Source organism: Streptomyces sp. NPDC093252, from assembly GCF_040683675.1.
Classification (GTDB): Bacteria; Actinomycetota; Actinomycetes; order Streptomycetales; family Streptomycetaceae; genus Streptomyces.
On record NZ_JBFBEM010000006.1, the window covers coordinates 115,344 to 458,619 of the forward strand.

At 72.0% G+C, this 343,276-nt stretch carries 292 protein-coding genes, 1 tRNA gene, 4 pseudogenes and 1 riboswitch (1 of these 298 running past the window's edge); of the genes and pseudogenes, 177 read left to right on the plus strand and 120 right to left on the minus strand.

Features of this window, described 5'->3' with window-relative positions:
- The 10 genes from murD to AB0O01_RS14545 form a co-directional block, all read left to right on the plus strand.
- Nucleotides 1-774, plus strand: partial view of a UDP-N-acetylmuramoyl-L-alanine--D-glutamate ligase gene (gene murD, locus AB0O01_RS14500; protein WP_365313300.1) — the 3' portion only. Its footprint begins 684 nt before the window's first position; the window shows 774 of its 1,458 coding nt (coding positions 685-1,458); its start codon lies off the left edge, out of view; the stop codon is at nt 772-774.
- A gap of 107 nt (nt 775-881) precedes the next feature.
- Nucleotides 882-2,237, plus strand: coding sequence for a putative lipid II flippase FtsW (gene ftsW / locus AB0O01_RS14505; protein WP_365313302.1), 1,356 nt, complete (start codon nt 882-884; stop codon nt 2,235-2,237).
- 6 nt (nt 2,238-2,243) lie between these two features.
- Nucleotides 2,244-3,338 carry an undecaprenyldiphospho-muramoylpentapeptide beta-N-acetylglucosaminyltransferase gene (gene murG / locus AB0O01_RS14510; protein ID WP_365313304.1) on the plus strand — a complete coding sequence of 365 codons (1,095 nt, stop codon included), beginning with the start codon at nt 2,244-2,246 and terminating at the stop codon, nt 3,336-3,338.
- Nucleotides 3,339-3,368: 30 nt separating this feature from the next.
- Nucleotides 3,369-4,163: an FtsQ-type POTRA domain-containing protein gene (locus AB0O01_RS14515; protein ID WP_365313306.1), complete on the plus strand. Its 795-nt coding sequence runs from the start codon at nt 3,369-3,371 to the stop codon at nt 4,161-4,163.
- Between the two features lie 277 nt (nt 4,164-4,440).
- Complete coding sequence (ftsZ, locus tag AB0O01_RS14520) at nt 4,441-5,628, plus strand: cell division protein FtsZ (protein ID WP_365313307.1); 1,188 nt, start codon at nt 4,441-4,443, stop codon at nt 5,626-5,628.
- On the plus strand, nt 5,625-6,356 hold the full coding sequence (gene pgeF / locus AB0O01_RS14525) for a peptidoglycan editing factor PgeF (protein WP_365313309.1): 732 nt from the start codon (nt 5,625-5,627) through the stop codon (nt 6,354-6,356). Before ftsZ ends, pgeF begins: the two co-directional genes overlap by 4 nt.
- Before the next feature lie 3 nt (nt 6,357-6,359).
- Nucleotides 6,360-7,079 (plus strand): YggS family pyridoxal phosphate-dependent enzyme, encoded by a 720-nt coding sequence (locus AB0O01_RS14530; protein ID WP_365313311.1) that lies wholly within the window; start codon nt 6,360-6,362, stop codon nt 7,077-7,079.
- Nucleotides 7,080-7,208: 129 nt separating this feature from the next.
- Complete coding sequence (sepF, locus tag AB0O01_RS14535; protein ID WP_365313313.1) at nt 7,209-7,859, plus strand: cell division protein SepF; 651 nt, start codon at nt 7,209-7,211, stop codon at nt 7,857-7,859.
- Between the two features lie 62 nt (nt 7,860-7,921).
- Nucleotides 7,922-8,206, plus strand: a complete 285-nt coding sequence (locus AB0O01_RS14540) for a YggT family protein (protein WP_365313314.1) — start codon at nt 7,922-7,924, stop codon at nt 8,204-8,206.
- A 53-nt stretch (nt 8,207-8,259) separates the two neighbouring features.
- On the plus strand, nt 8,260-9,513 hold the full coding sequence (locus AB0O01_RS14545; RefSeq protein WP_365313316.1) for a DivIVA domain-containing protein: 1,254 nt from the start codon (nt 8,260-8,262) through the stop codon (nt 9,511-9,513).
- A gap of 252 nt (nt 9,514-9,765) precedes the next feature.
- On the opposite strand, the gene ileS is transcribed toward AB0O01_RS14545, so the two are convergent.
- Nucleotides 9,766-12,912: an isoleucine--tRNA ligase gene (gene ileS / locus AB0O01_RS14550; RefSeq protein ID WP_365313318.1), complete on the minus strand. Its 3,147-nt coding sequence runs from the start codon at nt 12,910-12,912 to the stop codon at nt 9,766-9,768.
- An 817-nt stretch (nt 12,913-13,729) separates the two neighbouring features.
- Between ileS and AB0O01_RS14555 the strand changes: the two genes are divergently transcribed.
- The 6 genes from AB0O01_RS14555 to AB0O01_RS14580 all read left to right on the plus strand — a co-directional run bounded on the left by AB0O01_RS14555 (nt 13,730) and on the right by AB0O01_RS14580 (nt 20,527).
- Nucleotides 13,730-15,379, plus strand: coding sequence for a TraR/DksA C4-type zinc finger protein (locus AB0O01_RS14555; RefSeq protein WP_365313319.1), 1,650 nt, complete (start codon nt 13,730-13,732; stop codon nt 15,377-15,379).
- 98 nt (nt 15,380-15,477) lie between these two features.
- The gene (lspA, locus tag AB0O01_RS14560) at nt 15,478-16,113 is read left to right on the plus strand and encodes a signal peptidase II (RefSeq protein WP_365313320.1); all 636 of its coding nucleotides are present in this window, start codon (nt 15,478-15,480) and stop codon (nt 16,111-16,113) included.
- Between the two features lie 90 nt (nt 16,114-16,203).
- Nucleotides 16,204-17,148, plus strand: coding sequence for an RluA family pseudouridine synthase (locus tag AB0O01_RS14565; protein WP_365313322.1), 945 nt, complete (start codon nt 16,204-16,206; stop codon nt 17,146-17,148).
- On the plus strand, nt 17,145-17,627 hold the full coding sequence (locus AB0O01_RS14570) for a GNAT family N-acetyltransferase (RefSeq protein WP_365313324.1): 483 nt from the start codon (nt 17,145-17,147) through the stop codon (nt 17,625-17,627). The genes AB0O01_RS14565 and AB0O01_RS14570 overlap by 4 nt, the downstream gene beginning before the upstream one ends.
- 72 nt (nt 17,628-17,699) lie before the next feature.
- Nucleotides 17,700-19,289, plus strand: a complete 1,590-nt coding sequence (locus tag AB0O01_RS14575) for a Na+/H+ antiporter (protein WP_365313326.1) — start codon at nt 17,700-17,702, stop codon at nt 19,287-19,289.
- A gap of 479 nt (nt 19,290-19,768) precedes the next feature.
- The gene (locus AB0O01_RS14580; RefSeq protein WP_365313328.1) at nt 19,769-20,527 is read left to right on the plus strand and encodes an SDR family oxidoreductase; all 759 of its coding nucleotides are present in this window, start codon (nt 19,769-19,771) and stop codon (nt 20,525-20,527) included.
- A gap of 26 nt (nt 20,528-20,553) precedes the next feature.
- On the opposite strand, the gene AB0O01_RS14585 is transcribed toward AB0O01_RS14580, so the two are convergent.
- Nucleotides 20,554-21,681, minus strand: a complete 1,128-nt coding sequence (locus AB0O01_RS14585; RefSeq protein WP_365313330.1) for a mechanosensitive ion channel domain-containing protein — start codon at nt 21,679-21,681, stop codon at nt 20,554-20,556.
- Between the two features lie 89 nt (nt 21,682-21,770).
- Between AB0O01_RS14585 and AB0O01_RS14590 the strand changes: the two genes are divergently transcribed.
- On the plus strand, nt 21,771-22,361 hold the full coding sequence (locus tag AB0O01_RS14590; RefSeq protein WP_365313332.1) for a dienelactone hydrolase family protein: 591 nt from the start codon (nt 21,771-21,773) through the stop codon (nt 22,359-22,361).
- A 129-nt stretch (nt 22,362-22,490) separates the two neighbouring features.
- On the opposite strand, the gene AB0O01_RS14595 is transcribed toward AB0O01_RS14590, so the two are convergent.
- The 4 genes from AB0O01_RS14595 to AB0O01_RS14610 form a co-directional block, all read right to left on the minus strand.
- The gene (locus tag AB0O01_RS14595) at nt 22,491-24,167 is read right to left on the minus strand and encodes an alkaline phosphatase D family protein (RefSeq protein WP_365313334.1); all 1,677 of its coding nucleotides are present in this window, start codon (nt 24,165-24,167) and stop codon (nt 22,491-22,493) included.
- Nucleotides 24,168-24,282: 115 nt separating this feature from the next.
- Nucleotides 24,283-25,122: a thioredoxin domain-containing protein gene (locus AB0O01_RS14600; protein ID WP_365313335.1), complete on the minus strand. Its 840-nt coding sequence runs from the start codon at nt 25,120-25,122 to the stop codon at nt 24,283-24,285.
- Between the two features lie 193 nt (nt 25,123-25,315).
- Nucleotides 25,316-26,017, minus strand: a complete 702-nt coding sequence (locus AB0O01_RS14605) for a hypothetical protein (RefSeq protein WP_365313337.1) — start codon at nt 26,015-26,017, stop codon at nt 25,316-25,318.
- A gap of 107 nt (nt 26,018-26,124) precedes the next feature.
- Nucleotides 26,125-27,462, minus strand: a complete 1,338-nt coding sequence (locus AB0O01_RS14610) for a DUF2252 domain-containing protein (protein ID WP_365313339.1) — start codon at nt 27,460-27,462, stop codon at nt 26,125-26,127.
- 249 nt (nt 27,463-27,711) lie between these two features.
- Here AB0O01_RS14610 and dnaE point away from each other — a divergent pair, with 249 nt between their 5' ends.
- Nucleotides 27,712-31,251 (plus strand): DNA polymerase III subunit alpha, encoded by a 3,540-nt coding sequence (dnaE, locus tag AB0O01_RS14615; RefSeq protein WP_365313341.1) that lies wholly within the window; start codon nt 27,712-27,714, stop codon nt 31,249-31,251.
- 165 nt (nt 31,252-31,416) lie between these two features.
- Here the strand turns inward: dnaE and AB0O01_RS14620 are convergent, their stop codons facing one another.
- A complete protein-coding gene (locus AB0O01_RS14620; RefSeq protein ID WP_365313342.1) occupies nt 31,417-31,569 on the minus strand; it encodes a hypothetical protein in 153 nt (50 codons plus the stop codon).
- Nucleotides 31,570-31,802: 233 nt separating this feature from the next.
- Here AB0O01_RS14620 and AB0O01_RS14625 point away from each other — a divergent pair, with 233 nt between their 5' ends.
- From AB0O01_RS14625 to AB0O01_RS14640, 4 genes are all read left to right on the plus strand, one after another.
- A complete protein-coding gene (locus AB0O01_RS14625) occupies nt 31,803-33,014 on the plus strand; it encodes an NYN domain-containing protein (RefSeq protein WP_365313749.1) in 1,212 nt (403 codons plus the stop codon).
- A 215-nt stretch (nt 33,015-33,229) separates the two neighbouring features.
- Nucleotides 33,230-34,204 carry an ABC transporter ATP-binding protein gene (locus tag AB0O01_RS14630; protein WP_365313751.1) on the plus strand — a complete coding sequence of 325 codons (975 nt, stop codon included), beginning with the start codon at nt 33,230-33,232 and terminating at the stop codon, nt 34,202-34,204.
- 190 nt (nt 34,205-34,394) lie between these two features.
- Entirely contained in the window at nt 34,395-35,219 is an 825-nt protein-coding gene (locus AB0O01_RS14635; RefSeq protein ID WP_365313344.1) for an ABC transporter permease, read from the plus strand.
- 34 nt (nt 35,220-35,253) lie between these two features.
- Nucleotides 35,254-35,955, plus strand: coding sequence for an AAA family ATPase (locus tag AB0O01_RS14640; protein WP_365313345.1), 702 nt, complete (start codon nt 35,254-35,256; stop codon nt 35,953-35,955).
- Between the two features lie 304 nt (nt 35,956-36,259).
- Here AB0O01_RS14640 and ybaK read toward each other — a convergent pair whose 3' ends face one another.
- From ybaK to AB0O01_RS14660, 4 genes are all read right to left on the minus strand, one after another.
- Nucleotides 36,260-36,757: a Cys-tRNA(Pro) deacylase gene (ybaK, locus tag AB0O01_RS14645; protein ID WP_365313346.1), complete on the minus strand. Its 498-nt coding sequence runs from the start codon at nt 36,755-36,757 to the stop codon at nt 36,260-36,262.
- Between the two features lie 20 nt (nt 36,758-36,777).
- Entirely contained in the window at nt 36,778-37,518 is a 741-nt protein-coding gene (locus tag AB0O01_RS14650) for an LON peptidase substrate-binding domain-containing protein (RefSeq protein ID WP_365313348.1), read from the minus strand.
- An 11-nt stretch (nt 37,519-37,529) separates the two neighbouring features.
- On the minus strand, nt 37,530-38,591 hold the full coding sequence (locus AB0O01_RS14655; RefSeq protein WP_365313349.1) for a hypothetical protein: 1,062 nt from the start codon (nt 38,589-38,591) through the stop codon (nt 37,530-37,532).
- 1,196 nt (nt 38,592-39,787) lie between these two features.
- Nucleotides 39,788-41,323: an oxidoreductase gene (locus AB0O01_RS14660; RefSeq protein ID WP_365313752.1), complete on the minus strand. Its 1,536-nt coding sequence runs from the start codon at nt 41,321-41,323 to the stop codon at nt 39,788-39,790.
- Nucleotides 41,324-41,740: 417 nt separating this feature from the next.
- On the opposite strand from AB0O01_RS14660, the gene hisD reads away from it, so the two are divergent.
- Genes hisD through hisF form a run of 8 tightly spaced genes read left to right on the plus strand, consistent with a single transcriptional unit; the run spans nt 41,741 to nt 47,502 of the window.
- Complete coding sequence (gene hisD / locus AB0O01_RS14665; RefSeq protein ID WP_365313351.1) at nt 41,741-43,066, plus strand: histidinol dehydrogenase; 1,326 nt, start codon at nt 41,741-41,743, stop codon at nt 43,064-43,066.
- A 59-nt stretch (nt 43,067-43,125) separates the two neighbouring features.
- Nucleotides 43,126-44,229: a histidinol-phosphate transaminase gene (locus AB0O01_RS14670; RefSeq protein WP_365313753.1), complete on the plus strand. Its 1,104-nt coding sequence runs from the start codon at nt 43,126-43,128 to the stop codon at nt 44,227-44,229.
- Complete coding sequence (gene hisB / locus AB0O01_RS14675) at nt 44,226-44,828, plus strand: imidazoleglycerol-phosphate dehydratase HisB (protein ID WP_365313353.1); 603 nt, start codon at nt 44,226-44,228, stop codon at nt 44,826-44,828. The genes AB0O01_RS14670 and hisB overlap by 4 nt, the downstream gene beginning before the upstream one ends.
- Nucleotides 44,825-44,989 carry a hypothetical protein gene (locus AB0O01_RS14680; RefSeq protein ID WP_355736705.1) on the plus strand — a complete coding sequence of 55 codons (165 nt, stop codon included), beginning with the start codon at nt 44,825-44,827 and terminating at the stop codon, nt 44,987-44,989. Before hisB ends, AB0O01_RS14680 begins: the two co-directional genes overlap by 4 nt.
- Nucleotides 44,980-45,636: an imidazole glycerol phosphate synthase subunit HisH gene (hisH, locus tag AB0O01_RS14685; RefSeq protein WP_365313355.1), complete on the plus strand. Its 657-nt coding sequence runs from the start codon at nt 44,980-44,982 to the stop codon at nt 45,634-45,636. Before AB0O01_RS14680 ends, hisH begins: the two co-directional genes overlap by 10 nt.
- Nucleotides 45,633-46,358: a bifunctional 1-(5-phosphoribosyl)-5-((5-phosphoribosylamino)methylideneamino)imidazole-4-carboxamide isomerase/phosphoribosylanthranilate isomerase PriA gene (gene priA, locus AB0O01_RS14690; protein WP_365313357.1), complete on the plus strand. Its 726-nt coding sequence runs from the start codon at nt 45,633-45,635 to the stop codon at nt 46,356-46,358. The genes hisH and priA overlap by 4 nt, the downstream gene beginning before the upstream one ends.
- Nucleotides 46,355-46,750 carry a RidA family protein gene (locus AB0O01_RS14695; RefSeq protein WP_365313358.1) on the plus strand — a complete coding sequence of 132 codons (396 nt, stop codon included), beginning with the start codon at nt 46,355-46,357 and terminating at the stop codon, nt 46,748-46,750. The genes priA and AB0O01_RS14695 overlap by 4 nt, the downstream gene beginning before the upstream one ends.
- On the plus strand, nt 46,747-47,502 hold the full coding sequence (hisF, locus tag AB0O01_RS14700; protein ID WP_365313360.1) for an imidazole glycerol phosphate synthase subunit HisF: 756 nt from the start codon (nt 46,747-46,749) through the stop codon (nt 47,500-47,502). Before AB0O01_RS14695 ends, hisF begins: the two co-directional genes overlap by 4 nt.
- Before the next feature lie 18 nt (nt 47,503-47,520).
- Here hisF and AB0O01_RS14705 read toward each other — a convergent pair whose 3' ends face one another.
- Nucleotides 47,521-48,156, minus strand: coding sequence for a TIGR03085 family metal-binding protein (locus AB0O01_RS14705; protein WP_365313361.1), 636 nt, complete (start codon nt 48,154-48,156; stop codon nt 47,521-47,523).
- A gap of 140 nt (nt 48,157-48,296) precedes the next feature.
- Between AB0O01_RS14705 and hisI the strand changes: the two genes are divergently transcribed.
- The 11 genes from hisI to lgt all read left to right on the plus strand — a co-directional run bounded on the left by hisI (nt 48,297) and on the right by lgt (nt 57,695).
- The gene (gene hisI, locus AB0O01_RS14710) at nt 48,297-48,824 is read left to right on the plus strand and encodes a phosphoribosyl-AMP cyclohydrolase (RefSeq protein WP_365313363.1); all 528 of its coding nucleotides are present in this window, start codon (nt 48,297-48,299) and stop codon (nt 48,822-48,824) included.
- 11 nt (nt 48,825-48,835) lie between these two features.
- Complete coding sequence (locus AB0O01_RS14715) at nt 48,836-50,314, plus strand: anthranilate synthase component I (protein WP_365313364.1); 1,479 nt, start codon at nt 48,836-48,838, stop codon at nt 50,312-50,314.
- 52 nt (nt 50,315-50,366) lie between these two features.
- Nucleotides 50,367-51,020 (plus strand): TIGR02234 family membrane protein, encoded by a 654-nt coding sequence (locus AB0O01_RS14720; protein ID WP_365313366.1) that lies wholly within the window; start codon nt 50,367-50,369, stop codon nt 51,018-51,020.
- A gap of 179 nt (nt 51,021-51,199) precedes the next feature.
- Nucleotides 51,200-51,481: an HGxxPAAW family protein gene (locus tag AB0O01_RS14725; protein ID WP_365313368.1), complete on the plus strand. Its 282-nt coding sequence runs from the start codon at nt 51,200-51,202 to the stop codon at nt 51,479-51,481.
- Nucleotides 51,482-51,697: 216 nt separating this feature from the next.
- On the plus strand, nt 51,698-52,135 hold the full coding sequence (locus AB0O01_RS14730; protein WP_365313755.1) for a DUF2752 domain-containing protein: 438 nt from the start codon (nt 51,698-51,700) through the stop codon (nt 52,133-52,135).
- A gap of 161 nt (nt 52,136-52,296) precedes the next feature.
- A complete protein-coding gene (trpC, locus tag AB0O01_RS14735) occupies nt 52,297-53,106 on the plus strand; it encodes an indole-3-glycerol phosphate synthase TrpC (RefSeq protein ID WP_365313369.1) in 810 nt (269 codons plus the stop codon).
- Between the two features lie 21 nt (nt 53,107-53,127).
- Nucleotides 53,128-53,346, plus strand: a complete 219-nt coding sequence (locus tag AB0O01_RS14740; RefSeq protein ID WP_365313371.1) for a tryptophan synthase subunit(beta) — start codon at nt 53,128-53,130, stop codon at nt 53,344-53,346.
- A gap of 78 nt (nt 53,347-53,424) precedes the next feature.
- On the plus strand, nt 53,425-54,708 hold the full coding sequence (gene trpB, locus AB0O01_RS14745) for a tryptophan synthase subunit beta (protein WP_365313372.1): 1,284 nt from the start codon (nt 53,425-53,427) through the stop codon (nt 54,706-54,708).
- Nucleotides 54,705-55,520 (plus strand): tryptophan synthase subunit alpha, encoded by an 816-nt coding sequence (gene trpA / locus AB0O01_RS14750; RefSeq protein ID WP_365313374.1) that lies wholly within the window; start codon nt 54,705-54,707, stop codon nt 55,518-55,520. Before trpB ends, trpA begins: the two co-directional genes overlap by 4 nt.
- Before the next feature lie 130 nt (nt 55,521-55,650).
- On the plus strand, nt 55,651-56,460 hold the full coding sequence (locus AB0O01_RS14755; protein WP_365313375.1) for a thioredoxin domain-containing protein: 810 nt from the start codon (nt 55,651-55,653) through the stop codon (nt 56,458-56,460).
- A 212-nt stretch (nt 56,461-56,672) separates the two neighbouring features.
- On the plus strand, nt 56,673-57,695 hold the full coding sequence (gene lgt, locus AB0O01_RS14760; protein ID WP_365313376.1) for a prolipoprotein diacylglyceryl transferase: 1,023 nt from the start codon (nt 56,673-56,675) through the stop codon (nt 57,693-57,695).
- 66 nt (nt 57,696-57,761) lie between these two features.
- Here lgt and AB0O01_RS14765 read toward each other — a convergent pair whose 3' ends face one another.
- From AB0O01_RS14765 to AB0O01_RS14790, 6 genes are all read right to left on the minus strand, one after another.
- The gene (locus tag AB0O01_RS14765) at nt 57,762-58,601 is read right to left on the minus strand and encodes a CoA ester lyase (protein WP_365313378.1); all 840 of its coding nucleotides are present in this window, start codon (nt 58,599-58,601) and stop codon (nt 57,762-57,764) included.
- Nucleotides 58,598-59,827 (minus strand): CoA transferase, encoded by a 1,230-nt coding sequence (locus tag AB0O01_RS14770; RefSeq protein ID WP_365313379.1) that lies wholly within the window; start codon nt 59,825-59,827, stop codon nt 58,598-58,600. The genes AB0O01_RS14765 and AB0O01_RS14770 overlap by 4 nt, the downstream gene beginning before the upstream one ends.
- Nucleotides 59,828-59,840: 13 nt before the next feature.
- Nucleotides 59,841-61,244 carry an ADP-ribosylglycohydrolase family protein gene (locus AB0O01_RS14775; protein WP_365313381.1) on the minus strand — a complete coding sequence of 468 codons (1,404 nt, stop codon included), beginning with the start codon at nt 61,242-61,244 and terminating at the stop codon, nt 59,841-59,843.
- A complete protein-coding gene (locus AB0O01_RS14780; RefSeq protein WP_365313756.1) occupies nt 61,232-62,464 on the minus strand; it encodes an ADP-ribosylglycohydrolase family protein in 1,233 nt (410 codons plus the stop codon). Before AB0O01_RS14780 ends, AB0O01_RS14775 begins: the two co-directional genes overlap by 13 nt.
- A gap of 83 nt (nt 62,465-62,547) precedes the next feature.
- Nucleotides 62,548-63,834 (minus strand): ADP-ribosylglycohydrolase family protein, encoded by a 1,287-nt coding sequence (locus AB0O01_RS14785; protein ID WP_365313382.1) that lies wholly within the window; start codon nt 63,832-63,834, stop codon nt 62,548-62,550.
- A complete protein-coding gene (locus tag AB0O01_RS14790) occupies nt 63,831-64,994 on the minus strand; it encodes an ADP-ribosylglycohydrolase family protein (RefSeq protein WP_365313384.1) in 1,164 nt (387 codons plus the stop codon). The genes AB0O01_RS14785 and AB0O01_RS14790 overlap by 4 nt, the downstream gene beginning before the upstream one ends.
- Nucleotides 64,995-65,281: 287 nt before the next feature.
- Here AB0O01_RS14790 and AB0O01_RS14795 point away from each other — a divergent pair, with 287 nt between their 5' ends.
- The 3 genes from AB0O01_RS14795 (at nt 65,282) to AB0O01_RS14805 (ending at nt 72,476) form a co-directional block, all read left to right on the plus strand.
- The gene (locus tag AB0O01_RS14795) at nt 65,282-66,013 is read left to right on the plus strand and encodes a VIT1/CCC1 transporter family protein (protein WP_365313386.1); all 732 of its coding nucleotides are present in this window, start codon (nt 65,282-65,284) and stop codon (nt 66,011-66,013) included.
- A 408-nt stretch (nt 66,014-66,421) separates the two neighbouring features.
- Nucleotides 66,422-71,020, plus strand: coding sequence for a glutamate synthase large subunit (gene gltB, locus AB0O01_RS14800; RefSeq protein WP_365313758.1), 4,599 nt, complete (start codon nt 66,422-66,424; stop codon nt 71,018-71,020).
- Nucleotides 71,013-72,476: a glutamate synthase subunit beta gene (locus tag AB0O01_RS14805; protein ID WP_365313388.1), complete on the plus strand. Its 1,464-nt coding sequence runs from the start codon at nt 71,013-71,015 to the stop codon at nt 72,474-72,476. Before gltB ends, AB0O01_RS14805 begins: the two co-directional genes overlap by 8 nt.
- A gap of 214 nt (nt 72,477-72,690) precedes the next feature.
- Here AB0O01_RS14805 and AB0O01_RS14810 read toward each other — a convergent pair whose 3' ends face one another.
- On the minus strand, nt 72,691-73,590 hold the full coding sequence (locus AB0O01_RS14810) for a hypothetical protein (protein WP_365313390.1): 900 nt from the start codon (nt 73,588-73,590) through the stop codon (nt 72,691-72,693).
- Nucleotides 73,591-73,686: 96 nt separating this feature from the next.
- On the opposite strand from AB0O01_RS14810, the gene AB0O01_RS14815 reads away from it, so the two are divergent.
- From AB0O01_RS14815 to pyk, 7 genes are all read left to right on the plus strand, one after another.
- Nucleotides 73,687-74,274 carry a GNAT family N-acetyltransferase gene (locus tag AB0O01_RS14815; protein WP_365313392.1) on the plus strand — a complete coding sequence of 196 codons (588 nt, stop codon included), beginning with the start codon at nt 73,687-73,689 and terminating at the stop codon, nt 74,272-74,274.
- A gap of 188 nt (nt 74,275-74,462) precedes the next feature.
- Nucleotides 74,463-74,813: a chorismate mutase gene (locus AB0O01_RS14820; protein ID WP_355736772.1), complete on the plus strand. Its 351-nt coding sequence runs from the start codon at nt 74,463-74,465 to the stop codon at nt 74,811-74,813.
- A gap of 161 nt (nt 74,814-74,974) precedes the next feature.
- Nucleotides 74,975-75,487: a response regulator gene (locus AB0O01_RS14825; RefSeq protein WP_365313394.1), complete on the plus strand. Its 513-nt coding sequence runs from the start codon at nt 74,975-74,977 to the stop codon at nt 75,485-75,487.
- Nucleotides 75,488-75,730: 243 nt separating this feature from the next.
- Entirely contained in the window at nt 75,731-78,238 is a 2,508-nt protein-coding gene (gene pepN / locus AB0O01_RS14830) for an aminopeptidase N (protein ID WP_365313395.1), read from the plus strand.
- Between the two features lie 172 nt (nt 78,239-78,410).
- Entirely contained in the window at nt 78,411-79,826 is a 1,416-nt protein-coding gene (locus AB0O01_RS14835; protein WP_365313397.1) for a SidA/IucD/PvdA family monooxygenase, read from the plus strand.
- 125 nt (nt 79,827-79,951) lie between these two features.
- A complete protein-coding gene (locus AB0O01_RS14840) occupies nt 79,952-80,647 on the plus strand; it encodes an SIMPL domain-containing protein (RefSeq protein ID WP_365313399.1) in 696 nt (231 codons plus the stop codon).
- Between the two features lie 138 nt (nt 80,648-80,785).
- Nucleotides 80,786-82,216, plus strand: coding sequence for a pyruvate kinase (pyk, locus tag AB0O01_RS14845; protein WP_365313400.1), 1,431 nt, complete (start codon nt 80,786-80,788; stop codon nt 82,214-82,216).
- A 9-nt stretch (nt 82,217-82,225) separates the two neighbouring features.
- Here pyk and AB0O01_RS14850 read toward each other — a convergent pair whose 3' ends face one another.
- Both AB0O01_RS14850 and AB0O01_RS14855 read right to left on the minus strand, forming a co-directional pair.
- A complete protein-coding gene (locus tag AB0O01_RS14850; protein WP_365313401.1) occupies nt 82,226-82,984 on the minus strand; it encodes a helix-turn-helix domain-containing protein in 759 nt (252 codons plus the stop codon).
- Nucleotides 82,985-83,090: 106 nt separating this feature from the next.
- Nucleotides 83,091-83,163: transfer RNA gene (locus AB0O01_RS14855), tRNA-Leu, on the minus strand.
- Nucleotides 83,164-83,266: 103 nt separating this feature from the next.
- On the opposite strand from AB0O01_RS14855, the gene AB0O01_RS14860 reads away from it, so the two are divergent.
- Nucleotides 83,267-83,944, plus strand: coding sequence for a response regulator (locus AB0O01_RS14860; RefSeq protein WP_365313403.1), 678 nt, complete (start codon nt 83,267-83,269; stop codon nt 83,942-83,944).
- Nucleotides 83,945-84,026: 82 nt separating this feature from the next.
- Here AB0O01_RS14860 and AB0O01_RS14865 read toward each other — a convergent pair whose 3' ends face one another.
- The 8 genes from AB0O01_RS14865 to AB0O01_RS14900 all read right to left on the minus strand — a co-directional run bounded on the left by AB0O01_RS14865 (nt 84,027) and on the right by AB0O01_RS14900 (nt 94,243).
- The gene (locus AB0O01_RS14865) at nt 84,027-84,743 is read right to left on the minus strand and encodes an ABC transporter ATP-binding protein (RefSeq protein WP_365313404.1); all 717 of its coding nucleotides are present in this window, start codon (nt 84,741-84,743) and stop codon (nt 84,027-84,029) included.
- Entirely contained in the window at nt 84,740-85,660 is a 921-nt protein-coding gene (locus AB0O01_RS14870) for an ABC transporter ATP-binding protein (protein ID WP_365313406.1), read from the minus strand. Before AB0O01_RS14870 ends, AB0O01_RS14865 begins: the two co-directional genes overlap by 4 nt.
- 3 nt (nt 85,661-85,663) lie before the next feature.
- Nucleotides 85,664-87,490: a branched-chain amino acid ABC transporter permease gene (locus AB0O01_RS14875; protein WP_365313408.1), complete on the minus strand. Its 1,827-nt coding sequence runs from the start codon at nt 87,488-87,490 to the stop codon at nt 85,664-85,666.
- Between the two features lie 7 nt (nt 87,491-87,497).
- Nucleotides 87,498-88,430: a branched-chain amino acid ABC transporter permease gene (locus tag AB0O01_RS14880; RefSeq protein WP_365313410.1), complete on the minus strand. Its 933-nt coding sequence runs from the start codon at nt 88,428-88,430 to the stop codon at nt 87,498-87,500.
- 125 nt (nt 88,431-88,555) lie between these two features.
- Nucleotides 88,556-89,785, minus strand: a complete 1,230-nt coding sequence (locus tag AB0O01_RS14885) for a branched-chain amino acid ABC transporter substrate-binding protein (RefSeq protein ID WP_365313412.1) — start codon at nt 89,783-89,785, stop codon at nt 88,556-88,558.
- Nucleotides 89,786-90,752: 967 nt separating this feature from the next.
- Nucleotides 90,753-91,181, minus strand: a complete 429-nt coding sequence (locus tag AB0O01_RS14890; RefSeq protein ID WP_365313414.1) for a hypothetical protein — start codon at nt 91,179-91,181, stop codon at nt 90,753-90,755.
- A gap of 219 nt (nt 91,182-91,400) precedes the next feature.
- The gene (locus AB0O01_RS14895) at nt 91,401-91,889 is read right to left on the minus strand and encodes a hotdog fold thioesterase (RefSeq protein ID WP_365313415.1); all 489 of its coding nucleotides are present in this window, start codon (nt 91,887-91,889) and stop codon (nt 91,401-91,403) included.
- A gap of 71 nt (nt 91,890-91,960) precedes the next feature.
- On the minus strand, nt 91,961-94,243 hold the full coding sequence (locus AB0O01_RS14900; RefSeq protein WP_365313417.1) for an FdhF/YdeP family oxidoreductase: 2,283 nt from the start codon (nt 94,241-94,243) through the stop codon (nt 91,961-91,963).
- Nucleotides 94,244-95,000: 757 nt separating this feature from the next.
- On the opposite strand from AB0O01_RS14900, the gene polA reads away from it, so the two are divergent.
- Nucleotides 95,001-97,727, plus strand: a complete 2,727-nt coding sequence (polA, locus tag AB0O01_RS14905; RefSeq protein WP_365313419.1) for a DNA polymerase I — start codon at nt 95,001-95,003, stop codon at nt 97,725-97,727.
- Between the two features lie 513 nt (nt 97,728-98,240).
- A complete protein-coding gene (locus AB0O01_RS14910) occupies nt 98,241-98,591 on the plus strand; it encodes a hypothetical protein (protein ID WP_365313420.1) in 351 nt (116 codons plus the stop codon).
- A gap of 191 nt (nt 98,592-98,782) precedes the next feature.
- On the opposite strand, the gene AB0O01_RS14915 is transcribed toward AB0O01_RS14910, so the two are convergent.
- Nucleotides 98,783-99,796 carry a DUF4184 family protein gene (locus AB0O01_RS14915; protein ID WP_365313421.1) on the minus strand — a complete coding sequence of 338 codons (1,014 nt, stop codon included), beginning with the start codon at nt 99,794-99,796 and terminating at the stop codon, nt 98,783-98,785.
- A gap of 470 nt (nt 99,797-100,266) precedes the next feature.
- Between AB0O01_RS14915 and AB0O01_RS14920 the strand changes: the two genes are divergently transcribed.
- Together AB0O01_RS14920 and AB0O01_RS14925 are read left to right on the plus strand one after the other, a co-directional pair.
- A complete protein-coding gene (locus tag AB0O01_RS14920) occupies nt 100,267-102,012 on the plus strand; it encodes a lytic murein transglycosylase (protein ID WP_365313422.1) in 1,746 nt (581 codons plus the stop codon).
- 347 nt (nt 102,013-102,359) lie between these two features.
- Nucleotides 102,360-103,408, plus strand: a pseudogene (locus tag AB0O01_RS14925) (DUF3068 domain-containing protein).
- Between the two features lie 51 nt (nt 103,409-103,459).
- On the opposite strand, the gene AB0O01_RS14930 reads toward AB0O01_RS14925, so the two are convergent.
- Nucleotides 103,460-105,901 carry an ATP-dependent helicase C-terminal domain-containing protein gene (locus tag AB0O01_RS14930; protein ID WP_365313424.1) on the minus strand — a complete coding sequence of 814 codons (2,442 nt, stop codon included), beginning with the start codon at nt 105,899-105,901 and terminating at the stop codon, nt 103,460-103,462.
- Nucleotides 105,902-105,905: 4 nt separating this feature from the next.
- Complete coding sequence (locus AB0O01_RS14935; protein ID WP_365313760.1) at nt 105,906-106,832, minus strand: class I SAM-dependent methyltransferase; 927 nt, start codon at nt 106,830-106,832, stop codon at nt 105,906-105,908.
- Nucleotides 106,833-107,213: 381 nt separating this feature from the next.
- On the opposite strand from AB0O01_RS14935, the gene rpsA reads away from it, so the two are divergent.
- Complete coding sequence (rpsA, locus tag AB0O01_RS14940) at nt 107,214-108,716, plus strand: 30S ribosomal protein S1 (protein WP_365313425.1); 1,503 nt, start codon at nt 107,214-107,216, stop codon at nt 108,714-108,716.
- A 184-nt stretch (nt 108,717-108,900) separates the two neighbouring features.
- On the opposite strand, the gene AB0O01_RS14945 is transcribed toward rpsA, so the two are convergent.
- A complete protein-coding gene (locus AB0O01_RS14945; protein ID WP_365313426.1) occupies nt 108,901-109,947 on the minus strand; it encodes a right-handed parallel beta-helix repeat-containing protein in 1,047 nt (348 codons plus the stop codon).
- Nucleotides 109,948-110,230: 283 nt separating this feature from the next.
- Here AB0O01_RS14945 and AB0O01_RS14950 point away from each other — a divergent pair, with 283 nt between their 5' ends.
- The 3 genes from AB0O01_RS14950 to AB0O01_RS14960 all read left to right on the plus strand — a co-directional run bounded on the left by AB0O01_RS14950 (nt 110,231) and on the right by AB0O01_RS14960 (nt 112,397).
- Nucleotides 110,231-111,169, plus strand: coding sequence for a PAC2 family protein (locus AB0O01_RS14950; RefSeq protein WP_365313428.1), 939 nt, complete (start codon nt 110,231-110,233; stop codon nt 111,167-111,169).
- Nucleotides 111,170-111,295: 126 nt separating this feature from the next.
- The gene (coaE, locus tag AB0O01_RS14955) at nt 111,296-111,925 is read left to right on the plus strand and encodes a dephospho-CoA kinase (RefSeq protein WP_365313430.1); all 630 of its coding nucleotides are present in this window, start codon (nt 111,296-111,298) and stop codon (nt 111,923-111,925) included.
- A 91-nt stretch (nt 111,926-112,016) separates the two neighbouring features.
- Complete coding sequence (locus tag AB0O01_RS14960; RefSeq protein WP_365313432.1) at nt 112,017-112,397, plus strand: tetratricopeptide repeat protein; 381 nt, start codon at nt 112,017-112,019, stop codon at nt 112,395-112,397.
- 154 nt (nt 112,398-112,551) lie between these two features.
- Here the strand turns inward: AB0O01_RS14960 and AB0O01_RS14965 are convergent, their stop codons facing one another.
- Nucleotides 112,552-112,824, minus strand: coding sequence for a DUF6343 family protein (locus AB0O01_RS14965; RefSeq protein WP_365313434.1), 273 nt, complete (start codon nt 112,822-112,824; stop codon nt 112,552-112,554).
- Between the two features lie 50 nt (nt 112,825-112,874).
- On the opposite strand from AB0O01_RS14965, the gene AB0O01_RS14970 reads away from it, so the two are divergent.
- The 4 genes from AB0O01_RS14970 to AB0O01_RS14985 all read left to right on the plus strand — a co-directional run bounded on the left by AB0O01_RS14970 (nt 112,875) and on the right by AB0O01_RS14985 (nt 116,277).
- Nucleotides 112,875-113,798: an acyltransferase domain-containing protein gene (locus AB0O01_RS14970; protein ID WP_365313436.1), complete on the plus strand. Its 924-nt coding sequence runs from the start codon at nt 112,875-112,877 to the stop codon at nt 113,796-113,798.
- 206 nt (nt 113,799-114,004) lie between these two features.
- Nucleotides 114,005-114,712, plus strand: coding sequence for a methyltransferase domain-containing protein (locus AB0O01_RS14975; RefSeq protein WP_365313438.1), 708 nt, complete (start codon nt 114,005-114,007; stop codon nt 114,710-114,712).
- Nucleotides 114,713-114,979: 267 nt separating this feature from the next.
- Nucleotides 114,980-115,528 carry a DUF1062 domain-containing protein gene (locus tag AB0O01_RS14980; RefSeq protein ID WP_365313440.1) on the plus strand — a complete coding sequence of 183 codons (549 nt, stop codon included), beginning with the start codon at nt 114,980-114,982 and terminating at the stop codon, nt 115,526-115,528.
- 224 nt (nt 115,529-115,752) lie between these two features.
- The gene (locus AB0O01_RS14985; RefSeq protein ID WP_365313442.1) at nt 115,753-116,277 is read left to right on the plus strand and encodes a DoxX family protein; all 525 of its coding nucleotides are present in this window, start codon (nt 115,753-115,755) and stop codon (nt 116,275-116,277) included.
- Between the two features lie 159 nt (nt 116,278-116,436).
- Here AB0O01_RS14985 and AB0O01_RS14990 read toward each other — a convergent pair whose 3' ends face one another.
- Entirely contained in the window at nt 116,437-117,099 is a 663-nt protein-coding gene (locus AB0O01_RS14990; RefSeq protein ID WP_365313762.1) for a S4 domain-containing protein, read from the minus strand.
- A 524-nt stretch (nt 117,100-117,623) separates the two neighbouring features.
- Here AB0O01_RS14990 and AB0O01_RS14995 point away from each other — a divergent pair.
- Complete coding sequence (locus AB0O01_RS14995) at nt 117,624-119,051, plus strand: M20/M25/M40 family metallo-hydrolase (protein WP_365313444.1); 1,428 nt, start codon at nt 117,624-117,626, stop codon at nt 119,049-119,051.
- A 272-nt stretch (nt 119,052-119,323) separates the two neighbouring features.
- The gene (locus tag AB0O01_RS15000; protein WP_365313764.1) at nt 119,324-120,772 is read left to right on the plus strand and encodes a YfcC family protein; all 1,449 of its coding nucleotides are present in this window, start codon (nt 119,324-119,326) and stop codon (nt 120,770-120,772) included.
- 265 nt (nt 120,773-121,037) lie between these two features.
- Here AB0O01_RS15000 and AB0O01_RS15005 read toward each other — a convergent pair whose 3' ends face one another.
- Nucleotides 121,038-121,247, minus strand: a complete 210-nt coding sequence (locus AB0O01_RS15005; protein ID WP_365313446.1) for a hypothetical protein — start codon at nt 121,245-121,247, stop codon at nt 121,038-121,040.
- A gap of 142 nt (nt 121,248-121,389) precedes the next feature.
- Between AB0O01_RS15005 and AB0O01_RS15010 the strand changes: the two genes are divergently transcribed.
- The 3 genes from AB0O01_RS15010 to AB0O01_RS15020 all read left to right on the plus strand — a co-directional run bounded on the left by AB0O01_RS15010 (nt 121,390) and on the right by AB0O01_RS15020 (nt 124,612).
- A complete protein-coding gene (locus tag AB0O01_RS15010; protein WP_365313447.1) occupies nt 121,390-122,166 on the plus strand; it encodes a nucleotidyltransferase domain-containing protein in 777 nt (258 codons plus the stop codon).
- A gap of 47 nt (nt 122,167-122,213) precedes the next feature.
- A complete protein-coding gene (locus tag AB0O01_RS15015; protein WP_365313449.1) occupies nt 122,214-123,656 on the plus strand; it encodes an amidohydrolase in 1,443 nt (480 codons plus the stop codon).
- A gap of 266 nt (nt 123,657-123,922) precedes the next feature.
- Nucleotides 123,923-124,612 (plus strand): DUF899 domain-containing protein, encoded by a 690-nt coding sequence (locus AB0O01_RS15020; protein WP_365313451.1) that lies wholly within the window; start codon nt 123,923-123,925, stop codon nt 124,610-124,612.
- Nucleotides 124,613-124,744: 132 nt separating this feature from the next.
- Here the strand turns inward: AB0O01_RS15020 and AB0O01_RS15025 are convergent, their stop codons facing one another.
- Together AB0O01_RS15025 and AB0O01_RS15030 are read right to left on the minus strand one after the other, a co-directional pair.
- Nucleotides 124,745-125,191 (minus strand): hypothetical protein, encoded by a 447-nt coding sequence (locus AB0O01_RS15025; RefSeq protein WP_365313452.1) that lies wholly within the window; start codon nt 125,189-125,191, stop codon nt 124,745-124,747.
- Entirely contained in the window at nt 125,188-126,045 is an 858-nt protein-coding gene (locus AB0O01_RS15030) for an ATP-binding protein (protein WP_365313453.1), read from the minus strand. The genes AB0O01_RS15025 and AB0O01_RS15030 overlap by 4 nt, the downstream gene beginning before the upstream one ends.
- Before the next feature lie 586 nt (nt 126,046-126,631).
- On the opposite strand from AB0O01_RS15030, the gene AB0O01_RS15035 reads away from it, so the two are divergent.
- From AB0O01_RS15035 to AB0O01_RS15045, 3 genes are all read left to right on the plus strand, one after another.
- Complete coding sequence (locus tag AB0O01_RS15035) at nt 126,632-127,492, plus strand: helix-turn-helix transcriptional regulator (RefSeq protein WP_365313455.1); 861 nt, start codon at nt 126,632-126,634, stop codon at nt 127,490-127,492.
- Nucleotides 127,493-127,768, plus strand: coding sequence for a DUF397 domain-containing protein (locus AB0O01_RS15040; protein WP_365313456.1), 276 nt, complete (start codon nt 127,493-127,495; stop codon nt 127,766-127,768).
- Between the two features lie 358 nt (nt 127,769-128,126).
- Nucleotides 128,127-128,939: an SAM-dependent methyltransferase gene (locus AB0O01_RS15045; protein WP_365313458.1), complete on the plus strand. Its 813-nt coding sequence runs from the start codon at nt 128,127-128,129 to the stop codon at nt 128,937-128,939.
- A 330-nt stretch (nt 128,940-129,269) separates the two neighbouring features.
- Here the strand turns inward: AB0O01_RS15045 and AB0O01_RS15050 are convergent, their stop codons facing one another.
- A complete protein-coding gene (locus tag AB0O01_RS15050) occupies nt 129,270-130,736 on the minus strand; it encodes a PLP-dependent aminotransferase family protein (RefSeq protein WP_365313460.1) in 1,467 nt (488 codons plus the stop codon).
- A 47-nt stretch (nt 130,737-130,783) separates the two neighbouring features.
- Between AB0O01_RS15050 and AB0O01_RS15055 the strand changes: the two genes are divergently transcribed.
- Nucleotides 130,784-131,350, plus strand: coding sequence for a carboxymuconolactone decarboxylase family protein (locus tag AB0O01_RS15055; RefSeq protein ID WP_365313461.1), 567 nt, complete (start codon nt 130,784-130,786; stop codon nt 131,348-131,350).
- A 287-nt stretch (nt 131,351-131,637) separates the two neighbouring features.
- Here AB0O01_RS15055 and AB0O01_RS15060 read toward each other — a convergent pair whose 3' ends face one another.
- The 3 genes from AB0O01_RS15060 to AB0O01_RS15070 all read right to left on the minus strand — a co-directional run bounded on the left by AB0O01_RS15060 (nt 131,638) and on the right by AB0O01_RS15070 (nt 134,840).
- Nucleotides 131,638-133,125 (minus strand): glutamate synthase subunit beta, encoded by a 1,488-nt coding sequence (locus AB0O01_RS15060; protein WP_365313463.1) that lies wholly within the window; start codon nt 133,123-133,125, stop codon nt 131,638-131,640.
- 373 nt (nt 133,126-133,498) lie between these two features.
- The gene (locus AB0O01_RS15065; protein WP_365313766.1) at nt 133,499-133,978 is read right to left on the minus strand and encodes an anthrone oxygenase family protein; all 480 of its coding nucleotides are present in this window, start codon (nt 133,976-133,978) and stop codon (nt 133,499-133,501) included.
- A gap of 202 nt (nt 133,979-134,180) precedes the next feature.
- Entirely contained in the window at nt 134,181-134,840 is a 660-nt protein-coding gene (locus AB0O01_RS15070; RefSeq protein WP_365313465.1) for a DUF2293 domain-containing protein, read from the minus strand.
- A 93-nt stretch (nt 134,841-134,933) separates the two neighbouring features.
- Here AB0O01_RS15070 and AB0O01_RS15075 point away from each other — a divergent pair, with 93 nt between their 5' ends.
- The 3 genes from AB0O01_RS15075 to AB0O01_RS15085 all read left to right on the plus strand — a co-directional run bounded on the left by AB0O01_RS15075 (nt 134,934) and on the right by AB0O01_RS15085 (nt 136,912).
- The gene (locus tag AB0O01_RS15075; protein WP_365313467.1) at nt 134,934-135,584 is read left to right on the plus strand and encodes a uridine kinase; all 651 of its coding nucleotides are present in this window, start codon (nt 134,934-134,936) and stop codon (nt 135,582-135,584) included.
- Nucleotides 135,585-135,656: 72 nt separating this feature from the next.
- On the plus strand, nt 135,657-136,085 hold the full coding sequence (locus AB0O01_RS15080; RefSeq protein ID WP_365313468.1) for a PPOX class F420-dependent oxidoreductase: 429 nt from the start codon (nt 135,657-135,659) through the stop codon (nt 136,083-136,085).
- Between the two features lie 395 nt (nt 136,086-136,480).
- Nucleotides 136,481-136,912, plus strand: a complete 432-nt coding sequence (locus AB0O01_RS15085) for a CBS domain-containing protein (protein ID WP_365313470.1) — start codon at nt 136,481-136,483, stop codon at nt 136,910-136,912.
- Between the two features lie 206 nt (nt 136,913-137,118).
- Here the strand turns inward: AB0O01_RS15085 and AB0O01_RS15090 are convergent, their stop codons facing one another.
- The 3 genes from AB0O01_RS15090 to AB0O01_RS15100 all read right to left on the minus strand — a co-directional run bounded on the left by AB0O01_RS15090 (nt 137,119) and on the right by AB0O01_RS15100 (nt 140,520).
- On the minus strand, nt 137,119-138,249 hold the full coding sequence (locus AB0O01_RS15090; protein WP_365313472.1) for a magnesium and cobalt transport protein CorA: 1,131 nt from the start codon (nt 138,247-138,249) through the stop codon (nt 137,119-137,121).
- Nucleotides 138,250-138,622: 373 nt separating this feature from the next.
- A complete protein-coding gene (locus AB0O01_RS15095; protein ID WP_365313474.1) occupies nt 138,623-139,612 on the minus strand; it encodes a PfkB family carbohydrate kinase in 990 nt (329 codons plus the stop codon).
- Nucleotides 139,609-140,520, minus strand: coding sequence for a pseudouridine-5'-phosphate glycosidase (locus AB0O01_RS15100; protein ID WP_365313476.1), 912 nt, complete (start codon nt 140,518-140,520; stop codon nt 139,609-139,611). The genes AB0O01_RS15095 and AB0O01_RS15100 overlap by 4 nt, the downstream gene beginning before the upstream one ends.
- Nucleotides 140,521-140,616: 96 nt before the next feature.
- Here AB0O01_RS15100 and AB0O01_RS15105 point away from each other — a divergent pair, with 96 nt between their 5' ends.
- On the plus strand, nt 140,617-141,045 hold the full coding sequence (locus AB0O01_RS15105) for a VOC family protein (protein WP_365313478.1): 429 nt from the start codon (nt 140,617-140,619) through the stop codon (nt 141,043-141,045).
- 204 nt (nt 141,046-141,249) lie between these two features.
- Here the strand turns inward: AB0O01_RS15105 and AB0O01_RS15110 are convergent, their stop codons facing one another.
- Nucleotides 141,250-141,804 carry a methylated-DNA--[protein]-cysteine S-methyltransferase gene (locus AB0O01_RS15110; protein WP_365313480.1) on the minus strand — a complete coding sequence of 185 codons (555 nt, stop codon included), beginning with the start codon at nt 141,802-141,804 and terminating at the stop codon, nt 141,250-141,252.
- 353 nt (nt 141,805-142,157) lie between these two features.
- On the opposite strand from AB0O01_RS15110, the gene AB0O01_RS15115 reads away from it, so the two are divergent.
- From AB0O01_RS15115 to AB0O01_RS15140, 6 genes are all read left to right on the plus strand, one after another.
- Entirely contained in the window at nt 142,158-143,033 is an 876-nt protein-coding gene (locus AB0O01_RS15115) for an MHYT domain-containing protein (RefSeq protein ID WP_365313481.1), read from the plus strand.
- 84 nt (nt 143,034-143,117) lie between these two features.
- Entirely contained in the window at nt 143,118-145,274 is a 2,157-nt protein-coding gene (uvrB, locus tag AB0O01_RS15120; RefSeq protein WP_365313483.1) for an excinuclease ABC subunit UvrB, read from the plus strand.
- A gap of 197 nt (nt 145,275-145,471) precedes the next feature.
- Entirely contained in the window at nt 145,472-146,050 is a 579-nt protein-coding gene (locus AB0O01_RS15125; RefSeq protein WP_365313484.1) for a TerD family protein, read from the plus strand.
- Between the two features lie 168 nt (nt 146,051-146,218).
- Nucleotides 146,219-148,198, plus strand: a complete 1,980-nt coding sequence (locus tag AB0O01_RS15130) for a TerD family protein (RefSeq protein ID WP_365313486.1) — start codon at nt 146,219-146,221, stop codon at nt 148,196-148,198.
- Between the two features lie 330 nt (nt 148,199-148,528).
- Nucleotides 148,529-149,530, plus strand: coding sequence for a TerC family protein (locus tag AB0O01_RS15135; RefSeq protein ID WP_365313488.1), 1,002 nt, complete (start codon nt 148,529-148,531; stop codon nt 149,528-149,530).
- 399 nt (nt 149,531-149,929) lie between these two features.
- Nucleotides 149,930-151,030 (plus strand): ionic transporter y4hA, encoded by a 1,101-nt coding sequence (locus tag AB0O01_RS15140; protein WP_365313490.1) that lies wholly within the window; start codon nt 149,930-149,932, stop codon nt 151,028-151,030.
- A gap of 434 nt (nt 151,031-151,464) precedes the next feature.
- Here the strand turns inward: AB0O01_RS15140 and AB0O01_RS15145 are convergent, their stop codons facing one another.
- A complete protein-coding gene (locus tag AB0O01_RS15145) occupies nt 151,465-152,769 on the minus strand; it encodes an MFS transporter (protein WP_365313492.1) in 1,305 nt (434 codons plus the stop codon).
- Between the two features lie 263 nt (nt 152,770-153,032).
- Here AB0O01_RS15145 and aroQ point away from each other — a divergent pair, with 263 nt between their 5' ends.
- Nucleotides 153,033-153,509: a type II 3-dehydroquinate dehydratase gene (gene aroQ / locus AB0O01_RS15150; protein ID WP_365313493.1), complete on the plus strand. Its 477-nt coding sequence runs from the start codon at nt 153,033-153,035 to the stop codon at nt 153,507-153,509.
- A 302-nt stretch (nt 153,510-153,811) separates the two neighbouring features.
- Here aroQ and AB0O01_RS15155 read toward each other — a convergent pair whose 3' ends face one another.
- Complete coding sequence (locus tag AB0O01_RS15155; RefSeq protein WP_365313495.1) at nt 153,812-154,468, minus strand: MBL fold metallo-hydrolase; 657 nt, start codon at nt 154,466-154,468, stop codon at nt 153,812-153,814.
- A 227-nt stretch (nt 154,469-154,695) separates the two neighbouring features.
- On the minus strand, nt 154,696-155,382 hold the full coding sequence (locus AB0O01_RS15160; protein WP_365313497.1) for a maleylpyruvate isomerase family mycothiol-dependent enzyme: 687 nt from the start codon (nt 155,380-155,382) through the stop codon (nt 154,696-154,698).
- A 223-nt stretch (nt 155,383-155,605) separates the two neighbouring features.
- Here AB0O01_RS15160 and uvrA point away from each other — a divergent pair, with 223 nt between their 5' ends.
- The gene (uvrA, locus tag AB0O01_RS15165) at nt 155,606-158,773 is read left to right on the plus strand and encodes an excinuclease ABC subunit UvrA (protein ID WP_365313499.1); all 3,168 of its coding nucleotides are present in this window, start codon (nt 155,606-155,608) and stop codon (nt 158,771-158,773) included.
- A 242-nt stretch (nt 158,774-159,015) separates the two neighbouring features.
- Here the strand turns inward: uvrA and AB0O01_RS15170 are convergent, their stop codons facing one another.
- Entirely contained in the window at nt 159,016-159,594 is a 579-nt protein-coding gene (locus AB0O01_RS15170; RefSeq protein WP_365313501.1) for a YceI family protein, read from the minus strand.
- Nucleotides 159,595-159,694: 100 nt separating this feature from the next.
- Here AB0O01_RS15170 and AB0O01_RS15175 point away from each other — a divergent pair, with 100 nt between their 5' ends.
- The gene (locus tag AB0O01_RS15175) at nt 159,695-160,558 is read left to right on the plus strand and encodes a helix-turn-helix domain-containing protein (protein WP_365313503.1); all 864 of its coding nucleotides are present in this window, start codon (nt 159,695-159,697) and stop codon (nt 160,556-160,558) included.
- Nucleotides 160,559-160,583: 25 nt separating this feature from the next.
- On the opposite strand, the gene AB0O01_RS15180 is transcribed toward AB0O01_RS15175, so the two are convergent.
- Nucleotides 160,584-161,549 (minus strand): carbohydrate kinase, encoded by a 966-nt coding sequence (locus AB0O01_RS15180; RefSeq protein ID WP_365313504.1) that lies wholly within the window; start codon nt 161,547-161,549, stop codon nt 160,584-160,586.
- Nucleotides 161,546-162,697, minus strand: coding sequence for a LacI family DNA-binding transcriptional regulator (locus AB0O01_RS15185; protein ID WP_365313506.1), 1,152 nt, complete (start codon nt 162,695-162,697; stop codon nt 161,546-161,548). Before AB0O01_RS15185 ends, AB0O01_RS15180 begins: the two co-directional genes overlap by 4 nt.
- 319 nt (nt 162,698-163,016) lie before the next feature.
- Here AB0O01_RS15185 and AB0O01_RS15190 point away from each other — a divergent pair, with 319 nt between their 5' ends.
- Nucleotides 163,017-163,442, plus strand: coding sequence for a Rieske (2Fe-2S) protein (locus AB0O01_RS15190; RefSeq protein ID WP_365313508.1), 426 nt, complete (start codon nt 163,017-163,019; stop codon nt 163,440-163,442).
- 134 nt (nt 163,443-163,576) lie between these two features.
- On the opposite strand, the gene AB0O01_RS15195 is transcribed toward AB0O01_RS15190, so the two are convergent.
- Nucleotides 163,577-164,530 (minus strand): hypothetical protein, encoded by a 954-nt coding sequence (locus AB0O01_RS15195; RefSeq protein ID WP_365313509.1) that lies wholly within the window; start codon nt 164,528-164,530, stop codon nt 163,577-163,579.
- A 278-nt stretch (nt 164,531-164,808) separates the two neighbouring features.
- Between AB0O01_RS15195 and uvrC the strand changes: the two genes are divergently transcribed.
- From uvrC to pgi, 11 genes are all read left to right on the plus strand, one after another.
- Nucleotides 164,809-166,992, plus strand: a complete 2,184-nt coding sequence (gene uvrC / locus AB0O01_RS15200) for an excinuclease ABC subunit UvrC (protein WP_365313511.1) — start codon at nt 164,809-164,811, stop codon at nt 166,990-166,992.
- A complete protein-coding gene (rapZ, locus tag AB0O01_RS15205; protein WP_365313513.1) occupies nt 166,989-168,089 on the plus strand; it encodes an RNase adapter RapZ in 1,101 nt (366 codons plus the stop codon). The genes uvrC and rapZ overlap by 4 nt, the downstream gene beginning before the upstream one ends.
- Nucleotides 168,086-169,183: a uridine diphosphate-N-acetylglucosamine-binding protein YvcK gene (yvcK, locus tag AB0O01_RS15210; protein ID WP_365313514.1), complete on the plus strand. Its 1,098-nt coding sequence runs from the start codon at nt 168,086-168,088 to the stop codon at nt 169,181-169,183. Before rapZ ends, yvcK begins: the two co-directional genes overlap by 4 nt.
- The gene (whiA, locus tag AB0O01_RS15215) at nt 169,174-170,163 is read left to right on the plus strand and encodes a DNA-binding protein WhiA (RefSeq protein WP_355749471.1); all 990 of its coding nucleotides are present in this window, start codon (nt 169,174-169,176) and stop codon (nt 170,161-170,163) included. The genes yvcK and whiA overlap by 10 nt, the downstream gene beginning before the upstream one ends.
- A 1,020-nt stretch (nt 170,164-171,183) precedes the next feature.
- On the plus strand, nt 171,184-174,183 hold the full coding sequence (locus AB0O01_RS15220; protein WP_365313517.1) for a M14 family zinc carboxypeptidase: 3,000 nt from the start codon (nt 171,184-171,186) through the stop codon (nt 174,181-174,183).
- Between the two features lie 253 nt (nt 174,184-174,436).
- Nucleotides 174,437-175,444 (plus strand): type I glyceraldehyde-3-phosphate dehydrogenase, encoded by a 1,008-nt coding sequence (gene gap, locus AB0O01_RS15225; RefSeq protein WP_362757709.1) that lies wholly within the window; start codon nt 174,437-174,439, stop codon nt 175,442-175,444.
- A gap of 157 nt (nt 175,445-175,601) precedes the next feature.
- The gene (locus AB0O01_RS15230; RefSeq protein WP_365313519.1) at nt 175,602-176,813 is read left to right on the plus strand and encodes a phosphoglycerate kinase; all 1,212 of its coding nucleotides are present in this window, start codon (nt 175,602-175,604) and stop codon (nt 176,811-176,813) included.
- Nucleotides 176,814-176,819: 6 nt separating this feature from the next.
- Entirely contained in the window at nt 176,820-177,596 is a 777-nt protein-coding gene (tpiA, locus tag AB0O01_RS15235) for a triose-phosphate isomerase (RefSeq protein WP_365313521.1), read from the plus strand.
- 176 nt (nt 177,597-177,772) lie between these two features.
- The gene (gene secG, locus AB0O01_RS15240) at nt 177,773-178,000 is read left to right on the plus strand and encodes a preprotein translocase subunit SecG (protein WP_365313768.1); all 228 of its coding nucleotides are present in this window, start codon (nt 177,773-177,775) and stop codon (nt 177,998-178,000) included.
- A gap of 203 nt (nt 178,001-178,203) precedes the next feature.
- Entirely contained in the window at nt 178,204-178,539 is a 336-nt protein-coding gene (locus AB0O01_RS15245) for an RNA polymerase-binding protein RbpA (RefSeq protein ID WP_003976875.1), read from the plus strand.
- Between the two features lie 81 nt (nt 178,540-178,620).
- Nucleotides 178,621-180,273 carry a glucose-6-phosphate isomerase gene (gene pgi / locus AB0O01_RS15250; RefSeq protein WP_365313523.1) on the plus strand — a complete coding sequence of 551 codons (1,653 nt, stop codon included), beginning with the start codon at nt 178,621-178,623 and terminating at the stop codon, nt 180,271-180,273.
- Between the two features lie 22 nt (nt 180,274-180,295).
- Here the strand turns inward: pgi and AB0O01_RS15255 are convergent, their stop codons facing one another.
- Genes AB0O01_RS15255 through AB0O01_RS15265 form a run of 3 tightly spaced genes read right to left on the minus strand, consistent with a single transcriptional unit; the run spans nt 180,296 to nt 183,883 of the window.
- Nucleotides 180,296-182,578, minus strand: a complete 2,283-nt coding sequence (locus tag AB0O01_RS15255) for an FtsX-like permease family protein (RefSeq protein WP_365313524.1) — start codon at nt 182,576-182,578, stop codon at nt 180,296-180,298.
- A 4-nt stretch (nt 182,579-182,582) separates the two neighbouring features.
- On the minus strand, nt 182,583-183,371 hold the full coding sequence (locus AB0O01_RS15260) for an ABC transporter ATP-binding protein (protein ID WP_365313526.1): 789 nt from the start codon (nt 183,369-183,371) through the stop codon (nt 182,583-182,585).
- The gene (locus AB0O01_RS15265; protein ID WP_365313528.1) at nt 183,368-183,883 is read right to left on the minus strand and encodes a PadR family transcriptional regulator; all 516 of its coding nucleotides are present in this window, start codon (nt 183,881-183,883) and stop codon (nt 183,368-183,370) included. The genes AB0O01_RS15260 and AB0O01_RS15265 overlap by 4 nt, the downstream gene beginning before the upstream one ends.
- A gap of 164 nt (nt 183,884-184,047) precedes the next feature.
- On the opposite strand from AB0O01_RS15265, the gene AB0O01_RS15270 reads away from it, so the two are divergent.
- The 5 genes from AB0O01_RS15270 to AB0O01_RS15290 all read left to right on the plus strand — a co-directional run bounded on the left by AB0O01_RS15270 (nt 184,048) and on the right by AB0O01_RS15290 (nt 190,779).
- Nucleotides 184,048-185,319: an ABC transporter substrate-binding protein gene (locus AB0O01_RS15270; protein ID WP_365313529.1), complete on the plus strand. Its 1,272-nt coding sequence runs from the start codon at nt 184,048-184,050 to the stop codon at nt 185,317-185,319.
- Between the two features lie 261 nt (nt 185,320-185,580).
- Complete coding sequence (locus tag AB0O01_RS15275) at nt 185,581-187,173, plus strand: glycoside hydrolase family 13 protein (RefSeq protein ID WP_365313531.1); 1,593 nt, start codon at nt 185,581-185,583, stop codon at nt 187,171-187,173.
- A 74-nt stretch (nt 187,174-187,247) separates the two neighbouring features.
- Complete coding sequence (locus tag AB0O01_RS15280) at nt 187,248-188,576, plus strand: ABC transporter substrate-binding protein (protein WP_365313533.1); 1,329 nt, start codon at nt 187,248-187,250, stop codon at nt 188,574-188,576.
- Between the two features lie 2 nt (nt 188,577-188,578).
- The gene (locus AB0O01_RS15285) at nt 188,579-189,940 is read left to right on the plus strand and encodes an ABC transporter permease subunit (protein WP_365313534.1); all 1,362 of its coding nucleotides are present in this window, start codon (nt 188,579-188,581) and stop codon (nt 189,938-189,940) included.
- Nucleotides 189,940-190,779 (plus strand): carbohydrate ABC transporter permease, encoded by an 840-nt coding sequence (locus AB0O01_RS15290; protein ID WP_365313536.1) that lies wholly within the window; start codon nt 189,940-189,942, stop codon nt 190,777-190,779. Before AB0O01_RS15285 ends, AB0O01_RS15290 begins: the two co-directional genes overlap by 1 nt.
- Nucleotides 190,780-191,191: 412 nt before the next feature.
- Here the strand turns inward: AB0O01_RS15290 and pgl are convergent, their stop codons facing one another.
- Genes pgl through tkt form a run of 5 tightly spaced genes read right to left on the minus strand, consistent with a single transcriptional unit; the run spans nt 191,192 to nt 197,845 of the window.
- Complete coding sequence (gene pgl, locus AB0O01_RS15295; protein WP_365313538.1) at nt 191,192-191,974, minus strand: 6-phosphogluconolactonase; 783 nt, start codon at nt 191,972-191,974, stop codon at nt 191,192-191,194.
- On the minus strand, nt 191,971-193,044 hold the full coding sequence (gene opcA / locus AB0O01_RS15300) for a glucose-6-phosphate dehydrogenase assembly protein OpcA (protein ID WP_365313540.1): 1,074 nt from the start codon (nt 193,042-193,044) through the stop codon (nt 191,971-191,973). The genes pgl and opcA overlap by 4 nt, the downstream gene beginning before the upstream one ends.
- Entirely contained in the window at nt 193,041-194,579 is a 1,539-nt protein-coding gene (zwf, locus tag AB0O01_RS15305) for a glucose-6-phosphate dehydrogenase (protein ID WP_365313542.1), read from the minus strand. Before zwf ends, opcA begins: the two co-directional genes overlap by 4 nt.
- Nucleotides 194,580-194,583: 4 nt before the next feature.
- Nucleotides 194,584-195,702 (minus strand): transaldolase, encoded by a 1,119-nt coding sequence (gene tal, locus AB0O01_RS15310; RefSeq protein ID WP_365313544.1) that lies wholly within the window; start codon nt 195,700-195,702, stop codon nt 194,584-194,586.
- 34 nt (nt 195,703-195,736) lie between these two features.
- Nucleotides 195,737-197,845 carry a transketolase gene (gene tkt, locus AB0O01_RS15315; protein ID WP_365313546.1) on the minus strand — a complete coding sequence of 703 codons (2,109 nt, stop codon included), beginning with the start codon at nt 197,843-197,845 and terminating at the stop codon, nt 195,737-195,739.
- 375 nt (nt 197,846-198,220) lie between these two features.
- On the opposite strand from tkt, the gene AB0O01_RS15320 reads away from it, so the two are divergent.
- From AB0O01_RS15320 to AB0O01_RS15335, 4 genes are all read left to right on the plus strand, one after another.
- Entirely contained in the window at nt 198,221-199,174 is a 954-nt protein-coding gene (locus AB0O01_RS15320; RefSeq protein ID WP_365313769.1) for a heme o synthase, read from the plus strand.
- A gap of 98 nt (nt 199,175-199,272) precedes the next feature.
- Entirely contained in the window at nt 199,273-199,632 is a 360-nt protein-coding gene (locus AB0O01_RS15325) for a hypothetical protein (protein ID WP_365313548.1), read from the plus strand.
- A 129-nt stretch (nt 199,633-199,761) separates the two neighbouring features.
- Nucleotides 199,762-200,868, plus strand: coding sequence for an amidohydrolase family protein (locus tag AB0O01_RS15330; protein WP_365313550.1), 1,107 nt, complete (start codon nt 199,762-199,764; stop codon nt 200,866-200,868).
- An 18-nt stretch (nt 200,869-200,886) separates the two neighbouring features.
- Nucleotides 200,887-201,717 (plus strand): nucleotidyltransferase domain-containing protein, encoded by an 831-nt coding sequence (locus AB0O01_RS15335; RefSeq protein ID WP_365313552.1) that lies wholly within the window; start codon nt 200,887-200,889, stop codon nt 201,715-201,717.
- Here the strand turns inward: AB0O01_RS15335 and AB0O01_RS15340 are convergent.
- The 4 genes from AB0O01_RS15340 to AB0O01_RS15355 all read right to left on the minus strand — a co-directional run bounded on the left by AB0O01_RS15340 (nt 201,672) and on the right by AB0O01_RS15355 (nt 205,404).
- Nucleotides 201,672-202,700, minus strand: coding sequence for a COX15/CtaA family protein (locus AB0O01_RS15340; RefSeq protein WP_365313553.1), 1,029 nt, complete (start codon nt 202,698-202,700; stop codon nt 201,672-201,674). The two genes, AB0O01_RS15335 and AB0O01_RS15340, sit on opposite strands and share 46 nt — an antisense overlap.
- Nucleotides 202,701-202,798: 98 nt before the next feature.
- The gene (locus AB0O01_RS15345) at nt 202,799-203,569 is read right to left on the minus strand and encodes an ABC transporter permease (RefSeq protein WP_365313554.1); all 771 of its coding nucleotides are present in this window, start codon (nt 203,567-203,569) and stop codon (nt 202,799-202,801) included.
- Nucleotides 203,566-204,489 (minus strand): ABC transporter ATP-binding protein, encoded by a 924-nt coding sequence (locus AB0O01_RS15350; RefSeq protein WP_365313556.1) that lies wholly within the window; start codon nt 204,487-204,489, stop codon nt 203,566-203,568. The genes AB0O01_RS15345 and AB0O01_RS15350 overlap by 4 nt, the downstream gene beginning before the upstream one ends.
- Nucleotides 204,490-204,579: 90 nt before the next feature.
- Nucleotides 204,580-205,404, minus strand: coding sequence for an AAC(3) family N-acetyltransferase (locus AB0O01_RS15355; RefSeq protein ID WP_365313558.1), 825 nt, complete (start codon nt 205,402-205,404; stop codon nt 204,580-204,582).
- 173 nt (nt 205,405-205,577) lie between these two features.
- Between AB0O01_RS15355 and AB0O01_RS15360 the strand changes: the two genes are divergently transcribed.
- From AB0O01_RS15360 to AB0O01_RS15425, 14 genes are all read left to right on the plus strand, one after another.
- Nucleotides 205,578-206,366, plus strand: a complete 789-nt coding sequence (locus AB0O01_RS15360) for a helix-turn-helix domain-containing protein (protein ID WP_365313560.1) — start codon at nt 205,578-205,580, stop codon at nt 206,364-206,366.
- Nucleotides 206,363-207,784, plus strand: a complete 1,422-nt coding sequence (gene sufB, locus AB0O01_RS15365; RefSeq protein WP_365313561.1) for a Fe-S cluster assembly protein SufB — start codon at nt 206,363-206,365, stop codon at nt 207,782-207,784. The genes AB0O01_RS15360 and sufB overlap by 4 nt, the downstream gene beginning before the upstream one ends.
- Nucleotides 207,785-207,943: 159 nt before the next feature.
- Nucleotides 207,944-209,128, plus strand: coding sequence for a Fe-S cluster assembly protein SufD (gene sufD / locus AB0O01_RS15370; protein WP_365313563.1), 1,185 nt, complete (start codon nt 207,944-207,946; stop codon nt 209,126-209,128).
- Nucleotides 209,125-209,445: a bifunctional 3-phenylpropionate/cinnamic acid dioxygenase ferredoxin subunit gene (locus AB0O01_RS15375; protein WP_365313564.1), complete on the plus strand. Its 321-nt coding sequence runs from the start codon at nt 209,125-209,127 to the stop codon at nt 209,443-209,445. Before sufD ends, AB0O01_RS15375 begins: the two co-directional genes overlap by 4 nt.
- 8 nt (nt 209,446-209,453) lie before the next feature.
- On the plus strand, nt 209,454-210,218 hold the full coding sequence (sufC, locus tag AB0O01_RS15380) for a Fe-S cluster assembly ATPase SufC (RefSeq protein ID WP_365313566.1): 765 nt from the start codon (nt 209,454-209,456) through the stop codon (nt 210,216-210,218).
- Nucleotides 210,215-211,471, plus strand: a complete 1,257-nt coding sequence (locus AB0O01_RS15385) for a cysteine desulfurase (protein WP_365313567.1) — start codon at nt 210,215-210,217, stop codon at nt 211,469-211,471. The genes sufC and AB0O01_RS15385 overlap by 4 nt, the downstream gene beginning before the upstream one ends.
- Before the next feature lie 16 nt (nt 211,472-211,487).
- Nucleotides 211,488-211,970: a Fe-S cluster assembly sulfur transfer protein SufU gene (gene sufU, locus AB0O01_RS15390; RefSeq protein ID WP_365313569.1), complete on the plus strand. Its 483-nt coding sequence runs from the start codon at nt 211,488-211,490 to the stop codon at nt 211,968-211,970.
- Nucleotides 211,967-212,299, plus strand: a complete 333-nt coding sequence (locus AB0O01_RS15395; RefSeq protein ID WP_365313571.1) for a metal-sulfur cluster assembly factor — start codon at nt 211,967-211,969, stop codon at nt 212,297-212,299. Before sufU ends, AB0O01_RS15395 begins: the two co-directional genes overlap by 4 nt.
- A gap of 141 nt (nt 212,300-212,440) precedes the next feature.
- Nucleotides 212,441-212,827, plus strand: a complete 387-nt coding sequence (locus tag AB0O01_RS15400; RefSeq protein ID WP_365313572.1) for a multidrug efflux SMR transporter — start codon at nt 212,441-212,443, stop codon at nt 212,825-212,827.
- A complete protein-coding gene (locus AB0O01_RS15405; RefSeq protein ID WP_365313573.1) occupies nt 212,827-213,381 on the plus strand; it encodes a TetR family transcriptional regulator in 555 nt (184 codons plus the stop codon). Before AB0O01_RS15400 ends, AB0O01_RS15405 begins: the two co-directional genes overlap by 1 nt.
- Nucleotides 213,382-213,435: 54 nt before the next feature.
- On the plus strand, nt 213,436-214,425 hold the full coding sequence (dapD, locus tag AB0O01_RS15410) for a 2,3,4,5-tetrahydropyridine-2,6-dicarboxylate N-succinyltransferase (RefSeq protein ID WP_365313574.1): 990 nt from the start codon (nt 213,436-213,438) through the stop codon (nt 214,423-214,425).
- Between the two features lie 195 nt (nt 214,426-214,620).
- Nucleotides 214,621-214,881, plus strand: coding sequence for a hypothetical protein (locus tag AB0O01_RS15415; protein WP_365313576.1), 261 nt, complete (start codon nt 214,621-214,623; stop codon nt 214,879-214,881).
- Nucleotides 214,882-215,091: 210 nt separating this feature from the next.
- Entirely contained in the window at nt 215,092-215,622 is a 531-nt protein-coding gene (locus AB0O01_RS15420) for a SigE family RNA polymerase sigma factor (RefSeq protein ID WP_365313771.1), read from the plus strand.
- Nucleotides 215,613-216,833, plus strand: coding sequence for a WD40 repeat domain-containing protein (locus AB0O01_RS15425; RefSeq protein WP_365313577.1), 1,221 nt, complete (start codon nt 215,613-215,615; stop codon nt 216,831-216,833). Before AB0O01_RS15420 ends, AB0O01_RS15425 begins: the two co-directional genes overlap by 10 nt.
- Nucleotides 216,834-216,855: 22 nt before the next feature.
- Here AB0O01_RS15425 and dapA read toward each other — a convergent pair whose 3' ends face one another.
- On the minus strand, nt 216,856-217,878 hold the full coding sequence (dapA, locus tag AB0O01_RS15430; RefSeq protein WP_365313578.1) for a 4-hydroxy-tetrahydrodipicolinate synthase: 1,023 nt from the start codon (nt 217,876-217,878) through the stop codon (nt 216,856-216,858).
- A gap of 206 nt (nt 217,879-218,084) precedes the next feature.
- Here dapA and AB0O01_RS15435 point away from each other — a divergent pair, with 206 nt between their 5' ends.
- The 3 genes from AB0O01_RS15435 (at nt 218,085) to AB0O01_RS15445 (ending at nt 220,475) form a co-directional block, all read left to right on the plus strand.
- Complete coding sequence (locus AB0O01_RS15435; RefSeq protein ID WP_365313580.1) at nt 218,085-218,813, plus strand: hypothetical protein; 729 nt, start codon at nt 218,085-218,087, stop codon at nt 218,811-218,813.
- A gap of 68 nt (nt 218,814-218,881) precedes the next feature.
- Complete coding sequence (locus AB0O01_RS15440; RefSeq protein ID WP_365313581.1) at nt 218,882-219,553, plus strand: winged helix-turn-helix domain-containing protein; 672 nt, start codon at nt 218,882-218,884, stop codon at nt 219,551-219,553.
- Nucleotides 219,554-219,662: 109 nt separating this feature from the next.
- The gene (locus tag AB0O01_RS15445; protein ID WP_365313582.1) at nt 219,663-220,475 is read left to right on the plus strand and encodes an SRPBCC domain-containing protein; all 813 of its coding nucleotides are present in this window, start codon (nt 219,663-219,665) and stop codon (nt 220,473-220,475) included.
- Nucleotides 220,476-220,615: 140 nt separating this feature from the next.
- Here AB0O01_RS15445 and AB0O01_RS15450 read toward each other — a convergent pair whose 3' ends face one another.
- Nucleotides 220,616-222,442 (minus strand): endonuclease/exonuclease/phosphatase family protein, encoded by a 1,827-nt coding sequence (locus AB0O01_RS15450; protein ID WP_365313583.1) that lies wholly within the window; start codon nt 222,440-222,442, stop codon nt 220,616-220,618.
- 420 nt (nt 222,443-222,862) lie between these two features.
- Here AB0O01_RS15450 and AB0O01_RS15455 point away from each other — a divergent pair, with 420 nt between their 5' ends.
- The 5 genes from AB0O01_RS15455 to AB0O01_RS15475 all read left to right on the plus strand — a co-directional run bounded on the left by AB0O01_RS15455 (nt 222,863) and on the right by AB0O01_RS15475 (nt 229,401).
- On the plus strand, nt 222,863-224,398 hold the full coding sequence (locus AB0O01_RS15455) for a hypothetical protein (protein ID WP_365313584.1): 1,536 nt from the start codon (nt 222,863-222,865) through the stop codon (nt 224,396-224,398).
- Nucleotides 224,399-225,052: 654 nt separating this feature from the next.
- Nucleotides 225,053-226,549, plus strand: a complete 1,497-nt coding sequence (locus tag AB0O01_RS15460) for an alkaline phosphatase PhoX (RefSeq protein WP_365313585.1) — start codon at nt 225,053-225,055, stop codon at nt 226,547-226,549.
- A gap of 195 nt (nt 226,550-226,744) precedes the next feature.
- Nucleotides 226,745-227,470, plus strand: coding sequence for a GntR family transcriptional regulator (locus tag AB0O01_RS15465; RefSeq protein ID WP_365313587.1), 726 nt, complete (start codon nt 226,745-226,747; stop codon nt 227,468-227,470).
- Nucleotides 227,467-228,492 (plus strand): 1-aminocyclopropane-1-carboxylate deaminase, encoded by a 1,026-nt coding sequence (locus AB0O01_RS15470; protein ID WP_365313589.1) that lies wholly within the window; start codon nt 227,467-227,469, stop codon nt 228,490-228,492. The genes AB0O01_RS15465 and AB0O01_RS15470 overlap by 4 nt, the downstream gene beginning before the upstream one ends.
- A gap of 294 nt (nt 228,493-228,786) precedes the next feature.
- Nucleotides 228,787-229,401, plus strand: a complete 615-nt coding sequence (locus AB0O01_RS15475; protein ID WP_365313590.1) for a helix-turn-helix domain-containing protein — start codon at nt 228,787-228,789, stop codon at nt 229,399-229,401.
- 281 nt (nt 229,402-229,682) lie between these two features.
- Here AB0O01_RS15475 and AB0O01_RS15480 read toward each other — a convergent pair whose 3' ends face one another.
- The 7 genes from AB0O01_RS15480 to AB0O01_RS15510 all read right to left on the minus strand — a co-directional run bounded on the left by AB0O01_RS15480 (nt 229,683) and on the right by AB0O01_RS15510 (nt 237,911).
- On the minus strand, nt 229,683-230,942 hold the full coding sequence (locus AB0O01_RS15480) for a TerD family protein (RefSeq protein WP_365313592.1): 1,260 nt from the start codon (nt 230,940-230,942) through the stop codon (nt 229,683-229,685).
- Nucleotides 230,943-231,361: 419 nt separating this feature from the next.
- Nucleotides 231,362-232,351 (minus strand): zinc-dependent alcohol dehydrogenase family protein, encoded by a 990-nt coding sequence (locus AB0O01_RS15485; RefSeq protein ID WP_365313594.1) that lies wholly within the window; start codon nt 232,349-232,351, stop codon nt 231,362-231,364.
- Nucleotides 232,348-233,193, minus strand: coding sequence for a carbohydrate ABC transporter permease (locus AB0O01_RS15490; RefSeq protein WP_365313596.1), 846 nt, complete (start codon nt 233,191-233,193; stop codon nt 232,348-232,350). The genes AB0O01_RS15485 and AB0O01_RS15490 overlap by 4 nt, the downstream gene beginning before the upstream one ends.
- A complete protein-coding gene (locus AB0O01_RS15495; RefSeq protein ID WP_365313598.1) occupies nt 233,190-234,131 on the minus strand; it encodes a sugar ABC transporter permease in 942 nt (313 codons plus the stop codon). Before AB0O01_RS15495 ends, AB0O01_RS15490 begins: the two co-directional genes overlap by 4 nt.
- Nucleotides 234,128-235,498 carry a sugar ABC transporter substrate-binding protein gene (locus AB0O01_RS15500; RefSeq protein WP_365313600.1) on the minus strand — a complete coding sequence of 457 codons (1,371 nt, stop codon included), beginning with the start codon at nt 235,496-235,498 and terminating at the stop codon, nt 234,128-234,130. Before AB0O01_RS15500 ends, AB0O01_RS15495 begins: the two co-directional genes overlap by 4 nt.
- Before the next feature lie 197 nt (nt 235,499-235,695).
- A complete protein-coding gene (locus tag AB0O01_RS15505; RefSeq protein WP_365313601.1) occupies nt 235,696-236,466 on the minus strand; it encodes a DeoR/GlpR family DNA-binding transcription regulator in 771 nt (256 codons plus the stop codon).
- Nucleotides 236,467-237,089: 623 nt separating this feature from the next.
- Nucleotides 237,090-237,911: an NAD(P)-dependent oxidoreductase gene (locus tag AB0O01_RS15510; protein WP_365313603.1), complete on the minus strand. Its 822-nt coding sequence runs from the start codon at nt 237,909-237,911 to the stop codon at nt 237,090-237,092.
- Nucleotides 237,912-238,176: 265 nt separating this feature from the next.
- Here AB0O01_RS15510 and AB0O01_RS15515 point away from each other — a divergent pair, with 265 nt between their 5' ends.
- Nucleotides 238,177-239,118 carry a 5-dehydro-4-deoxyglucarate dehydratase gene (locus AB0O01_RS15515; RefSeq protein WP_365313604.1) on the plus strand — a complete coding sequence of 314 codons (942 nt, stop codon included), beginning with the start codon at nt 238,177-238,179 and terminating at the stop codon, nt 239,116-239,118.
- 47 nt (nt 239,119-239,165) lie between these two features.
- The gene (locus tag AB0O01_RS15520; protein ID WP_365313773.1) at nt 239,166-240,329 is read left to right on the plus strand and encodes a hypothetical protein; all 1,164 of its coding nucleotides are present in this window, start codon (nt 239,166-239,168) and stop codon (nt 240,327-240,329) included.
- On the opposite strand, the gene AB0O01_RS15525 is transcribed toward AB0O01_RS15520, so the two are convergent.
- Nucleotides 240,266-241,501, minus strand: a complete 1,236-nt coding sequence (locus AB0O01_RS15525) for an MFS transporter (protein WP_365313606.1) — start codon at nt 241,499-241,501, stop codon at nt 240,266-240,268. The genes AB0O01_RS15520 and AB0O01_RS15525 overlap by 64 nt on opposite strands.
- Before the next feature lie 327 nt (nt 241,502-241,828).
- Between AB0O01_RS15525 and AB0O01_RS15530 the strand changes: the two genes are divergently transcribed.
- A complete protein-coding gene (locus tag AB0O01_RS15530; protein ID WP_365313608.1) occupies nt 241,829-242,416 on the plus strand; it encodes a TIGR03086 family metal-binding protein in 588 nt (195 codons plus the stop codon).
- A 229-nt stretch (nt 242,417-242,645) separates the two neighbouring features.
- Complete coding sequence (locus AB0O01_RS15535; RefSeq protein WP_365313610.1) at nt 242,646-244,109, plus strand: NCS2 family permease; 1,464 nt, start codon at nt 242,646-242,648, stop codon at nt 244,107-244,109.
- A gap of 114 nt (nt 244,110-244,223) precedes the next feature.
- Here the strand turns inward: AB0O01_RS15535 and AB0O01_RS15540 are convergent, their stop codons facing one another.
- The 3 genes from AB0O01_RS15540 to AB0O01_RS15550 all read right to left on the minus strand — a co-directional run bounded on the left by AB0O01_RS15540 (nt 244,224) and on the right by AB0O01_RS15550 (nt 247,291).
- Nucleotides 244,224-245,675 carry a penicillin-binding transpeptidase domain-containing protein gene (locus AB0O01_RS15540; protein WP_365313611.1) on the minus strand — a complete coding sequence of 484 codons (1,452 nt, stop codon included), beginning with the start codon at nt 245,673-245,675 and terminating at the stop codon, nt 244,224-244,226.
- Nucleotides 245,676-245,938: 263 nt separating this feature from the next.
- Entirely contained in the window at nt 245,939-246,514 is a 576-nt protein-coding gene (locus tag AB0O01_RS15545) for a GNAT family N-acetyltransferase (protein WP_365313613.1), read from the minus strand.
- Between the two features lie 3 nt (nt 246,515-246,517).
- On the minus strand, nt 246,518-247,291 hold the full coding sequence (locus AB0O01_RS15550; protein WP_365313614.1) for an IclR family transcriptional regulator: 774 nt from the start codon (nt 247,289-247,291) through the stop codon (nt 246,518-246,520).
- A gap of 223 nt (nt 247,292-247,514) precedes the next feature.
- Here AB0O01_RS15550 and AB0O01_RS15555 point away from each other — a divergent pair, with 223 nt between their 5' ends.
- The 4 genes from AB0O01_RS15555 to AB0O01_RS15570 all read left to right on the plus strand — a co-directional run bounded on the left by AB0O01_RS15555 (nt 247,515) and on the right by AB0O01_RS15570 (nt 251,798).
- Nucleotides 247,515-249,044 (plus strand): aldehyde dehydrogenase (NADP(+)), encoded by a 1,530-nt coding sequence (locus tag AB0O01_RS15555; protein WP_365313615.1) that lies wholly within the window; start codon nt 247,515-247,517, stop codon nt 249,042-249,044.
- Between the two features lie 64 nt (nt 249,045-249,108).
- Entirely contained in the window at nt 249,109-249,717 is a 609-nt protein-coding gene (locus AB0O01_RS15560) for a DUF1349 domain-containing protein (RefSeq protein WP_365313616.1), read from the plus strand.
- A 169-nt stretch (nt 249,718-249,886) separates the two neighbouring features.
- Nucleotides 249,887-250,600 carry a DsbA family oxidoreductase gene (locus tag AB0O01_RS15565; protein WP_365313618.1) on the plus strand — a complete coding sequence of 238 codons (714 nt, stop codon included), beginning with the start codon at nt 249,887-249,889 and terminating at the stop codon, nt 250,598-250,600.
- 145 nt (nt 250,601-250,745) lie between these two features.
- Nucleotides 250,746-251,798 carry an aminotransferase class V-fold PLP-dependent enzyme gene (locus tag AB0O01_RS15570; protein ID WP_365313619.1) on the plus strand — a complete coding sequence of 351 codons (1,053 nt, stop codon included), beginning with the start codon at nt 250,746-250,748 and terminating at the stop codon, nt 251,796-251,798.
- Between the two features lie 312 nt (nt 251,799-252,110).
- Here AB0O01_RS15570 and thpD read toward each other — a convergent pair whose 3' ends face one another.
- The 4 genes from thpD to ectA all read right to left on the minus strand — a co-directional run bounded on the left by thpD (nt 252,111) and on the right by ectA (nt 255,511).
- Nucleotides 252,111-252,998 (minus strand): ectoine hydroxylase, encoded by an 888-nt coding sequence (gene thpD / locus AB0O01_RS15575; protein WP_365313621.1) that lies wholly within the window; start codon nt 252,996-252,998, stop codon nt 252,111-252,113.
- A gap of 5 nt (nt 252,999-253,003) precedes the next feature.
- A complete protein-coding gene (locus AB0O01_RS15580; RefSeq protein ID WP_365313623.1) occupies nt 253,004-253,453 on the minus strand; it encodes an ectoine synthase in 450 nt (149 codons plus the stop codon).
- 144 nt (nt 253,454-253,597) lie between these two features.
- Nucleotides 253,598-254,869, minus strand: a complete 1,272-nt coding sequence (gene ectB, locus AB0O01_RS15585) for a diaminobutyrate--2-oxoglutarate transaminase (RefSeq protein ID WP_365313625.1) — start codon at nt 254,867-254,869, stop codon at nt 253,598-253,600.
- Nucleotides 254,870-254,986: 117 nt separating this feature from the next.
- Complete coding sequence (ectA, locus tag AB0O01_RS15590; protein WP_365313626.1) at nt 254,987-255,511, minus strand: diaminobutyrate acetyltransferase; 525 nt, start codon at nt 255,509-255,511, stop codon at nt 254,987-254,989.
- A gap of 568 nt (nt 255,512-256,079) precedes the next feature.
- Here ectA and AB0O01_RS15595 point away from each other — a divergent pair.
- Together AB0O01_RS15595 and AB0O01_RS15600 are read left to right on the plus strand one after the other, a co-directional pair.
- A complete protein-coding gene (locus AB0O01_RS15595; RefSeq protein ID WP_365313627.1) occupies nt 256,080-256,439 on the plus strand; it encodes a trypco2 family protein in 360 nt (119 codons plus the stop codon).
- A gap of 2 nt (nt 256,440-256,441) precedes the next feature.
- On the plus strand, nt 256,442-259,888 hold the full coding sequence (locus AB0O01_RS15600) for an NACHT domain-containing protein (protein WP_365313629.1): 3,447 nt from the start codon (nt 256,442-256,444) through the stop codon (nt 259,886-259,888).
- On the opposite strand, the gene AB0O01_RS15605 is transcribed toward AB0O01_RS15600, so the two are convergent.
- Complete coding sequence (locus tag AB0O01_RS15605) at nt 259,885-260,979, minus strand: aminotransferase class V-fold PLP-dependent enzyme (protein WP_365313775.1); 1,095 nt, start codon at nt 260,977-260,979, stop codon at nt 259,885-259,887. The genes AB0O01_RS15600 and AB0O01_RS15605 overlap by 4 nt on opposite strands.
- Nucleotides 260,980-261,281: 302 nt before the next feature.
- Here AB0O01_RS15605 and AB0O01_RS15610 point away from each other — a divergent pair, with 302 nt between their 5' ends.
- Together AB0O01_RS15610 and AB0O01_RS15615 are read left to right on the plus strand one after the other, a co-directional pair.
- Entirely contained in the window at nt 261,282-262,367 is a 1,086-nt protein-coding gene (locus AB0O01_RS15610) for an amidohydrolase family protein (protein WP_365313631.1), read from the plus strand.
- Between the two features lie 375 nt (nt 262,368-262,742).
- Complete coding sequence (locus AB0O01_RS15615) at nt 262,743-263,684, plus strand: SCO1860 family LAETG-anchored protein (protein ID WP_365313633.1); 942 nt, start codon at nt 262,743-262,745, stop codon at nt 263,682-263,684.
- A 157-nt stretch (nt 263,685-263,841) separates the two neighbouring features.
- Here AB0O01_RS15615 and cobC read toward each other — a convergent pair whose 3' ends face one another.
- Entirely contained in the window at nt 263,842-265,386 is a 1,545-nt protein-coding gene (gene cobC, locus AB0O01_RS15620) for an Rv2231c family pyridoxal phosphate-dependent protein CobC (protein ID WP_365313634.1), read from the minus strand.
- A 161-nt stretch (nt 265,387-265,547) separates the two neighbouring features.
- On the opposite strand from cobC, the gene AB0O01_RS15625 reads away from it, so the two are divergent.
- Nucleotides 265,548-266,267 carry a ZIP family metal transporter gene (locus tag AB0O01_RS15625; protein ID WP_365313635.1) on the plus strand — a complete coding sequence of 240 codons (720 nt, stop codon included), beginning with the start codon at nt 265,548-265,550 and terminating at the stop codon, nt 266,265-266,267.
- A gap of 191 nt (nt 266,268-266,458) precedes the next feature.
- Here AB0O01_RS15625 and AB0O01_RS15630 read toward each other — a convergent pair whose 3' ends face one another.
- The 9 genes and pseudogenes from AB0O01_RS15630 to AB0O01_RS15670 form a co-directional block, all read right to left on the minus strand.
- Nucleotides 266,459-267,919: a cobyrinate a,c-diamide synthase gene (locus tag AB0O01_RS15630; RefSeq protein ID WP_365313637.1), complete on the minus strand. Its 1,461-nt coding sequence runs from the start codon at nt 267,917-267,919 to the stop codon at nt 266,459-266,461.
- Nucleotides 267,920-268,067: 148 nt separating this feature from the next.
- The gene (cobO, locus tag AB0O01_RS15635) at nt 268,068-268,667 is read right to left on the minus strand and encodes a cob(I)yrinic acid a,c-diamide adenosyltransferase (RefSeq protein ID WP_365313639.1); all 600 of its coding nucleotides are present in this window, start codon (nt 268,665-268,667) and stop codon (nt 268,068-268,070) included.
- Nucleotides 268,667-270,802, minus strand: coding sequence for a putative cobaltochelatase (locus tag AB0O01_RS15640; protein ID WP_365313640.1), 2,136 nt, complete (start codon nt 270,800-270,802; stop codon nt 268,667-268,669). Before AB0O01_RS15640 ends, cobO begins: the two co-directional genes overlap by 1 nt.
- A complete protein-coding gene (locus tag AB0O01_RS15645) occupies nt 270,799-270,963 on the minus strand; it encodes a hypothetical protein (protein ID WP_365313642.1) in 165 nt (54 codons plus the stop codon). Before AB0O01_RS15645 ends, AB0O01_RS15640 begins: the two co-directional genes overlap by 4 nt.
- Nucleotides 270,960-272,492 carry a cobyric acid synthase gene (locus AB0O01_RS15650; protein WP_365313644.1) on the minus strand — a complete coding sequence of 511 codons (1,533 nt, stop codon included), beginning with the start codon at nt 272,490-272,492 and terminating at the stop codon, nt 270,960-270,962. The genes AB0O01_RS15645 and AB0O01_RS15650 overlap by 4 nt, the downstream gene beginning before the upstream one ends.
- 338 nt (nt 272,493-272,830) lie before the next feature.
- Nucleotides 272,831-273,736 (minus strand): annotated as a pseudogene (locus tag AB0O01_RS15655) (cobalamin biosynthesis protein); the annotation flags it as partial.
- A 233-nt stretch (nt 273,737-273,969) separates the two neighbouring features.
- A riboswitch (cobalamin riboswitch) is annotated at nt 273,970-274,042 on the minus strand.
- Nucleotides 274,043-274,321: 279 nt separating this feature from the next.
- Complete coding sequence (locus AB0O01_RS15660) at nt 274,322-274,543, minus strand: hypothetical protein (RefSeq protein ID WP_365313646.1); 222 nt, start codon at nt 274,541-274,543, stop codon at nt 274,322-274,324.
- Between the two features lie 62 nt (nt 274,544-274,605).
- Complete coding sequence (locus AB0O01_RS15665) at nt 274,606-275,955, minus strand: inorganic phosphate transporter (RefSeq protein WP_365313648.1); 1,350 nt, start codon at nt 275,953-275,955, stop codon at nt 274,606-274,608.
- Between the two features lie 230 nt (nt 275,956-276,185).
- Nucleotides 276,186-276,965, minus strand: a complete 780-nt coding sequence (locus AB0O01_RS15670) for a lysozyme (RefSeq protein WP_365313649.1) — start codon at nt 276,963-276,965, stop codon at nt 276,186-276,188.
- A gap of 218 nt (nt 276,966-277,183) precedes the next feature.
- Here AB0O01_RS15670 and AB0O01_RS15675 point away from each other — a divergent pair, with 218 nt between their 5' ends.
- The 3 genes from AB0O01_RS15675 (at nt 277,184) to AB0O01_RS15685 (ending at nt 282,472) form a co-directional block, all read left to right on the plus strand.
- A complete protein-coding gene (locus AB0O01_RS15675) occupies nt 277,184-277,894 on the plus strand; it encodes a class II aldolase/adducin family protein (protein WP_365313650.1) in 711 nt (236 codons plus the stop codon).
- A gap of 61 nt (nt 277,895-277,955) precedes the next feature.
- Entirely contained in the window at nt 277,956-279,077 is a 1,122-nt protein-coding gene (locus tag AB0O01_RS15680; RefSeq protein WP_365313651.1) for an alpha/beta fold hydrolase, read from the plus strand.
- A gap of 1,829 nt (nt 279,078-280,906) precedes the next feature.
- Entirely contained in the window at nt 280,907-282,472 is a 1,566-nt protein-coding gene (locus AB0O01_RS15685; RefSeq protein ID WP_365313653.1) for a hypothetical protein, read from the plus strand.
- A gap of 40 nt (nt 282,473-282,512) precedes the next feature.
- On the opposite strand, the gene AB0O01_RS15690 is transcribed toward AB0O01_RS15685, so the two are convergent.
- Nucleotides 282,513-282,926, minus strand: coding sequence for a VOC family protein (locus tag AB0O01_RS15690; protein ID WP_365313655.1), 414 nt, complete (start codon nt 282,924-282,926; stop codon nt 282,513-282,515).
- Between the two features lie 133 nt (nt 282,927-283,059).
- Nucleotides 283,060-283,950 (minus strand): neutral zinc metallopeptidase, encoded by an 891-nt coding sequence (locus AB0O01_RS15695; RefSeq protein WP_365313657.1) that lies wholly within the window; start codon nt 283,948-283,950, stop codon nt 283,060-283,062.
- Nucleotides 283,951-284,167: 217 nt separating this feature from the next.
- On the opposite strand from AB0O01_RS15695, the gene AB0O01_RS15700 reads away from it, so the two are divergent.
- From AB0O01_RS15700 to AB0O01_RS15715, 4 genes are all read left to right on the plus strand, one after another.
- Nucleotides 284,168-284,923 carry a hypothetical protein gene (locus AB0O01_RS15700; protein ID WP_365313658.1) on the plus strand — a complete coding sequence of 252 codons (756 nt, stop codon included), beginning with the start codon at nt 284,168-284,170 and terminating at the stop codon, nt 284,921-284,923.
- A 92-nt stretch (nt 284,924-285,015) separates the two neighbouring features.
- Entirely contained in the window at nt 285,016-286,614 is a 1,599-nt protein-coding gene (locus tag AB0O01_RS15705) for an ABC-F family ATP-binding cassette domain-containing protein (RefSeq protein WP_365313660.1), read from the plus strand.
- A gap of 335 nt (nt 286,615-286,949) precedes the next feature.
- Complete coding sequence (locus tag AB0O01_RS15710; protein WP_355735174.1) at nt 286,950-287,165, plus strand: helix-turn-helix domain-containing protein; 216 nt, start codon at nt 286,950-286,952, stop codon at nt 287,163-287,165.
- A 137-nt stretch (nt 287,166-287,302) separates the two neighbouring features.
- The gene (locus AB0O01_RS15715; RefSeq protein ID WP_365313662.1) at nt 287,303-288,148 is read left to right on the plus strand and encodes an enoyl-CoA hydratase/isomerase family protein; all 846 of its coding nucleotides are present in this window, start codon (nt 287,303-287,305) and stop codon (nt 288,146-288,148) included.
- 26 nt (nt 288,149-288,174) lie between these two features.
- On the opposite strand, the gene AB0O01_RS15720 is transcribed toward AB0O01_RS15715, so the two are convergent.
- On the minus strand, nt 288,175-289,140 hold the full coding sequence (locus AB0O01_RS15720) for a nucleopolyhedrovirus P10 family protein (RefSeq protein ID WP_365313664.1): 966 nt from the start codon (nt 289,138-289,140) through the stop codon (nt 288,175-288,177).
- 105 nt (nt 289,141-289,245) lie between these two features.
- Here AB0O01_RS15720 and AB0O01_RS15725 point away from each other — a divergent pair, with 105 nt between their 5' ends.
- The 5 genes and pseudogenes from AB0O01_RS15725 (at nt 289,246) to amaP (ending at nt 291,808) form a co-directional block, all read left to right on the plus strand.
- Nucleotides 289,246-289,731, plus strand: coding sequence for an Asp23/Gls24 family envelope stress response protein (locus tag AB0O01_RS15725; protein ID WP_365313666.1), 486 nt, complete (start codon nt 289,246-289,248; stop codon nt 289,729-289,731).
- A 43-nt stretch (nt 289,732-289,774) separates the two neighbouring features.
- The gene (locus AB0O01_RS15730; protein WP_355735182.1) at nt 289,775-289,960 is read left to right on the plus strand and encodes a hypothetical protein; all 186 of its coding nucleotides are present in this window, start codon (nt 289,775-289,777) and stop codon (nt 289,958-289,960) included.
- 194 nt (nt 289,961-290,154) lie between these two features.
- A pseudogene (locus AB0O01_RS15735) lies at nt 290,155-290,514 on the plus strand (Asp23/Gls24 family envelope stress response protein); the annotation flags it as partial.
- Nucleotides 290,511-291,224, plus strand: a complete 714-nt coding sequence (locus AB0O01_RS15740) for a DUF6286 domain-containing protein (RefSeq protein WP_365313668.1) — start codon at nt 290,511-290,513, stop codon at nt 291,222-291,224. The pseudogene AB0O01_RS15735 and the gene AB0O01_RS15740, both read left to right, overlap by 4 nt.
- Nucleotides 291,221-291,808, plus strand: a complete 588-nt coding sequence (gene amaP / locus AB0O01_RS15745; protein WP_365313670.1) for an alkaline shock response membrane anchor protein AmaP — start codon at nt 291,221-291,223, stop codon at nt 291,806-291,808. Before AB0O01_RS15740 ends, amaP begins: the two co-directional genes overlap by 4 nt.
- 74 nt (nt 291,809-291,882) lie before the next feature.
- Here amaP and AB0O01_RS15750 read toward each other — a convergent pair whose 3' ends face one another.
- The 5 genes from AB0O01_RS15750 to AB0O01_RS15770 all read right to left on the minus strand — a co-directional run bounded on the left by AB0O01_RS15750 (nt 291,883) and on the right by AB0O01_RS15770 (nt 297,137).
- Nucleotides 291,883-292,638 (minus strand): SDR family oxidoreductase, encoded by a 756-nt coding sequence (locus tag AB0O01_RS15750; RefSeq protein ID WP_365313672.1) that lies wholly within the window; start codon nt 292,636-292,638, stop codon nt 291,883-291,885.
- A 5-nt stretch (nt 292,639-292,643) separates the two neighbouring features.
- Entirely contained in the window at nt 292,644-294,419 is a 1,776-nt protein-coding gene (locus AB0O01_RS15755) for a glycoside hydrolase family 15 protein (RefSeq protein ID WP_365313777.1), read from the minus strand.
- A gap of 332 nt (nt 294,420-294,751) precedes the next feature.
- Nucleotides 294,752-295,546, minus strand: a complete 795-nt coding sequence (locus AB0O01_RS15760; RefSeq protein WP_365313674.1) for an SURF1 family protein — start codon at nt 295,544-295,546, stop codon at nt 294,752-294,754.
- A gap of 247 nt (nt 295,547-295,793) precedes the next feature.
- The gene (locus AB0O01_RS15765) at nt 295,794-296,027 is read right to left on the minus strand and encodes a hypothetical protein (RefSeq protein ID WP_365313675.1); all 234 of its coding nucleotides are present in this window, start codon (nt 296,025-296,027) and stop codon (nt 295,794-295,796) included.
- 78 nt (nt 296,028-296,105) lie between these two features.
- Nucleotides 296,106-297,137 (minus strand): DEDDh family exonuclease, encoded by a 1,032-nt coding sequence (locus AB0O01_RS15770; protein ID WP_365313676.1) that lies wholly within the window; start codon nt 297,135-297,137, stop codon nt 296,106-296,108.
- 244 nt (nt 297,138-297,381) lie between these two features.
- On the opposite strand from AB0O01_RS15770, the gene AB0O01_RS15775 reads away from it, so the two are divergent.
- The 3 genes from AB0O01_RS15775 (at nt 297,382) to AB0O01_RS15785 (ending at nt 300,082) form a co-directional block, all read left to right on the plus strand.
- Nucleotides 297,382-298,092: a VIT family protein gene (locus tag AB0O01_RS15775; protein WP_365313678.1), complete on the plus strand. Its 711-nt coding sequence runs from the start codon at nt 297,382-297,384 to the stop codon at nt 298,090-298,092.
- 224 nt (nt 298,093-298,316) lie between these two features.
- Nucleotides 298,317-299,315 (plus strand): sterol desaturase family protein, encoded by a 999-nt coding sequence (locus AB0O01_RS15780; RefSeq protein WP_365313680.1) that lies wholly within the window; start codon nt 298,317-298,319, stop codon nt 299,313-299,315.
- Nucleotides 299,315-300,082, plus strand: a complete 768-nt coding sequence (locus tag AB0O01_RS15785; RefSeq protein WP_365313681.1) for a lysoplasmalogenase — start codon at nt 299,315-299,317, stop codon at nt 300,080-300,082. The genes AB0O01_RS15780 and AB0O01_RS15785 overlap by 1 nt, the downstream gene beginning before the upstream one ends.
- A gap of 51 nt (nt 300,083-300,133) precedes the next feature.
- Here AB0O01_RS15785 and AB0O01_RS15790 read toward each other — a convergent pair whose 3' ends face one another.
- From AB0O01_RS15790 to AB0O01_RS15805, 4 genes and pseudogenes are all read right to left on the minus strand, one after another.
- A complete protein-coding gene (locus AB0O01_RS15790; protein ID WP_365313779.1) occupies nt 300,134-301,189 on the minus strand; it encodes a CopD family protein in 1,056 nt (351 codons plus the stop codon).
- Between the two features lie 105 nt (nt 301,190-301,294).
- Nucleotides 301,295-302,789: pseudogene (locus AB0O01_RS15795) on the minus strand (CoA transferase).
- A 262-nt stretch (nt 302,790-303,051) separates the two neighbouring features.
- On the minus strand, nt 303,052-304,569 hold the full coding sequence (locus AB0O01_RS15800; protein ID WP_365313683.1) for a S8 family serine peptidase: 1,518 nt from the start codon (nt 304,567-304,569) through the stop codon (nt 303,052-303,054).
- A gap of 129 nt (nt 304,570-304,698) precedes the next feature.
- A complete protein-coding gene (locus tag AB0O01_RS15805) occupies nt 304,699-306,225 on the minus strand; it encodes a S8 family serine peptidase (RefSeq protein WP_365313684.1) in 1,527 nt (508 codons plus the stop codon).
- Nucleotides 306,226-306,594: 369 nt separating this feature from the next.
- On the opposite strand from AB0O01_RS15805, the gene AB0O01_RS15810 reads away from it, so the two are divergent.
- From AB0O01_RS15810 to moaA, 3 genes are all read left to right on the plus strand, one after another.
- Nucleotides 306,595-306,951 (plus strand): DUF485 domain-containing protein, encoded by a 357-nt coding sequence (locus AB0O01_RS15810; RefSeq protein ID WP_365313686.1) that lies wholly within the window; start codon nt 306,595-306,597, stop codon nt 306,949-306,951.
- Nucleotides 306,948-308,585: a cation acetate symporter gene (locus AB0O01_RS15815; RefSeq protein WP_365313688.1), complete on the plus strand. Its 1,638-nt coding sequence runs from the start codon at nt 306,948-306,950 to the stop codon at nt 308,583-308,585. The genes AB0O01_RS15810 and AB0O01_RS15815 overlap by 4 nt, the downstream gene beginning before the upstream one ends.
- Nucleotides 308,586-309,874: 1,289 nt before the next feature.
- Nucleotides 309,875-310,864: a GTP 3',8-cyclase MoaA gene (gene moaA / locus AB0O01_RS15820; RefSeq protein ID WP_365313689.1), complete on the plus strand. Its 990-nt coding sequence runs from the start codon at nt 309,875-309,877 to the stop codon at nt 310,862-310,864.
- Nucleotides 310,865-310,927: 63 nt separating this feature from the next.
- Here the strand turns inward: moaA and AB0O01_RS15825 are convergent, their stop codons facing one another.
- A complete protein-coding gene (locus AB0O01_RS15825; protein WP_365313690.1) occupies nt 310,928-311,188 on the minus strand; it encodes a hypothetical protein in 261 nt (86 codons plus the stop codon).
- Nucleotides 311,189-311,519: 331 nt separating this feature from the next.
- Complete coding sequence (locus AB0O01_RS15830; RefSeq protein ID WP_365313691.1) at nt 311,520-311,900, minus strand: DUF3099 domain-containing protein; 381 nt, start codon at nt 311,898-311,900, stop codon at nt 311,520-311,522.
- A gap of 247 nt (nt 311,901-312,147) precedes the next feature.
- On the opposite strand from AB0O01_RS15830, the gene AB0O01_RS15835 reads away from it, so the two are divergent.
- Nucleotides 312,148-312,438: a GlsB/YeaQ/YmgE family stress response membrane protein gene (locus AB0O01_RS15835; protein ID WP_365313693.1), complete on the plus strand. Its 291-nt coding sequence runs from the start codon at nt 312,148-312,150 to the stop codon at nt 312,436-312,438.
- A 236-nt stretch (nt 312,439-312,674) separates the two neighbouring features.
- Here the strand turns inward: AB0O01_RS15835 and tyrS are convergent, their stop codons facing one another.
- The 3 genes from tyrS to AB0O01_RS15850 form a co-directional block, all read right to left on the minus strand.
- Nucleotides 312,675-313,943 (minus strand): tyrosine--tRNA ligase, encoded by a 1,269-nt coding sequence (gene tyrS / locus AB0O01_RS15840; RefSeq protein ID WP_365313694.1) that lies wholly within the window; start codon nt 313,941-313,943, stop codon nt 312,675-312,677.
- Between the two features lie 131 nt (nt 313,944-314,074).
- Complete coding sequence (locus AB0O01_RS15845; RefSeq protein ID WP_365313696.1) at nt 314,075-315,466, minus strand: metallopeptidase TldD-related protein; 1,392 nt, start codon at nt 315,464-315,466, stop codon at nt 314,075-314,077.
- A gap of 82 nt (nt 315,467-315,548) precedes the next feature.
- Nucleotides 315,549-317,072: a TldD/PmbA family protein gene (locus AB0O01_RS15850; protein ID WP_365313698.1), complete on the minus strand. Its 1,524-nt coding sequence runs from the start codon at nt 317,070-317,072 to the stop codon at nt 315,549-315,551.
- A gap of 242 nt (nt 317,073-317,314) precedes the next feature.
- On the opposite strand from AB0O01_RS15850, the gene fabG reads away from it, so the two are divergent.
- The 3 genes from fabG (at nt 317,315) to AB0O01_RS15865 (ending at nt 319,423) form a co-directional block, all read left to right on the plus strand.
- Nucleotides 317,315-318,034 (plus strand): 3-oxoacyl-[acyl-carrier-protein] reductase, encoded by a 720-nt coding sequence (fabG, locus tag AB0O01_RS15855; protein ID WP_365313700.1) that lies wholly within the window; start codon nt 317,315-317,317, stop codon nt 318,032-318,034.
- A gap of 5 nt (nt 318,035-318,039) precedes the next feature.
- Nucleotides 318,040-318,807 carry an enoyl-ACP reductase FabI gene (fabI, locus tag AB0O01_RS15860; protein WP_365313702.1) on the plus strand — a complete coding sequence of 256 codons (768 nt, stop codon included), beginning with the start codon at nt 318,040-318,042 and terminating at the stop codon, nt 318,805-318,807.
- Between the two features lie 274 nt (nt 318,808-319,081).
- Complete coding sequence (locus AB0O01_RS15865) at nt 319,082-319,423, plus strand: hypothetical protein (RefSeq protein WP_365313704.1); 342 nt, start codon at nt 319,082-319,084, stop codon at nt 319,421-319,423.
- Here AB0O01_RS15865 and AB0O01_RS15870 read toward each other — a convergent pair.
- Nucleotides 319,398-320,093, minus strand: a complete 696-nt coding sequence (locus tag AB0O01_RS15870) for a FadR/GntR family transcriptional regulator (RefSeq protein WP_365313705.1) — start codon at nt 320,091-320,093, stop codon at nt 319,398-319,400. The genes AB0O01_RS15865 and AB0O01_RS15870 overlap by 26 nt on opposite strands.
- 204 nt (nt 320,094-320,297) lie before the next feature.
- On the opposite strand from AB0O01_RS15870, the gene AB0O01_RS15875 reads away from it, so the two are divergent.
- The 4 genes from AB0O01_RS15875 (at nt 320,298) to AB0O01_RS15890 (ending at nt 323,143) form a co-directional block, all read left to right on the plus strand.
- Complete coding sequence (locus tag AB0O01_RS15875) at nt 320,298-321,779, plus strand: CynX/NimT family MFS transporter (protein ID WP_365313707.1); 1,482 nt, start codon at nt 320,298-320,300, stop codon at nt 321,777-321,779.
- A gap of 162 nt (nt 321,780-321,941) precedes the next feature.
- On the plus strand, nt 321,942-322,055 hold the full coding sequence (locus AB0O01_RS15880) for an SGM_5486 family transporter-associated protein (protein ID WP_355735256.1): 114 nt from the start codon (nt 321,942-321,944) through the stop codon (nt 322,053-322,055).
- A 248-nt stretch (nt 322,056-322,303) separates the two neighbouring features.
- Nucleotides 322,304-322,510: a hypothetical protein gene (locus AB0O01_RS15885; protein ID WP_365313708.1), complete on the plus strand. Its 207-nt coding sequence runs from the start codon at nt 322,304-322,306 to the stop codon at nt 322,508-322,510.
- 114 nt (nt 322,511-322,624) lie between these two features.
- Nucleotides 322,625-323,143 (plus strand): histidine phosphatase family protein, encoded by a 519-nt coding sequence (locus tag AB0O01_RS15890; RefSeq protein WP_365313710.1) that lies wholly within the window; start codon nt 322,625-322,627, stop codon nt 323,141-323,143.
- Between the two features lie 283 nt (nt 323,144-323,426).
- Here the strand turns inward: AB0O01_RS15890 and serB are convergent, their stop codons facing one another.
- Both serB and AB0O01_RS15900 read right to left on the minus strand, forming a co-directional pair.
- Complete coding sequence (gene serB / locus AB0O01_RS15895) at nt 323,427-324,635, minus strand: phosphoserine phosphatase SerB (protein ID WP_365313712.1); 1,209 nt, start codon at nt 324,633-324,635, stop codon at nt 323,427-323,429.
- 185 nt (nt 324,636-324,820) lie between these two features.
- The gene (locus AB0O01_RS15900) at nt 324,821-326,923 is read right to left on the minus strand and encodes a streptophobe family protein (RefSeq protein ID WP_365313713.1); all 2,103 of its coding nucleotides are present in this window, start codon (nt 326,921-326,923) and stop codon (nt 324,821-324,823) included.
- A 276-nt stretch (nt 326,924-327,199) separates the two neighbouring features.
- Between AB0O01_RS15900 and AB0O01_RS15905 the strand changes: the two genes are divergently transcribed.
- On the plus strand, nt 327,200-329,887 hold the full coding sequence (locus AB0O01_RS15905) for an FHA domain-containing protein (RefSeq protein ID WP_365313781.1): 2,688 nt from the start codon (nt 327,200-327,202) through the stop codon (nt 329,885-329,887).
- Between the two features lie 343 nt (nt 329,888-330,230).
- Here AB0O01_RS15905 and AB0O01_RS15910 read toward each other — a convergent pair whose 3' ends face one another.
- The 3 genes from AB0O01_RS15910 to AB0O01_RS15920 form a co-directional block, all read right to left on the minus strand.
- A complete protein-coding gene (locus tag AB0O01_RS15910) occupies nt 330,231-331,058 on the minus strand; it encodes a transglycosylase SLT domain-containing protein (protein WP_365313715.1) in 828 nt (275 codons plus the stop codon).
- 295 nt (nt 331,059-331,353) lie between these two features.
- A complete protein-coding gene (locus AB0O01_RS15915; protein ID WP_365313716.1) occupies nt 331,354-332,637 on the minus strand; it encodes an S-adenosylmethionine:tRNA ribosyltransferase-isomerase in 1,284 nt (427 codons plus the stop codon).
- The gene (locus AB0O01_RS15920) at nt 332,634-333,338 is read right to left on the minus strand and encodes an SDR family oxidoreductase (RefSeq protein ID WP_365313718.1); all 705 of its coding nucleotides are present in this window, start codon (nt 333,336-333,338) and stop codon (nt 332,634-332,636) included. Before AB0O01_RS15920 ends, AB0O01_RS15915 begins: the two co-directional genes overlap by 4 nt.
- Nucleotides 333,339-333,556: 218 nt before the next feature.
- Between AB0O01_RS15920 and AB0O01_RS15925 the strand changes: the two genes are divergently transcribed.
- The 4 genes from AB0O01_RS15925 (at nt 333,557) to AB0O01_RS15940 (ending at nt 336,249) form a co-directional block, all read left to right on the plus strand.
- Nucleotides 333,557-334,702, plus strand: coding sequence for a GAF domain-containing sensor histidine kinase (locus AB0O01_RS15925; protein WP_365313720.1), 1,146 nt, complete (start codon nt 333,557-333,559; stop codon nt 334,700-334,702).
- Nucleotides 334,695-335,336: a response regulator transcription factor gene (locus AB0O01_RS15930; protein ID WP_365313721.1), complete on the plus strand. Its 642-nt coding sequence runs from the start codon at nt 334,695-334,697 to the stop codon at nt 335,334-335,336. Before AB0O01_RS15925 ends, AB0O01_RS15930 begins: the two co-directional genes overlap by 8 nt.
- 189 nt (nt 335,337-335,525) lie before the next feature.
- Nucleotides 335,526-335,771, plus strand: coding sequence for a chaplin (locus tag AB0O01_RS15935; protein ID WP_355735287.1), 246 nt, complete (start codon nt 335,526-335,528; stop codon nt 335,769-335,771).
- A 238-nt stretch (nt 335,772-336,009) separates the two neighbouring features.
- The gene (locus tag AB0O01_RS15940; protein ID WP_365313722.1) at nt 336,010-336,249 is read left to right on the plus strand and encodes a chaplin; all 240 of its coding nucleotides are present in this window, start codon (nt 336,010-336,012) and stop codon (nt 336,247-336,249) included.
- Nucleotides 336,250-336,436: 187 nt separating this feature from the next.
- Here the strand turns inward: AB0O01_RS15940 and AB0O01_RS15945 are convergent, their stop codons facing one another.
- Complete coding sequence (locus AB0O01_RS15945; protein ID WP_365313723.1) at nt 336,437-337,255, minus strand: hypothetical protein; 819 nt, start codon at nt 337,253-337,255, stop codon at nt 336,437-336,439.
- Between the two features lie 151 nt (nt 337,256-337,406).
- Here AB0O01_RS15945 and AB0O01_RS15950 point away from each other — a divergent pair, with 151 nt between their 5' ends.
- From AB0O01_RS15950 to AB0O01_RS15960, 3 genes are all read left to right on the plus strand, one after another.
- Complete coding sequence (locus tag AB0O01_RS15950; protein ID WP_365313724.1) at nt 337,407-338,198, plus strand: ABC transporter ATP-binding protein; 792 nt, start codon at nt 337,407-337,409, stop codon at nt 338,196-338,198.
- A gap of 211 nt (nt 338,199-338,409) precedes the next feature.
- The gene (locus tag AB0O01_RS15955) at nt 338,410-338,844 is read left to right on the plus strand and encodes an NfeD family protein (RefSeq protein ID WP_365313727.1); all 435 of its coding nucleotides are present in this window, start codon (nt 338,410-338,412) and stop codon (nt 338,842-338,844) included.
- A gap of 137 nt (nt 338,845-338,981) precedes the next feature.
- Entirely contained in the window at nt 338,982-339,932 is a 951-nt protein-coding gene (locus AB0O01_RS15960; protein WP_365313729.1) for an SPFH domain-containing protein, read from the plus strand.
- Nucleotides 339,933-340,073: 141 nt separating this feature from the next.
- Here the strand turns inward: AB0O01_RS15960 and AB0O01_RS15965 are convergent, their stop codons facing one another.
- The 3 genes from AB0O01_RS15965 to AB0O01_RS15975 all read right to left on the minus strand — a co-directional run bounded on the left by AB0O01_RS15965 (nt 340,074) and on the right by AB0O01_RS15975 (nt 342,152).
- A complete protein-coding gene (locus AB0O01_RS15965; RefSeq protein WP_365313730.1) occupies nt 340,074-340,580 on the minus strand; it encodes an HNH endonuclease in 507 nt (168 codons plus the stop codon).
- Nucleotides 340,581-340,789: 209 nt separating this feature from the next.
- Complete coding sequence (locus AB0O01_RS15970; RefSeq protein WP_365313731.1) at nt 340,790-341,329, minus strand: YbhB/YbcL family Raf kinase inhibitor-like protein; 540 nt, start codon at nt 341,327-341,329, stop codon at nt 340,790-340,792.
- A 40-nt stretch (nt 341,330-341,369) separates the two neighbouring features.
- A complete protein-coding gene (locus AB0O01_RS15975) occupies nt 341,370-342,152 on the minus strand; it encodes a sporulation protein (RefSeq protein WP_365313732.1) in 783 nt (260 codons plus the stop codon).
- A gap of 92 nt (nt 342,153-342,244) precedes the next feature.
- On the opposite strand from AB0O01_RS15975, the gene AB0O01_RS15980 reads away from it, so the two are divergent.
- Complete coding sequence (locus tag AB0O01_RS15980) at nt 342,245-342,895, plus strand: DNA-3-methyladenine glycosylase (RefSeq protein ID WP_365313734.1); 651 nt, start codon at nt 342,245-342,247, stop codon at nt 342,893-342,895.
- Nucleotides 342,896-343,276 lie beyond the last annotated feature (381 nt).

Below are 343,276 nucleotides of genomic sequence, written 5' to 3' on the forward strand. Positions count from 1 at the left end.
AATCGCGTCGCCTGCGTCTACAACGTGGCCGACAAGGCCACCGAGGACCTGGTGCGCGCGGCGGACGTCGAGGAGGGCTGCCGGGCCGTCGGCTTCACCCTGGGTGCCCCGGCCCCCTCCCAACTCGGCGTCGTCGACGGCCTCCTGATCGACCGGGCCTTCGTCGCCGACCGGCTCCGGAGCGCCCAGGAACTCGCCGAGGTCGCCGACATCGTCCCGCCCGCCCCGCACAACATCGCCAACGCCCTCGCCGCGGCGGCCCTGGCCCGCGCCTACGGCGTCCCCGCCACCGCCGTACGGGACGGGCTGCGCGCCTTCGCGCCGGACCCGCACCGCATCGAGCTGGTGGCGGAGGTGGACGGCGTCTCCTATGTGGACGACTCCAAGGCCACCAACACCCATGCCGCCGAAGCCTCCTTGGCGGCATACGATCCGATCGTATGGATTGCGGGCGGCCTCGCGAAGGGCGCCACCTTCGACGAACTGGTCGCCCGGTCCGCCGCCCGGCTGCGCGCCGCCGTGCTGATCGGCGCCGACCGTGCCCTCATCCGGGACGCCCTCGCGCGACACGCGCCGGAAGTACCCGTCGTCGACCTCGACCGGACCGACACTGGGGCGATGCTCCAGGCGGTGACGGAGGCGAAGCGGCTGGCCCGGCCCGGCGACACGGTGCTGCTGGCCCCGGCCTGCGCCTCCATGGACATGTTCACCAACTACAACCAGCGCGGTGACGCGTTCGCGGCGGCCGTCCGCGGACTCGGCGCAGGCGCCTGACGGCGGGTCCCGTCCCCGCGGGTGCTCCGTAACCCCGCTTCGGGACCCTTGGAGGCACGGGGTGACTCGGGTGACTCGCATGTGGCTGAGGTCGGGAGGAGCCGGTGATGTCCGGTAGCCGTACGGGCCGCCCTCCGGTGCAGCGCACCGTCAAACGGCCGCCGCCCCCGCGGGCGTCCCGCGACAACCCGGTGCTGCGGCTCCACACCCGGGCCCGCCGCGCCTGGGACCGGCCGCTGACCGCCTACTACCTGATCATGGGCGGCTCGCTGCTGATCATCGTGCTGGGGCTGGTGATGGTCTACTCGGCCTCCCAGATCACCGCGCTCCAGATGTCGCTGCCCGGCTCCTACTTCTTCCGCAAGCAGCTCCTCGCCGCGGCCATCGGCGGGGTCCTGCTGTTCGCGGCCTCGCGGATGCCGGTGAAGCTGCACCGGGCGCTCGCCTACCCGATCCTCGCCGGGGCGGTCTTCCTGATGGCGCTGGTCCAGGTGCCCGGGATAGGGGTCGCGGTCAACGGCAACCAGAACTGGATCGCCGTCGGCGGCTCCTTCCAGCTCCAGCCCAGCGAGTTCGGCAAGCTGGCGCTGGTGCTGTGGGGCGCCGATCTGCTGGCCCGCAAGCAGGACAAGAAGCTGCTCGCCCAGTGGAAGCACATGCTGGTGCCGCTGGTCCCGGTCGCCTTCATGCTGCTGGGGCTGATCATGCTCGGCGGCGACATGGGCACCGCGATCATCCTCTCGGCGATCCTGTTCGGTCTGCTGTGGCTGGCCGGCGCCCCCACCCGGCTCTTCGTCGGGGTGCTGTCGGTGGCCGCGCTGCTCGGCGCGATCCTCATCAGGACCAGCCCCAACCGGATGGCCCGGCTCGCCTGCATCGGCGCCACCGATCCCGGCCCGAACGACAGTTGCTGGCAGGCCGTGCACGGCATCTACGCCCTGGCCTCCGGCGGACTCTTCGGTTCCGGCCTCGGGGCCAGTGTGGAAAAATGGGGGCAACTCCCCGAGGCGCACACCGACTTCATCTTCGCCGTCACCGGCGAGGAGCTGGGGCTCGCGGGGACGCTGTCGGTGCTCGCCCTGTTCGCCGCTCTAGGCTATGCGGGCATCCGCGTGGCCGGCCGTACGGAGGACCCCTTCGTCAGGTATGCCGCGGGAGGCGTGACCACCTGGATCACGGCCCAGGCCGTGATCAACATGGGTGCGGTGCTCGGTCTGCTGCCGATCGCCGGCGTCCCGCTCCCGCTGTTCTCCTACGGGGGATCCGCCCTGCTGCCGACCATGTTCGCCATCGGGCTGCTGATCGCCTTCGCGCGCGACGAGCCCGCTGCGCGGTCGGCGCTTGCCATGCGGCAGCCCCGCTTTGGTAGAAAGCGGGCGGGAGGCGCCATGCTGGAGCGGGGGCCTCGGAGATGGAACACGATGCGACGGCGTGCCTCGGCGCGTACGTCCGGAGAGCGGTGAATTTCGGTGCATGTCGTACTCGCCGGTGGGGGGACCGCCGGCCACATCGAGCCCGCGCTCGCCCTCGCGGACGCCCTGCGCAGGCAGGATCCGGCCACGGGCATCACGGCCCTGGGCACGGAGCGCGGACTGGAGACCAAGCTCGTCCCGCAGCGCGGCTATGAGCTGGCGCTGATCCCGGCGGTCCCGCTGCCCCGCAAGCCGACCCCCGAGCTGATCACCGTCCCGGGCCGGCTGCGGGGCACGATCAAGGCCGCCGAGCAGATCCTGGAGCGCACCAGGGCGGACGCGGTCGTCGGCTTCGGCGGCTATGTGGCGCTGCCCGGCTATCTCGCCGCCAAGCGGCTCGGCGTCCCGATCGTCATCCACGAGGCGAACGCCCGCCCCGGCCTGGCCAACAAGATCGGCTCGCGCTACGCGGCCCAGGTCGCCGTCTCCACCCCCGACAGCAAGCTGCGCGGCGCCCGCTACATCGGCATCCCGCTGCGCCGCGCCATCGCCACCCTGGACCGGGCCGCCGCCCGCCCCGAGGCCCGCGCGCTGTTCGGCCTGGACCCGAACCTCCCCACCCTGCTGGTCTCCGGCGGCTCCCAGGGCGCCCGCCGGCTCAACGAGGTGGTCCAGCAGGTCGCCCCCTGGCTCCAGCAGGCCGGAATCCAGATCCTGCACGCGGTCGGTCCCAAGAACGAACTGCCGCAGGTACAGCAGATGCCGGGAATGCCCCCCTACATCCCGGTAAGTTACGTGGACCGGATGGACCTCGCGTACGCGGCGGCCGACATGATGCTCTGCCGCGCGGGCGCGATGACCGTCGCCGAACTCTCCGCCGTCGGGCTCCCGGCCGCCTATGTCCCGCTGCCCATCGGCAACGGCGAGCAGCGGCTGAACGCCCAGCCGGTGGTCAAGGCCGGCGGCGGCCTGCTGGTCGACGACGCGGAGCTCACCCCGGACTGGGTGCGGGAGAACGTCCTCCCCGTCCTCGCCGACCCGCACCGGCTGTACGAGATGTCCCGCGCCGCCGGGGAGTTCGGCCGCCGGGACGCCGACGACCTCCTGGTCGGCATGGTGTACGAGGCGATCGCCGCCCGTGCCCACCGCTAGCAGGCCCGAGTAGGGCGAAAGGCAGGAAGCGTGGCCGGAACGACGACCGCCGAGCGCGGACAACGCCAGCAGGAGTCGTCCGGCCCGCCACCCCCCCGGCGCCCGCGCGCACTCCGGCTTCGTACGATCATCATCCTCACCGTCGCCCTGGCACTCGTCACCGGCGGTGGAGTGTGGGTGCTCTACGGGTCGCAGTGGGCGCGGGTGGAGCGGGTCTCGGTCACCGGGGCCCGGGACCTCACCCCCGAGCAGATCACCGAGGCGGCCGACGTTCCGCTCGGGGCGCCGCTGATTTCCGTCGACACCGATGCCGTGGCGGCCCGACTGCGCGGGAAACTGCCCCGAATTGACACCGTGGACGTGGTCCGCGCCTGGCCGCACGGAATCTCTCTGAAGGTGACCGAACGCACCGCCGTACTCCTGATCGAGAACGACGGGAAGTTCACCGAAGTGGACGACGAAGGTGTCCGGTTCGCCACGGTCTCCAAGGCGCCGAAAGGTGTTCCGCTGCTGGAATTGACCGTCGCCCGCAGCGGTTCGGCGGCGGCCAGCGCCCGCCGCTTCGGCGAGGGCCGGCTGATGCGCGAGGCGGTCCGGGTGACCGACTCCGTCCCGGCGGCCGTCGCCCGGACGACCCGGCTGGTCAAGGTCCGTTCCTACGACGACATCTCGCTGGAGCTGGCCGACCGGCGCACGATCGCCTGGGGCAGCGCCGAGCAGGGCGCCGCGAAGGCCCGGACACTGACGGCGCTGATGAAAGCCGAGCCGGACGCCCGGCACTTCGACGTCAGTGTTCCCACCGCCCCTGCCGCTTCCGCGAGTTGACGCACATCCGTGCAGTTCAGCACCCTGGTTGGGCAGCGCTACGGCTGATCACATAGGGTGAAAAGAAAAACGGGAGGTTCGGCGTGTTCGTTGAACGGGCGCCACTTGTCGACTTACTGTCCTGTTCAGAAGACTTCAGGGAACAGACATACTGGTAACCCTAAACTTCAGGGTTAGGGTTCGGGTCGGCGCTACGGACCGTCCCATTCGGCATCAGTCGCCGGAGCGCGGAGACCCGCGACACGGCGACTCGTAATCGAGGCGAGAGGCCTTCGACGTGGCAGCACCGCAGAACTACCTCGCAGTCATCAAAGTCATCGGTGTCGGCGGCGGTGGTGTCAATGCCATCAACCGGATGATCGAGGTCGGTCTCAAGGGTGTCGAGTTCATCGCCATCAACACCGACGCCCAGGCGCTGTTGATGAGCGACGCCGACGTCAAGCTCGATGTCGGCCGCGAACTGACCCGCGGACTCGGCGCCGGAGCCAACCCGGCCGTCGGCCGCAAGGCCGCCGAGGACCACCGCGAGGAGATCGAGGAGGTCCTCAAGGGGGCCGACATGGTCTTCGTCACCGCCGGTGAGGGCGGCGGCACCGGCACCGGCGGCGCCCCCGTCGTGGCCAACATCGCCCGCTCGCTGGGCGCCCTGACCATCGGCGTCGTCACCCGCCCGTTCACCTTCGAGGGACGGCGCCGGGCCAACCAGGCCGAGGACGGCATCGCCGAACTGCGCGAAGAGGTCGACACCCTCATCGTCATCCCCAACGACCGGCTGCTGTCCATCTCGGACCGCCAGGTCTCCGTCCTGGACGCCTTCAAGTCGGCCGACCAGGTCCTGCTCTCCGGTGTCCAGGGCATCACCGATCTGATCACCACACCGGGTCTGATCAACCTCGACTTCGCCGATGTGAAGTCGGTCATGTCCGAGGCCGGTTCGGCCCTGATGGGCATCGGCTCGGCCCGCGGCGACGACCGCGCGGTGGCCGCCGCCGAGATGGCCATCTCCTCGCCGCTGCTGGAAGCCTCCATCGACGGCGCCCGCGGGGTGCTGCTCTCCATCTCCGGCGGCTCCGACCTCGGACTGTTCGAGATCAACGAGGCCGCCCAGTTGGTCAGCGAGGCCGCCCACCCCGAGGCCAACATCATCTTCGGCGCCGTCATCGACGACGCCCTCGGCGACGAGGTCCGGGTCACCGTGATCGCCGCCGGGTTCGACGGCGGCCAGCCGCCCGCCAAGCGGGACGTGCTCAGCTCGGCCGGCGCCAAGCGCGACGAGCCCGCCCCGGTACGGCAGTCCGACAGCCGCCCCTCCTTCGGCTCGCTCGGCAGCGTCAAGCCCAAGGAGGAGCCCGAGCCCGCCCCGGAGCCGGTCGCCGACCACTCCGCCCCGCCGGTCCCGCCCTCCCGCAGCTATTCCAGCGCCGCCGAGGAGATCGAGCTGGACGTGCCGGACTTCCTGAAGTGATAGGACGACAGACAGACGTGAGCGGCGCGCACTTCGCCTTCACCGACCGGTGGGGCGGGGTGAGCGCCGCTCCGTATGAGGAGCTGAACCTCGGCGGCGCGGTCGGCGACGACCCCGGCGCGGTCACCGCCAACCGGGAGACGGCCGCCAAGTCGCTGGGCATCGACCCCGGCCGGGTGGTCTGGATGAACCAGGTGCACGGCAACGCGGTCACCGCGGTCGACGGCCCCTGGGGCGAGCGCCCGGCCCCCGAGGCCGACGCGCTCGTCACCGCCGAACGCGGTCTCGCCCTCGCGGTGCTGACCGCCGACTGCGTCCCGGTGCTGCTGGCCGACCCGGTCGCCGGGATCGTCGCCGCGGCGCACGCCGGGCGCCCCGGGCTGGTGGCCGGAATCGTCCCCGCCGCGCTACGCGCGATGACCGAGCGCGGCGCCGACCCCGCCCGGATCGTCGCCCGCACCGGACCGGCCGTCTGCGGACGGTGCTACGAGGTGCCGGAGCCGATGCGCGCCGAGGTCGCCGCCGTGGAACCCGCGGCGCACGCGGAGACGAGTTGGGGCACTCCCGCGGTCGATGTCGCCGCCGGGGTGCACGCCCAGCTCGCCCGCGCCGGAGTGCGCGACCTGGAGCGGTCGCCGGTGTGCACCCGGGAGTCGCCCGATCACTTCTCGCACCGCCGCGACCGGACCACGGGCCGGCTCGCGGGCTATGTCTGGCTGGACCGGTAGGACATGACGGACCGCAGGAGCGAACTCGCCGCGAATCTGACGGCAGTGCGGGCGCGCATCGACGCCGCGTGCGCGGCGGCCGGGCGCGCGCCGGGGGACGTGACCCTCATCGTCGTCACCAAGACCTATCCGGCGAGCGATGTGCGGATCCTCAGTGAACTGGGGGTGCGCGATGTCGCCGAGAACCGCGACCAGGACGCGGCGCCCAAGGCCGCGGAATGCGCGGACCTGCCGCTGAGGTGGCACTTCGTCGGACAGCTCCAGACCAACAAGGTCCGATCCGTCGTCGGGTACGCGGACTTCGTGCAGTCCGTCGACCGGTCCCGGCTGGTCACCGCCCTGTCCAGGGAGGCGGTCCGGGCCGGCCGGGAGACGGGGTGCCTGATCCAGGTGGCCCTGGACGCGGGCGCCGACGGCCGGGGGGAGCGCGGGGGCGTGGCGCCGGAGGGGATCGAGGAGTTGGCCGCGCTCGTCGCCCGCTCGCCGGGGCTGCGGCTCGACGGACTGATGACCGTCGCCCCGCTCACCGGGGAGTTCGCGGGGCGGCAACAGGCGGCGTTCGGACGGTTGATGGAATGGTCGACCGACCTGCGCCGGGCCCATCCGGCTGCGACCATGGTCTCGGCAGGGATGAGTGCGGACCTGGAGCAGGCCGTGGCGGCCGGGGCGACACATGTGCGCGTCGGTACGGCGGTACTCGGAGTCCGCCCCGGGCTCGGGTAACGTCGCCAAGAAGTCGGACCACAGCAGAAAATATGGTCAATACCGCCGAAAGGCGGGCGCAACGACCTCGTGGATCGCGGGCACTTGGCAGTCGTCAGCCGATCCACCACAGAGCGGAGGACTCAGAGCATGGCCGGCGCGATGCGCAAGATGGCGGTCTACCTCGGCCTCGTGGAGGACGATGGGTACGACGGCCGGGGCTTCGACCCCGATGACGACTTCGAGCCCGAACTCGACCCGGAGCCGGAGCGGGACCACCGACGGCATGAACCATCCCATCAGCCTCATCAGTCACATGCGGTGCATCAGTCCCAAAGGGATGAAGAGGTGCGAATCGTCCAACCGCCCGCGCCTCGCGAGCCGGTGGCGCGCTCCTCTTCGCTCGCCGCTGAATCCGGACGTCCGGCGCGTATCGCGCCCGTGGCGTCCATCACACAAGAACGCCAGTCCCTGGAGAAGAACGCGCCGGTGATCATGCCCAAGGTCGTGTCCGAACGAGAGCCGTACCGGATCACCACACTCCACCCGCGGACCTACAACGAGGCCCGTACCATCGGGGAACACTTCCGTGAGGGCACTCCGGTGATCATGAATCTCACGGAGATGGATGACACGGACGCCAAGCGACTTGTCGACTTTGCGGCCGGATTGGTGTTTGGTCTTCACGGCAGTATCGAGCGGGTGACGCAGAAGGTGTTCCTGTTGTCGCCTGCTAACGTCGATGTCACGGCGGAGGACAAGGCCCGTATCGCAGAGGGCGGGTTCTTCAACCAGAGCTGAGACGTACGAACCGGAACAGCGGTACAACAGAGCAACGGACTGGGGAGAGGGAAGCACCGAACATGGGCGTGGTCCTGGATGTCATCTACATCGCGCTGATGGTGTTTCTCATCGTGCTGATCTTCCGGCTGGTCATGGACTACGTGTTCCAGTTCGCCCGCTCATGGCAACCCGGCAAGGCGATGGTGGTCCTTCTGGAGGCCACCTACACTGTCACCGATCCACCGCTCAAGCTTCTGCGGCGGTTCCTTCCGCCGCTGCGTCTCGGGGGCGTGGCGCTCGACCTGTCCTTCTTCGTACTGATGATCATCGTCTACATCCTGATCTGGATCGTGAGCCGGCTGTGAGCGATGTGAACTACCGTCTTGCCGACTGCCGACGACTACGTTGAGGTGAAGAGATGCCGTTGACCCCCGAGGATGTGCGGAACAAGCAGTTCACGACCGTCCGCCTCCGAGAAGGCTATGACGAGGACGAGGTCGATGCCTTCCTCGACGAGGTCGAAGCCGAACTGACCCGGCTGCTCCGTGAGAACGAGGATCTGCGCGCTAAACTGGCCGCGGCCACCCGAGCCGCCGCGCAGAACCAGCAGAACATGCGCAAGCCCCCGGAGCCCCAGGACCAGCAGGGCGGCATGCCCCAGCAGGGAATGCCTCCGCAGGGCGGGATGCCGCAGCAGGGGATGCCCCAGCAGGGCGGGATGCCGCAGCAGGGGATGCCTCCGCAGGGCGGGATGCCGCAGCAGGGGATGCGAGGTCCCGGCGCTCCGGTGCCCGCCGGCATATCGGGCCCGCCGCAGCAGCAGATGGGTGGCCCCATGGGTGGCCCGCCCCAGTTGCCGAGCGGTGCCCCGCAACTGCCCGCCGGTCCCGGTGGACAGGGCCCGCAGGGTCCCGGCCCGATGGGACAGGGCCCCATGGGTCAGGCCCCGATGGGTCAGGCTCCGATGGGGCAGGCCCCGATGCAGGGCCAGATGGGCGGCCCCATGGGTGGTCCGATGGGCGGTCCCATGGGCGGCCCCGGGATGCCCGGTCAGGGCCCCGGCGGCGACAGCGCCGCCCGTGTCCTCTCGCTGGCCCAGCAGACCGCCGACCAGGCGATCGCCGAGGCCCGCTCCGAGGCCAACAAGATCGTCGGAGAGGCCCGTTCGCGCGCCGAGGGCCTGGAGCGGGACGCCCGTGCCAAGGCCGACGCCCTGGAGCGGGACGCGCAGGAGAAGCACCGGGTCGCGATGGGCTCCCTGGAGTCCGCCCGCGCCACCCTGGAGCGCAAGGTCGAGGATCTGCGCGGCTTCGAGCGCGAGTACCGTACGCGGCTGAAGTCCTACCTGGAGTCGCAGCTCCGTCAGCTCGAAACGCAGGCGGACGACTCCCTGGCCCCGCCGCGCACCCCGGCGACCGCCTCGCTGCCGCCGTCCCCGGCGCCCTCCATGGCCCCGGCCGGCGCGAGCGCCCCGTCCTACGGCGGCAACCCGTCGATGGGCGGCCCGATGGGCGGCGCACCGAGCCCGGCCGCTCCGTCCTACGGCGGCCAGCAGCAGATGTCCCCGGCGATGACCCAGCCGATGGCTCCGGTCCGGCCGCAGGCCCCGTCCCCGATGGGGCAGGCCCCGTCGCCGATGCGCGGGTTCCTGATCGACGAGGACGACAACTGAGGCGGGCGTAGTACGGCGTAGCCGTCGGCAGCGTTCAGCAGAAGGGGCGGGCCCCGGATTCCGATCCGGGGCCCGCCCCTTTTACGCGTGTTGCTGAACAACGCTCAGCTTTTGTTGCCGGACGGCGGTACGGGACCCGCCGGTCCGGTGCGGTGGGCAGGTCCCGGCGGGCGGTCGTCCGCGCGCGGGTGGGTGCGAGCAGCCCGCGCCACTCGCACCCACCCGACGGAACCCGACCAACGGGACTATGTGCTAGCGGGCCTTCCGCAGTCGGAAGCTCAGGGACAGGCCCTCGTCGGTGAACGCCGGACCGAAGGTGTCGTCGGCCTCGCCCTGGGCGAAGTCGGTGGACAGCACCTCGTCCGCGATCAGCCCGGAGTGCGCGCCGAGGGCGGCGATGGTGGCCGGGTCGGTCGCCACCCAGCGCAGGGCGATCCGGTCGGCCACGTCCAGCCCGCTGTTCTTCCGGGCCTCCTGGATCAGCCGGATCGCGTCCCGGGCGAGCCCGGCCTGCCGCAGCTCCGCCGTGATCTCCAGGTCGAGCGCGACCGTGGCACCCGCGTCGGACGCCACCGACCAGCCCTCACGGGGCGTCTCCGTGATGATCACCTCGTCCGGGGCGAGGGCGACGGTCTCGCCGTCGACCTCCACCGACGCCGTGCCCTCCCGCAGGGCCAGCGACAGCGCCGCCGCGTCCGCCTCGGCGACGGCCTTCGCGACCTCCTGCACCCGCTTGCCGAACCGCTTGCCCAGCGCCCGGAAGTTGGCCTTGGCCGTGGTGTCGACCAGGCTGCCGCCCACCTCGGACAGCGACGCCAGCGACTCGACGTTCAGCTCCTCGGTGATCTGGGCGTGCAGCTCGCGGTCCAGGGCGTCGAAGCCGGTCGCCGCGACCAGCGCCCGCCGCAGCGGCTGGCGGGTCTTGACGCCGGACTCCGCGCGCGTGGCCCGGCCCAGCTCCACCAGGCGGCGGACCAGCACCATCTGCCGGGACAGCTCCGGGTCGATCGCGGTCAGCTCCGGCTCCGGCCAGGACGCCAGGTGCACCGACTCCGGGGCACCGGGGGTGACCGGCACGATCAGGTCCTGCCAGACCCGCTCGGTGATGAACGGGGTCAGCGGGGCCATCAGCTTCGTGACCGTCTCCACCACCTCGTGCAGGGTGCGCAGCGCCGCCTTGTCGCCCTGCCAGAACCGGCGCCGGGAGCGGCGCACGTACCAGTTCGACAGATCGTCGACGAACGCGGAGAGCAGCTTGCCGGCGCGCTGGGTGTCGTACGCCTCCAGGGACTGGGTGACCTGGTCGGTGAGGGCGTGCAGTTCGGAGAGGAGCCAGCGGTCGATCAGGGGGCGGTCGGCCGGGGCCGGGTCGGCGGCGGACGGGGCCCAGCCCGAGGTCCGCGCGTACAGGGCCTGGAAGGCGACCGTGTTCCAGTAGGTCAGCAGGGTCTTGCGGACCACTTCCTGGATCGTGCCGTGGCCGACCCGGCGGGCCGCCCAGGGGGAGCCGCCGGCCGCCATGAACCAGCGCACCGCGTCCGCGCCGTGCTGGTCCATCAGCGGGATGGGCTCCAGGATGTTGCCCAGGTGCTTGGACATCTTGCGGCCGTCCTCGGCGAGGATGTGGCCGAGACAGACCACGTTCTCGTACGACGACCTGTCGAAGACCAGGGTGCCGACCGCCATCAGTGTGTAGAACCAGCCGCGGGTCTGGTCGATGGCCTCGGAGATGAACTGCGCCGGATAGCGGCTCTCGAACAGCTCCTTGTTCTTGTACGGGTAGCCCCACTGCGCGAACGGCATCGAGCCCGAGTCGTACCAGGCGTCGATCACCTCGGGCACCCGGGTGGCGGTCTTCTCGCACCGGGGGCACGGGAAGGTGATCTCGTCGATGAAGGGGCGGTGCGGGTCCAGGGACGACTGGTCGGTGCCGGTCAGCTCGGACAGCTCCGCGCGGGAGCCGACGCAGGTGGTGTGCCCCTCCTCGCAGCGCCAGATGGGCAGCGGGGTGCCCCAGTAGCGGTTGCGGGAGAGCGCCCAGTCGATGTTGTTGTTGAGCCAGTCGCCGTAGCGGCCGTTCTTGACCGTGTCCGGGAACCAGTTCGTCCGCTCGTTCTCCTCCAGCAGGCGGTCCTTGACGGCCGTCGTGCGGATGTACCAGGAGGGCTGCGCGTAGTAGAGCAGCGCGGTGTGGCAGCGCCAGCAGTGCGGGTAGCTGTGCTCGTAGGGGACGTGGCGGAAGAGCAGGCCGCGGGTGCCGAGGTCCTCGGTGAGGCGTTCGTCGGCCTTCTTGAAGAAGACGCCGCCGACCAGGGGGACGTCCTCGTCGAAGGTGCCGTCCGGGCGGACCGGGTTCACCACCGGCAGGCCGTAGGAGCGGCAGACCTTGAGGTCGTCCTCACCGAAGGCGGGCGACTGGTGGACCAGACCGGTGCCGTCCTCGGTGGTCACATAGTCCGCGTTCACCACGAAGTGGGCCTCGGTGCCCGCCGGGAACTCGATCAGCTCGAAGGGGCGCCGGTACGACCAGCGCTCCATCTCGGCGCCGGTGAAGCGCTGCCCGGTCGGCTCCCAGCCCTCGCCGAGCGCCTTCTCGACCAGCGGCTCGGCGACGACCAGCTTCTCCTCGCCGTTGGTCGCGACCACATAGGTGACTTCGGGGTGGGCGGCCACGGCGGTGTTGGAGACCAGGGTCCACGGGGTGGTCGTCCAGATCAGCAGGGCCGCCTCACCGGCCAGCGGGCCGGAGGTCAGCGGGAAGCGGACGAACACCGACGGGTCGACGACCGTCTCGTAGCCCTGGGCCAGCTCGTGGTCCGACAGGCCCGTGCCGCAGCGGGGGCACCAGGGGGCGACGCGGTGGTCCTGGACCAGCAGGCCCTTGCCGAAGATCTCCTTCAGCGACCACCACACGGAGTCGATGTACTCCGGCTCCATGGTCACGTACGCCTCGTCCAGGTCGACCCAGTAGCCCATGCGGGTCGTGAGGTCGGCGAAGGCGTCCGTGTGGCGCAGCACGGAGGCGCGGCAGCGGGCGTTGAACTCGGCGATCCCGTACGCCTCGATGTCCTTCTTGCCGGAGAAGCCCAGCTCCTTCTCGACGGCCAGCTCCACCGGGAGGCCGTGGCAGTCCCAGCCGGCCTTGCGGGCCACGTGGTAGCCGCGCATGGTGCGGAAGCGGGGGAAGACGTCCTTGAAGACCCGGGCCTCGATGTGATGGGCGCCGGGCATGCCGTTGGCGGTGGGCGGGCCCTCGTAGAACACCCATTCGGGGCGGCCCTCGGACCGCTCCAGGCTCTTGGCGAAGATCTTCTGCTCGCGCCAGAAGTCGAGCACGGCGTGCTCCAGGGCGGGCAGGTCGACCTGGGCGGGTACCTGGCGGTACGTCGGCGCTGTCATCTGCGGGGATCCTCCAACGGACTTTCTGCCTTCCGTCGGAGGGACGAGAGCCGGACCGGTCCTGGTGTCGGACCCGCCGTCGCGCCGGCTGCGGCGCGCTCCCGCGGTACCACCCTCCTTGGCCCTCCGGGTCGGTGTCCGCGCGCTGCGCGGCACGTGCTCCGGGGAGCCCCCTCATTGGGGTCGCGATCCGGGTCTACTCGCCGCGGGGGCCTCTCCGCTACGGGGTGTACGGACCTGTGCGGGCTCGTACGGGCCTGTAGGGGCTTCTGCGGGCCTGTACGGGCCTGCTGTGAGGCTCTTCGCGGCTTTCTTCCGGCGGCTCCGGGGTGATCTTCGCGTCGCGCTCGCCCCCGGGCTTCCACCGTCCCCGGGTCGCTCTGGGCTGCGTCCGCCGCTACTCGTCCCCATCCACGCCTTTCGCTCCGGTCAGTGTACGGCGCCGGGCGGACAGTGGGCGACCGGGTTTGGCGGGGGTGGGGGAGGGGTGGGGGAGGGGGGCGGGTGGGGGTGCGGTGGGGTGCGTCGGGGTGGGATGGGGCGGTCTGGGCGGGGGTGGGCTGGGTCGGGGTGGGCTGGGTCGGTCTTGATGGGGGAGATATGCCCCGAATGGCCTGGTGTGGTGGCTTGTGTCGGATGATGCCCCGGGAGCGGATTCACGCGGCGGGGAGCTGGGCACAACGGATGCATGCCTGCCGCGTGGCGGTGCCGGGGCGGGCGGCCGGGGCGGCGTGCCCCGTTGCCGCGCGACTCAAGTCGATTTATCGTCCCAGCACGATTCGCGAGCAAGATCACCGTATGTGAAGGGGCCGCGGCCATGGTGGCGAAGAAGACCGCCGTACGGGGGCCGGCGACCGGCGGGAACGCCGACGCGGGCGGGGCTGTGGGCGCGGTGGCTTCGGGTGGGGTGGCGGGTGGGGTGGGGGGTGCTGTGGGGGGTGCCACAGGGGGTGGGGCTGAGCGGGCCTCGGTGGCGAAGGGGGCGGCGAAGGGGGCGGTGGGGAAGAAGGCGGTGGCGAGGAAGGGCGCGGGGAAGAGCGCGGGGAAGAAGGCTGTGGCCGGGAGGGCTGTGGCTGAGGAGGCGTCCGTCGGGGTCGAGAAGGCACGTGCCAAGAAGGCACCCGCCAAGAAGGCGGCGGCCAAGGAGGCCCTGGCGGAGAAGGCTCCGGGCGAGAGCCCGCCCCGTAAGCCCTCAGCGGAGAAGGCCCCCGCCGGGAAGGCCCCTGCGGGGAAGGCCCCTGCCAAGAAGGCTCGGATCAGGAAATCCCCCACCAAGGAGACCGCTACCGAAGAACCCCAGGTCAAGCAGCCCCAGACCGCCCAGTCCCCGGTCAAGCAGTCCCAGGCCGCCAAGGCGACCGACGCCGAGAAGCCCTCGGCCGGGAAGCGCCCCGCGAAGAAGGCGACGGAGAAGAAGGCGACGTCCAAGGGGGCGACGGCCAAGGGGGCAGCCAAGACGCCCGCCTCGCGCGCGTCAGCCGTGGAGGGCTCCGGCGCCGCTGCGGCGGCCGGTGCACGGGCCTCCGGCCAGGCAGCGGGGGAAGAGGCCCCTGCCGCAGCGCCCGAAAAGCAGGTCTCCGGCAAAGCGGCCAGGAAGCGGGCCCCTGGCCGGGCAGCCGGGAAGAAGACCTCTGGCGAAGCCGCCGGAAGGCAGGCCCTGGGCAAAGCGCCCGGGGAACAGGCTCCCGGCCAGGCAGCCGGGGAACGGGCCCCCGACGAAGCCGCCGCAAAGCAGGCCCCCGACAGCACCACGCCCGGAAAGCGGCGCCCCGGCCCGGCAGCCGCGAAACAGACCTCCGGTAGAGCCACCGGAGGGCAGGCCCCCGGCCCGGTAGCCGGACAACAGCCCCCTGGCAAAGCCGCCGGACAACAGCCCCCCGGTAAATCCGCCGGGCGGCGCACCCCCGGTAAATCCGCCGGGCGCAGGAGTATCGCGAAGAACGTGGATGCGGCCGTGGCCGCGGAGCAGACGGGAGCCAAGACGGTGGTTGCCAAGAAGACCCCTGGTGCGGCGACGGCGGCGACGGCGGCCACGACCGCCGTGCCCAAGGCGCGGCCCGCCGCCGAGCCCGGTGAGCTGGCGGTGCGGCCGGGGGAGGACCCCTGGACCCCGGAAGAGGTCGCCGAGGCCCGTACCGAGCTGATCACCGAGATGGAGCGGCTGCGGTCCGAGATCTCCTCGACCGAGCGCTCCCTGGTCGGCCTGATGCGGGACTCCGGCGACGGCGCGGGCGACGACCAGGCCGACACCGGCACCAAGAACATCACGCGCGAGCACGAACTGGCGCTCGCCGCCAACGCGCGCGAGATGCTGATCCAGACCGAGCGCGCGCTCCAGCGCCTGGAGGCCGGTACGTACGGCCTGTGCGAGAACTGCGGCAAGCCGATCGGCAAGGCCCGGATGCAGGCGTTCCCGCGGGCCACCCTGTGCGTGGAGTGCAAGCAGAAGCAGGAGCGCCGCTACTGAGCGCCGGAGCAGGCACCCGGCGGCCCTCCTGAGCACCGGGGCCTTATGGGGTGTGTCGTACCCTCGTGCTCAGCAGGCACCTAGGTTGAGGGACTCACGTGGCAGAGGCGGAGCGCATCATCGGTACTCCGGACACCCCGGACGCGGCAGGCCCCGGCGCCGAACCGGTACACACCCCGGTCGGCGACCCGGGCGGTACGGGCGACAAGGGTGAGGCGGAGAGCGGCGGCGCCCCCGCGCGCCCGCGCGGGAAGCGGCGGATCGCCGTGCTGTTCGCCGTCGCCGGGGTCGCGTACGCCTTCGATCTGATCACCAAGCTCATCGTGGTGGCGAAGCTGGAGCACAACCCGGCGATCGACGTCATCGGCGACTGGCTGCGCTTCGACGCCATCCGCAACCCGGGTGCCGCCTTCGGCTTCGGGCAGGCGTTCACGATCATCTTCACGGTGATCGCGGCGTCCGTGATCGTCGTCATCGCGCGGCTCGCCCGCAAGCTCTACAGCCTGCCCTGGGCCATCGCGCTCGGCCTGCTGCTCGGCGGCGCGCTCGGCAATCTCACCGACCGGGTCTTCCGCTCGCCGGGCTTCCTGGAGGGCGCGGTCGTGGACTTCATCGCGCCCAAGCACTTCGCGGTGTTCAACCTCGCCGACTCGGCGATCGTCTGCGGCGGCATCCTGATCGTGCTGCTCTCCTTCCGCGGCCTCGACCCCGACGGCACCGTCCACAAGGACTGACCACAAGGACTGACCACAAGGACCGACCGGCGAGCGTCCCGGATCGGGCACGCGTACGGGGCTGTCGGACCCGTCCGGCATACTCGACGGGTGAGCACCCTTCCCGAGATCCGCACCCTGCCCGTGCCCGACGGCCTGGAGGGCGAGCGCGTCGACGCCGCCATCTCCCGCATGTTCGGCTTCTCCCGCACCAAGGCCGCGGAGCTGGCCGCCGCGGGCAAGGTCGCGGTGGACGGCTCGGTGGTCGGCAAGTCCGAGCGGGTGCACGGCGGGGCCTGGCTGGAGGTCGAGATGCCGCAGGCGCCCGCCCCCGTGCAGATCGTCGCCGAGCCGGTCGAGGGCATGGAGATCGTCCACGACGACGACGATGTCGTGGTGATCGTGAAGCCGGTCGGGGTCGCCGCGCACCCCAGCCCCGGCTGGAACGGCCCCACCGTGATCGGCGGGCTGGCCGCCGCCGGGTACCGGATCTCCACCTCGGGCGCCGCCGAGCGCCAGGGCATCGTGCACCGGCTCGACGTGGGGACGTCGGGGCTGATGGTGGTCGCCAAGTCCGAGCGCGCCTACACCTCGCTCAAGCGCCAGTTCAAGGAGCGCACGGTCGACAAGCGCTACCACACCCTCGTCCAGGGCCACCCCGACCCGACGAGCGGCACCATCGACGCCCCCATCGGCCGCCACCCGCAGCACGACTACAAGTGGGCCGTCACCGCCGACGGCAAGCCCTCCGTCACGCACTACGACCTGATCGAGGCGTTCCGTGCGGCCTCCCTTCTGGATGTGAAGCTGGAGACCGGCCGCACCCACCAGATCCGGGTCCACATGGCCGCCCACCGCCACCCCTGCGTCGGCGACCTCACCTATGGCGCCGATCCCACGCTCGCCAAGCGGCTGCGCCTGACCCGCCAGTGGCTGCACGCCGTGCGCCTCGGGTTCGAGCACCCCGGTGACGGCCAGTGGGCGGAGTTCTCCTGCGACTACCCCGAGGACCTCCGGCAGGCCCTGGACCTGGTCCGCGCGGAGACCTACGGGTGACCGCCCCCGGGTACACGGTCCGGGTCGCCCGGAGCGCGGCCGACCGGGAGCTGTGCTTCGCCCTGCGCAAGGAGGTCTTCGTCGCCGAGCAGGGCGTCCCCGAGGACATCGAGTACGACGCCCACGACCGGGAGGGCGCGCAGGCCGTGCAGGTGCTGGCCGTCCGCGCGGACGACGGCGCGCCGCTGGGCACCGGGCGGCTGCTGTACGGCGCCGCCGCGCTCGGCAGGACCGGGGGCGACCCGGCCGTGGGCGCGCTCGGCCGGCTCGCCGTGCTGAAGGCCGCCCGCGGACTCGGTGTCGGCGCCGGACTGGTCCGGGCCATCGAGGACACCGCCCGCGCGCGGGGCCTCACCGCCGTCGACCTGCACGCCCAGACCCACGCCCTGGGCTTCTACGAGCGGCTCGGATACGAGGCGTACGGTCCGGAGTTCCCCGACGCCGGGATACCCCATCGGGCCATGCGGCGCGCCCTGTAGACCGGAGGACGGCGGGGCCGCCCGTGGCAGTGTGGGCTGTCGTACCCCCGCCGATCACCCGGAGCGCCGACCGTGGATCAACTGGCCCTGCTGTTCGTGCTGCTGGTCGGGGCCGTCCTCAGCGTCCCGGTCGGGGACCGGCTGGGGCTGCCGTCGCCGGTGCTGATGACCCTCCTGGGGATCGTCCTGGCGCTGCTGGACTTCGTACCGAATGTCAGCATTCCGCCGGAGCTGATCCTGCCGCTGCTGCTGCCGCCCCTGCTCTACGCGGCGGTGCGGCGGACCTCCTGGCGGCAGTTCGCGGCGAATCTGCGGCCGATCCTGCTGCTGGCCGTGGCCCTGGTGTTTGTCACCACGCTGTGTGTCGCCCTGGTGGCCAACGCGATCGTGCCCGGCCTCGGGGTCGCGGCGGCGGTGGCGCTGGGCGCGCTGGTCGCCCCGCCCGACCCGGTGGCCGCGACCGCCGTCGCCGGACAGCTCGGACTGCCCCGGCGGCTGGTGTCCATCCTGGAGGGCGAGGGGCTGTTCAACGACGTCACCGCGATCGTCCTCTACCACGTGGCCATCGCCGCCGCCGTCAGCGGCACCTTCTCGCCCTGGCGGGCCGGTCTCGACCTGGTGCTGTCCGCCGTGGTCGCGCTCGCCGTCGGGCTGGCGCTCGGCTGGTGCGCCAACAGGCTGATGGACCTCCTCGGCGACGCCACCCTCCAGATCGGCCTGACCCTGCTGGTGCCGTTCGGCTCCTATGTCGCCGCCGAGGAACTGCACGGCTCCGGTGTCCTCGCCGTCCTGGTCACCGCGCTCTATCTCACGGACTACGCCACCGACGCCGACGATGTGATGACCCGGCTCGCCGGATCCACCTTCTGGGACATCGTCGACACCCTGGTCACCGGCGTCGCCTTCGGGCTGATCGGCCTCGAACTGCACAACGCCCTGCGGACCGCCTCCGGCCGCTGGGGCGAGCTGCTGCTGTGGTCGGGCGCGGTCGTCGGCGTCGTCGTCCTCGTCCGGCTGCTGTGGCTGCTCCCCGCGACCTGGCTGACCCAGCGGCTGCACGCCCGGCGCGATCACGACGACGAGGAGATCCCGACCACCTGGCGGGAGACGGTCGTCATGTGGTGGTCCGGGATGCGCGGGGTGGCCTCGGTCGCGCTGGCCCTCGCCATCCCGCTGACCACCGAGGACGGCTCGCCCTTCCCGGACCGCGACGAGATCGTGTTCATCGCCTTCGGGGTGATCATGGCGACCCTGGTGGTGCAGGGGCTGACCCTGCCCTGGCTGGTGAAACGGCTCGGGGTGCGGGCCGACAGCGAGCGGGAGAAGGAGTTCGAACGCGCCCTGGCCCGCCGCGCCGCGGGCGCCGCCCGGCGTCGCCTCAAGGAGATCGAGGACGTCGAACAACTGCCCGACGAGATGAGCGAGCGGATGCTCCGCCGCGCCTACGAGATCGGGATCCGGATCGACCCGCAACTCGGCGAGGAGGAACGCCGCGAGGGACATGAACAGCGCGCCCAGCGGGTACGGCGGCTGCGCCGGATCGAGCGCGAGATGCTGAGCGCGGCCCGCCACGAGGTCCTGGCCGCCCGCGGCGAGACGGGCTCCGACCCGGGGGTGGTGGACCGGGTGCTGCGGCAGTTGGACGTCCGGAGCCTGCGGTGACGTGGGGCTGTGGGGCTGGCGCGGTGGGGCCCTTGTTGGGTCCCCTGGCGGGGACCTCTGTGGGGCGGACACGGTGAGGCCGTTGTTGGGCCCCCGCGGGCGCCGGGTGCGGTGGGGCCGCTGTTGCCCCCGGCGGGGACCCTGTGGGGCGGGCGCGGTGACGCCGCTGTTGAGCCCCCCCCGGGCGGGGACCCCTGCGGTGCGGGCGCGCTGAGGCCGTTGTTGGGTCCCCGCGGGGGACTCCTGGGGTGCGGGCGCGGTGAGGCCTGTTGAGCCCACCCGGGCGGGGATCCCTGTGGTGCGGGCACGCTGAGGCCGTTGTTGGGCCCCGTGGGGGACCCCTGCGGCGCGGGCGCGGTGACGCCGCTGTTGAGCCCCCCCCGGCGCGGACCCCCGCAGGCCGGGCACGCCGAGACCGGTGCTGAGCCCCCCCCGCGGGGGACCCGCTCCCCGCGCACAGCGCGTCGTACGCTGTCGGCATGGCTCGGAATGTCGTCATCAGTGGTGGTGGTACCGGGATCGGGCTCGCGGCGGCGCGGCTGTTCGCCGCGGACGGGGACCAGGTGCTGCTGCTCGGGCGGCGGGCCGAGGTGCTGGAGCGGGCCGGGGTGCCGGGGGCGCTGACCTTCGCGGCGGATCTCGCCGAGCCGGCCGAGGTGCGCGCGGTCGCGGCGTTCGTGGCGCGGGAGCTGGGCACCGTGGACGTGCTGATCCACAGCGCGGGCGGCAACGGGCTGCTGGAGCCGCCCGCCCCCGGTGACGACCCCCTCGACGCCGTCGCCCACTCCTGGAACATCACCTTCCGGAACAACACGCTGAGCGCCGCCCTGCTCACCGAGGCGCTCAGGGACCGGCTCGCCGACCCGGGCGGCCGGGTGCTGTTCCTCAGCTCGATCGCCGCGTACCGGGGCACCGGCGTCGTGGCCTACGCGGCGGCCAAGGCGGCGCTGCACCCCTACGCCCACCAACTGGCCCGGCAGTTGGGGCCGCGCGGGGTCACGGTGAACGTGGTCGCGCCGGGCTACATCGAGGACACCGACTTCTTCGGCGCCGGGACCGGCGAGGCCGCCGACGCGGACGCGCTGCGGCGGGAGCGGGCCCGCGCGGAGGCCCTGACCGGGCGGATCGGCATGCCCGGCGATGTCGCCGCCACCCTGCACTGGCTCGCCTCCCCGCACGCCGGGCACATCACCTCCCAGATCGTGCAGATCAACGGGGGAGCGGAACGCGGTCACTAGGGCGATCCGCCCCCCCGGGGCCCCGCTCAGCCGCGCTCCGGCGGCCGGTGCGGCTCCACCGCGCGGCGCGGGCCGGGCGTGCCCCCGGACGGGCGCCGCTCACCGTGCGCACCCGGCGCCGGGACGGCCTCCGCGGTGTTGACCCGGGGCAGCGCGTAGGGGTGCTCCCGGACCAGCCAGTCCAGCATCCGCTCGCGCACGGTCACCCGTACCGTCCAGATGTCGTCGGCGTCCTTGGCCGTGACCAGCGCCCGCACCTCCATGGTGTTCGGGGTGGAGTCGGTGACCGAGAGATCGAAGGAACGGCCGTCCCACGCGGGGCACCCGCCCAGGATGTCCCGCAGCCGCTCGCGCATCAGCGCCGTCGGCGCCGAGTGGTCGAGCTGCCAGAAGACCGTGCCGGTCATCTGCGGGGTGCCGCGCGACCAGTTCTCGAACGGCTTGGACGTGAAGTACGACACCGGCATGGTGATCCGCCGCTCGTCCCAGGTCCGTACGGTCAGGAACGTCAGGGTGATCTCCTCCACCACACCCCACTCGCCGTCCACCACCACGGTGTCGCCCATCCTGACCATGTCGCCGAACGCGATCTGGAGCCCGGCGAAGAGATTGCTCAGCGTGGACTGCGCGGCCACCCCGGCGACGATGCCGAGGATCCCGGCCGACGCCAGCAGCGAGGCACCGGCCGCGCGCATCGCCGGGAACGTCAGCAGCATCGCCGCCACCGCCACCACCCCGACGATCGCCGCGACCACCCGCATGATCAGCGTCACCTGGGTGCGCACCCGGCGCACCCGCGCCGGATCGCGCGAGGAGTTGGTGGTCGCGTAGCGGGAGTACGAGGCCCCGACCACCGCCGCCGCGATCCGTACCGCCAGCCAGGCGGCCGACCCGATCAGCAGCAGTGTCAGCAACCGCCCGATGCCCTCGCGGAACCCGGTGAGCAGTTGTGCCTGGTCGTAGGAGCCTCTGAGCAGGGCGGCGCACAGGACGAGCTGGTACGGCACCCGGGCGCGGCGCAGCCCGCCCCACAGGGACGTGCCGCCGTGCCGGTCGTCGGCCTTGCGCAGCAGGAGGTCGGTGGCCCAGCCGATGACCAGGGTCAGCAGCACCGAGCCACCGATCACGATCAGGGGGCGGAGCAGATTTTCCATGTCAGTGAACGTAACCCCGGATCGGGGGTCGTGAACCTGTGAGTCCGCGGCGGGCCGTCGCTGTCAGTGGCGGCTGGCACGATGGGGGCATGGACATCGTGCTCTTTCATTCGACCTACGGACTGCGCCCGGCGGTGCGGGACGCGGCCGAGCGGCTGCGCGCCGCCGGTCATGAGGTCTTCACGCCCGACCTGTTCGAGGGACGGACGTTCGACACGGTCGAGGAGGGCAGCGCGGCCAGGGACGCCCTCGGCAAGGACGAGCTGATCAGACGGGCGGTGCTGGCCGCCGCGCCGCACTCCGGGCGCGGGCTGGTCTACGCCGGGTTCTCGTTCGGCGCGTCCCTCGCCCAGACCCTGGCCCTCGGCGACGAGCACGCGCGCGGGCTGCTGCTTCTGCACGGCACGTCGGACCTCGCGCCGAACGCGTCGGTGGACGACCTGCCGGTGCAACTGCATGTCGCCGAGCCGGACCCGTTCGAGACGGACGACTGGCTGAGCGCCTGGTACCTCCAGATGGGCAGAGCGGGCGCGGAGGTGGAGGTGTACCGCTACGCGGGCGCGGGCCACCTCTACACCGACCCCGATCTGCCGGACTACGACGAGGAGGCCGCCGAGGCCACCTGGCGGGTGGCGCTCGGCTTCCTGGACTCCCTCACGGAGGCCCGCAAGAGCGACTGAGCGGCGCAGCCCCCTGAGGTACCCGGCCGTGCTGGCACAGCCCCGCGAGGTACCCGGCCGTGCGGCACAGCCCCCGAGGTACCCGGCAGCGCAAGCACAGCCCCCCGAGGTCCCCGGCCGTACGGTCCGCTACACCGGGTCGTACGTCCGCTCCACCCTCTGGGTGCCGCTGCGGGTGCGGTAGGAGCGCTGCCAGGTGGCGGTGGCGTCGGGGCGGGTGCGGTCGGAGAGGGTGTAGAAGTCCATCTGCGCCCGCTCGGCGGTGAGGTCGAGGACACCGAAGCCGTGGCGGTCGGTGTCGACCCAGTGGACATGCCGGTTGGCGGCCCGGATCACCGGCGCGGCCAGCGCGGACACCGTGCCCTCGGCGACGTTCACCAGATCGTCGAGGTTGTCCGAGGTGACCGAGGTGACCACGAACTCGGTGGCGGCGGAGGCGGACAGCGGATAGGTCCCGGCGTTCACGGGCACGTCGTTGGCCCAGGCCATATGGATGTCGCCGGTGAGGAAGACGGTGTTGCGGATGGCGTTGCCGCGCAGATGGGCCAGCAGCTCGCGCCGGTCGTCGGTGTAGCCGTCCCACTGGTCGGTGTTGATCGCCAGCCCCTCCCGGGGCAGTCCGAGCAGCTCGGCGAGCGGCTTCAGCAGCTCGGCGGCGAGCGAGCCGATCGCGAACGGGGCGATCATCACGGAGTTGCCGACCAGCCGCCAGGTGGTGTCGGCCGACGCCAGCCGGCCCTTGAGCCAGTCCAACTGGGCGCGGCCGGTCAGCGTGCGGTCCGGGTCGTCGACCTGGCCGTTGCCGACGGCGGCCTGCTGGGAGCGGAAGGACCGCAGATCCAGCAGGGCGAGGTCGGCGAGCCGGCCGAAGCGCAGCGCCCGGTAGGTGGTCCCGGCGACGGCCGGGCGGACCGGCATCCACTCGAAGTACGCCTGCTTGGCGGCGGCCTGCCGGTCCGCCCAGGCGCCCTCGGTGCCCTCGGTGTGGTTCTCGGCGCCGCCCGACCAGGCGTCGTTGGCGATCTCGTGGTCGTCCCAGATGGCGACGCAGGCCGCTGCCGCGTGCAGCGCCTGGAGGTCGGGGTCGGTCTTGTAGCGGCCGTGCCGGGTGCGGTAGTCGGCGAGGCTGAGGATCTCGTGCGCGGGGGCGTGCGGGCGGACGGAGGTGCCGCGGGTGCCGTACTGGCCGGCGCCGTACTCGTAGATGTAGTCCCCCAGGTGCAGCCAGGCGTCGAGGTCGCCGCGCGCGGCGAGATGGCGGTACGCGGAGAAGTGGCCGGCCTCCCAGTTGGCGCAGGAGACCACGCCGAAGCGCAGGCCCGGCACGGCCGCGTCGGCGGCGGGGGCGGTGCGGGTGCGGCCGGCGGGGGAGTCGGTGCCTCCGGCGGAGAAGCGGTACCAGTAGGTGGTGGCGGGCGCCAGACCGCGGATGTCCGCCTTGACGGTGTGGTCGGTGGCCGCCCGCGCGGTGAGCGAGCCGCGGGCGACGACCTCGGTGAACGCCCTGTCCCGGGCGACGGTCCAGGCGACCTCGGTGTCCGGGCCGAGCCCGGAGCCGGGGGCGGCGTCGGCGGTGGGCGTCACCCGGGTCCACAGCAGGACTCCGTCGGGCAGGGGGTCGCCGGAGGCCACGCCGTGCACGAAGACGGGGGCAGCGGCGGCGCGGGCGGGCAGCGCGGCGGCGAGCGGGGCGGCCAGGGCGGCACCGGCAGCGGCGGCCCTGACGACCGTACGGCGGCGCGGGGCAAGGGAGTTGGCGTCCGGCGCGGCGGCGGAGCCTTGGGCGGATCTCTGAGGACTGGTCACGGGCGCTCAGGTTACTGAGCGGTAGAGGCGGTGGTAAGGGCGGCGCACGAAGAAGCGGGCGAACTCCCGGGAATTCGCCCGCCCTTCCGTCCCCCGTGTGCCGGGGTGGGTGGGATCAGCCCTTGAGGGCCGCGTCCACCGCCGTGTTGAAGTCCGCCACGGTCATCGGCTGGCTGCCCTGGTCCGTGGTGAGCTTCTTGCCGTCCATGACGAAGCTCGGGGTGCCGGTGACATCGTCCTTGTTGGTGTCGAAGGACGTGGACATCGCCAGCGCCCAGGCGTCGTACGTGCCGTTGTTGACCGCGTTCTGGAACGTGGCGTTGTCCTTGAGGGCCGGGACGCTGTCGCCGATCTCGATCAGATAGCTGTCGTCGGCGAACTTGTCGTCGGACTCCTGGGGGTGGAACTTCGCCGAGTACAGCGCGGCCTTGTACTCCAGGAACGCCTCCGGGCCGACGTTCAGGGCGGCGCCGAGCGCGCTCATGGCGTTCTTGGAGCCCTCGCCGTTGGAGCCGACCTGGCCGTCGCCGAGCGAGTCGCCGTCCAGGAAGGTGCCGCCCACGAACTGCACCTTGTACTTGCCGTCGGCGACGTCCTTGTCGACGGTCGGGCCGACCGTCTGTTCGAAGGAGGCGCAGACCGGGCAGCGCGGGTCCTCGTAGATCTTGAGGGTCTTGGGCGCGTCGGCCTTGCCGATGACGACCGAGGTGCCGTCGGTGCCGGTGGTGTTGGCGGGGGCGGTGACCGTCTCGTCCTGCACGGCCTCCCAGTGGGAGGGCTTGTTCGCCTGGACGACGGCGTAGCCTATGCCGCCCGCCGCGGCGAGCACACCGACGACGGTGGCGGCCACGGTGATCTGGCGCTTGGCCTTGGCGCGCTTGGCGTCCCGCTCGCGCTCCTGGCGCAGCCGCTCACGCGCGGCGGACTTGGCGGCACTGCTGTTTCGCTTGCTCATGGATGAGATCTCCGGGTGGGGGCGCACGGATCGCGTGCGCGGGTCTTCGGGGAAGGGGTGCGTGGCGGGGTGCCGCCGGTGGTGTCGCCGGGGCCGGGCGCCGGTCGCGGGGGAGGTCCGCCCGCGGCGGCGCGGCTGATCGCACGGTGGCCACGCCCCTCGGGGGCGTGGCGCTGCCGCCGGGATCCGGCCGTCAGGCGAAGGTGACGCCGACCGGTGGGCCGCGGCGGCCGAGGGTGTGGGAGCGGAGCAGGTCCCGGACGGCCGCCGCGCGGTGCGCGGGGCGGGGACGGCGGGGGGCCGCCGGGGCGGGCCGTACGGTGACGGCGGCCACGGCCAGCAGCAGCGGGCGGAACGTCGCCGCCGAGGCGGCGGCCAGCACCTGGGCCAGCGCCCGCTCGCCCCGGTGCAGCCAGAGGGCGGCCAGCAGCCCGATCCCGACATGGACGGCGAGCAGCAGCCAGGCCGCCCGCGGGTCGGCGTCGGCGAAGAGCGCGGCGGCGGGGTCGGAGGCGGCAGCGGTGGTGGTCGCCGTCATCCGGGCCAGCGGGGAGCCGACCGGGCCCCCGCAGAGCACGTCCAGGCCGACCGCGCGCAGCGGACCGGTCACCGGGCCGCCCGCGGCGCCGTAACAGGTCTGCTGACCGGCCGTGAACAGGGTGTCGACGGCCAGTTCCAGCGGGATCAGCACGGCGGCGATCCGGCCGAGGCCCTGCTCGCGGCGGCCCGCCAGCAGATAGGCGACGGCGAAGACCGCGGCGGCGGCAGCGGCCACCGTGCCCAGCGGCAGCGGGACCCCGGACAGCAGCACGTGCGACGCGGTGCCGAGGGTCACGACGAGTGCCGTGAACAGCGCCGCGCGGACGACTCTGGTCGGGGTCCCTGATATGTCCATCGCCGTCCGAGTGTGCCATGGAGTCCGTTAAGGGACTCCTAAAGGGTTGCTGTGGACCCCGAGGGCTGCGGTGGGCACCGGAGCGCGCACCCCGGGTGACCCTTCCCTCACAGTCCCGGTATGCGGCCGTTGCGGAACAGGTCGACGAAGATCTGGTGGTCCGCCCGCGCGCGGGCGCCGTAGCCGTGCGCGAAGTCCACCAGGAGCGGGGCGAAGCCCTCCTCGTCGGCGGCGATGGCCGCGTCGATGGCGCGCTCGGTGGAGAACGGCACCAGGGACTCGCCGGAGGTGTCGTCGGCCGCCGCGTGCATCGTCGCCGTGGCCCGGCCGAGGTCGGCGACGACCGCCGCGATCTCGTCCGGGTCGTCGAGGTCGCCCCAGCCGAGATCCACCGCGTACGGGGAGACCTCCGCGACGAGCTGGCCCGCGCCGTCCAGCTCGGTCCAGCCCAGCCAGGGGTCGGCGTGCGCCTGGAGGGCGCGCTGCGACAGCACCGTGCGGTGCCCCTCGTGCCGGAAGTAGTCCCGGATCGCGGGGTCGGTCAGATGCCGGGAGACGGCCGGGGTCTGGGCCTGCTTGACGTAGATCACCACGTCGTTCTCCAGGGCGTCGCTGTGCCCCTCCAGCAGGATGTTGTACGACGGGAGCCCGGCGGAGCCGATGCCGATGCCGCGGCGCCCCACCACGTCCTTGACCCGGTAGGAGTCGGGGCGGGTCAGCGAGTCCTCCGGGAGCGTCTCCAGATAGCCGTCGAAGGCGGCCAGCACCTTGTACCGGGTGGCCGCGTCCAGCTCGATGGAGCCGCCGCCGGGTGCGAAGCGGCGCTCGAAGTCCCGGATCTCGGTCATCGACTCCAGCAGCGCGAACCGGGTCAGCGAGCGGGCGTCGCGCAGCGCGTCCAGCAGCGGGCCCTGGGCGGTGTCCAGGGTGAAGGGCGGCACCTCGTCGCTCTTGGCGCCGGTCGCCAGGGCGTGTATCCGGTCCCGGTAGGCCAGCGCGTAGATCGTCACCAGCTCGGTGATCTGCTCGTCGCTGAGTGCCTTGGCGTACCCGACCAGCGCCAGGGAGGCGGCGAAGCGCTGGAGGTCCCAGGTGAACGGGCCGACGTACGCTTCGTCGAAGTCGTTGACGTTGAAGACCAGACGGCCGTTCGAATCCATATAGGTGCCGAAGTTCTCCGCGTGCAGGTCGCCGTGGATCCACACGCGCGAGGTGCGCTCGTCCAGGAACGGGCCCCCGGCCGTCCGGCCGCCGGTCGCGGCCTCCAGGTCGTGGTAGTACAGGCAGGCCGTGCCGCGGTAGAAGGCGAACGCGGAGGCCGCCATCTTGCGGAACTTCACCCGGAACGCGGCCGGGTCGGCGGCCAGGAGCCGGCCGAAGGCGGTGTCGAAGACGGCGAGGATCTCCTCGCCGCGCTGCTCGTCGCTGAGCTGGGGGACCGACATCGCGGGGTGCCTCCTGGTGCATCTGGTGGGTGCGTCCGACGAGTGTCCGACGGGTCTATGTGTACGACAGCGTTTCTGTCGTCTCCAACGGATGGGGCTGTCCGAAAGTGCCCCTTCCCGGAGCACGGCCCCCGCTGTGAAGGTACGCGGGGCGGGCGCGGGATTGTCAGTGCCGAGGCATAGACTTCGACGCTGTCCCCAGAAGTGTCCGCCCGCCTGTCACCCAGTGTTTTCCCTGGAGGTCACACCGTGTCAAAGCCGCCGTTCACGCACCTGCACGTCCACACCCAGTACTCGCTGCTGGACGGTGCCGCGCGGCTGAAGGACATGTTCAACGCGTGCAACGAGATGGGCATGACCCATATCGCCATGTCCGACCACGGCAACCTGCACGGGGCGTACGACTTCTTCCACACCGCGAAGAAGTCCGGGGTCACCCCGATCATCGGGATCGAGGCGTACGTCGCCCCCGAGTCCCGGCGCAACAAGCGCAAGATCCAGTGGGGCCAGCCCCACCAGAAGCGGGACGACGTCTCCGGTTCCGGCGGCTACACCCACAAGACGATGTGGGCGGTCAACGCCAAGGGCCTGCACAACATCTTCCGGCTCTCCTCCGACGCCTACGCCGAGGGCTGGCTCCAGAAGTGGCCCCGGATGGACAAGGAGACCATCGCCCAGTGGTCCGAGGGCATCGTCGCCTCCACCGGCTGCCCCTCCGGCGAGCTCCAGACCCGGCTGCGCCTCGGCCAGTACGACGAGGCACTCAAGGCCGCCGCCGACTACCAGGACATCTTCGGCAAGGACCGCTACTTCCTGGAGCTGATGGACCACGGCATCGAGATCGAGCACCGGGTCCGCGACGGCCTCCTGGAGATCGGCAAGAAGCTCGGCATCCCGCCCCTGGTCACCAACGACTCGCACTACACGTACGCGCACGAGGCGACCGCCCACGACGCGCTGCTGTGCATCCAGACCGGCAAGAACCTCTCCGACCCGGACCGCTTCAAGTTCGACGGCACGGGCTATTACCTGAAGTCCACGGACGAGATGTACGCCATCGACTCCTCCGACGCCTGGCAGGAGGGCTGCGCCAACACCCTCCTGATCGCCGAGATGGTCGACACCACGGGCATGTTCGAGTCGCGCAACCTCATGCCGAAGTTCGACATCCCGGACGGCTACACCGAGGTCACCTGGTTCCAGGAGGAGGTCCGCCGGGGCATGGAGCGCCGCTTCCCGGCGGGCGTCCCCGAGGACCGCACCAAGCAGGCCGAGTACGAGATGGACGTCATCATCTCGATGGGCTTCCCCGGCTACTTCCTGGTCGTCGCCGACTTCATCATGTGGGCCAAGAAGCAGGGCATCGCGGTCGGCCCCGGCCGGGGCTCCGCGGCCGGTTCGATCGTCGCGTACGCCATGGGCATCACCGACCTCGACCCGATCCCGCACGGACTGATCTTCGAGCGGTTCCTCAACCCCGAGCGCATCTCGATGCCCGATGTCGACATCGACTTCGACGAGCGCCGGCGCGTCGAGGTCATCCGGTACGTGACGGAGAAGTACGGCGCCGACAAGGTCGCCATGATTGGCACCTACGGCACCATCAAGGCCAAGAACGCGATCAAGGACTCCGCGCGCGTGCTGGGCTACCCGTACGCGATGGGCGACCGCCTCACCAAGGCCATGCCGCCGGACGTCCTCGGCAAGGGCATCCCGCTCTCCGGCATCACCGACTCCGCCCACCCCCGCTACGGCGAGGCGGGCGAGATCCGCGGGATGTACGAGAACGAGCCGGATGTGAAGAAGGTCATCGACACCGCCCGCGGTGTGGAGGGTCTGGTCCGGCAGATGGGTGTGCACGCCGCCGGTGTGATCATGTCCAGCGAGACCATCACGGAGCACGTCCCGGTGTGGGTCCGGCACACGGACGGGGTGACCATCACCCAGTGGGACTACCCGAGCTGTGAGTCGCTCGGCCTGCTGAAGATGGACTTCCTGGGCCTGCGCAACCTGACCATCATGGACGACGCCGTCAAGATGGTGAAGTTCAACAAGGGCATCGACATCGACCTGCTGGGTCTCCCGCTGGACGACGCGAAGACCTTCGAACTCCTCCAGCGCGGCGACACCCTCGGGGTCTTCCAGTTCGACGGCGGCCCCATGCGCTCCCTGCTGCGCCTGATGAAGCCCGACAACTTCGAGGACATCTCCGCCGTCTCGGCGCTGTACCGCCCCGGCCCGATGGGCATGAACTCGCACACCAACTACGCCCTGCGCAAGAACGGCCAGCAGGACATCACCCCGATCCACCCGGAGCTGGAGGAGCCGCTCAAGGAGGTCCTGGACGTCACCTACGGCCTGATCGTCTACCAGGAGCAGGTGCAGAAGGCCGCCCAGATCATCGCCGGGTACTCGCTCGGCGAGGCCGACATCCTGCGCCGCGTGATGGGCAAGAAGAAGCCCGAGGAACTCGCCAAGAACTTCACCATCTTCCAGGCCGGCGCCCGCAAGAACGACTACAGCGACGAGGCCATCCAGGCCCTGTGGGACGTCCTGGTCCCGTTCGCCGGCTACGCCTTCAACAAGGCCCACTCGGCCGCCTACGGACTGGTCTCCTACTGGACCGCCTACCTCAAGGCCAACCACCCCGCCGAGTACATGGCCGGGCTGCTCACCTCGGTCAAGGACGACAAGGACAAGTCGGCGATCTATCTCAACGAGTGCCGCCGCATGGGCATCAAGGTGCTCCCGCCGAACGTCAACGAGTCCATGTCCAACTTCGCCGCCCAGGGCGACGACGTGATCCTCTTCGGCCTCTCCGCGGTCCGCAACGTCGGCACCAACGTGGTCGAGTCGATCATCAAGTGCCGCAAGGCCAAGGGGAAGTACGCCTCCTTCCCCGACTACCTCGACAAGGTCGAGGCGGTCGTCTGCAACAAGCGGACCACGGAGTCGCTGATCAAGGCCGGTGCCTTCGACTCCATGGGGCACACCCGCAAGGGCCTGACCGCGCAGTACGAACCGATGATCGACAATGTGGTCGCGGTCAAGCGCAAGGAGGCCGAGGGACAGTTCGACCTCTTCGGCGGCATGGGCGACGACGACACCAGCGAGCCGGGCTTCGGGCTGGACGTGGAGTTCGCGCCCGAGGAGTGGGAGAAGACGTACCTGCTCGCCCAGGAGCGGGAGATGCTCGGACTCTATGTGTCCGACCACCCGCTGTTCGGGCTGGAGCATGTGCTCTCCGACAAGGCCGACGCGGGCATCGCCCAGCTCACCGGCGGCGACTTCGGCGACGGCGCGGTGGTCACCATCGGCGGCATCATCTCCGGCCTCCAGCGCAAGATGACCAAGCAGGGCAACGCCTGGGCCATCGCCACCGTCGAGGACCTGGCGGGCTCCATCGAGTGCATGTTCTTCCCGGCGACCTACCAGCTCATCTCCACCCAACTCGTCGAGGACGCGGTGGTGTTCGTCAAGGGCCGCCTCGACAAGCGGGAGGACGTCCCCCGGCTGGTCGCCATGGAGCTGATGGTCCCCGACCTGTCCATGGCGGGCACCAACGCGCCGGTCGTCCTCACCATCCCCGCCACCCGGGTCACCCCGCCGATGATCAGCCGCCTCGGGGAGATCCTCCAGCACCACAAGGGCGACAGCGAGGTGCGGATCAAGCTCCAGGGGCCGACGAGGACGACCGTGCTCCGCCTCGACCGGCACCGGGTGAAGCCGGACCCGGCGCTGTTCGGCGATCTGAAGGTGCTGCTGGGTCCGTCCTGCCTGGCGGGCTGAGCCCGGCCGCGCGTCGGCCTGCCCGACCCGCACGACCCGTGGGCCCGCACGACCCGTGGGCACGGAAGAGGGGCGCATCCCGTCGTGGGTGCGCCCCTCGGTCGTTCTCGGTGTCCCGGGCCGTCCTCGGCTGCGGGCCTCAGTCATGGGCCTCAGTCATGGGCCTCAGTTGTGGCCGAAGCGCTTCTGCCGGCCCTTGCGCGCCATGTCGGCCGGCGTCACCTGCTGTGCCTGCTGCTCGATCGACGACTGCTGGGCCGACTGCTGGCTGCGCTCGGACTGCGGCTGCTTGCGTTCCTGCTTCTTGTTTTTGGCCATGGTGATCTGCCTCCTGAAGGGGATCTGGGGACCAGGCCCAGCCCCACATTCACATACGCTGACATCGATCGCATTTCGGATAATTACCGTGTGTGACAGGAGGGGTGGCGCGGCGTACCCCGCAAACGCCACGCCGAAGATCGAGTTCGGGCCGTTAACCTCCGTGCCGTCGGGCAGACTCGAAGAAAGCCCCAAGCACACCTCCCAGGAATCCCAGGAAGAGGGTGAGTCGCGTGGACCGCTGCATCGTCCTGGTGGACGCCGGGTATCTGCTCGGGGCCGCCGCGAGCCTCCTGGCCGGAGAGCCCTCCAGGTCCCGCATCACCGTCGACCACGCCGCGCTCATCCAGGGTCTGCGTGAGCGCGCGGAGTCCGACACCGAGCAGCCCCTGCTGCGCATCTACTGGTTCGACGGCGCCCCCGACCGCGTCCCCCAGCCCGAACACCGCCGATTGCGGGTGATGCCCCGGGTGACCGTCCGGCTGGGCGCCCTCACCCGCAGTGACGGCCGCTGGGCCCAGAAGGGCGTCGACGCCGCGATGCACGCCGAGCTGACCGAGCTGGCCCGCAACCGCGCCTGCTCCGATGTCGTCCTGGTCACCGGCGACGGCGATCTGCTGCCGGGCATGATGGCCGCCAAGGAGCACGGCGTCGCCGTCCATCTGTGGGCCGTGCAGGCCGCCGACGGGGACTACAACCAGTCCGAGGACCTGGTCGCCGAGGCCGATGAGCGCCGGGTGCTCGACCGGGCCTGGATCACCCGCGCGGTACAGGCCAAGGAGCGGGTGTGCGCACCGCCGCCCGCGCCCCGGCCGGAGATCGCCGCGATCCTGTCGGCGCCGCTGCCGGAGGGCGCCCTCGCCGCGGCCGAGCGGCCCGCCCGGGAGAGCCCCCATCCGGCCGCCGCGGCGCCGGGCGGCACGGAGGAGCGGGTGCCCGCGGTGGCGAAGGGGGTGCCCACGCCCAAGGACCTCGCCGCGCTGCGCGCGCCCGGCGCGCACCCCGACAAGCCCCATCCGGCCACGGCGACGCTGCGGTGGTCGTCCGACAAGGGGTGGGTCGACCGGCCCGGCGGAGCCGGAGAGCCGCCGGAGGTCGCCGCGATGCCGACGCTGGCGCAGGTGACCACGGCGGAGCAGCGGTGGGCCGACCGCGAGGAGGACATCACCACGGTCGGCGGCGATCCCTACGAGGTGGGGCAGGTCTTCGCCCGGCGGTGGCTGGCGCGCCTCGGCGACCAGACACATGTGCAGCGGCTGTCCGGGATGTACCCGCGGGTTCCGCACCGGATCGACGGTGAGCTGCTGCGGTACGCGGCGCGGTTCGGGCTGCTCGCGCACAAGGACGACCAGATCGACGAGCACGACCGGTATGCGATCCGGGCGGGGTTCTGGCGGGAGATCGATGTGCGGACGGGTGCGGAGCGCAGTCCCGCGGGGGAGTGACGCGGGGAGTGAGGGGGCCTGTTCGGCCGGGTGCGGGCCGGTCGGGGCCGGTCGCGCGGTTCCGCGCGACCCCGGGTAGGTCGGCGCCCCCTGCGTCCGGAAGTGCGCCCCGGGACATCCGGGACACCCGGGAGCGGGACGGGCGGCAGGACCCCTTAGGGTGCTTGTTTGTGAGTACGCGCGCGGCAGGGGCCATCCACGACAGTCGTGAGGTCGTGTGCGCGGTGCGCGGGCTGACCAAGACCTATCCCGCGGTGCGCGGGCGGCGCGGGGTTCCGGCCACGCCGGAGGTGCGGGCCGCGGACGGGGTGCGCCTGGAGGTGCGGCGCGGTGAGATCTTCGGGCTGCTCGGGCCGAACGGCGCCGGCAAGTCCACCGTCGTACGGCAGATCACCGGGCTGATGCGGCCCGACGGCGGCAGCGTCGAGATCCTCGGGCACGACATCGTCCGCCATCCGGAGCGGGCCTCGCGGATCCTCGCCTACCTCGGCCAGGAGTCCACCGCGCTGGACGAACTGACGGTGTCCCTGGCCGCCGAGACCACCGGGCGGCTGCGCGGGCTCGACGTCAGGCGGGCGCGGGCCGAGCGGGACGACGTCCTGGACGAACTGGGGCTCGCCCCGATCGCCGGACGGGCCCTGAACAAGCTGTCCGGCGGGCAGCGGCGGCTGGCCTGCTTCGCCGCCGCACTGGTCGGTGAGCGCCCCCTGCTGGTGCTGGACGAGCCCACCACCGGCATGGACCCGGTCGCCCGCCGCGCGGTCTGGTCCGCCGTGGACCGCCGCCGGGCCGAGCGCGGTACGACCGTGCTGCTGGTCACCCACAACGTCATCGAGGCCGAGACCGTACTGGACCGGGTCGCCGTTCTGGAGCGGGGCCGGGTGATCGCCTGCGACACCCCGGCCGGGCTCAAGGAGCGGGTCGCCGGAGAGGTGCGGGTGGAGCTGGTGTGGCGGGAACGGGCCCCCCTGGACGTCCCCGAGGTCGCGGCGCTGCGCGAGGCCGCGCAGGAGAACGGACGGCGCTGGACGCTGCGGCTCGCCCCCGACGAGGCCCGCGCGGTCGTCGCCACGGTCACCGGCGGGGCCGCCTTCGCCGCGCTGGACGACTTCACCCTCGCCACGCCCAGCCTGGAGGACGTGTACCTGGCGCTGGGCGGCGGGACACGGCAGGGGCTGGTGAAGGCATGAGCGACAGCGGCGGAATGAGCGGCTCCGGGTCCGGGGCCGTATGCGTGGTCGCCGGAACCGCGGTCGCCGGAACCGCGGTCGCGGGAACGAGCCCTGGGACAACGAGCCCCGGGACATCGGCCCCCGGGACAACGAACCCAGGGACAACGAACCCAGGGACAACGAACCCCGGGAAGGGGAGCAGCGCGACGTGAGTGTCGTACCCGCAGAGGTGCTGCCGGGCAGTGCCCTGGCTTCGGACGAACGGCCCCGGCGCGCCGCCGCCGAGCTGGGGCCGCGGGCGCGGCTGTGGCCGTCGCTGGCGGCCGTGTACCGGGCGCAGCTCTCGCGGGCGCGGGTGGCGCGGATCCCGCTGCTGTTCGTGGCGACCTTCCAGTCCGTCGGCATCCTGATCATGATGCGCGGGGTGGTGGACGGCGGCAGCCAGGCCGAGGCGGTGGTCGCCGGGTCGTCCATCCTGGTCGTCGCGTTCGTCGCGCTGAATCTGCTCGCCCAGTACTTCGGCCAGCTCCGCGCCACCGGCGGGCTCGACCACTACGCCACCCTGCCGGTGCCGCCGGCCGCGGTGGTGCTGGGCGCGGCGGGCGCGTACGCGTCCTTCACCGTGCCGGGGACGGTGGTCACGGCGGTGTTCGGCTGTGTGCTGTTCGGGCTGCCGCTGACCAACCTCTGGATCCTGATCGCCGTGATCCCGCTGGCCGGGGCCGCGCTCGCCGGGCTCGGCGCCGCGCTCGGGCTGCTCGCCCCCCGCCCGGAACTGGCGACCCTGCTCGGCCAGCTCGGCATGTCGGCGGCCCTGCTCCTCGGGGTGCTGCCGCCCGAGCGGATGCCGGAACTGGTCCGGATCGCCCGCGATCTGCTGCCCTCCACCTATGGCGTCGATGCGTACGCGCGGACCTTCTCCGGACGCGCCGAATGGGCACAGGTCCTGGGTGACCTGGCCGTGTGCGCCGGGGTCGGGGTGATCTCGCTGGCGGTGGCGACCTGGGCGTACCGCCGGGCGGCCGTCCGGTGACGCGCCCCACAGAAGGGCCTGGCACGATGTCAGAGTGACCGCTCCTTTGACGCCGCCCCCGCCGCCGCACGAACAGCCCCCGCACGGCGGCCCGTCCGCGTCCGCCGCGTCCGGCGGGTCCGGTGCGACCGGTGCCTCCGGCGGGCCCTGGCAGGCCCCGGACGGCGAGGTGTACGGCGCTCAGGGCGCCCTCTGGGACGCCGCGGGCCCCGTCCCGCCGACCGGGCCCGGGTGGCGGGCCGAGATACGGGAAGCCGGCGTGGTCCTGGCCGCGCTGGCCGTGCTCGGGGTGGGGCTCGGAGCCCTGTGGTCGTGGCTGGCGCCGAGGGTGCCGCTGGTGGGGGACGTGGTGGACGGCACGTGGGCGGTGTACGTGCGGGACACCGAGGGGGAGCAGGCGATCGGGGTGGACGGCACGTTCACCCTGCTGGCGCTGGCGTTCGGGGCGGTGACGGCGGTCGCGGTGTTCGCCTGGCGGCGGCGCGGCGGGGTGCCGCTGGTGGTGGCGCTGGGGGTGGGCGGTCTGATCGCCTCCCTGGTCGCCTGGCGGACCGGCATGTGGCTGGGGCCCACGGACGACGTCCTCGCCCACGCCCAGCAGGCCGGCCGGAACGTCCCCTTCTCGGCCCCCCTGGAGCTCGGCGCGAAGGGCGCTCTGCTGGCCTGGTCGGTGGCGGCCCTCCTGATCCACCTGGCACTGACGGCGCTCTTCGGCCCGAGGGACGAGCAGGAGTAGGGCGGGGCGGGGGCCGCGCGCCTCTGTGGGGGCGTAGGGCGCCGTCCGCGGCTTGACCCCGGCCCGGGGGTGCCCGGGGAGCGGCCGACGCCCTCAGAGGTGCCCTCAGCGGCGCTCCCGGCGCCGTCTACGCGGGCCGCCTCCCATGGTTCGCCCGGCGTTTGCGTATCCGCCACTTCCGCTTGCGCGTCCTCTTCGACATGCCCTTCCTCCCTAGCGGAAGAAGCGCGCGGCGTCGAGAGGGCCGGAGGACGAGAGGGATGTTGAGGGCCGCGAGGGACCGAGCGGGAGGGGGAGAGGGACCCTAGTCCCGCCCGATCGGTGCCAGTACCGCCCCCGTCAGCGTGGCCAGGTCCCCCGGTGACAGTTCCACCTCCAGGCCCCGGCGGCCCGCCGAGACGCAGATCGTCGGGTGGGCCGACGCCGACGCGTCCAGGACGGTGGGCAGGCGCTTGCGCTGGCCGAGCGGGGAGATGCCGCCCCGGACGTAGCCCGTCGTCCGTTCCGCCGCCGCCGGGTCCGCCATCGCCGCCTTCTTGCCGCCGACGGCCGCCGCGAGGGCCTTGAGGTCCAGGGACCCCGCGACCGGCACCACCGCGACCGTCAGCGCCCCGTCGACCTCCGCCACCAGCGTCTTGAACACCCGTTCGGGCGACACGCCCATCGCCTCGGCCGCCTCCTCGCCGTAGGACGGGTGAGCGGGATCGTGGTCGTAGGAGTGCACGGTGTACGTCACTCCCGCCGCCGTCAGCGCCACCGTCGCCGGGGTGCCGCCCCCCTGCTGCTTCGCCTTCTTCGCCATCCGTGCCCTCCAGCCGCCGTTCAGTTCAGACTCGTCGGCCCCCGGGTCAGATCCGCGGCCGGCAAGGACGGCAGCGTACGGATGATCGCGGTCTCCGTGCGCAGGAGTTTCAGTTCGTCGCGCAGCCGGGACGCCGCGTCCGGGGCCTGGAGGAGGCGCTGCTTGGTCGGCGTGTCGAGCATCATCGCGGCGGCGACCAGGTACGACACCACCTGCGGCTCGTCCGGCAGTTCCGCGCCGCTCGCCAGGGACCGCTCCCGGGCCCCGGCGAGCCGCTTCTGGTACTGCCGGAAGGCCCGCAGGACGCCCTCCGCCAGCGCGCCCGCCTCGTCGCCCGGCTCCTCCGGCAGCGTCTCCACCTCGGCGGTGAGAAACGGGCCGGAGGCGTCCACGGACAGCAGCCGGACCCGGGTCGTGCCGGTCGCCAGCACCTCGAAGGTGCCGTCGGGGCGCTCCCGGATCGTCGCCGCGTCCGCCACGCATCCCACCTGGTGGAACGCCTTCAGCGGATCGGGGCCGAAACCGGCCCCGGGCCCGCGTTCGGGCAGCGCGGTGGGATCGGGCATGCCGGGGGAGCTGGGGGCCACCTCGTGGCCGTCGCGGATGGCCACGACGGCGAAGCGGCGCGGTTCGTCCTCGGACGTCTTCAGGAGCGTGCGCATCAGCGCGCGGTAGCGCTCCTCGAACACGTTGAGCGGGAGCACCAGCCCCGGGAACAGCACCGAGTTCAGGGGGAAGAGCGGGAGCCGGTCGGTCGTCACGCCGCAGAAGCCTAGTGGTCGCCGCGGTGGGTGTGTCCGCCGTGCCCGTCAGATGGGAGCGGGAAGCCGGTCCGGGAGGCCCCCGCGGGGGCCGTCCGCAGCTCCCGGCGGGCCAGCAGGAACAGGCCCAGCGGGTCGTCCGCGACCCGGTCCCAGGGGAACGACGTGGCGTACGGGCCGATCAGCCGGAGCTGCTCCAGGGCGTCGGCGCGGCGCTCCAGTTGGATCAGGACATAGGCGAGGACATTGCGGATCTCGGCCGGCCACGGGTCGGCCGGGGCGAAGGCGGCGGAGAGGCCGATCGCCCGGTCGGCCGCCGCGTCCAGCCGGGCGCGGGGCACGGCTCCGCCGCAGCCGTCGGTGAGATAGCCGAACGCGGCGCGCACCGGGAGCGCCCGGACCAGTGAGCCGGGCGGGGCGTCGTCGGCGGCGGGCTCGGCGAAGTCGAAGCACTCCCGGTGCGAGCCGTGCCAGGACGCGGCGAGGTACTTCAGGGCGGCCACATGGCAGCCGTAGTGGTGCGGCGAGCGGCGCACCGCCTCGGCCCACAGGCGTTCGAACTCCGCGTGCCCGGCGCGCGCGCCCCGCGCACGGTCCAGCGCGAGCCGCCAGGGCACCGGATCGCGCGGTACGGCGTCGGCGGCGGCCGTCACCAGCGGGCCCACCGGCGCCAGCAGCTCCGCGCGGGCGGGGGAGCGCCAGGCCCGGTCGGCGGCGAGCTGCGCGGCGACGAGCAGGGCGTCCGGGTCCTCCCGGCGGCCGGGGACGGCCCGCCAGGTGTCGAACCACTCGGTGCGGGCGTGCGCGAACCCGGCGAGGCGGCGGGCCCAGCGGTCCCGGTTCTCCCACGCGGCCGTCTCCCGGGTCCCGGCCAGCAGCCCCGCCGCCGCCTCCCACTCCCCGCGCCCGGCCGCCACCAGGGCGGGCCCGAGGCGGTCGTCGGGCGCGTCGAGCAGCACCTCGTCGTCGGCCGGCAGCCCGGCGGCGAGGTGCCCGGCCGGACGGGACGGGGCACCCCGGGCGATCCGGGCACCGCGCATGAAAGGGGGCAGCAGAGCCATGGTGTCGACCATTGAAAGTCCGGGCGTCGGCGTCGCGCCAGCCTCTCCACACAACCTCCGGAAAGTTGTACGCGGCCGGGTCAAGGGCGGGTAAAGCGTCAGGAACCGTGCGACCGCGTCCCGCGCGAAGCCGCCACTTTCTTCGCCGTACCTCCGCAATCACCGCAGCTTCTGCTTGCTCTCCGCGTGATGTCTTCCGTGGAGCCGGGTCGCTCATCCCGGGAGCCGGTCGCTTCTCCCGGGAGCTGGTGACTCCTTCCGGAAGCGGGTCTGTTCCTTGGGGCAGTCGGTCAACGCCTCCGGAAGCGGGTCGCTCCTTCGGGACAGCCGGTCAACGCCTCCGGGGGCGGGCGCGCTTGCGGCGGGGGCGGGTTGCGCCTCCGGCGGGAGACGGTTTCCGCCTCCGGGGGGGGAGCGGATCGCGCCTCCGAGGGGCGGGGTCTGGCTGGTCATGTCTGGAGCGGATCGCGCCTCCGGCGGGAGGGGGCTCGTCGCGCGGGCGGGCCGGTCCCGTTTCCGGCGAGGCTCGGTCTTGTCTTCCGGGCGGGCCTGTCCGGCCTCCGCGGGGTCCGGTCTCGGCTACCGCGACCGCTGATGACGCCGACGGCAACGAGTCGGCCTCCGTGGGGCCGACTTCGGCTACCTCAGGGCGCGCCTTGGCCTCCGTCACGGGCCGGTCGGTCCTCCCCCGAGGGAGGGCTCGTCGTCCGCAGGGGCCCGTCCCGCCCCCCCCGCCGGGGGGGGGGTCTGGCCATCCGCAGGAGCTGGTCATGCCTTCTGTGGGGGGAGGTCTGGGCGTCCGTAGGGGCCGCGCCTCGCCTCCTGCCGGGGGGCCTGCGGCGCCCATCCGCAGGAGCGGACTGCGCCTTCGCCCCGAGGCCGGTTTCGTCCTCCGCCGGGGCCGGTCCGGCCCTCTAGAGGTGCCCGCCCCGTCTCCTGCCGGGGCCGGGTCCAGGCCATCCGCAGGAGCCGGCCACGCCGTCCACTAGGGCCGCTGCGGCCCTCCACAGGTGCCCGCCTCGCTTCCGGAATCCGGGGCCAGCCCTGGATTCCGGCGGTACCCGCCTCGCCTCCCGCCGGGGCCAACCCCGCCGTCCGCAGGAGCCAACCTCGCCCCCCCACCAGAGGCCCGTCACGCCCCTCACTGGAGCCCCGTCAAGCCCCTCCGCAGAGCCCCGCCAAGCCCCCCCGCAGGGGGGACCCCCCGCTCACGCCTTCCGCAATAGCCGTGTCGCCCCCGCCGCCACCGTTGTCGCCAGGATCCAGCCGGTCAGGACCAGCGTCGCGGACAGCCACTGCCAGCCGCCGCGCAACTGCCAGAACCCGACCTGGCCCAGATCGATCACCGGCAGCAGCAGATCCAGCGCGAACAGCACCGGATCCCACGGCGGGTCCCCCGCGTTGCCGCTCGGGGTCGGCTTCCCGGCGTACGCGAAGGCCAGCGAGCCCGCCGCCCACAGCACCGCCATCCACACCGCGGCCCGCGCCGGGCGGTAGCCGTACGCCACCGTCACGTCCTGCGCGAACCCCCACAGCTTCGCGGCCGGCGGCAGCGTCTCGCGGCGGTGCCGCTGCTTGGCGAGCAGCACCTCGCGCGCGTCCTCCTCCTCACCGCCCGCGCGCAGCACCGCCGCCAGCCGCTCGTACGGCTCCGGGTTGTACTCGGCGGTCGCCGCCGACACCCAGGCCAGCCGCTCCGCCAGCGGGAACGGGCCCTGCGGCACCAGGTTCTCGTAGCCGAAGCCGCCCATGTGGAGGCGGCCGGGGCCCGGCCACGCCGCCGCCCGGTCCACCAGGTTCACGACCCGCGCCCCGGAGAGCACCACCTTGCCGCGCTGCGGACCCTCGCCCAGGAACCGCAGCTCGGGCACCTGGACCCGGCGCAGCGACAGCTCCTGGTCGTCGGTGAGGACGAACCGGGCCCGCTCCATGTCCACCGCGTCCCCGAACCGCCCGTCGTCCAGCCGGATCCCGCCCCGGCACTCGAACCGCTGGACCGGCGTCCCGCGCGCGGGTGTCCGGCCGCTGAGCTGGATGCCGCCGATGCCCGCCGGGGTGAGGTACAGCGTCCGCTCCACGGTCAGTTGCGGGGCGTTCAGGGCCAGCCGGGTGTACGGGTTGACCAGCCGTGCCCCGCGCAGGCTCAGCGAGACCCCGACCGTGGCGCCGCGCAGGCTCAGCTCGCCGTGCGACTCCAGCAGCTCCGCCTGGAGGTCCTGGCCGACGGTCAGCCCGTCCGCCGCGATCGAGCGCCCGCCGCGGTCCCGGTACACCACGGCCTCGTTCAGCAGCAGATCCGTGCCGATGTGGGCGTCGGTCAGCCGTACGCCGTTGTGGAAGCGGCAGCGCGGCAGATGCAGATCGCCCTCGGTGTGCACCCGCGCCGCCTCCAGCCGCGGCACCGAGCAGTTCGCCAGGCGCACGGTCCGGAACCGCGCCTCCGGCAGCAGCACCTCGTTCTCGAACCGGCAGCCGCTCAGCTCGACGTACGGCTCCACCGCGCCGCCCGCCAGGTCCAGGGTGCCGCTGATGTGCGCGCCGGTCAGCTTCAGCGCGGCGACGCGGCCCGCGAGCGGCGGCGGACCGTCCAGCAGCAGCCAGCACACGATGCGCGCCCGCACCGTCCGCTCCGGCCCCCAGGGGTGCCCGCCGTGCGGGTCGTCCACGGTGGGGTCGCCGCTGCTCAGATCGTGCTCGCCGCCGTCGCGGTAGGCCCGCCACATGCCGGCCTCCGCCTCGGTCAGCTCCTCCGGGGGCTCCCGGGGCGTGGCCTCGGGCCGTTCAGGCCGCTCCGGCCGATCGGGGCGCCCGGCGGGCTGCCCCTGCTGTCGCTGTGGTCCCAGTTCGCCGGTCCGCAGACCGGCCCCCTCGGTCACGATGTCCCTTCCTCCCCGTCGCGTGCGGTGGTCTGTGGGGTTCCCATGACTGTCGTATGGGCGCCCTAGGTTTCGTACAGCCGTTCATGCCCGCTGGGTAGCGTCTTGAACACGGAAAGTGAAGACGATCGTGCACGATCTCACGCGCGGTCACCGCCAGTTGTCCCGACCACTGGCGGTGCGGGACGCCGGGGACCCCTTGGGGCGGCCGTGGTCCACCGGGACGCGTATCAATCGGCGATACGCGCGAACGGTGTCCGATGGCGGTCTGCGAGAATTGACCCCGTGATCTCCCGAATCGATCTGCGCGGCGACGCCCTCCCCGAGGGACCGGCCCTGCGCGACCTGCTGCCCCGAGCCGACTTCGATGTCGCGGCCGCCCTGGACAAGGTGCGCCCGATCTGCGAGGCCGTGCATCATCGGGGCGACGCGGCGCTGATCGACTTCGCCGAGACGTTCGACGGCGTCACCCTGGAGCGGGTCCGGGTGCCCGCCGAGGCCCTGGACAAGGCCCTCGCCGAGCTGGACCCGGAGGTCCGCGCGGCCCTGGAGGAGTCCATCCGCCGCGCCCGGCTCGTCCACCGCGCGCAGCGCCGTACGACGCACACCACCCAGGTCGTGCCCGGGGGCACGGTCACCGAGAAGTGGGTGCCGGTCGACCGGGTCGGGCTGTACGCGCCGGGCGGGCGGTCCGTGTACCCGTCGTCCGTGGTGATGAACGTGGTGCCCGCGCAGGAGGCCGGAGTGCCCTCCCTCGCGCTCGCCTCCCCGGCCCAGAAGGAGTTCGGCGGGCTGCCGCACCCCACCATCCTGGCCGCCTGCGCCCTGCTCGGCGTGGACGAGGTCTACGCGGCGGGCGGCGCCACCGCCGTCGCGATGTTCGCCTACGGCACCGAGTCCTGCCCGCCCGCGAACATGGTCACCGGCCCCGGCAACATCTGGGTCGCCGCCGCCAAGCGCTACTTCACCGGCCGTATCGGCATCGACGCCGAGGCCGGACCCACCGAGATCGCCGTCCTCGCCGACGACAGCGCCGACCCGGTGCACGTGGCGTCCGACCTGATCAGCCAGGCCGAGCACGACCCGCTGGCCGCCGCCGTCCTGGTCACCGACTCGCCGGAACTCGCCGACGCGGTGGAGCGCGAACTCACCCCCCAGATCGCCGCGACCAAGCACGTCGACGACCGGATCGTCCCCGCCCTGGAGGGCCGCCAGTCCGCGATCGTGCTGGTCGACGGGGTCGAGGAGGGGCTGCGGGTGGTCGACGCGTACGGCGCCGAGCACCTGGAGATCCAGACCCGCGACGCCGCCTCGGTGGCCGACCGGGTGCGCAACGCGGGCGCGGTCTTCATCGGCCCCTGGGCGCCGGTCTCCCTCGGCGACTACGCGGCGGGCTCCAACCACGTGCTGCCCACCGGCGGCTGCGCCTGCCACTCCTCCGGCCTGTCCGTGCAGTCCTTCCTGCGCGGGATCCACCTGGTCGACTACACCCGCGACGCGCTCGCCGAGGTCGCCCACCACGTGGTGACCCTGGCGGAGGCCGAGGACCTGCCCGCGCACGGCGCGGCGATCAAGGCCAGGTTCGACTGGAAGGTTCCCGAGGGCAAGTGAGCGGCAACACCACCCCGAGCGGGACCGCGCGGACACCCGGTGCGGGTGACGGCCGGCGGATCCACCTCGACGATCTGCCCGTCCGCCCCGAGCTGCGCGGCAAGACCCCCTACGGCGCCCCCCAGCTCGACGTCCCGGTCCGGCTGAACACCAACGAGAACCCCTACCCCCTGCCCGAGGCGCTGGTCGAGCGGATCGCCGAGCGGGTGCGCGAGGCGGCCCGCCACCTCAACCGCTACCCCGACCGGGACGCGGTCGAGCTGCGCACCCGGCTCGCGGCCTATCTCACCGACACCTCCGGTCACCGCGTCGGCCCCGGCAACGTCTGGGCCGCCAACGGCTCCAACGAGGTCATCCAGCAGCTCCTCCAGACCTTCGGCGGACCCGGCCGCACCGCGATCGGCTTCGAACCCTCGTACTCGATGCACGCGCTCATCGCGCGCGGCACCGGCACCGGCTGGATCCCCGGCCCGCGCGCGGACGACTTCTCCGTCGACCTGCCCGCCGCCCGACGCGCCCTCGCCGAGCACCGCCCGGACGTCGTCTTCCTCACCACCCCCAACAACCCCACCGGCAACGCGATGCCGCCCGAGACCGTCCTCGCCCTCTACGAGGCGGCCCAGGCGGCCAAGCCGTCGATGGTGATCCTGGACGAGGCGTACGTCGAGTTCAGCCACGGCGCGTCGCTGCTGCCCCTGCTGGCCGGGCGCCCCCACCTGGTGATCTCGCGCACGATGTCCAAGGCGTTCGGCGCGGCCGGACTGCGGCTCGGCTATCTCGCCGCCGACCCGGCGGTGGTCGACGCGGTCCAGCTCGTCCGGCTGCCCTACCACCTCTCCGCCGTCACCCAGGCGACCGCCCTGGCCGCCCTGGAGCACACCGGCACCCTGCTCGGCTATGTCGAGCAACTGAAGACCGAACGGGACCGCCTGGTCGCCGAACTGCGCGCGATCGGCTACGAGGTCACCGCCTCCGACGCCAACTTCGTCCAGTTCGGCCGCTTCGCCGACGCGCACGCCGCCTGGCGGAGCATCCTCGACCGGGGCGTCCTGGTCCGGGACAACGGCGTACCGGGGTGGCTGCGGGTCACCGCCGGGACACCCGAAGAGAACGACGCGTTCCTCGACGCGGTCCGTGAGCTGAAGAAGGAGCAGGAAGCATGAGCCGCGCAGCACGGGTCGGACGCGTCGAGCGCACGACCAAGGAGACCTCCGTCCTGGTCGAGATCGACCTCGACGGCACCGGCCGGGTCGAGGTGTCGACCGGCGTCGGCTTCTACGACCACATGCTCGACCAGCTCGGCCGGCACGGTCTGTTCGACCTCACGGTGAAGACCGAGGGCGATCTCCACATCGACACCCACCACACCATCGAGGACACCGCCCTCGCCCTCGGCGCCGCCTTCAAGCAGGCCCTCGGCGACAAGGTCGGCATCTACCGCTTCGGCAACTGCACGGTCCCGCTGGACGAGTCCCTCGCCCAGGTCACCGTCGACCTCTCCGGCCGCCCCTACCTGGTGCACACCGAGCCCGAGACCATGGCGCCGATGATCGGCACCTACGACACCACGATGACCCGGCACATCCTGGAGTCCTTCGTCGCCCAGGCCCAGATCGCCCTGCACGTCCACGTGCCCTACGGCCGCAACGCCCACCACATCGTGGAGTGCCAGTTCAAGGCGCTGGCCCGAGCCCTGCGCTACGCCTCGGAGCGCGACCCGCGCGCCGCCGGAATCCTCCCCTCCACGAAGGGCGCCCTGTGAACGGGACCTCCACCCTGCTGATCGTCGCCGGTCTCTTCCTGGCCGGCGGGGTCTTCTCCTTCGCCAAGCAGAAGATGCCGAAGAACCTCATCGTGCTGCTCTCCGTCGGCGCCGCGATGTGCCTGGTCGCGGGCGTGCTCCGGCTGGAGGTGTGGAGTTGACCGCTGCCCGGACGCCCCGGAGCGTCGTCGTCTTCGACTACGGCTTCGGCAATGTGAGGTCCGCCGAACGCGCCCTCGCGCGCGCGGGCGCGCAGGTCGAGATAACCCGCGACTTCGACCGGGCGATGAACGCGGACGGGCTGCTGGTCCCCGGCGTCGGCGCCTTCGCCGCCTGCATGAACGGCCTCAAGCGGGCCCGCGGGGACTGGATCATCGGCCGCCGGCTGGCCGGCGGGCGCCCGGTGATGGGCATCTGCGTCGGGATGCAGATCCTCTTCGCCCGCGGCATCGAGCACGGCGTGGAGACCGAGGGCCTCGACGAGTGGCCCGGCTCCGTGGCACCCCTCCAGGCCGACATCGTCCCCCACATGGGCTGGAACACCGTGCGCCCCCCGGAGGGCTCCCAGCTCTTCGCCGGCCTGGACACGGACGCCCGCTTCTACTTCGTGCACTCCTACGCGGTCCACGACTGGACCCTGGAGACGGTCAACCCGGCCCTGCGCGCCCCCCTCGTCACCTGGTCCACGCACGGCGAGCCGTTCGTCGCCGCCGTGGAGAACGGCGCCCTGTGGGCCACCCAGTTCCACCCCGAGAAGTCCGGCGACGCCGGAGCCCAGCTCCTCACCAACTGGATCGGAACCCTGTGAGCACGCTCGAACTCCTCCCCGCCGTCGACGTCCGCGACGGCCAGGCCGTCCGCCTGGTGCACGGCGAGTCCGGCACGGAGACCTCCTACGGCTCCCCCGTGGAGGCCGCCCTCGCCTGGCAGCGCGCGGGCGCCGAGTGGCTGCACCTGGTCGACCTGGACGCCGCCTTCGGCACCGGCGACAACCGCGAGCTGATCGCCGAGGTCACCCGGGCCATGGACATCAAGGTCGAGCTGTCCGGCGGCATCCGCGACGACGCCTCGCTGGCCGCCGCCCTCGCCACCGGCTGCACCCGCGTCAACCTGGGCACCGCCGCCCTGGAGACCCCCGAGTGGGTCGCCGGGGTCATCGCCCGGCACGGCGACCAGATCGCCGTCGGCCTCGACGTCCGCGGCACCACCCTGCGCGGCCGGGGCTGGACCCGCGACGGCGGCGACCTCTACGAGACCCTGGAGCGCCTCGACAAGGAGGGCTGCGCCCGGTACGTGGTCACCGACATCGCCAAGGACGGCACCCTCCAGGGCCCCAACCTGGACCTGCTGAGGAACGTCTGCGCGGTCACCGACCGGCCGGTCGTCGCCTCCGGCGGCGTGTCCTCGCTGGACGACCTGCGGGCCATCGCCGAGCTGGTCCCGCTCGGCGTCGAGGGCTCCATCGTCGGCAAGGCCCTGTACGCCAAGGCGTTCACCCTGGAAGAGGCCCTTGAGGCAGTGAGCGCATGAGCGAGGTACGGCGGATCCAGAGCGGCAGCCCCTGGGAGGACGTCTTCGGCTTCTCCCGGGCGGTCGCGGCCGGGGACCGGGTGGTCGTCGGCGGCACCACCTCCTTCCGCGGCGAGGTCCTGCACGGCGAGGGCGACCCCTACGAGCAGACCCGGGTCGCCCTGGCCAACGCGCTCGCGGCGATCTCCGAGTTCGGCCTCGGCCCCGACTCCGTGACCGCCGTCCGCCTGCTCCTCACCCACGCGCGGGACGTGGACGCGGCGGGCCGGGCGCACAAGGAGGTCTTCGACGCCGTCCGCCCGGTGATGACCCTGGTCGTCGTCTCCGGCTTCGTCGACCCGCGCATCCTGGTCGAGGTCGAGCTGGAAGCCTTCCGAGGAGCCCCTGCATGACACTCGCCGTACGGGTCATCCCCTGCCTGGACGTGGACAACGGCCGGGTCGTCAAGGGCGTCAACTTCCAGAACCTCCGCGACGCGGGCGACCCCGTCGAGATGGCCAAGGTCTACGACGCCGAGGGCGCCGACGAACTCACCTTCCTCGACATCACCGCCTCCTCCGGCAACCGGGAGACCACCTACGACGTGGTGCGCCGCACCGCCGAACAGGTGTTCATCCCGCTGACCGTCGGCGGCGGGGTCCGTACCGCGGACGACGTCGACAGGCTGCTGCGCGCGGGCGCCGACAAGGTCGGAGTCAACACCGCCGCCATCGCCCGCCCGGAGCTGATCCGGGAGATCGCCGAGCGCTTCGGCCGCCAGGTGCTGGTGCTGTCGGTGGACGCCCGCCGCACCCCGTCCGGCGCCTTCGAGGTCACCACCCACGGCGGTCGCAAGGGCACCGGCATCGACGCCGTCGAGTGGGCCCACCGCGCGGCCGACCTGGGCGCCGGCGAGATCCTGCTGAACTCCATGGACGCCGACGGCACCAAGGACGGCTACGACCTGGAGATGATCGCCGCCGTCCGGGGGCACGTCACCGTCCCGGTGATCGCCTCCGGCGGCGCGGGCCGCCTCACCGACTTCCCCCCGGCCATCGCGGCCGGCGCGGACGCGGTGCTCGCCGCCTCCGTCTTCCACTTCGGCGACCTGCGGATCGGCGAGGTCAAGGGGGCGCTGCGGGAGGCCGGGCACCCGGTGAGGTAGGCCGCCCGGCCGGGCCGCTCAGATCCCGAGCTGCTTGGCCTCGCGGAGCTTCGCGATGGCGTTCTCGTCGCCCTCCAGCGCCACCTTGGCCGCGCTCTGCCGCCCGTAGGCGAAGAGCAGCAGCTCGGAGGGGTCGCCCGTGACGGTGACCACCGGGGCGCCGCGGTGGGCGATGGCCGTCTGGCCGTCCGGACGGCGCAGCACCAGCCCCGTGGGCGCGGTCCGGCCCATCAGCCGGGCCATCCGCTCCAGCCGGGACCACAGGGCGTCCTGGAAGACGCTGTCCAGCTCCCGGGTCGTCCAGTCCGGCTGCGCGCGGCGCACGTCCTCGGTGTGGACATAGAACTCGACGGTGTTGGACGCCTCGTCGATCTGCTTGAGGTTGAAGGGCGAGAAGCGGGGCGGGCCGGTCCGGATGAGCTGGATCAGCTCCTCGTACGGCTTCGCCGCGAACTCCTCCATCACCTTGTCCAGGCGGGACGCGAGCTGCTTGATCAGGATGCCCCCGGCGGCGTCCGGGCGGCGCTCGCGCACCACCACGTGCGCCGCCAGGTCCCGGGTGGTCCAGCCCTCGCACAGGGTGGGGGCTTCCGGACCGGTGGTCTCCAAGAGATCGGCGAGGAGGAGCCGTTCACGCTTGGCAAAGGTCGACATGGATTCACCCTACGACCGCGCACCGGCTCCGCCCAGCGGACGGCGGCCACCGGGGCGTACCGGGGGCACCACGCCGGGTGGCTGTCCGGTCACCGGACAGCGATCCGGCGTTGTCGGTGCCCCGCGGCACAATGGCAGGCATGACCAGTACGCCGTCCCCCAGCGGGTCCCGTGGGCCCAGCGGTCTCGACCCCGAGATCGCCGCCCGCCTCAAGCGCAGCGCGGACGGGCTCCTGCCCGCCATCGCCCAGCAGTACGACACCGGCGAGGTGCTGATGCTGGGCTGGATGGACGACGAGGCGCTGCACCGCACCCTGACCACCGGCCGCTGCACCTACTGGTCGCGCAGCCGCGGCGAGTACTGGGTCAAGGGGGACACCTCCGGTCATGTCCAGTGGGTGAAGTCGGTCGCGCTGGACTGCGACGCCGACACGGTCCTGGTGCGGGTCGACCAGGTGGGCGCGGCCTGCCACACGGGCGCGCGGACCTGCTTCGACGCGGACGTGCTCCTCAAGGACGCCCCCGACGCCGCCCCCGGCACCTCCCCCGATGCCGTCCCCGGTACCGCGCCCGATGCCGTCCCCGGTACGTCTCCCGGCACCGCGCCCGATAGCCTCCCCGGCACCGCCCCCGGCGCCGGTTCCGGCGTCTCGGCCGCGGGTCAGTAGGGTCGGCCGCCATGGACCTCGACATCTTCCGCAAGCTCGCCACCGACCGCCGGGTCATCCCCGTCACCCGCAAGCTCCTGGCCGACGGCGACACCCCGGTCGCCCTCTACCGCAAGCTCGCCGCCGAACGCCCCGGCACCTTCCTGCTGGAGTCCGCGGAGAACGGCCGCTCCTGGTCCCGCTACTCCTTCGTCGGCGTCCGCAGCGCCGCCACCCTCACCGAGCGTGACGGCCGCACCCACTGGCTCGGCACCCCGCCGGTCGGCGTCCCCGTCGACGGCGACCCGCTCGCCGCCCTGCGCGCCACCATCGAGGCCCTGCACACCCCCCACCAGGAGGGCCTGCCGCCCTTCACCGGCGGCATGGTCGGCTACCTCGGCTACGACATCGTGCGCCGCCTGGAGAAGATCGGCCCCGGTGAGCGCGACGACCTCCGGCTGCCCGAGCTGACCATGCTGCTGACCAGCGATCTCGCCGTGATGGACCACTGGGAGGGCTCGGTCCTGCTGATCGCCAACGCGATCAACCACAACGACACCGACACCGGCGTCGACGAGGCGTACACGGACGCCGTCGCCCGGCTCGACGCCATGGAGGCCGACCTCACCCGCGCGGTCGCCCAGCCGCCCGCCGTCCTGCCGCCCTCGGAGCTGCCCGAGTACACCGCCCTGTGGGGCGGCCCCGACTTCCGGGCGGCCGTCGAGGACATCAAGGAGCGCATCCGCGCCGGGGAGGCCTTCCAGGTGGTCCCCTCCCAGCGCTTCGAGACCCCCTGCACGGCGAGCGCCCTCGACGTCTACCGGGTGCTGCGCGCCACCAACCCGTCGCCGTACATGTACCTCTTCCGCTTCGACGGCTTCGACGTCGTCGGCTCCAGCCCCGAGGCCCTGGTCAAGGTCGAGGACGGCCGGGCCATGGTCCACCCCATCGCCGGGACCCGGCACCGGGGCGCCACCCCGCAGGAGGACCAGGCCCTCGCCGAGGAACTCCTCGCCGACCCCAAGGAGCGCGCCGAGCACCTGATGCTGGTCGACCTCGGCCGCAACGACCTGGGGCGGGTCTGCGAGCCCGGCTCGGTCGAGGTGGTCGACTTCATGTCCGTCGAGCGCTACTCGCACGTGATGCACATCGTGTCCACCGTCACCGGCCGCGTCGCGACCGGACGCACCGCCTTCGACGTGCTCACCGCCTGCTTCCCCGCGGGCACCCTCTCCGGCGCCCCCAAGCCCCGCGCGATGCAGATCATCGACGAACTCGAACCCTCCCGGCGCGGGCTGTACGGCGGCGCCGTCGGCTATCTCGACTTCGCCGGGGACTCCGACACCGCCATCGCGATCCGTACCGCCCTGCTCCGCGAGGGCACCGCGTACGTCCAGGCGGGCGCCGGGATCGTCGCCGACTCCGACCCGGTGGCCGAGGACATGGAGTGCCGCAACAAGGCCGCGGCGGTGCTCCGCGCGGTCCACACGGCGAACCGGCTGGCGCGATAGGGCGCTTCTCACGTGAACCCCGGGTGACACGACCCGGGGTGGGGGAGCGATAGTGGAACACGTGACTGCTGTTCCTCAACCCCGCACCGTGAGTGTCGGCGCCCTCCGGGCCGGCCGGCTCAGTCTCGGTCTCGCCCTGCTGTTCGGCGCGCTCGGCGCCGCCGTGGCGCTGCTGGCCACCCGGCAGGAGTGGTCCGCGGGCACCGCGACCGTCGCCGGCGGCGACTTCCCGCTGACCGCCTCCGGCAGCGATGTCACGGGCGTCCCCGCGGCGCTGGCCATAGTCGGCCTCGCCGCCATGGTCGCCGTCTTCGCCGTCCGCCGTGCCGGGCGCTACGCCGTCGCCGGGCTCCTCGCCCTGTCCGGCGCCGGGACCGTCGCCGCCGCCCTGCTCGGCGCGTCCGACTCCGCCGCGCTCGACGAGAAGGCCGCCGAGGCGTCCGGCAACACCGCCGCCACCGTCGACTCCCTCAGCCACACCGCCTGGCCCTACGTAGCCGCCGTGGGCGGCGCGCTGCTGCTGCTGGCCGGGCTCCTCGCCCTGCGCTACGGCCGGATGTGGCCCGCCATGTCGGGCCGCTACGAGCGCGGCACCGGCCCCCGCGCCCCGCACCGCGCCCCCCCGCCCGTCGACCCCGACCGGCCCGAGGACCTCTGGAAGGCCCTGGACCGCGGCGAGGACCCGACCAACGGCGACCGGCCCTAGGACTGTCGACCCGAGCCGAAGGTCCCGATGTGGCGAACGGGACACGATCCGGGCCCACCCCCGCTCACACCGCGCCCGGCCGTGCGGGACAATGACACGAGAGCGTCGGGCTCGACGCCCCCACCCCACCCCACCCCGCACGACGATCAGCCACGCGGACAGCACACGAGGAGCAAGCAATGGCGGACAGCAGCCACGGTCACACCCCGGCCGCATGGACGGGTGTCAGCATCGCCTTCATCGGATTCTGCGTGGCGGGCGTCTTCATGGTGGCCGACAACCCGCTCGGCTTCTGGGGCGGCATGGCCGTCATCGTCCTCGGCGGCGTGGTGGGCGGCATCATGCGCGCCCTGGGCATGGGCCTGCCCAAGCAGGAGCCGCTCAAGATGGTGCAGACCGGCACCGGCACCGGCACCGCCCAGCGCGTGGTGACCCGCGAGCCGGTCGCCGCCGAAGGCTGACCACCACCCACGACACGCCGTACGACACGCCGAGCGGGCACGCCGTACGGCCCCCCAAGGGGCGGCCCCTTCCCGGGCCGCCCCTTGGTGCGTCCCACCGCCCCGCGCGGCACAATGCCAGACGTGACCGCCGACACCCCGCCCACGACCCCGGCACCCGCACCGGCCACCCCCACCCCCATGGGCACCCCCATGGGCACCCCCATGGGCACCCCCATGGGCACCCCCATGGGCACCCCCATGGGTCCGGCCCCCGCTTCCCCCGCCCGGCGCCTGGCCACCCCCCTGGGGCTGGCCGCGGGACTCGCCGCCGCCTTCGCCTACGTCGCCGCCGTCGACCCCAATGAACCCGGGCACTACCCCGCCTGCCCCCTGCTCCGGTACGCCGGTCTGTACTGCCCCGGCTGCGGCGGGCTGCGCAGTGCTCACGCGGTGGCCCACGGTGACCTCGCCGCCGCCTTCCAGGCCAACGCGGCGGCCGTGCTCGGCTACGCCTTCTTCGCCGTCGTGTGGACCGTCTGGGTGGTTCGCGCGGCGCGGGGGCGGCCGATGCGGGTCGATCCGCATCCGGCCTGGCTGTGGGCGGCGGGCGCCGCACTGCTGGTCTTCACGGTTGTCCGGAACCTGCCGTTCGGTGGCTGGTTGCATCCTTGATCATCCACCGTTGGTCCAGGTAGTGGGACCGGCGTCAACCGGATTCGGGGCCTACGCCCCGCTGCGGATACCATCGCAATGACCATCGGTTTCCGTCCGCAGGCCGCACCGGCCACGGACGGGGACCGGAGCCCGAGACCGTCTGGAAGGGGGCCGCTCGCGTGAGTGTGCTCGACGAGATCATCGACGGAGTCCGTGCCGACCTCGCGGAGCGGCAGGCACGCGTCAGCCTCGACGAGCTGAAGGAGCGCGCGGCGAAGGCCCCGGTGGCCCGGGACGGCGTGGCCGCGCTCCGCGGCGAGGGCGTCAAGGTCATCTGCGAGGTCAAGCGCTCCAGCCCGTCCAAGGGCGCGCTGGCCGCCATCGCCGACCCGGCCGGGCTCGCCGCCGACTACGAGGCGGGCGGCGCGGCCGTCATCTCCGTCCTCACCGAACAGCGCCGCTTCGGCGGCTCCCTCGCCGACCTGGAGGCGGTCCGCGCGCGGGTGGACATCCCCGTCCTGCGCAAGGACTTCATCGTCACCTCGTACCAGCTCTGGGAGGCCCGCGCGTACGGTGCCGATCTCGCGTTGCTGATCGTCGCCGCCCTCGACCAGCCCGCCCTGGAGTCGCTGATCGAGCGCGCCGAGTCCATCGGCCTCACCCCGCTGGTGGAGGTGCACGACGAGGACGAGGTCGAGCGCGCGGTCGACGCGGGCGCGAAGATCATCGGGATCAACGCCCGCAACCTCAAGACCCTGGACGTGGACCGCGGCACCTTCGAGCGGGTCGCCCCCGAGGTCCCGGCGGGCCTGGTCAAGGTCGCCGAGTCGGGCGTGCGCGGCCCCCACGACCTGATCGCCTACGCCAACGCCGGGGCCGACGCCGTCCTGGTCGGCGAGTCCCTGGTCACCGGCAAGGACCCCAAGTCCGCCGTCGCCGACCTGGTGGCCGCCGGCGAGCACCCCGCGCTGCGGCACGGCCGCGGCTGAGCGCCCGCTAGGCTGACGCCGATGACTCCCCCCGCGACGACCGTGGACCGCCACGCCCGCCTGGCCCGAGGCTGCCGCCCCTGCGGCTGCCGCGCGCCCGCGCGCCGCGTCCACGGCCGCCGGGTGCGGTACGTCATCGGCGACGAACCGGGCCAGGTGAACGGCCGCCGATGGCAGCGCCCCTCTCTGGGGCGCTGGGGGTACCCCCTCTGGGGGAGGAACTGCGCGACCGGCCACTGACGGCCCGCAGCCGGTACGACCCCCTCGCCCCCACGGCGCTTAGCGATCTTTTCCACGCACTCTCCGTGAGGATTCCGCATGCCCAGCGACTACTTCATCCCCGACCCCGACGGTCACCTCCCCAGCGCCGAGGGCTACTTCGGCGCGTTCGGCGGCAAGTTCATCCCGGAGGCCCTCGTCGCCGCGGTCGACGAGGTCGCCGTCGAGTTCGACAAGGCCAAGGACGACCCCGAGTTCGCCCGCGAACTGGACGACCTGCTCGTCCACTACACCGGCCGCCCCTCCGCGCTGACCGAGGTGCCCCGGTTCGCCGAGCACGCCGGGGGAGCCCGTGTCTTCCTCAAGCGCGAGGACCTCAACCACACCGGCTCCCACAAGATCAACAACGTGCTCGGCCAGGCCCTGCTCACCCGCCGGATGGGCAAGACCCGGGTCATCGCCGAGACCGGCGCCGGACAGCACGGCGTGGCCACCGCCACCGCCTGCGCGCTCTTCGGCCTCGACTGCACCATCTACATGGGCGAGATCGACACCCAGCGCCAGGCCCTGAACGTGGCCCGGATGCGGATGCTCGGCGCCGAGGTCGTCGCCGTGAAGTCCGGCAGCCGCACCCTCAAGGACGCCATCAACGAGGCGTTCCGCGACTGGGTCGCCAACGTCGACCACACCCACTACCTCTTCGGCACGGTCGCCGGACCCCACCCCTTCCCCGCCATGGTCCGCGACTTCCACCGGGTCATCGGCGTCGAGGCCCGCCGCCAGATCCTGGAGCGCGCCGGACGGCTCCCGGACGCCGCCGTCGCCTGTGTCGGCGGCGGCTCCAACGCCATCGGCCTCTTCCACGCCTTCATCCCCGACGAGGGCGTCCGCCTCATCGGCTGCGAGCCCGCCGGACACGGCGTCGACACCGGCGAGCACGCGGCGACCCTCACCGCCGGGGAGCCCGGCATCCTGCACGGCTCCCGCTCCTACGTCCTCCAGGACGACGAGGGCCAGATCACCGAGCCCTACTCGATCTCCGCCGGGCTGGACTACCCCGGCGTCGGCCCCGAGCACTCCTACCTCCGCGACAGCGGACGCGGCGAGTACCGCGCGGTCACCGACGACGCCGCCATGCAGGCCCTGCGGCTGCTGTCCCGCACCGAGGGGATCATCCCGGCCATCGAGAGCGCCCACGCCCTCGCCGGGGCCCTGGAGGTCGGCCGGGAACTGGGCGAGGACGGCCTGATCCTCGTCAACCTCTCCGGCCGCGGCGACAAGGACATGGACACCGCCGCCCGCTACTTCGGGCTGTACGACACCGACGCCGAGGTGGCCGCCGACGCCGCCGCCACCGCCGAGATCGAGGGGGACGCCCGATGAGCGGGAACATCCAGTTGCTGTCGGACACCCTCGCCGCCGCGAAGGCCGAGGGCCGCGCCGCGCTCATCGCCTACCTCCCGGCCGGGTTCCCGACCGTGGACGGCGGGATCGAGGCGGTCAGGGCCGTCCTCGACGGGGGCGCGGACATCGTGGAGGTCGGGCTGCCGCACAGCGACCCCGTCCTCGACGGCCCCGTCATCCAGACCGCCGACGACATCGCCCTGCGCGGCGGGGTGCGGATCGCCGATGTGCTGCGCACGGTCCGCGAGGCCCATGCCGCCACCGGCAGCCCGATCCTCGTCATGACGTACTGGAACCCCATCGACCGCTACGGCGTCGAGCGGTTCACCGCCGAACTGGCGGAGGCGGGCGGCGCGGGCTGCATCCTGCCCGATCTGCCGGTCCAGGAGTCCGCGCTGTGGCGCGAGCACGCCGAGAAGCACGCTCTGGCGACCGTCTTCGTGGTGGCGCCCAGCAGCAGGGACGCACGGCTCGCCGAGATCACCGCGGCGGGCAGCGGCTTCGTCTACGCCGCCTCCCTGATGGGGGTCACCGGCACCCGGGAGTCGGTCGGGGCGCAGGCCGAGGACCTGGTGCGGCGCACCCGCGCCACCACCGATCTGCCGGTCTGTGTCGGCCTCGGGGTCTCCAACGCCACCCAGGCCGCCGAGGTCGCCGGATTCGCCGACGGGGTGATCGTCGGCTCGGCCTTCGTCAAGCGGATGCTGGACGCCCCCGACCACCCGGCCGCCATCGCCGCGGTCCGGGACCTCGCCGGGGAACTGGCGAAGGGCGTGCGCGGACAGGCGTAGCCGGGCCGGTCCGCGCGCTGGAAGGCGCGGACATAACGCACATTTGGTATCAGTTGGTATCAGGATCACTCGAAAGGGTGGATCTGCGGGCGGGGAGGCGCTGGGCGCCTCCCCGGTTCGTTTCCGGGGTGTGAGCGAGAAGAATCGTGACGGAAAGCGCAGCGCCCGGGAGCGGCTGGCGGTCGAGCGCGAGAAGCAGAAGTCCGCGGACAAGCGCCGGCGGGCACTGATCATCGGCGCGAGTGTGGTCGGTGTCCTGGGGCTGACGGCCGTGATCGGCGTGGTCGCCGCGCAGGTGGGCAAGGACAGCGGCGGCAGCGCGGGCCCGGTGGTCGCCCCCTCCGGCGCCGAGGGTGAGGACAGCCTGGCCATTCCGGTCGGCCGGCAGAGCGCCAAGTCGACGCTCACCGTCTGGGAGGACTTCCGCTGCCCGGCCTGCAAGTCCTTCGAGACGACCTACCGCCAGACCATCCATGAGCTGACCGAGTCCGGGCAGCTCAAGGTCGAGTACCACCTGGCGACGATCATCGACGGCAACATGGGCGGCACCGGCTCCACCAAGGCCGCCAACGCCGCCGCGTGCGCCCAGGACGCCGGAAAGTTCACCGCGTACCACGATGTGCTCTACGACAACCAGCCCGCCGAGACCGACGACGCCTTCGCCGACAACGCCAAACTGATCGACCTGGCGCTGAACGTGGACGGGCTGGACACCCCCCGCTTCCGCACCTGTGTGCAGGACGGGACGCACGACGCCTGGGTGGACAAGTCCAACAAGGCGTTCACCAGCGGAAACTTCACCGGCACCCCGACCGTCCTGCTGAACGGCAAGAACATCTACCAGGACCAGTCCATGACCCCCGCCAAGCTCAAGGAGATGGTGCTGGAGGCGGACGGCGCGGCGGGATCCGAGGATTCGGAAGGCACCGAGGAGGGCTGACCGCCGCGACGAGGGGGCGGCGGCGACACCCCGACGGCGCTCCCGCCGCCTCTCCGCCGCCCACCCGTCACCGCCCCCCAGCTCCCTCCGCGCCCCTCCCCGCCACCCTCCCCAGCCGCCTTCGCGCCCCTCCCCGCCGCCCTCCCCGTTATGGACCCGTAGCCGGGCCGCCTGCCGTCCGGCCGGGTCGGCACGGTAGCGTCGTCCTTGCCATGGAACTTGCCTACATTCCCAGCCCGTCGCGCGGAGTGCTGTACCTCGGCCCCATTCCGCTGCGCGGCTACGCGCTCTGCATCATCGCCGGTGTCTTCGTGGCCGTCTGGCTCGGCAACCGGCGCTGGATCGCCCGCGGCGGCCGGGCCGGCACCGTGGCCGACATCGCGGTCTGGGCGGTGCCCTTCGGCCTCGTCGGCGGCCGGCTCTACCACGTGATCACGGACTACGAGCTGTACTTCAGCGAGGGCCGTGACTGGGTCGACGCTTTCAAGATCTGGGAGGGCGGCCTCGGTATCTGGGGCGCCATCGCGCTCGGCGCGGTCGGTGCCTGGATCGGCTGCCGCCGCCGGGGCATCCCGCTGCCCGCCTACGCCGACGCCGTCGCCCCCGGCATCGCCGTCGCCCAGGCCATCGGCCGCTGGGGCAACTGGTTCAACCAGGAGCTGTACGGCCGCGAGACCGATCTGCCGTGGGCCCTGCACATCACCTCCTCCGCCGACGGCCGGGTCCCCGGCTACTACCACCCGACGTTCCTGTACGAGTCGCTGTGGTGCATCGGCGTCGCCCTGCTGGTGATCTGGGCCGACCGGCGCTTCAAACTGGGCCACGGCCGGGCCTTCGCCCTGTATGTCGCCGCGTACTGCGCGGGCCGTTTCTGGATCGAGTACCTGCGCGTCGACGACGCCCACGAGATCCTCGGTCTGCGGCTGAACAACTGGACCGCGCTGTTCGTCTTCGTGCTCGCCGTGGTCTACATCGTCGTCTCGGCGAAGAAGCGGCCTGGGCGGGAGGAGATCGTCGAACCGGGCGCCTCGGACGGCGACGGGGACGGTACGGGGGCGGCTGTCGAGCCGGGCGGCTCCGCGGGCGGGAAGACCGACGCGGATGCGGACGCCGGGGCCGGGGCCGACAGCGGCAAGGGTTCCGGTGGTGCCGGGGATACCGGTGAATCCGGTGCCAAGGAAGAGGTCGGCGCGGATGCCTCCGGTGAGGGTGGCGCGGCGGCTGGGAAGAGCTGACGACGGGGTTGTCGTCGTAGTGCTGTGAAGGGCGTCCCGGGGTTTCCGGGGCGCCCTTCGGCGTGGTCAGGGGCGGTGGGCCTCGGCCAGGGACAGGGTGCGGTGGGCCAGGGCGAGGATCGCCGGGTCGATGAAGGTGCCGTCGGTCAGTGCCTGGGCGCCCGCGCACGCCGTGGCTGCCTCCACGATCACCGTCGCCTCCTCGATCTCCCGCGCGGTGGGCAGATAGGCCCGCTCGATGACCGGGAGCTGACGGGGGTGGATGGCGGCGCGGCCCAGGAAGCCCAGGGCGCGGCCGTGCGCGCAGGTCGCCGCCAGGGTGTCCAGATCGCGGATGTCGGGGTGGACCGACTGGGCCGGGGGCGGCAGCGCCGCCGCGCGGGCCGCCAGGACGGTCCGGGAGCGGGGCCAGTCCAGCGCGGTGTCGTCGGACACGCCCAGGTCGGCGCGGAGGTCGGCCTCGCCGAGGGAGATACCGGCCACGGCCGGGTGGGCGGTGGCGATGGCGTAGACGTGTTCGACACCGAGGGCGGATTCCAGGAGGGGGTGCAGGGGCGGCGGGGTGCGGTCGCCGCCCGTGGCGGTCTCGGCGACGGCGACGAGCTGCCGGGGGTCGGTGATCTTCGGCAGGCGCAGGCCCGACAGACCGCGCAGCGGGGCCAGCGTCTTGAGGTCGAGGGCGGCCCAGGGGCCGTCCAGGGCGTTCACCCGGACGTGCACCGGGACCGGCTGGGCGTCGGTGAGCCGGTCGGCGGTGGCGGCGCGGGCGTACTCCTTGCGGTCGGGGGCGACCGCGTCCTCCAGGTCGATGATGACGACATCGGCGTCGGTGGTGAGGGCCCTGGACACCCGGTCGGGGCGGTCACCGGGGACGTACAGCCAGGTCAGCGGGGGTGGTGAGGTCATACCGCGCCCTCCTCGCGCAGGGCGGTGATCTCCGCGGGGGTCAGGCCCAGTCCGGTCAGCACGGTGTCGGTGTCGGCGCCGTGCGGGCGGCCCGCCCAGCGGATCGCGCCGGGGGTGTCGGAGAGCCGGAAGAGGACGTTCTGCATCCGCAGCGGACCGAGGTCGGGGTCGTCCACGGTGGTGACGGTGTCCAGGGCCGCGTACTGCGGGTCGGTCATCACATCCCGTACGTCCTGGACGGGGGCGATGGCCGCCTCCGCCTTCTCGAAGGCGGCGAGCACCTCGTCGCGGGGGCGGGCGGCGATCCAGGAGCCGACCGCCTCGTCCAGGATCCCGGTGTGGCGGGCGCGGTCGGCGCCGCTGGCGAACCAGGGCTCCTCGATCAGCTCAGGGCGCCCGACCAGCCGCATCACCCGCTCGGCGACCGACTGGGCGGAGGTGGAGACGGCGACCCAGGTGCCGTCGGCGGTGCGGTAGGTGTTGCGGGGGGCGTTGTTCGCGGAGCGGTTGCCGGTGCGCCGCTGGACATGGCCGAGCTGGTCGTACCAGGTGGGGTGGGGGCCGAGAACGGTCAGGATCGGCTCGATCAGGGCCATGTCCACCACCTGCCCCTGACCGGTGCGGTCCCGGGCGGCCAGCGCGGTGAGGACGGCGTACGCGGTGGCCAGGCCCGCGATGGAGTCGGCGAGGCCGAAGGGCGGGAGCGTCGGGGGGCCGTCGGGTTCGCCGGTGATCGCGGCGAAGCCGCTCATGGCCTCGGCGAGGGTGCCGAAGCCGGGGCGGTGGGCGTAGGGGCCGAACTGGCCGAAGCCGGTGACGCGGGCGAGGACGAGGCGGGGGTTGGCGGCCGAGAGTTCCGGCCAGCCCAGGTCCCATTTCTCCAGGGTGCCGGGGCGGAAGTTCTCCACGATCACATCGGCGGAGGCGGCCAGGGAGAGGAGGGTGCGGCGGCCACCGGGCCGGGAGAGGTCGAGGGTGATGGTCCGCTTGTTGCGGCCGAGGAACTTCCACCACAGGCCGTGGCCGTCCTTGGCGGGGCCGTGGCCCCGGGACGGGTCGGGCTTGGCGGGGTGCTCCACCTTGATGACCTCGGCGCCGAAGTCACCGAGGAGGGTGGCGGCGAGGGGGCCGGCGAAGAGGGTGGCGAGATCGAGGACGCGCAGGCCGGAGAGGGCGGGGGTGGGGGGAGTGGGGGGTACGGGGGGCTGGTGGGGCTGGTGGGGCACGGGGGTGGCGCTCCTAGAGGGAGGTGACGGTGGCGGTGAGGTCCGCGAGGGTGTCGAAGCCGGTGCCGTGGAAGTCGCCCACGGAGGTGGCGAGGCGGTTCTTCAGGGGCGCGGTCCAGCGGTCGGGGAGCGCGGCGGGGGAACCGGCCAGCAGACCGGCGACGCTGCCCGCGGTCGCCCCGTTGGAGTCGGTGTCCCAGCCGCCGGACACCGCGCGGCAGATGGAGCCGGAGAAGTCACCGTCGGCGTGGGTGAGGGCGGCGGTGATCAGCGCGGTGTTGGGGATGGCGTGGACCCAGTGGTAGTGGGCGTGGCGGGTGTGGAGCGCATCCACCACGGAGTTGAAATCGGTGTGGGATCGGGCCAGTTCGAGGGCGTGGGTGATGGCCTCGGCCAGCCGGGAGCGGGGCGGGATCACCGTCAGGCCGGTGCGCAGACTGGTGTGGATGTCGGCGGTGCCGGTGGCGGCGGTGGCGATGGTGGCGGCGATGAACATGGCCGCGTAGACGCCGTTGGCGGTGTGGGTGAGGACGGCGTCGCGGTGGGCCGCGTCGGCGGCGGAACCGGGGTCGCCGGGGTGGGTCCAGCCGTGCACGTCGGCGCGGATCAGGGCGCCGATCCACTCCCGGAAGGGGTTGCGGTGGCGGGCGGTGTGCGGGGGTTCCACGCCGGTGAGGAGATTGCGGTAGGCGATGCGCTCGGCGGTGAAGGTGCGGCCGGCGGGGAGTTCGTCCAGCCAGAGCCGGGCCACGTCGGCGGTGGTGAAGGAGGGGCCGTGGCGCTGGAGGAGCAGGAGGTTGAGGAGGGGGTAGTTGAGGTCGTCGTCCTCGGGCATGCCGTCGATGTTCTCGGCGAGGGAGGTGGGGGCGGAGCGGCGGTTCCAGGGGTGGCGGGCGAGGAGGTCCTCCGGGACGCCCCGGGCGGTGAAGTAGCCGGTCAGGGGCCAGTTGCCGGTGGCGGCGGCGAGGGCGCGGATGCCGGTGAGGGGGAGTTTCTCGACGGGTTTGCCGAGGAGGCAGCCGACCGCGCGGCCGAGCCAGGCGGCGTGCAGACGGGAGCGGTGGGCGGGGCCGGGGATGGGGGCGGGGTGGGGTTGCAGGGGTCGTGGTCGGCTGAGGGCGGGGGAGGTGGTCGGGTGGGGGCGGGGGCGGCTGCGGTGGATCAGGTCCAGGTCCGTCGGCTCGTCGTCGGCCAGGGCGCTGGGCAGGTCGGCGAGTTCGTCCAGCAGGTCTTCCGCCAGCAGCCGCAGATAGCGGGACGGCCGGTCGGGGGAGGCGCCCGCGCGGTCCGGGGCCGGGGGGCCGCCCGCCGCCGCCCAGCGCTCGGCGATCCGGGCCGGTTCCCTGCCGTCCTGGGCGGCCTGGGCGAGTTCATGGCCGATCAGGTCCTCCGGCTGGACCCAGGTCAGGCGGAGCATACGGTGCCTTCCGGCGCGGTGGACGGCCGTGCGTCGCCCCGGCCCCGAGAGGTGCCGTCGTCCAGCGCGGCGAACGCCCGCTCATGGGCCCGGCGCCGCGCCACGTCCCGCACGAACACCTCGCGGGCGACGGCGGTGAGCGTACGGGCGGGTTCCCACAGGTCCAGTCGGCTGGCCTCGGCGACGGACGCGGCCCAGTCCCCGGGCGCGGGGGAGCCCAGGGCGCCGGCGAGGGCGCCCGCCATGGTGGCGATGGAGTCGCAGTCCCGGCCGTAGTTCACCGCACCCAGCACCGCCCGGCGGAAGTCCCCGCCCGCGACCAGCAGCATGCCCAGCGCGACGGGGAGTTCCTCGATGCTGTGCAGCCGGGAGGGGCGGCGGGCGCCGAGCGAGGGGGCGCGGTAGTCGGGGCCGACCGTGTCGTAGGGGGCGACGGCGGTGCGCAGCGGGATCAGCGCGGACTCGGTGTCCCGGTGGCGGGCGGCCTCCTCGCAGACCGCCTCGATCGCGGCCCGGGTGCCGTCCTTCGCGAGGGCGAGACAGGCGCCGATCACCGACTCCGGCGTCGCGCCGGGCGCGCAGGCCGCCGCCACGCCCGCCGCGAACACGGCCGCCGCCTCACGGCCGTACGACGACTGGTGGGCGCCCGCGATCTCCAGGGCCTCGGTGTACGCGCCCTCCGGGTGGGCCGCGTTGACCAGGCCGACCGGGGCCATGTACATCGCCGCACCGCAGTTGACGATATTACCGGTGCCCGCCTCGCGCGGGTCGGCGTGGCCGTAGTGGAGGCGGGCGACGAGCCATTTCTCGGCGAGGAAGATCCGCTGGAGGGGGAGCGCCTCGGCCTCCAGCTCCGGGATCCAGCGGGGCGTGGTCATGAGGTCCGGGACGAGGTGGTCGGTGATCGCGTACGCGTCCAGGTGGTCGCGGACGCGGTCGTAGACCCGGATCAGCGCGTGGGTCATCAGGGTGTCGTCGGTGACATGGCCATCGCCTTTGTGGTACGGGGCGATGGGGCGGGCGGTGCGCCAGTCGTCGCCGTTCCAGGGGCCGACGATGCCGTCGATCCGGCCGCCGTGGCGCGCCACGATCTGCTCGGGCGTGTAGCCCTCGACCGGGCCGCCGAGCGCGTCACCCACCGCCGCGCCGACCAGGGCGGCGGTGATGCGGTCCGCCAGGGACAGGGGGCAGGGGACCGGGTGGGGCGCGGGGTGGGGCATCGGGTGGGGGGACTGGTGGAGGGCCGGGCGGGGGACCTGGCCGGGGTCGGCGCTTTGGGGTTCTTCGGGCGTCATGCCCCCAATCATCCTCCTGGCGGGGGTGGTTGTACGGCTTCCAGGAGTTCGGCGAGTTCCACGAGATCGGTGCCGGTGAGGCGGGGCAGGGCGCAGCCGGAGAGGGTGCGGCAGGTGTCCCGCCAGGACGCCGGGATCGCGGCGCCCCCGCCGAGCGCGCCGGTCAGCGCCCCGGCGAGGGCGGGCGCGGAGTCGGCGACCCGGGACAGGCACGCGGCGGCGGGTACGGCGGCGGCGATCCGGCCGCGGGCGGCGGTGGCCAGGGCGAGGGCGACCGGGACGGTCTCGGCGGCGGCGATGCCGTAGCTGTAGACATGGTCGACGATCTGGTGCTCCAGGAGCGGGACGAGGGAGAAGGCGTCGTCGGCGGTGCGGGCGAGGTCGAGGGCGTGGCGGGCGTTGCGGCCGATCTCGGTGCCCTCGGGGAGTTCGGCGAGGGCGGCCCGTACGCAGGTGCCGACCGGCGCGCCGGTCAGGGCGAGGGAGACGGCGGCGGCCATCGCGCGGGCGCCGTGGACGCCGTCGCCGTCCTGGGTGTAGCGGGCGTCGAACTCGGCGAGGTCGGCGGCCTGTTCGGGGGCGCCGGGGTGGGCGACGGCCAGGACGCAGGCGCGGACGCAGGCGGCGTCGTCGAAGTAGTGCGGGTTGTCGTGGCCGGTGGCGGGCGGGCGCAGACCGGCGGCGAGATTGCCGAGTCCGGCCCGGACGGAGATCCGGGCGCGCAGGGGGAGGACGGCGGACTCGATCTCGGGCGCGCGGTCGGCCGCGGCGGCGACCTCGCTGGCCACGGCGTTCCAGGTGAGGTCGATGGCGGCGCGCATACGGCGGGCGCGGCTGAGGTCGCCGAGGGCGCTGTCGTCCCCGGCGCGCAGGACCGCCTCGGCGGCGAAGGCGGCCCATTCGGCGTCGTCGGAGGGGCCGAGGCGGAGGGGTTCGGGGGGCTGGTTGAGGGCGATGGGGACGGGGAGGGTGGTGGTCGCGTTGTGCTCGGCGAAGGTGTCGAGTTCGCGGGTGAGGCGGCGGGTCCACTCGGGCATGCGGGCGGCTCGGTGGCGGGCGGCGGGCCAGCCGGCGGCGTCGCCTGCGGCGAGGCCGAGGAGGAGGCCCTCCGCGCGGCGGGCGGGGTGGTGTTCCGGTTCGGCTGCGCCGTCGCCTCCCGGGTTCCCGGCCGCACCGCCCGTGGCGCTTGCGTCGCCGGGTGCGGGTGGCCCCTGGGGGGCGGGCCCGCCGTGGGCGGCCGACGGTGCGTGGTGGGGGCGGGCGCCGGTGTCGGCTGTCCAGGGGGCCGGGGTCATGCCACCACCTCCGGTGCGTTGCGGGGGGTCAGGGAGGGGAGGGGTGGTGGTTCTGCTGCGGTGGTTTCTGTGGTGCCGTGCGGGGTGGGGGACAGCAGGTCTGCCCCTCCGGTCGCCTCCTGGTGGCGGGGGGTCGGTGGATCGGTTGCCCCGGTCCCGTCCTGGACATCCGGCGTCAGCAGGTCCGCGACCTCCAGGACGTGGTGGCCCGCCATGGACGGGAGGCAGGTGCCCCGGGCCGGGCCGATGGCCGTGGCCCAGTCGGGCGGGATGGCCGAGAGGCCGTGCGTCGCGCCCGCCAGGGCGCCCGCCACCGCCGCCGTGGTGTCGGCGTCGCGGCCCATGTTGACGGCGGTCAGCACCGCCTCGCGGAAGTCGCCGTCGGCCGCCGCGTAGGCGCCGAAGGCGAGGGCGACGGCCTCGGGCGCGAGGTCGGTCCAGGGGTAGCCGCCGATGACGACGGCTGAGCGCACCGCGCGTTCGCCGCGGTGGGCGGCGGTGACCGCGCGGCGCAGGGAACGGGCCGTCCAGGAGTCGTCGGGGACGACGGCGAGCGCGGCGGCGACCACCGCGATGACGGAGGCACCGCCCATCGCGGCGGCGACCCCGGCGGCGACCGCCTGTCCGCCGTAGATGCCCTCGCCCTCGTGGCTGACCGCGCCGTCGATCGCGACCAGCCGGGCGGCCTCGGCGGGGCGGCCCGCGGCGAAGACGCCGAAGGGCGCCGCGCGCATCGCGAGCCCGTCGCTCCAGGCGTGCCGGTGCTGGGCGGAGATGGGCGCGGCCAGGCCCCGGCGGAGGTTCTCCAGAGTGCCCCGCTCGCTGAATCCGGCGCCCCGGAACGGGCCCTCCGCGCGGTCCGCGATCCAGGCGTGCCAGGCGGCCTCGGCGTGGGCCGGGGTGAGCGCGGAACCGTGCCGGGCGAGCAGCAGTCCGGAGAAGATCGCGTACTCGGTGTCGTCGGTCCCGGCGGGGCGGTCGACGACGTACCCGGTGATACGGCCCCAGCGGGCCCGGATCTCGGAGGGCTTCAGATTCTCCGCGGGGGCGCCGAGGGCGTCGCCGACGGCGAGTCCGAGCAGGGCGCCGCGCGCCCGCTCACGCAGTGCGGCGGCGTCACCGGGGGCCGGGACCGAGGGAACGCAGGCGATGGATGCCATGGCGGTCTCTCCTCTCGGGGCTGGCGGAATCCCTGCGGAACCCTCCGCGGAACCCACTTACGCAACCCATTTGCGGAAGTGTCCCCTGCCGTGTCCCCGGGGCAGCCTCCCGCGCCTCAGCATCACCCGGTCGACATGTGAGCAAGGGATTAATCGGATGAGCGGGAGAGGGTGAAAGCGCAGGTTAGGGCATGCTTTCCTTCCTGGCGGGAGGGGGTTTCGGGGGGTAGTCTGTAGAGCATCTAAGAATAGAAATAATCTAAAGTTGGTAGGGGCGGGGAACGGGCATGGCCATCATCGACACCGGGGCGGCACTCCACGCGGCGCATCGCGACAACCACACCCACCGCGATGTGAACGGCGGCTGGCTGCGGCCCGCCGTGTTCGGGGCGATGGACGGGCTGGTCTCCAACCTCGCCCTGATGACCGGTGTCGCGGGCGGTGCCGTCGGGCAGCAGGCCATCGTGCTGACCGGGCTGGCGGGGCTCGCCGCCGGTGCCTTCTCGATGGCCGCCGGGGAGTACACCTCGGTCGCCTCGCAGCGCGAGCTGGTGCAGGCGGAGCTGGAGGTCGAGCGGCGCCAGTTGCGCACGCACCCGCGGGCCGAGGAGGCCGAGCTGGCCCAACTGTACGAGACGCGGGGCGTGGAGCCCCGGCTCGCGGGCGAGGTCGCCCGGCAACTGTCCAGGGATCCCGAGCGGGCGCTGGAGATCCATGCCCGGGAGGAGCTGGGCGTCGACCCCGGCGAGCTGCCGTCGCCGCTGGTGGCCGCGGTGTCCAGCTTCGGTTCGTTCGCGCTGGGCGCGCTGCTGCCCGTCCTGCCGTATCTGCTGGGGGCGACCGCGCTGTGGCCGGCCGTGCTGCTGGCGCTCGCCGGGCTGTTCGTCTCCGGGGCGGTGGTGTCCCGGGTGACGGCGCGGACCTGGTGGTACAGCGGGCTGCGGCAGCTCGCGCTGGGCGGCGCCGCGGCCGGTGTGACGTACGCCCTGGGCGCTCTGTTCGGAACGGCGGTAGGGTAACGCGGCTGGAACGTATGCGTGGGACCGCATAGCCGGCCATTACTGCCTGGTTTCGGGCGAGTGACCACTGGGCATGAGCCGTAAGCGCCGTAGGCAATGAAGCCTGCGCACACCGGTGGGGTTGGCGACGACGCCCGCCCCCCTCCTCTCGGGCCGATGGACATCGATCTGTTCTCATCGGCCCCCGTGAAACTTCCGCCGCCGAGTGCGGTGTCGTGTGAATGTCGTGTACCCGCCACGGCGTCCGCATGTTGGAATGGCCTATCCGGTTCCCGAGAGCCGTCCCATCATGTAACCTGCACGAAATTTTGCACTCTCGCAGAGGGCCAACGTCGTCCCTCGGCACCTCCCCAGCGCGCGAAAGCCCTGGTGAGCACCCTCAGCCACATGACGACGACGGGAGAGCCGATGCGTACGCCGCACCAGCCGTCCCAGCACTCCACGACTGGCCAGAAGTGGTCCTTCATGGATGCTCGCCCTGCCGCGCAGGGACTGTACGACCCCCGGAATGAGCACGACGCGTGCGGCGTCGGATTCGTGGCCACCCTCACCGGTGAGGCCAGCCATACGCTGGTGGAACAGGCCCTGACGGTGCTGCGGAACCTGGAGCACCGCGGTGCCACCGGCTCCGAGCCGGACTCCGGCGACGGAGCCGGCATCCTCTCCCAGGTGCCCGACGCGTTCTTCCGCGAGGTGGCCGGATTCCAGCTCCCCGAGGCCGGTGCCTACGCCGTCGGTATCGCCTTCCTCCCGGAGGCCACCACCGACGCAGCCGTCTCGCATATCGAGACGATTGCCGCTGAGGAGGGCCTCACCGTCCTCGGCTGGCGCGACGTTCCCGTCGCCCCCCAGCTCCTCGGCGCCACCGCCCGCTCCACGATGCCCGTCTTCCGCCAGCTCTTCGTCAGCCAGGACGGCACCACCGGCATCGACCTGGACCGCACGGCGTTCGTGCTGCGCAAGCGCGCCGAGCGCGAGGCCGACGTGTACTTCCCGTCGCTGTCCGCGCGCACGATCGTCTACAAGGGCATGCTGACCACCGGCCAGCTCGAACCCTTCTTCCCGGACCTCTCCGACCGGCGCTTCGCCTCCGCCATCGCGCTCGTCCACTCCCGGTTCTCCACCAACACCTTCCCGTCGTGGCCGCTCGCCCACCCCTACCGGTTCGTCGCCCACAACGGCGAGATCAACACCGTCAAGGGCAACCGGAACTGGATGCGCGCCCGTGAGTCGCAGCTCGTCTCCGACGTGTTCGGCGCGCGCCCCGAGGGCCTGGAGCGGATCTTCCCGGTCTGCACCCCGGACGCCTCCGACTCCGCCTCCTTCGACGAGGTCCTGGAACTCCTCCACCTCGGCGGACGCTCCCTGCCCCACTCCGTGCTGATGATGATCCCGGAGGCGTGGGAGAACCACGACTCCATGGACCCCGCCCGCCGCGCCTTCTACCAGTTCCACGCCACCCTGATGGAGCCCTGGGACGGCCCGGCCTGCGTCACCTTCACCGACGGCACCCAGGTCGGCGCGGTCCTGGACCGCAACGGACTGCGCCCCGGCCGCTACTGGGTCACCGACGACGGCCTCGTCGTCCTCGGCTCCGAGGTCGGCGTCCTCGACATCGACCCCGCCCGGGTGGTCCGCAAGGGCCGCCTCCAGCCCGGCCGGATGTTCCTGGTGGACACCGCCGAGCACCGCATCATCGAGGACGACGAGATCAAGGCCGCCCTCGCCGCCGAGCAGCCCTACGCCGAGTGGCTGGAGGCCGGTGAGATCGAGCTGGCCGACCTGCCCGAGCGCGAGCACATCGTCCACACCCACGCCTCCGTCACCCGCCGCCAGCAGACCTTCGGCTACACCGAGGAGGAACTGCGGGTCATCATCGCCCCGATGGCCAAGTCCGGCGCCGAGCCGATCGGCTCCATGGGCACCGACTCGCCGATCGCCGCCCTCTCCGAGCGCCCCCGGCTGCTCTTCGACTACTTCACCCAGCTCTTCGCGCAGGTCACCAACCCGCCCCTGGACGCCATCCGGGAGGAACTGGTCACCTCCCTGCGCTCCCCGCTGGGCCCCTCCGCCAACCTCCTCGACCTGACCTCCGCGTCCTGTCGCACGGTCACCCTGCCCTTCCCGGTGATCGACAACGACGAGCTGGCCAAGCTCATCCACATCAACGCCGACGGCGACATGCCCGGCTTCAAGGCCGCCACCCTCTCCGGCCTCTACCGGGTGCACGGCGGCGGTGACGCGCTGGCCGCCCGCATCGAGGAGATCTGCGCCGAGGCCGACGCCGCCATCGACAACGGCGCCCGCCTCATCGTGCTCTCCGACCGGCACTCCGACGCCGAGCACGCCCCCATCCCCTCGCTGCTGCTCACCGCGGCCGTCCACCACCACCTCATCCGCACCAAGCAGCGCACCCATGTGGGCCTGCTGGTCGAGGCCGGCGATGTCCGCGAGGTCCACCATGTCGCCCTGCTCATCGGCTACGGCGCCGCCGCCGTCAACCCGTACCTGGCGATGGAGTCCGTCGAGGACCTGGTCCGGGCCGGGACGTTCCTGCCCGGCATCGAGTCCGAGCAGGCCATCCGCAACCTGATCTACGCCCTCGGCAAGGGCGTCCTGAAGGTGATGTCCAAGATGGGCATCTCCACCGTCGCCTCCTACCGCGGCGCCCAGGTCTTCGAGGCCGTCGGACTCGACCAGGCCCTCGTCGACCAGTACTTCAACGGCACCACCTCCAAGATCGGCGGCGTCGGCCTCGACGTCGTCGCCAAGGAAGTCGCCGCCCGGCACGCCAAGGCGTACCCGGCCTCCGGCATCGCGCCCGCGCACCGCGCGCTGGAGATAGGGGGCGAGTACCAGTGGCGGCGCGAGGGCGAACCGCACCTCTTCGACCCCGACACGGTCTTCCGCCTCCAGCACTCCACCCGCACCGCCCGCTACGACGTCTTCAAGCAGTACACCGAGCGCGTCAACGAGCAGTCCGAACGCCTGATGACCCTGCGCGGGCTGTTCGGCTTCACCTCCGACCGCCCGTCGATCCCCGTGGACGAGGTCGAGCCGGTCTCCGAGATCGTCAAGCGGTTCTCCACCGGAGCCATGTCCTACGGCTCCATCTCCCGCGAGGCCCACGAGACCCTCGCCATCGCCATGAACCAGCTCGGCGGCAAGTCCAACACCGGCGAGGGCGGCGAGGACCCCGAGCGCCTCTACGACCCCGCGCGCCGCTCCAGCATCAAGCAGGTCGCCTCCGGCCGCTTCGGCGTGACCAGCGAATACCTCGTCAACGCCGACGACATCCAGATCAAGATGGCGCAGGGCGCCAAGCCCGGCGAGGGCGGCCAGCTCCCCGGCCACAAGGTCTACCCCTGGGTCGCCAGGACCCGGCACTCCACCCCGGGCGTCGGCCTGATCTCCCCGCCGCCGCACCACGACATCTACTCCATCGAGGACCTCGCCCAGCTCATCCACGACCTGAAGAACGCCAACCCCCGGGCGCGCATCCACGTCAAGCTGGTCTCCGAGGTCGGCGTCGGCACCGTCGCCGCCGGGGTCTCCAAGGCGCACGCCGATGTCGTCCTGATCTCCGGGCACGACGGCGGCACCGGCGCCTCCCCGCTGACCTCCCTCAAGCACGCGGGCGGCCCCTGGGAACTGGGCCTCGCCGAGACCCAGCAGACCCTGCTGCTCAACGGGCTGCGCGACCGGATCGTCGTCCAGACCGACGGCCAGCTCAAGACCGGCCGGGACGTCGTCATCGCCGCGCTGCTCGGCGCCGAGGAGTTCGGCTTCGCCACCGCGCCGCTGGTCGTCTCCGGCTGCGTCATGATGCGCGTCTGCCACCTGGACACCTGCCCGGTCGGCATCGCCACCCAGAACCCCGTCCTGCGCGACCGGTTCGCCGGCAAGGCCGAGTACGTCGTCAACTTCTTCACCTTCATCGCCGAAGAGGTCCGCGAACTCCTCGCCGAGCTGGGCTTCCGCTCCATCGAGGAGGCCGTCGGCCACGCCGAGGTCCTCGACGTCACCCGCGCGGTCGACCACTGGAAGGCCCAGGGCCTGGACCTCGCCCCCCTCTTCCACGTCCCCGACCTGCCCGAGGGCGCCGTCCGCCACCAGCTCGTCGAGCAGGACCACGGCCTCGCCAAGGCCCTCGACAACGAGCTGATCCGGCTCGCCGCCGACGCGCTCGCCGCCGACTCGGCCGCCGACGCCCAGCCGGTGCGCGCCCAGGTCGCCATCCGCAACATCAACCGCACGGTCGGCACCATGCTCGGCCACGAGGTCACCAAGAAGTTCGGCGGCGCCGGACTCCCCGACGACACCGTCGACATCACCTTCACCGGCAGCGCAGGCCAGTCCTTCGGCGCCTTCCTCCCCCGCGGGGTCACCCTCCGCCTGGAGGGCGACGCCAACGACTACGTCGGCAAGGGCCTCTCCGGCGGCCGGGTGATCGTCCGCCCCGACCGGGGCGCCGACCACCTCGCCGAGTACTCCACCATCGCGGGCAACACCCTCGCCTACGGCGCCACCGGCGGCGAACTCTTCCTGCGCGGCAAGGTCGGCGAACGCTTCTGCGTCCGCAACTCCGGCGCGCTCGTCGTCTCCGAGGGCGTCGGCGACCACGGCTGCGAGTACATGACCGGCGGCCACGCCGTCGTCCTCGGCGAGACCGGCCGCAACTTCGCGGCGGGCATGTCCGGCGGCATCGCCTACGTCATCGACCTCGACCGGGACAACGTCAACACCGGCAACCTCGGCGCCGTCGAGCCCCTCTCCGACACCGACCGGGACTGGCTGCACGACGTGGTGCGCCGCCACGCCGAGGAGACCGGCTCCACCGTCGCCGCGAAGCTCCTCGCCGACTGGACGGCCGCCGCCGCCCGGTTCAGCAAGATCATCCCCAGCACGTACAAGGCAGTGCTCGCCGCCAAGGACGCCGCCGAGCGAGCGGGTCTCTCCGAGACCGAGATCACCGAGAAGATGATGGAGGCGGCGACCCATGGCTGACCCGAAGGGCTTCCTCAACCACGGCCGCGAGACCGCCACCTCCCGCCCGGTCGACCTCCGGCTGCGCGACTGGAACGAGGTCTACGTCCCCGGCTCCCTGCTCCCGATCATCAGCAAGCAGGCCAGCCGCTGCATGGACTGCGGCATCGCCTTCTGCCACAACGGCTGTCCGCTCGGCAACCTCATCCCCGAGTGGAACGACTACGCCTACCGCGAGGACTGGGCGGCGGCCTCCGAGCGCCTCCACGCCACCAACAACTTCCCCGAGTTCACCGGCCGCCTCTGCCCGGCGCCCTGCGAGTCCGCCTGCGTCCTCGGCATCAACCAGGCCCCCGTCACCATCAAGAACGTCGAGGTCTCCATCATCGACAAGGCGTGGGAGACCGGGGACGTGGCCCCGCAGATCCCCGAGCGCCTCTCCGGCAAGACGGTCGCCGTCATCGGCTCCGGCCCCGCCGGACTCGCCGCCGCCCAGCAGCTCACCCGGGCCGGCCACACCGTCGCCGTCTACGAGCGCGCCGACCGCGTCGGCGGCCTGCTCCGCTACGGCATCCCCGAGTTCAAGATGGAGAAGCGGCACATCAACCGCCGTATCGAGCAGATGCGCGCCGAGGGCACCCGCTTCCGCACCGGCATCGAGATCGGCCGCGACCTCAAGGCCACCGACCTCAAGAAGCGCTACGACGCCGTCGTCCTCGCCGTCGGCGCCACCACCGCCCGCGACCTGCCCGTCCCCGGCCGCGAACTCAACGGCATCCACCAGGCCATGGAGTACCTGCCCCTCGCCAACAAGGTCCAGGAGGGCGACTACGTCACGCCCCCCCTCACCGCCGAGGGCAAGCACGTCGTCGTCATCGGCGGCGGCGACACCGGCGCCGACTGCGTCGGCACCGCCCACCGCCAGGGCGCCGCCTCCGTCACCCAGCTCGAAATCATGCCCCGGCCGGGCGACGACCGGCACCCCGTCGCCCAGCCCTGGCCCACCTTCCCCCTCCTCTACAAGGTCACCTCCGCGCACGAGGAGGGCGGCGAGCGGGTCTACTCCGTCTCCACCACCCACTTCGAGGGCGACGAGGACGGCAACGTCCAGTGGCTGCACCTCGCCGAGGTCGAGTTCACCGACGGCAAGCTCGTCCAGAAGCCCGGCAGCGAGCGCCGCATCCCGGCCCAGCTCGTCACCCTCGCCATGGGCTTCACCGGCACCGACCGGGACAACGGCCTGGTCGACCAGTTCGCCCTCGACCTCGACGCCCGCGGCAACATCGCCCGCGACACCGACTACCAGACCAACGTCCCCGGTGTCTTCGTCGCCGGTGACGCGGGCCGCGGCCAGTCCCTCATCGTCTGGGCCATCGCCGAGGGCCGCTCGGCCGCCCGCGGCGTCGACCGCTTCCTGACCGGCGCGAGCGACCTCCCGGCCCCGATCCGCCCGACGGACCGCGCCCTGGCGGTCTGACCCGCTCCCCTCAAGACCTCCCGTACAACGGCGTACGGGCGGGATGTCCGGGGGACATTCCTGGGACGCTCCAGGGATGTCCCCCCGACCACCCCGCAGACGGCGTCTGCCACAGTCCCCGACCGGACCATGGGCAGGCGCCGCCTCTTGGTTTTCGGGGGGTGGGACTCCGTCGGGCTGCGGCCCCGCACAGCGAACGGCGCCCCTCAGCGCCCTATGTGTCGCACTCCAGCACCGTCCGGCACAGCGCACACCGCGCCCGTACCCGCCCCTTCACCGGCACCCGGATCCGCTGATGGCACGTCGGACACGGGAACGACACCCGCAACGGCTCCGCCCCGCCCGAGAACACGTACGGCACACCCGACCCCGACCCCGCCACCGCCGCAGCGTCCCCCCGGGCGTGTCGCCGGTCGCGCGCATAGCGCCGCCGTCCCACCCAGCCCGCCGCCGTCAGCGGCGGCTGCTCCCCGTCCCTGCGCGCGCGGGCCATGCCCTTGCCGTACGCCGTGTACGCCTGAGGGCTGGTGAACCAGGGCGAGGGGTCCTCACCGAACACCAGCGCCCGCTTGGCCAGGACGTACCCGAACTCCTCGGGCGTCAGATACCCGAGCTTCTGCGAGGACGCCGCGTCCTCCCGGTAGGCGTCCAGCAGCAGCCAGCCCGCGCCCAGATAGGCCGCCGCCGTGTCCGTGAGGATCTCGTTGTCCCGGGTGCCCGGGAACGCCAGCCCCAGACGGTGCAGATACACATGCATCGCCTCGTGCGCCAGCGCCGCCCCGATGTCCCGCCGATGCGTCCGGAAGCGGTCGTTCAGCTCGACGAAGTACTCCGGACCGGCCGTCAGTTCGATGTTCGCCGCGTGCTCCATCGTCCGGAAAGCGACGATCAGCCGCGCGTCCGGCAGCCGGTAGTGCCGCACGATCTCACGCGCCACGCGCTGGGCACCCAGATACAGATCGTCCGTGTCGGCGAACGCCACATCGGCCGACACCACACTGGTCGAGAACGTCTGGATCGTGTCGTACGACAGCCTCCTGTAGAGCGCGGTGACGGCCGCCCGCACCGTCTCCAGATGCGGATAGCCGTGTTCGACCGGTCCGTCGTTCGCCACGCCCGTACCCCCAAGACGCCGTGAACCACCCGATTCCACTGTACGGCGGCGAAAACCGGATGCCCGCCCGCGACCTCCGGAGCTACGGTCGGCCCGGTGACCCCCGACACCCCCCGAGAACGGCCCCCCGGATCCCCCGGATCCCCCGGATCTCCCGGATCCCCTGGATCCCCTGGATCTCCCGACGGCCCTGACAGCCTCGCGGGCCGCGCCGCCCCACCCGCCGCCCCGGACGGCCCCGGCAGCCCCACCCTGCGCGTCGGCGGCCCCGACGAGGCCCTCCAGCAGTGGCTGGACGACGAGCTGACCGCGTTCAACGACCGCGCCGCCGCCGTCCCCCCGCCCGAGGACTTCTCCGTCGCCCTCACCGCCCCCGGCGGCGAGCGGATCGGCGGCCTCACCGGATGGGTGTGGGGCGGACTGTGCGCCGTGGAGATGCTCTGGGTGCGCGAGGACCGCCGCCACGAGGGCTGGGGGAGCCGACTCGTGCGCGCCGCCGAGACGGAGGCCGTCCGGCGCGGCTGCACCGACCTCACCGTCTCCACGTACACCTTCCAGGCCCCCGACTTCTACCCGGCGCTCGGCTTCCGGGAGCGCGGCCGGGTCGACGGCGTACCGGGCGGGCACCAGGACGTGTACTTCCACAAGCCCATCGGACCGGAACGAACGGACCAAGCAGACTGAACGGACCAAGCAGACCGAGCAGACCGAACGGATCGAGCAGCCGCCCCGCCCCTTACCCACCCCCACCGCCCCCATCCGGCCACCCCACCCCCCGAACCCACCCCTCCTGAGACAACCCTGTCCACCCCCTGGGACGATCCCCCGCCGCCCCGCCTCCCGCCCACCCCCGGCACGTAGGGTGTGCGGTCATGACCACCAGCAACACCGGTACCGGAGACGTCGACCCCGCCGTGCGCGAGGAACTCGCCCGGCTGCGCGACAGCATCGACAACATCGACGCCGCGGTCGTCCACATGCTCGCCGAACGCTTCAAGGCCACCCAGCAGGTGGGCCACCTCAAGGCCATCCACCAGCTCCCCCCGGCCGACCCCGAGCGCGAGGCCCGGCAGATCGAGCGGCTCAGAGCCCTCGCCGGAAACGCCAAACTCGACCCGGCATTCGCTGAGAAGTTCCTCAATTTCATCATCGCCGAGGTGATCCGCCACCACGAGCGGATCGCCGAGGACACCGTCGCCGCCCAGCCCGACCAGCCCCGCTGACCTCGAACGACGGCCCGCCGACCCGACCGGCGGGCCCGCGCGGGCACCGCGCACCCGGACGAGGCGTTTCTCTCATCGAACACTCCTCGTCAAGGAGCGAGTACTCCCCGTAGGGTGGGGGCGCATAAGGTGGGGGTCCAGGTTGGAGGGGAGGCCCGGCCATGGAGTCGCAAGCCAGCATCCTCATCGTCGGCGACCACAACGACACGCTGTACGCACTGGAGAGCGCGCTCGCCCCGCTCGACCGCCCGCTCGTCCGGGCCACCAGCGGCGACGAAGCACTCAAACAGCTCCTGCGCGGCGGCATCGGACTGCTGCTGCTCGACGTCCGCACCCCAGGCGCCGACAGCCTGGACATCGTGCGCTATCTCCGCGGACCGGAACAGACCCAGCACATCCCGGTCATCCTGCTCACCGGCCTCGACCCCGACCAGGAACTCACCGCCGCCGCCGACGACCTCGGCGTCGCCGACCTCCTCGTCAAACCCATCGACCCCCGAGCCCTGCGCACCAAGGTCCGCTACCTCTACGACGCCCACGAACGCCACCGCGCACTGAAGCGCGAGATAAGCGAACTGCGCGCCGCCCGCCCCCGCCCGAGCGGACTGCACGACCGCTCCCGCCCCGGCCGTGTCCCCGCACCCCGCGAGATCCCGAGAGCCACCTCCGCCTGAACTCCGCCCGCACCACCCGGGAACCGAACTTCGCCCGCACCACCCGGCAACCTGACCGCCGCGCCCGCACCACCCGGGAACCTGAACTCCGCCCGCACCATCCGGGAACGCGACCGCCGCCCCCACCCCCCGGCAACCCGACCGCCGCCCGTACCACCCCGGAAGCCGGAGCGCAGGTCGCGATCCGGGCACGAACCGGGCCGCCCCTGTGCGATGTCAGTGCCATCGGGCAGCATGGCACGCATGTCCGTTCTCTCGCGCGACGAAGCGCAGACCCGTGCACAGCTCCTCGACGTCCAGCGGTACGCGATCGACCTCGATCTGACCACCGGGGACGAGACCTTCGACTCCCGTACCGTGATCCATTTCAGCACCCGCACGGACGCGGACACCTTCATCGAGCTGAAGCCCGCACAGCTTCGGACCGCCACCCTCGACGGACACCCCCTCGACCCCGAGACCCTCGACGGCAACCGGCTCCCCCTGAACAACCTCCCCGCCGGCCCGCACGAACTGCGCATCGACGCCGCCATGCGCTACTCCCGCACCGGCGAGGGCATGCACCGCTTCACCGACCCCAGCGACGACGAGACCTACGTCTACACCCAGCTCTTCCTGGACGACGTCCAGCGCGTCTTCGCCGCCTTCGACCAACCCGACCTCAAGGCCGCCGTCGAGGTGACCGTCACCGCCCCCGAAGGCTGGACCGTCCTCGCCAACGGCATCACCGAGCAGCAGGCCGACGGCCGCTGGCGGGCCGCCCCCACCCCGCCCATCTCCACCTACCTCGTCGCCGTCGCCGCCGGCCCCTGGCACTCGGTCCGCACCGAGCACCGCGGCCTCCCCTTCGGCATCCACTGCCGCCGCTCGCTGGGCCCCTACCTCGACACCGACGCCGACGAACTGCTGGAGATCACCCGCCAGTGCTTCGACCGCTACCACGAGAAGTTCGAGGAGCCCTACCCCTTCGACTCCTACGACCAGGCGTTCGTCCCCGAGTTCAACGCCGGCGCCATGGAGAACCCCGGCCTCGTCACCTTCCGCGACGAATTCGTCTACCGCTCCGCCGTCACCGACACCGAGCGCCAGACCCGCGCCATGGTCATCGCCCACGAGATGGCCCACATGTGGTTCGGCGACCTCGTCACCCTCACCTGGTGGGACGACATCTGGCTCAACGAGTCCTTCGCCGAGTACATGGGCTACCAGACCCTCGTCGAGGCCACCCGCTTCACCGACACCTGGACCGACTTCGGCGTCGTCCGCAAGGGCTGGGGCTACGACGCCGACCAGCGCCCCTCCACCCACCCCGTCGCCCCCGAAGCCGTCCCCGACACCGCCTCCGCCCTCCTCAACTTCGACGGCATCTCCTACGCCAAGGGCGCCTCCGCCCTGCGCCAGCTCGTCGCCTGGCTCGGCGAGAAGGACTTCCTCGCCGGCATCAACACCCACTTCGCCCGGCACCGGTTCGCCAACGCCACCCTCGCCGACTTCATCGACTCCCTCGCCCACACCACCGACCGCGACGTCCACGCCTGGGCCGACGCCTGGCTCCGCACCACCGGCGTCGACACCCTCGTCCCCCGCGTCACCCGCGGCGACAACGGCATCTGCACCCTCACCGTCGACCGCACCGGCACCCGCCCCCACCGCATCGCCGTCGGCCTCTACGACCTCGACCCCGCCGACGACGAGGGCCGCCTCGTCCTGCGCGACCGCCGCGACCTCGACCTCCCGCAGACCGCCCCCGAACCCATCGGCAAACGCCCCGCACTGCTCCTCCTCAACGACGGCGACCTCAGCTACGCCAAGGTCCGCTTCGACCCCGCCTCCTTCACCACCGTCCGCGAACGCCTCTCCGGCCTGCCCCGGCCGCTCACCCGCGCGGTGGTGTGGAACGCCCTCAGGGACGCCGTCCGCGACGGCGAACTCGCGCCCACCGCCTACCTGGACACCGCCCGCACCCACCTCCCCCGCGAGACCGACCTCGCCCTCGTCCAGGGCGTCCTCGCCTTCGCCGCCACCCAGATCGCCGGCCGCTACCTCCCCCCCGACGCCCGCCCCGACGCCCTCGCCACCCTGGGCGCCCTCTGCCGCGACCTCATCCGCCGCACCGAGGACGGCTCCCACCCCGGCCTGCGCCTCATCGCCGTACGCCACTTCATCGACGTCGCCACCCGCCCCGACGCCCTCGCCGCCTGGCTCGCCGACGGCACCGTCCCCGGCGGACCCGAACTGGACCCCGAGCTGCGCTGGCGCATCCTCGCCCGCCTCGCCGTCCTCGGCGCCACCGACGAGACCACCATCGCCGCCGAACTCGACCGCGACCCCAGCGCCACCGGCCAGGAAGGCGCCGCCCGCTGCCGCGCCGCCCTCCCCGACCCCGAGGCCAAGGCCGCCGCCTGGTCCGCCCTGTTCACCGCCGACGACCTCTCCAACTACCTCTTCACCGCCACCGCCCAGGGCTTCTGGCAGCCCGAACAGGCCGACCTGCTGACCCCGTACGTCCCCCGCTTCTACGAGGACGCCGTCACCCTCGCCGCCCGCCGCGGCCCCGCCATCGCCGACGCCGCCGGCCGCTGGGCCTTCCCCGGCCCCGCCGTCGACCCCGAGAACCTCCGACTCGGCCGCGCCTGCCTCGACACCGCCGACCTCACCCCGGCCCTGCGCCGCAAACTGGTCGACCAACTCGACGACCTCGAGCGAGCCCTGCGCGTCCGCGCCACAACGACACCCACCACACCCCACTGACCGACCACCCCCCGCACCCCACTGACCGACCACCCACCACACCCCACGGACCCACCCCCACCAGGCCCACCACCACCTCCCCTACCCCGTTCGGGTCCGATCCCGCGTTTTCCGGGCGCGGCAGCGCACAGCCCCCTCAAGCTGGAGCCCCGCTGCCCGCCCGGAGGTCCCCATGCCCACCCCACCCCCCACCCCCGACCCCACCACCCCCCGCGACCTCGTGGGCATCGGCATCGGCCCCTTCAACCTCTCCCTCGCCGCCCTCGCCCACCCCCTCACCGAACTGGACGCCGTCTTCTACGACCAGCGCCCCGCCTTCCACTGGCACCCCGGCCTGCTGATCGACGGCACCACCCTCCAGGTCCCCTTCCTCGCCGACCTCGTCACCCTCGCCGACCCCGCCAGCCCCTGGACCTTCCTCAACCACCTCCGCGCCCGCGACCGCCTCTACCCCTTCTACTTCGCCGAGCGCTTCCACATCCAGCGCGCCGAATACGACGCCTACTGCCGCTGGGTCGCCGAGAACCTCCCCGCACTCCGCTTCGGCCACCAGGTCGACGCCGTCCGCTGGAACCCCGAACGCGATGTCTTCGAAGTCGACCACACCCAGCTCGACACCGACGGCGAGGCCGAGGCCCTCGGCCGCACCTACACCCGCAACATCGTCCTCGGCATCGGCACCGAACCCCACATCCCCGACCCCCTCCGCCCCCTCGTCGACGCCCCCGCCGTCCCCGTCCTGCACTCCGCCGACTACCTCGACCACCGCGACGCCCTGCTCACCGCCGGACATGTCACCGTCATCGGCTCCGGCCAGTCCGGCGCCGAAGTCTTCCTCGACCTGCTCCGCCACCGCCCCGCCGGCCGCGAACAACTCCACTGGCTGGGCCGCACCGAGGCGTTCGCACCCATGGAGTACTCCAAACTCGGCCTCGAACACTTCACCCCCGACTACACCCGCTACTTCCACGCCCTCGCCGAACCCGTCCGCGACCGCCTCACCACCACCCAGTGGCAACTCCACAAGGGCATCGACGCCGACACCCTCGCCGCCATCCACGACGAGCTGTACCGCCGCACCCTGCACGGCGGCTGGCCCGACGCCGTCCTCACCCCCGGCGTCCGCGTCCGCACCGCCGGCCGGATCGCCACCACCAAGGTCGAACTCCACCTCGAACACCTCCAGCAGGGCACCCGCTCCCGCCTCACCACCGACGCCGTCGTCCTCGCCACCGGCTACCGCGAACGCCCCCTCGACCGCATCCTCGCCGGACTCGACCCCTATCTGCGCCGCGACAGCCGCGACCGCCTCCGCGTCGACCCCGACCACCGCCTCGTCCTCGACCCCTCCGTCACCGGCTCCGTCCACGTCCAGAACGCCGAGACCCACACCCACGGCGTCGGCACCCCCGACCTCGGCCTCGCCGCCTGGCGCAGCGCCACCATCCTCAACGCCCTCACCGGCAAGGACACCTACCCCCTGCCCCACCGCACCGCCTTCACCACCTTCGGCCTCCAACAGCACCAGCCCCGCATCCCGTCCGCCCGCACCCCCCGCACCCTCACCCCCCTGACGGACGGAATCTGACCACTCCCCCCCGCACCTCACACCCATCAGCACCCTCGCAGACTGCGACCCGACGACCAGGCCCCGAAACCCCTGAAATCCCCGAAACCCCCGGAGCCCCCACCCGAACTGACACAGTGGGACCCATGACCACACCCGGCCCCGGCCCCCTCCCCTACGGCACCCCCGACGCCCCCCGCATCGCCGTCCGCGGCGAAGCCCACCTCGACGTCGACCCCGAGATCGCCCGCATCGGCATCACCGTCACCGCCCGAGGACGCGACCGCCGCACCGCCCTCGACGACCTCACCCACCGCAACACCACCGTCCTCGACCTCGTCAAGTCCTACGGCGACGCCGTCGAACGCCTCGAAACCGGCGCCCTCTCCCTCACCCCCCACCTCGCCAAAGGCCGCGGCGAACGCGTCCGCACCTACCAGGGCACCGTCCACCTCACCGCCGAACTCACCGACTTCACCGCCCTCGGCGAACTCACCACCCGCCTCGCCGACCTCGACCTCACCCGCGTCGACGGCCCCTGGTGGTCCCTGCGCCCCGACTCACCCGCCCACCGCGACGCCCGCCGCCGCGCCGTCCACGAAGCCGTCCAGCGCGCCCGCGAATACGCCGAAGCCCTCGGCACCACCCTCGCCGCCCTCGTCGAACTCGCCGACACCGGCGCCGAAACCCCCCAGCCCTACGCCCCCGGCCCCATGCGCAGCGTCGCCTACGCCGCAGGCGCCGAGGACGCCTCCACCGCCCCCCTCGACCTCGAACCCCAGCGCCAGCACATCTACGCCACCGTCAACGCCCGCTTCACCATGAACCCCCCCACCCTCTGACCACCACACCACCCCGAAATGCTCACCAGAGCGCCCCGGCGCACACTCCAATACTTGTCAACACCCCTTCACCCAAAGGTGGTTGGGTAGTCATCCCCGACCAAATACCTACCCACCGGTAAGCAATAGGCTCGAAACATGCGCCGAGCAAAAATCGTCTGCACCCTGGGCCCCGCCACCGACTCCTACGACCAGATCAAGGCACTGGTCGAAGCCGGAATGGACGTAGCCCGCTTCAACCTCAGCCACGGCACCCACGCCGACCACGAGGAACGCTACCGGCGCGTCCGCAAGGCCGCCGACGAGACCGGCCGCAGCGTCGGCCTCCTCGCCGACCTCCAGGGCCCGAAGATCCGCCTCGGCCGCTTCACCGAAGGCCCCGTACTCCTCGAACGCGGAGACACCTTCACCATCACCGTCGAACCCGACGCCCCCGGCGACCGCGACATCTGCGGCACCACCTACCACGGCCTCGCCACCGACGTCACCCCCGGCGAACGCATCCTCGTCGACGACGGCAAAGTCTGCCTCGAAGTCACCGCCGTCGACGGCCCCCGCGTCCACACCACCGTCCTCGAAGGCGGCATGGTCTCCGACCACAAGGGCCTCAACCTCCCCGGCGTCGCCGTCTCCGTCCCCGCCCTCAGCGACAAGGACGAGAACGACCTCCGCTGGGCCCTGCGCACCGGCTTCGACATCATCGCCCTCTCCTTCGTCCGCAGCGGACGCGACGCCGACGACGTCCACCGCATCATGACCGAGGAAGGCCGACGGCTCCCCGTCATCGCCAAAGTCGAAAAACCCCAGGCCGTCGACGCCATCGACGACATCGTCGCCGCCTTCGACGGCATCATGGTCGCCCGCGGCGACCTCGGCGTCGAAATGCCCCTCGAACAGGTCCCCATCGTCCAGAAACGCGCCATCAAACTCGCCAGGCGCAACGCCAAACCCGTCATCGTCGCCACCCAGATGCTCGACTCGATGATCGACAACTCCCGCCCCACCCGCGCCGAAGCCAGCGACGTCGCCAACGCCGTCATCGACGGCACCGACGCCGTCATGCTCTCCGGCGAGACCAGCGTCGGCAAATACCCCATCGAAACCGTCCGCACCATGGCCAAAATCGTCGAAGCGGCCGAAGAAGACCTCCTCGCCAAAGGACTCCCACCCCTCACCGACAACAACAAACCCCGCACCCAGGGCGGCGCCGTCGCCCGCGCCGCCGCCGAAATGGGCGACTTCCTCGGCGCCACATTCCTCGTCGCCTTCACCCAGTCCGGCGACACCGCCCGCCGCCTCTCCCGCTACCGCTCCCCGATCCCCCTCCTCGCCTTCACCCCCGACCCCGCCACCCGCTCCCAGCTCAGCCTCACCTGGGGCATCGAAACCTTCCTCGGCCCCCACGTCGACTCCACCGACGCCATGGTCGACCAGGTGGACGAACTCCTCACCCACCACGCCCGCTGCGCCCCCGGCGACACGGTGGTGATCACCGCCGGTTCCCCACCCGGGGTCTCCGGGACGACGAACCTGGTGCGGGTGCATCACATCGGGGAGTCCAGCGGCTGAGCGATCCGCTCAGTACTTGGGGCCGACGTGGGCGTCCATAAGGGCGACGGAGGCTTTGCGGGCTACGGAGATGTTCCGGCTGTTGGCCTGCCGCCAGGCGACACCGACGCTGTCCAGCGTCGCGGTGAACAGGCCCAGGATGTCGGCCGACGTGTTGGTGAAGAAGTACCGGGGATACTCGTAGCGCTTCCGCTCCCCGCCGATCACGCGCGTAGTCCAGTTCGTCGTCCGGCAGCCGTCGGAGTGGATGAGGCCACGGATGAACTCCCAGGGGTGCGTGTCGACGATCTCCTGCTGCCAGGGTTCGAGGGCGATAGGGCGCTCGTGCTTCTTCCCGGGGCCGTGCTGAGGGAAGAGGCAGGGCCAGTGCTTGCTGGTGGAAACGACCGCGTAGGCGCCCTGCTTCCGCTCGCGGAAGATGCTGTTCATCGGTCGCACCGCGCGGAGCGCCTTCTCGCACGCCTCGATGACCCCGGGCCAAGCCCTGTCCAGAACGATCCGCATCGAGTGGACGCCGCGTCGGTGCGCGCTGATGCAGCCGTCGCCGAGGTAGAGGCCCAGGAGATACGCGTACGCGGGCGCGTCCTCGGGCGGGCCCGGCTGTGTCCTGCACCGGGGGCACGGGATACCGCCGCGTTTCGGCTGGATACGGGTCTGCCAGGACCGGATCGCCGACCGGGAGATCCCGGTCTCGTTGCTGACCGAGTTCAGGCTGCGTCCCTGCGCCAGGAGGGCCAGCGCTCGCTCGCGTGTGCTGAGGTCGTACATGTGATCACGATGAGGGAGTGAACGCCCCGACGCGCAGCGAAAAGCGGATGTTCACGAGAACGTGGACATCCGCTTTCCATTGGCAATCTTGGAATCGAAGGCAAAGTGCCCCGGGTGGGATTCGAACCCACACTGAATGGTGTTTGAGACCATGGCCTCTACCCTTGGGCTACCGGAGCTTCTTCAAACCGAAGGTTATCGTAACCCCTTGGTGACTCAAACATACAGGAGCTAGGTACGCTCTTGGCAGCAGTATCTCCCTGCCCCGAACGAGGAGCCCGAGTGACCTCCCCCGAGTCGCCCCAGCCCGCAGACGCGCCCGACGACGACAAGTCGCACGTGCCTCCGCTGACGACCCGTGTCGTCATCGCCGAGGACGAGGCCCTGATCCGGCTCGACCTCAAAGAGATGCTGGAGGAGGAGGGCTACTCCGTCGTCGGTGAGGCCGGGGACGGGGAGCAGGCGGTGGAGCTGGCCCGTGAGCTGCGGCCCGATCTGGTGATCCTCGATGTGAAGATGCCCCGGCTCGACGGGATCTCCGCGGCGGAGAAGATCGGCGAGGAGGGCATCGCGCCGGTGCTGATGCTGACCGCGTTCTCGCAGCGCGATCTGGTGGAGCGGGCGCGGGACGCGGGGGCGATGGCGTATCTGGTGAAGCCGTTCAGCAAGAGTGATGTCGTCCCGGCGATCGAGATGGCTGTCTCGCGGTACACGCAGCTCAAGGAGCTGGAGAAGGAGGTCGCGGACCTCGCGCAGCGGCTGGAGACGCGGAAGCTGGTGGATCGGGCGAAGTCGATTCTTCAGACGGAGTACGGGTTGAGTGAGCCGGCTGCGTTCCGTTGGATCCAGAAGACGTCGATGGATCGGCGGATGTCGATGCAGCAGGTGGCGGAGGCTGTGATCGAGGATGCGGCGGAGAAGAAGGCGGCGAAGGCGAGGGAGGGCGGCGGTCAGGGCTGAGTCCTGGGTGTCGATGGTGTGCGGCGAGGCCCGCGCCCCCGGGTGGGGGTGCGGGCCTCGTGGTGGTGGTGGGGTGTTCGGGTCAGTCCTCGCCGAGGTACGCCTTGCGGACGGATTCGTCGTGCAGGAGGTCCTGGCCGGTGCCGGAGAGGACGATGCTGCCGACCTCCATGACGTGGCCGTGGTCGGCGAGGGAGAGGGCGGCCTGGGCGTTCTGTTCGACCAGGAGGATGGTGGTGCCCTGGGTCTTGAGTTCGGCGATGGTGGACATGATCTTCTGCATCATGATGGGGGAGAGTCCCATGGAGGGTTCGTCCAGCATGAGCAGTTTCGGCTGGGACATCAGGGCGCGGCCCATGGCGAGCATTTGCTGTTCGCCGCCGGAGAGGGTGCCGGCGGCTTGTTTGCGGCGTTCTCCGAGGATGGGGAAGAGGTCGTAGGCGCGTTGGATGTCTTTGTCGATGCCGGGTTTGTCGGTGCGGAGGAAGGCGCCGAGGCGGAGGTTGTCCTCGATGGTCATGCGGGGGAAGATGTGGCGGCCTTCGGGGGAGTGGGCGAGGCCGAGGGCGACGATTTCGTGGGCGGGGGTTTTCTTGAGGGATTTGCCGTTGAAGCGGATGTGGCCGCCGGCGGGTTTGAGGAGGCCGGAGAGGGTGCGCAGGGTGGTGGTTTTGCCTGCGCCGTTGGTGCCGATGAGGGTGAGGACCTCGCCGGCCTCGACCTTGAACGAGATGCCTTTGACGGCTTCGATCTTGCCGTAGGCGACTCGGAGGTCTTCGACTTCGAGGAGTGCGGTCATCGGTCGTTCTCCTTGGCCGGCGGGGTGTCGGCGGGTTCGGCCGGGGTGTGGGCGGCTTCCGCTTCGGCGGCTGCTTCGGCCGCTTCGACTTCGGCCACTTCGGCGGCGCCGGGGGCGTCGTCGAAGGGTTCGCCGAGGTAGGCGGCGACGACCCGTTCGTCGCCTTGGACGGTGGTGCTGTCGCCTTCGACGAGTTTTTCGCCCTGGACGAGGACGGCGACGCGGTCGCAGAGGTTGAAGATGAATCGCATGTCGTGCTCGATGACGAGGACGGCGATGCCCTTGTCGCGGATGGCGAAGACGAGTTCCTCGGTGGCGCGGGTCTCCTGGGGGTTCATTCCGGCGGTGGGTTCGTCGAGGAGGAGGAGGCCGGGTTCGCTGGCGAGGGCGCGGGCGATTTCCAGTTTGCGTTGTTCGCCGTAGGGGAGGTTGCGGGCGAGGTGTTCGGCTTTGGGGGCGAGGCCGACGAATTCGAGGAGTTCCATGGCGCGGGCGCGGGAGGCGGCTTCTGCTCTGTGGAAGCCGGGGCCGCGCAGGAGGGCGGACCAGAGTCCTTCTTTGGTGCGGGTGTGGCGGCCGACGAGGACGTTTTCCAGGACGGTCATGTTGGCGAAGAGGCGGATGTTCTGGAAGGTGCGGGCGATGCCTGCGGCGGTGACCTTGAAGGATTTGGGGGGGAGGACGGTGCCTTTGTAGCGGACTTCGCCTTCGGTGGGGATGTAGAGGCCGGTGAGGCAGTTGAAGAAGGTGGTTTTTCCGGCGCCGTTGGGGCCGATGAGGCCGACGATTTCTCCGGTGTTGACCTGGAGGTCGACGGAGCGTACGGCGGTGAGGCCGCCGAAGCGCATGGTGACGCCGCGGGCGTCGAGGACGGTCTGGCCGGTCTGGCCGGTGGTGGTCTGGGTGGTGGTTGTCATGGGTCAGGCCCCTGCCTTGCCGAGGACTGTGGGTGCTTCCGTCTCTTCGTGGAATTCGAGTTGGCGTCGCCGGTTGGGGATGAGTCCTTCGGGGCGGAAGCGCATGAGGAGGACGAGGGCGAGGCCGAAGGCGAAGAGTTGGAGGTCGTCCAGGAATTGGAGCTTGGCGGGGATGAGGTAGAGGAGGGCGGCGCCGACGAGGGGGCCGCTGATGGTGCCCATGCCGCCGAGGACGACGGCCGCGAGGAGGAATGCGGAGTTGGGTGGGACGACGTGGGCGAATTGGTATTGCTCGGGGGTCACGGTGTAGGTGACGTGGGCCTGGACGGTGCCGGCGAGGCCGGCGAGGGCGGCGCCGAGGGCGAAGGCGATGAGTTTGACGCGGAAGCCGTTGATGCCCATGGCGAGGGCGGCGGTTTCGTCTTCGCGGATGGCGATCCAGGCGCGGCCGATGCGGCTGTCGCTGCTGCGCTGGAAGACGATCACCACGATGAGGGTGATGACCAGCATGAGCAGGAAGTAGTTGGCGAAGCGGGCGATGGTGAAGCCGGCGATGGTGTGTTCTTCGCCGAAGTCGAAGCCGAGGATGTTGAGGTTGGGGATGGAGGAGATGCCGTTGGAGCCGTTGGTGATGTCGGGTCCTGAGGTGCCGTCCATGTTGAGGACGGCGAGGCGGAAGATCTCTCCGAAGCCGAGGGTGACGATGGCGAGGTAGTCGCCGCGGAGTCGGAGGGTGGGGGCGCCGATGATGACGCCGAAGACCATGGCGACGGCGGCGCCGAGGAGGGCGGAGAGCCAGAAGGGGAGTTGGAGGTCGAAGGGGGAGGAGGGGGAGCCGGAGACCATGGCGGCGGTGTAGGCGCCGACGCCGAGGAAGGCGACGTAGCCGAGGTCGAGGAGGCCGGCGAGGCCGACGACGATGTTGAGGCCGAGGGCGACGGTGGCGAAGATCAGGATGTAGACGCCGATGGTGGCGTACTGGTCGTCGGACTGGGTGAAGGGGAAGGCCGCGGCGGCGACGAATGCGCCGATCATGGTCACTGTGCGGTGTTTGGTGGTGACGGTGGTGACGCGGCCGACGAGTCCGGCTTTGGCGGTGGCGGCGATGCCGAATCCGGCGGTGATGAGGAAGCCGATGAAGAGTTCGTCGTACTCGGTGCCGATGCCGTAGGTGAAGACGGTGAGGCCGATGGCGAGGGTGGCGACGATGATGAGGATCTCGGCGTAGCCGGGGAGGGTGCGGGCGGGGGTGCTGGGGCCGGTGGTGAAGGCGGTTTTGACGATGGACCAGGTGCCGCGTGTGTGGTGGGTGAACTGTTCCCAGGTGCTGTCGTCGGGGTCGGCGGGTTCGCGTTCGGGCCAGGTGAAGGGGAGCGCGAGGGCGCCGAGGGCGGCGGTGAGGGTGGTGAGGGCGGCGAGGTAGGCGCCGGGTTCGAGGTTGACGAGGCCGCCGAGTTGGGTGCTGATGGCGATGATCGTGAACCAGGTGGTGCCGAAGGCGCCGAGTGCGGCGAGTTTGAGGGCGCTGTCGGCGCCGGCGGGGGTGAGCCAGCCGAGGCCCTTGACGCCGTGGGAGGCGAGGCCGAAGAGGGTGGTGAGGGCGCCGCTGATGAGGACCAGGACCTGGAGTCCGCCGGGGTAGCCGTAGACGGTGAGGTCGCCGGGGAAGTCGGCGGTCCAGGTCCAGGCGAGGAAGGTGGACACGACGGTGAGGGCGCCGCCGCCGGTGGCGAGGGCGCGGCCGAGGGCGGGGGGCAGGCCGATGAGTCCGGCGTGCTTGCCGGTGGCTGCCTGGCGCGGGGTCTCGGGTGCGGTGGTCTGTGTGGTCATCGGGGGATCACGCCCTGTCCGCGACGCGCTCGCCGAGCAGGCCCTGGGGCCTGAACAGGAGGACGAGGATGAGGAGTACGAAGGCCCAGACGTTGGCCCAGGACTGGCTGCCGAACTGTTCCATGCCGGGGATGTCGGCGATGTAGGCGGTGGAGAGGGCTTCGGCGACGCCGAGGACGAGGCCGCCGAGCATGGCGCCGTAGATGTTGCCGATGCCGCCGAGGACGGCGGCGGTGAAGGCTTTGAGGCCGAGGATGAAGCCCATGCGGAATTGGACTTCGCCGTATTTGAGGCCGTAGGCGAGGGCTCCGACGGCGGCGAAGGCGGCGCCGAGGGCGAAGGCGACCACGATGATGCGGTCGGTGTTGATGCCCATGAGTTTGGCGGTGTCGGGGTCCTGGGCGGTGGCCTGCATGCCGCGGCCGGTGCGGGTCTTCATGACGAAGTAGGCGAGGATCGCCATGCTGATGGGGGCGGCGGCGATGAGGAAGATGTCCCCGGTCTGGATGGTGACGTTGCCGATTTCGAAGGGGCCGCCGTCGATCTGGGGGAAGGTGATCGCGGAGCGGGCGTCGGGGTACCAGGCCCAGACGGCTTGCTGGAGGGCGAGGGAGAGGCCGATGGCGGTGATGAGGGGGGCGAGGCGTGGGGCGCCGCGCAGGGGGCGGTAGGCGAAGCGTTCGGCGCCTACGGCGGTGAGGGTGGCGACGATGATGCCGCCGACGAGCATGAGGGGGAGTGCCACCCACATGGTGGTGCCGTCGGGCAGGACGTACAGGTAGACGGTGAGGGCGCCGAAGCCGCCCACCATGAAGATCTCGCCGTGGGCGAAGTTGATGAGCTGGACGATGCCATAGACCATCGTGTAGCCGATGGCGACCAGGCCGTACATGGATCCCAGTAGCAGGCCGTTGACCAGCTGCTGCGGCAGTTCGTTCACCGCATGTCCTCCGAGAGGGTCGATGAGTCGGGTGGGGTGACCGGAGAGGATTGCCCGGAAGCGAGTTCGCGCGGGGCGCCAGTGGTGCGGCGCCCCGCGCGGCTCTGTGTCGAGTGGGGGGTGGGTCAGCCCTCGTAGGTGCCCGACTTGACGGCGGCCCAGTCCCCGTCCTTGACGGAGTAGACGGTGAGCTGCTTGTTGGTGGCGTCACCGAATTCGTCGAAGGAGACCTGGCCGGTCACGCCGGCGAAGGACACGTTCTGCATGGCGGCGGTGACCTGGGCGCGGGCGTCGTCCGGGAGGGTGCCGTCGTTGTCCTCGACGACCTTCTTCACGGCTTCGATGATGGCCCAGGCCGAGTCGTAGGAGTAGCCGCCGTAGGCCTCGTAGGCCTCGGAGTAGCCCTCGGCCTCGTAGTTGGCGACGAATTCCTTGGCGGAGTCGAGTTCTTCGACGGGGGCGCCGACGGAGGTGGCGAAGTCTCCGGCGCCGTCGGCGCCGGCGAGCTTGATGAAGTCGGCGCTGTAGATGCCGTCGCCGCCGACGAGCGGGATCTTGGCGCCGGATGCCTTGATCTGCTTGCTGAGCGGGCCGGCCTGCGGGTATTCGCCGCCGTAGTAGACGACGTCGGCGCCGGAGGTCTTGACCTTGGTGGCGACCGCGGAGAAGTCCTTGGTCTCGGGGTCGATGTGCTCGGTGCCGACGATCTCGCCGCCGAGCTTCTCGAACTCGGCGGAGAAGGTGGCGGCGAGGCCGGCGCCGTAGGTCTTCTTGTCGTCGATGACGAAGACCTTCTTCTTGCCGGCGTCGTTGAAGAGGTACTGCGCGGCGAACGGGCCCTGGATGGCGTCCGTGGTGGCGGTGCGGAAGTACGACTTGTACGTCCGTGCCTTGCTGGTCTGCCAGTCCGCGCCCTGGGTGAGGGCGGGGTTGGTGTTGGCGGGGGAGACTTCGACCAGTCCGGCGTCGTCGAAGACCTTCTGCATGGATTCGGCGACGGAGGAGTTCAGGGGTCCTACGACTCCGAGGACTTCCTTGTCGGCGACGAACTTGGTGGCGTTCTGCTGGCCCGAGGAGGGCTGTGCCTGGTCGTCGAGGGCTTCGACCTTGAAGGTGATGCCTTCGACGTATTTGTCCTTGTTGGCCGTCTTGGCGGCGAGGTCGACGGAGTTCTTGATGCCCAGACCCAGTGCGGACAGGTCGCCGGTCAGTGGCGCGTCGACGCCGATGACGACGGTCGTGCCGCCGCTGCCGGAGTCGGAGCTACCGCCCTCGTCGCGCGAGCCGCAGGCGGTGAGGGTGAGCGCTCCCGCCGCCAGTGCGGCGGTCATGGCGATGAGCGAACGTTGACGCACGATCAGTCCTTTCCCCTGGCGCGGATCTTCCCGGTGGAAGACGCCGAGTCGAGCGCTGGGTCCGAAGCGGAAGCCGAATGGCGTCGAATCCCCTTGGCGCGGTGACTGGCGGTGACTCTAAGCGTGTGTGGGGAACGTGGAGGAGAGTCTGACCGATGCTGTGACTCTCTTGTTATGACACGACGTAATGCAGAGCGGTACTGGTCGGGCGGAAGCGTGGAATTCCAGCCGATTCGCCCCGTCCACATGGTGAGACTTGCAGGACCAGATGGGTGCCATCAGGAGTGTTCTAGGGATTTGGTGATGTCGCCGATCCGTTGCCGCAGGCTACTTGAAGGGCGCTGGAGAGGTCCTGCGCATAGCACTCACCCAGGATGAAACTGTGTGCTTCTATTGCGCGCGTATTACGTAGAGTTACGTCCACAAAAGGGAGTCCGACGTTCCGTGGCACTTTTCCGCAATCGGTTGCCTTGAAGGTAATCGTGATCTTGCGTGCCATTCCGGCGCTTGCGCGGAAAGGGGTCCGGGGATTCGTGGTCAGTGAAAGCCCCGGGTACGGCTGGCTGACATCGGTCACCGTCACCTCGTGACCGGCACGGACGGTGATGGCGATGGAGAAGCGGAAGGTGATGGGTGAGGGTTTGGGGAATTTGGGGAGTTTGGTGGGATATGGGGGATCTGAGGGATCTGAGGGTTCGGGGGGGCTCGGGGGTGAGGTAGGTGAGGTCGGTGATCTGGGCGGGGTAGGGCTGGGCGGGGCGTGGGGACGGAGGTGGGGGAGGGGGAGGGTCGGGGCGGGTCGCGTGGAGGGTGACGGCGACGGCGGCGGTGAGGGCGAGGGCGAGGGTGGTGGTGCGGGCGCGGAGACGGCGGCGGTGGGGGTGGGGAGCCGGGGGGAGCGGGGTGGGTGGTGGCGGTGGCTCCCAGGCGTGGGTGCCGTCGCCGGGTTCGACCGGGCCGATGCCGGTCAACTCCAGGGCCCCTCGGTCGGAGCGCCGTCGCGGTACCGGGCCGCGCACCGCTGTTCGGCCTCCCCGTCGATCAACTCCTCGGCGGCGACCGGGCCTTCGCGCTTCAGCGCGGAACGGGCCGCGTCCACCACGTCCCTGAGGATCGCGTACTGGCCGTTGGACAGCCCCATCGACTGGTAGTCGCCGTAGGCGGTGGTGTCGAGGAGTTCACGGGACCAGTGGGAGATGAGGCGGGCGCAGAGGGCGGCGGGCGGGGTGGGCGCCGGCGTGGGGGAGGGGGAGGCGGATGCGGTGGGCGTGGGGGAGGGTGCCGAGGAGGAGGTGGGGGAGGCGCAGGCGGTGAGGAGGGCGAGGGGGGCGATGAGAGCCAGCGCGAGCGCCGCGCGGCGGCGACCCGCCGTAGCCCCGCCTCGCCCCGTCGCCATGCACCGACGCTAAGGGGGCGGGGCGGTCGGAGGCAACGGGGCTGCGGGGGTGGGGTGGGGTGGTGCGGGCCAGGGTTGCGAGGCCGGGGGTGGAGGGGCCGGGATTGCAGGGTCGGGGCCAGGGTGGCGTGGCGGGGCTGGGGCGGGGCGGGCCAGGGCTGCGGGGCCGGGGGTGGAGGGGCCGGGTGGTGTGGAGGCGCCGGGATTGCGGGGCCGGGGTCAGGTGCCCGTGCGCGCCGGCTCCTCGTCGCCCCGGTTCACCTCCCGCAGCAGACAGGTCAGCCGCGCCGAGCACACCCGGTGGTCCGTCTCGTCCGTGATCACGATCTCGTACGTCGCCGTCGAGCGGCCCCGGTGGACGGGGGTGGCGACGCCGGTCACCAGGCCGGAGCGGGCGCCTCGGTGGTGGGTGCAGTTCAGATCGACGCCGACGGCGACCTTCCGGCTGCCGCCGTGCAGCATCGCGCCGACCGAGCCGAGGGTCTCGGCGAGCACCGCGGAGGCCCCGCCGTGCAGCAGCCCGTACGGCTGGGTGTTGCCCTCGACGGGCATGGTGCCGACCACCCGGTCCGCCGACGCCTCCACGATCTGCACCCCCATGCGCTGCCCGAGGTGCCCCGCGGAGAACAGCGCGGGCAGATCCACGCCGAGCGCCGCGTACTCGTCGATGACGTCCTGCGGGAACTTCACTTGCTGCTGCTCGCCCATGGGGCCCGACTCCGTTCGTCGATCCGGTCCAGCGCCCGCGGGCCCGTGCCCGCGGGGGCCTGAGCAAACGCTCAGCCGGTTCCCGATTGTTCCAGACGCACCACGACGGACTTGCTGGCCGGGGTGTTGCTGGTGTCCGCGGTGGCGTCCAGCGGGACCAGCACATTGGTCTCGGGGTAGTAGGCGGCGGCGCAGCCCCGGGCCGTCGGATAGTGCACCACGCGGAAACCGGGCGCCCGCCGCTCCACCCCGTCCTTCCACTCGCCGACCAGATCGACGTACGCCCCGTCGGCCACCCCCAGCCGCCGTGCGTCCTCGGGGTGGACCAGCACCACCCGGCGGCCGTGCCGGATGCCCCGGTAGCGGTCGTCCAGGCCGTAGATGGTGGTGTTGTACTGGTCGTGCGAGCGCAGCGTCTGGAGCAGCAGCCGCCCCTCGGGCAGCTCCGGGTACTCCACCGGCGCCGCCGTGAAGTTCGCCTTGCCGGTGGCGGTCGGGAAACGCCGTTCGTCGCGCGGGGCGTGCGGGAGGGCGAACCCGCCGGGGTGCCGGTCCAGGCGGGCGTTGAAGTCCTCGAAACCGGGCACCACGCGCGCGATGCGGTCGCGGACGGTGCCGTAGTCCTTCTCGAACTCCTCCCAGGGGGTGTGCGACGCGGAGCCCAGGACGCGGCGGGCGAGGCGGCACACGATCGCCGGTTCGGACAGCAGATGGCGGCTCGCGGGCGCGAGCCGGCCGCGTGAGGCGTGCACCATGCCCATGGAGTCCTCGACGGTCACGAACTGCTCGCCGCCGCCCTGGAGGTCGCGCTCGGTCCGGCCGAGGGTGGGCAGGATCAGCGCCCGCGCGCCGGTGACCGCGTGGCTGCGGTTCAGCTTCGTCGACACGTGCACGGTCAGCCGGGCCCGGCGCATCGCGGCCTCGGTGACCTCGGTGTCGGGGGAGGCGGAGACGAAGTTGCCGCCCATCGCGAAGAACACCTTGGCCCGGTCGTCACGCATCGCGCGGATGGCCCGTACGACGTCCAGGCCGTGGGCCCGGGGCGGTGCGAAGCCGAACTCCTTCTCCAGGGCGTCGAGGAAGGCGGGCGCGGGGCGCTCGAAGATGCCCATGGTGCGGTCGCCCTGGACGTTGGAGTGGCCGCGCACCGGGCACACGCCCGCGCCCGGACGGCCGATGTTGCCGCGCAGCAGGAGGAAGTTGACGACCTCGCGGATCGTGGGCACCGCGTGCTTGTGCTGGGTCAGGCCCATCGCCCAGCACACGATCGTGCGCCGCGAGGCGAGCACCATCTCCAGCGCCCGCTCGATGTCCGCGCGGGGCAGGCCCGTCGCGGTGAGCGTCTCGTCCCAGTCCGCCGCGCGGGCCGCCGCCGCGAACTCCTCGAATCCATGGGTGTGCGCGCGGACGAACTCCTCGTCGACCGCGCCCTCGCGCTCCAGGATCAGCCGGTTCAGCAGCCGGAAGAGGGCCTGGTCGCCGCCGATGCGGATCTGGAGGAACAGATCGGTGAGCGCGGCGCCCGCGGTGAGGCCCTTGGGGGTCTGCGGGTTCTTGAACCGCTCCAGGCCCGCCTCGGGCAGCGGATTGACGCTGATGATCCGCGCGCCGCCCGCCTTGGCCCGCTCCAGCGCGGACAGCATCCGCGGATGGTTCGTCCCCGGGTTCTGCCCGGCGACGATGATCAGGTCCGCCCGGTGGAGGTCCTCCAGCAGGACACTGCCCTTGCCGACGCCCAGGGTCTCGGTCAGCGCGGAGCCGGACGACTCGTGGCACATGTTGGAGCAGTCCGGCAGGTTGTTGGTGCCGTACTCGCGCGCGAAGAGCTGGTAGAGGAACGCGGCCTCGTTGCTGGTGCGGCCCGAGGTGTAGAAGAGGGCCTCGTCCGGCGAGCCGAGCGCGGTCAGCTCCTCGGCGACGATGTCGAAGGCGCGCTCCCAGGACACCGGTTCGTAGTGCGTGCCGCCCTCGGGCAGATACATGGGGTGGGTGAGACGGCCCTGCTGTCCCAGCCAGTAGCCGCTGCGGTGCGCGAGGTCGGACACCGGGTGCGCGGCGAAGAACTCCGGGGTGACCCGGCGCAGGGTGGCCTCCTCGGCGACCGCCTTCGCGCCGTTCTCGCAGAACTCCGCCGCGTGCCGGTGCTCCGGCTCGGGCCAGGCGCACCCGGGGCAGTCGAAGCCGTCCTTCTGGTTGACCCGCAGCAGGGTCAGCGCGGTGCGCCGCACGCCCATCTGCTGCTGGGCGATGCGCAGGGTGTGCCCGATCGCGGGCAGCCCGGCCGCCGCGTGCTGCACCCCGCCGACCTCCGGCGCGTCCTGCACGGGGTCGGCCTTCGGCGGCTTCGACGCCATCGCGGGGCCTCCTTGTGACTGCGTGGGTACGGCTCGCCCCTGGGGGTGGGGCGAGGTGTGTCTCCGATCCTCCCACGGGCCACTGACAACGCCGGGGCGTCGGCTGGGGGGACGGGAGCAGGGGTGGGGACGGGAGAAGGGGAGTGGGGCGGACGCGGGGGTGGGGACGGGAACAGGGAGGGAGGCGGAGGCGGGAGGGAGACGGAGGCGGGATGGGGGCGGAGGCGGGGCGGGGTGCGCCGGGTTGGGAGCGGTCGGGCCGGGGAGCGACCCGTCGGCGGAGGCCCCCGCGCGGGGGCGGTGTCCCCACCGGGTCGTCGGCGAGGCGGGGACATGCGGAAGAGGCGGGGGAGGCGGAAGAGGCGGGGGAGGCGGGGGAGGCCGCCCGCGTGGGCGGTGTGCCACCGGACACCTCACCTCACCCCACCTCACCTCTCACCTCACCGAGCGGCGAGTCGGCGCGGCGGCCCCCCCCCCGCGGAGGCGGTGCCGACTGCTCCCGTCCCGCGCCCGCCGAACCGGACGGTGGAGGCCCCGTGCGGAAGCGGTGTCGGCCCGGTCCGGCCGGCGGAGGCCGCCCGCGCGGGGGCGGTGGGAGCCCCTCCGGTGGGCGGAGGCCGCCCGTGCGGGCGCCGGGGCCCGTCCGGGGGCGGATGCCGGTCGCGTGAGCGGTCCGGGGCCCGTCCGGTGGGCGGATGCCGGTCGCGTCGGGGCCGGGCGGGACGGACTGTCAGTGGGGCGTGGCAGGATCGGGGGCGTGGCAGAAAAAGCATCGAAGAAGACCGAGACCACCCCCGGCGGGAGCCGTCCGCGGCTGATGCTCATGGACGGGCACTCGCTGGCCTACCGCGCGTTCTTCGCGCTGCCCGCGGAGAATTTCACCACCGCCACGGGCCAGCCCACCAACGCGATCTACGGCTTCGCCTCGATGCTCGCGAACACACTGCGTGACGAGGAGCCCACGCACTTCGCGGTGGCCTTCGACGTCTCCCGCAAGACCTGGCGCTCGCAGGAGTTCAGCGACTACAAGGCGAACCGCTCCAAGACCCCGGACGAGTTCAAGGGCCAGGTCGAGCTGATCGGCGAGCTGCTCGACGCGATGCACGCCCCCCGCTTCGCCGTCGACGGCTTCGAGGCGGACGACGTCATCGCCACGCTCGCCACCCGGGCCGAGGCCGAGGGCTTCGACGTCCTGATCGTCACCGGCGACCGGGACTCGTTCCAGTTGGTCAGCGAGCACACCACGGTCCTGTATCCGACGAAGGGCGTCTCCGAGCTGACCCGGTTCACCCCGGAGAAGGTTTTCGAGAAGTACGCCTTGACGCCCGCCCAGTACCCCGACTTCGCCGCCCTGCGCGGCGACCCCTCCGACAATCTGCCCGGCATCCCGGGTGTCGGCGAGAAGACCGCCGCCAAGTGGATCAACCAGTTCGGTTCCTTCGCCGAACTGGTCGACCGGGTCGACGAGGTCAAGGGCAAGGCCGGGCAGAATCTGCGCGACCACCTGGAGTCCGTCAAGCTCAACCGGCGCCTGACCGAGCTGGAGCGCGGCGTCGAGCTGGACCGCTCGGTCACCGACCTGGCCCGCGCCCCGTACGACCGCAAGGCCGTCGCCCTGGTGCTGGACACCCTGGAGATCCGCAACCCGTCCCTGCGCGAGCGGCTCTTCGCCGTCGACCCCGGCGCCCAGGAGACCGAGGTCACCCCCCTCGTCGCGGACGGCGTGGAGCTGGACGGCGCGGTGCTGGGCACCGGCGAGCTGGCCCCCTGGCTCGCCGAGCACGCCACCGGCCCCCTCGGCGTGGCCACGGTCGACACCTGGGCGCTGGGCACCGGCTCGGTCGCCGAGGTCGCGCTCGCCACCGCCGCCGGACCGGCGGGCTGGTTCGACCCGGCCCAGCTCGACGAGACCGACGAAGAGGCGTGGACGTCCTGGCTGGCCGACGCCGACCGCCCCAAGGTGTTCCACAACGCCAAGGGCGCCATGCGGGTCTTCGCGGAGCACGGCTGGAGCATCGCCGGCGTCGCCATGGACACCGCGCTCGCCGCCTACCTGGTCAAGCCCGGCCGCCGCTCCTTCGACCTGGACGCGCTCTCCCTGGAGTATCTGCACCGCGAGCTGGCCCCCGCCGCCGCGGCCGACGGGCAGCTCGCCTTCGGCGCCGACGACGCGGCCGAGGCCGAGGCGCTGATGGTGCAGGCCCGCGCGGTCCTCGACCTGGGGGAGGCGTTCGGGAGCCGCCTCGCGGAGGTCGGCGCCGCCGATCTGCTGCGGGACGTGGAGCTGCCGACGTCCGTGCTGCTGGCCCGGATGGAGCGGCACGGCATCGCGGCCGACCGCGGTCATCTGGAGCACATGGAGCAGATGTTCGCCGGAGCCGTCCAGCAGGCGGTGAAGGAGGCGCACGCGGCAGCCGGGCACGAGTTCAACCTCGGCTCGCCCAAGCAGCTCCAGGAAGTCCTCTTCGGCGAGCTGGCCCTCCCGAAGACGAAGAAGACCAAGACCGGCTACACCACGGACGCCGACGCGCTCGCCTGGCTCGCCACGCAGACGGACAACGAACTGCCGGTCATCATGCTCCGCCACCGCGAGCAGGCCAAGCTGCGGGTCACGGTCGAGGGCCTCATCAAGACGGTCGCGGCCGACGGCCGGATCCACACCACGTTCAACCAGACGGTCGCCGCCACCGGCCGCCTCTCCTCCGTCGACCCCAACCTCCAGAACATCCCGGTCCGCACCGACGAGGGCCGTGCCATCCGCCGCGGCTTCGTCGTGGGCAGCGGCTTCGAGTCGCTGATGACCGCCGACTACAGCCAGATCGAGCTGCGGGTGATGGCCCACCTCTCCGAGGACGAGGGCCTGATCCGGGCGTTCACCTCCGGCGAGGACCTGCACACCACCGCCGCCTCCCAGGTCTTCGGCGTCGAGCCCGCCGCCGTCGACGCCGAGATGCGCCGCAAGATCAAGGCCATGTCCTACGGCCTGGCGTACGGGCTGTCCGCCTTCGGCCTCTCCCAGCAGCTCAACATCGAGGCCGGTGAGGCCCGCGCCCTGATGGACGCCTACTTCGAGCGGTTCGGCGGCGTACGGGACTATCTGCGCCGCGCGGTCGACGAGGCCCGCGCGACCGGCTACACGGCGACCCTCTTCGGCCGCCGCCGCTACCTCCCCGACCTCAACAGCGACAACCGGCAGCGCCGCGAGGCCGCCGAGCGCATGGCCCTCAACGCGCCCATCCAGGGCACGGCCGCCGACATCGTGAAGATCGCGATGCTGAACGTGGACAGGGCCCTGGGCGAGGCCGGGCTCACCTCCCGGATGCTGCTCCAGGTCCACGACGAAATCGTCCTGGAGATCGCCCCGGGGGAGCGCGCCGCGACCGAGGACATCGTCCGTCGTGAAATGGCCGACGCCGTCCACCTGAGAGCCCCGCTGGACGTCTCGGTGGGCGTGGGGCCGGACTGGGAGTCGGCGGCGCACTGAGGGGGCGCGTGCCGGGTGGCGGCGCCTTCGGCGGGGCGGGCGGCTCCGTCTTCGGTGGGGCGCGGGGCTGCATCCTCTGCGGGGCGGGGGCCCGTGCCGACCGGGTTGCCGGGCGCAGGGCCCGCACAGACCGGGGCTGCCGGGGCGTACGGCGTGAGCGGCGCGCGGCGGCCCCGGTGATCCGCCGGGCTCCGCCCACCGGCGTCGGAGAGGGTATGGCGCACCCCGCCCTCCCGCGCCGGGGAGCAACCGTGCCCTACGGCGGCCCCCACCCCCTCACGCCGGCGCACCGACGCCGCGCCCACCACAGCCCGCCGCCCGGTCTCCAGGCTCCCTCCCACGCCACCGGCCCCCTGCGCGCCACCCGGCCCCGAGCCCCTCCACGCCTCCGCACCCCTCCGCGCCACCCGGCCCCGAGCCCCCTCCCGTGCCCCGCGACCCCGCCCCACCCACCGTCACCCCCTTGGCCCCCGCGGAAACGCCCCCGGCTCCCCGGCCCGTCAGGATGCCGCCATGGGTATACGCAGGCTCCACCGCCGGCCGGCGCCCGTTGCGCCGCTCCCGCCGGTGCCGGTCGTCGCGGCCGACGCAAGCACCGCCCGCCTCGCCCCCGGCCCCGCCGAGGCCCTCCGCCACCGGGTGACGGCCCTCCGGCGCCGGTGCGCACCACGCAGGGCCCCGGTCACGGCCCTCCCCGGCACCGATCCGCCGGTCTGGCGACTGTGGGGCGATCTGACCCGCGGCTACATGGCCATGTTCCTCACCCTGCTGCCGCGCACCCGCAGATCCCACCGCCCCCGCACCCTGACGGTGTTCACGGCCCCGGCCCTCACCGCACCGCCGCGCCCTCCCCACCCCCGCTGAACCGCCCACCCGAAACCCCCGCGCGCCTCACCACCTCCCGCGCCCCCCATCCCGCTCCCCCTCCGTCTGCCTCCGCACCGAGCCGACCGCCCGATGCCCCCGGCGCTCACCACCTCCCGCGCCCCCTCCCCTCCCCATCCCCCTCCGCACCCAGCCGACCCGCCCGAAGCCCCCCGCCCCCTGCCACCCCGTCACCGCCTCCCCACCCGCTCCCACGCCGCCCCCTCCCCCTCCCCGCCCGTCTCCCCACCACCCCGGGCATACCGCGCGTACCGCCGCACCCGCACCGTCACCGCGTACCCCACCACCCCCACCAGCAGCCCGGCCCCACCACCGAAGCAGACGGTCGGGATCAGCTCCCACGGCTCGGCGACGGCGCTCCACCGCCCCCACCAGCTCACCGCCCGCTCGACCGCGGCCAGCACCGTGATCCCGGCGATCACCAGCACAGCCAGCACCCGCTCCCGCCCCGACAGCACCGGCACCCTCGCGGGGACCCCCGCAAAACCCCCACTCCCGGCGCGCCCCCTGCCCCAGCCCCCGCCCCTCTCCTCCTCTGTCCCCGAAATTCCCCGCCTCCCTGCCCCCGAAATAGCCCGCTCCCCCGTCCCCGAGACCTCCCGTATCCCCCGTATCCCCCATATCCCCCGCATCCTCTGCAACCCCCGCCCCACGAACACCGCGATCACCACCGCCGCCACCGCCGACCCCCCGTACTGGAGGTACCAGTACAGCGGCGACCCCGCGATCTCCTCGCCCAGGACCGGGAAGACCCGCATGCCCCAGCGGTCGAGATGGGTGAACGCGTCCCACACCACATGGGACAGCGCCCCCAGCACCGCCGACGTGTACCACCACCACACCGTCCGCACCCGCACCCGCGCGCGGGGCGCCCCGCAGCGCAGCAGCGCCGCCACCCGGTGCTGCCGGTCCGGCGGCAGCAGGGCCACCAGCGGTTCGCGCACCACCAGCCACAGCCCCACCAGCGCCCAGGCCACCGCCACATCGACGGTGAGGACACCGGGGAAGGAGTGCGTGACATCGCCGTACTCCATGGCGCCCGACAGCACACTCGCCGCGTAGTAGGTCATGTCGGGCGCGAAGGTGCCCGCGATCAGCACGGCGGGGACCAGCCGGCCGCGCCCGGTCCCGTCGGTGCGGATCAGGGGCAGCACGGCCGCCGCATGGCTCAGCGTGAACGGCAAGACGGACTCCCGGTGTCGGCGGTCAGGGCTCTTCGTGACAGACGTGCACCGGGCCGCCCCGGTTCGTCCCCGGCGCGGAGGCGCGGCCCCGGCGCCCCGCCGCACGGATGATCTTCCGGCGGTCTTCAGTATCCGCGACGGCCATGGAAGCCTGGACTCCGTGCCAGGGGACCGGCGCGACGCCGAGCGGACAACGGCATATGGCCAACTGGTGAAAATCGGGCAGGAATGGGTGCCCGTGCAAAGGAAGTTGCCGTAGGGTCACGTGGGCCGACACGCGGGGGCGCGTTCCGCGCGACGCGGGTGCAACTTTCGGGCCGCTCCATTCGTCCCACAGGGGCGGGCGCGGCGCGGCGGGCACCCGTTCGACGCGGCCCACAGGCGCGGATACGCACCCGCGGCAGGGCATTGAGGACAGAAGAGGGCAGAAAGAGGCGGGCGCTCGGGCGTCCCTGGGAGGGGTTCCGTACATGGCGGCGCATTTCGGCAGTCGGCTGCGCAAGGGAGCGGCGACCACCGCCGTGGCCGCGGTGGCGGTCGCGGCATTGTCCGCGTCCCAGGCCCCCGGGGTCACCTCCGGGGACCAGAGCAGACAGGCCACGGCCGACTCCCTCCCCTCGCCCGACGCGAGCGTGGACGACAGCGCGACCGGCAACTCGCCCTACTACACGGACCTGCCGCCGCTCACCACGCCGACGCCCTCGGTGACCGCCGCGACCGGCGGCACCGCCGTCGCCACGGGTGACGCGGAGGCCGGCATACCCGCGACCGTCCTGGACGCCTACAAGAAGGCCGCCACCGCGCTCGGCACCGCCAAGCCCAGTTGCAATCTGCCCTGGGAACTCCTCGCCGCCATCGGCAAGGTGGAGTCCGGCCAGGCCCGCGGCGGCGATGTGGACGCGGACGGGACGACGATCAACCCGATCCTCGGCCCCCAGCTCGACGGCAACGGCTTCGCCCTCATCCGGGACACCGACAACGGCGAGTACGACGGCAACGCCGAGTACGACCAGGCCGTCGGCCCCATGCAGTTCATCCCGTCCACCTGGGCCTGGGCGGGCCGCGACGGCAACGGCGACGGTGTCGAGGACCCCAACAACATCTACGACGCCGCCCTCGCCGCCGGGCACTACCTGTGCCGCTTCGACTGGGACCTGTCGACCTCGGCGGACCTCCGCAGCGCGATCCTCAGCTACAACAACTCGACGGAGTACTACAACACGGTCATGTCGTGGCTGGAGTACTACCGCAAGGGCACCCACGAGGTCCCGGACGGCAGCGGCACCCTCCCGGCCGACCGCAGCGACGACGACCGCCCGGCGAGCACCCCGCCGCCCGCCACCCCGTCGCCGGAGGCGAGCCCCCGGCCCACCCCGCCGCCCGCCGAGCCGACCACACCAGGCGGCGGCCCGTCGACCCCGCCGACCACCCCGCCGCCCACCACCACCCCGCCCACCGCGACCGACCGGGTCCACCACCTGGAGAACGCGGGCACGCCCGAACTCACCGCGACGGCGGGCGACGTCTTCGCCGCCAAGCCCTCCGCGCGCGCGGAGGACAAGGCAGGCAAGGGCGTCGCGAAGGTCCGGGTCCGCTTCAGCATCCTCGGCGACACCGACGCCACCTTCAGCGGCGGCGAGAAGGTCGCCGTCGCCGTCACCGACGCCTCCGGCAAGGCGGTCGCCCCGGCCCTCCAGGCGGGCGAGCGGACCGGCGACTTCACGGTCCGCGCCACCCTCGTCGGCCGCACCCTCGCGGGCCTGGACCACACGGCGACCGTCACGGCCCGCGCAGCCGACGCCCTCACCACGGTCGGCGACCCGGCACTGACCTGTGTCGCCGGGGGTGAGTTCGCCGACGAGTTCACATTCAAGGCGACCTACAAGGACGCCGCCGCCGACGGCGTCGCCGCCACCGCGACGCTCATCAAGTCCGCCGAGGACCCGACCGTCAACGACAAGGGCCCGTACTTCGAGGACGCCGACGGCAAGGAGGTCCGCACCCTCACCGGCCTGACCACGGACGCGGACGGCCTGCTGAAGCTCCCCAAGCTCCACGCCGACGACACCGACGGCACCTACCTCCTCCGCATCACCACCACGGGCGGCGCCACGCTCACGCTGGAGCTGGAGGTGACTCCCCGGCTGATCCCGATCCCGATCCCCTCGGGCAGCGCCTCGGCCTCCCCGAGCGCGAGCGCGTCCCCCTCCGCCTGACAACCCGCCGGACCCGGCAGCACACACCACCAGGGCGCCCCTCCACCACCACGGACGGGCGCCCTTGGCGTGCCTCCCCGCATCCCAACCCCGCCCACACCTGTTCCCCTCATCACCCCCGCATTGCTGCGGTGCCCGACCTGCCGAAGTGTCAGCTCCGCCGCCGGCAGGCCCTCGGAAGGCCCCCGGGAGGCCCGTACGCGTGCCCTGATCGCCGCCGCGACCGGCCTCGCCCTCACGTGGGTGGTGGTCCCCGCGATCACCGCACCGGGCCCCCGCCCGGCGGGACCTCCCCGAAACCCCAGCTCACCACGATCCCCGGCCGCCCCTGACGCCCACCCCCACACCTGCCCGCACGCCCAGCCCCGGAGGGAGCCGAGACGCGCCGCAAGGCCGGACTGATCCTGCTCGCCCTCGCCGTGTTCTTCGCGGCACTCGCGCCCCTGACCCGCTGGTACGCCTTCCCGCGCCTCGCCAAGGTCCCCCCGGGGCAGTACCGGACGACGGTCCTGGAGGCGCAGGACGCCACCCTCCTCGACTACACCACCATGCGGGCCCGTACGGTCCCGAAGGTCACCATCGTGCAGACCCTCAAGGGCAACGTGGAGGAGTCCGAGCGGATCAAGAGGACCGCCGGGCGGGACGCCGTCGTCCGGGACAGCCTCTCCTACCGTCCGGGACAGCCTCACCTACGTGGAGGGCCCCGGCGGCGGGACCGTCTCCAGGCTGCCCGAGCGGTACATCTTCGACGCACACACCCAGCAACCCGTGCACGCGACCGGCGAGAGCGTCGACAGCGACCCCGTCCGCCGCGCCGGCATCGAGTTCAAATGGCCCTTCCTGACCGAGAGAGGGGACTACGCGTACTTCGACGCCCAGGACCGGATCACCGCCCCCATCCACTACCAGGGCACCCGCACCTTCCGAGGCGTAGAGGTCTCCTACTTCGAGCAGACCATCCCCTGGACCCGCGTGCCCTTCCCCGAGGCCATGCCGGTCGAGGGCATCACCCCGGAGACGATCGCGCGAACCGGCACCACCCGCTGGTACACCACGGTCCGCAAGTTCTGGGGTCGAACCCCTCACCGGTTCCCCGTCCACGGCGAGGAGATCCACAAGGAGGAACTCCGCGGCGGCACCCTCCTGGGCGACCGGGACAAGGCCACCCGCGTTCGCCGGGCACGTCAAGATACGCGAGGACTCCATCGAGGACACCGTCGACCTGGTCACCGCCAACCGCACCCTGATCCTGCTCCTCACCTCCCACCTGCCCCGGAGCTTCCTGACCCTGGGGACTCTCCTCTTCGCCCTCGCGCTCCTCCTGGAGGCCCGCTCCCGCCGCCCCGGCGGCCCCGCCCCCGACCGCCGCACGGACCCCGAGCCGGCCACCCCCTGAGCCGCCCGGTCCCCCCCTCCGAGCCGCCCCGTCACCCCCTGGCCCGCCCCGTCACCGCCCCCGCCGCGCGCTGGTGTGCCGGGTCGGCTCGGCGCCCGCCGGGTCCTCGGGCCACGGATGCTTCGGATACCGGCCCCGCAACTCCGCCCGTACACCCCGGTAGCCGTCCTTCCAGAACGACGCCAGGTCCGCCGTCACCGCCACCGGGCGGCCCGCCGGGGACAGCAGATGCACCAGCAGCGGCGCCCCCGCCAAGGACGGCGACTCCTGGAGCCCGAACATCTCCTGGAGCTTCACCGCGAGCACCGGCCGCTCAGGATCCCCGTAGTCGACCCGCACCCGCGACCCGCTCGGTACGGCGATCCGCTCCGGCGCCAGTTCGTCCAGCCGGACCGCGTCCCCGGACGCCCACGGCAGCAGCCGCCGCAGCGCCTGCCCGGCGTCGATCCGCCCGAGGTCCGCCCGCCGCCGGGCCCGGCCCAGTTCCGGTTCCAGCCACTCGGCCACCCGCGCGTGCAGCGCCTCGTCCGACACCTCGGGCCACGGCTCCCCGAGCCGCCGTCGCAGGAACGCCATCCGCTGCCGCAGCACCCGCGCGTCCGGCCCCCACCGCAGCAGCCCGAATCCCTCCCGCCGCAGCCCGTCCAGCACCGCCTCCCGCACGCGTCCGGGATCGGGGTCCCTGAGGGGCCGTACCGCCAGCTCGATCGCCCCCAGGCGCTCCACCCGCCGCGCGCGAACGTCCCCGTCGGCCCAGCGCACCTCCTCGTCCCGCGCGTGCCACGCCCCGGCCGCGCCCCGCGCGAGCGCCTCCGACACCTCGAAACCGAGCCGTACGCGCGCGTGCCCCCGCCCCAGCGGCCGGTCCGCGACGGCGACGGCGATCCAGGCCGCGCCCCGCAGCGCGGACCCCTCCGCGAGATCGGCCCGGGTGCCGGACACCATCAGGAACGACCCGCCGTCCGCCCTGGCCACCCGCTCGGGATGGGCCAGCGCCGCGACCAGCCCGGACGCGTCACCCCGGACGTCCACCCCGTCGAACGCCGGATCCGGAGCCGACCGGTCGCCCGCCGGAACCGCGGCCCGCAGCGCCCGCAGGGCGGCCGGATCGTCCGTGAGCCCCGCCACCGCCTCGACCGCCCGGTCCCGCCCCACCAGCGGTACGGCGTCCAGCAGCGCCCGCCCCAGCCGCGGATGCACCCCCAGCCGGGACAGCCGCACCCCCCGGTCCGTCGCCCGCCCGCCGGCGTCCACCGCGCCGATCCCGGCCAGCACCTCCCGCGCCGCCGCCATCGCCCCCGCCGGCGGCGGATCCAGCAGCGCCAGCCCGGAGGCGTCGGGATCGCCCCAGCAGGCCGCCTGGAGCGCGAACGCCGTCAGATCGGCCACCTTGATCTCCGGCGCCGGAAAACGCGGCAGCCGCCCGTCCTCGGCCTCCGTCCAGCACCGGTACACCACCCCCGGCGCCTCCCGCCCGGCCCGCCCCGCCCGCTGCCGCCCGGACGCCTGCGAGGCCCGTACCGTCGTCAGCGCGCTCAGCCCCCGCGCGTGATCCACCCGCGGCTCGCGCGCCAGCCCCGCGTCCACCACCACCCGCACCCCGGGCACCGTCAGCGACGACTCCGCGACCGACGTGGCCAGCACCACCCGCCGACCCCGCCCCCGCGCCAGCACCGCGTCCTGCACCGCCGCCGGGGCTCGCCCGTGCACCTGGAGCACCTCGACACCGCCGAGATCCCCCAGCAGCCCGGCGACCCGCGCGATCTCCCCGACCCCCGGCAGAAAACACAGCACGTCCCCCGGCCGCTCGGCCAGCGCCCGCCGCACCACCGACGCCACATGCGCCAGCAGCGCCGGATCCACCCGCATCCCGTGCGGAGGGCGCACCCCGCGCGCGGGAGGCGCCCACACCACCTCCACCGCGTGGGACACCCCCTCGGCGGCCACCACCGGCGCGTCGCCCAGCAACCGGGACCACCCCGCGGCGTCCGTCGTCGCCGACGCCGCCACCAGCCGCAACTCCGGCCGCAGCGCCTGCCGCACGTCCCACAGGAAGGCGGCGGCCGTGTCCGCGTCCAGATGCCGCTCATGGCACTCGTCCAGCATCACCGCGTCGACCCCGGCCAGCTCCTGGTCCCGCTGGAGCCGCTGGAGCAGCACCCCGGTCGTCACGACCTCCACGCGCGCGTCGCGCCCCACCACCCGCTCCCCGCGCACGGTGTACCCGACCCGCCCGCCGACCTCCTCGCCCAGCAGCCACGCCATCCGCCGCGCCGCCGCCCGCGCCGCGATCCGCCGCGGCTCGGCCACCACCACCCGCCCCGCGGGCGCGTCCCCGCCCAGCAGCCCGGCCAGCGCCAGCGGCACCAGGGTCGTCTTCCCCGTCCCCGGCGGCGCCACCAGCACCGCCGTACCGGCCCCCGCCAGGGCCCCGCTCAGCGCGGGCAGCACCCCGCGCACGGGCAGCGCCTCCAGGGCCTCCTGCCGGACCACCCGCTCAGTCCCGTACGCACACGAAGATCGCCGTGCCCGGGATCAGCTTCCCGCGCAGCGGCGACCAGCCGCCCCACTCCGAGGAGTTCCAGGCCGGCCACTCCGGCTCGGCCACGTCCACCAGCCGCAGCCCCGCCGCCACCACGTCCCGCACCCGGTCGCCCAGCGTCCGGTGATGCTCCACGTACACCGCCCGCCCCGCCTCGTCCTGCTCGACGTACGGCGTGCGGTCGAAGTACGACGACGCCACGCTCAGCCCCTCCGGGCCCGGCTCGTCCGGGAACGCCCAGCGGACCGGATGGGTCACCGAGAACACGAACCGCCCGCCCGGCCGCAGCACCCGCCGCACCTCGGTCAGCACCCGCACCGGATCCGCCACGAAGGGCAGCGCCCCGTACGCCGAGCACGCCAGGTCGAACGAGCCGTCCGCGAACGGCAGCGCGCCCGCGTCCGCCTCCACCAGCGGGAAGGACACCCCGATCCGCAGCGCGTGCTGCAACTGCCGGTGGGACAGGTCCAGGGCGACCGGCCGCGCCCCCTGGGCGGCCAGCCAGCGCGAGCACTGCGCCGCGCCCGCGCCGATCTCCAGGACGTCCTTGCCCTCCAGTTCCTCCGTGGGGCCCAGCAGCTCGGCCTCCACCTCGTCCAGCCCCTCGGGACACCAGACGAAACGGTCGTCCCCCAGGAACGTGCCGTGCTCGATCTGGTACTCGTCCGCGTTGCGGTCCCACCAGCCCCGGTTGGCGCGGGAACTCTCCGCCGCCCCGGCATCACGCCGGGTGGCCGCCGCCTCCGCCTCCCCGGCCGCCGCCTCCGGCGGGACCGATGCATCCGCCCGAACGGGCTCCCGGGCGGACTCCTGGGGCTCTTGAACGGACTCTCGAACGGCCTCCCGGGCGGACTCCTGGCACTTCCGGGCGGGCTCGTGGATGCGCTCTTGGATGGTGGGCTCCCTCGTCGTACTCTTCCGTCGAATCCGCCTCCGGCGGCGACACTGAAGAGGTCCCCAAGGGCCCGCGTGGCCTCCTGGGACGGTTCTTGTGCCGGGTATGCGACGATCCGCCCCGGGTGTGCGCGTTCGCGCATTGACCCTGCCCGGCTGCCCCCGTATGCTACAAGTTGCGCTGCGGGCCTGCGCTCCTCAGACGTAGCAGGCTGCGCTCGCATCTGTTGTATGTCCCCTCGGTTGTCGAGGCGCCACCGTCTTTCTCGGGTGGCGCTTCCTAGGCTGTCCGGCTTCTGCAGAGCGAAACGGGCTCCCGGCGTAAGCAGTGCCTACGACTTCAATGTCCGTACCGGAGCCCTTTCCCACATGACGAGCAGCACCGAGACCACCGCCACCACCCCGCAGGTAGCGGTCAACGACATCGGTAACGAGGAAGCCTTCCTCGCCGCGATCGACGAGACGATCAAGTACTTCAACGACGGCGACATCGTCGACGGCGTCATCGTGAAGGTCGACCGGGACGAGGTCCTGCTCGACATCGGTTACAAGACCGAAGGTGTCATCCCGAGCCGCGAGCTCTCGATCAAGCACGACGTCGACCCCAACGAGGTCGTCGCCGTCGGTGACGAGATCGAGGCCCTGGTCCTTCAGAAGGAGGACAAGGAAGGCCGCCTGATCCTCTCGAAGAAGCGCGCCCAGTACGAGCGTGCCTGGGGCACCATCGAGAAGATCAAGGAAGAGGACGGCATCGTCACCGGTACCGTCATCGAGGTCGTCAAGGGTGGTCTCATCCTCGACATCGGCCTCCGTGGCTTCCTGCCGGCCTCCCTCGTCGAGATGCGCCGCGTCCGCGACCTCCAGCCGTACGTCGGCAAGGAGCTGGAAGCCAAGATCATCGAGCTGGACAAGAACCGCAACAACGTGGTCCTGTCCCGCCGTGCCTGGCTGGAGCAGACCCAGTCCGAGGTCCGTCAGACCTTCCTCACCACCCTCCAGAAGGGCCAGGTGCGGTCGGGCGTCGTGTCCTCGATCGTCAACTTCGGTGCCTTCGTGGATCTGGGTGGCGTCGACGGTCTGGTCCACGTCTCCGAGCTGTCCTGGAAGCACATCGACCACCCCTCCGAGGTCGTCGAGGTCGGCCAGGAGGTCACGGTCGAGGTCCTGGACGTCGACATGGACCGCGAGCGTGTCTCCCTGTCGCTGAAGGCGACCCAGGAAGACCCGTGGCAGCAGTTCGCCCGCACCCACCAGATCGGCCAGGTCGTGCCCGGCAAGGTCACGAAGCTGGTTCCGTTCGGTGCGTTCGTCCGCGTGGACGAGGGCATCGAGGGTCTGGTCCACATCTCCGAGCTGGCCGAGCGCCACGTGGAGATCCCGGAGCAGGTCGTCCAGGTCAACGACGAGATCTTCGTCAAGGTCATCGACATCGACCTGGAGCGTCGCCGGATCTCGCTGTCCCTCAAGCAGGCCAACGAGTCCTTCGGTGCCGACCCGGCGTCGGTCGAGTTCGACCCGACCCTGTACGGCATGGCCGCGTCTTACGACGACCAGGGCAACTACATCTACCCCGAGGGCTTCGACCCCGAGACCAACGACTGGCTCGAGGGGTACGAGAAGCAGCGCGAGGAGTGGGAGCGCCAGTACGCCGAGGCGCAGACCCGCTTCGAGCAGCACCAGCAGCAGGTCATCAAGTCCCGCGAGGCCGACGAGGCGGCTGCCGCCGAGGGCGGCGACGCGGCGGGTGCGGCTCCGGCCGCGTCCGGTGGCGGCGGCTCGTACTCCTCCGAGGGCCCGGACAACTCCGGCGCGCTGGCCTCGGACGAGGCGCTGGCCGCGCTCCGCGAGAAGCTGGCCGGTGGGCAGAGCTGAACGCAGCCGCTGAGGCTCAGCGGTTGAGGCTCGGCACGCTGCTGAGGCTCGGCGACTGATCAAAGGGTCCGTACCCCCCGGGGTACGGACCCTTTGGCGTGCCGTGAGGCGCCGTGAGAGCCGCCCTCCAGGGGCAGGGGGCGCTAAGGCATGACGGAGGGCTTGACGGGGACGACGCCGCAGGTCACGGCGTCACGGGGATGTTGGTCAGCGCCTTGCCGCCGGTGACGGTGTTGCTGCTGTGGACCGTCGTTCTACAGTCGGCGGCGGTGTGGGTGACGTTGATCGCCAACTGGGTGGAGCCGGTGGCGCCGGTCAGGGTCGACCGGTTGTTGCGGAAGACCGTGCCGCAGCCCCAGCCCGGCTGCTGGCTGTGGGTCTGGAAGCCGTCGTTCGTGGTGTTCCGGCCGGTGTTGTTCTCGACCAGGACGTCATTGCCCTTCACATCCACCCAGGAGTCGTCGTAGTTGGCCCCGGTCAGACCGAGACCGTCGAAGGTGTTGCCGACGATCTGCGCGCCCGTGGTGCCCTCCTTGATGTCGATGGCCTCACCGCCGACGTCCGGACCGATGGTGTTGTCACGGATCTGGACACGATCGCTCCGGTCGGTGAGCGTGTTCGCCGTGCCGACATAGACGCCCTCGCCCATGCCCCGGCCGTTGTTTCCGGTGTCGTAGATCCAGGAGTTCCTGATCAGGCCGTCCGTGCTCGACGTGCGGAAGTGGACGCCCTCCATGTCGAGGTTGTGGACCGTCACCCCGTCCACGACGACACCGGTCGCCGCGTCGATCATGATGCCCTTCTGGCCGCCGGTGATGGTCAGCCCGCTGACCGTCCAGTACGAGGCGCCGTTCAGATGGAGGCCATTGCCGCCGCCCGCGGTCAGAACGGCCCGAGCGGAACCGGTGAGGGAGATCCGGGCGCCCGAGGTGCCCGGGACCAGCGCCTTGAAGTTGCCGGTGTAGGTGCCGTCCGCGAGGCGGATCGTGTCGCCCGGACGGACCGTTGTCAGGGCGGACTTGAGCTGTGCGGCGGTCGAGACGTCGATGATCGCGGCGGTGGTGACGGGGTCGGTGGTGGTGACCGGGACGGTGGTGGCGATGGTGGCGGCGGTTGTAACGGGGAGGGCGGTGTTGGTGGTGGCGGCCGGGGACGGGCCGGCCGTGGCCAGCAGAGCGCCGGTCGCGGTGGTGAGGGCGAGCAGGGAGGTGAGCGGCGTGCGTGTGCGCATGGGGACCTGGACCTTCCTGTCTGTCGGGCGAGTGGTCCGTGAGTGGTGTGGGGTGCGGTGTGATGCGTTGTTGTGCTGCGCTGTGCATGCCCTGGGCGAGGTGGAGGCGTCCCTTGGGCGGGATGAAGTTCACATACGCGGATCTCGGGTGGGAATGTGAACGGGTGAATCCACGGCAACGTAAGGGCGGGGTGACGGGGCGTCAAGAGGAGTGCGGTGCGGGCGGGAATGCCCGTGCTCCGCATCACGTTGAGAAGAGGGAACACAAGGAGGAGCGGTCACTGTGCTTGATCCGCAGGATTTGTACACGTGGGAGCCGAAGGGTCTGGCCGTCGTCGACATGGCGCTCGCCCAGGAGTCGGCCGGCCTTGTCATGCTCTACCACTTCGACGGATACATCGACGCGGGCGAGACCGGCGACCAGATCGTCGATCGGCTCCTCGACTCGCTGCCCCACCAGGTCGTCGCCCGCTTCGACCACGACAGACTGGTGGACTACCGCGCCCGCAGGCCCCTGCTGACGTTCCGCCGCGACCGCTGGACGGGCTACGAAGAGCCCGCCATCGAGGTCCGCATCGTCCAGGACGCCACCGGAGCGCCCTTCCTGCTGCTCTCCGGCCCCGAGCCCGACGTGGAATGGGAGCGCTTCGCCGCCGCCGTCCGCCAGGTCGTCGAACGCCTCGGCGTCCGCCTCTCGGTCAACTTCCACGGCATCCCCATGGGCGTCCCGCACACCCGCCCCGTGGGCCTCACCCCGCACGGCAACCGCGCCGACCTGGTCCCCGGGCAGCCCAGCCCCTTCGAGGAGGCCCAGGTCCCCGGCAGCGCCGAAGCGCTCCTGGAGTACCGGCTCATGGAAGCCGGCCACGACGTCCTCGGCGTCGCCGCGCACGTACCGCACTACATCGCGCGCTCCGCCTACCCCGACGCCGCCCTGACCGCCCTGGAGGCCATCACTGCCGCCACGGGACTCGTCCTGCCCGGCATCGCCCACTCCCTGCGCACGGACGCCCACCGCACCCAGACCGAGATCGACCGGCAGATCCAGGAGGGCGACGAGGAACTCACCGCCCTCGTCCAGGGCCTTGAGCACCAGTACGACGCCGTCGCGGGCGCCGAGAGCCGCGGCAACATGCTCGCCGAGCCGGTGGAGATCCCGTCCGCCGACGAGATCGGGCGCGAGTTCGAACGATTCCTCGCGGAGCGGGAGGGCGACGGCTGACGGTACGCCCCGGGGCCGCGTCCGCGGGAGAGGGTGGGGCGCGGAGTCCTTCAGTGCTCTGGGGTGAGCGGGCGGACGCGGAACGTCACGGACCGGGTGTCAGTGGCAGGCCGTAAGCTGCGAGGCATGCTGAAAGTGGGCCTGACCGGTGGCATCGGCGCCGGCAAGAGCGAGGTGTCACGGCTGCTCGTGGAGTACGGCGCCGTCCTGATCGACGCGGACCGCATCGCCCGCGAGGTCGTCGCGCCGGGCACGCCCGGACTCGCCGCCGTCGTCGAGGCGTTCGGCCCGGACGTACTCACCGCCGACGGCACCCTGGACCGGCCCCGGCTCGGCTCCATCGTCTTCGCCGACCCCGCCAAGCTGGCCGTCCTCAACTCCATCGTGCACCCTCTCGTCGGCACCCGCTCCAGAGAGCTGGAATCGGCCGTCGGCGAGAACGCCGTCGTCGTCCATGACGTCCCCCTGCTCGCGGAGAACGCCCTCGCGCCGCTCTACGACCTGGTCGTCGTCGTCGACACCGACCCCGCCACCCAGCTCGACCGGCTGATCCGGCTGCGCGGCATGACCGAGGCGGACGCCCGCGCACGCATGGCGGCCCAGGCCACCCGCGAACAACGCCTGAAGATCGCGGACATCGTCATCGACAACGACGTGCCCCTGGAGCAACTCCGCACCCGGGTCCGGGACGTCTGGGACGAACTGGAGCGCAGAGCCCGGCCGACCACCCCCGGAGCCCCGGTCCAGGGGCCGTAGAGGAATCCGGAACACCGGTCCCACCGGCCACGGAGGAATAGCGACACCCCTCAGGGGCGTTGAAATCCGCTAATCAGGGAAGGAATCAGCCGTGCCCGAAACCAGCGGATCGCCCGGAAGAACGCCGGAGACGCATGTCATCGACTTCCGCGCCGCCGAGCAACTGCTCACCGCGCGGGACCCGCGGGGCGCGGTGAAACTGCTGGACCGCGTCATCGCCGCGCACCCCGAGAACACCGCCGCACGGCTGCTCCGCGCACGGGCCTTCTTCGCCGCCGCGCAACTGCGCCCCGCCGAACTGGAGTTCACGGTCGTCCTCGAACGCGAGCCGGACAACGCCTACGCGCACTTCGCCCTCGCCCGCACCTACGAGCGACAGGGGCGGCCGGATCAGGCCATACGCCACTTCCGGCTGGCCGCCGCGCTGGACCCGAACCCGGAGTACCTGAAGGCGGCGCGCTTCGACGGGTGAGGGTCGGGGCGGGCGGGGACCTGGTGGTGGGGGAGGGAAGGGCTCCGCGGTCGCGCTGCCCTGCGGCCCGCTGCGCAGAGTGCACAGCGGGCGAGCGGGCGGTGTTGGTCCGGACTCCGTCCGGCGGCGGTTACGTAACTCCATCCGGCGGCGGTTACGTACGGTGGTGGCTCGGTGGCTCGTACGGGGGGACATCCGGGCCGGGCTGGTAGTGCGGGCCCTGGTGGATGTGGTGGAGGATCATGGTCATGTCGACAGTGACCACCAGCCACAGGACACCGCACGCGACGGCCCACCCGGGATGTCCCGTCAGAATGAACAGGGCGGTTCCGAAGATCGCCCAGAACATACCCCACACACTCAGCCAGAGGCGGGCCCGCAGCGCACTGCGCGCCGTCCGAGGTTCATTGCCCGTACGCATCGGCATCAGGACCACCGTTCCTGCTTGCAACGTACTCTCCGACGGGGGGTCCGCGCATGCTGCCGGACGTTGACGATCTTCCCGAAGTCCTCCTGGACCTCGGTATCCCCCACGAGGACATCAATGAGCTGGTCGCCCGCCACCGCACCCTGACCTCGGACACCGGGGCGATGCGGCTCCTGGAGGAGTGTGTCGAGGAACTCGCGCGGGGCATGGGACTGGTCGGCGGGGACCATCCCGAGCCGAGCGCGGGCGGCGCATTCCTGGCCCGCGTCGAGGACGGCCCCCGGGAACTGGGCCGGCTGTTCGCCGTGTACGCGTTCGTCGCCGCGCTGCCCCACACCCGCGCCTACCACCGCACCCGCGGCATCCCGGACGATATTTCCCGGCGCACCCTCGCCGACCTCGGCCGCAACCTCGCGGTCCACCGCCGGCGCCACGGGCACGCCGGGCTGCACGCCCCCGAGTGGATCCGGCACCACTTCTGCGGCGAGCTGTACCAGCTCGGACGACTCCAGTTCGAACGGGCACGGCTCCTCGACGTCACCGCGCGGGCACTCACCGAAGCCGGCATCGAGGCCGCGCCCGGGGCGCTCTACCTGAGCATCCACATCCCCGACTTCAGCGGGCCACTGTCCCCGGCCGGATGCGACCGTTCCATCGCCCGAGCCCGCGCCTTCTTCGCCCGGCACTACCCGGAGGAGCCGTACGTCGGCGCGCTCTGCCACTCCTGGCTGCTCGACCGGCAACTGCGGAAGTACCTCCCTCCCGACTCCAACATCCTCCGCTTCCAGGAACGATTCAGCCTCACCCGCGAGGACACCGAGCCGTCCGACTCCCATCCGGTGCAGTTCGTCTTCGGCAACCCGGAGCTGCCGCACCAGGACCTCCCCCGGCGCACGTCCCTGGAACGGGCCGTCGGGGATCATCTGCGGTCGGGCGGACACTGGCACACGGGGCATGGGTGGATGCGGTGGTGACATGGGGGCTGCGCGGGCCGGGAGGAGCCGGTCGGTGACGGGGAGAGAGACGGGAGGGAGCTCGTCGCTGGGTGCTCGGTTGGTTGATGGGTGGGTGGGTGGGTGATTGGTTGTTCGTTCGGGAGTAGTTCATTCGTACGAGTGAAGGTGGAGGGAGTGGGAACGGGGGGTGCCGGGCGGCCCGTTGGACGGATATGAGGCTGGAAATGCGAGAGGGATACGAAGGCACCGGGCCCGGCGCGATCACTCCGGACGGCTGCGCGGTCGAGCTGTACTCGCGGCTGCCGATCGGCAAGGAGCCCGACATCATCGCCGCGGCCGTTCCGGCGGGCGCGCGGATCCTGGAACTGGGCAGCGGGGTGGGCCGGATGACCCACCCGCTGCTGGAGCGCGGCTTCACGGTCACCGCCGTGGACGAATCACCCGCCATGCTCGAACGCGTCCGGGGCGCCCGCACGATATGCAGCCCCATCGAGTCGCTCGACGCGGGCGAGACATTCGACGTGGTCCTGCTCGCCTCGTTCCTGGTGCACACCGGGGACAAGGAAGTCCGGCGGGGCCTGCTGAGCACCTGCCTTCGGCACCTGGCACCGGGCGGCTCCCTGCTGATCCAGCGGGAAGGGGAGGACTACCACAGCAATGTGCCGCGCGAGCGGGTCGACCCCGAAGGCTTCACCGCCCGGATCCGGTCGTCCGAGCCGGTGGGCGACGGAGTGCACTCCGTCCACGCCGAGTACGAGTTCCCGGACGCGATCTGGACGCAGACATTCCTGGTACGGCCCATGACACGGGAACAGTTCGAGGGGATGCTCGGGGAGGCCGGGCTGAGCGTGGCCGAGTATCTGACGGAGGACCGGATGTGGGTGCGGGTGGTGAGGGAGGGGGAGCAGACGGGGAGAGTTGTTCGGGAGTAGCAGGGCGGGTGTGAGGGCTTTGGGGTGTAGAGGTGTGGAGGTGTAGGGCGGGGGAGCGGGGGAGCTGGTTGCTTCGCATGCTGAAGTCGAAAATGAGTGGAGTACGGCCGGCGAACGCCCCTACTGTGCTGCCGGACCGAGTCGTCTGGCGAAGGGCATGCCGTTGTACACCGTGTGAGACCTCCTGAGAGCTGATCTGTCGCGCGTCGCGCCTCGGCGCCGCGCTCCTTTCTGCTGCGGACTTCTCACTGAAACCGGTGTACTTCTGTGCTCCAAGACTGGGTGGTCATGCCCACCTGCCTGCCGCAAGTTCTCCGCCGTTGCCACACCTGCGCCTCCGAGCGTTTCCGGGCCGCCGGAAAATTCCGTGTCAACGCCCACCACAAGCTCATCGACGTCTGGCTCCTCGTCCTCTGCACCGGGTGCGGGGAGACCGCGAAACTCACGGTCCTGGAGCGGGTGCGGGTGCGCACCGTACGACCCGAACTGCTCGACCGGCTGCATGCCAACGACCTTGGCCTGACAGCGGAATTGCTTCAGGATCCGGACCTCCAGCGCCGCAATCGCATCGCTCTCGACTGGGAGGGTGCCTGGCGCCTCGACACCGGCGGTTCGGATCACCTGGACCGCGAGGTGATCGACATCTCGGTCCGCTTCGCGGCGCGGATCCCGGTCCGACCGGTGCGGCTGATCGCCGACGGTTGCGGACTGTCGCGGGCCGAGGTCGAGCGGCTGATCGATGGCGGGCGGCTCGTCTCGACCGCCCGGCTGAGCGGCAAGCTCTCCGGGGACTTCGGGTTCACGCTGAAGCGGTGAGAGGTCGGGGGTGAGGTCGTCAGCGGTGAGAGGTCGGGGGTGAGGTCGTCTCGGGTGTGGGTGCCGCTTCGGGTGCTGTGCGATTGAGAGAGAGGAAGGAAGTGAGGGAGATGAGGGAGATGAGGGAGATGAATAGGTGGAGCAGCGATGAGTTGGGGGTGCGGTCGGGGTCTACCTGTGTGACTGAAGAACGGATCACTTCACGCTTCACATAGGAGAACCAGATGTCCAAGCCCACCGGTTCCACCGCTTCCGTGGCGTCCGCCGCTTCGGCCCACGCCGTCGCGCCGACCGGGTCCGCCGCCACGGTCGCGGGTGAGAGGCGTCCGGTCATCGGAGAGTCGGCGACCACCCGTGGTCGCCGCGCCCGGATAGCCCTGCGGGCACTTCAGATCCTGCTCGCGCTGTTCTTCGCGATCGGCAGCGCGTCGCCCAAGCTGATCGGCCATGCCTCGGCCGTGGAGATCTTTGACCAGATGGGTTGGGGCAGCGCCGGAATGTACTCCATCGGTGCGCTGGAACTGGCCGGGGCGATAGGGCTGTTGATCCCGGTCCTTCAGTCGGCGGCGGCCATGGGACTGAGCGCGCTGATGGTGGGCGCGTTCGTCGTCCAGCTCGCCGAGTTCAACGGGGAGAACGCGGTGACGCCGCTCATCCTCATTGTGCCGCTGGGTCTGATCGCCTGGGCGCACAGAGGGCGGAATGGCGAGCTGGCGCGGGTAGTGGGTGTGGGGGGTCGCGGGGTTTGAGGGGTTGGGAGGGGTGAGGGGGTGGGGGAGGGGGGGAGGGCCCCTCCCCCCCTCGGTCTCAGCGCGGGGTTCTCGGTCTCAGCGCCGGGTGTCGCCGCACGGAATGGGTGCTGATCGGTGTCCCGCGTGTCCGGCAGGCGCGGTGCGGCTCTTCGCTCGTCATCGTTCCCGGTGGCGGTTGGGGTCGCCGAAGTTGGTGCCCTGCTCGCGCAGGGCGCGTAGGCGTTCGAGTTCGCGGCGGTCGCGCTTCGTGGGGCGGCCGGTGCCTCGGTCGCGGAGACCGGCGGGGGCGACGGCCTCGCGGGGCGGGGGCGGCGGGCTGTTGTCGACGTAGCACTGGACGGCGACCGGGGCGCCGACGCGCTTGCGGATCAGGCGCTTGACGATGACGATCCGCTCCCGGCCTTCGTGGCGCAGACGCACCTCGTCGCCGATCCGGACGGAGTGAGCGGGCTTGACGCGCTCGCCGTTGACCCGGACGTGGCCGCCCTTGCAGGCGGTGGCACCGAGGGAACGGGTCTTGATCAGCCGGACGGCCCAGATCCAGCTATCGATGCGTACCGTTTCGCCGGTGGCGGGGCGGGCGGCTTCGGCGGCGGCGATGGCGGCGGTGAGCTTGGGATCGGTGGGGTGGGGGTGATCGCCCTGCCCGCCCTGTCCGGCCTGCCCGCCCTGTCCGGTCCGGTCGGGGTGGCGGTCCTGGTGGCTGGCGCCGTTCTGGCCGTCCTGCTCGTCCTGCCCGCCCGGTCCGCTTTGCTCGCGGGGCCCATCCTGCCCGTCCTGTCCATCCCGCGTGTCCGGCTCGCGTTGCCCGTTCCGCACGCGTTGCCCGCTGGAGAGGTTCTGGTCGTCGCGGCGGTCGGGGTCGCCGCTTCTCCCGGCTCCGCCCGTACGGTCCGTGTCCCCCTGCCCGTACGAGCCGGTGGTGTCGGCGAGGTCAGACACGGCGGAGACCCCCCCCAGGGTCGGAAGGGCCGCGCTCGGGGTCTCGGTGCTCGCCGTCCCGTTGCGGCGCTCCGGGGCGTCGGGGCCGGAGGCCGGGGCGGTGGCGTCCGTCGAAGAACGGTGGCGGCGGTACCGAGGGCTCATGGAGGTGACCCTAACGGTCGAGGGGCGGGGGACCAGAGCCCTTTTCGCGGGGTGCGAACCCGGCACCGAGCCTTGTCACGCGGTGGGATCCCGTGACCGAGACTCTCCCGCACGGCAGCCCCCCGCTACCGATGCCCCTCGTCCCCGGGGTTCCCCGCGTCGTGGGCACTCCGCCGGACCACCCCGGATGCGGGGGCCGGAGCGGCGGTCGAGGGTGTTGGACGGGGGACCGTTCGAGGGCGAGTGAGGGAGTCGGCGTGGATGTGGTGGCCAAGGTCGACGGACTGATGGACGGGCTGACGGCCGATCTGGAGCGGCTGGCGGCGATTCCCTCGGTGGCGTTTCCCGGGTTCCCGGCGGAACCGGTCGAACGGGCGCACGATCTGCTGGTCGAGCTGCTGCGGGAGATCGGTGTGGCCCGGGTGGACCGGATCGAGCTGCCCGGCACCGCGCCGGTGATCTTCGCCGAGATCCCGCCGCCGCACCCGGACGCGCCGATCGTGCTGCTGTACTCGCACTACGACGTCCAGCCGCCGGGGGACGAGTCGCTGTGGCTGTCGCCGCCGTTCGAGCCGACCCCGGTGGAGGGCGGGCTCAGAGCGCGCGGCATCGCGGACGACAAGGCGAATGTGATCGCCCATCTGGGGATGCTGCGGGCGTTCGAGGGGCGACCGCCGGTCGGGGTGAAGATCGTGTTCGAGGGACAGGAGGAGTACGGCAGCGCGTTCGACGGCTATCCGCCGACCGAGCCGGAGCGGTTCGCGTGCGATGCGATGGTGGTCGCCGATCTCGGCAATCTCCGGCCGGGTACGCCGACGCTGACGACCGGACTGCGCGGAGCGGCCGAGGTGGTCGTGGAGGTGCGGACGCTGACCGAGCCGCGGCACAGCGGCGAGTTCGGGGGCGCGGCGCCGGACGCGCTGCTGGTCCTGCTCAAGGCGCTGGCGACGTTGCACGATGTGCACGGGGACGTGGCGGTGGAGGGGCTGCGCCGGGACGACTGGGCCGGGGCGGGGTACACCGAGGAGGAGTTCCGGGAACTGGCGGGGGTCGTGGACGGGGTGCCGCTCATCGGGAGCGGGAGTCTGGGCGAGCGGCTGTGGAGCGGGCCGGCGATCACCGTGATCGGGCTGGACGCGCCGGGCGTCGAGCACGCCGCCTCCGCCGTCGTACCGTACGCGCGGGCCAAGCTGAATCTGCGGTTCCATCCTCGGCAGGATCCCCGGGAGGCGCGGGAACTGCTGGTGGAGCACCTGCGGTCGCTGCGGCCGTTCGGGGTGCCGTTGACGGTGACGCCCGGGGACACCGGGCCCGGGTACGAGGCGCGGACGGACGGGCCCGCGTACCGGGCGGCGCGGGAGGCGCTGGCGGCGGCGTGGGGGAGTGAGACGTCGTATGTGGCGACGGGCGGGTCGATTCCGCTGGTCAACGGTTTGGCGCAGGCCGCGCCGGAGGCCGAGGTGCTGCTCTTCGGGGCGCAGGACGGCCGGTGCAATCTGCACGCCCCGAATGAGCGGGTGCTCTTCTCCGAACTGCGGAACACGGTGGTGGCGATGTGCGGCTTCGTGGAGCGGTACGCGGAGGGCTTCCGGGGCGGGGGCGGTGGCGGGGGCGGGGATGAGGACGGTGGCGGTGGCGGGAGCCCGGATGCGGGCCAGCCCGGGACGGCCGAGGCCGCCGGGTGACCCCCACCGGTCCCGGCCCCGGTCCCGGCACAGGCCCCGGCGATGACGTTGGCGACCGCGGCGACGACAGTGGCGGCACCCGAAGCAACACCGGCACCGACGACCAGGCCCCCGGCACCGACGACCAGGCCCCCACCCAGCACCGGCCCCGCACCCGGCACGACAACGGCGGCGGAGCCGGCGCAGACCCCCCGCCCCCCACCGACCCCCCGCCCCCCACCGACCCCACGGACCCCGCCGGACCCCGCCGAAAGTTCACCTTCCCGAGCGCGCTGACGATCCTGGTCATCGTCACGATCGCGGTCTGGCTGCTCGCGTTCCTCATCCCGTCCGGCCGCTACGACCGGGACAGTTCCGGCGCGCCCATCCAGGGCACGTACCACCGGGTCGACTCGGGGCTGAGCTTCCTGGACCGGCTCAACGATCTCTTTCTCTCCCCGGTCAACGGCCTGTACGGCATCCAGGACCCGAGAACCGGCAAGGTCGGGCCGGATCTGGCCGGTGAGCTGTACGGGGCGGCCGGGGTGTTTCTGTTCGTGCTGGCGATCGGGGCGTTCATCACGGTCGTTTTCGCGACCGGCGCCCTGGACCGGGGGATCGCCCGGCTCGCCCACCGGCTGCGGGACCGCGGGGCGCTGCTGATCGCCGGGATCATGCTGGTGTTCTCGGTGCTCGGCACGGTCGAGGGCTTCGCCGAGGAGACCCTCGGGTTCTACGGGCTGATCGTGCCGCTGATGCTGGCGCTCGGCTACGACCGGATGGTGGCCGTCGGCACGATCATCCTGGGCGCCGGGATCGGGGTGCTCTGCTCGACCGTGAACCCCTTCGCGACCGGAGTGGCCTCGTCCGCGGCGGGCATCTCGCTGGGCGACGGGATCGTGCTGCGGTTCGTGATGTGGGTGGTGCTGACGGCGGTGACGATGGCCTACGTCATCCGGTACGCGCGCCGGGTGCGGCGGGACCCGGGGCGTTCGCTCACCGGATTCCTGCCGGGCGACCGGGACCAGCGGCCGAGCGAGGACGTGCCGGAGCTGACGGGACTGCACAAGGCCGTGCTGGCGGTGATGGTGCTGGTCTTCGCCTTCATGATCTTCTCGGTGGTGCCCTGGTCGAGCGCGCTGACCGGCGACGCGGAGGCGACCCCGTACGGGTTCGAGCTGGACTGGTCCTTCCCGGAACTGGCCGCCCTGTTCCTGTGCGCGGCGGTGCTGGTGGGGCTGGTGGCGCGGATGGGGGAGCAGAGGCTCAGCTCGACGATCGTGCAGGGCGCGGCGGACTTCATCTCACCGGCGTTGGTGATCGTGCTGGCGCGCGGGGTCACCGTGATCATGAACAACGCGGAGATCACCGACACCGTGCTGCACTCCATCGAGGGCGTGGTCGAGGACACCTCGTCCGGCGTCTTCGCGATCCTGGTGTTCGTGGTGAACCTCCCGCTGGCCTTCCTGATCCCCTCCACCTCCGGCCACGCCACCCTCGCCATGCCGATCCTCGCCCCGCTCGCCGACTTCGCGGGTGTCTCGCGCGCGGTCGTCGTCACCGCGTGGCAGTCGGCCAGCGGCTGGATGAACCTGTGGGTTCCGACCACCGCGGTCACCATCGGCGGGGTGGCCCTGGCGAAGGTCGGCTACAACAAGTACCTGCGGTTTGTGACACCGCTGCTGGGGATCCTGTTCGTGCTGATCTGCGTGTTCGTCGCACTGGGGGCGGTCTGGACGTAGCCGGGTGGGTGGGTGGACGGGCAGACGGGAGGCGGGCTGCCGTGCGCGGGACACCTGCCGTCCCCCGCCGCCGGTCCGTCCGGGCGTCGCCGGAACGCCCTGCCGGAACGCCCCGTCAGGACGCCTCGGGTACGACGGCGATGGCGGCGATCTCCACCAGTTGGCCCGGGGTATCCGAGCACGGTCACACCGAGGAGCGCCGAGGAGTGCGGGCCGGAACGAACTCAGCCCGGAAGCCCGGATGCCCGGATGCCCGGACGACCTCTCACCCGGCGGTGAGCACCGCCGGATCGGCGCCCACCACGTACACCTCGGTCGGCACCACATGCGGCAGATCACTGCCGAAGGCGACGAGTTGCTCCCGCAGATTTGGTGAATCCCGGCGGATCCCGGCGGATCCCGGCGGATCGATGCTGCCTCGGGGAGGGTGGTGTGCGCACGAGAATGTCAGGTGCGGGGAGGGGGAGGCCCGCATAGGATGCGGAATCCCGCGTACCGCCCACCCTGGGTGCCTGTTTGCCACGGCCCACCCGGGGTGCCGATCCGGTACCGCTCACCCTGGGCGCCGATGCGCAGGACCAGTCGCTCGGCACCCGCGCGTTCCCCGGGAGCCCGTCATGCCCGCCCCCTCCGGTGACGAAGCCTTTCTCGCCCGTACGGCCGACCGTCTCGCGGCCCTTCCCGCCGTCCGGGCCGTGGCCCTGGGCGGCTCCCGTGCCCAGGGCACCCACCGTCCCGACAGCGACTGGGACCTGGCCGTCTACTACCGGGGCCTCTTCGACCCCGCCGACCTGCGGGCCATCGGCTGGGAGGGCGAGGTCTGCGAGATCGGCGCCTGGGGCGGCGGAGTCTTCAACGGCGGAGCCTGGCTGACCATCGACGGCCGCCGGGTCGACATCCACTACCGCGACCTGGACACCGTCGACCGCGTCGCGGCGGAGGCGGAGACCGGCGACTTCCAGATCGAACCTCTCCTCTTCCACCTGGCCGGGATCCCGACGTATCTGCTGCTGGCGGAACTGTCGGTCAACCGGGCCCTGCGGGGCACACTGCCGCGCCCCGGGGCCTATCCGCAGGCACTGCGACGGACCGCGCGGGAACGCTGGTCCGGCACGGCCGCCGCGACCCTCGCCTATGCAAAGGCCGCCCATGCGCCCAAGGGCGCGGTCACCCAGGTGGCCGGGGCGATGGCGGTCGCCGCGACCCACACCGCCCATGCCGTACTGGCGGGCCGCGGAGTGTGGGTGACGAACGAGAAGGGGCTGGTCGAACGGGCCGGGCTCGCGCACATCGACGTCCTCGTCGGGAATCTGACGGCCGATCCGGACGCGCTGGAACGGGCGGTGGGCGAGGCCGAGGATCTCGTCAGGGACGCGGTCGGGGGGCGCCCGTAGGGCCCCGCCCCGTCCCGCCCCGTCCCGTCCCGTCCTACCGTGACCCCATGACCGCCACGCCCCCGCAATCACCCCCACGCCCCACGCCCCCCAGCCCCGACCTGCTGATCGCCCCCTGCACCGTGCTCGTTCATGGGGCGGACGAGGAGGTGGGGTTCCGGGAGGACGCGGCGGTCGTGGTGCGGGGCGGGGTCGTCGACGCGGTCGTCGGTGCCGGGGACGTGGCGGGGCTGGACGCGCGGGAGGTGATCGACGGGCGGGGGCAGGTTCTGCTGCCTGGGCTGATCAACTGTCATACCCACACGCCGATGGTCGCCCTGCGCGGGATCGCGGAGGATCTGCCGATCGAGGAGTGGTTCAACGATGTCATCTGGCCCTTGGAGGCCAACCTCACGGCGCGGGACGTGGCGCTCGGCGCGCGTCTCGCCTGTGCCGAGATGATCCGGGGCGGGGTGACCTGTTTCGCCGACCACTACTTCGAGATGGACGAGGTCGCCGCCGCCGTCGAGGAGTCCGGGATGCGGGCGCTGCTCGGCCAGACGTACTTCTCGTCCCAGGGGGAGGAGGGGCGGGCCCGGTCGCTGGACTTCGCCCTGCGGAACCGGGGGCGCGCCGACGGTCGTATCACCACCGCCCTCGCGCCGCACGCCCCCTACACCGTCACCGACGCCGATCTCGCCGCCACCGCCGGACTGGCCCGCGCCCATGGCCTTCCCGTGCATCTGCACGCCGCCGAGAACAGTGCGCAGACCGGGGCGAGCGTCGAACGCCATGGCCTCACCCCGGTTCAGGTGCTGGCGCGGGCCGGGCTCCTGGACGGGGACGTGGATCTGCTCCTCGCCCATGGAACCGGCATCCTGGACCGCGATCTCGCCCTGCTGCGCGGAGCCGGCGGCCGGGTGGCGGTGGCCAGCGCGCCGCGCGGCTATCTGAAGTTCGCCTGGCCCACCACGACCCCCGTCCGCGCCCTGCGCGAGATCGGTGTCCCGGTCGGACTCGCCACCGACGGAGCCGCCTCCAACAACTCCCTCGACGTCTGGGAGGCCATGGCCCTCACCGCGCTGATCCAGAAGTCCACGACCGGCGATCCCCGCTGGCTGACCGCCCGCCAGGCACTGCACCACGCCACCGTGCAGAGCGCCCGCGCGGTGGGCCTCGGCGACACCGTCGGGCGGATCGCGCCGGGATGGCGGGCCGACCTCGTCCTGGTCGATCTCACCGGCCCGCACACCCAGCCCGTCCACGACCTCGCCGCCACCCTCGTCCACAGCGCCCGGTCCGGCGACGTACGCACCACGATCGTGGAGGGGCGGGTCCTGATGCGGGATCGGGAACTGCTGACGGTTGATGTGCCGGGGGTGGTGCGGGAGTTGCGGGGGCGGCTGCCGGGGCTGGTGGGGCGTGGGAGTGGAAGTGGGGGTGGGAGTGGGGATGGAGGTGAGGGGCGGGGGCCCGTTCAGAGTGATGGGGGTCGGAGTTATGGGGGGTGAGGCGCGCGCGCCGGGCCGGGTCGGGTCCGGGCGGACGTTCGCGAGGTTTGGGGGAGGTTCGCGAGGTTTGGAGGGAGGTCCGCTCGGTTTCCCCGGATGTTCCGCTCCAAGAGTTCCGGCCCCGAGTCACTGCCCCGAATCCCTGCCCCGAATCCCTGCTCCGAGTTCCGGCCCTGAAGTTCCGCCGCGAAAGTTTTGCCGTGCGCGATGAGTTCCGGTGAGTCCCTCAGTCAGCACCCCAACGGGACTGTTGCACAGGAGGACCCATGTCGCTTCCGGATGTCGTGTCGCGCGAAGAGTGGCGCAGGGCACGGCAGGAACTGCTCGCCAAGGAGAAGGCGGCGACCCGCGCGCGGGACGCGCTCAACGCGGAGCGGCGCGCGCTGCCCATGGTCGAGATCGACAAGGAGTACGTGTTCGAGGGCGGGGACGGAAAGGCCACCCTGCTGGACCTCTTCGACGGCCGTGACCAACTCGTCGTCCACCACTTCATGTTCGCCCCGGAGTGGGAGAGCGGCTGCCCCGGTTGCTCGTACTTTCTCGATCAGGTGGGCCACCAGGCCCATCTGCACGCCCGCCGGACCTCGTTCGCGGCCGTGTCCCGGGCCCCGTACACCCGGCTGCTGCCGTTCAAGGCGCGGATGGGCTGGACGCTGCCCTGGTACTCCTCCAGCGAGAGCGACTTCAACCTCGACTTCGAGGCGACGCTGGAGCGGGACGGCGAACTGTCCGAGCAGCCCGGTCTCAGTTGCTTCCTGCGCGACCGGGACCGGATCTTCCACACCTACTCGACCCACGACCGCGGACTCGACGGGCTCGGCCCGGCCACCAGCTTCCTTGACCTCACCGCCCTGGGGCGGCAGGAGGCGTGGGAGGAGCCCCGGGGCCGTGCCACCGCGTTCGGCCCTCTCGCGGGGAGCGCGCACCGCACGTTCCACGACGAGTATGAGGAGTGAGGAACCAGTGAGGTGAGGGGTGAGCCGTGAGGGGTGAGGTGGGCGAGGAGGGACTGGGGTTTCGGGGGCCGACGGGCGCCGGGCGCCGGTTTCGTCTGCCCGGCAGCCCGTGCGGCGGCCCGGGGCGTAGCGCTACGCGCTGACCGGGCGCGACCAGCTCGGCGTGGTCCCCGTCAGCCGGCACAGGGCCAGGTACAGCGGGATCGGCGGGGTGTACGGCAGCGTACTGTCGGGGCGGTGGATCAGCCTCGGCGCGTCCGTGACCAGCGCACCCGCCGTGTACTGGGCCGGCTCCGGCCAGTCGAGGGCGTAGTCCGAGTCGGACGGGACCAGCCACCACCAGTGCGCCTCGTCGGCGTAGACGCACCCCACGCGCGGCAGCCGGGGTATGACCAGCGGACCGAACTCCGCGGGCACCGCCACCGCGTCACAGCCCATCGGCGCGGTCATCCCGTCCGGCACGGACAGCTTGCGGGTGGTGCCCGGCGCCGCCGCCGGGCCCGGAGTCTGTGCCTCGCGACCCAGACGGACCAGCGTGTCCAGGTTCAGCACCTGCCCGCCGCAGGACGCGGTTCTCACGGCGTTCCCCTCTCCCCGTCCCGCTCGCGCGGCATCATGACCGGGCCGTGCAGTGCCTCGGCCTCGTCGTCGCCCGAGCCGCCCTTCAGAGGACCGGGCTTCGGGCGGGCGCCCCAGCCGAGATCGCCCTGCGGGCCGTCAGCGCGTCGGCCGTCGGTCCGTCGGCCGTCGATCCATCGACCGTCCGCCCAGTGGCGGCCGTCAGCCTGCCGACCACCGTTCTGCCGGTCACCGTTCTGCCGGTTACCGTCATGCTGGCCACTGTCCTGTCGGTCGTCACCCGGTCGGCCGTCGCCCTGTGGTCCGTCGCCCTGTGGTCCGTCGTTCTCCGGGCCCTCGGCCTGTCGCGGCAGCTCCGCCCAGACCAGCAGCCCGGGGCCGTGCTCCTGAGCGCCCCATGCCCGGCACAGGGCGTCTATGAGAAGCAATCCCCTCCCGTGCTCCTCCTCCGGCCGCTGCGGCGACGGCTGGGGCTCACCCGGCGCGAAACCCTCGTCACGCACCGCTATGCGCACCAGGTCCTCGCCGTCGTGCAGCTCGCAGACGACGACATCGCTCGCGGTGTGCACGATCGCGTTGGTGACCAGTTCGGAGACCACCAGGGCCGCCGTGTCGCAGGTGTCCTCGCACACCGACCAGCCGGTCAGCCGGGCCCGGGTCAGCCGTCTGGCCTGCGCGGGAGAGCCCGGATGCGCGGCCAGCTCGAAGCGGAACCGGCGCTCGACGGCGGTCTCGGCGGGACCGGCCGGCGCAGCGGCGCCGTCGAGGCCGAAGGGGCCTGCGGCGGCGTCTGCTCCTAAGGGCGGGGACGGAATCACGCTTGCCACTATCGCCCCGCCGTGAACACTTGGCAAGTGTCACTCTGAAAATTGCAGAGTGCCGTATGACTCTCTGCACGGTCGTGGCACACTGCTCGCAACAGCATGTGGAGCGGCGTCATTTCGAAGACGAAGGTCTGTTCGGATCTTCGAATGTATTTTCGAATGGCGCCGTGAAGCCTGTCCGTGAGTCTGTCGGCGAGCCTGTCCGTGTCTGGTCGGGGTCTGCTCAGGGTCTGTTCAGGGTCTACCGGGCCTGCCGCCTGACCTGCCGGAGCCGTCTGCCGCCCGAAGGGGCCCAGGTGACCCCGGTGGGCCGGAGCCGGTCCGCGTGGACCCGGTGCCAGTCCCGGTCCTCGTCCCGCTTCCGATGGGTACAGCGGTCGTACCCGGTAAGTGCAGTAGTCGTATCAGTCGGTCGAGCCGTTCGGGTCGTGGGAGCCGATCGAGTTCATTGAGTTCATTGAGTTCCTTTGGTTCATCGAGTCCGGTAGTGCGTCGAGTCCCGTAGTTCACTGAGTGCCGTAGTTCATCGAGTCCAGTCAGTTGGTTCACTGAGTCCAGTAGTTCACTGAACCGGGCAGTCCGTGAGCCCAACGAGATTCCTGTGTGGAGGTGGAGCGTGAGTGAGCCGCGGTCCGCGCCGACGGTCGGCCAGGTCGTCCTCGGCCGGCGCCTGCTGGACCTGCGCGAGGGTGCCGGGATCAAACGCGAGGAAGCCGCCAAGATCCTGCGCGTCGCACCCGCCACGGTCCGCCGGATGGAGATGGCCGAGGTCGCGCTCAAGATCCCGTACCTCCAACTGCTCCTGAAGGCGTACGGCGTCCCCGAGGACGAGGCGGACGCCTTCGTCCAGCTCGCCGAGGAGGCCAACAAGCCCGGCTGGTGGCAGCGGTTCCACGACATCCTGCCCGGCTGGTTCTCGATGTACGTCAGCCTGGAGGGCGCCGCCCGGCTCATCCGCAGCTACGACCCGCACTTCGTGCCGGGCCTGCTCCAGACCGAGGGCTACGCGCGCGGGGTGCTCAAGGCGGGCGCCGTCGGCCAGACCCGGCCCGATGACATCGAACGCCATGTCGACCTGCGCATGCAGCGCCAGAACCTGCTCACCCGCGAGGACGCGCCCCGGCTCTGGGTCGTCATGGACGAGACCGCGCTGCGGCGCTCCGTCGGCGGCCCCGAGGTGATGCGCGCACAGATCGACCGGCTGCTGGAGGCGACGGAGCTGTCCAATCTGACGCTCCAGGTGATCTCCTTCGCCTCCGGCCCGCACCCGGGGACCTACGGACCGTTCGTCCTCTTCCGATTCGCCATGCCCGAACTGCCGGACATGGTCTACAGCGAGTACCTGACCGGCGCCGTCTACCTGGACGCGCGCGCAGAGGTAGCCACCTACCTGGAGGTCATGGACCGCATGGCGGCGCAGGCCGCTACGGCACAACGCACGAAGGAGATCCTCCGGGATCTCCGCAAGGAGCTGTGAATGGATGGCATCACGTCCCAGCCGAGGCCGTTGACCCGCACCGCGCGGATCTACAACGGCATGCCCGCGCACGAACTGGGCAGCGAAGGCTGGCACAAGCCGTGGAGCGGCGGCAACGGGGGCAACTGCCTGGAGGCGATGAAGCTCGCCGACGGCCGGATCGCGGTCCGGCAGTCCACCGACCCCGAGGGCCCGGCGCTGATCTACACCACCGATGAGATGACCGCCTTCATCGAGGGCGCCAAGGCGGGTGAGGCCGACTTCCTGCTCCGCTGAGCGATCTTCGAACGTTCTTCGAACGATCGTTGAACGACCTTGCTGCTTTTCTAGCCACCCCCCATTGACCGCCACCCCCCCATTGACCGCCACCCCCCATTGACCGCCACCCCCCATTGACCACCCCCCATCAACAGCTCCCTTCAACACCCTCCTTGACCCCGTTTCCCCGTCTTGACCCCAAGACCCCACGACCCCATGACCCCTTCAGTACCGCCCCTGATCCAGCCCCAACGCCTCTGAGAAGCAGCGGCACTTGAGCACCTCCCCCGCTAAGTTGATTGCAGCCAGGCTCCACCCGCCCACCAGCATTCCCGTCACCCCCCGTCACACCCGTCCGACACCCACGGAGTGGCTCATGACCGGGCAGGACCCCACCGGCGCCGTCGAGATCGACACCAGCAAGCCCCACCCGGCACGCATGTACGACTGGTACCTCGGCGGCAAGGACAACTACCCGGTCGACGAGGCCATGGGCCGTCAGATGCTGGCGCTCGACCCGCGGGTCCCGGTCATGGCACGGGTGAACCGGGCGTTCATGCACCGCGCCACCCGCTGGCTCGCCCGGCGAGGCGTCCGGCAGTTCCTGGACATCGGCACGGGCATACCGACCGAGCCCAATCTGCACCAGATCGCCCAGGAGATCGCGCCGGACGCCCGGATCGTCTACTGCGACAACGACCCGATCGTGCTCGCCCACGCCGCGGCGTTGCTGCGCAGCACACCGGAGGGTGTCACCGAGTACGTCCAGGCCGATGTGCGCGACCCGGCGACCATCGCCGAGTCCGCCGCCAAGGTGCTGGACCTGAGCCGGCCGGTCGCCCTCTCCCTGGTCGCGCTGCTGCACTTCGTCCCCGACGAGGACGGTGCCCATGACCTGGTCGCCCGGCTGCTCGCCGAACTCCCCTCCGGCAGCTATCTGATGATGACCCACGCCTCCGCCGACTTCACCCCGGAGGAGTCCGCCGCGGCGACCGCGAAGCTCAAGGCCGCCGGTATCACCCTCGCCCTGCGCTCCCGCACCGAGTTCGCCCGTTTCTTCAGCGGACTGGAACTGGTCGATCCGGGTGTCGTGGTCGTCAACGAGTGGCGGCGGGAACTGGGCGAACCGGTGCCGGGGGAGCGTGACGGGATCATTCCCGGGTACGGGGCGGTCGCCCGCAAGCCGTAGCCACCCTGCCCGGCCACGGCCCGTCCGTCCAGCCGTCCCCCCTGCCCGGCTACGGCCCCGCAGCCCAGCCATCCCTCCTGCCCGGGCACGGCCCCTCCGTCCCTCCGTAGCCACCACGCGGCCACGGCCCCTCAGCCCAGCCGTCACCATCCCGCCCGGCCACGGCCCCGCAGCCCAGCCCTATCCCCCGTCCAGCCACGGCTGCTCAGCCCAGCGGTAGCCCCCACCCCAGGGCCGCCCCAGGGCCGGAAGCGGGCCAGGACCCGGCCGTGCCGTGCCCCGCCCACTCATAGCCCCCGCCCCCACCCCCTCGCCCCCACCCCCCGCCCCCTACCCCTCCTCCGGCGGCAGCACCCCGCACAGCGCCTCCACCGCCGCCCCGTAGGCATGCTCCGGAGGTGTGGCGTAGCCGACGACCAGGCCGTCCACCGGCGGGGTCCGGGCCGCCGGATGGCGGAACGCGGCGAGGCCGTCCAGCGCCACCCCCTGCCAGACCGCCGCCTTCACCGCCGACGCCTCGGTACCCGGCGGCAGCCGCAGCACGGCGTGCAGTCCCGCCGCCACCCCGGTCACCCCGATGTGCGGCGCCCGTTCGGCCAGCGCCGCCACCAGGCGGTCCCGCCGCCCCCGGTACCGCTGCCGCATCCGCCGCACATGGCGGTCGTACGCGCCGCAGCGCAGGAAGTCCGCCAGGCTCAGTTGGTCCAGGACGCTCGCCCACGCCTCCCGCTCGCCCTTGGCGGCCAGCACGTCCGCGACCCGCCCCTCGGGCAGCACCATCCAGCCGAGCCGCAGCGCGGGGGAGAGGCTCTTGCTGACCGAGCCGATGTAGATCACATGCTCCGGGGCCAGCCCCTGGACCGCGCCGACCGGCCTGCGGTCGTAGCGGAACTCCCCGTCGTAGTCGTCCTCCAGCAGCAGTCCGCCCCGCGCGGACATCCGGTCGACGACCTCCACCCGGCGCGAGGCGTGCAGGGGGCCGCCGGTCGGGAACTGATGGGCGGGCGTCAGCAGGACGGCCCGCTCCCGCCCCAGTTCCGCCACCCGCGCCCCGTCCTCGTCCAGCGCTAGCGGGACGGTCCGTACGCCCGCGGCGGCCAGCAGGTCGCGGTGGAAGCCGAGGCCGTACTCCTCCACGGCGAGCGGGCCGCGCAGCACCCCGCTCGCCGCCAGCAGCCGCAGCGCGTGCGCGAAACCGGAGCAGACGACGATCCGCTCCGGCCCGGTCCGCACGCCCCGCGCGCGGGCCAGATACTCGGTGAGCGCCTCCCGCAGTTCCCGGCGGCCCGCCGGGTCACCCGGCCCGAAGACCTCGTTGGGCGCCTGCTGGAGCGCCCTGCGGTACGACGTTCCCCAGGCCGCCCGGGGGAACGTCGACGCGTCCGGGGTGCCCTGCCGCAGATCGTGCGGCGGACGCGGCCCCCGCGCGCGTGGAGCCCCCTTGAGAGGCCCTTGCCCGGCGTGTCGGGCGGGTCGAACGACGCCTCGCTCCCCAGCCCGGGAGGACTGTCCGGCGCGTCCGGGGGCCACCCTGGTGCCCGACCCCTGCCGGGCGGTGAGCCAGCCCTCCGCGACCAGCTCCGCGTACGCGTCCGCGACGGTGTTGCGGGCCACCCCGAGGTCGGCCGCGAGCGAACGGTACGGGGGCAGCCGGGTACCGGGCGGCAGCCGCCCGTCCCGTACGGCCTCGCGCAGCGCGCGGATCAGCGCCGCGCGCCGGCCACCGGGGCCGCCGGTCAGTTCCAGATGCAGATCGGCACCGATGCGCTCCGCCGAATTGACCCATGATTTCGCCATGGAATTGCACCCTACAGCCGGTCTTTCCAGTCCGTAGATTCATGGTCATGACGACGACGAACCCGAACATGAGCACGGTGAACGACATGAACGCGACGACCACGAGCGCCGGCGTGACCGGCACCGGCATCAGCCCGACCGGCCCCGGCCGGACGGCCGTCCGGGAACCCCGCATCGACTTCGCCAAGGCCGCCCCGAAGGTCTTCCGGGCGATCATCGGATTCGACGCCGCCGCCCGGGACGGCCTCGACCCCACCCTGGTCGAGCTGATCCAGATCCGCGCCTCGCACCTCAACCACTGCGCCTACTGCCTGCACATGCACACCAACGACGCCCGCAGGGCCGGTGAGCAGGAGGACCGGCTGCACATGGTCGCCGTCTGGCGCGAGGCCCGGCACTTCTTCACCGCCCGCGAGCAGGCCGCGCTCGCCCTCACCGACGCGATCACCGCGGTCGCCGACGCCGGGGTCCCCGACGCGGTGTACGCGCAGGCCGCGGCCCAGTTCGACGAGACCGAGCTGGCCCATGTCATCGCCCTGGTCCTCACCATCAACACCTGGAACCGCGTGGCCCTCGCCACCGGCAAGGTGGCGGGCACCGACGAGCGGCGCTGAAACGCGGAGACACCGACCGGCCCCGGACGGGACGGCCGCCGGCCGTCGGCCGCCCACGGTCCCTTCAGCCGTCCACCCGGGCCGTCCGTCGGGATCGTGCCGCCAACCGCTCCCCGGGCCGTCCGTCGGGGATCGTGCCGGCAGCCGCTCCCCGGGCCGCCGCCAACCGCTCCACCGGGCCGTCAGCCAGGGATCGTGCCGTCACACGGCCATCGTGCCGCCACACGGTCACCCGCCCGCCCGCCCGTCCGTCCATCCGTCCATCCGTCCATCCGTCCATCCATCCGTCACACGGTCATAGGCCGGTCGTACGGCGATATCGGTGCCGGAAGCGCCGAGCTGCCCGTCAGTGCCCGGTCGACCGCCGCCGCCACCGCCCGCCCCTCCGCGATCGCCCACACGATCAGCGACTGCCCGCGCGCGGCGTCCCCGGCGGCGTACACCCCGGGGACGTTCGTCGCGAAATCCCGGTCCCGGGCGATCGTGCCGCGCGGTTCCATCGCCAGCCCGAGCTGCGCCACGACACCGTCCTCGCGGTCCGGCCCGGAGAAGCCGAGGGCGAGCAGCACCAGGTCGGCGGGCAGGGACCGCCCGGTGCCGGGACGCGGGCGGCGCCCGGCATCCACCTCGACCAGATGCAGCGCCCGCACCCGCCCGTCCGCGTCCCCCGTGAACCGCAGCGTCGACGCCGCGAACAACCGTGCGTCCGCGTGCGCCGCCGGTGCCGTACCGAGCGCGCCCGCCTCCTCGTGCGCCGCCGACAGCCGGTAGACCTTGGGGTACGTCGGCCAGGGCTCGGCGTCCTCGTCGCGCGCGGCGCCGGGCTGGGCGTAGATGTCGAGCTGGGTCACCGACGCGGCCCCTTCCCGCACGGCCGTGCCCAGGCAGTCCGCGCCGGTGTCGCCGCCGCCGACGATCACGACACGCTTTCCGGCGGCCGACAGCGGGGAGGTCTCCAGATCTCCCTCGCGGACCCGGTTGGCCAGCGGCAGATACTCCATCGCCTGGTGGATGCCGGTCAGTTCGCGCCCCGGGACGTCCAGGTCGCGCCAGGCCGTGGCACCGGTGGCGAGGACGACGGCGTCGTAGCGGGTCCGCAACTCGTCGGCGCCGATGTCCCGGCCGACCGCCGTCGACGTACGGAACCTGGTCCCCTCGGCCCGCATCTGCGCCAGCCGCCGGTCCAGATGGCGCTTCTCCATCTTGAACTCGGGGATGCCGTAGCGCATCAGCCCGCCCGGCCGGTCGTCCCTCTCGTACACCGCCACCGTGTGCCCGGCCCGGGTGAGCTGCTGGGCGGCGGCCAGCCCGGTCGGGCCCGAGCCGATCACGGCGATCGTCCGGCCCGACAGCCGCTCGGGCGGGCGCGGCGGCGCGAGACCGTCCTCCCAGGCCCGGTCGGCGATGGCGCACTCGACGTTCTTGATGGTGACGGCCGGCTGGTTGATCGCCAGCACGCACCCCGCCTCGCACGGCGCCGGGCACAACCGGCCCGTGAACTCCGGGAAGTTGTTCGTCGCGTGCAGCCGCTCCGCCGCCGCGCGCCAGTCCTCCCGGGAGACCAGGTCGTTCCACTCGGGGATCAGATTCCCGAGCGGACAGGCGTCATGGCAGAACGGCACCCCGCAGTCCATGCACCGGTCCGCCTGTTTGCTGACGATCGGCAGCAGCGCACCCGGGACGTACACCTCGTCCCAGTCCCGCACCCGCTCCTCGACGGGCCGGCGCGGCCACTCGCGCCGGGGGGTGCTCATGAATCCCTTGGGGTCTGCCATGGGCGTCTTCCTTGGGGCGTCCGTCCGCCGGTCAGGTCCGATCCGATCAGATCCGGTCTCATCCGGTCCGATCCGGTGCGGCCCGGTGCGGTGCGCGCCGCCGCTCCGGCGCGTCCGGTGCCGGGTCCTTTCGGCCACGATACGACCATCGGCCATCGCGGACGACTCGCCGGTGACCGGCGGTTTCAGAGCGCCGGGGGAGGGGCCGCGAGGAGAGGGCGACCGACGAAGATCCCGGCCGGCGACGGACACGGTGACGGCGGCCGACACCCCCCTTCGCCAACGGAGGACGGCCAACGGAGAACGGCCGATGAAGGACGGCCGATGAAGGACGGCGGACGGAGGGCGAAAGAACGGGAGGACGGAGGACGCCTCAGGTGATGGCCAGGACGTACGACACCGTCGCCGCCGCCGACGCGACCGTCCGTATGTGGTTCCAGAACGTCCACTCCCGCAGATACGTCGACCAGTACGCCGACGCCTCCGCCGTCCCCGCGTCCAGCTTGGCCAGCGCCTCGTTGCGCGGTACGTTCGCCGCGGCCGTCACCCCGAACGTGCCGAACAGATACAGCGCGCTGCCCAGCAGCAGTTCCACCGTCCCCTCCTCCGGCCACAGCACGAACGTCACCACCGCGATCACCACGCTCAGCACCGCCGTACCGCCGAACACACTCATGAACGCCGGCCGCAACGCCGCCACATTGACCGACTGCATCGCGGCGACGCCCTGCGCGGGCGGCAGTGCCCCCAGACCCCGCATCACAAAGGTCGAGAAGCCGCAGAAGACCCCGGCGACCAGTCCCGTGCCGAGCACACCCAGCACGGTCAGTACGAAGTACGGTCCCTCGATCATGTCGACCCCCACATCCGCTCCCATGCCCCACTGACGTACCGGTGAAGTACCGGGCCGCTCGACGCCCGGCGCCTCATCCGTCCCTTCAGTCAACGCCCCGCGCCACCCCCGAACCATGGCCGAGCGGCGCGGCCCCATACGCGAGCGTCCACGGCCACGGCGCGGTTCCGGTTCACCGGACCCACCTGCCCGGCCCGGTCCGTCACGCCTCCCGCCACGTGCCGAGCACCGCCTCCACCTCCGGCCCGATCCGCCGCCGCGCCTCGCGCCGCCCCACCCCGCTCATCAGCAGCCGGTCGTACGCCGTGTCCAGATGCCGGACGGAGGCCACGACCGCCGAGATCACCGCCCCCTCGCTCAGCGCCCGCCCGGCCGCGCTGCGGCCCACCCGCCCGCTGCCGCGCACCGACGCGTGCCCGGCGATCTCCCGGGCCCGCTCCTCGGGGCAGCCCGGGAACAGCCGCCGGATCTCCCGGGCGAAGGCGTCCGCGAGCCGCAGATCCTGCGCCGCGCGCCGCGCCGCGTCCCGCACCCGGCGCCGTCTTCGGGCCTCGGCGTCCGCCAGACAGCGCACCTCGGCGCGGGCCAGCGCCGCCTCCTCGACCAGGACGCCCTGCCGCTCGTAGCGCGCCCTGCGCCGGTTGAAGCGGACCACGACCACCGACAGCCCGCTCTCCTCCCGCGACCGGCGGGTCAGCGCCGTGTCACCGCGTGGCAGGAACACCAGATGTCCGAGGTCGGCACAGGCCAGACAGCGGGGCGCGCCCTCCTCCGGCACCAGCATCGGCAGGGGCCCGCGCCCACACCGGGAACACCGCTTCCGCCGCACCGGCTGGACCACGAGAAGCACCCCCCGCCCCACAGTCCCCCCTTCCCCTTCTCCCCCTTCCCTTTCTCCCTCCCGGTCGCCCTCCGCCGCTCGACCCCCGTCACCCACCTGACCGATCATGGCCGTGTGCGACTCGAAGCGATCACCTGGGACCGGCTCGGCGACCAACTCGCCGACCGTCTGCTCGACCTGGACCCCGCCGACGGCAGCCCCTGGCCCCGGATCGCCTTCGACGGCGCCCCGGCGGCCCGCCCCGGAGACCTCGCGGAACGGGTGCGGGAGGCCCTGCGGGTCCGCGGCCGGCCCGCGCTCGCCCTCGGCACCGAGGGCTTCCTGCGCCCCGCCTCGCTGCGGCTGGAGCACGGACACCACGACATCGACGCCTACTACGACGGCTGGTGCGACACCGGCGCCCTGTGGCGCGAGGTGTTCGGCCCCCTCGAACCCGGCGGTGACGGCCGGGTCCTGCCCGATCTGCGCGACCCGGTCACCGACCGCGCCACCCGCAGCGACTACGTCCGGCTCCCGCCCGGCGGACTGCTGTTGCTCCACGGCCCTCTCCTGCTCCGGCACTGGTTCCCCTTCGACCTCACCGTCCATGTCCTGCTCTCCCCGGCCGCCCTGCGCCGCCGCACCCCCGAGGCCGACCACTGGACCCTCCCCGCCTTCGAGCGCTACACCGCCGAGACCGACCCCGCGAGCACCGCCGACGTCCTGGTCCGCGCCGACGACCCGCGCCACCCGGCGTGGAACGGCCGGAACGGCCGGAACCCCTGACACCCGCCCCCACTACCCCCTTCTCGTACCAAGACCCTTTTCTATGCACGCGCATATATATACTCTGGGCCCATGACCACTCCCACTTCCACCTCCACTTCCACCACGCCCGTCACCTTCGCCGACTCCGTCCGCGCCCTCCTCGACGGCAAGAACTTCGCCAGCGTCGCCACCATCGGCCCCGACGGCGCTCCGCAGAACTCGGTCGTCTGGATCAAACGCGAGGGCGACACCATCCTGTTCTCCTCCATCGACAACCGCCAGAAGGTCCGCAACCTGCGCCGCGACCCCCGGATCAGCGTCTCTGTCTACGATCTCGCCAACCCCTACGACTCCGTGGAGATCCGCGGCACCGCCGAGATCCTCCCCGACGAGGGCAAGCGGCTCCCGCGCGAGCTGTCCCAGAAGTACCTGGGCATCGACCCGCCCGCGGAGAAGGACGACGAGGTCCGGGTGATCGTGCGCGTGGTGCCGCACAAGATCATCGGGTTCTCGGTCTGACGAACCCGGGAGGTCGGCCCGGTGCCGCGCGCCCGTGATCACGGCCATCGGCATCCGCCGCCGCCCGGCCGGGCCCATCGGCGCCCGCCAGCGAGGCCGCCCTCATCGGCGCGCCGCAGCCCCGGTGAGCCGCCGTCGGGCCCAGGGCGCCCCTCACCGCCCCTGGCTCCGGGTGCGCGCGTTCCGTGGCACGGCGAGAATGAAGGCGCCGGAAGGCCCCGGCCGACAACCGAGGAGCTTCGTCGGGCTGCGGTCCCGACGTCGGCCGTACCGTCTGCCACCACACCCAGGGCGCCCCGAACGACGACAGGCACCCACCCACACGACAGGCCCCGTCGGCGTGTCCCTCCCCCACGTGCCGCCACGCCTGCCGCCCCGCACCCGGGAGGTACTCGATGACCACCGCCGAAGACATCATGCACCGCGGCGCTCAGTGGATCCCCGTGCACGAGACCCTCGACCGCGCCGCCCAGTTGATGCGTGAGCTGAACGTCGGTGCCCTGCCCATCGGCGACTCCGACGACCGGCTCTGCGGCATCCTCACCGACCGCGACATCGTGGTCGGCTGCGTGGCCCTGGGCCATGATCCGGCGAAGGTCACCGCCGGTGAGATGGCCCGGGGAACGCCCCGCTGGATCGACGCGGGCGCCGATGTCGGCGAGGTGCTCCACGAGATGCAGGAGCACCAGATCCGCCGGCTCCCCGTCATCGACGGCAAACGACTCGTCGGCATGATCAGCGAAGCCGACCTGGCCCGGCATCTGACGGACGACCAGATCGCCGGCTGGGCCGAACGCGTCTACGCCCGGAGCGGCACCACCCGCTGACCGGCGCCGGTCGCCGACCGAGGTCGGGCCCACCCGGGTCGAGCGCAGGCCCACCACCCCGACCGCATCCCGACCCCGCACCGACCCGCATGCCGCACCCCCACCCGCCTGCCCCCTCACCCCACCGCCCCTTCACCACTCACCCTCACCCACCCACCCACCGACCCTCACCCTCACCCACCCTCCACCCGCGACCGAGTCGCCCCTCACAGCCATCCGATGCGCCGGAAACGCCGGTACAGCGTCACGCATATGACGGATATGAAGCCGATGACCATGGGGTACCCGTAGCGCCAGTGCAGCTCCGGCATATGGTCGAAGTTCATCCCGTACATCCCGCAGACCATCGTCGGTACGGCGATGATCGCCGCCCATGCGGTGATCTTCCGCATGTCCTCGTTCTGCGCGACCGTCACCTGCGCGAGATGGGCCTGAAGGATCGAGTTGAGCAGTTCGTCGAACGCGGCGATCTGCTCCGTCGCCCGCTGCTGATGGTCGGAGACATCGCGGAAGTACGCCTGTATCTCCGGGTCGGCGATCCGCAGGGTGGGGTCCGCCAGCTCCAGCAGCGGCCTGCTCAGCGGCACCACGGCCCGCTTCAGCTCCAGCAGTTCCCGCTTGAGCTGGTAGATGCGGCCCGGATCGGCCCGCGCCCCGCTCTCCGTGAAGACATCCGTCTCGACCGCGTCGATGTCCTCCTGAACGGACTCCACGACATTCAGGTACTCGTCGACCACATGGTCCGCCACCGCGTGCAGCACCGCAGACGGGCCCTTGGCGAGATGGTCGGGCACCGCCTCCAGCTCCTCCCGCAACGGCCCCAGCGAGCCGTGCCGTCCGTGCCGGACGGTGATGACGAAGTACTGCCCGACGAACACCATGATCTCGCCGGTGTCCACCACCTCGCTGGTCGCGGTCAGTTCCTCGTGCTCCACATAGCAGACGGTCTTGAACACCGCGAACAGCGAATCCCCGTACTGCTCCACCTTCGGCCGCTGATGGGCCTCGATCGCGTCCTCCACCGCCAGGGGATGCAGATCGAACAGCTCGGCGATCCCGGCGAACTCCCGGGTCGTCGGCTCGTGCAGCCCCAGCCACACAAACCCGTCACCCGTCTTGCGCACCCGCTCCACCGCGTCCACCAGATCCGGGCACGCGGGCACCCGGTGCCCGTACTCGTACGCCACGCAGTTGACCACCGAGGAACCCAGCGGGGAGCGGGCGGGATGGCTCAGATCGACCCGCCGGCGCCGACGCCGCGCCATCCGCGCCACCCTGCGAAGGCCACCGACCGTGCCGAGGCTCGTGACCTTCCGCAGATTCCCTGCCATGGACATCCTGATCTCCTCGCATGCGTTCCCCCGTGCCGCGTCGCCGCCGCCCTGTCGCGCCAGTTTGCCAGGGCTGAGCGAACGGCGTGCAAGCCTGTGGAAAGGGCACATTCCGCTTTGTTCCCGCCTGTGGACAGAGGGAGTTCACCGCCTCAGCGCGCCGCTTTCTCCGGCCCTGCGCCCTGCGCCCCACTGGAGCCTGCCCGTACCCGACACCGGGCATCTCCACCACCGCCCTGCCCTGCCCAGCGCCTTCCCTCCGTAACTTCCGAACTTCCGCCCGGCGCTCTCCCCGCCGCCCCTTGCCACTGCCCCCGCAACCCCAGCACCGCCCCACCCCCGTCACCGTCCCGCCAACCCCCTACCGACCCCCACCCCCTCACCGTCCCGCCAACCCCGCACCGCCCTCCACCTCCCGGCCGCCCCCCACCCTTCCCCACCGCCCCCCTCCCGGCCGACCCCCCACCCCCTCCACCGCCGCCGCCCCCGCCCGGCACCCCTCCGCCGCCGCCTCCCCGGCCCCGGCTCCCGTGATCAGCGTCGCCAGGAACGCGCCGGTGAAGGCGTCCCCCGCCCCGGTCGTGTCCCGAGGGGTCGCCGGAATCGCCGGTACGCGCGCGTGCACCGCACCGGCCCGCGCCACCAGCGCACCCCGCGCCCCATCCTTGACGACCACCAGAGGCACCCGGCGGCTCAGCGCGGCAGCCGCCTCCGCCGCCTCGGACAGTCCCGTCAGCAGACGCGCCTCCGCACCGCTCGGCAGCAGCACATCGAGCCCCTCCACCAGGGACAGGAACCGCCCCACGCCCAGCTCCCGCAGAAACCCGGTGGACGCCGGATCCAGACTCACCGGCACCCCCCGCCCGCGCGCCGCCGCCAGCGCCACCCCGGCCAGGGCCCGGCCCGACGCCGAGAACAGCAGATAGCCCGACAGATGCAGCCGTACGACACCGTCCAGCAGGGCGTCCGACCAGTCGCCCGGCCCGATCCGCAGGGATGCCCCGCTGTCGGTGAGGAACGTCCGCTCGGCGGCGGCACCGGTGTCGACGAGACAGATCACCGTGCCGGTCGGCGCCTCCGGATCGACGACCAGGAGGGGCCGTACCCCGCTCGCCGTGAGTTCCCGCGCGTGCCACTCCGCCGCGTCCGCCCCCACCCGCCCGAACAGCCGGACGTCACCGGCCCCCCAACGCGCCGCCCAGCACGCCACATTGGCGCCCGCCCCGCCCGGCACGGTCAGGATCGCCGCGCCCGTGTCCGTACCGGCCGCGAGCGCCCCGTGATGCCGGGCCACCACATCGGTGATGACGTCCCCGACCACCAGCAGGGCACCGCGCGGTGCCGCCCTCCCCGGCCCGGTCCCGCTCACGCCACCCGGGCCCAGGCCCCGGCGATGGCCGCCGCCAGCCGTACGTTCCCGCGCACCGCCGCCAGATTGGCCTCCAGGGAGGCGCCATCGGTGTGCCGCACCAGGTGGTCGAGCAGGAACGGCGTCACGCCCTGACCGCTGACCCCCGCCGCCTCGCACGCCCGCAGCGCGTCGGCCAGCACGCGCGCGTGCAGCGCCGGATCCAGTTGCTCCGCCTCCGGCACCGGGTTGGCGACGATCAGCGCCGACGCGGGCCCGTCCAGCGCGTCCTGGGCGCTCATGACGTCCGCCACCGCACCGGGCGTGTCCAGCCGCCAGTCCACCGGGTGCCCCGCGTCGGAGAGATAGAAGCCGGGGAACCGGTCGGTGCCGTATCCGGCGACCGCCACGCCGAGCGTCTCCAGCCGCTGGAGCGTCGCCGGGACGTCCAGGATCGACTTGACGCCCGCGCACACCACCGTGATCCGGGTCCGCGCCAGCAGCCCCAGATCCGCCGACTCGTCCTGCGTCACGGTCCATTCCCGGTGCACCCCGCCGAGCCCGCCCGTCGCGAACACCCGCACCCCGGCCCGCGCGGCCAGCAGCGCCGTCGCCGACACCGTCGTGGCACCGCTCGCCCCGGCCGCCACCGCGAGCGGCAGATCCCGGTGCCCCAGCTTGCGGATCCCGTCCTGGGTGGCGATCCGCTCCACCTGCTCCTTGTCGAGCCCGACATACGGCCGCCCGTCCAGCACGGCGATCGTCGCCGGTACGCCGCCCTCCCGCCGGACGAGCGCCTCCAACTCCTCCGCCACCCTCAGATTGCGGGGGCGGGGCAGCCCGTGCGCGATGATCGTCGACTCCAGGGCCACCACGGGGCGCCGCGCCGCGACCGCCTCCCTTACCTCCTCGGACACCACCAGCGTCACATCTGCCTCCTGTCGGTCGTCCTGCCTCATCCCTGGCGGGCGGCACCCGCCGTCAAACCCTTTGCGCGCGACCCGGCGGCATATGAGGCTGAGGGCATGACGGACAATCTGACACGACTCGACCATGTGGTCCTCTGGGTGCGCGACCCGATCGCCGCGGCGGGCTTCTACGAGCGGACGGTCGGCCTGGAGCCGGTGCGGCTCGCCGAGTTCGCCGCGGGACAGGCCCCCTTCCCCTCCGTACGCCTCAATGAGGAGTCCATCGTCGACCTGATGCCCCTCGCCATGGCCGGGCGCCTGACGATGCTGCCCGGGGCCGCCGAGAGCGCGGGCCATCCCGTCAACCACGTCTGCGTCGCCCTCCCGCGGGCCGCCTTCGACGCCCTCCGCACCCGCCTGAGCGAGGCATCCGTCCCCCTCTCCGGGATCTCCCACGACTCCTACGGCGCCCGGGGTCCGGCCCGCCGCAGCTTCTACTTCCGCGACCCGGACGGCAATGTCTTCGAGGCCCGCCACTACGACTGAGCCCCGCGCGGACCCCGCCCCGGGCGCCGGTGCTGCCCACCGGCCCCCGACCGACCGCCCTGGGACGCCCTACCACCGCTCAGACGCCCCGGAGCGCCGGTCCGTCCGGATCTCACAACAGAGGCTTCAGAACAGCATCCCGGAACAGAGGCTCAGAACAGCATCCCGGAACAGAGGCTCGGACCAGCAGTTCGGAGCAGGGGATCAGAACAGCGGCTCGGGGAGCACCCCCTCCAGGGCGAGCAGCTTCCGCTTGGTCTCCAGCCCGCCCCCGAACCCGCCGATCCCGCCGTCGCTCTCCACCACCCGGTGACAGGGCACCACCACGGGCAGCGGATTGGCTCCCATCGCCACCCCGACCGCCTGGGCCGCGCCGCGCTGACCGACCCGGTCGGCCAGATCCCCGTAGCCGACCACCGCTCCGAACGGCACCCCGGCGGCCAGTTCACGCAGCACCTGCCGGTTGAAGCCGGAGATCAGCGACCAGTCCAGGGGCAGCTCGAAGTCCTTGAGCCCACCCGCGAAATACGCCCTGAGCTGGCGTATCGGCTCGGCCAGCAACGGCGAGCCCGGTTCCTCGACCGGCGCGGTGCCCAGCCGGGACGCGAGCCGCTCCAGCGCCCGGTCGCGCACCGGGCCGGTGGCGTGGAAGACGACGTTCACCAGGCCCTCGGGGGTGGCGGCCAGCAGCAGCGGACCGATGTCACTCCCGACCACCGCCCACACGACCCGCTGCCCGGAACGCCCATCACTGTTCATGCCCCCACGCTACGGCCCACCACTGACAACGCCCCCAGCCCGGCGGGACCGCCCCCCACGCTCGCGCGGCAAGGCCGCCCACCGGGGCGCCCACTCGCGCGCCCGCGCGACAAGCCACCCCCGACCAACCCCTCCCACGGAACGAACGAACACAGACGAAAAGACGAATCCGCGCAGCACCCTCACACCTGGTGCGCACAAGTGGGGCGAGGACGTGTCTCTTTGCGGGAAAGTCGTTCGAGGGTTCCGCCGGGGGTCATACTCTCTGCGTCAACCCAGGCCGACGGGGCGGTCGTGGGAGGGGGCACAGGGCACGGACTCGCGGGACGCACCGGGCGGAAGGGCAGCCGCGCATGCACGGCACGGTCGACGGATTCAGCTACGGCCTGGTCACACCGCTGGTGGCCTATCTCATGGCCTGCCTGGGCGGGGCACTGGGACTGCGCTGCACCTCCAGATCCCTGCTCGTCTCCCGCACCTGGCGCCCCGGCTGGCTCGCCCTGGGCTCGGCCGCGATCGGCTCCGGCATCTGGACCATGCACTTCATCGCGATGATGGGGTTCACGGTGCGGGAGGCGCCGATCCACTACGACAAACCCCTGACCTACGCGAGCCTCGCCGTCGCCGTCGTCATGGTCGGCGTCGGGATCTTCATCGTCGGCTACAAGGGCGCCAGGGGAGCCGCGCTCTTCACCGGCGGTACCATCACCGGCCTCGGTATCGCCACCATGCACTACCTCGGCATGGCCGGCATGCACCTGAACGGAACGTTCCAGTACAACACCCTGCTCGTCGCCGCCTCGGTCGTGATAGCTATGGCCGCCGCGACCGCCGCCCTGTGGGCCGCCGGGCAGGTGCGCGGCGTCCTGTGGAGCGTGGGCGCCGGACTGGTCATGGGCCTCGCCGTGACCGGCATGCACTACACGGGCATGGCCGCCCTCAGTGTCCGGTTGCACGGCACTGCGGCCCCGGCGGCCGGTGAGTCGCCCGCCGCGCTGCTGGCCCCCATGCTGATCGGCCCCCTGGCCTTCCTCTGCCTGGCCGCAGCCGTCGTGATCTTCGATCCGCTGCTGGTGCTGGGCAGGCCCGCCCCGCCCCGCGTCGAGCCCCGGCCCGGCGTCCCCGCCCACCGCTCCGTGCCGCCGCGCCCCGCCCGCCGCCGCGCCCTGCGTCCCCGCCGCGATCGGGAACCGGGCCCCGGCCGCGCCCGAATCGCCCAGCGCCGCTGATTCACCCCCGCGAAACCCCAGGTCAGACGGCCCGACCGCGCCGGAGCCGGACGGTTGTCAGTGGCGGGTCGTACGGTGGAGACCATGCGGCCCGTTTCTCAGATCGAACGCTCGGTGGCGCCCTTCGAGGTCGTCAGCTCCTACCAGCCCAACGGCGACCAGCCCAAGGCCATCGCCGACCTCGCCCGGCGCATCCGGGGCGGCGAGAAGGACGTGGTCCTGCTCGGCGCGACCGGCACCGGCAAGTCCGCCACCACGGCGTGGATGATCGAGCAGCTCCAGCGCCCCACACTCGTCATGGCGCCGAACAAGACGCTGGCCGCCCAGTTGGCGAACGAATTCCGCGAGCTGCTGCCGAACAACGCGGTCGAGTACTTCGTCTCGTACTACGACTACTACCAGCCCGAGGCGTACGTCCCGCAGTCGGACACCTACATCGAGAAGGACTCCTCGATCAACGAGGAGGTCGAGCGGCTGCGCCACTCCGCGACCAACTCGCTGCTCACCCGCCGTGATGTCGTGGTGGTCGCCTCCGTCTCCTGCATCTACGGCCTGGGCACCCCGCAGGAGTACGTGGACCGCATGGTCCCGCTGAAGGTCGGCGAGGAGATCGACCGCGACCAGCTCCTGCGCCGCTTCGTCGACATCCAGTACACCCGCAACGACACGGCCTTCACCCGCGGCACCTTCCGGGTCCGCGGCGACACCATCGAGATCTTCCCGGTCTACGAGGAGCTGGCCGTCCGCATCGAGATGTTCGGCGACGAGATCGAGGCGCTCTCCACCCTGCACCCGCTCACCGGCGAGATCATCAGCGACGACGAGCAGCTCTACGTCTTCCCCGCCTCCCACTACGTCGCCGGACCCGAGCGCATGGAGCGCGCCGTCAACGACATCGAGAAGGAGTTGGGGGAGCGTCTCGCCGAGCTGGAGAAACAGGGCAGGCTCCTGGAGGCCCAGCGGCTGCGCATGCGCACCACCTACGACATCGAGATGCTCCGCCAGATCGGCACCTGCTCCGGCGTGGAGAACTACTCGATGCACTTCGACGGCCGCGAGCCCGGCTCCCCCCCGAACACCCTGCTCGACTACTTCCCGGACGACTTCCTCCTGGTCATCGACGAGTCGCATGTCACGGTCCCGCAGATCGGCGCCATGTACGAGGGCGACGCCTCCCGCAAGCGCACCCTGGTCGACCACGGCTTCCGGCTGCCGTCCGCGCTGGACAACCGCCCGCTCAAGTGGGAGGAGTTCACCGAGCGCATCGGCCAGACCGTCTATCTGTCGGCGACCCCCGGGCAGTACGAGCTGTCCCGCTCCGACGGCGTGGTCGAACAGATCATCCGCCCCACCGGCCTGGTCGACCCCGAGGTCGTCGTCAAGCCGACCGAGGGCCAGATCGACGACCTGGTGCACGAGATCCGCACCCGGGTCGAGAAGGACGAGCGGGTCCTCGTCACCACGCTCACCAAGAAGATGGCCGAGGACCTCACCGACTACTTCCTGGAGCTGGGCATCCACGTCCGCTATCTGCACAGCGACGTCGACACCCTGCGCCGGGTCGAGCTGCTGCGCGAGCTGCGGGCCGGCGAGTTCGACGTCCTGGTGGGCATCAACCTGCTCCGGGAGGGCCTGGACCTGCCCGAGGTGTCCCTGGTGGCGATCCTCGACGCCGACAAGGAGGGCTTCCTGCGCTCCGGCACCTCCCTGATCCAGACCATCGGCCGCGCGGCGCGCAATGTCTCCGGCCAGGTCCACATGTACGCCGACAAGATCACCCCGGCGATGGAGAAGGCCATCGACGAGACCAACCGCCGCCGGGAGAAGCAGGTCGCCTTCAACAAGGCCAACGGCATCGACCCGCAGCCGCTGCGCAAGAAGATCAACGACATCGTCGCCCAGATCGCCCGCGAGGACGTCGACACCGAACAGCTTCTGGGCTCCGGCTACCGCAGAGCCGCCAAGGACGGCCGCGGCACCAAGGCCCCCGTCCCCTCCCTCGGCCGCGCCGACTCCGGCGCCAAGGCCACCAGGAAGGGCGGGGCGGCCAAGGGCGGGGCCAAGGAGACCGTTCCGACGGACCGGCCCGCCGCCGACCTCGCCGAGCAGATCGAGGAGCTGACCGCCCGGATGCGCGCCGCAGCCGCCGACCTCCAGTTCGAGATCGCCGCCAGATTGCGTGACGAGGTGTCCGAGATGAAGAAGGAGTTGCGCCAGATGAAAGAGGCGGGCCTGAGCTGAGACCCGCCCCGGGTGCCGGCCCCCGCCCCGCGGCCGGCACCCGCGCGGAGGCCCCCACCGGGCGTCCGGCGCGCTGTGTTGCAAGAGCGACACAAAGTCCGAACCGGGGTACGTCACTGTCAGTGCCCCTGCGTAGGGTTCGTGCAACCGCGGCTTCGCGGGAACAGGGGACAGCTCAACAAGAGGGGAATCAGCGCGTGACCGTCAATATGACCAAGGGTCAGGCCATCAGCCTTCAGAAGAACGACGGCGGCAGCCTGACCGCGGTCCGCATGGGTCTCGGCTGGCAGGCGGCCCCCCGCCGGGGCCTGTTCGGCTCGCGTACCCGGGAGGTCGACCTGGACGCCTCCGCGGTGCTGTTCGCGGACAAGCAGCCGGTCGACGTCGTCTTCTTCCGCCACCTGGTGAGCGACGACGGTTCGGTGCGGCACACCGGTGACAACCTGGTCGGCGGTGTCGGCCAGGGCGGCGACGACGAGGCGATCCTCGTCGACCTGTCCCGTGTGCCGGTCCACATCGACCAGATCGTCTTCACCGTGAACTCGTTCACCGGCCAGACGTTCCAGGAAGTGCAGAACGCGTTCTGCCGCATCGTGGACGAGACCAACGGCCAGGAACTGGCCCGCTACACCCTGGCCGGCGGCGGCGCCTACACCGCCCAGATCATGGCCAAGGTGCACCGCACGGGCAGCAACTGGACGATGACGGCCCTCGGAACGCCCGCCAACGGCCGCACCTTCCAGGACCTGATGCCGGCGATCCTGCCGCACCTGTAGATCCAGGGATCCACAGGTCCACAGGTCCGTAGATCCAGGGATTCAGTGATCCGCAGATCCGCAGATCCACAGATCCCGGGATCCACGGGTCGATGGATCCACCGGGGATCCACCGCCGCGGGCGAGCGGCGCACCGACACCGAGAAGCGACACAGGGGGACTGACGCGATGACGGCCGAGCTGGTGCGGGGGCAGAACCACCCGCTCTCCCAGGCCCGTCTGGAGATCCGGGTATCGGCCGGCAAGCCGATCGTGGCCGGGGCCACGGTCGGCGGCGCGGACGGCACCGTGCGGGGCGTCGAAGGGGTGGCCCATCCGGGCGCGCCCACGCTGCCCGGCCTGGAGGTCTCCCGGCAGGCGGCGGCGGACCACCGGCTCGCGGTGGACCTCGACGCCCTCCCGGACGACGTGCACCGGCTCAGTGTGCTGCTCGCCCTGCCGGTCGGGGTCGGCGGACCGCTCTCCTTCGGCGCGGTCGCCGCCCCGTTCGTCGCGGTCACCGGCCTCGACGGCACGGAGGTCGCCAGCTACACCATCACCGGCCTGGACGCCGAGTCCGCCGTCGTCGCCCTGGAGCTGTACCGGCGCCAGGACGCCTGGAAGGTGCGCGCGGTCGGCCAGGGCTACGCGGGCGGCCTGGCCGAGCTGCTCACCGACCAGGGCCTGCCGCAGGCCCGCCAGCTCGCGAGCAGCATCAACGACGCGGTCGCGTCGGGCGTGGCCCGCTCGGTGGCCGCCCCGCCGTCCCGCACCCAGGACGGCGACCGCACCCGCCAGACGGCGGCCCCCGCACCCCGCCCGGACCAGTCCGGGTCGCCCTACGGCACCTCCCCGGGCACCTCGCCCACCCTCCCCGGCGGCTACCCCGCGTCCCCGCCACCCACCGACCCGTCGGCCGTTCCCCCGCCCTCGGCACCCACCGGGGGCCCCGTCGACTACAGCCACCCGGGCCGCCGGAACGCCGCCCCGCCGCCGCCCCCGCCCACCGCGCCCCCCTCCGCGCCCGGCCGCCCCGCCCAGCCCGTCGCGGGCGACGCCACCGGCTGGTCCATGGAGGAGCGGCTCTACAACCAGGTGTGGGGCATGTTCGAGGACCTCGCGCGCACGGTGGCCTCCTACCGCAGCGCCGTCGACTTCGCCGAGTCCCGGATGGACAAGGAGCTGGACCAGGTCCTCTCCGACCCGCGCAGCCGCATAGGGGGCCAGGCCGACGCCGCGCGCGAGGCCGCCCGCGCCAAGCACGACCAGCTCGTCGACCAGGCCCGCCAGTCCCTCGACCGGGACATGGCCCAGCTCGCCGCCGAGGCCGGGGTCGTCGAGCCAGCCCTGCCCGCCGCCTACGCCCGCTGGGACAACCCCGTCTGGCACGCCTACCGCGTGCCGATGGAGATGCCCATGGCGATGCGGCTGGGTGACCTCCATCTGCCCGAGAGCGAGCAGCTCACCATTCCGCTGCTGGCCCGGCTGCCCCTGGAGCGGGGCATCTGGGTGGACGCGGGCCGGGCCGGGGCGGCGGACGGCTCGTTCGCCGACGCCCACGATCTGCGCCGGCTGGCCCTGGAGACGGCGGTCTCGCACACGGCCCGGCTGCTCGCGGTGCACCCGCCCGGCGAGTTCACCGTCCATGTCATCGACCCGGCGGGCTCCGGCGTCCAGGCGCTCGCCCCGCTGGTGCAGACCGGGGTGCTGGCCGCGCCGCCCGCCCAGGGCGCCGCGGGGGTCGCGGAAGCCCTCGGCCGGCTCACCCAGCGGGTGGACCTGGTGCAGATGGCGGTCCGCGGCGGCGCCTCCGACGCCCTCCCGCCCGGCTTCGACACCGCCCAGCAGCTCCTGGTGGTCAACGACTTCCCGCACGGCTTCGACGACCGGGCCGTGACCCAGCTCCGCTATCTCGCGGACGAGGGCCCCGCCGTGGGCGTCCATCTGATGATGGTCGCCGACCGCGAGGACGCCTCGGCCTACGGACCGTTGCTCGACCCGCTGTGGCGTTCGCTCCTGCGACTGACACCGGTGCCCGACGACCATCTGGCCGACCCCTGGGTGGGTCACGCGTGGACCTACGAGCCGCCGCTCCCGCCCCCCGGCAGCCAGGTGCTGACCCAGGTGCTGCGGCAGGTCGCCGAGACCCGCCGCGCCTGGGACCGCTGAGCCCCCGGCCCCTCCACACCGGTGCGCATCCCCTGCGCGGGGGTGCGCACCGCTTCGTTCAAGGCGTGACAAAAGTCGGCTGAACAGGCGACTTTATAGTTACTTTACCTAAGGCTTTACCTTTCCTTGGGTATGAGGGTATGGTTGTACGCACGGAGGGGAGTACTCCCTGCCTACTGCGGCGTACCCGTCAATACGGATCAGGCCAGATCCCGGGGCGTCGGCCCGTGGCTTCCCGCGCATCCCGCGCACGGAAGGCCCGGGTGGAAGAGACCTCCGGCAGCGACGACGCTGACTGACTGTTTGCCGTTACGTACTGCCGGAGGCGCAGTGGATGTTTCCGTGACCCTGTGGGTCGTGACTGTCGTGGGCCTTGCGGCCCTCATCGCGGTGGACTTCTTCATCGGGCGCAAGCCCCATGAGGTGTCCATCAAGGAAGCCGGAATCTGGACCATCGTCTGGATCGTGCTGGCCGCCCTCTTCGGCGTCGGCCTGCTGATCTTCGGAGGCGGCCAGGCCGGCGGCGAGTTCTTCGCCGGGTACATCACCGAGAAGTCCCTGAGCGTCGACAACCTGTTCGTGTTCGTACTGATCATGGCGAAGTTCGCCGTGCCACCCCAGTACCAGCAGCGGGTGCTGCTCATCGGTGTGCTGATCGCCCTGGTGCTGCGCACGATCTTCATCGCGGCCGGTGCCGCGATCATCGCCAACTTCTCGTGGGTCTTCTACATCTTCGGCGCCTTCCTCATCTGGACCGCCTGGAAGCTCATCCAGGAGGCCCGTGCCAACGAGGACGAGGAGGACTTCGAGGAGAACAAGCTCCTCAAGGCCGCCGAGCGCCGCTTCGGTGTCGCCGACCGGTACCACGGCACCAAGCTGTGGATCCAGGAGAACGGCAAGCGGGTGATGACCCCGATGCTGGTCGTCATGCTCGCCATCGGCACCACCGATGTGCTCTTCGCCCTCGACTCCATCCCGGCGATCTTCGGCCTGACCCAGGACCCGTACATCGTCTTCACCGCCAACGCCTTCGCCCTCATGGGTCTGCGGCAGCTCTACTTCCTCATCGGCGGACTGCTCAAGAAGCTGGTCCACCTGAGCTACGGCCTGTCGGTCATCCTGGGCTTCATCGGCGTCAAGCTGGTGCTGCACGCGCTGCACGAGTCCGGGGTGCATGTTCCCGAGATCAGCATCCCGGTCTCCCTGGGCGTCATCTGCGGCGTCCTGATCATTACCACGATCACCAGCCTCCGCGCCTCCAAGAAGCAGGCGGCGGCCGAGGCTGAGCAGGGCGGCGGGGAGGGCACCCCCAAGAACAGCATCGACGCCTGACCGCGTCAGCAGAAACCGCACCACAGCACGACCACACCGGGACGGCGATCGGCGACCAGCCGACCGCCGCCCCGGCACGTGAACCGCTACACCCGCAACCGCTACATCCACATCAGGTTCGAGCGCAGGAGGAGATGAGGGGCCGGCCCCGCAAGGCCGGTTGGGGTCCCGGACGCCTGTCGTCCACCGGACCCGGTGACGGCCGAGCCCACGCGCGACCGCCCGATCGCTTCCTCTCGCCGTTCGAGACGCAGGGGAGGCTATGTGCAGCAGCGACCGCAGGACAGACCCGACACCCGCACGGACGACCAGAAGACCCCCCGGACCCCCGGGAAATCGGAGCACGGGGCCCAGACGCACCGGAGTGCGAAGCCCGAAGCCCTCTGGGACGATCACAGCATGATCGCTCGGCTCAAGAGGCTCTCGACGCAGTGGACGTTCGTGGTGCCGGTGCTCGCGATCGTGCTGCTGATCCTCACCTGGGGCCGCGATCTGCCCGGCGCGGGCGTCGCGGTCGTCACCCTCGTCCTCGCCGGATCCGTACTGGCCGCCGTGCACCACGCCGAGGTGGTCGCCCACCGGGTCGGCGAACCCTTCGGCTCCCTCGTCCTGGCCGTGGCGGTCACCATCATCGAGGTCGCGCTGATCGTGACCCTGATGATCGACGGCGGCGACAAGAGCTCCACCCTGGCCCGCGACACCGTCTTCGCCGCCGTGATGATCACCTGCAACGGCATCGTCGGCCTCTGTCTGCTGGTCGGCTCACTGCGCCACGGCACGGCCGTCTTCAACCCCGAGGGCACCGGCGCCGCCCTCGCCACCGTCGCGACCCTGGCCACCCTGAGCCTGGTGCTCCCGACCTTCACCACCAGCAAGCCCGGCCCCGAGTTCTCCGGCGTCCAACTGGCCTTCGCGGCGGTGTCGTCCCTGGTGCTCTACGGCTTGTTCGTGACGACCCAGACCGTCCGCCACCGCGACTACTTCCTGCCCATCACCCGCGACGGCGAGGTGATAACGGCCGACGACCACGCCGACGCCCCCTCCTCCCGCACCGCCTACATCAGCCTCGGTCTGCTGGGCCTCGCGCTGATCGGGGTGGTCGGACTCGCCAAGGGGGTGTCACCGACCATCGAGTCCGGCGTCGAGGGCGCCGGGCTGCCGCACGCCGTGGTCGGTGTGGTCATCGCCCTGCTGGTGCTGCTCCCCGAGACCATCGCCGCGGTGCGCTCCGCGCGGCGCGACCGGGTGCAGACCAGCATGAACCTCGCCCTCGGCTCCGCCATGGCCAGCATCGGCCTCACCATCCCGGCCGTCGCCCTCGCCTCGATCTGGCTCTCCGGCCCGCTCGTCCTCGGCCTCAGCTCGACCCATATGGTGCTGCTCGCCCTGACGCTCGTGGTCAGTTCCCTGACCGTGGTGCCAGGCCGGGCCACACCCCTCCAGGGCGGAGTCCATCTGGTGATCTTCGCGGCGTATCTGGAACTGGCCATGAATCCCTGAGACCACGGTCGTACCGGGCGCGGTCCCTGCGGTCCCCGGGTCCCGAGGCAGACGGGGCCGTACGGGGCCGTACGGGGCCGTACGGCCGGGAGAGAAGTCTGACGGGGGCGCAGGAGGTCTGACGAGGACGAACCTCTGTGGGGACGAGTGCCGACGGGGACGAACCTCTGCGGCGGCGAGTTCTGACCGGGACGAGCCCCGTGCGGGGACGTGATCCTGCGGCGGACAAGGGGTTCTGCGGCAGACAAGATCCGACGGGAACGAGGAGACCTGAGGCGGACGGCGCCCCGTCGGCGAGGGGGGTGCCCCGCAATCTGCGGCACCCCCCTTCAGCGCCCCCTGGCCCTCTCCTGGGCCCAGGGCCCAGGGCCCAGGGCCCTTCGGACCCAGGGGCCCCTTGGGCCACGTCGACCTCATCAACCCCTGCCGGAGCCTCACCCCGAGACCGGCTGGGCCTCCCGCACCGGCACCGGCCGCGTCTCCGGCAGCAGCGCGAAGCACCCGAGGCTCAGCAGCGCGATCCCGGTCAGATACGCGGCCACCCCCCACGGCACCCGACCCCCCTGCTCGGCCAGCGCGGTCGCGGCGATCGGGGTGAGCGCGCCGCCGACCACCCCGCCCAGGTTGTAGCCCACAGCCGCGCCCGTGCACCGCACCCGGGGTTCGTACAGCTCCGGCAGATAGGCGGCGATCACCGCGAACATCGTGATGAACGCCAGCATCGCGCCCAGGAACCCCAGGAACATCAGCAGCGGCGCGGCCGTCGCCAGCAGCGCGACCATCGGGAACATCCACAGCGCCGCCACCGTGCACCCGATCAGACACAGCGGGCGCCGCCCGTAGCGGTCGCCGAGCACGGCCACCAGCGGCGTCAACGCCCCCTTGACCACCACCGCGGCCATGATGCAGGCCAGCATCACGGTACGGCTCACCCCCAGCCGTTCCGTCGCGTACGCGAGCGACCAGGTGGTGACCGCGTAGAAGATCGCGTACCCGACGGCCAGCGCTCCGGCGGTCAGCAGGACGAGCCGCCAGTGGTCGCGCGCCACCTCGGCCAGCGGCACGCGCGCGGGCTCGTCCAGTTCGAGGAACTGCGGGCTCTCGGTGAGCGACGAGCGCAGCCACAGTCCGGCCAGCGCCAGCACCCCGGCTCCCCAGAACGGAATCCGCCAGCCCCAGGACGCGAACTGGGCGTCGGTCAGCATCGCCGACAGCGCCAGCATCACCCCGTTCGCCAGCAGGAACCCGACCGGGGGGCCGACCTGCGGAAAGCTCGACCACAGCCCACGCCGCTCGGGCGGGGCGTGCTCGGCGGTCAGCAGCACGGCACCACCCCACTCACCGCCAAGCCCCAGCCCCTGCACGAACCGCAGCACCAGCAGCAGCGCCGGCGCCGCCACCCCGATCGAGCCGTACGTCGGGAGACAGCCCACGGCGACGGTCGACGCGCCGGTCACCAGCAGCGAGATCACCAGAACCGGCCGCCGCCCGTGCCGGTCCCCGATGTGCCCGAACAGCACCGAGCCCAGCGGCCGGGCGACAAAACCCACGGCGAACGTCCCGAACGCCGCCAGCGTCCCCGCCAGCGGCGAGAACGTCGGGAAGAACAGCGGCCCCAGAACCAGCGCCGCCGCGGTTCCGTAGACGAAGAAGTCGTAGAACTCGATGGCCGTCCCGGCGAGAGAGGCCATGGCGAGCCGCAACATGCCGGGTTTCCGTACGGTGTGTACATCGTGCATGCCGCGTCAACTACCCACGGTGACCATGGGTTACGGGGGCGTGTGGAGGCGCCCGCGGCGTGCGACCCGGGGGCGTGGTGCGCGGTGCGCGCGGGGTGGTTCGACGCCCCCGCATGCCGGGTCGGCACCGGCTCTGGGAGGGCGTCGGGCGAGGTGATCACCTACCGGGATCAGGAGAGGGCCACCCGTGCACCGCGGCGTGATAGACCGGGGGCGAGCGGCGGTCCCGGCGGACCGCACCCCGTCGACGGACCGGAGGAACCGTGCCCCGCACCCTGGCCAACGCCCCGATCATGATCCTCAACGGCCCCAACCTGAACCTTCTCGGGCAGCGGCAGCCGGAGATCTACGGCTCCGACACCCTGGCCGATGTCGAGGCACTGTGCGCCAAGGCGGCCGGGGCGCACGGCGGCACGGTCGACCTCCGCCAGTCCAACCACGAGGGGCAACTGGTCGACTGGATCCACGAGGCCCGGCTCCACCACTGCGGGATCGTGATCAATCCCGCCGCCTACTCGCACACATCCGTCGCCCTCCTGGATGCCCTCAACACCTGTGACGGACTTCCGGTGGTGGAGGTCCACATCTCCAACATCCATCAGCGGGAGGCGTTCCGGCACCACTCGTATGTGTCGCAGCGCGCGGACGGGGTCATCGCGGGGTGCGGGGTGCAGGGGTATGTGTTCGGAGTGGAGCGGGTGGCGGCACTGGCGAAGGCGGCGGCGGAGCAGCGTCCCTGAGAGGAAGCCCCGGCGGAACGGCGTCCCCAGGGGAACCCCTGACGGAACAGCGCCCCAGGGACGGCCATAAACGCCCTCTGCTCGGCGTGTCGGCGTGCCGGGGCCGCCGGTCGAGGGCGGGGATTCGAGGGACCGGCGGCCCGTACCGCGCCGGAGCCGTCATCCCGCGCGGGGCTGCCTCCAGTGGACCGCGCGGCGATGCGTACCGGGAGCGCCTGTACGACTCCGGTGCGTGTGCGTCATTCACACGGGGTGCGCGATGCCGCCGCCGCGCACCCCTTCACCTTCACCCGGCCACCTGGTCACCACCCGCGCGCGTGCCACTCCGGCAGATGCGGGCGCTCCGCGCCCAGGGTGGTGTCGTTGCCGTGGCCCGGGTAGACCCAGGTCTCGTCCGGGAGGGTGCCGAAGATCTTCGTCTCGACGTCGTGGATGAGGCGGGTGAACGCCGCCGGGTCCTTGCGGGTGTTGCCGACGCCGCCCGGGAAGAGGCAGTCGCCGGTGAACACATGGGGATGGCCGTGCGGGTCGTCGTAGACCAGGGCGATCGAGCCGGGGGTGTGGCCGACGAGGTGGCGGGCGGTGAGGGTCACCCGGCCCACGGTGATCGTGTCGCCGTCGTCCACCAGGACGTCCGTGGGGACCGGGATGCCCTCGGCGTCGTCCCGGCCGGCGTAGGTGCGGGCGCTGGTGGCGGCCACGACGTCCGCCAGGGCCTGCCAGTGGTCGCCGTGCTGGTGGGTGGTGACGACGGAGGCGATCCCGTCGGCGCCGATCGTGCCGAGCAGGGTGTCGGCGTCGTTCGCCGCGTCGATGAGCAACTGTTCGTCGGTGGCCCGGCAGCGCAGCAGATAGGCGTTGTTGTCCATCGGGCCGACCCCGATCTTGGTGATCATCAGGTCCTTCAGCTCGTGCACATCCGCCGGGCCGCCGACCGTCACCTGTCCGCTGTACGTCATGACGGCCAGTCTAGGGCGCCTGATTTGGGGAGGCGGGGCGGCTTCCGGACCGGCCGATGGCTGCCGTCGGCCGCCAGGCGCCCCATGGCCCTCCACCGGACCCCATGGCCCTGCTCAGGTTCCATCGCCCTCTGCCGGTCCCACCGGCTCCCCGCCCGTCCCACCGGCTCCCCACCCGTCCCACCGGCTACCCACCGGAGCGGGCAGGCCCCTGGAGCGGGGCAGGACTAGAGCGGGGGAAGCCCCGGAAGGGCACCCCCCGTGACCGCCAGCGCAGCGCCCTCGCGGCGTCCGGCGAGCCAGCCGACCAGGTCGGCGGCGGTGCCGGTGACCGTCACCTCGGGCTGCTCGGCCCGGCGTCCCGTGTGCCACGCGCGCGTGCCGTCGGTCAGCCGGGTGGGAGGCACCGAGGCGTTGCCCGCGAAGCGGTCGGCGAGGAAGTCGATCTCGCGCTCGGTGAACTCCTCCGGCATGTCCTCCAGCTCGTAGCCGATGCCCAGGTCGACATGGTGCAGCTCGATCTCGGCCCAGCGCCGGAACGGCACCCGGGACGCGGAGTCGGTGACACCGTTGCGCAGCTCCACCGTGCGGGACCAGTCGGCGGGCGCGTCGGCGGTGTCCAGGAAGCGGGCGGCGGTGTCGCGCACATCGGCGAGCTGGACGTCCAGCGGGCGCGGGGCGTCCCGCTCGATGTCGGTGTCCCGGGCCTCGCCCGAGACGTACATGGGCCGCGACTCCCAGACATTCACCAGGGCGTCCGCGTTGCGGGCGAGGTGGGCGAGGATGTGGCCGCGGGTCCAGCCGGGCAGCCGTGACGGTTCTGCGACGGAGGCGTTGTCCAGCTTGGCGACCGCGCTGAGCAGCCGTTCCGTCGCGTCCCGTACGGACGCCAGGTCACGCGTGTGATCAATCATGGGGCCGACCCTAGCCCCGCCACTCCTTCGGGTGAAGGTGGCTGCCCGAGGCCATAAATCGAATGCACGTGCTATAAGGTCGTCGGTGGCGTCGGGCATGCTGGACAGCCCGGGATTGTTATGCGATCCGGAATCCGACCGGCGTTGTCAGTGGCTCCCCCTAGGCTGAGAAAGCACGGGGGCCTCGCCCCTGTCACTTCACTCAAGAAAGGTGCGGACCGGCGTGGCCGACCGTCTCATCGTCCGTGGCGCGCGCGAGCACAACCTGAAGAACGTCTCGCTCGACCTGCCTCGTGACGCGCTCATCGTCTTCACGGGCCTGTCCGGGTCGGGCAAGTCCTCCCTGGCCTTCGACACCATCTTCGCCGAGGGCCAGCGCCGCTACGTGGAGTCGCTCTCCTCGTACGCCCGCCAGTTCCTCGGACAGATGGACAAGCCCGATGTCGACTTCATCGAGGGCCTGTCCCCGGCGGTCTCCATCGACCAGAAGTCGACCTCGCGCAACCCGCGCTCGACGGTCGGCACGATCACCGAGGTCTACGACTATCTGCGGCTGCTCTTCGCGCGCATCGGCAAGCCCCACTGCCCGCAGTGCGGCCGTCCCATCTCCCGCCAGTCGCCCCAGGCCATCGTGGACAAGGTGCTGGAGCTGCCCGAGGGCAGCCGGTTCCAGGTGCTGTCGCCCCTGGTGCGCGAGCGCAAGGGCGAGTTCGTGGACCTCTTCGCCGACCTCCAGACCAAGGGCTACTCCCGCGCGCGGGTGGACGGCGAGACGATCCAGCTCTCCGAGCCGCCCACGCTGAAGAAGCAGGAGAAGCACACCATCGAGGTGGTCGTCGACCGGCTCACGGTGAAGGAGTCCGCCAAGCGGCGCCTCACCGACTCGGTGGAGACCGCTCTCGGCCTGTCCGGCGGCATGGTCGTGCTCGACTTCGTCGACCTCCCCGAGGACGACCCCGAGCGCGAGCGGATGTACTCCGAGCACCTGTACTGCCCGTACGACGACCTGTCCTTCGAGGAGCTGGAGCCCCGCTCCTTCTCCTTCAACTCGCCCTTCGGCGCCTGCCCCGACTGCACGGGCATCGGCACCCGCATGGAGGTCGACCCCGAGCTGATCGTCCCCGACGAGGACAAGAGCCTCGACGAGGGCGCCATCCACCCCTGGTCGCACGGGCACACCAAGGACTACTTCGGCCGCCTCGTGGACGCCCTCGCGGACGCCCTCGGATTCCGTACGGACATCCCCTTCGCGGGGCTGCCGCAGCGCGCCCGCAAGGCCCTGCTGCACGGCCACAAGACCCAGATCGAGGTCCGCTACCGCAACCGGTACGGACGCGAGCGCGTCTACACCACGCCCTTCGAGGGCGCGGTCCCCTTCGTGAAGCGGCGGCACAGCGAGGCCGAGTCCGACGCCAGCCGGGAGCGCTTCGAGGGCTATATGCGCGAGGTGCCCTGCCCCACCTGCCAGGGCACCCGCCTCAAGCCGATCGTCCTCGCGGTCACGGTCATGGAGAAGTCCATCGCCGAGGTCTCCGCGATGTCGATCAGCGACTGCGCGGAGTTCCTGGGCGAGCTGAAGCTCAACGCCCGGGACAAGAAGATCGCCGAGCGGGTGCTGAAGGAGGTCAACGAACGACTCCGCTTCCTGGTCGACGTCGGCCTCGACTATCTGTCGCTCAACCGCGCCGCGGGCACCCTCTCCGGCGGCGAGGCCCAGCGCATCCGCCTCGCCACCCAGATCGGCTCCGGCCTGGTCGGCGTGCTGTACGTGCTGGACGAGCCCTCCATCGGTCTGCACCAGCGCGACAACCACCGGCTGATCGAGACCCTGGTCCGGCTGCGCGACATGGGCAACACCCTGATCGTCGTGGAGCACGACGAGGACACCATCAAGGTCGCCGACTGGGTGGTCGACATCGGCCCCGGCGCGGGGGAGCACGGCGGCAAGGTCGTGCACAGCGGCTCTCTGAAGGAGCTGCTCGCCAACGAGGAGTCGCAGACCGGGCTGTATCTCGCGGGCAAGAAGGCCATTCCGCTGCCCGACATCCGCCGCCCCCACGACCCGTCCCGCCGGCTCACGGTGTTCGGTGCCCGGGAGAACAACCTCCGGGACATCGACGTCTCCTTCCCCCTGGGCGTCTTCACCGCGGTCACGGGCGTGTCCGGCTCCGGCAAGTCGACCCTGGTCAACGACATCCTGTACACCCATCTGGCGCGCGAGCTGAACGGCGCCAAGAGCGTCCCCGGCCGCCACACCCGGGTGGAGGGCGACGACCTGGTCGACAAGGTCGTCCATGTCGACCAGTCACCCATCGGCCGCACCCCGCGCTCCAACCCGGCGACCTACACCGGCGTCTTCGACCACATCCGCAGACTGTTCGCGGAGACGACCGAGGCGAAGGTGCGCGGTTATCTGCCGGGGCGCTTCTCCTTCAACGTCAAGGGCGGTCGATGCGAGAACTGCGCGGGCGACGGCACGATCAAGATCGAGATGAACTTCCTGCCGGACGTCTACGTCCCGTGCGAGGTCTGCCACGGCGCCCGGTACAACCGCGAAACGCTGGACGTCCACTACAAGGGCAGGTCCATCGCCGAGGTCCTGAACATGCCGATCGAGGAGGCGCTCGACTTCTTCGAGGCCGTCCCCGCGATCTCCCGCCACCTCAGGACCCTGCACGACGTGGGGCTCGGTTACGTCCGCCTCGGCCAGTCGGCGACGACCCTGTCCGGCGGTGAGGCCCAGCGCGTCAAGCTGGCCAGCGAACTGCAGAAGCGGTCCACCGGGCGCACGGTCTACGTCCTGGACGAGCCGACCACCGGTCTGCACTTCGAGGACATCAGCAAGCTGCTGACGGTCCTGGCCGGTCTGGTCGACAAGGGCAACACGGTCATCGTCATCGAGCACAACCTCGATGTGATCAAGACCGCCGACTGGGTCGTCGACATGGGTCCCGAGGGCGGCGCCGGCGGTGGTGTCGTGGTCGCCGAGGGCCCGCCGGAACTGGTCGCCGGGGTCTCCACCAGCCACACCGGCAAGTTCCTGCGGGAGATCCTCGACCCGGACCGGATCAGCGACGCCGCCGCGGTGAAGGCTCCGCGCCGGGCGGCCGCCAGGAAGACCGTCGCGGCGAAGACCACGGCGAAGCGGACAGCCACGGCCCAGACGACGGCTACGGCCAAGACGACGGCCGCGGCGAGGAAGACAACCACCGCAAGGAAGACAACCACCGCGAAGAAGGCAACCGCCGCGAAGAAGACGGCCACTGCCGAGACGACGGCCCCGGCCGCCGGGGCGACCGGGACCGCGAACAACACCGCGTCGAAGAAGGCGGCGGGCGCCACGAAGAAGACCACACCCGCGAAGAAGACGACCCGGGCGCGGAAGGCATGAGGAACCTCGGGCCGCCACCTCGGGACGAGGCGGGCCGGGTCACCGGGCCGCCGGATCGCGAGGCGCGCGCCCACACGAGGGTTCGTCACTCGAACGAGTGATCGTGGCTGCGGGCGGTGCCCGGGGGAACTCCCCCCGAGGCGCCGCCCGTTGTCATATCAGTCCGGCCGCGAAGCCCGGACGGGAACGGACCTGAAGGCTCCTGAAGGGCCCTGAAGGGTCCTGAACGATCCGGGCGCAGTTCAGGCGCTCTGGCCCTGCGGCTCGACAAAGCGCATGTCCAACCGCACCTTGACAACAGAACCAATGAATCCCGGCGCGAAACCCAGCCCGAAGTCACCGCGCCGGATCTCTCCGGTCGCCGTGAAAGCCGCCCGCCTCCTCTGATCCACAGAGGAGGCCGACACCCCGCCGAAGGCCACGGCGAGCGATACCGGGCGGGTCACCTCCCCGATGGTCAGGTCCCCGGCCAGCGTCCAGTCCCCGCCCCCGCCGGACACCCCCGTGGCGCGGAACGAAAGGGTCGGCCGCTTCTCCACATCCAGCATGCCCTCCGAGCGGACATGCGTGTCCCGCTTGGCGTTCCCGGTGTCGAACGAGGCGAGGGCGATCTCCGCGTCCACCCGGGTCGCCTCGGCCCGCTCCCCGATGTGCAGATCGGCGCGCACATCAGTGAACCGTCCGCTCACCTTGATGAGCCCCACCTTGCGGACGGTGAAGGTGACGGCCGAGGCAGCCGGATCGAGCGTCCAGTGTCCGGACGACAGGGGCAGAACGGCGGCGGTGGCGGTCGGCGACGCCGCCCGGTCTTCGTCAGTCATGCCACCACCCTCCGGCCACCCGCCGCCCGGAGGGAGACCGGGCCGAGGGTGGTAGTGGCAGGGCCACCCTCCGCGGCGGACCACGCTGTACGTTCGACAGGTGAGCGACAATCCGCTGGGCACCTTTCTGCGCACCCGCCGTGAGGGCCTCACCCCCGCCGAGGTGGGGCTGCCCACGGGCGCCCGCCGCCGCACCCCCGGCCTGCGGCGGGCCGAGCTGGCGACACTGGCCGACATCAGCGTCGAGTACCTCATACGGCTCGAACAGGGGCGTGACCGCAACCCCTCGCCCCAGGTCCTCGGCGCCCTCGGGGACGCGCTGCTGCTGAGCGGCCCCGACCGGTTCCTCATGTTCCGGCTCGCCAAGGAATCCGGCGACGCCAAGAACCTCTGCATTGCGGCCACCCCGCCCACGTTCACCGTCCGGCCCACCGTCCGGGCACTCCTGGACCGCCTGGAACCCACCCCGGCCGTACTGATCAACTGGGTCGGCGACATCATCGCCCACACCCGGGGCTACGAACGGCTCGCCCGCCCTCTCGGCCTGCTCGACCCGGCCGACGGCCGGCGGCCCAACATGGTCCGCTGGGTGTTCACCGACGACCGCGCCCGTGCCGCCTACCCCGGCTGGGAGCGGCTCGCCGATGACCAGATCGCCCATCTGCGCAACGAGGCGTCCCTCCAGGACCCTCATGTGGCAGCGCTGGCGAACGAGCTGACGGTCACCGCCGGTGCCGCGTTCACCGAGCGGCTCACCGCCCTCCCGGCCCTGCCCGCCCCCACCGGCATCGACCTCCTCGAACACCCCGACGCGGGCCGACTGCGCCTGTCCTTCGAGACGCTCTCCCTGCCGGGCGACGGCCAGCGCCTGCTGGTCCACCTCCCGGCCGACGAGGCCACGGCGGCGGCCCTGGACCGCCTCAACGGACGGACACCGGGGGCACTGCGGGCCGTGAGCGGCTGACGGGCGGGCGCGGGGGACGGCTCGGCTAGAACTGCCCCACCTCGGAGGCGTACGGCGGTTCCGCGCCCGCCCGGGAGCAGGTGATCGCCGCGGCGCGGGCGGCGAACCGCAGGAGGCGGGTCCAGCCGTCCCGGCCGAGGGCGGCGAGCGCGGGGGCGGACAGGGCCTGCTGCAGGGCGAGCCCGTGCAGCAGGGCGGCGTTGACGGTGTCGCCGGCACCGATCGTGTCGACGACGTCGACCTTCTCACCCGGGACGGAGTACTCGGCGTACTCCGCGTACTTGGCGTACTCGGTGTGCGCCCCGCCCCGCCCCTCACCACCGTCGCCCCGGGTGAACACCGTCAGCCCGTCGCCGCCCCGGGTGATCACCACGGCCGTGGGGCCCTCGGCCAGCCACTCCTTCGGGGTGCCGCCCAGCCAGCGCGCGTCCTCCTCGGAGAGCTTGAGCAGGGTGACCGAGGGCAGCCAACTGCGGAACCGGGCGCGGTAGGCATCGGGGTCGTCGATCAGGACGGCGCGGATGTTGGGGTCGAGGGTGGTGAAGACGCCCTGGGCGGCGGCGGTCCGGAGCAGTTCCTCGTAGGCGGTCGCGCCCGGTTCGAGGACGAGGGAGCAGGTGCCGAAGGAGAGGGCGCGGGTGCCGGTGGGCAGCTCGGCGGGGGCGGTGAAGAGACGGTCGGCGGTGCCCTCGACGTAGAAGGTGTAGGCGGCCGAACCGGTGGCGTCGAGGGTGGCGACCGCGAGGGTGGTGGGTTCGGGGCCGCGCTGGACGGTGGAGACCTCCACACCGGAGCGGCGCAGACCGTCGAGCAGGGCCTCACCGAAGGCGTCCTGTGAGGTGCGGGAGCAGAAGGTGGTGGGGGAGCCGAGGCGGCCGAGGGCCACGGCGGTGTTGTAGGGGCCGCCGCCGAGCGCGGGCCGGAGGGCGGCGAGGGCACCCGTGCCCTGCGGGACCAGGTCGATCAGGGCTTCACCGGCGACGACGATCACGGGGCGGTTCCTCTCGCGGACTCCGGACGGTGGGGCGGGGGTGGTGGCTGCTGGGGGCGTGGGGCGGGGCGTTCGTCGGGGCATCCGCAGGAGCTGCGGTGGACGAAGGCGCAGGGCAGGCGCACGGTGCGGCCGGGGCGGTCCGGGTCGGCGAGCCGGTCCAGCAGGACGCGGACCGCTTCCGCGCCGAGTTCCCGGCTGGGCTGGGCGATGGCGGTGAGGCGGGGCGAGAAGAGATCGGCCCAGGCGAAGTCGTCGAAGCAGCACAGGGCGAGGTCGCCGGGCACGGAGAGGCCGTGGTCGCGCAGGGCGCGCAGGGCACCGATGGTCATCGCGTTGTTGGCGGTGACCAGGGCGGTCGGCGGGGCGGGCAGCGCCAGCAGGGCGGCGGTGGCCCGTTCGGCGGCCTCGGCGGTGGAGTCGCCGTGGACGACGAGACGCCCGTCGTGGGGGAGCCCGGCGGCGGTGAGGCCCTGGCGGTGGCCGGCGATGCGCTCGGTGGTCGTGCTGAGTCCGGGCAGCCCTGCGACCAGCGCGATCCGGCGGTGGCCGAGACCGGCGAGATGGGTGACGAGCTGCGCGACGGGCGCGGTGTTCTCGGCGCAGACCTGGTCGAAGCGAGGGTGGACGTCCGGGGGGCCGACCGGAGCGGTGCCCGATGGGGTGCGTGGTGGGGTGCCCGGTGGGGTGTTCGGTGGGGCGTCGATCAGCCGGTCCAGGAAGACCGTGGGCACCGAGTGGCGGTGGAGGTAGGCGAGGAGGGCCTGGGGAGCGGCGGAGGGGGTGATGATCAGGCCGTCCACGCGGCGCTCGTGCAGGAGCTGGACGACCTTGCGCTCATGGGCGGGGTCGTCGTGTGGGTCGGCGATCAGCAGGCTGTAGCCGTGTTCCAGGGCGGCGGCCTCGACACCTTGCAGGATCTCGGTGAAGTACGGGTTGGTGATCGCCGACACCGCGAGTCCGATGGAGCGGGTACGGGAGGTGACCAGGGAGCGGGCCAGGGTGTTCGGGGTGTAGCCGAGGTCATCGACGGCGTCCAGGACGGCCTGGCGGGTCGGGGGGAGGACGGGGCGGGTGCCGTTCAGGACATGGGACACGGTCGCCACGGAGACACCGGCCCGGCGTGCCACGTCAGCCATCGTCGCCACGGTGGGATCCCCTCCCTGTCGGTTGCGCGGTTGCGCGGTTGCGCGGTTGCGCGGTTGCGCGGTTGCGCGGTTGCGGGTTGCGCGGTGGCTGCGCCCTGCGGCCGGACAGTCGCCCGCTCACCTTCGGACGCCCGCTCGCTTGCCTTCGGCTGGCCGGACGGCCGCCTTGCTCGCTGATCGGGAACGTATCCCATCCCCCGGCCCCGCGTAAACGCTTGCGTAAGCGTTTACGTACGGTGGGGCGACCTGCCCGGTCCGTCGTCGGGCGCGTCGGTTAGGGTCACCGGGCATCCGCCAGCGCACCGTATGTGGAGTCCTCATGCCCGGCACCAGGCCGTCAGCGAACCGTCGTACCGTTCTGCGGGGAGCGGCTGTGGTGCCGGTGGCGGGGCTGGGGCTGGCCGCCTGTTCGCCGGGGGACAGTACGCGGGCCGCCACGCCGTCCGGGCCGGTCGACGTGGGTGCGGAGAGCGAGGTCGGCAAGGGCGCGGCGGCGCTCTACCGGGATCACAACGTGGTCGTGAGCCGGGCCGAGGACGGGGCGGTGACGGCGTACGGGTCGGTGTGCACGCACGCCGGGTGCGCGATCTACAAGCTGGAGGGGACGACGCTGATCTGCCCCTGTCACGGCAGTGAGTTCGACGCGCGGACCGGCGAGGTGCTCCAGGGTCCGGCCACCGTGGCACTGCCGGAGCTGTCGGTGCGGACCGAGAACGGGCGGCTGGTGGTCGCGCCGGAGGCGTAGGCCCGCGGTGCTTCCGCCGGGACCGGTACCCCCCCTCCTGTACCCGTATCCCCGCCCGGACCGGTGGTCCTGCCCCCGCCCGGTACCGGTGGTCCTGCCGGGGTCGGTGTCCCGCTGAGGCTCCGGGGCGGCGGCTACTCCCAGTCCCAGCCGATGCCGACGAGGCCGGAGCGGACCCGGGGTTCCACCAGGTGCACCGAGTGGTGGTCGGTCAGCGGCAGCTCCTGGCGGCCACCGCGCGGGGCGGCGGCCGAGGGCTGGGTGAAGCGGTGGCAGCGTACGGGCAGGCTGTGCTCGTGGAAGCGGACCTGGAGGGCGTACTGTCCGCCGGCCGGGCCGAAACCGCGGACGTACTCGCGCGAGGGCCCCGCGGTGCCGTCCTCGACGGTGTACCGGAAGAGATAGGTGTCGCCGGTCCGCAGCCGGGCGCCGAAGTGCAGCTCGGCCACCAGGACGCCGGTGTCGCGGTGCAGCCGGACGCGGCCGGTGCGGCAGTTCTCCAGGGCGTGCACGGCCATCCGGTCGGGGGCGCAGCCGGGGTCGCCGTGGTGGACGGCGACGAAGCGGTCGACGCCGTCGCGGTGGGCGCGCACGATGTGGTGGGACTCGCGGCCGAGCAGCTCGCGGTGCGGGCCGATGTCCACGCGCTCATGGTGGCCGAGCGTGTGCAGACCGCAGTCGAGGGGGATGTCCAGCTCCCCGAGCAGCTTCTCCAGGACGCCGGACGCCTCGACGAGGGAGCGGTAGGAGCGGGTGGCGGCCCGGGTACCGGTGCGCTGGCCGTCGGCGTCGGCGAGCAGCCGTATGAGGGACTCCTCGGGCAGTTGGAGGATCTCCTCCAGCGCGCGGACGGCCCGCAAGGACTCGGGGCGCTGGGGGCGGCGGGCGCCCTGCTGCCAGTAACTCAGGCTCGTGACGCCGACTTTCACGCCGTAGCGGGTCAGATGGTGCTGGACGCGTTGCAGCGGCAGTCCGCGGGCGGCGATGGCGGCGCGCAGGGCGACGTGGAAGGGGCCGCCGCGCAGGGCCGTGTCCAGTTCCGCGGTGGCGAGGTCGTGGTGCTCCACGGGCTGAGTGGCGTGCGGCATGCAGGGGCCTTTCTCTCACGGTTCACAACGGCTGGTCAGGCCGTTGTCGCTGGTCGTGGGGCCGCCCCCGGCGGCGTGGGGCCTGTTCCGCTCCGTGCGCCGCCGTTCCCCGCCCCGAGTTCCCCCGCATTGAAGCGTGTTGACCAATTCCCGACAACACCTGTTGCCCAACCGAGGCGTACTTGCGCGGGACGGGCCAGGGGTGGTTACGCACAGTGACGCGCGGGGTGGTCGACAGGCTACTCGGAGTGTCAGTGGCCGCCAGTAGGGTTGGAGACATGGCCGATCCTTCCAGCTACCGCCCCAGGCCGGGTGAGATCCCGGACTCCCCGGGGGTGTACAAATTCCGCGACGAGCACCGCCGGGTGATCTACGTCGGGAAGGCGAAGAGCCTGCGCCAGCGCCTGGCGAACTACTTCCAGGACCTGTCCGGACTCCACCCGCGCACCCGCACGATGGTCACCACGGCCGCGTCCGTGGAGTGGACGGTGGTGTCCACGGAGGTCGAGGCCCTCCAGTTGGAGTACTCCTGGATCAAGGAGTTCGACCCCCGGTTCAACGTCAAGTACCGCGACGACAAGAGCTATCCGTATCTCGCGGTGACGATGAACGAGGAGTTCCCGCGGGTGCAGGTGATGCGCGGCCAGAAGCGCAAGGGCGTGCGCTACTTCGGGCCGTACGGGCACGCCTGGGCGATCCGCGACACCGTGGATCTGCTGCTGCGGGTGTTCCCGGTGCGCACCTGCTCGGCCGGGGTCTTCAAGAACGCCGCCCGCACCGGCCGCCCCTGTCTGCTCGGCTACATCGGCAAGTGCTCCGCCCCCTGCGTCGACCGGATCACCCCGGCGGACCACCGTGAACTGGCGGAGGAGTTCTGCGACTTCATGGCCGGGCGCACGGGCACCTATCTGCGCCGCCTGGAGAAGCAGATGGCCGAGGCGGCCGAGGACATGGAGTACGAGCGGGCGGCCCGGCTGCGCGACGACATCGGGGCCCTGAAGAAGGCCATGGAGAAGAGCGCGGTCGTGCTCGCGGACGCGACCGACGCCGATCTGATCGCGGTCGCCGAGGACGAGCTGGAGGCGGCCGTCCAGATCTTCCACGTCCGGGGCGGCCGGGTCCGCGGCCAGCGCGGCTGGGTCACCGACAAGGTCGAGGAGATCACCACCGGCGCCCTGGTCGAACACGCGCTCCAGCAGCTCTACGGCGAGGAGACGGGCGACGCGGTGCCCAAGGAGGTGCTGGTCCCGGCGCTGCCCGACCCGGTGGAGCCGGTGCAGGAGTGGCTCGCCGCGCGGCGCGGCTCCCAGGTCTCCCTGCGGATCCCGCAGCGCGGCGACAAGAAGGCCCTGATGGAGACCGTGGAGCGCAATGCGCAGCAGTCGCTCGTGCTGCACAAGACCAAGCGCGCCTCCGACCTCACCACCCGCTCCCGCGCGCTGGAGGAGATCGCCGAGGCCCTCGACCTGGACAGCGCCCCGCTGCGGATCGAGTGCTACGACATCTCCCACCTCCAGGGCGACGACGTGGTGGCGTCGATGGTGGTCTTCGAGGACGGCCTCCAGCGCAAGAGCGAGTACCGCCGCTTCCAGATCAAGGGCTTCGAGGGGCAGGACGACGTCCGGTCCATGCACGAGGTGATCATCCGCCGCTTCCGGCGCTACCTCGCGGAGAAGGAGCGCACGGGGGAGTGGGGGGACGAGAGCCACGTCAACGGCACGGACGCGCGGCCCGGCGTCGCCGTAGGCACCGGCGGCAGCGACACGGACCCCGGCACCGGTAACGGCACGGGGGGCGCCGGGATCATGGACGCCCGGGGCAACCCCCTCGCCGACGCCGGGCCCAAGGACGACGACGGCCGTCCCCGGAAGTTCGCCTATCCGCCCCAGCTCGTGGTGGTGGACGGCGGACGCCCGCAGGTCCTCGCGGCCCGGCGCGCGCTGGACGAACTGGGGATCGACGACATCGCGGTGTGCGGTCTCGCCAAGCGGCTGGAGGAGGTCTGGCTGCCGGACGACGAGGACCCGGTGGTGCTGCCGCGCACCAGCGAGGGCCTCTACCTCCTCCAGCGGGTCCGCGACGAGGCGCACCGCTTCGCGATCACCTATCAGCGCACCAAGCGGGCCAAGCGGTTCCGGTCCTCCCCGCTGGACGAGGTGCCCGGTCTCGGCGAGACCAGAAAACAGGCACTGATCAAGCACTTCGGTTCGGTGAAGAAGCTGCGGTCCGCGACAATCGACCAGATCTGTGAGGTCCCGGGCATAGGCCGCAAGACGGCCGAGACGGTGGCCGCGGCCCTCGCCGCCGCGGCCCCGGCCGCACCCGCTGTGAACACGGCGACCGGCGAGATCATGGAAGACGTGGAAGACATGGAGGACGAGGTGCCCGGGACGACGACGGGCACCTCAGGGGAGCCCGTGACAGCGAGCGCCCCGGACGAGAGACGGGGGCAGGAGACATGAGCGAGCAGGACAAGCAGGAACAGACATCCCGGGGTACCGGCACGCAGGGACCGGACGTTCCGGACACCGGAGCCCCGGAGACGGACACCGCCGCCCAGGAGGCCGGCAGCGGGCACACCGGTACCGCAGGTACCCCAGGCACCCCAGATACCCCAGGCACCGCGGCCCCGGGCGGCGCGGAACACGACGGAGAACAGGTGAGTACGGACGCAGCGGCACCGGGGATCCCCGACACCGCCATCCCCGAGCTGGTGATCATCTCCGGTATGTCCGGAGCCGGCCGCTCCACCGCGGCGAAGTGTCTGGAGGACCTCGGCTGGTTCGTGGTCGACAACCTCCCGCCCGCCCTGATCCCCACCATGGTCGAGCTGGGCGCCCGCTCCCAGGGCAATGTGGCGCGGATCGCGGTCGTCGTCGATGTCCGCGGACGGCGGTTCTTCGACAATCTCCGCGAGTCGCTCGCCGACCTGGAGTCCAAGCACGTCACCCGGCGGATCGTCTTCCTGGAGTCCTCGGACGACGCCCTCGTACGCCGTTTCGAATCGGTGCGGCGTCCGCACCCGCTCCAGGGCGACGGGCGGATCGTCGACGGCATCGCCGCCGAGCGCGAACTGCTGCGCGAGCTGCGCGGTGACGCCGATCTGGTGATCGACACCTCCAGCCTCAATGTGCATGAGCTGCGCGCCAAGATGGACGCCCAGTTCGCCGGGGAGGAGGAGCCCGAGCTGCGGGCCACGGTGATGTCGTTCGGCTTCAAGTACGGCCTGCCGGTGGACGCCGATCTGGTCGCCGACATGCGGTTCCTGCCCAACCCGCACTGGGTGCCCGAGCTGCGGCCGTTCAGCGGGCTCAACGAGGAGGTCGCCGCGTATGTCTTCAACCAGCCCGGCGCCAAGGAGTTCCTCGACCGCTACGCCGAGCTGCTCCGGCTGATCGCCGCCGGGTACCGGCGCGAGGGCAAGCGCTATGTGACCATCGCCATCGGCTGTACGGGCGGCAAGCACCGCTCGGTGGCCATGTCGGAGAAGCTCGCCGCACGCCTCGCGGCCGAGGGTGTGGAGACGGTGGTCGTGCACCGGGACATGGGCCGCGAATGACCGACCGTTCGCCGCGGCTGGCCCGACTGCGCCGGATGACCCTCGAGAGCCGCGCCACTCCCGAGGGCCGCACCGGCCAGGAGGGCCGCCCGGCCCCCGGAGGGCGCGGCGCGCGGGGCCGCCGCCGCGGCACCCAGCCCAAGGTGGTCGCCCTCGGCGGCGGCATGGGCCTGTCCGCCTCGCTGGCCGCGCTGCGCCGGATCACCGGCGATCTCACCGCCGTCGTCACCGTGGCCGACGACGGCGGCTCCAGCGGGCGGCTGCGCGACGAGATGGGGGTGCTGCCGCCCGGCGATCTGCGCAAGGCGCTGGCCGCGCTGTGCGGGGACGACGACTGGGGCCAGACCTGGGCCCGGGTCATCCAGCACCGCTTCCAGTCCGAGGGCGAGATGCACGGCCACGCGGTCGGCAATCTGCTGATCGTCGCCCTGTGGGAACAGCTCGGCGATCATGTGCAGGCGCTCGACCTGGTCGGAAGGCTGCTCGGCGCGCACGGCCGGGTGCTGCCCATGTCGGCGGTGCCGCTGGAGCTCCAGGCACTGGTCAGGGGCCATGACCCGGCCCGCGCCGACCAGGTCGACACCATCCGGGGCCAGGCCAATGTGGCGCTCACCCCGGGCGAGGTGCAGTCCGTCCACCTGGTGCCGAACGATCCGCCGGCCGTCCCGGAGGCGGTCGCCGCCGTCCTGGACGCCGACTGGGTGGTGCTCGGCCCCGGCTCCTGGTTCTCCTCGGTCATCCCGCACCTCCTTGTCCCGGAACTGTTGGACGCGCTGACCGAGACCAAGGCCCGCCGGGTACTCTCGCTGAACCTCGCCCCGCAGCCCGGAGAAACCGAGGGCTTCTCCCCGCAGCGTCATTTGGAGGTTTTGGGACGACACGCCCCTAAACTCGCCCTGGACGTGGTGCTGGCCGACGAGGCCGCCGTACCCGACCGCGACTCGCTGACCGAGGCCGCCCAGCGCTTCGGAGCAGCGGTGGAGCTGGCGACGGTGGCCCGTACGGACGGCACGCCCCGGCACGACCCGGAGCTGCTGGCCGCCGCGTACGACCGTATTTTTCGGATGCATGGAAGGATCGGCCCATGGCGATGACGGCAGCGGTGAAGGATGAGATCTCCCGGCTTCCCGTCACCCGGACCTGCTGCCGGAAGGCGGAGGTTTCCGCCATTCTGCGGTTCGCCGGCGGGCTGCACCTGGTGAGCGGACGCATCGTGATCGAGGCGGAGCTGGACACGGCGATGGCGGCCCGCCGCCTCAAGCGGGACATCCTGGAGATCTTCGGACACAGTTCCGAACTGATCGTGATGGCTCCGGGCGGTCTGCGCCGCGGCTCCCGCTATGTCGTACGGGTGGTGGCCGGTGGCGATCAGCTCGCCCGGCAGACCGGTCTGGTCGACGGCCGGGGCCGCCCGATCCGCGGGCTGCCCCCGCAGGTGGTCTCGGGGGCCACCTGTGACGCGGAGGCCGCCTGGCGGGGCGCGTTCCTCGCCCACGGTTCGCTCACCGAGCCCGGCCGGTCCTCGTCCCTGGAGGTGACCTGCCCCGGTCCCGAGGCCGCCCTCGCCCTGGTCGGCGCGGCCCGCAGACTGTCCATCGCCGCGAAGGCGCGCGAGGTGCGCGGCGTGGACCGGGTCGTGGTCCGCGACGGCGACGCGATCGGCGCGCTCCTCACCCGCCTCGGGGCGCACGAGTCGGTGCTGGCCTGGGAGGAGCGCCGGATGCGCCGCGAGGTCCGCGCCACGGCGAACCGGCTGGCCAACTTCGACGACGCGAACCTGCGCCGCTCGGCCCGCGCGGCCGTCGCCGCGGGCGCCCGGGTCCAGCGGGCCCTGGAGATCCTCGCCGACGAGGTTCCCGAGCACCTCGCGGCGGCCGGGCGGCTGCGGATGGAGCACAAGCAGGCGTCGCTGGAGGAACTGGGCGCGCTCGCCGACCCGCCGCTGACCAAGGACGCCGTGGCCGGCCGGATCCGCCGGCTGCTCGCCATGGCCGACAAGCGCGCCTCCGACCTGGGCATCCCGGGCACGGAGGCCAACCTCTCCGAGGACCTGGTCGACAACGTCGCCGGGTGACCCCTCGCCGGGGACGCCCCGTGGGTCATCGCCGGGCACCCTCCGGCGTCCCGCCGGATCGCTCCCCGGTGTCCCGGTGTTTCCTGCCGGGCCGGTGCGCCGCGTCCGGGTGTTTCTGCCGGGCCGGTGTCCCGCTGGAGCGGTTGCCCGGTGTCCTGCCGGATCGGTCATCGAGTGTCTGACCCGGCCGGTCTGCCGGAGCCACACCGGATGCCGTCGGCGCCGTTGCCGGACGTGTTCCCCGCCGACCGGGCGTCCAGCCGCCCCGGCGTCCCCGCCGGACTGCCCTGCCCAGCCGACCCGTCCGACCGGCCGAACCTGCGTCGGAGCTGGAGGCGTGGAAGCGGAAAGGGGACGGGGGAGAGGCTGGGGCTCGCTCCGGGGCGGGGCCTCGCGGGTTCCCGGCAAGTTGCCCATGACGGTCGAGGCGGCTCAGGGGCCGGTGCGTGGCGTGCTGCCTCCCAGCAGGGTTTACGCCGACGCGGTCCGGTCCGCCCCCGCCGATAGGCGCTGTGCATCCGGCGAGGGCGGAAGTACGCGTACGTACACGGACGTACGCGGAAGTAGGGAAAGGGACCGACCGACACCCCCGTCAGGGCCATCGGCGGGACACCCGGTCACCGATCCCGCAGACACACGGGACGCCAACGGCATGCGGCGAAGGTGCGGCAACCGGGACGCCGGGCCACCGGCCACCAGGTCCGGCAAGAACACCGACGGCACCCTGCCCCCCCCAGCCGCTCCCACGACCACCCCCCCCACCACCCCACCCACACCTCAAAGCGAACCCCCACCCCCACCCCCCAAGGGGCGCGGGGAACTGCGCGACCAGCCCCCACCACCCCGCACCCCACAAACAACCCTCACCACCCCCCACCCTTCTCCCACCCCCCACCCCTCTCCCATCCCCTCCCCACCCCCCCCGCGTGTCGAAGATCCGCCCACACCCTTGACTGGATCATGCTGTGACATGAGCCTTTCAACATTCGCCACTGTGGCGAACACCAGCTAGGGGGGTTCATGAGACATAGAGCGAGATCGATCCTCGCTGTCGGCGCGCTCCTGACCAGCGGAGCGCTCATCGCACCCATCGCCCAAGCCCTACCCGCCGGCCCACCGGCCGCAACCCCGCCCTCCACCACCTCCTCCTCCTCCTCCACCTCCCCCACCGACGACGAAGTAAAGGTCTACCAAGCCAAGGTCACCCAGGCGCAGATCCCCCTCCTCCTGGCCGCCGGCCAGGACGCCCACGAACTGAGCGAGCGCCCGCCCGCCGACGGCAAGGGCACCGCCACCGTCGAGGTCTTCCTCACCGGCCAGGAGGCCGACAAGCTGGAGCAGAAGGGCGTCGACCTCACCGAGAAGACCCTCTCCGCCAAGGCGGAGAGCCGGGTCGAGGCCGCCGCCGACGGAGTCTTCCGGCCGTACAGCGGCGCGGGCGGCCTCCAGGAGGAGATCCTGCGGACCGCGCAGGAGAACCCGGGCCTCACCAAGGTCGTGTCGATCGGCAAGTCGGTCAACGGGCAGGACATCCTCGCCCTCAAGCTCACCAAGAACGCCAAGAAGTCCAAGGACGGCTCCAAGCCCTCCGTCCTCTACATGTCCAACCAGCACGCCCGGGAGTGGATCACCCCGGAGATGACCCGCCGCCTCCTCCACCACTACGTGGACAACTACACCAAGGACCGGCGGATCAAGAGCATCGTCGACTCCACCGAACTGTGGTTCGTGCTCTCCGCCAACCCGGACGGCTACGACTACACCTTCCAGAGCGACAGCAACCGCCTCTGGCGCAAGAACCTCCAGGACAACAACGCCGACGGCACCATCTCCACCGGCGACGGCGTCGACCTCAACCGCAACTTCGCCTACAAGTGGGGCTACGACAACGAGGGCTCCTCCCCGAACCCCACCAGCGAGACCTACCGCGGCACCGGCCCGAACTCCGAGCCCGAGACCAAGGCCATCGACGCCTTCCAGCGCCGCATCGGATTCGAGTACGGCATCAACTACCACTCCGCCGCCGAGCTGATCCTCTACGGCGTGGGCTGGCAGGTCGCCACCGACAGCCCGGACGACGTCCTCTACAAGGCGCTCGCCGGCACCCCCGAGAACTCCGCGATCCCCGGCTACCACCCCCAGGTCAGCTCCGAGCTGTACACCACCAACGGCGAGGCCGACGGCCACGCGTCCAATGTCAACGGCACGGCGATGTTCACCCCGGAGATGTCCACCTGCCAGACCATCTCCGCCAAGTACCCCGACGACGCCTGGAACCCCGCCGACTGCCGCTCCGGCTTCAACTTCCCGGACGACGAGAAGCTGATCCAGGAGGAGTTCGTCACCAACATCCCCTTCGCGCTCTCCGTCGCCGAGTCCGCCACCACCCCCGACCGACCGAAGTCCTCGGTCGGCATCGACGCCCCCGACTTCACCCCGGCGCCCTTCACCACCTCCTACTCCCGCGGCGCCGACCAGGAGATCTCCGTCGTCGCCCGCAAGTCGGTCCGGGACAAGGAGCTGCGCTACCGGGTCAACGGCGGCCGGGTCCACGATCAGACCCTGCGCGCCTGGAAGGGCGGCGAGGTCTACGGCGGCGAGGACAATCTCTGGTTCGACGAGTACCGGGCCGAGGTCGAGGACGGCGAGCCCGGTGACACGGTCGAGGTCTGGTTCACCGGCCGGACCCGCGCCGGAAAGCCGGTCACCAGCGAGCGCTTCACCTACACCATCGCCGAACGCCCCCGCGCCGACACCCTGGTCGTCGCCGAGGAGGGCGCCGCGGCCACCCAAGCGCAGACCTATGTCGACGCGCTGAAGGCCAACGGCCGCAGGGCCGTCGTCTGGGACGTCGCCCAGCAGGGCGCCCCGAACGCGCTCGGCGTGCTCTCCCACTTCGACACCGTCGTCCACTACACCGGCGCCGCCGTCCCCGGCAGCCCCACCCAGCTCCAGCTCCGCGCCTACCTCAACGAGGGCGGCCGGCTGATCGAGGCCGGTGAACGGGCCGGCGGCAACGTCGCCCTCGCCGACGGCACCCCCACCAACGACTTCAGCCAGTACTACCTGGGCGCCTACACCCGTACGACGCTCCCGAACGCCACCGCCTTCCAGGGCGCCGGTGAACTGGCCGGAACCGGCGGACCGCTCGGCGCCGCCCCCGGCAACCCGCTGGACGCGGCCGGCTCCTACAGCGTCACCTCCGACACCCTCGCCCCGGGCACCTTCCCGCAGTTCCGCAGCACGGGCGGCGGACAGTACCCCGGCACCGTCAACCCGTACGGCCCCTACGCGGGCGCCGCCATGGCCGCCGTCACGCACTCCGACTACGCCTGGAACCGCCTCACCCGGACCATCGACCTCACCACCACGACCGCCGCCCAGCAGCCCACCCTCAGCAGCCGCCTCTTCTGGGACACCGAGGAGGGCTACGACCACGTCATCGTGGAGGCCCGTACCGCGGGCGGCAGCGACTGGACCACGCTGCCCGACCTGAACGGCGGCACCGGCACCGCCGTGCCCGTCGAGTGCGAGGCCGGCTACTTCATCCAGGCCCACCCCGCCCTCGGCCGCTATCTGACCCGGGGCGCCGACGGCTGCACCCCGGGCGGCACCAGCGGCGCCTGGAACAGCTTCACCGGCTCGTCCGCCGGATGGCAGCAGGTCGCGTTCGATCTGTCCGCCTTCGCCGGGAAGACCGTCGAGCTGTCCCTGAGCTATGTCACCGACCCGGGCAGCGGCGGCCGGGGCGTCCTGGCCGACGAGACGGCCGTGCTCATCGGCGGCACCGGCGCGACCGAGGGCTTCGAGACCTCCCTCGGCGCCTGGACCGTCCCCGGCCCGCCCCCGGGCAGCCCCGCCGTGGTCCGCGACTGGGCCCGCACCGGCGAGCTGTTCCGCACCCACGGCTCCGTCACCACCGACGACACCGTGCTCCTCGGCTTCGGTCTGGAGCACCTCACCTCGGCCGCCGACCGGACGGCCCTGATCCGCAAGGCCCTCGCCTCCCTCGACAGCTAGATCACGCCTCACCCCATGCGATGACACAGCGACACCCCGTCACCCCCACCCGGGGGTGACGAGGCCGGACGCCTCCGCGGCCGGCCGGGCGGTCCGTACCTCTACCGACGGGTACGGGCCGCCCTTCCGTGCAGCGGGGCGTCTCGATGTCACCGACAGGGCGTCGGAGAGGTAGGGTCGTGGGTGGTCGGGGACATCCCAAATTAAGCTCGCCGGCATCAAGAGCCGGTGTACCCAACGAGGAGATCGGTTCGTGACGATCCGCGTAGGCATCAACGGGTTTGGCCGCATCGGTCGCAACTACTTCCGGGCGCTCCTGGAGCAGGGGGCCGACATCGAGATCGTGGCTGTCAACGACCTGGGTGACACCGCCACCACCGCGCACCTGCTGAAGTACGACACCATCCTGGGCCGCCTCAAGCACGAGGTCTCCCACACCGCCGACACCATCACGGTGGACGGCAAGACGATCAAGGTGCTCTCCGAGCGCAACCCCGCCGACATCCCGTGGGGCGAGCTGGGCGTCGACATCGTGATCGAGTCGACCGGCATCTTCACCAAGAAGGAAGACGCCGAGAAGCACATCGCCGGCGGGGCCAAGAAGGTCATCATCTCCGCCCCGGCGAAGAACGAGGACGTCACCATCGTGATGGGCGTCAACCAGGACCAGTACGACCCGGCGAACCACCACGTCATCTCCAACGCCTCCTGCACCACCAACTGTGTGGCGCCGATGGCGAAGGTGCTCGACGAGAACTTCGGGATCGTCCGCGGTCTGATGACGACCGTCCACGCGTACACCAACGACCAGCGCATCCTGGACTTCCCGCACAAGGACCTGCGCCGCGCCCGCGCCGCCGCGGAGAACATCATCCCGACCACCACGGGTGCCGCCAAGGCCACCGCGCTGGTCCTTCCGCAGCTCAAGGGCAAGCTCGACGGCATGGCCATGCGCGTCCCGGTCCCCACCGGCTCGGTCACCGACCTGGTCGTGGAGCTGAGCCGCGAGGTCACCAAGGACGAGGTCAACGCCGCGTTCAAGAAGGCCGCCGACGGCGAGCTGAAGGGCATCCTCTTCTACACCGAGGACGAGATCGTGTCCTCCGACATCGTCAGCGACCCGGCGTCCTGCACCTTCGACTCCTCCCTGACCATGGTCCAGGAGGGCACCTCGGTGAAGGTCCTCGGCTGGTACGACAACGAGTGGGGCTACTCCAACCGCCTCGTCGACCTCACGGTCTTCGTCGGCGACCGGCTCTGATCACCAGGGCGGGCATCTCCGTGTGAGAGCAGGGCTCGGGCGGCGCGCACCATCGCCGCCCGAGCCCTGACGCGCGTACACGCACCCCGCCCCGCGAACGGACCGATCAGCTCTCCTACGATCAACCGATCAAGAGACCCTGACCAGGAGTATCGCCATGAAGACGATCGACGAACTGCTCGCCGAGGGCGTGGACGGCAAGCGGGTCTTCGTCCGCGCCGACCTCAATGTGCCGATGGCGGACGGACTGATCACCGACGACGGCCGTATCCGGGCCGTGCTGCCCACCGTCAAGGCGCTCGCCGACGCCGGTGCCAAGGTGGTCGTCGCCTCCCACCTCGGCCGCCCCAAGAGCCCCGCCGATCTCCAGTTCTCGCTGCTCCGGGCCGCCGAGCGGCTTGCCGAGCTGCTCGGCGCCCCCGTCGCCTTCGCCCAGGACACCACCGGCCCCGCCGCCCACGACGCGGTGGACGGCCTCCAGCCGGGCCAGGTCGCGGTGCTCGAGAACCTGCGCTTCAACCCGGGCGAGACCAGCAAGGACGACACCGAGCGCGGCGAGTTCGCCGACCGCCTCGCCGCCCTCGCGGACGTCTATGTCGGCGACGGCTTCGGCGCCGTGCACCGCAAGCACGCCTCCGTCTACGACCTCCCCGCCCGCCTCCCGCACTACGCCGGGTACCTCATCGCCACCGAGGTCGGCGTCCTGCGCAAGCTCACCGACGACGTCAAGCGCCCCTATGTGGTGGTGCTCGGCGGCGCCAAGGTCTCCGACAAGCTCGCCGTGATCGACGAGCTGCTCGACAGGGCCGACCGGCTGCTGATCGGCGGCGGCATGGCCTACACCTTCCTGCGCGCCCAGGGCCACGAGATCGGCACCTCCCTGGTGCAGGAGGACCAGCTCGCCCAGGTCACCGAGTATCTGGAGCGTGCGGCGAAGACCGGCGTCGAGCTGGTCGTGCCCGTCGACGCCCGGGTCGCCCCCGCCTTCCCCGATCTGAGCGCCCAGGCCCCCACCCACCCCACCACGGTCGCCGCCGACGCCATGCCGGCCGACCGGATGGGTCTCGACATCGGTCCCGAGACCGAGACCCTGTACGCCTCGAAGCTCGCCGACGCCGGAACCGTCTTCTGGAACGGCCCCATGGGCGTCTTCGAGCACCCCGACTACGCCGAGGGCACCAAGGCGGTCGCCCAGGCCCTTCTCGACTCCCCGGGCTTCACCGTGGTCGGCGGCGGCGACTCCGCCGCGGCCGTCCGCACCCTGGGCTTCGACGAGAGCGCATTCGGCCACATCTCGACCGGCGGCGGCGCCTCCCTCGAATACCTCGAGGGCAAGACGCTCCCCGGCCTCGCCGCACTGGAGGACTGACCCCGCATGACGACCCGTACGCCCCTGATGGCCGGCAACTGGAAGATGAACCTCAACCACCTGGAGGCCATCGCCCATGTCCAGAAGCTCGCCTTCGCCCTGGCGGACAAGGACTACGAGGCCGTCGAGGTCGCCGTCCTGCCGCCCTTCACCGATCTGCGCTCCGTGCAGACCCTGGTCGACGGCGACAAGCTGAAGATCCGCTACGGCGCCCAGGACATCTCGGCGCACGACTCCGGCGCCTACACCGGCGAGATCTCCGGCCCGATGCTGGCCAAGCTGAAGTGCAGCTTCGTCACCGTCGGCCACTCCGAGCGCCGGCAGTACCACGCCGAGACCGACGAGATCGTGAACGCCAAGGCCAGGGCGGCCTTCAAGCACGGCCTCACCCCGATCCTGTGCGTCGGGGAGGAGCTGGACGTCCGCGAGGCGGGCGACCATGTCTCCCACACCCTCGCCCAGGTCGAGGGCGGCCTCAAGGACATCACCGCCGAGCAGGCCGCCACCATCGTGATTGCCTACGAGCCGGTCTGGGCGATCGGCACCGGCAAGGTCTGCGGCGCCGACGACGCCCAGGAGGTCTGCGCCGCGATCCGTGCCAGGCTCGCCGAGCTGTACTCCCAGGACGTCGCCGACGCCGTCCGCATCCAGTACGGCGGCTCGGTCAAGGCCGGGAACGTCGCCGAGATCATGGCCCAGCCCGACATCGACGGTGCCCTGGTCGGCGGCGCCTCACTGGACTCGGACGAGTTCGTGAAGATCGTCCGCTTCCGTGACCAGTGAGTGCCCGGACGTGTCCGGGCCGCTGCGGGCAGTGAGTAGGCCCTAGCGGCGTTACGTCGTACCCTTGCGGGGGCCGTAGGCTTGCCCGTCCGAGCACCCGCCCCGGGTGCCGGACAGCGGGCCCAGGCCCCCGTCGTCGTCGATCCAGATCCGAGGAAGTTGGTCCAGCCGTGGTTATGGGGTTCTCGATCGCCCTGATCGTCTTCAGCCTGCTGCTGATGCTGCTGGTGCTGATGCACAAGGGGAAGGGCGGCGGCCTCTCCGACATGTTCGGTGGCGGTATGCAGTCGTCCGTCGGCGGCTCCTCCGTCGCCGAGCGCAACCTCGACCGCATCACCCTGATCGTCGGTCTGATGTGGCTCGCGTGCATCATCGTCCTCGCCCTGCTCATGAAGCTGGACTGACACCGCCGCGAACCCGATCCCCACGTAACGCCCCATGTTCGGTACGCGCTCCTGAGCGCGGCCTATCATGGGGCGTGCGTCTGTGTGTGGGGTCGGTAACTCCGCTCACTGGACGCGCGTTGGGCCTTACGTAGACTGAGGCGCTCGCAGCGGAGCGAAACGCCGACTCGCTTCGCGGCACCATCACGCAGGGAGTTACGACCGTGGCAAGTGGCAACGCGATCCGTGGAAGCCGGGTCGGGGCGGGGCCGATGGGCGAGGCCGAGCGCGGCGAGTCCGCCCCGCGTCTGCGCATCTCCTTCTGGTGCTCCAACGGGCACGAGACCCAGCCCAGCTTCGCCAGTGACGCGCAGGTGCCCGAGACCTGGGACTGCCCGCGCTGCGGCTTCCCCGCCGGGCAGGACCGGGACAACCCGCCGGACCCCCCGCGCACCGAGCCCTACAAGACCCACCTGGCGTACGTCCGGGAGCGGCGCAGCGACGCGGACGGCGAGGCGATCCTCGCCGAGGCGCTCGCCAAACTGCGGGGCGAGATCTAGAGGTTGGAACCGGCCGGGCACCCCAGGGTGTCCGGCCGGAGTCGCATGGAGCGGGTCCCCGCCCTGGGTTAGGTTGGGACCATGAACGCAGACGGCCGTACCCGGCTCAATCAGTCGCCCGAGTGGACCGCTCTGGCCAAGCACCGCGATCAGCTCGCGGATACCCATCTGCGGGATCTCTTCGCGGCCGACCCCGCGCGCGGCACCGATTACACCCTCCAGGTCGGCGATCTGCACGTCGACTACTCCAAGCACCTCGTCACCGGCGAGACGCTGCGGCTGCTGCGCGAGCTGGCCGCCGCCACCGATGTCTTCGGGCTGCGCGACGCCATGTTCCGCGGCGAGAAGATCAACACCACCGAGGACCGGGCCGTCCTGCACACCGCGCTGCGCGCCCCCCGGGACGCGGTGATCGAGGTCGACGGCGAGAACGTGGTCCCCAAGGTGCACGCCGTTCTCGACAAGATGGCGGGCTTCGCGGACCGGGTCAGGTCGGGGGAGTGGACCGGTCACACCGGCAAGCGGATCCGCACGGTGGTCAATGTCGGCATCGGCGGCTCCGACCTCGGCCCGGCCATGGCCCATGAGGTGCTGCGCGCCTTCACCGACCGGGATCTCACGGTCCGCTTCGTCTCCAATGTCGACGGCGCCGATCTGCACGAGGCGGTCCGCGACCTGGACCCGGCCGAGACGCTGTTCATCATCGCGTCCAAGACCTTCACCACCATCGAGACGGTCACCAACGCCACCTCCGCCCGCACCTGGCTGCTGGACGCGCTGGGCGACCCCGGTGCCGTGGCCAAGCACTTCGTCGCCCTCTCCACCAACGCCGAGAAGGTCGCCGACTTCGGCATCGACACGGCCAACATGTTCGAGTTCTGGGACTGGGTCGGTGGCCGCTACTCCTTCGACTCCGCCATCGGGCTCTCCCTGATGATCGCCGTCGGCCCGGACCGCTTCCGCGAGATGCTCGACGGTTTCCACCTCGTCGACGACCACTTCCGCACCGCCCCCGCCGAGTCCAACGTCCCCCTGCTGCTGGGCCTGCTGGGCATCTGGTACGGCAACTTCCACGACGCCCAGTCGCACACGGTGCTGCCGTACTCGCACTACCTCTCCAAGTTCACCGCCTATCTCCAGCAGCTCGACATGGAGTCCAACGGCAAGTCGGTGGACCGGCAGGGGCAGCCGGTCGACTGGCAGACCGGACCGGTGGTGTGGGGCACCCCGGGCACCAACGGGCAGCACGCCTATTACCAGTTGATCCACCAGGGCACCAAGCTGATCCCGGCGGACTTCATCGGCTTCGCCGAGCCGGTCGCCGAGCTGAGCGGCGAACTGCGGGCGCAGCACGATCTGCTGATGGCCAACTTCTTCGCCCAGACCCAGGCGCTGGCCTTCGGCAAGACCCCCGACGAGGTGCGCGCCGAGGGCGTCCCGGAGGAACTGGTCGCCCACAAGACGTTCCGGGGCGACCATCCGACGACCACGATCCTCGCCCGCGAGCTGACGCCGTCCGTGCTGGGCCAGTTGATCGCGCTGTACGAGCACAAGGTGTTCGTGCAGGGCGCGGTGTGGAACATCGACTCCTTCGACCAGTGGGGCGTGGAGCTGGGCAAGGTCCTCGCCCGGCGGATCGAGCCGGCCCTCACCGAGGGCGCCGAGGTGCCCGGCCTGGACCCGTCGACACGGGCCCTGGTGGCCACCTACCGCGCGCTGCGCGGCCGGGGCTGACGCGCCCCTGAGGCGGGCTCTCTCAGGCGACCGCGCTGAGGGAGTCCGCCAGTCTGCGCCGGGCCGCGCGGGCCGCGGGCAGCGCCGCCAGCGCGATGGCGCCCAGCACCGCGGCACCGGCCAGCAGAAGCAGCAGCGGACCGGGCGGGCCCTCGGCGATCCCGGCGCCGATCCCGCTGGAGCGGGCCTGGGCGTCGATCAGCCAGTGCGCCAGCGGCAGCCCGAGCCCCAGCCCCAGCACCACCGCGACCAGCGCCGTACAGCCCGTGGCGACCACCGTGATCGCGGTGATCTGGCGGGGGGACAGCCCGATGGCCTTCAGGGCGAGCAGATCGCGTTCGCCCTCGCGGACCGTGCCGCCGATGGTGGTGAGCAGTTCGATCAGCCCGATCAGCGCCAGCACCACGATCAGCCCCAGCACCACCCCGCGCAGGGTGGTCAGCCCGTCGGCCGGATTGGTCACCGTGTGCACATCGAGGTGGCCGTCCCCGGCGTCGGCGATCCGGGCGGCGACCACGTCCGGGTCGGCGCCGGGCGTGAGGCGCACCTGGTGCAGGGTCGGGCGCAGCGCCGGGTCGTTCTCGCGCAGGGTGTCCAGCGAGGCGGTGATCACCCGCCCGGCGTTCTCCGGCTCGATGCTGCGGCCCACGATGTGCAGCACCTGCGGCTGGTCGCCGACCGTCATCCGCACCCAGTCGCCCACCCGGACGTCCAGCAGGTCCAGCAGCCCCTGTCCGGCCACCGCCTCGTCCGGGCCGGTCGCCCGGCGGCCCTCGGCCAGGGTGTACGGGTAGGGGTCGGCGCGGGTGCCCAGGCCCCGCAGGGCGATGGTCGCGGTCTGCCCGGGGACCAGCGCGGCCACCTCGACGCCGGGGTAGGCGTCGGCGACCTCGGGGTCGCGGCCCAGCAGGGCGCGGGTGCCGGGCTCGGTGAGGGTGTTGTCGGCGCGGACGGTGAGCGCGGCGGGCAGTCCCACCCGCTCGGGCTCGCCGTGGAAGCGGTCGATGGTGGTCCAGGCGCTCAGCGCCACCACCATCAGCAGCAGCGGCAGGGTGAGCCGGCCGACCGTGGCCAGGGTGCGGGGGCGGCGGGTGAACGCGGTGTGCCAGCCCAGCACCAGCGCGGGCGGCAGCCGCAGCCCGAGCGCCCGGCGGGCCGCCCCGGACAGCCGCCCCCCGGTGGGCGCCGCCGGACGGGGCACCGGCACCGGCGGGATCCGCCCCGCCCGCCAGGCCGCGAGCCCGGTGGTGGCGCCGATGAACAGCACCGCCAGCGCGGGCGCCGCGAACAGGGTGACGGTGTGGCCGGGCATCCCCTGCCACACCCCGACCGCGTCCCCGAGCCGCCCCGGGATCCGGCTGCCCAGCAGCTCGGTGAGCCCGGCGGCGGCGAGCGCCCCGAGCAGCGCGTACGCCAGATGCTGGAGCAGATACACCCGGACCACCTGGGCCGGGGTGAAGCCGATCGCCTTCAGGACGGCGATGTCCCGCAGATGGCCCCGGATCCGGGTGCTGATCGCCCCGTGCACGGCGAGGCCCGCCGCGAACAGCGCGCCCAGCCCGAACAGCCCCAGCACCTGCCCGAGCAGCCGGTTGTCGCCCTGTGCCTCGGACTGGGCCTGCTGCCAGGTGGTCACCTCGCCGATCGCGCCCGCGCCCAGCACGGTGACCGCGCGCTGCACCGCGTACCCGGTGTCCTCGGGGTCGGTCAGGCGCAGGCCGATGGCCTGGCCGTCGGGGGCGGGGACGGCGGCCCGGGGTGCCCAGATCAGGCCGGGCTGCTCACCGGGCCGGTAGCGGGGCTCGGCGCTGTCGGCGACGCCGAGGACCCTCAGGGTGCGGGCGGTGCCGGGGAGGGTGAGGGTGTCGCCGGGTTCGGCGACCAGGGCGCGGGCGAGGCGGGTCTCCAGGACCACGCCCCGCGGGTCGGCGGGGTCGAGCCAGGTCCCGGCGGTCAGCAGCGGTCGGCCCACCTCGGGACGCCGGTCGACCCCGCGCAGCTCCACCGAGGCGCGCGCGCCGCGCGAGGCGACGGTGGTGGACGCGGTGGGGTAGGGCCCGGCGACGGACTCGACGCCGTCCTGCCGGGCGAGCAGGCCGGCGTCGGCGGAGACCGAGGTGTGCAGCCAGACATGGGCGCCGTTGGCCTGGGTGAAGGTGCGCTGCCAGGGGTTGGTGGCATAGCCGAAGAGGGCGGCGGCCAGCAGCAGGGAGGTGACGATGCCGGCCGTGGCCAGCACCAGGAACAGTGCCTCGCCGCGATGGGTCCGCAGATCGGAGTGCGTCCAGCGCACCATGGCTCGCACCGGCTCAGTCCTTCAGCTCCAGTACCCCGGATATCCCGGTGCCGCGCCGTTTCGCGGTGCCGTCCAGGGGGGCGTCGTCGGCTATCCGGCCGTCGAAGAAGCTGATCACCCGGTCCGCGGCGCTGGCGAGCCGGGCGTCATGGGTGACCAGCACGATCGTCTGGCCGCGCTGGTGGAAGCGGCTCAGCAGCCGGACGACCTCGCGGGTGCCCTTGCTGTCCAGGCTGCCGGCGGGTTCGTCGGCCAGCAGCAGCCGGGGCCGGTTGACCAGGGCGCGGGCGAGGGCGACGCGCTGCTGCTCACCGCCGGACAGCTCACCCGGCAGGGAGCGCTCCTTGCCGGTCAGGCCCAGTTCGGCGAGCAACTGCTCGCGCTCGGTGCGGGCCTGGCGCGCGGTCATCCCGGCGAGCAGCGCGGGCAGCTCCACATTGTCGGCGACCGACAGATTGGAGACCAGGTTGAAGAACTGGAAGACGATCCCGATGCGTTTGCGGCGCTTGATCGCCCAGCGGGCCTCGCTGAAGTCGGCGGTGCACTCGCCGTCCAGCCAGATGCACCCGGCGTCCGGGTGCTGGAGCCCGCCCAGCAGATGCAGCAGCGTGGACTTGCCGGCCCCGGACGGGCCGGTGATCGCGACGAACTCACCGCGCTCGACCCGCAGATCGACCCCGCGCACCGCGTGCGCCGGAGCCCCCTCGCCGTGATGGGTCTTGACCAGACCCTCGGCGCGCAGCACGGGCACGGCCTCGTCCGCGGCGGCCGGGGCCGGGCCGGGAGCGGCGTCGTCACTCACTCCAGCTCCTCCAGTTCTTCCTGGCACCTCTCCAGCCAGTCCAGGTCGGCCTGGAGGTGCAGCATGGCCCCCTCGATCAGCAACTGGGCCGTGCGGTTGTCCCGGTCCGCGCCGGTGGCCAGCTTGGAGAGGCTGCGCATGGTGTTGAGGTACTGGCGCCGCTGCTTGTTGATCAGGGCGATCTGGTCGGCGAGACCGGTCCGCGGGGCGAGCGCCAGCTTCATGAAGAACTCGTCGCGGATCCGGGGTTCGTCGGACACCTCGTCGTACCAGACGCGCAGCGCCTCCCGTCCGGCCTCGGTGAGGTGGTAGACCTTCTTGTTGGGCCGGCCGGCCTGCTCGACGTCCTCGCCCTCGATCAGTCCTGTTTTCTCCAGGCGTCCGAGGGTCACGTAGATCTGGCCGACGTTCGGCTGAGGGTACGCGGCACCCAGCAGTTGCTCAAGGTCCTGCTTCAGCTCGTATCCGTGGGCCGGGCCGCGGGCGAGCAGGGCCAGGAGGGGCAGCCGCACCAGCGCTCTCCTCCTCGCGTCCTAGGTGATGATGTGCCGCGGGACCGCCCCGTGGGGGCGGGCGGCGGAAGATTGACGACAGGCCCTAGTATCGCCCATACCTAACAGGTATACATGGCAGCGTCCGGGCGATGTGGCCCGGAAGGGTGCACCGGGAGGAACCTATGCGGTGGATACGGGCCGCGGGTAGGGGTCTTCTCGCGCTTGTCGTGGTCCTGACCGGCTACGCCGGCTCCGGGGCCCGCGCCGACGACGGGGCGGGGGACGGGCGCGGCCCGGTCACGCTGGCCACCGGCGGGGACCTCACCGGTTATCTGGGCGCGGTCCTGGACGGCTGGAACCGCAGCCATCCCGACGAGCGGGTCACCCTGGTCGAACTGCCCGATTCCTCGGACGAGACCTATGCGCAGATGCACACCGATCTGCGCGCCGGGGACCGCAGCCGGTTCGACGTCCTCAACATCGACGTGAACTGGACCTCCCAGTTCGCCGCGGCGGGCTGGATCCGCCCGCTGCCGCGCGAGGCGTTCCCGCTCGACACCTTCCTGCCCCCGGTCGTCGACACCGCGACCTACGACGGCCGGCTCTACGCGGTCCCCTATGTCACCAACGCCGGGCTGCTGCTCTACCGCGCCGACATCCTGGAGCGCGAGGGCCTGCCCCCGCCGCGCACCTGGGCCGAACTGGAGCGCTACGCCGAGACCCTGGGCCCGAAGTACGGCCTGGACGGCTACGCGGGCCAGTTCCTGCCCTACGAGGGGCTGACGGTGAACGCGGCCGAGGCGGTGTACTCGGCGGGCGGCACCATCCTCGGCGACGAGGGCGAGCGGGTCACCGTCGACTCCCAGGCGGCCCGCGAGGGGATCGGGTTCCTGGCGCGGGGCCTCGCGGAGGGCTGGATCCCCGAGGAGGCGCTGACCTGGAAGGAGGAGGAGTCCAAACAGGCGTTCCAGGACGGCGAACTGCTCTTCCTGCGCAACTGGCCCTACGCCTATGTCGCCGCCGCCGAGCCCGGCTCGCCGGTCGCCGGGAAGATCGGCGCGGTCCCGCTGCCCGGCCCCGACGGGCCCGGCACCAGTGTGCTGGGCGGCTCCAACCTCGCCGTCAGCAGCCATGCCGAGCACCCGGAGACGGCGGCCCGGCTGATCGCCTATCTCACCGGCGAGAGCGTCCAGCGCCAGGTCCTCACCCGGGGCGCGCTGCCCCCCGTACGGGCCGATCTCTACCGGGATCCGGAGCTGATCGCGGAGTTCCCCTATCTGCCGACCCTGCGGCAGAGCGTGCTGGCCGCCGCGCCGCGCCCCAAGAGCCCGCGCTACGACCAGGTGAGCCTGGCGGTGCAGGCGGTGATGCGGGACGCGCTGACGGGGCAGCAGACCCCGGCGGAGGCGGTCCGGCGGCTGGCCCGCGAGCTGGCGGCGGTCTCCGGCGGCTGACCGTCCCCGAACAGAGCGGCCCCCTTTCGACGATCGGAAGGGGTCTTAGTTACATGTTAGGTAACGCCAGGGTCTCAACTGCCCGTCGAATGCCCGAGTTCATCCCCATTTTGAACCCCAACTTCCGGGTAGTTTTCGCACACTCATTGACACCCGTACGACATGCTTACTTAACATGTATGCATAACGTCAGCACGCACAGACAGGCCAACTGGGGTGATTCAACCGACCCTCACGGGGCGCCACTGGTGGCGCGACGCAGTGATCTACCAGGTGTACGTCCGCAGTTTCCTGGACAGCACCGGGGACGGCATCGGCGATCTGGCCGGAGTTCGCGCCGGACTTCCCTACCTCCGCAAGCTCGGGGTGGACGGGATCTGGCTCAGCCCGTTCTATCCCTCGCCGCAGCACGACCACGGCTACGACGTCGCCGCCTACCAGGACGTGGACCCGCTCTTCGGCGACCTCGCCGAGTTCGACCTGCTGATGTCCGCGGCCCGCAAGATCGGCATCAAGGTCCTGCTGGACATCGTCCCCAACCACTGCTCCGTGGAGCACCACTGGTTCAAGGCCGCGCTCGCGGCGGCGCCGGGCAGCATCGAGCGCGCCCGGTTCCACTTCGCCGACGGCCGCGGCCCGGACGGCTCGGAGCCGCCGAACAACTGGCACGCCATGTTCGGCGGTCCCGCCTGGACCCGGGTCACCGAGTCCGACGGCACCCCCGGCCAGTGGTACCTGCACATGTTCACCCCCGAACAGCCCGACTGGAACTGGCGCAACCCCGAGGTGCCCGAGGAGTTCGAGGGCGTCCTGCGGTTCTGGCTCGACAAGGGCGTCGACGGCTTCCGCATCGATGTCGCCGCCGGCCTCTACAAGCACCCCGACCTGCCCGACTCCGACGACCCCGAGGCCGACGCCCGCACCCGCGACTCGGTCAACCCGCTCGCCTGGAACCAGCCCGAGGTCCACGACGTCTGGCGCCACTGGCGGTCGGTCTGCGACGAGTACGCCGCCCGCGACGGCCACGAGCGCCTCCTGGTCGGCGAGGTCTCCGTGCCCACCGCCCGCGAACACGCCCTGTACGTCCGCCCCGACGAACTCCACCAGGCGTTCTTCTTCGACCTGCTCGGCGCCCCCTGGGACGCCGACTCGTTCCGCAAGGTCATCTCCGAGGCCATGCAGGACATCGCCGGCACCGGCTCCACCGTCACCTGGGTGCTCAACAACCACGACCAGGTCCGCACCGTCACCCGCTACGGCGGTCCCAGCACCGAGGGCAGCGGCCTGGGCCCGGCCCGAGCCCGCGCCGCTGCCCTCCTCATGCTGGCCCTGCCCGGCGCCGCCTACATCTACCAGGGCGAGGAACTGGGCCTGCCCGAGGTCGACGACCTGCCCGACGAGTCGATCACCGACCCGATCTTCCGGCGCACCGGCAGCCGGGCCCGGATCCGCGACGGCTGCCGCGTGCCGCTGCCCTGGTCCGGCCAGGCGTCGCCGTTCGGCTTCACCTCCGGGGCGGGCGCCGCCAAGCCCTGGCTGCCCCAGCCCGACTACTTCGCCGAGTACGCCACCGACCGGGCGCTGGCCGACACCAGCTCCTTCTGGCACCTGTACCGCGACGGTCTCCAACTGCGCGCCGCGCTGCCCCAACTGGGGGAGGGCGCACTGCGCTGGATCGACCGGCAGCCCGGCGTCCTCGCCTTCGAACGGGGCGACGGCCTGGTCTGCGCCGTCAACTTCACCACCGCACCCGTGGCCGCGCCGGTCTCCGGCACTCCACTGCTCTCCAGCGGCCCCTGCCCGGCAGGCGTCCTGCCCGGCTCCACCGCCGCCTGGTGGCTGAGCGACCAGTGAGCCACCACTGGCCGCCCGGCGTCCGACACCGATCACTCGGCGTCACCCGCATATCCGCCGAAGGGATATCAACGATGATACGACCCCGCACCACCCTCCTCACCGGTTGCACCGCGCTCGTCCTGGCGGTCACCCTCACCGCCTGCGGCAGTGACGGTGATGTCTCCGCGGGCGGCGGCGACAAGCCGCTCAGCGGCCAGACCGTCTCCGTCGCCGGTGTCTGGTCCGGCACCGAGCAGCAGAACTTCCAGAAGGTGCTGGACGCCTTCACCGAGAAGACCGGCGCGAAGACCGAGTTCGTCTCCACCGGCGACAATGTCTCCACCGTCGTCGGCTCCAAGATCGAGGGCGGCAACGCCCCCGACGTGGTGATGGTCCCCCAGGTCGGTGTGCTCCAGCAGTTCGCCCAGGAGGGCTGGCTCCAGGAGCTGTCCAAGACCGCGCAGGATTCCCTCACCAGCAATTTCGCACCGGTGTGGAAGAACTACGGCGCCGTCGACGGCACCTCCTACGGCGTCTACTTCAAGGCCGCCCACAAGTCCACCGTCTGGTACAGCCCCGACGCCCTCACCCAGGCCGGTGTCGAGGCCCCCGCCACCTACGACGAGCTGCTGGAGGCCGGGCGGACCGTCTCCGACTCCGGGCTCGCCGCGTTCGCGGTCGCCGGCCAGGACGGCTGGACCCTCACCGACTGGTTCGAGAACATCTACCTCTCCCAGGCCGGCCCCGAGAAGTACGACGCCCTCGCCGCGCACGAGCTGAAGTGGACCGACGCCTCGGTGGTCACCGCGCTCACCACCCTCGGCGAGCTGTTCAAGGACAAGCAGCTCATCGCGGGCGGCCAGAACGGCGCCCTGAACACCGACTTCCCCGGCTCGGTCGAGAAGGTCTTCGGCCCCCAGCCCGAGGCCGGCATGGTCTACGAGGGCGACTTCGTGGCCGCCGTCGCCAAGGACGAGTACGGCAAGGTCATCGGCGAGGACGCCAACTTCTTCCCGTTCCCCGCGGTGGACGGCGGCAAGGCGCCGGTGGTCAGCGGCGGCGACGCGGCCGTGGTCATCAAGGAGGGCAAGAACCAGGAGGCCGGTATGGCCTTCGTGGAGTGGCTGGCCACCCCGGAGGCCGCCGAGGTCTGGGCCGGGCTGGGCGGCTACCTCTCCCCGAACAAGTCCCTGGACCTCGCCGCCTACGGCGACGACGTCACCCGCGCCACCGCCAAGTCCCTGATCGACGCGGGCGACGCGGTCCGGTTCGACATGTCCGACCAGGCCCCCGCGGCCTTCGGCGGCACCAAGGGCGCGGGTGAGTGGAAGATCCTCCAGGACTTCCTGCGCGACCCGTCCGACCCCACCGCGACCGCCGGGCAGCTCGAGGACGCGGCGGCCAAGGCGTACCAGGACTGATCGTGACCGCCACCCTCGTGAAAGAGGCGGGCACCCCCCCGCCGCCGGACCCCGCCGCGGAGCACTCGCGGCGGGCCCGGCGGCGGGGCCGGACCGCCGCCCTGCTCTTCGTCCTGCCCGCCCTGCTCCTGCTCGGCGCCCTGGTCGTCTACCCGGTGCTGTACTCCCTCGGCCGCAGTCTCTTCGACGCCGCCGGCAGCAGCTTCATCGGCGTGGACAACTACGCGGAGATCTTCCGCGACCCCGTCACCCTCAAGGCGCTGCGCAACACCGCGATCTGGGTCGTCGTCGCCCCGGTGATGCTCACCGGCCTCGGACTGATCCTCGCCGTGCTGGTGGAGAAGATCCGCTGGGCGACCGCGTTCAAGCTGCTGATGTTCATGCCGATGGCGGTCTCCTTCCTCGCCGCCGGCATCATCTTCCGCCTGGCCTACGACGAGGATCCCGACAAGGGCGTCCTGAACGCGGCGGTCGTCGCCGTCCACGACACCTTCTCCGACACCTCGTCCTACCCCACCGCCCGCGCCCGTGAGGGCCAGGGACTCACCCAGGGCCAGGACGGCTCGTACACCACCGAACAGGCCGTCTCCCCGGGCAGCACCAGCGCGCTCGGCCTGGTCGGGGTGCTGCCCCGGGACCTCCCCGAGGGCTCGGCCCCCGCCGGCACGGCCGCCGCCGAGAGCGCCGCTCCCGACGAACTGCGCGGCGTGGTCTACCTGGACTTCACCGCCGGCGGCGGCGGACAGCAGGGCCAGGTCGACGACGGGGAGAGCGGACTGCCCGGTCTGACCGTGGAGGCGGTACGCGACGGCAGTACCGTCGCCCGTACCACCACCGGCGACGACGGGTCGTTCCGCTTCACCGGCCTCGACAGCGGCAGCTACCAGCTCCGGCTGCCCGAGTCCAACTTCGCCGCGGCCTACGACGGCATCTCCTGGCTCGGCCCGACCCTGGTCACCCCGGCCATCATCGGCGCCTATCTGTGGATCTGGACCGGCTTCTCCATGGTGCTGATCGGCGCCGGGCTCTCCACCCTGCCCCGGGACGCGCTGGAGGCCGCCCGGATCGACGGGGCCAGCGAGTGGCAGATCTTCCGGAAGATCACCGTGCCGCTGCTCGCGCCCACCCTGACCGTCGTCTTCGTCACCCTGGTCATCAATGTGATGAAGGTCTTCGACCTGGTCTACATCATCGCGCCGGGACCGGTGCAGGAGGACGCGACCGTACTCGCCTCGCAGATGTGGCTGGTCTCCTTCGGCGGCGGCAACGACCAGGGCCTCGGCAGCGCGCTCGGCGTCCTGCTCCTGCTGCTGGTGATCCCGGCGATGGTCTTCAACGTCCGCCGCTTCCGAAGGAGTCAGTGATGAACGCCATCCGGCGCGTACTGGGCAGCGCCGTCGTCCAGGCGTTCCTCGTGGTCGTCGCCCTGGTCTGGATGACCCCGCTCGCCGGGCTCTTCCTCTCCTCGCTCAGGTCCGCCGAGGACACCGCGAACGGCGGCTGGTGGACCGTGTTCACCAGCCCGGGGCAGTTGTCCTTCGACAACTACTCGGCCCTGCTGGACAACTCCGGGATCACCCAGGCGTTCTTCAACACCATTCTGATCTCGGTCCCGGCGACCCTGCTGGTCGTGATGATCGCCGCACTCGCCGGATATGCCTTCGCCTGGCTGGACTTCCCGTTCCGTGACGGGATCTTCCTGCTGGTCGTGGCGATGCTGGTGGTGCCGGTGCAGATCGGTCTGCTGCCGGTCGCCAAGCTCTTCGGCCAGCTCGGACTGTTCGGCACCATCCCGGGCGTCGTCCTCTTCCATGTCGCCTACGGACTGCCGTTCGCGGTGTTCCTGCTGCGCAACTACTTCGCGGAGATCCCGAAGGAGATGCTGGAGGCGGCCCGGATGGACGGCGGCACCGAGTGGCGGATCTTCACCCGGCTGGTGCTGCCGGTGGGCAAGCCGGCCATCGCCAGCCTCGCCATCTTCCAGTTCCTCTGGGTCTGGAACGACATGCTGGTGGCGCTGCTCTTCGCCGACACGTCCTCGCAGCCGCTGACGGTGGCGCTCCAGTCGCAGATCCGGCAGTTCGGCAGCAATATCGACGTCCTCGCCCCCGGCGCGTTCCTCTCGCTGGTGGTGCCCGTCGTGGTGTTCTTCGCCTTCCAGCGCCACTTCGTCCAGGGCGTCATGGCGGGCTCGGTCAAGTAGACCGGCCCGCGTCCCGACTCCCCACCGGCGTCCACCTCCCATGCCGGCGCCGATGGGGGAACGAGGGCGCCGGGCCCGTCCGAAAGCGGCGGACGGGCCCGGCGTTCCACACAGCACCACAGCACCGAAGCACCATGGCACCGAAGAACCACCGCACTGCAAGAACTACCGCACCACCGAACCACAGCAGTACCGACCGGTGAAGCGCGTCGGGCCCGTTCGAAGCGGCGGGCGGGCCCGGCGACCGTCACCGTGTGTGCCGGGAGCGCCCGAAGCGGCGGACGCACCCGAACCCGGTGACCGAGCCGGGCTCCCCGAAGCGGCGGGGGGCCCGGTATCGGTCGCCCGGACAGAGTAGCCCCCGCCGGGCCGGTATCACGGCTTTCGCCGCCGAACCGTTGTCAATCCGGCGTCAGGGCGTGGCCGGCGGGTACAGCGCCCGCGGCAACTGCGAGGCCGCCGCCGAGTCCAGCAGCCACAGCGTGCGGGCCCGGCCCCGGGCCCCGGCCGCCGGCGCCTGGATCTCGCCCGCGCCCGACAGCGCGATGGCCGCCGCGTTCGCCTTGTCCGCGCCGGCCGCCAGCAGCCACACCTCACGGGCCGCCCGGATCGCCGGCAGGGTCAGCGACACCCGGACCGGCGGCGGCTTGGGAGCCCCGTGCACACCGACCACCGTGCGGTCCGTCTCCCGCACCGCGGGCAGCTCGGGAAACAGGGAGGCCACATGCGTATCCGGCCCGACACCCAGCAGCAGGACGTCGAACGAGGGCACCGCGCCATGGTTCTCCGGCCCGGAGGCCGCCGCCAGCTCCGCCGCGTAGGCGGCTGCCGCCGCGTCCACGTCCGACCCGAACGGACCGTCCGACGCGGGCATTGGGTGCACGCGCTTCGGGTCCAGCGGCACGGAGTCGAGCAGCGCGGCGCGGGCCTGGGTGACATTGCGCTCCGGGTCGCCCTCGGGCAGATAGCGCTCGTCGCCCCACCACAGGTCCAGCCGCGTCCAGTCCACCGCGTCCCGGGCGGGCGAGGAGGCGAGCGCGGCCAGCAGGCCGTTGCCGTTGCGGCCCCCGGTGAGCACCACCGACGCGGCGCCCCGGGACGCCTGGGCGTCGACGATCCGGGTGATCAGCCGGGCCGCGGCGGCCTCGGCCATCAGCTCCTTGTCGCGGTGCACCACGAGCTGCGGGGTGCTCACTTGGCCGCCGCCTTCTTGGCCGGGGCCTTCTTCCGGGCGGCCGGCTTGACGGGCGCGGCCTCCTCGACGGGCGCCGACTCCGGCGCCGACTCCGACTCCGACTCCGGCTTCGGCGCCGGTTCCGGCTCCGCGGCGGGAGCCGCCGACGCGTTCAGCCGCTCCACCCCGAACCGCAGCGCGGACGCGTAGGTGTCGTCCGGGTCGAGCCGCCGCAGCTCCTCGGCGATCAGCTCGGCCGTCTCCCGGCGCTTCAGCGCCACCGCCCGGTCCGGCTGCCCGTCGATCGACAGGGTGGCCAGCGAACCGTCCGCCCGGTCCAGCACGATCGGCCCGCAGTCGGTCTGCATCCGTACGGCGGTCAGCCCGGGACCGCCCGACAGCGAGCGCCTCACGGGCACGTCCAGCTTGTCCGCGAGCCACATCGCCAGCAGCTCGCAGCTCGGGTTGAACTCCTCGCCCTCGACCTCGACCCCGGTGACCTCGCACACCACCTGGTCCAGGGCTGCCGCCAGCATCGAGCGCCAGGGCGTGATCCGGGTCCAGGACAGATCGGTGTCGCCGGGGGTGTAGGTCCCGGCCCGCTCGGACAGCTCCCTGACCGGCTGCTCGGCCGCGTAGGTGTCGGTGACCCGGCGCTGGGCGAGGGCGCCCAGCGGGTCGGCGGCCGGGTCGAGCGGCGCGCCCGCCGGCCACCACACGACCACCGGGGCGTCGGGGAGCAGCAGCGGCAGCACCACCGACTGGGCGTGGTCGCCGACCTCGCCGTACAGCCGGAGCACCACGGTCTCGCCGGTGCCCGCGTCCGCGCCGACCCGCACCTCGGCGTCCAGCTTGGACCGGGTGCGCTCGCGCGGGGTGCGGGCGTGCCGCTTGATCACCACCAGCTTGCGCGAGGGGTGCTCGCGCGAGGCGTCGTTCGCGGCGCGCTGGGCGTCGTAGGCGTTCTCCTCGTCGGTGACGATGACAAGGGTGAGGACCATGCCGACGGCGGGGGTGCCGACCGCGCGGCGGCCCTGCACCAGCGCCTTGTTGACCTTGCTGGCCGTGGTGTCGGTGAGGTCTATCTTCATGGCCGGCGCCAGCTCCGTCCGTCTCGTTCGAGCATCTCGTCCGCCTCGATGGGGCCCCAGGTGCCCGACGGGTACTGCGCGGGCCTGCCGCTCGCGTCCCAGTACTCCTCGATCGGGTCGAGGATCTTCCAGGACAGCTCGACCTCCTCGGTGCGCGGGAAGAGGTTGGAGTCGCCGAGCAGCACATCCAGGATCAGCCGCTCGTACGCCTCCGGGCTGGACTCCGTGAAGGACTCGCCGTACGCGAAGTCCATGGAGACGTCCCGGATCTCCATCGAGGTGCCCGGCACCTTGGAGCCGAAGCGGACGGTGACGCCCTCGTCGGGCTGGACCCGGATGACGATGGCGTTCTGCCCGAGTTCCTCGGTGGCGGTGGTGTCGAAGGGGGAGTGCGGGGCGCGCTGGAAGACCACCGCGATCTCGGTGACCCGGCGGCCGAGGCGCTTGCCGGTGCGCAGATAGAAGGGGACGCCCGCCCAGCGGCGGTTGTCGATCTCCAGCTTCACGGCCGCGTAGGTGTCGGTGGTGGAGGAGGCGTCGATGCCGTCCTCCTCCAGATAGCCGACGGCCTTCTCGCCGCCCTGCCAGCCCGCCGCGTACTGGGCGCGCACGGTGTCCCGGCCCAGGTCGCGGGGGAGCCGGACCGCGCCGAGCACCTTGGTCTTCTCGGCGGCCAGCGCGTCCGCGTCGAAGGAGGCGGGCTCCTCCATGGCGGTGAGCGCCAGGAGCTGGAGGAGGTGGTTCTGGATGACATCGCGGGCGGCGCCGATGCCGTCGTAGTAGCCGGCCCGGCCGCCGATGCCGATGTCCTCGGCCATGGTGATCTGGACATGGTCCACGAAGGACCGGTTCCAGATCGGTTCGAACATGGTGTTGGCGAAGCGCAGCGCCAGGATGTTCTGGACGGTCTCCTTGCCCAGGTAGTGGTCGATCCGGAACACCTGGTCCGGGGCGAACACCTCGTGGACGACCTTGTTGAGCTGCTCGGCGGAGGCCAGATCGTGGCCGAACGGCTTCTCGATCACCGCGCGCCGCCAGGAGCCGTTCGTCTGGTCGGCGAGCTGGTGCTTCTTGAGCTGCTGGATGACCACCGGGAAGGAGCGCGGCGGCACCGAGAGATAGAAGGCGAAGTTGCCTCCGGTGCCCTGGGCCTTGTCCAGCTCGTCGATGGTGTCGCGGAGCCGCTCGAACGCCTCGTCGTCGTCGAAGGTGCCCTGCACGAAGCGCATCCCCTGGATGAGCTGCTGCCAGACCTCCTCCCGGAACGGGGTGCGGGCGTGCTCCTTGACGGCGTCGTGGACCTCCTGGGCGAAGTCCTCGTTCTGCCACTCGCGGCGGGCGAACCCGACCAGCGAGAAGCCGGGCGGCAGCAGACCCCGGTTCGCGAGGTCGTACACCGCGGGCATCAGCTTCTTCCGGGACAAATCGCCCGTGACGCCAAAGATCACCAGGCCCGACGGCCCCGCGATACGCGGGAGCCGTCGGTCGGCGGGGTCACGAAGCGGGTTCGCTCCGCTACCGGTAACCGGGGACAAGGTGTCAGCCCTCCGAAGGGGCGAGGCGCTTGAGTACCGCCTCGGTCGAGGCCAGCAGTTCGTTCCAGGACGCCTCGAACTTCTCGACGCCCTCGTCCTCCAGCACCTGGACCACGTCGTCGTAGGCGATCCCGAGCTTCTCGACGGCGTCCAGCTCGGCGCGCGCCTGCCCATAGGTCCCGGCGATCGTGTTCCCGGTGATCACACCGTGGTCGGCGGTGGCGTCCAGGGTGGCCTCCGGCATGGTGTTCACCGTGTTCGGCGCCACCAGCTCGTCCACGTACAGGGTGTCCTTGTACGCGGGGTCCTTCACCCCGGTCGACGCCCACAGCGGACGCTGCTTGTTCGCGCCCGCCTTCTCCAGCGCCGCCCAGCGGTCGGTGCCGAACACCTCCTCGTACGCCTGGTAGGCGAGGCGGGCGTTGGCGACGGCGGCCCTGCCGCGCAGCGCCTTCGCGTCATCGGTGCCCAGGGCCTCCAGCCGCTTGTCGATCTCGGTGTCCACCCGGGACACGAAGAACGAGGCCACCGAGTGGATCAGGGACAGGTCCAGGCCCTTGGCCCGCGCCTGCTCCAGACCCGCCAGATAGGCGTCCATCACCTCGCGGTAGCGCTCCAGCGAGAAGATCAGCGTCACATTCACGCTGATGCCGTTGCCGATCACCTCGGTGATGGCCGGCAGGCCCGCCTTCGTCGCCGGGATCTTGATCAGGGTGTTGGGCCGGTCCACCAGCCAGGCGAGCTGCTTGGCCTCGGCGACCGTCGCCACGGTGTGGTGGGCGAGACGGGGGTCCACCTCGATGGAGACCCGGCCGTCCTGCCCGCCCGTCGCGTCGAACACCGGGCGCAGGATGTCGGCGGCGTCCCGGACGTCCGCCGTGGTGATCATCCGCACGGCTTCCTCGACGGTCACCTTCCGGGCGGCCAGATCGGTGAGCTGCTGCTCATAGCCGTCGCCGCTGCTGATCGCCTTCTGGAAGATCGTCGGGTTGGTGGTGACCCCGACGACATGGCTCTGGTCGATCAGCTCGGCCAGATTGCCGGACGTGATCCGCTTGCGCGACAGATCGTCCAGCCAGATCGCGACGCCTTCCTCGGAGAGGCGCTTCAGTGCGTCCGTCATGAAAAATGCATCTCCTACGTGTCGTATGTCAGCGTCAGCGCCCGGCGGCGGCGTTCGATTCCCGTACGGCGGCCAGCGATTCCCGGGCCTTCGCGGCGATGTTCTCCGCCGTGAAGCCGAACTCCTCGAACAGCACCTTGCCGTCCGCGGACGCGCCGAAGTGCTCCAGCGAGACGATCCGCCCGGCGTCCCCGACATACCGGTACCAGGTCAGCCCGATCCCCGCCTCGACGGCCACCCGCGCCCGCACCGACGCCGGGAGCACACTCTCCCGGTACGCCGCGTCCTGCTCCTCGAACCACTCCACCGACGGCATCGACACCACCCGGGTGGCCACCCCCTCGGCCTCCAGCGCCTCGCGCGCCCCGACGGCCAGATGCACCTCGGAGCCGGTCGCGATCAGGATCACCTCCGGCGTGCCCGACCCCGCCTCGGCCAGCACGTAACCGCCGCGCGCCGCGTCCTCGTTGTGCGGGTAGACCGGCACGCCCTGCCGGGTCAGCGCCAGCCCGTGCGGGGCGCCCTTGCCGAACTCCTTGGTGTACCGGCGCAGGATCTCCCGCCAGGCGAGCGCCGTCTCATTGGCGTCGGCCGGGCGGACGATGTTCAGCCCCGGGATCGCCCGCAGCGACGCCAGATGCTCCACCGGCTGGTGCGTCGGGCCGTCCTCGCCGAGCCCGATCGAGTCGTGCGTCCACACGAACGTCACCGGCAGATGCATCAGCGCCGACAGCCGCACCGCGTTGCGCATGTAGTCGGAGAACACCAGGAACGTGCCGCCGTAGATCCGCGTGTTGCCGTGCAGCGCGATCCCGTTCATCTCCGCGCCCATCGAGTGCTCGCGGATCCCGAAGTGGATCGTCCGGCCGTACGGGTCGGCCTCCGGCAGCGGGTTGTCCGCCGGGAGGAACGACGACGTCTTGTCGATGGTGGTGTTGTTGGAGCCCGCCAGGTCGGCCGAGCCGCCCCACAGCTCCGGGATCACCGCGCCGAGCGCCTGGAGCACCTTGCCGGACGCGGCCCGGGTGGCGACCCCCTTGCCCGCCTCGAAGACCGGGATCTTCTCCTCCCAGCCGGTCGGCAGCTCACCGGCGGCGATCCGGTCGAACTCGGCCGCCCGCTCCGGGTTGTTGTCCCGCCACTCCTGGAACGACTTCTCCCACTCGGCGCGCGCCTGCCGGCCCCGCTCCACCGCGCCCCGGGTGTGGGTGATCACGGCGTCGGAGACCTCGAAGGACCGCTCCGGGTCGAAGCCCAGCACCCGCTTGGTCGCCGCGACCTCCTCGTCGCCCAGCGCCGAGCCGTGCGCGGCCTCGGTGTTCTGGGCGTGCGGGGCGGGCCAGGCGATGATCGAGCGCATCGCGATGAACGACGGCCGGTCGGTGACCTGCTTGGCCGCCTCGATCGCGTTGTAGATCGCGTGCGGGTCCAGGTCCCCGTCCGGCGTCGGCGCGACCCGCTGGACGTGCCAGCCGTACGCCTCGTACCGCTTCACCGTGTCCTCGGAGACCGCGGTCTCGGTGTCGCCCTCGATCGAGATGTGGTTGTCGTCCCAGAGCAGCACCAGATTGCCGAGCTTCTGGTGGCCGGCCATCGAGGACGCCTCGGCGGAGATGCCCTCCTGGAGGCAGCCGTCCCCGGCGATGCAGTAGACGAAGTGGTCGAAGGGCGACTCGCCCCCGGCCGCGTCCGGGTCGAAGAGACCGCGCTCGTAGCGCGCGGCCATCGCCATGCCCACCGCGTTGGCGACCCCCTGGCCCAGCGGCCCGGTCGTGGTCTCCACCCCGGTGGTGTGCCCGTACTCGGGGTGCCCCGGGGTCTTCGAGCCCCAGGTGCGGAACGCCTTCAGATCATCCAGCTCCAGTCCGAAACCGGCCAGGTAGAGCTGGGTGTAGAGGGTCAGCGACGAATGTCCGGCGGACAGCACGAAGCGGTCCCGCCCGACCCAGTCGGCGTCCGCCGGGTCGTGCCGCATCACCTTCTGGAAGAGGGTGTACGCGGCGGGCGCGAGGCTCATGGCCGTACCGGGATGGCCGTTACCGACCTTCTGTACGGCGTCGGCGGCCAGGACACGGGCCGTGTCGACGGCCCGCTGGTCCACATCGGTCCAGTCGAGGTCTGTGGTGGTCGGCTTGGTGCTCACCCTGAGTCAGGGCTCCTCTCCACATGTCACGCATGTCGCATGCCGGTGCATCGGGCACCCGGCCGCTGTCGAGCCTACCCTTGCGCGTACCGGCCCTTTCCGCCTCGTTTCCAGACTGCCGGGACTTCCCGCGATCCGCCTCCCGGCCGCGCCGGGCGTACCCCCGGCACCTGAATACGGGCCCGCTCGTCCGTGCACTCAACGGAGCGGACCCCGGCTCACCCCGCACCGCCGCCGAGCCGTCCGGGGGCACCCTCGGACACGACCCCACCCCCGCGAATGTCCGGGTCTGGGCAACGTCTACAGTGCAGTGGTACGCGCGAGCCTTTACCGGGACTTCACACCGGGAGGCTTGCTGGGATGTCTCTGTCAGGGGTGTGCGTGACGGCCGTTGAATCCCGTCCTGCGGGGGTTGTCGGGGCCAGCCGGGGTCCGCGTCACCGGCCGTTCGGGGCCCGTGTCATGGCGTTCGTGGCGCTGACCAAGCCGCGGATCATCGAGCTGCTGCTGATCACCACCGTTCCGGTGATGTTCCTGGCGGAGCAGGGCGTGCCCGATCTGACGCTGGTGCTGCTCACCTGCGTCGGCGGCTACCTCTCCGCGGGCGGCGCCAACGCCCTCAACATGTACATCGACCGGGACATCGACGCGCTGATGGACCGCACCGCGCAGCGCCCCCTGGTCACCGGCATGGTCAGCCCCCGCGAGTGCCTCGCCTTCGGCATCACCCTCGCCATCGGCTCCACCCTGCTCTTCGGCTACACCGTCAACTGGCTCTCCGCCTGGCTCTCCCTCGGCGCCCTCCTCTTCTACGTCGTCGTCTACACGATGATCCTCAAGCGCCGCACCGCGCAGAACATCGTCTGGGGCGGCATCGCGGGCTGTATGCCGGTGCTGATCGGCTGGACGGCCGTCACGAACTCCCTGACCTGGGCCCCGCTCATCCTCTTCCTGGTCATCTTCTTCTGGACCCCGCCGCACTACTGGCCGCTGTCCATGAAGGTGAAGGAGGACTACGCGCGGGTCGGCGTGCCCATGCTCCCGGTGGTCGCCTCCAACAAGACCGTGGCCCGGCAGATCGTCCTCTACTCCTGGGTCATGGTCGCGGTCTCGCTGCTGCTCACCCCGCTCGGCTACACCGGCTGGTTCTACACCACGGTCGCGCTGGCCGCGGGCGGCTGGTGGCTGTGGGAGGCGCACGCCCTCCAGAACCGCGCCAAGGCCGAGGTCACGGGCGCGAAGCTGAAGGAGATGCGGCTGTTCCACTGGTCCATCACCTATGTCTCGCTGCTGTTCGTGGCCGTGGCCGTGGACCCCTTCCTGCGCTGAGACCGGGCGCCGGGACCGGGGCCGTGGCCGGGGCCGGGGCTCGCGCTGAGGCGAGGGTCACGTACCCGCCGCCGGTACCCGTCGGTAGCATCCTGGCCATGGCAGACGCAGACGCAGACACCCCGCAGGCGGACCAGAACACCGACACCGGGGCCGCCGCCCGCGACGGGCGCAGGACCGCCCGGCTGACCCGGCAGATCGGCGCCTTCGCCCGCAGGCACGGCGGCGCCGAGGGCCAGATCGCCTACCTCGGCGAACGCGGCGCCCGGATCGTCCTGGTCGGCGAGGACGGCACCTGGGGCGACCTGGTCGCCCCCAGCCTCGCCGTCGCCGAGCGGGCGGTCACCGCCTCCGGCATCACCGTCCACGAGTCCTTCGACGGCGAGTTCGCCGCCAAGGTGCGGACCGGCCCCTACGAGTGGAAGCGCATGGCCGGAATCCAGGTGGGAAACGGCTGAGCATCGCCGCTCCTCCGTCAGGTACGCGTCCGGCCGCCGTGGCCGGACCACCCCGTCCGGCAACACCTGAACCCCGCCCCACCCGTTAGGACGGTCACAGGGACAGTCCACGACGGGGGAGCAGCGGGAATGATCGAGACACCGGCCCTGGTGGACCAGCACTGCCACGGAGTGCTCCGGACGGAGCTGGGACTCGGCACCTTCGAGGCCCGGCTCGCCCCCACCGAGGGCCCGTCCGCCCCCGGCACCACCCTCTTCGACACCCAGACCGGGTTCGCGGTCCGCCGCTGGTGCCCCCCGCTGCTGGGCCTGGAACCGCACAGCCCGCCCGCCCGCTATCTCGCCCGCCGCCGGGAACTCGGCGTCCTGGAGTCCACCCGACGGCTGCTGCGCGGCACCGGCATCACCACCTACCTCGTCGACACCGGCCCGCCCGGCGACCTCACCTGCCCCGCCGAACTGGCCTCGGCCGCCGACGCCGAGGCCCGCGAGACCGTCCGCCTCGAACTCCTCGCCGAGCAGATCGCCGACACCTCCGGCACCGTCGCGTCCTTTCTCGCCAACCTCGCCGAGTCGGTGCACGCCGCCGCCGCCCACGCCGTGGCCTTCACCTCCGTCGCGGGGCTGCGCCACGGACTCGCCCTCGCGCCCGAACCGCCCGGCCCCGGTGAGGTGCGCGGCGCGGCGGGGCGCTGGCTGGCCGGGCGGCGGGCGGGCGACGCCCTCACCGATCCGGTGCTGCTGCGCCATCTGCTGTGGAACGCCGTCGCCTCCGGCCTGCCCCTGCAACTGCACACCGGTCCGGGCGGGCCCGGGGCCCGCGTCGACGGCACGGACCCGGTGCCGCTGACCGGTTTCGTCCGGGCCACCGCGGGGCTCGGCACCGATCTGATCCTGCTGCACGGCTCTCCGTACCATCGCCGGGCGGCCCGTCTGGCGGCCGTCTTCCCCCATGTGTACGCCGACTGCGGCGCCGCCCTGCCGCGCACCGGCTCCGGAGCCGCCCGGGTGCTCGCCGAGATCCTGGAACTGGCCCCCTTCGGGAAGGTCCTCTTCTCCACCGGGGCGGGCGCGCTCCCCGAACTGCATGTGGTCGGGGCGCGGTTGTTCCGGGAGGCGCTCGGCCGGGTGCTCGGCGGCTGGGTGACCGAGGGGTCGTGGTCGCCGGGCGACGCCCACCGGGTGGCCGCCCTGATCGCGGCGGGCAACGCGCGGCGGGTGTACGGGCTGGACTGAACTGGCCAGACTGAGCACATGCCACCCCAGGAACAGCCTCCGGCCCGGGATCAGCCGGCGACCCGGGATCAGCTCCCGGCCCAGGAACAGCCCCCAGCCGACGACCCGCCCGCCACCCGCGCCCTGCTCGACCGCTTCCTCACCGCCCTGGCCCCGCTCGGACCGGTCGCGCTCTGGGCGCACGGCTCACTGGCGGGCGGTGACTACCAGGAGGGCCGCAGCGACCTCGATCTGATCGCCGTGCTGCCCCGGAGGCCCGCCCCGCGCACCCTCTGGCGGCTGGCCCTGCTCCACGCCCGACTGGGCACCGCCCCGCTCGCCCCCCTGCTGCACTGCACCTATCTCACCCCGGCGACCGCGACCGGCACCGCCCGACGGCACCTCACCTGGGCGCACCAGGAACTGCTGCGCCGCCCGGTCACCCCGGTCACCCGCCGTGAGCTGCACTCCTTCGGCCGGGTTCTGCACGGCCCGCCCCCGGCGGACCTGCTCCCGCCGGTCACGGACCCGGAACTCACCGCGTTCGTGGTCCGCGACCAGCGGGACTTCTGGCGCCCCAAGGTGGACCGCGCGGAGCTGTGGACCCGGGACGTATGGGTGGACCACGCCCTGATCACCCTGGCCCGCGCCACCGTGACCGCGCGGGACGGCCGGCTGATCTCCAAGCGCGAGGCCCTCGCCGTGCTGCCCGGCCTGGGCGCCCCGGCCGAGGTGGTCGAGGACATCAGGGCCCGCCGCTACGACGGCCCCCGCCCGGCCCCGGCCCCCGACTGGACCGCCCGCCGCGCCGACCTGACCCGGACCTACCTGGGCCCGGCCATCGACGCGCTGGTCGCCTCGTACTCCTGAACGGCCGGGGCCGGGACGGCGGCGTCGGACGCCGGGCGCTCGCGCAGGGCGAGCAGGACCCGCAGGGTGGCGATCCACACCAGGCACGAGCCGAGCATATGGGCGCCGACCAGGACCTCGGGCAGATCGGTGAAGTACTGGACGTAGCCGATGACGCCCTGGAGCAGCAGGATCACGAACAGGTCCCGGGTCCGGGCGAGCGGGACCCTGGGGGCGTCCACCGCCTTGAGGACGAACCACAGGGCGAAGGTCAGCGTCACCACGATCCACGCCAGCACCGCGTGCAGCCGGGTCACGTCGTCCCAGGGGACGTCCATCCGGGGCACCTCGCTGGAGTCACCGGCGTGCGGACCGGCGCCGGTCACGACAGTGCCGACGGCGATCAGCAGCACCGTCACCCCGACCAGCACCCACACGAGCTGCTGCACGACCCTGCCGACCAGCGGACGCGCCGCCCCGTCGCCCTCGCGGGTGCGCTGCCACATCACCGTGGCCACCGCGATCAGCGCGGAGGACAGCAGGAAGTGCAGGGCGACCGTGTACGGGTTGAGGCCGACCAGGACGACGATCCCGCCGAGCACCGCGTTGCCCATGACCACCCAGAACTGGGCCCAGCCCAGCCGGGTCAGCTCCCGCCGGTACGGCTTCTCGGAGCGGGCGGCGATGATGGCCCAGCCGACCGCCGCGCACAGCACATAGGTCAGCATCCGGTTGCCGAACTCGATGACCCCGTGCAGACCCATCTCCCGGGTCGCGGTCAGCGAGTCGTCGGTGCACTTGGGCCAGGTCGGGCAGCCGAGGCCGGAGCCGGTGAGCCGGACGGCCCCACCGGTGACGACGATGACGACCGCCATGACGAGCGCGGCGAGCGCGGCCCGGCGCACGGTGCGCGGGGTGGGGGTCCAGCGCGCGGCGATGAAGGCGAGGGGGTTGCGCACGGCGGCTACGGCGTCCGCACGGGTCAGCTTGGGCACGGGGCCCATCGTAGAAGGCGGCTTGTGCACTCGTTCACGAGGGGCCCGCTTCACCTCTTCGGCGCGGCTGCTCGCGGCGGAGCCCGTCGCTCCCGGCCCGGAGCCAGCTACTCCCAGCGGAAGAACCGCCCCGCCGCCGCCAGCCCCAGCACCGCCCACACCGCCAGCACCGCCAGATTGCCCCAGGGCATCCCGGCCCCGTGCTGGAGGACATCCCGCAGACCCTCGGAGAGGGCGGAGATCGGCAGCAGCCCGAGGACGTCCTGAGCGGCGTCCGGGAACCGGTCCAGGGGGACGATCACCCCGCCGCCGATCAGCAGCAGCAGGAACACCAGGTTGGCGGCGGCGAGGGTGGCCTCCGCCTTCAGGGTGCCCGCCATCAGCAGCCCGAGCCCGGAGAACGCGGCGGTGCCCAGCACCAGCAGCAGGAGCACGGTGAGCGGGTTGCCCTGCGGGGACCAGCCGAGCGCCAGGGCGAGGGCCGTCACCAGCAGCACCTGGAGCACCTCGGTGACCAGCACCGCGAGGGTCTTGGCGGTCATCAGCCCCCAGCGCGGCAGCGGCGAGGACGCCAGCCGCTTGAGCACCCCGTAGCGCCGCTCGAAGCCGGTGGCGATGGCCTGCCCGGTGAACGCGGTGGACAGCACGGCCAGCGCGAGGATGCCGGGCGCGAGGAAGTCGACGGACTCCCCGGCGCCGGTGTCGACGATGTCGACGGTGGAGAACAGCACCAGCAGCAGGGTCGGGATGATCACTGTCAGGAGCAGTTGCTCGCCGTTGCGCAGCAGCATCCGGGTCTCCAGTGCCGCCTGGGCCGCGATCATGCGGGTCAGCGGCGCGGCCCCGGGCCGGGGGGCGTACGTACCGGTGGCGCTCATGCGCGCAGCTCCTTGCCGGTCAGTTCCAAGAAGACGTCTTCCAGAGTGTGGCGTTCCACCGAGAGGCGGTCCGGGAGGACCCCGTGCTGGGCGCACCAGGAGGTGACCGTGGCCAGGAGCTGGGGGTCGATGGTGCCGGTGACGCGGTAGGAGCCCGGGGTCAGTTCGACGGCGGCGGCGTCGGCGGGGAGGGCCTTGAGGAGGGAGGCCACGTCGAGTCCGGGGCGGCCGGTGAAGCGCAGGGTGTTCTCGGCGCCGCCCCGGCACAGCTCCTCGGGGCTGCCCTGGGCGACGACCCGTCCGCTGTCGATGATGGCGACGTCGTCGGCGAGCTGCTCGGCCTCGTCCATGTGGTGGGTGGTGAGGATGACGGAGACGCCGTCGGCGCGCAGATCGCGGATCAGGTCCCAGGCGGCGCGGCGGGCCTGCGGGTCGAGTCCGGCGCTCGGCTCGTCCAGGAAGACCAGCTCGGGGCGGCCGACGACGGCCATGGCGAGGGCGAGCCGCTGCTGCTGCCCGCCGGACAGCCGCCGGTAGGAGGTACGGCCGCAGGAGCCGAGGCCGAGCCGCTCGATCAGGGCGTCCACGTCCAGCGGGTGGGCGTGCAGCCGGGCCACATGGCGCAGCATCTCGCCCGCGCGGGCGCCGGAGTAGACCCCGCCGCTCTGGAGCATCACGCCGACGCGGGGGCGCAGCGCGCGGGAGTCGCGGACCGGGTCGAGGCCGAGGACGCGGACGGTCCCGGAGTCGGGCCGCCGGTAGCCCTCGCACATCTCGACCGTCGTGGTCTTCCCGGCACCGTTGGGACCGAGTACGGCGGTCACCCCGGTCCGGGCCACCAGGGAGAGGCGGTCCACCGCGGTCTTGTCGCCGTACCGCTTCACCAGGGCGTCGACCTGGACCACGGGCTCACTTCGCATGGGTCCAGAGTCTAGGTTCGCGCCGGGCGCCCCGGACCGGGGGGTGCGGGAAGTCCGGGGGCGCCGGGGGGAGCGCGCCGGGGGCACCGCTCACTCCGGTCCCCCCAGCAGGACGTCCCCGATCCGGGGCCGGTGGGTGGCGAGCCAGGTCTCGGCGTAGGCCACCGCGTCGGCGACCGGGAAGAGCCGGGTCGCGGCGGCGCCGACCGTGCCCCGCACGACCGGGCGGTCGCGTTCGAAGTCATGGCCGAGTTCGTCGAAGCGGTCGGCGCTGATGGACACCTCCGTGACCTCCTCCCAGCCGTCGGGGGACGGGCGGCCGACCCGGACCAGCGGGGCCGGGACACGGTACTCGGCGAGATGGAAGGCGGTGCAGGAGCCGTATCCGGCGCCGAGCAGCAGGACCCGGGCGCCGAGCGCCTCCAGCCGGGCCAGGGGGCTCCGCTCGCCGAGCCGGCAGTCGGTGGCGTGGCCGTCGGTGACCTGGGCGGCGCGGGGGCCGACGGCGGCGAAGGAGGTCTGGGGGTGGGCGCTGCGCAGGGCGCCGGGCCAGCGCCGTACGGTCTCCGGGATCACGCCGACGCCCCGGGTGGGGGTGAGGGCGGGATCGTAGGGCGGCATGGTGGCGCGGATGGTGTCCCACCAGGCGCGCGGGACGGGGGGCTCGGTCCAGACGGCGGGGTCGGAGAGGTCGCCGGTCTGGGTGGGGACGACCAGGGTGCCGCGCGGGCCGAGGGCGTCCAGCAGTCCCTGGACGACGGCGACCGGGCCGCCGCAGACCCAGCCCAGGGAGCGCAGCGAGGAGTGCACGAGCAGGGTCTCGCCGCTGAGCACCCCGGCCTCGCGCGCCTGTGCGGCGACTGTGGATCGGGTGACAAGAGGGCCGGTCGGAGGGGTTGCGGAGGTGTCGGGCATGGTTCGGCAGTCTCCTCGACGGGCCCGCCGGGCGCCACCGGTTCGGCGTACGGTGTGATCGATCAAAGATCGTTTCCGCAGGTCATCTTAGGTATACCTAAGTGACACAGGGCACCGCTCACCCGTACGGACGCGGCTTGTCAGTCTCTGAGGAATTACGCAACAATGGCGTTGTGAAAAACGTCGGTGAGGCTCCGCAGGAGGAACTCGCGACCGGTGAGCGGTCCACCCGCAACCGGGTCGCGCGCTCGATCCTGCAACACGGTCCCTCGACCGTCGCCGAGCTGGCCCAGCGCCTCGGCCTCACCCAGGCCGCCGTCCGCCGCCATCTCGACGCCCTGCTCGCCGACGATGTCGTGGCCTCCCGCGAGCAGCGGGTCTACGGCGCCCGGGCGCGCGGCCGGCCCGCCAAGGTGTTCGCCCTGACGGACTGCGGGCGGGACGCCTTCGACCAGTCCTACGACCAGCTCGCGGCCGACGCCCTGAACTGGATCGCCGAGCAGCACGGCGGCAGCGAGGCGGTCGCCGCCTTCGCCCGTGCCCGGATCGCCGCCCTCGCCGACGCCTACCGCACCGCGGTCGAGGCGGCCGGTCCCGGCGAGCGCACCGAAGCCCTGGCCAAGGCCCTGAGCGCGGACGGGTACGCTGCTACCGCGCGCAGCGCGCCCCGGCCCCAGCAGGGCGAGCAGCTCTGCCAGCACCACTGCCCGGTCGCCCATGTCGCCGAGCGGTTCCCGCAGCTCTGCGAGGCCGAGACGGAGCTGTTCGCCGAACTGCTCGGCACCCATGTGCAGCGGCTGGCCACCATCGCCCACGGCGACGGTGTGTGCACGACGTTCATCCCGAGGATCCCGAAGACCTCGCCGCCCGCGAAGATCTCCGCGACCCCCGCGACCTCTGCCACCGCCTCTACCACTACCACCCACGCATCCACCAGCACGGCCGGGAGGAACCCCGCATGACTCTCCCCACGGAGACCGCCCACCCCGAACTCGAAGGGCTGGGCACGTACGAATACGGCTGGGCCGACTCCGACGAGGCCGGTGCCGCGGCGAAGCGCGGTCTGAGCGAGGCCGTCGTCCGCGACATCTCCGGGAAGAAGTCGGAGCCGGAGTGGATGACCAAGCTCCGCCTCAAGGGCCTGCGGCTCTTCGAGAAGAAGCCCATGCCGAACTGGGGCTCCGACCTCTCCGGCATCGACTTCGACAACATCAAGTACTTCGTGCGCTCCACGGAGAAGCAGGCGGAGTCCTGGGAGGACCTGCCCGAGGACATCAAGAACACCTACGACAAGCTGGGCATCCCCGAGGCCGAGAAGCAGCGCCTGGTCGCCGGTGTCGCCGCCCAGTACGAGTCGGAGGTCGTCTACCACCAGATCCGTGAGGACCTGGAGGAGCAGGGCGTCATCTTCCTGGACACCGACACCGCGCTCAAGGAGCACCCGGAGCTGTTCAAGGAGTACTTCGGCACGGTCATCCCGGTCGGCGACAACAAGTTCGCGTCGCTGAACACCGCGGTGTGGTCCGGCGGCTCCTTCATCTACGTCCCGCCGGGCGTCCATGTCGAGATCCCGCTCCAGGCCTACTTCCGGATCAACACCGAGAACATGGGCCAGTTCGAGCGGACCCTGATCATCGTCGACGAGGGCGCCTATGTGCACTACGTCGAGGGCTGCACCGCGCCGATCTACAAGTCGGACTCGCTGCACAGCGCGGTCGTCGAGATCATCGTCAAGAAGAACGCCCGCTGCCGCTACACGACCATCCAGAACTGGTCGAACAACGTCTACAACCTGGTCACCAAGCGCGCCGTCGCCTACGAGGGCGCCACCATGGAGTGGATCGACGGCAACATCGGCTCCAAGGTGACGATGAAGTACCCGGCCGTCTACCTCATGGGCGAGCACGCCAAGGGCGAGACCCTGTCCATCGCCTTCGCGGGCGAGGGCCAGCACCAGGACGCGGGCGCCAAGATGGTCCACATGGCGCCGAACACCTCGTCCAACATCGTCTCGAAGTCGGTGGCCCGCGGCGGTGGCCGCACCTCCTACCGCGGTCTGATCGAGATCGGCGAGGGCGCCCCCGGCGCCAAGTCCAACGTGCTGTGCGACGCGCTGCTGGTGGACACCATCTCCCGCTCCGACACCTACCCCTATGTCGACGTCCGCGAGGACGACGTCTCCATGGGGCACGAGGCGACCGTCTCCAAGGTCTCCGAGGACCAGCTCTTCTATCTGATGAGCCGCGGTCTGACCGAGTTCGAGGCGATGGCGATGATCGTGCGCGGCTTCGTCGAGCCGATCGCCAAGGAGCTGCCCATGGAGTACGCGCTGGAGCTGAACCGGCTGATCGAGCTCCAGATGGAAGGCGCGGTCGGCTAGCGCCGGACGCCCACCGCTTCCGTCAGCGGACGGCCCGCCTTCCGGGGCGGGCCGAAGATCGTCACCGTATATGCGTCACCGGCGTTCCCCGTGATCGCCGTCGGGCGTTCGTCGTCACCCTCGCAAGATCGTCGTAAGGAAGAGAGCAGATCGACAGCCATGGCTGAGGCTCAGAGTATTCCGGTGGGTTCCACCACCGCCGGCTCGATCGCGGTGGCCGCGGAGTCGACCGTCGCCACCCGGATGAGCGCCCCCCCGTCCTTCGACGTGGCGGACTTCCCCGTGCCCCACGGCCGGGAGGAGGAGTGGCGGTTCACCCCGCTGGCGCGGCTGCGCGGGCTGCACGACGGCACCGCCATCGCCTCCGGCACCGGGGTGAAGGTCGCCGTCGAGGCCCCCGAGGGCGTCACCGTGGAGACCGTCGGCCGGGGCGACGCCCGGCTCGGCCGGGCCGGCACCCCCGTCGACCGGGTCGCCGCCCAGGCGTACTCCGCCTTCGAGCAGGCCGGGATCGTCACGGTCCCCAGGGACACGCAGCTCACCGAGCCGATCCGGATCACCGTGCACGGCGAGGGCGGGGTCGCCTACGCCCACCAGGTGATCGAGCTGGGCGCCTTCGCCGAGGCCCTGGTCGTCCTCGACCACACCGGGGACGCGGTGCTCGCCGCCAACGTCGAGTACGTCCTCGGCGACGGGGCGAAGCTCACCGTGGTCTCCGTCCAGGACTGGGACGACAAGGCCGTGCACGTGGCCCAGCACAACGCCCTCGTCGGCCGGGACGCCACCTTCAAGTCCGTGGTCGTCACCTTCGGCGGCGATGTCGTGCGGCTGCACCCCCGGGTGGCCTACGCCGGGACGGGTGGCGACGCCGAACTGCTCGGCCTGTACTTCACCGACGCCGGCCAGCACCAGGAGCACCGCCTCCTGGTCGACCACAACGTCCCGCACTGCAAGTCCAACGTGGTCTACAAGGGCGCCCTCCAGGGCGAGCAGGCCCACGCGGTGTGGATCGGCGACGTGCTCATCGAGGCGAAGGCCGAGGGCACCGACACCTATGAGATGAACCGCAACCTGGTCCTCACGGACGGCGCCCGCGTCGACTCGGTGCCCAATCTGGAGATCGAGACCGGTGAGATCGTCGGCGCCGGACACGCCTCCGCCACCGGCCGCTTCGACGACGAGCAGCTCTTCTATCTGATGGCCCGCGGCATCCCCGAGATCGAGGCCCGCCGTCTGGTCGTGCGCGGCTTCTTCGCCGAACTCGTCCAGCAGATCGGCATCCCGGACGTCGAGGAGCGGCTCATCGCCCGGATCGAGCAGGAACTGGAGGCAGCGGTCGCATGACGGCCTTCGTCCGTGTCTGCGCGCTCAGCGAGCTGGAGCAGGACACCCCGAAGCGGGTGGAACTCGACGGCACGCCGGTGGCCCTGGTGCACACCGAGGGCGAGGTGTTCGCCATCAACGACATCTGCTCGCACGCGAATGTCTCGCTGTCCGAGGGCGAGGTGGAGGACTGCGCCATCGAGTGCTGGCTGCACGGCTCCACCTTCGACCTGCGCACCGGCAAGCCGTCCGGCCTCCCGGCCACCCGCCCCGTACCCGTTTACCCCGTAAAGATCGAAGGGGACGACGTGCTCGTCTCCCTCACCCAGGAGTCCTGAGGCAACCCATGGCAACGCTTGAAATCCGAGACCTGCACGTCACCGTCGAGGCCGACAACGCCACGAAGGAGATCCTCAAGGGCGTCGACCTCACCGTGAAGCAGGGCGAGACGCACGCCATCATGGGCCCCAACGGCTCCGGCAAGTCCACCCTCGCCTACTCGCTGGCCGGCCACCCCAAGTACACGATCACCGGCGGCACGGTCACCCTCGACGGCGAGGACGTCCTGGAGATGTCCGTCGACGAGCGGGCCCGCGCCGGACTGTTCCTCGCCATGCAGTACCCGGTCGAGGTCCCCGGTGTCTCGGTCTCCAACTTCCTGCGCACCTCCGCCACCGCCATCCGCGGCGAGGCCCCCAAGCTGCGCACCTGGGTGAAGGAGGTCAAGGAGGCCATGGAGCGCCTCAACATGGACCCCGCCTTCGCCGAGCGCAATGTCAACGAGGGCTTCTCCGGCGGTGAGAAGAAGCGCCACGAGATCCTCCAGCTCGAACTGCTCAAGCCGAAGATCGCGATCCTGGACGAGACCGACTCCGGTCTCGACGTGGACGCGCTGCGGGTGGTCTCCGAGGGCGTCAACCGGGTCCGCGAGAGCGGCGAGGTCGGCACCCTCCTCATCACCCACTACACGCGCATCCTGCGCTACATCAAGCCCGACCACGTCCATGTCTTCGCGGGCGGCCGGATCGCCGAGTCCGGCGGCCCGGAGCTGGCGGACAAGCTGGAGAACGAGGGCTACGAGGCATACGTGAAGGGTGGCGCATCCGCGTGACACAGTTGCCGGGCCTCCTCGACACCGAGGCGATCCGCAAGGACTTCCCCATCCTGGACCGCCAGGTCCACGACGGTAAGAAGCTCGTGTACCTGGACAACGCGGCGACCTCGCAGAAGCCGCGCCAGGTACTGGACGCCCTGAGCGAGTACTACGAGCGGTACAACGCCAACGTCCACCGCGGTGTGCATGTCCTCGCCGAGGAGGCCACGGCGCTGTACGAGGGCGCGCGCGACAAGGTCGCCGCCTTCATCAACGCGCCCAGCCGCGACGAGGTGATCTTCACCAAGAACGCCTCCGAGTCGCTGAACCTGGTGGCGAACATGCTCGGCTGGGCCGACGAGCCCTACCGGGTGGACTCCGACACCGAGATCGTCATCACGGAGATGGAGCACCACTCCAACATCGTCCCCTGGCAGTTGCTGTCGCAGCGCACGGGCGCGAAGCTGAAGTGGTTCGGCCTCACCGACGACGGCCGCCTCGACCTGTCCAACATCGACGAGATCATCACCGAGAAGACCAAGATCGTCTCCTTCGTCCTGGTCTCCAACATCCTGGGCACGGTCAACCCGGTCGAGGCGATCGTCCGCCGCGCCCAGGAGGTCGGCGCGCTGGTCTGCGTCGACGCCTCCCAGGCCGCCCCGCACATGCCGCTGGACGTGCAGTCCCTCCAGGCCGACTTCGTGGCCTTCACCGGCCACAAGATGTGCGCGCCGACCGGCATCGGGGTGCTCTGGGGCCGCCAGGAACTGCTGGAGGACCTGCCCCCGTTCCTCGGCGGCGGCGAGATGATCGAGACCGTCTCGATGCACTCCTCCACCTACGCCCCCGCCCCGCACAAGTTCGAGGCGGGCACCCCGCCGATCGCCCAGGCGGTCGGCCTCGGCGCGGCCATCGACTACCTCACCGCGCTCGGCATGGACAAGATCCTCGCCCATGAGCACGCCCTGACCGAGTACGCCGTCAAGCGGCTCCTGGAGGTCCCCGACCTCCGGATCATCGGCCCCAGCACGGCCGAGGACCGGGGCGCCGCGATCTCGTTCACCCTCGGTGACATCCACCCCCACGACGTGGGCCAGGTGCTGGACGAGCAGGGCATCGCGGTCCGGGTCGGCCACCACTGCGCCCGCCCGGTCTGCCTGCGCTACGGAATTCCCGCGACCACCAGGGCGTCGTTCTATCTGTACTCCACGCCGGCCGAGATCGACGCACTGGTCGACGGTCTGGAGCACGTACGGAACTTCTTCGGCTGAGGGGCGTGCTGCAACCGTGAAGCTGGACTCCATGTACCAGGAAGTCATCCTGGACCACTACAAGAACCCGCACGGGCGTGGTCTGAGGGACGGCGACGCCGAGGTCCACCATGTGAACCCGACGTGCGGCGACGAGATCACCCTGCGCGTGAAGTACGACGGCACGACGATCGAGGACGTCTCCTACGAGGGCCAGGGCTGCTCGATCAGCCAGGCCAGCGCCTCCGTGCTGAACGAACTGCTGGTCGGCAAGGACGTCACCGACGCCCGCAAGATCCAGGAGACCTTCCTGGAGCTGATGCAGTCCAAGGGCCGGATCGAGCCGGACGACGCCATGGAGGAGGTGCTGGAGGACGCGGTCGCGTTCGCCGGTGTCTCCAAGTACCCGGCCCGCGTCAAGTGCGCGCTGCTGAGCTGGATGGCGTGGAAGGACGCGACCGCCCAGGCCCTGGGCTCCGCCGCTGCCGACGCCCCCGCCTCTGAAAGGAAGACGGCATGACCGAGACCATCGAGATGAAGCCGGCCTCGGAGGAGGAACTCCGCGAGGCCCTGATGGACGTCGTGGACCCGGAACTGGGCATCGACGTCGTCAACCTCGGCCTGATCTACGGCATCCACGTGGACGACTCCAATGTGGCGACGGTCGACATGACCCTCACCTCGGCGGCCTGTCCCCTCACGGACGTCATCGAGGACCAGGCCAAGTCCGCCACGGACGGCCTGGTCAGCGAGTTGCGCATCAACTGGGTCTGGATGCCCCCGTGGGGCCCCGACAAGATCACGGACGACGGGCGGGAGCAGTTGCGGGCGCTGGGCTTCAACGTCTGAGCTTCCGCGCCCCCTGCACGGCCCCGACCCCCCTTCGCACGGCCCCCGGCCTCCCGCCGGGGGCCGTCGCCGTGCCGTCCGGGGCCACTGGCTTTCTGCTGGGGGCTGGGGGCCGCCGGCGTGCCGTCCGGAGCGGTCGGCGTGCGCGCCGTCCCGGGATCCAATCGTTATGTACGACCGTACACATTCCTCTGTACGCTCCTCCGTATGGGTTTCCTCCTGCTCGCGGGGGCCATCGCCGCCGAGATCGCCGCGACCACCTCCATGAAGTACAGCCACGGCTTCACCCGGCTCTGGCCGTCGCTGATCACCGCGGTCGGCTATCTCGTGGCGTTCACGCTGCTCGCGCAGACGCTGAAGACGATCTCGGTGGGGACCGCGTACGCGATCTGGTCCGGGGCCGGGACCGCGGTCGTGGCGATCATCGGCGCGGTGTTCCTGGGGGAGGGCATGACCCTGGCCAAGGCGGCCGGGATCGCGCTGATCATCATCGGGGTCGTGGTGCTCAACCTGGGGGGCGCGCACTGATGGCCCGCCGGTACGACCCCGGGCGCCGGCAGCGGATCATCGACGCGGCGATCCGGGTGGTGGGCGCCAAGGGCCTCGCGGGGCTGAGCCACCGGACGGTCGCCGTCGAGGCGGACGTACCGCTGGGCTCGACCACCTATCACTTCGCGACCCTGGACGAATTGCTGGTGGCCGCGCTCAGGCAGTGCAACGAGAGCTTCGGCGCCCTGATGGAGGCGCGCGGTGGGCTGCGCGCACCGGATCTCGACCTCGCCGCCGAACTCGCCGCGCTGCTCGGCGAGTGGCTCGCGGGCGACCGGACCGGCGTGGAGCTGGAGTACGAGCTGTACCTCGCCGCGCTGCGCCGCCCCGCCCTGCGCCCGGTCGCCGCCGCATGGGCCGACGGGGTGGTCGCGAGCCTCGTCCGGCATGTGGACGAGGTGACCGCCCGTGCCGTGGTCGCCCTGATGGACGGTCTCTGCCTCCAGGTGCTGCTGACCGACACCCCCTACGACGAGGGATACGCGCGGGAGCTGCTGGCCCGGGTGATCGGGAGCCGTCCGACCGGCGGGTGAGACGGGCCCGGCCCGGTTTGGCCCCGGTGGGGCGCGGGCGGTTAGGTTGCCCCCATGACCGACACGACTGCTTCCCGTACCACCGGTGCCGTGGCCGCCGGACTCGCCACCGTCGCCGCCGACGGCACCGTTCTCGACACCTGGTTCCCCGCCCCCGAACTCTCCGACGCGCCCGGACCGGCCGGTACCGAGCGGCTGGACGCCGACCGCACCCGCGCGCTGCTCGGTGAGCACGCCGTCGCCGCGCTCGCCAAGGACGGGGTGCGCGGTGTCGAGACCGTCGCGGTCCGCACGGTCATCTCCTCCCTGGACGACAAGCCGCTCGACACCCACGACGCCTATCTGCGCCTCCATCTGCTCTCGCACCGGCTGGTCCGGCCCAACGGGCAGAACCTGGACGGCATCTTCGGCCTGCTGCCCAATGTCGCCTGGACCTCGCTGGGCCCGGTCGCCGTCGACACCCTGGAGACCGTCCGGCTCGCCGCGCGCGCCCGCGGGCTGCACGTCAGCGTGTTCGGTGTCGACAAGTTCCCCCGCATGACCGACTACGTGGCCCCGGCGGGCGTCCGGATCGCCGACGCCGACCGGGTCCGGCTCGGCGCCCACCTCGCCGCCGGTACCACCGTGATGCACGAGGGCTTCGTCAACTTCAACGCCGGGACGCTCGGCACCTCCATGGTCGAGGGCCGGATCTCCCAGGGCGTCGTCGTCGGCGACGGCTCCGACATCGGCGGCGGCGCCTCCACCATGGGCACCCTGTCCGGCGGCGGCAAGGAGCGGGTGGCCATCGGCGAACGCTCCCTGGTCGGCGCCGAGGCCGGGATCGGGATCGCGCTCGGCGACGACTGCGTGGTCGAGGCGGGCCTCTACCTCACCGCCGGGACCCGGGTCACCCTGCCCGACGGCCAGATCGTCAAGGCCCGCGAACTCTCCGGCGCCAGCAACATCCTCTTCCGCCGCAACTCCGTCACCGGCACCGTCGAGGCCCGCCCCAACAACGCCGAGTGGGGCGGCCTCAACGACGTCCTGCACAGCCACAACTGAGGTCCCGGCGACCGGGGGTGATCACGGGGGCGATCGCAGTGACGATCACGGTGACGATCACTTAAAAGGACCACCGTGGACCGCCATCCGTGTCCTCGGGGCCCGTCCCGCAGATGAAGCGGATGAACAGACGGACGCCGGGGGTCGTAACGCGTCCGATCATCCGCCGAACGGTCGCGAGACGAGGGCTGAAGAATGACGAACCTGGGCACGAGGAACACGGCACGGCTGCTGACGGGGGCGGTCGCGGTGGTCGCGGTGGGCTGGCTGTCCGGCGGTGCCGCACAGGCCGACGAGGCCCACACCGACTCCCACAACGGCACCCGCGTCGGCCTGGTCAACCTCCATATCGGCCAGATCGACGACCCCGCCGAGGATGTCCTCGAACACTTCCGGGTGTTCGGCGACGAGCAGACGACGGAGGGCGCGGCGGCGGCGGAGACGGCCGCCGAGTGAGACAGCCGTCCGGCAGTACGGCCCGGGGCCGTCCGAACCGCAGCACGCGGAACGGACGGCCCCGGGCCGATCTGCGTGGGTGGATCTTCATGGGTGGATCTTCATGGGTCGTTTTCCACGACCGGGGCATAGCGGGGGCGGGCCGCGGGCGTCAGGAGGGGTGAGGAGGGCCGGCCCGAACCCGGGCCGGCCGGGGAAGAGAAGGTGACGATGAATGCCCAGGACGAGGAGAGCTTCCGCCGGTTCGTCGAGAACCGGTCCACCGTTCTGCTGCGCTGCGCGGTGCTGCTCAGCGGCGGCGACCGGCACGCCGCCGAGGACCTGCTCCAGAACGCCCTGATCAAGGCCGCCGGCCGCTGGCGGCGGATCGACGATCCCGAGGCGTATGTCCGGCGGATCCTCTACCGCCAGCAGATCAGCCGCTGGCGGCTGAAATGGCCCCGGCGCGAACTGACCGTCGCCGAGCCGCCCGACCAGCGCAGCACTGGCGACGCCGCCACCGCCGCCGAACTGCGGCTGCTGCTCCGGGACGCGCTGTCCCGGCTCACCCCCCGGCAGCGGACCGTGCTGGTGCTGCGCTACTTCGAGGACCTGCCCGAGGGCGAGGTCGCCCGGGTCCTCGGCTGCTCGGTGGGCACCGTACGGTCCACGACCCATCGCTCGCTCGCACGGCTCCGCGCCTACTCGCCGGAGCTGGCCTCCCTCGCCGTCGACCGCGCACCCCTGGAGGTATGCCAGTGAACACCGAGGTACTGCTGCGCCAGGCGCTCGGCGAACAGGCCGCCGAACAGCGCCCCCCCAGCGGCGCCTTCGCCGACCGGGTGCTCGCCGCCCGGCGCCGCCGCCGGTCGCGCGTGGCCGTCGGGACCGCCGTAGCGGCCGTCACCGGTGTGATCCTGGCCGTCGGGGTGCCGCTGCTGGACACCGGGGGGCGGGACGGGCCGTCCGTCACGCAGAGCGCGGCGCGGGATGTCGAGGCCCACCCGGACCAGTCACCGCCGCGGGACCGGATCTCCGCCGGAGAGGTCGTGCTCGCCGCCTACTACACCACCTCGCCGAGGCTGGGCGTCCCCACCGCCGACATGTACCCGGAACGTACGTACGCGCTGCTCGACCCCGGCACCGGACGCTACGAGGAGGACGCGCGCTGGTCGTTCGTCGCCGTCGCGCCCGGCGCGCGGACCGCGGCGGTGCTGGAACAGGCCCTCCCGGCCCGGCGGATCGGGCTGCTCGACCTGGCCACGGGACAGGTCGAGCGCTGGATTCCGGTCGAGCGGGGCGTCGGCGGGCTCGCCTGGTCCGCGGACGGGGAACGCCTCCTCGCCACGACCTACGACCGGCATCCCGACCTGCTCTCCGACGCGGAGCGCGACCAGCAGAACGGCGTCGCGGGCCCGGCCCCGTCCAGCCGGACCGGCTTCTCCATCATCGACGTGGCGGAGGGGTCGGCCCGCTGGAGCCGGGTCGACCCGGAGCCGCTCGCCGAAGGGCGCGACGACTTCGGGTTCGGCGTCGGCGACACCACCGTGCGGGGGTGGTCGTCCGGGTTGCTGGACGGATTCCCGCACTACTACGACCTGAGCGGACTCCCGATCGCCACACCCGCCGGGGAGCAGTACGTGCAGACGGACTCCGGTGCCGGGCTGTCGCCGGACGGCAGCCTCGTCGCCGGTCGGCTGTTCCGCGACCAGCCCGAGGGGGCCTACTCCGAGATCCTCGACGCCCGCACCGGCGAGCGGGTCGGTGAGGTGCGCGGTGCCGAACCGTTCGCCTGGGTGGACGACCAAAGGCTCATCGCCTGGGAACGCCGTCCGGACGACACGGTGGCGTATCAGCCCCGGCTGGTGCTGGTCACGATCGGCAGCGACGAGGCCGTGCCGCTGGCCGGGGCGGGGGACCTGCCGACCGAGGGCCTCGCGACGCCGTGGCGGCCGGTGTTCACGACCAGGTGAGCCGTCCCGGCGGGCGGGCCGGTCAGCAGGCGACGGGGACGGGCACGGGGGCGACCGCCTCGTACGCGGCCCGCAGGAGCGCCGTCCGCTCCGGGTCCGCCGGGCGCAGCGGCGACCGGACCGGTCCGGCCGGCAGGCCCAGCTCCGCCAGGAGGGCCTTCGCGGTGACCGTCCCCGGCAGCCCGTCCGCCATCATCGCCTCGACCAGGCCGGCCGTCTCCCGCTGGAGGCGGCCGGCCTTCACGGTGACCCCGGCGTCGAACGCGTCCAGCACCGCCCGTAGCCGCTCCGGGATCACGTTGGCGACCGTGCTGACATAGCCCGCCCCGCCGATCGCGTACAGGGCGAGGATGTGCTCCTCGCAGCCCGCGTAGTACGCCAGTTCCGTGCGGGACATGACCTTCTGGGCGGCGAGGAAGTCGTGGGAGCAGTCCTTGACGGCGACGATCGCCGGGTGCTCGGCCAGCCGCAGCAGGGTGTCCGGTGCGATGCGGGTGCCGGTGCGGCCCGGGATGTCGTACAGCATCACCGGCAGTCCGCAGCCGTCGGCGACCGCCCGGAAGTGGGCCTCCACGGCGTCCTGCGGGGGCCTGCTGTAGTACGGGGTCACCACCAGCACACCGTCCGCGCCCGCCCGCTCCGCCGCGCGCGCCAGCTCGACCGAGTGCCGGGTGTCGGAGGTGCCGACGCCCGCGATCACCGTGGCCCGGCCGCCCACCGCCTCCCGTACCGCCCGCACCAGGGCCGCCTTCTCGGCGTCGGAGGTGGTCGGGGACTCGCCGGTGGTGCCGGACAGCACCAGCCCGTCGCAGCCCCGGGCCACCAGGTGCTCCGCCAGCAGCCCCGCCCCGTCCGGGTCCAGGGCCCCCGAGTCCGTGAAGGGCGTGACCATCGCGCACAGGGCGCGGCCGAAGGGGGTGGGGGACAGGGAGAGGGAGGGGGCGGGAGGGGTGGGTACCGGATGGAGGGATGCGGAGTGCTCGGGTGCGGGGTGTGTGGGTGCCGGGTGCGGGGATGCGGGATGTGTGGGTGCCGGGTGCGTCATAGGAGCAGTGTCGGTCGCCGCATTGTGAAGCTCCACTTAAATCTTCTACGTAATGCTCCGCAGGGTTGCTAAGGAGTGGTGCTGAGGGAGGGCGGGGGTGGTCGGTCGGGCTGGCGGGTGGGGCTTGACCTGAAGTTCGGTTGAGGTCGGAGGGTGGGTGGTGTCCCCGCCCGGCCGTGAACCGGGTGACCGACCAGGAGGTCCGTATGACCCGCCGTGTCCACACCCACCCCGATCTGCTGCTCCCGGAGGTCGGGGCACCCTACTTCTCCACCTGGCGGGTGGGCACCCCCGAACGGCAGCGGCTCACCGTCGACGCCTTCGCCGCGACCTGGGAGCGCCGCCCTTGGCCCGCCCGCGAACTCATCTCCCACCACGTCTACCTCGGCCATGACGGCGGCACCCTGCTGCACCACGCCCAGTGGGCCAGCCCGGCGGGCTACGAGGGCTTCTTCAAGACGCGGCGCCAGGAGACCGTGGACGAGATCGACACCGCCGTGCCCGGCATCGAGCGGCTCTCCCTCAACCGGTACTCCCGCTACCGCAGCCGCGAGCGGGCCGCCGGTGACGCGCGGGTCCCGGAGCTGATCGTCACCGTACGGATCGACTTCGAACCCGGGGCCGCGGGTCGGCGGACGGACTGGATCGACACCCTGCTGGCGACGCAGGACCTGGACGCGGAGGGGCACCGGGGTCTGATCTCCGCGCACTTCCACCTCTCGGACGACGGCACCCATGTCCTGAACTACGCCGAGTGGGCGGACGACACCGCCTACGACGAGGTCATCGCCGGTGCGGCGGCGGCAGGGCGCGGGGCGGACGGAGGGGCGGGGGGAGGGGCGGGCGCCGGGGAGTGGGAGAAGGTGCGGGCGTATCCGGGGGTGACCCGGTTCACGGGGGCGCGGTTCCGGCATGTGTTGGGGCTGACCGCGTAGGAGCGGGCGGTGCCGCCGAATAGTCGATCCTCCTGGACAAGGATAATGTTCGGTGGGAGGCTGGGGGCATGCTGGACGTCACCGTCATCGAGGACCCCGAGGCCGCGGCCGTCAGTCTGGACCCGGTACGGGCCCGGCTGCTGGCCGAGCTGGCGGCCGGGCCCGCGTCGGCCACCATGCTGGCGGGCCGGGTGGGACTGCCCCGGCAGAAGGTGAACTACCACCTCAAGGCACTGGAGCGGCACGGACTGGTCGAACTCGCCGGGGAGCGCCGCAAGGGCAATGTCACCGAGCGGCTGATGCGGGCCACCGCCGCGTCGTACGTCATCTCGCCGGCCGCCCTGGCCGCGGTGCAGCCGGACCCGGACCGGTTCCGCGACCAGCTCTCCGCGCGCTGGATGCTGGCGCTCGGCGCCCGGCTGGTGCGGGACGCCGGTGCGCTGATCACCGGCGCCGCGCGGGCCCGCAAACGCCTCGCGACCTTCGCGCTGGACGGTGAGGTGCGGTTCGCCTCCGCCGCCGACCGGGCCGCGTTCGTGGAGGAACTGGCGGCGGGGGTGAGCGCCCTGATCCGCAAGTACGACGCGCCGGAGGTGGAGGGGGGGCGGGATCACCGGATCGTTGTCGCTCTGCATCCCAAGGTGCGGGAAGTGCCGGAAGCGCGGGAAGTGCCGGAGGTGCGGGGAGAGCGGGAAGGGGTGGGGGAGTCCGAGCCCGTTCCCGGGATCGGCCCCGCTTAGGAGCTGTCGGGCGCCGCCGGAACCCGTCCATCTCGCATCCCATTCGCATCCCCTTCGGATCGCACTCGAATCGCACTCGAATCCCCATCGCATTCCCAGGAGCAGCGCCATGTCCGACCTGTCCGAGAAGGCCGCCGAGAAGGCCGCCGAGAACGTGTTCGAGATCGTCCGGGAGTTCGAGGTCGAGGTCGCGCCCGAGCGGGTGTGGGAGGCGGTCACCGCGGGCACCGGTGGCTGGCTGTGGCCGATGGAGCCGCCCGAGCCGCGCGCCGGGGGCGCTGGACCATACGGTTCCGAGGTGGTCGCCTGGGATCCGCCGCACCGCTACACCAACCGGGCGGAGTTCGACGACCCGTCCGCGACCCAGACCGTCAACCAGCTCGACTACACCATCGAGCCGCGCGACGAGGGCCGCCGGGCCTGGGTGCGCTATGTGCACAGCGGGATCTTCGTCGACGACTGGGACAACCAGTACGACGGGGCCGCCCGGCACACCGGCTTCTATCTGCACACCCTGCGCCAGTATCTGACCCGGTTCGCGGGCCGTCCGCTCACCGCGTTCGCCGCGTTCGACGGGCCGGAGGCGGCGGGAGCGCCCGACGCCCTCGCCGCTGTCGAGCGGGCGCTGGGCCTGACCGGCGATGCGCCCGAGGGGACGCGGGTGCGGATCGGCGGTGGTCCGGAGGGGGCGCGGGTGCGGACCGGTGGTCCGGAGGGCGTGGTGCTCGACGCGGTTGTCGACTACCACGACCCGTACTTCCTGGGACTGCGGACGCGGGACGCCCTGATCCGGGTCTTCGGCCGCAATCACTGGGGGCATGTGGTGGGGATGGCCGTGCACGACTTCGCCCCGGACGCGGATCCGGCGCGGGTCGAGCGGGTGTGGAAGGGCTGGCTGGACGGGGTCTTCGGGGGCCGGTGACGGCCGGTGAACCGGTGGGCGCCGCGGGTGCGGGCCGGGGCCCGTCGCGTGGGTGAGGCGACGGGCCCCGGGGACGCGGAGGCCATGGAGACCACGGAGACCATGGAGACCGTGGAGGCCGTGGAGGCCGTGGGTCCGGTCTACGGGCGGAAGCGCAGAATCTGCGGGTCGTGGTCGCTGATCTGGTCGTGGAACTCCGCGTTGATGTGCACGCTGTCGTACTCGAAGTGGTCGGCGCGGCGGATCGACGGGCTGATCAGGATCTGGTCGAGGGTCTGGCTGTTGCCCTGGAAGACATACGAGTAACGCTCGCTCTTCGGCAGGGACTTCACCGCCGACCACAGCGCGCCCTCGCCCTCCAGGATGTCGACCGTCTCGGAGAACTCGAAGTCGTTGATGTCGCCGAGGGCGATGACGTCCGCGTTCTTCTGCTCGGCCAGGATGTCCTGGACGAAGGCGTTGACCAGTGTGGCCTGCTGGTGGCGCTGGGTCTCCGAGCTGCGCGCCGGGGGCTGGTACTGGGAGGTCAGCCCCTGGTCGCCGCCCTTGGAGTTGAAGTGGTTGGCGATCACGAAGACCGTTTCGCCGCGGAAGACGAACTCGCCGACGAGCGGCTTGCGGCTGGCGGTGAAGGCGGTGTCCGTCGGGTCGATCCGGCCCGGGGAGGCGGTCAGCGCCGCCTTGCCGCGCACCTTGGTCACCCCGGTCGCGGTGGTGGCGTCGCCGCCCGCGCGGTCGGTGAAGGACACCCGCTCCGGGTTGAACAGGAAGACCTGGCGGATGTTGCCGCCGGGCTCGCCGCCGTCGGCGTTGTTCACCGGGTCGATGGACCGCCACTGGTAGGCCGGGCCGCCCGCGGCGACGATCGCGTCCGTCAGCTTCGTCAGGGTCTGCTCGGCGGAGACGGTGCCGTTGTTGGTGGCGCCGTTGTCGTCCTGGACCTCCTCCAGGGAGAGGATGTCGGGCGAGCGGAGGCTGGTCACGATCGCGGCGGCGTGCTCCTCGAACGTCTGGTCGGCCGGGTCCAGGTTCTCCACGTTGTAGGTGGCGACGGCCAGTTCGTCACGGCGCTGCTTGTCGGTCGTCTCGCGCTCGTTCTGACCCTGCTTCAGCGCGCCGATCCGGCTCGCGACCATGGTGTAACCGCCGAACTGGTTGTAGTCCAGCGGACCGGCGGTGGTGCCGGTGAGGCTGTCGCCGACGTTCGCCTTGGGGAAGTCGGCCACCGCGCCCAGCGACTGGATCTGGAGCCGCCCGGTGTTCTGCGAGGAGTAGGAGCCGTAGACCGTGCCCCCGCTCGCGCCGCGGTTCTCGTACGGCTTCACCGTGACCCACAGCTCGGTGTACGGGTCGGTGGCGCCCACCACGCGGACATCGGCGACCTGGACGTTCATGCCCTCCAGGGACTCGTAGTGGTCCAGGGCGTACTTCTGCGGGCGGAGCGGCAGGGCGTTGACCGAGCCGCCGGCCGCCGGGTCGCCGGGCGGGGTGTAGCGGGACGGCACCGAGCGGCTGTCGATCGTCGTGGCGGCCGGGACCGGGTTGCCGCTGGAGACGACGGTGACCGTCGGGCGGGTGATCTCGGTCAGGCTCTGGTTCCCGGAGGCGGTGCCGCCCGGCACGAACTCGGTCACCGTGCCGGACACGCTCACCGCGTCGCCGACCGCGACCCTCGGGGTGGACGAGGTGAAGACGAAGACGCCCTCGCTGGTGGCCGGGTCGGCGTCCGGGTTCGGGTCCTGTATCCAGAATCCTCTGGAGGAGCCGTAGCCGCGCACCCCGGTGACGATTCCGGTCACGTCCGTGACCTGCTGTCCGGCGTACGGGGAGGTCCGGGTCGAGCCCTGGATGTCATGGATCCGGACCGCGTCCGCGTGGGCGGGCGAGGTCAGCACGAGGGTCGACGCCGCCGAGCACACGGCGGCGACGGTGAGCGCGGCGAGACGCGCGGAAGACTTGCTCGGCAAGGTATCCCTCCGGGGGATGGGAGAAGCGGGGATGGCGTGGCTGACGGCCGGGGTAGGCGGGCTGACGGCCGAGGTAAGCGGGGCGGGGCGGGGCTGCGGGGGCGGAGAGGGGTGTGCGGCCCGGTGGTGCCGGTGCGCCGACCCCCCGTCGGTGAACCGCTGTCCGCTCCCTTTCTACGCGCGTCAATCTCCAGCCTGGCCGGGCCAGTTGTCAAGGTTTCAGCCATGGACGGGAGCCGTCGGGGAGATGAACCGGGCGGCATGGGTTCATATCCGTCTAGGCTGAGCGGCGTAACCGAGTGTCGTGCCGGAGCGACGTGACGTGTCCATGCGGGCCAGTGGGTCCGTCCCGGGCCGCCGTCCGCGCGGGGTGCGGCCCTCCAGGCGCTACGGCCTCCCCGGCCCTAGGAGTACCCCTCGATGTCAGACAGCTCCTCCCTGCCCCCGCTGCGGCCCACCCCCGAAGCGGAGCTGGCGCGCGACGCGCTGTCCACGCCGTTGCTCTCCCGGGCCGTCCGGCTGGCCCGCTGGGCCGGACCCGGGACCCGGGTGGATGCCGGGGGCGGGCTGGTGGACGACCAGCTCGCCCCGGCCGCCGAGGCGCTCGGGCTGACCGGCGACGACGCGGCGGCGCTGGCGAGCGAGGCGTGGCGGGTGGCGGTGGACACCGGGCTGGTGGAGATCGAGGAGGCCGCGGAGGTCGCGGAGGTCGCGGAGTCCGAGCAGGGGGCGGAGGACGGGGGCGATGGTGACGAGGGGGAGGGTGGCACCGTCGTTGCCGGTGAGGAACTGGCGCTGCTCACCGCCGGGTCCCCGCAGGATGTGCTGGGGGTGTGGCTGACCGCGCTGGACACGGTGCTCGCCGACGCGAGCGTGCCCGACCTGGACGACCTGGTCGACTCCCTCGACGCGAACGGCACGGTCGACTTCTCCCGACTGGACTGGGACCCCGAGGCCGAGAGCGAGTTCCTCGACGGTGTCCTCGGCAACCTCTATCTCCTCTCGGTCAGCGAGGAGGGCCCCGGCGGCGACCCCATCCCGCTGCCCGCGCTGGCCGCCTCGGTCATCGTCCCCAGCGACATGGGCGAGCCCACCAACGATGTGCTGGAGCAGGTCTCCGACGCGATGATGCGGCTGGACGACCAGTTCCGGCTGCTGGAGCCGATCGGGCTGGTGGCCTATCGGCCGGTGGACGAGGCGCTGATGGCGGAGGAGGAGGCGGTTGACGGGGCTGTCGACGGCGCTGTCGACGGGGCTGTCGACGGGGAGGGTGCGGGCGTCGACGAGAGCGATGTGGCGCGGTACGGGATGGTCCGGCTGACCCCGCTCGGCCAGTACGGGCTGCGCGCCCGGCTGCTGGAGAACGGCATCGACGCACCGGTCGTCGGGGACCTCGCCGACAAGGGCGCGGACGCGCTGCTCGACGGCACCGCGGCGTTCGGGCCGCGGGCCGCGCGCGCCGAGACCGAGCAGTGGCTCGACCGGCGTGATCCGCTGCCCGCCGCGCGGGAACTGCTGGCGGCGGCGCGCGGCGCGGACGCCGGGGCACCCCTGCGGCGGCTGCGCTGCCAGCAGGCGCTGTCCCTGGTCGGCGTCCGGGCCGAACCCGCGCTCCGGGAGGTCCTGGACGACCCCGAGCTGGGCGGCCTCGCCCGGGTCTGGCTGACCGAGCACGGCGCGAGCGACGTACCGCCGCCGTCCCAGGCCATGATTTTCTGGCTGACCGTCGACACGGTCGCCGCGCAGCTCGCCGCCGAGGGCAACTCCGAGGAACTGCGCGAGCTGGTGGAGGGCCTGGCCGCGCAGCACAACGGTTTCTTCGACGCGGCGTGGCGGGTGGAGCATCCGGCCACGGCGGATGTCCTGGAGGCGATGGGCCGCCTCCACCCGGACAAGAAGATCGCGAAGGAGGCCCGGAAGGCGGCGTTCAAGGCGCGGTCGCAGAACGGGGGGTGAGCGCTGCCGCGCGGGGTGGGGGTGGGGTGGGCTGGGGTGGGCTGGCGGGGGTGAAGGTGCCGGGCGGGGTGTGGGTGCCCGGCGTGGGGGCGAGGCGGATCGGCGTGGGTGAGGTGGACCGGCGTGGGTGAGGTGGACCGGCGGGGGCGAGGGCGCCGGTCGGGGGGAGGGGTTGATCGGCGGAGGTGAGGGTGCGGGGCGGGGTGAGGTGGGTTGGCGGGGGTGAGGGGTGCCGGGCGGGGGCGACGTGGACCGGTGTAGGTGAGCGCGCCGGTCTGGGGGGAAGGGGGCCCACCGGAGGCGATGGTGTCGGCGATGGCGCCGGTCGAGGACCAGGTGGCCGACGACGACCAAGTGGCCCGGTGAGGACCAAGTGGCCCGGTGAGGACCTGGTGGCCCAGCGAGGGCGAGGGTGCCCGGCGAGGGCGAGGTGGCCCGGCGAGGGTGAGGGTGCCCGGCGAGGGCGACCCCGCCCCGTGAAGGCACCTCCCACCCCCAAGGCATCCCAACCCCGTTCCCCTCCGTTCAACCGGCGTTCAGGCTCGGGCGGAACATTGGCGCCGGTTCACGCACGCCACCCCCCACGGCACGACCATCCCACGGCACGACCATCGCGCTCCACGGCACGCACGCCCACCGTTCTCAGGAGACAGCATGTCGCTCACCCGCAGGGACTTCGCCAGGAACTCCGCGATCACCGGCGCCGGGGTGGCGCTGGCGGGCAGCGTAGGCGCCCTCGCCACCGCGCCCAACGCCCTCGCCGCCACCGAGACCGACACCACCACCACCGCCCCTGGCACAGGCACAGGCACGGCAGACGGCCACGCCGACGGCACCCTCTCGGCGGACCGGCACGTCGGCATCGGCTACGGCCCGCTGCTGCCCGACCCGGAGGGTCTGCTCGCGCTGCCCGCCGGATTCTCGTACGAGATCATCACCTACAGCGGCCGGACGACGCTGGAGTCGGGCGAGTTCACGCCCTCGAACCACGACGGCACCGCCGCGTTCGACGGGCCGCGCGGAGCGACCCTGCTGGTCAACAACCACGAGATAGGCGGCCCCCGCACCAGAGCCGCCCGCCCCGTCCCGCTCACCGAGGGCCTGGTCTACGACCCCGCCGCGGCTGGCGGCTGCACCGTCGTCGAGGTGCGCCGGAGCGGCCAGGTCGCCGAGTGGGTCGGCGTGGCGGGCACCGCCACCAACTGCGCCGGCGGCACCACCCCCTGGGGCACCTGGCTGACCTGCGAGGAGACCGAGGACAAGGCCGGGTCCAACGGCATGACCAAGGACCACGGCTATGTCTTCGAGGTCGACCCCGAGGACCGGCGCGCCAACCGGGACCCCAAGCCCCTCAAGGCGCTCGGCCGGTACGCCCACGAGGCCGTCGTCATCGACCCCAGGCGCGGTCACGCCTACCTCACCGAGGACGCCTCCAACCCCAACGGCCTGCTGTTCCGCTGGACCCCGCCGGAGGGCTTCCGGCACGGCCGCGGCCGGCTGCGCACCCTCGCGGACGACGCCGGCCGCTTCCAGGCGTTCAAGTGCTTCGACTCCGGTGGCGGCTTCGTCGACGACCTCTCCCGCGCCTCCCGGATCGGCACGGTCTACGGCGTCGACTGGGTGGACGTCCCCGATCGGGACGCCCGTACCGTCTCCGTGCGCAAGCAGTTCACCGCCGGGCAGGTCACCCGCTGCCGCAAACTGGAGGGCATGTGGTGGGGGGACGGCGGGGCGTACATCGTCTCGTCCTACGCCCGTGCCGAGAGCCCCGGCGAGGCGCACGACGGCCAGGTCTGGTTCTACGACCCCGGGCGCCGCACCCTCACCCTCAAGGTCCTCATCGGCGTCAACCCCGACCCGTCCGCCGACGGCGCCTACGACGGCCCCGACAACATCACCGTCTCGCCGTACGGCGGCCTGATCATCGCCGAGGACGGCGACGGCGTCCAGCACCTCTTCGGCGCCACCGACCGCGGCCGGACGTACCCCATCGCCCGCAACGAACTCAACCTCGGTACCCCCGAGGAACCGGAGTACAGCGAATTCACCGGGGTCACCTTCTCGCCCGACGGCAGGACCCTCTACGCCAACATCCAGACGCCCGGCATCATGCTGGCGATCACGGGACCCTGGAAGCGGCAGCGGCGGTAACGCCATAACGCCATAACGCCATAACGCACCACCGATCACCGATCACCGATCAGGGTCCGGACACCGGCCACTGGGAACCCGGTACGCACGCACCCACCCACCCAGGCACCGGACGTCCGGACCCTTCCCTTCGCCTCCGTTCCCCTCCGTTCCCCTCCCTTCTCTTCCGGGCTACTGACATCTAACATTTCAATCATGCCCGCGCTACGGCCCGTCGGCCGCACCCTGCTCCGGGACCGTGCCTACACCGCCCTCCGGGACGCGATCGTCGCCGGGGAGATCGCCCCCGGCACGGTGGTGCGGGACGCCGAACTCGCGGAGCGGCTCGGACTGTCCCGGGCGCCGGTGCGCGAGGCGTTCTCCCGGCTGGTGGACGAGGGGCTGCTGGAGAGCAAGCCGCAGAGCTACACCCGGGTGACCCCGGTCGTCGCCGCCGAGGTGCGGGACGCGGCGGCGGTGGTCGGCGCGATGCACGAACTCGTCACCCGGATCGCCGTCCCCCGGCTGCGCCCCCCGGACCTGGACCTGATGCGCGCCGCCAACGACCGCTTCGCCGCCGCCGTGGCCGCCGGTGACGTGGACAGCGCGCTGCGCGCCGACGACGACCTGCACGACGTACCGCTGCGGGTGAGCGGCAATCGCGCCGCCGCCGCGACCGCCGCCCGCTACACCCCGCTGATCCGCCGCCTGGAACGCCGCCGCTTCGGGGAGGGCGGCACCTGTCGCTCCGCCGGTCTGCACGAACAACTGATCGAGGCGTGCGCGGCCGGGGACACGGACGAGGCGGTCCGGATCACCGCCGACATCTGGCACACCCTCGCTGACATGACGGAATCCGACCCTCCTTCCCCATCCCCTTCCCCTTCCTCCTCTCCCTCCTCTTCTCCGTCCTCCCCTTCGTCCCCAGGAGCCCCGTCATGACCACGGCCACCCTCGCCTCCCACGACCGCTACCCCCTCCTCTTCGGCCCCTCCCCGGTGCACCCGTTGGAACGCCTGACCGAGCGGCTCGGCGGGGCCGCCCTGTGGGCCAAGCGGGAGGACTGCAACTCCGGGATCGCCTACGGCGGCAACAAGACCCGCAAGCTGGAGTACCTCGTCGCGGACGCCCTCGCCCAGGGCTGCGACACGCTGGTGTCGATCGGCGGGGTGCAGTCGAACCACACCCGGCAGGTCGCCGCGGTCGCCGCGCGGGCGGGGCTGAAGTGCGTGCTGGTGCAGGAGAGCTGGGTGGACTGGCCGGACGCCGTCTACGACAAGGTCGGCAACATCCTGCTCAGCCGGCTGGCCGGGGCGGATGTGCGGCTGGTGCGGGCCGGGTTCGGGATCGGCTTCAAGGAGAGCTGGGAACAGGCACTCCGGGAGGTCGAGGAGTCGGGCGGGCGCCCGTACGCGATCCCGGCGGGCGCCTCCGACCACCCGCTCGGCGGACTGGGCTTCGCCCGCTGGGCCTACGAGGTCGCCGAGCAGGAGCGCGAACTCGGGGTCTTCTTCGACACGGTGGTGGTGTGCTCGGTGACCGGTTCGACCCAGGCGGGCATGGTGGCCGGGTTCCGCGCCCTGGAGGAGGCGGGCGGACGCCCGCGCCGGGTGCTCGGCATCGACGCGTCGGCCGATCCGGCCCGTACGCGGGAGCAGATCGCCCGGATCGCCGACCGCACCGGCCGCCTCATCGGCGTACGGGCCGCGCTGACGGTGGCGGACGTGGAACTGGACGAGCGGTACCACGGGGGGACCTACGGCATCCCCGACGCCCGCACCCTGGACGCGATGCGGCTCGCCGCCCGCACGGAGGGGATGATCACCGACCCGGTCTACGAGGGGAAGTCGATGGCCGGGATGGTGGATGTGGTGGAGCGCGGGGAGATCGGACCGGAGTCGACGGTCCTGTACGCCCACCTGGGCGGGCAGCCGGCGTTGAACGGGTACAGCGGGTTGTTCTAGGGGGCGGGTCCTCCGGCGTCGGGGCGCCTCGGTGTTCGGGTCCCCCGGCGTCGCGGTGCGTCGGCCTTCGGGTCCCCCGGCGTCGCGGTGCCTCGGCCCTCGGGCCCCCGGCGTCGCGGTGCGTCGGTGCCCTTGCGCCCCGGTGCTCCCGTGTCCCGGCCGGGCGGCATCTCCGGGCGGCCTCTCCGGGCGGACGGGCAGGGGTCGGCCGCGGGCGGGTCGGCCGGGCGGGTCGGCTGGGTAGAGTCGGGGAGGCGGGCCCGCGGTGCGGGCCCTGTTCCCGAGGAGTGCAGGATGGCGCAGGTCAGGCCCATGCGGGCGGACGCCCGGCGCAACCACGAGCGGCTGCTGAAGGTGGCCGCGGAGGTCTTCGCCGAGCAGGGCGAGCAGGCGTCGCTGGACGAGATCGCCAAGCGCGCGGGCGTCGGTTCCGGCACGCTCTACCGCCATTTCCCGACCCGCCAGGCACTGCTGGAGGCGGCCTACGTCGGCCGGATCGAGGCGCTGGCCGCCCGCGCGGACGTGTACGCCGCCGAGTTGCCGCCGGGCGAGGCGCTGCTGGCCTGGCTGGGCGAGATCGGCCTCGGCATCATCCAGGTCGGCGGCCTGCGGGCGCTGCTCGGCTCCGCCGTCACGGACGGCGACACCTACGCGGCGACGGTCTGCGGTACGACGCTCAACGGCGCGGCGGAACGCCTGGTCGGCGCGGCCCGCGCGGAGGGCACCCTGCGTCCCGACGTGGAGCCGGTGGAGATCCTGCGCCTGGCCCACGGCCTCGCGACGGCGTCGGAACTGGCGGACGGGGAGGGGCGGCACATGGGGCGGTATCTGCGGTTGTTGATGGAGGGGTTGGGGACGGGGTTGGGGACGCGGCCCGGGACGCGTCGGACGGAGGAGGCCCCGGCCTGATCCGGAAGGCGCCGGACGCCGGAGTCCGGAGTCGGAGTCCGGAGTCCTGTGTCCTGCGTCCGGTCGGTCCCGGCGCGGGCCGCGCGGCCGGCCCCCGTGCCATGTCTCAGATCTGATCGTTATGCCATATGGCCAGGGCGAGGGTGGTCCTACCCCCAGGTGGATCCCTCGTCCTGGTCCTTCTGGCTCTGGGCAGTGAACAGGGTGCAGGCCGGGCCCCCGCAGAAGCCTGCCGCGGAGGCCGTCACCCTGTCAGCCGCAGACCCCGCCCCGCCGACCCCTCAGAGCGCCGCGCCCGCCGGCTTCACCATCTGCCGGACCGTGCGCCCCTTCACGAACTCGCCCACCGCGGTCATCTCCCACTCCCCGGAGTACTGCCGGATGAGCTTGGCCATCATGACCCCCGTCTGCGGCTCCGCGCTGGTGAGGTCGAAGCGGACCAGCTCCTCGCCGGACCCCGCGTCGATCAGGCGGCAGTACGCCTTCGCGACCTCGGTGAACTTCTGGCCGGAGAAGGAGTTGACGGTGAACACCAGGCCCGACACCTCCTGGGGGAGTCGGCCGAGGTCGACGGTGATCACCTCGTCGTCGCCACCGCCCTCACCCGTGAGGTTGTCCCCGGAGTGCCGGATCGAGCCGCCGAGGATCTGGAGCTTGCCGAAGTAGCAACTGTCGAGGTGGTTGCGCTGCGGGCCGAACGCGATGACCGAGGCGTCCAGGTCGATGTCCTTGCCCCGGTACGCCGGCTCCCAGCCGAGCCCCATCTTGACCTGGGACAGCAGCGGCCGACCGCCCTTGACCAGCGACACCGTCTGGTTCTTCTGGAGGCTGACCCGGCCCTTGTCCAGGTTGATCTTCCCGCTGCCCGGCGCGGCGGCCTGCGGCGCGGGCGGGGCCGCGGGGGCCGGCGGCGCGGCCAGCCGCGGATCCACCGGCATGGACGCGACGGTCGGCGTGGCCGGAGCCTGGGCCGGCCGAGCCGTCGGCTGCGGCGGTGCCACCTGCTGGGGCGGAGCCACCTGCTGCGGCGGTGCGGCGGGCGCGGCCGGCTCCTCGACCGTGACACCGAAGTCCGTGGCGATCCCGGCCAGGCCATTGGCGTACCCCTGGCCGACCGCGCGGGCCTTCCAGACGCCGTTGCGCCGGTAGATCTCCACGATCACCAGCGCCGTCTCCGCGCCGAGCTGCGGCGGCGTGAACGTGGCCAGCACCCCGCTGTCGTCCGCGTTGCGGATCGTGGCCGTGGGCTCGATGCCCTGGAAGGTCTGCCCGGCCGCGTCCGGACTCGCCGTGACGACGATCTTCTCGATGCCCGGCGGGACCGCCGCCGTGTCCACGGTGATCGCGTCGGGGGTCGCACCGCCGCCCGAGCGATAGGTCACACCCGGCCCCTGGGGCTGGTTGTAGAAGATGAAGTCGTCGTCGGAGCGCACCTTGCCGTCGGCGGTGAGCAGCAGGCCCGATACGTCGAGCCGCACCGGTGCGGAGACGTCCACCGTCACACGCGCGGCGGCGAGAGGGATGTTCGAGCCGGGGGTCATAGCTGTCATACCCGATGAACGAGCGAGTACGTTTTGCCGTTCCCTTACCGGACGGCCGATCGGGTCACATCGAACGAATCGCTCCACACCGACCACAAGCCTCTGACCTCCCCTACCCTCCCCTACCCTTCCCTCCCCCTCTCCGCCCTGCCCCTTCCCTCAGTCGTCCAGGCTCCCCAGCGCCGGATCCACTGCCGTGCCCGTCAGCGCGCTCGCCCGGTCCGATGCCCTGAGCGCCGCGACCTGCGCCGGCTCGTCCAGCGTGAGCAGCCGGCGCGGACGGGTCCGGGCCGCCAGATGCTCCGGGTCCGGTCGGAGGTCCGGGTCCCCGCCCGGCCGCCGTGGGCCCGGTCGGCGACCGCCGCCCGCCGCCCCTCGCCCGCCGCACGACCGGGGCGGGCGGCGGCATGCCGGGACGGCTAGGGCACGACCAGGATCTTCCGGCCGACCCCCGACGCGAACTGCTCCAGCGCCTGCGGGTACTGCTCCAGGGGCAGCCGGTCACTGATGAACACATCCGGATCGAGCACACCGTTCGCGAACAGTTCCGCCGCCCGCTCGAAACTGTGCAGCACGGCCATCGAGCCGGTGATGGTGATCTCCTGGTTGTAGATCCGGTACGGATCGATGGTGACCCGGGTCGCGTAGTCGGCGACGCCGAACTGAAGAAACGTCCCGGCCTTGGCGACCCGGTCCAGGCCGTCCTGGATGGCCGCCGCGTTGCCGGTGGCGTCCACGACCAGGTCCCAGCCCTGCGGCCGGTCCAGTTCGTCCGGCCCGGCCGCCGCACCGGAGACCCCGAGCCGACGGGCCGTCTCCAGCCGCTCCGGGTTGAGATCGACCACGTCCACGCTCGCCGCGCCTGTTCGTTTGGCGAGTTCGAGCATCATCAGGCCCATGGTTCCGGACCCGTAGATGAGCACATGAGCACCCAGGCGGGACTGGAGCACGTCATAGCCGCGTACCGCGCAGGACAGCGGCTCGATCAGGGCGGCGTCGGCGGTGCGGATGTGGTCGGGGAGTTTCACACAGTTCGCGACCGGGGCGAGCGCGTACTGGGCGGCGCCGCCTGACGTCGTCACCCCGATCGCCGCCCAGCGTTCGCACAGGTTGCTGTGGCCGTTGCGGCAGTAGCGGCACTCGTGGCAGTAGAGGGAGGGGTCGACCGCGACCTGGTCACCCGGTGCGACCTCGGTGACCCGGGTGCCGACGGCGACCACCTCGCCCGCGAACTCGTGGCCCGGCACGATCGGCAGCTTCGGCGCGAACTCGCCCTGGAGGATGTGCAGATCGGTGCCGCACAGTCCGCACGCGGCGACCTCCACGACCACCTCGCGCGGTCCCGGCGTCGGATCCGGGACCTCGGCGACGACGGCCCGGCCCACGGACTCGATGACGGCGGCCTTCATTTCACGGCTCCCAACGACAGGCCCTGGACCAGCTTGTCCTGGGCGGCGAACCCCGCGGCGAGCACCGGCAGGGAGATCACGAGCGACGCGGCGCACACCTTCGCCAGGAACAGGCCCTGACTGGTGATGAAACTGGTCAGGAAGACGGGCGCGGTCTCCGCGACCACCCCCGTGAGCACTCGCGCAAACAGCAGTTCGTTCCAACTGAAGATGAAACAGATCAGGGCGGTCGCCGCGATCCCGGGCAGCGCGATCGGCGCCACCACCCGCGCCAGGATCGTCGGGAGCTTCGCCCCGTCGACCCGCGCGGCTTCGATGATCGCGACCGGCACCTCGGACAGGAACGACTGCATCATCCACACCGCGATCGGCAGATTCATCGAGGTGTAGAGGATGACCAGCAGCCAGATGTTGTCCAGCATGCTCACGTTCTTGGCGAAGAGGTAGATCGGCAGCAGCCCCGCCACCACCGGCAGCATCTTGGTCGACAGGAAGAAGAACAGGACATCTGTCCACTTCTTCACCGGCCGGATCGACAGCGCGTACGCCGCCGGCAGCGCCAGCAGCAGCACGAGCAGCGTCGACGCCACCGAGGCCACGGTCGAGTTGATCAGCGACGGCCAGGGGCTCGCCCCGCCGCCCGCGCCGAAGAACTCCCGGTAGCCGTCCAGGGTGAGCGGGGCCAGCAGGGACGGCGGATTGGTCGCCGCGTCCTGCTCCGAGTGGAAGGACGTCAGCGCCATCCAGGCGATCGGCAGGAAGAAGACGATCCCGGCCAGCCAGGCCACCAGGCCCAGACCGAACCCCTTGCGCTTGCGGACGCGTACGGCGACGGTGCTCATGCGCGGCCCACCTCCTCGCGGAACAGGGACGACACCACGCGCAGGGCGAAGGTCGCGATGATGATGGAACCGATGACCACCAGCACACCGGCGGCCGAGGCGAGCCCGTTCTCATGGGCCTGGTAGAAGCTCTGGTAGACGGTGTACGGCAGGTTGGCGGTGCCGAGACCGCCCGAGGTGATCGTGAACACCGCGTCGAAGTTCTGCACGATGTAGATCGAACCGAGCAGCGCGCCCAGTTCGAGATAGCGGCGCAGATGCGGCAGCGTCAGATGGCGGAAGATCTGCCAGTCGCTGGCGCCGTCCACCTTCGCGGCCTCGATCTGCTGCTGGTCGCGGCTCTGGAGCCCGGCCAGCAGGATCAGCATCATGAACGGCGTCCACTGCCACACCAGGGCCATCTCCACGGCCAGCAGCGGCGTGTTGGAGATCCAGTCCGGCTGTGGTCCGCCCACATAGCTCAGCAGACCATTCAGCAGGCCGTACTCGGGGTTGTAGAGCACATGCTTCCAGAGCAGCGCCGCAGCCACCGGCACCACCAGGAACGGGGCGATCAGCAGCGTGCGGACCACGCCCCGCCCCTTGAACTTCCGGTCCAGCAACAGCGCCAGCAGCAGCCCGAGGACCAGGCTGGCCAGCACCACGGCCACCGTCAGCAGGATCGTCGTCCACACCGAGCCGCGCAGATCCGCGTCGGTGAGCACCTCGGAGTAGTTGCCGAACCCGGCGAAGCTGCGGGCGTCCGGATAGAGCGAGTTCCAGTCGAAGAAGGAGATCACCAGCGTGGCCACGAAGGGGAGCTGGGTGACCGCGATCATGAAGACCAGGGCGGGCAGCAGCGGCGCGCGGGTCGCCCAGGCCCTCAGCCGCGCGGACGGCTGCGGTGCGTTCGGGCGGACCGTGGGAGTGGCCACGGGGGCCGTGGTGGTGGCGCTCATCGTCCCTCGTACTCCTCTGCGATCTCTTCGGCGAGCTGCTGGGACCGGTCGAGGGCGTCCTCGACGGACTGGCGTCCGGCGATGGCCGCGCTGATCTCCTGGGAGACCTTGGTGCCGAGATCGGTGAACTCGGGGATGCCGACGAACTGGATGCCGGGCGCCGGACGCGGCTGCACCCCGGGATCGTCCGGCCGTGCTCCTTCGATCGCCTCCCTGGTCATTTCCTGGAAGGCCGCCGCCTCCGCGCGATAGTCGGGGTTCTCGTACGTCGATGCTCGTTTCCCGGCGGGAACGTTCGACCAGCCGATCTGATCACCGACGAGCTGTTCGTATCCCTTGCCGGACGCCCAGGACACGAACTGCCATGCCTTGTCCGGGTTGCGGGAGGTGTTCTGGATGCCCCAGGCCCAGGTGTAGAGCCAGCCGGAGGACTCGGTCTCCTCGACCGGCGCGGGCGCGTACCCCACATTGCCCTTGACCGGTGAGTCGGCGGCCTCCAGGAGGCCGGCCGCGGAGGTCGCGTCGTACCACATGGCGACCTTGCCCTGGGTCATGTTGTTCAGGCACTCGGCGAAGCCGGACTGGGCGGCGCCGGACTGGCCGTGCTCGCGGACCAGGTCGACATAGAACTTCGTCGCCGCCAACCACTCGGGGGAGTCCAGGCGCGCGTTCCAGCCCTCGTCGAACCAGGTGCCGCCGAAGGTGTTCACGACCGTGGTGAGCGGTGCCATCACCTCGCCCCAGCCGGGCAGCCCGCGCAGACAGATGCCGTTCATGCCCTCCTCGGCGCCGTCGAGCTGCTCGGCGAGTTCGCCGACCTGGGTCCAGGTGGGGTTGGCGGGCATGGTCAGGCCCTCTTGTTCGAAGATGTCCTTCCGGTACATCAGGAAGGACGACTCGCCGTAGAAGGGCTGGCCGTAGAGCCTGCCGTCGTCGCCGGTCAGCGACTGGCGCATGGGCGTGAGGACGTCCTCCTCGTCATAGCCCGGGTCGTCGGCGACATAGGAGTCCATCTCCCGGAGCCAGCCGTTGCGGGCGTAGATCGGTATCTCGTAGTTGGACAGGGTGGCGACGTCGTACTGGCCGGCCTGGTTGGCGAAGTCCTGGCTGATCTTGTCGCGGACGTCGTTCTCCGGCAGCACGGTGAAGTTCACCTTGATGCCGGTCTCCGCGGTGAAGTGCTCCGCGGTGAGCTTCTGCAACTCGACCATCTGCGGGTTGTTCACCATCAGGACGTTGATGGCGTCGCCGCCGGATCCGGACCCGCCCGCGCCGACCCAGCAGCCGGAGAGCAGCGGGGCGAGCAGCGTCCCTGCGGCGACCGTGGCGAGCATGCCTCGCGGCCTCCGTCGGCTCTGGGTTCGCATGGTTCGCTCCTGAAGATATAGGGGCATAAGGGGCGCTGTGAGGGATGAGGGCGCCCCTTGGGGAGGTGGGGAGAGGAAGGGGGAGGGGAGGGGAGGAGGACGGGAGAGGACGGGAGGGGTGGGTGGTTCTGTTCGTTGTTGTTCGTCTGTTCGTCTGTTCGTGCGAGCTGGTTCTCGCGACCCGTGCGGTGGGCCGCTCAGACCCGGATGACCTGCGGTCCCAGCAGTGAGTAGCGGTGAGCCTCCGTCGTCGGCAGCAGGGTGCTGGTCACGATCGCCTCCAGGGAGCCGATCTCCGCGAACCGGCAGAAGCTGACCGCGCCGAACTTGGTGTGCACCCCCGCGAAGACCGTCCGCCGCGCCGCCCGCACCGCCTGCGCCTTGACCTCGCTGACGGCCGGATCCGGGGTGGTCAGCCCGTGCTCACGGGAGATGCCGTTGGCGCCGATGAAGGCGAGATCGAGAACGAACCCGGCGAGCATCTTCGTCGTCCAGTGGTCGACGGTCGCCAGCGTCCCGGAGCGCACCCGGCCGCCGAGCAGCAGCACGGAGAAGCCCTCCGCCTCGGCGAGCGCGCCCGCGACCGGCAGGGAGGCGGTGACCACGGTCAGCGGCCGGTCCCTGGGCAGCGCCTCCGCGATCAGTTGCGGGGTGAAGCCCTCGTCGACGAAGACGGTCTCCGCGTCCCCGACCAGTTCGGCCGCCGCGGCGGCGATCCTGCGCTTCTCGGGCACATGGCTGGTGGCCCGGAAGGCGAGGGTCGTCTCGAAGCCGGCGCTCTCCACGGGATAGGCCCCGCCATGGGTACGGCGGACCAGCCCGTGGTCCTCCAGGGCGCGCAGATCCCGTCGTACGGTCTCCCTGGCCACACCCAGTTCGTCGGCCAGCGCGTTGACATCGACCGAACCCGCGCGCCGAGCCGCCAGCACGATCTCGCGCTGACGCTCCTCCGCGGTCCTCGCCGTCATGGCCGACACCTGCCTCTGATCGAATGTCCGTGATCGAATGTCCGTCATCGGGCGCACCCGATCGGATGTCCGTGATCGGATGTCCTTGATCGAACCGGTTGATCGAAACCGGTTGATCGAACTCGCCGATCGAATCCGCCCAGCGATTCCGCCGATCGAACGCGCCCAGCGAACCCGCTGCACGCATCGGCTGATCGAGCATGCTGCCCGTTCGGGCCCGGTGGAACCCTTGGGGGATGTTCTACAGCGAGCGTCCGGCACTCACCAGGTCTGTTGCGGGCCCGATACTGCCCGTATCTGCCCGATCGCGTCCATGGATGCCCGTCGCGGACCAGCGTGATTGCGGGTCAGGGTGTGGGATCGGGCGGTACGCGCGCCCGAACGGGGCGCCCGGCGGGCCCGTTCACCGCCCGTTCGGCGCTGGCATCCGGTCGGGGCGGACCGGCGGCCGGTGTTCGGGCGGGACGGGTGTGTCCGTACGAACAAGGGTCTTGTGACCGTTCGGGCAGGGCAGGGCAGGGCCGGGCAGTGCAGGCAGGGCGGAGCGTGTGCGGGCGCGTGTGCGGTGCGGGCGCCGGGGATGGCCGCCGGGCGCGGGCGTCCTGCTGAGGGGCGGGCGGCGGTCAGTACGGCCAGATCGGGGGGTCCGTCACGAACTGGCCGCCCAGGTAGGCGTGCGCCTCGTTGTCCGGGTCCAGTTCGCCCTGTGCGGCGATCAGTTTCGCGGCGAACGGTTCGGAGTCGTCCTGCGGCTCGTAGCCGAGGGCCCGTGCGGAGGTGAGGTCCCACCACAGCCGGGTGTTCGCGGAGGAGCCGTAGACGACCGTGTGGCCGACCCCGCGGGCGCTCAGGGCGGCGTGGAAGAGGCGGGCGCCGTCGGCCGGGCTCATCCAGACCGAGAGCATCCGCACAGTGGTCGGTTCGGCGAAGCAGGAGCCGATCCGCACGGAGACCGTCTCCATGCCGTACTTGTCCCAGTAGAACTGCGCGAGATCCTCGCCGAACGCCTTGGACAGGCCGTAGAGGGTGTCGGGGCGGCGCGGGGTGCCGACCGGGATCAGCGGCTCGGCGCCCTGGGGGCGGGGAGTGTAGCCGACCGCGTGGTTGGAGGAGGCGGACACGATCCGCGCCACCCCCGCCTCGTGCGCGGCCTCGTAGAGGCGGTACGTGCCCTCGATGTTCGACCTGAGGATCTTCTCGAACGGGGCCTCCAGGGAGATCCCGGCCAGATGCAGGACCGCGTCGACGCCGTCCACGGCCTCACGCAGGGCGGCCGTGTCGTTGAGGTCGGCGGTGATCGCCTCCGGGGCGCCCTCGACCGGCCGGACGTCGAACAGGCGCAGTGCGTAGCCATGGGCCGGGAGCAGGTCGCGCATGAGGGTGCCGAGTCCGCCGGCGGCGCCGGTGAGCAGAACGGTGCGGGGCGTGGTGCGGGGCGCGGGCATCCTCGGTCTCCTCGGCTGTCCGGTGGCGGCGGTTCCCCGGTCCTGGTCGGCGGCACTCGCCCAAGAGGGGCCGCATGCGTAGATGTCATTCACATGCGTGGACACGCTAAGGAGCGGCGCCTGTCCCCGTCAAGTACCCGGTACGGCCGCGGAATCCGCTGGTGCGTCGGGGGTTGACGCGCTTGACCGCCCCCCTTGTGCCGCCTTAGCGTGAGCTTGTTCAGAAACATGGACGCAGATCATGAATATGGACTAGGGAGAGCCCGTGACGACAGCGCCCCTCGCCGACCGCCTCAGTGCCCCCAGCGGGCCGCTGTTCTTCCCCGTCACGGCCTACGGACCGGACGGACAGGTCGACCTCGACGTCTACCGCGCGCATGTGCGGCGCGGTGTCGAGGCCGGGGCAGCCGCCGTCTTCGCCTGCTGCGGCACCGGCGAGTTCCACGCGCTCACCCCCGAGGAGTTCGAGAGCTGCGTCCGCGCCGCCGTCGAGGCGACCCAGGGGCGGGTCCCGGTCGTCGCGGGCGCCGGCTACGGCACCGCCCTCGCCGTGCACTACGCCCGGCTCGCCGCCGCGGCCGGCGCCGACGGACTGCTCGCCATGCCGCCCTACCTCGTCGTCGCCGGACCCGACGGGCTGCTGCGCCACTACCGGGAGATCGCCGCCGCCACCGCCCTGCCCGTGATCGTCTACCAGCGCGACAACGCCGTGTTCACCCCCGAGACGGTCGTCGCGCTCGCCCGCACCGAGGGGATCATCGGCTTCAAGGACGGCCTCGGCGACCTCGACCTCATGCAGCGCATCGTGAGCGCCGTACGCCTCGACGGCCCCGACGGCTTCCTGTACTTCAACGGACTGCCCACCGCCGAACAGACCCAGCTCGCCTACGGCGGCATCGGCATCGACCTCTACTCGTCCGCCGTCTTCTGCTTCGCCCCCGAGATCGCGCTCGCCTTCTTCCGGGCCGCCGCCACCGGCGACCGCGACACCGCCCACCGCCTCCTGGACGGCTTCTACAAGCCGTTCGTCGAACTACGCGCCCAGGGCCGCGGTTACGCCGTCTCCCTGGTCAAGGCGGGCGTCCGGCTGCGCGGCCTGGACGTCGGCGAGGTCCGCCCACCGCTGCACGAACCAGCCGAGGACCACGTCAAACAGCTCGCCCGCCTCATCGAGCGCGGACACGGCCTCCTGGCGGAGCACCCGTGACGGCCCCGCACCGCGTGACCGCCCCGCACCCGGCCGACCCCGGGCCCCTGGAGGCGTCCGCGTTCCTCTACCCCTGGGACATCAACGGCGACCCGCGGGCCGCCGACGCGGTGGCCGCCCTGGGCGTCCGCCGGGCCACCCTCGCCGCCGCCTACCACTCCACCCGCGCCCTGACCCCCCGCCACCCCCGCCACCGCGTCGTCACCGCCGCACACGCCGCCGTGCTCTACCCGCCCGGCGACCACTGGACGGGCCGTGCCCTGCGCCCCCTCCCGGCCGGTGACTGGGCCCCCGGCGACGCCTTCGGCGAGGCCGCGACGGCGCTCACGGACGCCGGTCTGGACGTGCACTCCTGGGTCGTCCTCGCGCACAACTCCCGCCTGGGCGCCGACCACCCGCACACCTCCGTCATCAACGCCTACGGCGACCGCTACCCCTGGGCACCCTGCATCGCACAGCCCGCCACGCGCGCGTACCTCGTCGCCCTCGCCGCCGAGGCCGCCGTACGCCCCGGCACGCGCGGCACCGAACTGGAGTCCCTGGGCTGGTACGGCCTCGCCCATCTGCACGCCCACGACAAGACCGCCGGGGTCACCCTCGGCGACGCCGGGCAGTACCTGATGTCGCTGTGCTTCTGCGCCGACTGCCGCACGGGCTACGCCGGACAGGGCCTCGATCCCGACCGCCTCGCGGACGCCGTACGCGGCGCCCTGGAGCCGGTCTGGCGCGGCGCCCCCTCCGACGGGGCCTGGGCCGGGGTGGAGAAGCTGCTCGGCGAGGAGCCGGCCGGTGCCACGCGCGCGTGGCGCGACCGCACCGCCCGGAGCCTCCAGGAGGAGGCGGTCGCCGCCGTCCGCGCGGCGGCCCCCGACGGCTTCCGCGTCCTGCTGCACGCCGACCCGGTCTCCTACCACTGCGGCGCCAACGCGGGCGTCGACCCCGCGCACATCCTCTCCGTCGCCGACGGTGTCGTGGTGCCCTGCACGGGCGGCGCCGGGGCGCTGGCCCCGTTCGCCCGGCACGCGCGCGCGGGCCAGGTGCTGGCCGCCAACCTCACCGTGGTCTCCGGCCTGGGCGGCAGCCCCGGCACCCTCACCGTGGACGCCGCCCGCGCGCGGGTGCTGGGCGCGACCGAACTGCGCCTCTATCACGCGGGACTGGCGTCCGACGGCGACCTGGCCGCCGTCCGCGCCGCGCTCCGCTCCAACTGAAGGGCCGTCAGCAGCAGCATGGGCCCGACGGCCAGCAGCACCGGCCCGTACGGCACCGCGCCGACCAGGGCGGCGCCCGCGACCAGACCGATCACGTTCGGAGCGAACATCACGGTGCTCGCGGTGGCCGCCGTACGGCCCAGTACGGCGTCCGGCACGCTCCGCTGCACCGCGGTGAGCGCGGCGATCAGCACACAGGGCAGCCCCGCCCCGATCGCCACCCCCGACACCAGCGCCGCCGCGTCCCACGGCACCGCCCGCAGCAGCACCGCCGCCCCCGTCAGCGCGATGCCCGCCACCGCGAACCGCCGCTCGCCCAGCCGCCGCAACGCCGGTCCCGCCGCCAGCCCGGCCAGCACCGACCCCCCGCCCTGCACCGCGGCCAGCAGTCCCGCGTAGGCGGGGGAGCGGCCGAGGCCCTCCACGACCGCGTACACCAGCGCCCCGTTCACGCCCGCGCACAGCATCGCCGCGCCCCCGGCCAGCACCAGCGGGCGCAGCGCCGGACGCGACCACAGTTCCCGGCCGCCCGCCGCCGTCCGCGCCCACCAGCCCCCGGAGGGCCGCTCAGGGGCCCGCTCCCGCACCCGCACGGAGGCGATCAGGGCCGCCGCCAGGAGGCACGTCACCGCGTCCAGCACGGCCACCGCGGCGCCGCCGTACGCCGCGTACAGGCCCGCGCCCGCGAGCGGCGCCGCCAGCTTCATGCCCTCGGTGGCGGTTATCCGCAGCCCGTTGAAGTCGCCGAGCAGGTCCCCGGGGAGCACGGAGGGCATGAGCGCCGCCTCGGCCGCGTCACTGAGGACCGCCGTGGTGCCGTAGGCGAGCAGCACCGCCAGAATCAGCCACACCCCGGCCGCGGAGTCCACGGTCACCAGGACCGGCAGCAGGACGGCCATGCCCAGGTTCAGCCCCACGAGCAGGGGCTTGCGGCGCACCCGGTCGGCGAGCGGGCCCAGCAGCGGACCGGCGACGGTCGGCGCCCACATCGCCAGCACGCACAGCGCCGCCAGCCCGTCCGAACCCGTCAGCTCCTTCACCCACACCCCGGCCGCCAGCCACAGCGCGTTCGTGCCGAAACCGTTCACCAGCACCGCGCCCAGATACCGGCGCGCGGTGCGGTCCCGGAGCACCCGAGCACCCGTCCACGCACTCGTTCGTGTCGTCGTCATGTCTGGTCATCGTGGGGCTAAGACGGGCATGGACGGATCGGGTACATGCCCTAGGGGGGTGGTGAGGCGGGGGCCGGACAGGCGGTGGGCATGAGGTGGTGGCGGGGAGGGGGGAGGGGGCTGTGGGGCGCCGTGCGGGGTCCCGCCGTGGACAACGGCCCCGCGGGTGGGTGATGAAGGGTGAGGAACGGCGATGAGTGGCGGCGATGAGTTTCGGAGCCCGGGGCGGTCCACATCACCGGAAGCGCGATCACCGGAACCGCGACTCAAGGCACCTCAACCGCAGGCACCACGACCGCACCGCCCATTCCGCCCAGGAGGCACGTCATGACCGACCCCGCGTTCGACCTCGGCCCGCAGTCCCGGATCGTGGCGGAGCTGGCGGCCGGTGTCCGCGACGACCAGCTCGCCGACGCCACCCCCTGCCCCGGCATGGCCGTACGCCATCTCCTCGGGCATCTGGCCGGACTGTCCGTCGCCTTCCGGGACGCCGGGCACAAGCGGCTGGGCACCACCACGGACACCGGCCCCGGCGACCAGGAGCCGGACATCACCCCCGGCTGGCGCGCCGAACTCCCCGTCTCCCTCGCCGAACTCGCCGACGCCTGGCGCGATCCCGCCGCCTGGACGGGTATGACGCGCGCAGGCGGTGTCGATCTGCCCGGTGAGATCGCCGGAGCCGTCGCGGTCGACGAACTGGTCGTCCACGCCTGGGACCTGGCCCGTGCCACGGGGCAGCCCTACGAACCCGATCCGGCCGCCCTGAGCGTCGCCCACACCTTCCTGCTCGCCGCCGCCGAGGACCCCGACCGCGGCAACGGCCTCTTCGGCCCGGTCGTCCCGGTGCCCGACGACGCCCCGCTCCTCGACCGCGCGATCGGCCTCAGCGGCCGGGACCCGCACTGGAAGCCGTGACACCCGGCGCGACGGGATCCGGCACATGTAACACGCGGAAAACCTGAAGTGGGCACAACAAGGGAACAATCCAGCCAGCAACCGCGCACCGCACCGCACCGCGTCACACGGCATCAGTGACACCAGAGACACCAGTGGCCATTGATGGCATCGATCGCCTCGCAGCCGTCGCGCGGTGCGTCGGCGCGCACCGATCCGAACGATCCGCTGGCATCGAGGAGTCCGCCCCTTGTCCGGTTCCCAGAAAGCGGCCGACCGGCCCCGCCCTGCCCCCGACCCCGCGCCCCGCAACGGGGTCGACCGGTACTTCCGGATATCCGCGCGGGGATCGACCTTCGGACGTGAGATACGCGGCGGTTTCGCCACGTTCTTCACCATGGCCTACATCCTGGTGCTCAACCCGATCATCCTGGGCGGCGCCGAGGACGCGTACGGCGACCGGCTCGATCCCGTCCAGCTCACCACCGCCACCGCGCTGGTCGCCGCGGTCATGACGGTCATCATGGGCGTCGGCGGCAATCTGCCGCTGGCGCTCGCCGCCGGGCTCGGCCTGAACGCGGTCGTCGCCTTCCAGATCGCCCCGCTGATGAGCTGGGACGACGCCATGGGCCTGATCGTCCTGGAAGGGCTGCTCATCTGTGTGCTGGTCGTCACCGGGCTGCGCGAGGCGGTGATGCACGCGATACCGCAGCCGCTGAAGCAGGCGATCAGCGTGGGCATCGGGCTGTTCATCGCGTTCATCGGCCTGGTCGACGCCGGGTTCGTCAGCCGGATCCCGGACGCCGCGAACACCACCGTGCCGGTGCAGCTCGGCGGCGGTGGCCAGCTCTCCGGCTGGCCGGTGCTGGTCTTCTGCGCCGGGGTGCTGCTCACGTTCGCGCTGATTGCTCGAAAGATCAAAGGAGCGATTCTGATCAGTATCGTCGTCATGACGATCGTCGCCCTGGTGATCAACTCCCTCGCCGATGTCCGCGTCTGGGGCCTGACCACCCCCGCCTGGCCCGATCGGATCGTCGACACGCCCGACTTCGGGCTGATCGGCGAGTTCAGCCTCTTCGGCGCGTTCGGCGCACCCGAGGTCGGAGTGATCACGGTCGTGCTGCTCGTGTTCACCCTGGTGCTCTCCGACTTTTTCGACACCATGGGCACGGTCGTCGGGATCAGCACGGAGGCGGGCCTGCTGGACCGGGACGGCAAGGTCCCCGGCCTCGGCCGGGTCCTGCTCATCGACGGCACGGCGGCCGTCGCCGGCGGCGCCTCCTCGGCGTCCTCCGCCACCTCGTACATCGAATCGGCGGCCGGGGTCGGGGAGGGCGCGCGCACCGGCTTCGCCAATCTGATCACCGGCGGTCTGTTCGCGCTCGCGCTGTTCCTCACCCCGCTGCTCACCATCGTCCCGCTCCAGGCCGCCGCCCCCGCCCTGGTCGCCGTCGGATTCCTGATGATGACCCAGGTCAAGCACATCGACTGGGACCGCTACGAACTGGCCGTCCCCGCGTTCCTGACCATCGCGGTCATGCCGTTCACCTACTCCATCACCAATGGCATCGGCGCGGGCTTCCTGGCCTACGTCACCATCAAGACCGTGCTCGGCAGGGCCAGGGAGGTGCACTGGTTGCTCTGGAGCGCGTCCCTGCTGTTCCTGGTGTACTTCGCGATCGATCCTCTGGAACAGCTCCTGGGCGTGCGCTGACCCGGCCGGGCGGTCCGCCGACGCCGCCCGACACGCCGGAGACACCACGGGGAGGGGCCTCCCCTGGGCCCCTCCCGGCAGTATCTCCTCGGGCGGCCGTCCGCCCAGGTGTCCTCAGTCCGCGAGGGCGGCCTCCATCGCGGCCTTGGCGACCGGCGCGGCCAGCCCGTTCCCGCTGACCTCGGAGCGCGCCGCGTCCGACTGCTCGACGACCACGGCGACCGCCACCTCCTTGCCGTTGGTGTCGGACTTGGCGTACGACGTGAACCACGCGTAGGGCGTCTGGCTGTTGTTCTCGCCGTGCTGGGCCGTACCGGTCTTGCCGCCGACCGTCGCGCCGGGGATCTGCGCGTTCGAACCGGTGCCGTCCTCGACCACGGTCTGCATGGCCGACTCCAGTTGCTCCGCGGTGGAGGAACTCATGATCCGCTCCGTCGAGGTGCTGTCGTCATAGTTCTCCAGCGTGTCCCCGTCGCTGTCGGTGATCCGGGACACCATGTGCGGCGAGACCAGCTCACCGCCGTTGGCGATGGTCGCCGACACCATGGCGATCTGGAGCGGCGTGGCGGTCACGTCGAACTGGCCGATGCCGCTCAGCGCGGTCTGCGGCTCGTCCATGTCCTGCGGGTACACGCTCTCGTACGCCCGCACCGGCACGTCCTGCTCCGTGTCGTTGAACCCGAACCTCTCCGCCATCTCCCGCACCTTGTCCTGGCCCAGGTCGACGGCCATCTTGCCGAAGACGTTGTTGCAGGAGTACTGGAGCGCCACCCGGATCGTCGCGTTCTCGCACGGCGCCGAGGGGTTCTGGTTGGTGAGCTGGTCGCTGGAGAGCGGCAGGTCGTACGGGTCGGGGCTGTCGGTGCGCTCGTCGACCGACGAGTACAGCCCGTCCTCCAGCGCCGCCGCCGCGACCACCAGCTTGAACGTGGAACCGGGCGGCAGTGGCTGGCGCAGCGCGCGGTTGGTCATCGGCTTGTCCTCGGCCCCGGTGAGCTGCTTCCAGACATCCGGGTTGTCCGTGGTGATCTCGTCGGGGTCGTACGACGGAGTGGACACCACCGCGAGGATCCTGCCACTGGCCGGGTCGATCACCACGGCGGCGCCCTTCTTGTCGCCCAGCGCCTCGTAGGCGGCCCGCTGGACGTCCGGGTCGATCGTGGTGACCACGTCACCCGGGTCGGCCCGCTTGTCGGTGACCGTGTCCATCACGGTCTTCAGCCGTGTGTCGGTGCCGTCCAGGACGTCCTGGTAGATGCCCTCCAGTTGGGTGGCGCCGTAGACCTGGGAGCTGTAGCCGGTGACCGCCGCGTACAGCGCGCCGTCCTCGTAGGTGCGTTTGTACGCGAGGTCGCCGCCGGTGGTTCTGGCGGAGCCGGTGATCGCCTCGCCGGCCACGATGATGTTGCCGAGCGGCGCGCTGTACAGCTCGATCGCGTTCCGCCGGTTGTCGGTGTCGTCCGCGAGGGCCTGTCCGTCGTAGAACTGCACCCAGGTCGCCCTGATCAACAGGGCGAGCACCAGCAGCAGCGAGAAGACGGAGGCTCGCCTGATCGTCTTGTTCATCCCGCTCCATCAGACGAGCGGAGCCGATCAGAACGTTCCCTTCCTGCGCCTTTCTCATGGAACGCTCATTCGATCGAGGTTTGCCAGTCGGATCGAGTCCTGTGGATCCGATCGGATTCCGAGGACCTGATCGGGTTCCGGGGACCTGATCAGGGCCCGCTTGTCCGATCAAGGCGCGCGCATCCGATCAGGCTCCGTGAATCTGATCAGGACCTGCGTATCCGACCAGGGGTCGGCCATCCGACCAGGGTTCGGCCATCCGATCAGGGCGCGTCCAGCGTCAGCACCAGCTCGTCGATCTCCGCGCCCCGAGCCTGCGCGAAACCGCGCTCCCGCCCGGTGACCCGGAAACCGCACTTGGCCAGCACCCGCAACGACCCCGCGTTGTCGGCCGCCGCGCGGGCGTGCAGCGGGCGCTCCGGCACCTCGGCCAGCAGCAGCCGCAGCGCGGCCGTGGCGATGCCCTGACCCCAGTACGCGCGATCGATCCAGTACGTCACCTCGCGGTCCCCGGGATCGCCGTACACCGCGGCGCTGCCCACCACGTCACCGTCCACCAGCACCGTGCGGTTCACGATGTCCCCGGCCGCGCGGATGCGCCGCCAATGGGCCTCGAAGGCGTCCCGGTCGGCCGGGTCGTCGGCGGTGAAGGCGGCCATGCGCAGCGACTCGGGGTCGTTCGTCAGCCGGAAGAACACCGGCAGATCGCTGTCGTGCACGGGCCGCAGCGCCACCTCGGCGGCCGGTGCGGGGCGCAGCCAGGGCCCCTGATGGGCCCGGTCCGTCCCGTCCCCGCGCCCGGCCGGTTCGAAGTGTTCGGTTTGTTCCGTACGGTCCATGGGTCACAGCCTCCGGGTCGCGAGGGTCAGCCGGTCGCGGGCGTCGAACAGGGCGTCCTTGACCATCTGCTCATGGGCCGGGGTGAGCCGCGCCACCGGGATGGAGCAACTGATCGCGTCCCGCGCGGGGGTGCGGTACGGGATCGCCACGCCGAAGCAGCGCAGGCCCAGCGTGTTCTCCTCGCGGTCGACCGCGTAGCCCTGTTCGCGGACCTGGTGCAGCTCCTCGATGAGCCTCTCGCGGTCCGTGATGGTGTTCTCGGTCAGCGCGGGGAGCGTGTCGGGCAGCAGCTTGCGCACCTGCTCGTCGGTGTACGTGCTCAGCAGCGCCTTGCCCAGGGAGGTGGAGTGGGCGGGCAGCCGGCGGCCGACCCGGGTGAAGGGGCGCAGATAGTGCTGCGACTGGCGGGTGGCCAGATAGACCACATTGGTGCCGTCCAGCCGGGCCAGGTGGATGGTCTCCGTGGTGTCGTCGGAGAGCCGGTCGAGGGTCGGGCGGGCGACCGCGACCACTTCGTCGCCGTCGATGTACGACGTGCCGACCAGGAGCGCGCGCACCCCGATGCCGTACCGCGTGCCCGTGGCGTCGGTCTCCACCCAGCCCAGCTCGACCAGGGTCCGCAGCAGCATGTAGAGGCTGGACTTGGGGTAGCCGACGGCCTCCTGGACCGCCGCGAGGGAGTGCATGCCGGGGCGTCCGGCGAAGTACTCCAGCAGCTCCACCGTCCGCACCGCGGACTTGACCTGTGCCCCGCCGCCCGTATCGCCTGCCGACATCGCCCTTGACCCCTTCGTTCGCCGGGAAATAGTCTCCGAGCGGGTGAAGTTCATCATCAGAGACGGTGTTCAGCATATCGAACAGGGTCCGGGTGATGCGGAGAGATGCCGTACATAGTGCGGCATTTTTGCCGTCCGGCACTAGATGCGGCACACATGGGCCGCGCCATGCGGCATGTACGGCGGGCACGTACAGCGGCACATACATCTGAAGGGATCCGCGGTGGCAGCAGCACCAGTCTGGAGTGTCGACCCCCGTACCGGGAAGCAGCGGGAGCAGGTCGCCGTGGAGGCGACACCCGCGGAGGTGGACACCGCCGTCCGGGCCGCCCACGAGGCCCGTGGCGCGCTCGCCGACCGCGCGGTGCGCGCCGCCTTCCTGCGCACCGCCGCCGACCGCCTGGAGGCCGCCCGGGAGGCCCTGGTGGAGGCCGCCGACGCCGAGACCGCGCTCGGCCCCGTCCGTCTCACCGGCGAACTCGCCCGGACCTGCTACCAGTTGCGCGCCTTCGCCGGGATCGTCGACGAGGGCGCCTTCCTGGACGTCGTGATCAACCACCCCGACGCCACCGCCACGCCGCCCGTGCCCGATCTGCGCCGCCACAAGGTGCCGCTCGGCGTTGTCGCCGTCTACTCCGCCTCCAACTTCCCCTTCGCCTTCTCCGTCCCCGGCGGCGACACCGCCAGCGCGCTCGCGGCCGGCTGCCCCGTGGTCGTCAAGGCCCACCCCGACCACCCGGCCCTGTCCGAACTCGTCGCCAAGGTGCTGCGTACGGCCGCCGCCGAGCACGGCATCCCCGCGGGCGTGCTCGGACTCGTGCACGGATTCGACGCCGGGATCGAACTGATCAAGCATCCATTGATCACCGCGGCGGGCTTCACCGGCTCCGTCCGCGGGGGACGCGCCCTGTTCGACGCCGCCGCGGCGCGGCCGGTGCCCATCCCCTTCCACGGCGAGCAGGGATCGCTCAACCCGGTCGTGGTCACCGAGGCCGCCGCCGCCGAGCGGGCCGAGGAGATCGGTGCGGGACTCGCAGGATCGATGACCATGGGCGTCGGCCAGTTCTGTGTGAAGCCGGGCCTGGTGCTCGCTCCGCAGGGTGAGTTCGGTGATCGTTTGATCGGTTCGCTCATGGACGCGGTCAGCAAGGTGGAGGCCGGGGTGCTCCTCGACCACCGGATGCGGGACAACTTCGTCGCCGGAGTGACCGAGCGCGCCAAGCTGCCCGAGGTGGAATCGCCGGTGACCCCGGGCGCGGGCGGCGAGCACACGGTCGGCGCCGGGTTCCTCACCGTCCCGGCGGCCCGGCTGGCCGAGGGCGGCGACCACGATCTGCTCCTGGAGGAGTGCTTCGGGCCGGTCACCGTCGTGGCGCGCTACACCGACGACACCGAGGCCAGGGCCGTGCTCTCCCGGCTGCCGGGCAATCTCACCGCGACCGTCCAGCTCTCCGCGGGCGAGGCCGCCGGGGAAGGGCTCGGCGTGTCGATCCTGGCCGAGCTGACCCCGCTCGCCGGGCGGGTGCTCGTCAACGCCTGGCCGACCGGCGTCGCGGTGGCCCCCGCGCAGCACCATGGCGGGCCGTACCCGGCGACCACCTCCACCTCCACGTCCGTCGGCGGCACGGCGATCGAACGGTGGCTGCGCCCGGTCGTCTACCAGAACGCCCCCGAGGCCCTGCTCCCCGCCGAACTGCGCGACGGCAACCCCCTCGGGCTGCCGCGCCGCTTCAACGGCGTCCTGGAGCGCTGACAACGGCGGACCGGGGACCCCGACCCGCCGCACCGGGCCCGGCCCGGCCTGGAAGAATCCCGCCATGGAACTGGAACTCCCCGAACTTCCGTTCGCCCTGCGCACCTATGGCCCCGACGGACACTGGTCCTACGAGGACGGCATCCTCACCGGGTGGGCGGGCGCCCGGCAGGACCGGTTCGTGCCGCCCACCGGGGAGTCCCTGGACCCGGCCGCGGACGCGCCCCGGCTGCTCGGGGCGCCGGTCGGCGACTTCCAGCTCATCGCGCGCGTCACGGTCGGTTTCGCCGGTTCCTTCGACGCCGGGGTGCTCTACGTGCACGTCGGCGAGCGTTCCTGGGCCAAGCTCTGCCTGGAGTACTCGCCGGACGTGCCCACCGTGTGCACGGTCGTCACCCGCGGCCACTCCGACGACGCGAACTCCTTCACCGTGGAGGGCATCTCCGTCTGGCTCCGGGTCAGCCGGACCGGCCATTCCTTCGCCTTCCACGCCTCCCGCGACGGCGAGCGCTGGACGTTCGTGCGCCTGTTCACGCTGGGGGACACCGAGGCGACGGGGGCCGCGCTGGTCGGCTTCATGACCCAGTCGCCGCTGGGGGAGGGGTGTGTCGTGACCTACGACCATCTGGAGTTCCGCCCGGCCTGGCCGAGCGATCTGCGGGACGGGAGCTGATCGGTTCGACGCCGGCCGATCGGTTCGACGGTGGGTGAGCGCGTCGGAGGTGGCTGAGCGCACATCGGGCGTGGCTGAGTGCATCGGAATGAAACTGTTCGTTTGAACGTTCGTGCATCGGTGCGGAGGGTGTCTCCGTCCCCAGCCGTCTACCGGGAGAACCGTGACCATGCGCGTCGAGATCTGGAGCGACATCGCCTGCCCCTGGTGCTACGTGGGCAAGGCCCGCTTCGAGAAGGCGCTCGCGGCCTTCCCGCACCGCGACCGGGTGGAAGTCGTGCACCGGTCCTTCGAGCTGGACCCCGGCCGGGCCAAGGACGACATTCAGCCCGTGGTCACCATGCTCACCAAGAAGTACGGCATGAGCGAGGCCCAGGCGCAGGCCGGTGAGGACAACCTCGGCACCCAGGCCGCCGCCGAGGGCCTCGCCTACCGCACCCGGGACCGAGACCACGGCAGCACCTTCGACATGCACCGCCTGCTGCACCTCGCCAAGGAGCACGGCCGCCAGGGCGAGCTGATCCAGCTCCTGTACGAGGCCAACTTCGCCGAGGAGCGGTCCGTCTTCGGCGACGACGAGCGGCTCGTCGAGATCGCCGGCGCGGCCGGACTGGACCCCGACGAGGTGCGCAAGGTTCTCGCCGACCCCACCGCCTACGCCGACGAGGTCCGCGCCGACCAGCGCGAGGCCGCCCAGCTCGGCGCGAACGGGGTGCCCTTCTTCGTCCTGGACCGCGCGTACGGCGTGTCGGGCGCCCAGCCGGCCGAGGTGTTCGCGCAGGCCCTCACCCAGGCGTGGGGCGAGCGCTCCCCGCTGCGGCTGATCGAGGACGGCGGTGACGCCTGCGGCCCCGACGGCTGCGCGGTCCCGCCCCGCCCCTGACCGCCGCACTCCTGACCGTCCCGGCCCCCCCCCGCGGGGGGCGTCCACGGAAGTGCAGGCCGGGGCCCGGCCATAAGCGCTCCTTGGGTGATCCGCGCAGATGTCCGTGATGGACTTCGACATGCGGTGCCCGCACAGTAGAGGCATGGAGACGTTCGAGAGCCTCGTCCGTGCCGAGTTCGCCCCGAAGAACACCTTCCTGAACACCGCCAGCAACGGCCTGCTCCCGGCCCGCACCGTCGCCGCCCTGGACCGGGCCGTCCGCATGCGGGCCGAGGGCATCCCCCTGGGCCCGCTCTACGAGGACGTGGAGACCGTCCGCGCGAGCGTCGCCCGGCTGGCCGGGGTGCCCGTGGGACGGGTCGCCGCCGGGGCGTCCGTCGCCGAGTTCGGGGCCCTGATCGCCGCGGCGCTGCCCGCCGGGGCCGAGGTGCTCATCGCCGAGGCCGATTTCGCGTCCCTGGTGAACCCCTTCCACATGCGCGGCGACCTCAAGGTGCGCTCGGTGCCGCTGGAACGGCTCGCCGAGTCGGTCCGCGCGGAGACGGCACTCGTCGCGGTCAGCGCCGTCCAGTCCGCCGACGGGCGGCTCGCCGACCTGGCCGCCTTGCGCGGGGCGGCACGCGCGCGGGGCGCCCGTCTCTACGTCGACGCCTCCCAGTCGATCGGCTGGCTGCCGATCGATCCGGACGACTACGACTTCCTGGCCGCGGTCGGGTTCAAGTGGCTGCTCGGACCGCACGGGGTGGCGTTCTTCGTGGTTCCCGAGGACCTGGGCGATCTGACGCCGCTGCTCGCCGGGTGGGTCGCCGGAGAGGTCCCCTGGGACAGTTGCTACGGCCCGGTCGAGCAACTCGCCCGCTCCGCCCGCCGCTTCGACATGAGTCCCGCCCTCTTCACCCACGCCGGGCTGCGCGCCTCCCTGGGGCTGATCGAGGAACTCGGGGTCGCCGCCGTGCACACCCATGACGTCGCCCTCGCCGACCGCTTCCGCGCGGGCCTGCGCGACCTGGGCCACGAGCCGGTCCCGGCACCCGGCTCGGCGATCGTCTCCGTACCCGGTCTGGGCGGGCATCAGCCGGGGCTCAGCACCCGGGGCATCGAGGTGTCCGACCGCGCGGGCAATCTGCGCGCCGCCTTCCACCTCTACAACACCCCCGACGACGTGGACCGCCTGCTGGCCGCGCTGTCGGACTGAGCAGCGCCGGGCACGGTCGGGCGGGGGCAGCCGGGGAACCGTTCCGAGGGCCTGGGGCCCAGGGCCGGGGCCCGGGCCTTGGGCGGCGTCTACGAACCTGCGCTGGACGTGCCTGGACGTGCCTGGACGTGTCTGGACGTGCCTGTGTGGGACCCCGTGCGGTGGACGCGCGGGTGGGCCCGCGCTGGACACGCCAGGGTGGGCCCGCCCACGCTGGACACGCCAGGGTGGGCCCGCCCACCCCCCCGGTCGGAACGCGGCGGGCCCACCCGCACACCGGCGTGGACGCTTGATCATGAAACCCGAACCTGATCAGCGCACCGGCGTGAAGTCCCGCGCGCCGATGTACTCCGGGCGTCGCACGGGCGCCGCGAACGGCTCCACCGCCGCGTTGTCCACGCTGTTGAACACGATGAACACATTGCTGCGCGGGAACGGTGTGATGTTGTCGCCGGAGCCGTGCATGCAGTTGCAGTCGAACCAGGTCGCCGAGCCCGCCCGGCCGGTGAACAGGCGGATGCCGTATTCGCCCGCCAAGGTGGTGAGCGCCTCGTTCGAGGGTGTGCCGGCGTCCTGCATCTGAAGCGACTTCTTGTAGTTGTCCTCGGGGGTCGCGCCCGCGCAACCCAGGAACGTGCGGTGCGAGCCCGGCATGATCATGAGCCCGCCGTTGGTGTCGTGGTTCTCGGTCAGCGCGATCGACACGGACACCGCCCGCATACGGGGCAGACCGTCCTCGGCGTGCCAGGTCTCGAAGTCGGAGTGCCAGTAGAAGCCGCTCGCGCCGAACCCGGGCTTGACGTTGATCCGGGACTGGTGGACATAGACGTCCGAGCCGAGGATCTGGCGGGCGCGTCCGACCACCCGCTCGTCCCGCACCAGCCGGGCGAACACCTCACTGATCCGGTGCACCTCGAAGACCGAACGGATCTCCTGCGAGTGCGGTTCGATGATCGAACGATCATCCGCCCTGATCGACGGATCAGTGATCAGCCGCTCCAACTCCTGCCGGTAGACGGCGACCTCGTCGTCGGTGATCAGTTGATCGATCGCGAGGTAACCGTCCCGTTCGTAACCGCTCAGATCGGTCGCCGGGATCGGGCCCGGGGCGCCGGGGGCGCTCCAGACGACCGGATCCTGCCGGGGGGCGGTCACCTCGGCGGCACCGCGGCTGGGGTACAGGTCGGTGATCGTGGTCATGGCGGTCACACCTCCTCGGAGTCGGGGCCGGGGCCGGGGTTGCCCGAGCCCGATCCCGAGTCGGGTTCGGTGAGCAGTGGATAGACGCCGTTCTCGTCGTGGTCCTCCCGCCCGGTGACCGGCGGGTTGAACACGCAGAGGCAGCGGAAGTCCTCCTTGACCCGGAGCGTGTGCCGCTCATGGCCGTCGAGGAGGTACATGGTGCCGGGCGTGATCGTGTGGGTCAGCCCGGACTCGTGGTCGGTCAGCTCGGCCTCGCCCTCGACGCAGACCACGGCCTCGATGTGATGGGCGTACCACATCGACGTCTCGGTGCCGGCGTAGAGGATCGTCTCGTGCAGTGAGAAGCCGACGCGCTCCTTGGCGAGCACGATGCGTTTGCTCTCCCAGGTGCCGGACGCGGCCCTCACATGCCGGTCGGTGCCTTCGATCTCCTTGAATGAGCGAACGATCACGGTGGTGCGATGCCTCCTCGGCTGGATCGGACAGAACGGAATCGGACAGAAGAGAATCGGATGGGACGGAACCGGACGGCACGGAACCGGATGGGACGGGACGGGATCGGATGGGACGGATCGAACTGAACGGGCCCGGCCGGGTCAGACGGTTTCGCGTACCGCGCGGGCCAGGGTCTTCAGGCCCTCGTCCAGTTCGTCCGGGGCGATGGTCAGCGCGGGCAGCAGTTTGACGACCTCGCCCTCGGGGCCGGACGTCTCGATCAGCAGCCCGAGATCGAACGCTCGCCGGGCGATCCGACCGGCCCGGTCCTTGTCATGGAACTCCACGCCCCACACCATCCCGCGCCCGCGGTACTCCTTGATGTCGGCGAGGTTCTCCTCGGTGATCGAGATCAGTGCGCGTTCGATCTGTTCACCGCGCTCACGGGTCTGCTTCTCCATGGCGGAGCCATCGGCCCAGTACGTCTCCAGGGCGGCCGTCGCGGTCACGAAGGCGGGGTTGTTGCCCCGGAAGGTGCCGTTGTGCTCGCCCGGCTCCCAGACATCCAGCTCGGGCTTGAACAGACACAGGGACATGGGCAGCCCGTAACCGCTGATCGACTTGGAAACGGTCACGACGTCTGGAGTGATCCCGGCCTCCTCGAACGAGAAGAACGCGCCCGTCCGCCCGCAGCCCATCTGGATGTCGTCGACGATCAGCAGCATGTCGCGCCGCTCGCACAGCCCGGCCAGCGAGCGCAGCCACTCGGGGCGGGCCACATTGATGCCGCCCTCGCCCTGCACGGTCTCCACGATCACCGCGGCGGGCTGGTTCAGCCCGGACCCCTGGTCCTCCAGCAGCCGTTCGAACCACAGGAAGTCCGGCACTCGACCGTCCAGATAATGGTCGAACGGCATGGGCGTGCCGTGCACCAGCGGGATCCCGGCCCCGGCGCGCTTGAACGCGTTGCCGGTGACGGCGAGCGAGCCGAGCGACATGCCGTGGAAGGCGTTGGTGAACGACACGATCGACTCGCGGCCCTTCACCTTCCGCGCCAGTTTCAGCGCGGACTCCACGGCGTTGGTGCCGGTGGGTCCCGGGAACATCACCTTGTACGGCAGATCGCGCGGGCGGAGCACCAGATCCTGGAACGCGCTCAGGAACGACCGTTTCGCGGTGGTCGACATATCGAGGCCGTGGGTGACCCCGTCGCGCATCAGATAGTCGATGAGCGCGCGTTTGAGCACCGGGTTGTTGTGTCCGTAGTTGAGCGAACCCGCACCGGCGAAGAAGTCCAGGTACCGGTGGCCGTCCTCGTCGTACATCAGGCTGCCCTGCGCACGGTCGAACACGGTGGGCCACCCGCGGCAGTAGCTGCGCACCTCGGACTCCAGGGTCTCGAAGATGCTCAGGTCGGGCTGGGTGATGGTCACGGTGAATCGCTCCTCAGTGCGAAGGGGCTCAGTGCGTAGGGGTACGTAAGGGTGCGTAAAGGTGTGTAGGGCTGAATGGGCCCGGTGAGCTGAGTGGGCCTGGTGGCCTGGGTGGGCTCAGCGGGTCGGCGGACGGGGTGGGCTCAGCGGGCCGATGCGGTAGAGGACCTCGGGGGCGTGCGGGCCGTCTGGGAACAGTTCCGCGCCGAACAGCACCTCGCGCTCCACCCGGGCGCCGTGGCGGTCGGCGTAGGCGGTGAACAGCCGCTCGGAGGCGGTGTTGCCGGGCGTGATGGTGGTCTCGACGCCGGTCAGGGGCCGTTCGGCGGCGATCCGGGCGGTCAGGGCGTCCAGCAGTCGCGCGGCGAGCCCCCGCCCCCGGTGCGCGGCGGCCACCGCCACCTGCCACACCAGCAGCGTGCCCGGCCGGTCCGGCCTGAGGTACCCGGTCACGAACCCGACGGGTGTGCCGTCCCCGGCACGGGCCACCGCCGATGTGGCCGAGAAGTCGCGGCACCACAGCAGATAGGCGTACGAAGAGTTCAGGTCAAGATTTCCGGATTCCTTGGCGAGGTGCCAGAGCGCCGTACCGTCGGCCACTGACGGACGGTCGATCTGGAGGTCTGCTTGTGCGGCAGTCATGCGAATTGAATTTAGCGAGGTAAATTTGAAATTTCATGGGCGGTGAGACTTGGGTCCGGGGCGCTGCTGTGTTATCGCGCGGGCGTGAGAGTGCAGGTCGGAGGCCGCGATATTGCGGGTATTTGTCCGTAGTAAATCAACACAAAAGGGTCTGCTTGTGGAACGTGTCACAATCATGTAACCCTCGCGGTGGCGGCCCGGATTGCCTTCCTGGTGTTCGCGGAATCTTGGTGTTTAGGTGGGGGGATAGCGGGCAGAAGAGAAGAGGTTTCTGCTCTCATTTGAATCTTACGATTCAAGTCGGATTCTCAGGAAAGCGCCCGCGCCAATAACGGTCCGCCAAGTACTTACGAGCCCCCGAAAATCAACCGTGCCGGGCCCGTGTCCCGCCCCCGCCCGCGCCCTGGAAGGGTGCCCTGAACGGCCGCCCGGGATCATTTCCCGGCTTCCCGGCTTCCCGACTTCTTTCTGGCTTCCTGGCTTCCCGGTTATCCGGCTCCCCGGCTTCCCGGTGGCGCCCCGCGCCGCTGTGAGACCCTCGTGCCCGACGCATCTGAGGGGGCATCACATGACCGACCACCGCATCGAGTTGGCCGACGAGGCCGTGCGCGACGAACTCCTCGTCGCCGCCGCCCGCGCGACCGGGCGGGACGTGGCCTTCGAGGTCGGTGACATCGAGCTGGAGTTCGCCGTCGAACTGCGCAAGGAGGTCAAGGGCGGGGTCAAGGTCAAGGCATGGGTCGTGGAGGCCGGTGCCGACGGCGGGCTCGGCACCAGCCGCACCCACCGCGTCGCCGTCACCCTCCGCGCCCTGGACGCCCGTACCGGCCGCCCGTGGAAGGTGCGTAACGACAGCCGGGGGAGCACGGCCGGGTTCGGCCGGGGTACGGCGAGCGGTGACCTGCCCGGCGGCGACGGGGCCCGGTAGCCGTGGGCATCACCGGAGGCGCCGACTCCGCCGGGTTCGCCGACTCCGCGGAGTTCGCCCTCGACCGTGTCGTGGTGGTTCAGGGCACGGGCGAGGACGCGGGCCAGGGCAGCGGCGTCCTGCTCGACGCGTATGTCGTCCTGACCGCCGCGCATGTCGTGGCCGGTGAGGACATCGCCGAGGTGATCCACCCCGCCTACGGCCGCCCCGTGCCCTGCAAGGTCGCCTGGACCTCCGCGGAGCTGGACGTGGCCCTGCTCGCCGCCGACCTGGTGGTGATCGGCGGTGAGCGGGCCGCCCCGCTCGGCGCGATCCGTTACGGCCGGATCGCCACCGCGTCCCCCGTCCCGCACTGCCAGATCGTCGGCTTCCCCGACATCCAGCGCTACGGCCCCCGTGACCCCCACAGCTCCCACGGCACCCCGGGTGACGAACTGGAGTACGACCAGTACGAGGTGAGCGTGCTGCCCATGGCCGGGCGCGTACGGGACCTGCTGGTCTGCCAGCTCGGCCAGTCCGCCGCCGACGAGCACGGCCCCGCGGGGTCCCCGCTCGCCGGGCTGTCCGGGGCACCGGTCTTCGCCGGAGCGGTACTGCTGGGCGTGGTCACGCAGGTGCCCAGGTACCGCCACCACCTCCGCATCGAGGCCGTCCCGGTCGAGACCGCGATGAGGGCGGCGCAGCGGGAGTTCGGCTGGTCCGCCGGGACCTTCGAGGACGTCACCGAGGTACACCCCCAGGACGAACGGTTCGAGGCCCGCTACGCCGACGATCTCAAGGCCCAGTACCGCAGGACGGAGATCTTCGGCATCGAGGAACTCGGCCGGGGCGAGTCACGCTGGGACCTCGACACGGCCTACCACAGCCTCGAAGCCGTCGGAACGGCCCCTGAGAGGGCCACCGGAACAACCCCGCCCGGAGCAACAACCCCGCCAGGGACGGCCCCGCACGGAGCAACCCCGCCCTGGACGGCCCGCGGGGCGGCCCCCGGGACGGTGCCCGGGAGCGTGCCCGGAACAACGGTGCCCGAGACAGCACCTGAACCGGCGCCAGGGGCGGCACCCGGAATGGCCCCTGGGAGGACCCCCGGGACGACCCCAGCCACGCCCCCCGGAATGGCCCCCGGGACGACCCCTGGAATGGCCCTCGGGACAGGCCCGGAGACCGCACCCGACCCCTCGCGCCGGCGCATCGAGACCCTGCTCACCGACCGCCCCCGTGCCCTGCTGCGCGGCGAGGCGGGTGCCGGGAAGACCACCCTGGTGTGGTGGCTCGCCGCGCACGCCGCGACCGGCACCCTGGACCGGCGGCTGCGCGAACTCAACCACCTCGTCCCCTTCGTCGTCCCCCTGCGCAAGGTCCACGCGCGCGGGAGCGGTTTTCCGTCTCTTGAGGAACTGCCCTCCACCGGCCGCGTCCTCAGCGAGGAGCCGCCCCCGGGCTGGGTCCGGCGGGTCCTGGCGGCCGGACGCGGCCTGCTCCTGGTGGACGGTCTGGACGAGGTCCCGGAGCGGGAGCGCGAGGAGGCCCGCCGCTGGCTCTCCGTCCTGCTGGACCGCTACCCCAGGACCCGCTGCCTGGCCACGGTCCGCCCCAACGCCGTCCCCCGGCACTGGCTCGCCGCCGACGGGTTCACCGAACTGAACCTGCTCCCGATGAACGACGACGACATCGACGCGTTCGTACGGGCCTGGCACACCGCCGCCCGCCTGGAGTGCGGGCGCCACGGCACACCGGGCACCGCGGACGAGGAGCGGGCGCGTCTCAGCACCCTGGAGGAGTCCCTGCTCCACCAGCTCCAGGAGAACGACGCGCTGCACACCCTGGCCCGTACGCCGCTCCTGTGCGCGGTGATCTGCGCGCTGCACCGGCGCCGGGGCGGCCTGCTGCCCACCACCCGCTGGTCCCTGTACCGCGCGGCCCTGGCGATGCTCCTGGGGGGCCGTGACGCGGGCCGGGGGGTCGTCCAGGTCGATCTGACCCTCGACCCCGACGAACAGCACGCCCTGCTCCAGCGGATCGCCATCTGGCTGGTCCGCACCGGACGGCAGCAGATGACCCGCGCCGAGGCGGGCCACCAGCTCGGCCTCGCCCTGCGGGACATGCCCCGCATCCGGTCCCAGAACGTCACCGCGGACCGGGTCCTCCAGTTCCTCCTCGACCGCAGCGGCCTGCTCCAGGAACGGGGCGACGACGACATCCAGTTCATCCACCGCACCTTCCAGGACTTCCTGGCGGCGAAGGAGTTCCAGGAGAGCGGGTACGTCCTGGAACTGCTGGCCCACGCGCGGGACGAGGAGTGGCGCGATGTGGTGGTCATGGGGGCGGGACACGCGACACGCCAGGACGCGCAGCGACTGATCGAGCAATTGATCGAACAGGGGGACGCCGCCGGGCAGCGCCCGGAACGGTTCCATCTCCATCTGCTCGCGGCGCGCTGCGCGGTCGGACTGCTCTCCCTGGACGAGGGCCTGAGGGGGCGCATACGCGGACGGGTGGGGGCGCTGCTCCCGCCGGAGTCGAGCGCCGAGATCCGGGCCGTCTCCGAGCTGGGTGACTGGGTGGTGGACCTTCTCCCCGGGCCGGAGAGACTGGCGGACGAGGCCGCCCAGAACGTCGTCCAGGCGCTGACGGGCATCCGGAGCACCTCGGCGCGCGGCGCCCTCAGGGCCTACGTCTCCCATCCGAACAGCATGGTGCGCATGCAGATCGTCTGGGGCTGGATGAGACAACCCCTGCGGGAGTACGCCCGCGAGGTGCTCACGGGCATGCACGCGCCCGCGCTGACCGTGCGCACCCCGGAGCAACTGGCCACCGTGGCATGCCTGGCCTCGGTCGAGCTGCTGTGGCTGCCGGGCGACTTCACCTCCGGGGAACTCGCCGCGCGGCTTCCCGCCTCCGGCACCCGGCACCTCCACCTGCGAGGCAACACCCGGGTCGAGGACCTGGACTTCCTGCGGGGCAGGACAGACCTGGAGACGCTGATGGTGGAGAACTGCCCGGCCCTGCGCGACTTCTCCGCTCTCGCCGGGCTCGGGCTGGAGGTTCTGGAACTCGGTGGCGAGACGGTGCCCGAGTGCTGGGATGCCGTCTCCGCGTCGGCCAGTCTGACCGGCCTGTACCTCGTCGGCGGACACCTCCGTGATCTGCTTCCCGACCGGGCCGTTCCGAACATCGGGTGGCTGGGTCTCACCGACATCAAGAGCGACATCGATCTGGAAACGATCATCCAGGTGTTCACCGGTGTGCGATCGATCGATGTCCGGTGGACTACCGATCAGGACGCACGCCCCCTGGTGATCGACCTGACCCCGCTGCACTCCCGCCCCACCGTCACCATCGAGTTCTGGGCGGACGACCTCGAACGCATCGGCTTTCTCGGAGAGAAGGACATGGGTGATCGTTTGCTGATCAGACGATCACCGTCCACCGCGCCGGAGCGCGCCTAGCGGCCCTCCGCCGCCCTCAACGCCCCCACCACATCCACATCCAGTCCCTGCTCCGCCATCGCCACCCCGAGCCCCGTCAGACACGCCCGGACCGCCCCCGGTGTGGCGTCCGTGCCGTAGTGGTTGACGCGGATCATCTCCTTGGCCAGGGCGCCCCCGCCCGCCGCCAGCGGCAGGGACGGGTCCGCGGCCAGGGCACGGGCGACCAGGTCGGACGCGATCACCCCGGCCGGGGCGCGCAGGGTCGTGGCGACCGGCGCCGCGTCCCGCGCCTCGTGGACGTACGGCTCCAGGCCGCCGCCCAGCGCCAGCGCGCCCGCGCGCGTCCCGGCGGCAGCCGCCGCGTGGCGGGCCATGACCGTGTCCGGCCCCTCCGCCTCGATGCGCGCCACGCACGCCTCCAGCGCGAGCATCTCCAACTGCGCGGGCGCGTGCAGCAGGGCCCTTCGGCCACCGTCGATCCAGCGCTCCTTCCAGTCCAGGAGGGAGAGGTAGGAGCGGCGCGGGGCGCGGGGGTTGTCCGCCATGCGCGTCCATGCCCGTTCGCTCACCGAAACGGCCGACACGCCGGCCGGACCGCCCATCGCCTTCTGCGCGCCGATCACGCACAGGTCGACACCCCAGGCGTCCGGCAGTACCGGTTCTGCGCCCACCGAGGCCACGGCGTCCAGATAGAACAGGGCGCCGTGGGCCCGTACGACCTCGCCGATCTCGGCGACCGGGTTGGTGTTGCCGGTGGCCGCCTCCGCGTGCACCAGGGAGACGAAGTCGATCTCCGGGTGCTCGGTCAGGGCCTCGCGGATCTGGTCGGCGGTGACCGCCGTGTGGAAGGGCACCGCCAGGTCGCGCACGGTCGCGCCGCAGTCCCGCAGCCAGTCGCCGAAGGTCTGGCCGTAGGGGCCCGTGATCACGTTCAGCGCGGTCGTCGAAGGGGTCGCCGTCGCGCGGATCGCGCCCTCCAGCGGGAGCAGTGCCTCGCCCTGGGTGATCACCACGTCCTGGCGGGTGCCGAGCAGCCGGGCCACCCGGTCCTCGATGGCGGCGAAACGCCGGGCGCTCAGCGGGGCGAGGTCGAGGAAGGGGTGGGGCACGGTCACGGGGTGCTCTTTCGCTTTCGGATGGCGGTTGATCTATGGAGAGAGATGGGCGATCTATCGATCTATCGAGCTGCTGATCTGTTGATCGAGCGATCTGTTGATCGAGTCGGATCGATCAGTCGGTCGGTCGATCTACCAGTCGGTCGATCTACCAGTCGGTCGGTCGAACAGTCGACCGGTCGACAGTCGGTCGAGCAGTCGGTCGGTCGATTGAGCGACGCCATCGAGAGTAACCGGCACACATCCCGCCCCACCCGCCGGATCGGCCCCGCCCGGCGATAATTACGCTGGTCGGCATGAGCGACGCGCTGCATGTGAAGGGGCGGATCCTCGTCGGACCGGACGACGTCCGTGACGAACTCTGGGTCCTGGACGGCCGTATCTCCTACGACCGCCCCCGCACCGCCCGCGACCTCCGCACCGTCGACGGCTGGGTCCTGCCCGGCCTGGTCGACGCCCACTGCCATGTCGGCCTCGACCGGCACGGGCCCGTCTCCGACGACGTCTCCGAGAAGCAGGCCCTCACCGACCGGGAGGCCGGTGCCCTGCTGCTGCGCGACGCCGGGTCGCCCTCGGACACCCGCTGGATCGACGCCCGCGACGACCTCCCGAAGATCATCCGGGCCGGCCGTCACATCGCCCGCACCCGCCGCTACATCCGCAACTACGCCTGGGAGATCGAACCCGGGGACCTGGTCGCGTACGTCGCCCAGGAGGCCCGGCGCGGCGACGGCTGGGTCAAACTGGTCGGCGACTGGATCGACCGCGAGGCCGGTGATCTGACCGCGTGCTGGCCGCGCGAGGCCCTGGCACCGGCCATCGCCGAGGCCCACCGGCTCGGCGCCCGGGTCACCGCCCACTGCTTCGCCGAGGACTCGCTGCGCGACCTGGTCGAGGCCGGCATCGACTGCATCGAGCACGCCACCGGCCTCACCGACGACCTGATCCCGCTGTTCGCCGCCCGCGGGGTGGCGATCGTCCCGACCCTGGTCAACATCGCCACCTTCCCGCGCCTCGCCGACGGCGGCGAGAGCAAGTTCCCGCGCTGGTCGGCCCATATGCGCCGGCTCCACGAACGCCGCTACGACACCGTCCGCAACGCCCATGACGCCGGGATCCCGGTGTTCGTCGGCACCGACGCGGGCGGCACCCTGCCGCACGGGCTGGCGGCGGCCGAGGTCGGTGAACTGGTGACCGCCGGGCTCCCGGCCGTGGCCGCGATCTCGGCGGGGACCTGGGCGGCCCGCGCCTGGCTCGGCCGTCCCGGCCTGGACGAGGGCGCCCCCGCCGACCTCGTCGTCTACGACCGGGACCCGTGCGACGACGTCCGCGTCCTGACGGACCCGCGCCGGGTGGTGCTGAACGGGCGGGTCGTCGTCTGACGGCGCCCGGCCCCGTCCCGGCGGCCCCAGCCCACCCCCTCACCTCGCCCCGGCCTTCGGCCTTGCCCGGCCCTCAGCCTCGCCCCGGCGCCCGGTTGACGGAGCGTGACGAAGACGAGGTCGGGTCGTTGATCACCTTTCGCGGCATCACACCGCACGCCGCCCCCGCCCCCTCCCGCTCGAATGTCCTCTGGTGCTCCGGTGAAGTCCTGGAACAGCCGTGCCGAAAGATTCGAAAACATGCCCGGAAACCCCACGTTTGGGTGAAGTGACGCAGGATCGCCGCCCGTTCACTCTCCGTGCGTAATTCTTACGGGGTCCCAAGCTTGTCTCTTCTGGGGGTCCCACACCTTGAACGGCACCACCAACTTCCGTATGCCCGCACACCGGTTCGCGCCCGTCCGCGGACTCGCGGTCGTCGCCACCGCCACCGTCCTGGCCGCCGGTCCGGCGGCCCTGGCCGGAGCGGGTTCCGCGCACGCCACCGAGGAAGGCCGCGCCGACGCCGTCGTCCTGCGTACCGCGCTCGATGTCAGCCTGCTCAACAAGACCGTGAACGTCCCGCTCGCGCTCAGCCTCAACGAGGTCGAGGCGCCGCGGAGCGCCGAGAAGACCGCGCTCACCGCCCGGCTCGACGGCGTCGACGGCGGAAAGCCCTTCAGCGTCCTGAGCGCCGAGGTCGCCGAGGCCAGGGCGACCGTGGAGAACGGCACCGCCGAGGGCAGCACCCGGCTCGCCCACGCCAAGCTGCACGTCCCCGGGCTGCCGCTGCTCTCCCTCATCGAGGTCGAGCAGGTCACCGCCAAGGCGACCTGCGTCGCGGGCGGGAAGCCGGTCGCCGAGTCCCAGGTGCTCGGCTCGGTCACCGTCCTCGGCAAGAAGGTCACGCTGAGCGCGGGCGGCACCACCGAGGTCGAGGTGCCGGGCGTGGGCGAGGTCCGGCTCGACCTGTCCAAGCGCGAGACCACGTCGAGGACGGCCGCCGCGACCGCCCTCGAACTCAACGTCTCCGTCAACCCGCTGGAGCTGAACGTCGCCGAGGTCAACGGCGTCGTCACGCTCGCCCGGGCCACGTGCGAGGCCCCGGCCGCCCCCGCCGTCACCGAGCCGTCGGCGCCCGCCGAGTCCGAGAAGCCCGGCCCCGAACCGGCCGCCGAGGAGGAGCCCGCCGTCGAGCCCCAGGGCGGCAAGGGCACCGAGGCCAACCTCGCCGAGACCGGCGGCAACTCCATGACCCCGTACCTCGCGGGCGGCGCGGTCGCCCTGCTGGCGGCGGGCGGGGGAGCGGTGGTCCTGGCGCGCCGCCGGAACGGGTAGCCCCGGCCGGGGGCGACGGGGGCGACGGGGCGCCGGGGGCGCAAGCGTCGGCTGTCAGGGATCAGGGAGGGCACCCTGGCAGCCGACCCCCGGCCCCGACCCCCGGCCCCGGCCCCCGGCCCCGACCCCCGGCCAACCCGGTCCGCCCCCCACTCGCCTACCTCCCCGCCTCCCCCATCTCCCCCATCTCCCCCAACACCCCCACAAACGCATCCGTCGTCCCCCGGTCCCGTACCGCCACGCGCAGCCAGTCCTCGCCCAGCCCCGGGAACGTGTCCCCGCGCCGGACCGCGAAGCCCAGGTCCCGCAGCCGGTGCCGGACGGCGGACGCGCCCCGCAGCCGTACGAGGACGAACGGCGCCTCCGCCGGGCCGGTCACACGCACTCCCGCAACCGCCGACAGCGCCGCCACCAGATGGGCCCGGTCGGCACCGATCCGCCGGGCCGCGCGGTCGGCCTCCGCCAGCGCGCGGGGCGTCATGCACGCCTCGGCGGCGGCCAGCGCGGGCGTGGACACCGGCCACAGCGGCTGGACGCGCTCCAGCGCGGCGACCGTCTCCGGCGCGGCCAGCACGTACCCGATGCGCAGCCCGGCCAGGCCCCAGGTCTTGGTCAGGCTGCGCAGCACCACCAGCCCGGGGACGTCGGTCCGGCCGGCCAGCGACTCCCGTTCGCCCGTCACCGCGTCCATGAACGCCTCGTCCACCACCAGCGTCCGCCCCGGCCGGGCCAGCGCCGTGACGGCCGCCGCCGGATGCAGCACCGAGGTCGGATTCGTCGGGTTGCCGAGCACCACCAGGTCGGCGTCCTCCGGTACGGCCGACGGGTCCAGCCGGAAGCCGTCCTCGGGCCGCAGCAGCACCCGGTCGACGGAGTGCCCGGCGTCCCGCAGCGCCGCCTCCGGCTCGGTGAACTGCGGATGCACCACCACCGGACGGCTCACCTTCGCCGCCCTCGCCACCAGGACGAACGCCTCCGCCGCGCCCGCCGTCAGCAGGACCCGGTCCGGGTCGAGCCCGTGCCGGGCCGCCACCGCCGCCCGCGCCCGGCGCCCGTCCGGATAGGCCGCGAGCCCGTCCAGCGACCCGGCGATCACCTCCCGCAGCCACGCCGGAGGGGTGTCCGCGCGGACGTTCACGGCGAGATCGACCAGCGCCGCCCCCTCGTCCCGGACCTCCGCGTCCCCGTGATGCGCCAGATCGGGCAGCCCGTCCGAAGGTCCGACCCCGACCCCGACCCCGTTCGGCACCCCGTCCGACCGCCCGCCACTCACCCCGGCCCGCGCCACCGCGCAGGTCGCCCGCGCCGACTTCCGCTTCGGGACGACCAGTTCACCACCCCCGGCCAGCGCCGCGGCCTCGGCGACGGAGGGGGTGCCCACGGCGGTGAGCGGCGCGTCGGAGGGGTTCGGGACACCGATCGCCGCCAGGGCGTCCGCGGAGTGCGTCACCAGCGGCACGCCGAACCGTTCGGCCGCCGCGACGATCCCGGGCTGCTCCGCCTTCGCGGCCACGGTCGCGAACCGGCCGACGTCGTGCGCCGACAGCCCCGCCTCCCGCAGCGCGCCCTCGACCAGCGCGACGATCTCCTCCGCCGGGGCGCTCCGCGAGGCGCCCACCCCGACGACGAGGTCCGTCCCGGCCTCGATCCCGGTCTTGATCCCGGTCTCGATCCCGGCCTCGGGTATGGACGACTCGGGCATGGACTCGGCTCCCTCTCATACAGATACGTAGGTATATGGACATATATGCGGACGACGTATAGGCGAACGCGGCAGCAACCGGCACATCACAGAGCAGCCCACCGAGGATGTCCGGGGCGTCGCAACCGCACCGGGGCCCCCGGGTCCGATAGCAAGGGCGCATGGCGGTGTTCGTCGCGCTCGGCGCGTTCCTGATGACGCTGGCCGGCGGCTGGACCGCGCAACGGGTGACGGACCGCCGTCACCTGGTGCTGGGCCTGGCCGGCGGGCTGATGCTGGGGGTGGTGGGCCTGGACCTGCTGCCGGAGGCGCTGGAGGCGGCGGGCCGGGAGGTGTTCGGCGTACCGGCGGCGCTGCTGCTGTTCGTCGCCGGGTTCCTCCTGGCCCATCTGGTGGAACGGCTGCTGGCCGCCGCGCACGGGGGCGACGAGCATGCCCGCACCCCGGAGGTGGGGCTCACCGCCGCCGCCGCCATGGTCGGCCACAGCGCGATGGACGGGGTCGCCATCGGCGCCGCCTTCCAGGTCGCCGAGGGCATGGGCCTGGCCGTCGCGGTCGCGGTGATCGCCCATGACTTCGCGGACGGCTTCAACACCTTCACCCTCGCGACCCTCTACGGCAACGCCCGCCGCAAGGCCGTCGCCCTGCTGGTCGCCGACGCGGCGGCCCCTGTCGTCGGCGCCGCCTCGACCCTGCTCTTCACCATCCCGCACCCGGTGCTGGGGGGCTATCTCGCCCTGTTCGGCGGCGCCCTGCTCTACCTCGCGGCGGCGGAGATCCTCCCCGAGGCCCACCACGAACACCCCGCGGGCCCGACCCTGCTGTGCACGATCGCCGGGGCGGGCTTCATCTGGCTGGTGGTGGGGCTGGCGGGGGAGTGAGCGGGCGGCGCGGCCGTGCAGCGCGTCGACGCCCTTCACGAGTGTCGGCTCGGGGTCACCGGGCTCCGGCTCGGGGTCACCGGACACCGGGTCCGGGCCAGCGGACACCGCCTCCGGGCCAGCGGGCACCAGCTCCGCCTCACCGGAACCGGCCCCCACCCCTCCCACCACCCCTCCCCCCACCCCGCCACTCACAACGACCCGCACCGCTCGACGAACCGAAGCGCCACGCCGGGCGCCGATGCCCAGTGGGTGTGCAGATAGCTCGCGTGCACCCCGTGCCGGACGAACCCCTCGACCCGGGGCACCGGCGTCCGCAGCCCCCAGGCGGGGGTGTCCCCGGCGCCGGGCTCGACGGCGGTCCGGTGGAACTCGTGCCCCCGCATCCGCGTCCCGGCCGCGGCCAGCACACTGTCGCCGACGGCCACGGCGTCCCGGTACCCGAGGGTGAGCCGGTCGGTCATCCGGGCCGAGGCGTCCAGCACCCCGCACATCGGGCGCCCGTCCAGTTCCCGGCAGAGGTAGAGCAGTCCGGCGCACTCGGCGGCGATCGGCGCGCCGCGCTCCGCGAGCACCGCGATGTCCTTCCGCAGGGACTCGTTGGCGGCCAGCTCCCCGGCGAACACCTCGGGAAACCCGCCCCCGACGACCAGCCCCGCGGTCCCCTCCGGCAGCCGCTCGTCCCGCAGCGGATCGAAGACGGCCACCTCGGCCCCGGCGGCCCGCAGCAACTCGATGTGCTCGGCATAGGAGAACGTGAACGCGGCCCCACCCGCCACCGCGACCACGGGCCTCCCCCGCCGACGGCCCCCCGGCCGGCCCTCACCCCCGACCGCGTCCACCGCCTCCTCCGCGCCCCCCACCGCCTCCTCCGCGTCCCACCCCCCACTCCCCAGCCCCATCCCCATCCCCGACCCCATCCCCCCGGCCTCCCGCGCAAGCCGCAGCAACCCCTCCAGATCGCACCCCGCCGCGACCCGCGCCCCCATCGCCGCCACCGCCGCCACGGCCTCCGCCCGCCGCTCCGCCACCGGCACCAGCCCCAGATGCCGTGACGGCGTCCCCACCGCCTCCGGCGCCCGCCGCACCACCCCCAGCACCGGCGTCCCCACCGCCTCCAGCGCCTCCCGCAACAGCTCCTCGTGCCGGTCGGACGCGACCTTGTTGAGGATGACGCCCCCGATCCGCACCTCGGGGTCCCAGGTCACGAACCCGTGCACCAGCGCCGCCACCGACCGCGACTGCGCCGACGCGTCCACCACCAGCACCACCGGCGCCCGCAGCAGCTTCGCCACCTGCGCGGTCGAGGCCAGCTCGCCCTGCCCGGCGGCCCCGTCGAAGAGCCCCATCACCCCTTCGATCACGGCCACCTCGCACCCCCGCGACCCGTGCAGGAACAGCGGTCCGATCAGCTCCGGCCCGCACAGATACGCGTCCAGGTTGCGCCCCGGCCGTCCGGTGGCCAGCGCGTGATAGCCGGGGTCGATGTAGTCCGGCCCCACCTTGTGCCCGGACACGGCGAGCCCCCGCGCGGCGAACGCGGCCATCAGCCCCGTCGCGACGGTGGTCTTCCCGCTCCCCGACGAGGGCGCGGCGATCACCAGCCGCGGCACGCGGGCACCCGTAGGCGTCACGGGCGTCACGGGCGTCATGGGTGCCAGGGGCGTCACAGGTGTCATAGGCGTCATGGACGACACGTCCCGCACCCCCGACACGTCCCACACCCCCGACACGTCCCGCACCCCCGACACGTCCCGCACCCCCGCCACGTCCCGCACCCCCGACACGAATCGTCGTCCCTCACCACTCGATCCCCCGCTGCCCCTTCTGCCCCGCGTCCATCGGATGCTTCACCTTGGACATGTCGGTGACGAGATCGGCGTACGCGACCAGCGCCTCGGGCGCGTTGCGGCCGGTGATCACCACATGCTGCTGCCCGGGGCGCTCCCGGAGCACGGAGACCACCTCCTCGGGATCCACCCACCCCCAGTGCATCGGATACGCGAACTCGTCCAGCACATACAGTTGGTACGTCTGCGCCGCCAGATCGCGTTTGACCTGCTCCCAGCCCTCCCGGGCCTTCTCCTCGTTGTCCGCCTGGGCGTCGCGCTGCACCCAGGACCAGCCCTCGCCCATCTTGTGCCAGGCGACGGAGCCGCCCTCCCCGGAGTCCCCGAGCACCCGCAGCGCCCGCTCCTCGCCGACCTTCCACTTCGCGGACTTGACGAACTGGAACACCCCGATCGGCCACCCCTGGTTCCAGGCCCGCAGCGCGAGCCCGAACGCGGCCGTGGACTTCCCCTTGCCGGCGCCCGTGTGGACGACGACCAGGGGCCGGTTCCTGCGCTGACGGGTCGTCAGCCCGTCCTCCGGTACGACACTCGGCTGTCCCTGCGGCATTACGCGGCCCTCCCTGATACGCCCTTGGCGCCCTGTACGCCCTGCACATCCCTGACCAGCCCGGCGATCGACTCGGCCCGCAGCTCGTCCAGCGTGACCGCGGTCCCCGCCAGCTCGCCGGCCAGCCGCCCGGCCAGCCCCAGCCGCACCGGCCCCGACTCGCAGTCCACCACCACCGACGCCACCCCGTCCGCCGCGAACAGCCGTGCCGCGCGCCCGGCGTGGGCCACCGGCTCGGGCGGCCCGCCGGTCGCCCGTCCGTCCGTCACCACCACGACCAGCGCCCGTCGCGCCGGATCCCGCAGCCGCTCCACCCGCAGCACCTCGTGCGCCCGCAGCAGTCCGGCCCCGAGCGGCGTCCGCCCCCCGGTCGGCAGCGACTCCAGCCGCGCGGCGGCGGCGTCCACCGACGAGGTCGGCGGCAGCGCCACCTCCGCCGAGGTCCCCCGGAAGGTCACCAGCCCCACCTTGTCCCGCCGCTGGTACGCGTCCAGCAGCAGCGACAGCACCGCCCCCTTTACCGCGCCCATCCGCCGCCGGGCCGCCATCGACCCGGAGGCGTCCACCACGAACAGCACGAGATTGCCCTCACGCCCCTCCCGCCGCGCCTGCCGCAGATCGTCCCGCCGCACCACCAGCCCCGGCCCGGACCGTCCGCGCGCCCGCTGGTGCGGGGCCGCCGCCCGGACCGTCGCCGCCAGATGCAGCCTGGTCAGCGCCCCCTCGGCCCGCTGCGCCCCGGTCGTCCGCCCGTGCTCGGTCCGCGCCCGTGAACGCCGCCCCGCGGCCCCCTCCCCGATCCCGGGCACGCTCAGCACCTTCGTCCGGAACGGCTCCGAGGCCCGTACGGGGGACTGTTCCCCGGCACCGGACGGAACCGGCCCCCCACCGTCCTCGCCGCCCCCGGCCCCGGGCGGCGGCGCACCCGAGTCACTCCCCTCGCCCCCCTCGCCCCCGTCCCCACCCGCGTCCGGCCGCTGCCCGCCACCACCGGGCCCGTCCGGGCCGGGACCGTCGTCGTCGGGGCCGCCCGAACTGTCGCCCGAGCCCTCGCCCGAGCCCTCTCCAGGGCTGTCCGGTTCCCCGGCGAACTCCTCCAGCGTCCGGTCGAGCCGCTCCTCGTCCAGGCCCGGCGCGTCGAACGGGTTGCGGCGGCGCCGGTGCGGCAGCGCCAGCAGCGCCGCCTGCCGGACGTCCTCGGCGAGCACGTCCGTCCGCCCGGCCCAGGCCGCCAGCGCGGTCGCGGTGCGGGCCATCACGATGTCCGCCCGCATCCCGTCCACCTCGAACGCCGCGCAGGTCGCCGCGATCTGCCGCAGCGCCCCGTCGCCCAGCCGCACCGACGGCAGCAGCTCCCGCGCCGCCACGATCCGCGCCCGTACGGCGGACTCCTCCTCGGCCCACCGGGCGGCGAAGGCGGCGGGATCGTCGTCGTGGGCCAGTCGGCGCCGCACCACCTCCACCCGCTGGTCCGGCTCGCGCGAGGCGGTGACCTCGACGGTGAGGCCGAACCGGTCGAGGAGCTGGGGCCGCAGCTCGCCCTCCTCCGGGTTCATGGTGCCGACCAGCATGAAACGGGCCGCGTGCCGCACCGACACGCCCTCGCGCTCGACGTAGGAGGCGCCCATCGCGGCGGCGTCCAGCAGCAGATCGACCAGATGGTCGTGGAGCAGGTTGACCTCGTCGACGTAGAGGATCCCGCGGTGGGCCCGGGCGAGCAGGCCCGGCTCGAAGCTCTTGACGCCCTCGGCGAGGGCCCGTTCGATGTCGAGCGCGCCGACGAGCCGGTCCTCGGACGCCCCGACCGGCAGCTCCACCATCCGCGAGGGCCGCGTCTGCCCGACCCCGGCCCCGCCCCCAATTCCGGCCCCGGCCCCTGCGCCTGCCCCGTCCTCGTGCGGCCCGTCCGGGCAGCCCGGGTCCGGCGCCGCCGGATCGCACGAGAAGCGGCACCCGGCCACCACCCGCACCTCGGGCAGCAGCGCCGACAGCGCCCGTACGGCGGTCGACTTGGCGGTGCCCTTCTCCCCGCGCACCAGCACCCCGCCGACCGCCGGTGACACGGCGTTCAGCAGCAGCGCGAGCCGCAGATCGTCCTGGCCGACCACGGCCGTGAACGGAAACGCGATGCTCACTTGTCCTCGTCCTCCTTGTCGTGCCTGTCGTGCCTGTCGTGCCTGTTGTCGGCCGCCGGGGCGCTCTCCGGGCCGCCCGCCGGTTCCGGACGCACGGCCCGCAGCCGCTCCGTCGTCGTCCCCGCCCCCCACCGGGGCGCGGTGAGGGTTCCGATGGTCATGCGGGCGCTCCCGGCGGCACGAAGGGAAGCCCCGGCGGCGCCCCGGACTCGATGAGCCGCCAGAGCGCGTCCGTGTCCGCGTGCTGTTCGATCAGATCGCCGAGCCGGTCGAGCCGCTCCTCGCGCAGCCCGGCGAAGGAGGTGCCGGGCGCGGGCACGAACCGGCGCCCGGAGGCGGCGGCCACCTCCCGCAGAAAGGCCCGCCGGAAGGCGTCCGACTCCAGCGAGCCGTGCCAGTGGGTACCCCAGGTCTGCCCGGCCCGGCACCCGTCGAGAAACGGTTCACCGCCGACGACATCGGCGACACCGTGATGGATCTCGTACCCCTCGACCCGCTCCCCGAGGGCCTCGCCGACGGGCCGGGCCAGGGTCTTGTCCGGCGCGAACCGCACCCGTACGGGCAGCAGCCCGAGCCCGTCGACCGAACCGGCCCGGCTCTCCACGTCGTCCTGGATGTGCTCCCCGAGCAGTTGGAAGCCCCCGCAGATCCCGAGGACCGGCAGCCCGGTCGCGGCCCGCGCCACGAGGGCGTCGGCGAGCCCGCGCTCCCGCAGCCACGCCAGCGCCCGGACCGTCCCCCGGGTCCCCGGTACGACGACCAGATCGGCGTCGGCCAGTTCCTCCGGCCGGTCCACGAACCGCACCACGACCCCGGGTTCGGCGGCCAGCGCGTCGGCATCGGTGAAGTTGGACATCAGCGGCACCGCGCAGACCGCGACCCGCAGCACCTCCGCGCCGACGGGCGGCCCGGCCATGGACTCCCGGCCGCCACCGGCATGCGCCCGCTCGCGCTCGCGCGGGGGCACCCCCATCCCGTCCTCCTCGTCGATACCGAGTCCGGACCGGAACGGCAGCACCCCGTAGGTGGGGCGTCCGGTGAGCGAGGCGAGCATGTCGAGGCCGGGCCGGAGCAGGGACACATCGCCGCGGAACTTGTTCACCAGGAATCCGGCGACCAGCGCCTGGTCCTGCGGCGACAGCAGCGCGACGGTCCCGAAGAACGAGGCGAAGACCCCGCCCCGGTCGATGTCCCCGACCACCAGCACGGGGAGCCGGGCATGGCGGGCGAGACCCATGTTGACGATGTCGGTGTGCCGCAGATTGATCTCGGCGGGACTCCCGGCGCCCTCGCACACCACGACGTCATGGTCGGCCCGCAGCCCGTCGAGGCACTCCAGCACCGTCCCGAGCAGCGCTTCGCGCCGCCCGCCGTGATAGCCGCGGGCGCTCATCTCACCCACCGGGCGGCCCATCAGCACGACCTGGCTGCTCCGCTCGCCACCCGGCTTCAGCAGCACCGGGTTCATGGCCGCCGACGGTTCGACCCGGCACGCCTGCGCCTGCATGGCCTGCGCCCGCCCGATCTCCGCGCCCTCCCGGGTCACGAACGAGTTCAGCGACATGTTCTGCGCCTTGAAGGGCGCGACCTTCACCCCCTGCCGCACCAGCCAGCGGCAGATTCCGGCGGTGACGACACTCTTCCCGGCGTCGGAGGTGGTACCGGCGACGAGGAGGGCATGGGCGGTCATCGGGGGAGTCCTTCGGTACGGGCCTTGGCCATGGCGTTGACCCGGGCCACGGCCATGCTTCTGATCCCGGCGCGCACCGGATGCCGCGACCCTGGCCCCGGTGACCCCGGCACCGGTGACCCGGGTCCTGGTGACCCCGGCCCCGGTGAGCTTGGCCCCGGCGACCCTGGCCCCGGCAAGTCCGGCCTCGGCGACCCCGGCCTCGGCGACTCCGGATGAGCCGATCCCGGCCCTGGCAAGTCCGGCCCCGGCAACCCCGGCTGAGCCGACCCCGCCTTCCTCAACGCCCCGCCCCCACCCGCAACCCCACCCGCAACCCCCCGCGCAGCCGCCCCCACCACGCTCACCCCCAACGCCAGCCACTGCACCCGCCGCGACACCCGCACCGCCCGCTCGATGTCCGCGACCGCCACGGCCCGCCCCGTCCCGTTCAGCACCGGACGCCGCTCGACCCGGCCCGCGTACGACAGGGTCCCGCCGAGCCGTACCCCGAGCGCGCCCGCGAATGCCGCCTCCACGACCCCGGCGTTGGGGCTGGGATGCCGGGCTGCGTCCTCGCGCCAGGCCCGCCGGGCCCCCCGCGGATCACCCCCGGCGACGACGGTCAGCGCGGCCGTCAGCCGGGCCCCCGGCCACCCCGCCACATCGTCGAGCCGCGCGGACGCCCAGCCGAAGCGCCGGTACCGCCGCGACCGGTGACCCACCATCGCGTCCAGCGTGTTCACCGCCCGGAACCCCAGCAGCCCCGGCACCCCGGCCACGGCCCCCCACACCAGCGCCCCCACCACCGCGTCGGAGGTGTTCTCGGCCACGGACTCCACGACGGCCCGCGCGATGCCGTCGGCGTCCAGCGCCTGCGGATCCCGCCCGCACAGATGCGGCAGCCGCGCCCGCGCCCCGGCCACGTCCCCGCGCTCCAGCGCGCGCCCGATCGCCCGCGCCTCCCGTCCGAGGGAGGTCCCGCCGACCACGGCCCAGGTGGCGGCCCCGGTCAGCAGCACGGAGGCGGCGGCGGAGGACCGTACCGCGCGGGTCGCCGCCGTACCCAGGGCGACGGCGCCGCCCGCGCACACGGCGGCGTGCAGCGCGCCCCATCCCCGGTGGTCGCGCCACAGCAGTCGTTCCACGGCGCCCGCCGCCCGTCCGAACGCGGCGACCGGATGCCCGCGGCGGGGATCGCCGAGGAGCAGGTCACCGAGGAGTCCGGCGGCGGCGCCGTACGCGAAGTCGCGCTCGGCGGCCATCGGTTCAGCCGGCCGCGGGGGAGGGGAGCGTTCCGCGTCCGCCGGCGTACCCGGTGATGCGTCCGCCGGCGTATCCGGTGTCGCGTCCTCCGGCGTACTCGGTGACGCGTCCGTCGGCGTGTCCGGTGACGCGTCGGGTGACGCATCGCGTGGCGAGCCTCGATCGGCAGCCGAGCATGGCGACCTGTCCTCACTCAGGGTGTCCGCGCCCTGGTTCGACGAAGCGGCGGTGAGAGTTCCTGGCTCCCGGGGGTTCTCCCCCGGTGACAGTGGCGGGACCGCGCCGGATTCGCACCGGCTTCCTCTCGTGTCGCCGTAGTTGGCCCCGGCAGTCCACCACGGGGCCGGAGAACCCGTCAACCTGCCGCTGACCTGCGGCAGGAGAGTGTGCCCAGCTCCACACGGCGACCGCTGCCGCGCACACCAGGAGGGCGGGTACGCAACCCAGTTCCCTGGGTCCCGTACCCGCCCTCCGGGGGTGTGCGGGAGCGACACCGGGGTGTGCGGGAGAAACCGCGCCCGCGGGCACCCCGTCGCGCGCGGACGCGCCACCGTGGCGGCGGCCGTCCCGCGGTCAGGCGACTGTCAGGCGACGATCAGATAGATCCCGTACGCCACGGCCCCCAGGCACGCCGCGAAGCAGGCGTACGCGCCGGTCACCGCGAGCGCCGCGCCGCCACCGCTCTCGACCGCGCGCTCATGGCGCGACAGTCCGCTGATGCCGAGGGTGAACAGGCTGACGAGGGCCACGGTGACCACGAGGCTGACTCCGAAGACGGAGCCGAGGGCCGCCCAGTCGATTTCCATGCTGCTGTGTCCTTGAGTCGGGGAGGGGGTGGGGGTGTGGGGGAGGGGCAGGGCGGCGCCGCTCAGACGGTGGCCTTGGGCGCGGCCGGATCGGGGCCGCCGCCGGGGGAGGGGGCGGGAGCGGCTGCGGCGGGCGCGGTGCCCTGCTGGGCCGGGATGGCGGCGGCGGCCTCCTCGGCGGCGACGGTCGGCGGGGGCGACACCGCGGCGACGGCGGCGGTGACGACACCGGGCGCCTCATCGGGAGCGTCCGAGCCGGAACCGGAGCCGGAACCGGAGCCGGAGCCGGAGTTGCCGTCACCGTCACCGTCGGTGTCATTGACGTTGGTGTGGTCGACGACCTCGCGGCGCGACAGCTTCCAGATCCAGGCGCTGGAGCCGACCAGGAAGACGGCGACCAGCCCGGTGCCCCAGGCACCGAAGCGGCACACCCACTCGGCGAGCGCGCCGACCACGGCGGCGGCCGGCAGGGTCAGCCCCCAGGCGACGAACATCCGGGTGGCCGTGGACCAGCGGACCACCCCGCCCTTGCGGCCCAGCCCCGCGCCCATCACCGCGCCGGACACGGAGTGGGTGGTGGAGAGCGAGAAGCCGAGGTGCGAGGAGGCCAGGATGACCGTGGCGGCGCTGGTCTGGGCGGCGAAGCCCTGCTGCGGCTGGAGGTCGGTCAGGCCCTTGCCCATGGTGCGGATGATGCGCCAGCCGCCGAGGTAGGTGCCGAGCGCGATGGCCACACCGGCGGAGACGATCACCCAGGTGGGAGGGTCGGAGTCGGGGGCGAGGGCGCCACCGGCGACCAGGGCGAGGGTGATGATGCCCATGGTCTTCTGCGCGTCGTTGGTGCCGTGCGCCAGCGAGACCAGACCGGCGGAGGCGATCTGCCCGGCCCGGTAGCCCTTGGCGGACGACCGGCTCCCGGCCGACTTCTTGCCGAGCGAATAGGTGAGCCGGGTGGCGAACATCGCCGCGAGCCCGGCGACCAGCGGCGCGGCGACCGCGGGGATCAGCACCTTGGTGATCAGTACGTCGCCGTGCACCGCGCCGAGCCCGGCGGAGGCGATGGCCGCGCCGATCAGACCGCCCATCAGGGCGTGCGAGGAGGAGGAAGGCAGGCCCACCAGCCAGGTCAGCAGATTCCACAGGATCGCGCCGACCAGCGCCGCGAAGATGACCTCGGGCTGGATGCCGGACTCGTCGACGAGCCCTTTGGAGATGGTGTTCGCGACCTCCACGGAGAGGAAGGCGCCCACCAGGTTCAGGACGGCGGACATCGCCACCGCGGCCTTGGGTTTCATGGCACCGGTCGAGATGGTGGTGGCCATCGCGTTCGCGGTGTCGTGGAAACCGTTCGTGAAATCGAACGCAAGTGCGGTGATCACCACAATCGCGAGGATCAGCGAGAAGCTTTCCATTTACCCAGGCATTCGTTCGAGGTCATCGGCCGGATGAACGTAGGTAACCCAGATGAACGAATGGTGAACTGAAGGGGGCATCAGGGTGTATGTGACGGGGAGTCGGCATTCCGTTTCCTGTGAGGCGCGCCAGGTCGCCCGCCCGGCACCGCTCTCACCCGTCCCGGGCGGGTCTCACCCGCCCCCGGATTCACCGGCCCCGGGCGGTTCCCACCCGCCCCGCGCGGCCCTCACCGGCCCCGGGCGAACGCCCGCAGCCCCTCCATCGACCCGGCGAAGAGATTCTGGTCACCCGGCAGCCCGCCGCGGTCGTCGTACTGCCAGAACGTCCACCGCGACCACCCCGCGGGCAGCTTCCCGGCGCTCCGCGTCCCGTAACGGGCCACCCAGAGCGCGTGATCGTCCGCGAACGCCGTACTGCGCCCGGTGCAGGCGTTCCACCACCGCGCCGTGGTGTAGATCACCGGACGGCGCCCGGTGAGCCGTTCCACCTCATCGCTGAACGATCCGATCCAGCCAACCATCCGCGCCGGGCTCAGCCCGTAGCACCGGCGCTTCCCGTTGTACGGGTTCCCCTCGATGTCCAGTGCGGGTGGCAGGGTCCACCCGTCCGCCCGCCAGCCCCCGCCGCTGCGGACGAAGTACCCGGCCTGCGCCGCGCCCGACGAGCGGTCCGGCAGCGCGAAATGGTAGGCCCCCCGGACCAGCCCGGCCTTCCGCGCCCCGTCGTACTGCCCCCGGAAGTACGGATTGCGGTACGACGTCGACTCGCTCGCCTTCACGTACACGAACCGCGCCCCCTTCGCCCGCGCCGCCCGCCAGTCCACCGTCCGCTGGTGCGAGGAGACGTCGTGCCCCCTGGTCCCGCCCGCGGCCACCGCCGGAACCTCCCCCAGGGCGACCCCCGCCACCCCGAACACCCCGAACGCCCCGAACGCGGCGACCAGGGCCCGCCCGCGCGACCGGCGGGGGAGCGGAGGGGACGGTGCGCGACCGGAGGCGCGAGTCATGGCGATGCTTCTCCCGGAGAACGGCGACCGACCGACCGGCCGGCACGGCAGGACGAAAAGGTGACGTACGCGACAATCGACCCGACCCTAGGTCAAGATCACCGCGCACCGAAGGACCCCCGCCCACCCCCCTGCCCCCACCCCCCCGAACGACGGACACCACCCCCACCCTCCCTTCCTCTCCTCTCCCGTCCCCTCCCGGCTGCGAGGATCACCCCATGCCCGAGCAGCGAAACGACGACCGGCACCCCTCCCCGGAACCCCGCACCCCCCACCCGTCCGCCCCCGACCTCGCGGCGGCCTGGCGGGACCTCGTGGACACCGCCCGCCGCACCGTGACCGACGGCCTCGTCGTCGGCACCTCCGGCAATGTCTCGGTCCGCGTCGGCGACACCGTCCTCGTCACCCCCTCCGGCGTGCCCTACGACCGGCTCGGCCCCGCCGACCTCACCGGCGTCGCCCTCACCGGCCGCCGCACCCACGGCACCCTCGCCCCGACCAGCGAACTCCCGATGCACCTCGCCGTGTACCGCACCACCGACGCCCGCGCGATCGTCCATACCCACGCCGTGCACGCCACGGCCGTCTCCACCCTCGTCCCGGAACTCCCCGTCATCCACTACATGACCGCCGCCCTGGGCGGCCCCGTCCGCGTCGCCCCCTACGCGACCTACGGCACCGAGGAACTGGCCGAGAACATGCTCCGCGCCCTCACCGGCCGCTCCGCCTGCCTCCTCCAGAACCACGGCACCCTCACCCACGGCACCACCCTCGCCCAGGCGTACGACCGCACCGCCCAACTGGAATGGATGTGCCGCCTCTGGCTCACCGCCTCCGCCGTCCCCGGCCTGACCCCCACCCTGCTGACCTCCGACCAGCTCACCGAAGCAACCGCACACCTACGCCACTACGGCCAACCCCCCACCTGACCCTCCCCCCTTCCCTGTCTCTCCACTGGCCGCGAGCGACCCGGCCCAGGACACTGGACCCGTGCGCACTGTCAGAGCGACGGCCGCTGCCGTCACCGTGGCGCTGGCGGCCGGCGCCGCGAGCGTCGCCGCCGGACGGCTGGCCAGCGACGCCGCGCTGAAGGCGCCGCCCGGCCGCCCCCTGCCGACCGAACCCCGACTCACCGTGCACGCCACCGCCGCCGGCCGCATCACCCTCACCCGGCAACTGGCCTCCCTGCGCCCCGGCACCTACGGCCTCGCCGGTGACGGCACCCACGCCGTCGTCGGCCCCGCCCTCACCGCCGCCGCCCCCAGCGCCGACACCGTCGTCCGCCGCCTGGAACGCGTCACCCACGGCACTCTCACCCCCGGCGACCACGTCTGGCTCACCCCCAACCTGTACGTCGGCGACCCCCGCGGCGCCCTCGGCCTCGACCACACCGACGTCACCGTCCCCGGCGAACTCGGGCCCCTCCCCGCCTGGTTCCTCCCCGGCGCCCGCGACACCTGGGTGATCGCCGCGCACGGCCTGGGCACCACCCGGGAACACGCCATGAACCTCATGGGCTTCCTGCACGGCCAGCGCCTCCCCGTCCTCGCCCTCGCCCACCGCGGCGACCCCGGCGCCCCGCGCCCCCCGGACGGCCTGAACCACCTGGGCCACACCGAGTGGCGCGACCTGGACGCCGCGATCCGCCACGCCCTCGCCCACGGCGCCCGCCAGGTGGTCCTCCTCGGCTGGTCCACGGGCGCCACCATGGCCCTGCGCGCCGCCACCCACTCCCCGGTACGGGACCGGATCTCCGGCCTCGTCCTGGACTCCCCGGTGCTCGACTGGCAGACCACCCTCAAGGCGCTGGCCAGGGCCCGCCGCACCCCGGGCGCCCTGCTCCCGCTGGCCGTCCGCGCCGCCCAGGGCCGCACCGGCCTGCACCCCGCCCCCGACCCCACCGCCGAGTCCCCCCTCACCGTCCCCGCCCTGATCCTGCACGGCCCCGGCGACGAGGTGGCCCCCTGGACCCTCTCCCGCCGCTTCGCCGCCCGCCACCCCACCCTGGTCACCCTCCACGAGGTCCCGGACGCCCCCCACGCCGCCGCCTGGAACCCGTCCCCCAAGCCCTACGAGGAGGCCCTGCGCCGCTTCCTGACCCCCCTGATGTAACCCCGATAACCCACCCCACCCAGCCCGAGACCCCACCCTTTCCCCCATAGCCCCGCCCCTCCGCAACCCCCGCCCCGCCCTTCCCGACACCGGCCCACCCCCTCCGGGGACCCCCATCCCTCCCGAGCCCGCCCTTGTCGGCATCGGTCCGCTCCCTCCGGGGACCCCCATCCCTTCCGGGCCCGCCCTTGTCGGCATCGGCCCGCTCCCTCCGGGGACCCCTATCCCTTCCGGGCCCGCCCTTCCCGGCATCGGCCCGCTCCCTCCGGGGACCCCTATCCCTTCCGGGCCCGCCCTTCCCGACACCGGCCCACCCCCTCCGGGGACCCCCATCCCTTCCGGGCCCGCCCTTCCCGACATCGGCCCGCTCCCTCCGGGGACCCCTATCCCTCCCGGGCCCGTCCTTCCGGCCTCGGCCCGTCCCCTCTGGGCGCCACCGTCCTCTCCGGGTCCGGCCCTTCCCGGCGGCGGTCCGTTGCTTCCCGGACCACCCGTCGCTTCCGAAGCCTCTCCCTCCCGGCATCGGCCCGCCTCTTTCGGCCCCATCCCCCGGACGTCGGCCAGTCCTCTCCGCGACCGGGCCTCCCGGGCGTCGGCCCGTCGCTTCCGGCGCCATCTGTCCCCTCAGAAGCCCACCCCTTTCCGGCGTCGGCCTGCGCTTTCCAGCGGTCACCTGCTCCCTCCGGCAGCCACTCGCCCTTCCCGGCGGCCACCCGCCCCTCCAGCAGCTACTCGTCCTCTTCGGGCTCCGTCTCTCTGCGTGGCTACCGCTCTCCTCGGTGGGCCCTGTGCCTCCGGCGGCCACCCGCCCGGTCCGGCGGCTACGCGTCCCCTTCGGGCCCGGTACCACTCGGCGGGCTGCCGATCTCCTGCGTGGCCGCTGCCTCGCCCAGCGACCAGCCGCTCCCTCCGGCTGCTGCGCACCCCCTTGGGGGCCTGCCCCTCTGGGCGGCCACCGCTCTCCTTCGGGCCCCGCCCCCTCCGGCGGCCACCCGCCCGCTCCGGCAGCTACGCAACTCCTCCGGCAGCTAAGAGCCTCCCCCGGACCCCGCCCTCTCGTCGCCCACCGCCTTCCTCTGGGGCCCTGACTCCTCCAGCGACAGCCGGTCCCCTCCCACAGCCATTCGTCCTCTCCGGCAGCCACTCGCCCCGCCTCAAAAGCACCCCCTCCCTTTCGATAGCCATCCCTCCCCCCAACCCCAACGACCCCCGCCCCTCCCTCCCTGAGGCCATTCGCCCTCCCCGCAGCCAGCCCGCCACTTCGGCGGCCCCTCCTCCCTCCCGGACCCACTCACCTCCTCCGATCCCGCCCGTCCCTTCCGGGGCCACTGCCCCCTCCAGAGCCGCCGGTTCCTCCAGAGCCGACTGCCCCCACCAGAGCCCACAGCTCCCCGGAGCCCCACTGCTCCCTCCGGACGCCACTGTCCCCTCCCAAACCCCCAAGCCTCCAAGCCCCCAAACCCCCGCCCCCGGCCGGAGGCCGCCCCCGCCGAACCCCCTGTCCCCCCCCGTCAGACCAGGCGGAGCCCCCCTCACCTCCCCCCGGTTCCGCTTCCCCCCTGCCCCTGGCCTGATCCGACCCCCCGACTCCCGCCCCCGACCCCCCTCACCACCCCTCCCCGAGCCCCTTCCTGGCATTCCGTTTGGGTTTTCGGACCGTCAACCGGAAGACTGCACCCGTGACGTCCCGTATCCCGCGCGACTCCAGGCTTCGACTCGTCCGCCCGCGACCCCTGGCCGCCGCCCCCCGAGCGATGAACCAGCGGCGCTCGCGCCGCCCCGCGCCCCGGCCGCCGGAGGGCACTCCGGCCCCTTCGGAACTGGCCAGAATGGCACGCTCCCTGCTGGCCGGCGCCGCCCGCGTGGCCCGCTGGGCCGAGACGGCGCCCCAGCCGGGCAAGAACACCGCGCTCACCGGCGTCAGGCCCCCCGCCACACCCACCGCCACTGCCGCCCCACCCCCACCCCCGGGCGACCACCCGCCCGGTGCCACGGGCAACGGGACCACGGCCTCCGCCCGGCCCGCCGACGGGACCACGTCCCCCGCCCCGACCACTCCCCGCTCGACCGTGCCCGGGTCGACCGCGGAGCAGCACCCATCCGCGCCCGCCTCGACGAGCCCCGCCCCGGCGGCCCCCACCCCGACCGCCACCGAACGGCCCACCAACGGCCCGACCCCGCCCCAGCCCCCGCCCCCATCGGCGGCGCCCCCCGCGCCGGACCGCCCCGCCGACGGCAGGGCCACCATGTCCGCCCCCACCGCCGAACACGCCGCCTCGGAACTGGGCCTGACCCCCGCTCAGGTCCGCGCCGACTGGGACACCGCCCGTCTCGCCGGGCTGGTCGAGGTGCACGGCGGAGTCGCCCGCCCCGGCTGGCGGCTGCGCGCCTGGCACCGCGACGACAGCGCCGTGCTGCGCGGCTGGGTCGCCCTGTTCGACGCCTGGTCGCTCGCCCACCCCGAGCCCGAGGGCCATGAGCCCGCCGCGGTCGCCGAGGTCGTCTCGGCCATGCCCCAGGTGCTCTCCTTCCTCCAGCTCTCCGCCGGTCCCGTACCCGTCGCCCAACTCCTGGACCTGCTCCAGCAGCGGGTCGGCGAACTGCGCACCGAGCGCTGCGAGATCCCCTACGGCCCCCGCCCCGAGCCCGCGCGGCCCGCCGCCGCCGACGACACCGCGCTCGCCCCGCTCCTCGACTGGGCCCTGCACGCCCTGGCCTCCGTCGGCGCCCTCACCTACGGCGACGCCCAGGCCACCCTCACCCCGCTCGGAAGCTGGGCGGTCTGGGTCAAGCTGGAGCAGATCTGTGTGGCCGCCCAGAGCCCCGCCGGGAACATCGAGGCCGCCGCCGAGGACATGCTGCGCGGCTGCTCCCAGCTCCGCCCCAACGCCGCCCGCGCCGAGTACCGCGCCTGGCTCGCCGCCCGCCCCGTCGGCAGCGCCGTCACCGAACTCCTCGACGCCGCCCGGGGCGAGGACGCCCTGTTGCGCAGCCTCGCCTTCGAGGCGCTGCGGGTCGTCGGCGCCCCCGCCGAGCCCGGGGTGCGCGCGGTCGCCGAGGAACCGACCCTGCGCCCCTACGCCCTGCTCTGGCTCGCCGAGCACGACGGCGCCGACCCCGAGGACGCCCACGAGGTGCTGACCCGCGAGGAGGCCACCTGGCTGTGGGTCGACACCGCCGCCGCCGTCGCCGACCACGGCGAGGCCCCGCTGCTGGTACGGCATCTGGAGTCCGCCGTGCAGCCGACCGTGCCCGCGCTGCTGGACGAGGTGCGGGCCGTCGGCCATCCGCGCACCGTGCAGGTCCTGGTCGCGCTGGCCGCCGCCCACCCCGACCCGGCGCTTGCCAAGGCCGTCCGCCGGGCGGCCTTCCAGGTGCACACCGGAGGCCGCTGAGCCCGCCCGGGACCCGACCCCGCCGGGGGAGGGGCCGGGGTCAGCCGGATATCGCCGGCGCGTAACTGCCGAAGCTCCAGAGGTTGCCCTCGACATCCCGGGCCAGGTAGTCCCGGGAGCCGTAGTCCTGGTCGGTCGGGGGCATCAGGATCTCCACACCGTGGTCCACGGCCCACTGGTGGTGCGCGTCGACGTCGTCCACCACGACGTACACCCCGACCGTCCCCGCCTCCTTCATCGCCGCGCCGAAGACCCCGCCCCGCCCCTTCGAGCCGATCATCACCGCGCCGTTGCCCTGCACCAGCTCGGCGTGCGTCACCGCGCCGTCCTCGTCCTCGTACAGCGCCAGCTCCGTGAAACCCAGCGCCTCGGTGAGCTGCCGGACCGCCGCCTTCGCGTCCGCGTACAGCAACGTCGGATAGATGCTGGGCCGTCCGCCGCCCGTGCCTGCCATGCCGATCACTCCTCAGTGAAGCCCTGCCCGGCCGCGCCGCACCCGCCCGGTCGCGCCGGGTCCGACGTGAATTCAGTCTCGCACCCGCCACTGACAACGGCCCCCGCCACCGGCCACGGCCCCCGCGCCCACCTCACCGGAAGGTGTTGCACTGCGCCATGTCGCCCGTCCGGTACCCCTGGTCGAACCAGTCCTGCCGCTGCCGCGCCGACCCGTGCGTCCAGTTCTCCGGCGTCACCCGCCCCTGGTGGCGCGCCTGGATACGGTCGTCGCCCACCGCCGCCGCCGCGTCCAGCCCGTCCCGGATGTCGGCGTCCGTGAGGCTCGTGATCAGCGGCCGGCCGGTCGACTCGTCCGGAGTCGTCGTCGCGTGGTGCGCCCACACCCCGGCGTAGCAGTCGGCCTGGAGCTCCACCCTCACCGCGTTGCTGTCCGCGCCGGTCCGCCCGTCCTGCGCCCGGCTCAGCGTGCCCAGCAGATCCTGGACATGGTGCCCGTACTCGTGCGCCACCACGTACGCCTGTGCGAACGGTCCGCCCGACGAACCGAACGTCGTGCGCAGCTCGTCGAAGAAGCCCAGGTCGAGATAGACCTTCTGGTCGGCGGGACAGTAGAACGGCCCGACCGCCGAGGTCGCCGTGCCGCACCCGGTGGCGACCTGCCCGGAGAAGAACACCGTGGGGGAGCGGGTGTACCGGCTGCCCCGCCGCTCGAACTCCCCGGCCCAGAAGTCCTGGACGCTGTTGACGACCGCCACGATCCGGCAGTCCTCCCTGGTGTTGGCGTCCCGCCCGGTCCGGCAGGTCTGCTGCACCTGCGCGAGCGTCGACGAGGTCGCCGCGGGCGAGGAGTCCCCCGAGGACAGCCCGAGCTGCTCGGGACCGACCCCGAAGAAGAGCCCCAGCAGCAGCGCCACCAGCCCCGCGATGCCGCCGCCGATGGTCGCCCGCCCGCCCGGGACCCGGCTGCCGCGCCGGTCCTGCACCTCGGAGGTGTCCAGACGCGCGTCGTCGTCGAACTGCATACGGGCAACCACCCTCCGCCTGGGCCGTCCCCCTCGGGCCATCCTGACCCGCCCCCGCGCCACGGGCCCCGGCGAAGGGCCGAACGGGCGACGCCCCGCCCGCCCCCGGCCGCGTCCCGCCCCGCCGGCCACCACCGCGGCTACGCTCTGCGCCTGATCCGCGGCCGACCGGACCCCTGTGTCACCCCCAGGCCGGACCCCCGAGAAGGGCAGGCGCGTGGCCGTACGACAGTCCGGGCCCCGGGGACGCCGTTCCGGGCCCCCGGGAGCCCGGCCCCGCGCCCTGGGCCGCCTCGTCCCCGTCGCCCTGGCCGTCCTCCTCGCCGCCCCCCTGTTCGCCGCGGCCCACCACGCCCGGCCCCTCCCCTACGGCGACCGGCTCACCGTCCACGCGCGCGGGCAGGCGGCCCCGCTGCGCGCCGCGGCGATCCGGGAGTCCGCGGTGGAGGCGTACGACCCGCGGACCGGCGCCGTGCGCTGGCGCCACGCGCGCGTGGGCAGCCGTCCGCTGGAGGTGCTCCCCGCGCGCGGGGAGGCGATCACGCTCTGGGACGACGGACTGGTCACCGCCACCGCCACGGACGGCCGTTCGGTCCGCTGGCACCGCGCGCTGCCCGCCGCCGGCGGCTGGCTCCCCGAGTACGGCGGGACGGGCGTGCTGCGCGAACTGCCGCACGGCATGCTCGCGGTGATCACCCCCGACCTGATCGCCGCCTACCGGCTCGCCGACGGGGATCTGCGCTGGGTGCTCCCGGCCGGCGAGGGGTGTTCGTTCGATCCCCGGCGTGCCGTTGGTCACGCGGGCGCGCTGCTCGTCGCCCAGCCCTGCGCGCGGGACGCCTGGACCGCGCAGCTCATCGCGGTGGACGACCTCGGCCGGATCGTCCCGGGCCGCACCCCGCTCGGCAATCGGGCACCGGACCGCCCGCCCGGACCCGCCAAGTCGGAAAAACTGGTTGCACGGTCCCGTTAGACTGGCCCCATGGCCATTCTCCTCGCGCACTAGTCGGCGGGTGCGTCCGCTAGATCCGTCCGTCCGCCACCCATCCGCCCTGGAGTCTGTCCGTGATCTCCGCTTCCGGTATCGAGCTGCGCGCCGGTGCCCGCATCCTCATCGAGAACGCCACCTTCCGGGTCGCCAAGGGCGACCGCATCGGCCTCGTCGGGCGCAATGGCGCCGGGAAGACCACCCTCACCAAGGTCCTGGCCGGCGAAGGCATGCCCGCCGGGGGCACGGTCACCCGCTCCGGCGAGGTCGGCTACCTCCCCCAGGACCCGCGCACGGGCGACCTGGACATGCTCGCCCGCGACCGCGTCCTGTCCGCGCGCGGCCTGGACGTCCTGATCCGCAAGATGCGCGACAACGAACAGCGCATCGCGGGCGGACAGGGCGCCACGCGCGAGAAGGCCCTCCGGCAGTACGAGCGCCAGGAGACCGAGTTCCTCACCAAGGGCGGGTACGCGGCCGAGGCGGAGGCCGCCACCATCGCCGCCGCGCTGAACCTCCCCGACCGGGTGCTCGGCCAGCCGCTGCACACCCTCTCCGGCGGCCAGCGGCGCCGTATCGAGCTGGCCCGGATCCTGTTCTCGGACGCCGACACGCTCCTCCTGGACGAGCCGACGAACCACCTGGACGCCGACTCGATCGTCTGGCTGCGCGACTATCTGCGGACCTACCGGGGCGGCTTCATCGTGATCTCGCACGATGTCGACCTGGTCGAGACGGTCGTCAACAAGGTGTTCTACCTGGACGCCAACCGCTCCGCGATCGACATCTACAACATGGGCTGGCGGCTCTACCAGCAGCAGCGCGAGGCCGACGAGAAGCGCCGCAGGCGCGAGCGGCAGAACGCCGAGAAGAAGGCCGCCGCGCTCAACGCGCAGGCCGACAAGATGCGCGCCAAGGCCACCAAGACGGTCGCCGCGCAGAACATGGCGCGCCGCGCGGAGAAACTGCTCGCCGGTCTGGACGACGTCCGCCAGTCCGACAAGGTCGCCAAGCTCCGCTTCCCCGAGCCGTCCCCGTGCGGCCGGACGCCGCTGATGGCGGAGGGTCTGTCGAAGTCGTACGGCTCGCTGGAGATCTTCACCGATGTCGATCTCGCCATCGACAAGGGCTCCCGGGTCGTGATCCTCGGCCTCAACGGCGCGGGCAAGACCACCCTGCTGCGCCTCCTCGCGGGCGTCGAGCAGCCGGACACCGGCGGGGTCGTCCCCGGGCACGGCCTCAAGCTCGGCTACTACGCGCAGGAGCACGAGACCCTCGACGCGGACCGCACGGTGCTGGAGAACATGCGTTCGGCCGCCCCGGACATGGACCTGGTCGAGGTCCGCAAGGTGCTCGGCTCGTTCCTGTTCTCCGGCGACGACGTCGACAAGCCCGCGCGCGTGCTGTCCGGCGGCGAGAAGACCCGCCTGGCCCTCGCCACCTTGGTGGTGTCCTCGGCGAACGTCCTGCTGCTCGACGAGCCCACCAACAACCTCGACCCGGCCAGCCGCGAGGAGATCCTCGGCGCGCTGCGCACCTACAAGGGCGCGGTCGTCCTGGTCACCCACGACGAGGGCGCCGTCGAGGCGCTCCAGCCGGAGCGGATCATCCTGCTGCCGGACGGCGTCGAGGACCTGTGGGGCGCCGACTACGCGGATCTCGTCGCCCTGGCTTGATCGAATGGATGATCCACTGGGTATGGATCATTCGGCCCATCGGTGATCCACCATCTGTGTGAGATCTCCTCGTACCGGGGTGTGTCCTACATCCACTTCGCGGCGGAGCCCTGTGATGACCGGGGCTCCGCCGTTGTGCGCTGCTGACCTGGACCTTCCTCGCGAAACCCGGCCAAGGGCGAGGATCGCGCCTCCTGGAATCGATGATTCCGGTTGTGGGGATGTGCTCCTGTCGTCACCACGCTGTCGCACGGACCTTGCCGAATGGGTGGCCATCAAGCCCCGGAGGGGTGATCATGAGGGGACCAGAGCGCACTTCCCATGAGGAGGCACGGGTGGCCGAGACTCTGAAGAAGGGCAGCCGGGTAACCGGCGCCGCGCGCGACAAGCTCGCGGCAGACCTGAAGAAGAAGTACGACGCCGGTGCGAGCATCCGGGCGTTGGCCGAGGAGACCGGCCGCTCGTATGGCTTTGTGCACCGGATGCTGAGCGAGTCGGGTGTCACGCTCCGTGGGCGTGGCGGGGCTACACGGGGCAAGAAGGCCCCGTAGGCCCGGACCCGGGCGGTCCATCGGCTCCGATGGCGGACACCCGGTCGGTCGGGCGATTGGCCGGGTGGTTACTGTGCAGTCACTTATGAGTGCCCCGGTACGGCACTCCCGCTGACCGCACCCCTCGGAGGCACCCCATGGCTTCGCCCGACCCGGCCGCCGATCCGGTTCGTGACCCCAACGGCCCGGTTCGTCACGACAACGGTCCTGTTCTCGACCAGGACGGCGTACGGCTCACCGTGGACGGTCCCACCGCCAAGGTGACGCTCACCAACCCGGCCAAGCGCAACGCGCAGAGCCCCGCTCTGTGGCGCGCGCTGACCGAGGCCGGGCGGGCACTGCCGGGCACCGTCCGCGTGGTCGTGCTCCGTGCCGAGGGGAAGTCCTTCTCGGCCGGGCTCGACCGGCAGGCGTTCACGCCGGAGGGCTTCGACGGCGAACCGTCGTTCCCCGACCTCGCGCGCCGCACCGACGCCGAACTGGACGCCGCCATCGCCGGGTACCAGGACGCGTTCACCTGGTGGCGGCGCAGCGACCTGATCTCCGTCGCCGCCGTCCAGGGACACGCCATCGGCGCGGGCTTCCAGCTCGCCCTCGCCTGTGATCTGCGCGTCGTCGCGGACGACGTGCAGTTCGCCATGCGCGAGACCGGCCTCGGCCTGGTCCCCGACCTCACCGGCACGCACCCGCTGGTCGGCCTCGTCGGCTACGCCCGCGCCCTGGAAATCTGCGTGACCGGGCGCTTCGTCCAGGCCCCCGAGGCCGAACGAACCGGCCTCGCCAACCTCGCCGTCCCCGCCGACCAGCTCGATGCCGCCGTCCAGGACCTCACCGCCGCCCTGCTGGCCGCCCCCCGCGACGCCGTCATCGAGACCAAGGCCCTCCTCCAGGGCGCCCGGCACCGCTCCTACGAGGACCAGCGCGCCGCCGAACGCCAGGCCCAGGCCCGCCGGCTGCGGGACCTGGCGGGGCTGGGGGAGTAGGCGTCCGGCACCCGCGGGCACCCCGTTCAGCCCACGGCGGTCACCAGCACCGCCACCGACGGCCGCCCCGGCACCGCCCGCCCCACCGCCGCACGCACCTTCCGGGCGACCTCCAGCGTCCGGTGCTCCGCGTCGACGGCGATCTCCACCCGGACATGGGGCCGGGCACCGGCTGTGGCACCGATGCTCGTTCGATCAGATAGACGAACTCGATCAGCTCGATCAGCTCGGTCAGCTCGGTCAGCTCGATCTGATTGATCACGTTGGTCGGGCTGGCCACGTCGATCAGGCTGATCAGGCTGATCGGGTTGGCCAGATTGGTCGGGTCGGTCATGTCGATCAGCAGGGGAGCGATCGATCCGCACCGCACGGCCGAGACCGCCGCCGAGCCTCCCGGTCAACCGGGTGACGCCCGGGACGGCCAGGGCGGCGGTCGAGGCCCGCTCCTCGTCGGTGGTCCCGCCCCCGGCCTGCGCCCCGGGGGGTGACGGCGCCTCCCGCCCCTCGCCGTCGCCCCGTGACTCCGGAGGCGGTGCGCCGGGCGAGGCGTCCGGGCCGCCACCGCCCGCGTCGGGCTCCTCGTCGTCCAGCAGTCCCGTCACGCGGAGATCCACCTCCGAGACGGTCAGCCCGAGCTGCCGCGCCGCCGCCTCGCCCAGGGCGGCGCGCAGCCGAGCGGCGGTCGTCGGCAGCGGTTCGGCCGCCGTGGCCGGGTGTCCGGCGGTGGCGTGGAAGTCGGCCGTCACCCGGAGCGGGCCCGGCGGCAGCGCGCTCGGCGGGGGCGGTACGACCGGCTCCCCGGCGGTGCCCGGTCCGGCCGGGGCGATCCGCAGCGCGCCCACCCGTACGCCCGGTACGTCCCGCACCGCCCGCCGCAGCGCGCCTGCCGCCGCTTCCTCCGTGATCCAGGCGCCGTCCCGCGCGCCGCCCAGCGGCAGCAGCCTGCCGAGCCCCAACTGCTGCCGCACCGCCCGCGCCCACTGCTCCGTCATTGCTCCAGCCTGCCGCATTCCCGGCGCGCAACCCCGCAACCGCGCATACGGTGGTCGAAGGGACGACGATCGAACGATCGGAACGATCGAAAGGGATGTACGGCGATGACGGACACGACGGACCGGAACCGGACGCAGGGTGCCGACAGCGACACCGACACGCCCGTACAGACACGCAAGAGCACCCGGCGCGGCGGCGGCGCCCCGGGGACCCGCGGACGGACCACCATCGCCGACGGCGTCGTGGAGAAGATCGCCGGACTCGCCGCGCGGGACGTCCTCGGGGTGCACGCCATGGGCAGCGGTCTCAGCCGCACCTTCGGCGCCGTGCGCGACCGGGTGCCCGGCGGCTCGAAAGCGGTCACCCGCGGGGTGAAGGCCGAGGTGGGCGAGGTACAGACCGCCCTGGACCTGGAGATCGTGGTCGACTACGGCGTGTCGATCGCCGATGTGGCCCGCGACGTGCGGGAGAACGTGGTGGCCGCGGTCGAGCGGATGACCGGCCTGGAAGTGGTCGAGGTGAACATCGCGGTCAGTGATGTGAAGCTGCCCGACGAGGAGGACGAGGAGCCGGAGCCCCGGATCCAGTGACCCGCCGGGGACCGGACAACCGCACCGCTGAGGGGAGCGCAGAATGAGCATGGCCGTGGTCGGAATGATCGCGGGGATGGCGCTGGGGTTCGCCGGGTACTTCGGCGGATTCGGAGCCTTTCTGCTGGTGGCCGCCCTGGGCGCCATCGGCTTCGTGGCCGGCCGGTTCCTGGAGGGCGACCTGGAACTGGGCGACTTCTTCCGCACACGTGACAACCGCCGGCGGTGACATCGGTGACCGGTGGGAACGCGACCGGGGCCGGACAGCCGGGCGGCACCCGGGCGGGCACACCGCCCCATGCCCCGGACGGCGCCCAGGACGCCGATGGCAGTCATGGACGCCCTGGCGGCCATGGCCGTCACGGCTCCCGTGACAGCTTCCGTGACGGCGGTGGGCGAGGCACCCCGGACGCGGGCCCGGTCGTTCCCCCCGGGGAGCGCGGGGCCACCCGGATCGCGGACCGGGTCGTCGCCAAGGTGGCCGCACAGGCGGCGCGCGAGGCGGTCGGCCCGCTGCCCGAGGACGCGGCGCACCCGCACGCCACCGTCGTGATCCGCCCCCAGGCCCAGGGCCCGGAACAGGCGCCCGCGGAGGCCGCCCACATCCGTCTGCACCTCGAACTGGCCTACCCCGTCGACATCGGCGCCCGCTGCCGCGCGGTGCGCCGCCATGTCGTCGAGCGGGTGGGCGCGCTGGTGGGCATGGAGGTCCCGGAGGTCGCCGTCGAGGTGGAACGGCTGCATCCGCCGACGGGACGCGGCGCACAGGAGAGGACGCGATGAGCGAGTCCCGGGAGCCCGAGAACACCACCCGCCGACTGCCGGTCCTGGACAAGGACACCGGTTCCGGCGACGACGGCGCTCCCGCGCGCGGGCACGGCCCGGACCGGTCCTCCTCGGCCGCCGCCCACGACCCGCCCCCCGTGCTCGACGGCACCGGCGACGGCGGCGACCAGCGCCGCTTCTGGTCCGCCCGGCGCGTCCCCGCCGCGATCGTCGCCCTGCTCCTCCTCGGCCTCGCCGGGCTCTTCCTCTACGACATCGCCGCCGTCCGCGCCGGACGCCCCGCCATGAGCTGGCGGCGCGACCTGGCCCGGCAACTCGCCGAACGCCCCCTGGACGACACCTGGGTGCTCACCGGGGCGGGCATCGCCGCCGCCCTCGGCCTGTGGCTGATCGTGCTCGCCCTGACGCCCGGTCTGCGCGCGGTGCTCCCCATGCGCCGCGTCCACCCCGACGTCCGCGCGGGCCTGCGCCGCGACGCCGCCGCGCTCGCCCTGCGCGACCGGGCCATGGAGGTGTCCGGCGTGCAGTCCGTACGGGTCCGGATGCGCCGCAGACGCGCCGATGTCCGCGCGGTCTCCCACTTCCGCCCCCTGGACGACGTACGGGCCGATCTCGACGGGGTGCTCACCGACGCGATCCGGGGCCTCGGCCTGTCCCGGCCGCCCGCGCTCGCCGTCCAAGTCCGCCGTCCCGGCCGGAAGGGGTGACCGCGGTGCTCAGAACCGTCAACCGGATCCTGCTCGGCCTCCTCGGCCTCGTGCTGCTGCTGTTCGGCGGCTCCGTGCTCGCCGTCGGCCTCGGGGTGAAACCCCCGTCCTGGTGGATCTACGACGGCCCCGACGACGTCCTGCTCAGCGACGCCCGGCGCACCCGCTGGCGGGCGGACGACTGGTGGTGGCCGGTCGTCATCGCGGTCCTGGCCGTTCTGGTGCTGCTGGCCCTGTGGTGGCTCACCGCGCTCCTGCGCCGCCACCGGCTCGGCGAGGTGCTGGTCGACACCGGCGACGGCGAGGGCGCCGTCCTGCGGGGCCCCGCGCTGGAACAGGCACTCGCCTCCGAGGCCGCCGACCTCGACGGCGTGGACACCGCCCACGTCCACCTCCAGGGCCGCCGAACGGCCCCTGAGGCCCGCGTACGGCTGCTGCTGGAGCCCCATGTGGACCCCGGGACGGCGCTGCACCGGCTGACCACCGGGGCGCTCGCCCACGCGCGCGACTCGGCGGGCCTGGCGGCCCTTCCGGCGGAGGTCCGCCTCAACGCGGTCAAGCACCGGGCGGAACGGGTGAGCTGACGCGCCGTCGGCCCGGCGGTCGAGGCCGGCTGATCGATCGACCAGTATCGATCCGCGTGTTCGCGCCGCTCGGATCAGAACCCGTGCAGGGCGCCCCCGTCGACACTGAGCATGACGCCGGTCACATAGGACGCGGCGGGGGACAGCAGAAACGCTCCGGCGCGGCCGAACTCCTCCGCCGTCCCGTACCGCCGCAGCGGGATCCGTGCCTCGTGCGCCGCGCGGGACGCCACCGGATCGGCGGAGAGCCCGTCCAGTTCGCGCACCCGGTCGGTGTCGATCCGCCCCGGCAGCAGCCCGACCACCCGGACACCGCGCGGCCCGAGTTCGTCTGCCAGTCCCTTGGCGAACCCCGCCAGCCCCGGCCGCAGCCCGTTGGAAACGGTCAGCCCGGGGATCGGTTCGTACACCGACGACGACAGAACGAACCCGATCACGCCTCCGCTCGGCAGCACGTCGGCCGCCGCGCGGGCGAGCCGTACCGCGCCCAGGAACACCGAGTCGAACGCCGCCCGCCACTGCTCGTCGGTGGTGTCCGCCACGAACCCCGCGGGCGGCCCGCCGACGCTGACCAGCACCCCGTCCAGGCCGCCGAACCGCTCCCGCGCGGTCGCGATCAGCCGCTCCGCCGCACCCGGGTCGGCGTTGTCGGCGGCGACCCCGGCCGCGTTCGGCCCCAGCGCCCGTGCCGCCTCGGCCGCGGTCCGCTCGTCGCGGCCCGTCACGACCACCTTCGCGCCGTCCGCGACCAGCTCCCGCGCGACCGCGTTGCCCAGCCCGCGTGTCGCCCCGGTGACGATGTACACGCGGTCCTTCAGTCCAAGATCCATGGCCCCTATGGTGCCCCGCCGCTCCCGAAGAGCGCGAGCGCGGAGTTCACCAGCCCGATATGGCTGAACGCCTGCGGGAAGTTGCCCAGATGACGTCCCGTGTCCGGATCGCACTCCTCGGACAGCAGACCGACATCATTGGCGAGCGACACCAGCCGTTCGAACAGCTCGCGCGCCTCTCGCGTGCGGCCCGTCATGTGCAGCGCGTCCACGAGCCAGAACGAACAGACCAGAAACGCTCCCTCGCGCCCCGGCAGCCCGTCCACGCCGCTCTCCTCGGCCGTGTACCGGCGCAGCAGTCCCCCGTGGTCCAGCTCCGCGCGGATCGCGTCCACGGTGCCGATCACGCGCGGGTCGCGCGGCGAGAGAAAGCCCAGGCGCGGGATGAGCAGCACCGAGGCGTCCAGTTCCCGGGAGCCGTAGTACTGCGTGAACGTGTTCCGTTCCGGATCGAATCCGCGCTCGCACACCTCACGGTGCACCTCATGGCGCATCGCCCGCCAGGCGTCCAGATCGCCGCCCAGCTCCGGCTGGGCCTCCAGGGCGCGCACCGCGCGGTCGGCGGCCACCCACACCATCACCTTGGAGTGCACGAAGTGCCGCCGCTCGCCGCGCACCTCCCACAGTCCCTCGTCCGGCTGCCGCCACCGCTCGCTCAGCCACTCCATGAGCGCCCGCTGAAGCGCCCACATGTCGGGCCGTACGGTCAGCCCCTCGTGCCGGGTCAGCTCCAGGGAGTCCATGACCTCGCCGTACACATCGAGCTGGAGCTGGCGCACGGCGTCGTTGCCGATCCGTACCGGCGACGAACCGGCGAACCCGGCCAGCCACGGCACCTCCATCTCCGGCATCCGCCGCTCGCCCGCCAGGCCGTACATGATCTGCAGATCGGCCGGATCACCGGCCACGGCCCGCAGCAGCCAGTCACGCCACGCCTGGGCCTCCTCCTGGTAGCCGACGGCGAGCAGCGCGCCGAGGGTGAGCGTGGAGTCCCGCAGCCAGCAGTACCGGTAGTCCCAGTTGCGCACCCCGCCCAGCGTCTCCGGCAGCGAGGTCGTGGGGGCCGCCACCACGCCCCCGGTCGGCTTGTAGGTGAGCGCCTTGAGCGTGATCAGCGAACGCAGCACGGCCTCCCGGTGCGGCCCCTGGTACGTGCATCGCGCGGTCCACGCGCGCCAGTCGTCCACGCTGGTGCGCAGCGCCTGGAACGGGTTGGTGAGCGGCGGGCGCGGTTCGTGCGAGGGGTGCCAGGTGAGCACGAACGCGACTCGCTCACCCGGTCCGATCGTGAACTCCGAGTGCGTTCCGAAGTCCTTGCCCCAGGTGCGCACCGGAGGCTCGCTGCGCAGCCACACCGAGTCCGGACCGGCGGTCGCCACCCGGTGCCCGTCGGACTTGCGCATCCACGGAACGATCGATCCGTAATCGAACCTGATCCGCAGGGTGCTGCGGACCGTGACCCGCCCGCGCAGCCCTTCCACGACGCGTACGAGGTCGGGGGCCCGGTCCCGCTGCGGCATCAGGTCGGTGACCCGGACCGCGCCCTCGTCGGTCTCCCAGTCGGTGTCCAGGACGAGGGTGCCGGGGCGGTAGCCGCGCCGGGAACAGCGCCCGGTGGCCCGTACGGGGGCGATGCGCCAGTGGCCGTTGTCCTCGTCGCCGAGGAGCTTCGCGAAGCAGGCGGCCGAGTCGAAGCGGGGCAGGCACAGCCAGTCGACGGAGCCGTCCGTGCCCACCAGGGCGGCGGTCTGCTCGTCGCCGATCAGGGCGTAGTCCTCGATGCGGCGGGCGGTGCCCGGGTCGCCGGCGGCCTGCCCACGCGCCCGGGTGTCGTTGGACGGGTGCACGGCTTCCGGGTTCCCGTACCGGCGGGTCGGCAATCGGGGGTGGGGGCCGGGTGGGTGACGGGGGTGGGGTGGGGCGTGTGTGCTGGGCGCGGGGCTGGCCGGGGCCGTGGGGGTGTCGGCGGGGCCGCGGCGGTGGGGGCGGGCCGGTCGGCGTGTCGCTGGTGCCTCACCGAGGGGTGCCCAGGGGGAGCGGGCGCTGTTCGGCGTGTCGCCTGTGCCGCACCCGGGTACCCGGGGAAACGACCGCCGCTCGGCGTGTCGCGGGGTTACACCGTGGCCGGTCGCGGGTCCTGCGTCTGCTCCACGTCCGCCGGGCCCTTCTTGTCGCGGGCCTCACGGCGCACCAGGATCACCCAGCCGACCGGCACGGCCGCGGCGAACAGCCACCACTGGATGGCGTACGCGTAGTTGAGGGCGGCGTCCTCGTTGCCGGGCTTTCCGATCAGTTGCGGTGTGCCGCCCCGGGGCTCGGGAGTGGTCTGGACGACGTAGCCGCCGAGCACCTCGGCGTCCAGCCGGTCCGCCTCCTGTGCGCTGTTGATGAGCATGATCTGCCGGTCGGGAAGCCCCTCCAGGTCCTTGATCCCGCTCGCCTCGGTCGTCTCGTCGGGCATCAGCCGCCCGGTGACGGTGATCTCGCCGTCCGGCGGTGCGGGCACCTCGGGGAACACGGTCTGGCTGGGACCGTCGGTCGCGATCCAGCCCCGGTTGACCAGCAGCACCTTGCCGTCCGCCAGCACGAACGGCGTGAGGACGTGGACGCCGACCGCTTCGTCGGCGTTGACCCGCCGTCTGACGACGACCTGCCGCTCGGTGTCGAAGTGCCCGATGGCGCTCACCGTGCGGTACCGCTCGCCGGTGGTGACCGTGTGCCCGGGGGACGTCAGTTCCTCCACCGGCACCGCCGGGGCGCCGAGCGCGTCGGCGACCAGGTCGTTGCGGGCGGTGCGCTCCTCGTAGCGATGCATCTGCCAGAAACCCAACTCGATCATCGTCGGGATGAGCGCGACGGAGAGCAGGGTCAGCAGAATCCACTGCCGGGACAACAGGAAGCGGTACACCCCACGACCGTACCCCTCGGCACACGGCACGCCGTGCGCGGGGGTCGGAGGTGGGGCGGGACCGGGCTCAGAGGGCTGTGCTGACCGAACGCTCACACATGATCGTCGAACGTGAACAGATGATCGCTTGAGCGCGGCGGACAGATGAATGCCGGGCGTTCGCCGGACGGTCGTTCGCTCGGGCGGAGGTGTGATGGCTTGCCGAAAGGTGATGGTGATCGTTCGTTCAGGTGCCTGATCGTTCGTTTCAGACCCGGTCGACAATGCCCGTCCGTCCCTCCGCGCGGGCGCAATGCGCACCGCAGTACCAGTGGCCGTCGACCTCCACCCCCTGGCCGATGATCTGCACCCGGCAGTGCTCGCAGATCGGTGCCATGCGGTGGATCGCACAGGAGAAGCAGTCGAAGACATGCACCGCGCCCTGCGCGTGCACCTCGAAGGTCATTCCGTAGTGATTGCCGCAAACCTCACATGTCGCCATGCGCCACAGGGTGAGTGGTCCGCCGGGCACGGGCGAGCGGCGACCGGGCGAGTCGCGCACAATCACCCGTCCGTACGGTCACCGCTCCGACGCCGGCTCCACGTCCAGCAGCAACTGGCCGAAGGCCGCCTCGTCGACCACCGGCGTCCCGTACTGCCGCGCCTTGACCAGCTTCGATGTGCCCGAGTCCGGGTCATTGGTGACCAGCAGGCTCGTCAGCCGGGAGAGGCTGGTCGCCACATGGAGCCCGGCCTCGATCGCCCGGTCCTCCAGCATCTCGCGCTCGACGGAGGTGTCGCCGGAGAACGCCACCCGCATGCCCTGCTTCAGCCGCCCGCCGTCCGCGTACCGCCCGGGGTTCGGATACGGGCAGGCGGGCCGCTTCCGCGCCGGCCGCCAGGTGCCCGGCCGGTAGCTCCCGGAGCCGCCATGGCCGCCGTAGCCGCTGTATCCGCCGCCCGAGCCGCCCGCCTGCTGCCCGATGCGCGGCGCCGGCGCGTCCGACCACTCGGTCAGCGGGCGGCACTCCTGCAACGGCAGCCGCAGCCCGCCCTCGGCCGCCGACCGCAGACTCGGCCGGAACGCCTCGGCCAGCACCCGCGCGTCGTCCAGCGCGTGGTGCGCCCGCTGCTGGACCACGCCGAAGTGCGCCGCGAGGGACTCCAGTTTGTGATTGGGCAGCGGCAGCGCGAGCGCCTTGGACAGCGCGATCGTGCACAGCCGCTGACTCACCGGCGGGCGGCTCTCCACGCGCGCGTACTCCCGCGCGATCATCTGCCAGTCGAAGACCGCGTTGTGCGCCACCAGCACCCGGTCCGCGAGCCGCTGCCCGAACTCCTCGGCGATGTCCCGGAAGAGCGGCGCCGAATCGAGCTGGTCGGTCGTCAGACCGTGGATCCACACCGGCCCCGGATCGCGCTCCGGATTGACCAGCGTGTACCAGTGGTCCTCGACCTGACCGCGCGCGTCCAGCCGGTAGACGGCCGCCGAGATGATCCGGTCGTCGCGGGCCAGTCCGGTCGTCTCCACGTCGACGACCGCGTACCCCGTCGGATAGGCGGCCGGCCACGGCAGGGGCAAGGAGCCTGCCGTCGTAAGGTCTTCGAGCATGGTCACTGAGGATACGGGCCCGGACTGACAGCGCGTCGAGTCGCCCCGCGAACCCGCCCCCCGCGCCACCGGAACCGGTACCCGCGCGCGGGACGCCCCCTCAAGGCGGCTTGCCCGGAGGCGAGTTCGTCCTCTGGTGCCGCGTCCGGGCTGACCGGTGGCGTTCGCTCCGCAGCGCCCCGTCGCCTCCGGCGCGCACGAGTCGGTACGCGCGTGCGCGCGCCCCGGGTGCGATCCTCGCGGTGTGACACAACCAACGCACGACGAGGCCCACGGAGGCGCGCTCGGAGAACGGCTCAACTGGCTGCGGGCGGCCGTGCTCGGCGCCAACGACGGGATCGTGTCCACGGCAGGCATCGTCGTCGGCGTGGCGGGCGCCACCGGCGACCGCTCGGCCCTGCTGACCGCCGGCCTGGCCGGACTCCTCGCCGGATCGATGTCCATGGCGGCGGGGGAGTACGTCTCGGTGTCCACCCAGCGCGACTCCGAACTGGCCGCCATCGCCCTGGAGAAGCGCGAACTGCGCGAGCAGCCCGAGGCCGAACTGGAGGAGCTGACCGAACTGCTCCGGGGCCGAGGTCTGTCCCGGGACGTGGCCCGCGAGGCCGCCGTCCAACTGACCCGGCGCGATGCGCTGAAGGCGCACGCGAGCGTCGAACTGGGCATCGATCCCGATCAGCTCACCAACCCCTGGCACGCCGCCTGGGCGAGCTTCCTGTCCTTCACCGTGGGCGCGCTGCTGCCGCTGCTGGCGATGGTGCTGCCGCCCGCCGACTGGCGGCTGCCGGTCACCGTGGTCTCGGTGCTGGCCGCTCTTGTCCTCACCGGCTGGAGCAGCGCCCGCCTCGGCTCCGCCGACCCCCGCCGGGCGGCGCTGCGGAACGTGGCGGGCGGCGTCCTCGCCATGGGCGTCACCTATGCGGCCGGGACGCTGCTGGGCGCGGCGGGAGTATGAACGAACGATCGTCCCCGGGGACCGGCGCGCATCTGATCGTTCGATCACGCATCCGGTGATCGATCACGCCCCGGGCGAGCCCGCGGCCGTCCCGAACGGGTGCATGGCGGACCGGAGCGGGTGGTCCATTGGTGAGGGCCGCCAACAATTCCGGCCCTACCACCGGTAATACTTGTCGGTAACAACGTCTGGTCGCGGGCGACGGGCCGCCTTACGGTGCCTGCATGCCGAACCTGCCCAATGTCGTGCTGTGGTCGATCCCGGCCTTCGTGCTGCTCACCGTGATCGAGATGATCAGCGTGCGCGTCCATCCCGACGAGGACGCCGCCGGCTATGCGGCCAAGGACGCCGCCACCAGCGTCACCATGGGCCTCGGCAGCCTCGCCTTCGACCTCCTGTGGAAGATCCCGGTCGTCGCGATCTACACGGCGGTCCACGAACTGACCCCCCTGCGTGTCCCCGTGCTCTGGTGGACGATCCCGCTGATGCTGCTCGCCCAGGACTTCTTCTACTACTGGTCCCACCGGGGCCATCACGTCATCCGCGTCCTGTGGGCCTGCCACGTCGTCCACCATTCCAGCGAGAAGTTCAACCTCACCACCGCCCTGCGCCAGCCCTGGACATCCCTGACGGTCTGGCCGTTCTACGTTCCCCTGATCGCCGTCGGTGTTCATCCGGCCGCGCTGGCGTTCTGTTCCTCGGCCAACCTGGTCTATCAGTTCTGGATCCACACCGAGCGGATCGACCGGATGCCGCGCTGGTTCGAGTACGTCTTCAACACGCCCTCCCACCACCGCGTCCACCACGCCTCCCAGGGCGGCTATCTCGACCGCAACTTCGGCGGGATCCTGATCGTCTGGGATCGATTGTTCGGTTCGTTCGTCGTCGAGACCGAACGCCCTGTCTTCGGCCTCACCAAGAACATCCGCACCTACAACCCGCTCAAGGTCGCCACCCACGAATACGCCGCCATCGCGAGCGACCTCAAGACGGCCGCGGACTGGCGCGAACGCGTAGGCCATGTCTTCCGCGGTCCGGGCTGGCAACCGGCGGACCACCGCCCGGGGGCCGACGGGAACACCGAGAAGAACGCCCCGAATAACACGGAGAAGAACACCGAGGAGAAGGCCGACGGAAACGCTGCCAAGGGGGCGGCCAGGACGGCAGGCGCGGACACTGCCGAGAAGGCCGGCAACGCCACCGGAGAGACCGTGGTCGCCTGATGGACCGGACCCGTACGCCCTCCCCCCGGCCCGCCACCGGTCCGTTCCCCCGTCGTCCCCTTTCCTCTCCCCTTCCCCCGACCTCCGGCCGGCCGGCCCTCGGGCGGCTCGTCCCGGCACTGTTCGCCCTCGCGGTCGCCGTCGACCTCGGCTCCCTGCTGGCCGGGTTCGACGCCGGGCACCTGGCCGCCAAGCCGCTTCTGATGCCCCTGCTGGCGACCTGGGCCGCCCTGTGCGGCGCGCCCCGGCTGCTGATCGCCGCCCTGCTGTTCGGCTGGGGCGGCGACGTCCTGCTCCTCACCGACGCCGAGCCCGCCTTCCTGGCCGGCATGGGCTCCTTCGCCGTCGGGCACGTCTGCTATCTCGTACTGTTCCGCCGCACCGGCCCGTCCCGCGCGCGTGCCGCCCTGCTCGTCCCCGCCTATGCGCTCGCCCTCGTCGGGGCCGTCGCCCTGCTCTGGCCCGATCTGCCGGCCGACCTCAGAGTCCCGGTGGCCGCCTACAGCGCCCTGCTCACGGCGATGGCGTACCTGGCGGCCATCCGCGTCGGCCCGGTCGCCGCGGCCGGTGGCGCGCTCTTCCTGCTCTCCGACACCCTGATCGCCACGGGTGTCGCCGAGTGGCCGCAACTGCCCCGGCCCGACTTCTGGGTGATGCTCACCTACATCGCCGCGCAGTTCCTGCTCACGCACGGTGTGTTGAGCGAACGATCAGCGCGAGTCGACGTGCAGGGCCCCGGCCGTCCCCACCGACCGGACGAACCGTGAGCGATCACTTCCCGGACAAATGATCGGCACCGCCGTCACCAGCGCATCCGTTCACCAGCGGATCGGCACCGGAAGGGCCGTCAGCAGTCCCGAGACCGCCACCACCACCCCCAGCACCACCACCTCCGCCCGCGCGGGCGCGTAGGACGTCAGTGGATCGGACACGCGGCGCAGCCGGTTCCGCGCCGACAGCGCCAGCGCGGCCACGACGACCACCAGCAGTGCCTTCGCGAGCAGCACCCGCCCGTACGCCGTCTCCGTGAGCTGCTCGACCACCGTCTCCGGCGGCATCCGCCGCAAGGTGCTCCAGATGCCGGTCGCGGTGGTCGCGGCGAGCAGAACGGCGGCCACGCGCGCGTAGAGCCCCAGCAGTGCGGCACCGGCACCGGCACCGGCACGGCGACCGGCAACAGCACGGTGACCGGCACCCTTGGCGGACCCCCCGCCCCACAGGCGCAGCGTCCGCAACGCGTACACCAGGCCGCCCACCCACAGCGCCGAGCACGTCACATGGACCAGCGTCAGCGCCGAACCGACCAGAGGGCTGTGCTCGACCGTGGGGTGCGCGCGCAGGGCCTCCGCCACCGCAATCGCCGCCAGCGGCCACACCTGCGCGCGCGGGCTGCCGAACAGCACCAGAAGCCCCGCCAGCGCGAACGCGTTGAGCTCCAGCAGCGCGAGCTTCCCGTCGCGCGACGCGTACAGGCCGCCGACGTCGATCTCACCGAGGTCGCCCGGCACCAGATTCCCGGTCGCGACCACCGAGGCCAGCCCCAGCGCGGCCAGGAACCCCACCCCTGCCGCGTACAGCGCCCAACTGCGGGGGAGTACCTCCGGGGCGCCCGGCAGCCGCTTGGAGAGCCGCTGCACGAACAGCTCACCGACCGGAACGCACAGCGCCGTGAACAGCAGCGTGCGCAGCAGGGCGATGCCGCCCACGCCCGGCGCGGGATCCTCCCCGGTGCCCTGGAGCGCCGCGGAGGGCCCGAGCAGCGGTATCAGCGCGCCCAGCGTCACCAGGACGAGCACGGCGACGGCCCGGCCCGTTCCGGGACGCCGCTCGTCGGGGCCGCCGTCGTCGGCGGTCTCGGCGGTCGGTCGTATCAAGGTCACCTCAAGATCATCACCAGTCGCGCACCACCGGACAAGGACCAGAGGGCAACGGACATGACCGCATTCCGGCCATACGTACGATTCCGGCAGGCATCGTACTCATGACCATCGGGGCGTGTCGGAGCCCCACGGTGCGGGCGCCGTCGCCCAGTCCGTCGGCCCGCCGTCGAAGGCCACCGGCGGGAGCGCGTACCGCAGCCACCCCACCCGGCTGTCCCGCTCGGCGAGCCACGGTCCGGGCCCGCCACGGGCGGCAGCCTCCCGTGCGCCCGACAGCGCACCGGACGGGCCCCGCCCCCGGTCCCGCCCGTTCGCCTCCATCGCCGCCGTGTCCGGAGCGGGCTCCGCCGTGTCCGGGATCAGCCCCGCCTCCCGGGTGCCCCGCGCGCGTGCCCCGCCCTTCAGCCACTCGGCCGTCCGCGCCAGCGCCACCCGCACCACGCGCGCGTCCCCGTCCCCCGCCCGATCGGTGAGCGCCCGCAGCACCCCGGCCGCGAGTAGATATCCCGTCCCGTGGTCCAGCGCCTGGGCCGGAAGCACACCGGGCCGCTCGGGAGCGCCCTCGACCACCGCGATGCCGGTGGCGGCCTGGACGAGGCTGTCGAAGCCCCGACGGCCACCCCAGGGCCCGTACGCGCCCCACGCCGACAACTGCGCCACGACCAGGCCCGGTCGCCGCTCGGCCAGCGCCCGCGCGGACAGTCCCTGACGGTCCAGCGCGCCCGGACGGTAGCCCATCACGACCACGTCCGCCGCGCCGAGCAGGTCCTCGAACCGATCCCGGTCCGCGGTCAGGTCCAGCGTCGCCGAGCGTTTCCCGAAACCGGTGTCCATGTGCTGGTCGGGAAGTTCGGGCAGCCAGGGCGGGTCCAGGCGCAGCGCGTCCGCGCCCAGCAGGGCGAGCGTGCGGGTGGCGACCGGGCCCGCGATGACCCGGGTCAGATCCAGCACGCGCAGCCCGGCCGCCGGAAGCAGCGGGGAGCTAGCCAGAGGCACCGGCCCGCGCGCGCCCGGGACCGAGCCGCTCGCGCTCCACCAGAGGCTGTGCGGTCACCGCCACCCCCTGTGCGTGCCCGGCCCACTGGCGCGGTGTCCGCACTGCGACGGCGAGGCCCCCAGCGCCCTGGACCGTCTCCTCCACCTTCAGGGCGGCCCGTCCCGCGAGCACCTCACCGACGGCCTCGGCCGAGGCGTCCCGGGGTAGCCCGAGGGCGTCCAGCAGCCGTCTCCGGTGATGCGGATAGTTGGCATGGGTGCGGACCCAGCCGTCCGCCACCCGCCAGAACCGGGACAGCGGCGCGAACGAGACCGGCGCCCGCCCATCGATCAGCAACCGCCGCTCACTGGTGAACGCGGCCTCCACCGCCCCGTCGTCCACCCGGACCCGCGGCACGCGCACGGGTGCCGCCCCCGCTCCCGCCCGCAGCGCCGCCAACTCCGCCGCCGCCAGCGCGCACACGCTCACAGAGGCCCGCGCCACTTCCCGTACCGGAAGCCGCGCCGGGAGCGTTCCTGATCGTTCGATCACGGAGAGCCGGGCGAGCAGGGTTGGATCGCCGCCCAAAGCGGCCCACGCGTACGAGGTCTCGTCCATAGGGGCACTATGCGGGACCGACCGATCACCCGGCGCGTCGCGCAGGAGACGGGCACAGGGCGAGGAGCGCACAGAAGAGGAGTCCACGAAGGAAGCGCGCGCAAAGGGGCCGAGCGAACGAACATCCGCCCGACCCCTTCATGCGCTCATCGTGCGCCTTCGATCACCGATCAGGCCACGGACACCTGAACGGCCTCTCCCGAAGCGCCCACGGTGGCTGTGGATATGGCCCCAGCCACGACCACGGCACCCCTGGAACCAGTTATCTCGTCACCGCGTCCAGCGCGTCCGCCACGCCCCAGCCGTAGAAGCCGTTGTAGTTCTTCGGCCCCTCGCACACCGCGTCGACCTTGCCGTCGCCGTTGATGTCGTACGGGTTCGTGCACGCCGTGGCGTCGGCCTGCGTGTACAGCAGGGCCTTGACCAGGGCGGGCGGCGCGTACGGGTGGGTCGACTTGATGAGCGCGGCGACACCCGCGACATGCGGCGACGCCATCGACGTACCGGCCATGTAGCCCCAGCGTCCGCCGGGCAGGGTGCCGAGGATCAGGCCGCTGGTCGCCGGGGGCGCCGGGGTCTGATAGGCCGTCGCGTCGCCGCCGGGAGCGGCGATGTCGATGACGCCCCGGCCGTGGTTGGAGAACGACGACTTCAGTCCCTTGGCGCCGGTCGACGCGACCGTCACGATGCCCGGCAGTTGGGTCGGTATGTCGTAGCACTCGGACGGATCGATCACACGCTCACCCGGAGTGGAATCGTTCGGCGAGCCGGGATCGGTGATCTCGTCGGCCGCGAGGTCGTAGTTCTCGTTGCCGGCCGCGGCGACGTTCACCGTGCCCTTCTTCTCCGCGTACTTCGAGGCCCGGGTGATCGCCTCGACGAGGGCCTTCTGGTCCGGGTCGTTCTTGCAGTTGAAGTACCACGGGTCGGTGTAGTAGCTGTTGTTCGTCACGTCGACACCGTGCTCGGCCGCCCACACGAAGCCACAGACGACGGCCTCCGTGTAGAAGAACCCGGCGGTCGTGGACACCTTGATGCCCGACACCTTCACCCCGGGCGCCACGCCGGTCATGCCGACGCCGTTCTTCGCCGCGGCGATCTCACCGGCCACATGGGTGCCGTGCGGGCTCTCCGCCGCGCTCGGCCGCCAGGCACCGTCACTGGTGTCCGGCTTGCCCGTCACACAGTTGACGGACGCCTCGCGGTCGAAGTTCGGGGCGATGTCGGGGTGCGTGTCGTCCACGCCCGTGTCGATCACCGCGACGGTGACCTTGCTGCTGCCGAGCGACTTCTCGTGCGCCTTGTCCGCCTTGATGGCGGGCAGGTCCCACTGGAGCGGCTGCAACGGGTCCTGACCGGCCTCCGCCTCGACGGCGGCCACCTCCTCCGCCGTGAGCACCTTCGGTGTGCCCATGTCCGTGGTCGACTGTGCGGGCAGCGGCGCGGTGCGCGTCGAACCGGCCGACTGTACGCCCCGCACCTTTCTGATCGTTTGAGCGAACTCAGTGTTCGCCGAGTGCACCACGATCACACCGATCTGGTCGTACGCCTGAACGATCGTGCCACCGGCCTTGGCGATGGCCTTCTTCACGGCGGCCGAGGTGCCCTGCCCCTGGCTGACGTTCACGACATAGCTGAGCGAGGGCCCCTGCGCGGCGGGCGTGGCAAGAGGCTCCGCGGCGGAGGCGGTGACGTTCGGCAGGAACGCCACAGCGGTGGCCACGGCCATCCCGACCGGGATCGCGAGGGCACGGCGGTGGCGCGAGTGGGACGCGGTCATGATGAGAGTCTCTCCAGTTCGTCCGCACGAGGAGCGGATCCAGGTGAGCTGTTCGGACAGGTGGGTGACACGGTCGGCCTCGGTCGCGGCGCGGGTCCATGGAGGCGGAACCGCGCCGCGCAGGGCGTACTACCTCACCGCGCGGAGCGCGTTGACGATTCCGGCACCGTAGAAGCCGTTGGAGCGCTTGCCGCCCTCGCACACCGCGTCCTGTGTGCCGTCGCCGTTCTGGTCGTAGGAGGCGGGGCAGGCCGTGTCGTCCGCCTGGGCCTTCAGGAGCCGCTGGAGCTGCGCCGGGGACGCCTTCGGGTGCTCGGACTTCAGCAGCGCGGCCACGCCCGCCGCGTGCGGCGCCGCCATCGAGGTGCCTTGCAGGAAGCCGTACGCGTTGTTCGGCATGGTGGACAGGATGCGGCCGTTCTTGGACGGCGTGTCGGGGATCTGGTAGATCCGGTCGCCGCCCGGCGCCGCCACGTCGACGACCCCCTCACCGTAGGAGGAGTAGTACGACTTGATGTTCTTCACGCCCGTCGCGCTGACCGTCACGACACCCGGCAACTGGGTCGGCACGTCGAAGCACTCGCTCGGGTCGATCGTCCGCTCGACCGGCGTCGAGTCGTCGGGGCTGGAGTCGTCCAGGATCGCGTCCGAGGCCAGATCGTGGTTGGAGTTGCCGGCCGAGGCCAGGTGCAGTGTGCCCTTCTTCTGGGCGTACAACTGCGCCCGGTTCACCGCGTCGACGATCGCCCTCTGGTCCGGGTCGTCCATGCAGTTGTAGAGCCACGGGTCCACGTAGTAGCTGTTGTTCGTTATCTCGACACCGTGATCGGCTGCGAAGACGAACGCGCAGACAACGTTCTCCGGGTAGAACAGCCCGTTGTCCGGGTCGCTCACCTTGATGCTGGACACCTTGACGCCGGGAGCCACCCCGGCGACGCCTATGCCGTTGCGGGCGGCGGCTATCTCACCGGCGACATGGGTGCCGTGGTAGTCCGCGGCGGTGTACGGCCGCCAGGCACCCGCACTGGTGTCCGCCACCCCGCCGACACAGTTCGCCGACTGCGACGCGGAGAAGTTCGGGGCGAGGTCCGGGTGGGTGTCGTCGACGCCCGTGTCGATCACCGCGACCGTGACCTTCGAACTGCCCGGGTTGATCTTCGCCGCCTTGTCCGCGCCGATCGCGCGCAGATCCCACTGATCGGCCTCCAGGGGCTCGCTGCCGGGCGTGGCAGCCGCCTTCACCTCGGCCGCCTCCGCGGTCGTCAGATAGTCCGCCGCGCCCTGGTCCGTGGTGCCCGCGGCGACCAGGGGAGCGGTACGGGTCGCGCCCGCCGACTCCACCCCGCGCACCGTGCGCATCACCGGGCCGAAGTTCGGGTTGGCCGAATGAACAACGATCACCCCGATGTTCGCGTAGGTGGCCACGACCCTGCCGTCGGCCGCGACGATCGCCTTCGTCACCGACTCGATGGTGCGCCGGTCCGTCCTGGTGTTCACCACATACGCCAGGCTCGGCGCGTCCTGCGTGGCCCGGACGCCGCTCTCCGCAGGGGAGGCGGCCGTCGCGGTCGCGGGCAGGAAACCGAGCGAGGCGGTCAGGGACAGCGCGACGGGCACGGCGAGCGCGAGTCGGCGTCTGGAAGGCAGATGAGCCATGGGGTCTCCACATCATCCGGAAAACGGGACCGGCCCAGACACAGGTGGCGTCCGGGCAGGTACATGACGGGTGGTGCAGGGTGAAGCTATCCCCCGAACTCGCTGGTCAGCAATGACCAGAGGCGACGACTTCGGAAAGAACTGATCGAGGTTGAACCGGTCCTCGCGTGGCGCCGTGCACGTTGGACAGGGAGCCGCGCACGATCGACGCCTCCCCGTGGATCACGCACCCGGCCACCACTGTCACGGCCGATCAGATGATCCGCCCCAGCACAAGGACAGATCCGCATGTCCGTACCGCAACCGTCCCCGATCCCCGACCGCGCCCCGACACCTGTGGGCGGCGCACCCGCAACGCGAGGAGACTCCGTGGCCACCGAGACACCGCCACCTTCGAAACAAGAGCACCGGCTCCCCTCGACCGAGGAATTCATCGAGGTGCAGGAGAGTGCGGAGTTCGGTGAACTGCGCCACTCCTACCGCTCGTTCGCGTTCCCGCTGACCGTCGCCTTCATCACCTGGTACCTGCTCTACGTCCTGCTGTCGAACTACGCGGGCGGCTTCATGGGCACCAAGCTCTTCGGCAACATCAATGTGGCCCTGGTCCTGGGACTCGCCCAGTTCGTCACCACGTTCCTGATCGCTTGGTGGTACGCGCGGATCGCCGCGAACAAGTTCGATCCCAAAGCACAAGCGATCAAGTCTCGGATGGAGGGCGGCGAATGAGCCAGTCGATCACGCTCGCGGTCGGCGAAACCCTCGCGGCGACCGCGGCGAGCGAACACCGGACGCTCATCATCAGCCTGTTCGCCGCCTTCGTGGTGGCCACGCTGTTCATCACCGTCTGGGCCGGACGGCAGACCAAGGACGCCGCCGACTTCTACGCGGGCGGGCGACAGTTCACCGGCTTCCAGAACGGCTTGGCCGTCGCGGGCGACTACATGTCCGCCGCGTCCTTCCTCGGTATCGCGGGCGCCATCGCCCTCTCCGGCTACGACGGCTTCCTGTACTCCATCGGCTTCCTCGTCGCCTGGCTGGTCGCCCTGCTGCTGGTCGCCGAGCCCCTGCGCAACTCCGGCCGCTACACCATGGGCGACGTGCTCGCCTACCGGATGCGCCAGCGGCCGGTACGGACCGCGGCCGGAACCTCCACCATCGTCGTGTCGATCTTCTATCTGCTCGCCCAGATGGCCGGCGCCGGTGTGCTCGTGTCCCTGCTCCTGGGTATCACCAGCGACGCCGGAAAGATCGGCATCGTCGCGCTGGTCGGTGTTCTGATGATCGTCTATGTCACGATCGGCGGTATGAAGGGCACCACCTGGGTGCAGATGGTCAAGGCCGTGCTGCTCATGACGGGCGCACTGCTGCTCACCTTCCTGGTGCTGCTCAAGTTCGACTTCAACATCTCCGATCTGCTCGGTACCGCCGCCGACAACAGCGGCAAGGGAGCCGCGTTCCTGGAGCCCGGCCTCAAGTACGGCGTGTCGGAAACCACCAAGATCGACTTCATCTCCCTGGGCATCGCCCTGGTGCTCGGCACCGCCGGTCTGCCGCACATCCTGATCCGCTTCTACACGGTCCCCACCGCACAGGCCGCCCGTAAGTCCGTGATCTGGGCGATCGGCCTGATCGGTGCGTTCTACCTGATGACCCTCGCGCTCGGGTTCGGCGCGGCGGCACTGATCAGTCCCGAGGAGATCACCGCGTCCAACAAGGCCGGAAACACCGCCGCCCCCTTGCTCGCACTCCATCTGGGCGGCGTCGATTCCAATTGGGGCGCGATCCTGCTGGCCACCATCTCCGCGGTCGCCTTCGCCACGATCCTCGCGGTCGTCGCGGGCCTCACTCTCGCCTCGTCGAGTTCGTTCGCCCATGACATCTACGCCAATGTGATCAGGCGCGGCAAGGCCACCGAGAAGGAGGAGGTCCGCGCGGCCCGCCTGGCGACCGTCGGCATCGGTGCTGTCTCCATCCTGCTCGGCGCGCTCGCCCGCGATCTGAACGTCGCCGGCCTGGTCGCCCTCGCCTTCGCCGTCGCCGCCTCCGCCAACCTGCCCACGATCCTCTACAGCCTCTTCTGGAAACGGTTCACCACCCAGGGCGCGCTGTGGTCGATCTACGGCGGTCTGGTCACCGCCGTCGGCCTGGTGCTGTTCTCCCCGGTGGTCTCCGGCAAGGCCACCTCGATGTTCCCCGACGTCGACTTCCACTGGTTCCCGCTGGAGAACCCGGGCATCGTCTCGATCCCGGTCGGCTTCCTGCTCGGCATCATCGGCACCTTCCTGTCGAAGGAGGAGCCGGACAAGGGCAAGTACGCCGAACTGGAGGTCCGTTCCCTGACCGGCACCGGGGCGCACTGACCGATCAGGTTGGGGGCGCACCGCCGGGAGACCGTTCCCGCGCGCGGGAGCCGCTCGGCCGGGCTCGTTGCCGATGCCTGAGGCAGCGGACGAGTCCCGGTCCCGCGCGCGGGGGCCGTTCCCCGGCTTCAACATCGAGCACTCCACCGCCCAGGCCCCGGCCCCGCGCGCGGTGGCCGCGCCACCACGGTCACCATCGATGTCCCAAGGCCAAGTCCCGCTCCCGCGCGCGGGGGCTGCTCCCGTCACCACCGAACAATGCGGCATCGAGACCGTCCCCGCTCCCGCGCGGGGGCCGCTCCCGCCTGGTCACCCCGGCCGGAACCACCCGGCGAGTCCCGGTCCCGCCGGGCGGCTCCGTCATCCGAGCAGTCCGAAGCAGCAGCAACCACCGCGTCCCGCGCGCGGGGACCGCTCCGCAGGACCGGGATCGGGCCGAAGCGCTCGATCCCGGCCTCGCTCCCGTGCACGGGGCCCGCACCGAGGCGGGGCCAAGTCCGTCTCGCCGTACCAGCTACTACCTCGCTCGGGCCCGCACGGGGGCCACCAACACCGTTGCCACCGGGGGGGGATCCGCTCCCTTGTCCCGCGCCGGACACCGCTCCGGCGAGCCCGGGGGTCGGCGTCGACCGGCGGGAGCCCGGTCCAGCGCGCGAGAGGTCGCCCACCGGCTCGGACGGCACCTGGAAACCGCTGCCGAGCCGCCCGTTACCTCACTCCCGAAGGGCAGGGGCCCGTGCGGCCCCATGAGCCGATCACGGCCCCAGCCGAGCCCCTCACCCGCGGGGCCCCCGGACTGCGCCCACACCGATTCCGTGATCCCCAATCCAACTCCGCGCGCGAGAGGCCCGCCCCGCCGAGAGACCCGCCCCCGACGAGCCGCACCCACACCTCATCCGGCCCCAGCGACCCTCGATCCGCCCCCGACCGCACCCCCGAGCCGTTCCTCCTCCAACCCGTCCTCCCCGATCCGCCTTCCCGGCCCGGGACCCTCCAGACCAGCCCTCCACCCCCAGCCCTCACCCACCCCAGACCCCACCCAGCCACGCCACCACACCCATCACCACACCCATCACCATCTCGATCAACCGATCGTAGGGATCTACGACGTGACCTCCCGATCCCTCGTGGGATCAAGCACATCAGAATGTCCGAACGGTCGCGTAGGCTCGCAGGTGTCGGAAGCCCGGAACGTTTGTGATCGATCGGCCGTTGATCGGGTCGAGTCGTGATCGAACAGATCAATGATCGAACCGACTGATGACCCAGGACGAGGGAAGGGGGTCCCCGTGCTCATCGACACCTACGGACGAGTGGCCACCGACCTGAGGGTCTCGCTCACCGACCGCTGCAATCTGCGCTGTACGTACTGCATGCCCGAAGAGGGCCTGCAATGGCTGGCGAAGACCGATCTGCTGACGGACGACGAGATCGTCCGCCTGATCGACATCGCGGTCACCTCCCTCGGTGTCGAGGAGGTCCGCTTCACCGGCGGCGAGCCCCTGCTGCGTCCCGGGCTGGTCGGCATCGTGGAGCGTGTCGCCGCCCTCACGCCCCGCCCGCAGATGTCCCTGACCAGCAACGGCATCGGCCTCAAGCGCACGGCCGCCGCCCTTGGGGCCGCCGGTCTGGACCGGGTCAACGTCTCTCTGGACACCCTTCGGCCAGACGTTTTCAAGACCCTCACCCGTCGCGACCGCCACCAGGACGTCATCGACGGTCTGACCGCCGCCCACGAGGCCGGACTGACCCCGGTCAAGGTCAACTCCGTACTGATGCCGGGGCTCAACGACGACGAGGCCCCCGACCTTCTCTCCTGGGCGATCGAGCGGGGTTACGAACTGCGCTTCATCGAGCAGATGCCTCTCGACGCCCAGCACGGCTGGAAGCGCGACGGAATGATCACGGCCGGTGACATCCTGACCTCCCTGCGCACGCGGTTCACCCTCGCTCCCGAGGGCAAGCAGGCCCGGGGCTCGGCGCCCGCCGAACGCTGGCTGGTCGACGGCGGTCCGCACCGCGTCGGTGTCATCGCCTCCGTCACCCGCCCCTTCTGCTCCGCCTGCGACCGCACCCGCCTCACCGCCGACGGCCAGGTCCGCACCTGTCTGTTCGCCCGCGAGGAGACGGACCTGCGCGAGGCCCTGCGCTCCGGCGCCCCCGACGAGGAGATAGCCCGCATCTGGCGCCTGGCCATGTGGGGCAAGAAGGCCGGCGCGGGCCTGGACGACCCGACCTTTGTACAGCCGGACCGGCCGATGTCCGCGATCGGCGGCTAGCGAGCTCGCGGCGACTCGTGCCGACCGACGCCCGTTCCTGCTGACCCCGGCCGTAAGGGCGCCCTATGCCCCTGCTCCCGCCCCGCCGCCCCCGTCCCATTCCTCGAAGCGGACGACATCCTTCAGGAACCCCCGCACCCCCAGGAACTGCGACAGATGCTCGCGATGTTCCTCGCACGCGAGCCAGGTCTTCCGCCGCTCCGGCGTGTGCAGCTTCGGGTTGTTCCACGCCAGCACCCACACCGCAGCGACGCGACAGCCCTTCGCGGAACAGATGGGTGATGCGGGATCAGCGGGATCAGGGGTCGTCGGAAAGACGTTCACTCTCCGACCCTAACCTGATCGGCACAGGGCCTGATCACATGATCGTCGTCCACCTGATCACTCGATCACAGCCCAACCCCGTAGATCCCGTAGAGAGATCCCCGGACCCCCCCGGATCCCCTGAGATCGTTTGATCATTCGATGAGGTCGCAGCGATCAAGTCGCACAAAAGGCGACGCCGAGCAGCCACGGGGGGAGCTGCCCGGCGTCGGTCTGTCGCTCCGACGGGGGATGCGGAGCGCGTACGAAGTATGTCATGGGTAACCACTCGCCCGGCACCGGAACAACAGGATTGATCTGAGCTTTTACCGACAGTGGAATTGCACTCTGTCTAGGCGGACCGCTCGGTGTGTCCGGCCGCTCCGTCCTCCGTCGCGGACTCCGCGAAGCTCCCATCGGCGGCCCGCGGGGGCATGATCATCGGCTTCGGCTGCACCGTCACGAACGTCGTCGGCAGCGACGAAACGTTCTCCCGCCCGGCGTTGGCGATCACCACCGCGATATAGGGGAGGACCACCCCGAGCACCAGCGCCACGATCGCGACGTGCCGTTCGACGTTCCACAGCACCGCGGCGAGGACCACCGAGACCGTGCGCAGGGACATCGAGATGATGTACCGGCGCTGCCGTCCCCGGACGTCGTCCTGGAGTCCCTGCCGGGCCCCGGTGATCCGGAACACCTGGGCGCCGCCGCCGTCGCGCTGCTTCCGCATCACATTCCACCATCCGCCCACAGGGGACTCGTCCCCGTCCCGATCCCGGCCCGCACCGGCAGCAGGACCGGCCCGGACAGCGTCCACGTTACGCCGCGCCTGCGCCGCATTCGAGACCGGGTCGCCCTGCCGCCCGAGTGAGCGCCCCGGGCCATGAACCGTACGGGCGAACCCGACATGCGCCGTACGGCCACCGGGCCGACACTGGGCGGTATCTGCTCACGTCGGGCGGTGCGAGGAGGTAGTCATGGGCTGGTTGTGGGCCATCATCGTGGGCTTCGTGCTCGGTCTGATCGCCAAGGCCATCATCCCGGGCAAGCAGCACAGCCCGCTCTGGCTGACCACGATCTTCGGCATGCTCGGCGCGCTCGCCGGCAACGCCATCGCCCGCGGTCTGGGGGTCGCGGCGACCCCGGGTATCGACTGGAGCCGCCATCTCTTCCAGTTGGTCGCCGCGATCATCATCGTCTTCCTCGGCGACATGGCCTACACGGCGACGCTGGGCAAGCGCAAGCAGCAGCGCAGCCAGCACACCTGACGCACCTCGCCCCGGCTGCGACACCCGACGTCCGGGTGATCGAATGATCATGCGGTGCCACGATCGAAGGACCGTGGCACCGCATTGATGATCGATTGAGCGATCGGCAGGGAGGTGGCGGGAACGATCGGCGGCGTGTTCGACAGATCAGTCGATCGGCCCCCCACCGATCCGCACCCCCCATGCACCGCCGATCAGGCTCCGCCCTCACGGCGGGTCAGCCCCCCGACCGCCGATCAGACCCCGCTCACCGCGACAGCCGCCAGATTCCGCTTCCCCCGTCGCAGCACCAGCCACTTCCCGTGCAGCAGATCCCCGGCAGTGGGCACGGCGTCCTCGGCGGTCACCTTGACGTTGTTCACGTAGGCGCCGCCCTCCTTCACCGTCCGCCGCGCCGCCGACTTGCTCGCCACCAGCCCCACCGCGGCGAACAGATCTACCACCGGCACCAGCCCGGACACCTCGATGTGCGGCACCTCGGTCAGCGCGGCGACGAGCGTCCGCTCGTCCAGCGATTCCAGCTCGCCCTGTCCGAACAGCGCCCGGCTCGCGGCGATCACGGCCTCGGTCTGCGCGGCGCCGTGCACCAGCGTCGTCAGCTCCTCCGCCAGCGCCCGCTGTGCGGCCCGCGCCTGCGGACGCTCCCGGGTCTGCTCCTCCAGCTCCTCCAGTTCCGCACGGGACCTGAAGGACAGGATCCGCAGGTATGTGGAGACATCCCGGTCGTCCACATTCAGCCAGAACTGGTAGAACGCGTACGGCGATGTCATGTCCGGGTCCAGCCAGACGGCGCCGCTCTCGGTCTTGCCGAACTTGGTGCCGTCCGCCTTGGTCATCAACGGCGTCGCCAGCGCGTGCACCTGGGCCCGCGGCTCCAGCCGGTGGATCAGGTCGAGCCCGGCCGTGAGATTGCCCCACTGATCGCTGCCGCCCTGCTGGAGCGTGCAGCCATGACGCCGGTACAGCTCCAGGAAGTCCATGGCCTGGAGCAGTTGGTAGCTGAACTCGGTGTAGCTGATGCCCTCCTCGGACTCCAGCCGACGGGCGACCGAGTCCTTGGTGAGCATTTTGTTGACCCGGAAGTGCTTGCCGATGTCCCGCAGGAACTCGATGGCGGACAGCCCGGCGGTCCAGTCCAGGTTGTTCACCATCACGGCGGCGTTGTCGCCCTCGAAGGACAGGAACGGCTCGATCTGCGACCGCAGCCGGCCGACCCAGGCGGCGACCGTCTCCGGGGCGTTCAGCGTGCGCTCCGCGGTCGGGCGCGGGTCGCCGATCTGACCGGTGGCGCCACCGACCAGGGCCAGCGGACGCAGGCCCGCCTGCTGGAGCCGGCGCATGGTGAGCACCTGGACCAGATGCCCCACATGCAGACTGGACGCCGTCGGATCGAAGCCGCAATAGAACGTGACGGGGCCGTCCGCGAGCGCCTTGCGCAAAGCGTCCTCATCGGTGGACTGGGCGAACAGCCCGCGCCACTTCAGCTCGTCGACGATGTCCGTCACGGTTCTCGTGTCTCCTCGAAAGATCTTCTGAGATCTTCTGTGATCTTTTGATCGAATGATCTACTGATGGCCGTTCGAACGATCGTCGGGTGGGTCGGACGCCACCCGACGCCGAACGAACGTCTACGAGGTTATACGCCCTGGCTGACCGAGCTCATATTGAAATCCGGCACCCGCAGCGGGGGCATCGCCGCGCGTGTGAACCAGTCGCTCCACTCCCTGGGCAGCGTCTTCTCGGTGCGCCCGGCCTCGGCGGCCCGGCCCAGCAGATCCACCGGCGACTCGTTGAACCGGAAGTTGTTCACCTCGCCGGTCACCTCACCGTTCTCCACCAGGTACACACCGTCCCGGGTCAGTCCGGTGAGCAGCAGCGTCGCGGGATCGACCTCACGGATGTACCAGAGGCAGGTGAGCAGCAGCCCCCGCTCGGTGGCCGCCACCATCTCCTCCAGGGAGCGGTCCGTGCCGCCGTCCAGGATCAGGTTCCCGATGTTCGGTGCGACGGGCAGCCCGGTCAGCGCGGCACTGTGTCGGCTGGTGGTCAGCCGGTGCAGCTCACCCGCGCGCATCCAGTCCGTGGGGCCGAGCGGCAGCCCGTTGTCGAAGACCGACTGATCACCGCCCGACGAGTGGGCGATCATGAACGGCGCCGACTCCAGCCCCGGTTCGTTCGGATCGCTGCGGAGCGTCAGCGGCAGCCCGGCGAGCCGTTCACCGATCCGGGTCCCGCCGGACTTGGAGAACACCGTCCGGCCCTCGGCCGCGTCCCGGCCCGACGCCGACCACATCTGGTAGATCAGCAGATCCGCGACCGCGGTCGGCGGCAGCAGCGTCTCGTACCGCCCGGCCGGCAGCTCCACCCGCCGCTCGGCCCAGCCCAGCCGTACGGCCAGCTCCGCGTCCAGCGCCGCCGGGTCGACGTCCTTGAAGTCCCGTGTCGAACGTCCCGCCCACGCCGAGCGGGTGCGGTCGGGCGACTTGGCGTTCAGCTCCAGCGTGCCGGTCGGCTGATCGTGCCGCAGCCGCAGCCCGGTCGACGTACCGACATAGGTCGACACCAGCTCGTGATTGGCGAAACCGTACAGCTCCCGACCGCCCTCCCGCGCGCGGGCGAACGCCTCGCCCAGCGCGGGCGCGAAGTCGGCGAACACCGTGGACGAGGTCGCCGCGGGCGCGTCGGTGAAGTCAGGGCTCGCGGGGACGCCGGTCACCAGCGGCTGGGCGTCCTCGGCCGGACCGGCGCCCCGGGCGGCGGCCTCGGCGGCCCGCACCAGCGGCTCCAGCTCGTCCGCCGTCACCGCGGCCCGTGAGACCACCCCGGAGGCCGTGCCCTCCTTGCCGTCCACGGTCGCCACGACCGTGAGCGTCCGCCCGCGGGTGACCCCGTTCGTGGTGAGCGCGTTGCCCGCCCAGCGCAGATTGGCGGTCGAATGCTCATCCGCGATCACGACACACCCATCGGCGCGCGAAAGCTCAAGAGCACGCTCGACCATCTCGTACGGCTTGCTGACGGCGGCGCTCATCGCCCGGCCTCCTGGATCGTGGTGAGACTGCGCTGTCCCGGGAGACGGCCCCAGGGACCCCGGCGGAACCCGGTCATGGCCCTCATCGGCCCGCCTCCTGCGTGGTGTTGAGGATGTTGACGCCCTTGAAGAGCGCGGACGGGCAGCCGTGCGAGACCGCCGCGACCTGGCCCGGCTGGGCCTTGCCGCAGTTGAAGGCGCCGCCCAGGACATAGGTGCCCGGCCCGCCGACGGCCGCCATGGAGCCCCAGAAGTCGGTCGTGGTCGCCTGATAGGCCACGTCCTTGAGCTGCCCGGTGATCCGGCCGTTCTCGATCCGGAAGAACCGCTGACCGGTGAACTGGAAGTTGTACCGCTGCATGTCGATCGACCAGGAACGATCACCGACCACATAGATGCCCCGGTCCACGCTCCCGATCAGATCCTCCGTGGACAGCCCCGCCGGATCGGGTTGGAGCGACACATTGGCCATCCGCTGCACCGGCACATGTCCGGGCGAGTCGGCGAACGCGCACCCGTTGGACCGCTCGAACCCGGTCAGCCGGGCGATCCGCCGGTCGAGCTGGTACCCCACCAGGGTGCCGTCCCTGACCAGGTCCCAGGACTGCGCCGCCACCCCCTCGTCGTCGTACCCGATCGTCGCGAGCCCGTGCTCCGCCGTACGGTCACCGGTCACGTTCATCAGGTCCGAGCCGTACCGGAGCTTGCCGAGCTGATCGAACGTGGCGAAGGAGGTGCCGGCGTAGGCGGCCTCGTAGCCGAGCGCGCGATCGAGTTCCGTCGCGTGCCCGATCGATTCATGAATGGTCAGCCACAGGTTCGAAGGATCAACGACCAGATCGTACGATCCCGGCTCGACGCTCGGGGCGCGCATCTTCTCGGCGAGCAGCCCCGGGATCCGCTCCAGCTCCCCGTCCCAGTCCCAGCCGGTGCCGGTCAGATACTCCCAGCCCCGTCCGACCGGGGGCGCGAGCGTGCGCATGGAGTCGAACTCACCGCTGGAGTCGTCCACCGACACCGCCGTGAGCTGCGGATGCAGCCGCACCCGCTGCTGGGTCGTGACGGTCCCGGCCGTATCCGCATAGAACTTGTTCTCGTGCACGGTCAGCAGCGAGGCGTCCACATGATCGACCCCGTCCGCCGCCAGCAGCCGCCCGCTCCACTCGGCGAGCAGCCCCGACTTCTCCTCGTCCGGCACACCGAACGGATCGATCTCGTACGAGGAGATCCAGGTCCGGTCGGCGTGAACGGGTTCGTCGGCCAGTTCCACCCGCTCATTCGATCCCGCCGCCGTGATCACTTGAGCGGAGAGCTTCGCCATGGCCACCGCCTGAGCGGCGACCTTCGCGGCGGCGTCCATGGTCAGATCCACGCCCGACGCGAACCCCCAGGTCCCGCCGTGCACCACGCGCACCGCGTACCCGAGGTCGGTGGTGTCCGACGACCCGGACGGCCTGCCGTCGCGCAGCCGCCAGGACGCGCTGCGCACCCGCTCCAGCCGGAAGTCGGCATGCTCCGCCCCCAGCGCACGCGCGCGTGCCAGCGCCGCGTCCGCCAGGGCGCGCAGCGGAAGCGCCGTGAAGGCTTCGTCGATGGTATGAGGCACCGAGGGTCTCCCTGCTGTCGTCGCCTGTCGGCTCCGATCATGTCGCGTACGCGGGTGTGCGGACCACACGTTTGCCACCGCCGCGCGGCGGCGATCTGTAGGGATCCGACAGCGAGCCCCGCGAGCCACTGTCGGTGCCCGAATGCCCGCCCGGCCAGGGCGACCGATAGGTTTCCGGTAAAGCCGCCCGTCGACCCGATGCTCGGGCGGATATGTCAGACCCCTATCGAAAGGGTGATCCGTTGAGCCGCTCGGTTCTCGTCACCGGAGGCAACCGGGGCATCGGCCTCGCCATCGCCCGCGCATTCGCCGACGCCGGCGACAAGGTCGCGATCACATACCGCTCGGGCGAGCCGCCGGCCGCCCTCACGGAACTCGGCTGCCTCGCCGTGAAGTGCGACATCACCGACACCGAGCAGGTGGAGCAGGCGTACAAGGAGATCGAGGACGCGCACGGCTCCGTCGAGGTCCTGGTCGCCAACGCCGGCATCACCAAGGACCAACTCCTGATGCGGATGTCCGAGGATGAGTTCACCTCGGTCGTCGACACCAACCTCACCGGCACCTTCCGGGTCGTCAAGCGGGCCAACCGCGGCATGCTGCGCGCCAAGAAGGGCCGCGTCGTGCTCATCTCGTCGGTGGTCGGTCTGCTCGGCAGCGCCGGTCAGGCCAATTACGCCGCCTCCAAGGCCGCTCTGGTCGGTTTTGCTCGTTCGCTCAGCCGTGAGCTGGGATCGCGCAACATCACGTTCAACGTGGTCGCGCCCGGCTTCGTCGACACCGACATGACCAAGGTGCTCACCGACGAACAGCGCGCGAACATCGTCAAGCAGGTGCCGCTGGGCCGCTACGCGACGCCCGAGGAGGTCGCCGCGACGGTGCGGTTCCTGGCCTCGGACGACGCCTCGTACATCACTGGAGCCGTCATCCCCGTTGACGGCGGACTGGGAATGGGTCACTGATCACCATGAGCGGAATCCTCGATGGCAAGCGCGTTCTGATCACCGGTGTGCTGATGGAGTCCTCCATCGCCTTCCACGCGGCGAAGCTGGCCCAGGAGCAGGGCGCCGAGATCATCCTGACCGCGTTCCCGCGGCCCACCCTGACCGAGCGCATCGCCCGCAAGCTGCCCAAGCCCACCAAGGTCATCGAGCTGGACGTCAGCAACGACGAGCACCTCGCGCGCCTGGCCGACCTGGTCGGCGAGGAGCTGGGCGGCCTCGACGGCGTCGTGCACTCCATCGGCTTCGCCCCGCAGGACGCGCTCGGTGGCAACTTCCTCAACACGCCCTTCGAGTCCGTGGCGACCGCCATGCATGTCTCGGCGTTCTCCCTGAAGTCGCTCACCATGGCGTGCCTGCCGCTGATGCAGAACGGCGGCTCGGTCGTCGGCCTCACCTTCGACGCCCAGTACGCCTGGCCGCAGTACGACTGGATGGGCCCCACGAAGGCGGCCCTGGAGGCCACCAGCCGCTACATCGCCCGCGACCTCGGCAAGCAGAACATCCGCTGCAACCTGATCTCCGCCGGGCCGCTCGGCTCCATGGCCGCCAAGTCCATCCCGGGCTTCAGCGACCTGGCCGCGGTCTGGGACAGCCGCTCCCCGCTGGAGTGGGACCTCAAGGACCCCGAGCCGGCCGGCCGCGGCATCGTCGCGCTGCTCAGCGACTGGTTCCCGAAGACCACCGGCGAGATCATCCACGTCGACGGCGGACTGCACGCCATCGGCGCCTGAACACCACGGCTACCCGCCGAGGGCCCGCGTCCCGCACAGGATCCAGGGGACGCGGGCCTTCGTCATGCCGGACGCGGGCTTTCGCCGTCACCGGGCGCGAGTCCTCGACGTCACCGGACGACGACCCACGGCGTCTCCGGGCGTGTCCCCCGTTCGGCCCATCCGGCCGGGCGGGACCCGCCCGCAACCGGGCACCCTGGGAGAGGCGTTCACTTCCCGCCTTCCTCCCCTGCACGACCCAGCACGACCCGGCACGGCCGAGGAGGTCCCCCTTGTGCGCTTCTCCCGCAGCATGGCCTCAGCGACCCTTGCCGCCGCCCTCGTGCTGGCGGCGCCGCTCGCAACCGCGGCCCACGCGCGCGGGGACGCGGAGAACGCCCTGTCCGGCGCCGAGTGCCGCACCCGTGTCGACGGCTCGCACGTGACCGCCTACTGCCACAACCCTTACCCCGAGACGGATCGGCTGCGGCTGCACATCGAGTGCGCGCGCTGGTGGGACCTCGACAGCGACGGCCGGGCCACCGACGCCCGGCCCGCGACGACCGTACGGCTCGCCGGGCGCTGCTGGAAGGAGGTCCGCGCGGCCTGGGTCAGCCACCAGCACCGGGGGAGCTGAACCGCGCGGGGCGGCACAGGAACGGATAGCTCGCCGCTTCCGCGCCCGCCGTATCGGCGTCCCGCGCGCGGATGGCGTCCAGCAGGCGCGCGTGGTCCATGTGCGTGTCCGGCGTCAACTCCTCGCCGATGTCCTCGCGCAGCCAGTCCCGCAGCACCTCGCCCAGGTCCGCGTACATCTGCGTCATGGCGTCGTTGTGCGAGGCCGCCACCACCGCCAGGTGGAAGGTCGCGTCGGCGGTCACGAACACCTCCGCGTCCCCGGTGTGCCACGCCTCCTCGCGCCGCTCCAGGAGGGCTCCCAACTGCTTGAGGTCCTTCTCGGTCCGCCGCTCGGCGGCCAGCCGGGCGGCGGCCGACTCCAGGGTGGAACGCAGCTCCGCGATATGGCGCGGGTCGGCGTCCGCGAACCGGCGGTGCATCACACCCGCCAGCTCACTCGTGGCCACGACATAGGTGCCGGAGCCCTGGCGGATGTCGAGCAGACCGTTGTGCGCGAGCGCGCGGACCGCCTCACGGACCGTGTTGCGGGCGACGCCGAGCTGCTCGACCAGCTCCGGCTCGGTCGGAATGCGCGAGCCGACCGGCCACTCACCGGACGTGATCTGGTTCCGCAGCGCCGCGATGACCTGCTCGGACAGGGCCGAGCGACGCGGATGGCTCAGGGGCATGGCACCTCATGGCTCACAGGGGCCGGCGGGATGACGGACGCCGGACAGCGGACGAGCAGGAACGAGCAAGGACGAGTGAGAACGAACAAGAACACCGAAAACGAGCAGAGGTCGGCAGAGACCGGCAAGGGCCGCCCGGTACGAGCGCAGACGAGCACGGGCCGGCACGGACGAACCATGGACAACCAATCATCCCATGATTCTATGATGGAGCCCATGCAGCGCGAGGAAACGACCACGACCACGACAGCACCCGTCGGCAGTTCGGCCGGTACCGCCCCCGAGTCGTCCGGACGCGACGGCACGCGCGCGTGGGCGATGCGTCTGCTGGTCGTCGGCATCGTGCTCGCCGCGGTCAACCTCCGCCCCGCGATCACCAGCCTCGGCGCCCTCCTCGAAGACGTCCGCGACGGCCTCGGCATGAGCGGCAGCGTGGCCGGACTGCTCACCTCGGTCCCCCCGCTCTGCTTCGCGGTCTTCGGCGTCATGGCGCCCCGCCTGGCCCGCCGCTTCGGCCCCGCCGCGGTCGTGTGCGCGGGCATGGCCGCGATCACCGCGGGCCTGCTCATACGACCGTACGCGGGCGGTACGGCGGGCTTCCTGGCCGCCAGCGCCCTCGCCCTGATGGGCATCGCGGTGAGCAACGTCCTGATGCCGGTGATCGTCAAGCGCTGGTTCCCGGACCGGGTCGGCCCCATGACCGGCCTGTACTCCATGGCCCTCGCCTTCGGCACGTCCATCGCGGCGGCGGTCACCGTCCCCGTCGCCGGCGCCCTGGGCGGCTGGCAGCCGGGCCTCGCCGTCTGGGCGGCGGTCGCCGCCGTGGCCGTACTCCCGTGGATCCCGTTCGTACGGAAGCCGGGGGCACCCTCGGAGACCGGCCCGCGCGCGTCGACCGGGACCCGCGCCCAGGGCCCGGCGCGGACCAACACGCAAGGGCCGGTCGGAACGGACACCCGCGGGACGGCCGAGACCGCCACGGGTCGGTCCCCCGGGACCGGCACGCAGGAACCCATGCGAACGACGCCGCAAGGACCGGACGGGCGTCCCGCGCGCGAGGAGCCGCCCGTCCGCCTGTGGATCACCCGCAGCCGCACCGCCTGGGCGCTCGCGGTGTTCTTCGGGCTCCAGGCCACCGCCGCCTACATCACCATGGGCTGGATGGCGCAGATCTTCCGTGACGCAGGCGTCTCCGCCGACACCGCCGGACTGCTGCTCGCCGTGACGATGGTGATGGGCGTGCCGCTCGCCTTCGTCATCCCCCGCCTGGCCACCCGGCTGCCCCACCAGGGCCCCATCGTGCTCGTCCTCGGTGCGTGCGGCCTGGCCGGATACGCGGGCCTGTACTTCGCCCCCGCGGGTGGCGCCTGGGCCTGGGCCGTCCTGCTCGGCATCTCCAACTGCGCCTTCCCGCTGGCCCTGACGATGGTCGGCATGCGCGCGAGGACCGGCACGGGCGTGGCCCAGCTCTCCGCCTTCGCCCAGAGCACGGGCTATCTGATCTCCATTCCCGGCCCGCTCCTGGTCGGCGTCCTGTACCAGCACAGCGGCGGCTGGGGAGTGCCCATCGCCCTGATGGCGGCCCTGATGATCCCGCAGATCCTGGTCGGCCTCCTCGCGGGCCGCGCCCGGACGGTCGAGGAGGAGGCGGGCGCGAGGGCGGAGGCGCAGTCGGGGGCACGCTGAGGGGCGAGCGGGAGCGATGGAGCGGCGCCGCGCGTTCCGAGCCCCCGCCATCCCCGTCCCCGCCATCCCCGCCCCGCCCCCTCCCATCGCCTCCCTCCCTCATCCGCTCACTCCCCCCGACCCCCCTGACGGCTCTCCGCCCCGGGATGGGACACTGACCGCATGGTGCTAGACCCGAATCCCCAGAACGGCCAGAAGAAGATGCTGCTCATCTTCGGCTCGTTCTTCGCCATCTTCGTGATCATCGGCATCATCGCGACGATCGTCTCGCCCTGACGGTCGCGCACTCCGGTACCCCGGCACCCGCCCGTCGGCGCGGGTCACGCCCGTCGCCACGATGACTCGGGCCCGCATGGATTCGCCCGGCGGTGCCCGGTGGTGGGGATAGCCCCACCATCCCCTAGGGGGTCAGGGTCAGGGTCAAGTGGGTGGATCTCCGGATGGGTTGAGGGCCGGGGAGTCCGTACCTTCGAAGTGTGGCCGCGAGCAGCGGGCGCTCACCCCTCGAAGACGCGGAGGCACTCATGTCGGCCCCTATGTACACCCGGCCCCACCCGGCCAGCACGGGCCGTACCGTCACTCGTCTGCCCTGGTGGGCCCTCGCCCTGCCGACTCTCGCGTTCGTCACGCTGCTCGCGCTGATACTCAACCCCGCCGACGCCCACGCGGCCGGTGGCGAGCCCGCCATCACCCACATCCTGGACGCGATCCGGCAGGTGATCGCCCGCTGACCGAAGGCGGTGGCACCGCGTGCCCTCCCCACCCCGCCCCAGCCCTCGAAAACCGGGCGAATCCCCTAGTCAACTCCCTGCGCCCCATGGCGTGTTTCATGCGAAGCTGGGGCCATGAGCGTCGCAGAACCCCGCAGGATTGTCCTCTTCCGGCATGCGAAAGCCGACTGGCCCCAGGTGAACGACCATGAGCGTCCGCTCGCCGAGCGAGGCCGTCTCGACGCCGCCGAGGCCGGCCGCAGACTCACCGACACGGGCATCGCCTTCGATCTGGCCCTGTGCTCCACAGCGACCCGGACCCGCGAGACCTGGAAGCTCGCCGTCCAGGAGTTCCCGCACCGGCCGAAGACCGTCTATGAGGAGCGGATCTACGAGGCCGCCCCCGGCGATCTGATCGCGCTGCTCAACGAGACACCCGACGATGTCCGCAACATCCTGCTGATCGGCCACAACCCCGGCGTCCAGGGCCTCGCCGAGGTCCTCTCGGGCACCGCCGAGGCCGAGCCACGCGAGCGGCTGAGCCGCCGGGGCTTCCCGGCCGCCGCCTTCGCTGTCCTGACGACCGACAGCCCCTGGAAGAACGTGGAGCCGGGCACAGCGGCACTGGCCGACTTCTGGGCCCCGTCCGAGTGACGACCGCGTAGGACACCCCGGAGCACACCAGCACCCCACCCGGACCGCCTCAACCAGCCCGCCGGAGCAGTACGACGCCGTACGAGCCGATCGGCTGTTCGATCAGATCAGAAGGGGTACGGCATCAGACGGTGCCGTACCCCCTCACCGCCAGTCGGCGTCGTCCCGCGCGCCCGCCCCGAAACGCAGGGGCCGCCCACCCGCACAGCACCCCCTTGAGGCACCCGGCACCCGGCACCCATAACGGAACCCGAAGACCACCCCGAAGCCCCGCAGGGACCAGTCACTCCTCGTCGTGCGTATCCGCCGCCTCGACCTCTTCCCGGGTCACCCCGAGCAGATACAGCACGGTGTCCAGGAACGGCACGTTCACCGCCGTGTGGGCGGCCTCCCGTACCACCGGCTTGGCATTGAAGGCCACCCCCAGCCCGGCCGCGTTGAGCATGTCCAGATCATTCGCGCCATCGCCGATGGCGACCGTCTGCGACAGCGGTACGCCCGCCTCCGCCGCGAAACGCCGGAGCAGTCGGGCCTTGCCCGCCCGGTCCACGATCTCGCCGGTGACCCGGCCGGTGAGTTTGCCGCCGACGATCTCCAGCGTGTTGGCCTGCGCGAAGTCCAGCCCCAGCCGCTCCTTGAGGTCATCGGTGACCTGCGTGAACCCGCCGGACACCACCCCGACTTGATACCCGAGCCGCTTCAGCGTGCGGATCAGGGTCCGCGCGCCCGGCGTCAGCCGAACCTCGCTGCGCACCTTGTCCACCACCGAGGCGTCCAGTCCTTCGAGCAGCGCCACGCGCGCGTGCAGCGACTGTTCGAAGTCCAGTTCGCCGCGCATGGCCGCCGCGGTCACCTCGGCGACCTTGTCCTCGCACCCGGCGTGCGCGGCGAACAGCTCGATCACCTCGTCCTGGATGAGCGTGGAATCCACGTCCATCACCACCAGCCGCTGGGCCCGCCGGTGCAGTCCGGCCGCGACCACCGCGATGTCCACCCCGAGGGCGGCGGCCCCGGTGGCCAGCGAAGTGCGCAGCGCCTCCGTCCCGACTCCGGACACCGCGAACTCCACGGCGGTGACCGGATACTTGGCCAGCCGGAAGATACGGTCGATGTTGCCGCCGGCCGCGGTGATCCGCGCGGCGATGGCCGCCGTCGCCTCGGCGGTCAGCGGATGACCGAGGACGGTCACCAGGGAGCGGCCCATCCCACGTGGCCGGTTGTCGCCGGTCCCGGAGATGATCTCCGCCTGTAGCTTCATCGATTCTGCCCAGCTATGGACGGTCGCCCGCAGCTCGCCCGCCAGCCCCTGCGGTGGCTCCGTGACGAGCGCGCACAGCGTGATCCGGCCACGGGTGACGACCTGCTCGATATCGACCACATCGACCGAGAAGGCGGCGAGGGTGTCGAAGAGACCAGCCGTGATGCCCGGCCGGTCCTTGCCGAAGATCTTGACCAGGAGGGTGGGGAAGTCTGAGGTCTGCGAAGGGCTCATGGTGCCTCCACCGTATCCGGCACCCAGTGCCTACCGCCTCCGTGGTCCGTCTGGCGGACACGGAACAATGGATGTCCGATCAGTGTCGTACACCCGAAAAATCACCTCTCGTATGCACCTCGTCCGAGGCTCGCACGAGGTTCGTACGGGGTGCAGGCAAGGTGCGTACGAGATGCCTACGGGATTCAGCGACGGCCGTTCGGCCGGCCGGGCGGCGGAGGCGGCCCGTCCTCCGGCGAGGTCGGCGGCCACCGGGGCAGCGGGGGAGCAGGCGGTACGGCCGGCGCGGCCTCGGTGGGCGCCCCGTGGACGCCGCCCGACGACCTCTCGACCCCGTCCACCACCCCCTCGGCCCCGTCCACTGACCCACCGGCCCTGTACGCCGACCCGGCCCCGTCCGCCGGTCCGTCACTCGGCGCGACGAACGGTTCGGCATCGACCCGACCCGCACCACCTGGCCATCCCGACCGCCCCGGTTCCCGCCCCTCACCTCGCCCCTCCGAACCCAGGCGCGCCCCTTCGCCCCGCCCGTCCCCCACCCTCCGCAGATAAGGATTCGTCGCCGCGCTGGGCGGCCGATACGGCACCCCCGGCGCGTACGGCCCCGCCCGCTCCGCCGATCCCGATGCGTACGGCCCCACCCCCGGCGCGTATGCCCCTGCCCCTGACCCTTCCGCTACGCCCCTCACGTCACCGAGTGCCACCCCAGCCCCACTTCCCACCCCCACCACTTCCCCGTCCATCCCCACAGCCTGCCGCCCCGCCGCCCCCGTGCCCCACGCCAGCAACGCCCCCAGAACTCCGGCCCCGACCCCCCACACCGCGCCCAGCGCCATCCCCGCCCCGAGATGCCCCCGCAGTTCGATACCGGCACCGAAGGCATCGACGCCGAGCACCGACAGCGAGGCGTTCACCGAAACACCGGCCAGCCACCCGAGCACCGGCAGCGCCACCGCCGTAGCAACCCCCAAAGGCACCGCACACCGCCAAACAAACCCAAGAAGAGCACCCCCACCCCCACCCCCGCTCCCACCACCCCCAAACCGAACAACCCTCCCCACCGGCGTCCGCACCCCCGTCCACACTCCCGCCAGCAGCATCAGCACCCCCACTCCGACCGCCAGCAACCAGACCCGCCCGTCCAGTTCCGCCAGCCGACCAAGCGTGACCGGGCCGTCCGACTCGGCCAGCAGATCGTCCAGGGGATCCGGCAGGAACTGCACCAATGGGCCGGTCGCATCACCCTCGTACGGCACGAAGAGGCCGATCGGGACGCCGAGCCACACCCCGTTCGGCGCACCCAGCAGCGCCGCGCCGACGATCCGCCGGGGATGCTCGTCGCCGATCGCCGCGTACCCCGCCGCCGCGAGCCCCGCCGCGACCGCCACCAACAACACGGCGACCAGTGACGACACCGCGGGCCGCACCACCCGGTGGACGAAGGCGAGCCCGCGCGGCAGCGGGGTCCGCCGCGAGGCGAGCAGCGCGATCAGCAGCACACCCAGCACCCAGCACAGCCCCCCGAGCAGCGTCGGCACGGTGTCCACGGTGAACCCGACCGCCGCCTGCGCGTCGATCAGATCGCCGACCCGGTCCGGCAGCAGCCCACCGATGTCGCCCACGTCCCCGAGCCCGGGAATCTCGATCCCCCCGACACCACCCCCGTCACCCCCACCTCCACCCCCACCAGGCACCCCCTCCAGACCGAGCGCGCCCCCGTCGATCGTGATCACATCGTGCCCGGCCCAGGCCAGCCCGCCGAGCGCCGCCTCGAACAGCACCACCACCGAGCCCACCCGCGCCAGGAGTTCACCGACCGACACCCCACCCCACGGGGCCCGCGCAGACGACGCAGACGAGACGGCCGACACCGACGACACAGACGACGGGGACCACGCATGCGGTGCAGGTGGTGCAGGCGATGCAGGCAACCCAGGCGGCACGGGCGAAGCAGACCGCAGCGACCGCAGAAAAACCCAGGACAAAAGGAGCGCACCGACCAGGCTGACGCCCAATGGCGTGATCTCGATGGCCGTCGACGCCTCCGCGCCCTCCAGGCCGAAGGCGGAGACATCCCCCGACGGGCTCACCGAACCACCCGCCCCGAGCGCCACGACCGCCGGGGCCATCGGCCCGAGCGAACCCGCGGCGTCCGCCTCCAGCAAGTGCAGCCCGAGCGCCGCCGTGCCCGTCATCGCGATCAACGCCCAGCTCACAGCGGCGACAGCGGACAGCAGTACATCGATCCACGGCACCGGCCGAGCGCGCCGTACGGTCTCCACACCCATCGCAGACCCCCCGATCCGCGGCGCGGCGCAGTGCCGCACACGTCCCCCTCGCCTGGAATACCACTCTCCGAGCGGGTTTCAACCCCTGCGACGACAAAGCCTCGGTTCGGGTCGGGGCACTGTTGCGGGGCACTGTTACAAGGCCCGGACAGGGCCCGTACAAGGCCCGGCTTTCGGTCAAGGGGCCGCTCCTGAAATAGTTCCACCCGATGTTCGACATCCCTAGACTCCCTGTGCATGGGGGAAAAATCGGGGGACAACTCAGTGGGGCATGGAGTGCCGGAACTCGTACTGGAATCAAACGGACGGACCTGGACGCTCGACCCGTCCAGGCCCTACACACTCGGGCGCGACCCGCAAGGGGACGTCGTGTTCGACGACGCCAGGGTCTCCTGGCGGCACGCCACGGTCAGTTTCAATGGCCGCAGTTGGGTCATCGAGGACCACGGCAGCACCAACGGCACCTTTGCGCAGGGGCAGCGGATCCAGCAGCTCGAGATCGGTCCCGGCTCGTCGGTGCATCTGGGCAACGCGACCGACGGCCCGCAGGTCAAGCTCGCGGGCGGCGCCGGAGGCGCCCAGCCGCAGCACCCGTACGCGGCCCAGAGCGCGCAGGGCGCACAAAGCGGGCAGGGCGCCGCCCATCCCCAGCCCCAGGCCCAGCCTCAGCCCCAGGCGGCCAACCTCGGCTGGGCCCAACAGGTCCCCCAGCCCGGACACGCCGCCGCCCAGCAGGCCCACGCCCCCCAGTCACCTCACCCCGGCTGGCAGCAGCAGGCGCCGGCCCAGGCCCCGCACCAGCAACACGCCGCCCAGCTCCCCCACCAGCACCAGCCCCATCAACACGCCGCCCACGCCCCAGGCCAGGGCCAGGGCCCCGGCGGGGCCGCCCACGCCCCCCAGGGCCCCGGCGGAGCCGCCCCCGCGGCACCGGTCCACGGCGGCGACCGCAGCCCGACCACGTTCCACCAGTTCTCGCTGGGCCGGGTCATGCGCATCGGCCGTGCCCTGGACAACGACCTGGTCGTCTCCGACCTCCAGGTCTCGCGCCATCACGCGGAGTTCCACTCCACGCCCGACGGCCGGATGGAGATCCGCGACCTCGGCTCGCACAACGGCACGTACGTCAACGGCCAGCCGATCACCAAGGGCGGGTCGCAGTTGCTCGGCCCGACCGACATCGTCGGTGTCGGCCACTCCACGTTCCGTATCGTCGGCGACCGCCTGGAGGAGTTCGTCGACACCGGCGAGGTGTCCTTCTCGGCGCGCCATCTCACGGTCACGGTCGACGGCGGGAAGCAGATCCTCAAGGACCTCTCCTTCGGCGTCCCGGAGAAGTCACTGATCGCGGTCATCGGACCGTCCGGTTCCGGAAAGTCGACGCTGCTCAAGGCACTGACCGGTTACCGTCCTGCCAATCAGGGCGAGGTCCTGTACGACAACAGGAACCTTTACAAACAGTTCGCCGAACTCCGCCAGCGCATCGGCCTGGTCCCGCAGGACGACATCCTGCACAAGGAACTGACTGTAAAGAAAGCTCTCAAATACGCCGCCAAGCTCCGCTTCCCCGCCGACACCACCGGCCAGGAGCGCGAGGCGCGGATCGACGAGGTGCTGCGCGAGCTGAAGCTCGACATCCACAAGGACAAGAAGGTCACCTCCCTGTCCGGCGGCCAGCGCAAGCGGGTCTCCGTCGCCCTGGAACTGCTGACCAAGCCGTCGCTGATCTTCCTGGACGAGCCGACCTCCGGCCTGGACCCGGGCATGGACCGCGATGTGATGCAGTTGCTGCGCGGCCTCGCCGACGACGGCCGCACGGTCCTGGTCGTCACCCACTCGGTGGCCGAGCTGGCGCTGTGCGACAAGCTTCTGGTGATGGCCCCGGGCGGCGCGGTCGCCTACTTCGGCCCGCCCGAGGAGGCGCTGAACTTCTTCGGCTACGACACGTGGGCCGATGTCTTCTCCGCCTTCGAGAACTACCGCGACTACGACTGGGCCGGCCGCTGGAAAGGTTCGCAGCACTATCAGATGTACGCCGCGGACATCGACGCCGTCGCCCCGCAGGCCGTACAGATGCCCGCCCTCCAGGCCATCAAGCCGCCCAAGCCCCAGGGCTGGATGTCGCAGTGGATCACCCTGGTGCGCCGCTACACCTCCGTGATCGTCTCCGACAAGGGCTTCCTCGCCCTGATGGTGATCCTCCCGGCCGTGCTCGGCGCGGTCAGCCTGCTGATCGACCCGGACAGGGGCCTGCTGCCCAACCCGGCCAACGCGCAGGGCCGGATCACTCCCAACGGCACAGCGACCACGGTCCTGCTGATCCTCGCCGTCGGCGCCACCTTCGCGGGCGCGGCGAACTCGGTCCGTGAGCTGATCAAGGAACGCGTGATCTACGAGCGGGAGCGCGCGACCGGCCTGTCCCGCTCGGCGTATCTGATGTCGAAGGTGTTCGTGCTCGGCATGATCACCATGCTCCAGGGCCTGCTGGTCGGCGTGATCGGCTTCTCCGGCCGGGAGATCCCCGAGGAGGGCCTGGTCCTGGGCGGTCTGACGATGATCGAGCTGTCGCTGCCGATCATGGCGCTCGGCTTCACCTCGATGATGTTCGGTCTGATCATCTCGTCGCTGGTGAAGACCGCCGAGAAGACCATGCCCCTGCTGGTGATGTTCGCGATCATCCAGGTGGTCTTCACCGGCTGTCTGTTCGCCCTGAACGGCACGGTCGGCGTCAACCAGTTCTCCTACCTGATGCCGTCCCGCTGGGCGGTGGGCGCGGCCGGTGCCACGCTGGACTTCAACCGGATCAGCCCGCCCGAGGAGGGCGCCGCCAACGACCCGCTCTGGGAGCACACCGTCGGTGCCTGGACCCTGGACATGGCCGCGCTGATCGTCCTGGGCGTGATCTGCGGCATCTTCGTGGCCCGCTTCCTGCGCCGCCACGAGCCGGAGGTCATGCGCAAGTAACCACGCCCCGCCCCGACGCCGACGCGACCCACCCCGACGCAGAGGCGGGCCCCGCCCCGCCGCCGACGCGCCCCCGCCCCAACACCGATGGGCGGCACCCCGCACAGAGGGTGCCGCCCATCGGCGTCGCAGTTACTTCGTCCTTGGTCCTACGCACAACAGCCCGCCACAGCCGCCACAACAGCCGTTACGGCAGCCCGCCCCAGCCGTCACGGCAGCCCGGCGCAGCCACTACGGCAACCCGCCGCACCCATCACGGCACCCGGCGCAGCCACCCCCGGAGGCAGCAGCCGCGGCCTCCAGCCCCCCCGCAGTCCACTGCCACCACCAGCCCCCGAACCCGTCAGTACGCCCCGTTGACGTTGTCGATCGAGCCGTACTTGTCGGCCGCGTAGTTCGCGGCGGCGACGATGTTGGCGATCGGGTCGTAGATGTTCTTCGGCGTGCCCGAGACGTGGTACGCGGCGAAGGTCGGCGGGATCACCTGGAGCAGCCCCTTGGAGGGCACGCCGTTGATGGCGTTGATGTCCCAGTTGTTGATCGCGTTCGGGTTGCCGGAGGACTCCCGCATGATGTTGCGGTGCAGCCCGTGATAGCTGCCGGGGATGCCCTTGGACTCCATGATGTCCAGCGACTCCCGGATCCACCCGTCCAGGTTGTTCGGGTACGACGGGGCGGCCGGCTTGCTCTGCGGGCGCTCGGCGGAGCGGCTCGCCTGCTGGTCGGCACGGCGCTCGGCGGCGGCCTTCGCCGCGGCCCGCAGCTTCGCCTCGGCCTTGGCCTTGGCGGTCTCGGCGGCGGCCTGCTTCTGCGTGATGGCGTCCCGGGCGGCCTGCTTCTTCGCCTCGATGGCCTCGATCTTGAGGCTGGCACCGGCGAGCTGGTCGGTGATGCTGGCCTTGACGTCCTTGATCGGCTCGGAGTTGTAGCTGATCTGCGGAGCGGCGGCGGCAGCGCCGGTGGTGGCGGTGGTGGCGGTCTCCCCGTTCGCGGGGACCACGGTGAACGCCAGGGTGGCCGCGCTGAGCGCGCCGACACCGGCGAGGGCGGCCTTCCGCTGCCGCGGCAGCGCCCGCCCGCGGGCGGCGACACCGGACAGGCCGGACAGACCGTTCCGGACGGTGGCACCGGTCCGAGCGGCAAGACCGGAAAGCTCAATGTTCTTCGGCATGGCGAGGGGACCTCTTCGAGTAGCGGGGGCCGCTCAACATCCACCGAGACAGGGGACTGTCCGCGAGAAAGCCGCGGAACGAGACCCGCGGCGCTGAGCGACGGCAGCCATTCTTAGCGGTCGCAAAATTGCCTGGCAAAGGTGTGACGTACGAAGCCGGATAGTGGACCCGGGAAGTGCAAAACGGGACAGACTGCACTGTCTATCCCGTTCACATGGAGGGTCTTGATCTCCTACTTACCTTCGTACGTGATGTGCGCGATATGTGCGGGCTCACATCGGCGAAAGGGAAACCTTACCAACAGTTGCCGGAGCAACCTTTAGCGTGAGGGTTCTCCTCCGGAAGGAGGAGATGCACGTCCCCGAACTCGTGCCAGAGGTAGCGCCCGCGCAGCGCCGCCTCGTACCCCCGGTCGACCGCCGCCCGCCCCGCTACCGCCTCCAGCATCAGCAGATGCGACGCCTGCGGCTCGTGCAGACCGGTCAGGATCCCGTCCACGGCCCGTACGCCCCGCCCCGGGTCCACCACCAGGTCCGTCCACCCCTGTGCCGCCCGCACCGCCCCCGAGGGCCCCACGGCCGACTCCAGGGCCCGCACCGCCGTCGTCCCCACCGCGATCACCCGCCCGTCACCCGCCCGCACGGCGTTGACCAGCCGCGCGGACGCCTCCGGCACCGTGAACCGCTCCGGGTACGGCGGCTCGTGCGCCTCCACCGACGCCACCCCCGTATCCAGCCGCACCGGCGCGAACTGCACCCCCCGGCTCACCAGCTCCGCCACCAGCCGCGCCGTGAAGGGCCGCGCCGCGCTCGGCATCTCCGCGCTGCCGCTCCCGTCCGGCGAGGGCAGCGCGAACACCGTCTGGTACGCCGACAACGGCTGATCCCGCTCCGTATAGGCGTAACGAATCGCCCGCCCGTGCGCCCGCAGCAGCCCCGGCACATCCGGATCCGACACCCGCGCCCACCACAACCGCCGCCCCACCGACCCCACCGCCTGCTCCAGCACCGGCCCAGTCCCCACCGGCCCCTCCAACACAGGCCCCGAGGCCACCGACCCCAGCACCGCCCCCGCCTTCCTGGGCAGCCCCACCCCCGGCCCCGTTCCCCCGGGCAGCCCCACTCCCACCCCCACCCCCGCTGCCCCTGACAGCCCCACCCCCGACCCCGCACCCCCCGGCAGCCCGACCACCGGCTCCTCCAGCACCAGCCCCCCACCCCCCGGCAACCCCACCACCGCCCCCTCCGGACCCCCCGCCCACGCGCGCGTGGTGCCCCTTCCGTCCGGCTCCCGCAGCTCCACCGACCACCGTCCGTCGTCCCCGCGTGTCGAGAAGTGCACCACCACGCGCGCGTGCCCGAGCGTCCCGTCCACCGCCGCCGCCAGCGTCGGTGAGGTGTTCACCACCAGCAGATCCCCGGCCCGCAGCAGCCGCGGCAGCTCCACGAACGCGTGATGGGACACCAACGTCCCCCGCGACACCAGCAGCCGTACCCCGTCCCGCCCCAGCCCGGTGCCCCGCTGCTCGGCCGGCACCCGCGCGGACAGCTCCTCCGGCACCCGCGGGGCCGGCGTCACCGCACACCCTCCAGCAGCGACGGCGCACAGTAGCGCCCGCTCGGCGGCCGATCGTCCAGCAGCCGCAGAAACGCCGGCACCACACTCCCCGGCTCCGGCCGGGGACCCTCGTCCTCGTCCTCCGGTACGGCGGCGGCATACAGGTCCGTCGCCATGTCCCCCGGGTCCACCGCCCAGACCCGCAGCCCCGGCTCCTCGGCACCCAGCACGGCCGCCAACTGGTCCAGGGCCGCCTTGGAGGCCCCGTAGCCGCCCCAGGTCTCGTACGCCTCCGCCGCCGCGTCCGAGCTGATCGCGATCACCGTGCCCGCGCCCGACACCCGCAGCAGCGGCAGCGCCTCCTGCACCAGCCCCAGCGCCGCCACCGCGTTGACCTCCAGCGCCCGTCGCAGCCCCGCCAGCGGCAGCTCCTCCAGCCGCACCAGGGGCTCGCTGCCCAGCGCGCTGGCATTGCTCACCAGCAGATCCACCCCGCCCATCCGCCAGGCCGCCGCCACCAGCGCCGCGCGGTGCCCCTCGTCCGTCACATCCCCGGCGAGCGCCACCACCCGCGTGCCGTGCACCCGGAGCGCCTCCGCCGTCTCCTCCAGCACCTCCGCGGTACGGGCGTCCAGCACCAGGTCCCACCCCCGCACGGCCAGCGCGTCGGCCAGTGCCCGCCCCAGCCCCTTCGACGCCCCCGTGATGATCGCAACCGGCATGGCCCACGTCTCCTCGTCCTCGGCCGCCGCACGCTCCGGCGGTACGGATCCACCGTAGGAACGCCCCCGCGCCCACCGCCTCGGCCGCGGGCCGCAATCCGGCGGGTCCCTTCGCCCTACGCCGCCGATCCTGCGTCCCCGGACCTAGGTCCCTGGGCCCAGGCCGGGGCCGACGCCGGTCCGATCCCGCTGTCAGTGCCCGCCGGTACCGTGAAGTCATGAGTCAAGGCCCCCGGTCCGGCCTCGCCGCGGTCAGCGCCGCGCTGCTGGCCATGAGCAGGCACCTGGAGGTGCACGACGTCCTCAAGACGATCGTCGCCTCCGCCCGAGAGCTGCTCGACGCCGAGTACGCGGCCCTGGGCGTCCCCGACGACCACGGGGGCTTCGCCCAGTTCGTCGTCGACGGCGTCAGCGACGACCAGTGGAAGGCCATCGGCCCCCTCCCGCGCCAGCACGGCATCCTCGCCGCCATGCTCCACGAGGCCACCCCGCAGCGCCTCGCCGATGTGCGCAAGGACCCCCGCTTCGGCGGCTGGCCCAGCGCCCACCCCGACCTCGTCGACTTCCTGGGCCTGCCCATCCGCGACGGCGACGAGATCATCGGCGCCCTGTTCCTCGCCAACAAGAAGTGCCCCCGTCCCCACGGCGGCTGCGGCTTCACCGCCGACGACGAGGAACTCCTCGCGATCCTCGCCCAGCACGCCGCCATCGCCCTCACCAACGCCCGCCTCTACGAGCGCAGCCGCGAACTGACCATCGCCGAGGAACGCTCCCGCCTCGCCCATGAGCTGCACGACGCCGTCAGCCAGAAGCTGTTCTCCCTGCGCCTGACCGCCCAGGCCGCCACGGCGCTGGTCGACCGCGACCCGGCCCGCGCCAAGGACGAGCTGCACCAGGTCGCCGCCCTCGCCGCCGAGGCCGCCGACGAACTGCGCGCCGCCGTCGTGGAACTGCGCCCGGCGGCCCTCGACGAGGACGGCCTCATCGCCACCCTGCGCACCCAGATACAGGTCCTCGACCGCGCCCACAGCGCCCGGGTGACCTTCAGCGCGCGCGGGATGCGCGCCCTGCCCGCCGCCCAGGAGGAGGCCGTCCTGCGCGTCGCCCAGGAGGCCCTGCACAACGCGCTGCGGCACTCCGGGGCGACCCGTGTCGAGGTCGTCCTGGAGCGCCGCGGCCCCGGCGCGGTCCTGCGCGTCCGCGACGACGGCGGCGGCTTCGACCCGCGCGCGGTCCGCCGCGCGGGCCGGCATCTGGGCCTGGTCTCCATGCGCGACCGCGCGAGCGGCGTCGGCGGCCGGCTCAGCGTGCAATCGGCGCCCGGCACGGGCACCACGATCGAGATGGAGGTCCCCGGTGGCTGACGCAATCAGGGTGCTGCTCGTCGACGACCACCAGGTGGTCCGGCGGGGACTGCGCACCTTCCTGGAGGTGCAGGACGACATCGAGGTCGTCGGCGAGGCCGCCGACGGCGCCGAGGGCGTCGCCCGCGCGGAGGAGCTGCGCCCCGATGTCGTCCTCATGGACGTCAAGATGCCCGGCATGGACGGCGTGGAGGCCCTGCGCAAGCTCCGCGAACTGGGCCACCCCGCGCGCGTGCTGATCGTCACGAGCTTCACCGAGCAGCGCACGGTCGTCCCGGCCCTGCGCGCGGGCGCCGCCGGATACGTCTACAAGGACGTCGACCCCGACGCCCTGGCCGGCGCCATCCGCTCGGTGCACGCCGGGCACGTCCTGCTCCAGCCCGAGGTGGCCGACGCCCTCATCTGCCAGGAGGAGTCCACCACCGGGCAGGGCAGAGGCGGCTCCCTCACCGACCGGGAGCGCGAGGTGCTCGCGCTGATCGCCGACGGCCGCTCCAACCGCGAGATCGCCCGCGCCCTCGTCCTCTCCGAGAAGACCGTCAAGACACATGTCTCGAACATCCTGATGAAACTCGACCTGGCGGACCGCACCCAGGCCGCGCTGTGGGCCGTACGTCATGGTGTGACCGGATGACGACCGATTCACGATCGGCCCGTATCGCCTCGTAACCGCTTGGCGCGGCAATTCGGAAGGTTCCCTTCCGGGGTGAGATTCATACCGTCGTGGGAATGTCCCCCGGATGGCGCATCCTTCGCGGCGCCCGGCCGTTCTCCATGCGTGCCACGGTGACTGCCGTGGCGAGCGCCAAGGAGGACTTGAGAAGTGAAGAACCTGAAGAAGGCAGCGGCCGTGACGATGATGGCCGGCGGGCTCGTGGCCGCCGGGGCCGGTCTGGCCTCCGCCACCAACGGCTCGCTGGCGACCGGTCAGGCCGAAGCCTCTCCGGGTGCCGTGTCCGGCAATGTCATCCAGGTCCCCGTCGAGGTCCCGGTCAACGCCGTCGGCAACAGCGTCAACGTCATCGGCGTGCTGAACCCGGCTTTCGGCAACCTCGGTGTGAACCACTGAGTGCCGTCGTAGCACAGCACTGACCTCCGGCCTCCCGGGCGCTCTCCGGGAGGCCGGTCCGTTTGTCCGCCGAGCGACTTGTCGGCCCAGCGACTTGTCCGCCCATTGCTTTGTCCGCTCATTGATCCGAACGGGCCCTTCGCCCGCCCCCGGCCGTGCCGTGCCGCGCGCCTCCGCGTTGACCAGCGCACGACCCGCGCCCGGGTCGGACACGCAACAGCAGGAGGAAACACTTCTCATGAACATCGCCAAGAAGGCCGCCGTGGCCCTCACCGTCGCCGGTATCGCCGCGGGCGCCTCCGCGGGCGCGGCGGTCGCCGACTCGGGCGCCGAGGGCGTGGCCGCGAAGTCCCCGGGCGTCGTCTCGGGCAACACCATCCAGGTCCCGGTCCACGTCCCGGTCAACGTCGTCGGCAACAGCATCAACGTCATCGGCCTGCTGAACCCGGCCTTCGGCAACCAGGCCGCCAACGGCTGACGCACCGCAGCGACAGAAGGGCCCCCGAGTCAACGGCGACTCGAGGGCCCTTCCCACGAAGCCCGCGCCCCCTTCACCACCACCACGACCGACCCAAGCCCCCACCCCGGTCAACCCCCACGCCCCTCACCCCCTGCACCGGCCCCCCACGCCCCTCACTCCTCATGCCCCCACCCCCCTACCACCCTCACCGCACCCCCTTCTCCCGCTCCTCCACAACAGAGTTGTACGCCGCGACCTGCGCCCGCCGAGCCACCCGCTCCACCGGCCGCAGCGCAGCCCCCCGCGCCGCCAGCTCCGACGCGCTCACCGCACCCGAGCCCGCCCCTGCACCCGCCCCCGTGCCCCCCTCCCCGTTCTCATACGCCACGGAGACCAGCAACCCCACCCGCTGCGCCAGCTCCAGCACCCGCACCGCCCGCGGCGGATACCCCGGCGCCAGCAGCTCCCGCCCCCGCTCGGCCCGCGCCCGGTACGCGTCGATCGCCGCCTCCGCCACCGGCCCCGACGCCGTCAGATCCAGCCGCGTCAGCACCTCGGTCGCCTCCCGCAGCGCCTCCGCCAGCTCCCGTTCCGCCTCGCCCAGCGAGGGCACGTCCGCGGGCGGCGCCTCCCGTACCGCCAGGCAGTGCCAGACGACCTCCACATGCACATCGCCCTGTGGCCCGGCCTCCGTCACCTCCGGCACCAGACCGAACGGGGCGCCATGGCAGATCACCGCCTCCTCGGCGTCCAGCGCCCGCGCGTTGAACTCCGGCGGCCCGCTCAGCCCCAGCGGATGTCCGGGCACCGGCAGCGCGATCCGCAGCCCGCCCGCCCCGAGCGAGCGCAGCCGCCCCAGCGCCAGCGTCAGGCCGACCGGGGCGGACTCACCGGGCAGCCCGGCCACCCGGTGCACGGCGTCCTCCCCGACGATGGCCAGCACGGCGTCATCCGGCGAAACAAGTCCGGCAAGAAGGGCATTTCCCCAAGCGGCGAGGCGTCCAGAGCGCGGTTCCGAGAGCATGTGTCCAGCCTAAGGACCGGACCGATGGAATGGACCGGGCGACCGGTGGCGTAGATTTCGTGGAGGGCCTGTCCCACCGGCGCGGCGGGCCCGAGCCAAGGCGTACGCGACTGCCGAGTCCGGCCACACAGCAAGGGGAGACAACGCGCTCATGAGCGATGTTCTGGAGCTTGAGGACGTAACCGTCATCCGCGAGGGCCGGGCTCTGGTGGACGAGGTCTCCTGGTCGGTCAAGGAGGGCGAGCGCTGGGTCATCCTCGGCCCCAACGGTGCCGGCAAGACCACTCTCCTCAACATCGCCTCCAGCTACCTCTTCCCCAGCCGGGGCACCGCCACCATCCTCGGCGACACCCTCGGCCGGGTCGACGTCTTCGACCTGCGCCCCCGCATCGGCATGGCCGGCATCGCCCTCGCCGAGAAGCTCCCCAAGAGCCAGACCGTCTTCCAGACCGTCCTGACCGCCGCCTACGGCATGACCGCCACCTGGCACGAGGACTACGACGAGGTCGACGAGCAGCGTGCCCGCGCCTTCCTCGACCGGCTCGGCATGTCCGACTACCTCGACCGGAAGTTCGGCACCCTCTCCGAGGGCGAGCGCAAGCGCACCCTGATCGCCCGCGCCCTGATGACCGACCCCGAACTCCTCCTGCTGGACGAGCCCGCCGCCGGACTCGACCTCGGTGGCCGCGAGGACCTGGTCCGCCGCCTCGGCCGGCTCGCCCGCGACCCGATCGCCCCCTCCATGATCATGGTCACCCACCATGTCGAGGAGATCGCCCCCGGCTTCACCCATGTCCTCATGATCCGCCAGGGCAAGGTCCTCGCCGCCGGTCCGCTGGAGCTGGAACTCACCTCCCGCAACCTCTCCCTCTGCTTCGGCCTCCCGCTCGTCGTGGAGCAGGTCGGCGACCGCTGGACGGCCCAGGGCCTGCCCCTTTCCTGACCCCACCCCCACCCCGGCCCCGGAAAAGCCCCCGAGCCACCCCCGAACGCCCCCTGAGCAACCCCCCTCCCACCCCCGCCCAATCCCCTGATTCATCCCTGACCCCTCACCCCACACCCGCCCCACACCCCCTGAACTCCCCTGAAAACAGGGCCCCCAGCCCCTTTTGCACCCTGTCCGCAATCCGACCCGCAGCCATACCATTGACCATGTGAACGACATCGACGCATGGGTGTGGTGGCTCATCGGCGCGGCAGCACTCGGCATCCCGCTCGTGGTGACCACGATGCCGGAGTTCGGGATGTTCGCCATAGGCGCCCTAGCGGCGGCCGGAGTGGCAGGGCTCGGCGGCGGTGTCGTCGCGCAGGTCCTGGTCTTCGTCATCGTCTCGGTCGCCCTGGTCGCCGTCGTCCGGCCCATCGCGGCCCGGCACCGCCGCGCGAGCCCTCAACTGGCCACCGGAATCGACGCGTTGAAGGGCAGACAGGCCGTCGTCCTGGAGCGCGTCGACGGCTCGGGCGGCGGCCGGATCAAACTCGCCGGCGAGATCTGGTCGGCCCGCGCGCTGGACGCCGACCGCAGCTACGAGGCAGGCCAGCAGGTGGACGTCGTCGACATCGAAGGAGCCACGGCGATCGTCATCTGACCCGCGCGGGAATCAAGTGAACCGAACGTCCCCCGGGGCAGACGACGGTCTGACAGACTCGACCAGCAAGATCTTCAACAAGCATAAGATCTGCAACCGTAGGTCTGCCGAGGCGGAGAAGGGTACGGGCAGAGGCGATGGAACCGGTCATCATCGTCTTGATCATTCTGGTGGTGTTGGTCTTCATCGCCCTGATCAAGACGATCCAAGTCATCCCGCAGGCGAGCGCCGCGATCGTGGAACGGTTCGGCCGCTACACGCGCACGCTGAACGCGGGCCTGAACATCGTCGTGCCGTTCATCGACACCATCCGCAACCGCATCGACCTGCGTGAACAGGTCGTCCCCTTCCCACCGCAGCCGGTGATCACCCAGGACAACCTGGTCGTCAACATCGACACGGTCATCTACTACCAGGTCACCGACGCCCGCGCCGCCACCTACGAGGTCGCCAGCTACATCCAGGCGATCGAGCAGCTCACGGTCACCACCCTGCGCAACATCATCGGTGGCATGGACCTGGAGCGCACCCTCACCTCCCGCGAGGAGATCAACGCGGCCCTGCGCGGCGTCCTCGACGAGGCCACCGGCAAATGGGGCATCCGCGTCAACCGCGTCGAACTGAAGGCCATCGAACCGCCCACCTCCATCCAGGACTCGATGGAGAAGCAGATGCGCGCCGACCGCGACAAGCGCGCCGCGATCCTCCAGGCCGAAGGTGTCCGCCAGTCCGAGATCCTGCGCGCCGAGGGCGAGAAGCAGTCCCAGATCCTGCGCGCCGAAGGTGAGGCCAAGGCCGCGGCCCTCCGCGCCGAGGGCGAGGCCCAGGCGGTCCGTACGGTGTTCGAGGCCATCCACGCCGGAGACGCCGACCAGAAGCTGCTGAGCTACCAGTACCTCCAGATGCTCCCGAAGATCGCCGAGGGCGACGCCAACAAGCTCTGGATCGTCCCCAGCGAGATCGGCGACGCCCTCAAGGGCCTCTCCGGCGCCATGGGCAACTTCGGCGGCCTGGGCGGCGGACCGGGCAACGGCAATGGCAACGCGGCCCCGGCGCCCGAACGCCGCGAAAAGCCGTCCATCGACTGACCGACCATCAGCCAACCACCTGCTTGCCCGACCACCCCTCCCCAACCCAAAAGTTCCCCGCACCCACCCAAGGGCGCGGGGAACACCCGCTCCAGGAACCGATCCATCCAGGGGACCGGACCGTCCAGGGAACCGGTCCACCTAGGCCGCCGCCGAAGCCAGCCACTCCGGCAGCGCCTCGTAGTCGTCCCGGGCCAGCGTCAGCAGCATCGCGTCCGCCGGAGTCGGCTCGAAGGGCTCCCGCAGCAGCGGCATCCCCGCCTCGGACGGCGTCCGGTTCGCCTTGCGGTGATTGTCCTCCGCGCACGAGGCCACCGTGTTCAGCCAGGTGTCCCCACCACCCTTCGACCGCGGCAGTACGTGGTCCACGGTGGTCGCCCGCCGCCCGCAGTACGCGCACCGGTGCCGGTCCCTGACCAGCACCCCCCGCCGCGACCACGGCGCTTGTCTTCGGAACGGCACCCTCACGTACCTGCACAGCCGGATCACCCGGGGCGCCGGAATGTCCACGGCGGCCCCGCGCATCCGCAGCTCGGGGTGGGCCTGCTCGACGACCGCCTTGTCCTGGAGCACCAGAACCACCGCGCGGTTCAACGTCACCGTCGACAGCGGCTCGAAGCTCGCGTTGAGCACCAGCGTGTCGCGCATGATCCAGCCCACCTCCCGTGTCGCACCCGCCCACCCCCCGGCGGGCTGGGGTCAACTCTGGCCGGGCACGCCGAGATGGACAACGCAATATCCGCCGCTCCACGAGGTGGCCCCGAGAGATGAACCCCGCGCCCCCGGCAACAAAAATGCCCGCCCCCGATCACTTCCAAGACCAGAGGCGGGCAAACGTTCGGTGAATCCTCGGCAGGTCAGCCCTGCCCGCTGTTCTCGTACACACCGATCAACTGGGCCCGCGCCAGCGCGTGGAAGCGCAGATTGAAGCCGACCACGGCCGGACTGGCGTCCGCGTCCGGACCGAGCTTCTCCTGATCCACCGCGTACACCGTGAAGACATAGCGGTGCGGCCCGTCCCCGGGCGGCGGCGCGGCACCCCCGAAGTCCTTCGTCCCGTAGTCGTTGCGCGCGTGAACCGCCCCCTCGGGCAGCCCCGCGAACCCACCCGAGCCCGCACCCGCCGGCAACTCGGTCACCGAGGCCGGGATGTCGAACAGCACCCAGTGCCAGAACCCGCTGCCCGTCGGGGCATCGGGGTCGTAGCAGGTCACGGCGAAGCTCTTGGTCTCCGGCGGGAAACCCTCCCACCGCAACTGCGGCGAGACGTTCCCGCCCGCGAAGACCTGCGCGTCCCCCAGGGCCGCACCCTCCTCGACCTCCGCACTCGTGACCGTGAAGCCGGGCACGGGCGGATGGAAGTCATGGGGGAGGGGCCGCCTCTTCGGCTCGGACACCTAGGTACCTCCTGATCGGATGGTTCAGTGGCCTACGAGCCTAGAACCAGTTCCGCTTGGACCCGACCTCGGACAGCCACTGGTTGAGGTACGCCGCCCAGTCGGTCCCCTGGTAGTCGTGCAGCCCGACCTGGAAGGAGCGGAAGGTGTCGCTGCCCTCGCTGAACAGCCCCGGCTTCTTGTCCATCTCCAGCACCACATCCATGGCGTTGGAGTCGGCGACGAAGCTCAGCTCCACCTGGTTCAGCCCCCGGTACTGCTGCGGCGGCAGGAACTCGATCTCCTGGTAGAACGGCAGCTTCTGCCGCGTCCCCCGGATGTGCCCCCGCTCCATGTCCGCGCTCTTGAACCGGAAGCCGAGCTGAAGGAACGCGTCCAGCAGCGCCTTCTGCGCCGGCAGCGGATGCACATGCACCTGGTCCAGGTCACCGGAGTCGACCGCGCGGGCGATCTCCAGCTCGGTGCAGACCCCGATGTGCATCCCGGGCAGCGCCTGCCCCTCGATCATCGTGATCGGCGTCTCCCAGGGGATCTCCAGCCCGAACGGCACCGTGTGCACATTCCCGGCCGCCAGCTCGAAGGCACCGCCGAGCCGCAGCTTCGCGAACTCGATGTCCTGCTTGTACTCCGAGTCCTGGGTCTCCACCTCGACCTTGGCCTGAAGCCCGACGGACAGCGCCTCGATCTGCTGGTTCACGGACCCGCCCTGGATCCGCACCTCACCCTGCACGACCCCGCCCGGCACGACATTGACCTCGGTCAGCACCGTCTCGACCGAAGCCCCGCCGGCCCCCAGACTCGCGAGCAGCCTCTTGAACGCCATGTCACTCCTCATTCCGGTAATCCCTGACCCCTACAAACGCGATCCGACGGTGTCCGGTTCCGCACCCCCGCCCTGCACTACCCTCGGACGGCGTGATCGCGACCCCCGACCGTACGCCCCTGCCCAGGCGATTCTTCGACCGCCCCGTCCTCGAAGTCGCCCCCGACCTGCTGGGCCGCGTCCTCCTCCGCACCACCCCCGAGGGCCCCATCGCCCTCCGCCTCACCGAGGTAGAGGCCTACGACGGCCCCAACGACCCCGGCTCCCACGCCTACCGGGGCCGCACCCCGCGCACCGCCGTCATGTTCGGCCCACCCGGCCATGTCTACGTCTACTTCACCTACGGCATGTGGCACTGCATGAACCTGGTCTGCGGCCCCGACGGCACCGCCAGCGCGGTCCTCCTCCGAGCCGGCGAGATCATCGAGGGCACCGACCTCGCCCGCAAACGTCGAATCTCAGCCCGAAATGACAAGGAACTGGCCAAAGGCCCGGCCCGCCTCGCCACGGCCCTCGACGTCGACCGCGCCTTGGACGGCACGGACGCCTGCACCACCGACGACACCCCGCTCCGCATCCTCGCCGGCACCCCTGCCCCCGCTGACCAGGTCCGCAACGGCCCCCGCACGGGAGTCTCCGGCGAGGGCGGCGACGGAGACATCCACCCCTGGCGCTTCTGGATCGCCAACGACCCTACGGTGAGCCCCTATCGGGCCCATGTACCCAGGCGTCGCCCAAGTTGACGCGGCCACGGAAGGTGCGTAACGTGGCCCGAGCCGCTGAACCGGGTACTGCGCTAGTCAGCAGCCGGAGCGGCCAACCCACTAGCTACAAAAACCCTCGACGGGGTCTATTCAGTCATGTCCGCATGCCTGAATTCGAATCCCCTGAACCCCGATTATGAATCGGGCGGAGAGTCCGCTAGCGTAGTGAATGTCGAAAGGCCGCCGGGCGAATAGCCCAAAGCCCCAGACAATCCCGCCGACAGGGAATCGGATCGAGAAAAGGATCTGATAGAGTCGGAGACATCGAAGGGAAGCGCCCGGAGGAAAGCCCGAGAGGGTGAGTACGAAGGAAGCGTCCGTTCCTTGAGAACTCAACAGCGTGCCAAAAATCAACGCCAG

Bases quoted from the DNA above. Each gene is read 5' to 3' on its own strand.
- AB0O01_RS14835 (WP_365313397.1), top strand. From the start codon at position 78,411: ATGCCCACCCCACCCCCCACCCCCGACCCCACCACCCCCCGCGACCTC.
- cobC (WP_365313634.1), bottom strand. From the start codon at position 265,386: ATGCCCGAGTCGTCCATACCCGAGGCCGGGATCGAGACCGGGATCAAG.
- AB0O01_RS14540 (WP_365313314.1), top strand. From the start codon at position 7,922: ATGGGCGTGGTCCTGGATGTCATCTACATCGCGCTGATGGTGTTTCTC.
- cobO (WP_365313639.1), bottom strand. From the start codon at position 268,667: ATGCCGCAGGGACAGCCGAGTGTCGTACCGGAGGACGGGCTGACGACC.
- AB0O01_RS14600 (WP_365313335.1), bottom strand. From the start codon at position 25,122: ATGAGCAAGCGAAACAGCAGTGCCGCCAAGTCCGCCGCGCGTGAGCGG.
- trpB (WP_365313372.1), top strand. From the start codon at position 53,425: ATGCCCAGCGACTACTTCATCCCCGACCCCGACGGTCACCTCCCCAGC.
- AB0O01_RS14715 (WP_365313364.1), top strand. From the start codon at position 48,836: ATGGACCTCGACATCTTCCGCAAGCTCGCCACCGACCGCCGGGTCATC.
- AB0O01_RS15945 (WP_365313723.1), bottom strand. From the start codon at position 337,255: ATGCTCTCGGAACCGCGCTCTGGACGCCTCGCCGCTTGGGGAAATGCC.
- AB0O01_RS15065 (WP_365313766.1), bottom strand. From the start codon at position 133,978: ATGATCGAGGGACCGTACTTCGTACTGACCGTGCTGGGTGTGCTCGGC.
- AB0O01_RS14805 (WP_365313388.1), top strand. From the start codon at position 71,013: ATGGCTGACCCGAAGGGCTTCCTCAACCACGGCCGCGAGACCGCCACC.
- AB0O01_RS15140 (WP_365313490.1), top strand. From the start codon at position 149,930: ATGATCGCTCGGCTCAAGAGGCTCTCGACGCAGTGGACGTTCGTGGTG.
- tal (WP_365313544.1), bottom strand. From the start codon at position 195,702: ATGACGGACGCACTGAAGCGCCTCTCCGAGGAAGGCGTCGCGATCTGG.
- ectA (WP_365313626.1), bottom strand. From the start codon at position 255,511: ATGACTGCCGCACAAGCAGACCTCCAGATCGACCGTCCGTCAGTGGCC.
- AB0O01_RS15155 (WP_365313495.1), bottom strand. From the start codon at position 154,468: ATGACGTACAGCGGACAGGTGACGGTCGGCGGCCCGGCGGATGTGCAC.
- AB0O01_RS15950 (WP_365313724.1), top strand. From the start codon at position 337,407: ATGAGCGATGTTCTGGAGCTTGAGGACGTAACCGTCATCCGCGAGGGC.
- AB0O01_RS15830 (WP_365313691.1), bottom strand. From the start codon at position 311,900: ATGCGGAAGCAGCGCGACGGCGGCGGCGCCCAGGTGTTCCGGATCACC.
- AB0O01_RS14970 (WP_365313436.1), top strand. From the start codon at position 112,875: ATGCTGCCGGACGTTGACGATCTTCCCGAAGTCCTCCTGGACCTCGGT.
- AB0O01_RS15325 (WP_365313548.1), top strand. From the start codon at position 199,273: ATGGCAGACGCAGACGCAGACACCCCGCAGGCGGACCAGAACACCGAC.
- AB0O01_RS14725 (WP_365313368.1), top strand. From the start codon at position 51,200: ATGGCGGACAGCAGCCACGGTCACACCCCGGCCGCATGGACGGGTGTC.
- AB0O01_RS14900 (WP_365313417.1), bottom strand. From the start codon at position 94,243: ATGGCGTCGAAGCCGCCGAAGGCCGACCCCGTGCAGGACGCGCCGGAG.
- gltB (WP_365313758.1), top strand. From the start codon at position 66,422: ATGCGTACGCCGCACCAGCCGTCCCAGCACTCCACGACTGGCCAGAAG.
- AB0O01_RS15475 (WP_365313590.1), top strand. From the start codon at position 228,787: ATGGCGCAGGTCAGGCCCATGCGGGCGGACGCCCGGCGCAACCACGAG.
- AB0O01_RS14890 (WP_365313414.1), bottom strand. From the start codon at position 91,181: ATGGCGACGGGGCGAGGCGGGGCTACGGCGGGTCGCCGCCGCGCGGCG.
- AB0O01_RS15890 (WP_365313710.1), top strand. From the start codon at position 322,625: ATGAGCGTCGCAGAACCCCGCAGGATTGTCCTCTTCCGGCATGCGAAA.
- AB0O01_RS14975 (WP_365313438.1), top strand. From the start codon at position 114,005: ATGCGAGAGGGATACGAAGGCACCGGGCCCGGCGCGATCACTCCGGAC.
- AB0O01_RS15145 (WP_365313492.1), bottom strand. From the start codon at position 152,769: ATGCACGATGTACACACCGTACGGAAACCCGGCATGTTGCGGCTCGCC.
- AB0O01_RS15355 (WP_365313558.1), bottom strand. From the start codon at position 205,404: ATGCCCGACACCTCCGCAACCCCTCCGACCGGCCCTCTTGTCACCCGA.
- AB0O01_RS15505 (WP_365313601.1), bottom strand. From the start codon at position 236,466: ATGACGGCGAGGACCGCGGAGGAGCGTCAGCGCGAGATCGTGCTGGCG.
- AB0O01_RS15675 (WP_365313650.1), top strand. From the start codon at position 277,184: ATGCCCGAGCAGCGAAACGACGACCGGCACCCCTCCCCGGAACCCCGC.
- AB0O01_RS15780 (WP_365313680.1), top strand. From the start codon at position 298,317: ATGCCGAACCTGCCCAATGTCGTGCTGTGGTCGATCCCGGCCTTCGTG.
- AB0O01_RS15005 (WP_365313446.1), bottom strand. From the start codon at position 121,247: ATGCGGGCCTCCCCCTCCCCGCACCTGACATTCTCGTGCGCACACCAC.
- AB0O01_RS15660 (WP_365313646.1), bottom strand. From the start codon at position 274,543: ATGGAAATCGACTGGGCGGCCCTCGGCTCCGTCTTCGGAGTCAGCCTC.
- AB0O01_RS14780 (WP_365313756.1), bottom strand. From the start codon at position 62,464: ATGCCCCACCCCGCGCCCCACCCGGTCCCCTGCCCCCTGTCCCTGGCG.
- AB0O01_RS14820 (WP_355736772.1), top strand. From the start codon at position 74,463: ATGACCACCAGCAACACCGGTACCGGAGACGTCGACCCCGCCGTGCGC.
- AB0O01_RS14920 (WP_365313422.1), top strand. From the start codon at position 100,267: ATGGCGGCGCATTTCGGCAGTCGGCTGCGCAAGGGAGCGGCGACCACC.
- AB0O01_RS15375 (WP_365313564.1), top strand. From the start codon at position 209,125: ATGACGGCCTTCGTCCGTGTCTGCGCGCTCAGCGAGCTGGAGCAGGAC.
- AB0O01_RS14730 (WP_365313755.1), top strand. From the start codon at position 51,698: ATGGGCACCCCCATGGGCACCCCCATGGGTCCGGCCCCCGCTTCCCCC.
- AB0O01_RS15280 (WP_365313533.1), top strand. From the start codon at position 187,248: ATGATACGACCCCGCACCACCCTCCTCACCGGTTGCACCGCGCTCGTC.
- AB0O01_RS15230 (WP_365313519.1), top strand. From the start codon at position 175,602: ATGAAGACGATCGACGAACTGCTCGCCGAGGGCGTGGACGGCAAGCGG.
- AB0O01_RS15345 (WP_365313554.1), bottom strand. From the start codon at position 203,569: ATGAGCGCCACCGGTACGTACGCCCCCCGGCCCGGGGCCGCGCCGCTG.
- ileS (WP_365313318.1), bottom strand. From the start codon at position 12,912: ATGACAGCGCCGACGTACCGCCAGGTACCCGCCCAGGTCGACCTGCCC.
- AB0O01_RS14795 (WP_365313386.1), top strand. From the start codon at position 65,282: ATGGCCATCATCGACACCGGGGCGGCACTCCACGCGGCGCATCGCGAC.
- sufB (WP_365313561.1), top strand. From the start codon at position 206,363: ATGACTCTCCCCACGGAGACCGCCCACCCCGAACTCGAAGGGCTGGGC.
- AB0O01_RS14825 (WP_365313394.1), top strand. From the start codon at position 74,975: ATGGAGTCGCAAGCCAGCATCCTCATCGTCGGCGACCACAACGACACG.
- AB0O01_RS14875 (WP_365313408.1), bottom strand. From the start codon at position 87,490: ATGACCACACAGACCACCGCACCCGAGACCCCGCGCCAGGCAGCCACC.
- AB0O01_RS15530 (WP_365313608.1), top strand. From the start codon at position 241,829: ATGACCGACCCCGCGTTCGACCTCGGCCCGCAGTCCCGGATCGTGGCG.
- AB0O01_RS15010 (WP_365313447.1), top strand. From the start codon at position 121,390: ATGCCCGCCCCCTCCGGTGACGAAGCCTTTCTCGCCCGTACGGCCGAC.
- AB0O01_RS15020 (WP_365313451.1), top strand. From the start codon at position 123,923: ATGTCGCTTCCGGATGTCGTGTCGCGCGAAGAGTGGCGCAGGGCACGG.
- AB0O01_RS14850 (WP_365313401.1), bottom strand. From the start codon at position 82,984: ATGTACGACCTCAGCACACGCGAGCGAGCGCTGGCCCTCCTGGCGCAG.
- AB0O01_RS15405 (WP_365313573.1), top strand. From the start codon at position 212,827: ATGGCCCGCCGGTACGACCCCGGGCGCCGGCAGCGGATCATCGACGCG.
- dapA (WP_365313578.1), bottom strand. From the start codon at position 217,878: ATGACGCACCCGGCACCCACACATCCCGCATCCCCGCACCCGGCACCC.
- trpA (WP_365313374.1), top strand. From the start codon at position 54,705: ATGAGCGGGAACATCCAGTTGCTGTCGGACACCCTCGCCGCCGCGAAG.
- AB0O01_RS15045 (WP_365313458.1), top strand. From the start codon at position 128,127: ATGACCGGGCAGGACCCCACCGGCGCCGTCGAGATCGACACCAGCAAG.
- AB0O01_RS15425 (WP_365313577.1), top strand. From the start codon at position 215,613: ATGCCAGTGAACACCGAGGTACTGCTGCGCCAGGCGCTCGGCGAACAG.
- serB (WP_365313712.1), bottom strand. From the start codon at position 324,635: ATGAGCCCTTCGCAGACCTCAGACTTCCCCACCCTCCTGGTCAAGATC.
- AB0O01_RS15730 (WP_355735182.1), top strand. From the start codon at position 289,775: ATGAGCATGGCCGTGGTCGGAATGATCGCGGGGATGGCGCTGGGGTTC.
- AB0O01_RS15435 (WP_365313580.1), top strand. From the start codon at position 218,085: ATGACCCGCCGTGTCCACACCCACCCCGATCTGCTGCTCCCGGAGGTC.
- coaE (WP_365313430.1), top strand. From the start codon at position 111,296: ATGCTGAAAGTGGGCCTGACCGGTGGCATCGGCGCCGGCAAGAGCGAG.
- AB0O01_RS15460 (WP_365313585.1), top strand. From the start codon at position 225,053: ATGTCGCTCACCCGCAGGGACTTCGCCAGGAACTCCGCGATCACCGGC.
- AB0O01_RS15570 (WP_365313619.1), top strand. From the start codon at position 250,746: ATGGAGACGTTCGAGAGCCTCGTCCGTGCCGAGTTCGCCCCGAAGAAC.
- AB0O01_RS15815 (WP_365313688.1), top strand. From the start codon at position 306,948: ATGAGCCAGTCGATCACGCTCGCGGTCGGCGAAACCCTCGCGGCGACC.
- AB0O01_RS14530 (WP_365313311.1), top strand. From the start codon at position 6,360: ATGACGGACCGCAGGAGCGAACTCGCCGCGAATCTGACGGCAGTGCGG.
- AB0O01_RS15540 (WP_365313611.1), bottom strand. From the start codon at position 245,675: ATGAACAAGACGATCAGGCGAGCCTCCGTCTTCTCGCTGCTGCTGGTG.
- AB0O01_RS15690 (WP_365313655.1), bottom strand. From the start codon at position 282,926: ATGGCAGGCACGGGCGGCGGACGGCCCAGCATCTATCCGACGTTGCTG.
- AB0O01_RS15080 (WP_365313468.1), top strand. From the start codon at position 135,657: ATGACCACTCCCACTTCCACCTCCACTTCCACCACGCCCGTCACCTTC.
- AB0O01_RS15545 (WP_365313613.1), bottom strand. From the start codon at position 246,514: ATGGACCGTACGGAACAAACCGAACACTTCGAACCGGCCGGGCGCGGG.
- AB0O01_RS15630 (WP_365313637.1), bottom strand. From the start codon at position 267,919: ATGACGCCCGTGACGCCCGTGACGCCTACGGGTGCCCGCGTGCCGCGG.
- AB0O01_RS15480 (WP_365313592.1), bottom strand. From the start codon at position 230,942: ATGACCCCCGGCTCGAACATCCCTCTCGCCGCCGCGCGTGTGACGGTG.
- AB0O01_RS15845 (WP_365313696.1), bottom strand. From the start codon at position 315,466: ATGAGCGCCGCCGTCAGCAAGCCGTACGAGATGGTCGAGCGTGCTCTT.
- AB0O01_RS15415 (WP_365313576.1), top strand. From the start codon at position 214,621: ATGACGAACCTGGGCACGAGGAACACGGCACGGCTGCTGACGGGGGCG.
- AB0O01_RS15880 (WP_355735256.1), top strand. From the start codon at position 321,942: ATGGTGCTAGACCCGAATCCCCAGAACGGCCAGAAGAAGATGCTGCTC.
- AB0O01_RS14790 (WP_365313384.1), bottom strand. From the start codon at position 64,994: ATGGCATCCATCGCCTGCGTTCCCTCGGTCCCGGCCCCCGGTGACGCC.
- AB0O01_RS15920 (WP_365313718.1), bottom strand. From the start codon at position 333,338: ATGCCGGTTGCGATCATCACGGGGGCGTCGAAGGGGCTGGGGCGGGCA.
- pgi (WP_365313523.1), top strand. From the start codon at position 178,621: ATGAACGCAGACGGCCGTACCCGGCTCAATCAGTCGCCCGAGTGGACC.
- AB0O01_RS15615 (WP_365313633.1), top strand. From the start codon at position 262,743: ATGCCCGCACACCGGTTCGCGCCCGTCCGCGGACTCGCGGTCGTCGCC.
- AB0O01_RS15560 (WP_365313616.1), top strand. From the start codon at position 249,109: ATGGAACTGGAACTCCCCGAACTTCCGTTCGCCCTGCGCACCTATGGC.
- AB0O01_RS14590 (WP_365313332.1), top strand. From the start codon at position 21,771: ATGGACATCGTGCTCTTTCATTCGACCTACGGACTGCGCCCGGCGGTG.
- AB0O01_RS14840 (WP_365313399.1), top strand. From the start codon at position 79,952: ATGACCACACCCGGCCCCGGCCCCCTCCCCTACGGCACCCCCGACGCC.
- AB0O01_RS15740 (WP_365313668.1), top strand. From the start codon at position 290,511: ATGAGCGAGTCCCGGGAGCCCGAGAACACCACCCGCCGACTGCCGGTC.
- AB0O01_RS14695 (WP_365313358.1), top strand. From the start codon at position 46,355: ATGAGCGAGGTACGGCGGATCCAGAGCGGCAGCCCCTGGGAGGACGTC.
- AB0O01_RS14620 (WP_365313342.1), bottom strand. From the start codon at position 31,569: ATGGCCAAAAACAAGAAGCAGGAACGCAAGCAGCCGCAGTCCGAGCGC.
- AB0O01_RS15565 (WP_365313618.1), top strand. From the start codon at position 249,887: ATGCGCGTCGAGATCTGGAGCGACATCGCCTGCCCCTGGTGCTACGTG.
- AB0O01_RS14985 (WP_365313442.1), top strand. From the start codon at position 115,753: ATGTCCAAGCCCACCGGTTCCACCGCTTCCGTGGCGTCCGCCGCTTCG.
- AB0O01_RS15595 (WP_365313627.1), top strand. From the start codon at position 256,080: ATGACCGACCACCGCATCGAGTTGGCCGACGAGGCCGTGCGCGACGAA.
- fabI (WP_365313702.1), top strand. From the start codon at position 318,040: ATGAGCGGAATCCTCGATGGCAAGCGCGTTCTGATCACCGGTGTGCTG.
- AB0O01_RS15805 (WP_365313684.1), bottom strand. From the start codon at position 306,225: ATGGCTCATCTGCCTTCCAGACGCCGACTCGCGCTCGCCGTGCCCGTC.
- ybaK (WP_365313346.1), bottom strand. From the start codon at position 36,757: ATGGCGAAGAAGGCGAAGCAGCAGGGGGGCGGCACCCCGGCGACGGTG.
- yvcK (WP_365313514.1), top strand. From the start codon at position 168,086: ATGACCGACCGTTCGCCGCGGCTGGCCCGACTGCGCCGGATGACCCTC.
- AB0O01_RS14945 (WP_365313426.1), bottom strand. From the start codon at position 109,947: ATGCGCACACGCACGCCGCTCACCTCCCTGCTCGCCCTCACCACCGCG.
- AB0O01_RS15940 (WP_365313722.1), top strand. From the start codon at position 336,010: ATGAACATCGCCAAGAAGGCCGCCGTGGCCCTCACCGTCGCCGGTATC.
- AB0O01_RS15040 (WP_365313456.1), top strand. From the start codon at position 127,493: ATGGATGGCATCACGTCCCAGCCGAGGCCGTTGACCCGCACCGCGCGG.
- AB0O01_RS15645 (WP_365313642.1), bottom strand. From the start codon at position 270,963: ATGACCATCGGAACCCTCACCGCGCCCCGGTGGGGGGCGGGGACGACG.
- AB0O01_RS15490 (WP_365313596.1), bottom strand. From the start codon at position 233,193: ATGAGCACCGTCGCCGTACGCGTCCGCAAGCGCAAGGGGTTCGGTCTG.
- AB0O01_RS15500 (WP_365313600.1), bottom strand. From the start codon at position 235,498: ATGCGAACCCAGAGCCGACGGAGGCCGCGAGGCATGCTCGCCACGGTC.
- AB0O01_RS15055 (WP_365313461.1), top strand. From the start codon at position 130,784: ATGACGACGACGAACCCGAACATGAGCACGGTGAACGACATGAACGCG.
- AB0O01_RS15870 (WP_365313705.1), bottom strand. From the start codon at position 320,093: ATGCCCCTGAGCCATCCGCGTCGCTCGGCCCTGTCCGAGCAGGTCATC.
- hisF (WP_365313360.1), top strand. From the start codon at position 46,747: ATGACACTCGCCGTACGGGTCATCCCCTGCCTGGACGTGGACAACGGC.
- AB0O01_RS15800 (WP_365313683.1), bottom strand. From the start codon at position 304,569: ATGACCGCGTCCCACTCGCGCCACCGCCGTGCCCTCGCGATCCCGGTC.
- uvrB (WP_365313483.1), top strand. From the start codon at position 143,118: ATGCGGCCCGTTTCTCAGATCGAACGCTCGGTGGCGCCCTTCGAGGTC.
- sufC (WP_365313566.1), top strand. From the start codon at position 209,454: ATGGCAACGCTTGAAATCCGAGACCTGCACGTCACCGTCGAGGCCGAC.
- sufD (WP_365313563.1), top strand. From the start codon at position 207,944: ATGGCTGAGGCTCAGAGTATTCCGGTGGGTTCCACCACCGCCGGCTCG.
- secG (WP_365313768.1), top strand. From the start codon at position 177,773: ATGGGGTTCTCGATCGCCCTGATCGTCTTCAGCCTGCTGCTGATGCTG.
- AB0O01_RS15470 (WP_365313589.1), top strand. From the start codon at position 227,467: ATGACCACGGCCACCCTCGCCTCCCACGACCGCTACCCCCTCCTCTTC.
- uvrC (WP_365313511.1), top strand. From the start codon at position 164,809: ATGGCCGATCCTTCCAGCTACCGCCCCAGGCCGGGTGAGATCCCGGAC.
- AB0O01_RS15550 (WP_365313614.1), bottom strand. From the start codon at position 247,291: ATGTCGGCAGGCGATACGGGCGGCGGGGCACAGGTCAAGTCCGCGGTG.
- AB0O01_RS15670 (WP_365313649.1), bottom strand. From the start codon at position 276,965: ATGACTCGCGCCTCCGGTCGCGCACCGTCCCCTCCGCTCCCCCGCCGG.
- AB0O01_RS15875 (WP_365313707.1), top strand. From the start codon at position 320,298: ATGATGGAGCCCATGCAGCGCGAGGAAACGACCACGACCACGACAGCA.
- AB0O01_RS14610 (WP_365313339.1), bottom strand. From the start codon at position 27,462: ATGTCGGTCCCCCAGCTCAGCGACGAGCAGCGCGGCGAGGAGATCCTC.
- AB0O01_RS14705 (WP_365313361.1), bottom strand. From the start codon at position 48,156: ATGTCGACCTTTGCCAAGCGTGAACGGCTCCTCCTCGCCGATCTCTTG.
- AB0O01_RS15885 (WP_365313708.1), top strand. From the start codon at position 322,304: ATGTCGGCCCCTATGTACACCCGGCCCCACCCGGCCAGCACGGGCCGT.
- AB0O01_RS14585 (WP_365313330.1), bottom strand. From the start codon at position 21,681: ATGGAAAATCTGCTCCGCCCCCTGATCGTGATCGGTGGCTCGGTGCTG.
- AB0O01_RS15910 (WP_365313715.1), bottom strand. From the start codon at position 331,058: ATGCCGAAGAACATTGAGCTTTCCGGTCTTGCCGCTCGGACCGGTGCC.
- AB0O01_RS15015 (WP_365313449.1), top strand. From the start codon at position 122,214: ATGACCGCCACGCCCCCGCAATCACCCCCACGCCCCACGCCCCCCAGC.
- AB0O01_RS15350 (WP_365313556.1), bottom strand. From the start codon at position 204,489: ATGCGAAGTGAGCCCGTGGTCCAGGTCGACGCCCTGGTGAAGCGGTAC.
- AB0O01_RS15665 (WP_365313648.1), bottom strand. From the start codon at position 275,955: ATGGAAAGCTTCTCGCTGATCCTCGCGATTGTGGTGATCACCGCACTT.
- AB0O01_RS15720 (WP_365313664.1), bottom strand. From the start codon at position 289,140: ATGACGGAGCAGTGGGCGCGGGCGGTGCGGCAGCAGTTGGGGCTCGGC.
- AB0O01_RS15220 (WP_365313517.1), top strand. From the start codon at position 171,184: ATGAGACATAGAGCGAGATCGATCCTCGCTGTCGGCGCGCTCCTGACC.
- AB0O01_RS15115 (WP_365313481.1), top strand. From the start codon at position 142,158: ATGCACGGCACGGTCGACGGATTCAGCTACGGCCTGGTCACACCGCTG.
- AB0O01_RS14870 (WP_365313406.1), bottom strand. From the start codon at position 85,660: ATGACAACCACCACCCAGACCACCACCGGCCAGACCGGCCAGACCGTC.
- dapD (WP_365313574.1), top strand. From the start codon at position 213,436: ATGACCGACACGACTGCTTCCCGTACCACCGGTGCCGTGGCCGCCGGA.
- AB0O01_RS15195 (WP_365313509.1), bottom strand. From the start codon at position 164,530: ATGCCGCACGCCACTCAGCCCGTGGAGCACCACGACCTCGCCACCGCG.
- AB0O01_RS15725 (WP_365313666.1), top strand. From the start codon at position 289,246: ATGACGGACACGACGGACCGGAACCGGACGCAGGGTGCCGACAGCGAC.
- AB0O01_RS14765 (WP_365313378.1), bottom strand. From the start codon at position 58,601: ATGACCTCACCACCCCCGCTGACCTGGCTGTACGTCCCCGGTGACCGC.
- rapZ (WP_365313513.1), top strand. From the start codon at position 166,989: ATGAGCGAGCAGGACAAGCAGGAACAGACATCCCGGGGTACCGGCACG.
- AB0O01_RS15975 (WP_365313732.1), bottom strand. From the start codon at position 342,152: ATGGCGTTCAAGAGGCTGCTCGCGAGTCTGGGGGCCGGCGGGGCTTCG.
- pyk (WP_365313400.1), top strand. From the start codon at position 80,786: ATGCGCCGAGCAAAAATCGTCTGCACCCTGGGCCCCGCCACCGACTCC.
- AB0O01_RS15785 (WP_365313681.1), top strand. From the start codon at position 299,315: ATGGACCGGACCCGTACGCCCTCCCCCCGGCCCGCCACCGGTCCGTTC.
- AB0O01_RS15110 (WP_365313480.1), bottom strand. From the start codon at position 141,804: ATGAACAGTGATGGGCGTTCCGGGCAGCGGGTCGTGTGGGCGGTGGTC.
- whiA (WP_355749471.1), top strand. From the start codon at position 169,174: ATGGCGATGACGGCAGCGGTGAAGGATGAGATCTCCCGGCTTCCCGTC.
- AB0O01_RS15625 (WP_365313635.1), top strand. From the start codon at position 265,548: ATGGCGGTGTTCGTCGCGCTCGGCGCGTTCCTGATGACGCTGGCCGGC.
- AB0O01_RS15105 (WP_365313478.1), top strand. From the start codon at position 140,617: ATGACGGACAATCTGACACGACTCGACCATGTGGTCCTCTGGGTGCGC.
- AB0O01_RS15340 (WP_365313553.1), bottom strand. From the start codon at position 202,700: ATGGGCCCCGTGCCCAAGCTGACCCGTGCGGACGCCGTAGCCGCCGTG.
- AB0O01_RS15965 (WP_365313730.1), bottom strand. From the start codon at position 340,580: ATGCGCGACACGCTGGTGCTCAACGCGAGCTTCGAGCCGCTGTCGACG.
- AB0O01_RS15395 (WP_365313571.1), top strand. From the start codon at position 211,967: ATGACCGAGACCATCGAGATGAAGCCGGCCTCGGAGGAGGAACTCCGC.
- AB0O01_RS14655 (WP_365313349.1), bottom strand. From the start codon at position 38,591: ATGGTCGACACCATGGCTCTGCTGCCCCCTTTCATGCGCGGTGCCCGG.
- tpiA (WP_365313521.1), top strand. From the start codon at position 176,820: ATGACGACCCGTACGCCCCTGATGGCCGGCAACTGGAAGATGAACCTC.
- AB0O01_RS15270 (WP_365313529.1), top strand. From the start codon at position 184,048: ATGCGGTGGATACGGGCCGCGGGTAGGGGTCTTCTCGCGCTTGTCGTG.
- AB0O01_RS15960 (WP_365313729.1), top strand. From the start codon at position 338,982: ATGGAACCGGTCATCATCGTCTTGATCATTCTGGTGGTGTTGGTCTTC.
- AB0O01_RS15765 (WP_365313675.1), bottom strand. From the start codon at position 296,027: ATGGCGACATGTGAGGTTTGCGGCAATCACTACGGAATGACCTTCGAG.
- AB0O01_RS15610 (WP_365313631.1), top strand. From the start codon at position 261,282: ATGAGCGACGCGCTGCATGTGAAGGGGCGGATCCTCGTCGGACCGGAC.
- rpsA (WP_365313425.1), top strand. From the start codon at position 107,214: ATGACGAGCAGCACCGAGACCACCGCCACCACCCCGCAGGTAGCGGTC.
- sepF (WP_365313313.1), top strand. From the start codon at position 7,209: ATGGCCGGCGCGATGCGCAAGATGGCGGTCTACCTCGGCCTCGTGGAG.
- AB0O01_RS15685 (WP_365313653.1), top strand. From the start codon at position 280,907: ATGGCACGCTCCCTGCTGGCCGGCGCCGCCCGCGTGGCCCGCTGGGCC.
- AB0O01_RS15085 (WP_365313470.1), top strand. From the start codon at position 136,481: ATGACCACCGCCGAAGACATCATGCACCGCGGCGCTCAGTGGATCCCC.
- AB0O01_RS14605 (WP_365313337.1), bottom strand. From the start codon at position 26,017: ATGGACATATCAGGGACCCCGACCAGAGTCGTCCGCGCGGCGCTGTTC.
- AB0O01_RS14895 (WP_365313415.1), bottom strand. From the start codon at position 91,889: ATGGGCGAGCAGCAGCAAGTGAAGTTCCCGCAGGACGTCATCGACGAG.
- AB0O01_RS15190 (WP_365313508.1), top strand. From the start codon at position 163,017: ATGCCCGGCACCAGGCCGTCAGCGAACCGTCGTACCGTTCTGCGGGGA.
- AB0O01_RS15715 (WP_365313662.1), top strand. From the start codon at position 287,303: ATGGCTTCGCCCGACCCGGCCGCCGATCCGGTTCGTGACCCCAACGGC.
- AB0O01_RS14775 (WP_365313381.1), bottom strand. From the start codon at position 61,244: ATGCTCCGCCTGACCTGGGTCCAGCCGGAGGACCTGATCGGCCATGAA.
- AB0O01_RS15835 (WP_365313693.1), top strand. From the start codon at position 312,148: ATGGGCTGGTTGTGGGCCATCATCGTGGGCTTCGTGCTCGGTCTGATC.
- AB0O01_RS14910 (WP_365313420.1), top strand. From the start codon at position 98,241: ATGGGTATACGCAGGCTCCACCGCCGGCCGGCGCCCGTTGCGCCGCTC.
- AB0O01_RS15050 (WP_365313460.1), bottom strand. From the start codon at position 130,736: ATGGCGAAATCATGGGTCAATTCGGCGGAGCGCATCGGTGCCGATCTG.
- AB0O01_RS15770 (WP_365313676.1), bottom strand. From the start codon at position 297,137: ATGCTCGAAGACCTTACGACGGCAGGCTCCTTGCCCCTGCCGTGGCCG.
- AB0O01_RS14740 (WP_365313371.1), top strand. From the start codon at position 53,128: ATGACTCCCCCCGCGACGACCGTGGACCGCCACGCCCGCCTGGCCCGA.
- AB0O01_RS15900 (WP_365313713.1), bottom strand. From the start codon at position 326,923: ATGGGTGTGGAGACCGTACGGCGCGCTCGGCCGGTGCCGTGGATCGAT.
- hisI (WP_365313363.1), top strand. From the start codon at position 48,297: ATGACCAGTACGCCGTCCCCCAGCGGGTCCCGTGGGCCCAGCGGTCTC.
- AB0O01_RS15925 (WP_365313720.1), top strand. From the start codon at position 333,557: ATGAGTCAAGGCCCCCGGTCCGGCCTCGCCGCGGTCAGCGCCGCGCTG.
- AB0O01_RS14965 (WP_365313434.1), bottom strand. From the start codon at position 112,824: ATGCCGATGCGTACGGGCAATGAACCTCGGACGGCGCGCAGTGCGCTG.
- thpD (WP_365313621.1), bottom strand. From the start codon at position 252,998: ATGACCACGATCACCGACCTGTACCCCAGCCGCGGTGCCGCCGAGGTG.
- AB0O01_RS14580 (WP_365313328.1), top strand. From the start codon at position 19,769: ATGGCTCGGAATGTCGTCATCAGTGGTGGTGGTACCGGGATCGGGCTC.
- AB0O01_RS15335 (WP_365313552.1), top strand. From the start codon at position 200,887: ATGCCACCCCAGGAACAGCCTCCGGCCCGGGATCAGCCGGCGACCCGG.
- AB0O01_RS15495 (WP_365313598.1), bottom strand. From the start codon at position 234,131: ATGAGCGCCACCACCACGGCCCCCGTGGCCACTCCCACGGTCCGCCCG.
- AB0O01_RS14865 (WP_365313404.1), bottom strand. From the start codon at position 84,743: ATGACCGCACTCCTCGAAGTCGAAGACCTCCGAGTCGCCTACGGCAAG.
- AB0O01_RS14545 (WP_365313316.1), top strand. From the start codon at position 8,260: ATGCCGTTGACCCCCGAGGATGTGCGGAACAAGCAGTTCACGACCGTC.
- AB0O01_RS15090 (WP_365313472.1), bottom strand. From the start codon at position 138,249: ATGTCCATGGCAGGGAATCTGCGGAAGGTCACGAGCCTCGGCACGGTC.
- AB0O01_RS15130 (WP_365313486.1), top strand. From the start codon at position 146,219: ATGACGGCCGAGCTGGTGCGGGGGCAGAACCACCCGCTCTCCCAGGCC.
- AB0O01_RS15440 (WP_365313581.1), top strand. From the start codon at position 218,882: ATGCTGGACGTCACCGTCATCGAGGACCCCGAGGCCGCGGCCGTCAGT.
- AB0O01_RS15750 (WP_365313672.1), bottom strand. From the start codon at position 292,638: ATGGATCTTGGACTGAAGGACCGCGTGTACATCGTCACCGGGGCGACA.
- AB0O01_RS15290 (WP_365313536.1), top strand. From the start codon at position 189,940: ATGAACGCCATCCGGCGCGTACTGGGCAGCGCCGTCGTCCAGGCGTTC.
- AB0O01_RS15420 (WP_365313771.1), top strand. From the start codon at position 215,092: ATGAATGCCCAGGACGAGGAGAGCTTCCGCCGGTTCGTCGAGAACCGG.
- pepN (WP_365313395.1), top strand. From the start codon at position 75,731: ATGTCCGTTCTCTCGCGCGACGAAGCGCAGACCCGTGCACAGCTCCTC.
- AB0O01_RS15485 (WP_365313594.1), bottom strand. From the start codon at position 232,351: ATGAAGGCCGCCGTCATCGAGTCCGTGGGCCGGGCCGTCGTCGCCGAG.
- AB0O01_RS15170 (WP_365313501.1), bottom strand. From the start codon at position 159,594: ATGACTGACGAAGACCGGGCGGCGTCGCCGACCGCCACCGCCGCCGTT.
- AB0O01_RS15465 (WP_365313587.1), top strand. From the start codon at position 226,745: ATGCCCGCGCTACGGCCCGTCGGCCGCACCCTGCTCCGGGACCGTGCC.
- opcA (WP_365313540.1), bottom strand. From the start codon at position 193,044: ATGAAGATAGACCTCACCGACACCACGGCCAGCAAGGTCAACAAGGCG.
- AB0O01_RS15330 (WP_365313550.1), top strand. From the start codon at position 199,762: ATGATCGAGACACCGGCCCTGGTGGACCAGCACTGCCACGGAGTGCTC.
- lgt (WP_365313376.1), top strand. From the start codon at position 56,673: ATGGAACTTGCCTACATTCCCAGCCCGTCGCGCGGAGTGCTGTACCTC.
- AB0O01_RS15510 (WP_365313603.1), bottom strand. From the start codon at position 237,911: ATGCCCGCGCCCCGCACCACGCCCCGCACCGTTCTGCTCACCGGCGCC.
- AB0O01_RS15650 (WP_365313644.1), bottom strand. From the start codon at position 272,492: ATGACCGCCCATGCCCTCCTCGTCGCCGGTACCACCTCCGACGCCGGG.
- AB0O01_RS15525 (WP_365313606.1), bottom strand. From the start codon at position 241,501: ATGACGACGACACGAACGAGTGCGTGGACGGGTGCTCGGGTGCTCCGG.
- AB0O01_RS15455 (WP_365313584.1), top strand. From the start codon at position 222,863: ATGTCAGACAGCTCCTCCCTGCCCCCGCTGCGGCCCACCCCCGAAGCG.
- hisB (WP_365313353.1), top strand. From the start codon at position 44,226: ATGAGCCGCGCAGCACGGGTCGGACGCGTCGAGCGCACGACCAAGGAG.
- AB0O01_RS15060 (WP_365313463.1), bottom strand. From the start codon at position 133,125: ATGGCAGACCCCAAGGGATTCATGAGCACCCCCCGGCGCGAGTGGCCG.
- AB0O01_RS15445 (WP_365313582.1), top strand. From the start codon at position 219,663: ATGTCCGACCTGTCCGAGAAGGCCGCCGAGAAGGCCGCCGAGAACGTG.
- AB0O01_RS15160 (WP_365313497.1), bottom strand. From the start codon at position 155,382: ATGATTGATCACACGCGTGACCTGGCGTCCGTACGGGACGCGACGGAA.
- AB0O01_RS14555 (WP_365313319.1), top strand. From the start codon at position 13,730: ATGGTGGCGAAGAAGACCGCCGTACGGGGGCCGGCGACCGGCGGGAAC.
- AB0O01_RS14785 (WP_365313382.1), bottom strand. From the start codon at position 63,834: ATGACCCCGGCCCCCTGGACAGCCGACACCGGCGCCCGCCCCCACCAC.
- ftsW (WP_365313302.1), top strand. From the start codon at position 882: ATGTCCGGTAGCCGTACGGGCCGCCCTCCGGTGCAGCGCACCGTCAAA.
- AB0O01_RS15695 (WP_365313657.1), bottom strand. From the start codon at position 283,950: ATGCAGTTCGACGACGACGCGCGTCTGGACACCTCCGAGGTGCAGGAC.